At 67.8% G+C, this 336,828-nt stretch carries 325 protein-coding genes, 11 tRNA genes and 2 pseudogenes; 179 read left to right on the plus strand and 159 right to left on the minus strand.

Features of this window, described 5'->3' with window-relative positions; genetic code table 11:
* The 13 genes from DW307_RS11340 to DW307_RS11395 form a co-directional block, all read left to right on the plus strand.
* The coding region (locus tag DW307_RS11340) for a hypothetical protein (protein ID WP_205810476.1) at positions 1-1,002 on the plus strand (1,002 nt) is incomplete at its 5' end.
* Between the two features lie 14 nt (positions 1,003-1,016).
* The gene (locus DW307_RS18125) at positions 1,017-1,190 is read left to right on the plus strand and encodes a hypothetical protein (RefSeq protein ID WP_168441031.1); all 174 of its coding nucleotides are present in this window, start codon (positions 1,017-1,019) and stop codon (positions 1,188-1,190) included.
* A 63-nt stretch (positions 1,191-1,253) separates the two neighbouring features.
* Complete coding sequence (locus tag DW307_RS11345) at positions 1,254-1,604, plus strand: hypothetical protein (RefSeq protein ID WP_136024793.1); 351 nt, start codon at positions 1,254-1,256, stop codon at positions 1,602-1,604.
* A gap of 2 nt (positions 1,605-1,606) precedes the next feature.
* A complete protein-coding gene (locus DW307_RS11350) occupies positions 1,607-2,023 on the plus strand; it encodes a hypothetical protein (RefSeq protein WP_136024794.1) in 417 nt (138 codons plus the stop codon).
* Positions 2,020-2,436, plus strand: coding sequence for a hypothetical protein (locus DW307_RS11355; protein ID WP_136024795.1), 417 nt, complete (start codon positions 2,020-2,022; stop codon positions 2,434-2,436). Before DW307_RS11350 ends, DW307_RS11355 begins: the two co-directional genes overlap by 4 nt.
* A gap of 5 nt (positions 2,437-2,441) precedes the next feature.
* Positions 2,442-2,948 (plus strand): hypothetical protein, encoded by a 507-nt coding sequence (locus DW307_RS11360; protein ID WP_136024796.1) that lies wholly within the window; start codon positions 2,442-2,444, stop codon positions 2,946-2,948.
* Positions 2,948-4,150, plus strand: a complete 1,203-nt coding sequence (locus DW307_RS11365) for a hypothetical protein (protein ID WP_136024797.1) — start codon at positions 2,948-2,950, stop codon at positions 4,148-4,150. The genes DW307_RS11360 and DW307_RS11365 overlap by 1 nt, the downstream gene beginning before the upstream one ends.
* The gene (locus tag DW307_RS11370) at positions 4,147-4,509 is read left to right on the plus strand and encodes a hypothetical protein (RefSeq protein ID WP_136024798.1); all 363 of its coding nucleotides are present in this window, start codon (positions 4,147-4,149) and stop codon (positions 4,507-4,509) included. Before DW307_RS11365 ends, DW307_RS11370 begins: the two co-directional genes overlap by 4 nt.
* Positions 4,506-6,188, plus strand: a complete 1,683-nt coding sequence (locus DW307_RS11375; protein ID WP_136024799.1) for a hypothetical protein — start codon at positions 4,506-4,508, stop codon at positions 6,186-6,188. The genes DW307_RS11370 and DW307_RS11375 overlap by 4 nt, the downstream gene beginning before the upstream one ends.
* Before the next feature lie 10 nt (positions 6,189-6,198).
* Complete coding sequence (locus DW307_RS11380) at positions 6,199-6,984, plus strand: hypothetical protein (protein ID WP_136024800.1); 786 nt, start codon at positions 6,199-6,201, stop codon at positions 6,982-6,984.
* Positions 6,985-7,112: 128 nt separating this feature from the next.
* Positions 7,113-7,607 (plus strand): hypothetical protein, encoded by a 495-nt coding sequence (locus DW307_RS11385; RefSeq protein WP_136024801.1) that lies wholly within the window; start codon positions 7,113-7,115, stop codon positions 7,605-7,607.
* Positions 7,607-7,945 (plus strand): DUF2746 domain-containing protein, encoded by a 339-nt coding sequence (locus DW307_RS11390; RefSeq protein WP_136024802.1) that lies wholly within the window; start codon positions 7,607-7,609, stop codon positions 7,943-7,945. Before DW307_RS11385 ends, DW307_RS11390 begins: the two co-directional genes overlap by 1 nt.
* Positions 7,935-8,201 carry a hypothetical protein gene (locus DW307_RS11395; protein WP_136024803.1) on the plus strand — a complete coding sequence of 89 codons (267 nt, stop codon included), beginning with the start codon at positions 7,935-7,937 and terminating at the stop codon, positions 8,199-8,201. The genes DW307_RS11390 and DW307_RS11395 overlap by 11 nt, the downstream gene beginning before the upstream one ends.
* Positions 8,202-8,205: 4 nt before the next feature.
* Here DW307_RS11395 and DW307_RS11400 read toward each other — a convergent pair whose 3' ends face one another.
* The 3 genes from DW307_RS11400 to DW307_RS18130 all read right to left on the minus strand — a co-directional run bounded on the left by DW307_RS11400 (position 8,206) and on the right by DW307_RS18130 (position 9,451).
* Positions 8,206-8,394 (minus strand): hypothetical protein, encoded by a 189-nt coding sequence (locus DW307_RS11400; protein ID WP_136024804.1) that lies wholly within the window; start codon positions 8,392-8,394, stop codon positions 8,206-8,208.
* A 12-nt stretch (positions 8,395-8,406) separates the two neighbouring features.
* Positions 8,407-9,237: a tyrosine-type recombinase/integrase gene (locus DW307_RS11405; protein ID WP_205810478.1), complete on the minus strand. Its 831-nt coding sequence runs from the start codon at positions 9,235-9,237 to the stop codon at positions 8,407-8,409.
* A gap of 61 nt (positions 9,238-9,298) precedes the next feature.
* Positions 9,299-9,451, minus strand: a complete 153-nt coding sequence (locus tag DW307_RS18130) for a hypothetical protein (protein WP_168441032.1) — start codon at positions 9,449-9,451, stop codon at positions 9,299-9,301.
* A gap of 523 nt (positions 9,452-9,974) precedes the next feature.
* Between DW307_RS18130 and DW307_RS11410 the strand changes: the two genes are divergently transcribed.
* The gene (locus DW307_RS11410) at positions 9,975-11,483 is read left to right on the plus strand and encodes an Ig-like domain-containing protein (protein WP_136024805.1); all 1,509 of its coding nucleotides are present in this window, start codon (positions 9,975-9,977) and stop codon (positions 11,481-11,483) included.
* A 186-nt stretch (positions 11,484-11,669) separates the two neighbouring features.
* Here the strand turns inward: DW307_RS11410 and DW307_RS11415 are convergent, their stop codons facing one another.
* The 4 genes from DW307_RS11415 to DW307_RS11430 form a co-directional block, all read right to left on the minus strand.
* A complete protein-coding gene (locus DW307_RS11415) occupies positions 11,670-12,152 on the minus strand; it encodes a YbaK/EbsC family protein (protein WP_136024806.1) in 483 nt (160 codons plus the stop codon).
* Positions 12,153-12,251: 99 nt separating this feature from the next.
* Positions 12,252-13,481, minus strand: coding sequence for an MFS transporter (locus DW307_RS11420; protein WP_136024807.1), 1,230 nt, complete (start codon positions 13,479-13,481; stop codon positions 12,252-12,254).
* Positions 13,478-13,915: a MarR family winged helix-turn-helix transcriptional regulator gene (locus DW307_RS11425; RefSeq protein WP_021200366.1), complete on the minus strand. Its 438-nt coding sequence runs from the start codon at positions 13,913-13,915 to the stop codon at positions 13,478-13,480. Before DW307_RS11425 ends, DW307_RS11420 begins: the two co-directional genes overlap by 4 nt.
* Positions 13,916-13,950: 35 nt before the next feature.
* Positions 13,951-14,736 carry an IclR family transcriptional regulator gene (locus tag DW307_RS11430; protein WP_136024808.1) on the minus strand — a complete coding sequence of 262 codons (786 nt, stop codon included), beginning with the start codon at positions 14,734-14,736 and terminating at the stop codon, positions 13,951-13,953.
* A 104-nt stretch (positions 14,737-14,840) separates the two neighbouring features.
* Here DW307_RS11430 and DW307_RS11435 point away from each other — a divergent pair, with 104 nt between their 5' ends.
* The 3 genes from DW307_RS11435 to DW307_RS11445 are packed head-to-tail and all read left to right on the plus strand — an operon-like array spanning position 14,841 to position 17,461.
* Positions 14,841-15,614, plus strand: coding sequence for a CoA transferase subunit A (locus tag DW307_RS11435; RefSeq protein ID WP_029259036.1), 774 nt, complete (start codon positions 14,841-14,843; stop codon positions 15,612-15,614).
* Position 15,615: 1 nt separating this feature from the next.
* Positions 15,616-16,284, plus strand: a complete 669-nt coding sequence (locus DW307_RS11440; protein WP_205810480.1) for a CoA transferase subunit B — start codon at positions 15,616-15,618, stop codon at positions 16,282-16,284.
* Entirely contained in the window at positions 16,277-17,461 is a 1,185-nt protein-coding gene (locus DW307_RS11445) for an acetyl-CoA C-acetyltransferase (protein ID WP_136024809.1), read from the plus strand. The genes DW307_RS11440 and DW307_RS11445 overlap by 8 nt, the downstream gene beginning before the upstream one ends.
* Positions 17,462-17,485: 24 nt before the next feature.
* Here DW307_RS11445 and DW307_RS11450 read toward each other — a convergent pair whose 3' ends face one another.
* Positions 17,486-17,785, minus strand: a complete 300-nt coding sequence (locus DW307_RS11450) for a hypothetical protein (RefSeq protein WP_021200371.1) — start codon at positions 17,783-17,785, stop codon at positions 17,486-17,488.
* A gap of 9 nt (positions 17,786-17,794) precedes the next feature.
* A complete protein-coding gene (locus tag DW307_RS11455) occupies positions 17,795-19,000 on the minus strand; it encodes an aminotransferase-like domain-containing protein (RefSeq protein ID WP_240750634.1) in 1,206 nt (401 codons plus the stop codon).
* Between the two features lie 209 nt (positions 19,001-19,209).
* Between DW307_RS11455 and DW307_RS11460 the strand changes: the two genes are divergently transcribed.
* The 8 genes from DW307_RS11460 (at position 19,210) to DW307_RS11495 (ending at position 29,383) form a co-directional block, all read left to right on the plus strand.
* A complete protein-coding gene (locus tag DW307_RS11460; protein WP_136024810.1) occupies positions 19,210-20,466 on the plus strand; it encodes an MFS transporter in 1,257 nt (418 codons plus the stop codon).
* 63 nt (positions 20,467-20,529) lie between these two features.
* Positions 20,530-21,936: an alpha,alpha-trehalose-phosphate synthase (UDP-forming) gene (locus DW307_RS11465; RefSeq protein ID WP_021200374.1), complete on the plus strand. Its 1,407-nt coding sequence runs from the start codon at positions 20,530-20,532 to the stop codon at positions 21,934-21,936.
* A gap of 78 nt (positions 21,937-22,014) precedes the next feature.
* Positions 22,015-22,812: a trehalose-phosphatase gene (gene otsB, locus DW307_RS11470; RefSeq protein WP_021200375.1), complete on the plus strand. Its 798-nt coding sequence runs from the start codon at positions 22,015-22,017 to the stop codon at positions 22,810-22,812.
* Positions 22,813-22,821: 9 nt separating this feature from the next.
* Positions 22,822-24,540: a dihydroxy-acid dehydratase gene (gene ilvD, locus DW307_RS11475; RefSeq protein WP_021200376.1), complete on the plus strand. Its 1,719-nt coding sequence runs from the start codon at positions 22,822-22,824 to the stop codon at positions 24,538-24,540.
* 51 nt (positions 24,541-24,591) lie between these two features.
* Positions 24,592-26,394, plus strand: coding sequence for an acetolactate synthase large subunit (locus DW307_RS11480; RefSeq protein ID WP_029259041.1), 1,803 nt, complete (start codon positions 24,592-24,594; stop codon positions 26,392-26,394).
* A 3-nt stretch (positions 26,395-26,397) separates the two neighbouring features.
* The gene (gene ilvN / locus DW307_RS11485) at positions 26,398-26,907 is read left to right on the plus strand and encodes an acetolactate synthase small subunit (RefSeq protein WP_017830816.1); all 510 of its coding nucleotides are present in this window, start codon (positions 26,398-26,400) and stop codon (positions 26,905-26,907) included.
* Positions 26,795-28,015, plus strand: a complete 1,221-nt coding sequence (gene ilvC / locus DW307_RS11490; protein ID WP_269320229.1) for a ketol-acid reductoisomerase — start codon at positions 26,795-26,797, stop codon at positions 28,013-28,015. The genes ilvN and ilvC overlap by 113 nt, the downstream gene beginning before the upstream one ends.
* 93 nt (positions 28,016-28,108) lie before the next feature.
* The gene (locus tag DW307_RS11495; RefSeq protein ID WP_446723836.1) at positions 28,109-29,383 is read left to right on the plus strand and encodes an alpha-L-fucosidase; all 1,275 of its coding nucleotides are present in this window, start codon (positions 28,109-28,111) and stop codon (positions 29,381-29,383) included.
* Positions 29,384-29,401: 18 nt separating this feature from the next.
* On the opposite strand, the gene DW307_RS11500 is transcribed toward DW307_RS11495, so the two are convergent.
* Positions 29,402-30,553 (minus strand): ROK family transcriptional regulator, encoded by a 1,152-nt coding sequence (locus DW307_RS11500; protein WP_021200380.1) that lies wholly within the window; start codon positions 30,551-30,553, stop codon positions 29,402-29,404.
* A 200-nt stretch (positions 30,554-30,753) separates the two neighbouring features.
* On the opposite strand from DW307_RS11500, the gene DW307_RS11505 reads away from it, so the two are divergent.
* The 6 genes from DW307_RS11505 (at position 30,754) to DW307_RS11530 (ending at position 37,839) form a co-directional block, all read left to right on the plus strand.
* Positions 30,754-32,013, plus strand: coding sequence for an ABC transporter substrate-binding protein (locus DW307_RS11505; RefSeq protein ID WP_029265506.1), 1,260 nt, complete (start codon positions 30,754-30,756; stop codon positions 32,011-32,013).
* A 47-nt stretch (positions 32,014-32,060) separates the two neighbouring features.
* On the plus strand, positions 32,061-32,966 hold the full coding sequence (locus tag DW307_RS11510; RefSeq protein ID WP_017830811.1) for a carbohydrate ABC transporter permease: 906 nt from the start codon (positions 32,061-32,063) through the stop codon (positions 32,964-32,966).
* The gene (locus DW307_RS11515) at positions 32,956-33,864 is read left to right on the plus strand and encodes a carbohydrate ABC transporter permease (RefSeq protein ID WP_029259044.1); all 909 of its coding nucleotides are present in this window, start codon (positions 32,956-32,958) and stop codon (positions 33,862-33,864) included. The genes DW307_RS11510 and DW307_RS11515 overlap by 11 nt, the downstream gene beginning before the upstream one ends.
* A gap of 2 nt (positions 33,865-33,866) precedes the next feature.
* A complete protein-coding gene (locus DW307_RS11520) occupies positions 33,867-34,844 on the plus strand; it encodes an ROK family protein (RefSeq protein ID WP_081859684.1) in 978 nt (325 codons plus the stop codon).
* A 113-nt stretch (positions 34,845-34,957) separates the two neighbouring features.
* Positions 34,958-36,502: a M81 family metallopeptidase gene (locus tag DW307_RS11525; protein ID WP_331280732.1), complete on the plus strand. Its 1,545-nt coding sequence runs from the start codon at positions 34,958-34,960 to the stop codon at positions 36,500-36,502.
* Positions 36,499-37,839, plus strand: coding sequence for an alpha-L-fucosidase (locus DW307_RS11530; protein ID WP_029265503.1), 1,341 nt, complete (start codon positions 36,499-36,501; stop codon positions 37,837-37,839). Before DW307_RS11525 ends, DW307_RS11530 begins: the two co-directional genes overlap by 4 nt.
* 75 nt (positions 37,840-37,914) lie before the next feature.
* On the opposite strand, the gene DW307_RS11535 is transcribed toward DW307_RS11530, so the two are convergent.
* A complete protein-coding gene (locus DW307_RS11535) occupies positions 37,915-40,749 on the minus strand; it encodes an FAD-binding and (Fe-S)-binding domain-containing protein (protein WP_136024812.1) in 2,835 nt (944 codons plus the stop codon).
* 86 nt (positions 40,750-40,835) lie between these two features.
* Here DW307_RS11535 and DW307_RS11540 point away from each other — a divergent pair, with 86 nt between their 5' ends.
* Complete coding sequence (locus DW307_RS11540; RefSeq protein ID WP_029265500.1) at positions 40,836-41,498, plus strand: GntR family transcriptional regulator; 663 nt, start codon at positions 40,836-40,838, stop codon at positions 41,496-41,498.
* 14 nt (positions 41,499-41,512) lie between these two features.
* Here the strand turns inward: DW307_RS11540 and DW307_RS11545 are convergent, their stop codons facing one another.
* Positions 41,513-42,466, minus strand: coding sequence for a hypothetical protein (locus DW307_RS11545; RefSeq protein WP_029265499.1), 954 nt, complete (start codon positions 42,464-42,466; stop codon positions 41,513-41,515).
* Positions 42,467-42,549: 83 nt separating this feature from the next.
* On the opposite strand from DW307_RS11545, the gene DW307_RS11550 reads away from it, so the two are divergent.
* The 3 genes from DW307_RS11550 (at position 42,550) to serA (ending at position 45,074) form a co-directional block, all read left to right on the plus strand.
* Positions 42,550-43,014, plus strand: coding sequence for a hypothetical protein (locus DW307_RS11550; RefSeq protein ID WP_021200389.1), 465 nt, complete (start codon positions 42,550-42,552; stop codon positions 43,012-43,014).
* The gene (locus tag DW307_RS11555) at positions 43,011-43,346 is read left to right on the plus strand and encodes a hypothetical protein (RefSeq protein ID WP_136024813.1); all 336 of its coding nucleotides are present in this window, start codon (positions 43,011-43,013) and stop codon (positions 43,344-43,346) included. Before DW307_RS11550 ends, DW307_RS11555 begins: the two co-directional genes overlap by 4 nt.
* 123 nt (positions 43,347-43,469) lie before the next feature.
* Complete coding sequence (gene serA / locus DW307_RS11560; protein WP_029259053.1) at positions 43,470-45,074, plus strand: phosphoglycerate dehydrogenase; 1,605 nt, start codon at positions 43,470-43,472, stop codon at positions 45,072-45,074.
* Between the two features lie 91 nt (positions 45,075-45,165).
* On the opposite strand, the gene DW307_RS11565 is transcribed toward serA, so the two are convergent.
* Positions 45,166-45,708: a TetR/AcrR family transcriptional regulator gene (locus DW307_RS11565; RefSeq protein ID WP_021200392.1), complete on the minus strand. Its 543-nt coding sequence runs from the start codon at positions 45,706-45,708 to the stop codon at positions 45,166-45,168.
* A 95-nt stretch (positions 45,709-45,803) separates the two neighbouring features.
* On the opposite strand from DW307_RS11565, the gene DW307_RS11570 reads away from it, so the two are divergent.
* The 8 genes from DW307_RS11570 to DW307_RS11605 all read left to right on the plus strand — a co-directional run bounded on the left by DW307_RS11570 (position 45,804) and on the right by DW307_RS11605 (position 54,268).
* Positions 45,804-47,339 (plus strand): MFS transporter, encoded by a 1,536-nt coding sequence (locus tag DW307_RS11570; protein WP_136024814.1) that lies wholly within the window; start codon positions 45,804-45,806, stop codon positions 47,337-47,339.
* Between the two features lie 81 nt (positions 47,340-47,420).
* Positions 47,421-48,464, plus strand: a complete 1,044-nt coding sequence (locus tag DW307_RS11575) for a 3-isopropylmalate dehydrogenase (protein WP_136024815.1) — start codon at positions 47,421-47,423, stop codon at positions 48,462-48,464.
* A gap of 60 nt (positions 48,465-48,524) precedes the next feature.
* Positions 48,525-49,625: a branched-chain amino acid aminotransferase gene (locus tag DW307_RS11580; protein WP_029265497.1), complete on the plus strand. Its 1,101-nt coding sequence runs from the start codon at positions 48,525-48,527 to the stop codon at positions 49,623-49,625.
* Positions 49,626-49,744: 119 nt separating this feature from the next.
* Positions 49,745-50,521 (plus strand): fumarylacetoacetate hydrolase family protein, encoded by a 777-nt coding sequence (locus tag DW307_RS11585; protein WP_029259056.1) that lies wholly within the window; start codon positions 49,745-49,747, stop codon positions 50,519-50,521.
* A complete protein-coding gene (locus DW307_RS11590) occupies positions 50,518-51,777 on the plus strand; it encodes an MFS transporter (RefSeq protein ID WP_029265495.1) in 1,260 nt (419 codons plus the stop codon). Before DW307_RS11585 ends, DW307_RS11590 begins: the two co-directional genes overlap by 4 nt.
* Positions 51,774-52,538 carry a class I SAM-dependent methyltransferase gene (locus tag DW307_RS11595; protein ID WP_136024816.1) on the plus strand — a complete coding sequence of 255 codons (765 nt, stop codon included), beginning with the start codon at positions 51,774-51,776 and terminating at the stop codon, positions 52,536-52,538. The genes DW307_RS11590 and DW307_RS11595 overlap by 4 nt, the downstream gene beginning before the upstream one ends.
* Before the next feature lie 53 nt (positions 52,539-52,591).
* Positions 52,592-54,097 (plus strand): glutamate--tRNA ligase, encoded by a 1,506-nt coding sequence (gltX, locus tag DW307_RS11600; RefSeq protein ID WP_029259059.1) that lies wholly within the window; start codon positions 52,592-52,594, stop codon positions 54,095-54,097.
* 99 nt (positions 54,098-54,196) lie between these two features.
* A tRNA-Gln gene (locus tag DW307_RS11605) sits at positions 54,197-54,268 on the plus strand.
* Positions 54,269-54,409: 141 nt separating this feature from the next.
* Here DW307_RS11605 and DW307_RS11610 read toward each other — a convergent pair.
* Positions 54,410-57,496 (minus strand): LamG-like jellyroll fold domain-containing protein, encoded by a 3,087-nt coding sequence (locus DW307_RS11610; RefSeq protein WP_136024817.1) that lies wholly within the window; start codon positions 57,494-57,496, stop codon positions 54,410-54,412.
* 56 nt (positions 57,497-57,552) lie between these two features.
* Positions 57,553-58,200, minus strand: coding sequence for an HAD family hydrolase (locus tag DW307_RS11615; protein ID WP_168441033.1), 648 nt, complete (start codon positions 58,198-58,200; stop codon positions 57,553-57,555).
* Positions 58,201-58,504: 304 nt separating this feature from the next.
* On the opposite strand from DW307_RS11615, the gene DW307_RS11620 reads away from it, so the two are divergent.
* The 4 genes from DW307_RS11620 to DW307_RS11635 all read left to right on the plus strand — a co-directional run bounded on the left by DW307_RS11620 (position 58,505) and on the right by DW307_RS11635 (position 64,767).
* Positions 58,505-59,224: a GntR family transcriptional regulator gene (locus DW307_RS11620; RefSeq protein WP_136024926.1), complete on the plus strand. Its 720-nt coding sequence runs from the start codon at positions 58,505-58,507 to the stop codon at positions 59,222-59,224.
* A gap of 68 nt (positions 59,225-59,292) precedes the next feature.
* Entirely contained in the window at positions 59,293-60,756 is a 1,464-nt protein-coding gene (locus tag DW307_RS11625) for a DUF3375 domain-containing protein (protein ID WP_136024819.1), read from the plus strand.
* Entirely contained in the window at positions 60,749-61,411 is a 663-nt protein-coding gene (locus DW307_RS11630; RefSeq protein WP_021200404.1) for a DUF4194 domain-containing protein, read from the plus strand. The genes DW307_RS11625 and DW307_RS11630 overlap by 8 nt, the downstream gene beginning before the upstream one ends.
* On the plus strand, positions 61,408-64,767 hold the full coding sequence (locus tag DW307_RS11635; RefSeq protein WP_136024820.1) for an ATP-binding protein: 3,360 nt from the start codon (positions 61,408-61,410) through the stop codon (positions 64,765-64,767). Before DW307_RS11630 ends, DW307_RS11635 begins: the two co-directional genes overlap by 4 nt.
* Positions 64,768-64,800: 33 nt before the next feature.
* Here the strand turns inward: DW307_RS11635 and DW307_RS11640 are convergent, their stop codons facing one another.
* On the minus strand, positions 64,801-65,637 hold the full coding sequence (locus tag DW307_RS11640; protein WP_136024821.1) for a hypothetical protein: 837 nt from the start codon (positions 65,635-65,637) through the stop codon (positions 64,801-64,803).
* A gap of 10 nt (positions 65,638-65,647) precedes the next feature.
* Here DW307_RS11640 and DW307_RS11645 point away from each other — a divergent pair, with 10 nt between their 5' ends.
* The 3 genes from DW307_RS11645 to DW307_RS11655 all read left to right on the plus strand — a co-directional run bounded on the left by DW307_RS11645 (position 65,648) and on the right by DW307_RS11655 (position 68,613).
* On the plus strand, positions 65,648-67,003 hold the full coding sequence (locus tag DW307_RS11645) for an MFS transporter (RefSeq protein ID WP_342588936.1): 1,356 nt from the start codon (positions 65,648-65,650) through the stop codon (positions 67,001-67,003).
* A 9-nt stretch (positions 67,004-67,012) separates the two neighbouring features.
* Positions 67,013-67,513, plus strand: a complete 501-nt coding sequence (locus DW307_RS11650) for a hypothetical protein (protein WP_021200408.1) — start codon at positions 67,013-67,015, stop codon at positions 67,511-67,513.
* A gap of 86 nt (positions 67,514-67,599) precedes the next feature.
* The gene (locus DW307_RS11655; RefSeq protein ID WP_021200409.1) at positions 67,600-68,613 is read left to right on the plus strand and encodes a DNA topoisomerase IB; all 1,014 of its coding nucleotides are present in this window, start codon (positions 67,600-67,602) and stop codon (positions 68,611-68,613) included.
* Here DW307_RS11655 and DW307_RS11660 read toward each other — a convergent pair.
* Together DW307_RS11660 and DW307_RS11665 are read right to left on the minus strand one after the other, a co-directional pair.
* Positions 68,579-69,586 (minus strand): hypothetical protein, encoded by a 1,008-nt coding sequence (locus DW307_RS11660; RefSeq protein ID WP_136024823.1) that lies wholly within the window; start codon positions 69,584-69,586, stop codon positions 68,579-68,581. The genes DW307_RS11655 and DW307_RS11660 overlap by 35 nt on opposite strands.
* A gap of 2 nt (positions 69,587-69,588) precedes the next feature.
* Positions 69,589-70,086: a hypothetical protein gene (locus DW307_RS11665; protein ID WP_029259069.1), complete on the minus strand. Its 498-nt coding sequence runs from the start codon at positions 70,084-70,086 to the stop codon at positions 69,589-69,591.
* A 143-nt stretch (positions 70,087-70,229) separates the two neighbouring features.
* Between DW307_RS11665 and DW307_RS11670 the strand changes: the two genes are divergently transcribed.
* Both DW307_RS11670 and pepN (DW307_RS11675) read left to right on the plus strand, forming a co-directional pair.
* Complete coding sequence (locus tag DW307_RS11670) at positions 70,230-72,698, plus strand: tetratricopeptide repeat protein (RefSeq protein ID WP_136024824.1); 2,469 nt, start codon at positions 70,230-70,232, stop codon at positions 72,696-72,698.
* A 51-nt stretch (positions 72,699-72,749) separates the two neighbouring features.
* The gene (gene pepN / locus DW307_RS11675; protein WP_136024825.1) at positions 72,750-75,233 is read left to right on the plus strand and encodes an aminopeptidase N; all 2,484 of its coding nucleotides are present in this window, start codon (positions 72,750-72,752) and stop codon (positions 75,231-75,233) included.
* A 20-nt stretch (positions 75,234-75,253) separates the two neighbouring features.
* Here the strand turns inward: pepN (DW307_RS11675) and DW307_RS11680 are convergent, their stop codons facing one another.
* The 3 genes from DW307_RS11680 to DW307_RS11690 all read right to left on the minus strand — a co-directional run bounded on the left by DW307_RS11680 (position 75,254) and on the right by DW307_RS11690 (position 77,837).
* Positions 75,254-76,180, minus strand: coding sequence for a S1 family serine peptidase (locus tag DW307_RS11680; protein WP_136024826.1), 927 nt, complete (start codon positions 76,178-76,180; stop codon positions 75,254-75,256).
* A gap of 119 nt (positions 76,181-76,299) precedes the next feature.
* Positions 76,300-77,196, minus strand: a complete 897-nt coding sequence (locus DW307_RS11685; protein WP_136024827.1) for a phosphotransferase — start codon at positions 77,194-77,196, stop codon at positions 76,300-76,302.
* A gap of 2 nt (positions 77,197-77,198) precedes the next feature.
* Positions 77,199-77,837, minus strand: coding sequence for an MBL fold metallo-hydrolase (locus tag DW307_RS11690; RefSeq protein WP_029265478.1), 639 nt, complete (start codon positions 77,835-77,837; stop codon positions 77,199-77,201).
* Positions 77,838-77,987: 150 nt separating this feature from the next.
* On the opposite strand from DW307_RS11690, the gene DW307_RS11695 reads away from it, so the two are divergent.
* A tRNA-Glu gene (locus tag DW307_RS11695) sits at positions 77,988-78,060 on the plus strand.
* A gap of 65 nt (positions 78,061-78,125) precedes the next feature.
* On the opposite strand, the gene DW307_RS11700 is transcribed toward DW307_RS11695, so the two are convergent.
* The 4 genes from DW307_RS11700 to DW307_RS11715 form a co-directional block, all read right to left on the minus strand.
* Entirely contained in the window at positions 78,126-79,367 is a 1,242-nt protein-coding gene (locus DW307_RS11700) for an MFS transporter (RefSeq protein WP_029265477.1), read from the minus strand.
* Positions 79,367-79,915, minus strand: coding sequence for a helix-turn-helix domain-containing protein (locus DW307_RS11705; RefSeq protein ID WP_029259076.1), 549 nt, complete (start codon positions 79,913-79,915; stop codon positions 79,367-79,369). Before DW307_RS11705 ends, DW307_RS11700 begins: the two co-directional genes overlap by 1 nt.
* Before the next feature lie 117 nt (positions 79,916-80,032).
* A complete protein-coding gene (locus DW307_RS11710; RefSeq protein ID WP_029265476.1) occupies positions 80,033-81,181 on the minus strand; it encodes a DUF4349 domain-containing protein in 1,149 nt (382 codons plus the stop codon).
* Positions 81,178-81,738: an RNA polymerase sigma factor gene (locus DW307_RS11715; RefSeq protein ID WP_029265475.1), complete on the minus strand. Its 561-nt coding sequence runs from the start codon at positions 81,736-81,738 to the stop codon at positions 81,178-81,180. Before DW307_RS11715 ends, DW307_RS11710 begins: the two co-directional genes overlap by 4 nt.
* Positions 81,739-82,027: 289 nt before the next feature.
* Here DW307_RS11715 and DW307_RS11720 point away from each other — a divergent pair, with 289 nt between their 5' ends.
* Complete coding sequence (locus DW307_RS11720) at positions 82,028-83,032, plus strand: TerC/Alx family metal homeostasis membrane protein (protein ID WP_021200421.1); 1,005 nt, start codon at positions 82,028-82,030, stop codon at positions 83,030-83,032.
* A 39-nt stretch (positions 83,033-83,071) separates the two neighbouring features.
* Here the strand turns inward: DW307_RS11720 and DW307_RS11725 are convergent, their stop codons facing one another.
* Positions 83,072-83,668 carry an LON peptidase substrate-binding domain-containing protein gene (locus DW307_RS11725; protein ID WP_136024828.1) on the minus strand — a complete coding sequence of 199 codons (597 nt, stop codon included), beginning with the start codon at positions 83,666-83,668 and terminating at the stop codon, positions 83,072-83,074.
* 36 nt (positions 83,669-83,704) lie between these two features.
* On the opposite strand from DW307_RS11725, the gene DW307_RS11730 reads away from it, so the two are divergent.
* Positions 83,705-84,202: a DUF427 domain-containing protein gene (locus DW307_RS11730; protein ID WP_029259080.1), complete on the plus strand. Its 498-nt coding sequence runs from the start codon at positions 83,705-83,707 to the stop codon at positions 84,200-84,202.
* 7 nt (positions 84,203-84,209) lie between these two features.
* Here the strand turns inward: DW307_RS11730 and DW307_RS11735 are convergent, their stop codons facing one another.
* Both DW307_RS11735 and DW307_RS11740 read right to left on the minus strand, forming a co-directional pair.
* Positions 84,210-85,523: an LLM class flavin-dependent oxidoreductase gene (locus DW307_RS11735; RefSeq protein WP_029265472.1), complete on the minus strand. Its 1,314-nt coding sequence runs from the start codon at positions 85,521-85,523 to the stop codon at positions 84,210-84,212.
* Complete coding sequence (locus DW307_RS11740; protein WP_029265471.1) at positions 85,520-86,815, minus strand: O-acetylhomoserine aminocarboxypropyltransferase/cysteine synthase family protein; 1,296 nt, start codon at positions 86,813-86,815, stop codon at positions 85,520-85,522. The genes DW307_RS11735 and DW307_RS11740 overlap by 4 nt, the downstream gene beginning before the upstream one ends.
* Positions 86,816-87,006: 191 nt before the next feature.
* Here DW307_RS11740 and leuC point away from each other — a divergent pair, with 191 nt between their 5' ends.
* The 6 genes from leuC to DW307_RS11770 all read left to right on the plus strand — a co-directional run bounded on the left by leuC (position 87,007) and on the right by DW307_RS11770 (position 93,358).
* The gene (gene leuC, locus DW307_RS11745) at positions 87,007-88,452 is read left to right on the plus strand and encodes a 3-isopropylmalate dehydratase large subunit (RefSeq protein WP_021200426.1); all 1,446 of its coding nucleotides are present in this window, start codon (positions 87,007-87,009) and stop codon (positions 88,450-88,452) included.
* A gap of 3 nt (positions 88,453-88,455) precedes the next feature.
* Positions 88,456-89,052, plus strand: coding sequence for a 3-isopropylmalate dehydratase small subunit (gene leuD / locus DW307_RS11750; RefSeq protein WP_021200427.1), 597 nt, complete (start codon positions 88,456-88,458; stop codon positions 89,050-89,052).
* Positions 89,053-89,118: 66 nt separating this feature from the next.
* The gene (gene murA / locus DW307_RS11755) at positions 89,119-90,486 is read left to right on the plus strand and encodes a UDP-N-acetylglucosamine 1-carboxyvinyltransferase (RefSeq protein WP_021200428.1); all 1,368 of its coding nucleotides are present in this window, start codon (positions 89,119-89,121) and stop codon (positions 90,484-90,486) included.
* Positions 90,483-91,247, plus strand: coding sequence for a lysophospholipid acyltransferase family protein (locus DW307_RS11760; protein WP_029259084.1), 765 nt, complete (start codon positions 90,483-90,485; stop codon positions 91,245-91,247). Before murA ends, DW307_RS11760 begins: the two co-directional genes overlap by 4 nt.
* Entirely contained in the window at positions 91,213-92,370 is a 1,158-nt protein-coding gene (locus DW307_RS11765) for an NAD(P)H-dependent glycerol-3-phosphate dehydrogenase (RefSeq protein WP_373695366.1), read from the plus strand. Before DW307_RS11760 ends, DW307_RS11765 begins: the two co-directional genes overlap by 35 nt.
* Positions 92,276-93,358 (plus strand): D-alanine--D-alanine ligase family protein, encoded by a 1,083-nt coding sequence (locus DW307_RS11770; RefSeq protein ID WP_036271561.1) that lies wholly within the window; start codon positions 92,276-92,278, stop codon positions 93,356-93,358. Before DW307_RS11765 ends, DW307_RS11770 begins: the two co-directional genes overlap by 95 nt.
* A gap of 21 nt (positions 93,359-93,379) precedes the next feature.
* Here the strand turns inward: DW307_RS11770 and DW307_RS11775 are convergent, their stop codons facing one another.
* Positions 93,380-93,862, minus strand: a complete 483-nt coding sequence (locus DW307_RS11775) for a DUF3515 domain-containing protein (RefSeq protein WP_021200432.1) — start codon at positions 93,860-93,862, stop codon at positions 93,380-93,382.
* Between the two features lie 23 nt (positions 93,863-93,885).
* On the opposite strand from DW307_RS11775, the gene thiL reads away from it, so the two are divergent.
* Positions 93,886-94,881, plus strand: a complete 996-nt coding sequence (gene thiL, locus DW307_RS11780; RefSeq protein WP_029265470.1) for a thiamine-phosphate kinase — start codon at positions 93,886-93,888, stop codon at positions 94,879-94,881.
* Here the strand turns inward: thiL and rsmD are convergent.
* Positions 94,851-95,465, minus strand: coding sequence for a 16S rRNA (guanine(966)-N(2))-methyltransferase RsmD (rsmD, locus tag DW307_RS11785; RefSeq protein ID WP_029265469.1), 615 nt, complete (start codon positions 95,463-95,465; stop codon positions 94,851-94,853). The two genes, thiL and rsmD, sit on opposite strands and share 31 nt — an antisense overlap.
* A 61-nt stretch (positions 95,466-95,526) precedes the next feature.
* Here rsmD and DW307_RS11790 point away from each other — a divergent pair, with 61 nt between their 5' ends.
* The 6 genes from DW307_RS11790 (at position 95,527) to mutM (ending at position 100,623) form a co-directional block, all read left to right on the plus strand.
* Entirely contained in the window at positions 95,527-97,701 is a 2,175-nt protein-coding gene (locus tag DW307_RS11790) for an ATP-dependent DNA helicase RecG (protein ID WP_029265468.1), read from the plus strand.
* Between the two features lie 30 nt (positions 97,702-97,731).
* The gene (gene coaD / locus DW307_RS11795) at positions 97,732-98,229 is read left to right on the plus strand and encodes a pantetheine-phosphate adenylyltransferase (RefSeq protein ID WP_021200436.1); all 498 of its coding nucleotides are present in this window, start codon (positions 97,732-97,734) and stop codon (positions 98,227-98,229) included.
* A gap of 71 nt (positions 98,230-98,300) precedes the next feature.
* Positions 98,301-98,849 (plus strand): YceD family protein, encoded by a 549-nt coding sequence (locus DW307_RS11800; protein WP_021200437.1) that lies wholly within the window; start codon positions 98,301-98,303, stop codon positions 98,847-98,849.
* A gap of 2 nt (positions 98,850-98,851) precedes the next feature.
* On the plus strand, positions 98,852-99,061 hold the full coding sequence (gene rpmF, locus DW307_RS11805; protein ID WP_017830754.1) for a 50S ribosomal protein L32: 210 nt from the start codon (positions 98,852-98,854) through the stop codon (positions 99,059-99,061).
* A 10-nt stretch (positions 99,062-99,071) separates the two neighbouring features.
* A complete protein-coding gene (gene rnc, locus DW307_RS11810) occupies positions 99,072-99,764 on the plus strand; it encodes a ribonuclease III (protein ID WP_029265467.1) in 693 nt (230 codons plus the stop codon).
* Positions 99,757-100,623, plus strand: coding sequence for a bifunctional DNA-formamidopyrimidine glycosylase/DNA-(apurinic or apyrimidinic site) lyase (mutM, locus tag DW307_RS11815; RefSeq protein WP_136024829.1), 867 nt, complete (start codon positions 99,757-99,759; stop codon positions 100,621-100,623). The genes rnc and mutM overlap by 8 nt, the downstream gene beginning before the upstream one ends.
* A gap of 81 nt (positions 100,624-100,704) precedes the next feature.
* Here mutM and DW307_RS11820 read toward each other — a convergent pair whose 3' ends face one another.
* The 4 genes from DW307_RS11820 to DW307_RS11835 form a co-directional block, all read right to left on the minus strand.
* On the minus strand, positions 100,705-102,027 hold the full coding sequence (locus tag DW307_RS11820; RefSeq protein ID WP_136024830.1) for an FtsX-like permease family protein: 1,323 nt from the start codon (positions 102,025-102,027) through the stop codon (positions 100,705-100,707).
* Complete coding sequence (locus DW307_RS11825; RefSeq protein ID WP_029259093.1) at positions 102,024-102,719, minus strand: ABC transporter ATP-binding protein; 696 nt, start codon at positions 102,717-102,719, stop codon at positions 102,024-102,026. The genes DW307_RS11820 and DW307_RS11825 overlap by 4 nt, the downstream gene beginning before the upstream one ends.
* A 101-nt stretch (positions 102,720-102,820) precedes the next feature.
* A complete protein-coding gene (locus tag DW307_RS11830) occupies positions 102,821-103,900 on the minus strand; it encodes a GNAT family N-acetyltransferase (protein WP_136024831.1) in 1,080 nt (359 codons plus the stop codon).
* 173 nt (positions 103,901-104,073) lie between these two features.
* Positions 104,074-104,358 carry a hypothetical protein gene (locus DW307_RS11835; RefSeq protein WP_136024832.1) on the minus strand — a complete coding sequence of 95 codons (285 nt, stop codon included), beginning with the start codon at positions 104,356-104,358 and terminating at the stop codon, positions 104,074-104,076.
* A gap of 531 nt (positions 104,359-104,889) precedes the next feature.
* Here DW307_RS11835 and smc point away from each other — a divergent pair.
* From smc to DW307_RS11850, 3 genes are read left to right on the plus strand one after another with little or no spacing between them, the layout of a single operon-like run.
* A complete protein-coding gene (gene smc, locus DW307_RS11840) occupies positions 104,890-108,429 on the plus strand; it encodes a chromosome segregation protein SMC (protein ID WP_136024833.1) in 3,540 nt (1,179 codons plus the stop codon).
* A 57-nt stretch (positions 108,430-108,486) separates the two neighbouring features.
* Positions 108,487-109,359, plus strand: coding sequence for a signal recognition particle-docking protein FtsY (ftsY, locus tag DW307_RS11845; protein ID WP_029259096.1), 873 nt, complete (start codon positions 108,487-108,489; stop codon positions 109,357-109,359).
* Positions 109,360-109,403: 44 nt separating this feature from the next.
* Positions 109,404-109,904: a DUF2004 domain-containing protein gene (locus DW307_RS11850; protein WP_017830742.1), complete on the plus strand. Its 501-nt coding sequence runs from the start codon at positions 109,404-109,406 to the stop codon at positions 109,902-109,904.
* A 35-nt stretch (positions 109,905-109,939) separates the two neighbouring features.
* Here DW307_RS11850 and lipA read toward each other — a convergent pair whose 3' ends face one another.
* Together lipA and lipB are read right to left on the minus strand one after the other, a co-directional pair.
* Positions 109,940-110,929, minus strand: coding sequence for a lipoyl synthase (lipA, locus tag DW307_RS11855; protein WP_136024834.1), 990 nt, complete (start codon positions 110,927-110,929; stop codon positions 109,940-109,942).
* Positions 110,926-111,579, minus strand: a complete 654-nt coding sequence (gene lipB / locus DW307_RS11860) for a lipoyl(octanoyl) transferase LipB (protein ID WP_029259098.1) — start codon at positions 111,577-111,579, stop codon at positions 110,926-110,928. Before lipB ends, lipA begins: the two co-directional genes overlap by 4 nt.
* Positions 111,580-111,677: 98 nt before the next feature.
* Here lipB and DW307_RS11865 point away from each other — a divergent pair, with 98 nt between their 5' ends.
* Both DW307_RS11865 and ffh read left to right on the plus strand, forming a co-directional pair.
* Complete coding sequence (locus DW307_RS11865) at positions 111,678-112,262, plus strand: TetR/AcrR family transcriptional regulator (protein ID WP_029259099.1); 585 nt, start codon at positions 111,678-111,680, stop codon at positions 112,260-112,262.
* Between the two features lie 52 nt (positions 112,263-112,314).
* Positions 112,315-113,874, plus strand: coding sequence for a signal recognition particle protein (ffh, locus tag DW307_RS11870; protein ID WP_021200451.1), 1,560 nt, complete (start codon positions 112,315-112,317; stop codon positions 113,872-113,874).
* 6 nt (positions 113,875-113,880) lie between these two features.
* Here ffh and DW307_RS11875 read toward each other — a convergent pair whose 3' ends face one another.
* On the minus strand, positions 113,881-114,798 hold the full coding sequence (locus DW307_RS11875) for an EamA family transporter (RefSeq protein WP_136024835.1): 918 nt from the start codon (positions 114,796-114,798) through the stop codon (positions 113,881-113,883).
* Between the two features lie 78 nt (positions 114,799-114,876).
* Between DW307_RS11875 and DW307_RS11880 the strand changes: the two genes are divergently transcribed.
* Both DW307_RS11880 and DW307_RS11885 read left to right on the plus strand, forming a co-directional pair.
* Positions 114,877-115,758: a LysR family transcriptional regulator gene (locus DW307_RS11880; protein ID WP_136024836.1), complete on the plus strand. Its 882-nt coding sequence runs from the start codon at positions 114,877-114,879 to the stop codon at positions 115,756-115,758.
* 107 nt (positions 115,759-115,865) lie between these two features.
* A complete protein-coding gene (locus DW307_RS11885) occupies positions 115,866-116,783 on the plus strand; it encodes a hypothetical protein (RefSeq protein ID WP_136024837.1) in 918 nt (305 codons plus the stop codon).
* 80 nt (positions 116,784-116,863) lie between these two features.
* Here DW307_RS11885 and glpK read toward each other — a convergent pair whose 3' ends face one another.
* The 3 genes from glpK to DW307_RS11900 all read right to left on the minus strand — a co-directional run bounded on the left by glpK (position 116,864) and on the right by DW307_RS11900 (position 120,959).
* Positions 116,864-118,378, minus strand: coding sequence for a glycerol kinase GlpK (gene glpK / locus DW307_RS11890; protein WP_021200455.1), 1,515 nt, complete (start codon positions 118,376-118,378; stop codon positions 116,864-116,866).
* 26 nt (positions 118,379-118,404) lie between these two features.
* A complete protein-coding gene (locus DW307_RS11895) occupies positions 118,405-119,157 on the minus strand; it encodes an MIP/aquaporin family protein (RefSeq protein ID WP_021200456.1) in 753 nt (250 codons plus the stop codon).
* Between the two features lie 92 nt (positions 119,158-119,249).
* Positions 119,250-120,959, minus strand: coding sequence for a glycerol-3-phosphate dehydrogenase/oxidase (locus DW307_RS11900; protein WP_136024838.1), 1,710 nt, complete (start codon positions 120,957-120,959; stop codon positions 119,250-119,252).
* Between the two features lie 103 nt (positions 120,960-121,062).
* Between DW307_RS11900 and DW307_RS11905 the strand changes: the two genes are divergently transcribed.
* Entirely contained in the window at positions 121,063-122,034 is a 972-nt protein-coding gene (locus DW307_RS11905; protein WP_021200458.1) for a sugar-binding transcriptional regulator, read from the plus strand.
* An 18-nt stretch (positions 122,035-122,052) separates the two neighbouring features.
* On the opposite strand, the gene DW307_RS11910 is transcribed toward DW307_RS11905, so the two are convergent.
* Positions 122,053-123,204 carry a glutamate--cysteine ligase gene (locus DW307_RS11910; RefSeq protein WP_029265454.1) on the minus strand — a complete coding sequence of 384 codons (1,152 nt, stop codon included), beginning with the start codon at positions 123,202-123,204 and terminating at the stop codon, positions 122,053-122,055.
* A gap of 210 nt (positions 123,205-123,414) precedes the next feature.
* On the opposite strand from DW307_RS11910, the gene rpsP reads away from it, so the two are divergent.
* From rpsP to trmD, 4 genes are read left to right on the plus strand one after another with little or no spacing between them, the layout of a single operon-like run.
* Positions 123,415-123,849, plus strand: a complete 435-nt coding sequence (gene rpsP, locus DW307_RS11915; RefSeq protein WP_021200460.1) for a 30S ribosomal protein S16 — start codon at positions 123,415-123,417, stop codon at positions 123,847-123,849.
* Between the two features lie 6 nt (positions 123,850-123,855).
* The gene (locus DW307_RS11920; protein ID WP_017830729.1) at positions 123,856-124,086 is read left to right on the plus strand and encodes an RNA-binding protein; all 231 of its coding nucleotides are present in this window, start codon (positions 123,856-123,858) and stop codon (positions 124,084-124,086) included.
* Positions 124,070-124,687, plus strand: a complete 618-nt coding sequence (rimM, locus tag DW307_RS11925) for a ribosome maturation factor RimM (protein ID WP_136024839.1) — start codon at positions 124,070-124,072, stop codon at positions 124,685-124,687. Before DW307_RS11920 ends, rimM begins: the two co-directional genes overlap by 17 nt.
* A gap of 19 nt (positions 124,688-124,706) precedes the next feature.
* On the plus strand, positions 124,707-125,426 hold the full coding sequence (gene trmD, locus DW307_RS11930; RefSeq protein WP_136024840.1) for a tRNA (guanosine(37)-N1)-methyltransferase TrmD: 720 nt from the start codon (positions 124,707-124,709) through the stop codon (positions 125,424-125,426).
* Between the two features lie 47 nt (positions 125,427-125,473).
* Here trmD and DW307_RS11935 read toward each other — a convergent pair whose 3' ends face one another.
* A complete protein-coding gene (locus DW307_RS11935) occupies positions 125,474-126,067 on the minus strand; it encodes a histidine phosphatase family protein (protein ID WP_240750638.1) in 594 nt (197 codons plus the stop codon).
* 71 nt (positions 126,068-126,138) lie between these two features.
* Here DW307_RS11935 and DW307_RS11940 point away from each other — a divergent pair, with 71 nt between their 5' ends.
* On the plus strand, positions 126,139-126,876 hold the full coding sequence (locus DW307_RS11940) for a class I SAM-dependent methyltransferase (protein ID WP_136024841.1): 738 nt from the start codon (positions 126,139-126,141) through the stop codon (positions 126,874-126,876).
* Positions 126,877-126,894: 18 nt separating this feature from the next.
* Here DW307_RS11940 and map read toward each other — a convergent pair whose 3' ends face one another.
* Positions 126,895-127,677 carry a type I methionyl aminopeptidase gene (map, locus tag DW307_RS11945; protein WP_029259112.1) on the minus strand — a complete coding sequence of 261 codons (783 nt, stop codon included), beginning with the start codon at positions 127,675-127,677 and terminating at the stop codon, positions 126,895-126,897.
* 109 nt (positions 127,678-127,786) lie between these two features.
* On the opposite strand from map, the gene DW307_RS11950 reads away from it, so the two are divergent.
* From DW307_RS11950 to DW307_RS11995, 10 genes and pseudogenes are all read left to right on the plus strand, one after another.
* On the plus strand, positions 127,787-128,275 hold the full coding sequence (locus DW307_RS11950) for a hypothetical protein (protein ID WP_031207612.1): 489 nt from the start codon (positions 127,787-127,789) through the stop codon (positions 128,273-128,275).
* A 169-nt stretch (positions 128,276-128,444) separates the two neighbouring features.
* Positions 128,445-128,792, plus strand: coding sequence for a 50S ribosomal protein L19 (gene rplS / locus DW307_RS11955; protein ID WP_017830722.1), 348 nt, complete (start codon positions 128,445-128,447; stop codon positions 128,790-128,792).
* A 117-nt stretch (positions 128,793-128,909) separates the two neighbouring features.
* Positions 128,910-129,635, plus strand: a complete 726-nt coding sequence (lepB, locus tag DW307_RS11960) for a signal peptidase I (protein WP_021200473.1) — start codon at positions 128,910-128,912, stop codon at positions 129,633-129,635.
* On the plus strand, positions 129,632-130,291 hold the full coding sequence (locus DW307_RS11965; protein ID WP_021200474.1) for a ribonuclease HII: 660 nt from the start codon (positions 129,632-129,634) through the stop codon (positions 130,289-130,291). The genes lepB and DW307_RS11965 overlap by 4 nt, the downstream gene beginning before the upstream one ends.
* Positions 130,292-130,363: 72 nt before the next feature.
* Positions 130,364-130,690, plus strand: a complete 327-nt coding sequence (locus tag DW307_RS11970) for a DUF2469 family protein (RefSeq protein ID WP_017830719.1) — start codon at positions 130,364-130,366, stop codon at positions 130,688-130,690.
* A 157-nt stretch (positions 130,691-130,847) separates the two neighbouring features.
* Positions 130,848-131,210, plus strand: coding sequence for a YraN family protein (locus tag DW307_RS11975; RefSeq protein ID WP_021200475.1), 363 nt, complete (start codon positions 130,848-130,850; stop codon positions 131,208-131,210).
* Positions 131,207-132,130, plus strand: a pseudogene (locus DW307_RS11980) (YifB family Mg chelatase-like AAA ATPase); the annotation flags it as partial. The gene DW307_RS11975 and the pseudogene DW307_RS11980, both read left to right, overlap by 4 nt.
* 68 nt (positions 132,131-132,198) lie before the next feature.
* Complete coding sequence (locus DW307_RS11985; protein WP_136024842.1) at positions 132,199-132,504, plus strand: hypothetical protein; 306 nt, start codon at positions 132,199-132,201, stop codon at positions 132,502-132,504.
* A gap of 619 nt (positions 132,505-133,123) precedes the next feature.
* Positions 133,124-133,483: a Cd(II)/Pb(II)-sensing metalloregulatory transcriptional regulator CmtR gene (gene cmtR / locus DW307_RS11990; RefSeq protein ID WP_136024843.1), complete on the plus strand. Its 360-nt coding sequence runs from the start codon at positions 133,124-133,126 to the stop codon at positions 133,481-133,483.
* Positions 133,480-134,136: a cation transporter gene (locus tag DW307_RS11995; RefSeq protein ID WP_136024844.1), complete on the plus strand. Its 657-nt coding sequence runs from the start codon at positions 133,480-133,482 to the stop codon at positions 134,134-134,136. The genes cmtR and DW307_RS11995 overlap by 4 nt, the downstream gene beginning before the upstream one ends.
* Positions 134,137-134,769: 633 nt before the next feature.
* Here DW307_RS11995 and DW307_RS12000 read toward each other — a convergent pair.
* The 3 genes from DW307_RS12000 to DW307_RS12010 form a co-directional block, all read right to left on the minus strand.
* Positions 134,770-135,354, minus strand: coding sequence for an HIRAN domain-containing protein (locus DW307_RS12000; protein WP_136024845.1), 585 nt, complete (start codon positions 135,352-135,354; stop codon positions 134,770-134,772).
* A 62-nt stretch (positions 135,355-135,416) separates the two neighbouring features.
* Positions 135,417-135,725: a DUF7169 domain-containing protein gene (locus DW307_RS12005; protein WP_136024846.1), complete on the minus strand. Its 309-nt coding sequence runs from the start codon at positions 135,723-135,725 to the stop codon at positions 135,417-135,419.
* A gap of 95 nt (positions 135,726-135,820) precedes the next feature.
* A complete protein-coding gene (locus DW307_RS12010) occupies positions 135,821-136,078 on the minus strand; it encodes a hypothetical protein (protein ID WP_136024847.1) in 258 nt (85 codons plus the stop codon).
* A gap of 186 nt (positions 136,079-136,264) precedes the next feature.
* On the opposite strand from DW307_RS12010, the gene DW307_RS12015 reads away from it, so the two are divergent.
* Positions 136,265-136,990 carry a hypothetical protein gene (locus DW307_RS12015; RefSeq protein WP_136024848.1) on the plus strand — a complete coding sequence of 242 codons (726 nt, stop codon included), beginning with the start codon at positions 136,265-136,267 and terminating at the stop codon, positions 136,988-136,990.
* Between the two features lie 297 nt (positions 136,991-137,287).
* On the opposite strand, the gene DW307_RS12020 is transcribed toward DW307_RS12015, so the two are convergent.
* From DW307_RS12020 to DW307_RS12035, 4 genes are all read right to left on the minus strand, one after another.
* On the minus strand, positions 137,288-137,614 hold the full coding sequence (locus DW307_RS12020) for a hypothetical protein (protein WP_136024849.1): 327 nt from the start codon (positions 137,612-137,614) through the stop codon (positions 137,288-137,290).
* Positions 137,615-137,867: 253 nt separating this feature from the next.
* A complete protein-coding gene (locus DW307_RS12025; protein WP_168441034.1) occupies positions 137,868-138,773 on the minus strand; it encodes a P22 phage major capsid protein family protein in 906 nt (301 codons plus the stop codon).
* A 330-nt stretch (positions 138,774-139,103) separates the two neighbouring features.
* Complete coding sequence (locus DW307_RS12030) at positions 139,104-139,325, minus strand: hypothetical protein (RefSeq protein ID WP_136024851.1); 222 nt, start codon at positions 139,323-139,325, stop codon at positions 139,104-139,106.
* A gap of 374 nt (positions 139,326-139,699) precedes the next feature.
* On the minus strand, positions 139,700-141,400 hold the full coding sequence (locus DW307_RS12035) for a recombinase family protein (protein WP_136024852.1): 1,701 nt from the start codon (positions 141,398-141,400) through the stop codon (positions 139,700-139,702).
* Positions 141,401-141,451: 51 nt separating this feature from the next.
* Between DW307_RS12035 and DW307_RS18350 the strand changes: the two are divergent.
* From DW307_RS18350 to DW307_RS12050, 4 genes and pseudogenes are all read left to right on the plus strand, one after another.
* Positions 141,452-141,709: pseudogene (locus DW307_RS18350) on the plus strand (ATP-binding protein); the annotation flags it as partial.
* Between the two features lie 105 nt (positions 141,710-141,814).
* On the plus strand, positions 141,815-142,060 hold the full coding sequence (locus tag DW307_RS18295; RefSeq protein WP_240750642.1) for a magnesium chelatase subunit ChlI family protein: 246 nt from the start codon (positions 141,815-141,817) through the stop codon (positions 142,058-142,060).
* A complete protein-coding gene (gene dprA / locus DW307_RS12045) occupies positions 142,057-143,268 on the plus strand; it encodes a DNA-processing protein DprA (protein WP_051671020.1) in 1,212 nt (403 codons plus the stop codon). The genes DW307_RS18295 and dprA overlap by 4 nt, the downstream gene beginning before the upstream one ends.
* A 47-nt stretch (positions 143,269-143,315) precedes the next feature.
* A complete protein-coding gene (locus tag DW307_RS12050; RefSeq protein ID WP_136024853.1) occupies positions 143,316-144,218 on the plus strand; it encodes a tyrosine recombinase XerC in 903 nt (300 codons plus the stop codon).
* Positions 144,219-144,240: 22 nt separating this feature from the next.
* Here DW307_RS12050 and DW307_RS12055 read toward each other — a convergent pair whose 3' ends face one another.
* Positions 144,241-144,765 carry a murein hydrolase activator EnvC family protein gene (locus tag DW307_RS12055; protein WP_136024854.1) on the minus strand — a complete coding sequence of 175 codons (525 nt, stop codon included), beginning with the start codon at positions 144,763-144,765 and terminating at the stop codon, positions 144,241-144,243.
* Between the two features lie 304 nt (positions 144,766-145,069).
* Here DW307_RS12055 and rpsB point away from each other — a divergent pair, with 304 nt between their 5' ends.
* The 9 genes from rpsB (at position 145,070) to DW307_RS12100 (ending at position 151,807) form a co-directional block, all read left to right on the plus strand.
* A complete protein-coding gene (rpsB, locus tag DW307_RS12060) occupies positions 145,070-146,020 on the plus strand; it encodes a 30S ribosomal protein S2 (RefSeq protein ID WP_029265446.1) in 951 nt (316 codons plus the stop codon).
* A 41-nt stretch (positions 146,021-146,061) separates the two neighbouring features.
* Positions 146,062-146,889, plus strand: a complete 828-nt coding sequence (gene tsf / locus DW307_RS12065; protein WP_029259163.1) for a translation elongation factor Ts — start codon at positions 146,062-146,064, stop codon at positions 146,887-146,889.
* 92 nt (positions 146,890-146,981) lie between these two features.
* Positions 146,982-147,698 carry a UMP kinase gene (gene pyrH, locus DW307_RS12070; protein ID WP_017830711.1) on the plus strand — a complete coding sequence of 239 codons (717 nt, stop codon included), beginning with the start codon at positions 146,982-146,984 and terminating at the stop codon, positions 147,696-147,698.
* Between the two features lie 68 nt (positions 147,699-147,766).
* Positions 147,767-148,321 carry a ribosome recycling factor gene (gene frr, locus DW307_RS12075; protein WP_021200482.1) on the plus strand — a complete coding sequence of 185 codons (555 nt, stop codon included), beginning with the start codon at positions 147,767-147,769 and terminating at the stop codon, positions 148,319-148,321.
* A 5-nt stretch (positions 148,322-148,326) separates the two neighbouring features.
* Positions 148,327-149,472 (plus strand): phosphatidate cytidylyltransferase, encoded by a 1,146-nt coding sequence (locus DW307_RS12080; RefSeq protein WP_029259164.1) that lies wholly within the window; start codon positions 148,327-148,329, stop codon positions 149,470-149,472.
* Positions 149,472-150,050: a DivIVA domain-containing protein gene (locus tag DW307_RS12085; protein WP_029265445.1), complete on the plus strand. Its 579-nt coding sequence runs from the start codon at positions 149,472-149,474 to the stop codon at positions 150,048-150,050. Before DW307_RS12080 ends, DW307_RS12085 begins: the two co-directional genes overlap by 1 nt.
* A 66-nt stretch (positions 150,051-150,116) precedes the next feature.
* On the plus strand, positions 150,117-150,791 hold the full coding sequence (locus tag DW307_RS12090; RefSeq protein ID WP_231479828.1) for an aggregation-promoting factor C-terminal-like domain-containing protein: 675 nt from the start codon (positions 150,117-150,119) through the stop codon (positions 150,789-150,791).
* Positions 150,792-150,800: 9 nt separating this feature from the next.
* Entirely contained in the window at positions 150,801-151,088 is a 288-nt protein-coding gene (locus tag DW307_RS18300) for a hypothetical protein (protein ID WP_029265442.1), read from the plus strand.
* The gene (locus tag DW307_RS12100) at positions 151,085-151,807 is read left to right on the plus strand and encodes an alpha/beta hydrolase (RefSeq protein ID WP_029265441.1); all 723 of its coding nucleotides are present in this window, start codon (positions 151,085-151,087) and stop codon (positions 151,805-151,807) included. Before DW307_RS18300 ends, DW307_RS12100 begins: the two co-directional genes overlap by 4 nt.
* Positions 151,808-151,819: 12 nt before the next feature.
* Here DW307_RS12100 and DW307_RS12105 read toward each other — a convergent pair whose 3' ends face one another.
* Entirely contained in the window at positions 151,820-152,881 is a 1,062-nt protein-coding gene (locus DW307_RS12105) for an AI-2E family transporter (RefSeq protein ID WP_021200487.1), read from the minus strand.
* Positions 152,882-153,062: 181 nt separating this feature from the next.
* On the opposite strand from DW307_RS12105, the gene DW307_RS18135 reads away from it, so the two are divergent.
* A complete protein-coding gene (locus DW307_RS18135; protein WP_168441035.1) occupies positions 153,063-155,009 on the plus strand; it encodes a glycosyl transferase in 1,947 nt (648 codons plus the stop codon).
* Positions 155,006-155,929, plus strand: coding sequence for a tetratricopeptide repeat protein (locus DW307_RS12120; protein ID WP_021200490.1), 924 nt, complete (start codon positions 155,006-155,008; stop codon positions 155,927-155,929). The genes DW307_RS18135 and DW307_RS12120 overlap by 4 nt, the downstream gene beginning before the upstream one ends.
* A gap of 28 nt (positions 155,930-155,957) precedes the next feature.
* Here DW307_RS12120 and glgB read toward each other — a convergent pair whose 3' ends face one another.
* The 3 genes from glgB to glgX form a co-directional block, all read right to left on the minus strand.
* Positions 155,958-158,162, minus strand: coding sequence for a 1,4-alpha-glucan branching protein GlgB (gene glgB / locus DW307_RS12125; RefSeq protein ID WP_136024856.1), 2,205 nt, complete (start codon positions 158,160-158,162; stop codon positions 155,958-155,960).
* Complete coding sequence (locus DW307_RS12130; protein ID WP_446723837.1) at positions 158,159-160,231, minus strand: alpha-1,4-glucan--maltose-1-phosphate maltosyltransferase; 2,073 nt, start codon at positions 160,229-160,231, stop codon at positions 158,159-158,161. The genes glgB and DW307_RS12130 overlap by 4 nt, the downstream gene beginning before the upstream one ends.
* 65 nt (positions 160,232-160,296) lie before the next feature.
* Positions 160,297-162,369 (minus strand): glycogen debranching protein GlgX, encoded by a 2,073-nt coding sequence (gene glgX / locus DW307_RS12135; protein WP_021200493.1) that lies wholly within the window; start codon positions 162,367-162,369, stop codon positions 160,297-160,299.
* 100 nt (positions 162,370-162,469) lie between these two features.
* On the opposite strand from glgX, the gene DW307_RS12140 reads away from it, so the two are divergent.
* The 4 genes from DW307_RS12140 to DW307_RS12155 are packed head-to-tail and all read left to right on the plus strand — an operon-like array spanning position 162,470 to position 167,588.
* A complete protein-coding gene (locus DW307_RS12140; protein ID WP_136024857.1) occupies positions 162,470-163,645 on the plus strand; it encodes a cysteine desulfurase family protein in 1,176 nt (391 codons plus the stop codon).
* A 9-nt stretch (positions 163,646-163,654) separates the two neighbouring features.
* Positions 163,655-164,752: a tRNA 2-thiouridine(34) synthase MnmA gene (gene mnmA / locus DW307_RS12145; protein WP_136024858.1), complete on the plus strand. Its 1,098-nt coding sequence runs from the start codon at positions 163,655-163,657 to the stop codon at positions 164,750-164,752.
* Between the two features lie 38 nt (positions 164,753-164,790).
* Positions 164,791-167,124, plus strand: coding sequence for an NAD-dependent DNA ligase LigA (ligA, locus tag DW307_RS12150; protein WP_136024859.1), 2,334 nt, complete (start codon positions 164,791-164,793; stop codon positions 167,122-167,124).
* Positions 167,121-167,588, plus strand: coding sequence for a hypothetical protein (locus tag DW307_RS12155; protein WP_136024860.1), 468 nt, complete (start codon positions 167,121-167,123; stop codon positions 167,586-167,588). Before ligA ends, DW307_RS12155 begins: the two co-directional genes overlap by 4 nt.
* Positions 167,589-167,611: 23 nt before the next feature.
* Here DW307_RS12155 and DW307_RS12160 read toward each other — a convergent pair whose 3' ends face one another.
* Both DW307_RS12160 and DW307_RS12165 read right to left on the minus strand, forming a co-directional pair.
* Complete coding sequence (locus DW307_RS12160; RefSeq protein WP_021200498.1) at positions 167,612-169,432, minus strand: DEAD/DEAH box helicase; 1,821 nt, start codon at positions 169,430-169,432, stop codon at positions 167,612-167,614.
* A gap of 65 nt (positions 169,433-169,497) precedes the next feature.
* Positions 169,498-171,198, minus strand: a complete 1,701-nt coding sequence (locus DW307_RS12165) for a long-chain-fatty-acid--CoA ligase (protein ID WP_029265431.1) — start codon at positions 171,196-171,198, stop codon at positions 169,498-169,500.
* 67 nt (positions 171,199-171,265) lie between these two features.
* On the opposite strand from DW307_RS12165, the gene gatC reads away from it, so the two are divergent.
* From gatC to DW307_RS12195, 6 genes are read left to right on the plus strand one after another with little or no spacing between them, the layout of a single operon-like run.
* Entirely contained in the window at positions 171,266-171,565 is a 300-nt protein-coding gene (gene gatC / locus DW307_RS12170) for an Asp-tRNA(Asn)/Glu-tRNA(Gln) amidotransferase subunit GatC (RefSeq protein WP_029265429.1), read from the plus strand.
* Entirely contained in the window at positions 171,562-173,079 is a 1,518-nt protein-coding gene (gatA, locus tag DW307_RS12175) for an Asp-tRNA(Asn)/Glu-tRNA(Gln) amidotransferase subunit GatA (RefSeq protein WP_136024861.1), read from the plus strand. The genes gatC and gatA overlap by 4 nt, the downstream gene beginning before the upstream one ends.
* Positions 173,079-174,593, plus strand: coding sequence for an Asp-tRNA(Asn)/Glu-tRNA(Gln) amidotransferase subunit GatB (gatB, locus tag DW307_RS12180; protein ID WP_136024862.1), 1,515 nt, complete (start codon positions 173,079-173,081; stop codon positions 174,591-174,593). The genes gatA and gatB overlap by 1 nt, the downstream gene beginning before the upstream one ends.
* A 47-nt stretch (positions 174,594-174,640) precedes the next feature.
* Entirely contained in the window at positions 174,641-175,897 is a 1,257-nt protein-coding gene (dinB, locus tag DW307_RS12185) for a DNA polymerase IV (protein ID WP_136024863.1), read from the plus strand.
* Positions 175,898-175,934: 37 nt separating this feature from the next.
* A complete protein-coding gene (locus DW307_RS12190; protein ID WP_021200504.1) occupies positions 175,935-176,252 on the plus strand; it encodes a hypothetical protein in 318 nt (105 codons plus the stop codon).
* On the plus strand, positions 176,236-176,817 hold the full coding sequence (locus tag DW307_RS12195; protein ID WP_136024864.1) for a hypothetical protein: 582 nt from the start codon (positions 176,236-176,238) through the stop codon (positions 176,815-176,817). Before DW307_RS12190 ends, DW307_RS12195 begins: the two co-directional genes overlap by 17 nt.
* On the opposite strand, the gene DW307_RS12200 is transcribed toward DW307_RS12195, so the two are convergent.
* From DW307_RS12200 to orn, 6 genes are all read right to left on the minus strand, one after another.
* Complete coding sequence (locus tag DW307_RS12200; RefSeq protein WP_136024865.1) at positions 176,814-177,311, minus strand: DUF2017 family protein; 498 nt, start codon at positions 177,309-177,311, stop codon at positions 176,814-176,816. The genes DW307_RS12195 and DW307_RS12200 overlap by 4 nt on opposite strands.
* Positions 177,308-177,604 carry an ATP-dependent Clp protease adapter ClpS gene (clpS, locus tag DW307_RS12205; protein WP_136024866.1) on the minus strand — a complete coding sequence of 99 codons (297 nt, stop codon included), beginning with the start codon at positions 177,602-177,604 and terminating at the stop codon, positions 177,308-177,310. Before clpS ends, DW307_RS12200 begins: the two co-directional genes overlap by 4 nt.
* Positions 177,601-177,948: a metallopeptidase family protein gene (locus DW307_RS12210; RefSeq protein ID WP_029265421.1), complete on the minus strand. Its 348-nt coding sequence runs from the start codon at positions 177,946-177,948 to the stop codon at positions 177,601-177,603. The genes clpS and DW307_RS12210 overlap by 4 nt, the downstream gene beginning before the upstream one ends.
* Positions 177,949-177,975: 27 nt before the next feature.
* A complete protein-coding gene (locus DW307_RS12215; RefSeq protein ID WP_136024867.1) occupies positions 177,976-178,605 on the minus strand; it encodes a LysE family transporter in 630 nt (209 codons plus the stop codon).
* Between the two features lie 87 nt (positions 178,606-178,692).
* Positions 178,693-178,768: transfer RNA gene (locus DW307_RS12220), tRNA-His, on the minus strand.
* 36 nt (positions 178,769-178,804) lie between these two features.
* Positions 178,805-179,431 (minus strand): oligoribonuclease, encoded by a 627-nt coding sequence (gene orn, locus DW307_RS12225; RefSeq protein WP_136024868.1) that lies wholly within the window; start codon positions 179,429-179,431, stop codon positions 178,805-178,807.
* 87 nt (positions 179,432-179,518) lie between these two features.
* Between orn and DW307_RS12230 the strand changes: the two genes are divergently transcribed.
* Positions 179,519-179,591: transfer RNA gene (locus tag DW307_RS12230), tRNA-Arg, on the plus strand.
* Between the two features lie 156 nt (positions 179,592-179,747).
* Here DW307_RS12230 and DW307_RS12235 read toward each other — a convergent pair.
* Positions 179,748-180,017, minus strand: coding sequence for a hypothetical protein (locus tag DW307_RS12235; protein WP_029265418.1), 270 nt, complete (start codon positions 180,015-180,017; stop codon positions 179,748-179,750).
* Positions 180,018-180,222: 205 nt separating this feature from the next.
* On the opposite strand from DW307_RS12235, the gene DW307_RS12240 reads away from it, so the two are divergent.
* The 4 genes from DW307_RS12240 to DW307_RS12255 all read left to right on the plus strand — a co-directional run bounded on the left by DW307_RS12240 (position 180,223) and on the right by DW307_RS12255 (position 183,548).
* On the plus strand, positions 180,223-180,729 hold the full coding sequence (locus tag DW307_RS12240) for a single-stranded DNA-binding protein (protein WP_029265417.1): 507 nt from the start codon (positions 180,223-180,225) through the stop codon (positions 180,727-180,729).
* A gap of 85 nt (positions 180,730-180,814) precedes the next feature.
* Positions 180,815-181,312 carry a DUF6993 domain-containing protein gene (locus DW307_RS12245; protein WP_205810482.1) on the plus strand — a complete coding sequence of 166 codons (498 nt, stop codon included), beginning with the start codon at positions 180,815-180,817 and terminating at the stop codon, positions 181,310-181,312.
* Between the two features lie 63 nt (positions 181,313-181,375).
* A complete protein-coding gene (gene ettA, locus DW307_RS12250; RefSeq protein WP_017830677.1) occupies positions 181,376-183,055 on the plus strand; it encodes an energy-dependent translational throttle protein EttA in 1,680 nt (559 codons plus the stop codon).
* A gap of 7 nt (positions 183,056-183,062) precedes the next feature.
* Entirely contained in the window at positions 183,063-183,548 is a 486-nt protein-coding gene (locus tag DW307_RS12255) for an acyl-CoA thioesterase (protein ID WP_029265414.1), read from the plus strand.
* A gap of 81 nt (positions 183,549-183,629) precedes the next feature.
* Here DW307_RS12255 and DW307_RS12260 read toward each other — a convergent pair whose 3' ends face one another.
* The gene (locus DW307_RS12260; RefSeq protein ID WP_021200515.1) at positions 183,630-184,520 is read right to left on the minus strand and encodes an acyl-CoA thioesterase; all 891 of its coding nucleotides are present in this window, start codon (positions 184,518-184,520) and stop codon (positions 183,630-183,632) included.
* A 50-nt stretch (positions 184,521-184,570) separates the two neighbouring features.
* On the opposite strand from DW307_RS12260, the gene DW307_RS12265 reads away from it, so the two are divergent.
* Positions 184,571-185,236: a hypothetical protein gene (locus DW307_RS12265; protein WP_136024869.1), complete on the plus strand. Its 666-nt coding sequence runs from the start codon at positions 184,571-184,573 to the stop codon at positions 185,234-185,236.
* Here DW307_RS12265 and DW307_RS12270 read toward each other — a convergent pair.
* From DW307_RS12270 to pepN (DW307_RS12290), 5 genes are all read right to left on the minus strand, one after another.
* Entirely contained in the window at positions 185,215-186,687 is a 1,473-nt protein-coding gene (locus DW307_RS12270) for a serine hydrolase domain-containing protein (RefSeq protein WP_205810484.1), read from the minus strand. The genes DW307_RS12265 and DW307_RS12270 overlap by 22 nt on opposite strands.
* Before the next feature lie 133 nt (positions 186,688-186,820).
* Positions 186,821-188,485 carry an FAD-binding dehydrogenase gene (locus tag DW307_RS12275; RefSeq protein ID WP_029265412.1) on the minus strand — a complete coding sequence of 555 codons (1,665 nt, stop codon included), beginning with the start codon at positions 188,483-188,485 and terminating at the stop codon, positions 186,821-186,823.
* Positions 188,482-188,931 carry a globin gene (locus tag DW307_RS12280; RefSeq protein ID WP_021200519.1) on the minus strand — a complete coding sequence of 150 codons (450 nt, stop codon included), beginning with the start codon at positions 188,929-188,931 and terminating at the stop codon, positions 188,482-188,484. The genes DW307_RS12275 and DW307_RS12280 overlap by 4 nt, the downstream gene beginning before the upstream one ends.
* Positions 188,928-189,998, minus strand: coding sequence for a mechanosensitive ion channel family protein (locus DW307_RS12285; RefSeq protein WP_416338484.1), 1,071 nt, complete (start codon positions 189,996-189,998; stop codon positions 188,928-188,930). Before DW307_RS12285 ends, DW307_RS12280 begins: the two co-directional genes overlap by 4 nt.
* A 154-nt stretch (positions 189,999-190,152) precedes the next feature.
* Complete coding sequence (pepN, locus tag DW307_RS12290; protein WP_136024870.1) at positions 190,153-192,705, minus strand: aminopeptidase N; 2,553 nt, start codon at positions 192,703-192,705, stop codon at positions 190,153-190,155.
* Between the two features lie 179 nt (positions 192,706-192,884).
* Between pepN (DW307_RS12290) and DW307_RS12295 the strand changes: the two genes are divergently transcribed.
* The 5 genes from DW307_RS12295 to DW307_RS12315 are packed head-to-tail and all read left to right on the plus strand — an operon-like array spanning position 192,885 to position 197,770.
* Positions 192,885-194,069, plus strand: a complete 1,185-nt coding sequence (locus DW307_RS12295; RefSeq protein ID WP_029259195.1) for a ferrochelatase — start codon at positions 192,885-192,887, stop codon at positions 194,067-194,069.
* 38 nt (positions 194,070-194,107) lie between these two features.
* Entirely contained in the window at positions 194,108-194,593 is a 486-nt protein-coding gene (locus tag DW307_RS12300; RefSeq protein WP_021200523.1) for a ribose-5-phosphate isomerase, read from the plus strand.
* Between the two features lies 1 nt (position 194,594).
* Complete coding sequence (locus tag DW307_RS12305; protein WP_021200524.1) at positions 194,595-195,593, plus strand: Fpg/Nei family DNA glycosylase; 999 nt, start codon at positions 194,595-194,597, stop codon at positions 195,591-195,593.
* Between the two features lie 39 nt (positions 195,594-195,632).
* Positions 195,633-196,277 (plus strand): FMN-binding negative transcriptional regulator, encoded by a 645-nt coding sequence (locus DW307_RS12310; protein ID WP_029259196.1) that lies wholly within the window; start codon positions 195,633-195,635, stop codon positions 196,275-196,277.
* A complete protein-coding gene (locus DW307_RS12315; protein ID WP_029259197.1) occupies positions 196,274-197,770 on the plus strand; it encodes an amidohydrolase in 1,497 nt (498 codons plus the stop codon). Before DW307_RS12310 ends, DW307_RS12315 begins: the two co-directional genes overlap by 4 nt.
* 80 nt (positions 197,771-197,850) lie before the next feature.
* Here DW307_RS12315 and DW307_RS12320 read toward each other — a convergent pair whose 3' ends face one another.
* Complete coding sequence (locus DW307_RS12320) at positions 197,851-198,336, minus strand: Dps family protein (protein WP_029259198.1); 486 nt, start codon at positions 198,334-198,336, stop codon at positions 197,851-197,853.
* Between the two features lie 130 nt (positions 198,337-198,466).
* On the opposite strand from DW307_RS12320, the gene DW307_RS12325 reads away from it, so the two are divergent.
* Both DW307_RS12325 and DW307_RS12330 read left to right on the plus strand, forming a co-directional pair.
* Positions 198,467-199,003, plus strand: a complete 537-nt coding sequence (locus DW307_RS12325) for a gamma carbonic anhydrase family protein (protein ID WP_029259199.1) — start codon at positions 198,467-198,469, stop codon at positions 199,001-199,003.
* A 30-nt stretch (positions 199,004-199,033) separates the two neighbouring features.
* Positions 199,034-199,107 (plus strand) — tRNA-Ile (locus DW307_RS12330).
* 4 nt (positions 199,108-199,111) lie between these two features.
* Here DW307_RS12330 and DW307_RS12335 read toward each other — a convergent pair.
* Entirely contained in the window at positions 199,112-199,738 is a 627-nt protein-coding gene (locus DW307_RS12335) for a helix-turn-helix domain-containing protein (RefSeq protein ID WP_029259200.1), read from the minus strand.
* Positions 199,739-199,850: 112 nt separating this feature from the next.
* Here DW307_RS12335 and DW307_RS12340 point away from each other — a divergent pair, with 112 nt between their 5' ends.
* On the plus strand, positions 199,851-201,089 hold the full coding sequence (locus DW307_RS12340) for a globin domain-containing protein (RefSeq protein WP_275090566.1): 1,239 nt from the start codon (positions 199,851-199,853) through the stop codon (positions 201,087-201,089).
* Between the two features lie 118 nt (positions 201,090-201,207).
* A complete protein-coding gene (locus DW307_RS12345) occupies positions 201,208-201,468 on the plus strand; it encodes a DUF6458 family protein (RefSeq protein WP_021200531.1) in 261 nt (86 codons plus the stop codon).
* Positions 201,469-201,512: 44 nt separating this feature from the next.
* Here DW307_RS12345 and DW307_RS12350 read toward each other — a convergent pair whose 3' ends face one another.
* The 3 genes from DW307_RS12350 to DW307_RS12360 form a co-directional block, all read right to left on the minus strand.
* Positions 201,513-201,830 carry a DUF7882 family protein gene (locus tag DW307_RS12350; RefSeq protein WP_021200532.1) on the minus strand — a complete coding sequence of 106 codons (318 nt, stop codon included), beginning with the start codon at positions 201,828-201,830 and terminating at the stop codon, positions 201,513-201,515.
* A 168-nt stretch (positions 201,831-201,998) separates the two neighbouring features.
* Entirely contained in the window at positions 201,999-202,913 is a 915-nt protein-coding gene (locus DW307_RS12355; protein WP_029259202.1) for a helix-turn-helix transcriptional regulator, read from the minus strand.
* A 101-nt stretch (positions 202,914-203,014) separates the two neighbouring features.
* Positions 203,015-203,740, minus strand: a complete 726-nt coding sequence (locus DW307_RS12360) for a 3'-5' exonuclease (RefSeq protein WP_136024872.1) — start codon at positions 203,738-203,740, stop codon at positions 203,015-203,017.
* Between the two features lie 66 nt (positions 203,741-203,806).
* On the opposite strand from DW307_RS12360, the gene DW307_RS12365 reads away from it, so the two are divergent.
* The gene (locus tag DW307_RS12365; protein WP_136024873.1) at positions 203,807-204,706 is read left to right on the plus strand and encodes an alpha/beta fold hydrolase; all 900 of its coding nucleotides are present in this window, start codon (positions 203,807-203,809) and stop codon (positions 204,704-204,706) included.
* Here DW307_RS12365 and DW307_RS12370 read toward each other — a convergent pair.
* A complete protein-coding gene (locus DW307_RS12370; RefSeq protein WP_021200536.1) occupies positions 204,678-205,151 on the minus strand; it encodes an Lrp/AsnC family transcriptional regulator in 474 nt (157 codons plus the stop codon). The genes DW307_RS12365 and DW307_RS12370 overlap by 29 nt on opposite strands.
* Before the next feature lie 171 nt (positions 205,152-205,322).
* Between DW307_RS12370 and pdhA the strand changes: the two genes are divergently transcribed.
* From pdhA to DW307_RS12385, 3 genes are read left to right on the plus strand one after another with little or no spacing between them, the layout of a single operon-like run.
* Entirely contained in the window at positions 205,323-206,444 is a 1,122-nt protein-coding gene (gene pdhA, locus DW307_RS12375) for a pyruvate dehydrogenase (acetyl-transferring) E1 component subunit alpha (RefSeq protein WP_136024874.1), read from the plus strand.
* Positions 206,441-207,451: an alpha-ketoacid dehydrogenase subunit beta gene (locus tag DW307_RS12380; RefSeq protein ID WP_136024875.1), complete on the plus strand. Its 1,011-nt coding sequence runs from the start codon at positions 206,441-206,443 to the stop codon at positions 207,449-207,451. The genes pdhA and DW307_RS12380 overlap by 4 nt, the downstream gene beginning before the upstream one ends.
* Positions 207,448-208,803 carry a dihydrolipoamide acetyltransferase family protein gene (locus DW307_RS12385; RefSeq protein WP_136024876.1) on the plus strand — a complete coding sequence of 452 codons (1,356 nt, stop codon included), beginning with the start codon at positions 207,448-207,450 and terminating at the stop codon, positions 208,801-208,803. Before DW307_RS12380 ends, DW307_RS12385 begins: the two co-directional genes overlap by 4 nt.
* Here DW307_RS12385 and DW307_RS12390 read toward each other — a convergent pair.
* Complete coding sequence (locus DW307_RS12390) at positions 208,796-209,404, minus strand: TetR/AcrR family transcriptional regulator (RefSeq protein WP_029265398.1); 609 nt, start codon at positions 209,402-209,404, stop codon at positions 208,796-208,798. The two genes, DW307_RS12385 and DW307_RS12390, sit on opposite strands and share 8 nt — an antisense overlap.
* A 110-nt stretch (positions 209,405-209,514) precedes the next feature.
* Here DW307_RS12390 and DW307_RS12395 point away from each other — a divergent pair, with 110 nt between their 5' ends.
* Genes DW307_RS12395 through DW307_RS12415 form a run of 5 tightly spaced genes read left to right on the plus strand, consistent with a single transcriptional unit; the run spans position 209,515 to position 215,463 of the window.
* Positions 209,515-211,068: a carboxyl transferase domain-containing protein gene (locus DW307_RS12395; protein ID WP_136024877.1), complete on the plus strand. Its 1,554-nt coding sequence runs from the start codon at positions 209,515-209,517 to the stop codon at positions 211,066-211,068.
* 11 nt (positions 211,069-211,079) lie between these two features.
* Positions 211,080-213,011 (plus strand): acetyl/propionyl/methylcrotonyl-CoA carboxylase subunit alpha, encoded by a 1,932-nt coding sequence (locus DW307_RS12400; protein ID WP_136024878.1) that lies wholly within the window; start codon positions 211,080-211,082, stop codon positions 213,009-213,011.
* Between the two features lie 2 nt (positions 213,012-213,013).
* On the plus strand, positions 213,014-214,162 hold the full coding sequence (locus tag DW307_RS12405) for an acyl-CoA dehydrogenase family protein (protein ID WP_136024879.1): 1,149 nt from the start codon (positions 213,014-213,016) through the stop codon (positions 214,160-214,162).
* A gap of 9 nt (positions 214,163-214,171) precedes the next feature.
* Positions 214,172-214,660, plus strand: coding sequence for a MaoC family dehydratase (locus DW307_RS12410; RefSeq protein ID WP_136024880.1), 489 nt, complete (start codon positions 214,172-214,174; stop codon positions 214,658-214,660).
* On the plus strand, positions 214,657-215,463 hold the full coding sequence (locus DW307_RS12415) for an HpcH/HpaI aldolase/citrate lyase family protein (RefSeq protein WP_136024881.1): 807 nt from the start codon (positions 214,657-214,659) through the stop codon (positions 215,461-215,463). Before DW307_RS12410 ends, DW307_RS12415 begins: the two co-directional genes overlap by 4 nt.
* A gap of 32 nt (positions 215,464-215,495) precedes the next feature.
* Here DW307_RS12415 and DW307_RS12420 read toward each other — a convergent pair whose 3' ends face one another.
* Together DW307_RS12420 and DW307_RS12425 are read right to left on the minus strand one after the other, a co-directional pair.
* Positions 215,496-216,083 carry a histidine phosphatase family protein gene (locus DW307_RS12420; protein WP_021200546.1) on the minus strand — a complete coding sequence of 196 codons (588 nt, stop codon included), beginning with the start codon at positions 216,081-216,083 and terminating at the stop codon, positions 215,496-215,498.
* Entirely contained in the window at positions 216,080-216,919 is an 840-nt protein-coding gene (locus DW307_RS12425) for a Sir2 family NAD-dependent protein deacetylase (RefSeq protein WP_021200547.1), read from the minus strand. Before DW307_RS12425 ends, DW307_RS12420 begins: the two co-directional genes overlap by 4 nt.
* 115 nt (positions 216,920-217,034) lie before the next feature.
* Between DW307_RS12425 and DW307_RS12430 the strand changes: the two genes are divergently transcribed.
* On the plus strand, positions 217,035-217,835 hold the full coding sequence (locus DW307_RS12430; protein ID WP_029259212.1) for a TrmH family RNA methyltransferase: 801 nt from the start codon (positions 217,035-217,037) through the stop codon (positions 217,833-217,835).
* Positions 217,836-217,839: 4 nt separating this feature from the next.
* Here the strand turns inward: DW307_RS12430 and DW307_RS12435 are convergent, their stop codons facing one another.
* Positions 217,840-218,682: an SGNH/GDSL hydrolase family protein gene (locus DW307_RS12435; protein ID WP_021200549.1), complete on the minus strand. Its 843-nt coding sequence runs from the start codon at positions 218,680-218,682 to the stop codon at positions 217,840-217,842.
* Between the two features lie 147 nt (positions 218,683-218,829).
* On the opposite strand from DW307_RS12435, the gene DW307_RS12440 reads away from it, so the two are divergent.
* Positions 218,830-220,572, plus strand: coding sequence for a DEAD/DEAH box helicase (locus DW307_RS12440; protein ID WP_021200550.1), 1,743 nt, complete (start codon positions 218,830-218,832; stop codon positions 220,570-220,572).
* A gap of 145 nt (positions 220,573-220,717) precedes the next feature.
* Positions 220,718-221,815 carry a VIT1/CCC1 transporter family protein gene (locus DW307_RS12445; RefSeq protein ID WP_136024882.1) on the plus strand — a complete coding sequence of 366 codons (1,098 nt, stop codon included), beginning with the start codon at positions 220,718-220,720 and terminating at the stop codon, positions 221,813-221,815.
* Positions 221,816-222,081: 266 nt separating this feature from the next.
* Here the strand turns inward: DW307_RS12445 and DW307_RS12455 are convergent.
* Positions 222,082-222,164: transfer RNA gene (locus DW307_RS12455), tRNA-Leu, on the minus strand.
* A gap of 111 nt (positions 222,165-222,275) precedes the next feature.
* Here DW307_RS12455 and DW307_RS12460 point away from each other — a divergent pair.
* Together DW307_RS12460 and DW307_RS12465 are read left to right on the plus strand one after the other, a co-directional pair.
* Complete coding sequence (locus DW307_RS12460) at positions 222,276-223,571, plus strand: M20/M25/M40 family metallo-hydrolase (protein WP_136024883.1); 1,296 nt, start codon at positions 222,276-222,278, stop codon at positions 223,569-223,571.
* 40 nt (positions 223,572-223,611) lie between these two features.
* Positions 223,612-224,436 carry an undecaprenyl-diphosphate phosphatase gene (locus DW307_RS12465; protein ID WP_021200554.1) on the plus strand — a complete coding sequence of 275 codons (825 nt, stop codon included), beginning with the start codon at positions 223,612-223,614 and terminating at the stop codon, positions 224,434-224,436.
* Between the two features lie 7 nt (positions 224,437-224,443).
* Here the strand turns inward: DW307_RS12465 and DW307_RS12470 are convergent, their stop codons facing one another.
* On the minus strand, positions 224,444-225,292 hold the full coding sequence (locus DW307_RS12470) for a PAC2 family protein (RefSeq protein ID WP_021200555.1): 849 nt from the start codon (positions 225,290-225,292) through the stop codon (positions 224,444-224,446).
* 81 nt (positions 225,293-225,373) lie between these two features.
* On the opposite strand from DW307_RS12470, the gene DW307_RS12475 reads away from it, so the two are divergent.
* From DW307_RS12475 to lnt, 9 genes are read left to right on the plus strand one after another with little or no spacing between them, the layout of a single operon-like run.
* Positions 225,374-226,066 (plus strand): HAD family hydrolase, encoded by a 693-nt coding sequence (locus DW307_RS12475; RefSeq protein ID WP_029259217.1) that lies wholly within the window; start codon positions 225,374-225,376, stop codon positions 226,064-226,066.
* Complete coding sequence (locus DW307_RS12480) at positions 226,063-227,082, plus strand: tRNA (adenine-N1)-methyltransferase (protein ID WP_136024884.1); 1,020 nt, start codon at positions 226,063-226,065, stop codon at positions 227,080-227,082. Before DW307_RS12475 ends, DW307_RS12480 begins: the two co-directional genes overlap by 4 nt.
* A 10-nt stretch (positions 227,083-227,092) precedes the next feature.
* Positions 227,093-228,004 (plus strand): hypothetical protein, encoded by a 912-nt coding sequence (locus tag DW307_RS12485; RefSeq protein ID WP_136024885.1) that lies wholly within the window; start codon positions 227,093-227,095, stop codon positions 228,002-228,004.
* Positions 228,004-228,996, plus strand: a complete 993-nt coding sequence (locus tag DW307_RS12490) for a helix-turn-helix transcriptional regulator (protein ID WP_136024886.1) — start codon at positions 228,004-228,006, stop codon at positions 228,994-228,996. The genes DW307_RS12485 and DW307_RS12490 overlap by 1 nt, the downstream gene beginning before the upstream one ends.
* Positions 228,993-229,976, plus strand: coding sequence for a helix-turn-helix transcriptional regulator (locus tag DW307_RS12495; protein WP_029259221.1), 984 nt, complete (start codon positions 228,993-228,995; stop codon positions 229,974-229,976). The genes DW307_RS12490 and DW307_RS12495 overlap by 4 nt, the downstream gene beginning before the upstream one ends.
* A 44-nt stretch (positions 229,977-230,020) precedes the next feature.
* On the plus strand, positions 230,021-230,257 hold the full coding sequence (gene tatA / locus DW307_RS12500; protein WP_021200561.1) for a Sec-independent protein translocase subunit TatA: 237 nt from the start codon (positions 230,021-230,023) through the stop codon (positions 230,255-230,257).
* A 57-nt stretch (positions 230,258-230,314) separates the two neighbouring features.
* Complete coding sequence (gene tatC / locus DW307_RS12505; protein WP_029259222.1) at positions 230,315-231,073, plus strand: twin-arginine translocase subunit TatC; 759 nt, start codon at positions 230,315-230,317, stop codon at positions 231,071-231,073.
* Complete coding sequence (locus tag DW307_RS12510) at positions 231,070-233,544, plus strand: DEAD/DEAH box helicase (protein ID WP_029265387.1); 2,475 nt, start codon at positions 231,070-231,072, stop codon at positions 233,542-233,544. Before tatC ends, DW307_RS12510 begins: the two co-directional genes overlap by 4 nt.
* A 1-nt stretch (position 233,545) precedes the next feature.
* Positions 233,546-235,078 carry an apolipoprotein N-acyltransferase gene (gene lnt, locus DW307_RS12515; protein WP_029259224.1) on the plus strand — a complete coding sequence of 511 codons (1,533 nt, stop codon included), beginning with the start codon at positions 233,546-233,548 and terminating at the stop codon, positions 235,076-235,078.
* Here lnt and DW307_RS12520 read toward each other — a convergent pair.
* The 4 genes from DW307_RS12520 to DW307_RS12535 form a co-directional block, all read right to left on the minus strand.
* On the minus strand, positions 235,075-235,458 hold the full coding sequence (locus DW307_RS12520; RefSeq protein WP_021200565.1) for an RNA polymerase-binding protein RbpA: 384 nt from the start codon (positions 235,456-235,458) through the stop codon (positions 235,075-235,077). The genes lnt and DW307_RS12520 overlap by 4 nt on opposite strands.
* Positions 235,459-235,582: 124 nt before the next feature.
* Positions 235,583-236,359 carry a glycerophosphodiester phosphodiesterase family protein gene (locus DW307_RS12525; protein ID WP_136024887.1) on the minus strand — a complete coding sequence of 259 codons (777 nt, stop codon included), beginning with the start codon at positions 236,357-236,359 and terminating at the stop codon, positions 235,583-235,585.
* The gene (locus tag DW307_RS12530; RefSeq protein ID WP_029265385.1) at positions 236,356-237,285 is read right to left on the minus strand and encodes an SPFH domain-containing protein; all 930 of its coding nucleotides are present in this window, start codon (positions 237,283-237,285) and stop codon (positions 236,356-236,358) included. The genes DW307_RS12525 and DW307_RS12530 overlap by 4 nt, the downstream gene beginning before the upstream one ends.
* Before the next feature lie 8 nt (positions 237,286-237,293).
* Complete coding sequence (locus DW307_RS12535; RefSeq protein ID WP_021200568.1) at positions 237,294-237,767, minus strand: NfeD family protein; 474 nt, start codon at positions 237,765-237,767, stop codon at positions 237,294-237,296.
* Positions 237,768-237,889: 122 nt separating this feature from the next.
* Here DW307_RS12535 and DW307_RS12540 point away from each other — a divergent pair, with 122 nt between their 5' ends.
* Entirely contained in the window at positions 237,890-238,654 is a 765-nt protein-coding gene (locus tag DW307_RS12540; RefSeq protein ID WP_021200569.1) for an SDR family oxidoreductase, read from the plus strand.
* Positions 238,655-238,724: 70 nt separating this feature from the next.
* On the opposite strand, the gene DW307_RS12545 is transcribed toward DW307_RS12540, so the two are convergent.
* Entirely contained in the window at positions 238,725-239,321 is a 597-nt protein-coding gene (locus tag DW307_RS12545; protein ID WP_021200570.1) for an HdeD family acid-resistance protein, read from the minus strand.
* A gap of 104 nt (positions 239,322-239,425) precedes the next feature.
* Between DW307_RS12545 and DW307_RS12550 the strand changes: the two genes are divergently transcribed.
* From DW307_RS12550 to DW307_RS12560, 3 genes are read left to right on the plus strand one after another with little or no spacing between them, the layout of a single operon-like run.
* On the plus strand, positions 239,426-239,902 hold the full coding sequence (locus DW307_RS12550; protein ID WP_046398982.1) for a helix-turn-helix transcriptional regulator: 477 nt from the start codon (positions 239,426-239,428) through the stop codon (positions 239,900-239,902).
* Positions 239,903-239,907: 5 nt separating this feature from the next.
* Positions 239,908-240,318 (plus strand): VOC family protein, encoded by a 411-nt coding sequence (locus tag DW307_RS12555; protein ID WP_029259226.1) that lies wholly within the window; start codon positions 239,908-239,910, stop codon positions 240,316-240,318.
* Positions 240,319-240,348: 30 nt separating this feature from the next.
* Positions 240,349-242,706, plus strand: a complete 2,358-nt coding sequence (locus DW307_RS12560; protein ID WP_136024888.1) for an ATP-binding cassette domain-containing protein — start codon at positions 240,349-240,351, stop codon at positions 242,704-242,706.
* 39 nt (positions 242,707-242,745) lie between these two features.
* Here the strand turns inward: DW307_RS12560 and DW307_RS12565 are convergent, their stop codons facing one another.
* Positions 242,746-243,615 (minus strand): class I SAM-dependent methyltransferase, encoded by an 870-nt coding sequence (locus DW307_RS12565; RefSeq protein ID WP_136024889.1) that lies wholly within the window; start codon positions 243,613-243,615, stop codon positions 242,746-242,748.
* Between the two features lie 221 nt (positions 243,616-243,836).
* Here DW307_RS12565 and DW307_RS12570 point away from each other — a divergent pair, with 221 nt between their 5' ends.
* Complete coding sequence (locus DW307_RS12570) at positions 243,837-244,238, plus strand: HIT family protein (RefSeq protein WP_136024890.1); 402 nt, start codon at positions 243,837-243,839, stop codon at positions 244,236-244,238.
* Between the two features lie 44 nt (positions 244,239-244,282).
* Positions 244,283-244,816: an AAA family ATPase gene (locus DW307_RS12575; RefSeq protein WP_136024891.1), complete on the plus strand. Its 534-nt coding sequence runs from the start codon at positions 244,283-244,285 to the stop codon at positions 244,814-244,816.
* Here the strand turns inward: DW307_RS12575 and DW307_RS12580 are convergent.
* Complete coding sequence (locus tag DW307_RS12580; RefSeq protein ID WP_136024892.1) at positions 244,813-245,871, minus strand: GNAT family N-acetyltransferase; 1,059 nt, start codon at positions 245,869-245,871, stop codon at positions 244,813-244,815. The two genes, DW307_RS12575 and DW307_RS12580, sit on opposite strands and share 4 nt — an antisense overlap.
* A 47-nt stretch (positions 245,872-245,918) precedes the next feature.
* Complete coding sequence (locus tag DW307_RS12585; RefSeq protein WP_029259230.1) at positions 245,919-246,287, minus strand: VOC family protein; 369 nt, start codon at positions 246,285-246,287, stop codon at positions 245,919-245,921.
* Between the two features lie 77 nt (positions 246,288-246,364).
* Between DW307_RS12585 and DW307_RS12590 the strand changes: the two genes are divergently transcribed.
* A complete protein-coding gene (locus DW307_RS12590) occupies positions 246,365-247,690 on the plus strand; it encodes an MFS transporter (protein ID WP_136024893.1) in 1,326 nt (441 codons plus the stop codon).
* Positions 247,691-247,697: 7 nt separating this feature from the next.
* Here the strand turns inward: DW307_RS12590 and DW307_RS12595 are convergent, their stop codons facing one another.
* The 7 genes from DW307_RS12595 to polA form a co-directional block, all read right to left on the minus strand.
* Positions 247,698-248,510: an arginase family protein gene (locus tag DW307_RS12595; protein ID WP_136024894.1), complete on the minus strand. Its 813-nt coding sequence runs from the start codon at positions 248,508-248,510 to the stop codon at positions 247,698-247,700.
* Between the two features lie 79 nt (positions 248,511-248,589).
* Positions 248,590-249,336: a formylglycine-generating enzyme family protein gene (locus DW307_RS12600; protein WP_136024895.1), complete on the minus strand. Its 747-nt coding sequence runs from the start codon at positions 249,334-249,336 to the stop codon at positions 248,590-248,592.
* Positions 249,337-249,367: 31 nt separating this feature from the next.
* On the minus strand, positions 249,368-250,123 hold the full coding sequence (locus tag DW307_RS12605) for an SGNH/GDSL hydrolase family protein (protein WP_205810488.1): 756 nt from the start codon (positions 250,121-250,123) through the stop codon (positions 249,368-249,370).
* Positions 250,124-250,157: 34 nt separating this feature from the next.
* The gene (locus tag DW307_RS12610; protein ID WP_029265370.1) at positions 250,158-251,510 is read right to left on the minus strand and encodes an MFS transporter; all 1,353 of its coding nucleotides are present in this window, start codon (positions 251,508-251,510) and stop codon (positions 250,158-250,160) included.
* A 47-nt stretch (positions 251,511-251,557) separates the two neighbouring features.
* A complete protein-coding gene (locus DW307_RS12615) occupies positions 251,558-252,592 on the minus strand; it encodes an LLM class flavin-dependent oxidoreductase (protein ID WP_136024896.1) in 1,035 nt (344 codons plus the stop codon).
* Between the two features lie 54 nt (positions 252,593-252,646).
* Positions 252,647-254,323 (minus strand): DUF885 domain-containing protein, encoded by a 1,677-nt coding sequence (locus DW307_RS12620; RefSeq protein WP_136024897.1) that lies wholly within the window; start codon positions 254,321-254,323, stop codon positions 252,647-252,649.
* Between the two features lie 41 nt (positions 254,324-254,364).
* Complete coding sequence (gene polA / locus DW307_RS12625; RefSeq protein WP_205810490.1) at positions 254,365-256,998, minus strand: DNA polymerase I; 2,634 nt, start codon at positions 256,996-256,998, stop codon at positions 254,365-254,367.
* Between the two features lie 45 nt (positions 256,999-257,043).
* Here polA and DW307_RS12630 point away from each other — a divergent pair, with 45 nt between their 5' ends.
* Complete coding sequence (locus tag DW307_RS12630; RefSeq protein ID WP_021200587.1) at positions 257,044-257,472, plus strand: hotdog fold thioesterase; 429 nt, start codon at positions 257,044-257,046, stop codon at positions 257,470-257,472.
* Here the strand turns inward: DW307_RS12630 and DW307_RS12635 are convergent.
* Both DW307_RS12635 and DW307_RS12640 read right to left on the minus strand, forming a co-directional pair.
* Positions 257,447-258,022: a GNAT family N-acetyltransferase gene (locus DW307_RS12635; protein WP_240750645.1), complete on the minus strand. Its 576-nt coding sequence runs from the start codon at positions 258,020-258,022 to the stop codon at positions 257,447-257,449. The two genes, DW307_RS12630 and DW307_RS12635, sit on opposite strands and share 26 nt — an antisense overlap.
* A gap of 2 nt (positions 258,023-258,024) precedes the next feature.
* Positions 258,025-258,645, minus strand: coding sequence for an ANTAR domain-containing response regulator (locus tag DW307_RS12640; protein ID WP_017830602.1), 621 nt, complete (start codon positions 258,643-258,645; stop codon positions 258,025-258,027).
* A gap of 100 nt (positions 258,646-258,745) precedes the next feature.
* On the opposite strand from DW307_RS12640, the gene DW307_RS12645 reads away from it, so the two are divergent.
* Together DW307_RS12645 and DW307_RS12650 are read left to right on the plus strand one after the other, a co-directional pair.
* Positions 258,746-258,828, plus strand: a tRNA-Leu gene (locus DW307_RS12645).
* A gap of 83 nt (positions 258,829-258,911) precedes the next feature.
* The gene (locus tag DW307_RS12650; RefSeq protein ID WP_136024899.1) at positions 258,912-260,171 is read left to right on the plus strand and encodes an alpha/beta fold hydrolase; all 1,260 of its coding nucleotides are present in this window, start codon (positions 258,912-258,914) and stop codon (positions 260,169-260,171) included.
* 22 nt (positions 260,172-260,193) lie between these two features.
* Here the strand turns inward: DW307_RS12650 and DW307_RS12655 are convergent, their stop codons facing one another.
* The 43 genes from DW307_RS12655 to DW307_RS12865 all read right to left on the minus strand — a co-directional run bounded on the left by DW307_RS12655 (position 260,194) and on the right by DW307_RS12865 (position 308,942).
* On the minus strand, positions 260,194-260,880 hold the full coding sequence (locus DW307_RS12655; RefSeq protein ID WP_029265364.1) for an esterase/lipase family protein: 687 nt from the start codon (positions 260,878-260,880) through the stop codon (positions 260,194-260,196).
* Positions 260,881-260,959: 79 nt separating this feature from the next.
* Positions 260,960-262,408, minus strand: coding sequence for a pyruvate kinase (pyk, locus tag DW307_RS12660; protein ID WP_021200591.1), 1,449 nt, complete (start codon positions 262,406-262,408; stop codon positions 260,960-260,962).
* A gap of 58 nt (positions 262,409-262,466) precedes the next feature.
* A complete protein-coding gene (locus DW307_RS12665) occupies positions 262,467-263,933 on the minus strand; it encodes a glutamate synthase subunit beta (RefSeq protein ID WP_029265363.1) in 1,467 nt (488 codons plus the stop codon).
* Complete coding sequence (gene gltB, locus DW307_RS12670) at positions 263,926-268,449, minus strand: glutamate synthase large subunit (protein ID WP_136024933.1); 4,524 nt, start codon at positions 268,447-268,449, stop codon at positions 263,926-263,928. Before gltB ends, DW307_RS12665 begins: the two co-directional genes overlap by 8 nt.
* A 143-nt stretch (positions 268,450-268,592) precedes the next feature.
* Positions 268,593-269,618: a prolipoprotein diacylglyceryl transferase gene (gene lgt, locus DW307_RS12675; RefSeq protein WP_021200594.1), complete on the minus strand. Its 1,026-nt coding sequence runs from the start codon at positions 269,616-269,618 to the stop codon at positions 268,593-268,595.
* A 10-nt stretch (positions 269,619-269,628) separates the two neighbouring features.
* Positions 269,629-270,432, minus strand: coding sequence for a tryptophan synthase subunit alpha (trpA, locus tag DW307_RS12680; protein WP_136024900.1), 804 nt, complete (start codon positions 270,430-270,432; stop codon positions 269,629-269,631).
* Positions 270,429-271,697 (minus strand): tryptophan synthase subunit beta, encoded by a 1,269-nt coding sequence (trpB, locus tag DW307_RS12685; RefSeq protein ID WP_021200596.1) that lies wholly within the window; start codon positions 271,695-271,697, stop codon positions 270,429-270,431. Before trpB ends, trpA begins: the two co-directional genes overlap by 4 nt.
* Positions 271,697-272,467: an indole-3-glycerol phosphate synthase TrpC gene (gene trpC, locus DW307_RS12690; protein ID WP_205810494.1), complete on the minus strand. Its 771-nt coding sequence runs from the start codon at positions 272,465-272,467 to the stop codon at positions 271,697-271,699. Before trpC ends, trpB begins: the two co-directional genes overlap by 1 nt.
* 2 nt (positions 272,468-272,469) lie before the next feature.
* Positions 272,470-272,700 (minus strand): HGxxPAAW family protein, encoded by a 231-nt coding sequence (locus DW307_RS12695; RefSeq protein WP_021200598.1) that lies wholly within the window; start codon positions 272,698-272,700, stop codon positions 272,470-272,472.
* A gap of 48 nt (positions 272,701-272,748) precedes the next feature.
* Entirely contained in the window at positions 272,749-273,336 is a 588-nt protein-coding gene (locus DW307_RS12700; RefSeq protein ID WP_021200599.1) for a Trp biosynthesis-associated membrane protein, read from the minus strand.
* Positions 273,333-273,713: a phosphoribosyl-AMP cyclohydrolase gene (gene hisI / locus DW307_RS12705; protein ID WP_021200600.1), complete on the minus strand. Its 381-nt coding sequence runs from the start codon at positions 273,711-273,713 to the stop codon at positions 273,333-273,335. The genes DW307_RS12700 and hisI overlap by 4 nt, the downstream gene beginning before the upstream one ends.
* The gene (gene hisF / locus DW307_RS12710) at positions 273,710-274,471 is read right to left on the minus strand and encodes an imidazole glycerol phosphate synthase subunit HisF (RefSeq protein WP_029265360.1); all 762 of its coding nucleotides are present in this window, start codon (positions 274,469-274,471) and stop codon (positions 273,710-273,712) included. Before hisF ends, hisI begins: the two co-directional genes overlap by 4 nt.
* On the minus strand, positions 274,471-275,313 hold the full coding sequence (gene hisG, locus DW307_RS12715; RefSeq protein WP_029265359.1) for an ATP phosphoribosyltransferase: 843 nt from the start codon (positions 275,311-275,313) through the stop codon (positions 274,471-274,473). The genes hisF and hisG overlap by 1 nt, the downstream gene beginning before the upstream one ends.
* A gap of 38 nt (positions 275,314-275,351) precedes the next feature.
* On the minus strand, positions 275,352-275,615 hold the full coding sequence (locus DW307_RS12720; protein ID WP_017202142.1) for a phosphoribosyl-ATP diphosphatase: 264 nt from the start codon (positions 275,613-275,615) through the stop codon (positions 275,352-275,354).
* A complete protein-coding gene (gene rpe, locus DW307_RS12725; protein ID WP_021200603.1) occupies positions 275,612-276,292 on the minus strand; it encodes a ribulose-phosphate 3-epimerase in 681 nt (226 codons plus the stop codon). Before rpe ends, DW307_RS12720 begins: the two co-directional genes overlap by 4 nt.
* A gap of 4 nt (positions 276,293-276,296) precedes the next feature.
* Positions 276,297-277,796, minus strand: coding sequence for an RsmB/NOP family class I SAM-dependent RNA methyltransferase (locus tag DW307_RS12730; RefSeq protein WP_029265358.1), 1,500 nt, complete (start codon positions 277,794-277,796; stop codon positions 276,297-276,299).
* Positions 277,793-278,713 (minus strand): methionyl-tRNA formyltransferase, encoded by a 921-nt coding sequence (locus DW307_RS12735; RefSeq protein WP_029265356.1) that lies wholly within the window; start codon positions 278,711-278,713, stop codon positions 277,793-277,795. Before DW307_RS12735 ends, DW307_RS12730 begins: the two co-directional genes overlap by 4 nt.
* Positions 278,714-278,731: 18 nt before the next feature.
* Positions 278,732-280,690, minus strand: coding sequence for a primosomal protein N' family DNA-binding protein (locus tag DW307_RS12740; RefSeq protein ID WP_029265354.1), 1,959 nt, complete (start codon positions 280,688-280,690; stop codon positions 278,732-278,734).
* A 16-nt stretch (positions 280,691-280,706) separates the two neighbouring features.
* Positions 280,707-281,900, minus strand: coding sequence for a methionine adenosyltransferase (gene metK / locus DW307_RS12745; protein ID WP_029265353.1), 1,194 nt, complete (start codon positions 281,898-281,900; stop codon positions 280,707-280,709).
* An 88-nt stretch (positions 281,901-281,988) separates the two neighbouring features.
* A complete protein-coding gene (gene rpoZ, locus DW307_RS12750) occupies positions 281,989-282,243 on the minus strand; it encodes a DNA-directed RNA polymerase subunit omega (RefSeq protein WP_017204385.1) in 255 nt (84 codons plus the stop codon).
* Between the two features lie 65 nt (positions 282,244-282,308).
* Complete coding sequence (gene gmk / locus DW307_RS12755) at positions 282,309-283,220, minus strand: guanylate kinase (RefSeq protein WP_029265352.1); 912 nt, start codon at positions 283,218-283,220, stop codon at positions 282,309-282,311.
* Positions 283,213-284,058 (minus strand): orotidine-5'-phosphate decarboxylase, encoded by an 846-nt coding sequence (gene pyrF, locus DW307_RS12760; RefSeq protein WP_021200609.1) that lies wholly within the window; start codon positions 284,056-284,058, stop codon positions 283,213-283,215. Before pyrF ends, gmk begins: the two co-directional genes overlap by 8 nt.
* Positions 284,055-287,342, minus strand: coding sequence for a carbamoyl-phosphate synthase large subunit (gene carB, locus DW307_RS12765; protein ID WP_021200610.1), 3,288 nt, complete (start codon positions 287,340-287,342; stop codon positions 284,055-284,057). The genes pyrF and carB overlap by 4 nt, the downstream gene beginning before the upstream one ends.
* Entirely contained in the window at positions 287,342-288,520 is a 1,179-nt protein-coding gene (gene carA / locus DW307_RS12770) for a glutamine-hydrolyzing carbamoyl-phosphate synthase small subunit (RefSeq protein WP_029259253.1), read from the minus strand. The genes carB and carA overlap by 1 nt, the downstream gene beginning before the upstream one ends.
* The gene (locus DW307_RS12775; protein WP_136024902.1) at positions 288,517-289,029 is read right to left on the minus strand and encodes a PH-like domain-containing protein; all 513 of its coding nucleotides are present in this window, start codon (positions 289,027-289,029) and stop codon (positions 288,517-288,519) included. The genes carA and DW307_RS12775 overlap by 4 nt, the downstream gene beginning before the upstream one ends.
* Positions 289,026-290,330 (minus strand): dihydroorotase, encoded by a 1,305-nt coding sequence (locus DW307_RS12780; RefSeq protein WP_136024903.1) that lies wholly within the window; start codon positions 290,328-290,330, stop codon positions 289,026-289,028. The genes DW307_RS12775 and DW307_RS12780 overlap by 4 nt, the downstream gene beginning before the upstream one ends.
* Positions 290,327-291,292 carry an aspartate carbamoyltransferase catalytic subunit gene (locus tag DW307_RS12785; RefSeq protein ID WP_136024904.1) on the minus strand — a complete coding sequence of 322 codons (966 nt, stop codon included), beginning with the start codon at positions 291,290-291,292 and terminating at the stop codon, positions 290,327-290,329. Before DW307_RS12785 ends, DW307_RS12780 begins: the two co-directional genes overlap by 4 nt.
* Positions 291,289-291,819 carry a bifunctional pyr operon transcriptional regulator/uracil phosphoribosyltransferase PyrR gene (gene pyrR / locus DW307_RS12790; protein ID WP_021200615.1) on the minus strand — a complete coding sequence of 177 codons (531 nt, stop codon included), beginning with the start codon at positions 291,817-291,819 and terminating at the stop codon, positions 291,289-291,291. The genes DW307_RS12785 and pyrR overlap by 4 nt, the downstream gene beginning before the upstream one ends.
* Positions 291,820-291,903: 84 nt before the next feature.
* Positions 291,904-293,481, minus strand: a complete 1,578-nt coding sequence (locus DW307_RS12795; RefSeq protein WP_029265349.1) for a Rieske 2Fe-2S domain-containing protein — start codon at positions 293,479-293,481, stop codon at positions 291,904-291,906.
* Positions 293,482-293,562: 81 nt separating this feature from the next.
* Positions 293,563-296,523 (minus strand): DEAD/DEAH box helicase, encoded by a 2,961-nt coding sequence (locus DW307_RS12800; RefSeq protein WP_136024905.1) that lies wholly within the window; start codon positions 296,521-296,523, stop codon positions 293,563-293,565.
* 48 nt (positions 296,524-296,571) lie between these two features.
* Positions 296,572-296,982: a transcription antitermination factor NusB gene (nusB, locus tag DW307_RS12805; protein WP_021200618.1), complete on the minus strand. Its 411-nt coding sequence runs from the start codon at positions 296,980-296,982 to the stop codon at positions 296,572-296,574.
* A 3-nt stretch (positions 296,983-296,985) separates the two neighbouring features.
* Positions 296,986-297,546: an elongation factor P gene (efp, locus tag DW307_RS12810; protein WP_021200619.1), complete on the minus strand. Its 561-nt coding sequence runs from the start codon at positions 297,544-297,546 to the stop codon at positions 296,986-296,988.
* A gap of 55 nt (positions 297,547-297,601) precedes the next feature.
* Positions 297,602-298,039 carry a type II 3-dehydroquinate dehydratase gene (gene aroQ, locus DW307_RS12815; protein ID WP_136024906.1) on the minus strand — a complete coding sequence of 146 codons (438 nt, stop codon included), beginning with the start codon at positions 298,037-298,039 and terminating at the stop codon, positions 297,602-297,604.
* Positions 298,036-299,124: a 3-dehydroquinate synthase gene (aroB, locus tag DW307_RS12820; RefSeq protein ID WP_136024907.1), complete on the minus strand. Its 1,089-nt coding sequence runs from the start codon at positions 299,122-299,124 to the stop codon at positions 298,036-298,038. Before aroB ends, aroQ begins: the two co-directional genes overlap by 4 nt.
* On the minus strand, positions 299,121-299,639 hold the full coding sequence (locus DW307_RS12825) for a shikimate kinase (protein WP_136024908.1): 519 nt from the start codon (positions 299,637-299,639) through the stop codon (positions 299,121-299,123). The genes aroB and DW307_RS12825 overlap by 4 nt, the downstream gene beginning before the upstream one ends.
* Positions 299,623-300,852 (minus strand): chorismate synthase, encoded by a 1,230-nt coding sequence (aroC, locus tag DW307_RS12830; RefSeq protein ID WP_136024909.1) that lies wholly within the window; start codon positions 300,850-300,852, stop codon positions 299,623-299,625. Before aroC ends, DW307_RS12825 begins: the two co-directional genes overlap by 17 nt.
* A gap of 63 nt (positions 300,853-300,915) precedes the next feature.
* Positions 300,916-301,728, minus strand: coding sequence for a shikimate dehydrogenase (locus DW307_RS12835; protein WP_240750647.1), 813 nt, complete (start codon positions 301,726-301,728; stop codon positions 300,916-300,918).
* Positions 301,729-301,732: 4 nt separating this feature from the next.
* Entirely contained in the window at positions 301,733-303,253 is a 1,521-nt protein-coding gene (gene mltG, locus DW307_RS12840) for an endolytic transglycosylase MltG (protein ID WP_136024910.1), read from the minus strand.
* A 2-nt stretch (positions 303,254-303,255) separates the two neighbouring features.
* Entirely contained in the window at positions 303,256-303,729 is a 474-nt protein-coding gene (gene ruvX, locus DW307_RS12845; protein WP_021200626.1) for a Holliday junction resolvase RuvX, read from the minus strand.
* Positions 303,726-306,386: an alanine--tRNA ligase gene (gene alaS, locus DW307_RS12850; protein ID WP_136024911.1), complete on the minus strand. Its 2,661-nt coding sequence runs from the start codon at positions 306,384-306,386 to the stop codon at positions 303,726-303,728. Before alaS ends, ruvX begins: the two co-directional genes overlap by 4 nt.
* 55 nt (positions 306,387-306,441) lie before the next feature.
* Entirely contained in the window at positions 306,442-306,630 is a 189-nt protein-coding gene (locus DW307_RS12855; protein WP_021200628.1) for a hypothetical protein, read from the minus strand.
* A gap of 111 nt (positions 306,631-306,741) precedes the next feature.
* Complete coding sequence (gene rpsD / locus DW307_RS12860; protein ID WP_017830546.1) at positions 306,742-307,371, minus strand: 30S ribosomal protein S4; 630 nt, start codon at positions 307,369-307,371, stop codon at positions 306,742-306,744.
* Between the two features lie 182 nt (positions 307,372-307,553).
* Positions 307,554-308,942 carry a replication-associated recombination protein A gene (locus DW307_RS12865; RefSeq protein WP_029265345.1) on the minus strand — a complete coding sequence of 463 codons (1,389 nt, stop codon included), beginning with the start codon at positions 308,940-308,942 and terminating at the stop codon, positions 307,554-307,556.
* A 102-nt stretch (positions 308,943-309,044) separates the two neighbouring features.
* On the opposite strand from DW307_RS12865, the gene DW307_RS12870 reads away from it, so the two are divergent.
* Positions 309,045-309,347 (plus strand): hypothetical protein, encoded by a 303-nt coding sequence (locus tag DW307_RS12870; RefSeq protein WP_029259264.1) that lies wholly within the window; start codon positions 309,045-309,047, stop codon positions 309,345-309,347.
* Positions 309,348-309,389: 42 nt separating this feature from the next.
* Here DW307_RS12870 and DW307_RS12875 read toward each other — a convergent pair whose 3' ends face one another.
* Both DW307_RS12875 and DW307_RS12880 read right to left on the minus strand, forming a co-directional pair.
* Positions 309,390-310,148, minus strand: coding sequence for a winged helix-turn-helix domain-containing protein (locus tag DW307_RS12875; RefSeq protein WP_136024912.1), 759 nt, complete (start codon positions 310,146-310,148; stop codon positions 309,390-309,392).
* Complete coding sequence (locus tag DW307_RS12880) at positions 310,148-312,040, minus strand: NAD(P)/FAD-dependent oxidoreductase (RefSeq protein WP_136024913.1); 1,893 nt, start codon at positions 312,038-312,040, stop codon at positions 310,148-310,150. The genes DW307_RS12875 and DW307_RS12880 overlap by 1 nt, the downstream gene beginning before the upstream one ends.
* Positions 312,041-312,253: 213 nt before the next feature.
* Between DW307_RS12880 and DW307_RS12885 the strand changes: the two genes are divergently transcribed.
* Positions 312,254-313,606: a DUF349 domain-containing protein gene (locus DW307_RS12885; protein ID WP_021200632.1), complete on the plus strand. Its 1,353-nt coding sequence runs from the start codon at positions 312,254-312,256 to the stop codon at positions 313,604-313,606.
* A 64-nt stretch (positions 313,607-313,670) separates the two neighbouring features.
* Positions 313,671-314,222 (plus strand): type IV toxin-antitoxin system AbiEi family antitoxin, encoded by a 552-nt coding sequence (locus DW307_RS12890; RefSeq protein WP_167254070.1) that lies wholly within the window; start codon positions 313,671-313,673, stop codon positions 314,220-314,222.
* Here DW307_RS12890 and DW307_RS12895 read toward each other — a convergent pair.
* The 8 genes from DW307_RS12895 to DW307_RS12930 all read right to left on the minus strand — a co-directional run bounded on the left by DW307_RS12895 (position 314,209) and on the right by DW307_RS12930 (position 322,840).
* The gene (locus tag DW307_RS12895; protein ID WP_029259269.1) at positions 314,209-316,461 is read right to left on the minus strand and encodes a RelA/SpoT family protein; all 2,253 of its coding nucleotides are present in this window, start codon (positions 316,459-316,461) and stop codon (positions 314,209-314,211) included. The genes DW307_RS12890 and DW307_RS12895 overlap by 14 nt on opposite strands.
* A gap of 66 nt (positions 316,462-316,527) precedes the next feature.
* The gene (gene secF, locus DW307_RS12900) at positions 316,528-317,517 is read right to left on the minus strand and encodes a protein translocase subunit SecF (protein ID WP_136024915.1); all 990 of its coding nucleotides are present in this window, start codon (positions 317,515-317,517) and stop codon (positions 316,528-316,530) included.
* On the minus strand, positions 317,517-319,265 hold the full coding sequence (secD, locus tag DW307_RS12905; RefSeq protein WP_021200636.1) for a protein translocase subunit SecD: 1,749 nt from the start codon (positions 319,263-319,265) through the stop codon (positions 317,517-317,519). Before secD ends, secF begins: the two co-directional genes overlap by 1 nt.
* A gap of 55 nt (positions 319,266-319,320) precedes the next feature.
* Positions 319,321-319,719 (minus strand): preprotein translocase subunit YajC, encoded by a 399-nt coding sequence (locus DW307_RS12910; protein WP_136024935.1) that lies wholly within the window; start codon positions 319,717-319,719, stop codon positions 319,321-319,323.
* Positions 319,720-319,797: 78 nt separating this feature from the next.
* The gene (ruvB, locus tag DW307_RS12915) at positions 319,798-320,823 is read right to left on the minus strand and encodes a Holliday junction branch migration DNA helicase RuvB (RefSeq protein ID WP_021200638.1); all 1,026 of its coding nucleotides are present in this window, start codon (positions 320,821-320,823) and stop codon (positions 319,798-319,800) included.
* Positions 320,816-321,439: a Holliday junction branch migration protein RuvA gene (ruvA, locus tag DW307_RS12920; protein ID WP_021200639.1), complete on the minus strand. Its 624-nt coding sequence runs from the start codon at positions 321,437-321,439 to the stop codon at positions 320,816-320,818. The genes ruvB and ruvA overlap by 8 nt, the downstream gene beginning before the upstream one ends.
* Before the next feature lie 9 nt (positions 321,440-321,448).
* Positions 321,449-322,033 carry a crossover junction endodeoxyribonuclease RuvC gene (gene ruvC / locus DW307_RS12925; RefSeq protein WP_021200640.1) on the minus strand — a complete coding sequence of 195 codons (585 nt, stop codon included), beginning with the start codon at positions 322,031-322,033 and terminating at the stop codon, positions 321,449-321,451.
* Positions 322,034-322,078: 45 nt separating this feature from the next.
* The gene (locus DW307_RS12930; RefSeq protein WP_021200641.1) at positions 322,079-322,840 is read right to left on the minus strand and encodes a YebC/PmpR family DNA-binding transcriptional regulator; all 762 of its coding nucleotides are present in this window, start codon (positions 322,838-322,840) and stop codon (positions 322,079-322,081) included.
* A gap of 86 nt (positions 322,841-322,926) precedes the next feature.
* Between DW307_RS12930 and DW307_RS12935 the strand changes: the two genes are divergently transcribed.
* On the plus strand, positions 322,927-323,637 hold the full coding sequence (locus DW307_RS12935; protein WP_136024916.1) for a carboxylesterase family protein: 711 nt from the start codon (positions 322,927-322,929) through the stop codon (positions 323,635-323,637).
* Positions 323,634-324,557: an aminoglycoside phosphotransferase family protein gene (locus DW307_RS12940; RefSeq protein WP_136024917.1), complete on the plus strand. Its 924-nt coding sequence runs from the start codon at positions 323,634-323,636 to the stop codon at positions 324,555-324,557. The genes DW307_RS12935 and DW307_RS12940 overlap by 4 nt, the downstream gene beginning before the upstream one ends.
* Here the strand turns inward: DW307_RS12940 and pdxT are convergent, their stop codons facing one another.
* Together pdxT and pdxS are read right to left on the minus strand one after the other, a co-directional pair.
* Complete coding sequence (gene pdxT, locus DW307_RS12945) at positions 324,558-325,178, minus strand: pyridoxal 5'-phosphate synthase glutaminase subunit PdxT (protein ID WP_136024918.1); 621 nt, start codon at positions 325,176-325,178, stop codon at positions 324,558-324,560. It lies immediately after the preceding gene.
* Entirely contained in the window at positions 325,168-326,061 is an 894-nt protein-coding gene (pdxS, locus tag DW307_RS12950; protein WP_021200645.1) for a pyridoxal 5'-phosphate synthase lyase subunit PdxS, read from the minus strand. The genes pdxT and pdxS overlap by 11 nt, the downstream gene beginning before the upstream one ends.
* Before the next feature lie 90 nt (positions 326,062-326,151).
* On the opposite strand from pdxS, the gene DW307_RS12955 reads away from it, so the two are divergent.
* On the plus strand, positions 326,152-327,459 hold the full coding sequence (locus tag DW307_RS12955; RefSeq protein WP_136024919.1) for an aminotransferase class I/II-fold pyridoxal phosphate-dependent enzyme: 1,308 nt from the start codon (positions 326,152-326,154) through the stop codon (positions 327,457-327,459).
* 46 nt (positions 327,460-327,505) lie between these two features.
* A complete protein-coding gene (pdxY, locus tag DW307_RS12960) occupies positions 327,506-328,357 on the plus strand; it encodes a pyridoxal kinase PdxY (protein ID WP_029259275.1) in 852 nt (283 codons plus the stop codon).
* An 81-nt stretch (positions 328,358-328,438) separates the two neighbouring features.
* Here the strand turns inward: pdxY and DW307_RS12965 are convergent, their stop codons facing one another.
* Together DW307_RS12965 and thrS are read right to left on the minus strand one after the other, a co-directional pair.
* Entirely contained in the window at positions 328,439-328,993 is a 555-nt protein-coding gene (locus DW307_RS12965) for an HIT family protein (RefSeq protein WP_021200648.1), read from the minus strand.
* On the minus strand, positions 328,990-330,915 hold the full coding sequence (thrS, locus tag DW307_RS12970) for a threonine--tRNA ligase (protein ID WP_231494447.1): 1,926 nt from the start codon (positions 330,913-330,915) through the stop codon (positions 328,990-328,992). The genes DW307_RS12965 and thrS overlap by 4 nt, the downstream gene beginning before the upstream one ends.
* A gap of 181 nt (positions 330,916-331,096) precedes the next feature.
* Here thrS and DW307_RS12975 point away from each other — a divergent pair, with 181 nt between their 5' ends.
* From DW307_RS12975 to DW307_RS13000, 6 genes are all read left to right on the plus strand, one after another.
* Complete coding sequence (locus DW307_RS12975) at positions 331,097-331,510, plus strand: DoxX family protein (RefSeq protein WP_021200650.1); 414 nt, start codon at positions 331,097-331,099, stop codon at positions 331,508-331,510.
* Positions 331,511-331,544: 34 nt separating this feature from the next.
* Positions 331,545-332,897 carry a cryptochrome/photolyase family protein gene (locus DW307_RS12980; protein WP_136024920.1) on the plus strand — a complete coding sequence of 451 codons (1,353 nt, stop codon included), beginning with the start codon at positions 331,545-331,547 and terminating at the stop codon, positions 332,895-332,897.
* Between the two features lie 64 nt (positions 332,898-332,961).
* On the plus strand, positions 332,962-333,567 hold the full coding sequence (locus DW307_RS12985) for a hypothetical protein (protein ID WP_051667849.1): 606 nt from the start codon (positions 332,962-332,964) through the stop codon (positions 333,565-333,567).
* Between the two features lie 121 nt (positions 333,568-333,688).
* Positions 333,689-334,306 (plus strand): copper resistance CopC family protein, encoded by a 618-nt coding sequence (locus DW307_RS12990; protein ID WP_136024921.1) that lies wholly within the window; start codon positions 333,689-333,691, stop codon positions 334,304-334,306.
* A gap of 11 nt (positions 334,307-334,317) precedes the next feature.
* Positions 334,318-334,851 (plus strand): copper chaperone PCu(A)C, encoded by a 534-nt coding sequence (locus DW307_RS12995; RefSeq protein WP_029265333.1) that lies wholly within the window; start codon positions 334,318-334,320, stop codon positions 334,849-334,851.
* A complete protein-coding gene (locus tag DW307_RS13000; RefSeq protein ID WP_136024922.1) occupies positions 334,851-336,077 on the plus strand; it encodes a Dyp-type peroxidase in 1,227 nt (408 codons plus the stop codon). Before DW307_RS12995 ends, DW307_RS13000 begins: the two co-directional genes overlap by 1 nt.
* Before the next feature lie 160 nt (positions 336,078-336,237).
* Here DW307_RS13000 and DW307_RS13005 read toward each other — a convergent pair.
* The 3 genes from DW307_RS13005 to DW307_RS13015 form a co-directional block, all read right to left on the minus strand.
* Positions 336,238-336,309, minus strand: a tRNA-Val gene (locus DW307_RS13005).
* A 26-nt stretch (positions 336,310-336,335) separates the two neighbouring features.
* Positions 336,336-336,406 (minus strand) — tRNA-Cys (locus tag DW307_RS13010).
* Positions 336,407-336,460: 54 nt separating this feature from the next.
* Positions 336,461-336,533: transfer RNA gene (locus tag DW307_RS13015), tRNA-Gly, on the minus strand.
* A 151-nt stretch (positions 336,534-336,684) separates the two neighbouring features.
* Between DW307_RS13015 and DW307_RS13020 the strand changes: the two genes are divergently transcribed.
* A tRNA-Val gene (locus DW307_RS13020) sits at positions 336,685-336,760 on the plus strand.
* Positions 336,761-336,828: the final 68 nt, after the last annotated feature.

The following is a 336,828-nucleotide window of genomic DNA, read 5'->3' on the forward strand; positions in this document are numbered from 1 at the left end:
AGGCCGCTGAGCAGCGCCGTGCCCGTCGAATACGCGGCCGGCCCCCAGGGTGCGCACCCGGCCCCCGTCGCCCGTATCGCCGAGCGCCCCCGCTCGCTCATGCACGTCGCGCGTGACGCGGCCGCCATGATCCACGCCGGCAGCTCGACCGCCGAATGGGTCGCAAGCATCAACAACGCGCTCGCGCCCGTCCTCGAGGCCGACGACCTCGGCGGCGGATTCACCGCCCCCGACCGCATCGGCGAGGTGTGGCAGGCGCGACCCGATGGCCGCCCGCACATCGATTCCCTCGGCGGCACCAAGCCCCTCACCGCCACCAAGATCGAGGGCTGGAAGTGGGCGCTGCCGACCCCGGTGCCCGAGCCCTACGCCGGCAACCTCGCCGAGATCCCCTCCGACGAGTGGGAGACCGTGCCGGTGTCCGAGACCCCCGGCCGCTGGGCCAAGGGCAACAAGGTAGATCGGATCCACCGCGACCTCGGCAGCGCCGACCTGATCGCCTCGCTGTTCAACATCCTCGGCATCGGTTACGACGGCGAGTCCGACAAGGCCGTCGCCGCGGATCTCATCGCCGGCGCTACCTCCCTCACCGGCGGCGCGACCTCGCTGATCGGGGCGATCAGCAAGGCGTACCTGCAGCTCAAGCGCATCGGCGCGACGCCGTCCAAGATGTGGATGTCGGAAGACCAGTTCGTCGCGTTCTCCGAGCTGAAGGTCAACGACCTCCCCGCCTGGATCGCCAATGCGACCGGCTTTGTCAAGCTCGACGGCAGCACCTCGCTCGCCGGCGTGTTCGACGTCGATGTCGATTTCCAGCTGCCGGCCGGCGGCTTCCTCGCGTACGACCGTCGCGCGGCCACCCCGTACGAGTCCCCGCAGATCAAGCTCGAGGCGCAGGACATCGCCCACGGCGGCATCGACATCGGGTTCTTCGCCTACGGCGGCACCCTCATCAACGACCCCCGCGCGATCGTCAAGACCACGATCACGCCCGCACCGTAAGGGAGAGCAACACCATGGCTGACACCAACGCCGCCTACGTCGAGGTCAAGATCTCGCAGATCGACGCCGAGATCAAGCGCCACACCGCCGCGATCAAGGAGCTGCGCGCCCGCCGCGACGGCTACAAGTCCCAGCTCCCCAAGAAGCCGGCTACTCCCCAGCCGGTCACGCCGCCCCCAGCGGCGTAACCCCCGCGGTGCCCGGCGTCCCCAGCGCCGGGCACCGCAGCCCCACACACCAAAGGACACGCCATGCCCGACCCGCTCACCTGGTACACCGCCGGCGATGCGAAGACCGAGCTGAACATCACAGTCAGCCCCAAGGGACTCGCCGCGGCTCAGGAACAGTGCCTGCGCATCAAAGGGCTCTCGCTGACGACCGCGGCCCCGCCGACCGAGTCATTCGCGCAGGGTGTCGTCTGGCAGGCGCTCGCGAACAAGCAAGCCACGCAGGCGGCCGTGAACGACGACATCGGCGGCGAGAGCAACAGCGTGCGCGTCTACCCGTTCGACAAGAAGATCATGGCGCTGCTGATCCTGCCGAGCGAGGACGGCGACGACGACGCGCACGACCACGGCCGCGTCCGTTCCCTGATCGGCTGACGATGAGCGTACGCACCGCACTGCGCGACCTGATCGCCGGCCACGCTCCCGACACCTGGGAGATCTACCCGTACCCACTGCAGCTGCAGCCGTTCGAGGACGCAGCCAAGTCCGTCGCGATCGTGATCGAGCAGCGCACCCTCACCGCCGGCCGCAACTCGCCGGATGCCGAGAACGGTATCCCCGTCGATGTCGAGCTGACCGTTTGGGTAGTCGTGGATGCCACGCGCGGCGACGACCGCGAGCAGGTGGAAGACGGCCTCGAGGCGGCCGCCGAGCAGATGATCCGCATCCTCGAGCTGCTGCCAGATCAGTCGTGGGACGGCACCGCGACCCGCAATCAGTACGACCCCCAGAAGCCGGCCTACGACTTCACCATCCGCCACCCCGGCGCTCTCACTCAGGAGGAACCGAAATGACCACGCCCGTGAACACCGCGAAAGCGACCAAGCGCTGGAAGCTCGCCGACGGCGCAGACGAGTACCAGGGCCATACGTCCGCGATCGACTACAACCCGAACTACAGCGGCACCGTCTGGAAGGGCGGCGACGAGAACACCATCGCCGACGTCGTCCCCGGCGAGCCCTCCATCGCGATCACCATGGCGCAGGACACCGAGAACGAAGACTCTCTCTGGCGACTTTTCCACGACTCGCCGGCCGGCACCGAGAAGACCTTCATCTGGTACCCGCACTACGGCGGCACGTTCGCGCTCGAGGTCAAGCTGCGCACGGTCAAGCCGCAGCTGATCACCAACCGCGCCGGCGGCGTTCCCGAGATCACCATCACGCTGCCCTGCAGCGAGGCGGTCACCTACACCGGCGGCGCGTAACCGCCATGCTCGACGTCCGCGGCTCTCGAGAGCTACAGGCCACGATCCTCGCCCTGCGCCAAGCGCAGCGCAGCATCCGCCTGGATCTCAACAAGGAAGCGCGATCGCGCATCCGGCCGCTGTGGCAGTCCGAGCTGAACGCCCGCGCCCGCGACGAGATGACACGGCGCATCATCGTCGCGGGTGCCCGGGCCACGGCATCCGATCGTGGCGTCACCGTGCACGCGGCGACCTCGCGCCGGCCCCTCAGCGGCGGGCTCGTCCCATCGCTCGAGTGGGCCGGCGCAGAGTTCGGTGCCCGAACCAAGCGCGTCGAGATCACGCAGAGATCCCGCGCCGGACGCAGCTACCGCCGGCCCCTCACCATCAATCGTCAGTTCACAGGAAGGCAGGCAGACGGCATGGTCGCATTCGACGCCGCCAGCGAGGTCGGCACCAAGCTCGTCGCGATGTGGGTGCATTCCGTCGTGGACGGCCTGCAGCGCGTGCCCGCCGTGGAGGTTGTCGGCTGATGCCTATCAAGATCGATTTCCTCGCCAACGTACGCGACCTGATCCGCGGCACCGACGACACCGAGAAAGCACTGGACGACGTCGCCGACAGTCTCGATGACATGACGCGCGCAGCCAAGAAAGGCGGCGACGACGCCGAGCGCGCGGTCGATGACCTCGGCGACAGTTTCCGCGACGCCGCCCGCCGAGCGAAGGATCTCGAGGACGCCGGGAAGGATGCCGGCCGCGGCGTCGAGAGCGGCATGGATCGCGCCGAGGAAGGCGTCAGCGAGTTCAAAGACGAGGCGAACAGCACTGCTCGCGAGGCGGCCGCATCGTTCGACGGATCGGCCGAGTCAATCGGTGACGCCTTCCAAGAGATCGCCGCAAACGCGTTCGCCGGGTTCGGCCCTGCCGGCGCTGTAGCCGGCCTCGCCGCAGCCGCCGGCATCGGGCTCGCCATGGCCGGGATCGAGAGCGTGCACGAGGCCGAGGAACGCGCCGCAGAGCTGGCGAGCGAATGGGCCGACAGGTTCGTAGAGTCCGGGCAGCGAGTCGCCACGGCGGCGCAGCAGTCCGCGGCCGTGATCGACATCTCGACCGATCCCGAGAAGTACAAGGAAGCGACCGAGAACGCCGAGCTCTGGGGAACGACGGTATCCGACGCAATGCTCGCCATGGCGGGCAACGCCGGTGCGATCAAGATCGTGGAGGACGCGCTCGACCGGAAGCGCGAGGCAACCGAGAAGGATGCCCAGGCCGCGCAGGAAGCCGCCGAACAGAACAGCAGCGCACTGCTCTCGCTCACCCCGCAAGAGGTCGAGCTGAACAAAGCCGAGGAAGCCTGGAGACGGCACACCGACGCGATGCACCAAGGATCACAGCAGGCCGACGCAGCGAGCGACTCACTGCTCGCGATCGTGGAAGAAGCCGCCGAGGCCGCCGTCTCGGTTGACGAGCTGGGTAACCGCGTGATCGCACTGCCCGATGGAACAGAGATCTTCATCGACGCGAAGACCGGCAAAGCGACCGCCGACGTCGCCGCGTTCAAGGGCGACTACGACGGCAAGGTCGATCAGATGAACGGCCGCGATGTCGTCCTCGACGTGCGTTCTGACGTCGCCGAAGCGCAGCGACAGGTCAACCGTTTCATATCGCAGAACGAGGGCCGCACGATCAAGATCAACGGAAAGATCGTCACTCCCGGAGGGTGGGACCAGTGACCACGATCACGCGCAGCACCGACGCGCAGAGCATCACCCCGGATCTCGTTCTGAACGAGTGGATAACCGAGAACGAGACGCAGACGAAGGTGCACCACATCCTCGGACGCCCGGACGTTGACGTCACGCTCAGGCCGGCGAGCGACGCCACCGGCACGATGCAACTGTTCTTCCTCACTCATGCTGCGGCGGAGGCAGCCCGTGCGTTCCACACAGCCGCCGCGGCGTTCGCGATCACGGGAACAGACGTCAGGCTTCCCGCGCGGTACGTCCCGCAGGGCGGCATCCGGAAAGCGCAACAGCAACCCCAGGATAAGCGATGGGTTGTCGAGATCCGTTTCCAGGAGCTCCGCCCATGACGACGGTCAGCGAGCACAGGTACGCCGCACGAGTCACCGGCCCCGAGGGCGACATCGAGATCTCGATCGTGGAGGACGCACCGGCAGGTATCAGCTTCGACGCCGGCCGCTTCCCTCACGTCGAAGGCCGAGTAACGCTCGCAGTGGAGGACGCGCTGTTACTCGAGCAGCTCGACCCGCGAGAGTCGCGTCGCCTGATCGTCGACGTGAGCGCGTCGTTTCCCAACGCGGAGCGCGCGCGTTCCTTCGATCTGGGCATTCGCCAGGCGATCCCGAACCGTGCCGATTCCACCGTCAGCCTTCGGCTCGCATCCGACGAAGCGATACTCGCCGAGAAAGCTCCGCTTGCAGACGACACCACACCGCGAACCCAGGAAGGTTCGCTGCGCGCGGTGTGCAACTACGTGCTCGGCAAGATCGGCGCATCCTTGCAGCCGGGTGCGGTTGATGCGAACGTGACCGCGTATTGGCCGGCGACGAATGCGATCTATGACCCGGCGTGCGCTGTCGTGTCGAACTTCACGTCGGGCGGGAACGCGCACACGATCAATCGGGTTACGGGGCTCACTGGGCTTCCTATCCCCGGTTCGGCGGCGATCTACTTCAGTTCGGGAGCGGCGGGGCAGGCATTCATCCAGTTCGCGGGCGGAGATCCCGCGGCTCGTGTGGGGGATAAGTGGACGTTGCAGGCGTGGATGAACCGCGCCGTCGCCGCGGGCCCGAATGGCATCCTCCGCGTCTACGAGATCGACGCAGCCGGAACCACGCTCCGGACCATCGAGAGCGCGCCTGTGGCGATCTCTTCGGCGACCTGGACGCCGCTCACGCTGACATTCACGGTGCAGAATCCGCGAACCGCGAAGATCATGGTCTATGTCTCGGCCGCGGCGACCGCGGGCGGGCAGACGTACGCGCTCACTGCTCCGATGCTGCACAAGGCGGGCGAGCCGATCCCGGCGTTCTCGGGCTCCGCGGGCGCGACACCCGGATATACCTACTCGTGGTCTGGTGCGGCGAATGCGTCGACCTCGACGCGGACGCCGATCATCGAGCGACGGCCGGAGTCGCTCGTGTGGTCGGCCGGTATCTCCGGCATGGATTTCCTGCATAACCTGCTCATGGCGGCTGGGCTGCGCCTCGTCTGTGACGAGCAACGCCGCTGGACGCTCCGCCACGAGGACTACCGCGCGGAAGGCTCGCAGGACTGGCGGTATGGCGTCAACATCGAGACCGCGGAAGAGCAGCTCTCCCGCGACGACGACTCGTGGTTCGACGGTGCCGTGTACGAGTACGTGTGGACTGACGAGGACGGGCTCGAGCAGCGCCGCACCGACGCCTACAGCCTCTCCGGCACCCCCACGAAGGTGATTCGCCGCGAACTGCGCAACACCCCGTATCCCGGTCCCGGACGCGCTCAGCATGTCGTGGAGCGCGCGCAGGGCAAGGGACGCACGATCACGGTCACCGGTATTCCGTTGTGGACAGAGCGCACGGATCAGGCGCTCGCGATCCTCCTCGACGGGTCGCCCATCCAGACCGGCATCGCGGCGACCGTCGCCTACGACTTCTCGAACGACACGGTAGCGATCAGCAGCCGAACCACCGACACCCCGGCCGGTGCGATCGATCTGCTCCAAGGAACCATCAACTCCCTGCCCGGCACCATCAACGCACTTTAGGAGCACAGCCATGCCGCTCACACCTACCCCCGGAGCCGACGCTCTCGCCGCCGGCATTCCTCTCGTCCCGGGGACCGGACTCTCGTCCGACCTCGACGAGTACATCAATCGTCTCGCCGATGAGGTCGCTCGTCGCACGATGGCCACCCTGTCTGTCGCTCGAGGCGGCACCGGGGCGACCACCGCGGCGGGGGCGCGTGCGAACCTCGACGTGAACTCCAAACAGGAAGTGTTCGACGGTCTCAAGACGCGTGTCATCAACGTGTCGTCCGGTACGAACGCTATCCAGTTGCAGTGGATCGGCGGTCGTATCCGCATGATTATCGACGCCTCGAACGTGGGCGATATCGCAACGGTCGGCGATCTCGGCTCGTTCATCTCCAGCGCAGGCGGCACGATCACCGGGAGCCTGTTCTTGCCGAACGCGTCGCCGGCCGTGTCGGGCTACGCCGTCGCGTACATCAACAGCGACGGGCGCGTGTCCCGCGGCGCATCGTCAGAGCGTTACAAGAAGCACATCAGCGAGATCGATCCCGTATCTCTCGGTGACATCTTCCCGGCGCTGCATCGCTTTCAGATGCGTCAGGGTGACGGCTCGTGGAAGTACGGGTGGATCGCGGAGCGGCTCGCCGAGAGTGCAGACACTGAACCGTTCGTGGTCTACAACGACCAGGGCACCCCCGACTCCATCGACTTCATCGCGCTACTGATCGCGCAGAACGCGCAGTTGCACCAAGCCGTCGATCTTCTCGCCCAGCGCGTCGACGCTCTGGAGGCGCGTCATGCAACGGACTGAGCTCGGTGGCGGCCGCGGATGGCTCGACGCTTCGGCTGCGGCGTCTGTTCACCGTATTGACCGGCAGCTGGGCCGTCTCGCAGACGTCAACGAGGCGGGGCGGTCACCCGAGCAGGCGGACAAGAACTATGCGGCGTGGGATCGCGTACCTCGCGGGTGGGCCGAAGGCTCCCTACGCGCTCCCCGCGAGCAAGTCTGTCCACTGTCAGGGCGGGGCCGTCGACTCCGATGACTGGCACAACGCCCGTGCCGCCGCGATCTGGCGAGAGAACGGCTGGAGGCAGACCGCTCGCTTCCCGAACGACCCCAAGAAGGACGAGCCCTGGCACGGCGAGTACTTCCCGGCCCTCGACCAGCATCGCAACACGCCCGCGTCATCCGGCGCGAGCACCGCACCCCAAACGCAACAAGAGGAGGACGACGACATGATCTTCATCTGCGAAACCCCGATCAACGGGCACAACGACGCCGCTGGCCGGAACCGCTGGATCTGTGACCCCGCCGCCGGCACGAAGCGCAACATCAGCGGCGAGGAGTACGACTTCTACCGCAAGGATCTCAAAGTGCGCGAGCTGCAGGGGCTCCAGTCGCCCGCGATCACGAACCGATATGTGCAGCTCTGATGAGCGACGCTGTACTCATCGCCGGAATCACTGGCATTCAGGCGATCACGATCACGCTTCTCGGGATCCTCGCGAAGCGTGTCGGCAATGTGCGTCGCGAGACGTCGGCAGTGCGCCGCGACACAGCCGCCACGCGGGAACAGGTAGTCAATCACCACACGACGAACTTCCGCGAAGAGAACGACAGCCGGCATTCCGAGACGCGCGGATGGTTCAACGACCTCCGGCGCGACATAGGCGGCATGCGCGAGGACATCCGAGGTCTGCGCATCGACCACCGCGCGCTGACACGCCGCGTGGACACCATCCAACAGAAGGGAACCCAAGATGAAGAGTGACAAGCCCAGTACCCGCGCGGAAGCTCGCGAGGCCGGCATCGTGCCTGACGACGAGCCGGCTTTCGCCGGGCTCGAAGTCATCAGTGATCCGTCGATTCTGCCGCTCTGGTTGCGACGCGTGTTCTATGTCGTCGGCGTGCTGGCCGGCGCGGCCGCGCTAATCGTCGGGCAGTACGACGTCGAGCTAGCGAAGAACATCGCCGGCGCCGGCGTCATCCTCGTAGGCTCTCTCGCCCTCGCGAACCCGTCCCGATAGCCGGCTACTCCGCGGCGCGAGTAGCGTCGCGGAGATGCCGCTGCAGCTCGACGTCATACGTGCCGTCGGCGCGCCAGAGCGCGTGAGCTCGAAGCGCCGACAGCACGGCCGCGCGCACGACGACGTACAGTACGATCGCTCCGACCACGAAGCCGGCTAGAACAGTCAGCAGAGTCACAAGTGAGTCATCCATGGGTGCATCCTCTCAGAAGCCGCCGCCGGCTACTGCGGCGCGCCGGATCGCGTCGCCTTCCACGCCGACGTAGATCTCGGTTGTTGTGCTGTACGCGTGCCCTAGGAGCTCTTGGACGGCACGCAGATCCTTGCCCCCGAGGTTGTACGCACGAGTGCCGTAGCGATGCCGCAGCATGTGCGCGGTGACCCCCGGCGGCAGCGCCTCGCTGATGAGCTCAGAGACACGGCTCGCGGACAGGTGCCCCTGGATCTGGCCGGGGAACAGGTAGCCATACGGCTTCGCCTGGATCTCGGCGGCGAGAGCATCCGAGAGTGGCACCTGGCGCTGCTTATCGCCTTTGCCGTAGACGACGAGCGACCAGCCGACGAAGTCGCGTAGGACGTCGCCAGTGTGCACCTGGCAGATCTCGCGACACCGCAGGCCGGCACCGACGCCGAGACGAATCATCAGGCGCGTGCGGTCGTCGGCGGCATTCAGCCCGACCTTGACGCTGTGCTCAGGTGCCGGCCTCGCGACGCCGCGCGGTGCCTTGATCGTCGGCAGATGCCGAGCGGGGTTCTCGTGCCCGCGCACGAGCTCGCCCCAGGCGTAGAACCCGCGCAGCGTCTGACGTGCTGTGCGCCTCGCCGACGGCCCCAGCCCGTCGAGTGAGGCCATGTAGTCGGCAAGCTGCTCCAAGGTGACAGGCCACGGCGCTGCGCCCGTCGCGCGGGCATACCTCCGAAGCTGGTAGGAGTGTTGATAGATCGTTCCGTCCGACTTGCGTGCGCTGCGCATCCAGTTCAGATACGCGGTCAGAGGATCGAGCCATTCTGGGGCAATGGGTATCTCGGTCTTCATACCCGAAGACTGGCCGCGCAGTGTTGGCCGGCTCAACGTGACAGACCGCGGGCGTGTCGGCTCACCAGAGCATCCCAGCTGCCGAGCGTTCCGCAGCTGCGCGCTCGGCGTCGACGGCATCGCGCCGGCGCAGGTAGTTCGCCATGTGCAGATCGGTGTCGACGTGCGCGTGCCAGTCACGAATGACCTCGTGCCGGCGTCCTTCCCAGATCATCTCGCAGTACACGCACCCGCGCTGGAACGTGCCCCGCTCAGTGATGCCGGCGGGGGAGCACTGACAGGGCCATGCAAGCTGGCACCCGCACGGCCGCTCGTCAGGGCTCACGCGAACGCCTCGATCCGGCGCACGATCGCCCAGAAGGCATCAGACTCTGAATCAGTGGGTTCTGGGTTCAAGTCCCAGGGGGTGCACGGAACAGCCTCAGTAGATCTCGCCATCTACCGAGGCTTTTCTGTTTTCCCGGTTGCTCCCCGATGGGGCGAACCTTTCCGCCCGCTTCTCCTCGACGTGTCGGCCGTGCTCGCCCCGCGTGACGACGGCGATGTCATCGTGTGTCCGAGCGACGAGCGCGACGGATTCTGCGGTATCGCGTAATGGATCGAGCCCGCCGCCGTCTCTCATATGGGGACACATGCCTCGCGCCCTCGGACGCATCACTGCTTCGCAGCAGCGCCGACGGGATGGGCTACATCAAGAACTGGGGAAGATCTTGTACGAGAGAAACGGTGGCGCCGTCGTGCGCCGGAAGACAACCGCGATCATCGCCGCTGCGGTCGCAGCGCTGGGCGCCGTGATCACACTGGCGGGTGCGGGAGCCGCCTCAGCTGCGGAGTACGACTATGCCGCGGCCATCGATCCTTCGTCGATCACCGTGACCACGGTCGGCGGCGGCGGAGCGGTCTCGCAGTGGGACCAGGTGCGGGTCGACGCCGAGTGGTCGGTGCCGGACGGCGCGGTCGGTGGACAGACCTTCGGGTTCACCCTGCCGAAGGAGTTCGCCCGCGCGGGGACATCCTTCTCGGTACCCTCTGCGGAGGATCCGAGCAAGACGATCGCCGAGTGCACCGTGAGCACCGACGCCGCACCGGTCGTCACCTGCACGCTCACCGACTACGTGAACGGGCGCACCGGGGTCAGCGGCTCCCTGTGGTTCGTCGCCTCCGCCGATGAGCAGACGACCGAGAGCACGGTGGAGTTCACCGTCGATGGCACCATCACGCCCGTCGAGATTCCCGGCGGCGGCATCGGACCGTCGTCGCCGCTGCCCACAGAACCGCAGAAGTGGTCGTGGCAGACGGATGACGGCAGGATCGCGTGGCAGCTGGCGCTGCCGGGTGCGAGCTTCGCGGGCGCGGAGTCGATCGTCGTCGACGACACCCTGACCGGGGCGGGCGACGGATTCGCCGAACATCACAACGAGGATGAGCAGCTCGAGGTATGGAGCACGACGATGCAGGATCGGGATCCGCAGTCGATCACGAACTGGACCGGATCATGGAACGACGGCGGCACGGCCTTCCACCTCGTGATCCCCGGCCCGATCGACCCGACGCGGATGTACTTCGTCAAGTACTTCACGGTGCCGAGCTCGCAGGTCGACGGTGCCACCTACGCCAACACCGCCGACGTCAACGGGATCAAGCTCCAGGACAGGGAGGTGTGGTCTGTCACCGGTGGGGGAAGCGGAGACGGCGACGCCACCGGCGCGTTCACCCTCACTAAGGTCGTCGGCGGCTCCGGTTCGTCTGAGGTACCGGCCGATGCCGTCTACACCGTGCGCTACAGCTATGGCGACCCGGTCGTCGAGCGCACCGTCACGGTCACGGCGGGGGCGACCGCACCGCTCATCCAGCTGCCCACGGGGACCGTGGTCACACTCGTGGAGCTCACGCCACCGGCGGTCGAGGGGGTCGACTGGGGTGTTCCCGTGTTCTCGGGACCCGATGTGCACTCCGTGGCCGACGGCGGAGCGCAGTTCACCGTCGGCTCCGGTACGGCACTCGCGGTCACGCTCACCAACACCGCGACGACGCCGCCCGTGATTCCGCCGACGACACCGCCGACACCGCCCACCGGGGTCACTCCGCCCACCGAGCTGCCACTCACGGGTGGGTCGTCGCTGGCCACCACCGGTGGCGATGTCCCCGCCGCGATGCTCTGGGGCGGCGGCGCGGCTCTGCTGCTCGGCATCGCTCTGACCGTTCTCGGAGCGGTCCGGGCGCGCTCGCGCGTGGCCCAGGACTGATCCATCGGACGACTGATCCATCGGACGAGTGATCCATCGGACGAGTGATCCACCGGACGAGGCCGGTGCCGAGGAGTCGCCTGCTCCCCGGTACCGGTTTCGTCGTACCGGTTTCGTCGCGCGCGGGAGAGCAGACGCTCTCCGGTCTTCCGCGAGATCCTTCTCCGTGAGGTCGTTTCCCGGGGGTCAGGCGACGGCGATCACCGTCGCGTCCGTGATACGGCGGAGTTCGTCGAACGTCAGTGGCATGACGGTGTGTGGATGGCCCGCGGCCGCCCACAGCTCTCGATGGTCCCGTAGTGCTTCGTCGATGAACGTGCGGAGCGGCGCGGGGTGCCCGACAGGAGCGACGCCGCCGATCGCCTGGCCGGTCGCCGAGCGGACCACGGATGCGGGCGCCATGGACACGTCGTCCGCGTCGATGCTCGCCCGCAGGGTGGAGAGCTCCACGCGGTGACCGCCGCTGGTCAGAACCAGGACGGGGACGCCATCGGCGAGGAACACCAGACTGTTGGCGATCGCCGCGACGTCGCACCCGATCGCCGCAGCGGCCTCCACGGCTGTGCGTGCGGAGTCCGGAAGCACACGGATCGCTGTCTCGACGCCGGCGTCCACGAGATGCTCATGCACGAGACGGCTGCGTTCGGGGAGGGAAGGCGTTTCGCTCATCGCCCCACGATATCCAAGGCGCAGGCTGCGAGATCCAGAGGGTGCAGGCTGCGACGTCGGAGCGGGCTCCGCTGGCCGTTCCGACGTCGCAGGTCCGGTTCAGGCGGCGTCGCCCACGAGGATGGCCGCGGCGTCCTCCGTCGTCGCGTCCGCGGGCTCGTCGTCGATGTGCGCGAGCACTCGGCGTCCCAGGAACACCGTGAGTGCGGCCAGCAGCACCGAGGCAGCGGCGAACAGGTACGGAACCGTCGCGTTGAACGCGTGCCACAGCAGCGCCGCGATCGGGGGAGCCATCGCACCGCCGAGGAATCGCACGGCGGAGTACGCCGAGGAGGCGACGGAGCGCGGAAGATCCGTGGCCTCCATCACGGCCTCCGTGAGCACGGTGTTCATGACGCCGAGCAGGAGCCCGCCGATGACGATGCAGGCGACGAGAGCAGCGGCGTTCGCGACCAGAAGGCCGGCGGCGACGAGGTCGATCGCCAGGAGGGGGAGCACGACGAGGATGATGCGCGTGCGGGGCATCCGGCGCATCAGGATCGGCGCGACCCACACGCTCGTGACGGCGAGTGCGACGCCCCATCCGAAGAACGTGAAGCCGATTCCCATCGCGCCGAAGCCGAGGGGGAACGGCGAGAACGCCAGCAGCACGAAGAAGCCGATGTTGTAGAACAGCGCTGTGATCGCGAGGACCGCCAGTGCGGGACGCCGCAGCGCGGCGAACGGCGCGGAGAACTTCACGGGAACCCGCTTCTCCCCGGGCCCCCGCAGCAGCACGAGCACGGCGACGAATGCGACGGCCATCAGCACGACGACGCCGAAGAACGGGCCGCGCCAGCTCTGCTCCCCGAGGAGTCCGCCGAGGAGAGGGCCCACGGCGATCCCGAGGCCGAGCGCCGCTTCGTAGAGCACGATGGCGGCGCTGCTGCCACCTGACGCGGCGCCGACGATCGTAGCGAGCGCGGTCGAGATGAACAGGGCGTTGCCGAGGCCCCAGCCTGCCCGGAAACCGATGACGGCATCGACACTGCCGCTCAGGGCGCACAGCAGGGCGAAGGCGACGATCAGCGCCAATCCGATGAGCAGGGTGGCCTTCGCGCCGATGCGGCTCGAGATCCAGCTGGTCACGAGCATCGCGAGCCCGGTCACGAGGAGGTAGCTGGTGAACAGCAACTCGGTCTCGACCGGCGAGGCCTGGAGCGATTCCGCGATCGCGGGCAGGATCGGGTCCACGAGGCCGATGCCCATGAAGGCGACGACGCACGCGAATGCGACGGCCCACACCTGGGCCGGTTGCTTCCACACCGAGGGGGTGGCGGGGGTGTTCACCGAGATTCTCCTGTTCGATCAGTGGCGGTGTGCGCGGCGAGGATCTCCGCCGCACGGGTGAGGGCAGCCCATTCCTCGTCGCTCAGCGCGGCGAAGCGCGGGGCGAGCGTGTCACGGAACTCGGCGCGCCAGGCGGCGAGGGCGGCGGTTCCCCGTGGAGTGATGTCGACGACCGTCGCTCGTGAATCGTCGGGATCGGGGGAGCGGAGCACGAGTCCTTCCCGTTCCAAGCCGCCGAGGAGACGGGTCATGCCGGGTTGGGTTGTGCGGGCGGCCGCGGCGAGTTCACCCACCCTTCTCGCGCCTGCCTGTTCCAGGAGGCTCAACACTCGCCACTGCGCCGCAGGTGCGTCGTTCCCGGCGTCCTGAGCGGCGATGCGGCCGAGCGCGTACCCCGACAGCACCAGAGAGGGGATGACATCGACGCGATTCATACCAACGAGTATATACCGGTTGGTATGAATGGTCGTCACCGCCTGGTGCTGGCGATCCTCGCGGAGAGTTGGTGCGCGTGCGCGAGGAGCGTGCGACCGAGTTCGGCCATCCGGTCCGGGCCGAAGCGGAACTCGACGCCGGTCAGGCTCAGCGCCCATTCCGGGCGCCCTGCGCGATCGAAGACCGCAGCACCCAGCCCCCAGCTGCCCTCGACGATGAGTCCGGGGTTGACGGCATACCCGCGTTCCTTGGTCTCGGCGAGGCGTGCTCGGAGCGGGCTCTGTCCGTGTGCGCGCCCCCACGCTCCCTCCAGCTCCGGATGGCGGTCGAGATAGGCATCCACATCGTGGTCGGGAAGGAACGCCAAGATGGCGAGCCCTGCGCTGGCGACGCCGAGCGGGAAGCGGACGCCTTCGCTCAGCACGAAGGAACGGATCGGGAACGACCCTTCTTCGCGGAGGAGGCACACCGTCTCGTCCGCCCGTCGCACGGAGAGGAACGCGCTCTCCTCGGTCTTGACCGCGAGGGAGCGGACGATATCGCGGGCGAGCGTGGTGACGTCGTAGCGGGCCGCTGCCACCGATCCCATGAGGAAGAGCTCCGGCCCGGGCATCCATCGCGTGCTCGCGCCGTCGCGGTCGACGAGTCCTTCCGATTTGAGGGCGCTCAGAAGGCGGTGGGCAGTGGAGCGCGAGAGCTCAGCGGCGACCGCGAGCTCCTGCAACGAGGCTCCGTCGGAGCCCGCGGCGGTCACCAGACGGAGCAGACGCGCGGCCCTCGCGATCGCCTGCGTGCCGGGAACTGAAGAGGCGGGTTCCATAATGTGGACGCTACCTCGGTGTTCGGCCACATCGCAAGATCCGGCTTCCCCGCAGACGGCTCGTCGGCGGATGCTGGGGTGAGCACGGAATCGAAGGAGCCGACGTGATCGACAAGCAATGGGAGTCTGCGGAGGCTGCCGTCTCCGACATCGAGGACGGAGCGTCGCTGGCCGTCGGCGGTTTCGGCCTGTCCGGGAACCCGATCGCCCTGATCGAGGCTCTCCTCGCGCAGGGCACCAAGGGCCTCAGCGTGGTGAGCAACAACTGCGGAGTGGATGACTGGGGACTCGGCGTGCTGCTCGCCGCCCAACGCATCCGCAAGATGACCTCGTCGTACGTGGGGGAGAACAAGGAGTTCGAGCGTCAGTTCCTGAGTGGCGAACTCGAACTCGAACTCACCCCGCAGGGCACCCTGGCAGAGAAGCTCAGGGCCGGCGGCTCGGGGATCGCCGCGTTCTACACCCAGACGGGCGTCGGCACGCAGGTCGCCGAGGGCGGGCTGCCGCGTCGGTACAACCCCGACGGAACCATCGCCACCGCCTCGTCGGTGAAGGACGTGCGCGTCTTCGCGGTGAACGGGCAGCCGAAGGAGTTCGTCCTGGAAGAGGCGATCACCACCGACTTCTCGCTCGTGCACGCGGCACGCGGCGATCGACACGGCAACCTCGTGTTCAACAAGGCCGCGCGCAACTTCAATCCGCTCGCCGCGATGGCCGGTCGCATCTGCATCGCGCAGGTCGAGCAGCTGGTGGAGCCGGGCGAGCTCGACCCCGACGACATCCACCTCCCCGGCGTGTTCGTGCACCGGATCGTCGAGGTGGGCATCGACATCCCCAAGCGCATCGAGCGGCGGACCGTCGCCGTGGAAGGAGCCTGAGATGGCACTCACCCGTGAGCAGATGGCGGCCCGCGCGGCGATCGAGCTGGAGGACGGCGCCTACGTCAACCTCGGCATCGGCCTGCCCACCCTCGTACCCAACCATGTCCCGCCCGGGGTCACGGTCGTCCTGCAGTCGGAGAACGGCATCCTGGGCGTCGGTCCCTATCCGCGGGAGGACGCCGTCGACCCAGACCTCATCAACGCCGGCAAGGAGACGGTCACCACCCTCCCCGGAGCGGCGTTCTTCGACTCCGCGACCAGCTTCGGCATGATCCGCGGCGGCAAGATCGACGCGGCCATCCTGGGAGCGATGCAGGTCTCCGTGAGAGGCGACCTCGCGAACTGGATGATCCCGGGCAAGATGGTCAAGGGTCCCGGCGGCGCCATGGATCTGGTTCACGGAGCCGGCCGCGTCATCGTGCTCATGGAGCACGTGGCCAAGGACGGCTCCGCGAAGATCGTCGACGAGTGCTCGCTGCCGTTGACCGGTCGCGGTGTCGTCGATCGGATCATCACCGACCTCGCCGTGGTCGATGTGACGGCCGAAGGCCTGGTGCTCGTCGAGACGGCGCCGGGCGTCACGGTCGGCGAGGTCATCGCCGCCACGGAACCACCGCTCACCATCTCCCGCACTCTCCTCACCGGAAGGACCACAGACCATGACTGAGAACGATGTCGTCATCGTCGCCGCCGCCCGCACGCCTCAGGGTCGCCTCAAGGGGCAGCTCGCCGCGTTCACCGCACCTCAGCTCGGCTCCTTCGCCATCCGAGGTGCGCTGGAGCAGAGCTCGATCGATCCGGCCGACGTCGACGCGGTGATCGTCGGCCAGGTGCTCGCCGCCGGGTCGGGGCAGAACGCGGCGCGTCAGGCGGCCATCGGCGCAGGGATCGGGTGGGACGTTCCCGCGCACTCCGTGAACAAGGTGTGCCTGTCCGGTTTGACCGCCATCATCGACGCGGCGCGGATGATCCGCACCGGCGACGCCGATGTGGTCGTCGCCGCCGGGATGGAATCGATGACGCGCGCGCCCCATCTGCTCATGGGATCGCGCGACGGCTGGGCGTACGGCAGCGTCGAGGTTCTCGACCACATGGCATACGACGGCCTCACGGATGCGTATGACCGGGAGAGCATGGGCGCGTCCACCGAGCGGCACAACGCGCGCTTCGGGCTGACCCGTGAAGCGCAGGACCGGGTGGCCGCGCTGTCGCATCAGCGGGCGTCGGCAGCGCAGGAGGCAGGTCTCTTCGACGAGGAGATCGTCGCCGTCGACGTGCCGCAGCGTCGGGGAGAGCCCGTGCGCGTGACGAGGGACGAGGGCGTGCGTCCGGACACCACCGTCGAGACCCTCGCGGGACTGCGTGCCGCGTTCGCAGAGGGAGGTTCGATCACGGCGGGGAACTCATCACCGATCTCCGACGGTGCCTCGGCTGTGGTGGTGACGACACGACGGACTGCGGACGCCAAGGGATGGCCCGTGCTCGTGACCGTCGGAGCGAGCGGTCAGACCGCCGGTCCCGACAACTCGCTGCAGGCGCAGCCGGCGCGTGCCATCGAACGTGCGTGCGAGAAGCAGGGCATCGCGCCGGCCGATCTCGACCTGGTGGAGATCAACGAGGCCTTCGGCGCTGTCGTCGCCCGTTCGCAGGAGGAGCTCGGCCTGGACGAGGGCATCGTGAACATCCATGGCGGCGGCATCGCCATCGGCCACCCGATCGGCGCATCGGGGAACCGGCTCGTGGTGCATGTCGCACATGAGCTCGCTCGTCGAGGTGGCGGTACGGCCGCCGTCGGCCTCTGTGGCGGTGGCGGTCAGGGAGAAGCCCTTATCCTCACCCGGTGACAAGAGTCTCGGGCGGGGAGGACGTCAGGGGCGAGCGTCCTTCGCGTGGTCCTGCGTGTCGGCGAGAGCCTTCTGCGACCGGAACTGCAGTCGCTGGGCCTTCTTCGCCTTCTTGACCGACTGGGGCGAGTCGGCGTCGACCAGGACGCCGCGGCGTTCACGGTTCATGTCGACGACGGCGCCGACCGCGAGTGCCATCGTGATTCCCCAGCTCACCCACGACAGGACGGCGCGCCAGGTGATCGGCTGCTCGCGCGTGCCGCGCAGCAGGGAGACCCCGGCAGAGATCGCAGCGACAAGTCCAGTGCTGAAGAGGTAGCGCATGCCCCCACGCTACCTTCCCGTACCCCAGGTCGCACCGAGCCTTGACAAGCCCTCCCTGATCCTGGCAGGGGAGTAGGTGGTGAAGGACAGGCGGAGGGTGCGTTCGTCGGGGATACCGGAGAAGAACGACGTGCCCGGTACGAAAGCGACGTCGTGGGCGAGCGCTGCGGGAAGCGCCGATGCGGCGTCCCGTCCCTCGGGGAGTCGCACCCAGACGAACATGCCACCGTCGGGTCGGTTCCAGCTGCTTCCGTCCGGGAGCGCGGAGGGAAGCATCTCCAGCATCGCGTCGCGACGAGCGGCATACGCTTCGCGGATGCGCGAGAGCGTGAGCTCGCCGCGACCCGAAGCGAGGTAGTGGGCGGCCGCTGCCTGGTCGATCGTGGAGGTGTGCAGGTCGGCCGCCTGTTTGGCGATGGTGATCGACGAGCGGATGTCGGCCGTGGTGCGGATCCAGCCGATGCGCAGGCCGGGTGCGATCACCTTGGAGAAGCTGCCGAGGCTGATGACATGTCCGGGGGAGAACGCGGCGAGCGAGGGGAGGGCATCCCCCGAGTACCGCAACTGGTGGTACGGCTCGTCCTCGACGATCCGGAAGCCTCGGCGCTGCGCGATCGCGGCGATCGTGCGTCGTGCTTCGACATCGTGCGTGCGTCCGGTCGGATTCTGAAACGTGGGCACGGTGTAGAAGAACTTCGGTCCATGGTGCGCGGCGAGGCGGTCCAGTGCGTCGAGGTCGAGGTAATCGCCGACGTAGGGGACACCGACGACGCGGGCACCGGCCAGCGCGAACGTCTGGAGCGCTGCGAGGTAGCAGGGCTCCTCAACCAGGATCGTGTCGCCGGGATCGACGAGCGTCGTCGAGATGAGCCCCAGCCCCTGCTGCGACCCCGTCGTGACGATGAGGTCGGATGCCGCGGTGGGCAGCCCGTCGGACGAATAGCGTCTGGCGACCGCGTCCCGCAGTCCCGGGTCTCCCTCGGACGTGGAGTACTGGAGCACCCCCGGGGAGTCGAGCACGGCATCGAACGCGGCGCGGATGCCCTCGACGTCGAAGAGCTCGGGCGCGGGGAGCCCGCCGGCGAACGAGATGACCTCGGGGCGCGCGGTGAGGGCCAGCAGGTCGCGGACCGGCGAGGTCTTGGCACTGCCGGCACGCTGTGAACGCGACGGGAGGGAGAGGATCGGCGCGGCGGCCTGCGGGGCAGTGGGCAACGGGGACTCCTCGGGCGCTTGTCGTTCGGCGGGTGTCGCCCAGACTAGACCCGTCCCGAGGCGCCGGCTTCCCTGCTGTTCCTCGGGCCGACCCGCTATCATGGCCTGGTCGCGGCTCGCCCGCGGCCGCACCCCGTGTATCTACCGGCCGTCGGCATTCCGACGGACAGCGGCGGCACCCGACATCGCGTCCTCGACGCGCGAGAGCCATGACACGCGCCACAGCAATCCCACCACTCACCGAGCCGAGCCTTCTGCGTCTCGCCGGTCTGCCCTACTTCCTGATCGCCTTCATCGCGCGGCTGCCGTTCGCCATGATGGTGGTCGGCGTCCTGACCGTGGTCGTGTCCGCCCGCGGTTCCCTGTCCCTGGGCGGGCTCACCTCCGCAGCCGTCGGCCTCGGCACGGCCTGCTTCGGGCCTCTTCTCGGCGCCGCCGCAGACCGCTTCGGTCAGCGCGTCGTCCTGATGGTGCTCGCCCTCGCCAACGGCGGCATGCTCCTGCTCTTCACGTTCGTGGTCTATGGCACCGCGGCAGACGGCTTCGTGCTGCTGGCCGCAGTGGGCATCGGAGCCACCGCCCCGCAGGTCGCACCGCTCTCGCGCTCGCGGCTGGTGACGATCATCAACGAACGGATGGCCGTGGCTCGCCGTGCCAAGACGGTGTCGGGCACGATGGCCTACGAGTCCGCGGCCGACGAGACCGTGTTCGTCTTCGGTCCCTTCCTGGTCGGTATCCTCGCGTCGGCCATCGCGCCGTGGGCGCCTCTGGTCGGCGCGGCCGTGCTCACGGTGGTCTTCGTCGGTGCCTTCGCTTTGCACCCCAGCGGTCGACACGTGTCGCAGGATCGCGACGCCGACGGCAGGGCGCCGTCCGCCGTCTCCGAGCTGTTGCGCCCGCAATTGCTGATCGTCGTCGTCGGCATCCTCGGAGTCGGGATCTTCTTCGGCACGATGCTCACCTCGCTGACGTCGTTCATGGCCGATCGCGGCGCGCCGGAGCAGGCCGGGCTCCTCTACGGGGTCATGGGCGTCGGTTCCGCCATCCTCGCGCTCGGCGTCGCCTGGCTTCCTGCCGCCTTCTCGATGCGGGCGCGATGGCTCGTCTTCTCCGGCATCCTGCTGGCGGGCACCCTTCTGCTCGGATTCGTCGACACACCGGGCACGATGATGCTGGCGCTCGCGATCATGGGAATCGGCATCGGACCCACCCTCGTCACGCAGTACAGCTTCGGCGCCGCCCGCAGTCCGCGCGGACGCTCGGCCACCGTCATGACCATGTTGGGATCCGGTGTGGTCGTCGGTCAGTCGATCGGAGCCGCGTTCGCCGGTGAGATCGCAGAGAACGTCGGCACTCCTGCGGCGCTTCTCTTGCCGATGATCGCGGCGTTCATCGCCTTCGCGGCGGGCCTGGCCAACTGGTTCCTGACTGGTGTGGGGCGCCGGGAGGCTCTCGTCAAGGCCTGAGCGACGATCCGCGGAAATCCGCGTTCCTCGATAGCCTGGAGGAAACCCCCGGGAGGAGCCCTCGTGGCCGCAGCAGATTTCGTCGTCGTCGCCAACCGCCTGCCCGTGGATCGCGTGGTGGGGCCCGATGGTGAGGAGACCTGGCGCACCTCTCCGGGCGGACTCGTCGCCGCCCTCGAACCCATGATGCGCAGTGTCCACGGAGCCTGGGTGGGCTGGCCCGGTCAGGCCGACGTCGAGCTGGAGCCTTTCGAGGCCGACGGCATCGATCTGATTCCGGTCGCGCTGAGTGCCCAGGAGGTGGCGGAGTACTACGAGGGCTTCGCGAACGACACGATCTGGCCGCTCTATCACGACGTGATCGCTCCTCCGCAGTACCACCGCGAGTGGTGGGATGCCTACGTCACCGTGAATCGACGGTTCGCCGAGGCGGCCGCTGATGCCGCGGCGCCGGAGGGCACGGTCTGGGTTCACGACTACCAGCTGCAGCTCGTGCCGCAGATGGTGCGCGAACTGCGCCCGGATGTCACGATCGGGTATTTCCATCACATCCCGTTCCCCGCACACGGGCTCTACGCGCAGCTGCCCTGGCGTGACCAGGTGCTGCGCGGGCTGCTCGGCGCCGACGTCATCGGCTTCCAGCGCGCGCAGGACGCCACCTACTTCCTGACCGCCGTACGCCGGCGGCTGCGCTACGAGGTCAAGGGCCCCCATGTCTCCGTCCCCGAGGGAGAGGGCACCCGAACCGCGATGGCGCGGGCATTCCCGATCTCGATCGACACCACCCCGTATCTCGAGCTCGCTGCCCGCGAGGATGTGCGCGCGAGGGCGGCGGAGATCCGCGCGAGCCTCGGAAACCCCAAGCGCATCCTGCTCGGTGTCGACCGGCTCGACTACACCAAGGGCATCCGTCACCGCATCAAGGCATACGGCGAGCTGCTCGCAGAGGGGCGACTCAAAGTCGAAGACGTGACGCTCGTGCAGGTCGCCAGTCCCAGCCGGGAGCGTGTGGATGCGTACGTGCACCTGCGCGACGAGATCGAGCTCGCGGTCAGCCGCATCAACGGCGATACCGACACGATGGGCCATTCCGCGATCCGATATCTTCACCAGGGGTATCCGCGCGAAGAGATGGTCGCGCTGTATCTCGCCGCGGATGTGATGCTGGTGACGGCCCTGCGGGACGGCATGAACCTCGTCGCCAAGGAGTATGTCGCGACCCGCGTCGACGACCGCGGGGTGCTGGTGCTCAGCGAGTTCACCGGCGCCGCGGACGAGCTGCGGCAGGCGGTCCGGGTGAACCCGCACGACATCGAGGGTCTCAAGGATGCGATCATGACGGCCGTGGAGATGCCTCCGGCGGAGCAGGGGCGGCGTATGCGGTCGCTTCGACGTCGGGTGCTGGACAACGACGTCGACGCGTGGTCGTCGTCGTTCCTGGCGGCGCTCTCCGAGGTCCGTGGTCGCTGACGTTCCTCCACGACCGAGATACTGAGCGTGCGGCTCACGCCGGAGCCGCCGAGAACCACCCCTGTGATTGGAGAATCCGTGACGCGTCCCTGGACCCCCGGAACCGCTGACGACGACCTGCAGGCTCTGGCTGCCACACCGCGGTTGGTGGTCGCCCTCGACTTCGACGGCACGGCTTCTCCTCTGGTCGCAGACCCGATGGCGGCACGGGCGCTTCCCGAGGTGGCGGTTCAGGTCGAACGCCTCGCCGCTCTGCCGGACACGCTCGTCGCCTACGTCTCCGGTCGCAGCATGCACGACCTTCGCGTGATCACCGAGCACACGGACGACTCCGCGATCGCGCTGGCCGGCTCACACGGCGCCCAGTACTGGTTCCCCGGCGAGGGCGACGTGGACGCACCAGGCGAGGAGACGGAAGAAGGGGCTCGGGAAGAGCTCTGGGCTGCGGCGAAGCCGATCATCGAACGGTACGAGGGTGCGGAGTTCGAGCCCAAGACCTTCGGCATGGGCGTGCACACCCGCCGTGCGGACCGGGAGACCGAGCAACGCGTCTTCGCCGAGATCGACGCGCTCGTCGCCGAGCGATTCCCGCACTGGCGGCGGCGCTCCGGGCACCGGGTTCTCGAATTCTCCTCGCGCACCGAGGGCAAGGACGCCGCGATGGCCGCGCTCCGCGATCGCTTCGATGCCACGGGGATCCTGTTCGCCGGCGACGATGTGACCGACGAGGACGCGATGCGTGTGCTCGGAGAAGGCGACCTCGGCGTGCGCGTGGGCCCGGGGGAGAGCGTCGCGACCTTGCGTGTGGACACTCCACAACAGATCGCCGAGCTTCTGGAGGCGTTGGCGGACGAACGCGCCTCTCGTCGGCAATAGACTTCCGTCATGTCCTCGCATGATCCCTCTCACAGCGCGCCCATCGACATCAAGCCCCGCAGCCGCGTCGTCACCGACGGCATCGAGGCCACGACCTCCCGAGGCATGCTCCGTGCCGTCGGCATGGGAGACGCCGACTGGGACAAGCCGCAGATCGGCATCGCGTCGAGCTGGAACGAGATCACTCCCTGCAACCTGAGTCTCGACCGTCTCGCTCAGGGGGCCAAGGAAGGCGTGCACTCCGGCGGCGGCTACCCGCTGCAGTTCGGCACGATCTCCGTCTCGGACGGCATCTCGATGGGCCACGAGGGGATGCACTTCTCGCTCGTGTCGCGCGAGGTCATCGCCGACTCCGTCGAGACCGTCATGATGGCCGAGCGCCTCGACGGTTCCGTGCTCCTCGCCGGCTGCGACAAGTCGATCCCCGGAATGCTCATGGCCAGCGCGCGCCTCGACCTGTCGAGCGTGTTCCTGTACGCCGGGTCCATCGCTCCCGGCTGGGTCAAGCTCTCTGACGGCACCGAGAAGGACGTCACGATCATCGACTCGTTCGAGGCGGTCGGTGCCTGCCGTGCCGGTCTCATGAGCGAGGAGGACCTCAAGCGCATCGAGTGCGCCATCGCTCCCGGCGAGGGTGCCTGCGGTGGCATGTACACCGCCAACACCATGGCGTCGGTCGCGGAGGCCCTCGGCCTCAGCCTTCCGGGCTCGGCGGCTCCGCCCGCAGCGGATCGTCGTCGCGACTACTACGCCCACCGCTCGGGCGAGGCCGTGGTGAACCTGCTCCGTCAGGGCATCACGACGCGCGACATCCTCACCAAGGAGGCGTTCGAGAACGCGATCGCCCTCGCGATGGCCCTCGGTGGTTCCACGAACGTCGTCCTGCACCTGCTCGCGATCGCCCGTGAGGCCGACGTCGAGCTGAGCCTGCACGACTTCAACCGCATCGGCGACAAGGTCCCGCACGTCGCCGACATGAAGCCCTTCGGCAAGTACGTGATGAACGACGTCGATCGTCACGGCGGCATCCCCGTGATCATGAAGGCGATGCTCGACGAGGGCCTGTTGCACGGCGACGCGCTCACCGTCACGGGCAAGACGCTCGCCGAGAACCTCGCCGACCTCGACCCGCAGCCGATCGACGGCGAGGTCATCCACACCTTCGACAACCCGATCCACGCGACCGGCGGCCTCACGATCCTGCACGGCTCCCTCGCCCCCGAGGGCGCTGTCGTCAAGACCGCTGGCTTCGACGCCGCCGTGTTCGAGGGCCCCGCACGCGTGTTCGAGCGCGAGCGCGCCGCCATGGACGCGGTCGCCGAGGGGGAGATCGAGCCCGGCACCGTCATCGTGATCCGCTACGAGGGCCCCAAGGGCGGACCGGGCATGCGCGAGATGCTCGCCATCACTGCGGCCATCAAGGGCGCGGGGCTCGGAAAAGATGTACTACTCTTGACTGACGGACGATTCTCAGGCGGCACAACCGGCCTGTGCATCGGCCACATAGCACCCGAAGCGGTGGACGCAGGTCCTATCGCCTTCGTGCGCGATGGTGATCTGATACGGGTCGATATCGCAGCTCGCTCTCTCGATCTACTCGTCGACGAGGCAGAGCTCGCCTCCCGCCGTTCTGGCTGGGAGCCGCTTCCCCCGCGCTATACCCGAGGCGTTCTTGCCAAGTACTCGCGCCTCGTGCGGTCCGCCGCCGAGGGAGCGACCACCGGCTGACCCGGACGCTCCGACGTCCGGCGTCCTCCACAGATCATCAGAAGGAAACTCATGACTGCTGATACCGCCCCGGCCGTGCCGAGGCCGCCCGCCCGTCAATCCTCTGCGCCGGAGATCACCGGCGCGGAGGCCGTGGTCCGCTCGCTCGAGCTGCTCGGTGTCACCGACGTGTTCGGTCTTCCCGGAGGTGCGATCCTCCCGGTCTACGACCCGCTCATGGATGCCTCCGAGCTGCGCCACATCCTGGTGCGGCACGAGCAGGGCGCCGGTCACGCCGCCGAGGGCTACGCATCGGCCTCCGGCAAGGTCGGCGTGTGCATCGCGACCTCCGGGCCCGGTGCGACCAACCTCGTGACCGCGATCGCCGATGCCTACATGGACTCGGTTCCGATGCTCGCCATCACCGGCCAGGTGTTCTCGACGCTGATGGGAACGGACGCGTTCCAGGAAGCCGACATCGTGGGCATCACGATGCCGATCACCAAGCACTCGTTCCTGGTGAAGGATGCCGCGGACATCCCCGGCGCGATCGTCGCGGCCTACGAGATCGCGGGCACCGGACGCCCCGGCCCCGTGTTGGTCGACATCACGAAGGATGCGCAGCAGGCGACCGCCCCGTTCGTGTGGCCGCCCAAGATCGACCTCCCCGGCTATCGTCCCGTCACGAAGGCGCACGGCAAGCAGATCCAGGCCGCGGCGACGCTGCTCGCCGAGGCCAAGAAGCCGGTGCTGTACGTCGGCGGTGGTGTGATCCGCGGCAAGGCGTCGGCGGAGCTCCTCGAGCTCGCGGAGTCCACCGGCGCGCCGGTCGTCACCACGCTGATGGCGCGCGGCGCGTTCCCCGACTCGCACCCTCAGCACCTCGGCATGCCCGGCATGCACGGCACGGTTCCCGCCGTGCTGGCGCTCCAGGAGGCCGACCTCCTGGTGTCGCTCGGTGCCCGGTTCGACGACCGCGTCACGGGTAAGGCGGCTCTGTTCGCGCCGAACGCGAAGGTCGTCCATGTCGACATCGACCCGGCCGAGATCTCCAAGATCCGCACGGCCGATGTGCCGATCGTCGGCGACGTGCGCGATGTGCTCACCGATCTCGATGCGGCCTTCCGCGGGGCGACCTCCGGCGCGAAGCCCGACATCGAGGAATGGTGGTCGTACCTCGACGGACTGCGCACCGAGTTCCCCCTCGGATACGCGCCGACGACGGACGGCCTCCTGGCTCCGCAGTATGTGATCCAGCGGATCGGCGAGCTCACCGGTCCGGAGGGCATCTTCGCCTCCGGCGTCGGTCAGCACCAGATGTGGGCGGCACAGTTCATCAAGTACGAGCGTCCGAACGCCTGGTTGAACTCCGGCGGTGCCGGCACGATGGGTTACTCGGTGCCGGCCGCGATGGGGGCCAAGGTGGCGCAGCCCGAGCGTCCGGTCTGGGCGATCGACGGCGACGGCTGCTTCCAGATGACGAATCAGGAGCTCGCGACCTGCACGATCAACAACATCCCGATCAAGGTCGCGATCATCAACAACTCGTCGCTCGGCATGGTCCGGCAGTGGCAGACGCTGTTCTATGACGGCCGTCACTCCAACACCGATCTGAACACGGGTCACGGCACGATCCGCATCCCCGACTTCGTGAAGCTCGCCGAGGCCTACGGCTGCCTCGCGATCCGCGTGGAGAAGGAAGAGGAGGTGGACGCCGCCATCCAGCTCGCGCTCGAGACGAACGACCGCCCCGTGGTGATCGACTTCGTCGTGAGTGCCGACTCCATGGTGTGGCCGATGGTCCCGCAGGGAGTCAGCAACAGCTATGTCCAGTACGCCCGCGAGCACGCGCCCGCATTCGACGAGGAGGACTGATCCATGTCGACCCACGTGCTGAGCCTGCTGGTGGAGAACACCCCCGGCCTGCTGACCCGTGTCGCGGGGCTCTTCGCCCGCCGCGGCTTCAACATCGACTCCCTCGCCGTCGGCGTGACGGAGGTGCCGGGTATCTCCCGCATCACCGTCGTCGTCGACGTCGACGAGCTTCCGCTCGAGCAGGTCACCAAGCAGCTCAACAAGCTGATCAATGTGATCAAGATCGTCGAGCTCGACTTCGCCACCTCCGTGCAGCGCGAGCACATGCTCGTGAAGGTGCGCACCGACAACGCCACGCGCTCGAACGTGATCGAGGTGGTGAACCTCTTCCGCGCCTCCGTGGTCGACTACGCCTCCGACGCACTCGTGATCGAGGTGACCGGTGACAAGGGCAAGGTCGATGCGATGCTGCGCGCGCTCGAGCCCTTCGGCATCAAGGAGATCGCGCAGTCCGGCCTTCTCGCGATCGGCCGCGGCGGCAAGAGCATCACCGAACGCGTCCTGCGCGGCTGACCAACCCGAGTACCGAGTTTTCGCCGCTCATCGAGTGCGCGAAGCAAGACGAAACGCAAAGAACAAGGAGAAACACATAGTGAGCACCGAGATCTTCTACGACGCCGATGCAGACCTGTCCCTGATCCAGGGCAAGAAGGTCGCGATCGTCGGCTACGGATCGCAGGGTCACGCCCATGCGCAGAACCTGCGCGACTCGGGTGTCGAGGTCGCGATCGCCCTCAAGGAGGGCTCCAAGTCGGCAGCCAAGGCCGAGGAGGCCGGCTTCCCGGTGAAGACCGTCGCCGACGCCACCGAGTGGGCCGACGTCATCATGATCCTCGCGCCGGACCAGCACCAGCGCACGATCTACAGCGAGTCGATCGCGCCGAACCTGACGGCCGGCAAGACGCTCGCCTTCGCGCACGGCTTCAACATCCGCTTCGGTTACATCGACGCTCCCGAGGGTGTCGACGTGATCCTGGTCGCCCCGAAGGCTCCCGGTCACACGGTCCGTCGCGAGTTCGTCGCCGGCCGTGGCATCCCCGACATCATCGCCGTCGAGCGCGACGCATCGGGCACGGCATGGGACCTCGCGCTCTCGTACGCCAAGGCCATCGGCGGCACCCGCGCCGGCGTCATCAAGACGACCTTCACCGAGGAGACCGAGACCGACCTGTTCGGTGAGCAGGCCGTGCTCTGCGGTGGCGTGAGCCACCTGGTGCAGGCCGGCTTCGAGACGCTGACCGAGGCGGGCTACCAGCCGCAGATCGCGTACTTCGAGGTTCTGCACGAGCTCAAGCTGATCGTCGACCTGATGTGGGAGGGCGGCATCGCCAAGCAGCGCTGGTCGATCTCCGACACCGCCGAGTTCGGCGACTACGTCTCCGGCCCGCGCGTCATCGACGAGCGCGTCAAGGAGAGCATGAAGGGCGTGCTGGCCGACATCCAGTCCGGCGCCTTCGCGAAGCGCTTCATCGACGACCAGGACAACGGGGCCGAGGAGTTCCTGGCACTGCGTGCGAAGGAGGAGCAGCACCCGATCGAGGTCACCGGCAAGGAACTGCGTTCGCTCTTCGCGTGGAAGCAGCAGGATGAGGACTACGTCGACGGCAGCGCCGCGCGCTGATTCGATTCTCGAAAGAACGGGCGTCCCTTCGGGGGCGCCCGTTCTTCGTGACCGAGGTCATTCTGCCTCTAAACATCCGATGTCTATGCCAGGATGGAGGACATGCGACAGGAATGGTTTGACCGGGCCCGGTTCGGCATGTTCGTCCACTTTGGCCTCTACAGCGGCGCTGCCCGGCACGAGTGGGTCCAGAACTACGAACGCCTCACCGATGAGGACTACCGGCAGTATTTCGAGCACTTCGACCCCGATCTCTTCGATGCGAACGCCCTGGCGCGCACGGCGAAGGAGACCGGCATGGGATACGTGGTGCTCACCACGAAGCACCACGACGGATTCTGTCTCTGGGACTCGAAGCTGACGGACTTCACGTCGGTGACGAACACCGGGCGCGACCTCGTGCGCGAGTATGTGGAGGCGCTGCGGGCCGAGGGCCTCAAGGTCGGCCTCTACCACTCGGTGATCGATTGGCATCACCCCGACTTCACCGTGGACTGGAATCACCCGCGCCGTGACGACGAGGGCGCGCACGCGCTGAACGTCGGGCGCGACATGGCCGCGTACCGCGACTACCTCCACGGGCAGGTGCGCGAGCTCCTCACGGAGTACGGCGACATCGACTACCTCTTCTTCGACTTCACCTACCCAGAGGAGAAGGACGGATGGGTGGGCAAGGGGCCGGGCGACTGGGACGCGACAGCCCTGCTCGCCCTGTGCCGGGAACTGCAGCCGAACATGCTCGTGAATGATCGTCTGGGCATTCCGGCCGACTTCGTCACCCCCGAGCAGTACCAGCCGACCTCGCCGATCGTGCGTGACGGTGTACCGCTGATCTGGGAGGCGTGCCAGACGCTGAACGGCTCCTGGGGCTACCACCGTGACAACACCGATCAGAAGTCGCCCACCATGCTCGTGCAGATGCTGGTGGACTCTGTGTCGATGGGCGGCAACATGCTGTTGAACATCGGCCCGGACGGACGTGGGGCGATCGCGCCCCGCGATGCGCAGACGCTGGGAGAGATCGGCGAGTGGATGCGCCTGCATCGGGGCGCCGTGATCGGCGCCGGGCACGCGTCGTTCACCCCGCCGCGCGAGGGGGTGTACACGCGTAGGGGGAACCGCCTGTACCTGAACCTGTTCAGTTGGCCGATGGGCTTCGTGCACCTGCCGGAGCTCGCCGGGAAGGTGTCGTACGCGCGGCTGCTGAACGACGGATCGTGGCTCCGGACCAGCGTGTCCGATCCGGATCGCGAGGCGGATCTGATGACGCCTGCGGGGGAGGCCGAGGGGACGCTGACGGTGCACCTCCCGGTGCGACGCCCCGACGTGCTCGTGCCCGTGATCGAACTGACTCTGATCGCCGACTGAGTCCCTCGTGGCGGCGGCTCAGGCCGTCGCCACGGGGATGTCCATGCCCTCGAGCGCGAGGCGCGCGGCTCCATGCAGGATGGCATCAGCGCCCGTGGTCGCGGACTCGATGCGCAGGCGCTGCGTGGCGAGCGGGTGGCACGCCTCGTAGACCCGGCTGCGGACGGCGGCGATGAACGGTTCTGATGCGCTCATGCTGCCGGTGAGGAACACGGCGTGCGGGTTGAAGAAGTTCACGACGCCGGAGAGCGCCTGTCCGAGATGGGTGCCTGCGGTCCGCACCAGTGTCGTGGCCAGGGGATCCGCATCGCGCGCCAGGCTGAGCACATCGGTCGTCGTGTGCACGGAGTCGTTGCCGCGGTCTCGCATCTGCCGCACGAGGCTCGCCCCGCTCGCCACGGTCTCGAGGCAGCCGGTGTTGCCGCAGGAGCAGGGGATGTCGCCGCTGCCGTCGATGCGGGTGTGCGTGATGTCGCCGGCGGCGGAGGTCGCACCGCGGTGCACGCGGCCGTCGACGATGATGCCGCTGCCGATCGCGGTTCCCGCCTTCACCGTGATGCTGTGGCCGGTGTGGCCGAAGCGCTCACGGTGCTCTCCCAGGGCGGCGAGATTGGCGTCGTTGTCGACCGCCACCGGAACGTCGTAGCGCGTGGAGAGGTGCTCGCCGACGCGGAACCCCGGCCATCCGGGCATCCGCGATGGCTGATCGACCGAGCCTGTCGCGATGTCGACGGGGCCCGGAAGGCTGATGCCGATCGCGTGGACGCGGCCGGCGGACGCCAGGCGGTCGAACACGACACCGAGGCGGTCGAGCGTCGCCTCGGGGCCCTCGGTCACATCGACGGCGATCGACTCGCTGTCCAAGAGGGCGCCACTGAGGGAGTGCCTGCCGATGCGCGCGTGGCCGCCGCCGAGGTCTGCCGAGAGCACGAAGCCGTCCGCGGCGATCTGGAGGACCCGGGGACGTCGTCCGCCGCGCGAGGTGCCGTCGCCCGCTTCGCGGAGGACTCCGGCGTCGAGCAGGGACTGCACGCGGAGTCCGACCGTCGATGCGGCGACGCCGAGCGATGTGGCGAGCTCCGATCGTGAGCGGGCCTCGCCGCGCGCGACGAGGTCGAGGATCCGCCGCGTGTGCGGGTCGTCGACGGTGGTGTCAGCGGTGTTCGTCATGGGAGCACTTTCCTGTCGGAGCATCGTCAGCGTAGCGGGGGATGGTCGTGTTTCCCGGGAGTTACGAATTATCAAGGTCCGATAAACATCGGATGTTCAGCTTGCGGCCCCTTGCGAAGTATGAAACGGTAACTTCATACGAAATCCTACTAGGTTAATTCGAGCCTCGAAATAACCAGTTCCCTTCCAGGAGGCATTCAATGAAGAAGTTGCGTGTAGGGGCTGTTGTCGCCGTCGCCGGCGTCGCAGTCGCGATGACCGGCTGCGCGAGCGGCAACGGCACCGGCGGTTCCGCCGACGGCGACACGATCGTCGTCGACATGTGGGCGGGGAGCGAGTCCGACGTCGATGCCCTCGAGGCCCAGGTCGCATTCGCGCAGGAGCAGAACCCCGACATCAAGATCAAGCTGCAGACGTCGCCGTGGAGCGACTTCTTCACGAAGCTGACCACCAACATGGCCAGCGGCAACATGGCGTGCGTGACCGGTATGAGCGGAGCGCAGCTGGGCGGCTACACCGGCGGATTCCGCGAGCTGAGCGACGCCGACCTCAAGACGGCGGGCATCGACTGGTCCGAGTTCAACCCGAGCGCCGACGGCATCCTCAGCTTCGAGGGCAAGACCTACGGTGTGCCCTTCGACGTCGCGACCATGCTCGTCTACTACAACCAGGACATGCTGACCGCAGCGGGCGCCCCCACCCCGGAGATCGGGTGGACGTTCGACGACTTCGACACCATCGCCGCGGCTGCCACCAAGGACGGCAAGTACGGCTTCGGCATGGGCATGGGCGGCTACCAGTGGATGTCGATGCCGATCGCGTACTCCGCGACGCAGCCGGCTTCCGAGGACGGCACCCTGCACATCGACGAGAAGGCGTTCGTCGACGCCTCGACCTGGTATGCCGAGCTCGTCACCGAGAAGAAGGTCGCGGCTCCCGTGGCGTCGGCGTCGGACACCGGCTGGGGTGAGAACCAGTACACGGGCGCGAACGCCGCGATGGCGGTCGACGGCACGTGGAACGCCGTGAGCTACCTCGACAACGAGTCCGGCTTCGCCGCCGGCATGGTGCCGCTGCCCGCAGGTGCGGACGGCAACCCCGGCCCGATCCTCGGCTCCGGCTACGGCATCTCGGCGAACTGCAAGAACCCGGAGGCCGCGCTCAAGGTCATGGGCTCGCTGCTGGGTGAGGATGCGCAGGACTACATCGCCTCCTCCGGTCGCTCGTACCCCGCGCGCACCTCTTCGCAGCCGCTGTACTTCGAGTCGATCGATGAGAAGTACCGCGACCAGGTGCAGTCGGTGTTCGAGGCCGCGTTCGGCGACACCGTTCCGCTGTACATGACGAAGAACTGGCAGAAGCTCGACAGCTACATCCAGCCCAACCTGGTCAGCGTCTACAACGGTCAGATGACGATGGAAGAGCTGCTCTCCAACGCGCAGGCGCAGTTCGGCGAGTGACCCGGCTCCGGCCACCGCAGTAACGCAGCAACAGAGAAAGAACTGAGATGACGATCACGACGAGACGTCGACGATCGCTCGCCAAGGTGGAGGCCGGTCAGGCGCTGGGGTTCGCAAGCCCCGCCCTGATCGGGCTCGCCCTGTTCACGATCGTGCCCGTCGGGCTCTCGATCGTGATGAGCGTCTTCGACTGGCCGACCTTCGGCGAGCGGACCTTCAACGGCGTGGACAACTACGTCAAGCTGTTCACCAGCAGCCCCGACTTCTGGCCGGCGCTGCGCAACTCGGCGGTGTACACCCTGCTCTACGTGCCGCTGAGCGTCGCTCTCTCGCTCGTGCTCGCTCTCGGCCTCGGATCGCGAATCCGCGGACGAGGAGCCCTGCGCGTGCTCTTCTTCATCCCCGTGGTGACTCCGATGGTCGCCAACGTGCTGGTGTGGAAGATGATGCTGCAGCCGCAGGGGCTGTTCAACGGTCTCTCGCAGACCTGGTTCGGCATCGAGCTGCCGAACTTCCTCGCCGACCCGTCATGGGCCATGATCATGGTCGTCGTGATGAGCGTCTGGCAGGGGCTCGGCTACAACATGCTGATCTTCTCGGCCGCTCTCGAGCAGCTCCCCGAGAGCGTGCTGGAGGCGGCGAGCATCGACGGCGCCCGAGGGTTCCGCCGGGTATGGAGCATCATCATCCCGATGATCTCGCCGTCGATCTTCTTCGCGACGATCATGACGATGATCACCTCCCTGCAGGTGTTCGTCCAGCCGCAGATGCTCACCGGCGGCGGTCCCGGCAACGCCACCAAGCCGCTCGTCATGTACATCTGGGAGCAGGGGTTCACCTTCGGCGACCTCGGCCTCGCCGCCGCAGCCGCGTGGATCCTCTTCGCGATCATCATCGCGATCACCGGGCTCCAGTTCGCCGCGCAGAAGAAGTGGGTGCACTATGAGCACTGAGACCCTCGTCCGCCCCACGGGCCGTGCCGGCCGCTCCGATCGGGAGCGTGCGCGCGGCGCGGCGACCACACCGGGTGCCCGCGCGCGACTGATCCTCGCCCATGTCGCGATCTACATCGCGGCGCTGATCTTCATCTCCCCGCTGATCTACGCGTTCTTCTCGGCGCTCAAGCCGAACGCCGAGATGTTCTCGATGCCGCCGACCCTGGTGGGTTCCGAGCTGCGGTGGAGCAACTTCGTCGACGTGTTCGCCTACGGGCCGTTCCTGACCTACATCATGAACTCCTTCATCGTCGCGATCGGCGGCACCCTCGTCGTTCTGGTCGTCTCGACCACGGCAGGGTACGCCTTCGGGCGTCTGCGCTGGAAGGGCCGCGACGCGGTGTTCGTGCTGTTCCTCGCGACGCTCATGGTGCCGGCCGAAGTCCTCGTCATCCCGATGTTCCAGGTGATGCAGTGGTTCAACTGGGTCGACACCTACCAGGCGCTGATCCTGCCCTTCGCCTTCGGGGCCTTCGGCACGTTCCTGATGCGGCAGTTCTTCCGCGGCATCCCGTACGAGCTGGAGGAGGCGGCACGCGTCGACGGCGCCGGCCCCGTGCGCTCGTTCCTGCAGATCATCCTTCCCCTGTCGAAGTCGGCCGTGGCGGTGCTCGCGGTGTTCACGTTCCTCTCGTTCTGGAACAGCTACCTGTGGCCGCTGATCGTGACGGTCGACTACAACGCGCACGGAACGCTCCCCGTCGGACTCGCGAGCTTCGCAGGACTCACCGGCACGCGGTGGGACCTGCAGATGGCCGCGGCCATCATCTCGATGGTGCCGACGACGATTCTCGTGATCGTGTTGCAGAAGCACCTCGTCAAGGGCATCGCGATGGCAGGACTGGGCGGGCGCTGAGCATGATCGGTCAGGAACAGCGCACCACCATGCCCGTCGACGGCATCGTCCTCCCCGACGGCACCGGTCTGGTCGGGATCGACATCGGCGGCACCAAGATCGCGGCCCTCCTCGTCAGTGCCGAAGGAACAGTCCTCGCCAGGGGAAGCGTCCCGGCACCCGCTGCCCTCGGCGGAGGCGCGATGGCCGATGCGGCGGCAGAACTCACCCGCGCGCTGGTCGCCGAGGCCGACGTGACACTCGTCGCGGCAGGGGTCGGCGCAGCGGGGGTCATCGACCATGAGACCGGGACGATCCGCGCGGCATCGGCCACCTTCGTCGGGTGGGCGGGGTTCCCCCTGGCGGACGAACTCGAAGCACGTCTCGGCGTCCCCGTACGTGTCGAGAACGACGTCAACGCCTTCCTGCTCGGCGAGGCCGCCGCCGACGGGCGCACGGACCGCGATGTGCTCGGCGTGATGCTCGGCACGGGCGTCGGCGGTGCGCTCATGATCGACGGTGAACTCCATCACGGTCCGCACGGTGCGGCGGGGGAGATCGGACACACCCCCGGCTACAGCGAGCTCGTGTGCACCTGTGGCCAGACCGGCCATCTGGAGACATTGGCGTCGGGCACCTCGATCGCACTGCGCTTTCAGGAGCGCACGGCGGGACCGATCCTCGACGCCAGAGACGTCGCCGACCGTGCCCGACAGGGCGACGTGGACGCGATCGCGGTGTTCGACGCCGCCGGACACGCGCTCGCGCTCGCGTGTGCCAGTGCGGCGACGATCATCGATCTGCCCTGTGCGATCGTGGGCGGCGGCGTCGCCACCGCCTGGGACCTCCTCGAGCCGGCGATCGCGCGCACGCTGCGCACGGACTCCCCGGTATCGGGCATCCCGCTGCGCATCATCCCCGCCGTCCTCGGTTCCGATGCCGTCGCTCTCGGCGCCATCGAGACCGCCCGCCGTGCCCTCGTGCCGGCACGAGCACACTGATCCCGGTTCGCACCGAACACCCGATGGCCCCCGAACACCCGATGAGTCCACCCGACGACCCCCGACAAGGAGCACACCACGTGACTGCACGTCCCGAAGCCCACGAGATCTGGATGGGTTCCCTTCCTTCCGTCGTAGACGGCGGGCTCCCGAGACCCCGCATCGGCATCGCCGGGATCTCGATCGAGTCGAGCACGTTCTCCCCTCATATCTCCGGTGACGAGGCCTTCACGGTCCGCACCGGAGAGGCCCTGCGCGCGTATTATCCCTTCCTCGAGGACGGGCGCGAGCTCGAAGCCGCCGCGGAGTGGGTGCCGCTCACACACGGACGCTCTCTGCCGGGCGGCGCCGTGGCTCCGGAGACCTACCACCGGATGAAGGATGCGATCGTGGAGGGCATCCGCACGCAGGGGCCCTTCGACGGCTTCTTCTTCGACATCCACGGCGCCATGAGCGTCGTCGGCATGGAGGACGCCGAGGGGGATCTCGCTCTCGCGGTGCGCGCAGCCCTCGGCCCCGACACGCTGGTGTCGACGTCGATGGATCTGCACGGCAACGTCTCAGAGGTGCTGCGCGACGCGGTCGATCTGCTGACCTGCTACCGGATGGCGCCGCACGAGGACTGGATGAACACCAAGGAGAGGGCGGTGTGGAACCTGCTCTCGCGACTGCGGGGGCCGCACGGCACCGACCCGCTGCGTCGGCGCCCGTTCACGGCGTGGGTGCCGGTCCCGGTGCTGCTGCCCGGGGAGAAGACCAGCACCCGCCTGGAGCCGGCGCGCAGCATCTACGCGCAGCTGCCCGAGATCGAAGCGCTTCCCGGCGTCGTCGACGCCTCGGTGTGGATCGGCTATGCCTGGGCGGATGAGCCGCGGTGCCAGGCGTACGTCGTGGTCACCGGTGACGACGAGGAGCTGATCGCCCGTGAGGCCGAGCGCGTGGCGCGGATGTTCTGGGACGCCCGCGAGGACTTCGTCTTCGTGGCCGAGACCGGATCCCTCGATGAGGCGCTCGAGAAGGCGCTCGCCCCGGGAGCGCCGCATCCGTACCTGATCTCGGACTCGGGCGACAACCCGACCGCCGGTGGTGCGGGCGACGTGACCTGGACGCTCGCGCACCTGCTGCAGCGTGCGGAGCTCACCGACGGCAGCCGCACCACGCTGGTCGCCTCGATCTTCGATCCCGTGGCCGTCACCCAGGCAGCGGCCGCCGGTGTCGGCGCCACCGTCACCCTCGACGCCGGCGCAGGGGTCGACGCAGGCCCGCACGGCCCCGTGCCGATCACCGGGACCGTGTTCTCCATCACCGACGGGGATCCCGATGCGGGCACGCAGGTCGTGATCGCAGTGGGCGGGCTGCACGCCATCATCACCGAGCGCCGCAAGCCGTTCCACCACCTCTCGGATTTCCGGATGCTGGGGCTCGAGCCCACGAGCGCCGACATCGTCGTGGTGAAGATCGGCTACCTCGAACCGGAGCTGTACAAGCTCGCCGTGGGCTGGACCCTCGCATTGACGCCCGGAGGTGTCGATCAGGACCTGCTGCGTCTGGGCCACCACCGCCTGCGGCCCGGCGTCTACCCCTTCGACCCGAACGGGAATCCCGATCTCACCGCGGTCGTCGTCCGTCGCGGAACCCCTGAGGAGCAGAGCGCATGATGAACTTCGAGAAGCGCACCGGACCGGACCTCGGCGCGGACGCTCCGACGTACCCCACGCAGGGTGTGCCCGACTGGTACCGCGACGCGAAGCTCGGCTTCTTCGTGCACTGGGGTCTCTACTCGGTGCCGGCGTGGGCCGTGCAGCACGGCGAGGGCGTGAACATCCCGACCGAGGACGCGTACGCCTGGCACCAGTACGCCGAGTGGTACGGCAACACCGTGCGCATCGCCGGCAGCCCCACGTGGGAGCGGCACCAGCAGCTGTTCGGGCCGGGCACCTCGTACGAGGACCTCGCCGATCGGTGGGATGCCTCGGCGTTCGACGCGGATGCCTTCGTGGGCGAGCTCGTCGGCGCGGGAGCCCGGTACGTCATCCCCACGACGAAGCACCACGAGGGGTTCTGTCTGTGGGACACCGCGACGACCGGCTTCAACGCGGTGGCTCGTGGTCCGCGCCGTGACCTGATCTCCGAGTTCCACGATGCCACCCGCCGGGCGGGTGCGAAGTTCGGCGTCTACTACTCGGGCGCGCTCGACTGGCACGTGAGCGACTTCCCGGCGATCGAATCGGACACCGATCTGTTCCGGTTCCGTCGCAACGACGCGCACTTCGCCCGCTACTCCGCCGCACAACTCGACGAGCTCGTGGCGCGCTTCTCGCCCGACGTGCTCTGGAACGACATCGAGTGGCCGGACGGTGGCAAGGGGCGTGACGAGTACGCGGTCGCCGCGCTCCTGGAGCGGTACTTCGATGCCGTACCGGATGGTGTCGTCAACGACCGCTGGGGTGTGCCGTACCACGGCTTCCTCACCCGCGAATACACGGACATCCCCGAGATCATCCCGGAGCCATGGGAGTCGACCCGCGGCCTCGGCTACTCGTTCGGCTTCAACCAGGCGGAGGACGAGCGGCACTCGCTGTCCGGTGCGGCGCTCATCCGCCTGCTCGTCGACGTCGTGGCCAAGAACGGCAATCTGCTGATCAACGTGGGCCCTGCGGCCGACGGCTCGATCCCGGAACTGCAGCGGAGCGCGATGCGCGAGCTGGGTGCGTGGCTGCAGGCGAACGGGCACGCGATCTACGGCACACGACCGTGGATCCGGATGGGGGAGCGGAGCGGCGCTCCGCGTCGCTACACGACCACAGGGGCGACGGTGCACATGCACGCGCTCGACCCGAGCGTCGGCACGATCGGGTTGCCCGATGAACTGCGCACGCGCGATCTGCGCTGGTCGGACGGGTCCGTCGCCGAGCGGTCGGCGCAGGACAGCGCGGTCGTCGTGATCCCGGCCGGTCTGCGCGAAGAGGCTGTCGCGGTCCTGTCCGCAGGCTGAGACGGATCGGATCGCGACGAGGCGAGGGCCCTCCCGACCACGAGTCGGGAGGGCCCTCGCTGTGTGCGCCCGCGCTCAGGGGCGGGTGAGCTCCTCGAGCACCTCGACCACATGCCGATACGGTCGCCCTGTGGCACGTGTCATCCCGATCTCGCAGGTGCGGTTGGCCGACACGAACGCATCGAAGTCGCCGCGCGTGCTCTCGGCCTCCGCGATCTCCGCCGACTCCTGAGCGGTCGCGCTGGCCGTGAGCTCGGGGTGCAGCATGCCGCGGTCCCCGGCGAAGGCGCAGCAGCCCCACCCCTCGGGGACGAACACGTCGTCGGCGACGGCTCCGGCGATCGCGGTCAGCGCCCCGGTCGCCCCGAGCGCCGTCGTGGAACAGGTCGGATGCACCGCGATGGTGGGCAGCTTCGCCGTGACGGTCAGCTTCGGCAGCACCTCGCGGGCCACGAAGGTCGTGGCGTCCTCGATACGCAGCCCGGCGTACCGGGGGTTCTTCGCGACCGACTGTGCGAGCATCACGTCCAGGCCCTCGGTGCAGGACGCCGCATCGCACACCACGGGAAGCTCGCCGTGCCGGCTCGCGACCCACAACGACTCCAGGACCCGGTCCGACATGCGTGCGTATCCGTCGAGATGGCCCTTCGACTTCCACGGTGTGCCGCAGCAGAGTCCGCCGTTCTCCTCGGGGATCACGACGGGGATCCCCGCCCGGTCGAGCAGTGCACGCAGGGCATCCCGAGATCCCTCGCCCTCGCCCTCCGCACCGAACATCGTCCCGATGCAGGCGCCGAAGAAGACGGCCTGCGCATCGGTCGGCGACTCCGGGCGCGGGGGCTTCGAGCCGCCGTGGGGGAGCCCGCCGTCGTAGAGGGGCACGGTGTCGGTGCCGAGGACCGCGCGGCCGAGCTGCGTGACGCCGCGCACGAGCGGAGCGGGGAGGGCATCGGCGACGGTGAGCGCGACCCCTCCGGCCCGGGTGACCGTGCCCCAGTGCTTCGCGGCCACGCCCCACACCGCGCCTTCGATCGCGTTCGACTGCTCCGCACGAAGCCGACGCACGAGGTCGCCGGTGTTGATGTCGACCGGACAGGCCACGCCGCACATGCCGTCGACCGCACACGTCTGGACGCCGTCGTAGTCGTAGTCCTTCTGCAGGTCGCGCAGCAGCTCGGTGTCGCCCTGCTCCTCGGCCCACGCCATGTCGCGGCGGATCACGATGCGCTGTCGAGGCGTGAGGGTGATGCTCTTGCTCGGACAGGTCGGTTCGCAGTACCCGCATTCGACGCAGCGGTCGACCTCGCCCTCGACCGTCGGCACCCGCTTGAGGTCATGCAGGTAGGAGTCCGGGTCGTCGGAGAGGACCACCCCCGGATTCAGGATGCCGTCGGGGTCGAGGAGGCCCTTGATCTCCCACATCATGTCGGTGAGCTCGTCACCGTACTGGCGGCGTACGAACGGCGCCATGATGCGCCCGGTCCCGTGCTCGGCCTTCAGCGATCCCTGCTGGGACAGCACGAGGTCCACCAGATCATCGGTGAAGCGCCGATAGCGCGCGATGCTGTCGGCATCGTCGAAACGCTCGTTGAGGAGGAAGTGGACGTTGCCGTCCTTGGCGTGCCCGAAGATCACCGAGCCCTCGTACCCGTGCGCGGCGAACAGCTCGATGAGTCGCTCGCACGTGTGGAGAAGACGCGGCACCGGCACCACGATGTCCTCGAGGAGAGCCGTCGTTCCCGAGGGGCGGGCGCCGGCGACCGCGGTGTAGAGACCTTTGCGCACGTGCCACAGTGAAGCGCGTTCTCCGGAGTCCGTGGTGAGGCGCGGTGCCACGGCGAGCGGCAGTGCCTCGAAATGCGCCTGTGCCGTCGCACTCGCCTCCCTGAGCGCATCGTCGTCGGAGGCGTGCACCTCCACCAGGAGAGCGGCGTGCCCCTGCACCTCGATCTCCGCGATCGATGCCGGGACGTCGCTCAACCCCTGCGCGACCCGGAGGGAGGCGGCGTCCATGAGCTCGATGGTGGCGAGTCCGAGTCGGGTGAGGTCGGGAAGTGCCGTCATCGCGGCGGACAGCGTCTCGAACACGAGCAGCCCCGTCGCGATCGACGGGCGTACCTCGATCGTGCGGAAGCGGGCCTCGGCAACGAAGGCGAGTGTGCCCTCGGAGCCGATGATGAGGTGCTCCAGGATGCGCACGGGGTCATCGAAGTCGAGGAGCGCGTTCAGCCCGTAACCCATGGTGTTCTTCATGGAGAACTGCTGGCGCAGGAAGGCGACGCGCTCGGGCGAGGCGAGCAGACGTGCCCGCAGATCGAGCAGGCCCTCGGCGATCGCGGGTTCCGCGGCGTGCAGCAGTTCGTTCGCATCCGGACGGCCGGTGTCGAGGATCGTTCCGCTCGGGAGCACGATCGTCATCGACTCGATCGTCCGGTATGAGTTCTCGGTGATGCCGCAGGCCATTCCACTGGAGTTGTTCGCGACGACTCCGCCGATCGTGCAGGCGATCTCGCTGGCGGGGTCGGGGCCGAGCTTGCGGCGATAGCGCGTGAGTCTGGTGTTGACCTGGCGCACGGTGGCGCCGGGGCCGACGCGCACGGTCGCGCCGTCGTCTTCCACGCGGATCTCGCGGAAGCTGCTGCGGGTGTCGACGAGGATGTCCCCGCTCACGCTCTGCCCGGAGAGGCTGGTGCCCCCGGAGCGGAACGTCATCGTGCGGCCGGCGGCGCGAACGGCTCCGAAGGCGCGTGCCACCCCTTCGGCATCCGCGGGGGAGAGCACCGCATCCGGGATCAGCAGGTAGTGGGAGGCGTCGTGGGCGCGGGCGAAGCGGTCGATGGAGCGCGAATGGACCTGAGTCGCGGGGCCCAGCAGGGCGGGGTCCAGCGGTTCGGCGAGGGTGGTCGGCACGGTGCTCCTCTGCTCCGTCGGAAGGTGATCAACGAGATTGTCAGACAAGTGTACCGAGCGTGCGGCGCTTCGATAGGCTGACCCACATGACCACCACTTCGGACGCACCGCTGGGGATCGTCGGCGTCGTGGATGCCGTCACCGCCCAGCTGCGCGGTCGTATCCTCGGCGGCGAGATCCGCTCGGGGGATCCAATCACGGAAGCGGCCGTGTCGCAGACCTTCGGAGTTGCGCGTCCCAGCGCGAAAGCGGCGATCGAACAGCTCGTCGCCAGTGGCCTGCTCGTGCGCACCGCGCATCGAAGCGCGCGTGTGGTCGGGATCGACCCCGCGACAGTGCGTGACGTCTACCGCACCAGGGCCCGACTCGAGAGCGCGGCGCTTCGCGAGCTCGCGAAGACCAGCACCGTGCCGAGCGCGGCGCGCGATGCGAATGCGGAGATCCTCGCGATGCCCCCGGGTCCCGACCCGGCGACCGTGAACCCCGATCTGCGGTTCCACACCGCCATCATCGATGCACTCGACAGCGAACGCACCGGGCGCATGTACCGCAGCGTGCTCGACGAAGTGCGGCTGTGCATGGCGCAGGTGCAGGGGCGCCGGCTTCTCGACGCCTCGGTGATCGCGTCGCAGCATGCCGAGATCCTCGACGCGGTCGCTTCAGGCGACGGAGAACGGGCAGCGGCTCTTCTCGACGCGCACCTGTCGTCGGCCGAGCAGCGGCTGGTGGAGGCACTCGACGCGGAGTAGCGTCGAGCGGGCCGTCACTCCGCCGGAGCTTCCTCGACCACGATCGGGGCTTCGGCCGGATCAGCCCACACCGGTGCGGGGAGCATGGTGTCGGTCTGGCCTGCCTGGATCGATCGCAGCGCCTCGGTGATCTGCTCGTCGTTCTCGGGGACGGGAAGGTCGCAGGCGCGCAGTTCCGAAGCGAACTGCAGGGTCAGCCGGATCTTGCCCGCCTCGACGGCCTGTGCGGTCGTGCCGGTGCGGATCTCGCTCCCGGTCTGGATCGCCGGGACGTCATCGCAGACGTGGTAGACCTTGCCGCCGTCGACCCAGACCACCTCGTCCTTGCCCAGGAGCTGGATCACGGCCGACTGGTCGGCCGTGTACTGCTCGACGGACGCCGGAGCGAAGTCGACGCCGATGAAGACGGCCAGGGCCGCGAGGACGACGCCGACGATTCCAGCCGTGGTCTTCTGGCCCTTGTCCATGTCCTTGTTGAGGAAGATCAGGATGACCAGCGGGAGGAACGCCACGACTGCGACGATCGCACCGAGCTGGTTCTGTACGAAGAACCGCGTCTTGTCCGCCCTGAGCGCGGGGTCGAGGCGGTTGGCCTTCTTCCACAGCACCGAGCCGGTGATGGACAGGGCCGCGATCACGACGAGCAGCACGAGGAGCGTGATGAACGCCCACTGCGGGAACGTCGCGGTGACACCCTGCTCCTCGAGCAGGCCGGTGTCGGGGTTGCGGACGAGGGTGCCGTCTTCGCCGACGAACACACGCTGGCGCAGGAGCCAGAAGATGCCGACGCCTTCGCCGATGATCGCGACAGCCCAGAGGATGGCGGCGATCCAGCGGAAGCGCGTCGCCTTGGCCTTGGCTTCGGGGGTGGGGACCCAACCGGCAGGCGGTTCGGTCGCCGTGCTCTTCGCGGACTGGGCGACGCGGGCGTCGCTGTTCCCGGTCTCGGCGTTCTCGCTCGCAGCCACGGTGTTCCCTTCCCCTCCGGTGCCCGCCGTTCCGGCTCAAGGCAACCCCGATCCTAGTGGACCGGGTGTCCTACGCTGGGGACATGACTTCCGATTCCGACGACGCGCTCAGCTGGGACGGCGACGAGGCCTCGACACCGAAGGATCGCGCGCTTCCGCACGGCTGGAACGCCGTCGGCAAGGGCAGCGACGACGTCGGGACGATCGAGGACGACGGCACCGTCACACCGGCGACCGACGACGAGCCCTCGGGTCTGAGCACCCCGATGCTGCTGCTCGTCGGTGTCGTCGGCGGCGTCTACCTTCTCTACACGATCGGCTGGATCGTCGGAGGGCTCCGGTTGCAGCCGCTGGCATCCTTCCTCGTCTCCGACGTGATGTTCCTGCCGTGGTTCTTCCTCGCGATCGCTGCGCCCGCGCTGTGGTTCCTGGCGACCTGGGTGCTCACACGGGGGAGTGCGGCCTGGATCCGCGTCGCGGTGCTGTTCGCGGGGGTCGTGCTCCTCGTCCCCTGGCCCTTCGTCACCGTGGGGGTGATCGGATCATGACCACGTCGTCGAACGAAGCGCAGGCATCCGCGGATTCTCCGCGTTGGCTCGTCGGGCTCGTCATCGGCCTGGCAGGACTCTTCTACGCCTACGCGGTCTGGAATGCCGTCGCGCACCTCATCACGATGGCCCAGACCGGACTGAGTGTCGGCGGGTGGGCGACGCTGCTGTTCGGCGTCGCCTTCCCCGCGATCGTGTTCGTCTTCGCCTATGTGATCGGCCGGCGGCGCCGTGTCGGCGAACTGGCGCTCGTGTTCCTCGCCGGACTCGGCGTCGTCGCGGTGTTCTGGATGAGTCTGATCGCGCTGAGCCTCACGATGCCCAGCGCGTGAGCGGCCTGCCGTACCGCGTCACACGGCGCGGAGCGCTGCGCCTGCTCCGGTAGAGTTGACGCGATCGCGCCCCCATGGTGTGCGGCGCATCGGCCCCTGCCGCGCTGCCCCGAAGGATCCACTGTGCCGAAGCCTGTCGTGCTTATCGCCGAAGTACTCTCTCCCGCCACGATCGACGCTCTCGGTCCCGACTTCGACGTCCGTGACGTCGACGGCACCGACCGCGAGGCGCTGTTCGCGGCGCTCGCGGATGCCGATGCCGTGCTGGTCCGCTCGGCGACGCGCATCGACGAGGAAGCGCTGGGGCACGCCCCGAAGCTGAAGGTGGTCGCCCGCGCCGGAGTGGGCCTCGACAACGTCGACATCAAGGCGGCCACGGCTGCCGGCGTCATGGTCGTCAACGCGCCGACCTCGAACATCGTCTCCGCCGCCGAGCTCACGGTGGGCCACATCCTGAGCCTCGCCCGCCGCATCCCGGCGGCGCATGCCTCACTGTCTGCCGGTGCCTGGAAGCGCAGCTCCTTCACCGGCGCCGAGCTGTTCGAGAAGACGGTCGGCATCGTCGGTCTCGGCCGCATCGGCGCCCTCGTCGCCGCGCGCCTCGCGGCTTTCGACATGCGGGTCGTCGCCTACGACCCCTATGTCACGTCTGCCCGCGCACAGCAGCTCGGCGTGCAGCTGCTCTCGCTCGACGAGCTCGTGGCGGAGTCGGACTTCCTGACGATCCACATGCCGAAGACGCCGGAGACGACCGGCATGATCGGTGCCGAGCAGTTCGCGGCCATGAAGCCGACCGCCTTCGTGGTCAACGTCGCACGCGGTGGGCTGATCGACGAGGAGGCGCTGCACGCGGCCCTCGTCGCGGGTGAGATCGCGGGTGCCGGGCTCGACGTGTTCACCTCCGAGCCTCCGGCAGAGGGGGGCACCGCGCGGCCGCTCCTCGACCTGCCCAACGTCGTGGTCACCCCTCACCTCGGTGCCAGCACCGAAGAGGCACAGGAGAAGGCCGGCGTCTCGGTCGCCCGCTCCGTGCGCCTCGCGCTCGGCGGCGACCTCGTCCCCGACGCGGTGAACGTCGCGGGTGGCGTCATCGATCCCTACGTGCGTCCCGGCATCTCGCTCGTCGAGAAGCTCGGCCAGATCTTCGCGGCACTCGCGACGTCGCCGCTCACCAGCCTCGATGTCGAGGTGCACGGAGAGCTGAATGACTACGACGTCAGCGTGCTCAAGCTCGCGGCGCTCAAGGGCGTGTTCACGAACATCGTCAGCGAGACGGTCTCTTACGTCAACGCGCCGCTCCTCGCCGAACAGCGGGGAATCGCGGTGCGTCTGCTCAAGGATGACGTCAGCGACGAGTACCGCAACGTCATCACCCTCGCAGGCGCGTTGTCCGACGGCTCGCAGCTCTCGGTGTCCGGCACGCTCACCGGTCCGAAGCAGACCGAGAAGCTCGTCGGCATCAACGACCACCGGCTCGAGCTGCCGATCGAGAAGCACCATGTCGTGATGCTCTACACCGACCGCCCCGGCATCGTCGCGGTGTACGGCCAGAAGTTCGGGGAGGCCGGCATCAACATCGCCGGCATGCAGATCGCCCGTCAGGCCGCCGGGGCCCAGGCGCTCAGCGTGCTGACCCTGGACTCGCCGGTCTCGGACGAACTGCTCGACGACGTGCGCGACGCGATCGACGCCGACCTCTTCCGTCAGATCGAGATCACCGAGGTCTGATCGCACAGGTCGGGCTGCACCGGTCCCAGTGCGCAGATGCAGAAGAGGGCGGGAGCGTGATGCTCCCGCCCTCTTCTCATGTCTCGGTGGGTCAGGCCGTGGCTCTGAGGACCAGGGCGATCAGCTCGGCGAGTTCGTCGCTGCGGGGGACGAGCCGCTCGGGGCCGTGCACGTCTAGCGAGTTGTTGAAGTAGAGCCCGTCGCTCACGAGCATCACGAGGTCGAGGCTCGCATTGTCGCGCACATGCGGGCGGATCGTCTCCGCCCAGCGTCGTCGCGTGTCGCGGAGCATGTCGGCGGCAGGGATCGATCCGCCCTGGGCCAGCCGCGTCGTGGCGATCAGCACGCGATCGAGGGCGTCGTCCTCCATGACCGAGGTGCGCACGTAGTAGGCGACCGGCCCCTCGTCGGCTGCGGTCATGCGTTCGAGGTCGAGCGTCGTGAGCCGGTCGAGCCGCTCGACGAGCCCTGCCTCCAGTTCATCCTTCGACCCGAAGTGGTAGAGGAGGCCACCCTTGGAGACGCCGGCCGCCTTCGCGGTCGCATCGAGCGTCGCTGCACGTTCGCCGTCTTCGATGAGGATCGCTTCGAAGGCGTCGAGCACCTTCTCGCGGGCGAGGGGAGGTCGGGGCATCGTGGATCCTCTGCACAGGGGAGGGGCGGGAATTCTGTTACTATACCATCTGGACGGTTCACTAACCGTGCCGTCATGATTCTGAGAGGTGTTCCATGAACCGTACTGCGTCGATCCCGACGACAGAGACGGACGCTCCCCGCGTCGGAGCCCGCGGCTGGGCGGCACTCGTCGTCCTCATGCTGCCGGTGCTGCTGGTGTCGGTGGACAACACGGTGCTGAGCTTCGCGCTCCCCGAGATCTCGATCGCGCTCGCTCCCACGGGGGCGGAGCAGCTGTGGATCATCGACGTGTACCCCCTGGTGCTCGCCGGCCTCCTGGTCACGATGGGGACGCTGGGCGACCGCTTCGGGCGCCGGAAGATGCTGCTGATCGGTGCGACCGGCTTCGCCGCCGTCTCCGCACTGGCCGCCTTCGCGCCCACTGCCGGGCTGCTGATCGCCGCCCGGGCGCTCCTCGGCTTCTTCGGCGCCATGCTGATGCCGTCGACCCTTTCCCTCCTGCGCTCGATCTTCCAGAATCGCGACCAGCGCCGCATGGCGATCGCCGTGTGGGCGTCGGCGTTCTCCGCAGGCTCCGCGCTCGGACCGATCGTCGGCGGCTTTCTCCTCGAGCACTTCGCATGGGGTTCCGTCTTCCTCATCGCCGTGCCCGTGTTGATCCCGCTGCTCGTCGCCGCGCCGCTGCTGGTGCCCGAGAGCCGCGACCCGAACCCCGGGCGCATCGATCTGATCAGCATCGCGCTGTCGATGGCGACGATGATCCCGGTCGTCTACGCGATCAAGTCGCTGGCCGTCGACGGGCCGAGTCTCAAGGCCGGAGCCTGGGCGCTGCTCGGCTTCGTGATGGGCTACCTGTTCGTCCGTCGCCAGCTGCGTGCCAAGACGCCGATGCTCGACATGGCGCTCTTCCGTCGGGGCTCCTTCTCCGGTGCGATCCTGGTCAACCTGCTGAGCGTCGTGGCTCTGGTCGGTTTCCTCTACTTCGTCTCGCAGCACCTGCAGCTCGTCCTCGGGCTGTCCCCGATGATGGCCGGGCTCGCGCTCGTGCCCGGAATGCTCGCGATGATCGTGGCCGGACTCTCGGTCGTCCCGATCTCCCGTCGCATCCCGCCGCACATCGTGATCCCCGTCGGGCTCGCGTTCTCCGTGGCCGGCTACCTGATCGTGGCGTTCACGACGCACGAGCACGGCGTCCTGCCGCTGGTCGTCGCATTCGTGGTGCTCGGCATCGGCATCGGTGCCGCCGAGACGATCTCCAACGAACTGATCCTCTCCAGCGCCCCCGCCGCGAAGGCGGGAGCGGCGAGTGCGGTCTCCGAGACCGCCTATGAACTCGGTGCGGTGCTCGGCACCGCGGTGCTCGGTGGCATCATCACGGCCTTCTACCGCGGGGCTCTCGTGCTTCCGGAGGGCCTGCCGGCAGACGTGGCGCACGCGGCGGGGGAGACTCTCGCCGGGGCCTACACGGCGGCGCAGGCGCTGCCGGGCCGGCTCGGCACAGCGCTGTGGGAGGCGGCGGCAGCCGCATTCGGCTCCGGGGTGATGGTGACCTCGCTGATCGGCGCTGGCCTCGTCGTCGTCGCGGGCGTGATCGCCGCCGTCACACTGCGCAAAGCCCCCACGCACTGACCAGTACGCTGGGAGGACCGGCTCGCTCGCCCTGCGGTGAGCCCGAGCCGGTCCATCCCCGTGCAGTGCGCAAGGAGTCTCATGTCGCGTGTCGTGAAGCTGGCCGTCATCCCTGGAGACGGCATCGGTCCCGAGGTCATCGCCGAAGCGGAGAAGGTGCTCGACGCCGTCACCGCCGACAGTGGTGTGGTCTTCGACAAGACCCGTTTCTCGCTCGGCGCCGGACGCTTCCTCGAGACCGGCGACACCCTCACGGACGATGACCTCGCCGCGATCTCCGCGAACGATGCGATCCTGCTCGGCGCGGTCGGCGGCACCCCGGGCGACCCGCGACTCAAGGACGCCAACATCGAGCGCGGTCTGCTGCTGAAGCTGCGTTTCACGCTCGACCATTACGTGAACCTGCGGCCGTCGAAGCTGTTCGTCGGTGCCTCGGGCCCGTTGGCCGAGCCCGGCGACATCGACTTCGTCGTGGTGCGTGAAGGCACCGAGGGGCCGTACGTCGGCAACGGCGGGGCCATCCGCAAGGGCACCCCGCAGGAGGTCGCGAATGAGACCTCGGTGAACACCGCCTTCGGCGTCGAGCGCGTCGTGCGCTACGCGTTCGACCTCGCCGAGCGTCGTCGTCAGAAGGTCACGCTGGTGCACAAGACCAATGTGCTCGTGCACGCCGGTGCCATCTGGCAGCGCGTCGTGAACGAGGTGGCGGCCGAGCACCTCGACGTCGAGGTCGACTACCTGCACGTCGACGCCGCCACGATCTTCCTGGTCACCGATCCCTCGCGCTTCGACGTGATCGTCACCGACAACCTGTTCGGCGACATCCTCACCGACCTCGCGGGCGCGGTCACGGGTGGCATCGGCCTCGCAGCCTCGGGGAACATCAACCCCGACGGCGCGTTCCCGTCGATGTTCGAGCCGGTCCACGGCTCAGCGCCCGACATCGCCGGACAGCAGAGAGCCGACCCGACGGCGGCGATCCTCTCGATCGCGCTGCTGCTCGACCACCTCGGACTCACCGAGGAATCCGCACGGGTCGGTGCCGCGGTCGAGGCGGACATCGCGGCACGGACGGCGGCTCGCACCACGGCGGAGATCGGCTCCGCGATCACCGCACGCCTCTGACTGCAGGCGTAGGCTGAACGGGCGCGAGGATGCGCCCACCCACGAGGAATGGATGATGAGATGACGACCATCGATGCCGAGGCGACCGTGGCTCCCCTGGAGTTCGCCGTCACGAAGAACCTGACCGCTGCGTCTCCCGCACGGCTCGCCGAGGTGCTGGAGAATCCGGGCTTCGGTGTGGTCTTCACCGATCATATGGTCGACATCTGCTGGTCCGCCAAGGGTGGCTGGCACCGTCCTCGCGTGCAGCCGTACGGTCCGATCCCGCTCGACCCCGCGGCGTCGGTGCTGCACTACGCGCAGGAGATCTTCGAGGGCATCAAGGCCTACCGCCATGCGGACGGCTCGATCCACACGTTCCGACCCGACCGCAATGCTGCGCGTCTGCAGGCCAGCGCTCGTCGTCTCGCTCTGCCGGAGCTGCCGACCGAGTACTTCATCCAGTCGCTGCGCGAGCTCATCGCCGTGGATGGCCGCTGGGTTCCGGACGGCGCCGACCAGAGCCTGTACCTGCGCCCGTTCATGTTCGCGAAGGAGGCGTTCCTCGGCGTGCGCGCCGCGCAGAAGGTCGCCTACTACGTGATCGCGAGCCCCGCAGGCGCCTACTTCTCCGGCGGGGTGAAGCCGGTGCGCATCTGGCTCTCCGAGGAGTACGCCCGCGCCGGCAAGGGCGGAACCGGCAAGGCCAAGACCGGAGGCAACTATGCCTCGAGCCTGCTCGCACAGAGCGAGGCGAGCGCGAAGGGGTGCGACCAGGTCGTGTTCCTCAACGAGAAGCGCGATGTCGAGGAGCTCGGCGGCATGAACGTCGTCTTCGTCTTCAAGGACGGACGTGTGGTCACCCCCGAGTCGGACAGCATCCTCGAGGGCATCACGCGTGACTCGCTCCTGCAGCTGGCGGAAGACCGCGGCTACACGGTCGAGAAGCGCCCGATCTCGATCGACGAGTGGCGCGAAGGCGTGGCCTCCGGCGACATCGTCGAGGTGTTCGCGTGCGGCACCGCCGCGGTCGTCACCCCGATCGGCGCACTCGTCGGAGATGGGTTCGACGAACCGCAGCCGCTGGGCGAGCTCGCACTCTCGCTGCGTGAGGAGCTCACGGACATCCAGTACGGCCGCCGCGAGGACAAGCACGGCTGGCTTCTGCGCCTCGACGCCTGACCGCGCGGACGATACCCGCGCCCACCACCGAGACCCACGCCTGCCGCCTGCGCACGTGTGGGTCTCGGTGTCTGCGGTGCGTCTCGGCGGGGTGGGACGCCCTCGCTAGGCTGGATCCCATGAAGATCGCCCGGTTCAGCCACGACGAAGCCATCATGTACGGGATCATCGACGAGCGTGAGCTCGTCGTGCTCGCCGGAGACCCGATGTTCACCGGGTACGAGACCACCGGCGCCCGTGTGCCGCTCGCGGACGCCGCGCTGCTCGCTCCGGTGATCCCGCGGTCGAAGGTCGTCTGCGTGGGCAAGAACTATCACGACCACGCGGCCGAGATGGGGGGAGAGGCTCCCGAGGAACCGCTGCTGTTCCTCAAACCGAACACCGCGGTGATCGGACCTGGTGACGCGATCGTGCGTCCGCCCCTCTCCGATCGCACCGAGTACGAGGGTGAGCTCGTCGTGGTCATCGGCAAGATCGCCAAGAACGTGAAGGCCGAGAACGCGCTCGACTACGTGCTGGGCTACACGATCGGCAACGACGTGACCGCGCGCGATCTGCAGCGCAAGGACGGACAGTGGGCGCGCGCGAAGGGCTTCGACACGTTCTGCCCGCTCGGACCCGTGATCGAGACCGACTTCGATCCCGCGACCGCCACGATCGAGACGCGGGTGAACGGCGAGGTGCGCCAGCACGCTCCGCTCACCGACATGATCCACTCGGTGCCGGCGATCATCGAGTACGCCTCGGCCGTGTTCACGCTGCTCCCGGGTGATGTCATCATGACGGGCACGCCGGCGGGCGTCGGAACCTTCGGCGCAGGAGACGTCGTCGAGGTCGAGATCACGGGGCTGGGCATCCTGCGCAATACCGCGCGGGACGCCGCACCCGCGTCATGACCGATGTGGCCCTGACGGCGGCGCAGCAGACGGCGGTCCAGCGACGCACCGTGCTGGTGCTGTCGCTCGGGCAGGTGCTCGGCGGCATCGCCTTCGGTGCCACGGTGTCGCTCGGAGCGCTCCTGGCCGCGGACATCTCGGGGAACGACGCGCTCTCCGGTCTGGCGACCGCCTCGGTCACGCTCGGAGCGGCGGCGTGCGCGATCCCGCTGGCCCGCCTCGCCGCTCGTGTCGGCCGGCGTCGTGCGCTCACGCTCGGCAACCTGTTCGCACTGGTCGGCATCGCGGTCGTCATCCTCGCCGCCTCCCTGCGCATCTTCCCGCTGCTGCTCGCCGGCATCCTCATGATCGGCGCGGGCAACGCGGGAAACCTGCAGTCTCGCTTTGCCGCGACGGATCTCGCCGACCCGCAGCACCGCGGCCGGGATCTGTCGATCGTCGTCTGGTCGACGACGATCGGAGGGGTTGCCGGGCCCCTCCTGCTGGGACCGGGAGAGATCGTCGGGCAGGCGGTCGGGATGCCTCCGCAGACGGGTTCCTATCTGTTCTCGTTCGTTGCGCAGTGCGCGGCACTCCTGCTCTACATCGTCGCGCTGCGCCCTGATCCGCTTCTCGCGGCGCAGCGGCTCGCCACGGCGTCGGCGGCTGCCGCCGGAGCGGTGGCAGTGGACCGGCCACGGGTGGCGCGCTATGCGATCTTCGCGATCGCGGGTTCTCACGTGGTGATGGCGTCGGTCATGGCCATGACCCCGGTGCACCTGTCGCACATGGCGCACGGCGCCGGAGGCATGGCGGCGACCCCGGCGGATGTCTCGGCTCTGGTGGGGATCACGATCGCACTGCACGTGGGCGGGATGTACGCCCTGTCGCCGGTCTTCGGTGTGCTCGCCGACAGGTGGGGCCGACTCAAGGTCGTGCTGCTCGGCCAGGTGCTGCTCGCCGGTGCTCTGGCGTTCGCCGTGTTCACGGGTACCGAGGCCTGGGGTGTCATGGTCGCGCTCATCCTGCTGGGGCTGGGGTGGAGCGCGGCGACGGTCGCCGGGGCGGCGCTGCTCACCGAGGCCTCCGCGCCCGAGCTCCGCACGCGCAGACAGGGTCGCAGCGATTCGCTCATGAGCCTCTCGGCTGCGGCCGGCTCGGTGCTGGCCGGAGTAGTGCTGTCGAACTTCCAGTACTCGGGACTCGGGATCGCAGCCTTCATCCTGGTCGTCGCGATCGTGGCGCTGTCTCCGCTGGCTCGCGCGGGAGCACGGTGAAGGACTGGTCCGGGGTCGGCGAAGCGTACTCCGCCTCCTACTCGGCGCTGTGCGACGGGACCTTCGTCGCGATGCGGGAGGCTCTGGGCGAGCCGCACGGCCGCAGCCTGGTCGACGTAGGCGCCGGAGACGGCACCCTGGCTGCGATGTGGACCGCCGAGGGATGGACGGTGACCGCGTGCGAGCCGGAGTCGACCATGCGCGCGGTCTCGCGTCGCCGGCATCCTCGGATCGACACCATCGACGGCACCTTGCCGGCGCTTCCGTTCGCAGACGGCGCGTTCGACGTCGCCATCGCGAACTTCGTGTTGAATCACGTCCCGTCACCGCGTTCGGCCGCCGCAGAGCTGCGACGGGTCAGCCGGGGTGCGGTCGTGGCGACGACCTGGACGCTCTCTCCCTCGTGGTTCTGGGCCGAGATCACCGAGCGTGCCGGTATCGCGCCCTTCGCGGGGCCGAGGCTCCCGGATGACGAGGACTTCGAGCGCACGGCCGACGGGTTCGGGCGGATGCTGCAGGAGGCCGGGCTAGAGCGCGTAGAGGTCACCGAGCTCGACTGGACCTGGAGCGCGGATCCGCGAGCCCTCTGGCGGTCTGTCGAAGGGGGAGTGGCCGGTGCCGGTGCGCTCTACGCCGGTCTCGACGAGGTCGACCGGCAGCGGTTTCGGATCGCTTTCGACCATATGGTCGACGAGCGGAGTGCGAACGGCTTCCTACCGCTGGCGCATCGTGCCGCGGTCGCCGTGAGCGCCGCTCGCTGAGCGCTTCGATCCTCCAGCGGTGCGGTCACCCGTCCCCGTAGAATCGAAGGGCTATGGCTACCCCTCACCCCCTCACCACGACTGTCAGTGGTGCCGACGTCCGCGTCCGCTTCTGCCCCTCACCGACCGGTCTGCCGCACGTCGGCATGGTCCGCACGGCTCTCTACAACTGGGCCTACGCCCGACACAACGGCGGGAAGATGGTGTTCCGCATCGAGGACACCGACGCCGCCCGTGACAGCGAGGAGAGCTTCCGCCAACTGGTCGACGCGCTCACCTGGCTCAAGATCGACTGGGACGAGGGCGTCGAGGTCGGCGGACCGCATGCGCCCTACCGGCAGTCGGAGCGTCACGACATCTATCGCGAGGTGATCGACAAGCTCATCGCGACGGGCGCCCTCTACGAGAGCTACTCGACGGCCGAGGAGATCGACGCGCGCAACGAGGCCGCAGGCCGCGCCAAGCAGCTCGGCTACGACAACTTCGACCGCGACCTCACCGACGAGCAGAAGGCGGCCTTCCGCGCCGAGGGTCGACAGCCCGCTCTGCGCCTGCGCGTGCCGGACGAGGACGTCACGTACGTCGACCTGATCCGTGGCGAGGTCACCTTCCCCGCCGGTTCATTCCCCGACTTCGTGGTCGTGCGTCCGAACGGCGTGCCCCTGTACACGTTCGTGAACCCGGTCGACGACGCACTGATGGGCATCACGCACGTCCTGCGCGGTGAGGATCTGATGCCGTCGACCGCGCGCCAGCTCTCGCTGTACGCGGCTCTCATCGATGCGGGCGTCACGACGTTCGTGCCGCGATTCGCCCACATGCCGCTGGTGCTGGGGGAGACGGGCAACAAGAAGCTCTCCAAGCGCGACCCGCAGGCCGATCTGTTCCTGCACCGCGACCGCGGCTTCATCCCTGAGGGACTGCTGAACTATCTCGCGCTCCTCGGCTGGTCGATCGGCCCCGACCGCGACGTGTTCTCGCTCGACGAGTTCACCGCGGCATTCGACATCGTCAACGTCAACCCGAACCCGGCCCGCTTCGACCAGAAGAAGGCCGAATCGATCAACGGCGACCACATCCGGATGCTGGGGGAGAAGGACTTCGCCGAGCGGACGATCCCGTACCTCGCCGCGGCCGGGCTCTTCGATGAGCCCACACATGAGCAGTTGGTGACGGCGTTCCGCGTGGCGCCTCTCGTGCAGGAGCGCGTGCAGCTGTTGGGCGAGGTCCCCGGGATGGTGGGCTTCCTCTTCACCGACGAGGTCTCATACGCCGAGGACGCGCTCAAGGGACTGCCGGCGAATGCTGCCGAGGTGCTCGATGCCTGCGTAGTCGCTCTCGAGCCGCTGGAGGAGTTCACGCCCGAGAAGATCCAGGAGGCTCTGGCCGCGGAGCTGGTGGAGAAGCTCGAGCTCAAGCCGCGCATCGCCTACGGCCCTCCGCGTGTGGCGATCACCGGCCGCCGGATCTCGCCGCCGCTGTTCGAGTCGATGGAGCTGCTGGGTAAGGACGAGTCGCTGCGTCGTCTGCGTTCCCTGTCGGCGTTCCTCGCGAACTGAGTCGCGACGCGCCCGGGCGGCGGCGCACGGCACCGGTTTTGGTGTTCCGCCGCCGCTCGGGTAGGCTTGATTCTCGGTGCGAGGCTCCGGTTTCGCCCTTGGGGTATGGTGTAATTGGCAACACGACGGTTTCTGGTTCCGTTATTCTTGGTTCGAGTCCAGGTACCCCAGCAAGATGAAAACCCCCGCTCAGGCGGGGGTTTCTTCGTTAGGTGATGCGTCGGAGTCGTCCGCCGCGAGAATGACGCGTTCGGCGGCGGCCCCCGGCCATCCGTGTCAGCACGGAAAGCAGGGGGCCTTCGCCATCGGTCGTCAGGCCGCGCGGCGGCGCAGGCGGGCCAGCCACGCGCCAGCCCCCAGCAGGGTGGCAGCCAATCCCGCCCACACCCAGAGGATCGCCACGTCTGCTCCGGTCGTCGCGAGCGGAGCAGCGGAGCCGTCGGTTCCGGGTTTCGCCACGGTGCCGTCTCCGCGTCCCGTGCCGCCGTTCCCGTTGCCGCCCTCGCCGGGGGTGCCGCCCTCGCCGGGCGTGCCGCCCTCGCCGGGGGTGCCGGTGTCGGCCGTGGCGAAGTCGATCGAGGCGAGCACGCGGCTCTCGACGCCTGTCAGCACCAGTTCCGCACCTTCGATGGCGAAGCTGTCGACGCCGCTGACCGTGACCGTTGAACCCGCGATCCCGAAACCGGCAGCCGGCGTGAGCGTCAGGCGCACCTGGCCGCCGCGATCCGCAACGCCCTCTGCGGGCGAAACGGTGCCGCCGCGCACCTCGGTGCGATAGCTGAAGCGCACGGCCTGGGCCTCCACCGCGTCGACGGCGGCCTTCAGCGACTCGAAGCTCGTCCGCAGCTGTGCCTTCGTCGGTGCGACGGCGGCGACTGTGGCGACCGTACCATCGGTCGAGCCATCCCGCGCTCCCGGAGATCCCGCGAGCAGAGCCGCACTGTGGGCTGTCGCCGCGGCGAGAGCATCGCCGAGCGTCTCATCGAAGACGCGTCCGTTCGCCGCCTCGACCTCGTTGACGTTCATCAGCTCGGTCGCGTATTCGACGGCCTGGGCGAGTGCGGCAGTCTCTGTGGTCGAATCATCGGCGGCGAAGAGGGCGGCGACCTCGGTCGTGGACAGAGCCGTGTCCCACATCCGCAGGTCGTCCATGTCGAGACCGATGCCGTAGCTCTTGCTCCCGTCGACGCCCACGAGCATGTTCAGGCCGCTGGTCATGCTCCCGATCCCCGCGATGCTCGTCTCCCTCGCCAGCATGCCGTCCATGTAGGTGCTCGCGATGTTGCGCGTGCGGTCGACGGTCACGGTCATGTGGTGCCAGGAGCCGCGGTACTCGCCGACGTCGCCGGTCGCATAGACGCCGTCGGTGCCGTCGCCGAGCGTGAACTCGAGCTTGCCGGTGTTCGTGCCCTCCGGGGCGAGGTTGATGCCGGAGCGGTACCAGTTCGCCCAGTTCTTGTTGCTGATGATCGCACCGTACCCGTCGACGCCGGTGACCTTGGTCCAGAAGCTGATCGTGAGGTCCTTATCCGTGCCGAGGTCGAATTCGGGGCGGGAGCCGAGATCGACGTAGCTGCCCTCGCCTCCGCCGATCCGCACCGCTGTTCCGGAGGCCCCCGGGCGATCGGTCGCGATGTAGGAGACCGAGCCGACCGGCTTCGCCGTGGGCCCGGATGCCGCATGCGTTCCGGTGTCACCGAGGTCGCCCTCGAAGGCGAGATGCAGGAACTCGCCGTCCGGTGCGGGTGCCGGGATCTCGGGGAAATCGGGGAAGACGAGCTCGCCGGCCGTGCGCACGAGGCCGGTGAGCGGCTCCGACGCGTTCTGGAAGTCGTCGTACGCGGTGACCGTGACGGTGTAGTTCTTCGCCGGTTTCAGACCGCGGACGTCGAAGCCCATCGTGTTCGGGGTCATGTAGAACCGCGAGTACGCCTTGAACGATCCGGTGACGGACTTTGACGCGTTCTTGCCGAAGTCCGGCACCTGGTTCGCCGTGTACGCGACCGGGTTGCCGGCCTGATCACGGATCTCGACTTCGTAGTGGTTCACGAGCTCGTCGTCCTTGGCCTGGTCGAAGCGCAGCGTGAGGGACTCCTCGGCGACGTCCGTCGCGGTGATTGCCGCGGCATCCCACCAGGGTGCGATCTTGCTGCGCTGTGCGGCCGTGTAGGTGAACCCGCTCTTGCCCTTGGTCGTGTCGACCACCCAGGGCATGCCGACCCAGCGCTGATGGGTGACGTCGAATCGACGGATGACGGTGGAGCCGTCGGTGAGCACGGAGATGAAGTTCGCGTACTTCTGCGACACCCCGGCAGCAGGGTCTCCCTGATTGCCCCCGAAGTAGCCGCCGCCGAGGAAGTCGCTCGGCACGTCCTGGTAGATGTAGTTCATCGAGGCGTTCTCGTAGACCGTGAAGTCCTTCTGGAAGATGCTCGTCTCCGGGTTCGAGGAGAAGTGCGTGTGCGCCGAGCCGAGCATCACCTGCGGATAGGACGCGAGGATCCGCTGCAGGTCGGGACCTGCCATGTCGTAGTCGGCGTGGAAGGGCCCCCCGAGCGACGTGCCCGCGTAGCCGCTGTGGATCGAGACGAAGATCGGCTTGGCGGGGTCGTAGTCGGGCTTCGCAGCGATGTCCTGCAGCGTGGTGGTGAGGAAGGCCTGGTAACCGGTGCGCTGCCCGCCGTAGCCGAACGTGCTGGTGCCGTTGTAGTCGAGACCGATGAAGTCGATGCCCTCGATGGTCGTGTGGAAGTTGCTCACGTATGCGCTGTCAGCGTTCGGGTAGTGCCACGCGGGCGCGTCGGCCGGTGCATTCTTCCGCGCGGAGTCGAAGGTCGTGCCCATCAGATCGGCGATGTCGTGGTTGCCCTGGGTGAGCAGGACCTGCGACTCGGGGAAACTCTCGCGCATGACCCGTTCGACCGCGCGATACCAGCCGGCGACCTTCTCGCTGTCGCCGGCGAGGTGGGCGGAGTACTCCGGGTCGTTCGCGCCGACGACATCGCCGTTGTCGACCACGACGCGCGGGTCGAAGCCCTTGGCGTCCGCCCAGGAGCGGAGGGCCTGGAAGTGCGGCTTCGCGCCCTCGTAGGCCACCTGCTCGGATGTCTTGTCCGCCGTGGCGGCGCCCCCGAGCTCGGTATCGGACATCGTGATGAACTCGAGTGTGGCGTCGGCGCCGTTGTAGGCGTCGTTCGCGGCGTCGATGCGCTGTTGCGTCATCGGTTCCACGGCAGACGACGAGGTCGGGATGGCCGTCGGCGCGACCGCCGCCGCCGGGAGAACGGGGACCAGGAGCGTGAGCGCCGTCGTGGCCGCGATCATCCCTCCACCGAGTGCGCGGCGTAGGGCCGCCTCCGGACGGGGGCGTGTCGTCTTCGGGCGATCAGGGGTCAGCATGGGGTTCCTCGCAGGTGTCGTCGGGGTTCGGAAGGCGGTCGAGAAGTGTGGGGACGTCAGGGAAGCGCGGGCAGGGAGGGCATCAGTGAAGCGACCCAGGGTGCCGTCACGGCGCGGAGGTCGGGAATGCAGGCCGTCGTGCCGCTCGCGTCCCTGTGGTCGGCCCGGACCTGCACGACGCGGCATCCGGCAGCGACGGCAGCACGCACGCCGACCTCGGAGTCCTCGAACACCAGGCACGCGGCCGGATCGACGTCGAGCAGGCGGGTCGCCCGCAGATAGGGTTCTGGGCTCGGCTTCGTGCGTCGCACATCGTCCGCGGTCACGACGACGTCGAATACGCCGAGGCTCACGTTCTCGGCGACCGCATCGACCCATGCCCTGGTCGAGCTGGTCACGAGACCGATTCGGATTCCCTCGCGCCGCAGGTGCGCGAGTGCTTCCTCGGCACCGGCGACCCATTCCAGACGCCCCGCGAAGGAATCGATCGTGACGAGCTCCAGCTCCGCCGCGAGGGCGCTCGCACTCGCACGCGTACTCCCGAGCCCGATCAGAGCGCGGGCGGCATCGATGCCGGACAGCCCTTCGAACGGGGCGAGCTGCGCCGACGACACCGTTGTGCCGAGGTGTGCGAGGTGGGCGCTGATCACGTCGAGCCACGCCCGTTCACTGTCGACGAGTGTGCCGTCGAGGTCGAAGAGCACGGCGGCGGGTCGAGCCGCGGCGGGCCGCGCGGGGGTGGAACGAGGGGAGGCGGAGCGATCAGAGGCGGAGCGATCAGAAGCGGAGCGATCGGAAGCGGGCGTCGACGAGGTCACGGGACGATTACCCCGCTCCGTGGTGTGCACGGGGCGGCGTGCAGATGAACGACGTCTGAACGATAGCCGCCGGCGGTCGCGCAGCGGGGGACAACTGTGAACTGCTGTCCTGATCGCGCGATCGACGGTATCGCGGCTCACCTAGTCTGAGACGGTGCTACCGGCGACCCCGCGCTCCCATCGCGAGATCATGAGCGATCTGATGACCAGGATCATCGATGGGGAGTTCTCTCCGGGCTCCCGTCTTCCATCGGAGACGAAGTTGAGTCTGCATTACGGCTCGACCCGTGGCACGATCCGACGGGCTCTCGCGGGTCTCGAGGACCGAGGGCTGGTATCCCCGGTTCAAGGCGCGGGCTGGACCGTTCGTTCGGGCCGACAGAGTCAGTCGTTCGAAGAGCTGCGTTCGTTCGCGCAGTGGGCGCGGTCCAAGGGGCTGGCGCCGGGCGGGCAGGTGCGTCGCAAGGAGTTCGGGGAGGCGACCGCGGCGGAGGCGCGTCGCCTGTGGGTGAGCCCGCGGACGCGTGTGCTGCGCGTGACCAGGACGCGTAGCATCGACGGCCGCGACGTGATGCTGGAGCGCACCAGCTACCCGGACTGGATCGCCGATCGGCTGGCCTCGATCGCCGATGACGAGGCCTCCGTCGTCGAGGCGCTCTCGCGTGACTTCGGGATCGTGACCGCGTTCGCCGAGCACGCCATCGATGCCGTCCCCGTGTCCAGCGCCGACGCCGAGCTGCTCGGCGTGCGTCGGGCGAGCGCGCTGCTGCGGGTGCGCCGCGTGAGCTACACCGCGGCAGGCGAGCCGATCGAGTACGGCGAGGACCGCTACCTGCCCGACACCGTCACGTTCCTCGTCACGGCATCGCGGGACAGCACACCCCTCACGCGCACCGAGTTCTCGCGGTAGCGGATCAGCTCGCGTCGTCACCCCGCGTCGCGTCCGGCGATGTCGAGGGCGCCGAGTAATGTGAATACGTGACAGGAACACGAGCAGAAGCGGCATTCTCGCGCGCTGTCACCGCATTCAGCACGCCGACTCTCGACCTCCTTCACGGACGTTTCGCGCCCTTCGTCGTCGCGTCCCTCTCGCTGCTGTTCACGGCAGACCGGGCGTCCATCCCGATCGCCGACGCCCAGGCCGAGCTCGCCGAGATCCTCGATGAGCTGAGGGGAGCGGGCTACGACGATGACGACCGCCGGGTTCCCGCAGGGACCGGCCGCGACGTCGCGCGGAACTGGGTGCGACTGGGCTGGCTGGTGCAGCAGATCGACGAGGACATCGAGGTGTACCGACTCTCCGCGCACGCCGTCGAGGCGCTGGAGATCGCCGGACGCACGGGCGGGGGGCGCACACGTGTATCCAACTCCCGTGTGCGAACGCTCCTCGACGCCGTGGAGCACCTCTCCGACAGCGCCGAGGCCGATCCCGAGCGTCGCCTGGCTCGTCTTCGGAAGGAGCGGGCGGCACTCGACGCCGAGATCGATCGGATCGAGGAATCGGGCAGGGCGGATCCGCTCGACGATGAAGAGCTGTTCGAAGAAGCGGAGAACGTGCTGCACCTGGCACGGGAGCTCCCCGCCGACTTCACCCGCGTCGCCGAGTCGCTCAAGCTCATGCAGCGCGACGTCGTCGCCCATCTGCGGCGTGACGAACGCCCGACCGGCGAGGTGCTCCGCGAGTATCTGCGACGCGCGCAGGACGTGATGAACTCGACCCCGGAGGGGCGCGCGTTCTCCGGCGCCCTGCGGCTGATCGGCGATCCGGATCGCATCGACGCGCTCACCGAACAGCTGCACGGCCTGCTCCGGCAGCCGTTCGCCCGCATGCTCGACAGCACGCAGCGTGCCGAACTCGACGCCATCGGACGTCGGGTCGAGCTCGGCGTCGAAGAGGTCCTCGCCGCACAGCGTCGAGCGTCGCACGTCATCACCGGCCAGGTGAAGACCCACGATCCGCTGCGGGACCGTCAGATCGACGATCTGCTGCGCGACGTCATCGCCGCTCTCCACATCTGGGACGGTGCGGGGGCGAGCGACTCGCCGGTGCGCAGTCTCCCGCTCACAGATCTGGGGCACCTCAGGCAGACGGTGAGCAGCATCCGCCCGCCGGCCGTCCCCGCACCTCTCGCGGACGCCGACGACGTCGAGTTCGCCGACGTCGACTCCCGCGCGTGGGGCGGTCCGCGGTATGCGGAGCTCGAGGAGTACGTGTCGGGTCTCGGCCCGGAGTTCGACCTCGCCGCGGCCTTCACCCAGGGAGCCGACGATACCCGTCGTCCTGTCGACCTCGTCGGACTGCTCGAGATCGCGCACCGCAACGGCATGACCGAGGGCGAGGAGGTCTCGGTGGTCGAAGCGCGGCGTCCGGACGGATCGACGCGACGTTTCGCTTTCGGCGCCGTCACGGCGCGCAACCCGAAGGAAGAATCACATGCCTGAAGAGAGCCTCGTGACGGAGACGCCGGTCGAGGATCCGTTCATCGCCCCGGTCCCGATGGAAGACGACATCGAGGAGCACTTCGCGGGTGACCGCGGCACGCTGGACCCCGAGATCCGGCGCCTGCTCGCGCACATCCTCCAGCGCCGTTTCATCGCCGCGGAGCGCAACCGCCGGGAATGGGCCCTGCTGCTCGACCATCAGCACGTGATCGAGTCGCGCCTGAACGACCTCTACCTCCGCCTGGTCGTCGACCACGGCCGCGGGTTCGCATACAAGCAGCAGCTGCGCTCCGACGAGATCGACATGCCGGTGTTGCTGAAGGACGCGCCGTACACACGCGCCGAGACCCTGGTTCTCGTGCATCTGCGCACGGTCTATCAGCGCGAGTCCGCCGCCGGCGAGGCATCCGTGCGCATCGACATCGAGGATCTCGAGCAGACCGTGCTGAGCTACTTCAGTGACGTCGACGGCGGCACAGCCCGGCAGCAGAAGGCGATCCGGAACGCGATGGATCGCCTGGATCGAGAGGGCATCGTGCAGGAGGAGACCAGCGGGCGCTATCGTATCAGCGCGCTCGTCGAGGTCGTCCTGAGCGCCGAGACCCTGAAAGAACTCCGCGACTGGCTGCGGTCGCAGGAAGCGGTGGAACGATGACCATGGTCGACACGCTCTTCGGCCTCATCCCGGCGGGTTCGCGCGGGCAGCAGTGGGTGGCGGAGGAGCTGCAGCTGATCAACTGGGGCGGGTACGACGGCGGACCCCATCGTGTGCGCTTCTCGCCGCACGCGACCCTGCTCTGCGGAGGCTCGGGCTCCGGCAAGTCGACGTTGATGGATGCGTACATCGCCTTGATGATGCCGCACACGACGCCGTTCAACGGAGCGTCGAACGGTGGCGTGACGGGTCGCCCGCGCGGCGAGGAGCAGCGGAACATCCTCTCCTACGGGCGAGGGAAGATCGACGAATCCCGCACCGAGGAGGGCACGAAGCTGCGTGTGCTCCGCGGAGACGGGGAGGACACGTGGAGTGCGATCGCGACGACGTGGATCGACCACGACGGGTCGCGGTTCACGGCCGTGCGTGCGTGGTACATCCCCGCGGATGCGCGCGTCCTCGAGGACACGACGCGGGTCAGGGCCACCGTGAACGGGGCGTTCGATCTGGGACTGCTGGAGCGCGCGGCGACGCAGCGGCTCTCGGATGCGTCGGTGCGGGCGACGGGGCTGGAGACCCTCGCGACGGACCGTGAGTTCGCGGCGCGCCTGCAGGCGGTGCTCGGGATCGGTGCGGCCGGCTCCGGCGCCAAGGCCATCAGTCTTCTGGCGAGGATCCAGGCCGGGCAGCAGATCACGACGGTCGACGATCTGTACAAGAAGCTCGTCCTCGAAGAGCCCGAGACCATGGCCACCGCAGATGCCGTCGTGGCGCATTTCGACGAGCTCGAGAGCACGCGGATGAGGATGCTCACGGCGAAGCAGCAGGTGAATGCGCTCGAGCCGATCCGGAGCATCAAAGACCGCATCGTCTCGGCGTCCGAGCGTGTGCGCGTGATCGACGAGGTCGGCGTGTTCACGGATCCGACCTCTCTGGCCGCCCTCTGGAACGCGCAGCGACGCCTCGATCTCCTGCGCGACGTGGAGGTCGAGCTGGGGGATCGTTCCCGCGCGCTGAGTCTTGCCGTGCGCGAGAAACGTGCTCTCGTCGATGCCGCGGATGTCGAGCGCGAAGGGCTTCTCGACGTGCTGCGGCAGTCCGGCGGCGACCGTCTCGAGACAGCTCAGCGCGAACTCCGCGTCGCCGAGCGCCGAGTGGACGACGTCCGGCGGGAGCGGGCGAAGTTCGACATCGTCGTCCGCGAGCTGGGAGCGGAGGTGGAGACCGCCGCGCAGTTCGACGCCTTCGCCGCCGGCGTTCGGGGGTCGTCTCCGAAGTCCGAGATCCGTGCTGCCCGTGCCGCTTTCGCCGATGCCGAGAGCGCACGCCGGACGACGGAGGCCGAGATCCGCCGCCTGCGCGAGGAGCGTGAGAAGACGAGTCGCGTACGCGGAAGCATCCCCGCGCATCTCGACGAGTCGCGCAGCCTGCTCGCAGAGGCGGTCGGGCTCGACACGGCCGATCTTCCGTTCGTCGGCGAGCTCATCGAGCTGCGGACCGAGTTCGAGCCGTGGCGGGAGGCATTCAACCTCGCGCTCGGAGGCTTCGCCAGGACGCTTCTGATCGACGTCGAGCACCTCGCTTCGTTCCGCACGGCCATCAACTCCGTGCGCACCCCGGAACGTCTGAACTACGAAGGCGTCCATACCGGCATCCCCGAGGTGCGGAACGCCGACCCGAAGACGCTTCCCGGGCGGCTCGAGTACCTCTCGACGCCCTTCACCGGTTGGCTTCAGCAGCGACTTCAGGATCGCTTCGGATACGTCTGTGTCGACTCGTCGTCGCAGTTGGGCGCACACCAGAAGGCCCTCACGATCAGCGGCCAGGTGTCGCAGGGGAGTCGCGGTGCCCACGGAGGGCAGGGGCGAAGCAACGTCCTGGGCTTCACCAACGACCGTCGTCTGCGCGAGATCGACGAACAGCTGCGGCGGGTGACGGCGCAGCACGAGGAGTGCGCGTCCGCTGCGCACGAGGCCGAGGCCGCCCTCGACCATATCGAGGCGCGGTCCACATCCTTCGCGAAGATCGAGGACCTCACGTGGGAGCAGATCGATGTCGTCACGGTGGAGGCCGAGCGGGAGCGCTGGCTCGCGGTCGAAGCGGAGGTCACCACGGCCAGCCCCGAGATCGCGCAGCTCAAGCGCCAGGCCGAAGAGCTGCGGGCGCGGGCGGCGCGGCTCCGCGATGAAGAGGCGCGTCTCGGCAACGAGCTCGCTCAGACCCAGGAGCAGTGGGGTCGGGTCACCGACGACGTCGACAGCTGTCAGTCGGTCATCGACTCTGCCGCGGCATCCGGACTCGTGCTCGGGGACGGGCACGCCTCGTTCCTCGACAGCCGATTCCTGCACGCCGAAACCGGAGGATCCGCGACGGCGGCGCAGCGCCTGACCCATCTGGACACCGCCCTCAGGACGGCAGCTCAGCGCCTTCTCGATGACCGCCGCGAGGCGGCCGAGGCGCACGAGCAGCAGCGCGAGAGCATGCGCCGACTCATGACGGGGTTCCTCGAGCGCTGGGACACCCTCACGATCCTTCCGGATCCCGACGCTTCGGTCGGGGAGTTCGAGAGCATCCTGGAGGCTCTCCAGACCAACGGGCTCCACGAGCTGGAGACCGAGTGGCGCGACAGCCTGCTCAAACTGTCGGGAAACGACCTGACGAGTCTCGACTCGACGCTCAGCCGGTCGCTCCGTGAGATCAAGGACCGGATCGATCCGATCAACCGGATCATGGAGGAGCTGCCGTTCTACGACGACGATCATCGTCTGCAGATCACCCCCCGGGAGAACCAGACGGAGGCTCGCAAGCGCTTCCGCCGTGAGCTCCGTGAGGTGCGGGGACTCATCGATGCGGCGGCGACGGATGCGGAGCGGGAGACCGTGTACCGCAAGATGAGTCGCCTCATCGCGCGCATGCGCCGCACCGCCCCCGACTTCGCGGAGCTCATCGATGTGCGAAACCATGTGCGGGTGAGCGCGGAGCGCGTCACAGCCGCCACGCGAGAGCACGTCGCGCTCTACGATCACATCGGTGAGAAGTCCGGAGGCGAGTCGCAGGAACTCGTCGCGTTCATCGTCGGGGCCGCCCTCCGGTACCAGCTCGGAGACGCGGGCGCCGCTCGACCTCGCTATGCGCCGGTGTTCATGGACGAGGCGCTGATCAAGGCCGACGCCCACTTCACCAAGCGTGCGATCGGTGCGTGGCGCGGGCTCGGCTTCCAGCTCGTCATCGGTGCGCCGAACGACAAGTACAGCGCGATCGAGCCGCATGTGGACGTCGAGTACGACATCCTCAAGGACACGCGCGGTCGGTCCTGGGCCAAGGCGAAGGTGGGTCTGCCGGAAGCGGGGGTCTGACCGTCGGTCGTCGACGGGCGAGCAGCCGTATCGTCAGTCGCACTCCCCGAGGAACCCGAGGTAGCAGACGGCCTCGTGAGTGACTGCTGCTTCGTAGTCGTTGTTCGAGACCTGTCGCGTCGCGACCTCCGGCGTGCGGGTGAGGTGGCCGAAGTCTCCGAGCGAGGCGACGACCGATCCTTCGGAGTCCTCCGCGCGCATGCGATCGATCTCGGCGCGATGCTGTTCGCAGAGCATCGCCGCGGCGGGAACGAGCTCGACGCCGGCGCAGGCTCCCGCATACTGGGCCTCCATCGCGTCGATGCAGTCGGTCCAGTCCTGATCGACGGCGCACGGGCTCACGCCGTCGTCCGCCACCAGGTACAGACCGGTCTCGTACTCCTCGCTGTGGAAGGTCTCGGGCTTCTCGGGCGCATCGACCTTCGTCCAGTGCCGGGCGGTGGTGAACGCCACCACCACGACGATGATCGCGAGCAGCAGCAGGGCACCGACGATGGACAGCGCGACCCAGAGACCGACCCGGCTCTTCTTCTCCGGTCCGCCGGGGACCGGGGCACCGGGAGAAGGGATCGCTGTGGTCGGCGTACCGGCGTACGCCGGCGGAGCGGATGCGAACGCCGCTGTCTGGGCGAAGTCGTGTCCGCCGAGCGGCACCGTCTCGGCGGCCGGGGTCGTCTCGGGTGCGGGGAACGCGGGAGCGGCAGGCTCCGTCTGCGGGTTCATGGATTGCCAGTACGCGTACCAGCTCCGGGTGGCGTGCGGGTCGGCCGCGACCTGCTGGGCTTCGGTGTCCGAGAGCCGGATGCCCAGCCCCTGCCGGGAACCGGCGTCCACCAGTGCGGAACGGAACTCCTCGAGTGACAGCGCCATGTTCGTGATGATGGCAGAAAGCCGCCTCGTCCGACAATCCGCTCGCGAACGCGATGTCTCCGGCATCCGCAAGAATATCGAGGTGATCGGTATGAGGAGCTTCTGGAACGCCCTACCCACGGAGGGGCGGTGGTTGCTGTCGACGGTCGCGATCCAGACGCTCGGTCGCGGTATGACCCTGCCGTTCACGATCATCTATTTCCATGAGGTGCGCGGCTTCGACCTCGGCATCTCCGGAGCGCTGATGAGTCTCATCGCGATCACCGGGCTGATCGTCACAGGCCCCGGAGGGACTCTCATCGATCGCTTCGGCGCACGGCGGGTGCTGATCGTCGGGCTGCTGTCGATGATGGCGGGATGCACGCTGCTGGCCTACGCCACCCATCCGGTTGTCGCCGCCGTCGCGGTCATGCTGATCGGTGTGAACTTCGGCGTCTCCTGGCCCGGCTTCAACGCCCTCATCGCCACGGTGGTCGAGGGAGAGGTACGTCAGCAGTACTTCGGTGTGAACTTCGCGCTCGTCAACCTGGGGATCGGCGTCGGAGGCGTGATCGGCGGCTTCTTCGTGGACGTGACCGATCCCGCCACCTTCACGACGATCTTCCTCGTCGACGCCGCGAGCAGCCTCATCCCGCTCGCGCTCCTCCTCGGACCGCTCCGCCGTGTGCGCACGCAGCACGACGCCGAGGCCGACGCCCCTCCGGTGGGCGGGTATCGAGAGATCCTGCGGCGGCCGGCCGTGCTCTGGCTGACTCTTCTGACGTTCCTTTCGGTCTTCATCGGATACGGCCAGATGGAGGCGGGCTTCCCGGCGTTCGCCCGCCAGGTGTCACAGGTGTCGACGCAGGTCGTCGGCATCTCGTTCGCTGTCAACACCGCGGTGATCGTGCTTCTGCAGTTCGCCGTGCTCCGGCTCATCTCCGGCAAGAGGCGCACGCGGGTGATGCAGGTGATGGCCCTCACCTGGGCCCTGTCGTGGGTGGTGCTCGGGGCGACGGGCTTTCTGCCGGATACACTCGCCGCCGCCATCGGCGTCATCGCCTACATGGGAGTCTTCGCGTTCGGAGAGACGATGCTGCAGCCCACCGTTCCCGCGATCTACAACGATCTCGCGTCCGACCGCACGCGGGGCCGGTACAACGCGATCAATTCCGCGGCGTTCCAGGGCGGTGCGATCACGGGCCCACTCGTGGCGGGTGTGATGCTCGGTGCGGGACTGGACATGGGGTTCATCGGCGTCATGATCGTGGGAAGCCTGGCGGTCGGTGTGCTGGCGCTCGTGCTGGAGCGGGCGGTACCACCGGCTGCGAACGGCGCACCCGACATCCATCGAACGGTCGACGTCGACGACGCGCGGACGCAATAGGCTCCCCTCATGGCTCTGGAGTCTCTCTTCCTCCGTTTGGACCGGATCGCCGGTGGACGAAAGGCCGGCGTCGCGATCAGCGAGGCGGACCGCACGCATCCCAAGACCGTCCGGGCATTCACCTGGATTCTCTGGCTCCTGGTGGTCGAACTCGTCATCGGCGTCGGTGCGGTCATCGTCGCATTGGTGCTGGCGGTCGATGGCGAGTCGGTGTCGTTCGCGGTCTGGATGCGCACCCTCGTCGTGCTCGCGATGACCGCGACGTTGTTCTACTTCGCGTGGCGAGCGCAGCGCGGGTGGCGGTGGGCGTACCAGCGCCTGCGCCTGTTCGCCCAGATCTTCCCCGTGATCACGCTGGTCATGGCGGCGATCCCCGGCCTCTATCCGCTCTGGATGGTGTCGGAGCAGATCGTCTTCAGCCTGATCATGATCGGTATCGCCGACTTCCTGACGAGCGATCACATGCGCAGCACGTTCGCGGCACCGGACGTCGAGCCGACCGCGGAATAGCACGGTAGTCGCCGCGACGCCACTCCCTTCCGCGTATCCCACGGCGCCGCCATCCTCGATCGAAGGCATTCGAGGGAGGCAGCAGCATGGCGAGACTGATCCGTGTGGTTCCGGGGGAGGACCCGGGCTTCCGACGTGTGCGATCCGGATCCGGATTCCGCTACGTCGACCCGGCCGGTGAGACGGCGCCCGAGGCCGATCGGGAGCGGATCCACGACCTCGTGATCCCACCCGCGTGGCATGACGTGTGGATCGCGGCCGACCCGCTCGCGCACATCCAGGCGGTCGGCGTCGATGGCGCGGGACGCAAGCAGTACCTCTATCACCCCCTATGGCGAGTCACCCGGGATCGCCGGAAGTTCGTGCGGGCGCTGGATCTCGCGGCCGCGCTTCCTCGAGCGAGGGCCCAGGTCACCCGTGCGCTCGCGCAGGAGGGGCAGACGAAGGAGCGCGCCCTCGCCGTCGCCTTCCGGCTTCTCGACGATGCGGCCCTCCGCATCGGGTCGGAACGGTATCTCGTCCGCCACGGGAGCCGCGGTCTCACCACACTGCGGAGGCGGGATGTGCGGGTGGAGGGCAGCGAACTGGCGCTCTCGTTCCCGGCCAAGAGCGGCCGTACGGCGTCGATCGAGATCACCGACGAGACGCTCGCCGAGGCGTTGACCGACTTCGCCGCGGGGAAGTCTGCGGCCTTCCTGCTTGCGTACCGCCGAGGGCGTCGGCGGGTACGCATCACACCCGCCGAGGTCAATGCGTACCTCCGAGATGTCACGGGTGCCGCTTTCACGGCGAAGGACTTCCGCACTCTTCACGGCACGATCATCGCGGCCGACGCCCTCGCTCGGATCGGTGAGCTCGACAGCCGCAACCACCGGAGCCAGGCGGAGCGCCTCGCCGTGCAGGCGGCGGCGACGGCGCTGGGCAACACGACCGCCGTCGCACGCGGAAGCTACATCGATCCACGGGTGTTCAGTCAGTACGCGCGCGGACGGACACTCGATCTCTCGGTGACCCCTGAGACGGCCATCCGGCGTCTTCTCGGCGGACCGCAGATCTCGCGTAAGGTCACCCGACGAAGTGCAGCCAGACGACGGCGATGAGCATCGGCACCAGGGGCGTGGCCACTGCCAGGAGAACGGGCCACCATCGCACGCGCGTGTCGACCCCGCGCGCCCGATCGGCGAGAGTGTCGCCGTCGCGGCGGTAGGACGCCGGGTCCAGCGGTTCGGCGGCCTCGTCGCGATAGAGCATGGTGCGGCGTCCGAAGCGGTCGTACAAGGCAGCGATCACGGCGAGGAAGTCGCGCAGCTCTTCATCGTCGGTCAGGTCGACGGCGGGGAAGTACACGTGGAGCGTGCTGTCAATGATCTCCAGATCGAGGTCGGCGCTCTGGTCGAGGAGCACGACCATCAGGTCGGGTGTGAGCACGTAGAGCGCATCCGTCTCGTAGCCCGCCGGCACCGAAACCTCGAAGACGTCGCTGAAGTCGCCCTCGAGTCGAATCCGGGACGCGCCCGTCGGACGTCGGGGGAGCACGCTGAGTGCGCCGCCGCCGCGCCGTGATCGGAGCGTGATACGCGGCGCTTCGGAAGGAAGGGGGATCCGCACCGCCCGCACCGTGTGCATCGTCGCCCCCTCGCGGTCGCCGACGACGAACGTGCGCTCGATGCTGTCGAAGGGAAGGGCCGCGTGTCGGGCGTCCAGAAGATTCCGTGCGGTTCGGGCGCCGCGATCGATCTGCTCATCGATGGAGCCACCCCACACGCGGTCGCCGATATCCGTGCGGAACTCCCAGCCGAGTGTCTCTGCGACGGCGGCGAGAGCGGCCCGATGTCGATGATGCCGGCGAACGGCGATCGTCGACGAGGCGACGATCGCCGCGCAGAGAAGCATCGCGGCGACCTGCGCGAGCACGAGCGTCGCGCCGGTCAGGCCGAAGCCCACGGGCAGCAGGTAGAACGCGATCACGGCGGCGATGCCGACCGTTGCCAGCGACGACCCGATGAGGGCGAGGCCCCCCGGCACGCGCTCGTCGGCGTGCGGGGCGGACTCGCCTTCCAGGAGCGTCGGCACCGTCAGGGCTTGTACACGATGGCGATGTTCAGCTGATCGCCCTCACGTGCCCACGCGAGCCAACGCGGCTCGACCGTGCCGGTGAGTCGCTGGATCGGGATCACGTAGATCCCCTGGTCCAGCCGGCTCAGAGCGCGGAACTCGGGCTTCTTCGAGATCCAGATGGTGCCGCCCCCGTCCCAGGGCTCGAGGCAGGTGTACACATAGCCGTGCGCGCGCAGGTTGACCTGGTCGGCGAGGGCATCCGCTTGCTGCCGGAGTTCGGAGACGACCTCCGCGGGCACGGTTCCGTCGAGGGTGAAGGCCGCGACGTCGTACACGTTCCCCTCGCCGTAGTCCCGTGTGGTGAGCAGCGTCAGCTCCGTGACGCCCTTGTCGGCGGTGCGGGTCCACAGTGCGTGCGAGCTCTTGGCCCGCTTGTTCATCAGGAACCCGCCGAAGTTCATCTTCTGAAAGGAGAAGTCGTCGAGTTTCGCTGCGATCGCTGCACGTGTCGTCATGGGGTTTGTCTCCTCGTCCGGGAGGTCGCGGTCGGCCTCTCCGTCGAGCGAGCATAGGGGTGATGAGCACAGGGCCGTCCGACTCCGAACGAGCCCGAACGGCCGCCGTCCGTCGCTGCGACGGCGTGCCATAGGCTCGACCCATGCCCGCGCCGCGCAACCTCGACGAGCTCTGTCTGGGGCTCGGACGGATGCGCGCGAACGCGGGATCACCGTCGTATGCCGAGATCGCCCGTCGCATCGGCGGCCTGCGCGACGGTGCAGAGCCGCCCAAGGTGACCGTGTACGACTGCTTCCGCCCGGGGCGGAGGCGACTCGATGAACGCCTGGTCGGCGACATCGTGCTCGCCCTCGGCGGTGACGATGCCGAAGCCGGCATCTGGCGGGAGAACGCGCGTCTCCTCAACGGCGAGAGAGTGGGTGTGCACGTCGAGGTGACGCTCGATGTTCGGGACGCGGCGGGAGCGGACGTCGGACGGGAAGAGCTGCTGGCCTCGCTCCCCGAGGCCGATATCCTCCTCCTCACCGGTCTGCCGGGAGCGGGGAAGACCACTCTCGCGACGGCGCTGGCCGGTCCGTCACCCGTGCTCACCGTGCATCTGCGCGAATCGGACGTGGATCGTCCCCGAGCCGACCCGATCGACGTCCTCCGGCGGATGCTGGGAACCCTCGGCTTCCGCTCTCTTCCTTACGAGTTGTCGCGGCTGCGCGAAGGGCTGCAGTCCGCGGCGCGAGGCATGACCGTGATCATCGAGGACGCGGGCGATGCCAGGCGTCTGGTCGCGCTGCTCGTCCCCGGTGTGCGATTCATCGTGACGACGCGAGTCGACCTTGCCGACCTGGAGGAGCGGATCTCGGCGATGGGTGCACGCGTGGCGCGGGTCGTCGTCCCACCGATGACGAGCGCCGAAGCCCTCCGACTCCTCACCCATCTCCTCCGGGGGAATGATGCGTCGTCCGGGGCCGACGCCGATGCCGACGCCGACGTGAACGTCCACGCGGACGCGCTGCGCCGCATCGTCGCCGTCAGCGGGGGTCTCCCTCTCGATCTCGCGATGCTGGCGGGGATCGTGCGGGAGCACGAGGGCTGGTCGTTCCAGGATCTCGCATCGCGGTTCGAGCACGAGCCTCGTGATCTGCGTATCCGCTCCGTCCTGGAGGCGGCGACCCGGTCGCTGTCCCCCTCCGAGGAAGCCCTGCTCGCGGACGCCGCGCTGTTGGACAGGGATATCGACGAAGGAGTGCTCCTGGCCGCGGGCGGGGCGTCGTCCGCCCTCGATCTGCACCGGCTGCACGCCCGCCATCTGGTCGAACTGCGCGACGGCCGAGTGCGCATGCACGACACGGTCTTCGCCTTCGCTGCGTCTCGATCACGATCACTGCGCCCGTCGTCCACCCGCAGAGGGTTCGTGGAGAGGTCCGCGTCTGCGGTGCTCGCGCGGATCCACGAAGATCCCGACTTCGCCGCACGTGCGGTCACGACGGTGCTCGCGGTCGCGGCGGCGGCCCGCGAGCACGGCCTCGACTCCTCGGTGGAGCGGCTGGCGATCGAGGCGCATCCCGCGCTCTCACGCTGGTCGTTCTGGAACGAGTCGCTGCGGCTGCACGACCTCGCGTCGCGAGGAGTGGGGCTCGACCTGGTCCCGGACATCGCCCTCGGCATCGCGCACTGCGCCGAAAAGCTCGGGCGCCTCGACGAAGCGTTGGTGACCCTCAATCGCGTGCGCCGCATCGCCTCGGGTGCGGCGCTGGCGCGCACGTGGAATCAGATAGGCAACGTGCAGCGCTGGATGAGTCACCTCGATGAGGCTGTGGAATCGTACGAACGAGCGATCGCGCACGCACGGGACGCGGGGGACCGGATCGTCGAGGGCCGTGCCACCGGGAATCACGCCGACACCCTTCGTATCCTCGCCCGCTATCCGGAGGCGCTGGAGCGCTACGCGAGTGCCCTGTCCATGGCGCAGGCCGAAGGCGATGAGCTCAACATCGCCGTCGTCCGTGGCAACCGCCCGCTGCTGCTCCTCGCCATCGGTCGACTCGATGACGCGGAGGTGGAGCTGCACGGGCTGTTGGACGAGTCGAATGGCGAGCCGCTGCCCTTCGTCCGGCGCACTCTGGCCCTCGTCGCGGAGGCACGAGGCGATGATGTGCGCGCCCGCGAGCTCTGTGCGACTGCGATGCAGACGCTGGCGACCGCGGGCGAGTATGGGACCTCTGCCGACCTCGTGCTCCTGCACGCGCGTATCGACGGACGAGCGGGAGATGTCCGGAAGGCGAAGGCTGCCGCGGAACAGATCCTCCGTGAGGCGGAGCGCGCGGGCTCGCCGTTGATCGCGACAGAGGCTGCGAACTCCCTCGCCGAGATCCTGCTGTCTGCGAACACGGAAGACGCGGCGGATGCGGGCGCGGTCCTGCACGAGGCTGAACGACACGCGCAGGAGGCCCGGAGCATCGCAGAGGCGACCGGTGATCGTGCCGAAGTGGCACGAAGCGATGCGATCCTCTCGTCCATCGCGCGGGTGCGAGAAGACGAGGAGTCTGCCGAGGCACGCGCTCACGCGTCGGCGCAGGTCTACGCCGAGATCGGGCATCGTCTCCAGAACGCCTGATCCGTCGCACGAGGGTCTGTCCGCCTCGCCTCCGGATGCCAGGATGGAAGCATGGACACAGCCAACCTCACCCGCGAGGAGACCGCAGCGCGATCCGCTGCCGTCACCGTGCACCGCATCCGCGTCGAGCTCGATCTGACCGGAGCGCCGGAGCGTGCTCGGACCGGGTTCCCCAGCGTGACGACGCTCGAGTTCGACGCGACCACCGACACGACGTGGCTCGACTTCATCGGCGAGGGCGTTCAGCGGGTCTCCGTGAACGGGGTCGACCAGGAGATCGTCTACGACGGGGCACGCATCTCGCTCTCCGGGCTCGCCGCGTTCAACCTCGTGCGGGTCGAAGCGGTCGGAACGTACAGCCGTTCCGGTGAGGGACTGCATCGCTTCCACGACCCCGTCGACGATGAGACCTATCTGTACACGCAGTACGAGCCGGCGGATTCGCGACGCGTCATGGCATGCTTCGAGCAGCCCGACATGAAGGCCGAGTACACCTTCGTGGTGGACGCGCCGACCGGATGGGAGGTGCTCTCCAACCAGTCTCCGACGCATACCGACCTCGGCGTCGGGGTGCAACGTGTGGAGTTCGCCCCCACGCTGCCGATCTCGAGCTACATCACCGCCGTCGCTGCGGGACCGTACTCCCGCGTGGATGGGGAGTGGCAGCGCGGCGAGCAGAGCGTCACGCTCGGGGTGTTCGTCCGGAGGTCGCTCGCTCCGCACCTCGAGGCCGAGGAGATCCTCGAGGTCACACGCCAGGGTCTCGACTTCTTCACCGACGCCTTCGCCTCCCCGTATCCGTGGGGCAAGTACGACCAGATCTTCGTGCCGGAATACAACCTCGGTGCCATGGAGAACCCCGGTCTGGTCACGTTCACGGAGTCGTACCTCTCCCGCGGCGCGGCGACCGATGCGCAGCGCGCGGCTCGCGCCAACACGATCCTGCACGAGATGGCCCACATGTGGTTCGGCGATCTCGTCACGATGACGTGGTGGGACGATCTGTGGCTCAAGGAGTCTTTCGCCGACTACATGGGAGCGCACGCCTCAGCGGTCGCGACGCGCTATCACGATGCGTGGGTCAAGTTCGCCGCGAGTCGCAAGGCATGGGCGTACCAGCAGGACCAACTGCCGACGACGCACCCCATCGTGGCGGACATCACCGATCTCGAGGCCGCCAAGCTGAACTTCGACGGGATCACCTACGCCAAGGGTGCCGCCGTGCTCAAGCAGCTCGTCGCATTCGTCGGAGACGAGGCCTTCTTCGAGGGAGCGCGGCGCTACTTCGCGGCCAACGCGTTCGGCAACACCACCCTCGACGACTTCCTGGTGCAGCTGAGCGCCGTGTCGGGGCGCGATATGAGCGACTGGTCCACGGCATGGCTGCAGACGTCCGGCGTGTCGACGCTCTGGACGGAGACCGACCCCGAGGGACGACAGATCCTCGTGCAGACCGACCCACGGCCGCATCGACTCCGGATCGGGCTGTACGAGCGCGCGGACGGTCGTATCGTCCGCCGTGAGCAGCGCGAGCTCGACGTGGTCGGAGAACGCACGGAGCTCGACCTGCCCGAGGCCGATCTCGTCCTGCTCAATGACGATGACCTCACATACGTCAAGGCGCGTCTCGACGAGGGCTCTCTCATCACCGTCGAGGAATCCCTCTCGGCGATCGACGATCCGCTGGCCCGTGCACTCGTCTGGTCGTCGTTGTGGAATGCGACGCGGGACGGCGAACTCGCCGCGCAGCGCTATCTCGCGATCGTCCGCTCCCATGCGCCTCACGAGTCCAATATCGGGCTGCTGACGGGAGTCCTCGCGAACGCGATCTACACGATCCGCCATTATGTCTCCGCGACCAGCCGCGAAGAGGAGCAGCGGACGTGGACCGACGGCGTGTGGAGCGCGCTGGTATCCGCCGAGGCCGGCAGTGACGCGCAGCTCTCCTGGGCACGGGCGTTCGCGACCGCATCCGCTTTCGACGACGAGCATCATGCACAGGTGCGAGCACTGCTCGAGGGTGATGCGCCGGAGGGACTCGTCATCGATCCCGACCTGCGCTGGCAGCTGCTCGGTGCGCTCGTCACCACCGGACATGCCGACCTGGCCGATGTGGCGGTCGAAGAGCAGCGGGATGACACGGGCGACGGTCGAACAGCCGCACGCCGGGCTCGGGCATCGCGCCCGGATGCGGCGGTACGTCGCGACGCGTGGCAGTCCGCCTGGGAGGATCTCGCGCTCAGCAACGATCACCTCGATGCCGAGATCAGCGGCTTCCGGGCCGGCGGGCGGCGCGACCTGATCGCCGGGTTCGACGCGGAGTACTTCGCCAGGATCGTCCAAGCCTGGGACGAGCGCAGCATCGAGATCGCACGACGGCTGGTCATCGGTCTGTTCCCTGCCGGGGACTCCCTGGATGCCGTCGACGCGTGGTTGGCTGCCAACACAGCGGCGCCGGCGGCATTGCGGCGTCTCGTGGTCGAGCAGCGCGACCACCTCGCGCGGGACCTCCGGGTCAGGGCCGCACAGGACTGAGCCTGCGCGGCCCCGGCTGCTCAGCGTCCGAGGGCCTCCTTCAGGGCCTTGCCTTCGCTGCTCTCCGCCATCGTGTCCCACAGGTCGGCAGAGCTCAACGAGACGTACACCCCAGGCGCTCCTTGTCCGCCGCATCCGTCCCCGTAGGAGACGACACCGATCTGATAGGCGGTCTCGCGAGCGGGCGGCTGGCGGAAGAGGGGGCCGCCGCTGTCGCCCTGACAGGAGTCCTTGCCGACGACCCCGGCGCACAGGTTGACGTCGGGCCGGAAAGCACCGTAGCTGAGCTCGCACTCGGCAGTCGCGAGCATCGGCACCTGTACCTGACGAAGACGGTCGGGGAAGTTGGCGAGAGCGGTGTCCGTGTTCCCCCAGCCGATGACGGTCGCACTCTGACCGGGGCGCAGCAGGGCGTCCGTCCCCTTGGTCGGCAGCTTCACCGGGACGATGCCCTGGACAGGCGCGTCCAGCACGAGGAAGGCGACGTCATAGGCACTGTCGCCGGCGAGGTAGCGAGGATGGACGATGGGCTCGGCGCCGGGGGACTCGGACAGCCCGCGTTCCTGTCCCTGCGTACCGTCGGACAACACCGTACGCCCCACGACCACCGAGACGCCGTCGACGTCGATCGTCGGCAGACCGGTGAGGGAGTCCGTGCCGGTGACGCAGTGCGCTGCGGTCATCACCAGCGTCGGGCCCAGGAGCGAGCCCCCGCAGAAGGAGTCGCCGCCGGCCTGGAGCGAAGCCATGAACGGGTAGGCGTCGTTCGGGATCGCCTGGCCCCCGATGATGCGCGACAGTGCGCGTTCGTCCTGGTCCGGCGGCGTCGTGCCGTCATTCGTCGTGGCGCCTGCTGCGGGCCCGATCAGCAGGCTGGCGCAGATGACGGCGGCGCCGGTAATCCCGGCGCCGAGAATCATCTTCGTTCTGGATCGTACGGTCGTCATGGTGATCTCCGTTCAGATGAGTGATGGGTAACACGCTACTGCGCAGTCAGTACACCACGTCCGAAAACCTGTGGCAAGGATGAGCCCCGCACGTCGGTCGCCCGCCCACGCGCGCGGCCTCAGCAGGAGGAGGAACCGCCGGACAGCTCCAGAGCGGTGTCGTGGCCGAGCGCGCGCAGGTCCTCGCGATCGTCGCTCGAATGGCAGAGGATGGCCGCGACGGCTGCTGCCCAGGCGCGAGCGCGCATCCAGGTGGCGTCGTCGTATCTCGATGCCGTCGCGCGCCGGAACACGTGTCGGCCTTCGGTGTCGAAGGCGAGCCACCCCGCGGCGAGATCGTAGGCGGGATCGCCCGAGGTCACATCACCGAAATCGATCAGTGCGGAGAGGCGGTCGCCGTCGACGAGGATGTTGCCGGGGTGCAGATCACCGTGGATCCAGGTGCTCTCGGCCGCGGGTGCGGCGTCCAGGCCCGTCTGCCAGAGGGCATCGAGAGGCTCCGCGAGCGCTGGGGCGAGGTCGTCGAGGCGCGAGCGGATGCTCTCATCACGTGCACTCAACGGGACGCCGCGCACGGGATTCCGGGGCGCATCGACGGGCGCGTCATGGTGCAGGGCGACGAGCACCGCGGCGAGCTCTGCCGCCCAGGAGGTGTTGTCGCGACGGGCGCGACCGAGCGCCTGGCTTCCCGGAAGCCACGGCACGATCGACCACGGCCAGGGGAACATCGGCGTGGGTGCGCCGGCGAACACCGGAAGAGGGGTGCGGACGTTCGTGGGGGCGAGGCGGAGGGCGATCGCAGGAAGGGCGCGCTGTTCGTGCCTGATCAGAGGCGCCGCGCGTTCGCGGCGGGGGATGCGCACCGCGAGGTCGGGCCCGAGGCGCCACGTGACGTTGTCCCATCCCTCAGCGACGCGCGTCAGGGGAAGCGCTGCCCATTGTGGCGCGACACCGTGGAGGAGCTCTCGCACCTCACGCTCGGCGAGGGTGAGCTCGGCGGCGGGGGAGTCCGCCATGTTCAGAGATCGAGGGATTCGCCGGGCTCGAGGACGAAGAACTCGCCGCCGCCCTGCTCCGTGGCCCACTGCAGTCGCTGTCGGTGCATGTTCCTGCCGATCACGGACAGCGTCATGTCGTGGGTGCCGAACGCGCGGCGCGGGGCGACAGCGAGCACGTAGTCCATCGCGTCACCGATCTTCAGCCAGGGGGCGCCGAGCGGCGCGGCCAAAGTGCCGACGGCGACGCCCTCGGGAACCGCGTAGGAGTCGCCGGGGTAGTAGAGCTCGTCGTTCACGAGGACCCCGACGTTCTCGACCGTCGGGAGAGAGGCGTGGATGACCTCGTGCGTTCCGCCGAAGAATCGCAGAGTGAATCCGCCGATCTCCACGGTGTCTCCGGGGGAGACCACCGTGATGTCGTATCCCTCGGCCGCGCGGGCGACACCCGCGGGCGCGAAGATCGGCGTTCCGGGCGCTGCGCGGAGGAGGCGGTCGAAGTGATCGGTCGTCCAGTGGTCCGGATGCTCATGGGTGATCACGATTCCCACCAGATCGGTGAGGTCGTTCAGGGGTGCCGTGAACGATCCGGGATCGATCAGAAGGGTCTTCTCGTTCGCATCGAGACGGAGGGCGGCATGTTCGAACTTGGTGACGCGCATGGCATGAGTCAACTCCTTCAGGTCGCCCACGGCAAACGGAATCGGTGCGCCACGCCCGGGATTCGTCTCAGGGCGGCGCCGATTTGGCGCAGTGAGAATCGCCGTGGCATACTTGAACGGTTGTCGCGCGACGGAAACGTTTCGCCAGACGGCCCCATCGTATAGCGGCCTAGTACGCTGCCCTCTCACGGCGGTAACGCGGGTTCGAATCCCGCTGGGGTCACACAACAGAGAAAGCCTCCGGTTCGCCGGGGGCTTTCTTGTTTCCGCCGCCCCGTGCCCGTGCGCTCAGACCGCGGGTTTCAACGACATCGCCCGGAAAGTCCGATTGCTCAAGGGCAGGATCATCAGCGCCATCATCGCGCCGCCGAAGATGGTGAACGGCACCCAGAGCGCGGTCGCGGAGGCGAGTGCGCCGAACCCGGCCATCGCGAGCGGCATGAGGCAATCGTCGCCGAGACGGGTGAGGGACCCCATGCGACCGAGATATGCGGTGTCGACGGTCGCCGAGAACGTCGCACTCAGCAGCACCGATGCGTACCCCGCGGTGGCGCCGATGACGAAGGCAGCGGTACCGACGGTCCATGCCGGCCCGAAGCCGAGCGCCACGATTCCGGCGCCCTGCACGACCAGCGCCCAGAAACCTGCCCGTGCCTCGTGCCGCGGGCGCCACTTCGCCACCGACACAGCCCCGAGTGCGGCGCCGAGGCCGAGCAGCGCCTCGAACAGGCCGACAGCCTGGGCGCCCCACCCCTCGTCATGCGCCCTCAGGGCGAGCCCGATCCCGACGGCGGGTCCGACGGCCAGGTTCAGCCCCGAGAGGGCGATCACGAGCGTGCGGGTCGTGGGGTTCGCGGAGAGATGGGCGAACCCGCGCGCGATGCCGCGCAGAGCGGTCTCCTTCTCCGCACGGGCGAGACGGAAGCGGGGGCGCAGCCAGATGGCGATGAAAGCGACCACCAGCGTGAAGGTCAGGGCGTTCACGGATGCGCTTCCGGCGAGACCGGCGTGCGCGACGACGAATCCACCGATCGCCGCGCCGCCCATGGTGCCGAGCCGAGACGCCGTCTGCGCTGCAGCGCCGTAGCTGGGGAGGTCGGCGGCTCTGACCAGCTGGCGGGCGATCGTGCCCGCCGACGGCTCGTAGAACGCATCGCAGACGCCGAACGCGATCGCGGCGAAGAGCAGCACGGCGACAGAGGGAGGAGTCGTGAGCACCCAGACCGCGACGGCGACCAGGACGCCGACCCGGAGCACGTTGAACACGAGCATGATGCGACGGGCGTCTGCGCGGTCGGCGATCACGCCTCCGAACAGCAGGATCACCGCCCGGGGCACGGTTCCCGCGGCGACGATCAGTCCTGCGACGGCGGGAGAGGCGACCTGCACGGCCGTCCAGGCGAGGGCGATGGTCCAGAGTGCGTCGCCGGCATCCGAGAGCGCCTTCACGCCGATCCACGCGTGCACCAGGCGATCGCGGCGGAAGGCGGGGGGTGCGACGATCTCGACAGGGTCGCTGACGGTCGACATCACGGCGCCGTCGGGAAGGCGTGCGCGAACACGAAGACGGGAGCGCGGTCCTGGCCATCGTCGAGGTCGATGTCGTCCTGCCACTCCCGGATCGTCGTGAGGATCCGCGCGGAGAGGTCCCGCAGTTCCTCGGGTGACGCCCAGGCTGTGGTCTCGGTGTTCGAGCCGTCGTACCCTGCGAAGGCCGGATCGTGGCGACTGCGATGCCAGCGCTGGAGCCGATCGATCTGCATCCGGATGCCCTGTCGCTGGGCCTCTCTGGCGAGCAGGGCATCGGCGGGCGAATCGGCGTAGTCGTCGGTCGACCAGGTGAGGCCCCGACGCGCGACCTTCCACCAGCTGGTGCGTCTGTCGCCCGCAGGATCCGGGGCGCGTTCCACGACGCCGGCGCGCTCGAGCATGCGCAGGTGATGGCTGATGCTGCCGACCTGGCTGTCGAGTGCGCGGGCGATCGCGGTGACCTGCGCCGTGCCGTACAGGAGCAGGTAGTCGTAGATGCGACGGCGCAGCGGGTGATGCACGGCGGTGATCACGGAGATGTCTTCCACGGGAGACGACGCTAATCGCGGTGCACAAGATGCACAAGTGCTCTTGTATAAGCCGGAAAATCAGGAAAAGGCCGGCTCCCGCCACAGGGAGACGGCCTCTTCCTGACACCGGCCGCGTCAGGCTTCGACGATCGTCTCGTCTGATGTCGTCGCGCCGGCGAGGCGTCGGTTCCGTCGTGCGCGGCGGAGGAACCAGACGACGAGCACGACGGCGCCCGCGATCACGAGCCAGGGGAGGAGGAAGCCCAGGGCGATGACCAGCGCGTTCAGCGACACGACGAGCCCGTTCCATCCCGCCGTCAGCCCGTCGACGAAGCCGGCAGGGTCGGCGGTGGTCGGCGTGCTCGCCTTGGTCAGCTGCACCTGCAGCGATGACATGGCGACCTGATCGTCGAGGGCGGCGAGCTGCTGCTCATACGATTCGAGCTGTGCCTGGCGGTCTGTCAGCGCCACCTCGGCTTCGATCAGCTCGGCGACGGTTCCCGACTGCGCCATCAGCTGCGTGAGCCGCTCGACCGACGCTCGGGTGGAGTCGACGCGCGCCTGGAGGTCGATCGCGACCGATGTCACGTCCTGCTTCGACGTCGACGACGAGAGCACGTCGCCGGTGTCATCGAGAGCGGCGATCACGTCGGGCAGATCAGCCGACGGCACCCGGATGTTGATCCAGCCGTACGCCGAATCGGCGGGAACGGGGGCCGGCTCGGAGGAGCCGTCGGCGGCGATCGACTTCCCGATCTCCGTGCTCTCGACGTAGCCGCCGTGCTCCTCCGCCAGGGCGGCGATCGCCGTCGCGGCATCGGGAATGCTCTTCACCTGGACCGTCGCCTGCGCCGTGGCGATGATCTGGCGTCCGGTGTCGGCCTCCGCGGTGCCGGACTCCACCGTGCCGGGGAGAGTTCCGTCCGTGCCGGAGCTGAGTGCGCCGTCGGGCAGCGATTCGGGTGTGATCCCTGTGATCCGCTCGGGGGAGGAGGGAGCGGAATCGGCGACGGAGCCGCCGGAAGTGCTCATACCGTCGGCCGTGACGGAGGTGCCCCCGCCGACGGCGCCGAGGATCGGCGGAGTCACGAGCACACCCACGACGAAAGCCGCAGCGATGCCTGCGCCGGTGAGCCAACGCCGCTGGCGCGTCCGCGATCGCGCTTTCCCGACGTGCGCGGGGGCCCGCTCGGTGGCGATCTCGGCGAAGACCGCGTCTTCGATGCGGGCGATCGTCTCGTCCGAGAGGTCGGGCAGGTCGCCGCTGGGGGTCTTTTCGTTCATGCGTCTCTCGCTTCCGTGACGGCGCCCCGCAACTGCGTGCGCACTCGGGAGAGACGATTCCGAACGACCGCGTGGGTCACCCCGAGCTCTTCGGCAGCCGTCTGATAGGCGTAGCCCTCCGACGCGCACAGGCGGAAGATCTCGCGGTCCAGCTCGCTCAACGTGCCCACCTCCTGCGCGATCCGCGCAGCCAGCTCCGCCGTGATGACCTGTTCCTCGACGCTCACCGTGTCCGGCAACAGGGTCTCATCGACCGCCTCCGCGGTGTGCGCCTGATCCCTCCGACGTTGGCGAACTCGATTCGCTGCCTGGAAGCGACAGATCGTGGCCAACCAGGGCAGGATCGACTCACCTTGGAGCTCCAGACGGGGGAGTTTGCGCCAGGCGACGACGAACGTCTCCTGCGTCACATCCTCCGCGTCGGCCGGCGAGGCGAGGATGCCGTGCGCGATCCAGTACACAGGTCGCACGTGTGTGCGGTACAGCTCGCGGAAGGCGCTCTCGTCGCCCGCCGCGGCCTGCGCCGCCCATCTCTGGTCATCTGTCTGCAGGGGCATCCCGGTTCCGTTCGGTGTCTCTCACAGGGAGAGTGTCGATCGACGCCCCATCGTCTCAGATTCGATGCGGGAGCCGGGGGTCGGGTGGGGCGCGAAGATTCGGGCGTCATCCGCTCCCGCTGATGCCGAGGCTCCGGTAGCATTGCCCGGGCGAGAGGGAGTATCCCGAATCCGCGCGTAACGTCATCACGAGCACCGTCATTGCTGCTCCGGGCGCGCGCCGCACGTCAGTGCGGGGGAGAGACTTTCGACTCATTCCCGACCCCTCCGCGAAAGGTGCAGTGCGCCCTTGGATATTCCCGTCTGGTTCGAGATCACCTCGATGATCGTCCTCACGATCATCCTGATCGGCGACCTGCTCCTCATCCGGCTCCGGCCGCACATCCCGTCGACGAAGGAATCCACACTCTGGGTGGTCTTCTACGTGGGCCTCGCGCTGTTGTTCGCCGTGCTCCTCGGAAACGTCGGGGGCTGGCAGAACGCCGGCGACTTCATCACCGGATGGGCGTTGGAGTACAGCCTCTCCATCGACAATCTGTTCGTCTTCGTGCTGATCATGGCCCAGTTCGCCGTTCCGCGACGGCTGCAGCAGCAGGTCTTGATGATCGGCATCATCATCGCGCTCGTCCTGCGAGGGCTCTTCATCCTCGCCGGCGTCGCGATCGTCGAGAACTTCTCGCCGATCTTCTACATCTTCGGCGCCTTCCTCATCTGGACCGCGATCCGCCAGGCCATGCCGGACGGCGACCACGAGGGCGAGGTGCAGCGTGAGAACTTCATCGTGCGGCTGCTGCGTCGCCGGGTGGACATCAGCGAGACCTACGACGGCTCGAAGATCCGCACCACGGTGGACGGCAAGCGCATGTGGACGCCGATGGTCATCGTCTTCATCACCATCGGCGTGACCGATCTGATCTTCGCGATCGACTCCATCCCCGCGATCTTCGAGATCACCACGAACGGCTTCCTCGTCTTCGCCGCTAACATCTTCGCGCTGATGGGGCTCCGCCAGCTCTACTTCCTGCTCGGCGACCTGCTCGACCGGTTGCGCTACCTGCACTACGGCATCGCCGTCATCCTCGGTTTCATCGGCATCAAGCTGATCCTGCACGCCCTGCACGTCAACGAACTGCCGTTCATCAACGGCGGCGAGCACGTCGAGTGGGTGCCCGACATCAGCAACATGGTCTCGCTCGGCGTGATCCTGGCCTCGATGACCATCGCGACGGTCGCAAGCCTGATCGCGTCGTCCCGTGAGAAGCGCGTGGCGAGGCGATCCACGACCGTGGAGTGACGCCGGCGGCGGCACGCTCGCCAGCGGACGCCTCTCCTCTCATCCGCGTGACCACAGAAGCTCGGCGTCTAGGGTGAGGTCGATGATCTGACGAAGCAGCCCACCCATCGTGGTGGAGTTCAGCAGTGCATATCTGTCGTACTCGCCCAGGGGAGCGATCGCCGCGAGCTGCCAGGCCGCGGCGACCGGCTCGTCCGAGATCTCGGTGTCGGCGTCCCACTGCGCTCCGGGGGCGCGTGCGAGAGTGCGGCGCACGATCGCCTCGGCTTCAGTGCGGAGCGGAGTGAGCTCGTCGTTCCATTCGAGCGCGGACAGCGACGTCACCTCGGCGCGGGGGAAGGGGTCGTCATCGAGCCACTCCTCGACCGTGAAGCGGTCGGTGCCGACGGCTACGGCGAGCAACGCATCCGCACCGGCGGATACGTTCACCAGCCGGGCCATCGTCCCGATAGGACTGCGCCGATCACCCCCGCCGACCTCGTGACCGCGTTCGATGAGAACGACCCCGAATCGAGGGTCCTCCTCATCCAGGAGCCGGCCGATCATCGTGAGGTAGCGCGGCTCGAACACGCGGAGGGGGAGCGGCGTATGCGGGAAATGCACGGAGCCGAGGGGGAACATCGGGATGACGGTCACGGCACCAGTCAACACCGAGAGACGTAAAGTGAACAGATGCGTCGACCTCGCCCCATCGCCCCCGCCGCCGGACAGGAATCCGTCTGGGACTACCCGAGGCCCCCGCGCGTCGAGCCGGTCACGGAGCGCGTCACGATCCGCCTCGGCGGAGACCTGATCGCCGATACCCGTCGTGCGGTGCGCGTGCTGGAGACGAGCCACCCTCCCGTGTATTACCTTCCGATCGCCGACTTCGTCCCCGGTGCACTGGTCGAGGCCGATGGCGCATCGTTCTGCGAGTTCAAGGGCGCGGCCCGCTACTTCGACGTGCGCAACGGCGGCACCGTGCGCCGGGGCGCCGCCTGGAACTATCCGAATCCGACACCGGGATTCGAGGCGCTGACCGATCGGATCGCCGTGTACGCGGCCCCGATGGACGAGTGCACGGTGGGCGACGAGATCGCGACGCCACAGCCGGGTGGGTTCTACGGCGGCTGGGTCACCTCGTCCGTCGTCGGCCCTTTCAAGGGCGATCCCGGTTCCCTGGGCTGGTGACCGCCGATCAGAACGCGCGCAGGTTCGCCTGCAGGCCACCCTCTGCGTATTCGCGTCGGAGGATCCCGCGGCGGCGCAGAACGGGTACGAGCTCATCGAGCGTCCGGTGCAGCGTCACGGGGTGGAAGTCGCCCCACAGCAGCACGCCGTCGTTGCCCCAGTCGCCGAGCTCGTCGATCAGGTCTGCGAACTCCTCAGCGGTGCCGACGAATCCGGTGCGATCCTTGAGGCGACCGGCGCGGGCGAGCGCGCTCAGATGCGCACGCAGCGGGGCGTCCTCCCCGCGGTCGCCGATCAGGCGCTGGATGCTGCCCCGCGAGACATGGGCGCCGAAGATCGAGAGGTCGAGCGGCCGGTCGAGGTCGAGTGACGTCAGGTCGGTCTCGAGATCACTCGACTGCTTGCGGGCGATCTGCACGAGCGCGGCGTCGTCGGGGTGCGTAGAGGCCGCGACGATGCGATCGGCTTCGTCGCTCGACGACGTGATCACGGGCTGGATGGCGAAGAGGATCTTGATGTCGTCCGGACGTCGGCCTTTCGCGACCGCCGCCTCGTGCACCTTGGCGCGGTAGTCGCGCACGGACTTCTCGTGCAGCGGGGCGAGCGCCAGCTGTACGTCGGAGTTCGCGCCGGCGAAGCCGAGTCCTCGACCCGAGCCCCCGGGTGAGACGATCGCGGGTTCCCCCTCGGTGAACGGCACGGCGTTCAGCGGTCCGTCGAACGCGAAGTATTCGCCCCGGTGCGTGACGGCCCGCAACCGCGTGCCATCGGCGAAGACATCGGTCTCGCGGTCGGCGACGAGGGCCCCGTCATCCCAGCTGCGCCAGAGCGAGCGGATGCCGGTGAGCCATTCCTCGGCGCGGTCGTACGCTTCGTCGTGTCCCAGCTGCGTCGCGTCGGAGAAGTGGCGGGCGCTGCCGGTGTCGGTGACGACGTTGAGTCCGAGCCGGTGACCGCTGAGGTGCTGCAAGGTCGCGAACTGCCGCGCCGCCGTGTAGGGGAGGGAGGCGGCGGGATTCACCGTCGGGACCACGCCGAGATGCCTGGTCGCCTGGAAGAGGTACGGCGCGAGGAGGAGCGGATCATGCTTCGGCCCGCCGAAAGCGTGCCGCACCCGCAGGTCGATCGTCGAAGGCGATCCCAGAGATGGTGCGTCCTCGATGATGACCAGATCGAACCCGGCCTGTTCGAGCGTCCGCGCGGCTTCCTGATAGATCTCGGGACGCGTCCAGTCGTAGTCCCAGTCGAGCGACGGATACCCCCAACCCTGCGGGCCGAAGCCACGGGCGAGGAACCAGCCGAAGTGCTGAGGGCGGGTCATGCCACCGTCTCCCGCACACCCTGGAGCACGCGAGACAGGTCGGAGAGAAGATCGTCGACGTCCTCGATGCCGATCGACAGGCGGAGGGTGCCCGGTCCGACGCCGAGGATCTCGCGTTCTTCGTCGGTGCGCTGCGCATGACTCGTTGTCCCCGGATGCAGCACCAGGGAACGGACGTCTCCGATGTGGGTCATGTGGGTGAAGACCTGGACATCCTCGACGAAGCGGCGCGCTGCGGGAAGTCCGCCCCGAAGGGTGAAGGTGAAGATCGAGCCGGAACCGCCGTCGAGGTAGCGCTTCCCGAGCGCGTGGTCGGGGTGGGAGGGGAGTCCGACGTAGTCCACGCTCTCGATGGCCTCGTGCTGCTCCAGCCACCGGGCGATCTGCAGAGCATTGCGGGACTGACGCTCGACCCGGAGTCCGAGCGTCTCCACGCCCTGTCCGATCAGGAAGGCGTTGAGCGGCGAGGGAGAGGCGCCGAAGCGCGGAGCCACCGACTCCCTGGCGTACGCGATGCGGGCACGACCGCCGTGTCGCGCGAAGACACTGGGCGTCTCGCCCCGACCGGGAAGTACGAGGTGGGGGGCGTTGTGGCCCGCCAGCTCGGCGTCGAAGCGTCCGTCGTCGACGAGCACGCCACCGAGCACGGAGCCGTGACCGGCGAGGAACTTCGACGCGGAGTGGACCACGATCGCAGCTCCGTGCTCGAGAGGCCGCAGCAACGCAGGCGTGGCCAGCGTGTTGTCCACGATGAGCGGGATGGCGTGCTCGTCGCCGATGCCGCTGACGGTGCGGATGTCGAGCACGTCGTTGCGCGCGTTGGCGAGCGATTCGGCGAACAGCGCACGGGTGTTCGGGCGTATCGCCGAGCGCCAGGCCTCCGGATCGGCGATGTCGTCGACGAACGTCGTCTCGATGTCGAGCCGCGCAAGGTTGTCGAGGAACAGGCCTCTGGTGCCTTCGTAGATGTGCGTGGACGACACGATGTGATCGCCGGCGCCCGCGACGGTCAGCAGGGCAGTGGCGACCGCCGCCTGGCCGCTGGCGACGAGCACGGCGTCCGCTCCCGATTCGAGGGCGGCCAGTTGCCGTTCCACCGCGCGCACCGTGGGGTTCCCGGTGCGCGTGTATCCGAAGCCTGTCCCTGTGCGGAAATGATCGGCTGCGTGATCGAAGTCGTCGAACTCGAAGCCCGCCGTCAGGTAGATCGGCGTCGCGCGCGACGCCGCAGTCTCGCGGGTTCTCGCCGCATGGACCGCGCGTGTGGCGAAGCGGGCGGAGTCGACGGTCATGCGGTGCCTCTCGGTCGGTCGGGGTGCTCAACAGAGTGTCATGACGGGGAGGAGCATGTCCCAGCGGTGGTAATCTGACGTCATGCGGGCCGTCCTCCTTCTTCTTAGGCGCCGCGACGAGACCTCGTTCTGAGCCCCTCCTCGTCGCGGAGTCCATCGTGGGCCGAACCGCCAGCCACAGGAGACACGCAATGACCACCCCCGCAAACGGTGCCGATTCCGCACGCCGCAGAACTCTCGCAGAGAAGGTCTGGGACGACCATCTCGTCGTGAAGGGTGAGAACGGCGAGCCGGATCTCATCTACATCGACCTGCATCTGGTGCACGAGGTCACCAGCCCGCAAGCCTTCGACGGACTGCGCAGCGAAGACCGCCCGCTGCGCCGTCTCGATCTCACGATCGCCACCGAGGATCACAACACCCCGACGTGGGAGATCGACAAGCCGATCGCCGATCTCACCAGCCGTACGCAGATCGAGACGCTGCGCCGCAACGCGGCCGAGTTCGGGGTGCGTCTGCACTCGCTGGGCGATGCCGAACAGGGCATCGTGCACGTGGTGGGTCCTCAGCTCGGGCTGACGATGCCCGGCATCACGGTGGTGTGCGGCGATTCGCACACGTCGACCCACGGCGCATTCGGCGCGATGGCGTTCGGCATCGGCACGAGCGAGGTCGAGCATGTCATGGCGACCCAGACGCTCCCGCTCAAGCCGTTCAAGACGATGGCGATCAACGTCGAGGGGACGCTCCGCCCCGGTGTCACGGCCAAGGACATCATCCTCGCGGTCATCGCGAAGATCGGCACCGGCGGCGGTCAGGGGTACGTGCTCGAGTACCGCGGCAGCGCCATCCGCGCCCTGTCGATGGAGGGCCGGATGACCATCTGCAACATGTCCATCGAGGCGGGGGCCCGCGCCGGCATGGTCGCTCCCGACGAGACGACGTTCGCATACCTCGAAGGCCGCCCGCATGCGCCGAAGGGACAGGACTGGGAAGAGGCCGTCGCGTACTGGCGCACGCTGCCGACCGACGACGGCGCGACGTTCGACGCCGAGGTGTTCATCGACGCCGACCAGCTCGAGCCCTTCGTGACGTGGGGCACGAACCCCGGTCAGGGCAGCTCGCTCTCGGCCTCGGTGCCCGACCCGGCCGAGATCGACGATCCGAACGAGCGCGCCGCCGCCGAGCGTGCGCTGGAGTACATGGATCTGACTCCGGGGACACCGCTCAAGGAGGTGCCGGTCGACGCGGTCTTCATGGGGTCGTGCACCAACAGCCGTATCGAGGACCTGCGTGCGTTCGCCTCGATCATCGAGGGCAAGAAGAAGGCCGACGGGGTGCGGGTCATGGTCGTCCCCGGATCCGCCAGGGTGCGGCTGGAGGCCGAGGCGGAGGGCCTCGACAAGGTCATCAAGGACTTCGGGGCGGAGTGGCGCTTCGCCGGATGCTCGATGTGCCTCGGGATGAACCCCGATCAGCTGGCTCCGGGGGAGCGCTGTGCGTCCACCTCCAACCGGAACTTCGAGGGCCGGCAGGGCAAGGGAGGGCGCACGCACCTCGTCTCGCCGCTCGTCGCCGCAGCCACCGCGATCCGTGGCACCCTGTCCAGCCCGAGCGACCTCACGGAAGGGTTCTGAATCATGGAGAAGTTCACCACTCACACGGGTATCGCGGCGCCTCTGAAGCGCTCGAACGTCGACACCGATCAGATCATCCCCGCCGTCTTCCTCAAGCGGGTCACGAAGACCGGTTTCGAGGACGCTCTGTTCCACGGATGGCGTCAGGATCCCGATTTCGTTCTCAACCAGGCGCCTTTCCAGGGGGCATCGGTGCTTCTCGCCGGACCCGACTTCGGCACCGGATCCAGCCGCGAGCACGCGGTCTGGGCGCTCCGGGACTTCGGCTTCAAAGTCGTGCTCAGCCCGCGCTTCGCCGACATCTTCCGGGGCAATTCGGGCAAGCAGGGTCTGCTCGCCGCGACGATCTCGGAAGAGGATCTCGAGCGGTTCTGGGCTGAGATCGACCGGAATCCCGGGGTCCAGATGACCGTCGACCTCGAGGCGCGCACCGCGTCCATCGGCGACGTCCAGGCCGACATCGGTATCGACGATTACACTAGATGGCGGCTCCTCGAAGGGCTCGATGACATCGGGCTCACGCTGCGCAACGAAGACAAGATCGCGCAGTTCGAGGCCCGTCGCGAGTCGTGGCGGCCCCGAACCCTTCCCGTTCAGTAAGACGGTGGGGGCGGGGGAGCCAGGGGCAACCCGCCCCCGAAATCCGTGAATGAAGTGAGGCTCCGAATGACGACACCTGTGCGCGACGCTCTTCCGGACGGAGTCCCTGCCCTCACCGGAGACGTCCTCGCCATCCGAGGCGGACGTCCGCTTCGCGGCCGTGTCGATGTCAAGGGCGCGAAGAACCTGGCGACGAAGGCCATGGTCGCCTCGCTCCTGGGCGAGACCGTGAGCACTCTGCGCGACGTGCCGGCGATCAGTGACGTCGCCGTCGTGCGGTCGCTGCTCGAGGTGCACGGCGTTCGCGTATCCGAGGGCGATGAGCCCGGTTCGCTCGTGTTCGACCCGAGCGATGTGGAGTCGGCGCACTTCGAGGAGATCGACGCCCACGCGGGAGCCTCGCGTATCCCGATCCTCTTCTGCGGACCGCTGCTTCACCGTCTCGGTCAGGCGTTCATCCCCGACTTGGGTGGATGCCGCATCGGGGATCGTCCCATCGACTTCCATCTGGACGCTCTGCGTAAGTTCGGCGCGATCGTCGAGAAGCTGCCCAGCGGCATCCGCCTCTCGACGGGGGGAAGCCGTCTGCACGGCGCCAACATCCACCTTCCGTACCCGAGCGTCGGTGCCACGGAGCAGGTGCTGCTCACCGCCGTCCGCGCCGAAGGCGTGACGGAGCTGCGCAACGCGGCCATCGAGCCCGAGATCATGGACCTGATCGCCGTGCTGCAGAAGATGGGCGCCATCATCTCGTACGAGCCGAACCGCGTCATCGTGATCGAGGGCGTCGAGAAGCTCCGCGGATACGACCACAGGTCGATCTTCGACCGCAACGAGGCGGCATCGTGGGCATCCGCGGCGCTGGCCACCGACGGCGAGATCTTCGTCGGCGGCGCCAAGCAGCAGGAGATGCTCACGTTCCTCAACGTCTTCCGCAAGGCGGGCGGCTGGTTCGACATCCAGGAAGACGGCATCCTCTTCCGTCGCGACGGCGACATCAAGCCCGTCGTGATCGAGACCGACGTGCACCCCGGCTTCATGACCGACTGGCAGCAGCCGCTCGTCGTCGCTCTCACGCAGGCACACGGCCGCTCCGTCGTGCACGAGACCGTGTACGAGAATCGGATGGGGTTCACCGATGCCCTGGTCAAGATGGGGGCCGACATCGTCGTGCACCCCCGTGGTCTCCAGGACGGCCCGCGCCGCGTTCCGCGGCGGGACCTGGAGCAGGCGGCAGTCATCACCGGCCCGACGCCTCTGCATGGCGCGGACATCGTGGTTCCCGATCTCCGCGGCGGCTACAGCCATGTGATCGCGGCACTGACGGCCACCGGCGAATCGAAGGTGTCGGGTGTCGACATCCTCAGCCGCGGCTACGAGAAGTTCCTCGCCAAGCTCGACGCGCTCGGCGCCGACTTCGACGTCATCCGGTGACCGCGGTGACGTCCCGATCATCGGAGACGAAGCGTCCGAGCATCTTCTGGCCGCTCGCGGCGCTGATCATCCCGCCGGTCTCTCTGATCGCGAAGATCCGTGTCCGCGGGGCCGAGAAGCTGCCCCAGGAGGGGTCGTACGTCCTGGCGCCGAACCACTACTCCGAGTTCGATCCGCTCATCGTCGCCGTCGCCGTGTGGCGCTCCGGTCGCGCGCCGCGGTTCATGGCGAAGGAGAGCCTCTTCTCGGTCCCGGTGCTGGGCTGGTTCCTGCACCGCACCGGGATGATCCCGGTCGCGCGCACCTCGTCCGCTGCCTCCGCACGGCAGACGATGAAGCAGTCGGAGGAGCTCGTCGAGCACGGCCGCGGCGTGATCGTCTACCCGGAGGGCACGCTCACGCGTGATCCCGACCTGTGGCCGATGCGCGGCAAGTCGGGTGCGGTACGCCTGGCCCTCGCCGATGGCATCCCGCTGATCCCGATGGCCCAGTGGGGCACCCAGGCGATCATGGGGCGCTACCAGAAGGGTCTGAGCCTCTGGCCGCTGCGCAAGCCGGTCCAGGTGCTCATCGGCGATCCGGTCGACGTCTCCGATCTGCGCGAGCGTGCCGGAGAGCCGGCGGCCCTCACCGAGGCCACCAATCGACTCATGAACGCGATCACCGCGCTCCTCGAGGAGCTGCGGGACGAGAAGGCACCGGCGGAGCGGTGGAACCCCGCGAGCCATGGGCAGAAGGAGACCGGGCGCCTTGACTCCTAAGAGAACCGTTGCAGCAGGCCCACGGGCCACCGTCATCGGCTCGGGCAGCTGGGGGACCACCTTCGGCAAGATCCTCGCTGACGGGGGCGCCCAGGTGACGATGTGGGCGCGTCGTGCCGAACTCGCCCAGGAGATCAACGAGGCCAAGCGCAATTCGCGCTACCTGCCAGGGATCAACCTTCCCCGCACGATGGCGGCGACCCACGAGCTCGCGACCGCGCTGGAGGGGGTGGACCAGGTCTATCTCTCCGTACCGAGTCAGTCGCTGCGCGAGAACCTGAAAGCTCTGCGGCCGCTGATCGCGGACAGCGACGCGAAGATCATCAGCCTCATGAAGGGTGTCGAACGCGGCACCGGATTGCGCATGAGCCAGGTGATCCAGCAGGAGCTGCGGTGTGACCCCGATCGCATCGCGGTGGCTTCGGGGCCGAACCTCGCCCTCGAGATCGCCCGGGAGCAGCCGACCGCCGCCGTCATCTCCTCACGCAGCCAGGAGACGGCGGAGATCGTCGCACGCGCGGCCCGCAACAGCTACTTCCGTACCTTCGTGAACACCGATGTGATCGGTACCGAGTTCGGTGGCGTCCTCAAGAACCTGATCGCCGTGGCCATCGGCATCGTGGACGGTGTCGGCTACGGCGAGAACACCAAGGCGTCGATCATCACCCGTGGACTGGTCGAGATGACCGACTTCGCGGTCGCGAACGGCGCGCACCCGGAGACGCTTCAGGGCCTCGCCGGTCTGGGCGACCTCATCGCCACGTGCCAGTCGCCACTGAGCCGCAACAATACCGCCGGGCGACTGCTCGGTCAGGGATACAGCTTCCAGGACGTCGTGAAGCAGATGCAGCAGACAGCCGAGGGACTCGCCTCCGTCGCGCCCATCCTGCAGCTCGCTCGCGAAGCCGAGGTCGACATGCCCATCGTCGAGCAGGTGAAGATGGTGCTCGACGGCAAGATGGATCCGCGAGACATCGCACCCCATCTGACGACGGACGACGACACCCCGCAGGGTGAGAGGACCAACCATGGACAAGCAGACGGTGGTGGTGCTCTTCGGCGGGCGCTCCAGCGAGCATTCGATCAGCTCCGCAACGGCGGGGGGCGTGCTGGGCGCGATTGACCGCGACCGCTACGCCGTGATCCCCGTCGGGATCACCCGTGAAGGAGCGTTCGTCCTCGAGGACGACGATCCGGCGAAGTTCCCGCTCGATGCCGCGCACCTCCCCGAAGTCGTCGACAACGGCACTCGGGTGCTGTGGCCGGAGCCCGGTGGCGACCGCACGTTGCGGGTCGTGCACGCCGATGGCACCGTCGAGGGGCTGGGGGAGATCGACGTCGTCCTGCCCATCCTGCACGGACCCCACGGGGAGGATGGCACGATCCAGGGCTACTTCGACACCCTCGAGGTCCCCTACGCCGGAGGCGGTGTCCTCGATTCCGCTCTGTGCATGGACAAGCACTTCATGAAGATCGCGCTCGAGGCATCCGGCATCGCGGTCGCGCCGTGGGTGACGGTGCGCCGAAAGGACTGGGACCGCAGTGCCGCAGACGTGCGTGCGCGTGCTGCGGAACTCGGCCTCCCGGTGTTCGTGAAGCCCGCCCGTGCGGGCTCGAGCGTCGGAGTGTCCAAGGTCGAGACCGCCGACGAGCTCGACGCGGCTCTGGCGGTGGCGTTCGCCGAAGACGACAAGGTCCTGATCGAAACCGGGGTGAGCGGGCGCGAGATCGAGGTGGCGGTGCTCGAGACCGCTGACGGAGTCAAGGCTTCGCTGCCCGGCGAGATCGTCTTGACGTCGCGGGGCTTCTACGATTTCGAGGGCAAGTACCTGGGCGGTGACGGCGTGGACGTCGTGTGTCCGGCCGAGGTGACGGATGCGGAGTGCGCAGCGATCCAGGAGATCGGCGTCCGCGCGTTCGAGGCTGTCGACGGACGAGGCCTCGCTCGTGTCGACATGTTCCTGACGCCGTCGGGTGAACTCGTGGTCAACGAGCTCAACACGATGCCGGGATTCACCCCGATCTCGATGTTCCCCAAGTGCTGGGTCGCATCGGGCCTGAGCTACGGCGATCTCATCACCGAGCTCATCGAAGCGGGCCTGCGCCGCTGAGATCGGAGTTCCCCGGGGCGGTCAGCCCGCGGGGAACTCGACGCGGTCCGTGCACTGTCCGGTCGCCGGCTGGAGCCCGGACTGGATGCTCGCCGAGATCTTGTCGACGATCGCCTGGAAGTCGATCTGTTCGCCACGGCGGATCGTCACTTCCACCGCGGGGTCGCGACCGAAGGTGACGAGGCGCTGACGGTCCTCTTCCTGGTCGAGCACGAGCCAGTCGACGCCGCCGAGGGTCGTGCACACCAGGGCCGACGGCGCAGGGGGTTCGACACCGCACCGCAGCACGACTGTGGGGTCGCCCCAGGCACCGGTCGCCTGCGCGTCGGTGAAGACACGATCGAGTCCGCCGACGGACTCCGGCAGCAGCACCGAGACGTTCGCACACGCCGGATTGTTCGCATCGGCTGCAGGCTCGAGGTGCACGGTGGTCGAGCAGCCGGCGAGCACCGCGGTGAGGGTCACTGCCCCGGCGAGGACAGCGAGGCGACGGGAACGGGGCATGCTTCCAGGCTACCTTTGACAGCATGCCCTCCCGACACGAAGCCGACGATCCGCGCCTGGGAGATCTCTCCGAAGGGCGCATCCTGCAGGCGATCCTGACACGGACGCCGACGGGGGCCCACACGCTCATCGGGCCGGGAGACGATGCGGCGGTGATCGCCACGCCGTCGGGTTCCGTGGTCGCGACGACGGACACGCTCGTGCACGGCCCGGACTTCCGGCTCGCATGGTCGAGCGGGTACGACCTCGGCTGGAAGGCCGCAGCGGTGAACCTCGCGGATGTCGCGGCGATGGGGGCGCGCCCGACCGCGCTGCTGGTCGCTCTCGCGGTGCCGCGCGACCTGCGGCTCTCTTTCGTGGAGCGGCTCGCCGACGGCTTCCGCGATGCGTGTGCCGCGCTCGCCCCCGGCTGCGCCGTGGTCGGCGGCGACCTGACGGTGTCGGATGTGCTGACCGTGGCGGTGACGGCGCTGGGCGACCTCGAGGGACGCACTGCCGTGACCAGGAGCGGTGCGCGCCCCGGAGATGTCGTCGCGGTCGCCGGTGAACTCGGTCATGCCGCACGTGGACTCGCGGTGCTGTTCGGTCGATTCCGAGACGGCGACGTGCCGGTGGCTGTCGATGCCGCGAAGCTCGCCGCCGGAGAGCGCGTGGCGGTGACGGCGCAACTGCGGCCCGCGCCCCCGATCGGCCTCGGCGCAGTCGCCGCGACGGCGGGGGCGACGGCGATGATGGACGTGTCCGACGGACTCGCCCTCGATGCGCGACGGATGGCCGCGGCTTCCGGCGTCACGATCGCACTGGAACGAGATCTTCTCGGGGACGATCCTGAGCGCGCGATCGCCGGAGGGGAGGATCACGCCCTGCTCGCCGCATTCCCCGAGGGTGTGCTCCCGCCCGGGTTCCGCGTCATCGGCGCCGTTCGTGCTGCCGGACCGGAAGATCTGCTCTGCGATGACCTTCCCGTCGACCTCAGTGGGTGGGACCCCTATCGGGACTGGGACTCGGTCGCAGGCTGATCGACCGGCTCGTCGTCCTCGTCGGCAGCGGGCTCGGCCCACCAGATGGTGGTGTCGCCGTAGGTCTTCTCCCGGAACTGCGCCAGGTTCGCCGCGCCGAAGTCCGGGGGCGTCGAGCGGCGCGCCCGTTCCACGACGACAACGGCATCCGACGACAGGAGTGGAGCGAGGGCGACGAGATCGGCGGTCATGGCGACGTCATCGAGGTCGTACGGCGGATCGGTGAAGACGAGGTCGAAGGGTCCCGTCGCGCGCTGCAGGAACGCATGCACCGTGCTCTCGTGCACACGACCGAGCGGGAGACTGCCGGCCTTCGCGACCACGCCGGCGTTTCGTCGGACGATGGCGGCGGCCGGGCGTCCGCGCTCCACGAACTCGGCACTCGCGGCTCCGCGGCTGAGCGACTCCAAGCCCAGGGCTCCCGATCCGGCGTAGAGATCGAGGACCCGCGCCCCGGCGATCGCGCTCAGTGATTCCAGCGCGCCGAACAACGACTCGCGCACCCGATCGCTCGTGGGCCGTGTGCCCGAGCCCGGCACCTCGAGTCGGGCCCCTCTGGCGCTGCCTGCGATGATCCTCGTCACCCGTTCACGATACGACAGGCGGGATGTCTGCCGTGTCCGTCGCGTTCCCTAGACTCGGAACATGTCGCTCACGCTCGATTCCTCGTTGGAGGATGCGCTCGGTGCGGCGTCTGCCAAGACGCTCGGTCGCGCCTTCGGCATGAAGAGCGTCGGTGACCTTCTCGCGCACTATCCTCGGCGCTACGCCGATCCGGGCGAGCTGACTCCGATCCGCGACCTCCCCCTCGGCGAGACGGTGACCATCGTCGCGGAGGTGCTGTCGTCCAGCTTCCGTCGCATGCGCAATCGTCCGGGAGCCATGGTCGATGTCGTGATCGGTGACGGCATCGGACGCATGTCGTTGACGTTCTTCGCGAAGAACGTCGGTGCTGCCGAGTGGCGATCGAAGGATCTGGCGGTGGGTCGAAGGGGCGTGTTCTCGGGAAAGGTCGGCGAGTTCAACGGTGTGACGCAGTTCGCGCACCCCGAATACGAGCTGTTCGACGACGAGGACTCGGCCCGACGCAGTGCGGATGCGCGGGCCGCCGTCCCGATCCCGATCTACCCGGCTACCTCGGCGATCCAGACCTGGCAGATCGCTCGACTCATCGGACGCGTGCTGGATGATCTCTCCGACGCGCCGGACCCGTTGACGGCGGAGATCCGGGAACGAGAAGAGCTGCTCACCGCCCGCGAGGCCCTGGAGCTTGTGCACCGTCCCCGTACTCGCAACGACATCGATCCCGCCGTGCGAACCCTGCGCATGCACGAGGCGCTCACCTTGCAGACCGCGCTGCTCCAGCAGCGCGATGCGATCCGTGCCCTCTCCGCCACCTCACGGCCTGCGAGTGCCGGCGGACTGCTCGAACGCTTCGACGCGAGCCTCCCGTACACGCTCACGCCCGATCAGGAGACGGTGGGACACCAGATCGCCGAGGATCTCGTGGGTGCCTGGCCGATGAACCGGCTCGTCCAGGGAGAGGTCGGTTCGGGTAAGACCCTCGTGGCTCTCCGCGCGATGCTGCAGGTCGCCGAGAGCGGCGGGCAGGCGGCGCTGATCGCTCCGACAGAGGTGCTGGCGGGTCAGCACCTGCGTTCCATCGCGAAGATGCTGGGGCCCGATCTCGCGCCCCAGCTGATGCCGACGCTGTTGACCGGTCAGATGCCGGCGGCGGAGCGTCGCAAGGCTGCTCTGCGGGTTGCTTCCGGTCAGGCGCTGATCGTCGTCGGAACACACGCGCTGCTGGGGGAGAAGACCACGTTCGCCGACCTCGGCCTGGTCGTGGTCGACGAGCAGCACCGGTTCGGTGTCGAGCAGCGCGAGGCTCTGCGGGCGAAGGGGTCGAGCCCGCATGCCCTCGTGCTGACCGCGACGCCGATTCCGCGGACGGTCGCGATGACGGTCTTCGGCGACCTCGACACCTCGGTCATCCGCACCATGCCGGCCGGCCGCGCGGGTATCGAGTCGTTCGTGGCGCCGCTCGCTGAGCACCCGGGGTGGTTCAACCGTGTCTGGGAGCGCGCTGCGGAGGAGATCGCTCAGGGACGACAGGTCTTCGCCGTCTGTGCAGCGATCGACACCACCAAGAAGACGACGGAGGCGGGGGAGCAGCCGTCGCTCGCTCCGGAAGGGGCCTCCGGGCCGCGATGGGGCGTCGTACAGCTCGACGAAGCCCTCGCCACCCATCCCACTCTGGGCGGATTGCGCCGCGCCGTTCTGCACGGTCGTATGCCGTCGGACGAGAAGGACGCGGTGATGCAGTCGTTCGCCCGGGGAGACATCGATCTGCTGCTCGCCACCACGGTGATCGAGGTCGGCGTCGACGTGCCCAACGCCTCCACGATGATCGTTCTCGATGCCGATCGTTTCGGCGTCTCGCAGCTGCACCAGCTTCGAGGGCGCGTCGGTCGAGGGGGTGTTCCCGGGCTCTGCCTGCTCGTCACCGAGGCCGAGGCCGGGTCGCTCGCCCGTGACCGCGTCGACGCGGTCGCCGCCACGCTGGACGGGTTCGCCCTGGCGGAGGTCGATCTGGAGCTGCGCGGGGAGGGCGATGTGCTCGGCGCCGCACAGGCGGGTGTGCGCTCTTCTCTGAAACTCCTCCGCGTCGTCAAGGATGCCGGCCTCATCACGCGTGCGCGCGAGGTGGCGGAGGGCATCCTCTCCGTCGATCCGGATCTGGCCGACCACCCGGGCCTGCGCGAGGCGATCGGACGACGTGTGAGCGACGAGGATCGAGCGGCGCTGGCGAAGAACTGAACCGGAACCGGCGTGCCCTAGGCTGGAAACATGAGCAGCCGGATCGCCGTCGTCCCGGGTTCCTTCGATCCGCCGACCCTGGGTCACCTCGATGTGATCCGGCGTGCGGCCGCCCTTTACGACGAACTGCATGTGCTCGTCGTGCACAACCCGGGCAAAGAGGCGATGCTGCCGATCGCGCAGCGGCTCTCCCTGCTGGAGAAGTCGATCGCGGATGACGGCATGCAGGGCAACATCGTGATCGGTTCGTGGAGCATGGGCCTCCTCGTCGACTACGCCCGCGATGTCGATGCCGGGGTGCTGGTGAAGGGTATCCGCTCGCAGATCGATGTCGCGTACGAGTCCCCGATGGCGATCGTCAACAGGCACCTCGCCGGTATCGAGACGGTGTTCCTTCTGCCCGACCCGTCGCACGCGATGGTGTCGAGTTCGCTCGTTCGCCAGGTGGCTTCCCTCGGCGGCGACGTGACCCCGTTCGTTCCCGCAGCGGTGGCAGATTTCCTCGACACCGGTTCCCGCGGTATCTGAGTCCCTTCCCTGAGCGCGCGGTCAGGGCGACCGCTCGCGTCGGCCGGTAGCATGGAACGGTGCGCTCTCGAATGAACGGCCCTTTTGTCCTCCCCGTCCGCGACATCGTCCGGCGCCCGGGAGAGATGCGCGAACACGAGTTCACCGTCGCTCTCTCCGAAGCCTGGGGTGAGGGGATCGTGTCCTACGAGGCGGGATCCGAACTCGATCTCGACGTCCGGCTGGAGTCCGTCCACGAGGGCATCCTCGTGTCGGGAACCGCTGACGCCGAGTACGTCGGTGTGTGCGGAAGATGCCTCATCGACATCACTCGGCCCGTCGAAGTCGAGTTCCAGGAGCTTTTCGCGTATCCTGGTGAGGAAGAAACTGACTTCGAGGTTCAAGACGACCACGTGGATCTTGAAACTCTCGTCAGGGATGCGGCCGTACTGGCACTTCCTTTTCAGCCGGTGTGTCAGCCGGATTGCCCGGGTCTCGACCCGAAAACGGGTGAACGACTGACCGTGAGCACCGGAACGGAGCAGGCCGCTCCCATCGATCCTCGGTGGAGTGCGCTCCAGAACATCACAGACCAAGACGGCACGGAAGAATCTCGTGCCGCCGAGAAAGAAGAGAGCTAGTCATGGCTGGTAACCCCCCGAAGCGCAAGGTATCCCGTTCGAACACCCGCTCGCGCCGCGCGCAGTGGAAGGCGGCGCCCGTCGCCCTCGTCAAGACGATCGAGAACGGCCAGGTCGTCTACAGCCGTCCCCACCAGGCGAAGGTCGTCACCGACTCACAGGGCACGGAGCTCTTCCTGGAGTACAAGGGCCGCAAGGTCGCTGACGTCTGAGTCGCGTACCGTGACGGAGGTCCCCGGGGGGACGAGGCCTCTCCCAGATAAGCTCCGCGTCGATATCGACGCGGAGCTTCTGGAGTTGGCCCTGACCCACCGCTCCTACGCGTACGAACACGGCGGCATCCCGCACAACGAGCGACTGGAGTTCCTCGGAGACTCCGTCCTCGGGCAGGCGGTGACCGTCATGCTCTTCACCACGCACCCCGACCTCGATGAGGGCGAGCTGGCGAAGCGGCGTGCGAGCGTCGTGTCGACGGTCGCTCTCGCCGAGGTCGCTCGAGGGATCGACCTCGGCAGTCATCTGCTGCTCGGTCGCGGCGAAGAGCAGACGGGTGGCCGAGACAAGGACTCGATCCTCGCCGACACGATGGAAGCCGTCATCGGAGCCACCTACCTTTCCGCAGGTCCCGAGGCCGCCACGGAACTCGTGTTGCGTCTGACGAAACCGCTGCTGGCCGACCCGGAACGCTACGGCGCGGCGATGGACCCGAAGACCAGCCTGCAGGAACTCGCGGCCCGCGTCGGTGCGACGCCTCCGCAGTACTCGGTGGAGGCGAGCGGTCCGGATCACGACCGTCGTTTCGTGGCGACCGTCATCGTCGGCGACGTGAGCATGACCGGTGCCGGCAGCAGCAAGAAGACAGCCGAGATGGCCGCGGCTCTCAGTGCCTGGCGCACCCTCAGCGAGCGTGCCTGAGCTTCCCGAGGTCGAGGTGGTCCGGGCGGGCCTCGCCCCGGCCGCGGTCGGATCTCTGATCACCGCGGTGAGCGTGTTCGACGAGCGAGCGCTCACGCGGCACGTCGCCGGCGCCGCCGATTTCGTCGCTCGTCTCGAGGGGCGGACCTTCACCGCAGCCTCTCGCCGGGGGAAGTTCCTCTGGCTTCCGCTCGACGATGAGGATTCCGCGCTCATCGCGCACCTCGGGATGAGCGGACAGATGCTGTTGCGCGCACCGGACGCCGGTGCCGAGCGGCATGAGCGGGTGCGCATCGGCGTCGAGCATCCCGTCCACGGCGAACTCGCGATCGTTTTCGCCGACCAGCGCACCTTCGGGTCACTCGCGGTCGATGCCCTGGTGGATGACGACGGTTCTTCGATTCCGACGCAGGTCGCGCACATCGCCCGCGATCCGCTGGATCCGGCTTTCGACGACCGGGCGTTCCGTGCCGCTCTGGCACGGCGGGGGAGCGCGATCAAGCGCGTACTCCTCGACCAGGGCGTCGTGAGTGGGATCGGCAACATCTATGCCGATGAGTCGCTGTGGGCGGCGCGCATCCACCCGGAGACACCATCCGACCGACTCTCCACACAGGCGGTGCGCCGACTGCTGAACGAGGTGCGGCTCGTGCTGGCGAAGGCGCTCGCGGAGGGCGGCACCAGCTTCGATGCGCAGTACGTGAATGTGAACGGCCAGGCCGGGTACTTCGCGCACTCGCTCAATGCCTACGGGCAGCAGGGAAAGCCCTGCCCGCGATGTGGCACACCGATCATCCGGGAGAGCTTCATGAATCGCGGTTCGCACTTCTGCCCGCGGTGTCAGCGGCTCCCGAAGTAGGTCGCGAGCTCGGGCCGGGAGCCTGAACGCTGTGTGCGTCAGGCTCCCGGCCCGTCGGCCGCCGCGGGCGCGGAGTGGCGGTCACGCCGTCTGGAAGGAACGCTGGAGCAGCGGGCGGGTGGCCCATGTGGTCGCCCACACCACACCGATCCCGACGGTGACCACGAGCGCGATGGTCATCAGAGAGACCGGAGCCGTGATCAGCGCGATGCCGACCAGCGGGAACACCAGGAGCGCAGCCACCAGCGCCGACCCGATCGCCGTCACCAGCAGAGGCGACATGATCGCGCGTCGGCGTGCCCGGTCCACGGTGTCGAGCGGCATTCCGAGGTGGTGCAGGCTGCGGTGCAGCTCGCTCTGGTCGAGAACGTCCGAGGCCTGATTGACGCCGACGGACGCCGCGACCATCAGGAAGGAGCCGATGAGCGTGATGATGAGTCCCGTGCGGATGTCGTCGGCGAGCGCGATGTCGGCAGCGGCGGCGTCGGAATCGCTCATCATGCTCATCAGCGCCACTCCGGTGCCGGCGAAGACGGCCATGAAGCTCGCCATGGCGATTCCACCCACCTGGCGCCAGGCTGCCTTGGGCGAGTCCAGCACGATGCGTGCGGCCAGCAGCCGCTCGGGTCGCTCGGCGCGACGCAACTGACGCGATGCCGCGACCTTGAGCACCCACGGTCCCACGAGATTCAACACACCGAGTGCGGCACCGAACAGTCCCGCGAGGACGACGATCGTCATCACGACTCCACCCACCGAGGGGAACACCTTGATGAGTGCGAACGCGATGGCGATCGCTCCGGCTGCCAGTACTGCTCGAATCCAGTGCACCTTCGGCACATCGGTGCGCGTACGGACGCCCAGCGGCGAGATGACGACGCGACGAAGTCCGATGACGGCGCTGGTGGCTGCGAGCGCGAGCACGGCGACCACGACGATGACGGTCTGCATCGGAGGCAGGACCACGGCCGCGAACCCGAGCGGCTCCCCGCGGAACGGGATGAGCCCGATGAGCGGACTGATAGCGACATGCGCGATGACGCCGGCGAGGGCGCCGACCGCCGCGACGAGGACGGACTCCGTGACCGTCGCGATCGTCACCCCGCCGGGTGACACACCGAGCAGGCGGAGGGTGGAGAGCCGTTCATCGCGTCGACGCGCGGAGAGACGAGCCGCTGCCCCGCCGAGGGACATCAGCGGCACGACCAGGAGAACGAGAGCGATCGCTGCAAGCGCCTGGTACAAGGGTGCGAACTCATCGGTCCATCCCCAGAAGGACTGTGCGCCCCCGATGACCGTGAGCACCAATGTGGTCACGACCCCGAACGCGACGACGGGCAACGCGAGGACGCTGCCCTGTCCGGGCGCCGGACGCAGGAGGAGCGCCAGCACGTTGCGATTCATGCGGCCACCGCCGAGGAGATGATACGTCCGTCGCGCACGGCGATCGTACGGGAGCAGCGGGCGGCCACCTCCGGGTCGTGTGTGACCACGACGAGTGTCCGCCCCTGCCCGGTCGTCGACCACAGCAGGGCGTCCATCACCTCGGAGGAGGTGGTCGAATCGAGCGCACCGGTCGGTTCGTCGGCGAAGACGAGCTCTGCGCCGGTGGCCTGTGCTCGGGCGATCGCGACGCGTTGTGCCTGACCGCCGGAGAGCTCGCCGATGCGGCGTTCCTCCATACCGGCGAGTCCGAGGGCCGCGAGCCAGGATGCTGCGTGCTGTACGGCATCCTGACGACGGACGCCGTTGATCATGGATGCGAGAGCCACGTTCTCGACGGCGGTCAGCTCGGGAATGAGAAGCCCCTGCTGGAAGACGAAGCCGAACCTCTCGCGACGCAGACGCGACCGCGTGGACTCGCCGAGTGCGGTGACCTCGATCGGGGCGCCCTCGGCGGGGCGGAACAGTACGCTGCCGGAATCGGGGGCGGTGATCCCGGCCAGCACGTGGAGGAGCGTGGTCTTTCCCGATCCGGAGGCGCCCATGATCGCGACGGCCTCGCCACGATGGATCGCGAGGTCGACACCGGCGAGAGCGCGGGTCGTCCCGAAGTTCTTGATGAGGGCGTGGGCTTCGATCACGGGGATGTTCATGGTTCCAGCCTCGCCGAGCGATCCTGCGCCGTCGTCGCCCCGGCGGATGACCGCGCGGGCCCGACGTCATCCCGAAGAATGAGATCGGGTCCGCGCGTACCTCAGATCTTCTTCTGCCACGCGCCCGCGTACGACACGGGCACGAAGCCGATCGCCTCGTTGATGCTCAGCATCGGTCGGTTCTCCTCGGCGTTGAAGGTGGAGACGACGGTCGAGAGAGGCATGAGCTCGCGCCATCGGAGCAGGTTCGCGCACTTCACGATCGTGCCGAGGCGGTGCCCTCGGTGCTCCTTGCTGACCAACGTTCCGAACTGATGGGTGACACCGGTGCGATCCGCGGCGATGAGCAACTCGTTGTAGGCGACGAGCTGGCCGCTCGGTACATGTTGCACGGCGGCCACGGACACCGTCTGACCCGCACCGAGAAGTCGCGCTTCGCGGCGGATGACGCGGTCGGCGTCCCAGTGTTCCTCGGCGAAGTCCATGTCGCCGCTCGGGGCATCCGTGGAAAGACGTGCGAGCACGGCGGCGAAGCCGTCCCGCCACTCCGGAGGCGTCGGCATGTTCCACTCGACGATGCGGTAGTCCGGCCCGGCGAACGCGCTCGCGTCCGCCAGAGCATCGCGGAGCGGGCCGACGTCGCTGTGCAGGTCATACTCACTGTTGCGCTCGACCTGTTCCAGCGAGTAACCGTGGTCCTCGGCGAGCTCGGAGAGCGGGGTGGCGGGGATGCGTCCCCATCCCGTTCGAGGCACGAGCATCCGGTCGGCTTCCACGGGACGGTGGAGACTCCAGATCTGCAGGACGGTTCGCCCGTGAGCGCGTGCTTCTTCCTCGGCGCGGTCGAGCAGAGCGGCCTCGACGCCGAGCCCCCAGTGCGCTTGCGGAACCAACAGGTCGATCTCGGCCGCATGAGCTTCGGCCTCCTGAGCGAGTGCGACCGTCACCATGCCGACGATCTCGTCATCGATCCGTGCCACGAACCCACGGTCGAGCGCGTCGCTGTCGTCCTGCCAGTTCGGCAGCATCTGCGCGGCGTCCGGGGCGAGATCGGGGAGTCCCACCTGCTCGTCGCACACGAGTCGGTTGAGGTCTCCGTACGCGCGGAACTCCGCGGCGTCGTCGGCATCCAGGGATACCGGCACGATCAGCGGTGTAATGGTCGGTTCGGTGGTCTTCATGTCAGTTTCTTTCGTGCAGGTGCTCAGGGTGATGATCGAGGCCGGGTGTCTACGGGATTCGACGTTCGCGCCACGAGGAGACGGAACCTCTGTGCGCGCCCGCCCGCGGACAACACGGGCGGGCGCACGCAGAGGGGGACGGTGCTGCGGAGGGCGACCGCCGGATCGCGGCGTCAACGCATTCCGCGCTGCATGTCATACGTCAGCAGTGCGTAAGATTCCGCTGCCGAACGATGACGCTGCTCACCGAGCAGGAACATGTCTGCCGGATCGATGCGCAGGCCGCGACGCGGACGTCGGGGGCGCTGCGCCCTCTGGAAGAGCCAGAGGCCGATCCGGAGCGAGAGACGATCGGCGAGCGACAAGCGGCGCAGTTCGTCGGGGCGGGGGACCTGGAGGACCTCGCGGTCCTCGGTATCGGGCGGGTGGATGTCGCTGCGATGCAACGTGGTGTTCACGATGGTTCCTTCGAAAGGGATGGTGGTGATGGATGCGGAAGCACCGCACGCCGACAGCGGAGCGGTCGGGAACGATGCGGAGGAAGCGTGGGTCGGCGGATGCCACGGAGCGTGGACGCCATACGCGGAGAGGAAGTCGTGATCTGCGGTGCAGATCAGCAGACGGGGCGCGGAAGAGCCGGCCGGAGAGGGCCCACTACGGGCCCGAAATCTCGGGGTGCGGTTCTACGAGAGAGCGCTGATGCGGACGCCGGCGGTTACCGAGAACGCGAAGCGCGGCGCAAAATGCGCGGGCGCGGCGAGGCCAGTGGCCTGTGCGTTGAGCTGAGTCGTAATCATCGGTAACCTCCTTTCGTCTGGCGATCCGGAGGACACGGTAGCGAATCCGCGCGGCGGACGTCAAGCACCTGCGGTTCTCCTCGGCGTGTCGCGCGGTTCCCGAGTTCTCCCACCGTCCGCGCGGGATGAGGCTCCAGGCCCGGAATTCCGGTAGCGTAGCCGCGTGATTCTCCCCGGACGAGCGGTGCCCCCATGCATCTGAAGAGCCTGACGCTCAAAGGGTTCAAGTCGTTCGCGCAGCCGACCAGCTTCGTGTTCGAACCCGGCGTCACCTGCATCGTCGGACCGAACGGCTCGGGCAAGTCGAACGTCGTGGACGCGCTGGCCTGGGTGATGGGTGAGCAGGGTGCGAAGACACTGCGCGGCGGCAAGATGGAAGACGTCATCTTCGCGGGTACCTCGACGCGCGGCCCGCTCGGTCGTGCTGAGGTGCAGCTCACGATCGACAATGCCGACGGCGCCCTGCCGATCGAGTACGCGGAAGTGACGATCAGCCGCACGCTGTTCCGCAACGGCTCCAGCGAGTACGCGATCAACGGCGAGGGATGCCGACTCCTCGACGTGCAGGAGCTGCTGAGCGATTCCGGACTGGGCCGGGAGATGCACGTCATCGTCGGTCAGGGTCGCCTCGACACGGTTCTGCAGGCGTCGCCCGAGGATCGTCGAGGGTTCATCGAGGAAGCCGCGGGAATCCTCAAGCACCGCCGCCGCAAGGAGAAGACCCTCCGCAAACTCGACGCGATGGAGACCAACCTCACTCGGTTGAGCGATCTCGCCGGAGAGATCCGCCGGCAGCTCAAGCCGTTGGGGCGTCAGGCAGAGATCGCCCGCGAGGCGCAGACGATCGCCGCCGTCGTGCGCGACGCGAAAGCCCGTATCTTCGCCGATGACGTGGTCGCACTGCGCGCCGCGCTCGCGGACCACACACGCACCGAACAGGAGCGTCACACCGAGCGTCTGGTGCTCTCGGATCAAGCCGAGACGGTGCGCGCGAACATCGCGCGGCTCGAACAGGATCAGAACTCGGTCGCGGTCGATCAGGCGCGCAGCGTGGCGTTCGGGCTCGAGCAGGTTCAGGAGCGGATGCGCGGGCTCTACACCCTGGCGAATCAGCGTCTCGCTCTCCTCGGCACCGACGATGACGACGCCGCGGTCACTGCCGTCACCGTGACACAGGCCACGATCGACGAGGCGAAGGACGAGATCGACGCGATCTCCGCCGGGCTCGGGGATGCTCAGGACGCCGCGGCGGCTGCCAGCCGTGAGGTGGTGCACGCCCGAGCGGAACTCGACGCGCTCGACGTCGACATCGCCGAGCAGAGCGCCCTGGTCTCCGAGTACGACATGCGCCTCTCCACCTTGCGCGGGACCGCAGATGCCGCATCCTCAGCCCTCGCCGCAGTGCGTGGCGCCGTGCTCCGCCAGGAGAACGCGCTCGAGGCCGCGAACGCACGCAGGCGCGAAGCCGCCGACGCACTCGACGCGATCGACGACGCGGAAGCTCCTGAGGGCACGGCCGTCGAACATGCCGCCGCGTACGACAGTGCGCAACGGGCAGCGACCGCCGCGGAAGCGGAGCGTGAGACCCTGCGCGAACGTCTGCACGCCGCAGAGCGCGAGGTCGATGCGCTCACGGCCAAGGCTTCGGCGCTGAGCAGTGCTCTGGCGTTGTCCGGTGGGGCGGCGGAGATCGTCGAAGCGGGTGGAAAGGGTGTGCGGGGACTCGTCGGAGACGCTGTGCAGGTCCGAGCGGGTTTCGAGGCGGCCATCGCCGCGGTCCTCGGTCCGCTCGCGGAGGGCGTGTTGATCGACTCCGTGGACGACGCCTTCGCGTCGGCGAAGGAAGCGGCGGAGCAACGCAGGGGAGTGGTGGACTTCGTCATCGCGAATGCGGTCCGTGGCGACGTCGTGACTCCGACGATCGCCGGAGTCACGCCCGCCGTCGATACCGTGACAGCGCCCGACGGCATCCTCGGCGTGCTCTCGCATGTCCTGATCGCGGACGACCTGGATTCGGCGCGATCGGCGCGGACAGCGCTCGATGTCGCGGGTGACACGGCGACGACGATCGTCACGGTGGCCGGTGACGTCCTCACCGCGCATACCCTGCGCACCGGTTCCGGCGGAGAGCGATCCCGTCTGGAACTCGCCGCCGAGCGGGATGCCGCTGCCGAACGTCTCGCGGAGATTCAGATCGTGGTCGACTCGCTTCGTGAGGCCCGCCGCGACGCCGAGGACGCCGTCGAGACGACCAGGCGTCACGCGAAGGACGCCCTGCGCGCACTCCGTGAACACGATGCTGCTCTCGCCACGCACGCCGAGCAGCTCAACCGGGTCACGGTGCGCCATGAGTCCGCCGTCGCCGAGTGCGAACGCCTCGAGACCGGGTTGGCACAGGCGCAATCCGCCGTCGCCGAGGCCGAGGCGAAGTCCGAAGCAGCGAGGACGGCGCTGGACGATGCCATCGCGACGCCGAGGCCGGTGCTCGACGCTTCCGCGCGCGACAGCCTGCTCGAGGCGCTCGAGGTCGCTCGCGAGGGCGAGGTGCGGGCGCGGCTCGAGATCGAGACGCTGCGTGAGCGTGTGCGTGCAGCGCAGTCCAGGGTGGTGTCTCTGGAGCGCCAGCGTGAGCATGAACGCGATGCCGCGGCCGAGGCGGCACGGCGAGCAGTCATCCGTCGCGCGCAGCGCGAGGCGGCCTCGGGGGTGGTCGAGGAACTGCCGCGCATCCTCGACTCGCTGGATCGATCGGTGACGGAGGCACGTCTCGCCCTGGGCGAGGCCGAGACCGCGCGCTCGGCGCAAAATCAGGAACTGGTCGGCCTGCGCGCGCAGGAGAGTTCCCTGCGAGAGCGCCTCGCCGGGCTCACCGAGAGCGTGCACGGACTCGAGCTGCAGATCCACGAGAAGAAGCTGCATCTGAACAGCCTGCTCGAGCGCGTCTCCTCCGAGCTCGCTCTCGATGAAGATATTCTCATTGCGGAATATGGCCCTGATCAGCTTGTTCCACGGGATCCCGGTGCTGAACCCGCCGAAGGGGGGCACGACGACACGGCGATACCCTTCGACCGCCGGATTCAACAGCGACGACTCGCGGAGGCGGAGCGCAAGCTCGCACAGCTCGGCCGCGTCAACCCGCTGGCGCTCGAGGAGTTCGCCGCGCTGGAGCAGCGGCACGCCTTCCTCACCGAGCAGCTGGCAGACCTGACCCAGACGCGCCAGGACCTCCTGACGATCATCACCGATCTCGATGACCGGATGCAGACGATCTTCGCGAGTGCTTTCGAGGACACCAAGGAGGCATTCGGTCAGGTGTTCCCTCTGCTGTTCCCCGGTGGAACCGGCAGTATCTCCCTGACGGATCCCGACAACATGCTGACGACAGGCATCGAAGTGTCCGTCCGCCCTGTGGGGAAGAAGATCGAGCGTCTGTCACTGCTCTCGGGCGGCGAACGATCCCTGGCGGCCGTGGCGCTGCTCGTCGCGATCTTCAAGGCGCGCCCGAGTCCGTTCTACATCCTGGACGAGGTCGAGGCGGCGCTCGACGATGCGAACCTGGGGCGATTGCTGACGGTGTTCGAACAACTGAGGGAGAGTTCCCAGCTGCTGGTGATCACGCACCAGAAGCGCACGATGGAGATCGCCGATGCCCTCTACGGCGTCTCGATGCGGCAGGACGGCGTATCCGCTGTCGTGGGTCAGCGTGTCGGCGACCGGGCAGCGGCGGTATAGGGGCGCGCACGGGCTTGCGCGCGGAGCATCCACCCGCGCAACCCGTAGGCTGGAGTGATGGCGGAGAAGTCCTGGTCTCTTGGTCGCGCACTGCGCGGCATGTTCGTCAAGCCCACCATCGATGAGACGACCTGGGAGGACCTGGAGACCGCTCTCCTGACGGCCGACTTCGGCCCGGACATCAGCGAGCGCGTCGTGGATGAGCTGCGTGCGAAGGTCGACCGGTACCGCACCACCGACCCCAAGGATCTCCAGCGGATGCTGCGGGAGACGTTGGAGGAGCACTTCGCGAAGTTCGACACGACGCTGAAGCTCACCGAGCGTCCAGCTGTCGTCCTCGTCGTGGGCGTCAACGGCGTCGGGAAGACGACGACCATCGGCAAGTTCACGAAGTTCCTCCGTGGCTATCAGCGCAGTGTCGTGGTCGGCGCGGCCGACACCTTCCGCGCGGCCGCGGTCGACCAGCTCGCCACCTGGGCGCAGCGCGGTGGAGCCGCGATCGTGCGGCCTCAGCAGGAAGGTCAGGATCCGGCATCCGTCGCGTTCCAGACGGTCGAGTATGCCAAGCGCGAGGGCATCGAGATCGCCATCATCGACACGGCCGGGCGTCTGCACACCAAGGGCGGCCTCATGGACGAGCTCTCGAAGGTCCGGCGCGTGATCGAGAAGCAGGCGCCGATCAGCGAGGTGCTGCTCGTGCTGGACGCCACCACGGGCCAGAACGGTGTCATGCAGGCCGAGGCCTTCCTCGAGCACGCCGGCGTCACCGGACTCGTCCTCACCAAGCTCGACGGGTCGGCCAAGGGCGGGTTCGTGCTGGCGGTGCAGGAGCGCACCGGTATCCCGGTGAAGCTGCTCGGACAGGGCGAGGGGATCGACGATCTGACCGGTTTCACCCCCCATGTGTTCGTCCAGTCGTTGGTCGGTTGATGACGGGACTACCGCAGTGAGCACGAGGCTGGTTTCATAGCGTTATGGCGATCGAACACGACTACTTCGGACTCCTGTCCTCAGGCCCGGACGGCTCGATCTTCTGGTCGGAGACCGTGGAGCTCGGCGACCAGAGTGTCACCGTCGATCTGACCGCTCCGGATCAGGACGACGTTTCCGCGGATGCGCTCGACATCGCCGCCTCGCTCATCGCAGGCCTCGAGAGCGTCGACGACACCGCCCGGCGTGGCATGCTCGCCGAAGTCGATGACCGCACGAGCGAGGTGACCGAGTACATCCTCCAGCAGCAGGAGACGTACGGCGACGATCTGCCGGATGTCCTCGTCGATGTCTCGGGCGACGCCGCCGTCGACATCATCCGATCGCTCCGGTTGATGAGCATGACGATCCTCGCCGATGAGCACGGAGGCTCCGAACCGTTCGCGGTGCTCGAGTATGCGCTCGACGACAGCTCGACGGACGACGTGCTGCTCGTGAATCTCGGCTCGGACGGCAGCGTTCAGTCCGTCATGAGCGCGGACTGATCCGCCGCCCGAACGGGGGCCGGGCAGCACTCAGGTCAGACGGCCTGCGCGAAACCGAGATCTGCGCTCTCGGCGATATGCGCGAGGTGTGCGGGGATCTCGCGTCCCTTCGACGTCATGGACTGCGCCCAGAGTCGACCGGCCCGATACGACGACCGCACGAGGGGACCCGCCAGAACACCGAGGAATCCGATGCGCTCGGCTTCCTCCTTGAACTCGACGAACTCGGCCGGCTTCACCCAGCGTGAGACCGGGTGGTGGCGGGGTGTCGGTCGCAGGTACTGCGTGATCGTGATGATGTCGCAGCCGGCGTCGTGCAGATCGTTGAGCGCCTGCACGACCTCTTCGGGTTCCTCACCCATCCCGAGGATGAGGTTGGACTTCGTGATCAGTCCGGCGTCCCGGGCCTGGGTCAGGACGTCGAGCGATCGCTCGTAGCGGAACGCCGGCCGGATACGCTTGAAGATGCGGGGCACCGTCTCGACATTGTGCGCGAACACCTCGGGGCGCGCGTCGAAGATCTGCCCCAGGAAGTCCGGGTCGGCGTTGTGCTCGTTGGCGAGCAGCTCCACACCGGTGTTCGGGTTCAGCTCATGGATCTTGCGCACCGTCTCGGCGTTGAGCCAGGCGCCGGTGTCCGGGAGGTCGTCGCGGGCCACGCTCGTGACGGTGGCGTACCGAAGGTTCATCCGGACGACGCTCTCCGCCACCCGGCGAGGCTCGTCGGTGTCGTAGTCGGCGGGCTTGCCCGTGTCGATCTGGCAGAAGTCGCAGCGGCGGGTGCACTGGGAGCCACCGATGAGGAAGGTCGCCTCTCGGTCTTCCCAGCACTCGTAGATGTTCGGGCAGCCCGCCTCCTGACAGACCGTGTGCAGGTCCTCGCTCTTCACGAGCGAATGCAGCGCCGTGTACTCCGGGCCCATCTTCGCCTTCGTCTTGATCCACTCCGGCTTGCGCTCGATCGGTGTCTCGGCATTGCGGATCTCGAGGCGGAGGAGCTTGCGACCCTCGGGTGCGGCGGTCATGCGAAGGCTCCTGTCAGTTCGGTGGTCGTGTACTCGGCGAGGAAGGCGCGGGTGACGGCGTCGACGAGGTCGAGGGGCGGGACGGCGGACCCCACGACCTCGCTCACCGTAGTGACGCCGGCATCGGTGATGCCGCACGGGATGATGCCGCGGAAGCCGGCCAGCGAGTTGTCGCAGTTGACGGCGAAGCCGTGCATCGTGACCCCCTGCTGCACGCGCACTCCGATCGCCGCCACCTTGTCCTCCGAGAGTGGCCGGCGTACCCAGACCCCGCTGCGGCCCTCGACCTGATAGCCGTCGACGCCGAAGGGGCGCAGCACGTCGATCAGGAGGCGCTCGAGACGGCGCACGTGCGCGACGACATCGATCGGCTCGCGGAGTCGCACGATCGGATAGCCCACGAGCTGCCCCGGCCCGTGCCAGGTGATCTTCCCGCCCCGATCGACGTCGATCACGGGGGTGCCGTCCTGTGGCCGCTCCTGGGGCTCCGTGCGCTTGCCCGCGGTGTAGACGGCCTCGTGCTCGAGGAGGATCAGCGTGTCGGGACGGGTGCCGTCGACGACATCGGCGTGGACGCGACGCTGAAGTTCCCACCCGTCGATGTACGGCACGAACGTCGGAGCGAACCCGGGCGTGAGGATCTCGAGCATCACAGAACCGCCTTCATTGCGTAAATGGACTGAGGACAACAATACCCCTCGGCGAGCGGGGCGGCGCTCTCGACCCGCCCCCGCGATAACGTGAGGACATGAGTTCCACTGGCAGAGCCGGGCGACCCAAGGCGTCGTCGCGGGAGACCCTCGCAGAAGCAGCATGCGAGCTCTTCCTGGAGCGCGGGTACGACGCGACATCTGTGGCGGACATCACGCAGCGCGCGGGCGTCAGCCGGTCCAGCTTCTTCAACTACTTCGCGTCCAAGAGCGACGTGCTGTGGTCGGGCGTCGACGAACGGATCGGACAGGCCATCGCCTCGCTGGAACAGCTCGGCAGGGCGGCGACGGGCGACGCGGTTCACGACATACTGCTGTCGATCGTGCACGATTTCGCACCGGACCCCCTTGCCTTGGCGCTGCGCAATGCCGCAGCGATGGGGGTGGAGGGCGAGCTCATCCGTGACACCGGTCTCCGCCTCGCCCGTCTGTCCGCGGCGGTGTCACGCGCGGCGTCCGCCTCGGGAGTCGACGTCATCCGTGCCGACATCCTCGGGGCGGCACACGCGGCCGCCGTGCTCTCCTCACTGCGCGTGTGGGCGGAACAGGGAGCCGGACGGGGGACGCCGGAGACGGTCCTGCGGGAAGCCCTGGGAACGATCCATGACCTTCCCTGGTCCTGACTCCCGCGCCGGGCTGAGCGACCGGCCTCGGCTCGCGTAGAATCAGAGCACCATGGCTACATTTGGCACGCTCTCCGATCGGCTCACCGAGACCTTCCGCAATCTGCGCACGAAGGGAAAGCTGACCGCGGCCGACGTCGACGGCACCGTCCGCGAGATCCGACGCGCCCTGCTCGATGCCGACGTCGCGCTCGTCGTCGTCAAGGAGTTCACCGCGAAGGTCCGCGAACGCGCACTCGGCGATGAGGTCAACAAGGCGCTGAACCCGGCGCAGCAGGTCGTCCAGATCGTCAATGAAGAGCTCGTGCAGATCCTCGGCGGAGAGCAGCGCCGTCTGCAGTTCGCGAAGACGGCACCGACGGTGATCATGCTCGCCGGCCTGCAGGGCTCCGGTAAGACCACCTTCGCCGGCAAACTCGCGAAGCAGCTCGAGGGCGAAGGGCACACTCCTCTGCTCGTCGCCGCCGACCTCCAGCGTCCGAACGCGGTCAACCAGCTTCAGGTCGTCGCGGAGCAGGCCGGTGCGTCGATCTACGCCCCCGAGCCCGGCAACGGGGTCGGAGATCCCGTGAAGGTCTCTCGAGACGGTGTCGACTACGCACGTCGTCAGCAGCACGATGTCGTGATCATCGACACCGCCGGCCGCCTCGGCGTGGACGCCGAGCTCATGAAGCAGGCGGCGGACATCCGCAAGGCTGTCAACCCCGACGAGGTCCTGTTCGTCATCGACGCGATGATCGGTCAGGACGCCGTGAACACCGCCAAGGCGTTCCAGGACGGCGTCGACTTCACCGGAGTCGTGCTCTCCAAGCTCGACGGCGATGCCCGCGGTGGCGCTGCGCTCTCGGTGGCCTCCGTGACCGGCCGTCCGATCATCTTCGCCTCGACCGGTGAGCGACTCGAGGACCTCGAGCCCTTCCACCCCGACCGCATGGCGAGCCGCATCCTCGACCTCGGCGACATCCTCACCCTCATCGAGCAGGCCCAGCAGGCCTTCGATGAGGAAGAGGCCATGAAGATGGCCGAGAAGCTCGCGACCGAGGCCTTCACCCTCGAGGACTTCCTCGACCAGCTTCAGCAGATGAAGAAGATGGGCTCGATGAAGAAGATGCTCGGGATGCTCCCGGGCATGGGCCAGATGAAGCAGCAGCTCGACGACTTCGATGAGCGGGAGATCGACCGCACGGAGGCCATCATCCGCTCGATGACGCCGGGGGAGCGCCGCAACCCCAAGGTCCTGAACGGATCGCGCCGTCTGCGCATCGCCAAGGGTTCCGGCATGACCGTCACCGACGTGAACCAGCTCGTGCAGCGCTTCGAGCAGGCCGCGAAGATGATGAAGACGGTGGCGCGCGGCGGCACCCCGAACATCCCCGGTATGGGGCCGGTGCCCGGGATGGGGCGTCCCGGCGCTTCTTCCAAGCGCGGCAAAAAGGGCAAGTCCTCCGGCGGATCGCGTTCAGGCAACCCGGCCAAGCGCGCGGCCGAGAACGCGGGGATCGCATCGTCCGCGACGCCGACCGGCTCCGGATTCGGTTTGGGCGGCGGAGCGGCTCAAGCTCCGAGCGAAGCCGACCTCGCCGAGATCCAGAAGCTCTTCGGCAAGGGCTGACTCCCCTCAGCGCGGCGCCGTGAGAGCATCCGCGGCCGTTGCATGCGGGGCGGGCGCGGCAGTGAGCCGATTGGGCCGCGAGGCCAGCTGCCCCAGCACGAGTGCGCCCAGAGTCAGGACGAGGCCGATGGCCTGGAGGGGGCTGAATCGCTCCCCGGCGACCACGACGCCGAGCGTCGTCGCGACGATGGGGGAGAGCAGCGCGAGGAGCCCCGGCGCGATGACCGGGAGCTGCTGGACGCCGCGGAACCAGAGCGTGTAGGCGACGATCCCGCCCGCCGTCCCGAGCCAGAGATATCCGAGCACGGCGCTCCCGTCGATGGTCTGGGGCACGCCTTCGACGATCAGTGTCAACGGCAGCAGCAGAAGCCCTCCCGCGCTGAGCTGCCACCCGGCGTAGGCGACGGGCCCGACGCCAACCGGCCGGCCCCATCGCTTCGTCAGGATCATCCCCGCTCCCGTGGCGGTGACGCCTCCGACAGCGGCGAGGATCCCCCAGAGATCCAGCTCGGCGGCGGGACCCAGGACCACCAGGGCCACTCCGCCAGCGCCGACGACGGCAGCGGCGGCGGCGAGCGGCCGGATCCGTTCCTGCAGCACGAGTGCTCCGAGGACGAGGACGATAAGCGGCTGCGCACCCGCGACCGCGGCTGCGACGCCGCCAGGGAGCCGCTCCGCGGCCAGGAACAGCAGCGGGAAGAAGGCGCCGATGTTGAGCGCTCCCAGGATGAACGACTTTCCCCACCACCCGCCGCGGGGGAGACACCTGCTGATGAGGACTGCCAGGAGCCCCGCGGGGAGGGAGCGGAGGAGCCCGGCGAACAGCGGGTGCCCGGGCGGGAGCAGTTCTGTCGTGACGAGGTAGGTCGTGCCCCATGCGATGGGGGCGAGGGCGGTCAGTAGCACCAGGGGCAGGCGGTTCATGCTTCCAGCCTGCGAGGAACACAGTGATGAGTCCAACGCATGGTTGTCACCGCATACATGAACCGAGATCATGGAAGCATGGAACTTCAACAGCTCCGCTATGTCGTCGAAGTCGCCGAGACGCTGAGCTTCACCCGTGCCGCCGAACGGTGTTTCGTCACCCAATCGGCGTTGAGCCACCAGATCGCGTCACTCGAGCGTGAACTCGGCCGCCGACTGTTCGCACGGTCGAGTCGCCATGTGCGCCTGACAGAGTCAGGTCAGGCGTTCGTCGCACACGCGCGGCGCGCGCTTCGGTCAGCAGACCAGGCGAAGGAGGACGCCGCCGCCGTCGACGGCGTCGTGGAAGGCACGCTGCGAATCGGCGTCATCCCGACGGTGACCGCCATCGACCTCCCCGCGGTGCTCGTCGCCTACCGTGGGGCCTACCCGCTCGTCAGGGTGGAACTGCAGGTCGGGAACAGCGATGTCCTCGCCCGCAGGCTCCGAAACGACGAGCTCGACATCGCGCTGCTCGGACTGCGAGAGGGTGTCGATCCAGAGGGGGTGGAGTCGCGTGTCCTCTCTCGCGATCCCCTCGTCGCCGTCTTCCCTCGCGGGCACGAACTCGCGGATGCGGAGAGCATCGCGCTCGACGATGTCGCGGGGATGACGTTCGCGGACTTCCCGACGGCGACCTCCGGTCGTGCGCAGAGCGACGGGGCGTTCGCCGCTGCGGGCCTGACGCGTGACGTCGCCTTCGAAGCCGACTCCGCGACCCTCATCCTGGGACTCGTGGAGGCAGGGCTGGCAGTGACCCTGCTGACGCCGGGGACCGTCGATCGCTCCGGTTTCGATGTCGTCACGGTGGAGGTGCGCGGTGGCCCTGTGCGTCTCGAATACCTCGCCTGGGACGCTGCCGCGCCACGGAACGTCGCACGCGCGTTCATCGCCGTGACCGAAGTCGCGCACTCGGCGTGACCACCTCCCGGCGGAATCGACCGTCGGCCAGCCTGCGTTAGTCTGAGTCCGTTTGAGTCCGCGCCGAAGAAGTCCTTCGGCCGGTGATCGCCGGGGGAGAGTACCGCATGGGGTTCCTGAATTTCGGTAAGAAGTCGAACGCAGCACAGCCTGATGCGGATCTCGAAGACCTCACGGTCCCGCAGGCCACCCTGCTGCGCACTCTGTTCGCGGAGAAGTGGCCTACGACAGCAGGGGCGATCACCGTGCACGGCGACTACGCCGAGGGGGACTCCGGCGCGCAGTACGGGCTGTACAACCTCGCGCGCGCCGTGAAGCTCGAACCGGAGTCGAACTGGCCGGAGGCTGTCGAGCGTCACATCTCCGGTCTGCTGAGCCGTCAGGCCGCCCCTCGCGACGAAGATCTCTCCGATGATCAGGTCCTGTCCCTCGTGAAAGCACGTCTCATCCCGTCGTCGTATCTCCCGGAGAGCCACCGTGCGGCGTACACGTACCGGCGCACGATCGTGAGCGGCCTCGAAGCGATCCTCATGCTCGATCACCCCGAGACCACGACCGCCGTCCCTGACGCGATCGTCGGCCGGTTCGATGCCGGACAGCTGTGGGCCACGGCCCTCGCGGCAGTTTCGGCGGAGCCGATCGAAGAGGTGCACACCGTCGACGTCGGCAACGGCGCGTTCCAGGCGATCGTGTCGGACTCCATGTTCACCGCGAGCCGGGTGCTCGACTTCCCGGCCCTCCTGGCCGCAGCCGGTATCTCATCGGCTCCGCACGGCGTCCTGTTCGCCGTGCCCTCACGTCATCATGTCGCGTTCCATGTGATCACCGGACCGGAGGCGATCTATGTCGTGCAGGACATGCACGGATTCGCTCAGCAGATGTTCGGACAGGGCGCCGGCGAGATCGCGACGGATGTCTTCTACTGGAGCGACTCCGGCTACGAGCAGGTGACGTCGAGCGACGAGAGCGGACGCGTCTCGGTCGACGGTACCGGCGCCTTCTTCGCGTCGATCAACGGGTTCTGACGGTTCAGCGGGCCGCTGCCGCGGAGACGACGAAGCGGGTCCGGAGTTGGACTCCGGACCCGCTTCGCTGTCACGTCAGATCACTTCACGTCGTCGTCGACCCAGTCCATCGACTTGGTGATCGCCTTGCGCCACAGGCGCAGCTGGCGGTCGCGCTCGGCCTCCTCCATGGACGGCTCCCAGCGCTTGTCCTCCTGCCAGTTGGCAGAGAGGTCGTCGAGACCGTTCCAGAATCCGACCGCGAGTCCGGCCGCGTAGGCCGCACCGAGCGCCGTGGTCTCCGCGACCACCGGGCGAACGACCGGCACGCCGAGGACGTCTGCCTGGAACTGCATGAGCGCATCATTCGCCACCATGCCGCCGTCGACCTTGAGCTCGGTGAGATCCACGCCGGCGTCCGCGTTCACGGCATCCAGCACGTCACGCGTCTGGAAGGCGACCGCTTCTAGAGCTGCGCGAGCGATGTGGTTCTTGTTCGCGTACCGGGTGAGTCCGACGATCGCGCCTCGGGCGTCGGGACGCCAGTACGGAGCGAACAGACCGGAGAACGCCGGCACGATGTAGACCCCGCCGTTGTCCTCGACCTTGTCGGCCAACTCCTCGACCTCGGGTGCCGAGGAGATGATGCCGAGCTGGTCGCGCAGCCACTGGATCAGCGATCCGGTGACGGCGATCGAGCCTTCGAGGGCGTAATGCGTGGGCTGGTCGCCCAGCTTGTAGCCGACGGTGGTGAGCAGCCCGTTCTTCGAGTGGACGATCTCCTCGCCCGTGTTGAAGATCAGGAAGCAGCCCGTTCCGTATGTGTTCTTGCTCTCGCCCTTCTGGAACGCCGCCTGACCGAACGTCGCCGCCTGCTGGTCGCCCAGGATGCCGGCGATCGGGGTCTCGCGAAGCAGCGAGGAGTCCTCCGCCGCGCCGTAGACCTCCGAGGACGAGCGGATCTCCGGCATCATCGACCGCGGCACACCGAAGGCCTCGAGGATGTCGTCGCGCCATTCGAGCGTCTCGAGGTCCATGAACATCGTGCGCGAGGCGTTGGTCACGTCGGTGACGTGCACTCCACCGTCGACGCCACCGGTGAGGTTCCAGAGAACCCAGCTGTCGGTCGTGCCGAAGATCAGGTCGCCGGCTTCCGCCTTCTCACGGGCACCATCGACGTTCTCCAGGATCCAGGCGATCTTGGTACCCGAGAAGTACGTGGCCAGGGGCAGACCGACGATCGGCTTGAACCGCTCGACGCCGCCGTCAGCAGCCAGTCGGTCCACGATCGCCTGGGTACGCGTGTCCTGCCACACGATCGCGTTGTAGGCGGGCTTTCCCGTGGTCTTGTCCCAGACCACCGCGGTTTCGCGCTGGTTGGTGATGCCCACTGCGGCGATGTCGTGGCGGGTGAGGTCGGCGCGGCTCAGAGCCAGGCCGATGACCTCCTGGACGTTGCGCCAGATCTCGGAGGCGTCGTGCTCGACCCAGCCGGCCTTCGGCAGGATCTGCTCGTGCTCTTTCTGGCCCGTCGCGATGATGCTGCCCTTCTTGTCGAAGATGATCGCGCGGCTCGAAGTGGTTCCCTGGTCGATGGCGAGGATGTAGTCAGCCATTGTGTTCTCCTTTGAATTCAGGTCGTTCAGGCGAGGTGCAGCAGGACGGGCGCTGCAGCGGCGGCGATCGCACCACCGATGAGCGGACCGACCACCGGGACCCACGAGTAGGACCAGTCGCTGGAGCCCTTGCCCTTGATCGGGAGGATCGCGTGAGCGATACGCGGGCCGAGGTCACGCGCCGGGTTGATCGCGTAGCCGGTCGGGCCACCGAGGGAGGCGCCGATCGCGACCACGAGGAGTGCCACGGGGAGCGCGGTGAGCGGTCCGAGGCCGCCGGGGGTGCCGACCTCGATGTCGCCGTAGTCGGCGAACGCGAAGATCACGAACACGAGCACAAAGGTACCGATGATCTCGGTGACGAGGTTCCAGCCGTACGAGCGGATCGCGGGCCCGGTCGAGAACACGCCGAGCTTGTTGGCCGGGTCGGGCTCCTCATCGAAGTGCTGCTTGTATGCGAGCCACGTGACGATGGCACCGAGGATCGCTCCGACGAGTTCAGCGGCCGTGGCCGTCAGGAACATCACGAAGCTGATCTTGCCCGCGAGCAGCAGGCCGATGCCGACGGCCGGGTTGAGGATCGCACCGGAGTAGGCGGAGACGAGCACACCGGCGAAGACCGCGAGGCCCCATCCCCAGTTGACCATCAGGAAGCCGCCGCCGAAGCCCTTGTTCTTCGCGAGGGCCACGTTGGCGACGACACCACATCCGAGCAGCACGAGCATCGCTGTGCCGACCAGCTCGGAGAGGAAGTAGAGACCGAGATTCACATCAGCCATGTCTTCTTTGACCTTTCTTGTGTGTCGGGGCCCCTCTGCCCCGACACGTTATGGGAGTTGCGCCGCGAGGAGGGCGGCAGTCCGAGACCCCGTCAGCCGCGGGTGCGGGACGGGATATCGAGTCCGTGTCGTTCGTTCAGCAGCTGGCGCGTCTGCTCGAGCTCGGCGTCGTGACGCGAGCGATCCCAGCCGAGCATCGGCGCGAGCGCGTCGGCGATCTCGTCGAGGACCTCGGCATCGGCGCCACCGGTGAACGCGATGCTGGTGCGACGCAGGACGACATCCTCGAGGCGCGCCACCATCTCGTTCTGCACCATCCACTCGAGTTCGCGCGTGGAGAGGGCGCCGCCGGCAAGCGGAGCGTCCGTTCCCTGCTCGACGTACTCCCAGACCTGGGCGGCCCGGGTGCCGTAGCGGGCGAGCAGCTGATCGGCGCGGGCACCGGCGCCGGGAAGGTTCTCCTGGATCCAGATGCGCTTGGCCTTCTCGGTGCGCGGGAACTCCCGGCCGCCGCCGATCGCGCGTCCCGCGGTGGAGACGGTCCTGGTGCGGTCGATGAGGCCGAGCACGACGTCGGAGAGCGATTCGCCGAGCGCGCGGAACGTCGTCCACTTTCCGCCGACGAGGCTCACGAGGGGGACTGCGCCCTTCTCGTCGACTTCGATGCGATAGTCGCGGGAGACGAATCCGGGAGCGGTATCCTCATGGCGCGGCAGCGGACGGATACCAGAGAACTTGTACACGATCTGGTCGCGTGCCACGGGGATCGTCGGGAAGACGTGGTGGATCAGGTCGAAGAAGTAGTCGACCTCCTCCTCGGTGCACACCGGCACCTCGCGCGGGTCGGCGTCGATGTCGGTGGTGCCGACCAGGACGCGTCCCTTGAGCGGGTAGATGAGCACGATGCGGCCGTCGGAGTGCTCGAAGAAGATCTCCCGCCCCCGCGTCGCCTCGAGCAGCTCTGGGTGATCCAGCACGATGTGCGAGCCCTTGGTGCCGCCCATGAAGCGGGTGTCCGTGCCCAGCGCGTCATTGGTGAGGTCGGTCCAGGGGCCGGAGGCATTGACGACCACGTCAGCCTGCACCGTGAACTCCGTGCCGCTCTCGCGGTCGCGGAGGACGACCTTGTCGCCGTCGCGGGCGATGGCCTCGACGTAGTTGAGAGCGTGCGCTCCCGGGTGCGCCGTGCGTCCGTCCTGCAGCACGTCGAGCGCGAGGCGCTCCGGGTCGTGCATCGAGGCGTCGTAGTACGTGGCGGTGTACTTGATCTTCGGGTCGAGCGAGGGAAGCTCGGCGAGAGACTTGTTGCGGCCGAGGAACCGATGGCGAGGCACCATCCCTCCGTCACGGGAGAAGGTGTCGTAGATCGTGAGGCCGACCTTGATCAGGAACGCGCCCCGTTCCTGGGGCTTTCCGCTCTTGTGCGTGAGGAAGCGCAGGGGAGCGGAGAGGATGCCCGAGAATGTCGAGTAGATCGGGATGGTCGTCTGCAGCGGCTTGACGTAGTGCGGGGCGATCTTGAGCAGGCCGTTGCGCTCCTCGACGGACTCGCGCACGAGCCGGAACTCACCGTTCTCGAGGTAGCGGATCCCGCCGTGGATCATGTGGCTCGATGCGGAGGATGCGCCGGAGGCGAAGTCCCCTCGCTCGACGAGCACGACATCGACGCCCTGCAGAGCCAGGTCGCGGAACGTGGAGATGCCGTTGATCCCCCCGCCGATGACGAGGACGCTGGTGCGTCCGGATTCACGGACGGCGCGAATCTCCGCGCGCTCCGCTGACGAGTGTGTCGAATCGATCATCGTCGACCCTCTCTTCCTTACTTGCCAACCAGCATCGACCTGTGTGACATCCCGCGCAAGCCCACTGCACATATGTGCAAGGATCGAGGGCGAGGAGGTCATCATGGCCGGTGCAAGCGCGGAATCCCGCGACAGCAAGCTGATCGCGGCGCTCACCGCCGCGCAGCTCTACTACATGCAGGACAAGACGATGGAAGTCATCGCGAAAGAGCTCGGCACCTCCCGGTCCTCCGTCTCGCGGCTGCTGAGCTTCGCGCGGGAGAGCGGCCTGGTCGACATCCGGATCAACTCCCCGCTCGAACGCCTCGGCATGCTCGAGCATCGGATTCGCGACAGGCATCGGGTGGCGGCGCACGTCGTGCCGATGCCGGAGATCCTCAGCGAGGTCGAACGTCTCGAGCGCGTTGCGCTCACCGCCGGACGGCTGCTGTCGCAGTTCGTCGACTCGAACATGGTGATCGGCGTCGCATGGGGCTCGACCATCAGTGCGGTGAGTCGCGGGCTCACGCAGAAGGAGACGCACAACACGACCTTCGTGCAGCTCAACGGGGCCGGGAACACGCAGACGACCGGCGTGGAGTACTCCAGTGACATCCTGCAACGGTTCGGCAGCGCCTTCGGTGCACAGGTCCAGCAGTTCCCCGTTCCCGCGTTCTTCGATGACCCTGCCACCCGCGAGGCCATGTGGCGTGAGCGCAGCACTCGTCGTGTGCTCGATCTGCAGGCGAAGATGGACGTCGCCGTGTTCAGCCTCGGCTCGCCGGCCGCCGAGGTTCCGAGTCGGGTCTACGTCGGGGGCTATCTCGGACGCGATGACTATCGCAGCCTTCGGGAGGACCATGCCATCGGCGACGTCGCGACGGTTTTCTTCCGGTCCGACGGGTCCTGGCGCGACATCCGTGTGAATGCCAGAGCCACAGGTCCCGGCCTCGACCGTCTGCGTCGCGTCCCGCGTCGCGTGTGTGTCGTCTCGGGAATCCCGAAGCTGGTGAGTCTCCGCGCGGCCCTGGCCGCTGGCCTGATCACGGATGTCGTCCTGGACGAAGGGCTCGCGAGGCGCCTCGTCGAGGACTGAGCTCGCTGCCCTCGACCGCTAGGGCTCGTCGGTGGAGGACTCCGGCCCGGAGCGGAACTCGCGGATCAGGTGGTGCACCACCGCTGAGAGGTCGCCCCCCGCGGCATCCGCCACCGCGAGTTGTCGCGCGTAGCTTGCGCCTCCCTCCAGGATCGTGGCGATGCCGCCGAACTCGCGACCGCAGCCGAGCTCGACGGCTGTCGGGGTGAGGGCTTCGAGCGTCTCCGTCAGATGCTCGCGCACCGGGCGCTGCGTGCCGTCGGCGTCGACGATCACGCGGGCCTCCAGCCCGTAGCGCGCGGCGCGCCACTTGTTCTCGCGGTGGAACCAGGCGGGAAGCTCCGGAAGTGCTTTCCCCTCGTCGAGCTGTCGTGAGAAGTCCTCGACGAGCACCTGGACGAGCGCCGCGACCGATGCAAGTTCCGGCAGGGTGGAGAGCCCGTCGCACGCGCGGACCTCGATGGTGCCCCAGCGCGGAGCGGGACGGATATCCCAGCGCACCTCGGTCGCGTCGGCCATGACACCCGTGCGCACCATGTCATCGAGGTAGGACTCGTACTGCGACCAGTCGTGCAGCGGCCACGGCAGGCCGGCGGTGGGAAGCTGCTGGAACACGAGTGCGCGGTTGGAGGCATATCCGGTGCGTTCTCCCGCCCAGAACGGGCTCGACGCCGCCAGCGACTGCAGGTGCGGGAGGAACCCGGCGAGAGCGTTGATGATGGGGAAGACCTTGCGCTGGTCCTCGACGCCGATGTGCACGTGGATTCCCCAGATCATCATGTTGCGTCCCCACCACTGGGTGCGCTCGATCAGGGTGTGGTAGCGCGACTTGTCCGTCACCTGTTGGTCGTACCACTGCGCGAAGGGGTGGCTTCCGGCCGAGAGCAGCTCGACACCCGCAGGATCGGTCGCGGCCCGCACCGCGGTGATGGCGTTCGCGATGTCGTCGACCGCATGAGCCACGGAATCGCCGATACCGCTCGTGACCTCGATCGTGTTGGTGAGAAGTTCGCCGGTGACCGTATGACGCTCATCGGCGCTCTCGGCCTCGAGCGCGGCGAGAAGTTCGGGGGCGCGACCGACGAGGTCACCGCTCGCGGGGTCCGCGAGCATGATCTCCCATTCGAGGCCGACGGTGGACCGGGCGGATGAGGCGAACTCGAGCTTCACCCGCACAGTCTGGCACGCGAGGCATACGACACGGCAACGGCGGTTTCGCCACGTTTCGCGCCTGGCGCGCGCATCTGGCAGAATAGAGGGCTGGACCACCTGCTCGACCCTCTATCCAGCTGGTGTCCACACTCATTTGAGCTTCCGCCGGGTGTGCACCCCACTCTCCAGGCGACCGGTTCGTTTCCTTCCACACAATTCAGGAGAATCGTGGCTGTCAAGATTCGTCTCAAGCGCCTGGGCAAGATCCGTGCGCCGTACTACCGCATCGTCGTCGCCGACTCGAAGACCAAGCGCGATGGTCGCGTGATCGAGGAGATCGGCAAGTACCACCCCACCGAGGAGCCCTCGTTCATCGAGGTCGACTCCGAGCGGGCGCAGTACTGGCTCTCCGTCGGCGCGCAGCCGACCGAGCAGGTCGCCGCCATCCTCAAGATCACGGGCGACTGGGGCAAGTTCAAGGGCGACAAGGACGCGAAGTCCACGCTCAAGGTCGCCGAGCCGAAGGTCCCCTTCGAGATCGACGCGTCCAAGAAGTCCGTCGTCAAGCCCAAGGTCGAGAAGAAGGCCGAGGCTCCCGCTGAGGAGGCTCCCGCCGCGGCCGACGCGGAGGCCGCTGAGGCTCCCGCAGCAGACGCAGAGTAATCCGTCGTGCTCGCCGCCGCGCTCGAACACATCGTCAAGGGGATCGTCGATCACCCGGAGGATGTTCGCATCAACGAATCCACGTCGCCGCGAGGCGACCTCCTCGAGGTGCGCGTGCACCCCGATGACCGTGGACGCGTGATCGGGCGCGGCGGCCGCACTGCGAAGGCCCTTCGCACCCTCGTCAGCGCACTCGCTGACGGGCGTCGGGTCCGCGTCGATGTCGCGGACGACTGACGTGGTGCCGAAGGACCGCAATCAGGGCAAGAACCAGCTGCGTGTCGGACGCCTCGTCAAGGCGCACGGACTCAAGGGTGGGCTCAAGCTCGAGCTGTACACGGACAACCCCGAGGGTCGTTTCACCCCCGGTGCCGGATTCACCTTGCAGGTGCCCGAGGCATCTCCGTGGCACGGCAAGCAGATCACGGTGCGCGAGTACCGTGTGATGAACGGCAATCCCGTCGTCTTCTTCGAAGACGTCGACGACCGTGACGCCGCCGACAGCCTCGTCAGGGCGATCCTGTGGATCGACCAGGACGCTGACGAGGTCGAGGACGACGCATGGTTCGACCATCAGCTCGTCGGACTCGATGTCGTCCGAGACGACACGGTCATCGGGCGGGTCATACGGGTTGAGCACTTCCCGGCACAGGATCTCCTCATCGTCAAGGCCGGCGAAGACGAGGTCATGGTTCCGTTCGTCGCCGCCATCGTCCCGACCGTCGATGTGCAGGAGGGCCGCGTCATCGTGACGCCGCCGCCGGGACTCTTCGAAGAGGTCGCAGAGACCGCGGACGCCGAGCCGCAGGTCGCCCCGGACGCCGACGCGTCCGAGTGACCGCTGATACGGTTCCTCCGTGCGCATCGACGTCCTCTCCATCTTCCCGTCCTACTTCGACGGCCTGACGCTGTCCCTGCTCGGCAAGGCGCAGAGCACGGGTCTCATCGACCTGCGTGTGCGAGACCTGCGCGACTGGACCTCGGATCGTCACCGGACGGTGGACGACACGCCGTACGGCGGCGGCGCCGGCATGGTCATGAAGCCGGAGCCCTGGGGGCTCGCGCTCGACGAGATCGCCGGTTCCTCCGACACCGAGGACGGGCAGCGACCGACCATCATCTTCCCGTCGCCGGCGGGGGAGGTCTTCACCCAGAAGACCGCACGTGAGTTGGCGACCCGTGAGCATCTCGTCTTCGGCTGCGGTCGTTACGAGGGCATCGACGAGCGCGTGTTCGAGTTCGCCGCCGATCTCGGCGAGGTCCGGTTGATCAGCCTCGGCGACTACGTCCTCAATGGGGGCGAGGTCGCGACCATGGCGATGATCGAGGCGATCGGCCGACTCATCCCCGGTGTCGTCGGCAACCCCGAGAGCCTCGTCGAGGAGTCGCACGAGGACGGACTGCTGGAGTATCCGTCCTACACGAAGCCCGCGTCATGGCGTGAGCGTGCCGTGCCGGACGTTCTGCTCGGCGGCAATCATGCCGCGATCGCCGCCTGGCGTCGCGAGCAGCAGTTCGTGCGGACCCGAACCCGTCGACCCGACCTGCTTGCGGAGGGCGAAGCCGCGTCATCGTGATCGACGGGCAGATCTGAATCCCGTCGGGCCCGGCGTCAACGTCCGCCTCAGAGAATCCGCTCGGACCGGCGTTCGATATCGAAGACCACACCGTGCGGATGCCGTAGACCGAGCGCACTCGATGCGTCCAGCCCTCGCAACTCCGCGCGCAGCATGCGTCCGATCATCTCGTGGCTCACGAGCAGGGGGACGCCCTCGGCCGCCCACCCGCAGTTGCTGAGCGCCTTCCGCGCCCGAGACCTGGCCTGCGCGTAGCTCTCCCCGCCCGGGAATGCCCAGCCATAGCGGTTGGCGGCGCGTTCCTCTCTGGCGGTCGGGTAGACCTCGTCGATCTCTTCCCATGTCATCCCGGCGAGCTCACCGTGGTCGACCTCTGCGAGCTCCGGCACCTCGATCAGTTCCGCTCCGATCCGATCGGCGATGATGATCGCCGTCCGCATCGCTCTGCCGAGAGGGCTGGTGCACACGGTGAGCACGTGAGCGCCCACGAGTCTGTCCGCGATCGCGTGGGCGTGGGCGACACCGGCCTCTGTCAGTGGAGAGTCGAGCTGGCCTTGGAGTCGGTGCTCGACGTTCCACACGGTCTGCCCGTGCCGAGCGAGGAGCACACGCTCCGGCACATGACGGTCCTGCGGAATCATGGATTCAGAATGGCATACGCCGCAGTTCCCGGACCCGTGGGTTGTGAGATGAGCCTTGGTAACGTCGATTCATGCCTGAACCTGCGCTCGCAAGGTCGTTCGAGATCATCGGTGACGATTACGACAGATACCGCCCCGGATTCCCGGAGGCAGCGGCGGCCATGATCGTTCCGACAACCGTCGACGTCGGGCTGGACCTGGGTGCCGGGACCGGCAAGTTCACCGAACTGCTCGTCGATCGTGCGCGGCGCACGGTGGCCGTGGAGCCGTCGGAGCGCATGCTGCAGGTGCTGCGAGTCAAACTCCCCGACGTGGAAGCTCAGATCGGAGCAGCGGAGCGGATTCCGCTCGGGGACGCGTCAGTGGACGTCGTCACGGTTGCCCAGGCCTTCCACTGGTTCGATCGTGACGCGGCCTGCGACGAGATCGCTCGCGTGCTGGTCCCCCGAGGGGCGCTCGGGCTGCTCTGGAATCGCTCCGATCCGACGTGCACCTGGGACCGGGCTTGTCACCGCATCGCTCATCCGGCGGTGTCCGAGGCCGACGCGACGACCGACGGTGCGGCTGAAGAGCTTCCCCATTTCGAACTCGTCCGTCGGGAGGCGATCCAGTGGGCCGAGCGCATCTCGCGCGAACACTATCTTCGTCGATGGGCGACGGTGAGCAGCCTGCTCGTCGCCGAGGAGTCGACGCGTGCGCGGATGCTGGGGGAGATCGGGGCGGTGCTCGACAGTTCAGCGGACACGCGTGGAAGAGAGATGCTCGACCTTCCGCAGGTCACGGACGTGTACGTCTATCGCCGCGCCTGAGAGAACGGCCGCACTCGATCAGTCGACGCCGAGGAACGACCGGTCCGTGAGGATGAGGGGTCCGTCCTCGGTGATGGCGATCGTGTGCTCCGAGTGTGCGCCGCGGGAGCCGTCGACGCTGCGCAGAGTCCATCCATCCGGGTCCGTGACCAGTTCGTCGGTCGTCGCAAGGAACCAGGGCTCCAGCGCGAGTACCAGGCCCGCACGCAGGGGGAAGCCCCGTCCGGCGCGGCCGTCGTTCGGGACATGCGGATCCCCGTGCATCGTGCGCCCCACGCCGTGTCCGCCGAAGTCGGTGTTGATCGAGTAGCCGTCTCCGTGGGCAACGGCAGCGACAGCTGAGGAGATGTCGCCGATGCGGTTACCGACCGTCGCGGCGTCGATCGCTGCCACCAAGGCGCGCTCGGTGGTGTCGATGAGTCGGAGGTCTTCTTCGCGCGCGGTCCCGACGACGAACGAGACTGCGGAGTCCGCGACCCATCCGTCGACGGAGACGGCGAAGTCGAGGGTGACGAGGTCACCGTCGCGCAACGTGTAGTCGTGGGGGAGCCCGTGCAGGACGGCGTCGTTGACCGAGGTGCAGATGACCTTGCCGAACGGGCTCGCACCGAACGAGGGGTGGTAGTCGATGTAGCAGGACTCGGCTCCGGCTTTGCGGATCAGGTCGTGTGCGCGTCGATCGATCGAGAGGAGATTGGTCCCGACCTTCGTCTCGTCGCGCAGCGTCGCCAGGGTCTCAGCCACGAAGCGCCCTGCGGCGCGCATCTCATCGATCTCGGCGGGGGTGCGCAGTTCGATCATCGGGTGTCCTCTCGTCATCTCCATTCTCCCTGATCCCGCACCGGCGGATCCCCGACCGCTCTCAGCGAACACCGGGACACGCGGGGACGCAGCGACGTACGATCTGAGCATGTGGTTGCGACAGGCCTTCTTCCGCTGGCTCCTTCCGGCGGCGTTCCTGCTGCCGCTCTGGCTGCTGATCGGGTGGGGAGTCTTCCAAGGCGGCTGGTCGATCCTCTGGGTGCTGCTCATTGCGATGCCGTCCGTCTTCCTGGGCCAGCTCCTGCTGACGCTGCTCACGCGTTCACGGCCGTCCGTCCGCATCGAGCGTGCCGTCTCCTGGTGGGACGTGGCGGGGTTCACCGTGTGGAACGGGCTCACGATCGCCGTCGGATTCTTCATCGACGGGGCGTTCCCCTGGTTGCTCACCGGTGCGATCGTGGCGGGGATCGCCCTGATCTGGTTGCAGCTGTGGCAGCTGTGGAACGAGGCGAAGGGGAGCGGTACCCGACTGCGCGAGACCATCACGTGGTCCACGATCCCGACGGTCGATGAGCCGGCGCCCCCGACGCGCGCGCACGAGATCATCGTGGTGCGGGAGACCGATTCCCGCGACTGACGTCGTCGTTTTGGCCGGGCGCCGTATCCGTGGCAGAATGAATGTTTGTGCTGTGACCGGCTCTGCCACAGGGGAGCCCGCGGACGCGTCTGCTCCGTACAGCTCACTCTTTTTCTTGTTCCTTTGAATACATGCATGCGACCTGTGGCGGGTGCAGAGAGAGACGATCATGCAGATCCTCGACGCCGTCGACGCGGCTTCCCTCCGTTCGGACATCCCGGACTTCTTCCCCGGTGACACCGTCAAGGTGCACGTGAACATCACCGAGGGCAGCCGCTCTCGTATCCAGGTCTTCCAGGGCGTCGTCATCGGCCGCCAGGGCGACAGCGTGCGCGAGACCTTCACGGTCCGCAAGATCAGCTTCCAGGTCGGCGTCGAGCGTACCTTCCCGGTGCACTCCCCGGTGATCGACCACATCGAGGTCGTCACCCGCGGTGACGTGCGTCGCGCGAAGCTCTACTACCTCCGCCAGCTGCGCGGCAAGAAGGCGAAGATCAAGGAGAAGCGCGACCGCTGAGTCGCAGCATCTCCACAGCACCCCGGGACACGATGTCCCGGGGTGCTTTGTTCTCCCACCGGTGTGCGAACCTAGATACCGTCGCCGCACGACGGTGCATGATCGTGAAGGAACCTGATGACCGAATCCCCGTCCGCGCCCACGTCCAGACGTCGTCGCGGGTTCCTCGTATTCCTTCGCGACGTCCTCGTGATCGTCGTGATCGCCGCGCTGGTCTCGTTCGTGGTGAAGACCTTCGTCGTGCGTTCGTTCTACATCCCCTCCGCATCGATGGAACGTACCCTGTTGATCAACGACCGCATCCTGGTCGATGAGCTCACGCCGCGATGGACCGACTACGAGCGAGGTGACGTGGTCGTCTTCAAGGATCCGGGCGGGTGGCTCGACGGTCAGCCGCAGACCCCCGCACAGCCGCCGCTGGTCGAGGCCGTCGACTGGGTGCTGAACTTCGTGGGCATCTCCGCGACGGACTCGCAGGACCACCTCGTCAAGCGCGTGATCGGTCTGCCGGGCGATCATGTGGTGTGCTGCAACGCGCTCGGCCAGATCACGATCAACGGCGCGCCCATCGACGAGCTCAGCTACCTCAATCTGCCTCCCGGGGACACGGCCGCGTCCAACGAGCCCTTCGATGTCGTGGTCCCGGAGGATTCCGTCTGGCTGCTCGGAGACAACCGCGATCGCTCGCGTGACGCCCGTGCGCACCAGGATCTCCCCAGTGGCGGATTCGTGCCGATGGAGAACATCGTGGGAAAGGCGTTCCTCACGACGTGGCCGTTGAACAGGCTGGGACCGATCGACGGGCACCACGAGATCTTCAACGGCGTCCCGGATCCGGAATGACCGTCGTCGCACCGAAACTCACTCTCGAGAGGCGCCTCCTCGGTGAGTGCGAGGTGATCATCTCGCTCGATGAGGTCGGCCGAGGGGCACTCGCGGGTCCTGTCGCCGTGGGCGCGGCCGCGATGAATGCCGCAGGCGCGCGTCGGCGCGTGCCGGAAGGCCTCCGCGACTCCAAGCTCGTGACGGAGAAGCGCAGACCTGAAGTCGCAGCACGCGCCGCCGCATGGGTGCAGGCGTCGGCCGTCGGATGGGCGAGTGCGGAGGAGGTCGACGAGGTCGGCATCATGCGGGCGCTCGGTCTTGCCGCGTCGCGTGCGGTGCAGGCCGTCGCGGATCAGGGGGTCGCGCTCGACGACGCTCTCGTCCTGCTCGACGGCAACCATGACTATGTGTCGAGGGCGCACCCGGTGCCGCTCCACGTGCGCCCGGTGATCAAAGCCGACCGAGACTGCGCATCCGTCTCCGCGGCGTCCGTGATCGCGAAGGTCGCGCGGGACCAGCACATGGCGGAGCTCCACGAGACGTATCCCGCGTATCAGTGGAACCGCAACAAGGGCTATGCCAGCCTCGAGCATCGCGACGCGATCCGCGCCATCGGGCTCTCCCGCTACCACCGCGCGTCGTGGGCGATCGCCGACGTTCCCACCCTTTTCTGAGCCGACCGCGGCGCGCACGGCCGACCGCTGGATGACGCGCCCCGGTGTCCGCGACTCTAGGATGGACACATCATGGATGAGGAAGCCTTCGACGACTACGACCGCGAGCTCGAGCTGGCACTGTTCCGGGAGTACCGGGATGTGGTGTCGCAGTTCCAGTACGTCGTCGAGACCGAGCGGCGGTTCTACCTGGCGAACGAGGTCAACGTCGTCCGTCGTGACACCGAGCATGATTTCTATTTCGAGATCTCGATGACCGACGTCTGGGTGTGGGACATCTACCGAGCCGACCGCTTCGTGAAGGCCGTGCGCGTGCTGACGTTCAAGGACGTCAACGTCGAGGAACTGCAGCGTCGGGAGTTCGAGCTCCCCCAGGAGCTCTCGCTCGACGGCGAGTGACGGCGCCTCTCGACGAAGCATCTCGGGGAGCTCTCTCGGCGCGTTGCGGATCTCGGTGTTCCTGCACCCCGCGCTGCGAGTTCGAGTTCTCCCCGACCACCGGGGTTGTGCGCCGGCGCCGGCCACGTGCGATCCGCATGCGCGTGAAGCTGGCCGTATGGCAGCGAAGGACGAGCTCGGAAGAGCAGGGGAAGAGCGGGCCGCCCAGCATCTGAGGCGTCGCGGGTACACCGTGCTCGCCAGGAACTGGCGGTGCGCGCAGGGAGAGATCGATATCGTCGCCGTGCGCGACCACCACCTCGCGGTGGTTGAGGTCAAGACGAGACGGACCGCCGTTTACGGGCACCCGTTCGAGGCCATCGACGCTCGCAAGCGACGTCGGCTCTGGCAGCTCGCTCAGGCATGGGCGACGGAGAATCCGGAGGAGGCGCGAGGGCGCGTCCTCCGGCTCGAAGCGATCGGCATCATCGGGTCCGATCCGGCCTCCGGCTCGCTCGAGCACCTCGTGGACATCGCGTGACGACCTCGCGCACCTGGGCGGTCGCGCTCACCGGCGTCGATGGGCATCTCGTCGAGGTCGAAGCCGACATGTCGAACCAGACACCGGAGTTCCGGATCATCGGGCTCCCCGACAAGTCCCTCGGCGAAGCCGTCCAGCGCGTGCACAACGCCTGCAAGAACGCCGGGCTGGATCTTCCACGGCGACGGCTCACGGTGAATCTGTCGCCGGCGAGCCTCCCCAAGCACGGCGCCGGGTTCGACCTGGGGATTGCCATGGCCTGCCTCGCTGCAGGCGGTGTCATCTCACCGCGGTCGATCTCGGCGACGGTCCACATCGGCGAGCTGGGTCTGGACGGCAGGATCCGGCCGGTGCTCGGGGTTCTGCCGGCGGTGTTCGCAGCGGCACGCGCCGGATTCGAATCGGTGATCGTGCCACGGGGAAACGAAGCCGAGGCACGTCTGGTACCGGGTGTCGATGTGCGCGCAGCCGCTTCACTCGCAGAGGTCGCGGTCTGGCACGGTGCCGATGTCGAAGTGCCCGACGTGGAGGCGGTCGTGCTGGCATCGACTCAGAGCGGACCACGTGACACGCTCGACCTCGCCGATGTCGTCGGTCAGGAGGATGCCGTGGAAGCGTTGGTCGTCGCCGCTGCCGGCGGTCATCATCTGCTGTTGAGCGGACCTCCAGGCGCGGGTAAGACGATGCTCGCGCGCAGGCTTCCGGGCATCATGCCGTCCCTCACGGAGCAGGAGGCACTAGAGGTCGCGTCGGTGCGATCACTCAGCGGAGAGCCCGTCGCAGCGCTCGATGTGCTCCCGCCGATCGAGGCGCCGCATCACAGCGCGTCTGTCGCATCGCTGGTCGGAGGGGGCTCGCGCACGGCGCGACCGGGAGCGATCGCACGTGCCCACCGCGGTGTGCTGTTCCTGGACGAAGCTGGGAATGCCTAGTTTACGCGTCGACGTACACGCTAGAGGTTGGGAAAGGGAAGCACGTGGAGCAAGGTATGACGGTTGAAGCGGTCGGAGCGATGGTCGGCGATGTGGTCGTCGAGGAGGCCGCGAGGGACTGGGTATACGCCCTGCGGATGGCGGCGGACGCAGGACAGCTTGGCTCCGACGGCGTCAGCGTGACTCCGAGAGTCGCCGCCTGGTCACGGGCCACGGCTGACGTTGTGGAGGCGCTCGTCGATGTCGGCGGCGGCACGACTGGCCTCCTGGCGGCTGAGGCGCTTGGTATCGACGTGCGGGACGCGCTGGGCCGCGCGATCCGGCTCGCCGCTGACGCCGTTGCAGCGACCACGACGCCCTGACCTAGGCGTCCTCTCCTAGACTCGCGGCAGGAGGCTCACATGGCGGTGACGTTTACATGCCCCCGATGCGGCCAGGCGGCGCGCATCGTGACGGGTGGCTATGTCGAGGCCCACGAGGTTACTCCCGGCGTGGTCTGCCCCTTCACGAAGACGGCGAGTGCGGGAAAGCCGCCGAGCACCGGTCGAGCCACGCGCCAGGAGCGCCCAGAAGAGCGTGAGGCTCGCCTTGAGCGACGCCGGGCGAAGAAGCTGGCGGGCGCGGCGGAGATGATGTCGCAGAAGGAGCGCGCGGCGGAGAAGCGAGCCAAGGCCGAAGCGGCGCGGCAGGAGCAGAAGCGGAAGGCGCTGGCGTCGCGGGTCGAGTGCCTGAAGTGCCAGACCTTAGTGATGCCGTCAGGCAAGTCGTCGACGGGTCTCGTCGCCCATACGCGGCCTTCCGGCCGGTGGTGCAGGGGAGGCGCTGAGCCTACGGGTAAGCAAGCGAAGGTGAAGCGCAGCGTCTGGCCAGTCTCCGGCGGTCTCCCCGGGCTAGGACGACGCTAGTCCGTGGAGTCTCTCCTGGATCGAGTAGTTCCATGCGAGGTTGTCGATAGGTCAGCTAGCGCTGTATAGTCAGTGCATGCTGACTATTGCTTCCCGTCTGGACGTCATGAACAGACTCGGCCGCGCGATGGCCGATCCGACGCGCTCGCGCATTCTGTTGTCGTTGCTCAATGCGCCAAGCTATCCGGCCGTGTTGTCTCGTTCCCTTGAGTTGTCCCGCTCGAATGTGTCGAACCACCTGACGTGTCTTCGTGACTGCGGCATCGTCGTCGCGGAGCCCGAGGGAAGGCAGACGCGATACGAGATCGCCGACCCACACCTTGCCCTGGCGCTCAAGACGCTGGTAGACGTCACTCTCGCCGTTGACGGCGACGCCCCCTGTGTAGACGCCTCGTGCACGGTACCCGGTTGCTGCCGGACGGGAGCGGAGGCGTGAGCGCCGCGCTGACCGCCGTTCGGCGCGCAACGCTTCATCGACGTGTTCGCTTCATTGTCGGCTTCACGATTTCCTACAACGTCATCGAGGCTGTTGTCGCGATCTGGGCGGGAGCTCTGGCTTCCTCGGCGGCGTTGATCGGCTTCGGTCTCGATTCGGTTGTTGAGGTGCTGTCCGCTGCGGCGATCGCTTGGCAGTTCACCAGGAAGGACCCGGAGCGCTGGGAGAAGGTGACCGTGCGTGCGATCGGCCTGGCGTTCTTCGCTCTCGCTGCTTACGTCACGGTCGATGCAGTGGTGAGCCTCATCACCCAGGAGGGGCCGGAGCACAGCCCCCTCGGACTGGGGATCACCGCACTGAGCCTGATCATCATGCCGCTGTTGGCGTGGTTCGAGGTCCGCACCGGCAGGGAACTCGACTCCAAGAGTGTTATGGCCGACGCCAAGCAGCTCATTCTGTGTATCTATCTATCGGGCGCCGTTTTTGTCGGCCTCATCCTGAACACGCTGTTCGGCTGGTGGTGGGCGGACTCCGTAGCCGCACTTGTCGTCGCGGTCCTTGCGATCCGCGAGGGCATCGAAGCATGGCGCGGGGATGTGGAGTCGCCGTTCGAAGTACTTGAAGACCTTGACGGCGACGGTGACGACGACTGATTTTTCGTCGCCGGGGATGCCCGGCGTGCGTTCCTAGGGGCGCTACGCCGTGGCTAGGCCTCGGGCGGGTTGCTGTTTCCCCGGTCCCCTTCCCAGTGCGCGCGGACTTGTTCGGCGAGTTGAACTCGGACTCGTGCGTTGGCCTCTAGAGTCCGTCTCACCTTCTCAGGGTCTACGGCGAAACGGAGAGCATCGAAGCGGCTGTAGTCGGCGAGGCCGGGAGTCTTGCTGTGCTCGATGGGGTCGAAGCGTTGAGCCCATCGGGTGCCGTCCAGCGAGGCCCATGCTGCGCCGACGGATGACGGCCAGACGGACGGTTGCTCTTCCAAGATGGCTGTCGCCTGGGTGCGGAGGTAAGAGATGAGGAGCATGCAAGGGCCGCATGCCGGGGCGTTGGCAGTGGCGTGTTCGGTCGCTTCGTGTTCTTCGACGGTCGGAAAGGTGGAGCGAGGTCCAGTCTCGGCTCGTCTGTCACAGAGCGAGCGGCCATCTGGCATCCAGACGTGGACGGTCTTGGGCTCCTGGTTAGGCATGGGCCAGATGTTATCCGGTCGTCGGGCGTTGCGCCCTCGCGGGGCGAGCACAACAACAAAAGGCCCCCACCTCGGAGGAATCCGTGTGGGGGCCGTGGGCTCAGAAGTCGCGGTAGAGGTGTCGGAGTATCTCGGTGGGCGCGGCGATGACCTTCGCGGGGTCCGCCGAGATGACCATTGCTTGTAAGGGCTCGCCCGCGTCAAGACGCTTCGCCAGGCTCCGGGCCGTGCCCTTGTTGTAATGACCGAGCATCTCGCCGTCGACATGAATCGCGATGGCGTTGGGGTCGTGGGGGTTGTCAGGCTCTCTAACGAGCTCAGCAGGGCCGAGCTTGGCCGTGCCGTTGTAATAGCGAGTGCCGCGAACCTTGACCCCGAAGATTCCGAGTCGGCGTAGGTAACGGTTGTCGACATTGATGAGCTTGCCCGTCGAGGTCTCAGCTAGCCAGAGTGCGCCGTTGCGCCGCACGAGAGCCAGCGGCGGGAGTCCGTCGTGCCCGGGTTGTAGAAGCCGCGCATGATCCTCCTCGGGGAGGTACGCACTCTCGTGAGTCGCTCCGCTGGTTCGTGCGTGCGGAGTTGCTGTTCGTGCGGGCGAACTGACTCGAGTCGATGGCCTCTCCGGCTCGCTCTGTCGGACAGGGGCCATGCCGAGCACGCCTCGGACGGCGTCGATGAATCCCATGCGCTCATCCTAGGGACGCGCGTAGGTCCCGGAGGAGGAGGTGCCTACGGTGGAGCGACTGTTCACGCACGTTCTGGGTTCTCGTGCTTGTCGAGAGCGTCGGCGAGGGTGGTCGCGGCGCGGTCTAACGAAGCCGTGGCCGCGTCGATGACGGCAAGCGATGAGAGGACCTGAGCTCGCAGGGCGAGGCGCGAGGGTGCGGTCGCGAGCTCGCCCGTGGGGTCGCTCACGCCGAGCGCGGTCGTCATGCGTGCGCCGGGCGACTTGTCCCACTGGGCAGCGGAGCTCGCCCGGAGGAGGTCGACGAGACGGAGGACGCTGGCGGCGTGGGCCGTCGCGCGGGCGTGCAAGGCGTGTTCAGCGGCGATCATTGGGTTACTCGCAGGCTGAGGGCGGGGGTGGGCATGGCGTCTCCTTGGTGCGTTGGTGGGTCGTTAGCCCGTCCTTTTCGCGGGCTTGCGGTGGTCTAGTGGGGTGGCCGTCCGTAGTTGTGGACGTGCTCGACGTAGCGCTGGGCGTGCTCAGGTTCGCGGCATGTCGAGAGGATGCTCGGCGGGCTTGTCGAGTAGTTGACGACGGAGTAGCCGCCGTTATTCGCCTGGACACCGAGGTTGCCGAGGCGCGGATTTCCGGGGTCGCCGGTCCAGTTCCGGTATCGGAGCCAGTCGCGCGAGGCGTGGGAGAGGCGGTCGGCGCGGCGTGTTCGCGGCTGAGACGGGGTCATGGGTGAGCTCCTTGTGAGGTATTTGGGGTGGGCAGGGGTCGATTATCCGAACGGCAAAACGCGGAGCTCTACGTATGCGACGGGGGACGCTAACCCGCTCCGGGCTTTCGTCGGCGGGGGTAGGGGGAGTCACCCCCAGGGGTCTCGTAGAGCGTGCTGGCGCGACGGGCTCGATACGCTCTTGGGATGACCGGACCTTGGCTACTGGAGTTCTTCATCGCGCCCGTCATCGTGGGCATTGTGTTGTTGGCTCTCAGCGCACTGTTCCGAGTTGTCCGAGAGAAGGTCTGGCGGCCTGTCGGGCGCGGGCTACGGTGGCTTACGACCTTGAGGATCACGACCTCGACCCGTCGCAACGCCCTGAAGCATGAGCTCGCTGAAGCGTTGGACGCGGCCCGGGTCGGCGAATCCCAGGTCGCCCGGCTCAAGCGGAAGAGCCTCGATCTGAAGACCGAGGTGAAGGGGCTCAAGGCGGCGCGGGAGTACCTCGCCGCTGAGCAGAAGACGGCGGTGTGGGACAGCGGCCATGCCCACGGTCTGGCGGACGGCAGGGCTGAGGGGCGAGCCGAAGCTCTCGCGGAGGTTGCGGCGGAGAGGGCTGTACTACGTCCTCGACCGGCATGGCGGGTGGACGTTCTGCGGGAGGGGGAAGCCTACGTCCTGAGGAACTCCCAGCCAGACGCCGTGGTCGCGGACGTTGAGCTCGACGCCCATCACCAGGAGTTCGCGTTCACCGGGCCCAGACAGTGGTACGGGGTGTTTCCTGGTGAAGTCGAGTTCAAGGGCGGGTGGCTGGAGATGGGGCGGCGGTTCGGTGTCACATTCCGCATCCAGTATCGCGACGAGCTCGGCGATGTTCAGGAGGGGCGGGCGCGGGTCGACAAGGAGCCGAGGCGGGCGATTATCTTGTAGCGGTTCGTGGAGGCCCGCCGCCCGTCCAAGGAGACGGAAGCGAGCGGCGGACCGGGAAGACGACGATGTCCTCATCGCGCTCCACGCGGGGTGATAAGGCCCGCTGAGCGCTCATCCCGCGCGACCCCACAACAGGTCGCCGGATGCTCACCCCACGCGGTTCTTACTCGCTGAGTGCACTCGCGTCGGTGGAAAGGAGAACGCCGACGGAGCTCACTGGCGCACCGGCCACGGCGCGACAATGAGGAGGGGCTGGCGACGAGCTCTGCGCGCGTTGCCAGGAGTCAGAGGTTGGGGTCAGCCGCGCCGGGACAGCCGGAGGCCGTGCTCGGCGAGGACTCGGGAGAGCTCCCGCACGGTGGCGTCCGATGGCCGGGCAAGGACGATTTGGCCGGCGTGGGGGTAGAACGCCGTGAGGGCGGCTGAGGTTGCGAGCTCGATGGCGTCGTCGGGGATGCGCCAGATGTTGCGGGCGAGGCCGCTGGCGGCGGTGTACTCGCCTCGGATGGCCTCGTAGGCCATGCCCTGCCCGAAGTCGACGAGGGTGTCGTCGGTGACAGCGTGGAAGACGTGGAGGACGTCGTGGTCGCGGACGAGGGCGAGGAATCGGGTGCGGGGCGACACGTGGGTCGTACGGTTGCCCGGGACTCGGAGGCCGCGCGGTGCGCGTTGAGAGGGGGCGGGAGCGGATGGGATCGGTGAGTCGCCCCGGCGCTGGCGGAGGTCGTGCTGGATGGCGGCTCGTGTAAACGCCGCCACGTTCCTGTTGGTTCTGCGAGGCATGAGAGTTCCGATCTGAGAAGAGTGGTTGGGGGTGCGAGGCCCCGGCGTCGTGTAAACGCTGGGGCCTCGCGGCGACGCCGAAGCGTCAGGGTGGCTACGCGCCGGTCGCGATGCGGACCGCGCCGCCGTGCGCGACGAGGTCGACGGTGCCGTCCTCGCGGTCGACGGGGAGCGGCATTGCGGCTACGGCCACGAAGCTCGACACGAGCGACCGGTCGGCCGCGACGTTGGAGTCGTAGTCGTTCAGCACGCGCGCCGCGAACGATGCGCCTCGCTGGTCGTCCAGGATCGGTGTGGCGATGCTGGCACCGTGAGCCGCGCCATCCGGGACGATAGGTGCCCGGGTGACGAGGGTGAACGCCGACGGGATGAAGGCGACGATGTCGTCCGGGTCGAGGCGCGTCGACTCGATGACCTCGAAGCCCCGCACCTTGCCGTCGGCGTCGAAGGTCCGGTCCGGGCCGTCCAGGAGGTCGGCGTAGACGTTGGAGCCAACGGCGGCGAGGAGGCGGGCGTCAGCAGGGACGCCGTTGTCTCGGAGCGTGCGGCGGGCGGCGGTGAATGCCTTGGCCGGAGTCGCGGCGGCGTAAGCGAGCGCGGTCGACGGCGTCGCGGACATTGTGCTGGCGACGAGGGCCTCGACCTTGGCGGCGATGGCTCGCGTCTGGGGCGAGAGCACCTGGCGCGCGTAGTCCGCGATGTCGAGCGAGAGGTCGCCCTCGGAGAGGATCGCCAGGTTGTAGACGTGGTCGGTGAGCTTGACCTCGATGTGCTGTTCGCTGAGCTCGTCGGCGACGAGGGCGGTGGTCCGATCGTAGATGCCGCGCGTGTGCGTCGGGATCGCGCCGGGGACCGGAACGCGAATGGTCGACCCCTTACCTGGGGCGAACTCGGCGGCGGCGTCCGTGCTGATGAGCGAGGCGAGGTTGAAGTCGGCCCCGACGAGCTTGGCCGCTACGGTCGCGACATTGGAGATGGAGAGAGAAAAGGCGTTAGCCATGATGGGCTCCTGAGGATTGATGCGCCGGGATGGCGCGGTGAGTAGGGAGCCGCCTTGCGGTTGTGGCGCGCGTCGACCTTGCGGCGCGCGTCGGAGGTGTCCGGTGCCGTTCAGACGCGCTAGAAGCGCGCCCGTGGGCATCGGGCGGTGGAGGGCCGAGAAAGGCCCGGAGAGCGCCGCCTAGCCGCGTTGACCTTGCGCGGCGGCTGGAGGAGCTCGGGGGGTCCGTCGTGCCTCGTGGGGAGCGACCCCGGGGAGGCGATGCGGACGGCGCGCAGGGCGCGTCGTTACGAAGAGGAGACCGCCTGGAGAGGCGGTGATGCCCGCCGATCAGACGGCGAGAAGGGAGACCGTGGCGCGTGCCACCCGCTCTAGCTTGAGAACATCGCCGGAGCGGAGCGCGTCGTCAGCCTCGGCGGCGAGACTCTGGCGCTGGAAGGTGAGCCGGTCGCGATGCCAGTAGCTCCGGTGGCGGGGGCTACAGAAGCGCCCTGGCTTGGCGAGCTCGGTATCCCGATGGCAGTAGTCGCATGTCACGAGGTATCGGGTCATGTGGACGCTCCGGTATCTAGTCGTCTTGTGACGGCAATGGGCAAAAGGGGTACGCCCCCGGGGCAAGGACCTGGCCGGGGGCGTGGATGCGCTGGGGGTACATAGAGGAATACCGCCTGGGCGTTCACCTCGATTCGCGCCGAGGCGCGGAATCACGCGGATCGACGGCGGAGCGCATTACGAGTTCACGGCGAGTTGTCAGGCTTTTGGAGCGCGGCGGCGCTGGGGGTGACGGAGTGACGGAAGACTTCGTCACTCCTTATTACTTGTAGAAGAGAGAGAGCTCTCTAAGGGGAAGGGGGAGTGACGAAGTGAACCGTCACTCCGTCACTACGGGCGTCACACCTTGCCCCATCGGGCTCGTCCCGGCGTTCCTAGAGCTTGATTCTCAGACGACTCGGTGCCCCCGGAGTCGCAAGCGTCGACTCGTCGAGGAGGTCGAGGTCGTGCGTCGGCACCCGTTCGGAATCCCACTGGATGCGGACGTGCTCGCCGTCCAGTGGCGTCGGCTTACCAGGGGAGTCGGCGCGAGCCACATAGATACGCTCCACGACGTCAGAGAGCACGATACGCCGCGCGCGGAGGTCGTCGGCGGTGTCATCCCAGATGTCGCGGAGCGAGCGCCCCGTCGGCACCGTCTCGACTCGCATGGTTGAGGGCGTGGCCTGGAGCTCTAGCCGTTGCTTCTTGAGCGCGTCCATATTCGCGAGGAGGACAGGGTAGTCGGCACCGTCGCGCCGGAGTGCCGCCGTGATGTCGTCGAGGGCTCGCTCGACGTCCGCGAGACGTTGCGCAACGTCGGCGGACTCCAGGAACTCGCGGCGTTCGAGCTCGGGCCAGTCTCCGGCGAGGCCGAGGAAGAGCGACTCCACGTACTCTTCGACGCGGGAGAAGGAGACACGCGCTGGAGCGGGGCAGGGGGCCAGAACATCGGAGACCCCAGCGCATCGGAAGTAGCTCGCGTCTCTGTCGTCCCGGTCACGGCGGTGAGCGTAGAGGCGGCGTCCGCACTCTTGGCAGTAGAGCACGCCGGTCAGCCACGAGACCATGCGGCGCGGTTGTTCCCGCCCCGGAGCCTTGAATCGGGACTGGAGACGTGTAAACGTGTCAGCGTCGAGGACCGGCTCCCAGCGCGTGATGGGCAGACCAGAAGCGTCGCGGACGACGTCGTCTCTCATCTTGGGCTTGTTCTTCTCATCGAGCACGGGGTCGCCGTTGGGTCCGAGGATCGGCTCGGCACGCGTCGTGCGTCCGATGAGCGTCTCGGAGCGCCAGAGGTTGCGAACGGTGGTCGCTCGCCAGGCCCCTCGGAAGGCTTGCTCGCGGCCCTTTCCGGACTTGATCGTGTCAGGCTCATCGAAGTCGGGGGCGTCGAGGTCTATCCCGTTCTGTCGGCGTCGTCGAGCCTCGCTCTGCGGCGTCGGGACGCGGTTCTCCGCGAGCCACTTGGTGGCGTCGGCCAGAGTCGCCCCGGCGATGAGCATGTCGGCGACCTCTCGCGCGATGGGGGCCTCGTACTCGTCGGGGATGAGGACCTTTCCCGGGCCATGAGGCGACTTGATCGCGCGGTAACCGAATGGCGCGCGAGCGCCTAGGAAGCGTTGGCTCTCTGGTGCCGTCTGGCTGAGATGGAATGCACGAGCCGCGCGGACCCGCTTGCGGGTGTTCTCAGCCTCTGCCGCGCCGATGGTAGCCATGAAGCCCACGAACATCGTCCACTCCTGGCCGTCGGAGCGGAGTCCATCGGTAGCGGCGACGAAGAGGCTTCCCGGGGTGGCATCGAGGACATCCTGGAGGTCAGCGACAGCGCGGAACCCCATGCGGCTCCATCGGTCGAAGGAGCGCGTTAGGAGCGTATCTGCGGTGCCGTTGGATAGCGCATCGAGAGCGCGTCGAGCGTTCGAGCGCTCCTTGGTACCGCTGAGGCCGTCGTCGATGATCGGCGGTTCGACGACGTCCCAGCCCTTTTCTGCGGCGTAGCGGCGGAGCTCGCGCTCCTGATTCTGGAGAGACACGCTCTCCTCCGTGGTTCGCGAAATTCGGCAGTAGAGCACCGCCCGGCGAGTGCGAGACATGTTCTCTCCTTGATGATCCGAACCCGTGTAGGTTAGACGTTACTTGACGAGGCTGCCGAGTTCTCCCGGGTCGCACTCGATGCGCTCCGACAGCCACTCGAATCCGGGGCGATCGAGGTGCATCGGGCGGGATTCACCGCCACGTTTCCCGCGAGATTCCAGCTGCTGCTCGCGATGAATCCCTGTCCGTGCGGGAACCACGGTGTCCGCGGCGCGGAGTGCGTCTGCCCACCCATGTCGATCAGGCGATACTCCACGCGCTTGTCCGGACCGCTTCGCGACCGTCTCGACATCGATCTGCAGGTGAGTCGTGTCGCGGCATCGCGAGCGATGGGCGATCATTCTCCATCGATGACGACGGCGCAGGCTCGAGAACGCGTCGCTGCGGCCCGAGAGCGAGCTGCCCATCGGTGGATGAGTATGCGGTGGCGACGCAATGCAGAAGCGCCGGGGACCAGTCTGCGTCAGGGGGCACTCCGACTGGCTCCTGCGGTGCGCGCTCCACTCGATCGAGCCCTCGAGCGCGGCGCCCTCACGCTCCGTGGGTACGATCGCGTTCTGCGTGTGGCTTGGACGATGGCAGATCTGGCGGAGCTCGATCGTCCCGGGATCGACGAGGTCGGACGGGCGCTGCATCTCCGAAGGGGGCTCCCGCGATGATGGATGTCCTCCTCGCTGATTCCGAGATCCTCGCCCTCGCCCGCACCCTCCATCCCGGTGATGAGCTGGCCGATTGCGTCGCGCGTGTCGCCTGGTCTGTGATCGCCGAGCCCGGCGATGCGGTGGCCGGATCGTTGATCGAATCGCTCGGTGCAGCGGATGCGCTTTCTCTCGCTGTGGGAGATTCGTCGTCGCTTCTCCCTCCGGGCGGTGCCAGCGCTACGGCGACGCGCGCACTGGTCGACGGTCGAGCCCGCTGGCGCCCACGCGCCGATCCTCGGGCGGTCATGGCCGCGCTGCGCGGAGGTGTCGCCGTGCGAACGCAGCTCGTGATCCCGGGAGATGCCGCATGGCCCCGCGGTCTCACGGATCTCGGCCCCCACGCCCCGAGCGTGCTGTGGGTGCGCGGCCGCGTGGAGTTGCTCGGCCGCGAGCCCCGAGTCTCGATCGTCGGGGCTCGAGCCTGCAGCGGGTACGGCGAGCACGTGGCGACCGAACTGGCGGGTGACCTCGCGGCCACCGGCGCCGTGATCGTCTCCGGTGGTGCGTACGGGATCGATGGGGCCGCGCATCGTGCCGCACTCGGCGTTCAGGGCGCCACGATCGCGATCCTCGCCGGCGGCGTGGACCGCGCATATCCTGCCGGCCATCAGAGTCTCCTGCGTCAGATCGCGGAACGAGGGGCTCTCGTGAGTGAGCCGCCGTGTGGGACGGCGCCCACCAAGTGGCGATTCCTCGCTCGAAACCGTTTGATCGCGGCGCTCGGCCATGCGACGGTCGTCGTCGAGGCGGGGTGGAGAAGTGGATCGCTGAACACCGCGGGCCACGCGGCCTCGCTCGGTCGCCCACTCGGCGCCGTGCCCGGTGCAGTGACGTCTGCGTCGTCGGCGGGGTGTCATCGTCTGCTCCGCGAGTACGACGCACACTGTGTGACCTCCGCGCAGGAGGTGAGGGAGTTGTACGGCGCGATCGACGAAAGAGTCGAGGAAGACGCGTCAGAGCGGGACTCGAGCCACAGCCGCGTGCTCGATGCGTTGGGTACCCGGACGCGTCTGTCCATAGAAGAGGTGGCGCGTCGCTCCGGCCTGTCTCCTGATCGGGTTCGGGCCGTACTCGGGCTCCTTCATCTCGAGGGCGACGTCGCGCACGACGACGGAGGGTGGCATCGTCAGCGCCCCGCGAGAGCATCGACTTCCCGTGCACGATGAACGGCGAGGCTGCCGCGGACAGAGCATGCGCGGGGCAAGCTGGACTCATGGATCTCGCTGCCGCGACGGAGGCGTTCGCCGAACACCTGGAGAAGGTGCGCCGGCTGTCCGCCGCGACCGTCAAGGCCTATCGCTCAGACCTGCGAGACCTCGACGCCGCGGCGGGTGGTGTTCCCCTCGAGTCGGTCGACCTCGAGGTGCTTCGGGACTGGCTGTGGCGCGCCACTCAGCGTGGCGACGCCAGATCGACCCTCGCGCGCCGCGCCGCCACGGCCCGCTCATTCTTCAATTGGGCTCAGGAGCAGGCGCTCATCACGCATGATCCGAGCCTGCGCCTGGTCGCCCCGAAGAGGGGGAGGACGTTGCCGACGGTCGCCTCGCGGGACGCGATGTCGGCACTTCTGGATTCTCACCGCGACGCCGCCGAAGAGGGCGACCCGATCGCGTTGAGAGACCACGCCATCCTCGAGCTGCTGTACGGCTCCGGTATCCGTGTCTCCGAGCTCTGCGGACTGGACATCGACGATCTCGATCTCGACCGCGGTACGGCGCGAGTGCTCGGCAAAGGCGCGAAGGAACGGATCGTGCCCTACGGCACTCCGGCGCGCGACGCATTGTCGGCGTACCTGAGGCGCGGTAGGCCGGTACTCTTCGCGCGCGCCCGAACCTTCACCCCTGCCGTGATCCTGGGCAGCCGCGGTGGCAGGGTAGGGCCGCGGGCCGTATACGAACTCGTCGCACGGGTTCTCGCGCCGATCGTGGGCGCCGAGACGATCGGTCCTCACGCTCTGCGGCACACCGCGGCCACTCATCTGCTCGACGGGGGAGCCGATCTGAGGGCGGTCCAGGAGATCCTCGGACACGCCAGCCTCGGTACGACGCAGATATACACCCACGTCTCCACCGAGCGTCTGACGGCGACCTATCGACTGGCCCATCCGCGCGCATGATCTCTCGCTAAGCCCCCGTCGCTCAGCGTGCTTCGCAGCAGGGGAGCAGGACGGCTCTCGGAACGTCGTCGAAGAGCAGCAGGGGATTGATGTAGTCGCCGTCCAGCCGCACGCCGAGGTGGAGGGAACCCGCGGCGGTGTGCCCGCCGATATCCAAAACTCCGAGCGCCTGCCCGGCCGTGACGACATCACCCGCGACGAGCGTCGACCGAACGGGTTCGAGAGTCGTCACGAGGCCGCCGGTGTGCTCGATGGTGAGGAGCGGCCGATCCACCACGGTGCCGCGGAAGGCGACCACACCGTCCGCGGGGGCGGACACCTCTGCGCCGACCACGGCGGCCAGATCGACGCCGCGATGGCCGGCACCGTACTCGTGCGCGGGCGCGCGAAACGGAGCCGCGACAGCGCGAGGCCCGGCCACCGGCCAGCTCCAGCGAGGCCATTCGGTTGTCGAGGGAGCTTCCGCCGCCGCCACGGGAGCCGGCGCGGTGAGAGCGAGCAGCAGAGCGACAACGAGAACGGAAAGGGCTCGGGGGACTGTGCGCATGGTGCGAGTCTGGTCGGATGCACTCCGTCGCGGGCACCGGAATGGTCGGCCGCCGCGGGACACCGGAACAAGACCGGCGTGCGGCGTGACGTGCAGGGTGAGTGCCCGCGCGATCCTGTATGCTGGGGGAGCACCTCGAAATCGAGGTGACTACGCGTGCCCAAAGCGATTCACTTCGCGGCATCCACTCCCACAGGTCCTTCTCCTCGATAAGGCGGGCGTGAGCCGGGCACCAGGAAGTCCGATCATCCGATCGGCTTGCAACCTCAACGGCGCAGAACCGCGCCAGAACCAGGAGACGACCATGGCTGTGGTCACCATCCGCCAGCTGCTCGACAGCGGCGTGCACTTCGGACACCAGACCCGTCGGTGGAACCCGAAGGTCAAGCGCTTCATCCTCACCGAGCGCAGCGGTATCCACATCATCGACCTGCAGCAGTCGCTGGGTTACATCGACAAGGCCTACGACTTCGTCAAGGAGACCGTCGCCCACGGTGGCACGATCCTCTTCGTCGGCACCAAGAAGCAGGCGCAGGAGATCCTCGCCGAGCAGGCGACCCGTGTGGGTCAGCCCTTCGTCAACCAGCGCTGGCTCGGTGGACTCCTCACCAACTTCCAGACGATCTCCAAGCGTCTCGCTCGTATGAAGGAGCTCGAGGAGCTCGACTACGAGGTCCCCGCGAACAGCGGCTTCACCAAGAAGGAGCTCCTGCTCAAGAAGCGCGAGCTCGACAAGCTGCACAAGTCGCTGGGCGGTATCCGCAACCTCACCAAGACGCCCTCGGCCATCTGGGTCGTCGACGCCAAGCGTGAGCACCTCGCGATCGATGAGGCCAAGAAGCTCGGCATCCCCGTGATCGGCATCCTCGACACGAACGCCGACCCGGATGACTTCCAGTACCCGATCCCCGGCAACGACGACGCGATCCGCTCCGTCTCGCTGCTGACGCGCATCATCGCCGACGCCGCGGCCGAGGGCCTGCAGCAGAAGCACAACCCGGAGACCGGCGACGCCGAGCCGCTGGCCGACTGGGAGAAGGAGCTCCTCGAGACTCCCGCACAGGAGGTTCAGGAGTCCGCTGACGCCGCCGAGGTCGTCACGGCAGACGACGCCGCTGCCGTCGTCGAGACGCCCGCCGCCGACGAGACCGCTGCCGACGAGGCCGGTGCTGAGGCGCACGACGAGGCGATCGCCGCCGCTTCCGGTGAGGAGACCGCTGAGGTCGCCGCCGCCGAGGCTGCTGACGCCAAGTAATCCCTCGTACACACACCTAACGAAGCAAGGAGCCACCACACATGGCCAACTTCACCATCGCTGACCTCAAGGCGCTGCGTGAGCAGCTCGGCACCGGAATGGTCGACACCAAGAAGGCGCTCGAGGAGGCCGACGGAGACGTCGCGAAGGCCACCGAGATCCTGCGTCTCAAGGGTGCGAAGGGCAACGCGAAGCGCGCTGACCGTTCCACGAGCGAGGGACTGATCGTCGCTCGCGAGCAGGACGGCGCCGTGACGCTCATCGAGCTCGCCTGCGAGACCGACTTCGTCGCGAAGAACGAGCGCTTCATCGCGCTGGCCGACAAGGTCGCCGACGCCGCAGCAGCGGTCAAGGCCGACTCGGTCGACGCCGCCCTCGCCGCCTCTGCCGGCGACAAGAGCGTCGAGCAGGTCATCTCCGAAGAAGCCGCGATCATCGGCGAGAAGGTCGAGCTGCGCCGCGTGCGCACGATCACCGGCGACAAGGTCGAGGTCTACCTGCACCGCACGAGCAAGGACCTTCCGCCGCAGATCGGCGTCGTCGTCGCCTACTCGGGTGACGATGCCGAGACCGCGCGCAGCATTGCGCAGCACATCTCGTTCGCCAACCCGTCCTACCTGTCGCGTGAAGACGTGCCGGCTGACGCGGTCGAGAAGGAGCGCGAGATCGTCACTGAGATCTCCCGCAACGAGGGCAAGCCGGAAGCGGCTCTCCCGAAGATCGTCGAAGGCCGCGTCTCTGCGTTCATCAAGCAGGTCGCCCTGCTCGAGCAGGACTATGCCAAGGACAACAAGCTGTCGGTCGCCCAGGTGGCGAAGGACGCCGGTATCACCGTGACGGACTTCGCGCGCTTCAAGGTCGGCGCGTAGCACCGTCGAAGGGGTTCGGATCGCCAAGATCCGAACCCCTTCTTCATGCCCACGAGGCACTATCTTGAATCGGGACGAGAGGACACCCACCCATGACTGAACGCACCGGACGCCGACGCGTCCTTCTCAAGCTCTCCGGAGAGGCATTCGGAGCGGGACAGCTGGGTGTCAGTCCCGACGTGGTCTCGCAGATCGCCCGTGACATCGCCGCTGCGGTGGACCGTGTCGAGGTCGCGATCGTCGTCGGCGGGGGCAACTTCTTCCGCGGCGCAGAACTGAGCCAGCGAGGCATGGACCGCGGTCGCGCCGACTACATGGGCATGCTCGGCACGGTCATGAACGCGCTCGCCCTGCAGGATTTCCTCGAGCAGGCCGGGGCCGCCACCCGTGTGCAGTCCGCCATCTCGATGACCCAGGTCGCCGAGCCGTACATTCCGCGCCGGGCTGAGCGTCATCTCGAGAAGGGGCGGGTCGTCATCTTCGGTGCCGGGGCCGGCCTCCCGTACTTCTCCACTGACACCGTCGCGGCACAGCGTGCGCTCGAGATCGGCGCGGACGAGGTCCTCGTCGCCAAGAACGGCGTCGACGCCATCTACACCGCCGACCCCAACAAGCATGCCGACGCGGAGCGCATCGAGCGCGTCACCTATCGCGATGCGCTCCAGCGTGGTCTCAAGGTCGTCGACTCGACCGCCTTCAGCCTGTGCATGGACAACAGCATGGACATGCGCGTGTTCGGCATGGAGCCCGCCGGGAACGTGACCCGTGCGCTCCTCGGCGAGCCGATCGGAACCCTCGTCACCGCCTGAGTGTGTGACACGGCGGAGACGACTTCGCCCGATAGAATTTGCAGAACACCCCGACGATAGGAGTCACCGTGATCGCGGACGTCCTCGCTGAAACCACCACTCGCATGAACCGGGCGGTCGAAGCTGCCAAGGAGGACTTCTCCACGGTGCGCACCGGTCGTGCGAACCCGCAGATGTTCCAGAAGGTCCTCGTGGACTACTACGGCACCCCCACGCCGATCGCCCAGCTCGCCTCCCTGGCGAACCAGGAAGCTCGCACGCTCATCATCACGCCGTACGACAAGTCGGCGCTGAAGGCGATCGAACAGGCGATCCGTGACATGCCCAACCTCGGAGCCAACCCGACGAACGACGGCAACCTCGTTCGCGTGACGATGCCGGAGCTCACGGCCGAGCGCCGCAAGGAGTACGTCAAGCTCGTCAAGACCAAGGCCGAGGACGCGAAGGTCCACGTCCGTGGTATCCGTCGCAAGGCCAAGGACGAGCTCGATGCCCTCAAGAGCGAGCTCGGTGAGGACGAGATCGCGCGCGGAGAGAAGGAGCTCGACGTCCTGACACGTCAGCACGTCGAGCTCATCGATGACGCGCTGAAGCGCAAAGAGGCAGAACTCCTCGAGGTGTAGTCGGGATGTCTGACGAAACGCGAGATGCCGACGACGATGGGCCGTTCACGCGTCACGGCGGGAACGGGAAGACCCCATCCGACGGCGTCCCGCTCGTTGACGCCGCGTTCCCGTCTTTCGACGCGGCTGCCGTCCCTCCGCGCCCACCGCTTCCCGCAGCTTCGGAGCGCATGCCCTCGGGCGGCGTCGGTCCCCTGGACACGGCGGATCACAACGCTATCCGGGAACAGTGGCGCGCAGCACGGGATGAACTCGGCAGCCATGTCTCCCATGCACGCGACCAGCTCGACCAGGCGAACGAACGTATCAAGGAGCGCACGGGCCGCGATCTCGTCCTGGCCATTCTGATCGGTCTCGCCTTCGGCGCTGCGCTCCTGGGATCGTTGCTCTTCCTCAAGGTGCTCTTCGTCCCGTTCGCTCTCGCGGCCGCCTTGCTCGGTGTCTACGAGCTCTCCCGAGCGCTGCGGAGCTCGGGTCGCCGCGTCGACGTGGTCCCTCAGCTGATCGCCGCCGCGTTCCTCGTGCTCTCTGCGTACTTCGCCGAGCCCTGGTTGTGCTGGGTGATGCTCTTCGTGTCCGTCGCGTTCGTCATCGTGTGGCGGCTCATCGCGCAGATGGTGGAGAAGGACGGCCGCACCTACGGGGACGTCCTCGCCGACGCCGTGACGAGCGGGTTCGTGCAGGTCTACGTCCCCTTCCTCGCGGGAATCGCGCTCATCCTCCTCAAGCAGGAGGGCGGTCAATGGTGGGTCCTCAGCTTCATCGCGATCGCCGTAGCGGCCGACACGGGCGCGTACGCCGCCGGTCTCGCCTTCGGCCGTCACCCGATGGCTCCGAAGATCAGCCCGAAGAAGACCTGGGAGGGCTTCGGCGGCGCCGTCATCGCCTCGCTCGCTGCGGGGGTGCTGCTCGCGATCTTCCTCCTGGAGCTGCCGTGGTGGTGCGGCGTGATCTTCGGCGCGTCGATCCTGCTCTCCGCGACGCTGGGGGACCTCGGTGAATCGATGCTCAAGCGCGACCTCGGCATCAAGGACATGAGTTCCTGGCTCCCCGGTCACGGAGGGCTGCTCGATCGACTCGACAGCATTCTGCCCTCGACGATCCCTGCGCTCTGCCTCTACTTCCTCTTCTCTCCTTGGGTGGTTCTGTGATGAACGATGATCAGCTCGACGAACAGGCGGAGTCGACGCCGCCGGCATTCGCACTCACCTCCGGTCGGGTGCGCGGCTATCACCGGGCAGCCGTCGACACGTTCCTCGCATCCGCCCGCCGCGCGTTCGAGGCGGGTGGCGATGAACTCAGCGCGGATGATGTGCGGACGGCCTCCTTCCCGCTGGTGAAGAACGGATACGTCGTCGCGGATGTCGACGCGGCGCTCGGCCGCGTCGAAGACGCCTTCGCCGCTCGAGAACGCGAACGCGCGGTGCGATCCGCGGGAGCAGGTGCCTGGGTGGAGCAGGCCAGAGCAGACGCGCAGGTCATCCTGGATCATCTGGCGCGACCACGGCGCCACCGCTTCGCCCGTACCGGAGTGCTCACCTTCGGGTACCGTCTCGATGAGGTCGATCATGTGTCGACGCGTATCGTGCGGTATCTCCGTGACGGCGAAGCGCTGACCGCCGAGCAGTTGCGCTCGGCGGCGTTTCGGATGCAGCGTGGGGGATACCGCGAGGAGCAGGTGGATGCCCTTCTGGACGCCACGATCGACGTGATTCTCGCCGTTCGCTGAGGTTCCTGATGGTCGATCCAGGCACTCTTGCGTAGACTGTCCCTCATCGTGAACTCCCGAAACGACATGAATCTCGAAAGAAACGACCTCTCGCCGGTGCCCGCGGTGAAGGCTCGTTCGGCGCGCACGGGCACACGACGCTGGTCTCGCAGCCGTGGTGTCGTCGGGGTCTTCAGTGCCCTCGCCGTCGTGGGTTTCGCCGGTGCATTGGTCGCACCGACCGGGGTGGCATTGGCCGCACCCGCCCCTGAGGAGTCGCCGGACTCCGCCTATTCGCTTGCGCTCGCGGACACTCAGAACCTCACCGTCACCGTCGAAGGTGCCGAGATCGCACCCGTCGTGCGCGGAGGATTCGAGGTCTATGTGAAGCCGAAGCCGGCTCCGGTCCCGACCGTGGCTGCAGCACCCCGTGGGGGATCCTCCGGAAAGTCTTCCGGAGGTAGCCTTCCTCCCTACACGGGAGGCGGTGCTCCTGCAGAGTGGATGGCGGCAGCCGGCATCGCGCAGAGCGACTGGCAGTACGTCGACTACGTCGTGTCCCGCGAGAGCGGTTGGAACCCGAACGCCACGAACAAGTCCTCCGGTGCCTGCGGTCTGGTGCAGGCCCTGCCGTGCAGCAAGGTGCCCGGCAACGGCTACAATCCGGTCGACAATCTTCGCTGGGCGACCGGGTACGCCACCGGCCGCTACGGCAGCTGGGCCGGTGCGTACAACTTCTGGGTCAACAACCACTGGTGGTGAGCAGGCAGTATGCCCCGCTCTCGCAGACGTCCTTCGGAGCGCCCTGACCACGAGGAATCCTTCGATCGCCTCCTCGCGGGCTGGAAGCGTACCGAGACCCGCCGCGGCGGTGAGTGGACCGTGCAACCGGTTTCCGGGGCGCAGGCGCAGAAGGACTACCTCTGCCCGGGCTGCGGTCGATCGATCGTCGCCGGAACCGCGCATCTCGTCGCCTGGCGCGCGGACGGCGTGCTCGGCGACGCGGCCGACCTCGCCGCACGGCGTCATTGGCACACACACTGTTGGAGGCTTGCATGAGCATCGAGATCCGAGGACCACTGGAGCTTCCGGCGCGACGCGAAGACATCGAGCTGAAGACCGCTGACGGTCTCACGTTGGTCGGAGAGCTCGCCGTGCCGGAGACCACGACGCCTGTCGCGACTCTCGTGACGCTTCATCCCCTGCCTACGGCCGGCGGGTTCATGGATTCGCACATCATCCGCAAAGCGGCGGCACGTCTTCCGGCCCTGGCGGATCTGGCCGTGCTGCGATTCAACACGAGGGGGACCACCTCACCTCGTGGGACGAGTGACGGATCCTTCGACGGCGGGGCGTCCGAACAGTTCGACGTCGCGGCAGCGATGGACTTCGCCCGTGAGCGCGCTCTGCCTCGCCCCTGGCTGCTGGGATGGTCCTTCGGCACGGAACTCGCGTTGAAGTACGGTCGGGAACACGACATCGAGGGGATCATCCTCCTTTCGCCGCCCTTGCACCGCGCGACACCGGAAGAGGTCGCCGCGTGGGCGACGATCGACCGACGCGTGGTCGTCCTGGTACCGGAGCTGGATGACTACCTGCGCCCCGCCGAGGCCCGCGAAAGGTTCGCTGCGATCCCGCACGCACAGCTGATCGCGGTGGACGGAGGGAAGCACCTCTGGGTGGGCGAGACCCAGACGCGACGCGTGCTGACGGAGATCGTGGCCGCGGTCAATCCTGCGGCGCTGCCTCTCACCACGCACTGGCCGGCCGACGACTGACGCGCAGCAGGCTCAGAGCTCGTTCATCCGCGGGATGAGCACCTGCCGGTAGATGATCAGGATGCTCGCGGCGACCGGGATGGCGATCAGCGCGCCCAGCAGACCGAGAAGGCTTCCTCCGGCGAGTGCCGCGACCACGACGACAGCCCCCGGTACCGAGACCGCACGGCTCATGATGCGCGGCGAGATGATGTAGGCCTCGATCTGCATGTAGATCAGGTAGTAGATCGCAGCGGCGATCGCTGTCGCCGGAGAGCCCAGTCCGGGGATGAGACATACCAGCACGATGATCGTGGAGCCGGTCAGGGTGCCGACGAGCGGGATCAGGGAGAAGAAGAACGCGATCACCGCGAGGACGGCGGGGAACGGTGCTTGGATGATCGACAGGAAGATCGCGCTCAGCACGCCGTTGATGACACCCTGCGTCACCTGCCCCATGACGTAATAGCCGACCGAATCCGTGATCTGTTCGGACAGGTCGATGAACCTGTCACGTTTCGACGCCGGAGCCAGCTGGTAGACCGCCCGCTTGAGGGACGGCGTGGAAGCCGTGAGATAGATCGTCAGGATGAGGACGATGAACGCGCCGAACAGGCCGCTGAGCACGGCGCCACTCGCCACGAGGAACCCTTGGCCGATGGAGCCGCCGATCTCGGTCAGGTTCGTGGTGAGCCAGTCCTCGACGTAAGTGAAGACATCATCGACCCTCAGGTTGGGGAACGCGTCCGTCATCCACTGCTTGAGGTCGTCGATCGCGGTACCGCGTTGCACGATCGCCGTGATCTGGGCGATCAGCTGGGAGATCTGGTCGACCAGCACGGGAAGGACGATGAGCACGATGCCGACGAAGATGCCGAGCACCGCGAGGATCGTGACGATGACAGCGAGCCATCGGGGGAGACGCCGGCGCTCCAGGAAGGAGACGAGCGGATCGAGTCCGAGACTGAGGAAGAGAGCCGTGCCGAGATAGAGCAGCACCGTGGAGAGGTTCTGCACGCTGTTGATCAGCAGGATGCCCAATCCCACGCCGAGCGTCGCCACCAGGGCGGTGCGGAAGGGATTGTGGATCTTCATTCGGAGGCTCCTCGAGGACGGATGCAGCAAGGCTATCCAGAGCGTCCGGCTCGGCACCGACGACGTGCCGGTCCGGCCCGCACTGAACCTGCTCGTGGGCAACACACAGCTGATTTCGCTAGTCTGAAATGTCGAGTGTTGCGTCGCCGGCAAGTGCCGGCGATGCGTGAGGAGACTATTCGTGCGTTTCGTATGGGCCGTGGTGGCCTTCGTGCTGGCTGCCGTGCTGATCGGCGCGGGGATTGCTCAGCGCACCATCTTCATGGGGCCGGACACTCAGCAGACCCAGGTCGAGATCGATGAGCCGGCACCCTTCGTGCTCATCGACGGCGACGTGCTTCGGGCGAATCCAGGCGCGCAGACACTGATCGTCCGGGGAGAGGGCGAGATCTTCGGCAGCTATGGTCGCACCGCCGACATGGAGGCCTGGCTCGCCGACTCCGACTACAACCAGGTCACGCTGAAGAAGAACGGCGATCTGGCGGTCGAGCACGTCACGGCGTCCTCTGCTGACAGCGAGACCGATGCTCCGAGCGACGGTGCTGAGGGCGACTCCGCCGATGCGGAGTCCGCGGGGCGTGACCCGCGGGGATCCGATCTCTGGCTCGACTCGTTCGCCAAGGACAACCGTCTCACCGCCGAGAACATGCAGTTGCCCGAGGGCACGAGCATGCTCGTCGCCTACGACGGCACAGCCGATGCGCCGGATGACATCGTGGTCTCCTGGCCGCTGGACAACTCGACGCCGTGGGCGGGACCTCTCATGGTCGCCGGGGGAATCGTGCTGCTGCTCGGCCTCATCCTCTACGTGCTCGCGATCCGCCATCAGCGCCGCGGCCGCGGCCCCCGGCGCAAGGGCCCGGGTCCGCTCCCGGCGACCGAACCGATCGACGTCGCGGTTCTTCCGCCGTCTGAGCGCGCGGCGATCGAGGAGTCCGGCACTCCGCGCAGCGAACCCTCCGCAGGAACGGCGGCGCCGGCCGACGGAGACGTCGAGGAGGCGGAGATCGTGGACGAGAGCAAGGACCCCGACGCGAAGACCTCCATGCGCGCAGCGACGCGGCCTCGCCGTCGTCGCATGCTCGCGCTTCCGGCTCTCGGGCTCACGGCGCTTCTTGCCGCCGGGTGCTCGTCGGACTCGTGGCCGCAGCTGGGCGACGCCTCGCCGACCCCGTCTCCGAGTCCGACGGTGATCGCGCCGGAGAACCAGAAGCCCCCTGCGGTGACCGAAGCGCAGGCCAAGCGCATCTTGAAGACGCTCGCCGGCACGGTGAGCGAAGCCGACGCGGCACTCGACCTCGACCTGCTCGCTACCCGCTTCGAGGGACCCGCTCTCGCAGCACGGACCACGGAATATGCGCTGCGCTCGAAGCTCCCGGACACCGTTCCGCCCGCGGCGATCCCGACCGATCAGGTCGAGGTCGTGCTTCCGGAAGCGACCGATCAGTGGCCGCGCACGGTGCTGATGCTGTCGAAGACCGGGGATGACACGGTGCCGCCGGTGGTCCTCACGATGACGCAGGCCGACCCCTGGTCGAACTACAAGGTCTCGAACATCGCCGAGATGTCTGCTGACGCCGTCTTTCCCGAGGTCGCCGCATCCTGGCTCGGGACATCGCTCGTTCCCTCCGATTCCGCGTTCCTGACGATCCCGCCTGCGAACCTCGCCTCGACCTTCGCCGATGTGGTGGACCAGGGGGAGCAGAGCGAGTTCTACGACATGTTCGACGATCTGGCGTTGACCTACGCCAAGTCGATCACCGACAGCCGTCAGGCCGTGATCCAGGCTCTCGCCGACAAGGGCGCCGCCGACACGTCGAAGGCCGCCTTCGACATGGCTCCGACGACGGATGCCCCCATCTCGATGACGACTCTGGACAGCGGCGCGATCGTCGCTGTCACCCTCACCGACACCGAGACGGTGACGCCGACGGGAGACGACGTCTCCATCCGTTTCGGCGACAATGCACAAGCCAAGGCCCTCACCGACGCGACCGAGTCCGCGAAGGGCGTCGAGACGACCTACGAGTTCCAGCTGTTCTTCTCGGTCCCGGCAAAGGGCTCGACGGAGCAGATCCGGCTCCTGGCAGCCCACCAGGACCTCCTGTCCGTGAAGGTGATCAAATGAGTGAGATCTCTCCTGCCGCCCTGCGCGGTGCCGTCGACCTGTCGAGTCTCCGCAACCGGCCCGCATCTCCCGCAGAGGGCGCCCCCGCCCCGGGACTGCCCGATGTCGTCGTGGATGCGACCGACGAGACGTTCGGGCAGATCCTCGAGCTCTCGCGCACCGTTCCCGTCGTCGTCGACCTCTGGGCGGAGTGGTGCGGGCCCTGCAAGCAGCTGAGCCCGATCATCGAGAAGGTGACGCGCGAGCTCGGCGGACGCGTGCTGCTCGCCAAGGTCGATGTGGATGCGAATCCGCAGCTCGCGCAGAGCTTCCGTGCCCAGTCCATCCCGATGGTGGTGGCCCTGATCGCCGGTCAGCCGGTGCCGATGTTCACCGGGGCCGTGCCGGAGCAGCAGGTTCGCGACGTCTTCGCGCAGCTGCTGCAGGTGGCGGCGCAGAACGGTGTCACCGGATCACTCTCGGTCGGCGAGGAGGGCGCGGACCCGGAACCTCCCGTGGAGCCGGAGCTCCCCCCGCTGCACGCTGAGGCGTTCGCGGCGATCGAGGTCGGCGACTACGCGGCCGCCATCACGGCGTACGAGAAGGCGCTCGCGGAGAACCCGCGGGACGCGGACGCGCTCGCGGGTCTCGGCCAGGTGCGGCTGCTCGACCGCGTTCAGGGCCTCGATCTGCAGGCGGCACGGGCCGCAGCGGCCGACGGCCCACTCGACGTCCAGGCGCAGTTCGATGTGGCCGACCTCGACCTCGCCGGCGGGCATGTCGATGACGCCTTTGGTCGCCTGCTCGATCTGTTCGCGCAGCTCCCGTCCGACCAGCGCACGCCCGTTCGTGAGCGCCTGGTCGAGCTCTTCGGGCTCATCGGTGCGGAGGATCCGCGGGTCGTGTCGGCGCGCAACCGGCTTTCGTCGCTGCTGTTCTAGGGAGGTACGCGCCGAGTCCCCGGCGCGCTCAGCCGTGGTTGACCGTAGGCACGTGAGGGTCGGACTGGTAGCGCAGCCACAGCGTCGAGAGCGCGGGCAACGTCAGGGTCGCGAGCGGTGCTCCTCCTTCAGAGGGCTTCGCATAGACCAACCCGAGGTTGCCCGATCCTCGACCCCCGTAGTCCGCCGCGTCCGTGTTGAGCACCTCCTGCCACACTCCTTCTCGAGGAAGGGTGAGCTGATACCCGGTGCGTTCCACCCCGGCGAAGTTGCTCACGACGACCAGGCGCCCGCCGTGCGCGTCACGCCGCTCGAACGCGATCACCGTGGATTCCCAACTCGGTGCACCGAGGCGGCTGAACGACGAACCGTCGTTGTCGCGTTCCCAGAGAGGGGCCTGCGCCCGGTAGGTACGGTTCATCTCGCCGATGAAGTCCTGCAGCTGGGCATGTGAGGGCTGCTCGAGGAGCCACCAATCCAGCTCGCGCCCTTCCGACCACTCCGCCAGCTGGCCGAACTCCTGCCCCATGAACAGCAGCTTCTTGCCGGGGTGCCCCCACATGTAGGCGAGGTACGCACGCACGTTCGCCAGCTTGTGCCAATGGTCTCCCGGCATCTTTGCGACCAGGCTGCCCTTGCCGTGGACGACTTCGTCGTGGCTGATGGGAAGCAGATAGTTCTCACCGAAGGCGTAGACGAAGGAGAAGGTCATCTCGCCCTCGTGATGCCCGCGGTACATCGGGTCGCGTGAGATGTACTGCAGGGAGTCGTTCATCCAGCCCATGTTCCACTTGAACCCGAAACCCAGGCCTGCGTGGTCGGTGGGAGCGGTGACGCCGGGGAAGCTGGTGGACTCCTCCGCGATCATCAGGATCCCCGGGTGCAGCCGGTAGGCGGTGGCATTCACCTCCTGCAGGAAACGGATCGCCTCGAGGTTCTCGCGCCCGCCATGGATGTTCGGCTCCCATTCGCCCGGTTGACGGGAGTAGTCGAGGTAGAGCATCGAGGCGACGGCGTCGACACGAAGCCCATCGACATGGAACTCTCGGAGCCAGTACAGGGCGTTGGCGACCAGGAATCCGCGGACCTCCGGGCGGCCGTAATCGAAGATGAGTGTGCCCCAGTCCTGATGCTCTCCGCGTCGTGGGTCCGGGTGCTCGTAGAGAGGCTGACCGTCGAAACGTGCGAGTGCGAAGGCATCCTTGGGGAAGTGGCCCGGAACCCAGTCCATGATCACGCCGATGCCGGCCTGGTGGAGACGGTCGATGAGATAGCGCAGGTCGTCGGGCGTGCCGAACCTGCTCGTGGGGGCGTAGTATCCGCTGACCTGATAGCCCCACGATCCACCGAACGGATGCTCCGCCAGCGGCATGAACTCGACGTGGGAGAAGCCCGATTCCGTCACATGCTGGATCAGCGGGTCGGCGATCTCGCGGTATCCGAGGCCCGCACGCCATGAGCCGACGTGGATCTCGTAGATCGACAACGGCTGTGCCACGGCGTGGGTGGCCGCCCGGCGCGTCATCCACGCGCCATCCGACCAGCTGTGCGTCGATGCCGTCACGATCGATGCCGTGTCGGGTGGAACCTCGGCAGCGAGCGCCATCGGGTCGGCCTTGAGGATCCACGCCCCCTCGCGGGTGCGGATCTGGTACTTGTATCTGGTGCCGATCGGAAGCCCCGGAACGAAAAGCTCCCAGACGCCGCTGACGCCCATCGAGCGCATGGCGTGGGCTTCGCCGTTCCAGTCGTTGTGATCGCCGACCACCCGCACGGCAGTGGCGTTGGGCGCCCAGACCGCGAACGAGACGCCGATCTCTCCGTCGAACGTGCGCACATGAGCACCCAACGCCTCCCAGAGGCGTTCGTGACGCCCCTCGGCGATCAGGTGCAGGTCGAGGTCGCCGAGCGTCGGCGGATGCCGATACGGGTCGCCCGACACTGTCTCATCGTGATCTGCGTACCTCGTGGCGATGCGGTAAGGGACCGGGGGACCGCTGTGCTCGCCCTCCCAGATGCCGTGGGCGACGTGGGCGAGCTCCTGCCTGCTGCCGTCGTCGAAGACGGCTGCGACTGCTTCTGCGAGCGGGCGTCTGGCACGGATCACGGTGACGGTGCGATCGGCCGCATCCTTGTGGGCATGCGCTCCGAGAACGGAGTGAGGATCGTGGTACGTGGCTGATGAGACCGCCTCCCATTCGGTGGATGCGGCGACGTCTTCCGTGTAGCTCATGATCGCTCCCTCACCTTCAGGATGTGCACCGGCTCGGCGAAGGCGTCGAGTCGCACGTAGTTGTGATCGGTCCAGGTCCAGACGGCTCCCGTGAGGAGGTCCTCCACCTCGAAGGCCTCGCCCGGGAGGATGCCCCACTGGGTCGTGTCGAGGTGCACGGTGGTCTCCCGCACCGAGTGCGGGTCGACGTTGGCGACGACGATGACGGTGTCTCCGCGACCGGTGCCGGTGAACGGCGCCGCCAGATGCTTGCTGTAGACGAGCACCGCGTCGTCGTCGCTCCAGTGCGCGCGGAAGTTGCGGAGCTGCTGCAACGCGGGATGAGCGCCCCGGATCTCGTTGAGTCGGCGCAGCAGGGGAGCGAGCGATTCGCCGCGAGCCTCGGCGCCGACCCAGTCTCGGAACTTGTACTCGTACTTCTCGTTGTCGATGTTCTCTTCGGACCCGGGACGGGCGACGTTCTCGAAGAGTTCGTAGCCCGCGTAAACACCCCATACGGGACCTGCCGTCGCGGCGATGCAGGCGCGGATCCTGTAGGCCGCTCTGCCACCGAACTGCAGGTACTCGGTGAGGATGTCGTGGGTGTTCACGAAGAGGTTGGGCCTCATGTAGTCGGAGGTCTCGTGGGATACCGAGCCGAGGAACTCCTCGAGCTCGGCCTTCGTGTTGCGCCAGGTGAAGTAGCTGTAGCTCTGCTGGAAACCGACCGCGGCAAGCGCGCGCATGACGGCCGGTCGGGTGAACGCCTCCGCGAGGAAGATCACGTCGGGGTCGACGGCGTTCACCTCTGCGATGAGCCATTCCCAGAACTGGAGCGGTTTCGTGTGCGGGTTGTCGACGCGGAAGATCTTCACGCCCTGCGCCACCCAGTGCTGCACGACCCGCAGCATCTCGGCGTAGATGCCGTCCGGATCGTTGTCGAAGTTCAGCGGGTAGATGTCCTGGTACTTCTTCGGCGGGTTCTCGGCGTAGGCGATCGTGCCGTCCGGGAGGGTCGTGAACCATTCCGGATGCTCGCGCACCCATGGATGGTCGGGCGAGGCCTGGAGTGCGAGGTCGAGCGCGACCTCGAGCCCTTCCCTCCGTGCCGCGCGCACGAACGCCCGGAAATCCTGCGGGGTGCCAAGTTCGGGATGGATCGCATCGTGCCCGCCTTCCGCGGCGCCGATCGCGTACGGCGAACCCGGGTCTCCGGCCTCGGCGGTGAGGGTGTTGTTGCGTCCCTTGCGATTGGTGGAACCGATCGGATGGATCGGCACCAGATACACCACGTCGAAACCCATCGCCGCGACGTCGGGCAGACGCCGCGTCGCGGTGCGGAACGTGCCGCTCTTGACGGTGCCGTCCTTCAGACGCCGCGCGCCTTCGGAGCGGGGGAAGAACTCGTACCAGGCGCCGACACCTGCCGCGCGCCGGTCGGCATGCAGCGTGTGTGTCGGCGTCGCGGAGCGCAGAGTCGTCACGGGACGGTCGCGGAAGATCTGAACCAATCCTGCATCCGTCGCCAGCGCCATGGTTGTCGCGGCATCGCCGGCCTGCAGGGATACCGCGTCTGCGCCGAGCCGTTTCCGCTGCGGTGCCGGGCGGTCCTTCTCCGCGGCGGCCCGCGTCAGCAGATCTGCCCCCAGCGCTGCCATCACCGGGACGTCGACCCCGGCGGCGATCTTCAGCTCCGCGGCGTGCGCCCAGGTCGCGAAGTCATCGGAGAAGGCCTCGAACCGGAAGAGCCATTCGCCCTGTTCGTCGAGCGCGATCGGCGTCGACCAGGTGTCGGTGCCGTCGTCGCGGGGAGAGAGGCGATGCAGGGTCTCTTCTCCGGAAGGGGACGTGAGCCGGACGTGCACGCCGATGACGTCGTGGCCCTCGCGGAACGCGACCACGCTGAAGGGCACCACTTCGCCGACGAAGGCCTTCGGCCTGAAGCCACCGGGTACCGATGGCGACGGGTCGAGCAGCGGGATGCGGGTCGTCCGCAGTGCACCGGGAGAATCCGCAACGCCCAGGGCGCGCGCCGGGATCTGAGCGGGGCTCCGAAGAGCCGAGGACCGAGTACCAGCACGTGCAGCCACCTCCCGAATGTACCGCGCGGACGTGGCCACGGGTAGCGCGCCGGAGGGTGCGTCGTCGGCCGGCTTCATTCGATGCGGAACAGCCTCATCGACGTGCCCGAGACCGGCAGCACATCGCCAGGCGCGAAGACCTCTTCGTCATCGGAAGGGCGCTCCTGAGCACTCGACCACAGCGAGACGAAGCGGGTCGCGTCTTCGATCTCGACGGGCAGGCGTACATCGATGGGCGACTCGGTACCGTGCACGATCAGCAGGATGCGGTTGTAGGCCTCGGTGTCGGGAGTGGAGGCGGCGACATACTGCAGCGTCCGGTTCCCTGGGTCGGCCCATTGGTCCTGCTCCATCGTCTCCCCGTTCTGGTCGTACCAGTCCATCACCGAGGCGTTGGGGATGTGCTCGCCGAGTCGCGCGTAGCGGCTCGGTCGCAAGGCGGGGTTCTCCTGGCGCAGCCGGATGAGCCGGGAGACGTGGGCGCGCAGATCGTCCTGCCAGGGCTCGAACTCCCAACCGAGCCAGGTCAGGACGGAGTCCTGGGCATAGGCGTTGTTGTTGCCTCGCTGGGTGCGACCGACCTCGTCGCCGGCGGTGAGCATGGGAATGCCCGCGGACAGCAGGAGCGTTCCGAGCAGGTTGCGCATGGCTTTGCGCCGCGAGGCGAGGATGGTCGGGTCGTCTGTCGGCCCCTCGACTCCGTGGTTGAACGCGCGGTTCATGTCCGCACCGTCGCGATTCTGTTCGCCGTTGGCCTCATTGTGCTTGACGTCGTAGGAGACGAGGTCGTGCAGGGTGAAGCCGTCGTGCGCCGTGACGAAGTTCACGCTGGCGAGCGGACCGCGGTCCTCGCTGAAGGTGTTCGACGATCCGGCGAGACGGGTCGCGAATCCACCGATGCCCACCGGGGCAGATGCTCGGCGGGCGTAGTCGATGTCGCTCAGCCAGAAGTTGCGCACCCGATCGCGATAGCGGTCGTTCCACTCATGCCAGCCGGCCGGGAAGTTGCCCGTCTGCCAGCCGCCGAGACCGACGTCCCATGGCTCGGCGATGAGCTTGGTGTCGGCGAGGATCGGATCGTCCGCGATGGCGGTGAGAAGCGGATGCTCCGGGGTGTAGGTGTGGGCGGCGTCGCGGGCGATGGCCGTGGCGAGGTCGAAGCGGAAGCCGTCGATCTGCATCTCCTGCGCCCAGTAGCGCAGGGAGTCCAGAACGAGTCGGGCACCGGCATCGGTCGCCGTGTTCAGGGTGTTGCCGCACCCGGTGGTGTCGACGTAGACGCCGGACTCATCCTGCCGGTAGTAGTTCGCGTTGTCGATGCCGCGCAGGCTCGAGCGCGGACCGCCGATGCCCTCTTCGGACGTGTGGTTGTACACGACGTCGAGGATGACCTCGAGTCCTGCCTCGTGCAGCAGCCGCACCATGCCCTTGAACTCGGCCAGCACTGCCTCCGGCCCCTCCTTGCGGGCCTCCTCGGTGGCGTAGGCGGTGTGCGGGGTGAAGAAGTTCAGCGTGTTGTAGCCCCAGTAGTTGGTGAGACCGCGCTCGAGGAGGCGAGGTTCCGGCACGAAGGCATGAACCGGGAGCAGCTCGATCGACGTGATCCCCAGGGAGTGGAAGTACGCGATCATCGCGGGGTGGGCGAGCCCGGCGTAGGTGCCGTGCAGTGCGGGAGGAACATCGGGATGACGTTTGGTGAGGCCTTTGAGATGCCCCTCGTAGATGACAGTGCGGTCCAACGGCACCCGAGGCTTCTGCGACTCGCCCCAATCGAAGCCGTCGACGATCACCACGGAGCGCCATTCCTCGTACCCGTCTCCCTGCGCGAGGCCGCGGGCGTAGGGGTCGAGGAGCAGCGTCTCCGGGTTGAACGTGTTCCCGGGGCCGTGCGGACCCCCGACACGGATGGCATACCGCACACCGGGTTGGAGCAGTTCGGTGGTGACCTCCCAGACGCCCCCGGCGAGTCGCTCGAGCGGCACTTCGTCCGTCGCCCAGTCGAGGTCGGTGGCGTCGAAGACGACCAACTCGATGGAGGAGGCGTTCTGCGACCAGACGCGCAGGGTACCGACGCCGTCGTGCAGACGAACGCCGAGGTTGTCGAGGGCAGGTCCGCCGGGCACGGTGAGGTCTCGGGACTCGGGCATGAGTACACACTAGGCGCGATGTGTTGCCGTCTCATGTCAGCGCGCACCCGGTACCTGGAGGCAGCGCCCTTCCGCCCTCGTTTCGGGAGAGAATCGAAGGATGCGGCACTATCTGGACCACGCGGCGACCACGCCACTGCGCCCCGAAGCACGGGAGGCCTGGCTCGCCGCTTCCCAGATGGTCGGCAATGCGTCGTCGACGCACGGGGCGGGTCAGGATGCGCGTCGGCTGCTCGAGGAGTCGCGCGAACGGGTCGGCGCGGTGCTGGAGGCCGACCCGATCGAGATCGTGTTCACCTCCGGGGGCACGGAGTCCATCAACCTCGCTCTTCAGGGGTTGTGGCACGGCCGCGCGGGCGGAACGTCGGCGATCGTGATGCCCGACGCCGAGCATCACGCGACCATGGACACGGTCGCCGCGCTCGTGGATGAAGGGGCAGCACTGCGACGAGTGCCCGTCGCGCCCGACGCGCGGATCGATCCCGAGCAGTTCGCCGCCGAGCTTCCCGGTGCCGCTCTGGCGACGGCGCTCGCGGCGAACAACGAGGCCGGAACCATCAACGACACCCGCTCCCTCGCAGCCGTGGCGGCGGGAGCGGGAGTTCCCCTGCACATCGACGCCGTCGCGGCTCTCGGGCACGTGCCCCTGTCGTTCCGCACCCTGCGAGGTGATGCCGACGGTGGGGTCGGCCTGGTCGCCATGAGCTTCGCCGGCCACAAGATCGGCGCGCCGGTCGGCGTGGGAGTCCTCGTCACGGCGCGTACGGCCCGCCTCACTGCGCTGCTGCGTGGCGGAGCGCAGCAGCGCGGGTTGCGCGCGGGCACGCAAGATGTCCCCGGAGCTGCCGCTTTCGCGACGGCGCTAGAGCTCGCAGAGCGCGAACGATCGGACGAGACCGCACGACTCAGCGCGCTGCGTGACCGTCTCGTGTCCGGCATCAGGGCGGCCGTGCCGAGAGCAGAACTGCTGGGGGATCCGACCGTGCGCCTCCCGGGGAACGCGCACGTGCTGTTCCCCGGCGCGGTGGGGGAGAGCCTGCTTTTCCTCCTCGATGTCGCCGGCGTCGCCGCCTCGACGGGATCCGCCTGCCAGGCGGGCGTCGCCGAGCCGTCGCACGTCGTGATGGCGATGGGGCGCAGCGAACGGGATGCGCGCAGCGTGCTGCGGTTCTCGCTCGGTCGAACCTCGACCGATACCGACGTCGATGCGGTGCTCGCCACGATCGCTGACGCGTATGCCCGCGCATCCGGCGCCGGCACAGCCGCGCGCTCGTAGACTGGTCTCATGCGGATCCTTGCGGCTATGAGCGGTGGTGTCGACTCCGCCGTCGCGGCCGCCAGGGCCGTGGAGGCGGGGCACGACGTGGTCGGCGTGCATCTGGCACTGTCCCGTGCCGGCGGCACCCTGCGCACCGGCAGCCGCGGCTGCTGCACGATCGAGGATGCCCTCGACGCTCGTCGCGCCGCCGACGTGCTCGGCATCCCGTTCTACGTCTGGGACTTCTCGGAGCGGTTCCGCGACGACGTGATCGCAGATTTCATCTCCGAGTACCAGGCCGGTCGCACCCCGAATCCCTGCATGCGATGCAACGAGAAGATCAAGTTCGCCGCACTGCTGGAGCGAGCGATCGAGCTCGGGTTCGACGCCGTGTGCACGGGGCACTACGCGACGTTGATCGACGGCGACGGGGGTCTCGAGCTGCACCGCGCCTCCGACAACGCCAAAGACCAGTCGTACGTCCTGGGCGTCCTCAACGCCGAGCAGCTCGCGCACACCTACTTCCCGCTCGGCACCACGCCCTCGAAGGCGATCGTGCGCGCCGAAGCCGAGGCACGCGGTCTGAGCGTCGCGCAGAAACCGGACAGCCACGACATCTGCTTCATCCCCGATGGTGACACCCGCGGTTGGCTCGCCGAGAAGGTCGGCACGGCGACCGGCGAGATCGTCGACCGCAGCGGAGAGGTCGTCGGATCCCACGAGGGTGCTCACTCCTTCACCGTCGGGCAGCGCCGCGGTCTCAAGCTCGGTGTGCCCGCGGCCGACGGCAAGCCGAGGTTCGTTCTCGAAGTGCGCCCGGTCTCCAACACCGTCGTCGTCGGCCCGAAGGAGGCCCTCGCCATCGCCGAGATCGCGGGGGAGCGGTTCAGCTGGGCCGGCGCTGCACCGACCGAATCGTCCTTCTCCTGCCATGTGCAGATCCGTGCGCATTCCGAGCCCGTGGCCGCACACGCCGAGGTCTCCGACGGGGGTGTACGCGTCATACCGGAAGTTCCCCTCGACGGCGTCGCACCGGGGCAGACCGCTGTGCTCTACGTCGGAACGCGCGTGCTCGGACAGTTCACGATCGATACGACGGTCTCGGCGGTTCCCGTCGGCGCGTAGACGTTTCCGGTGTCGGTACCCGCTCGTAGACTGGCGGGGTGCCGGAGAACATCTCGCTGGAAGACGCCCGAACCGAAGCTGAAGAGCTGACCACTCGCATCCTCGACGCCAAAGAGGCCTACTACGGCCGCGACACCTCGGTCGTCGATGACTTCACCTATGACGGATGGATGCACCGGCTCGAAGAGCTCGAGCGTCTGCACCCCGAGCTCCAGGGACAGGACTCGCCCACCCAGATGGTCGGCGCGGCCGAGGCGACGGGTCTTGCGACCATCGAGCACGCCGAGCGGATGCTCAGCCTCGACAACGTCTTCTCGATCGACGAGCTGAAGGAGTGGGCAGCGAAGACGAAGGCCGCAGCGGGCCGCGAGGTCGCCTGGCTCACCGAGCTCAAGATCGACGGACTGGCGATCAACCTCCGCTACGAGAACGGTGTGCTGACCTCCGCGGCCACCAGAGGCGACGGACGCGTCGGAGAGATCGTCACCGAGAACGCTTTGCGTCTCCCTGAGATCCCATATCGGCTCAGCGGCGACGGGCATCCCCCGATCGTCGAAGTGCGCGGCGAGGTCTTCATCCCCGTGGCGGCGTTCGAACGGCTCAATGCGGCGCAGGCGACCTTCCGCGACCGGGCCTACGCCGACGCGCTCGAGCGGTGGGAGTCGCGCGGCGGGGTGAAGAAGCCCTTCGACGATGAGAAGGCGCGCACTGCGGCCGCCCGGCGATTCCCGGCCTTCGCGAACCCCCGCAATGCGGCGAGCGGTGGACTCCGCCAGCAGATCGACAAGAAGAACGGCCTCGAGCTCGAAGCAGGACTGTTGCGGATCGAGTCGCTCGCGCTGTACGTGCACGGGGTCGGCGCATGGTCGAACCCTCCGGTCGCCGCGCAGAGCGAGGTGTACGACCTGCTCGCGGAGTGGGGGCTGCCCACGAGCCCGCACACGAAGGTCTGCCGCACGATCGACGAGGTCGTCACGTTCGTCGAGTACTTCGGCGAGCATCGGCATGATGTCGAGCATGAGCTCGACGGCATCGTGGTCAAGGTCGACGAGCTCGAGCTGCACGACGAGCTCGGCGCGACGAGCCGGGCCCCGCGCTGGGCGATCGCCTACAAGTACCCGCCGGAAGAGGTGCAGACGAAGCTGCTCGACATCGTCGTGTCGGTCGGTCGCACCGGTCGCGCGACTCCGTTCGCCGTCATGGCCCCCGCACATGTCGCCGGATCGGTGGTCCGCCAGGCGACGCTGCACAACAAGGACGTCGTGAAGGCGAAAGGCGTGCTGATCGGTGACACGGTCGTGCTGCGCAAAGCCGGCGACGTGATCCCCGAGGTCCTCGGGCCGGTCGTCGAGAAGCGCGACGGCACCGAGCGCGAGTTCGTGATGCCCGTCGAGTGCCCGGAGTGCGGCACGCCCCTGCGAGCCATGAAGGAAGGCGATGTCGATCTGCGCTGTCCGAACGCACGCTCGTGCCCGGCGCAGGTGCGCGGACGCGTGGAGCACATCGGTTCGCGAGGCGCCCTCGACGTCGAGGCACTGGGCGAGGTCACCGCTGCGGCCCTGACGCAGCCGACGTCTCCTGCAGTGCCACCGCTCGAGACCGAGGCGGGCCTGTTCGCGCTCAGCCTCGAACAGCTGGTCCCCATCGAGCTGTTCGTTCGCGACGCCGAGACGGGTCTCCCCAAGGAAGACGAGGACGGGGTCGTCAAAACTCGCGCTCCTTTCCGACGCAACCCCACTGCGGCTGAGAAGAAGTCCGGTCTCGACGGACCCCAGCCCTCCGCACAGGCGCTCACCCTGCTCGCAGAACTGGAGAAGGCCAAGACGAAGGACCTGTGGCGGCTGCTCGTCTCACTGAACATCCGCCATGTCGGCCCTGTCGCCGCGAGGGCGCTCGCTCAGTGGTTCGGGTCGCTCGACGCGATCCGCGCGGCGTCACGCGACGAGCTCGCCGCGGTCGAGGGCGTCGGTGGCATCATCGCCGATTCGCTTCTCGCCTGGTTCGAGGTGGACTGGCACCAGGAGATCGTTCAGCAGTGGGAGGACGCGGGCGTGCAGTGGGCGACGCCTGGGCACCCCGGCCCCGGCGCGGCTGTGGCCGCGGGCGGAGTCCTGGAGGGGCTGACCGTCGTCGCCACCGGATCCCTCGACGGTTACACACGAGACGGCGCACAGGAGGCCATCATCAACGCGGGCGGCAAGGCCGCGTCGAGCGTATCGAAGAAGACCGACTTCGTCGCCGCCGGCCCCGGCGCGGGTTCCAAGCTGGCGAAGGCGGAGGACCTCGGCCTGCGAATCCTCGACGCGGCGCAGTTCCATATCCTGGTGACCCAGGGGCCGGATGCCCTCCCTCCCACGGGCGAAGGGGCGTGAAGCGCTTCGGGCCACTGATCGTCGTCCCGGAGGCTCTCGCCGTCGGAGATCCCGGTCGCCATCATCTGCGGTTGACCCCTGATGCCGTGATCATTCGCGAGGGCGTCGATAATCGCGGGATCGTGAGCTGGAGCGAGCTCGACTCGATCGTCATGGACGTCCCCACGACGAGGTTCCGTCTTCCCGGGCTCGTCAGCACGATTCTGCTCGGCGCTTTGACCGCCGCCATGCTGACCGATCCCGGAGTCGATCCCGACGACGGTTCCGTGACTCTGACGGTCGACGGAGAATCTCGAGTCCTGCCCCTGAGCAGACACCACGTCGGCGGATACTGGGAGCCTGCGGTCATGGGCGCGCATAGGCTGATCGCCCATCTCATCGCGCACCCCGAGCAGCGTGCGCTGCTCACACATCCGGAGCCGCTGATCGATGTCGCCGCGCGACTCGCGCGCGGGAAGGGATAATCCGTTCCGCGCGCGAGTGGTGGTCAGCTCTTGTGACGCGGCTTGCGGTACGGCTTCTCGTCACGCGTGTCGCGCGCCGGCCGATCATCGCGGTCCCGACGCTCGAAACGGTCACCCCGACCGCCGGCCTCCCGAGGGCCACCGGTGCGGCGTGCGCCCCCGGGACCGCGGTCGGGCTTGATCTCGATCAGGCGTCCCGAGATGCGCGTGTCGCGCAGCTTCTCGAGGACAGACGGATCCAGGTTCGATGGCAGCTCGACCGTCGAGAAGTCCGGACGGATGTTGATCGCACCGAAGTCGTCGCGTCCCAGACCGCCCTCGTTGGCGAGGGCCCCGACGATCTGGCGGGGTTCGACACGGTGACGTCGTCCGACCTCGATGCGGTAGGCGGTGTAATCGCCACGCCCGCGTCGTTCCGTACGCGGCTCACGAGCATCGCGTCCCGTGCGCTCGCGCGGGGGACGGTTGTCTGCTTCGACCGCCTTCGTGAGCGGATCGTTGGCGGGGTCGAGCAGCAGCGGCTTGTCACCCTGCGCCACGACAGCCAGAGCGGCGGCCACATCACCCTCAGGGACATCATGGTGACGCACGTAGTGCGCCACGATGTCGCGGAACGCCTCGATGCGCCCGGTCTCCGACAGCGCCGTGGTGATCGCGTCGTCGAAGCGGTTCAGACGCGTGGTGTTCACATCTTCCGTGCTCGGGAGCTGCATCTGGGCCGGCTGCTGACGCGTCGCCTTCTCGATGTGCTTCAGGAGGTAGCGCTCGCGCGGGGTGATGAAGCTGATCGCGTCGCCCGATCGTCCGGCGCGGCCCGTGCGACCGATGCGGTGCACATAGGACTCGGTGTCGGTGGGGATGTCGAAGTTGACGACGTGACTGATGCGCTCGACGTCGAGTCCTCGCGCGGCCACATCGGTCGCGACCAGGATGTCGAGCTTGCCGTCCTTGAGCTGGTTCACACTGCGCTCACGCTGCACCTGAGGCACGTCGCCGTTGATGGCTGCGGCCGAGTAGCCACGGGCGCGCAGCTTCTCCGCCAGGGTCTCGGTCTCGTTCTTCGTACGGACGAAGACGATCATTCCGTCGAAGTTCTCGACCTCGAGGATCCGGGTGAGCGCATCGACCTTCTGCGCGTACGACACGACGAGATAGCGCTGCGTGATGTTGGTGCCGGTCGCGGTCTTCGACTTGATGCTGATCTCTTCAGGGTCTCGCAGGTACTTCTGGGCGAGACGGCGGATCTGCGGCGGCATCGTCGCGGAGAACAGCGCGACCTGCTTCTCCTCGGGCGTCTGCGCGAGGATCTGCTCCACGTCTTCGGCGAAGCCCATCTTCAGCATCTCGTCGGCCTCGTCGAGCACGAGGTACTGCAGCTGCGACAGGTCGAGCGTGCCCTTGGCGAGGTGGTCCATGATGCGGCCCGGCGTGCCGACGATCACGTGGACGCCGCGGCGCAGAGCCGACAGCTGCACGCCGTAGCCCTGCCCGCCGTAGACGGGGAGCACGTGCACGCCCTTCATCTTGGAGGCGTACGACTCGAACGCCTCGCAGACCTGGAGCGCGAGCTCACGGGTGGGTGCGAGCACGAGGGCCTGCGGGGTCTTCTGGGAGACATCGAGGCGCTCGAGCACGGGGAGGGCGAAGGCCGCGGTCTTCCCGGTACCGGTCTGCGCCATGCCGACGACATCGCGCCCAGCCAGGAGCGTCGGGATGGTGGCCGCCTGGATGGGCGACGGCGTCTCGTAGCCGAGGTCTTTGATGGCTTTGAGGACGGGCCCGGTGATGCCGAGCTCCTCGAATCCAGGGGTCGCGGGAGATTCGTCGGGGGCGTCGGTCAGCACTGCATCTTCAGGGGTCACTTCCCAAGGGTAGCGCGCTGCGGCGTCCGCCGCCTGTGAGGGCGTCCTCAGGCGCCGGTGTTCAGCGCCACGAGCTTCTCCTTGACCTGGCGCCGGAGCACCTTACCGATCAGCGACTTCGGGAGTTCGTCCACCACGAAGATGCGGCGGGGGACCTTGTAGGGGGTGAGGATGCTGCGCGCGAACTCACGAACGGCCTCGACGTCCACGTCGGTTCCCTGATCGATGACGATCGCGGCGACGACCTCTTCACCGGAGTGCTCGCTCGGCAGACCGATGACCGCGGCATCCGCGACCTGCGGGTGCTGGCGCAGGGCGTTCTCCACCTCGGTGGGTGTGACGTTGAAGCCGCCCGTGATGATGAGCTCCTTGATGCGATCGACGATGCGAACGAAGCCGGCCTCGTCGATCGTGACGATGTCGCCGGTGCGGTACCAGCCGTCGACGAAGACCGCCTCCGTCTCCTCCGGCTTGCCGTAGTACCCCGAGAACACCTGCGGCCCGCGCACGACGAGTTCCCCGGCAGAGCCCGGCGGCACGTCCTCACCAGGGTTCTCCGGATCCACCACGCGGCATTCGGTTCCGGGCAGGGGAAGCCCGACGGTTCCGGGAACGCGGTTGTCCGCCACCGGGTTCGCCATCAGGACAGGGGAGCACTCGCTCAGCCCGTAGCCTTCGACGAGATATCCGTGGGTGGCCTCCTCGAAGGGGACAACCAGTTCATGTGGCAGCGCCATCGCGCCGGAGATCGCGACCTCGATGCCCTCGAGCGACACGCCCTTCGCCTTGGCCGCGGCGAGAAGGCGGTCGGCTATGGGCGGTACCAGCGGCAGGAACGTGGCGGGGTGCTTCTTGACGACGTCGAGCACGAGGTCCGGATCGAACTTGGGGAAGAGCACGAGTCGAGCCCCCATCGACATCGCGAACGTCAGACAGAGCGTGAGTCCGTAAGCGTGGAACATGGGAAGGACCGCGTACACGACGCAACCGTTGCCGCGTCGGATCGACGGCACCCAGGCCTGCGACTGGGCGGCGTTCGCCAGCAGGTTGCGGTGTGTGAGCGCCGCCCCCTTCGGCGTTCCGGTCGTTCCGGAGGTGTATTGGATGATCGCCAGATCGTCGGTTCCCGGCTTCGGGTGCGTCTCCGGCAGAGGGTCGGAAGCGACCAGCGAGTCCCAGACGACCGTGCCGCGCACCTTGGCCGTGAGGGCCGCGCGGGAGTCGCGAGCCTTCGCGACGGGGAGACGCAGGGCGAAGCGCGTGAGGAACGGCATGGCGCGCGTCACGTCGACGGAGATGAGGTTCGTCACGGCGAGGTCCGCCGGGAACTCCTGCACCGTGGAGACGACCTTGTTCCACACGATCGCGTGTTTCGCTCCATGGTCCTCGAACTGCTTGCGCAGCTCACGAGGCGTGTATAGCGGGTTGTGCTCGACGACGACGGCGCCGAGTCGCAGCACCGCGTAGAAGGCCACGATGTGCTGCGGGCAGTTCGGCAGCACGATGGCCACAGGATCGCCGGCGCGGACGCCGAGGTCCCGCAGCCCCGTCGCCGCGCGGTCGATCGCTGCTTGCAGCTGTGCGTATGTCGTCTCACGCCCGAAGAATTGCAGCGCGGGGGCATCGGGGTAGTCCCGCGCCGACGCGGCGACGATGTCGACGAGTGATCCGTCGACCGGGGCGAGGTCTTCCGGGACGCCTGGGGCGTAGCTGGCGACCCACGGGCGAGGAGGCTGGAACGTGCTCACCCGCCCAGCATATGTCGAGCTGCTCGTCGGGCATGGGACCGGGGAGCGCGCCAACTAGACTGGGGGAGTGTCTGAAATCACCCCTGAACTCGTGCGCCACCTCGGTGTGCTTGCACGCATCCAGCTGAACGACGACGAGGTGTCGAGGCTCACGGGCCAGCTCGACGCCATCGTCGACAACATCGCGAAGGTGTCGGAAGTCGCGACCGCCGACGTCGTGGCGACGAGTCACCCGATTCCGTTGAGCAACGTCTTCCGACCCGACGTGGTCGGCGAGACGCTCACGCACGAGCAGGTGCTTCAGAACGCCCCGGATGCCGCCGACGGCCGCTTCCGCGTGACCGCGATCCTGGGAGAAGAACAGTGAGCGACATCATCCGGCTGGATGCGGCTGACCTCGCCGCGAAGCTCGCCTCTCGTGAGGTGTCGAGCGTCGAGGCGACCCAGGCGCACCTCGATCGCATCGCCGCCGTGGACGGCGACGTCCACGCCTTCCTCCACATCAACGAGGGAGCGCTCGAGGCCGCAACGGCCATCGACGCCCGTCGCGCCGCCGGCGAGGCCCTCGGACCGCTCGCCGGCGTTCCTCTCGCGATCAAGGACGTGCTCGTCACGACCGACCAGCCGACGACCAGCGGGTCGCGCATCCTCGAGGGATACCGCTCGCCTTACGATGCGACCGTCGTCGCACGCTCGCGCGATGCGGGACTCATCCCGCTCGGCAAGACGAACATGGACGAATTCGCCATGGGGTCGTCTACCGAGCACTCCGCATACGGCCCCACGCACAACCCCTGGGACCTCGACCGCATCCCCGGTGGCTCCGGTGGAGGTTCGGCTGCCGCTGTCGCCGCATTCGAGGCACCGCTCGCTCTCGGCTCCGACACCGGCGGCTCGATCCGTCAGCCCGCCCACGTGACCGGCACGGTCGGCGTCAAGCCGACGTACGGCGGCGTGAGCCGCTACGGTGCGATCGCCCTCGCCTCCAGCCTCGACCAGGTCGGTCCGGTCTCGCGGACCGTGCTCGACTCCGGCCTGCTGCACGATGCGATCGGCGGTCATGACCCCAAGGACTCGACGTCGCTGCGCGATGCATGGCCTTCGTTCGCGGAGGCGGCTCGCGAGGGTGCGCGCGGAGACGTGCTCAAGGGTCTCAAGGTCGGCGTGATCCGCGAGCTGCCGGACAGTGGCTTCCAGCCCGGTGTCGCAGCCTCCTTCCGCAGCGCGCTCGCGCTGATGGAGGCGCAGGGCGCGGAGATCGTCGAGATCGGCGCTCCGCACTTCGAGTACGGCGTGGCTGCGTACTACCTGATCCTCCCCGCAGAGGCCTCCAGCAACCTGGCGAAGTTCGACTCGGTGCGCTTCGGTCTGCGGGTGACGCCCGACGGAAACCCGACGGTCGAGGACGTCATGTCCGCAACCCGTGACGCCGGCTTCGGTGACGAGGTCAAGCGCCGCATCATCCTCGGAACGTACGCACTGTCGGCCGGTTACTACGACGCCTACTATGGCAGCGCGCAGAAGGTCCGCACACTCATCCAGCAGGACTTCGCCAACGCCTTCGCCGAGGTCGACGTCATCGCGACGCCGTCGGCGCCCACCACCGCCTTCAAGCTCGGCGAGAAGATCGACGACCCGCTGCAGATGTACCTCAACGACATCACCACGATTCCGGTGAACCTCGCCGGCGTTCCCGGCATCTCCATCCCCAGCGGTCTGGCCGATGACGACGGACTCCCCGTCGGCATCCAGTTCATCGCCCCGGCACGGGAGGACGCGCGTCTCTACAAGGTCGGCGCCGCGCTCGAGACGCTGCTCGTCGACTCGTGGGGTGCGCCGCTGCTCACCCGCGCACCGCAGCTCGCAGGAGGGAAGCGCTGATGGCCGCCGCCAAGCTCATGGACTTCGACAAGGCGCTCGAGCTGTTCGAGCCGGTCCTCGGATTCGAGGTGCACGTCGAGCTCAACACCAACACGAAGATGTTCTCCGATGCGCCGAACCCGGCCAACGAGGCCTTCCACGCCGCGGAGCCGAACACGCTGATCGCGCCCGTCGACCTCGGTCTGCCGGGGTCGCTTCCGGTCGTGAACGAGACCGCCATCCGTTCGTCGATCAGCCTGGGTCTCGCTCTCGGATGCTCGATCGCGGAATCGAGCCGGTTCGCGCGGAAGAACTATTTCTACCCGGATCTCGGCAAGAACTACCAGATCTCGCAGTACGACGAGCCGATCGCCTATGACGGTTCGGTCGAGGTCGAGCTCGAGGACGGGACACTCATCACGATCCCGATCGAGCGCGCTCACATGGAGGAGGACGCTGGAAAGCTCACCCACATGGGTGGGGCGACCGGACGCATCCAGGGTGCCGAGTACTCGCTCGTCGACTACAACCGTGCGGGCGTGCCACTGGTGGAGATCGTGACGAACATCATCTACGGCACCGAGCACCGCGCACCGGAGGTCGCCAAGGCCTACGTGCAGGCGATCCGTGACATCGTCCGTGGTCTCGGAATCTCCGAGGCCCGGTTGGAACGCGGAAACCTGCGCTGCGACGCCAACGTCTCTCTGCGTCCGCGTGGCACCGACAAGCTCGGCACCCGCACCGAGACGAAGAACGTCAACTCCATGCGTTCGGTCGAGCGGGCCGTGAAGTACGAGATCCAGCGCCAGGCGCAGATCCTCGCCGATGGCGGCACGATCACGCAGGAGACGCGGCACTGGCACGAGGACACCGGTACGACATCGCCGGGTCGTCCGAAGTCGGACGCCGACGACTACCGCTACTTCCCGGAGCCCGACCTGCTGCCCGTGGAGCCGGCCGCCGAGCTGATCGAGGAGCTGCGCGTGGCTCTTCCCGAGCAGCCTGTCGCCCGCCGTCGTCGCCTGATGACGGAGTGGGGCTTCACCGACCTGGAGTTCCAGGACGTGCGCAACGGAGGCCTGCTCGAAGTGGTCGAGGCGACCATCGCCGCCGGTGCGGCACCTGCGACCGCCCGCAAGTGGTGGACGGGAGAGATCTCCCGTCTCGCGAACGCGCAGGAGAAGGAAGCCACCGAGCTGATCAGCCCGGAGAACGTCGCCGCACTGCAGCAGCTGGTCGACGCGGGCACGCTCACCGACAAGCTCGCCCGCCAGGTGCTCGAAGGCGTCATCGCGGGGGAAGGCACTCCGCAGGAGGTCGTCGACGCCCGTGGCCTCGCCGTGGTGTCGGACGACGGCGCGCTGATCGCTGCGATCGACGAGGCTCTCGCGGCCCAGCCGGATGTGATGGCGAAGATCAAGGACGGCAAGGTCCAGGCCGCCGGCGCTGTCATCGGCGCCGTCATGAAGGCCATGAAGGGCCAGGCGGACGCGGCGCGTGTCCGTGAACTCATCCTCGAGCGCGCTGCCCAGTAGCGCGTGGCCCCGGGCCTCCTGTCGGAGGCCCGGGGGAGAATGGTCGTATGGGACACGGTGACGGCACGGGACGGATCGTCTCCGCCTCCGACGCCGACGACACCGGGACGCGCATCCTCCATGTCGACATGGACGCGTTCTACGCGGCTGTCGAGGTCCTCGACGATCCCACGCTCCGGGGGCTTCCGCTGATCATCGGCGCACCGGACGGCCGCTCGGTCGTCTCGAGTGCGTCTTACGAGGCCCGCCGATACGGCGTACGCGCAGCGATGCCGGTATCGCAGGCGCTGCGCCTGTGTCCCTCCGCGCGCATCGTGCCGCCGCACTTCCATCGATATCAGGAGGTCTCCCGGCAGGTGATGGCGATCTTCGAATCGTTCACCCCGCTCGTCGAGCCGTTGTCGGTCGACGAGGCGTTCCTCGATGTGCAGGGCGTGCGACGGCTCTGGGGCAGCCCTGCGCACATCGCAGAGCTCATCCGGGGGCGTGTCCTCGATGAGGTCGGCATCACCTGCAGCGTCGGAGTCGCGGCCACCAAGCACGTCGCCAAGATGGCATCGACGATCTCCAAGCCCGACGGCATGCTCGTCGTCGCCGCGAAGGACACGCTCGAGTTCCTCGCGCCACGTCCCGTTCGCGCGATGTGGGGCGTCGGGCCGAAGGCTGCCGAGGCGCTGGAGGCACGCGGTATCCGTACCGTGAGAGATGTGCGCGAGGCTCCGCGCGAGATGATCGAGCGTGCAGTCGGCCCCGCCCTGGGCGCGCGCCTCGCTCAGCTCGCGATGGGTGAGGATGCGCGCGCCGTCGACACGGTGCGCGTGGAGAAGAGCATCGGTCATGAGGAGACCTTCGATACGGACATCCTCGATCGTCCGTTCCTCCGCGCGGAGCTCCTGCGGCTCGCTGACCGCGTCGCCGCACGTCTCCGCCGCGCCGAGTGGGAGACGTCGACCGTCGCCATCAAGATCCGTTTCGACGACTTCCGCACCCTGAGTCGCTCTCAGACGCTGAGCGAGCCCACCGCGGTCGGGCAGCGCATCGGCGAGGCTGCGCAGGCTCTGTTCGAGCAGATCGACCGACGCGATCCCGTGCGTCTGGTCGGCGTCAGAGCCGAGAACCTGCGTCCGGCCGGCGGCGGCGGTCTCGGGCTGTGGGACGACGACGAGGACTGGCGCAGAGTCGAGGGGGCAGTCGACGAGGCCATGGCCAGGTTCGGCACAGCGACGATCAGCCGCGCGCGACACATCGGCCGCGGGGACGGCCGCGGTGCCGCCCAGCATCCGAAGGCCCACGGCCTGGATTGATCGCACGCGCGCGCGGTTCCTCGACTAGCGTGGGGGTATGCCGAATATTGCACTGGAACTCGGAAAGCAAGCTGCGTCCTTCGGCGTGAAGAGCGCGTACGGGGAGCCGCAGGATGTCGACGGTGTGAGCATCACTCCGGTGGCGTTCACCTACTCGGGCTTCGGCGGAGGCAGCGGAGACGGTGGCGAGGGTGGTGGCGGTGGCGGTGTCTCCGTCCCGGTCGGGGTCTACGTGCGTCGCGAGGAAGGTCTGCGCTTCGAGCCGAACATCGTCACGTTGCTCGTCGTCGCCGTGCCGTTCGTCTGGGTCGCCGGACGGGCGCTCACTCGCATCATCCGTGCCCTCAAGAAGTGACGATCCGGTCGCTGCCGCGCTGGAGCAGGCCGCGACGCTGATCGAGCGGGATGTCCGTGCCGTCGCCGCCGCGAACCCCGTCGTGCTCATCGATGGCGGCAGCGGTGCGGGAAAGTCGTCCCTCGCCTCCCTGTTGGTGCGTCGCTGGCCCGTGGTCGGTCACGTACAGCTCATCGCGTTGGATTCCATCTACCCGGGCTGGGACGGCCTCGATGAAGGCGCTGAGCGCGCCCTCGATTGGATCCTCCGTCCGCACGGCCGCGGGTATCTCGGCACCTGGCGGCGATGGGACTGGGAGGACCGCACCGAGGCGGAGAGCCACGCCGTCGACCCGGCCCTCGGAGTCATCGTCGAGGGCAGCGGGATCCTCCGCCCCGCGACCGCCGCCCTCGCCGATGTCAGGGTATGGGTGGAGTCGGCGGAGGCATCGAGGAAGGCGCGTGCCCTGGCACGCGATGGGGACGCCTATCGGCCGCACTGGGACCGTTGGGCCGCACAGGAACGCCGACACATCGAGCGGGACGACCCTCGATCCCTCGCTACGAGAATCGTCGAGGTTCCTTAGACCTTCCGGCCCTCATCCGCTTCGTCTGCAGCCTGGATGAGAAGTTCCAAACGGTATCCGAGCCAGTCGTACACATCGTGACGCCCATCCGTGGCGGTCTGTTCGTCGGTCGTGATCCCGAGCCGCGTGGCTATGACGAGGCGAATAGCCGTGAGCGTTCGGAGCCAAGCGTCGACGTCCTCCACGGGCACGGTCATCTCCCGCGTCCGCAGCGCTTCTGCCTCGGCGAGGTCGTCACCGGTGACGTCTCCGAGAGACCCACGTGTCCGGCGCGCATCGGTGAGCCGTCGATCGAGGAGATCATCCCTCGTGCTTTCGGCGAACTCGGCGGCGGAGTCCGCATCGTCGGGGTAGGGAGTCGGCGTCAATCGGTCGATGGCGGGGTCCCCGACCTCCCGCGAAGTCGCGAGGAGCTCGATGAAGTCGTCCACGAGCTTCGCGAGGTGGAGCTCCTCGATCCCGGTGATCGTGACGATGACGGCGTCCCTGGTCACTGTGAGGCCTTCCTGACCGTGGCCCACAGGCCGTAGTCGTGCATGGCCTGCGCGTGGACCTCCATGGTCTCGCGCGGCCCCGTCGCCACGATGGCGTGTCCGTCGTGGTGCACGGCGAGCATCAGCGTCGTCGCGTGGCCGAGCGAGTATCCGAAATACGTGCGGAAGACGCGGACCACGTAGCTCATCAGATTGACGGGGTCGTTCCAGACGACCACCTGCCACGGCTCCAGGGGAGCGGCGCTCAGATCGGTCGCCTCATCGAGATCGGGAACTGCGGCGGGGATCGTCATGCCCAACCCATCTCATGCAGCTGCTCGTCGTCGATGCCATAGAAATGCGCGATCTCATGCACCAACGTGGTGTGGATCTCGTCGCGGAGCTCTTGCTCGTTCTCGCATTGGGCCAGGTGCGGCTCGCGATAGACCACGATGCGATCGGGCAACTCGCCCATCCCGTACTGGGTCCGATCGGTCAGCGCCAGCCCGTCGTAGAGGCCGAGCAGATCGAGGCTGCCGTCCTCCGGCCGATCCTCCACCACGAACACGACGTTCTCCAACCCTTCGACCATGTCGTCGGGCAACTGGTCGAGCTCATCGATCACGAGCTCTTCGAAGGCGGCGGCATCCATGTCCATCCCCCTCAGCCTAGGGCCCGAGGGAGGTCAGTGCAGGAGAACGAGGATCGCGGCCACCGCGATGAACAGGGCGCCGAACACGGTGTTGAGGATGCGCTGTCCACGTGCGGTTCGCGTGAGTCGCCGGAACGGACGTGCGGCTGCAGCGAAGAATCCCCACATCACGATCACGTCGACGACGATCACGGTGACGATGAGCGTGAGGTATTGGGGCAGCGGAGGCTCGTCCAACCTGACGAACTGCGGAATGAACGCGAGGAAGAACACGATCGCCTTCGGGTTCAGGAGATTGACCCAGAAACCGCGGCGGATCATCGACCAGTGGCTCTCGCGGCTGTCTACCGGCAGGGGATCGTCGTCGACCACGACCGCGGGCTTCGCGAGGATGAGGCGGATCCCGAGGAACACCAGGTAGGCGGCCCCGGCATAGCGGATGCCGTTGAACAGCACTTCCGAACGTGACACCAGGAGTCCGACACCGGCAGCCACGATCGCGACATGGACGATCAACGCGATCTGCTGGCCGACGATGCCCCAGATCGAGCGCCGCCAGCCCTGGTTCATCGCATTCGACATCGTGTTGATCGCACCGGCCCCAGGCGTGAAGCTGATCACGACGGACGCGGTCAGCAACGAGAACCAGACCGCGAGTGACACGTCGTCAGTCTAGGGCGTCGGGGGAGGGGTACCAGCCGCGCGTAGACGCGAAGAAGGCCCGAATCTCGCGATTCGGGCCTTCTTCAGTGGGGTGAGTAACGGGACTCGAACCCGCGACATCCGGCACCACAAGCCAGCGCTCTACCAGCTGAGCTATACCCACCATGTGCCTGCCGGAGCAGGCAACCATACGAGTCTATTACATGTTCGGAGTGAACTCGGACACCGTGCGTGCAGCGATCTCGCGAGCTTCGTCGCTGGACGGTCCCGGCTCATCGACGAACACCGCGTCGCGGTAGTACCGGAGCTCTCGGATTGACTCCAGAATGTCGGCGAGGGCGCGGTGTCCTCCGTCCTTGGGCGGAGCCTGGAAGAAGACTCGCGGGTACCAGCGTCGCGACAGTTCCTTGATGCTGGAGACGTCGACATTGCGGTAATGCAGCCACTGATCCACCTGCGGCATGTATTTGGCCAGGAACATGCGGTCCGTTCCGATCGTGTTGCCGGCCAATGGAGCCTTGCGCTCGAGGGGCACGAAGCGCTTGATGTACGCCAGCGTCTGGGACTCCGCCTCCTCCAGCGACATGCCACCGCGGATCTCCTCGATGAGGCCCGATGTCTCATGCATCTTCGTGACGAAATCGTTCATGTGCGCGAGCGCGGCTTCGGTGGGGCGTATCACCACCTGGAATCCGGGATCGATGGGGTTGAGCTCGAAGTCGGTGATGACGACGGCGATCTCGACGAGTTCGTCGACCGCGAGATCGAGTCCCGTCATCTCGCAGTCGATCCATACGAGACGATCATTCTCGGACGCAGATACCATCTCGCCATACTATCGACGCCCCCGACATCGCCGGCTGGAGTGTGACTCGTGAATCGTCTGCGCGACCGCGATACTCTAGAGTCGTGCGCCTCCGTAGCTCAGGGGATAGAGCAGGAGCCTTCTAATCTCTTGGTCGCAGGTTCGAATCCTGCCGGGGGCACTTCACGGTGTCGGCGTTCGAGAATGTTCGGTCCGATGGATGTTCGTTCCAATGGGTGATCGATCCGACGGATGATCGATCCGACGAGAGACGATCTCATGTGCGGAGCGCGACCTCTCCCGGATCGACGCCATGCGTCGCGGGCGGCGACCACCGTCAGGAATAGCGCAGCACCGCGACGGCGTCATCGACACGCCAGAACTCGCCGACCACTCGGAACACGCCGGTTGCGAGGTGTAGCCTCTCCGCCCTGTACCGGAGACCGAGCGGGTCCGCGACGATGCGCAGATGTCCGAGAACATGCTCTCTCTGGTCCTGGACCCTCCAGAGATGATCGGCAGCCCGGACGAGATGCTCTCGCGGGGACGAGAGTCGAGGCGTGGCGAAGGGGACTTCGGGAAGAGAGGTGATCATGCTGTCGGACATCGGTGCTCCTTTCGTGATTCGAAGATACGACCGACCACCGACATTCCCTCGCGCGCAGTCCTCTCGTCCTCATCGGGGGTTTCTCTCCACAGAGGACATCTGTCTCGGTCTCTCCACCGACTTCGTGTTTCGGGCTCTCCACCTCCGTCGTGGCGGCGCACGCTGGAAAGACCGGAAGGGATCCGGAGACGAGAGGACGAGCAACATGATCGACACGCTGACCATCGTGGGAAGAGTCGCCACCGACCCGACACAGGTGCAGACCGCAGGAGGTGTGGCAGTCACCAACTTCCGTCTCGCCAGCACCCACCGACGTTTCGACCCCGCAGCCCAGGCTTGGACGGACTCGGGGACCAACTGGTACTCGGTGGCGGCGTTCCGGCAGCTCGGCGAGAACGCCAAGGCGTCCCTGCGGACGGGTGACGCGGTGATCGTGACAGGACGGCTGAAGATCCGGAACTGGGAGAGCAACGGCAAACATGGCACAAGTGTCGATGTCGAAGCGGAGGCGATCGGTCACGATCTGCGGTGGGGGACCACGGCGTATCGACCGCAGCCGCGGCCGCAGACCGGGATCGCAGAGGCAAGCTCCGACGCACCGGGCGCTCACTCTGCAGAGGAAAGAGCCCCTGTACACGCCGCAGAGTCGGAGTCTGCGGCATTCGACCTCTCGTGGGCGGATCCGGCGTCGAGGATAGCGGCGAGCGATTGACGCGCACCGGTTCCCGAGAGCGTCGGGTGCCGGCTGTCGGCCGATTCACGCGGAGGCGGGGAGGGAGGCGACGTAGACTCGGCACGTGCTTCGTCGATCGCTCTCCTCACCGGCGCGTGCAGCCGGCGTCCTGGCGGTCACGGCCGTCTCTGCCCTTCTGCTCTCGGGCTGCGTTCCGGAACCCGCACCGACGGCGTCTCCGTCGAGTTCGGCAACTCCCGATGCGGACTCGACGGCGCCGTCTGCTCCCGTGCTCGTTCCCGACGGCAGCGCAGAGGACAACCTGCCGGTGTTCACCGCGACTGCGGAGGGCATCTGGGCGACAGATCAGCGCGGTTCGGGCCGTGCGTACATCGACGCGCTGATCGGCGCAGGGTTCGATCGCGAGTCGATGCAGGTGACCCAGGATCAGACCACCGTCGGCAACCCGGCAGAGAGTCTGCAGTTCTCGGTTCGGTGGGGTCAAGACGAGTGCTTGGTCGGCCAGGTCGGCCCGTCCACCGGGCAGGTCGTCACCGCGGTACTCCCGCAACTCGCCGAAGGGCGATGCCTGGTCGGCACCACACGTCCGATCGACTGGTGACACGCCAGGGGGCCGGTAGGCTGGAGTGTCGATCTTCGACGCCAACAGAAGGAGCGGTTTTCGGTGGCTGAGTACATCTACTCGATGGTTCGTGCGCGCAAGGCAGTGGGCGAGAAGCTCATCCTCGACGACGTGACCATGGCGTTCCTCCCCGGGGCCAAGATCGGCATGGTCGGTCCCAACGGCGCGGGCAAGTCGACGATCCTCAAGATCATGGCGGGTCTCGACACTCCGTCGAACGGTGAGGCGAAGCTCTCCCCGGGGTTCACTGTCGGCATCCTGATGCAGGAGCCGGAGCTCGACGAGACGAAGACCGTGCTCGAGAACATCCAGGACGGCATCGCGATCAAGGCGAAGCTCGACCGTTTCAACGAGATCTCGGCGCTGATGGCCGATCCCGATGCCGACTTCGACGCGCTCCTCGCCGAGATGGGTTCGCTCCAGGAAGAGATCGACGCGGCCGACGGCTGGGACCTCGACTCGCAGCTCGACCAGGCCATGGATGCGCTCCGCACACCGCCGGGAGACGCCGCGATCGCGCCTCTCTCCGGTGGCGAGAAGCGTCGAGTGGCGCTGGCGAAGCTGCTCCTGCAGAAGCCCGATCTCCTGCTTCTCGACGAGCCGACCAACCACCTCGACGCCGAGAGCGTGCTGTGGCTCGAGCAGCACCTGCAGGCGTACAAGGGTGCCGTCATCGCGATCACCCACGACCGGTACTTCCTCGACCACGTGGCCGAGTGGATCGCCGAGGTCGACCGCGGTCGCCTGATCGGCTACGAGGGCAACTACTCGACGTACCTGGAGAAGAAGGGCGAGCGCCTCGAGATCCAGGGCAAGAAGGACGCCAAGCTCGCCAAGCGCCTCAAGGAGGAGCTGGAGTGGGTGCGCTCCAGCGCGAAGGGTCGCCAGACGAAGTCGAAGGCACGTCTCGCCCGCTACGAGGAGATGGCATCCGAGGCCGAGCGCACCAGGAAGCTGGATTTCGAGGAGATCCAGATTCCCGCCGGTCCTCGACTCGGAAGCGTCGTCATCGAGGCCAAGAACCTGAAGAAGGGCTTCGACGGGCGCTCGCTCATCGACGGCCTGAGCTTCAGCCTGCCGCCGAACGGCATCGTCGGCGTCATCGGTCCGAACGGCGTGGGAAAGACGACGTTGTTCAAGACCATCGTGGGCCTCGAGCCTCTGGACGGCGGAGATCTGAAGATCGGTGAGACGGTCAAGATCAGCTACGTCGACCAGTCACGCTCCAACATCGACCCGAACAAGACGCTGTGGGAAGTCGTCTCCGACGGCCTCGACTACATCACCGTCGGCAAGACCGAGATCCCGTCCAGGGCGTACGTCTCGAAGTTCGGCTTCAAGGGGCCGGACCAGCAGAAGAAGGCCGGGGTGCTCTCCGGTGGAGAACGCAACCGCCTGAACCTCGCACTGACGCTCAAGGAGGGCGGTAACCTGCTGCTCCTCGATGAGCCGACGAACGACCTGGATGTCGAAACCCTCAGCTCGCTCGAGAACGCTCTGCTCGAGTTCCCCGGATGCGCCGTGGTCATCACCCACGACCGGTGGTTCCTCGACCGCATCGCCACGCACATCCTCGCCTACGAGGGCACCGACGAGAAGCCGGACCAGTGGTACTGGTTCGAGGGCAACTTCGAGGCGTATGAGGAGAACAAGATCGAACGCCTCGGAGCCGATGCGGCCAAGCCGCACCGTTCGACGCACCGCAAGCTGACGCGCGACTGAGCACCTCGTGACTGCGACGCCGGGGCCCCGTCTGCACATCCCGATCCAGCTCCGCTGGGGCGATCTGGATGCGTTCAACCACGTCAACAACACCTCGATGCTGAAGCTGCTCGAGGAAGCTCGTGTGCGAGCGTTCTGGCGTGCAGGCCCCGGCGAAGAGGCACCATCCACCGCGGTACTCGACTCGGGTATCGATGAGGGGATCCTCACCCTCATCGCGCGACAGGAGATCGAGTACCTCGCGCCGGTGCCCTATCAGCGGCGACCGCTCGAAGTGCAGATGTGGTTCGGCAAGCTCGGCGGCTCCAGCGTCGAGGTCTGCTACGAGGTGCACAACGATCCCACGGCGGCGCCGCGTCAGATCTACGCCCGCTCCACGGCGATCATCGTGCTCGTCGATGCGAAGACCGGACGTCCCACCCGTCTCACCCAGGAGATGCGCGAGGCGTGGGATCCGTACGTCGGCGAATCGATCGAGTACAGCCACCGCTGACCGCCACAGGTACCGACGGCGTGCACCAGAGCACGGCCACCCGGGCAGACCCGCAGCACGACGAGCGTCTGAGCGGATAAGTCAGTCCTGGCCGTCGGGAACCCTGATCATGATCTCCTGGGCGACACTCGCCACCAGGGTGCCGTCGCGTGTGAAGATCCGTCCGGTGGCGAGTCCGCGGCCTCCGCGGGCGTTGGGTGACTCCTGCACGTAGAGCAGCCACTCATCCACGCGAGCAGGGCGGTGCCACCACATCGCGTGATCGAGACTCGCGACCTTGAGACCGGGGAGCGCCCAATAGACCCCGTGCGCGCGAAGAATCGACTCCTGGATCGTCATGTCGCTGAGGTAGGCGAGCGCTGCGCGGTGCAGACGCTGGTCGTCCGGAAGCGGCGCGCGAAGGCGCATCCACACGGCCTGCTGCGGTGTGCGGGCATCGTCGCTCGGCAGATACATCGGCGAGTCGACATGGCGGACATCAGCCGCTCGGTCGCTCAGCATCCGCGCCGTGCCGCCGGGGAGTCCCTGTACACGGTCCTCGTCCGGCTGGAGCGCCTCAGGCTCGGGGATGCCCTCGGGCATCGACGACGCATGCTCGACGCCGGGATCCGCATCCTGGAACGAGGCGATCATCGAGAAGATGGGTACGCCGTTCTGGTATGCCTGGGCACGGCGTGTCGAGAATGAGCGCCCGTCATGAATACGATCGACCGAGATCGTGATGCCCTGACTCGCATCGCCGGGGCGCAGGAAGTATCCATGCATCGAGTGCACCGCCCGATCTTCGGGAAGAGTGCGTTCCGCAGCGAGGAGCGCCTGGGCGAGAACCTGTCCACCGTAGATCCGCCCGCTGGGCATCGGGTGCGACGAACCGGTGAAGATGTCCTCGGTGGTCCGTGCCTGGGTCGAATCGAGATCGAGGACCTCGAGCAGTCGCTCGACGGTCTGGATGGCGTGTTCTTCCGCGCTCATGGATTCCTCTCCGCGCCCCGGGACGCCGCTCCGTTGGTAGTTTAGAACGCGTGCCGCATCACCTTCTCCTCGCCGACGCCGACACGGCGAAAGACGTTCTGACATTCGTGGGGCGAGCCGCCAGAATCAGCGACGAGGGCGTACGACTGCAGGCGACGGGGGGAGTCCTCGCGCTCACGACGGCGGCCCTGGCACCACACGGTCTGTTCGATCAGACGCCGACGATCCTCGCGATGCGCATCGTCCATGCCGACCCCGAACTCGAGTGCGATGTCGTCGTCGACCAACTCACGCAGACCGACGGCCCCGATCGCCTGACCCTCCCGGATACGGGCCTCTCTCCGGCCTGGGCCGGCATCGCTCCGCCTCGCGGTCCATGGGAACGGTCAGCCGTCCTCGACGCCTCGACGCTGGCCCGACGAGCACAGTGGGGCATTTCCGCCGTCGCCCGAGGCGCGACGCCGGGCGCCGGAGAAGAAGCCGTGCGGGGGCTGCGTGCCGCGATCTGGGGTGAGCCGGACGAGGAGCTCGAGGGTCTGCCGAGAGGGGTCGCCTTCGCCGCGGACGCGATGGGTTTCATCTCCGGCGAGGAGCAGGTATCGGTGACTCGATCCGGGCGATGGACGCGACTCGCCTTCCGGCGCGGGCATGTGCTCTCTCGGGGACCGGTCGCCTCTGGCCTCACGAGCGTGCGTCAGACCGGCGTGCTCGACTGACGCGAAGCGCGCAGGCGCCCCCGGGACGCGACCGGAACGACTAGGAGCGCGACGATCCTGCTCACCAGAGCACTGATTCCCCCCAGCACGAGCACGATCCCGAGAACATCGAGGAGCGGGAACAGCCAGAGGTCGAATACCCAGTACTGCCATTCGACCGATCCTCCGAGCAATGCCGGTGCGAGCGGGACGAACAGGCCCGCCACGATGACGAGCGTCAGCGGGACCAGACGAAGCCAGACGCGTGGTCTTCGCGCTGCGCGTCTCCGCGCCGCCCACCGCGGAGCACGAAGTGCGGTCACCAGGAAAAGGATCAGAGCGAGCACGGCGAGAGCCGACAGGATCCCGTTGACGATGTTCAGCGGATTCTCATACGGCTTCGCCGCCACCCCGTCGGCACCGACGATCAGGTTCTGCACCAGCTCGCCGGGAGAGCCGACGCCGTTCGTCAGCACCACTGCCGCTCGGCCCGTCTCGGGAACGAATGCCATCGAACCGGTGAACGTGGCCAATGTGCCGCCGTGGGAGACGAAGCCGGGGGCGTCACCTCCGCCCGGAGCGGCGCGTTGCCAGCCGAGGGCGTAGGACTCCGCGCCCGGCTGAGAGACATGGAGTTCTTCGAGAAGTATGCGATCCAGGACGCCCGCTCCGACCTCGCCCTGCTGGAACCGAAGCCACCGCACCATGTCGGCGAGCGTCGACACCACACCTCCGTTCCCCCCGCAGCGTCCGGGCATCTCCGGCATGACGTAGGCGAGTCCGAGCACGACGGAGAAGCCGGGGGCAAGTCGTTCGACCGCCTGATCGCAGGCATCGACGCTCCGTGTGTCGAGCATGCCGAGCGGGACGAAGAGGCGCTGCCGGAAGAAGTCGTCCAGCGACTGGCCGGAGACGACTTCGACGACGCGCGCCGCGATCGAGTAGTTGGTGTTGTGATACTCGAATCGGGCGCCGGGCTCGGCCACCAGCCGCCGATCGCGGAGCTCGGCCACGACCGCCTCGGTCGTCCGTGGGGAGGGGAGCGCGAACTCGGGGTTGGTTCGCAGCGAGAGTCCGGAGGTGTGCGACAGCAGCTGCCGTATCGTGACCTCCTCATAGCGCTCGTCGGCCATGGTGAACTCCGGCAGTGTGTCGACTACCCGGTCGTCGAGCGCGATCTTCCTTTCCTGAACGAGCAGCATGACCGCCGTGGCCGTCATCGACTTGCTCATCGAAGCGATCCGAAACAGCGTGTGCGGGGTGATCGTGCGCCCGTCCCCATCCCGACCGCGCGCGATCAGCTCGACGCCTCCGTCGGAGACCACCGCCGCAGCTATGCCCGGTGTCGCGAACGCATCCACGTAGGCCTGCACGGTGGCGTCGGAGGAGAGTGGGGCGGAAGTCGCGGCGGCGGGAACCGCGGTGCCCGGGATCAGAACGGACAGGAGACCGAGAACGGGGAGGAGGCGCACGAGCCCACAGTAGGGACGAACATCGAGCGATTCGAGTGACGCACACACTTCTTCGGGGTAGCCCGAACAGGCAGGAGGGATCCCCGGAACGGCATCATCCGGAAAGCTGGAACCGGCGCTCTCGGAACGTGCCTCAGCCCGCGAGTGCCGCTGCCCGCCCCGCCGTCCGTCCCGAGAACAGGCAACCGCCGAGGAACGTGCCTTCGAGGGCCCGGTAGCCGTGCACGCCCCCGCCACCGAAGCCGCTCGCCTCGCCTGCCGCATAGAGCCCCGGGATCGGCTCTCCGGCCGGGTTCAGAGCGCGGCCCTCGAGGTCGGTGTTGATTCCGCCCAGAGACTTCCGCGTGAGCACGTGCAGCTTCACGGCGACGAGCGGTCCGGCCGCAGGATCCTGGAGACGATGCGGTGCGGCGGTACGGATCAGTCTGTCGCCCCGGTAGCTGCGCATCGATCGGAGCATCCCGATCTGCGCGTCCTTCGTGAAATCGTTCTGCATCTCGCGGTCGCGGGCGAGCACCTCGCGCCGGACGTTGTCGATGTCGAGGAGCTCCCCGCCCGGATGCCGCTGCATCTGTTCGAGCAGCGTTTCCAGGTCGTTCTCCACGATGAAGTCCTCGCCCTCGTCGAGAAACGACTGCACAGGCCCGGTCGGTCCCTTGGCCAGGCGCGATCTCACCAGGAGACCGACGTCCTTGCCGGTGAGATCGGGATTCTGCTCGCTGCCGGAAAGTGCGAATTCCTTCTCGACGATTTGGCGTGACGTGACGAACCAGGAATGGTCGTGACCGGTCGTGCGCAGGTGCTCCAGCGTTCCGAGGGTGTCGAATCCGGGAAACAGGGGGACAGGGAGTCGTTTACCCGTCGCGTCGAGCCAGAGCGAGGAGGGGCCGGGGAGGATACGGATGCCGTGTGACGGCCACACCGGGTCCCAGTTCGTGATGCCTTCGACGTAGTGCCACATCCGGTCGCCGTTGATCAGCCGGGCGCCGGCAGCTTCGCTCACACCGTGCATCGATCCGTCGACGTATGCCGGTACCCCGGTGAGCATGTGCTCCGGCGCGGTACCGAGGCGCGCCGGCCAGGCTGCGCGGACGAGGTCGTGGTTTCCTCCGATGCCGCCCGACGAGACGATGGTCGATCTCGCCGTGATCTCGAAGTCGCCGATGACGTCGCGGGAGGACGGCACACCGCGGCTGGATCCGCTCGTCGCGAGGACGTCGCCTCGCGCTCCGGTGACGGTCCCGTCCGCGGCGAGCAGTTCCGTCACGCGGTGGCGGGGGAGGACCGTGAGCCGTCCCTCCCGCTCGCCCTGTTCGACAGCCGCCGCGAAAGGGGCCACGATCCCCGGACCGGTACCCCAGGTGATGTGGAAGCGCGGGACGGAGTTGCCGGGACCGGTGGCGCCGTACCCGCCGCGCTCCGCCCAACCCACGACGGGGAAGAAGCCGACACCGCGTTCTCTCAGCCATGCGCGCTTCTCGCCGGCGGCGAACTGCAGGTAGGCCTCGGCCCAGCGACGAGGCCATTCGTCCTCCGGCCGATCGAAGTCGGCGTTTCCGAACCAGTCCTGAGTGGCGAGTTCCAGGGAGTCCTTGATGCCGAAGCGCCGCTGCTCGGGGGAGTCGATGAAGAAGAGACCGCCGAAGGACCACCACGCCTGTCCACCGAGGTTTGTGCGTGGCTCCTGGTCGACGATGATCACGCGCCGACCGGCGTCGAGCGCTTCTGCGGCGGCCACCAGACCGGCCAACCCCCATCCGATCACCAGGACGTCTGTGGACAGGGGCGTTGTCGTCATGAGTTCTCCGTTGATTCCTGACGTGAGCGGGTCTCGAGCGTGGGACGGCCGCCGGGACCGGCGCCGATGCCGGAAGGCTCGAGTGTGTTCACCATGGCATAGGCGGCGCGCTCCAGGTAGTCCCACAGCGTCGTTTCGTGCAGAGGAGACAACTGCGCTTCGTCGACGGCCGTTCTCATATGACGAAGCCAACGATCGCGGGCATCGGCATCGATGTGGAAGGGCATGTGTCGCATGCGCAGCCGAGGGTGCCCTCGCGTCTCGCCATAGGTCGTCGGCCCTCCCCAGTACTGCTCGAGGAACATCCGGAGCCGATCCTCCGCCGGTCCGAGATCCTCCTCGGGGTACATCGGCTTCATCACCGGGTCGAGCGCGACCTCGCGGTAGAACACCGAGACGATCTTCCGAAAGGTCTCATGCCCGCCGATCTCGTCGTAGAACGTCACTTCTGAGGGCTCCCGTCATCATTCGGCTTCTTGCGGCGCCAGATCCCACGATCGGGGATGATCGGCACGCCCGTGACCGCGTTCGGACGGGTCCTGGGTGGGTTCGCTCCTCGTACCCGACGTGCGCCGTCGAGCCCCGTCGGCACGACGTCGACCATGCGGGGCACGCCGATCTCCTTCTCGAGCAGGGCGGCGCGCAGGCGACGACGCAGCTCCTGGGCCACGTCGTCCTTCGCATTCGCACGGGCCTTGATGACGATGCGGACGACGAGCGCATCGCCGTCGATGGATTCGAGTCCCCACAGCTCCGGCTTCTCGATGATGCGGGTGCGCCACTTCGGGTCTTTCGACAGGCCCTGCGCGGTCTCGAGCATGATGTGCTCGACCTGGTCGAGGTCCGAGTCGGCCGGCACCCCGATGTCGATGATGGAGCGTGCCCATCCCTGTGACATGTTGCCGATACGGGTGACCTCGCCGTTGCGCACGTACCAGAGGGTTCCGTTGACGTCGCGCACCTGCGTGATGCGCACGCTGACGTACTCGACCACACCGCTCGCGAGACCGAGGTCGACCACATCGCCGATACCGATCTGGTCCTCCGCGACGATGAACATCCCGTTGAGCACGTCTTTGACGATGTTCTGGGCGCCGAAACCGAGGCCGGCACCGACCGCTGCGGTGAGGAGGGTCAGCGAGCCGAGGAGCGTCGGGTTGAGGGCGTTCACGATGAGGACGATCGCGATCACGACGAGCATCACATTGACGATGTTCTGCAGGATCGTCCCGAGGGTGCGGGTGCGCTGTACCAGGCGCATGTCAGCGAGCGGGGAGCGCTCGAGCGCCTGCGTGTCGTCGACAGACGCCTTGTTCTTGGCGCTGTCGACGATGCGGTGCACGACGCGCCGGATGACCAGGCGGAGGATGAGCCCGATCACTATGCAGCTGGCGATGATGAGCGCCACAGTCAGGGCACTCATGCCGATGCTTCCGAGCCAGCCGAGCAGCGCCGTCACCCAGTCGGGAAGCGGCACGGGGTCGGGGGGAGTGTCTGTCGTGGAGGGGATCATCATCACCACCGATCCTAGCGATCGGGCCTCTGTACGGCCTGGGTGGTGGATGCCGCACGCGAAAACGGAGACCACGTGCCTCAGCCGGGGCGTGTCGTGGTGTGGACACTCCCAGGGCGAGACAGATGGTCTCCGTTTCGGATGTACTCCGGTATCAATCCTCGGCGTCGCGCGCCTGCGCAGCGAGCGCCCGTTCGACATCGGCCAGATTCTCGAGCACGAGTCGGCGCAGTGCCGGTGCAGCGTCCTGGTGGGCGGCCAGCCAGCCGCGGGTCGCGTCGCGGAGAGCGATGTCGGCCAGGGCCGTCGGGAAGAGCCCGACGATCAGGTACTGCGCGATCTGATAGGTGCGCGACTCCCAGACGGGGAGCAGCATGTCGAAGTACGCGGGGACGAACTCGCTCAGCGCCGCTGCTCCGGACGGGTGCGTGAAGCCGAGTGCCGCCGAGCGGACGATCGTGTTCGGGGCGTCATCGCGCTCGATGAGCGACGCCCATGCGGCCTTCTTCGACGCCGAGTCCGGGAGAGAGGCGCGGGCCTGTGCCGCGAACTCCCCGCCCTTGGCGGTGTTGTCCGCGGCGAGAGCGGCATCGATGGTCGCGGCATCCGTCGCGCCGATCGTGGCGAGGCCCACGAGGAGCTGCCAGTTCAGGTCGGCATCGATCTCGAGCCCGGGCAGGGTGTCCTCGCCGGAGCGCAGACGCCCGATGATGCCGGCATGCTCCGGGGTGACCAGCGCGTTGGCGAAGGCGGTGACGAACTGCAGCTGGCTGTCGCTGCCCGGCTCGGCGGACTCCGCGAGACTCCACAGGCCGTCGGCGATCTTCAGCCGCGCCGCCTCGCGGTCGGCCGGCGTGACGTACAGCGTCGCCGCAGTGCGCAGCTGGGCGAGCGTGGTGCGCACCGTCGTCGACTCGGTCTCGCGACCGATGTTCCCCAGCACGAGGTCGAGGTACTCCGAGGCGCCGGTCTCGGCGTCGCGGGTCTGATCCCACGCGGCACCCCAGACGAGCGAGCGGGCGAGCGGGTCGTGGATGTCGGCGAGGTGCGCGATCGCGGTGGCGAGCGACTTCTCGTCGAGGCGGATCTTCGCGTAGGCGAGATCGTTGTCGTTGAGCAGCACGAGGTCGGGCCGGGCGAGACCCTGCAGCTCGGGCACCTCGGTGCGGTCGCCGTCGACGTCGACCTCGAGGTAGTGCGTGCGCGTGAGCGAACCGTCGGTCAGCGTGTAGAAGCCGATTCCGAGCCGGTGCGGACGAATCGTCGGGTAGTCCGCCGGCGCGGTCTGCGTGATCGCGAAGCGCGAGATCTTTCCATCGTGGTCCTCTGCGATGACCGGCTCGAGCGTGTTCACGCCGGCGGTCTCCAGCCACTTCTTCGACCAGGAACTGAGGTCACGGCCGCTGGTGGCTTCCAGCTCGGAGAGCAGGTCGCTCAGCTCGGTGTTGCCCCAGGAGTGCTTCTGGAAGTACTGCGACACGCCCGCGAAGAACGCCTCGATGCCGACCCAGGCGGCGAGCTGCTTCAGGACGGAACCGCCCTTGGCGTATGTGATGCCGTCGAAGTTCACCTGCACGTCTTCGAGGTCGTTGATCTCGGCGACGATCGGGTGAGTGGACGGGAGCTGGTCCTGGCGGTAGGCCCAGGTCTTCTCCATGGCGTTGAACGTGGTCCACGCCTCGGTCCACTCGGTGGCTTCGGCGGTGGCGATGGTCGACGCCCACTCGGCGAACGACTCGTTCAGCCAGAGGTCGTTCCACCACTTCATGGTGACGAGGTCACCGAACCACATGTGGGCGAGCTCGTGCAGGATCGTGACGACGCGGCGCTCCTTGACCGCGTCCGTCACCTTGCTGCGGAAGACGTAGGTCTCGGTGAAGGTGACCGCTCCCGCGTTCTCCATGGCGCCGGCGTTGAACTCCGGCACGAAGAGCTGGTCGTACTTGGCGAACGGGTACGGCACGCCGAACCTCGACTCGAAGTAGGCGAAGCCCTCGCGCGTCTTGTCGAAGATGTAGTCGGCGTCGAGGTGCTGCCACAGGCTCTTGCGGCCGTACACGCCCAGCGGGATGACACGGCCGGAGGCGCTCGTCAGCTCCGAGAAGGTCGATTCATACGGTCCGGCGACGAGTGCGGTGATGTACGACGAGATGCGCGGGGTCGGCTCGAAGCCCCAGGTGGCGGTGACGTCGTCGTCGTGCACGATGGGCTCGGGCGTGGGGGAGTTGGAGACGACCTTCCACGCGGCCGGTGCCGTCACGGTGAACTGGAACGTCGCCTTGAGGTCGGGCTGCTCGAAGACCGCGAACACGCGGCGCGAGTCGGGCACCTCGAACTGGGAGTAGAGGTAGACCTCGCCGTCGACGGGGTCGACGAAGCGGTGCAGTCCTTCTCCGGTGTTGGTGTATTCGCAGTCGGCGTCCACGACGAGGACGTTCTCGGCCTGCAGCCCGGTGAGCGCGATGCGCGAGTCGGCGAAGACCTCGTTCGGGTCCAACTGCTCGCCGTTGAGCGAGATCTCACGCACCTCGCGAGCGATGAGGTCGATGAAGGTGAAGCCCTCCGGCGTCGCGGTGAAGCGCACCACGCTGCGGGAGCCGAACACTTCGGCGCCCTTGGTCAGATCGAGGGCGACTTCATAGGACTGAGTGTCGATGACGTCGCGGCGCTCCTGCGCTTCGATGCGGGTGAGGTTCTCTCCAGGCACAGCTGTACTCCCAGGGGTGAGGGGATGTCACCGGGGCTGGGCGCAGTTGGCGCCGACGGCAACCCTGACAGCCTACGCCAGTGCGACGGATGCCCTCTCGCAGCGACGAAGGAACGGAAACGGATAGAAACGGTGAATGCGCGCACTCCCGCACTCCGCCGAGGTGGGAGGATGGAGGGGTGACTGCGATCGAGCCGAATGTCGTTCCCTTTGCTTCGCCTGCTGCCTCCGGCGGTGCGCCCTTCGTGACCACGCCGGTCGCCTACGACGCGATCCTTCTCGCCGGATTCGGCGGGCCGGAGGGTCAGGAAGACGTGATCCCGTTCCTCCGGAATGTGACGCGCGGGCGCGGCATCCCCGACGAACGACTCGAAGAGGTTGCACACCACTATCGTCACTTCGGCGGAGTGAGCCCGATCAACGGGCAGAACCGTGTGCTCAAGCAGGCGCTCGAGAACGCCCTGGTCGAGCGAGGCATCACGCTCCCCGTCTACTGGGGGAACCGCAACTGGGCCCCGTACCTGGAAGAGGTCGTCACCGAGGCGTCGGGCAACGGTCACAACACCCTCCTGGCTTTCGCCACCAGTGCATACAGCTCGTTCTCCAGTTGCCGTCAGTATCGCGAGGACTTCGCCCGCATCCTCGAGGAGACGGGCCTGGGCGAGACCGTGACGATCGACAAGATCCGTCCCTTCTACGATCACCCGGGGTTCGTCGAAGCGTTCGAGACCGGCGTGCGGGAGGCTGTCGAAGGCTTCCTCGCCGAGGGTGTCGCCGCAGCCGACATCCAGATCCTCTTCTCGACGCACAGCATCCCGACGGCCGACGCCGAGCGCTCCGGCGCACGGGACATCGACTGGGGCGAAGGCGGTGCGTACGCCGCACAGCATCTCGCCGTCGCCGCCTGGGTGATGGACCGCGTGCGGCAGACCGTTCCGGCATCCGCCGATGTGTCCTGGGAACTCGTCTACCAGTCCCGCTCCGGCCCCGCCTCGCAGCCGTGGCTCGAGCCCGATGTGTGCGACGTGATCGGCGAGCTGCCCGAGCGCGGTCGCAAGGCCGTCGCCGTCGTACCAGTGGGCTTCATGAGCGATCACATGGAGGTCCTGTGGGATCTCGACACCGAAGCGGCCGAAGCCGCGGAGGAGGCGGGCCTCGCGTTCACGCGCACACCCACCCCGGGCGTGTCACCGGCGTTCGTGACGGGCATCGTCGACCTGATCGAAGAGCGTCTCCAGGGACGCCCCAACGAAGAGCGCGCGCATGTCACGTCCCTCCCGGGAGGTTTCGACGTGTGCCGTCCCGGGTGCTGTGAGAACATCCGCGCGGGCTTCAAGCCGGCCGCGGCCGGTGTCGCCCCGTGACCTCTCGGTGATGCACGCGCACTTCTAGGATGGGAGTCATGCGCATCCACATCGCCACCGACCACGCGGGCCTCGACTTCTCCACCCAGCTGCAGGGACATCTGCGCGCAGCCGGACACGAGGTCGTCGATCACGGTCCGATCGAGTACGACGCGGTCGACGACTACCCCGCGTTCTGCATCCGCGCGGCTCAGGCGGTCATCGCCGATCAGCGGGCGGGCGTCGAAGCTCTGGGTGTGGTCTTCGGAGGTTCCGGAAACGGCGAGCAGATCGCTGCGAACAAGGTGGAAGGCGTCCGTGCCGCACTCGTGTGGAACCTCTCGACGGCAGAACTGGCCCGCGAGCACAACGACGCCAACGTGATCTCCATCGGCGCACGACAGCACACCTACGACGAGGTCACCTCGTTCATCGACCGTTTCATCGAGACGCCGTTCTCCGGAGACGAGCGCCACGTGCGGCGCATCGGCCAGATCGCGGACTTCGAACGCGACGGCTCCCTGCTCCCGGACCCGCGGGCCTGAGATGCCCGAGGGTCATTCCGTCCACCGGATCGCTCGTCAGTTCGACCGCAACTTCGTCGGCAAGACGCTGAGCGCCTCCAGCCCGCAGGGCCGGTTCGCCGAAGGTGCCGCTGTCCTCGACGGGCGCGCGGCGGTGAGCGTGCAGGCCGTCGGCAAGCAGATGTTCCTCGAGACGGAAGGCGATCTGTGGCTCCGCGTGCACCTCGGTCTGTACGGGGCGTGGGATTTCGCGGGCGAGATCCTCGTCGACCCGACCATCGCCTCGGCGAACGGGCGGATGGGCCAGACCAACCAGCGGGGCACCGTCCTCGACGAGCCGATCCTCGATGATGCGGGGGAGAACTCGCTGGCGTCGATCGGAGCCCCTCGACGCACCCGGGTGCATGTGCGCATGTCGGAGCAGACGAAGGGCCTCGCCGACGAGGGGATGGAGTGGCCTCCTCCTGTCGTCGGGCAGGTGCGCCTTCGCCTGATGACCGACATCACCGCAGCCGACCTCCGAGGACCGACCGCCTGTGTGCTGCAGACGCCCGAAGAGATGCTCGCCACCGTCGCCAAGCTGGGGCCCGATCCGCTCGTCGGCGATCCGGTCGAGAACGAAGAACGGTTCGTCCGGGCGGTCCGGAAGAAGCCGACGGTCATCGCACTCCTGCTCATGGACCAGTCGGTCGTGAGCGGCATCGGGAACGTGTACCGGGCCGAGATGCTGTTCCGGCAGCGGCTGAATCCGCACACACCTGGTCGGGATGTGCCCGAAGACGTCGTGCGTGCGCTCTGGAACGATTGGGTGCGGCTGCTCGCCGTCGGTGTGGAGACCGGGCAGATGATGACGATGGACGGCCTCACCGGTGCGGACTATCGAGCGGCGATGGCAAACCGCGACGACCGCCACTGGGTGTATCACCGCGCGGGGCTTCCGTGCCGCATCTGCGGGACGGAGATCGCCCTCGAGGAGATCGGCGCGCGCAAGCTCTACTGGTGCCCCCGTTGTCAGGCCTGACCACGCACCTGCCACCGCCATCCGTTCTAGGCTGATCGAATGCGACAGAATCCCAGCTTCACGCTGGCCGACGTGACCGAGATCCGCCGAGTGATCGAGGCGAATCCGTGGGCGACGATCATGAGCGCGGGCGATGACGGACTCGTCGCCTCCCACTACGCCGTTCTCCTCGACGAATCGCGCGACGACCTGACCGTCGTCGGGCACGTCGGCCGTCCGGACGATCTCATCCACGGCATGGGCCGGCGAGAGATGCTCGCGGTGTTCCAGGGTCCACACGGTTACGTGTCTCCGGGCTGGTACGGCGATGTCGCCGCCGTGCCGACGTGGAACTACACCGCCGTGCATCTGGCCGGCGTGCCCGAGATCCTCACGGACGAAGAGAACCTCGTCGTCCTCGACCGGCTGGTGGAGCGATTCGAATCGCGGATGCCCGAACCGAGGCGTATGTGGGAGCGTCCGAATGACCCGGGATACATCGAGCGGCTCGCTTCGGGGACTGTCGGCTTCCGGTTGACGCCGACCCGCGTCGTCGCCAAGAGGAAACTCAGTCAGAACAAGCCGCCGGAGACGATCGAGACGGTGATCGCCGCGCTGTCGACCGACGGACCGTATTCCAACCCGGCTCTCGCCGCGGAGATGCGGCGCGCACAGGACGCGCGCCGAGGAGGACGACAGCAGTGACAGAACGCGGAGCGGCGATCGACACCATCACGGCCGTGCGGATTGCGGGCCCCGGGCGTGAATTCCTGATGGATGACGAGCCCGTGGACATCTTCATCGCCGACGGGCGCATCGTCGACATCGCGCCGACCGGTGCATTGCCGGCGCGGGGCGAGGTCATCCGCGGTGATGGCGCCTGGGCCGTTCCGGGGCTCTGGGACAACCACGTGCACACGGTGCAATGGGCTTTGGCATCGGAACGAGCGCCGCTCGGTCACCTGGAATCCGCCGCCGCTGCCGCCGCGGCGATGAGCGGTGTGGCCCCGTTGCCGGATGGACGTCGTGTCGGCACCGGTTTCCGTGACGCCCTGTGGTCGGATCGGCCCTCACTCGACCTCCTGGACGCGGCGACCGGGGATATCCCGACCTACCTCATCAATGCCGACGTCCACAGCGTCTGGCTCAACAGCGCGGCACTCGCTCGTGAGGGGTTCCGGAGCGATGACGGCATGCTCCGCGAGACCGACGCCTTCGAGATCTCGCGGCGCCTCAACGCGGTTGACGCCGCCCATGGCGACCGCGCGATGATGCGCGCTGGAGAGCAGGCCGCCACGCGCGGCATCACCGGCCTGGTCGATTTCGACATGGCGTGGAGTGCGGAAGCCTGGCCCCGACGGGTCCTGGCCGGCTTCGCCTGGCACCGTGTCGAGTTCGCGGTCTACCCCTTCGACCTCGACCGTGCGATCGGCGCCGGGTTGCGCACGGGAGAACTCCGCGAGGAGCACGACGTTCCGACACCTGGTAGAGGCCTGGTCCACGTCGGGCCGCTGAAGATCATCACCGACGGTTCGCTGGGCACGCGAACCGCCGCCTGCTCGCACTCCTATCCCGGTGACCCCGACAACTTCGGGATGCTCACCGTGCCTTCCGATGAACTCGTCGCGCTCCTGACCCGGGCGACAGGCGCTGGTCTGGGCGTGGCCGTGCATGCGATCGGCGACCGGGCGATCACCTCGGCGCTCGACGCCTTCACCACCACGGGCGCCGTCGGGTCGATCGAGCATGTGCAACTCGTCCGACACAGCGATCTCGCGCGGTTCGCGCGCCTCGGGGTGGTCGCCAGCGTCCAGCCGCAGCACGCCGTGGATGACCGTGATCTGGTGGATCGCCACTGGGCGGAGCAGACCGCGATCGGCTATCCACTGGCATCGCTGCGCGACGCCGGCGTGCACCTGCGTTTCGGATCCGATGCACCCGTCGCCGAGCTCGACCCCTGGCACGCCATCGCGGCTGCGGTATCGCGCACCGACGACGCGCGGGAACCCTGGCATCCGGAAGAACGGATCACGATCGACCAGGCGCTCGAGGCGAGCGTGCGTTCGTCGGTGCGTCCGGGCGAGCCCGCCGACATCGCCCTCTGCGCCGCAGATCCTCGCACGGCGACAGGGGCGGACCTGCGATCCATGCCCGTTCGCTCCACGATTCTGGCCGGATACGTCACCCACATCGGCTGATCTTCCGCACGCACGAAGCGCGCACGAAGAAGGGGCGATCCTCGGAGAACCGAGGATCGCCCCTTGCTGTGCCGATCAGATCAGGCGGCGATGTGCGAGACCAGGAACCAGCGGTCCTTCTCGAGGCCGCGCTGGATCTCGATCGCGACGTCCTGGCTGGTGAGGTCGACCTCGTCGAGGCCGTCGACGGCGGCCTTGACGTCGACGAGGATCGCGTCGATGTCAGAGATGACGGCGCGGATCAGTTCGTCCGACTGGGCGAAGCCGGCGGCGACGGAGGTGGTTCCCGCCTTGTCGGCGACTGCGTTGACGCGAGCGTCGATCGGCAGACCGAGCGCGACGATCCGCTCTGCGGCGGTGTCTGCGAAGTCACCGGCGTGGGCGACGATCGTGTCGAGCAACTCGTGGACGCCGATGAAGTTGGCGCCGCGGACATGCCAGTGCGCCTGCTTGCCGTTGAGCGTCAGCGCCTGGAGGCCGAGCACGACAGGGGAGAGGAACTGGGCCGCCCCTGCAGCCACGGTCGGGTCGATGGCGGTGGTGGAAACGGTCTGTGCCTTGCTCATCTTGTGCTCCTCTGGAACGGGTTCTCGTATCTGATGAAGACAACGCTACTCAGCCTCATACATTCCGCAAGCAAGCTGAGGCTCGGCTCACTTCCGCGTGATTCCGGGGAAGTGAGGGTAGTCTCGCCTCATGAGCATCGCGTCCGGAGCCTCTGTCCTCGCCCTGCCGAACAGCACCCCGTCGATCGACGCGACGGCTTTCGTCGCAGACGGGGCGCGCATCATCGGTGAAGTCTCCCTCGCCGCCGGTTCCAGCGTCTGGTACAACGCCGTGCTTCGTGGCGACTCGGCCGGGATCGTCATCGGTCCCGGCTCGAACGTGCAGGACAACGTCTCGGTGCACGTGGATGCCGGACACCCGGTCGTGATCGGTGCCAAGGTATCGGTCGGACACAATGCGGTCGTCCATGGCTGCACGATCGGCGACGGCACGCTGGTCGGCATGGGATCGGTGATCCTCAGCGGTGCGGTGATCGGTGAAGGCTGCCTCGTCGCCGGAGGCGCCGTCGTGCTCGGCGGGACGGAGATCCCCGCCGGTTCCCTCGTCGCCGGTGTTCCCGCGAAGGTGCGTCGGGCACTCAGTGAAGAGGAGCGTGCGGGACTCATCGCCAACGCCGACATCTATCTGGGGCACTCGCAGACGCACTCGTCGGCTACCTCGGCCTGACGGCCCCGGCCGCTAGGCTGGGAGGAGTACGGGGCGGTGGCCAAGCTGGTTAAGGCAGTGGGCTCATAACCCAACGATCGCGGGTTCAAGTCCCGCCCGCCCTACTCCTCAGCCACGACCGCTCCCGGGTTCCCTCCGCCCGAGCAACAGCCGGCATTGCCGCGGCGAGACGAACGGATCCAACCGCTGCATCTCGAGCGGCCCGTCGCTGAGCTGGAGCACATCGCGGACGAGCTGGGCGTGAACGTCGCAGACGAGCGCCTGATCCTCCGCCAACAGCCCCTGATAGCGGCACGGAGCCAAGTCGAAGCGCAGCGCCGCTTCATCGACGACGGGGTCCAGACCGGCGTCGTCGAGGTGTTCGTAGAGGACGTCGACCTGACGCAGGGCGTCCTCCTCGAGCGCAGTCGGGGCATCGTCCGTCACGGCTCGGAGCATCCGCCCCCGCTCGCTCGCCCCGTCGACGCGCGCGCGTGTGACGGTGTTCGATGTCACGTCGCGCACAGGATGGAAGACGACGGACGGACGCCCTCGACCGCCGGACCTTCGTGTCTCACTGCGGATCAGCCCCTCGTCCTCCAACACCCGCAGATGATCCCGGACGGTGTTCAGCGGGATGCCGCTCTCCTCGGCGAGCGCGCCGGCGCGCCGGCCGGGCGCCTGTTGTATGGCGTGCAGCAGCTGGAGTCGACGCGGCTGAGTGAGTCCTCGGAAGTCATGGGCGCGACGGGGCATGTGGCGAGGATAGGCGGGCGCGAACAGTCCAGGACTCCTTTCCACCGGAAATAACCCGGTGAAAGACCCGGCGCGTACCCTCGCCGCGGGAAAGGGTGGGAGAACCATGACGATGAAGAGAAGGGAAGTCATGAAACTCTCAACGGAGTCCGAGGCGGTCGTGCGTGCGACCGAGGGAGTCGTCGCGCAGCATGCGGACGAGATCACGACGCTGTTCTACCGCGAGATGTTCGCCGCACATCCGGAACTGCTCCGTGTGTTCAATCGTGCAAACCAGGCGATAGGCGAGCAGCCCAAGGCGCTGGCCGCATCGGTGGTTGCGTTCGCCGTCCACCTCATCGACCCCGAGGCCCCCGATTTCACGCCCGTCATGCGCCGGATCGCTCACAAGCACGTCTCCCTGGGCATACAGGCACGCCAGTACACGATCGTCGGGCACCACCTCCTCGACGCTGTCCAGACGGTCCTGGGCGATGCCGTCACCCCCGAGGTCAGAGCCGCCTGGGACGAGGTCTATTGGCTCTTCGGATGCTCGCTCATCGCGGAGGAGGCGAAGCTCTACGCGCAGGGCGGAACCGATCCCGAGCAGCCGTGGCGCACGCACCGCGTCGTGGAGCGCGTGGTGGAGTCCGACGACGTCATCTCCCTGCTCCTCGCTCCCGTGGAGGGGGCAGTGGCCTCGCACCGTACCGGCCAGTACGTCGCCATCGCCGTCGACCTGCCGGATGGCTCCCGACAGCCGCGCCAATACACGATCTCCTCCGGGCCGCGAGGCGATTCGCTGCGGGTGACGGTGAAGCGCGTACGCGGTGAGGGCGGCCTGCCCGACGGCCTGGTGTCGACCTGGCTGCATGAGCACGCGCATCCCGGAACAGTGCTCGACGTATCGCAGCCGGCAGGCGATGTCGTGCTCGACGACGACGAACACCCGCTGATCCTGGTGTCGGCGGGTATCGGCATCACTCCGATCGCTGCGATCGTCGAGGACCTGTCACGACGTTCTCCCGGCCGCACTGTGCGGCTCTTCCATGCGGACCGCGCCCACGACACGCACGCGCTGTATCCCTCACTTCGTCGTCAGGTGCTCGCGATGGACGACGCCAGGGCACAGAACTGGTACGCGAAGGACGCAGACGGGGCCCCGACCCTGCATCCCGCTCTTCCGGGCAGGATGGACCTCACCGATGTGGAGCTGCCGGACGACGCGGTCGTGTTCATGTGCGGACCGCTCGAGTTCATGCGGAACGCGAGAGCGACCCTTCTGCGCCGAGGGGTGCCCGCTGAGCGGATCGCCTACGAGGTCTTCGGCCCCGATCTCTGGCTGCAGCAGCCCGCGACCTACGCCGCCTGAGGTCTCCGCACACAGGGGAGGAGGGGAACGGGCGCGCGGATGTCAAGCCCCTCCTCGGCGGTGCCGCACCACGCCATGCTTTCGATGTGCGGCACCGCGCCGCAGAACGGGAGGCACCATGAGCATCGGCAGCGGAATCGCGCTCTTCGTGATCGGGGCGATCCTCGTCTTCGCAATCAACGTCGACGTTCCCTGGGTCGACCTCGACATGGTCGGCTACATCCTGATGGGGGCCGGCGTCGTCGTCTTCCTCATCGGCATCGTGCTGCTCGCACGTCGGCGTCGCACCGAGACGGTGTCGCGCACCTTCGTCGATCCCGCCACCGGAGAGCCGACGACGCGTCGCTCCGTGAGCACCAGCGGCGACGAAGCGGTGTGAGCCCAGCCGCTGACGGCGTCCAGCTCGGAGGGTGTCGGGCGCCGTCAGTCGGCGGTGACGCTCTCGAGATGTTCCTCGACGAGCGTGATGCCACCGCTCGAACTCGCGGAATGAGCCAGCTCTTCGATCCACCTTCTGCTCAGCTCCGGCGTCTGTGCGTCCTGGAAGACGAAGCGGAGCGGGATCGAGGGATGCAGCCACAGGGTGGAACGTCCGGGCGCATCGCCGTCCGGGTGCCGCCACGAGAGGGTGAAGCTCTCGTTACGACGGAGCTTGGTGGCGATGACCACTTTGAGATGCGCGAGCGCGCGGTCATCGATGTGGATGGGAGTCTTCGCGTCGCCGTAGTAGAGGCTTCCCATCAGCGTGGGGACGATTCGTGGGGGTGGCGCGCGTGGACCATGGTTCTCCTCGGGGGCGTGCTCGCAGGACCGAGGTCCGGGACACTCGAACTCTAACCGCAGATCGCTCCGACGCCCCGCGCTCGCCCCCGACCCGCCGAGCGACGCGAAGAGAATATTCGTTCCCTGTCAGGTCGATGGCAGTGCGGGTGCCATCCCGTACGCCTCGCGGTAGGCCGAAGCGAACCGCGAGGAGTTGCTGAAGCCCCAGCGTCGAGCGACCTCGCCGACCGAGCGACCCCGACCGTTGCGGAGATCACGATGGGCGCCGTCGAGGCGCGCCCGACGCAGAGCATCCGCAGGCGTGATGTCGAGCGCCCGCCGGAACGCGTATTGCAGACCACGAGTGGAGATGTAGGACGCGGCCGCGACGTCGTCGATGGTGATCGCCAGATGCGCGTTCGCATCGATGTAGGCGAGCGCTCGGCGAACGGCCGCCGGTGCACCGGCGCGCTGCGCCGGGCGCCGCAGCGATTCGGAGAATGTGGTCGGGAACGCCGAAAGCGTGATCATCAGGGCATGGCGTTCGAGCTCGGCGACGAGCAGATCGTCTGCGATCCCGTCCCGCAGGGACTGGTCGAGGTAGGCGAACATCCGCTCCCACCGTTGGGAATCCATGACGGAGTGCGGCGCGAGTCCGGTCGTGCGAAGCTCTCGCCGATCATCCCCCGTGATCTGCCGCGCTCTGCTCTGCGCGGCCTGTTGGTCGAAGACGATGGCGCGAACGCGAGCCGACCGGTCCCATCTGGCCTCGACCTCAGTGCCGTCCGACATCCAGACGGCATCGGCGTCCAAGGAAGCGCGCCCCGACCAGACGCGCGCGTCCGGGGCGTCCACACGGCACACGAGCAACTGATCCTGCGGCTCGGCCCGCGAATGCACCTGAGCGGAAAGGCGATAGTCGACGAACGACGCGGTCTCGAGTTCCTCGGATCGCCAGTCGAATCGAAAGCTCCGCGGATCAGCATTCTGCAGAGAGGCCGAGGGAACGAACTGCTGCCACGTGGACTCGACCCGTTCGAGATCGACGGACGTGAACTGCATGGGCTGCTCCTCGTGCTTCGCGCCCTGATCCCACTCGAGGGCGCACCATCTGGAGCGTATCCCACGACACCTGATTCCGAGCCGAGGAGCAGCGACGCACGTCACTCCACGATGGGGCCGGCGTGCCGCACCGGCCAGCGTCCATCGAGCATGTCATCGGGTTCCAGACGTCCGATGCTCACGAAGTACTCGGTGAGGTTGGCTGCCTGCGAGCGGGCCCAGCCGATCTGGTGCGTGTGGAGCTGTACCGGATTCTCGGGGAGACGGAACTGACGGGCGAGCGCCTGCGCCACGCGCCCGGCGGCGATCGCATCCGCAGACGCTTCGTGGGCGCCCTCCAACGGGACGGCGTAGTGCGCCGCGACCACCTCGAGCGTGCGTCGACCGCGCCGGTAGCGGTCATACGCCTTGTCGATGACGAGCGGATCGATCACCGGTGCGGGGTCGGTGAGCGGGTCGACCCCGTGCCGCGCGGCTTCGCAGGCGAGCAGCGAGAAGTCGAACGACGCGTTGTATGCGACGACCGGCACACCCTGCCGGAACAGGGACCGCAGGGCAGCAGTCACTTCGGCGACCACCTCAGGGACGGGCCGCCCGTGGGCTCGCGCGTGCGCCGTCGTGATCCCGTGCACCGCGGTTGCGCCGTCGGGGATCGGCACACCGGGGTCCGCAAGCCACGAACGGGCCGCGACCTGTCTGCCATCGGCGTCGAGGATACCGACGTAGGCGGTCACCACGCGGTCCGACTCGACGTCGACTCCGGTCGTCTCCAGATCGAACACCCCGACACGGGTGAGCCAGGCAGGAAGCGGGGGACCGGCTGGCATGGCTTCACGCTATGGTCGGCCGCGGACATTCAGGAGAAGGCGCACGGCGACTCGTAGACTCTGAGGATGACCGTGCCTTCCCCGTATGCGGACCGTCTTCGTCGTCTGCCCGTGCAACGCCACGAGGTCGAGGTGCGCGGGGCGACCACGGCGTACTGGGCGTATGGACCCGAAGACGCCGGGACGACCGTCGTCGCGGTGCACGGCTTCCGGGGCGAGCACCATGGCCTCGAACCGGTGCTCGCATACCTCCCCGAGGTGCGGGTGATCGCGCCCGACCTTCCGGGCTTCGGCGAGACGGCCCCGCTGCCGGGACGCCGTCACGATCTCGACGAGTACGCCGGATGGCTCACGGACTTCGCCACCGAGGTCGCACCCGGCGCGGTCATCCTCGGCCACTCCTTCGGGTCGATCGTGACGGCCGCGGCGGTCGCCCGCGGATTGCAGACTCCGCGCCTGATCCTCATCAATCCCCTCGGTGCTCCCGCGCTCGAGGGCCCCAAGGGACTCATGACGCGCCTGGCCGTGTTCTACTACGCCCTCGGCGCCCGGCTCCCGGAGAATCTCGGAACCGCGCTGCTGCGCAATCGGATCATCGTGCGGGTCATGAGCATCACGATGGCCAAGACGAAGGACCCCGAGCTCCGGCGGTTCATCCACGACCAGCATGACACCTACTTCTCCCGGTTCTCCGATCGTGATGTGCTCCGCGATGCCTTCGTCGCGAGCGTCTCGCACGACGTCCGCGAGTTCGCGCCCGACATCGACGTTCCGACGCTCCTGGTGGCGGCCGAACGCGACGACATCACGCCGATCGAAGCGGAGCGGAAGCTGGCGACGCTCTTCCCGGACGCCGGGTTGGTCGAGATCGCCCACGTCGGGCATCTGATCCACTACGAGACGCCGGCGGAGGCCGCAGGGGCGATCCGGCGCTTCCTCAGGATTCCCGTCGTGCGAGGCCGATGAGGCCGGCCACACGGAACGGGATCACCTCGCCCATGGCGAGTGAGGTCTCGGTGCGTTCCACTCCCTCGATCGACAGGATGCGCGCGTCGGTGTCGAAGAGGTGACGCGCGTCGCGACAGGCCACGCGTGCGAGCAGATCGATCGATCCGCTGAGCCCATGCGCCTGCACGACTTCGGGAATCCGGGCGAGTTCGTTGATGATGCGAGGAAGCTCTGTCTGGCGGACGCCGATGCTCACGAACGCCTGCAACGGGAATCCGAGCACGTCAGGCGAGAACGACCTCTCGTAGGACAGGAAGATCCCGCTCTGCTCGAGACGTGCCATCCGCGCCTGGATCGTGTTGCGGGACAGGCCCAGGCTCTCCGCGAGCGCGACGATCGTGGTCCTCGGGTCGTCAGCGAGTGCGGCGAGAAGCTCGAGATCGATGCGGTCCAGTCCTGGCATAGTGCCAAACCTTAGCAGGAGCCTTCCGTGCCAAATTGAGCAACATGCTCAAGCTCTTTCAGAATGCTTGAGCGAGGTGTTGAGCAGACGTACTCTCAGACCATGCCGGTGATGACGCTGGCATCAGTGCGCGGAGCCTCACGAGGGCCGCCGAGGACGAGGAGGACGACGATGTCACCGCAGATCACCCCCATCGCAGACACCGCCCAGGATCTGGAGCTCTCGGAGCGCATCCTGAATCCGGACGGCAGTCGCATCGCGAACCCTCGGCTGGATCCCTTCGTCGCCGACGTCGACGGTGCGCAACTGCGTTCGCTGCTGCGGGACATGGTCATCCTCCGGCGGATCGACGCCGAAGGCGTCGCCCTGCAGCGCCAGGGACAGCTCGGCCTCTGGGCCCCCTGCCAGGGGCAGGAGGCGACCCAGATCGGCACGGCACGCGCCATCGCGCCGGAGGACTACGTGTTCCCGAGCTACCGGGAAACCGGGGTCATCTACGCGCGCGGCGCCCAGCCGGGCGACTATGTGCGCATGTGGCGCGGCGAGGAGGGCGCCGCGTACGATCCGGCCGCACTCGGGGTCGCGCCCTTGCAGATCATCATCGGTGCCCAGACACTGCACGCCGTCGGCTATGCCTTGGGCATCCAGCACGATGGCGCCAAGGAAGTCGCGGTCACGTACTTCGGCGACGGTGCCACCAGTCAGGGCGATGTCAACGAGGCGATGATCTTCGCCGCCTCGTACCAGGCCCCCGTGGTCTTCGTCTGCCAGAACAACCACTGGGCGATCTCGGAGCCCGTCTCCGTGCAGTCGCAGTATCCGATCGCCGGGCGGGCTCCGGGGTTCGGTATCCCCAGCGTCCGCGTCGACGGCAACGATGTGCTCGCCTGCATGGCTGCCATGCGCTGGGCCCTCGATCATGCACGTGCCGGCAAGGGGCCCGCCTATATCGAGGCGGTCACGTATCGAATGGGGCCGCACACCACGGCCGATGACCCGACGCGCTACCGTGACCAGGACGAACTCGAATCCTGGCGCCGACGCGATCCGATCGCACGGCTGGAAGCCAATCTGCGCGCCACGGGAGATCTGACCGACGAGCACCTCGCCGAGACCCAGGCGGCAGCAGACGCGGTGGCGAAGGAGATGCGCGCCGCATGCCTCGGCATGGTCACGCGCCCGCCCCTCGCGGTCTTCGACGGCGTCTACGCCGAACCGCACACCGGGCTCGAGCGTCAGCGTGGTGAGTACGCCGCGTACCTCGCCTCCTTCGAGGGCGAGGCCGGCGCATGACCGAACTGACCCTCGGAAAGGCGCTCGGCGCGGGACTGCGTCAGGCGATGCGCGACGACGACAAGGTGGTGCTGCTCGGAGAGGACATCGGGAAACTCGGTGGCGTCTTCCGCATCACCGACGGGCTGCTCGACGAGTTCGGCGCAGCGCGGGTGATCGACACTCCGCTCGCGGAGTCGGGCATCGTCGGAACAGCCGTGGGCCTGGCGTTCCGCGGTTATCGGCCGGTGGTCGAGATCCAGTTCGACGGCTTCGTGTACCCCGCGTTCGACCAGATCGTCGCTCAGGTCGCGAAGCTGCACTACCGCACCCAGGGCCGGGTGAAGATGCCGATCACCATCCGCATCCCGTGGGCAGGAGGCATCGGCGCCGCCGAGCATCACTCGGAGTCCCCGGAGGCCTACTTCGTGCACACGGCCGGTCTGCGCGTGATCGCGGTCTCGAACCCGGAGGACGCGTACCGCAGCCTGCGACAGGCGATCGCCTCCGACGATCCGGTGATCTTCTTCGAACCGAAACGCCTGTACCACCACAAGGGCGATGTCGACCTGGAGGCGCCGCTCGCGGACGCAGCGCCCATGGGACTCGCGCGCGTCGTGCGAACCGGGAACGACGCGACCCTGATCACCTACGGGGCGATGATCTCCACGGCGCTTCAGGCGGCCGACGCTGCAGCGGACGAGGGCGTCTCTCTCGAGGTCATCGACCTCCGCTCGCTCTCACCGGTGGACTACGACTCGGTCGCCGCCTCGGTGCGCAAGACGGGACGCGTGGTCGTCGCCCACGAGGCCTCTCGCGAGGCCGGCGTCGCAGCCGAGGTGATCGCGAGCATCACGGAGCGCTGCTTCGAGTACCTCGAGTCGGCGCCGTTGCGCGTCACCGGACACGACGTCCCCTACCCGCCCGCAAAGCTCGAGAAGTATCACCTTCCCGATCTCGATCGGCTGCTCGATGCCGTCGACCGGGTGCTGGACCGACCGAACAGTCTGACGGGAGCAGGGGCATGATCGCGGAGTTCCGTCTTCCGGACCTCGGAGAGGGACTGACCGAAGCCGAGGTGGTGACCTGGCTCGTCGCCCCCGGCGACGCGGTCTCGCTCAACCAGACTCTCGCGGAGGTGGAGACGGCGAAAGCGGTCGTCGAGCTGCCCTCGCCCTATGAGGGCACGGTATCGGCCCTGCACGCCGAGGCCGGCCAGACGGTCGCCGTCGGTGCTCCGCTGATCGCCTTCGATGTGGTGGGAGAGGACGAGGATGGGCCCGCGCCCGCGTCGGATTCCGAGGAGAAGGCGCAGCCGAACCTCGTCGGCTACGGTGCCGCCCCCACGACCGCCGGCCGCCCTGCGCGACGGGCTCGGCGCATCGGAGCCACCCCGGCACCGGTCAACACGGCCGTTCTCGAGGCCGCACCGCATGACGCCAGCCCCTCGGCAGCCGTGGATGCGGTCATCGAACGGCCGCGCTCCACCCCGCCCGTGCGCGCTCATGCCAAGCGTCTCGGCATCGATCTCGTGCTGGTCGCCGCCGACGTGGGGGACCGAGTCATCACCCGCCGCGACGTCGACGCATACGCAGAGCGGATCGCCGCTCGCACGCCGCGTGCCGACGACCTGTCGTCGACGCCCACCCCGTCGAACGCGTCAGTGCTCACAGACGCGGAGCGAGAGACCCGCATCCCCATCCGCGGCGTGCGCAAGCACACGGCGGCGGCGATGGTGCAGAGCGCGTTCACGGCCCCCCATGTCACGGTCTTCCACACGGTCGACGTGACCGCGACGATGGACCTGTTGTCGAGTCTTCGCGACGATCGCGCCCTCAGCGCACACCGGATCGGCCCGCTCGCGGTGGTCGCGAAGGCCGTCTGTCTCGCTCTGAGCCGCACGCCCGGGCTCAACTCGCGTTGGGACGAGGCCGCCGGGGAGATCGTCCAGCACAACTACGTCGACCTGGGGATCGCCGCCGCGACGGATCGGGGCCTCATCGTCCCGATGATCCGTGATGCGGAGCAGTTGACCCTCGTCGGTCTCGCGGATGCCGTGAAGTCGCTGGCCGAGGTGGCCCGTGCGGGGAAGACCTCGCCGGCGGAACTCGCAGGCGGCACGTTCTCGATCTCGAACATCGGAGTCTTCGGCGTCGATGCCGGCACACCCATCCTGCCCCCGGGGCAATCCGGGATCCTGGCCGTCGGAGCAGTGCGGCGTCAGCCGTGGGAGCACCACGGCGAGATCGCCCTGCGGCAGATGATGACCCTCAGCCTCTCGTTCGATCACCGTCTGGTCGACGGAGCCGAGGGGGCGAGCTTCCTCAAGGATGTCGCCGACATCCTCGAAGAGCCCGGACGGGCGATGCTGCTCAGGTAGTCGCGCGCAGAGCCGCGTCCGCCATCGCGATCAGTACGGTCGCGGTGGCGGAATGCCGCCTGGCGGCGGCGCGGGTGCTGTGCGGAGTCGAGTTGATGAGCCCGAAGCACGCCTGCACGCGCAACCGCAGCTCATCCTGATCCGCGCCGCCGCCCGGCGTCGCATGCAACGGCGACAATGCTGCCATCCACAACTCGATGTACGCGCGCTGGAGGCGGCGGACCTCGGCCCGGTCCGTCTCGGAGAGGAACGCGACATCACGATCCTGCACCTGGATGACCTCGGCATTGCCCAGCGCGAACTCGACATGGAAGCCGATCAGCGCACGCATCCGCTCGTCGGGGGTCGGAGTTTCCTCGGAGACCTGCCGTCCACCGCGGATCAGATCCTGACTCACCTTGACGAGCACGGCTCCGAGCAGCGCCTGCTTGCCGGCGAAGTGACGGTAGACGGCCGGTCCGGATACGCCGACGGCAGCGCCGATGTCCTCCAGGCTCACGCCGCTGTATCCACGCGCGGCGAAGAGACGCGCGGCAGCGTGCAGGATCGCATCCGACCGTTCAGCCTTGGCGCGGTCTCGGGCGGTGACCGGGCTTGTCATCTCAGTTAATCCTCGCTAACCTGAATCAACGGGTTAGTGAACACTAACCGAAAGTGCATGCACCGCGCCAGGGCCCGCCCTCGCGGACGTGGGTCGAGGAGGACATCACGATGCCGGCAACCCAGGAGTCTCTCGCGCAAGACCTGCGAGACCGCCTCGCGACCGCGGCTCGCGGCGGACCGGAGGCGTCCCGCGAACGCCACGTCGCGCGCGGCAAACTGCTCCCGCGGGACCGCGTCGCTCGGGTGCTCGATGAAGGCAGCCCGTTCCTGGAAGTCGCCCCCCTCGCGGCCGACGGCCTGTACGGGGGAGAGGCGCCCGGTGCCGGGGTGATCGCCGGGATCGGACTCGTCCACGGTCGCCACGTCATGGTGGTCTGCAACGACGCGACGGTGAAGGGCGGCACGTACTACCCCCTCACGGTCAAGAAGCATCTGCGTGCGCAGGAGATCGCCCTCGAGAATCGCCTGCCTTGTCTGTACCTGGTCGACTCGGGAGGCGCCTTCCTCCCGAAGCAGGACGAGGTCTTCCCGGATCGGGAGCATTTCGGCCGGATCTTCTTCAACCAGGCGCGTATGTCCGCCGAAGGGATCCCTCAGCTCGCCGCAGTTCTCGGTTCCTGCACGGCGGGTGGCGCCTATGTCCCCGCCATGAGCGACGAGACCGTGATCGTCCGCGGCCAGGGAACGATCTTCCTCGGGGGGCCGCCCCTGGTGAAGGCCGCGATCGGCGAGATCGTGACCGCAGAGGAACTGGGCGGGGGAGAACTGCACGCACGACGCAGCGGTGTGGTCGACCATCTCGCGGAAGACGACGAGCACGCCCTCGAGATCCTGCGCGATATCGTCGCCACGCTCCCCGCACCCGCAGCTCCGGCCTGGGACGTGGCGCCCAGCCGACCGCCGTCCGAGTCCTCCAGCCTCTACGACGCGGTTCCCGTCGACGTGAATGCCGCGTACGACGTGCACGAGGTCATCTCACGCCTCGTCGACGGCGACACGTTCCTCGAGTTCAAGCCCGAGTACGGCACGACCCTGGTCACCGGGTTCGCCCGACTCCACGGTCATCCCATCGGCATCGTCGCGAACAACGGCGTGCTGTTCAGCGAGTCCGCGCTCAAGGGCGCCCACTTCATCGAGCTGTGCGACCAGCGCGGGATCCCGCTGTTGTTCCTGCAGAACATCACCGGGTTCATGGTCGGCTCCGACGCCGAGGCCGGAGGCATCGCGAAGGACGGCGCGAAGATGGTCACTGCGGTCGCAAGCACACGGGTGCCGAAGCTCACGGTCATCATCGGAGGTTCTTTCGGGGCCGGCAACTACTCCATGTGCGGCCGTGCCTACTCGCCCCGCTTCCTGTGGACGTGGCCTGCGAGCCGCATCTCCGTGATGGGCGGCGCGCAGGCGGCGTCGGTGCTCGCCACCGTCAAAGAGGATCAGCTGACCGCGCGCGGCGCTGCCTGGAGCGGCGAGGACCGTGCGGCGTTCGAGGCTCCGATCCGTGAGCAGTACGAACACCAGGGCGAGCCCTATTACGCCACAGCCCGACTCTGGGACGACGGGATCGTCGACCCAGCACAGACCCGCGACCTCCTGGGGCTCTCCCTCGACGTCATCTCCCGCAGCCCGCTGCCCGAACCGCGCTTCGGCGTCTTCCGGATGTGAGTGTCTTGTCCATGACCACGACGTCGTCGTCGAACACCGTCTCCTTCCACACCGTTCTCGTCGCCAACCGCGGGGAGATCGCCCGACGGGTGATCCGCACCCTGCGCACGCTCGGGATCCGCAGCGTCGCCGTCTACAGCGACGCCGACGTCGCGGCACCCCACGTGCGAGAGGCCGATGTCGCCGTGAGAATCGGCCCGGCACCGGCTGCGGAGTCGTACCTCGACATCGATGCCGTCATCGCGGCGGCTCGGCGCAGCGGCGCGCAAGCCATCCACCCCGGCTACGGATTCCTCTCCGAGAGCGTCGGACTCGCCGAGGCCTGCGCCGAGAGCGGCATCGTCTTCATCGGCCCCTCGGTGGAGGCCCTGCAGATCATGGGCGACAAGGCACGCGCTCGCGAGCATGTCCTGCGTTTCGGCGTTCCGGTCGTCCCCGGTTTCGACGCCAAAGGCCTGTCCGACGTCGAGATCGCCGAAGAGGCGGAGAACGTCGGATACCCACTGCTGGTCAAGCCCAGCGCCGGCGGAGGCGGCAAGGGCATGGAGGTCGTCGCCGACTCGACGGGGCTGCGCTCTGCGCTCGCCTCGGCCCGGCGCGTGGCGGCCGCGGCGTTCGGCGATGATGCGCTCATCCTCGAACGCCTGATCAGACGTCCGCGGCACATCGAGGTGCAGGTCTTCGGAGACGCGCACGGTACGGTCATCGCGCTCGGGGAGCGGGAGTGCACGCTGCAGCGACGGCACCAGAAGGTCGTCGAGGAGGCGCCGTCGGCAGGCATCCCCCCGCACACCCGGGAGCGACTGCTCTCAGCCGCCGTGCTGGCGGCTGAGAGCGTCGAGTACATCGGGGCCGGCACGGTCGAGTTCCTCATCGACGCCGATGCGCCGGACGAGGTGTTCTTCATCGAGATGAACACCCGCCTCCAGGTGGAGCATCCGGTCACCGAGGAGGTCACCGGACTCGATCTCGTCGCCCTTCAACTCCGCGCGGCCGATGGGCTTCCGCTGGATGTCTCGCCGCGTCTGCGCGGTCACGCGGTGGAGGCGCGCGTGTATGCGGAATCGCCCGAGCGCGGCTTCCTCCCCTCCACCGGGAAGGTGCTGTTGTTCGAACCGCCCGTCGGTGTGCGCGTCGACGCGGCGATCGAGACCGGAAGCGAGGTGACCGGTTTCTACGATCCGATGATCGCGAAGGTGATCGCCTTCGCGGACGACCGTGCCACGGCACTCGCGCGCCTCGACGAGGCGCTCGCACGCACGGTCGTGCTGGGCGTCGAGACGAACATCGCGTTCCTGCGAACTCTCTGCCAGGACGCGCGCGTGATCGCGGGGGATCTCGACACGGGACTCATCGAGACCCTGCTTCCCCTCGACGCGCAGACGCCGTCGACCGCGCAGCTCGCAGCCGCGAAGGGTGCCTTCTCGGAGCTCCGCGCGCCGGTGCGGACCAGCCCGCTGTGGCGAGAGCTGCAGGGATGGCGCCTGGGAGCGGAGAACACGGTGGTCGCCCCGTTCGTGGCGCTCACGGATGACGACGAAGAGGTCGAGCTCCACGAGGCCCTGTCCACACGATCTCGAGTCTCCGTGCGTGCCGCTGTCGACGGCGACGGCGCGGTCTGGGTGGCCGAGGACGGACACACGGTCCGCCTGCGTCCCCTCGACAGAAGGCAGCGGATGCGGCGTCGGCTGTCGGCGCGCGAGGCGGGATCCGGGGCGACGGAACCGGAGGGACGGGCCCCGATGCCGGGCAGCGTCGTGGCGGTTCACGCCGCGGACGGGGAGAGGGTCTCCGCCGGCGACCCTCTCGTCTCGATCGAGGCGATGAAGATGGAGCACCCGGTGCTCGCACCGCACGACGGTGTGGTGCACCTGCTGGTCGCGGTGGGCGATCAGGTGCGGCGCGACCAACCGGTCGCCCGTGTGATGACGGAGGAGAGCTGAGCATGGAAGATCTGACCGAGGAGGAGCGCGAGCTCGCCGCCATGGTGCGGGAGTTCGCAGACACGGTCGTCGCGCCGCAGGCCTATGAGGCCGACCGCACCCATACGCTCTCGATGGACGTCGTGGCGCAGATGGGCGATCTCGGTCTGTTCGGCCTGCCGTTTCCCGAGGAGTACGGCGGACAGGGCGGCGACTACATGGCGCTCGGCATCGCGATCGAGGCGCTCGGCCGCGTGGATCAGTCCATCGCGATCACGCTCGAAGCAGGGGTCAGCCTCGGCGCCATGCCGATCTTCCGCTTCGGCACCGAGGAGCAGCGCCAGGAACTGCTGCCCGATCTGCTCGCCGGACGGGCGCTGGCGGGCTTCGGCCTCACCGAGCCGGAGGCGGGCAGCGACGCCGGCGCGACCAGGACCACGGCCCGACTCGACGGCGACGAGTGGGTCATCGACGGCTCCAAGCAGTTCATCACCAACTCCGGTACCCCGATCACGCGCTTCGTCACGGTCACCGCGGTGACCGGGAACGAGGACGGTCGCAAGGAGATCTCGACGATCATCGTGCCCAACGGCACCCCGGGATTCACGGTCGAGGCCCCCTACGACAAGGTGGGCTGGAACGCCTCCGACACGCATCCGCTGACTTTCGACGGGGCGCGGGTGCCCGCCTCGAACCTGCTCGGCACACGGGGGAGCGGCTTCCGCAGCTTCCTGAGCATCCTCGACGAAGGCCGCATCGCGATCGCAGCTCTCTCGACGGGGGCGGCGGAGGGCTGCCTGGAGGCGGCGGTGGACTACGCGAAGAGCCGCACGATCTTCGGCGCTGCGTTGAGCACGCGCCAGAATGCCCAGTTCACGCTGGCACGGATGCGCGCGCGGGTTCACACCGCTCGGCTCGCCTGGCATCACGCCGCGCGGTTGCGGGATGCCGGCAAGCCGTTCGCCGAAGCGGCGGCCATCGCGAAACTCGTCGGCGGAGAGGCCGCGATGGACAACGCCAGGGATGCGACGCAGATCTTCGGGGGAAACGGGTTCATGAACGAGTTCCCCGTCGGCCGTCATTACCGTGACTCCAAGATCCTCGAGATCGGCGAGGGCACCACCGAGGTGCAGCTCCTCGTCATCGCACGCGGACTCGGACTCGCCGGGTAGCGTGACGGTATGACCACGCACGACATCCTGCAGCGGGGGCTGTACTACGAGGAGTTCGCGGTCGACGGCCGCTACCTGCATCGCCCTGGGCGCACGGCGACCGAGGCCGACAACGTTCTCTTCACGACGCTCACGATGAATACGCAGGCGCTGCATCTCGACGCGGCCTTCGCCGAGGCCCAGGATCCGTTCCACGCGCGGCTGATGAACTCGATGTGGACGCTGTCGACGATGGTGGGATCATCGGTCGCGCAGCTGACCCAGGGAACTCTCGTCGCGCAGCTCGGTTTCGGCGAAGTGGCTTTCCCGCATCCGCTGTTCGCCGGCGACACGCTCTACACCGAGAGCGTCGTCGTGGAGAAACGGCTCTCCTCGTCCCGACCGGGGCAGGGAATCGTGAAGATCGCACACACCGGACGCAATCAGGACGGAACGGTGGTCGCCACTGCCGTGCGCTCGGTGTTGGTGCACTGCCTTCCGGAGGGTCCCGCCGCATGAGCTTCGACCTCGGCCCTGCTCTGCTGTTCTGCCCCGCCGATCGACCCGAGCGTTTCCAGAAGGCCGCCGAGCGCGCCGATGCGATCATCCTCGACCTCGAGGATGCGGTGCTCCCGGATGCGAAGGACGCCGCGCGCAGGAATGTCGTCGAAGCCGATCTCGACCCCGGCCGCGTGATCGTGCGCGTGAATGCCGCGGACAGCGACGCCTTCGCCGCCGACCTCGCGATGCTGGCGAAGACGGACTTCCGCACCGTGATGGTGGCGAAGACGGAGAGCGCGGAGAGCCTCTCAGCGTTCGACGACCGTTACTCGCTGATCGCTCTGTGCGAGACCGCCCGTGGCGTGCACGCCGCAGACCGCATCGCCGCGCACCCACGGGTCACAGCGATGATGTGGGGGGCCGAGGATCTCGTGGCCTCCCTCGGTGGCACGTCGTCCCGGAATGCCGATGGGGGCTATCGCGACATCGCCCGCTATGCCCGCGCGCGCATCCTCCTCGAGGCTGGGGCCCGGGGCAAAGCCGCCATCGATGCCGTGCACATCGCTCTCGACGACGCCGAGGGCCTCGTTCGCGAGGCGCGCGATGCTGCCGCGTCGGGCTTTCGCGCGACGGCGTGCATCCATCCCAACCAGGTGGCGGCGATCCGGGCCGCCTACCGACCGGACGAGACGACCGTGGCATGGGCGCGTGCGGTCCTCCTCGCCGCAGCGGCAGAGCGCGGTGTATTCCGGTTCGAGGGACGGATGATCGACGAACCAGTGCTCCGGCACGCGCGCTCCGTCGTCTCTCGTGCCGGCTGATCGCCGCCTCGGCTGATCAGAGCAGCAGCTGATCAGAGGACCGGAGATTCCTCGAGCAGCCGAAGGTATCCGGGAGCTGCCACGAACCGATGCGCCGAGCCGTTCTGAAGGACCTGGCCGTCCCGGGGGAGGGTTCCGCCGGAGACGTGGTCGATCACGGCCCGGATCACTCCGCCATGGGCGACCACGATGACCGACTCCGCGCGAGGAGCGGACCGCCGGCGTGCGTCTCGGGCGATCTCGTGCAGCGCCGCGATGGCCCGTTCGCCGACCTCGTGCAGGGACTCGGCCCCGGGAACCTCCGCATGCCAATCCCCGTAGGTCCTGATGTAGTCCGGCACGAGCATGCCTTCGCCCTCGCCGAACTCGCGCTCACGGATGTCGGGGACGACTCCGGTGATCTCCAGCCCCAGCCGATCCGCGATGATCTCCGCCGTCTCCCTCGCTCTCAGCAGGGGGCTGGTGTAGACGGCATGATGCGTACCGGCAGCGAGCCTCTCCGCCGCCCACCGCGCGTCGTCGCGCCCCGTCTCGTTCAGCGGGATGTCGGTGGAGCCTTGGATGCGCTTGGCGAGGTTCCAGTCGGTCTGACCGTGGCGGACGAGGGTGAGGTGGGTCACGAGAGGAGTTCCTGGAGTGCGGGGAGCACGTCGCTGGTGCCGGCGGCGATGGTGAGGTGCGCCCAGGCATCCGCGCGCGTCGGCTCACGGTTGACGATGATCAAGGGGATGTTGCGGCGACGGGCGCGCTCGACGAGACGCACGCCGGAGTTGACGACCAGCGAGGAACCCGCGACGATCAGTGCGGTGCTGGAGCGCAGCAGCGACTCGGCGGCACGGAAGCGGTCCTGGGGAACGTATTCGCCGAAGAAGACCACATCGGGCTTGAGCGTCCCTGCGCACACCGTGCACACCGGGACGATGAACCCCTCCGTGCTCTCAGGCAGGACGTCGCCGTCGGGAGCGAGCGCGATGTTCTCCGGCACCGTGATCCAGGGGTTGAGCTCCTCGATCTGCACGGCGACATCGCGGCGGTCGAACACCTGGCCGCACTTGAGGCAGAGCACGCGGCGCATCGTCCCGTGCACCTCGATCACGTGCGAGCTCCCGGCTCGCAGATGCAGACCGTCGACGTTCTGCGTGATGACTCCGGATACGGTGCCCCCGGTTTCGAGTTGCGCCAGCGCGATATGTCCCGGGTTCGGCTCAGCTCGGGCGAACGCGCGCCAACCGAGATGGCTCCCGACCCAGTACCGACGCCGCGCGGCCTCATCGCCCAAGAATGTCTGGATCGTCATCGGATCGCTGCGGGTCCTGGCGCCTTCACCGCGATAGGCGGGGATACCGGAATCGGTCGAGATACCGGCGCCGGTGAGAAGTGCGATGCGCTTCTCGCGCAGCAACTCGGCGGCGTGGGCGATGGTGGCCGACAGCTCGGCGGGATTCGACACGCTCACGGGACCTCCTCGAGCGAGTCTACGGTGCGGGGACGGACACGGCGCCCGCCGACGGGGCGTCAGCGCGAGAGACGCCGTGCGAGGCCTGCCCACGGACGATGGCAGAGTGGACATCGTGGAACTACTGCCTGTGACCGATGCCGACGACCCGCGTCTCGACGACTACCGCGGACTCACCGACACCGCGCTTCGTGCCCTGTCTGAGCCGTCGGGTGGTCTCTACATCGCGGAATCGACGAAGGTGATCGCCCGCGCGGTGGCGGCTGGACATCGTCCGCGTTCCGTACTGGTCCAGGAGCGCCGGGTGGAGGACATCCGGAGGATCGTCGGCGATCTCGATGTGCCCGTGTACGTGGTGCCGGACGAGATCGCCGAGACGGTGACCGGCTTCGCGGTGCACAGGGGGACGATCGCCTCGATGCACCGCCCCGAGCTGCCGTCGGTTCACGACGTGATCCAGGGGGCGACCCTCGTGCTCATCCTCGAGAACATCGGCGACCACACCAACGTCGGAGCGGCCTTCCGTGCGGCTGCCGGGCTGGGGGCCGACGCGGTGCTGGTGTCGCCAGGGGGCGCCGACCCGCTGTACCGTCGCAGTGTCCGCGTGAGCATGGGGACCGTGTTCCAGGTGCCGTGGACGCGTATCCCCGACTGGGATTCCGCCATCGCAGACCTTCACGCCGCGGGCTTCGACATCGCCGCCCTCGCGCTGCGTGACGACGCGGTGACGCTCGACACCTACGCCGCCGATCGTCCGGAACGCGTCGCACTCGTCATGGGCTCGGAGGGCGACGGCCTCTCGCGCGAGGCGATGGAGGGTGCAGACACCATCGTCACCATCCCGATGTCCGGCGGGGTCGACTCGCTCAACGTGGCATCCGCCGCCGCGGTCGCGCTCTGGTCGATGAAAGCCTGACCTCTCAGTCCCTCTCCGGAGGGGTCTGCTCGAATCGGAACACCGGCGAGGGCTCCGGACGCTTCGCCGCGAGGTTGTCTCCGGATGACTGGTGCCGCAACCTCCGGAGCACCCATGGCACCAGGTGCTCGCGTGCCCAGCCGAGGTCCTCGGCGCGCGCCTCTCGCCACGTCCGCAGCGGGAACGGCTCGGGCTGCATGGCCTCGAGGTCGTTCGGCACGTTCAGCGCGCGCAGCGCCATCCGTGCCACCTCGTGGTGACCGAGGGCGTTGTAGTGCAGGCGGTCGTCGTCGAAGAACCGCATGTCCTGCACGACCTTGAGCGCCCACTGATCGGCGACGATGCAGTCATGACGCTCGGCGATCGCGCGGACGTTCTCGTTGTAGATCGCGACCTTGCCGCGGAACGCCCGGAAAACCGGCGTGAAGGCGGTGTCGATCCCGGTGAAGAGGAGCACGGCCGCTCCCGTCGAGGCCAGTCGGGCCACGGCGTCTTCGAGCTGACTCGCGATGGCGTCCGGATCGGTCCCGGGGCGGATCACGTCGTTGCCGCCCGCACAGATCGACACCAGATCAGGGTGGAGCGCCACGGCCGGCTCGATCTGATCGGCGACGATCTGTGCGATGAGTTTTCCGCGGACGGCGAGATTCGCGTAGGCGAAGTCGTCCACCTGCGAGGCGAGCACCTCCGCGACGCGGTCGGCCCAGCCGCGGTGGCTGCCGGGATGTGCGGGATCCGGGTCGCCGATGCCCTCCGTGAACGAATCGCCGATCGCGACGAAACGACGCCACGGATGTGCGGTCTCGTTCGGAACGTAGGGGGTCCGAGTCGAATCCTGGTCGGTCATCCCGCTCTCCTTCACGAACATTCTGCCCGGCGGAGGTGACCGCTGCGCAGTGACAGAGCCTACTGCAGGCGCACGTCCGGGGGAGGGGCACGCGCGGGAACCGCGGCGAGTGATCCCGTGTCCCCGGCAGCGATTATCGTGGAGTCGATGCTCTCTCCGTCCTTTCCACAGCGTGCTCCTTGGGGCACCGCGAACAAGCTGCGCGCGTGGCAGCAGGAGGCCCTCGAACAGTACTTCGCCGCGGATCAGCGCGACTTTCTCGTGGCCGCCACCCCCGGTGCAGGGAAGACCACGTTCGCTCTCACCCTGGCGGTCGAACTCATGCGCATGGGCGAGGTCAACCGCATCATCGTGGTGGCTCCGACCGAGCATCTCAAGACGCAGTGGGCCGATGCCGCCGCGCGCGTGCACATCCGCCTCGACCCCCGCTTCCGCAACAGCGACTGGGCACCCGCCCGCCACTATCACGGCGCCGTCGTGACGTACGCGCAGGTCGCGGCGAAGTCCTCCGTGCACCGGCATCTCACGGAAGACGCGAAGACGCTGGTGATCCTCGACGAGGTCCACCACGGCGGTGATGCACTGAGCTGGGGCGACGCCATCCGCGATGCGTACGGTCCCGCCAAGCGGCGTCTCCTGCTCTCCGGAACCCCGTTCCGCAGCGACACGGCACCGATCCCGTTCGTCGAATACCACCCCGACGAATCCGGCGCGCGCATCTCTCGCACCGACTACAACTACGGCTACGGTCGTGCGCTGGCCGACGGCGTCGTCCGACCTGTCCTGTTCCACATGTATGCGGGCAAGATGCGGTGGCGCACGACGACGGGCGACGAACTCGAGACGCACCTGGGCCAGGACAACACGAAAGACGTGACTTCGCAGGCCTGGCGCACCGCGCTCGACCCCGAGGGCGACTGGATGCCGGCCGTGCTGTCGGCCGCAGACCGCCGCCTCACCGAGATCCGCCACCACGTCCCCGACGCCGGCGGTCTCGTGCTGGCGACCGATCAGACCGTCGCCCGGGCGTACGCCAAGATCCTGCACAGCATCACGGGCCAGCAGGCCACCGTCGTGCTCTCCGACGACGCGACCGCATCGGAACGCATCGAGAAGTTCAGCGCGAACGACTCCCGGTGGATGGTGGCCGTGCGCATGGTGTCGGAGGGTGTCGACGTGCCGCGCCTCGCGGTGGGCGTGTACGCGACCTCCTCGTCGACTCCGCTGTTCTTCGCCCAAGCCATCGGTCGTTTCGTGCGGGCCCGACGCCGCGGTGAGGCCGCCAGCGTGTTCCTTCCGCAGGTCCCCGTGCTCATGGGGCTCGCGAACGAGATGGACAAGCAGCGTGACCACGCACTCGACCGGCAGTCGAAGGAGGACGACGGGCTGGAAGACTCCCTGCTCGAGAGCGCGAATCGCGAGGAGGAGACCTCGGACGCGCTGACGCAGGAGTTCAGCTATCAGGCGCTCTCGTCCGTCGCGCACTTCGATCGCGTGGTGTTCGAAGGTCAGGAGTTCGGACAGCTCGCAGAACCCGGCACACCGGAAGAGGAGGAGTTCATCGGATTCCCCGGTCTCCTCGAACCGGAACACGTCCACGAACTGCTCATGCAGCGTCAGTCCCGTCAATCGCGTCTGCGTGAAGCGCGAGAAGCCTCGACCGCACCGACCGAGACGACGACGCTGCCCCCGCCCCTGCATCGCACGCTCAAAGAGCAGCGACAGCTTCTGAACAGTCTCGTCGGGCTCTACGCCCGGCAGAAGGGCGAGCCCCACGGCGCGGTGCATGCCGAGCTCCGACGGATCTGCGGAGGTCCGGCCGTCGCTCAGGCGACGGTGACCCAGCTGCAGTCGCGCATCGAGGTTCTCCGCAAACGCGTGCGTTCCTGAGGACCACAGGACCGCATGACGTCCGGCCGGTGCTTCGGATCCCCGAAATGCTGTCAATCCGCGCCTGAGCAGGATTCCTGCGCGCCTTCAGAGCTAGCGTTGAACGGTTGCCCGCGCACCGGGCACCGTCTTTCCTGGAGGATCCATGACAGTCCCCGCCGCAGTCGAACCGACGCCAGCCGACCGCCGGCGCTGGGCGCGCTATCTCGTCGAGGAGCGTGCCGAAGGCGCCGTCTATCAGAAGCTCGCTGCACGACGAGAGGGGGAGGAGCGCGACATCCTGCTGAGTCTCGCTGACGCCGAACGCCGCCATGAGCAGCATTGGCTCGATCTTCTCGGCAGCGAGCCGAAGCGACTTCCCCGCGCCGGAGTGCGTTCGCGACTCCTCGGCTGGATGGCCGGTCGTTTCGGGTCCATCTTCGTCCTGGCTCTCGCCCAGAGCGCGGAGGCGCGTTCCCCCTACGATGCGGAGCAGTACGCCACCCCCGCGATGCGGGCCGACGAGAAGGTTCACTACGAGGTCGTGCGCGGGCTCGCGGCACGCGGCCGCAGGCGCCTCTCCGGATCCTTCCGTGCAGCAGTCTTCGGAGCGAACGACGGCCTCGTGAGCAACCTGGCGCTCGTCCTCGGCATCGGCGCGACAGGGGTGAGCTCCGGTTTCGTGCTCTTCAGCGGCATCGCTGGTCTTCTGGCCGGAGCGCTGTCCATGGGGGCGGGGGAGTTCGTCTCCGTACGATCCCAGCGCGAGCTGCTCGCAGCCACCGAGGCGAACGAAGACGCCCATGCGTCGGCCGGCGATCTCGACATCGACGAGAACGAGCTCGCGCTCGTCTACCGCGCACGGGGCATGGAGCAGGAGGAATCGCTGGCGCGCGCCCGGCGCATCGTGAGCGCAGCCCAGGCCGGGGCGCGCCGGGCCGCGACCGGTCCGGTCGACATCCAGGGCGGCGACGCACACGAGATCGTCGGCAGCGATTGGACGGCCGCGATCTCGAGCTTCCTCCTCTTCGCCTCCGGGGCGATCATTCCGGTGCTGCCCTGGATATTCGGCCTGGAGGGAACGACGGCCGTCGTCGTCGCACTCGTGCTCGTCGGCATCGCGCTCCTGAGCACCGGCGCGATGGTGGGCGTGCTCTCGGGCGGCCCGCCCCTGCGCCGCGCCCTGCGCCAACTCGCCATCGGCTTCGGCGCAGCCGCCATCACCTACCTGCTGGGCCTTCTCTTCGGAGTCAGCGCGGCGTGACCGGCAGCGACTCCTGTTCCTGCGATCGCGTGATCGCCGGAACAGGATAGCGGCCCTCGACGACGACGGAGGCGGGCTCGTACATCCGCATCACCGGACGGAGTTCTCCCGATGGAGCGGAGCCCGGTAGCTCCGGATCAAGGCGCGGCGTGTATCTCCGCTCTCCGGTGAGCTGTTCCCCGCGTCGTCGACGCACACGACGTCGGTCGTCCACACGACAACAAAGAAGGCCCCGGATCCAGAGATCCGGGGCCTTCTTCTTCCTGTGCGCGGAGGGGGACTTGAACCCCCACGCCCTTACGGGCACTACGACCTCAACGTAGCGCGTCTACCATTCCGCCACCCGCGCAGGTGTTGGATGATCGTTGCCGACCGAAGAATGACATTACCACGTCCCCAGCGGCCTCTCGAACCGAGGCGCACGCCCGGGCGTGGCGCGCGCTTTCGATAGCCTGGACCCATGACCAATCCGTCTCTTCCGGAGGTCGTCCGCATCGCGAGCGACCTGATCCGCTTCGACACCTCCAACTTCGGCGGGGGCAACGCGAAGGGCGAGCGCGAGGCCGCGCAATATGTCGGTGCCTACCTGGAGGGGCTCGGGCTCGCGGTCGAGCACTACGAGCCGATCCCGCGCCGCACGAACGTGATGGCGAGGGTGCCGGGGCGTGACAGGGACAAGCCCGCGCTCGTCGTGCACGGCCATCTCGACGTCGTTCCCGCCATGGCGGAGGACTGGAGCGTCGACCCGTTCGCCGGCCTCGTGCGGGACGGAATGCTGTGGGGCCGTGGAGCCGTCGACATGAAGAACATGAATGCCATGATCCTCACGTCGGTGGCCGAGATCCTGCGCGCAGGCGAGCAACCGGAACGCGATCTCGTGCTGGCCTTCTTCGCCGACGAGGAGAACGGCGGTGTCGAGGGGTCAGCGCTCGTCGTGCAGAACCGCCCGGAGTGGTTCGAGGGCGCGACGGCCGCCATCAGCGAGGTCGGCGGCTACTCGATCACCGTCGATGACCGACGGGCCTATCTGCTGCAGGTGGGGGAGAAGGCCCTGATCTGGATACGGCTCGTCGCGAAGGGCCGCGCGGGCCACGGAAGCCGCCTGCACGACGACAACGCCGTCACGAAGCTCGCTGAAGCGGTCGCGGCGATCGGGCGCACCCGGTGGCCGATCCGTCTGACGTCGACGACCAGGGCCCTGCTGGAGGGCCTGAGCGACCTGACCGGGCGCAGCGTCGACGACCCCGATGCCCTCGCCGCAGCCGCGGGACCGGCCGAGGCCTTCCTGCGGTCCTCGTTCCGCACGACGACGAACCCGACAGCGCTGGCAGCGGGCTACAAGCACAATGTGATCCCGGAGCGCGCCGAGGCGCTGATCGACGTACGGGTGATCCCCGGGACCGAGGACGACGTCCTCGCCGAGCTGCAGCAGATCGTCGGAGACGAGATCGTCATCGAGACGGTCGTCCGCGACATCGGGATGGAGACGCCGTTCGAGGGCGAGCTCGTGGAGGCGATGGTCGCCAGCATCGGCCGCCACGACCCGGGGGTTCCGGTCATCCCGTATCTGCTCGGTGCCGGCACGGACAACAAGGCACTGGCATACCTGGGCATCACCGGATACGGCTTCGCGCCGCTCAGGCTGCCTGCCGACCTCGACTTCACAGGCATGTTCCACGGAGTCGATGAGCGAGTACCCGTAGAATCGCTTGTCTTCGGCCAGCAGGTTCTGACCGATCTGCTGCGCACGTACTGAGCGCCGCGCGCTCCGTGCCTCCCTGAACTGAAAGCTCTCCATGCACCTGCTCGAAGCACTGATCCTCGGCATCGTCCAGGGACTCACCGAGTTCCTTCCGATCTCCTCCAGCGCTCACCTGCGCATCCTCGGAACGTTCCTCCCCTCGGGTGAGGACCCGGGGGCCGCGTTCACCGCGATCACACAGATCGGTACCGAGGCCGCCGTCGTGGTGTTCTTCTGGCGCGACATCGTGCGCATCGTCACGCAGTGGTTCCGGTCTCTCGTCGGCAAGGCGCCGCGCAACGATCCGGACGCCAGGATGGGCTGGTTGATCATCATCGGCAGCATCCCGATCGTGGTCCTCGGGCTCCTTTTCCAGGATCAGATCGAGACCGTGCTCCGATCGATGTGGATCGTCGCCGTCATGCTGATCGTGTTCGGCATCCTGCTCGGCGTCGCCGACTACGTGGGAGCGAAGCGCCGAAAGCTCGATGACCTCACCTACCCGCACGGCATCGCCTTCGGTTTCGCGCAGGCGCTGGCGTTGATCCCCGGGGTCTCCCGCTCGGGCGGCACGATCACGATGGGCCTGTTCCTCGGATACGAGCGTGCGGCTGCAGCGCGCTACGCCTTCCTGCTGGCGATCCCCGCCGTCTTCGGCAGCGGCTTCTACCAGGTGTTCAAGAGCTGGGACGAGCCGTCGTTCTTCTCGTTCGGCGACACCCTCGCCGCGACGGGAATCGCCTTCGTGGTGGCACTGGGCGTGATCGCGTTCTTCATGAACTGGATCTCGAAGCGCAGCTTCCTGCCGTTCGTCATCTACCGCATCCTGCTCGGCACCGTCCTGCTGGTCCTTCTCGGCACCGGCGTGATCGCCGCCTGACCCGCGCTCAGCGCTTGCGGTCGCCCGGACCGTCGTCGCGGCGGCGCAGGTAGCGCTCGAATGCCTGGGCGATCGCATCGCCCGACGCCTCGGGGGAGTCCCACGTGTCACGGGTGCGCTCGAGCTGGCGGATGTACTCCGCCATGTCCTCGTCCTCCGATGCGGCGGCATCGATCGACGCCTCCCAGGCGGCGGCCTCCGTGCGCAACGCCGTGCGATCCACATCCACTCCGGTGAGCTCCTCGAGACGGTCGAGGAGGGCGAGCGTGACCTTCGGCGAGGGTGTCGCCGAAGCGACGTAGTGTGGCACGCTCGCCCAGAGGCTCGCGGTGGGGATGCCGGCGTTCTCCGCGAAGTGCTCGAAGACGGTGAGGATGCCCACGGGGCCCTCGTACAGCGAGCGTTCCAGACCATGTGCCTCGCGCACCTGCTCGTTCTGGCTGGAGGCGAAGATCGAGATCGGCCGTGTGTGCGGAACGTCGGACAGCATGGCGCCGAGGGTGACGAGACCGGTGATGTCGTCGCGCAGAGCGATGTCGATGAACTCGGAGGCGAACGCCTGCCAGGTGCGCGCCGGCTCGGCTCCGGTGAGAAGCCAGAACTCCGGGCCCGGGCCGGGGTTCCGAGGACGCCACAGACCTGCTTCCGGCCAGGTGAGCTGACGACGGCCTTCCGCATCCATCCGCGTCGACGGACGCGTGTACTGGTAGTCGAAGTACAGCTCGGGGTCGACGGAATGCACGAGATCGTATTCCGACGAGGAGCGCAGCGCATCGATGGCACTGCTCGCCGCTTCACCCGCGTCATTCCAGCCGTCGAAGGCGGCGATGACGATGCGCGGACCGAGAACATCCATCGAGGGCTCCCTTCGAGATCGCGGTCGTGACCCTTCCAGGCTAGTCCGCGAAGGCGGGGAGCGGGCGGCACCACGGCTAGCATGGGTTCAGTGAGCAGAAAGCCCAGCGCGGTCCTATGGGACATGGACGGAACACTCGTCGACACCGAACCGTATTGGATGGCGGCCGAGACAGCACTGGTCGAGTCCTTCGGCGGATCCTGGACCCACGAAGACGCTCTGCAGCTCGTCGGCAGCGGATTGATCGACAGCGCGGTGATCCTTCAGAATGCCGGAGTCGCCATGGAAGCCGAGGCGATCGTCTCCCACCTGACCGACGTCGTGCAGGAATCGCTCCGCACGCAGGGCGTCCCGTTCCGTCCCGGTGCGCGCGAACTGCTCCGGGATCTCCGGGCGGCGGGCATCCCGACCGGGCTCGTGACGATGTCGCTGCGTCGGATGGCTCTGAACGTCGTGGATCTGATCGATTTCGAGGCCTTCGACATCGTCGTCGCGGGGGATGACGTCGACAACCCCAAGCCGCACCCCGAGCCGTATCTACAGGCCGCAGCCCTCCTCGATGTCGACATCGCCGAGGTGATCGTCATCGAGGACTCGCCCACCGGTGTCCGTGCCGGCCTCGCCTCCGGAGCGCTGACGCTCGCCGTTCCGCACATCGTCCCGCTGGATCACCTCGGGGCGCACGAACTGTGGCCGACGCTCGCCGGCCGGGGAGCCGCCGACCTCACCGATCTCTATGACAGCAGCACCGCCTCGACAGGAGCGACCCGATGACCGACTCCCGAGCTCCGCGGCCCAGCGGGCCGTTCCGCGCCGGCGATCGCGTGCAGCTGACCGGTCCGAAAGGCCGTCTGCACACCGTGACGCTCCGCGAGGACGGCGAGCTCCACACGCACCAGGGCGTGCTCCGTCATCGCGACCTGATCGGGCTGCCCGACGGCTCCGTCGTCGCCAACAGCTCGGGACACGACTACCTGGCGTTGCGTCCGCTGCTGCGCGACTTCGCGATGTCGATGCCCCGCGGCGCCGCGATCGTATACCCCAAGGACGCGGCGCAGATCGTGATGCAGGCAGACATCTTCCCTGGGTCGGTGGTCGTAGAGGCCGGGGTCGGTTCCGGCGCGCTCTCGCTCTCGCTCCTGCGTGCGGTGGGTCCGGCGGGAAGGCTCATCTCGTTCGAGCGCCGTGAAGATTTCGCCGATGTGGCGCGCGGCAACGTCGAGACGTTCTTCGGCGAGCACCCGGACACCTGGCGGGTCGTCGTCGGCGATCTCGTCAAGGCGTTGCCGACGGAGACCGCTCCGGCCTCCGTCGACCGCGTCGTGCTCGACATGCTGGCGCCGTGGGAGTGCATGGATGCCGTCGCTGAGGCCCTCACCCCTGGCGGGGTCGTGCTCTGCTACGTGGCGACCGCGACGCAGCTCTCCCGGGTGGCCGAGTACATCCGTGGCACGGGGCTCTTCACCGATCCCGATGCCTCCGAAACGATGGTCCGCGGCTGGCACGTCGAGGGTCTCGCCGTGCGGCCAGATCACCGGATGGTCGCGCACACGGGATTCCTCCTCACCGCACGTCGACTCGCACCGGGCGCCATCGCGCCCTCGGTGAAGCGGCGGGCGTCCAAGAGCAGCTACGGCGACGAAGACGTGGAGGCGTGGACCCCCGGCGCCGTCGGCGACCGCGAGATCAGCGACAAGAACCTGCGCAAGCGCGCGCGGGAGGCGGAGAAGGCCGCCGAGGGGGCGCGCCTGGCCGCCGCATCGCGCGATTCCGGGCACGCGACGGAATAGACTGGAGCGCGTGCGTAAAACGTCCGCCGTTCTGGCCTCTCTCAGCCTTGCCGTCCTCGCCCTCACAGGGTGCACCGCGACCGCATCCGACGGTGTCGCCGCTTGCGATCGCGGGGGCAACGACAAGATCCTGAACGTCGCCGACGTGAGTGGTGACCTCGGCTCTGTCCCAGACGTCACCGTCTTCGGGCCGGTGAAGAGCGACAAGACCTCGTTCGCCGACGTCACGGTCGGCGACGGGCTCGCGCTGGGCTCGGACTTCCAGCCGGTGGTGCTGGACATCGCCTTCTACGGCGGCGACAGCGGCAAGAAGCTCTATCAGTCCGAGTTCAACGGCGACCAGAGCCGCGTCCACAGCATCGACTACTGGGCGCAGCGTTCCGCGGGGCTCTCGGACGTGCTCGAATGCGCGACCGAGGGCAGCCGCGTCCTCGCCGTCCTGACCCCCGAGGACTTCGGCGAGCAGAACGTCCAGGCGTTCGGCCTCGACAAGGGCGAGAACATCGTGGCCGTGATCGATGTGCTCGACGTCATGCCGTCGAAGGCCACGGGAGCGCTCCAGTTCAACGACGCACGCGGCATGCCGACGGTGGTGCGCGCTCCTGACGGAACTCCCGGCATCATCATCCCCGACGTTCCGGCGCCCACCGAGATCACCACCCAGACGCTCATCAAGGGGGACGGCCCGAAGGTGAAGAAGGGCGACATCGTCGTCTCGAACGTCATGGGCGTCGGCTGGGACGACAAGAAGGTCACGACGAGTTCCTGGGGCAAGGATGCCAGCGTCAGCGTTGCTGCAGAGCAACTCGTCGGCGCCACTGTCGGCTCTCAGCTCCTCGTCGTGTTCCCCGCGGCCGAAAACACTCCCGCGACCGCGATCGTCGTCGACATCCTGGGCGCAGTGACGGCGCCTGCGCCGTGATGGCCGCCCGGATCCCCGCGGAGGAGCGCCTGACGAATCTCGTCGTGGCGTTGATGGCCACGGAGATCGGGTTGACCAAGCAGCAGATCCTCGACAACGTCTCCGGCTATCGGCAACGCGCCGAAGCGGGCACCCGCTCGGACGCCCTGGAGAAGATGTTCGAGCGCGATAAGGACGAGCTGCGCTCGCTCGGCGTGCCCATCGAGACCATCGGGGACGCCGCGGACCCGAACGATCTCCGCGAAGCGCGGTACCGCATTCCGCAGGCGGAATACGATCTCCCCAGCGACATCGAGTTCTCGCCCGCCGAGCTGGCGGTGCTGCAACTCGCCGGCAGCGTGTGGAGCGCGGAGTCGGTCTCGGGCGACGCGCAGTCCGGCGTCCGCAAGATCCGAGCCCTCGGCATCGACGGCGACGAACCGATCATCGGGTTCGCGCCGCGCATCACGGCACGAGACGCCGCCTTCTCGCCGCTGCAGGATGCGATCGAGCGGTGCAAGGTGGTGACGTTCGAGTATCTGAAGCCCGGCGAGGACACGCCTCGTCGTCGGCGTATCCGCCCCTTGGCGCTGGTCGACTACGAGGCACGCTGGCATGTCTTCGGCATCGACGTCGACGTCGAAGAAGATCGCACGTTCCTCCTCAGCCGGGTCGTCGGCGACGTGCGCGTGAGCACGCAGAGCTTCGACCCCGCGCTGCGTGACGGGGCGGGGGATCGCGCCCTCGCCGGGTTGGAACGCGTCGCATCCGAGAACTCCGCGCTCCTGGAGGTCACGCCAGGGACGGAGGCCGCACTGCGCCTGGGACGACGGGCCACATCCGCCGCACAGGGGATCAACGTCCCCTTCGTCGACCTGCACATCCTCGCGGATGAACTCGCCTCGTACGGTCCGGAAGTCAGAGTGGTCGAACCCGCCCTGCTCCGGGAAGCGGTGATCTCGCGCCTTCGTGCCGTCGTGCGAGCCCACACCGACGTCGAGGAGGCGAAATGAGCGCGAAGGCGAAGCCCCTGCTCGCGGCTGATCGCGTGCGGGTCTATCTGACCCTCGTCCCCTACCTCCTCGAGCACGGGCAGGTCTCTCTCCAGGAGGCGGCGTCAGAGTTCGGCGTGACTCCGCAGGAGATGCGGAGCATGGTCGAGAAGCTCACCGTCATCGGTCTGCCCGGGGAATCGGGCTACTGGCAGCAACCTCAGGAGATGTTCGACATCAACTGGGACCTGCTTGATCTGGACGACGTCATCGAGATCACCAACGACGTCGCTCTGCGTCGCGTCCCACGGTTCACCGCGCGTGAGGCTGCCGCGCTCCTGGCGGGTCTGCAGATGGTGGCTGCGGTGCCCGCCGTCTCCGATTCGGGCCTCGTCGCCGGCCTGATCTCCAAACTCTCTCGAGGCGCCGCGGATGCGCCCGCCGATGTAGTCGTCGCTCCGAGCGCCGTCGACGAGGTTCGCGAGGCGGTCGCCCGCGGGCTTCATGAGGGGGTCGCGATCTCCTTCACCTATCAGGCTCCCGACGCAGCCCCGACGACGCGCACGGTCGACCCGATGCAGATCCTCATCACCAACGGACAGTGGTACCTGCAGGGGTGGTGTCACCTCCGACAGGCGATGCGCACCTTCCATCTCGATCGGGTGAGCGCCCCGACGCTGACCGACATCCCGATCACCCATGCGGGCGATCAGGTTCCCGAGGCATTCGCAGGACTCGACGATGAGCGCGAGGTCACGGTTCGTGTCGCCGAGCGGTTGGCTCCGCTCCTGAACGGATTCCTTCCCCCCGGTGAGACCGAGGTGATCGGCGGGGCCGTGACAGCGCGCCTCCATCTCGCCGACCCACGGGGCATCAAGCGGCTGGCTGCGCGCTTCGGCGGAGCGATGGAAGTCCTGGAACCCGGTGTCGCCCGCGCAGCGGCGAGGGACTGGGCTGCCTCGGGACTCGCCCTGTATCGCCAACCCGAAGCAAAGGTTTGATCTGTAGACTGGAGCGAACGCTCACCGACGACGGGAATCCTGACATGTTCGCTGGAATGCAAGGCTGGCACCTGCTTATCGTGCTCGCCGTGATCCTCCTCCTGTTCGGTGCTGCCAAGTTGCCGGCTCTCGCGAAGAGCATGGGACAGTCCGCGCGCGTGTTCAAGGGCGAGATGAAGGCGATGAAGGACGACGACGCCGCTCGCACCGATTCCGCAGCCGCCGAGCCGACCACGGTGAAGGACTCGGGCATCGACCCTGAGACCCCGCCCCGCGCCTGACCGGCCGTGGCAGCCATCGAACCGACCGTGATGCCGAAGGCGGATCGGGATCGACGGATGTCGCTGGGCGCGCATCTCGTCGAACTGCGCAAGCGCCTGATGTTCGCTGCGCTTGCGCTGCTCGTCGGCATGGTCGTCGCGTTCCTCATCGCCGACCCGATCATCAACTTCATCACCGAGCCGGTACGGATCATCGCCGAGAAGCGCGGAGACGACTTCAGCGCACTCAATTTCGGCACGGTCACGGCCGCGTTCGACATGCGCATGCGCATCGCCTTCTCCATCGGCATCTTCCTGTCGGCTCCGGTATGGCTGTGGCAGATCTGGGCGTTCATCATGCCCGGTCTCACCCGCAAGGAGGTCAGGTACACGATCGGTTTCGTCGTGGCCGCCGTTCCGCTGTTCTTCGCCGGCTGCTACCTCGGCGTCATGATCATGCCCCACATCATCGAACTGATGTGGAGCTTCACGCCCGCCGGGGCGACGAACCTCTACTCCGCCCAGGAGTACTACGACTTCATCTTCAAACTGATGATCGTGATCGGCATCTCGTTCGTATTGCCCGTGTTCCTGGTGGCACTCAACCTCGCAGGCGTCATGTCCGGACGGGCGATCCTCAAGGGATGGCGTGTCGCGATCATCATCGCCACGGTGTTCGCCGCGCTCGCGACGCCGGCGGCTGACGTCGTCAGCATGCTGATGCTCGCGGGCATCCTGATCGTCCTCTTCTTCGCCGCCGCAGGTCTCTCACTGATCTTCGACCGACGAAAGCGCAAACGCGACGAGGCATCAGGGCTTCTGCCGGATCCGGCATGAGTTCGCCTTCCGAGAGGTACGCCCGCGCGCAGGAAGCAGTGGAGCACCCGCAGTCGACGGCGTTCGCCGCACTGCAGAAGTTCCAGCTCGATCCCTTCCAGGTCGCCGGCTGTCACGCGCTCGAGAGCGGCCGGAGCGTGTTGGTCGCGGCGCCGACGGGCGCCGGGAAGACGATCGTCGGCGAATTCGCTATCCACCTCGCGATGCAGACCCCGAGTGACAAGGCGTTCTACACGACGCCGATGAAGGCCCTCTCGAACCAGAAGTTCCGAGAACTGGTCGACGTCTATGGTGCCGACGACGTGGGACTCCTTACGGGCGACACGAACATCAACGGCAACGCACGGATCGTCGTGATGACGACCGAGGTCCTTCGCAACATGATCTACGCCGATTCCTCGGCCCTCCGCGACCTCCGCTACGTCATCATGGACGAAGTCCACTACCTCGCCGATCGGTTCCGGGGCGCGGTGTGGGAGGAGGTCATCATCCACCTCCCCGCCCGTGTCCGCCTCGTGTCGTTGAGTGCCACGGTGTCGAACGCGGAGGAGTTCGGCGACTGGCTCGACACCGTGCGCGGCGACACCGAGGTGATCGTCTCCGAGATCCGTCCCGTGCCGCTCGAGCAGCACGTGCTCGTCCGCGACGACCTCCTGCCGCTGTTCGACGACCGTGCTGGTCTCGCCACGGCGCAGGTGAACCAGGAGTTGATGCGGATCCGCTCGTCGACGGGCACGACCTACGAGAACAACCGCCAGGCGCAGTCCTATCGCAGCGACCGTCATGCCGGCCGTCAGGCGAAGCGGCCTCCGCGGGGAGGGCGTCGTCCGGTGCGTGCCGCCAATGCCCGCCGGATCGAGCGGATGGACCGCCCCGACGTCGTGCGGCTTCTGGAGCGGGCGAATCTGCTGCCGGCGATCTTCTTCATCTTCAGCCGCGTGGGGTGTGATGCCGCGGTGCAACAGGTGCGCCGCTCGGGGATCCGGCTCACCTCGAATGAGGAACGTGCCGAGATCCGGGCCATCGTCGAAGAGCGCACGCGCACGCTCCAGGAGGAGGACCTCGGCGTCCTCGGCTACTGGGAATGGCTCGACAATCTGGAGCGCGGAGTGGCGTCGCATCACGCGGGGCTGCTGCCCGCCTTCAAAGAGGTCGTCGAAGAGCTCTATCAGCGCAAGCTGGTCAAGGTCGTCTTCGCCACCGAGACGCTCGCGCTCGGGATCAACATGCCGGCACGCACCGTTGTGCTCGAGAAGATGGAGAAGTTCAACGGCGAGGCCCGGGTGGCCATCACCTCGGGGGAGTACACCCAGCTCACCGGGCGCGCAGGACGCAGAGGGATCGATGTCGAGGGTCACGCCGTCGTGCAGTGGACCGAGGGCATGGATCCACAGGCGGTCGCTGCACTCGCCTCCCGCCGCACCTACCCGTTGAACTCCAGCTTCCGCCCGACGTACAACATGGCCGTCAACCTGATAGACCTGTTCGGCAAGCCCAGGGCCCGTGAGATCCTGGAATCGTCGTTCGCCCAGTTCCAGGCCGACCGTGCCGTCGTCGGGCTGGCGCGGCAGGTGCGTGAGGCCGAGGAATCGCTGGCCGGCTATCAGAGCGCAATGGCGTGCGAACACGGCGACTTCCCCGAGTACGCGGCGATCCGACGCGAGCTGAGCGACCTCGAGAAGAAGAACCGTCAGGACTCGAACGCCCCGCGCGCGTCGCGCGACAAGCGCATGAAGCGCATCCAGACCCTGCGGACGCAGATGCAGCGTCACCCGTGCCATCGCTGTCCCGACCGCGAAGCGCACGCACGCTGGGCGGAGCGCTACTGGAAGTTGAAGCGTCAGACGGATCGCATCCGTCGCCAGATCGAGACACGCACCGGGACCGTCGCGCGGGTCTTCGACCGCGTCGTCGAGGTCCTGGAGACGCTCGACTATCTACGTGATGAGGACGGGGAGACCACGCTGACCGAGGCCGGACGGACCATGCGTCGCATCTACGGCGAACGTGACCTGCTCGTCGCGGAGTCCTTGCGTCAAGGCCTCTGGGCCGGCCTCGATGCTCCGTCCCTTGCAGCCATGGCGTGCTGTCTGGTGTACGAACCCCGCCGCGACGAGGCGAACACGGGGGAGAGGGGTCTACCGCGAGGGCCCTTCCGCGCGGCGTATGAGAAGACGACCACGCTCTGGGCCGAGCTCGACGACCTCGAGCAGGACCATCACCTCCCCGGAAGCGAGCCCCTGGCCGCAGGCCTGGCCGGCGCGATGCACTCCTGGGCGCGGGGCGGGATGCTCGACCGAGTGCTGGTCGATGCGGATATGGCGGCCGGGGACTTCGTGCGCTGGGCCAAGCAGACGATCGACCTGCTCGACCAGCTGTCGATCGTGGCCGAGGATGCGGCTCTCGCGCGTACGGCTCGTGCCGCGCTCGACGGGGTGCGTCGCGGCATCGTCGCCTACTCGTCGATGTGAGATGGACGGAATGACCGAGAAACCAGCGCCGCAGCGCGCCCTCCTGCCACTTTGGGCCGCTGTGCTCGCTGCCGCACTCGCCGCCCTGGTGATGGACCTGGCCTATCCTGAGGCCGCGATCTGGATTCTCGCCTTCCCCGCGACCGCGCTTCTGCTCGTCGCGCTGATCGGGCGCCGGTTCGGTGGGGCTCTGCTCGTCGGTCTCGTCTACGGCATCCTGTTCTTCGCGCTTCTCGTCTCCTGGACGTCGCGATACCTGGGACCTGTTCCCTGGGCCGCCCTCAGCGTGGTGGAAGGCGTACTGACCGCCGTCGCCCTGGTTCCGATCGCCCTCGCCTACCGTTGGATGCCGAAGGCCTTCCCCGGGACCGCAGGACGTCTCCTGGGGCTTCCCACTGTCATCGCCGCCCTTTGGGTCGCTCGGGAGCTGTTCATCGGCTCCTGGCCCTACGGGGGCTTCCCCTGGGCACGGATCGGCATGAGTCAGGCGGAGAGCCCTCTGGCATCCGTCACGTCCTGGGTCGGCGTCAGCGGTCTCAGTTTCCTGATGGTGCTCGTCGTCGCGATGCTGATCGAAGTCCTCCGACTGCGTGCATGGCGTGGTCCGCTCCTTCTGATCGCGCCCGCCGCCGTCCTCGCGGTACTGCTGTTCACCCCGCTCTTCCCGACGTCCCCGAGCGGTTCCCTGCGCATCGCGGCGGTGCAGGGGAACGGTCCCACCGGCTACTTCGATGACCGCGAAGCGTTCGCCGTCATCCAGGCGCAGACCGAAGCCACAGCGCCTCTTTACGGCGAGGATGTCGATCTCCTCGTCTGGCCCGAAGGCTCACTGGACGGCGACCCCTTCCAGATTGACGCCCTCGCTCGACGGATGACGCTCGTCGCCAATCGGATCGATGCCCCGTTGCTGGCGAATGCGGCCACCGGGCGCGACGACCGCTTCTTCAACACCTCCATGCTCTGGAACGCCGATGGCACCGCGACGCAGCTGCACGACAAGCGTCACCCTGTCCCGTTCGGGGAGTATGTACCCGACCGCGCCTTCTTCAACGCGCTCGCGCCCGACCTGATCGGGCTCATCCAGAGGGAGTACACGCCGGGGTCGAACCCCCCGATCATGGATGTGGGCGACGTGCGCGTCGGTCTCGCCATCTGTTTCGACGTGATCTACGACGACGTGATCTGGCAGGGACTGAACTCCGGTGCCGAGGTGCTGGTGTTCCAGACCAACAACGCCGACTTCCGCGGTACGGACGAGAACCTCCAGCAGCTCGCCTTCGCGCGGATGCGGGCGATCGAGACGGGCCGCAGCGTGGTGAACGTCTCCACGGTCGGCACCAGCCAGGTCATCCGCGCGGACGGCTCGACGGTCACCAGCCTGGACGCAGATGAGGCCGGAGCGATGCTCGAAGATGTCGAGCTCCGGTCCGGCCTCACGGCGGGTGTCGTACTGGGCCCCTGGGTGCAGGCGATTCTGCTGTGGGGCGGTCTCGGCGCGCTCCTCGTCGGGTGGTGGCGCGCCAGGAGGCGCTAGGCGCCGATCTTCTCGCGGGTCGGGTCTTCGCCGGCACCGCGCCGGGCGCGGATGAAGGCGAGGCGCTCTTCGAGGAGCTCTTCGAGCTCGGCGCGGGTACGGCGCTCCAGGAGCATGTCCCAATGGGTGCGGGCGGCCTTCTCATCGCTGGCCTCGAGCGTGACGGCCTGACCGTCGACGTTCAAGCGCGCCTCGGCGCCGCACGCGCGGCACTCCCAGGTCTGGGGCGGCTCTGCATCCGCCGCGAACATCAGGTTCGTGACGTGGCCGCAAGTGTCACAGGTGTAGGTGGTCTCACGGCGCTCCATGAAAACGACGCCCTCTTCGCTCTGTAGGCTCTGGGCGCCGAGTCGGATGCCGCGCAGGCTGCGATCTGCCATTGTGTGGTCCTCTCGTCGCTGTCAGGTATAACGCTCCAGCCTGTGCGCTTCATCCACGTGCCCGCCTTCTCGGCGGAACTCACAGGTTAATCCCAGCGCCGGAGGTTATGGGGCGAGTCGTGAGTCAGCGGGGAGAGAGCGTCTTGAGAGCGAGATCCGCGCGATCGGAGACGATCCCGTCTGCCCCGAGGCCGACGAGTCGCCGCATGTCCTCGGGGTCGTTGACGGTCCACACATGGACCTCGACGCCATGCCGGTGCGCCGCACGCAGGAGCGCGGGGGTCAGGACCTTCAGCGCGCCGTAGCGCTCGGGAACCTGCAACGCGTCGATCTCGCGGAGCAGGCGGGCGGGGGAGAGGTGGAGTGCCGAGGCCCCCCGCAGGGAGGCGATCGTCCGGCTCCCTCCCGACGTCGCGGGACGGAGAGCGGCGCCGGCTCGCAGGACCGAGGCGAGGGCGGCACGGCGGTTCGCGTCGGAGAAGCTGGTCAGGAGGACGCGGTGGGTGTGATCGACCAGGATCGGGCCGAGAGGCTCGACGGCTGCGGCCGTCTTCACATCGATGTTGAAACGCACGTCCGGGAACGAAGCCAGCGCCTCCGACACCGTCAGGAGTCCACCGTGGTCGGCGAACAGTGTCCGCAGTTCGCGTGTGCGCACATCGTGGACCCTTCGGCTGTCGCCGATCAGACGGGTCAGGGTCGTGTCGTGGAACAGCACCACATCGCCGTCCGCGGTGACCTGGCAGTCGGTCTCGACATAGTCGACGCCCGCCGCGTGCGCGGCGGCGAAAGCCGCGGCAGAGTTCTCCCAGACGCCGGAGTCCTCGCCTGCCGCGGTGATCAGACCGCGGTGGGCGAGGACTCGGGGATGCCGCGTCTTCGAGAAGTACGGGTGCGTCACGCGCCCGGAAGCGTGTTCGTCGGGCCCTGGCCCGCCTTCGGAGTGAACGCACTGCCGATGCCCTTGAGCGCCTCGGTGAGTTCGCTCGGGATGATCCACAGCTTGTTGGACTGCCCCTCGCTGATCTTGGGCAGCATCTGCAGGTACTGGTAGGCGAGCAGCTTGTCATCCGGCTCGCCCTGGTGGATGGCGCTGAAGACGTTCTGAATCGCCTCGGCCTCACCCTGTGCGCGGAGCACAGCAGCCTGCTTGTCACCCTCTGCCCGGAGGATCTCGGCCTGACGGGCACCCTCGGCCTCGAGGATCGCCGACTGCTTGGTTCCCTCGGCCGTGAGGATCGCGGCGCGTCGGTCACGCTCGGCGCGCATCTGCTTCTCCATGGAGTCCTGGATCGAGATGGGCGGGTCGATCGCCTTCAGCTCGACGCGGCCGACGCGGATTCCCCATTTGCCGGTGGCCTCGTCGAGCACGACGCGCAGCTGCCCGTTGATGTTGTCGCGGCTTGTGAGTGCCTCTTCGAGGTTGAGGCCACCGACGACGTTGCGAAGAGTGGTGGTGGTCAGCTGTTCGACCGCACCGAGGTAGTTCGCGATCTCGTAGGTGGCTGCGCGCGCGTCGGTGACCTGGAAGTAGACGACCGTGTCGATCGACACGACCAGGTTGTCCTCGGTGATGACCGGCTGCGGCGGGAAGGACACGACCTGCTCGCGCATGTCGATCAGGGGGCGCAGGCGATCGATGAACGGGACGAGGACGTTCAGACCGGGGGTCAACGTCTTGTGATAGCGCCCGAGGCGCTCGACGACCCCTGCCGTCGCCTGGGGGATGATGCGGATCGCACGGGCGACGGTGACCACCACGAAGATGATCACCGCGATCACGAGGATCCACAGGATCGCTGTGGGGATGAACGATGCGTCGTTCACGGGTTCTCCTAGTCGTTGACGGGACGGACGATGGCGGTCGCACCGTTGATCGCGGTCACGGCGATCGGAGCGCCCTGCGGGATCGGCACGGGCGTGGCGGTGCGAGCGGTCCAGGTGTCGCCGTTGGCGAGCTTGACCTGGCCGGAGATCTGAGTGATGTCGTGCAGCGCGATACCGCGCAGGTCGACGAGGGCGTCGACATTCGACTTGGTCGGATCTTCTCCGCGGCGCAGTCGCTTGAGGAGCGGGGGGCGCAGGAAGAGGATGAACAGCGCGGCGGCGGCCGCGGCGATGATGACCTGCAGCCAGACCGGAACACCGATCAGGTCCGTGACCAGCCCCACGACGCTGCCGAAGCTCAGCATCAGGAAGGTGAAGTCCAGCGACAGCATCTCGATGACGAGGAAGACGGCGATCAGGACCAGCCAGCCGATCCATGCCCATTGGTCGATGAACGTGACGAATGTCGTGAAGTTGTCCATGCGGCCTCCTTTGTGGTCAACGTATCACGCGGGCACCGACGGATCAGGGTGCCACAGCGCGCGCTTGATAGTGTGAGAGGGCCGTGCGATCACGGCTTTTTCACGCATCATGAGGAGTCACCGTGACCGACGTTCTTCCCGCAGGATCCCTTGACGGCAAGGTCGCTCTTGTCACCGGTTCATCGCGGGGCATCGGCGCCGACACCGTGCGCTACCTCGCCGAGGCAGGCGCCGACGTCGTCATCAACTTCCGCAACAAGGCACCGCGTGCAGAGAAGCTCGCCGCCCAGCTCCGCGAGCTCGGCCGTCGCGCTCTCGTCGTCGGCGCGGACCTGACCGACCAGGCATCCGTCGCCGAGATGTTCGAGGCGATCCGCGCCGAATACGGGCGGCTCGACGTCCTCGTACTCAACGCCTCCGGCGGCATGGAATCCGGCATGGCCGAAGACTACGCCCTCGCGCTGAACCGTGACGCCCAGCTCAACGTCCTGAACGCGGCGACGCCCCTGCTCGGAGACGGCGCGCGCGTCGTGTTCGTCACCAGCCACCAGGCGCACTTCATCCGGACCACGCCGACCATGCCGGAGTACGAACCGGTGGCACTCTCGAAGCGGGCGGGGGAAGACGCGCTCCGCGAGCTCATCCCCGGACTGACCGAGAAGGGGATCGGGTTCACCGTCGTCTCGGGCGACATGATCGAAGGAACGATCACGGCGACTCTGCTCGAGCGCGCGAACCCGGGCGCCATCGCCGAGCGCCGGGAATCGGCCGGCAAGCTCTACAACGTCTCGGAGTTCGCAGCCGAGGTCGCCAAGGCCGTCATCGACCCGGTACCGGCGGACAACACGCGCCTCGTCGGTGACGTGAGCGCCTTCGCCGCCGAGTAGCCAGGGCGCACAGATCGGCCCCGTCCTGCACGCTGCGGGACGGGGCCGTTCTGTTTTCAGACCGAGAGGATCAGCTCGTCGCTCCACCCTGCACGGCGGAGACGTATTCCTTCTCGTCTCGACCGAGCGTGATGGCGCGCACGATCTGGATGATTCCAAGCACGACCAGCGAGATGCCCAGCAGCAGCCAGAACGCGAAGCCGGCGATGAGCGGCGAGAACAACACGATGATTCCCGCGACGATGCTCAGGATCGCGTAGAGGACGGTCCAGACGCGCGAGCCGTCGCTGCCCAGCAGTGTGAGCGCGACGATCCCATCGACGATCCAGCTGACGCCGATGAAGATCACGACCACGAAGGCGAGCGTGGCGGCGGCGGCATTCAGGTTGAAGTACGCGATGACACCGGCAGCGATGTAGAGCAGGCCGAGGACGATGTGACCGACGCGCGCCCACCCGCCCTTCGCGCTCGAGAAGATGCCGAGTCCGACGTAGACGAGACCGGCGATGATGAGGTAGGTGGCGAAGATCGCCGTCACGATGACCGCGGACTTCACCGGCCAGACGAGGAGGACGATTCCGGCGAGCAGCGCCAGCACACCGGCGACGGCCAGCGTGACGCGGATCGACTTGAACAACGACTTGGCCTCCGTGAGTGGTTCAGACATGGTGGGGACCCCTTTCTGAGAAGATCCTGTGAGGATGCGCCCTCAGGATAGCGCTCCGCCGGGCCGGAGCGGGGGAGAAGCCGTCTTCCGCGTTTCGTTCCGTCATGCCGCGACTTCCGGGGACATGGCAAGATCAAGTCGTGACCGACGTCGACGAAGTTCGCCTCCGCGAACTCACCGTGATGAGGAGAGTCCGAGACCGCATCGACCGGGAGTACGCACGACCACTCGATGTCGAGGCGCTCGCCCGCGGTGTGCATATGTCGGCGGGGCACCTGAGCCGGCAGTTCAGAGAGGCCTACGGCGAGTCTCCCTACTCGTATCTGATGACCCGACGTATCGAGCGGGCGATGGCACTCCTGCGACGCGGAGACCTGACGGTGACGGAGGTGTGCTTCGAAGTGGGCTGCTCCTCGCTCGGCACATTCAGCACGAGATTCTCCGAGCTGGTCGGTGTCGCACCCAGCGTGTACCGTGAACGCGCTGCCAGTGTCGAGGGAATCCCCTCGTTCCAGGCCAAGCACGTGACCAGACCGATCAGGAATCGAGAAGCGCCGCGCACCGATGCGCACCTAACGTGAACACCATGAACATCAGCATCCACTACGCATTCCTCCCGCACACCGATGCCGAAGCGGCCCTCGCGTTCTATCGCGACGCCCTCGGCTTCGAGGTGCGCAACGATGTCGGGTACGACGGCCTGCGGTGGCTCACCGTCGGGCCCGAGGGTCAGCCGCAGACATCGATCGTGCTGCACCCGCCGGCAACCGATCCGGGCATCACGGACGCCGAGCGTCAGACGATCCTCGAGCTGATCGCCAAGGGCAGCTACGCGGCCCTCACGCTGGCCAGCGATGACGTCGACGCCCTCTTCGAGCGTCTCGTCGAACGTGGAGCCGATGTCGTGCAGGAGCCCATCGATCAGCCCTACGGTGTGCGCGACTGCGCGTTCCGCGATCCTGCAGGCAACCTGCTGCGTATCAACCAGGCCGCCTGACCTTCTCCACCGATCCCACGAAAGACGCCGATGACCACGGACGAGCACCCCGCAGACACCCACGACCTGATCCGCGTACAGGGTGCGCGCGAGAACAATCTCAAGGACGTCAGCGTCGATATCCCGAAGCGCCGTCTGACCGTGTTCACCGGCGTGTCTGGTTCGGGGAAGAGCTCGCTCGTCTTCGACACGATCGCGGCGGAGTCGCGGCGCATGATCGACGAGACCTACAGCGCCTTCGTCCAGGGGTTCATGCCGTCGGTGCCCCGTCCAGATGTCGACATCCTCGAGGGTCTGACCACGGCGATCATCGTCGACCAGGAGCGTCTGGGAGCGAACCCCCGATCGACCGTCGGCACCGTCACCGACGCCAACGCGATGCTCCGCATCCTGTTCAGCAAGCTGGGGCAGCCCTATATCGGCGGACCGACCGCCTTCTCGTTCAACATCCCGACGCAGAAGGCCAGCGGTGTCATGACAGGCCCGGGTGGAGAGAAGAAGATCGTGAAGGATGCGATCTACCTCGGCGGCATGTGTCCGCGATGCGAGGGCAGGGGAGCGGTGTCCGACCTCGATCTCGCCCAGATCGTCGACGAGTCGAAGTCTCTCGACGACGGTGCCATCATGGTGCCTGGCTACACGGCCGACGGATGGATGGTGAAGGGGTTCTCCCAGTCGGGCTTCTATCCCGCGGATAAGCCGATCTCCCAGTTCACCGACAAGCAGCGACACCTCTTCCTCTACGGCGAGGTCACGAAGGTGAAGATCTCCGGGATCAACATGACGTACGAGGGTCTCATCCCGAAGATCACGAAGTCGATGCTCTCGAAGGACCTCGACGCGCTGCAGCCGCACATCCGGGCCTTCGTGGAGCGCGTGGCCACGTTCGCCGTCTGCCCGGAGTGCGATGGGACGCGGCTCACCGAGGGGGCGCGGTCATCGAAGATCGAGGGTGTGAGCATCGCCGATGCGTGCCGCATGCAGGTGACAGACCTGGCCGATTGGGTCCGGGGACTCGATCTCCCCGGAGCCGGCCCGCTGCTGCAGGCGCTCAGCGCCAATCTCGACGCCTTCGTGACGCTCGGCCTCGGATACCTCAGTCTGGAGCGTCCGTCGGGCACGTTGTCCGGGGGAGAGGCGCAGCGCATCAAGATGCTGCGGCACCTCGGCTCATCCCTCACCGACATCACCTACGTGTTCGACGAGCCGACGATCGGTCTGCACCCGCACGACATCCAGCGCATGAACGGCCTGCTGCTGAAGCTGCGAGACAAGGGCAACACCGTGCTGGTCGTCGAGCACAAACCCGAGACCATCGCGATCGGCGACCACGTCGTCGACCTGGGGCCTGGTGCGGGCAGCGCCGGTGGTGAGATCTGCTTCGAGGGCACGGTCGAGGGGCTGAAGGCCAGTGGTACCGAGACCGGCGACCACCTCGAGGATCGGGCCCAGCTCAAGGAGGCGGTGCGCTCCGGAACCGGATCGATCGAGGTGCGCGGGGCCACGGCGAACAACCTCCAGGACGTCGATGTCGACATTCCGACGGGGGTCCTCACCGTCGTGACGGGCGTGGCGGGCTCGGGCAAGAGCTCGCTCATCCACGGGTCGGTGTCCAAGCGCGACGGAGTCGTGGCGATCGACCAGGCCGCGATCAAAGGCTCCCGGCGAAGCAACCCGGCGACGTACACGGGACTCCTCGAGCCGATCCGCAAGGCTTTCGCGAAGGCGAACGGCGTGAAGCCGGCTCTTTTCAGCGCGAACTCCGAAGGCGCCTGCCCCTCGTGCAAGGGCGCGGGTGTGATCATCACGGAGCTCGGCTTCATGGACACGATCGAGACTCCCTGTGAGGACTGCGGAGGCAAGCGCTTCCAGGCCGGGGTGCTGGAGTACAAGCTCGCGGGCAAGGACATCACCGAGGTGCTCGATCTGCCGGTCTCCGAGGCACGGGTGTTCTTCAGCGACGGGGAGGCCAAGCTGCCCGCCGCCACGGCGATCCTCGGGCGGATGGAAGACGTGGGACTCGGCTACCTGTCACTCGGGCAGCCGCTGTCGACGCTGTCCGGTGGCGAACGCCAACGCATCAAGCTCGCGATCCAGATGGGGGAGAAAGGCGACGTCTACGTGCTCGACGAGCCCACGACCGGCCTTCACCTCGCCGATGTGGACAAGATCCTGGGACTGCTGGATCGACTCGTGGATGCCGGCAAGACCGTGATCGTGATCGAGCACCATCAGGCAGTCATGGCGCACGCGGACTGGATCATCGACATCGGTCCGGGAGCCGGACACGACGGCGGCAAGATCGTCTTCGAGGGGACGCCGAGGGATTTGGTATCCCAAAAATCGACACTCACGGGGGAGCACCTCGCGCAGTACGTCGGAGCGTGAGAATGGTCGGAGCGCGTGCCCGCGCCCGCACTCCGACCATCACGCGTCTCCGGTGGCTCCGCCTTCGTCGACGCGCGCGATGATCGTGTACGTGCAGGGGATCAGGTCCCGCTCGGCTTCGGGCCAGGCGTAGCCGCCGGACACCTCGACCATGCGATCGCTGAATCGCCACGGCAGCGTACGACCTTCATCGAAGTGGACGAGCCTGAGCCCTGCACGCAGCAGCGCACCGAGGATCTCGGACAACGGGTGCGGCCACTCGTAAGTGCGGGCGTGGTCGATACGACCGTCGCCGGCATATGTGCTGTCGTCGTCCCATTGCTGCGCGCGACCGGTCGCGAAGTAGGAATAGCGCGTGGTCAAGGTGTCCGCGTCCTCATCCAGCGCGTACAGGGCGGGATGACCGTCGCGGATGAAGAACATCCCGCTCGGACGCAGCAGCTGCACGATCTGCGCCGCCCACCGATCCAGGTCGTCGAGCCAGCTGATCGTCCCGATACTCGTGTACACGACATCGAAGTCACCGGTGACTGCAGCCCGTGCATCGAGCACATCGGTCTGCACCCACGTCGCATCGATACCCAGACGCGCGGCGAGGTCGGTCGCCGCACGGAGCGCAGACGGCGAGAAATCGACGCCGGTCACCGTCGCACCGGCGCGAGCCAGGGAGACCGTGTCGGTGCCGATGTGGCATTGCAGGTGACAGAGATCGAGGCCGGACAGACCGTCCGCAGGAAGGAACGAGGTCATCGTCGCGAGGTCGTCGCGAACGACGTCGCTGAGATGCGCGGGATCGTCGAACGCAGCGAGCCCATAGGCTTCCGTGTGCACCGGGACGCGATCCTCCCAGTTCTCCTGATTCGCGCGTCGCGCAGATTCCCAGTCGATGTCGACGTTGCTTCCGTTCACGAGGCGAGCCTATCGATCACCGCTCTCGGATCGTGAAAGATAGCCGATAATGCACATTATGTCAGCTAAGAAGATCGTCAGCGCCACCGGTGACAGATGCAGCTCCCGGTACCAGCACTCCCCCGTGCGATGATCGGTGCGTGTATCCAGCCACCCACGAGCCGCCCGGATATGCGTGTCCGTTCTGCAAATTCCAACAGGGTCTGTACGACCAACTCAGCATGCCGTCCGACGTGGTCGCCGTCACCGACCGTGCATTCGCGCGGATCGCGCCGAAGTGGTGGCCGGGGAACCCCGGAGCGGTCCTCGTCATCCCGCGGACGCACGTGGAGAACATCTACGACCTGTCACCGGAGGACGGCTTCGCGGTGTGGGATCTGACGCAGAGGGTGGCGATCGGCATCCGGTCATCCTACGGATGCGAGGGGACCTCCATCCGGCAGCACAATGAGCCCGCAGGAGACCAGGACGTCTGGCACCTGCATGTGCATGTGTTCCCCCGCTTTCCGGACGATCGGCTGTACCAACGACACGGAGACGCGGAGTGGGTGGATCCCGGCCGTCGCGAGACATTCGCGTCGAGACTCAGGGCCGTGCTGGGAATGCCGTTCGCGCTCGATTGATCGCCGGACTCGACCCGCCTGGCGGGCGCTGCAAGGATGGTTCGATGACTCTCACGGGCAGTGGCTCCACGCGTCTCGTCATCCTGCGCGGCGACGCCGCATCGGGGAAGACGACGACTGCGAGGGCACTGCGACCGGCACTAGGTCAACGGGTCGCCATCATTTCTCAAGACCACTTCCGCCGTGAGCTGCTGCACGACCCCAACCGGTTGAGACGCTCTCGAGCGGCGAGCATCCTGATCGTCGGCGCCGCCCGGCAGGCGCTGGACCTCGGTTACGACGTCATCCTCGACGGGATCTTCAATCTGCGCGACTACGCCGAAGCCTTCGAGAGCTTGTACCTCGACCATCGCGGAACGACAGGAATCTATCAGTTCGACGTCGGCCTCGAAGAGACGATTCGGCGCCATGCCGGAAGGCCTCTCGCGAACGCTTTCGGGGAGGACGAGATCCGCCGATGGCACGACGGGTGGCAACCACTCCCCTGGTTCGATGAGCGACGGGTCGGCCCGGAGACGACCACCGATCAACTCGTGACGATGATCCTCGAAGATCTCGGCCACCGCATCGTCGACTAAGCCGGTTCCTCAGCCGCCGGATCAGCAATCGGCCACGGTGACCGGAGTCGGCTGTACACGAGCATGTCCCGGCGCTCATCGCCGATCTTCTGCCACGAATGAAGCAACCCTTCGCGCGCATAGCCCGCCTTCTCAGCAGTCCGGAGTGAGGGCCCGTTCGTCGGATCGATGTGCAGCTGCAGACGATGCAGATCGGCGAGGTGCCACGCCCATTCCGTGAGGGTTTGCAGCGCGCTGTAGGCGTATCCCTCGCCGCGTCGCGTGGGTCGGATCCAGTCGCCGACGGTCGCTCGACCCTGGTCCCGGTCACGAAGCCACAGCCCGATCTGCCCCACGCATTCTTCGTTCGCCTCGATCGCGAACGAGTAGCCGATACCCTTCGCTGCCCGCTCGTGCTGCCGGACCAGCCACGCGCCGGCGAGCCCGGGATCAGCGACGATGGGAACGGTGGTGACGTCGGTGATCGAACGATCGAAGGACGCCTCCAACACGGCATCGATGTCAGATTCCTCGAAAGGTCGGAGAACGATCTCGGGGCCCTGTACCCGCGGAACGCTGAGTCCTGAGGTACCCGCGATCGCTCCGCTGTGCCGATCGACGAGATCACGGCGGTAGGTGATCATGGGCTCGCCGCCGAGCGGGTGCGGGACAGGCTCCGAGACCGCCGCGAACCCCTCCGATTCGTAGAGCTGGATGGCGGCGTTCCCTCGCCGCACCGCGAGTTCGAGGCTGAAGAAGCCGGCACCCGTCGAATACTGAATCGCATCGCGCAGCAGGGCACGACCATGTCCCTGCCCGGCGGATGACGGCATCACGGCGATCCGCTCCAACACGGCCGTCGTCTCGTCGTGTGTCTTCGGCGTGGTGAGAGCGAAACCCGCCAGAGGCTCCCCCGTGAGCGCGAACCGGAGGACATGGCCATCGAACAGCTTTCGCATGCGATCGGCGATCGAGCGGGAGTCGACATCCCCGTCACGGTGCCGGAGTGCGTGAAACCAGACGTCCACGCATCTCTCGATGTCGTCGGGGATGTCGCCCGCCACGATGTCCGGCATACCGGCAATCGTCGCACGCGCGACACCGGCGAAGCCACGGCTGACTCCTACTGTGTCGACCAGACTCCGAGCTCCGTGCCCGTCGGGTCGGCGAAGTGCAGGCGTCGCCCGCCGGGGAACGCGTACGGCTCTTGGAGGATCGTTCCGCCGGCCTTCTCGATAGCCGCCTTCGTGGCGTCGAGGTCTTCCGAATAGAGCAGTACGAGCGGACCTCCGACAGGACGCGGCTCGTCGGCCAGCATCAGACCACCGGCTTCGTTGCCGTCGCCTCGTGGCGACACGATCCCGGCGTATCCGGGGCCGTAGTCGTTGAAGCTCCAGCCGAAGGCGTCACCGAAAAAGCTCTTCGACGCCTCCATATCGGTGACGACGAGCTCGACGTAGTCGAGAGAGTGGTGCAAAGGGGAACTGGTCATGGCGCCACCGTAGCGACCCCGACCGACATCGAGCGGAGGTCGCCGAATGCGCGTCCGCGGAGGAGTAGCGTTGAGGCGTGCCGCAGGTCTCCCCCTCCCCCGTATCGACACCGGGGTGGAGAGCCTGGGTGATCTGGTCGGTCGGAGTCGCCGCTTACGTGTTGGCCATCACGAACCGCACATCGCTCGGCGCTGTCGGCGTCGAAGCGGCCGACCGCTTCCAGGCGGATGCATCGACACTCGCTCTTTTCGCCGTGGTCCAACTCGCCGTGTACGGCGGAATGCAGATCCCGATCGGAGTGCTCCTCGATCGCTTCGGCTCGCGCCCGATCATGACTGTCGGCATGCTGCTGATGGCCGCGGGCCAGCTGACCATGGCCCTCTCCCCCAGCATCGGCATCGCGATCTTCGCGCGTGTCCTGCTCGGTGCCGGTGATGCCGCGATCTTCCCCGCGGTGCTACGACTCGTCGCGACCTGGTTTCCCGCCCAACGCGGGCCGCTCATGGTCCAGTTCACCGGCATCATCGGTCAAGCCGGCCAGCTGATCGCCCTGGTCCCACTGGCCGCACTCCTGCACGCCACCAACTGGACCATCACCTTCGGCAGCATCGCGGGCCTCGGTGTGCTGTTCACCATCCTCGTGGCGCTGGTGATTCGCAACCATCCCGCAGAGCGCGGCGCCGACGTCACGGTGAACACCGATACCGGTGTCGTCCGCGTCGTCACCTCCGCCATAGATACCGGTGTCGGCATACGTGCCGCCTGGGCACACCCGGGCACGCGGCTGGCCTTCTGGTCGCACTTCACGACCCCGTTCGCGGGTACCGCGTTCGTGCTGCTCTGGGGAATGCCCTTCCTCACCGCGGCGGAAGGGCTCGATACAGCCCACGCCGCGGGAATCATCTCCGTATATGTCGTGGCCGGCATGCTTCTGGGACCCCTCATCGGCGACCTCTCCCGGCGGCTTCCGAATCACCGGTCGCTCGCGCTGGTGCTCCCCGCCGTCGGGGTGCAGATGGCAGCGTGGGTCGCTGTCATCGCTGTGCCCGACACCGCGCCCATCTGGCTCCTCTATGTGCTGGCGATCGCCCTCGCGACCGGAGGGCCCGCCTCCATGATCGCGTTCGACCATGCGCGGACGCACAACCCCACCCACCGTCTGAGCACCGCCACCGGTGTGACGAACGCGGGAGGGTTCATCGCCGCGCTCATCGCCATCTTCCTCATCGGCCTCGCACTCGACCTGCAGGGCGCCGGCACTCCCGAGACATACTCGCTCGAGGCCTTCCGGATCGCGTTCCTGATGCCGATCCCCCTCTGGATCATCGGCACGGTGTTCATCCTCATCGAACGCAAGCGGACGCGCATCCGCATGGGCCTCGATCCGGAACGTCGGCGCTGAGCGCACCCTATCGGAGCAGGTGCTGCAGCGTCTCCACGATGAGCTCGACGCTGACGCGCTCCGGCACCTCCTCGTCGCCGGCTTCGAACTCCGCGAGTTCGATCCCCCGGACCGAATCGGACGGCAGCGCCGCGAAAATCGCCGCCACGTCGTGAGGCAGCAACCCGCCTCCGACCCGGTAGGCGGCGGGGATGTACCCGGGTTCGAGCACGTCCCAATCGACGTGGATCCACACGGGACGTCCGGCGACGAGTTCGAGGACGCGCTCCGGCGTGCTCTCGGAAGGAGCGAGAACGGTGACCCCCGCTTCGGCGAGCAACTCACCCTCAGCGACGTCGATGTCGCGACCGCCGACCACGATCACCTGCGTCGGATCGATGCCGTCGCCGTGCCCACTGTCCCAGAGTCCGCACGCCGCGGCCAGGACCATACCGCCGAGATAGCCCGAATCCGTCGTATCCGGAGTGTTGAAGTCGCCGTGTGCGTCGATCCAGAGCACGACGGCGTCGGGATGGTGCTCGGCAGCAGCGGGAAGAGTGCCGAGGCTCGCCGCGCAGGTGTTCGTGATCAGGAGGGGTGTCGCGCCCGTAGAGATGGCGTCGTGCACCGCTGCGCGCAATCCGCTCAGAGTCGCCTCCGCTTCGGGAAGCGCGACGGACCAGTCATCGACCAGGCCCGGTGTCGGGGTGCCGACGACGTGCGGTTCGATCTCCAGCAATGCCGAGACCGCGTCACCCACGCGTCGTGCCCCCACGAGCGCTCCGTCGGTGCGATCGGCCACTCGGCCTTGGGAGACGATGAGCGCGTAGGAAGGTGCCATGTCTCCAGCTTTCCATCCGCGGGATGACAGGACAAAACGTGGAGTGATGCGGACACGGCGGCCGCGCGGTACCGGCGTCTCAGCTCCGACGAGGCGTCCATCCGGAAGGCAACGGTCCATTCCGGACAGCACGTTCGCGGTCCGCGCGCGCGGACCAGCCCTGTGCACCGTCGACCGTGTCGAACGCACCCCGCGCCAGTCGGAACCCGACATCGTCATGGTGCATGCGAGGTGCTCCCCCGCGACGCACCGATGCGCGCACGCTCCACGCGTCGTCGGCGAACCCGCCGCCGCGGAAGACGCGGTAGTCGTCATAACGGGCGGGATCCAACAGGTCCCAGCACCACTCCCAGACGTTGCCGAGCGTGTCGAAGAGACCGTTGAGGTTCGGCAGCTTGCCGCCGATGTCCTGCGGAGAGGACACCCCGTCCGCACTCGTCCATGCCGCATCGGCAAGAGGCGCATAGTGCGGACCTGTCGACCCGGCGCGGCAGGCGAACTCCCACTCCGCTTCTGTGGGGAGCCGGTACCCGTCGGCGGTCGTGTCCCAGGTCACCTCCTCGCCATCGAACAGATAGACCCGATCCAGGCCCTCCCATTCGGATGCGGCGTTGCAGAAGTGGATCGCGCGCAACCAACTGAGGTCGGCGGCGGGGCGACGCGGATGGCGCACCGGGATGCCCAGCACCTCGGTGAGCTGCTCCTCCGTCACCGGATACACACCGATCCGGAACGGCTCGAGTGTCACATCACGCCGCTCGCCACGACGCGCATCGTGCAGCGTCAGGACACCGGCGGGTATACGCGCCAATTCGAAGTCGCTCACCGATCCCCCGCAACCGAGGAACCGCTTCGCATCACGAGGGCACTCGTTCGACCCAGGACGGGTACTTCGCCGTACGGCCATCGCCCGACGAGGTGCGCGTCACGCGTCGGCGGACCCAGGGACCGACGAACTCCCGGTAGTAGGCGAGCCCCGATGGCCCGGTACCCCGTCGATCATTCGGGGCCCACCATGTCGCCGGGGGCTCGAAGCCGAGCGCGTGCAGCACGCGGGCAGCGACACGGTGGTGACCCGCCGCGTTCATGTGCAGACGGTCATCCGCCCAGTACGCACCGCGGGAGAGCTCACGATCCGGCCAATTGAGTGCTCGGACCACGTCGGGGCGCTCCTCGATCCGCCGGAGCACCGCGTCGGAGAGCAGATCGCCGCGCCGCTGGACGAGGGAGCCCATCGGGAGCTGCCCGCTGGGATTGGCACCCGAGAGCAGGATCATGGTGACGCCCTCCTCATCGCACCGCCGCAGCACGCGACTGAAGGTATCGGCGATGTGCTCGACATCGGTGCGCGGGCGCAGCATATCGTTGCCACCGCCGTTGAAGGAGAGATGCGTCGGGCGCAGGGCGAGCGCGGGTTCGAGCTGCTGCTCGACGATCGGCCAGGCGAGCTTGCCCCTGATCGCGAGGTTCGCGTACTGGATGGAGTGGCCCGCCGCGTCCGCCCAGCCTTGGGCCGCGAGATCGGCCCAGCCGCGCTCCCGCCCATCCGGAAGAACGTCACCGACCCCCTCGGTGAACGAGTCGCCGATCGCCACGAACCGCACATCTGCCATCGTCCCAGCCTATTGCGGCTCACGACGCGCGGCGTCAACGGTCGTCGAGAGCCTGACCACCCCGATCGACGAGCCCCCATGCCGCGGCGGCCGCACCGAGGAAGCACACGCCGAACACGGCGAACAGCAGCGGAGCCCCACCGGCGATCAGAAGGACCGGTACGGAAAGCGGCGCCACGATCGACGCGATGCGGCCGACCCCGGCGGCCCAGCCCGCGCCCGTTCCCCGCAACGACGTCGGATAGATCTCGGGCGTGACGGCGTACAGCGCGCCCCAGGCACCGAGGTTGAAGAAAGACAGAGCCATACCCGCAGCGATGATCGCCCCCTCGGTCGTGGCCGTGCCGAAGATCACAGCCGAGACGGCCGACCCCAGAAGGAACACCGACAGGGTGAGCCGTCGCCCCCAGACCTCGATCAGCCACGCGGCGACCGCGTATCCCGGAAGCTGCGCGAGCGTGATGATCAGTGTGAATCCGAACGAGCGGACGAGATCGAACCCGGCGTCCACGAGGATGCTCGGAATCCAGATGAACGCGCCGTAGTAGGCGAAGTTCACGCCCAGCCACACCACCCAGAGGCAGAGGGTGCGCAGGCGGAACTCGGGGTTCCAGAGCGTGGTGAGGCGGGCCCGAGCCGTGACCGCGATCGCGCGGGACGCCGGCTCCTTCCGAATGGCCGGGGCCGTCCCCACACCGGCATCAGCCTCGAAGGCCGAGACGATTCGTTCAGCTTCCGCGATGCGTCCACGCGAGGCGAGCCATCGCGGAGACTCGGGCATCCGCCACCGCACGAACAGGGCATACACGGCAGGAATCGCGCCGAGCGCGAAGGCCCAGCGCCAACCGTCGTCGGACGCCGGGATGACCAGGAACCCGATGACGGCGGCTGCCGTCCATCCGAGCGCCCAGAAGGCCTCCAACACGACGATCAGACGACCGCGGATTCGAGCAGGAGCGAACTCGCTCACGTACGTCGACGCGACCGGGAGCTCGGCACCGAGACCAAGCCCGACGAGGAATCGCAGCACGAGGAGTGCTGCGATTCCGCCGACGAGCGCGCTGGCCCCGGTCGCGATGCCGTACACGAGCAGGGTGAGTGCGAACACCTGGCGGCGACCGAAGCGATCGGCCAGCAGACCGCCGAGCGTCGCACCGATGGCCATCCCGATGAAACCGACCGAGGCGATCCACCCCGCCTCGCCCTTGGTCAGTCCCCACTGCTGCGTGAGGGCCGCGAGGATGAAGGAGATCAGACCGACATCCATCGCGTCCAGGGCCCATCCGAGCCCGGATCCGGTGAGCAGCCGGAGGTGTCGACGCGTGAACGGCAGGACGTCCAGGCGCTCGGCCAGCGATGAGCGGCTCGGCAGGGCGGTGTTGGCCATGCTCCTCATCGTAGAGCCGAGCGCCGGACAGGCCGCGCGAGATGTCGTCAGTCGTGCGCGGCGAGGATCTTGCGCACCCGCGGGATGACCTCGGTGCCGTACAGCTCGATACTGCGCATCATCGACTCGTGCGACAGGGTACCTGTCGCGTACTTCAGGTCGAACCGTCCGAGACCCAAGGTCGTGATCGTGTCGGCGATCTTCGCGGCGACTCGATCCGGTGAGCCCGCATAGATCGCCCCTTCCGGACCGACATCGTTCTGGAAACGCGCGCGGCTGTATGCCGGCCAGCCGCGCTCGCGGCCGATGGTGTTGTTCATCGCCTCGAAGCCGGAGTACGCCGCGTCCCAGGCCTCCGCGTCGGTCTCGGCGATGTGGCCCGGCGAATGAACGGAAACGGGGTGCGAGGTCGTGCCGAACGACGCCACGGAGCGGTGGTAGAGGTCGACGAACGGCTTGAACCGATGGGCCGGTCCCCCGATGATCGCCAGCATGAGCCCGAGCCCGTGACGAGCGACCCGCACGACGGATTCCGGGCTGCCGCCCACGCCAACCCACGTGCGAAGACCCTTCTCGGTCTTGGGGAACACGTTCGCGTTGTCGAGCGACGCCCGCATCGTGCCCGACCATGTCACGGGCTCTTCCTTGAGCAGCTCGACGAAGAGCTCCAGCTTCTGCTCGAACAGTGCGTCGTAGTCGCGGAGGTCGTAGCCGAACAGGGGGAAAGACTCGATGAAGGATCCGCGCCCGAGAACGACCTCGGCGCGACCGTCCGAAAGCGCGTCCAGCGTCGAGAAGCGTTCGAACACGCGTACCGGATCGTCGGAGGACAACACGGTCACCGCGGTGCCCAGTCGGATGTGTTCCGTGCGAGCCGCGATCGCGGCCAGCACCATCTCCGGCGCGGACACCGCGAACTCGGCGCGGTGGTGCTCCCCCACCCCGAAGAAGTCCACGCCCACCGTGTCAGCGAGCTCTGCCTGCTCCACGACGTTGCGGATGGTCTGCGCTCCGGTGAGGAGCTCTCCGTCTGTGTCCCTCGTGATGTCCCCGAAGGTGTCCAGCCCGAATTCGATGCCCATGTCATCCCTCTCTATTCAGGTGAATGAACACGCGGCGATCGAATCGCATTCCCGTCAGCGCGGAAGCAGCGCGCTGCGCAGCGTGTCGAGGCCGACCCCACCCATGTCGAGCGCGCGCTTGTGGAAGCCCTTGAAGGAGAAGGCGTCGCCCTCCGCCGCACGGACGCCGTCACGCACCTGCTCCCAGATGCGCTGACCGACCTTGTACGACGGAGCCTGCCCCGGCCAGCCCAGGTAGCGGTTCACCTCGAACTGCACGAACTGATCCGACATGTTCACGTTCTGGCGCATGAAGTCGAGCGCATACTCCGCATCCCACACTCCCGTGCCATCGAGACGTGGCTTGCCCAGGTGTACGCCGATGTCGAGCACCACACGGGCCGCCCGCATACGCTGTCCGTCGAGCATGCCGAGTCGATCGGCGGGATCGTCGAGGTAGCCGAGCTGCTCCATCAGACGCTCGGCGTACAGGGCCCACCCCTCGGCGTGGCCCGAGGTGCCGGCCAACAGCCGGCGCCAGGAGTTGAGCTCGGCCCGGTTGTACACGGCCTGGGCGATCTGCAGGTGGTGGCCCGGCACGCCCTCATGAAAGACGGTGGTGAGCTCTCGCCAGGTGTCGAACTCCGTGACGCCCTCGGGAACGGACCACCACATACGACCGGGACGCGAGAAGTCGTCGGTCGGGCCCGTGTAGTAGATGCCACCTTCCTGGGTGGGCGCGATCATGCACTCGAGCGTGCGGATCGCCTCGGGGATGTCGAAGTGGGAGGCTCCGAGTTCGGCGACCGCGCGATCGCTCGTCTCCTGCATCCACTTCTGGAGAGCGTCGGTGCCCACGAGCTTGCGGGCAGGGTCGGCTTCGAGGTGGGCCACGGCCTCTTCGACGGAGGCCCCCGGCAGGATCTCATTCGCGATCGCGGTCTGCTCCGCCACCATGCGCGCGAGCTCTTCGCGGCCCCACTCGTAAGTTTCGTCGAGGTCGATCGTCGCCCCGAGGAAGCGACGGGAGTTGAGCGCGTACAGGTCGCGTCCGACGGCGTCGACCTCTCCGGCGGCGGGGGCGAGTTCCTCCGCGAGGAAGCGGCGCAGCTCGTCGTACGCGACGCGTGCGGCGGCGGAGTTGTCGGCGAGAGTACGCGCGAGCGAGGCGGGCAGCTGGCCTTCTTCGGGGTCGGCCTCCGCGACGAACGCGGCGAAGAATCCGTCATCCGCGGTGTAACGGTCGATCTGCGTCGCGACCTCGATCACTTGACGACGTGCCGGCGTCACCCCCTCGGCGATACCGGTGCGCAGCGTCTCGACGTAGCCACGGAGGGCGTCGGGAACAGCGGCGAGCCTCGTCGCGATCACGTCCCAGTTCTCGACGGTCGCGGTCGGCATCAGGTCGAAGGCCGCGCGCACATCCTGCGCCGCCGAGGCGATGACGTTGAGATCGCGCAGATGCCACTTCGCGTCGTGCAACTCGAGATCGAGACGCAGCTCCGCGCCCAGGTCGGTCTTGGTCACCTCGTCGATCGCGTCGACGGGCTCGAGGGCCGAGAGCCTGTCGAGCGTCGCGCGGGTCGCAGCGGCGATCTCTTCATGCCCCGCGGGACTCAGGTCACCGAAGCGATCGTTCACCTCGTCGCGGCCGATGTAGGTCCCGAGAGTGGGCGCCAGTACCGCGATCGTGTCGACCCATTCATCGGCGACGGCGTCGATGGCGGAGGGAGTGCGGGGAGCTGAAGTCATAGTTGTCAGCCTAATCCCCGACCCCCTCTCGCCGCCGGGTCTCAGTGCGCTGCTTCGTTCCAGTCGCGGCCGCGTCCGACCTGCACGTCGAGCGGCACCGAGAGCTCGGCCGCATCCCCCATCCGGGCGCGCACGATCCGCTCCGTGGCATCCCACTCCCCCGGAGCGACCTCGACCACGAGTTCGTCGTGGATCTGCAGCAGCACGCGAGAGGAGAGCTGCTCGGACCGGAGATCGTCGTGGATGTGCAGGAGCGCGATCTTCATGATGTCGGCCGCACTGCCCTGGATCGGAGCGTTGAGCGCCGCACGCTCGGCGTTCTCGCGCAGCACCCGGTTCGGACTCGCCAGGTCAGGGAACGGACGACGGCGGCCGAAGATCGTCTCGGTGTAGCCGACCTCCTTCGCCTTCATCACCGAGGCCCGCAGATAGTCGCGCACGGCGCCGAAACGTGCGAAGTACTCGACCATGAGCTGCTTGGCCTCGGACTGCTCGATACGCAGCTGCTTGGAGAGACCGAAGGCGGAGAGGCCGTAGACGAGACCGTACGACATGGCCTTCACCTTGGTGCGCATGGCCGCAGTGACGTCGCTCGGCTCGACGCCGAACACCCGCGCGCCGACGAAGCGGTGAAGGTCTTCTCCGCTGTTGAACGCTTCGATCAATCCTTCGTCACCGGACAGGTGCGCCATGATGCGCATCTCGATCTGCGAGTAGTCAGCCGTGAGCAGAGACTCGTACCCCTCGCCGACTTCGAAAGCACTGCGGATGCGGCGAGATTCCTCGGTGCGCACCGGGATGTTCTGCAGGTTCGGATCGGTGCTGGAGAGACGACCGGTCTGGCTTCCGGTCTGCACATAGGTCGTGTGCACACGGTGGTCGTCGCCGATGGCCGTGTCGAGCGACTCGATGATCTGGCGCAGCTTTGTGGCTTCGCGATGCTGCAGCAGAAGGCTCAGGAAGGGATGGGGATTGCTCTCCTGCAGGTCGGCCAGCACCGCGGCATCCGTCGAGTAGCCGGTCTTGGTCTTGCGGGTCTTGGGGAGCTGGAGGTCTTCGAACAGGACCTCTTGGAGCTGCTTGGGCGAGCCGAGGTTGAACTCCCGTCCCACGACGGAGAACGCCTCCTGCGCGAGCCCTTCGGCTCGGGTGGCGAGCTCACCGGAGAATGTCGACAGCACGTCGTGAGAAACCGCCACGCCCGCGACCTCCATATCGGCGAGGGTGAGCAGTGTCGGGAGCTCGATGTCGACCAGGACCGCGGCGACCGGCTCGGGGATGTCTTCGCGAAGCGCATCGGCGACGCGAAGCGCGAACCATGCCTCCTGCGACGGGGTGGCCCCCTCCGTCTCGGGGACGAGCTGCGTCGGATCGGCCTCGGGAAGCTTCTCGCCGAGGTAGCGCTCGACCAGATCGGAGAGCGTCTTGTCGGGGAAGCTGGGGCGCAGCAGCCAGCCAGCCAGGCTCGTGTCGTAGGCGAGCCCGCCGAGGCGGATGCCCTGGCGGATCAGCGCCTTCACCTGCGGCTTCGCGTCGTGGAGCACCTTCGGCGCGTCGGACTCGATCCATCCGCGCAACGCTTCGGCGGCGGCGTCTGCCCAGTCGGTCTCGCGGAGCTCGGTCAGCGTGGCGGCACCGATGCGCACGGGGACCCCGCCTTGGGTCGTGATGCGCAGAGAGACGTCGCCTTCCTGGGCCGCGGCCCACGTGGCGAGATCGGTCGGCGTCACCTCAACGGGGACGGGAAGGACGACGACGGATGCGGGGTCGTCGGCGACCTCGCCTGCGCCCACGGCCTCGAACACGCGAGGCAACAGGGTGCGGAACTCGAGGCGCGCGAAGATGTCACGCACAGCCTGCGGATCGATCGGTGCCACCGCGAGATCGGCGGGGCCGACCGGAAGCTCGACGTCGGTGAGCAGGCGGTTGAGCTTGCGGTTGCGACGGACGTCCTCGATGTGTTCGCGGAGGTTGCCGCCGACCACACCCTTGATCTCATCGGCACGGGCGATCAGCTCATCGAGCGAGCCGAACTGCGTGAGCCACTTGACCGCGGTCTTCTCGCCGACCTTCGGCACGCCGGGGAGGTTGTCGCTCGTCTCCCCGACGAGTGCCGCGATGTCGGGGTACTGCTCTGGTCGCACCCCGTAGCGCTCCTGAACGGTGGACGGGTCGTAGCGCTTGAGCTGGGAGACACCCTGCACCGACGGGTACAGCAGGGTGACATCGTCGTTGACGAGCTGGATCGTGTCGCGGTCGCCGGAGACGACGAGCACTTCGAAGCCCTGCTCCGCGCCCTGCGACGCGAGGGTCGCGAGGATGTCATCGGCCTCGATCCCCTCTTTCGTCAGGACCGGGATGGACATGGCGGCGAGGCAATCCTGAAGGAGAGGGATCTGACCCTTGAACTCCTGCGGCGACTCCGACCGCGTCGCCTTGTATTCCGGGTACTCATCCGTGCGGAACGAATGACGCGAGGTGTCGAAGGCGATCGCCAGATGCGTCGGCTGCTCGGCCTTGATGAGGTTCACCAGCATCGACAGGAAGCCGTAGATGCCGTTGGTGTGCTGATTGTCCTTGGTCGTGAAATTGTCGACCGGGAGGGCGAAGAAGGCACGATAGGCGAGCGAGTGGCCGTCGACGACCATGAGGGTAGGCTTTGCGGAGTCCGTCACCCTGTCAGCCTAACGAGGACGACAGACACCCGCTGAGGAGGATGCATGAGCGACGTCGCGATGAGCGAGGGACTCGACTGGGCCACGGCCCGTGGAATGGGTGCTCTGGCCGAGAAGATGGGCATGGAGTTCGTCGAGTTCAGCGTCGAGCGCTGCGTCGCGACCATGCCCGTCGAAGGCAACACCCAGCCGGTGGGACTCATGCACGGCGGCGCCTACGTGGTGCTCGGGGAATCCCTCGGATCGATGGCGGCGAACCTGCACGCCGGTGCCGGCCGACTCGCCGTCGGTGTCGACATCAACGCGACGCACACGCGGTCGGCGACCTCGGGTGTCGTCACGGGAGTGTGCACGCCCGTGCACCTGGGCAGGAGCATCACCGTTCACGAGATCGTGGTCACGGACGATCAGGGGCGTCGCTGCTCGACGATCCGCATCACCAACATGATCAAGGACCTTCCCGCCGAGCGCTGAGCGGTTCCTCCAGCAGTCGCTGGAACAGCAGGTGGTCCTGCCACTCCCCCGCGATGCGGAGGTATCTCGGCGCCATACCGATGCGCTCGAAGCCGTTTCCGAGCAGCACCCGTTGTGACCCGAGGTTGTGCAGCAGCGTCGCCGCCTGCAGCCGATGGAGGCGCAGTTCTGCGCGCGAGTACTCGATGATCTGCGCGACCCCGCGGCTCGCGAGCCCACGGTGCAGCCTCGACCTGTCGACCCAGTATCCGAGGTCGGCGCTCCAGAACGCGCCACGGACGATGTTGTTGATGTTCATCCGTCCGCGGATCTCTCCGTCATCGGATTCGATGACGAAGCGGATGCTACGGCCACTGGCCGCATCATCCACGCATTGCTGCACATGCTGCTCTTGCGAGGCGACGGAGAAGAACGCTTCGCTGCGGGTGGGTTCCCACGGTGCGAGATGCTCGCGGTTCGCGAGATAGGCGCGCGAGAGCGCAGCGCCATCGCCCCGCCGTACGGGCCGCAGGATGTGCTCGGTATCGAGCCGGAGGATCCCGGCGTCCACCGCTACTTCTTGGGAGCGAGCTGTTCGATGATCGCCTTGGCGACATCCTGCATCGTCAGACGGCGGTCCATGGACGCCTTCTGGATCCATCGGAACGCCTCGGGCTCGCTCAGGCCCATCTTCTCGTTGAGGAGACCCTTGGCGCGGTCGACGAGCTTGCGGGTCTCGAAGCGCTCGACCATGTCGGCGACCTCAGCCTCGAGCGTGATGATCTGCTCGTGGCGGGCCAGCGCGATCTCGATCGCGGGCAGGAGGTCGTTCGGGGTGAACGGCTTCACGACGTACGCGAGAGCACCCGCCTCGCTGGCACGCTCGACGAGTTCCTTCTGGCTGAATGCCGTGAGGAGGACGACGGGGGCGATGTTGCCCTTGTGCAGCTTCTCGGCGGCACTGATGCCGTCGAGCTGAGGCATCTTGACGTCCATGATGACCAGGTCGGGACGCAGCTCGGTCGCCAGAGCGACAGCGGTCTCTCCGTCACCGGCCTCACCGACGACATCGAAGCCGTTGTCGCGGAGGATCTCGACGATGTCGAGACGGATCAGCGACTCATCTTCGGCGACGACGACGCGTCGGGGTGCGGATGACGTGGGCTGCTCAGCCTGCTCTTCTTGCTCTGTCACACAACCATCCTAGTGGAGTGCCCCTGTCCACAGGCCGTAGGCGCTCGGCGCGGACGTTCACGCGCCTCGTCTGCGCTAAAGTCGTAGACGCGACACACGAGCCGGCGTGGCGGAATGGCAGACGCGGAGCACTCAAAATGCTTTGTCCGAAAGGGCGTGTGGGTTCGAGTCCCACCGCCGGCACCCTCGATGAGACTACCTCCGTCTTCTCCTCCGCGCCCGCCGGTCCTCTCCCTCGAAACGGCCCCGTGCGCTAGAAAGTCCTTATGCACAGAGGCGACGAGCTGCCTGCCGCACACGCTGCACGTCCGCGACGTCGGCGCCGTGCCCTCATCGTCATCGGCGTCGTCCTCGCCGTGGCTCTCATGCTCCTCGCCGCCGAGGTGACACGGAGAGCCCTCGCCGAGCAGGACGAAGCCCGAGCGGATCCCGCGTTCTACACCCTCCCCTCTCCCCCACCCCGGGGAGATCCGGGCGAGATCATCCGCATCGAGTCGATCGAGAGCGCACCCGTGGGCGCCGTCGCGTGGCGCGTGATCTACCACTCCCGCGATCTCGTGGGGGCAGACATCCCTGTCTCCGGCGTGGTGATCGTCCCGGACGGGCCTGCTCCCGAGGGCGGACGCACCGTGATTTCCTGGGGCCATCCCACCACCGGTGCGGCATCGACGTGTGCGCCTTCACGCGGCCTGGATCCGTTCCAGTACATCGAGGGGATGCATGAGCTGCTCGCCGAGGGCTACGCGGTCGTGGCCACCGACTATCCGGGGCTCGGCGTCGAAGGCGCGTCGTCGTATCTGCTCGGCGTGCCCGAGTCCAACAGTGTGCTCGACATCGTCCGGGCGGCGCGACGGATCGACGACGCACACGTGAGCGACCGGGTCGTGCTGTGGGGACACTCGCAAGGCGGGCAGGCTGTGCTCTTCGCTGCGGAACGTGCAGCGGAGTACGCGCACGAGCTCACGATCGAAGGTGTCGCTGTGGCGGCCCCCGCAGCGAACCTGAACGCTCTGATGACCGACGACATCGTGAACCTCTCCGGCGTCACGATCGCCTCCTTCGCCGTCCCGGCCTACGAGGCCGCCTACGCCGAGCAGTACGGCGCCACGGAGATCACAGACATCCTCACGCCCGCCGGGCTGAAGGCGACGCCGGACATGGCCGCGCTGTGCCTGCTCACGCAGAACGAGGAGATCCACGCGATCGCCGACCCGCTGGTCGGCGGGTATGTTCGGAGCGACCCCGCCACGACCGAGCCGTGGCAGACGATGCTGCGGGAGAACAGTGCGGGGAACAGTCCCCTCAGAGTGCCCGTCTTCGTCGGCCAGGGAGAAGCCGACGAACTCGTGCTGCCGAGCGCGACCGAGGGCTACGTGAAGCTGCTGTGCACGCAGAACGCCGAGGTGACGTTCCACCGCTACCCCGGCGTCAGCCATGGCCTCGCCGCCTATGCCTCCCTGCCGGACCTGCTGCTGTGGCTCCCGACGCTGGACGGAGACCGCGCAGAGGCTGACGGCTGCCGGTGACCTTCTGATCCTCGGCGACGAACTATTCCGCGAGGACCGCGAGTTCCGCCAAGACCCGAGGATTCGCGAGGATCCGGAAGTGCCCGCCCGTGTCGAGGCGGACGTTCTTGGCTCCGGCGAGTTCGCTCCCCTCCGGGATATGGGGGTCGAACGCCGCATAGACCGACACGATCCGCTCGTTCACCGTGAGCTGCTGCGCGAGGCTCACGATCGACGGGTCTTCCGGTGAGAACTCCCGCAGAGTCCGCGACAGCATGAGCCGGGCATAGCGCGAACCCCCGAACGGGGTCGCGATCGCGAGCATCGAACGCACTCGCTCGCCCGCGGGACCCGTCATCACGACCTTTCCCGCGAGACCCCCTTTGCTGTGGGCGACGAGGATCACATCGTCGAGCCCGTTCTCCGTCAGGAACGCCTCCACGGCTCGCGCCATGTCCGCCACCGGTCGCTGATTCCGGTGAAGCGTATCGACGATGTGGACCGGATGCCCGCGGTCGTGCATGGCGGCGACGAGCGGCTGCAGGAACCGCCACGTCTCATAGACGCCCGGAAGGACGATGATGTGCGCAGCACTCCCGGATGCGAAGGATGCCGGATCGGTGCGGCCGAACATCGCGCGCACCTGCCAGTACCCGGCGTACACGTAGTCGGCGATCCACCACCCCGCGTTCTTCAGCACGCCGATGACAGGCTCCTCCGACGACACCACGGCTCCATGAGTGAAAACTACCCGATGCGCATGACAGAGGGGGCGGGACCGAAGTCCCGCCCCCTCTGGATGCTGTGCGTCAGACGCCGGCCTTGTAGATCGGAGCTGCACCGCGGATCGCATCGCCGACCTTGTGCACACGAAGGTCGTTCGTCGATCCGACGATTCCGGGAGGGGAGCCGGAGATCACGACGACCTTGTCCCCTTCCTCGGCGAGACCGTTACCGAGCAGATACTCGTCGACCTGGTGATACATCAGGTCGGTGTGCTGCACCATGTCGACCAGGGTCGAACGGATGCCCCAGGTCAGCGCCATACGGCGACGGATGCCCGGCTCGGGCGTGAACGCGATCATCGGGATGCGCGAGCGCAGGCGCGACAGACGACGCGCGGAGTCGCCCGACTGGGTGAACACGCAGAGGAACTTCGCGTCGACGAACTCGGCGACCTCGAGAGCAGCAAGCGTGATGGCACCACCCTGGGTGCGGGGCTTGGTCGTGAGGGGCGCGATGCGCTCCAAGCCGTGCTCTTCCGTGGACGCGATGATCCGCGCCATGGTCTCGACGACGACCACCGGGTAGTCGCCGACGCTGGTCTCACCCGACAGCATGACCGCGTCCGCGCCGTCGAGCACGGCGTTCGCGACATCCGAGGTCTCGGCGCGGGTCGGCACCGGGCTGCTGATCATCGACTCGAGCATCTGCGTCGCGACGATGACCGGCTTGGCCATGCGACGCGCGATCTCGACGGCGCGCTTCTGCACAATCGGCACGGCCTCGAGCGGAAGTTCCACACCGAGGTCGCCACGAGCGACCATGATCGCGTCGAACGCGTCGACGATCTCTTCGAGCGCGTCGACGGCCTGCGGCTTCTCGACCTTGGCGATGACAGGGACGCGGACGCCCTCTTCCGCCATGATCTCGTGCACACGCTCGACGTCGGCGGCGTTGCGCACGAACGACAGGGCGATCAGGTCGGCACCGATGCGCAGACCCCAGCGCAGGTCGTCTTCGTCCTTCTCGCTCAGCGCGGGGACGTTGACGGCGACGCCGGGCAGGTTGATGCCCTTGTTGTTGGACACGGCACCGGCGACGATGACCTTGGTCGTGACGGTGACGCCGTCGGTCTCGACGACCTCGACCCGGACCTTGCCGTCGTCGATCAGGAGGAAGTCTCCCGGCTTGACGTCATGCGGCAGACCCTTGAAGGTCGTCCCGCTGATGTCCTTGTTGCCGATGATGTCCTCGGTGGTGATCTTGAAGATGTCGCCCTTGGCGAGTTCGTAGGGGCCGTTCTCGAACTTGCCGAGACGGATCTTCGGGCCCTGCAGGTCGACGAGGATGGCGACGGCACGGCCGGCGTCTTCTGCGGCACGACGCACGTTGGCGTAGTTGTTCTCGTGCACGGAGTAGTCGCCGTGGCTGAGGTTCAGTCGAGCGACATCCACCCCCGCATCGATCAGTGCGCGCACCGTCTCATAGGTGGAGGTGGCGGGGCCCAGGGTGGCGACGATTTTCGCGCGTCTCAAAGATTTCTCCAGGGTAGAAGTGGGGGAAGGTAAATCAGGCGACGGTGCCGGCCTCAGCCTACGCGGGCTGGAGACCGATCGCGACATCACTCGGGCGCACCGGCTCGGGCAGCACGGTGGTGCCCATCAGGAACCGGTCGACGTTCGCCGCCGCCGCACGCCCTTCGGCGATGGCCCAGACGATGAGCGACTGACCGCGTCCGGCGTCGCCGGCCACGAACACGCCGGGAACCGTCGACTCGTACGAGGAGTCGCGACGGAACGCACCCCGGTCGGTCACCTGCGGAAGCGTGTCCTCGGTGTATCCGCCCTGCTCGGGACCGGTGAATCCCATCGCGATCAGGATGAGGTCGGCCGGGATCTCCCTCTCGGTGCCGCTCTTGGGCACACGGCGTCCATCGACGTACTCGGTCTCGGCGACACGCAGGGCTCGGACCTCGCCGACCTCGTTTCCGAGGAACTCGACGGTCGACGCGAGGAACACCCGCTCGCCGCCCTCCTCGTGCGCAGACGAGACCTCGAACACGGTCGGCATCATCGGCCACGGCTGGTGGTCGGGACGCGTGACACCCGGCTGCTTGCCGATCGCGAGGTTGGTGACGCTGAGTGCGCCCTGACGGTGAGCGGTGCCGATGCAGTCCGCTCCGGTGTCACCGCCGCCGATCACGATGACGTGCTTGCCCTCGGCGCTGATCTGATCGGCGACCTTGTCTCCCGCGACCGCGTGGTTCGACTCCACGAGGTACTCCATGGCGAAATGCACCCCGTCGAGGTCACGGCCGGGGATCGCGAGATCGCGAGGAACCGTGGATCCGGTGGCGATGACGACCGCGTCGTACCGCGCGCGCAGATCGGGCCAGGAGATGTCCTTGCCGATCTCGACACCGGCACGGAAGCGGGTGCCCTCCTCCTGCATCTGACGAAGACGCGACTCGAGCTGGGTCTTCTCCATCTTGAAGTCGGGGATGCCGTAGCGGAGCAGACCTCCGATGCGGTCGTCACGCTCGAAGACCGCGACGGTGTGCCCGGCGCGGGTGAGCTGCTGCGCGGCGGCGAGACCCGCCGGTCCCGATCCGACGACAGCGACGGTCTTGCCCGTCAGGCGCTCCGGCGGCTCGGGTTCGACCCAGCCCTTCGCGAACGCCTCGTCGATGATCGAGACCTCGATCTGCTTGATGGTCACGGCCGGCTGGTTGATGCCGAGCACGCACGAGCTCTCGCACGGCGCAGGGCACAGCCGTCCCGTGAACTCAGGGAAGTTGTTGGTGGCGTGCAGACGCTCGATCGCCGCGCGACCCTCACCGCGCCACGTCAGGTCGTTCCACTCGGGGATCAGGTTGCCGAGCGGGCACCCCTGGTGGCAGAACGGCACACCGCAGTCCATGCAACGGCCGGCCTGACGACGGAGCACCTGCTTGTCACCGGGCTCGTAGACCTCTTTCCAGTCCATGATGCGCACCGGCACCGGACGTCGTGCGGGGAGTTCCCGCTCGGTCACCTTCAGAAAGCCTTTGGGATCAGCCACCGGTCACCTCCAGGATGCGGTTCCACACGATGTCGCCGTCGGGGTCGATCCCCTCGGCCAGCGCCTCCTCGCGCATGCTCCGCACAGCGGCGAAGTCACGAGGCAGCACCTTCACGAACTCTGCAGCGGTCTCCTCGAAGCTCTCGAGGAAGGACGAGGCCAACGGCGACGCCGTGCGCTCGACATGCGCGACCAGCAGGCTGCGCAGCACCTCGAGGTCCGCTCGATCGAGCGGTTCGAGCAGCAGCTCTCCACTCCCGAGGGATTGCGCGTTCACCTTGCTCGTGTCGAGCGCGTGCACATACGCCACTCCCCCGGACATGCCGGCGCCGAAGTTGCGCCCGGTCGACCCGAGGATCACGGCCAGACCACCCGTCATGTACTCCAGAGCGTGGTCACCCACGCCCTCGACGACAGCGGTCGCACCGGAGTTGCGCACGAGGAAGCGCTCGCCGACGACGCCCGAGATGAACATCGTCCCCGAGGTCGCGCCGTAGCCGATCACGTTGCCGGCGATCACGTTCTCGTGCGGAGCGATCGCGGAGCCGCGCGGCGGGCGGATCGTGATGTCGCCGCCGGAGAGCCCCTTGCCGACGTAGTCGTTCGCATCGCCCTCGAGGCGGAGCACGATCCCCGGCGGCAGGAACGCGCCGAGCGACTGTCCGGCGGTGCCGTGCAGCGTGACGTCGATCGTGCCCTGCGGCAGACCCGCCGCCCCGTGCCGCGAGGTCACCTGGTGACCCAGCATCGTGCCCACGGCGCGCTCGGTGTTGGCGATGGGCAGCTCCACCACGACGGGTTCGCCGTTGAGGAGCGCCCCCTTCGCGATGTCGATGAGCTGCACGTCGAAGTGCTTCTCGAGCTCGTGATCCTGTGTGCGCCCGCTGCGACGCGGCTCACCCGCAGGGAACACCGGTCCTTCGAGCACCGGAGTGAGGTCGAGCCCCTCGGCCTTCCAGTGCACGACAGCGGCGTTCACCTCGATGAGGTCGGCACGGCCGACGATCTCGTCGATCGAGCGGTATCCGAGTTCGGCGAGGAGCTCGCGCACCTCCTCCGCGATGAACTCCATGAAGTTCACGACGAACTCGGGCTTGCCCGTGAACCGCTCGCGCAGCACCGGGTTCTGGGTCGCGACGCCCACCGGGCAGGTGTCGAGGTGGCATACGCGCATCATGATGCAGCCGCTGACCACGAGCGGAGCCGTGGCGAAGCCGAACTCCTCGGCTCCCAGCAGGGCTCCGATGATCACATCGCGACCGGTCTTGAGCTGCCCGTCGACCTGCACGACCACACGGTCGCGCATGCCGTTGAGCATGAGCGTCTGCTGCGTCTCGGCGAGACCGAGCTCCCACGGCGTACCGGCGTGCTTGAGCGAGTTCAGCGGGCTGGCACCCGTTCCCCCGTCGTGACCGGAGACCAGGATGACGTCGCTCAGTGCCTTCGCGACACCCGCCGACACCGCACCGATGCCCGACTGGCTCACCAGCTTGGTGTGGATGCGTGCCTCGGGATTCGCTCTCTTCAGGTCGAAGATCAACTGCTTGAGGTCTTCGATCGAGTAGATGTCGTGATGCGGCGGCGGCGAGATCAGGCCCACCCCGGCGGTCGCGTGACGTGTACGTGCCACCCAGGGGTACACCTTGGTCGGGGGCAGCTGACCTCCCTCGCCAGGCTTGGCACCCTGCGCGAGCTTGATCTGGATGTCGTCCGCCTCGGTGAGGTAGAGGCTCGTGACGCCGAAGCGTCCGGAGGCGACCTGCTTGATCGAGCTGCGGCGCTCGGGGTCGACCAGCCGATCAGGGTCCTCGCCGCCCTCGCCCGTGTTCGACTTGGCCCCGATGCTGTTCATCGCGATCGCGAGGGTCTCGTGCGCTTCCCTGGAGATCGAGCCGTAGCTCATCGCCCCCGTGGAGAACCGCTTGACGATCGCGGAGACCGGTTCGACCTCGTCGAGCGGCACGGGCTTGCGTGTGCCGGTGCGCAGGGTGAAGAGTCCGCGCAGGGTCTTCAGCTCTGCGGCCTGCTCGTCGACGAGCTTCGTGTACTCGCGGAAGATGTCGTACCGCCGTGTGCGCGTCGAGTGCTGCAGCTTGAACACCGTCTCCGGATTGAACAGGTGCGGAGAACCGTCCCGACGCCACTGGTACTCGCCGCCGGTCCACAGACGCTCGTGCGCACGTGCGGCCGCATCCTCGGGATACGCGTAGTCGTGGCGCGCCTGGTTCTCGGCGAAGATCTCCTCGATGCCGATACCGCCGAGCTTGGACTCGGTGCGCGTGAAGTACGCGTCGATGAACTCCTGGCTGAGGCCGACCGCCTCGAACACCTGAGCGCCCGCGTACGACGACACCGTGGAGATGCCCATCTTCGACATGATCTTGAGCACGCCCTTGCCGAGCGCGTAGATCAGGTTCTTGACCGCCTTCTCGGGCGTGATGCCGTTGATGTAGCCGGTGCGCACGAGGTGCTCGACCGTCTCCATAGCGAGGTACGGGTTGACGGCGGAGGCGCCGTAGCCGATCAGCGTCGCGACGTGGTGCACCTCGCGGACGTCACCCGCTTCGACGATGAGACCGACCTTCATGCGGTTCTCGCGCCGGATGAGATGGTGATGGATCGCCGACACCATGAGGAGAGACGGGATCGGGGTGAGGTCCTTGTTGGAGTCGCGGTCCGACAGGATGATGAACTCGGCGCCGTTCTCGATCGCCTCGTCCACCTCTGCGCACATCTCGGAGAGCCGGTCCTGCAGCGTCTGGGGCCCGGCATCGAAGTGGTACAGACCCCGGATGGTCGCGCTCGACCGGCCGGGCATGGCCTTGTCGATGTGGCGGATCTTCGCGAGCTCGTCGTTGTCGATCACCGGGAAGTCGAGCGAGACCGTGCGGGTGTGCTCCGGCCCCCACGACAGCAGGTTGCTCTCCGGGCCGAGGCCCAGCTTGAGGCTCGTCACGACCTCTTCGCGGATCGAGTCGAGAGGCGGGTTGGTCACCTGCGCGAACTGCTGCGTGAAGTAGTCGAACAACAGCCGGGGACGCTTGCTCAGCACAGCGATCGGCGTGTCCGATCCCATGGCGCCGAGCGGCTCGACGCCGGTCTGCCCCATGGGGGTGAGGAGGATGCGGACCTCTTCCTCGGTGTAGCCGAAGGTGCGCTGACGGCGAGTGATCGATGCCGGCGGGTGCACGATGTGCTCGCGCTCCGGCAGCTCGGCAAGACGCACGGCACCGGCGTCCAGCCACTCCCGCCACGGGTGCATCGTGGCGAGGTCGTGCTTGATCTCGCTGTCCTCGACGATGCGGCGCTGCGCGGTGTCGACGAGGAACATCTTCCCGGGCTGCAGGCGACCACGGCGCTTGATGCGCTCCGGCTCGAACTGCAGCACGCCGGTCTCGGAGCCGATGACCACGAGCCCGTCGGTCGTCTCGGTCCAGCGTCCGGGACGCAGGCCGTTGCGGTCGAGCGTGGCACCGACGAGCGTGCCGTCGGTGAAGATCAGGGCGGCAGGGCCGTCCCACGGTTCCATCTGGTTGGAGTGGTACTCGTAGAACGAGCGCAGCTCCGGTGTGATGTCGGCCTGCTTCTCGTAGGCCTCAGGAACCATCATCATGATGGCGTGCGGCAGGCTGCGGCCGGTGAGGGTCAGCAGTTCGAGCACCTCGTCGAACGAGGCCGAGTCGCTGGCACCGTCAGTGCAGATGGGCAGGAGCGGGGTGATGTCGCCCAGCAGTTCGGATTCGAGTTGAGACTGGCGGGCGCGCATCCAGTTGCGGTTGCCTCCGACCGTGTTGATCTCACCGTTGTGGGCGAGCATGCGCAGAGGCTGCGCGAGCGGCCACGAGGGGAACGTGTTCGTGGAGTACCGGGAGTGCACCACGGCGAGTTCGGACGCGAAGCGCTCATCCTGCAGGTCGGGGTAGAACGGCTCGAGCTGGAGCGTCGTGACCATGCCCTTGTAGCCGAGCGTGCGCGCCGAGAGCGAGACGAAATAGGCGCCGAGTTCGTGACCGGCGCGCTTGCGCAGCCGGTAGGCGACACGGTCGAGGGCGATGCCCGTGAGCGGCGCATCGGTGTGGGTCGCCCCGCCGGCGCTCACGAAGAGCTGCTCGAAGGCAGGACGGGCCTCATCGGCGAGCTTGCCGAGGTTCTCGTTGGCGGTGGGGACGTCGCGCCAGCCGAGGACCCGGAGGCCCTCGGAGCGGGCGATCTTCTCGATCCCGGCCTTCTGCTGGCGGCGCTCGCTCGAATCGCGGGGCAGGAACGCCAGTCCGGCCGCGTACTCCCCCACGGGCGGCAGTTCGAAGCCGACGACGGCGCGGAGGAACGCATCGGGCATCTGCGTCAGGATGCCGGCGCCGTCCCCGGTGCCCGCATCCGAGCCGATGGCTCCGCGGTGCTCCAGGTTGCGCAGGGCCTCGAGGGCCAACGCGATGATGTCGTGCCCGGCTTCGCCGCGCAGGGTCGCGACCATGGCGAGGCCGCAGGCGTCCTTCTCGAACGCCGGGTTGTACATGCCCTGCTTCGGGGGGTATGCGCCGGAGGCGCCGTAAGGGGGCTGGAAGTACACCAGTTACCGTCCTCAGATCTTCGAGTGAAACCCGGGGACGACGTCGGCCCGCTCGTTCAGTGCAATGGTTCTCCCGCCACGAGGCGGCGTTATCGAGAGCCGTCCTCGCTCGTGGGAGCAGTGCTTGTGGCGGTGGCTCCTGCGGTGACTTCTTCGGTCGGAGGCTCGCTCACGTCCACGAAGTCAGAGGGATTGTTCTGCGATTGTACATCAGCGTCCACGTCCGTCCGTTCGCGACCCGGCTGGTACGGCGAGGGCTCGAGTCCGGGGTGTCGACGTGTCTGGACGATGAGGATCGCGAGACCGACGAGGACGCCGATGATCGCGGCAAGGACGTTGCTGCGCAGGCCGAGGATGATCTCGCTCGGATCGATGCGGATCGACTCCCAGACGATGCGCCCGGCGCTGTACCAGATCAGGTAGATGGCGAACAGACGGCCCCACTGGAAGAAGAGCTTGCGGCCGAGCCAGAGCAGGACGATGACGCCCAGTCCGTTCCAGAGAACCTCGTAGAGGAAGGTCGGGTGGAACAGCGTGCCCTCGGGCAGTCCCGGGGGGAAGGCCGAGTTCGTGGACGGGATCTCCAGCCCCCAGGGCAGGTCCGTGGGAAGACCGAAGAGCTCGTTGTTGAACCAGTTGCCGAAGCGGCCCATGGCCTGCGCCAACAGCAGGCCGGGGGCCAGGGCGTCGGCGAACGTCCAGAAGCGGATACCGGTCCAACGGCACCCGAGGTACGCACCGATCGCACCGCCGATGAGGGCGCCGAAGATCGCGATTCCGCCCTCCCAGATCGCCCACACCGAGCCGGGCTGGAAGGGGTTCCAGGTGTTGATCCCCTCCCCGAAGTAGTCGTTCGGGTGGGTCAGGACGTGGAAGATGCGCGCACCGATGATCGCCAGGGGCACGGCCAGGATCGAGATGTCGATGACGACCCACGGCTCCGCTCCGCGCTTGGTGAGACGGTGATTCGTCAGGAAGGTCGCCACGATGATGCCGGCGATGATGCACAGCGCGTAGAAGTGGATCCGGATCGGCCCGAGGTCGAAGTACGAGACCGTGGGGCTCGGGATGCTGGCGAGCACGTTCGTGAAGGTGCTGTGGAGCGCGAGTGACATGAGTGCGATTCTAGTTCTCGTGATCGGGGCGTGCCGACGAGGTGCCGGAGGCCAGGTTTCGGGTGACTTCCGCAAGGGCGGGCACGCCGCCGTCACGCAGGGCGCGGACGAGCGCGGTGCCGACGATCGCGCCGTCGGCATACTCCGACACCCCGGCGATCTGCTCGGCGGTGGAGATGCCGATGCCGACGCATGCACGGTGAGCGCCGTGCGCGCGAAGACGCCCGACCAGGGTGCGGGCGGCGCGATCGAGCTCAGTGCGCTCCCCGGTGATGCCCATGGTCGAGACCGTGTAGACGAACCCGGTGGACGACTTCACCACAAGGTCGAGACGCTCGTCGGAAGAGGTCGGAGCGGCGAGGAACACCCGGTCCAGGCCCGTCCGCTCGCTCGCGGCGATCCACTCCCCTGCCGCGTCGGGTGTGATGTCGGGCGTGATCAATCCGGCGCCGCCCGCAGCGAGCAGGTCGTCCGCGTAACGGTCGATGCCGTACTGCATGACCGGGTTCCAGTACGTCATCACGAGGACGGGCACATCGGTCGCCGCCGTGATCGCGCGGATCGCCGTGAAGAGGTCGGCCATCCGGAAACCTGCCGCCAGGGCCTTGGTGGTCGCCTCCTGGATGATCGCGCCGTCCATCACCGGGTCGCTGTACGGCGGGCCCAGCTCGATGATGTCGACACCGTTCTCGGCGAGGGCGATGGCCGCCTGGATGCTCGTCTCGAGGTCGGGGAAACCCACGGGCAGATAGCCGACGAAGGCACTGCGCCCGGCGTCCTGTGCGCGCTGGATCGCCTGTTCGACGCGGCTCATAGCTGCGGCTCCCCCTTCGCGGCCAGTTCTTCCTCTTCGCTCTCCGCGGCGACATCGTGGGCCAGAGCGGCCTCGTCGTAGAGCTGGAAGTAGCGCGCCGCGGTGTCCATGTCCTTGTCGCCGCGGCCGGACAGACACACGGCGATCAGTCCGTCGGGGCCGAGCTCGCGGCCGATGCGCAGGGCACCGGCGAGAGCGTGCGCCGACTCGATGGCGGGGATGATCCCCTCTGTCCGGCTGAGCAGACGCAGCGCCTGCATCGCCTCGTCGTCGGTGGCCGGGATGTACTCGGCACGACCGATGTCGGCGAGCCACGAGTGCTCCGGACCGACGCCCGGGTAGTCGAGTCCGGCGGAGATCGAGTGCGACTCGACGGTCTGGCCGTCGGCGTCCTGGAGGACGTAGGTCTTCGCACCGTGCAGCACACCGGGGCGGCCCCGCTCGATCGACGCCGCGTGCTTCTCGGTGTCGACGCCGTCGCCCGCCGCCTCGACGCCGTAGAGCTTGACGCCCTCGTCATCGAGGAACGCGTCGAACATGCCGATCGCGTTGGATCCGCCGCCGACGCACGCCATGACGGCGTCCGGCAGACGACCGACCTCGTCGAGCAGCTGGGCACGCGCCTCTTCGCCGATGATCTTCTGGAAGTCGCGGACCATCGCGGGGAACGGGTGCGGTCCCGCCGCGGTACCGAAGATGTAGTTGGTGGTCTCGACCGACGCCACCCAGTCGCGGTAGGCGTCGTTGATCGCGTCCTTGAGCGTTCGCGAACCCGAGGTGACCGGAACGACCTCCGCGCCCAGAAGGCGCATGCGGGCGACGTTGAGCGCCTGACGCTCGGTATCGACCTCGCCCATGTAGATGGTGCACTCCAGACCGAACAGCGCCGCTGCGGTCGCTGTCGCGACGCCGTGCTGACCGGCACCGGTCTCGGCGATCACGCGGGTCTTGCCCAGACGCTTGGTCAGCAGCGCCTGACCGAGCACGTTGTTGATCTTGTGCGAGCCGGTGTGGTTGAGGTCTTCGCGCTTGAGGAAGATGCGCGCACCCCCGGCGTGCTCGGCGAACCGCGGTACCTCGGTGATGGCGGAAGGGCGGCCGGCGTACGAGCTGAGCAGGTGCGCGAGCTCGGCTCGGAACTCCGGATCGACGATCGCCGCCTCATAGGCCACCGTCAGCTCATCGATCGCGGCGATGAGCGACTCGGGCATGTAGCGCCCGCCGAACTCGCCGAAGAAGGGGCCGTGCTGGTCGCGCAGGCTCATCATGCCTCCAGGAAACTCTTGAGGGTGGCGACCGGGTCGCCGGTCACGAGCGCCTCGCCGATCAAGACGACATCGGCGCCGGCGGAGCGGTAGTGCACGACATCGGCGGGCGTCAGCACCGCGGACTCCGCGATCTTCACCGCCGTGTCGGGGATTCGATCGACCAGGCGCCCGAAGAGGTCGCGGTCGAGTTCGAGGGTCTTGAGGTCTCGCGCGTTCACGCCGATCAGCGGCGCGCCGAGATCGATCGCGGCCTCGAGCTCATCCGCGGAATGCGTCTCCACGAGAGGGGTCATGCCCAGCTCGCCGATGAAGCCGAAGAGATCACGGAGCACCGCGGGCTCGAGGCCCGCGACGATCAGCAGAACGAGGTCGGCACCCGCCGCACGTGCTTCGAGCACCTGGTAGCGGGTGGCGATGAAGTCCTTGCGCAGCACCGGCAGCGAGACCCGGGCCGTGACGGCCTCGAGGTCGGCGAGGCTTCCGCCGAAACGACGCTCCTCCGTGAGGACGCTGATCGCGGAGGCGCCGCCCGCCTCGTACAGGGAAGCCTGCAGCGCGGGATCGGGGATGTCGGCGAGAGCTCCTCGCGAGGGGCTCGCGCGTTTGACCTCCGCGATGATCTTCGCCCGATCCGACGGTGCGAGGAACGACAGGGCGTCCTTGGCCGCGGGGCGTGCGAGAGCGTCTCGCTCGACAGTGGCCAGCGGGCGCGACAGGGAGCGACGCTCAGCGTCTGCGACAGCGCCGGCCGTCAGGTCGGCGAGCACCATTAGTGCGCCTTCGGAGCGTACTTCGGACCCTTCACGCCGTAACCGGCCTTCGCGAGCGCCCAGCCGACGATCGCACCGATCGGGATGAGCGCGACCGAGGCCACGACGAGGGCGGGCTGCTCGAAGCAGAAGGCGACGGTGCCGGCGGCGACGCCGACCAGCATGATCACGACGGCGGTCCAGGCGGCAGGCGAGTGTCCGTGGCCGGGGTCGGCGATCGGGTTGGTCATGTTCTCCTCCGGGGGGACGACGTGCGGTTCGGAATCAGTCTATCGGGGTCAGCGCGTCGGATCGGTGCCCCGGGACAGCTCGTCCCAGGAATCCACGGCGTCGACGGGACCGTCATGCGCGACCTCGACGTGTTCGGTCCGGTAGCGCCGTCCTCCGGCCTTCCATCCCCGCCACGTGATCAGGACGACCAGGGACGCGACGAGCAGGATCGCCCAGCCCACGAGGGCGATGTACGGCCAGGCGGACGGCACGATGCTCGCCACGACCTCGTGGACGGCGAGTCCCCCGGCGAGACCGGTGACCTCGGTCACCGTCGCCGCGACCGCGTCGAAGGGTTCGGCGATCAGCAACTGGAGAGTCGACCAGCCGAGGAACAGCGCCGTCGCCGCCGCGAGGACACCGAAGATCAGGCGCACGACCTTGCCGGAGATCGACAGCGCCGCGCCGAGGGCCAGAACCGCGAGACTGAGCGGAGCGAGCAGCACCATGGCGGAGGCACCGGGGACCAGGATCGCCTCGCCCGCATCCGCGCGCTCGACCGTCAGCCAGGTCTGGGTCGACGAGATGATGCCGATCGCACCGGCGAGAAGGAATCCGGAGACGGAGAGGGCGCGACCGCGCTGCGCGAAGCTCACGACTGGTCCGTCCCGACGATCGCCTCGAGATCGTTCGTGTCGAAGCACGTGCGCGTGCCGGTGTGACAGGCCGGTCCCGTCTGCGCGACGAGGAGAAGGATCGCGTCCCCGTCGCAGTCCAGACGCGCCTCGTGCACGACCTGGATGTTCCCTGACGTGTCCCCCTTGCGCCAGTACTCCTGGCGGGAGCGCGACCAGTACGTCGCCCGCCCTGATGTCAAGGTGCGTCGAAGCGCCTCCGCATCGACCCAGGCGAGCATGAGCACCTCGCGCGTGTCCCACTGCTGCACGATCACGGGGGCCAGGCCGTCGGCGTTGAAGACGACCTGTGCGATGCGCTCCTCCACCGAAGCCGCCTGCCCGTCTGCATCGCTCATCGTACGAGCACTCCTTCCGCGCGAAGCGCGTCCTTGACATCTCCGACCGTGAGCGCGCCGGTGTGGAACACGCTCGCCGCCAGGACGGCATCCGCGCCCGCTTTGATCGCGGGAGCGAAGTCGGAAGCCTGCCCCGCCCCGCCCGAAGCGATGACCGGTACGGAGGCCGCCTCGCGCATCAGGCGGACGAGCTCCAGGTCGAAGCCGTCACGCGTGCCGTCGGCGTCGATCGAGTTCACCAGCAGCTCACCCGCGCCGCGTTCCGCAGCCTCCCGCGCCCAGTCGAGCGCATCGAGGGTGGTCTGGGTCCGGCCGCCGTGTGTCGTCACGACGAAGCCCGAGCGCGTTGTCGGAGCACGCTTCACGTCCAGCGACAGCACGAGCACCTGGGCACCGAACCGGTCAGCGATCTCGCCGATGAGCTCAGGGCGCGCGATCGCAGCGGAGTTGACCCCCACCTTGTCCGCGCCCACCGCGAGGAGACGTGCGACATCGTCGACGCTGCGCACGCCCCCGCCCACGGTCAGCGGGACGAACACCTGCTCGGCGGTGCGCTGCACGACATCGTAGGTCGTCGCACGGGCGTCGACCGTGGCGGTGACGTCGAGGAAGGTGATCTCGTCCGCGCCCTGGGCGGCGTAATGCCGGGCGAGCTCGACCGGGTCGCCCATGTCGCGCAGGTTCTCGAAGTTGACTCCCTTGACGACGCGGCCATCAGCCACGTCGAGGCACGGGATCACCCGACTGGCGAGCGTCATCAGAGCCTCGCGTTGTGGATCGCGGTGACCAGGATGGCCCGCGCACCCAGCGCGTACAGCGCATCCATCACGGGGTTCACGCGCGAGCGCGCCACCATGACCCGCACCGCGACCCACTCGGGGTCGCGCAGCGGCGAGACGGTCGGCGATTCGACGCCGCCGGCGACCTTCACGGCGTCATCGAGGAGGGCGACCGGCAGGTCGTAGTCGATCATCACGAAGCGACGTGCGACCATCACGCCGCGGAGGCGACGAAGAAGCGTGTCCGCTCCCTCGGCATCCACCGGTCCCGCGATGAGTACCGCCTCGGATTCCAGGATGACCGGACCGAAGACCTCGAGCCCGGCCTGGCGCAGGGTCGTCCCGGTCTCGACGACATCGGCGACCGCGTCGGCGACGCCGAGGCGGACCGCGGACTCCACGGCTCCGTCGAGCGGCACCAGATCGACGGCGATGTCGCGTTCGTCGAGGAACGCGTCCACCAGGCCGGGATACGACGTGGCGATGCGCAGACCGTCGAGCTCGCTCACGTCGGTGTAGCGTCCGGTCGGAGCGGCGAAGCGGAACGTCGAGCCGGCGAAACCGAGCGCCTCGATCTCCCGCGCACCCGGCATACGGGCGTCGAGCAGCAGATCACGTCCGGTGATGCCCACATCGATCGCGCCGGAGCCGACATAGGTGGCGATGTCCTTGGGGCGGAGGAAGAAGAACTCGACGTCGTTCTCGGCGTCGATGACGTGCAGGGTCTTGGGGTCGCGGCGACCGGCGTAGCCCGCCTCGGCGAGCATGTCGGCGGCGGTCTCGGAGAGCGAGCCCTTGTTGGGAACAGCGATGCGCAGCATGGATGGCTTTCAGTTCGAGGAGATCGGAACGGAGCGCATCACAGATGTCGGTAGACGTCCTGCAGGCTGAGGCCCTTCGCGAGCATCATCACCTGGACGTGGTACAGCAGCTGGGAGATCTCCTCGGCGGCGGCTTCGTCGGACTCGTACTCAGACGCCATCCACACCTCGGCGGCCTCTTCCACGATCTTCTTGCCGATCGTGTGCACGCCGCCGTCGAGCTCGGCGACCGTCCCCGATCCCTCAGGACGGGTCTCGGCCTTGACGCTGAGCTCGGCGAACAGCTCGTCGAAAGTCTTCACGGTTCCAGGCTAGCGGCTCTGGCGAGGTCTCTCAGCCGGGTGACGGCCGCCTCGATGTCATCGGCGCCGTATACGGCCGAGCCGGCGACGAACGTGTCGGCGCCCGCATCGGCGGCGATCTCGATCGTACGGTCGGAGATACCGCCGTCGACCTGGAGCCAGACGCGGGATCCTCGCCGACGCGCCTCGTCGGCGAGGGCACGGAGCTTCGGCATCGTCTCGGGCATGAAGCCCTGTCCCCCGAAGCCGGGCTCGACCGTCATCACGAGGATCTGATCGAACTCGTCGAGCACGTCGTACAGCGATTCCACGGGTGTCGCCGGCTTGACCGCCACCCCCGCCCGCGAGCCGATGTCACGCAACCGGCGTGCGAGGGCCACGGGATCGCTCGACGCTTCGAGATGGAAGGTCACGCTCGCCGCGCCGATCTCGGCGTATCCGGGAGCCCAGCGCTCCGGGTCGGTGATCATCAGATGCACATCGAGCGGAATCGGACTGGTCGCCTGGATGCGTTCCACCATCTGCGGGCCGAACGTCAGGTTGGGGACGAAATGGTTGTCCATGACATCCACGTGCGCGAAGTCGGCTGTCGCGATCCGGGCGAGGTCCGCCTGCATGTTCACGAAATCGGCAGCGAGGATACTCGGGTTGATGCGCGGGGCGCGGGGCAGTTCCACGGTCCTAGTCTTCCTTCCCAGATGAGTGGTTCCCGGTCGATGAGCGTTGCAGGAGCGCGAGGAACATCGCGTCCGTCCCGTGTCGGTGCGGCCACAGCTGGGCGCTGCCCGATCCCTCCCGCCCCTCTTCGGCCAGATCGATCGGTGAGCGAGCGACATCGGCGATCGCCGCGCGCGCATCGAGTTCGACGACGTCGGTGCGGTCGCGCAGGACCTCCTTGACGACGCCCGTCGTCTCGGCGAGGTGAGGAGAGCACGTGACGTACGCGACGATCCCGCCCGGGGCCAGAGCATCGACCGCGGAGGAGAGCAGCTCCACCTGGAGCGGAACGAGCTCGGCGACGTCGGCCGGAGACTTGCGCCACCGCGCTTCCGGACGGCGGCGCAGCGCACCGAGGCCCGTGCAGGGGGCGTCCACGAGGATGCGGTCGAACTCGCCCGGCCGCGATGCGGCGAGGGTGCGCCCGTCCTGCTCGTGCACCACGACGTCACCGGGAACCGCCCTGAGCGCCTTGCGGACGAGTCGCGCGCGGACCGGGACGATCTCGTTCGCCTCCAGCGTCGCCTCGTGCTGACGCGCGATCGCGGCGAGGAGTGCCGTCTTGCCGCCGGGACCGGCGCACAGGTCGAGCCAGCGCTCCCCCGTCTTGATGGGCGCGGCGCCCGCGAGCGCGAGCGCGACGAGCTGGGACCCCTCGTCCTGCACGCGCACGGTACCGCCCGAGGCTTCCACCGGCCGACGCGGATCGCCTCCGGGAGACGCGAAGGCGGTCGGCGCGTAGGGAAGTCGGGGCTCATCGGGCTCCGCCAGGCCGGGGAGGGCGACGAGGGTGACCTCGGGCGAGGCGTTGTCGGCATCGAGAAGAGCGTCCAGTTCCTCTCCGCGCCCCTCGGCCGCCAGAGCGCGACGCAAGGCGCGGATCACCCAGACCGGGTGTGCGGAACGCAGAGCGAGGCGCTCGTCGTCGGAGCGTGCCCCGCTCTCGATGCGTTCCTGCCAGTCCGCGCTCGATTCGCGCGTGATACGTCGGAGCACCGCGTTCGCGAAGCTCGATGCGCCACGGCCGGACTCTGTGGCCACGAGGTTCACCGACTCGTTGACAGCCGCATGCGAGGCGACGCGGGTGGCGAGCAGCTGGTGCACCGCGAGGCGCAGCGCATCGAGCACGGCCGGATCGATGCTGTCGGTCGAACGATCCGCCGCAGCGGCGATGATCGCATCATACGTGCCGAGTCGTCGCAGCGTGCCGTAGGTCAGCTCGGTCGCGAGGGCCGCGTCCTGCGGAGAGAGCCGCGCATCGGCGATCGCCGGAGGAAGGACGAGGTTCGCATAGGCATCCGTCTCGGACACCGCGCGCAGCACGTCGTAAGCCACCCGTCGCGCGGGTTGCACGGCACGGACGGGGCCACGCTGAACGTCGCGACGAGCCTCTGTCGCTCCCCGCCCGCCACGCGGCCGTCCGTTCGACGGCTGCGGCCGCCGGGGTCGTCCGTCTTCGCTCATGATCCCGCCACCAATTCATCGACCCCGCGCAGACCGCGCCACCAGTCGACGGCATTCATCGCTCCCTTGCCCGCGGGCTGAACCCTGGTGACGGCCAGCGGCCCGGTGGACGTGCCGATGTGGAGCGCCGTCTTGGCGCCACGAAGACGTCCTGGGGCCAGCGCTTCGGCCTCCGGCGCAGGGACCGCTTCCAGCACCTTCAGCGGCTGCCCGGCGACGGTGGTGTGCGCGCCCGGTTCCGGGGTCACCCCACGGAACCGGGCGAACACGACATCGAGCGGCTGGTTCCAGTCGAGCAGTCCGTCGGCGAGCGTCAGCTTGGCGGCGAAGGTCGGCTCGCCCTGCTGAGGCACCGCTACCGCTGTACCGTCCGCGATCCCCGAGACCACGTCGGCCGTGAGTTCGGCGCCGTCCAGCGCGAGCGCCTCGAGCGCCTCTCCCGCCGTCGCCGTCGCGGGAAGGTCGATCGTGCGGCTCGCGAAGACGTCGCCGGCATCCAGCTCCGCGACGAGCTGGAAGACGCTGGCACCGAGAACCTCGTCGCCGGCGATCAGTGCGCGCTGCACCGGAGCCGCGCCCCGCCAGGCGGGCAGCACGGAGAAGTGCAGGTTGATCCAGCCCGCGGTCGGCGCCGAGAGCAGCGGCTCGCGCACGAGCCCGCCGTAGGCCACGATCACACCGAGGTCCGCCCTCAGGGCCGAGATCGCGTCGGTCGCGGCGTCATCGAGCCGAGCAGCCTTGATGACGGGGAGGCCCAGTTCGACAGCCGCTTGAGCCACGGGCGACGGAGTCAGCACCCGACGACGCCCGAGAGGTGCGTCCGGTCGGGTGACGACCGCGGCGATGTCGTGGGACACCGCGAGGCGACGAAGGGTGGGCACGGCGGCAGCGGGGGTGCCGGCGAAGACGAGGCGCATGAAGGTTCTCCGGAAGGGTCAGAGCTCTGGTTCGAGGATATCGAGGCGGACGGAGAGCGTGCTCTTGGTCGCACGTCCCTTTCGGCGACGCCCGCTCACTGCTTCGGCCACGACCGCGGCGCGCAGTGCGGTCGCCACCCGCGCTCCGGCGCCGTAGTCGAACCGAACGAGCGCCCGCACCCGTGGAGGGACGTCGTCGGATTCGACCGGGACGGGCCCCAGCACCGCGTCGGGAGGCAGCGCGAGCTCGGTCAGCGCGGCGAGAGCGCCGGAGACCGCGGGAGCCGACCCCTGGACCAGGGCCACCCGGGTCGTCGGCGGCATGTGCAGCGGAGCCCTGCTGTCGAGCTCCATGCGGGCGTGGCCCGCCTGATTCCAGGTCGCGAGCGCCTTCGCGGCCGCGCCGTTCACTCCGACCAGATGGATCGGTGCGCCGGGTGCGGCGAGGGCCGCCGCGTTCGACCACCAGCGCAGGCAGGACTCGGCGACGCGCAGATCGGGTGCCTGGAGCATCCGTGGGCCGTCGAGCAGGACGACGGCACGATATCCGCCGTCGGCGATCGGCTCGGCACCACGGGTCGCCACCACGAGCGCGGGCTTGGAGGGAACCCGCTCCACCGGGTGCGCACTGTCGGCGACGATCACACGCACGCCCGGGAACGCCCGACCCAGTTCGTCGGCGGTGCGCTCGCTCCCGGATGAGGCCAACCGCAGCTTGGTGGAGGAGCACGTCGGGCACGACCATGCGCTGGCCGATCGACCGCACCAGGCGCACACCGGCACGGCACCGCGATGCTTCGCCCCGAGCGGACCGCCGCAGTGCGCGCATCGAGCCGGAGCCCGGCATTCCGCACACACCAGCGACGGCGAGAAACCCGGTCGCGAGACCTGCACGAGCACCGGTCCCTCTGCTGCGGCGGAACGGGCGGCGAGAAACGCGGAAGACGGCATCCGCTGGGCGGTGGGCTGTTCCATCTCCTGGGGCGTGCTGAGCACGACGCGGGGCAACACGCGGCGCGTTGCTCTGACGTCCTGCAACCAGCCGAGGGCGACCAGACGTTCCACATCGGTCGTCCGGGTGTGCCCGGCGAAGAGCAGCGCCGATCCCTCGAGCTCCTGACGCAGCAGCGCAGCATCACGCGCATTGACGTACGGGGCCAGCGGCTCCCCCAGGAGAGGATCGCCGTCGTCCCAGATCGCCACCATGCCGGCGACGACCGGCGAGTAGACCGCCGAACGGTTTCCCACCACGACGCACGGCGCGTCCTCGAGCGTGCGCAGGAAGCCGCGATAGCGATCGGGGTTGGTCTGACGGGAGTCATGGCGCACGATCGCTGCGACGGGCACGAGGACCTCGAGCGCGGCGAGAAGTCGATCGAGGTCACGGCTGTCGGGGACCACGATGATCGACGACTTCCCCGCGGCGAGCATCCGCGCCGCCGAGGCCGCCAGCAACCGGGACCATCCCTGAACCCCGTCGACGAGTTGCGGAATCGCCTCGACGGCCGCCCGTCCACCCGCATCTAGCACGACATCGAGGCCCTCGTAGAGACCGACGGTCTCTTCTGCCGCGATGAGCGCATCCGCCGTCGGCGCCTCGGCCGGCGTGTCGGCGGTCCAGGCCTTCTCGACGCGCACCTGGCGCTTGGGGATGACGAGCCGAAGCACATCGGAGGCCGAACCCGCGGCGCGATCCGCCACGCGGCGTGCGAGCGTGTGCAGGCGCTCCGGAAGCACCGGCACCAGCGACACCACGCTCTCGACTTCCGAGAGCGCCCGGTCGGCGTCGTCCTCGGTGTCGACGTCGACGACATAGCCGTCGATCACACGCCCGGCGGAGCGCAGCGGGACCTGCACGCGAACACCACGAGGCACCTCGCCCCACTCGGGAGGCAACGCGTAGTCGAAGAGCCGATCGAGCTGCGGCAGGGGCGAATCGAGGAGCACGCGCGCGATGCGCCGGCTCTCCGGAGGCATCAGGACCGCGGTCCCATCAGAGCCCGGCAGCGCGACGCAGCTCTTCGGCGCGGTCGGTGCGCTCCCAGGTGAAGTCGGGGAGCTCGCGGCCGAAGTGCCCGTAGGCGGCCGTCTGGGCGTAGATCGGACGCAGCAGGTCGAGCTGCTCGATGATCGCCTGCGGGCGCAGGTCGAACACCTCGTTGATCGCCCGCGTGATGACTTCATCCGACACCGTGCCGGTCCCGAAGGACTCGACGTAGAGACCGACGGGACGGGCGACGCCGATGGCATAGGCGACCTGTACCTCGAGACGCTCCGCCAACCCTGCGGCGACGGCGTTCTTCGCCACCCAGCGCGTGGCGTATGCACCGGAACGGTCGACCTTGGACGGGTCTTTGCCGCTGAACGCCCCACCGCCGTGACGCGATGCTCCGCCGTAGGTGTCGATGATGATCTTGCGACCGGTCAGACCCGCGTCGCCCTTGGGGCCACCGGTGACGAAGGGACCCGCGGGGTTGATGTAGAGGGTGACGTCGTCGAGATCGAGACCTGTCGTCGCGAGCACCGGGTCGATCACGTGCGCACGGACCTGAGCCTGAAGCTCTTCCTGCGAGATGTCGGGGTGGTGCTGCGTGGAGACCACGACGGCATCGACGGTCTTCGGAGTGAAGCCGTCGTACCCGAGGGTGACCTGGGTCTTGCCGTCGGGGCGCAGGAAGGGCAGCTCCCCGCTGCGACGCACTTCGGCGAGACGCTCCGACAGACGGTGAGCGGTCCACGCGGCCATCGGCATGAGCTGAGGCGTCTCGGTGGTCGCGAAGCCGAACATGATGCCCTGATCGCCGGCGCCGAGGCCGTCGAGGGGGTCCACCGAGGACCCGTCGCGGTGCTCCTGCGCGCTGTCGACGCCATGGGCGATGTCGGTCGACTGCTCGCCGACCGAGATGCTGACGCCGCACGAGGAGCCGTCGAAGCCGGTGTCGCTCGAGGTGTATCCGATGCCGTTCACGACCTGACGGACGATCGTGGGGATGTCGACGTATGCCTCGGTCCGGATCTCACCTGCCACATGGACGAGGCCCGTCGTGACGAGCGTCTCGACTGCGACGCGCGAGCCCGTGTCCTTCGCGATGAGGCCGTCGAGGATGCTGTCCGAGATCTGGTCGCAGATCTTGTCCGGGTGCCCTTCGGTGACGGACTCGGACGTGAACAGACGCAGGGCGCTCATCGGTACTCCAGAACGGGACGGACGGAAGGAGGGTGTTGCACCCATTCTGGACCGCGCCTCCGACAGGCGGGAGGCGCGGTCCCGAATATCACTCTGCGTGACGCAGACGGAGCTTGTCCTCGTTGATCTCGTGCAGGGCGATCGTGAGCGGCTTGTCCTCGACGGACGAGTCCACGAGCGGGCCGACGTTGTCGAAGAGGTTTCCCTCGTGCAGGTCGGAGTAGTAGTCGTTGATCTGACGCGCACGCTTGGCGGCGTAGATGACGAGCTCGTACTTCGAGTCGACGCGGTCGAGCAGGTTGTCGATGGGGGGATCGATGATTCCGTTGTTGTGTCCGGCCATGGTGAGACCTCCTGATCAGGCGACGGGATCGTCGCGAAGACGGTGCGAAAGGCGCGCGAAGACGCTCAGCGCGCAGAGCTTGTGGACAATTCTACGACCTCGCGAGCCGCGGTGGCGACGTCCTCGTTCACGACGAGGTGGTCGAACTCGTTCTGGGCGGCGAGTTCGACCTTCGCGGTGCGCAGTCTTCTGGCCCGTTCCTCGGCGTCTTCCGTGCCTCGCCCGACCAGTCGATGCACCAGTTCATCCCAACTCGGGGGCAGCAGGAATATCAGCGTCGCCGACGGCTCTGCACGACGCACCTGACGGGCGCCCTGGAGGTCGATCTCGAGGAGCACGGTCTTGCCCTCGGCCAGTGCGGCGTCGATCGGCGCGCGTGGCGTGCCGTAGCGGGAGCGGTTGTGCACCACGGCGTACTCGAGCAGCTCGTCGTCGGCGATCAGCCGGTCGAACTCGGCGTCGTCCACGAAGTAGTAGTGCACGCCGTCGATCTCACCGGGGCGGGGCGGCCGGGTCGTGGCCGATACCGACAGGTGGATCTCCGGGTTGTGCTCGCGGATATGCGCGGCGACGGTCCCCTTTCCCACAGCGGTGGGGCCGGCGAGCACCAGCAGGCGGCTCCGTGCGTCGCGCGGGGTCGGCACCGGGAAGCGCGAATCGAGCCAGACCTCCAGCACCCGGCGCTGGCGCGCGCCGAGACCGCCGAGACGCTTGACTGGGGAGATGTGCAGCTCATCGAGCACGCGGTCACGCTTGCCCGCACCGATCGCGGGGAGCGCCAGCAGGAAGTCGGTGATGCGCATCGACCCCTCCACCGAGTTGGCATCGGCCGTCGCGCGGTGCAGGACGGTCTGCGGGGTCACCACGCGCATCGTCAGGTCGCGTTTGACCGATGCCCTGGCGCGGCGCCGTTCCACGGCACGGCGGGCGGCCGCGGCCCTGTCGACCTCGGGAACCGTACGCTGCGCGTCAGGCACGCGCCACCTCCAAGTACTCGGCCGCACGCGCGGTGATGGCGGTCGCCAGGTCGGCGGGACCGGCGGAGAGGATGCTGCGGCTCTCGCTCGCGATCACGGCATCCGCCATCGAGCCGAAGCGAAGGCGGAGATCAGCGGGAGTCGCGCCCTGCGCGCCGAACCCCGGAGCGAGGATGGGGGCGACCGGGCCGAACGGCGAAAGGCCTGCGGCCGCCCAGTCCACGGTCGCGCCGACGACGAAACCGAAGCTCCCCCACTCGCCTGCGCCCGAGGCTGCGGCATTGCGTGCGGAGACCTCCCCGATGATCGCGGCAGACACCGTCTCATCGCTCGCAGTGATCGAACGCTGGATGCCCGCTGCCTCGGGGTTGCTGGTGGCGGCGAGCACGAACACGCCCTTGCCGTGCTCTTCGGCGAGGGCGAAGGACCCGTCGAGGGCACCGACGCCGAGGAAGGGATTCACCGTGAGCGCGTCGGCTTCGAGCGAGGATCCCGGCGTCAACCACGCCTTCGCGTAGTCGTCCATGGTCGATCCGATGTCGCCACGCTTCGCATCGGCGATCACGAGCAGATCTGCGGCACGTGCCGCCGCGAGCACCTCTTCGAGAGCTGCGAAGCCTGCGGAACCGAAGCGCTCGAAGAACGAGACCTGAGGCTTCACGAAGCCCACCCGACCGGCCGCCGCCTCGACGGTGCGGAGGCCGAACTCACGGACACCGTGCGCGTCGTCGGTCAGCCCCCACGCGGCGAGCAGCGCCGCGTGGGGGTCGACGCCGACGCAGAGCGGCCCCCGCGCACTCAGCGCGGACCGTGTGCGTTCGCCGAAGCGTTCGCTCACAGTGCCGCCTTCCGGTCCAGCGCGTACTCCTGCAGGCTCTTGACCTGGAAGCCCTCGTGGGCCGCGTCCATCCCGCTCACGGCCGCGCCGAGCACAGCCATCGTGGTGAACAGCGCCTTGTCGGCGGCGACGGCGGCAGCGCGGATCTCGTAGCCGTCCGCTCGCGCGGCACCACCGGACGGAGTGTTCACGACGATGTCGATCGAGCCCTCGTTGATGAGATCCACGATGTTCTTCGCGCCCGACTCCTGCGTCTCGCTGTACTTCTCGACGACCGTGACGGCGATGCCGTTGCGCGAGAGGATCTCGGCGGTGCCCTCCGTCGCGACGATCGTGAAGCCGAGCTGCTGCAGACGGTGGGCGGGGAGGATGACGGCGCGCTTGTCCGAGTCGGCCACCGAGATGAACACGGTTCCCGAGGTGGGCATGCCGCCATAGGCAGCGGCCTGGCTCTTGGCGAACGCGGTCGGGAAGTCGCGGTCGATGCCCATGACCTCACCCGTGGAACGCATCTCCGGGCCGAGCACGGAATCGACGGTCTTGCCGTCGGCGGTGCGGAAGCGCTTGAACGGGAGCACGGCCTCCTTGACTGACACGGGTGCGTCGAGCGGAACGCGCGAACCGTCCTGCTCGGGAAGCATCCCTTCGGCGCGCAGCTCGGCGACCGTCGAGCCCGTCATGATGCGGCTCGCAGCCTTGGCCATCGGGATGCCGAGTGCCTTCGACACGAACGGCACGGTGCGGCTGGCGCGCGGATTGGCCTCGATCACGTAGAGCACGCCGGCGCTGATGGCGAACTGCACGTTCAGGAGTCCGCGCACGCCCACGCCCTCGGCGATGGCCAGCGTGGCCTCGCGCACGCGGTCGACATCGGTCCGGCCGAGCGATACCGGCGGCAGCGTGCAGCTGGAGTCGCCGGAGTGGATGCCGGCCTCTTCGAGGTGCTCCATGACGCCACCGATGTACAGGTCGGTGCCATCGTAGAGCGCATCGACGTCGAGCTCGATCGCGTCGTCGAGGAAGCGGTCGACCAGGAGGGGCTTGCCCTCCTCGATGACGACCTCGCCCGCGGTGCGCACGAAGTAGTCGCGCAGCGACGCGGTGTCGTACACGATCTCCATGCCGCGTCCGCCGAGCACGAAGCTCGGACGCACCAGCACCGGGTACCCGATCTCCTCGGCGATACGCACGGCACCCTCGACGTCGATCGCCGTGCCGTTGCGCGGTGCGACGAGACCGGCCTCGTCGAGCAGCCGCGAGAAGAGCTCGCGCTCCTCCGCGAGGTCGATCGCCTCGGGGCTCGTGCCGAGCACCGTATAGCCGGCGGCCTCGATGCCCTTCGCGAGTCCCAGGGGGGTCTGACCGCCGAGCTGGCAGACGACACCGAGGATGGTGCCGCTCGCGGCCTCCGCATCGAGCACCTCCAGCACGTCTTCGAGCGTGAGCGGCTCGAAGTACAGGCGGTCGGAGGTGTCGTAGTCGGTCGAGACCGTCTCCGGGTTGCAGTTGACCATGACGGTCTCGAAGCCGGCATCGGACAGCGCGAACGAGGCGTGCACGCACGAGTAGTCGAACTCGACGCCCTGCCCGATGCGGTTCGGGCCCGATCCGATGATGACGACCTTGGTGCGTTCGGACGGCTCGACCTCGGTCTCGAAGTCGTAGCTCGAGTAGTGGTACGGCGTGAGAGCCGGGAACTCGCCGGCGCAGGTGTCGACCGTCTTGTACACCGGGCGGATGCCGAGACCGTGGCGCACGCCGCGGACCTCGGCCTCAGAGGTTCCGCGGAGCTCGGCGAGCTGCGCGTCGGAGAAGCCGTGTTCCTTCGCGTAGCGGAGCGTCGCCGCATCCAGTTCGGATGCCTGGCGCACGACCTCGGCGACCTCGTTGATCAGCACGATCTGGTCGAGGAACCACGGGTCGATCGCCGTCGCATCGAAGGCCTGCTCCACGGTCGCGCCCTTGCGCAGCGCCTGCTGCAGGGTGACGATCCGACCGTCGGTGGGGATCTTCGAGATCTCGAGCAGCTCCTCGACGGAGCGGTCCTCCACGCCCCAGTGGAAGCTCGATCCGCGCTTCTCGAGCGAGCGGAGCGCCTTCTGCAGCGCGGTCGCGTAGTTGCGACCGATGGCCATGGCCTCGCCTACCGACTTCATGGTCGTGGTCAGCGTCGCGTCGGCGGCCGGGAACTTCTCGAAGGCGAACCGCGGCACCTTGACGACCACGTAGTCGAGCGTGGGCTCGAAGCTCGCCGGCGTCACGCCCGTGATGTCGTTCGGGATCTCGTCGAGGCGGTAGCCGAGCGCGAGCTTGGCCGCGAGCTTCGCGATCGGGAATCCGGTGGCCTTCGAGGCGAGGGCGCTGGACCGCGAGACGCGCGGGTTCATCTCGATCACGATGATGCGGCCGTTGGTCGGGTCGACCGCGAACTGGATGTTGCAGCCTCCGGTGTCGACGCCGACGGCGCGGATGATGTCGATCCCGATGTCGCGCATCTTCTGGTACTCGCGGTCGGTGAGGGTGAGCGCCGGGGCGACCGTGATCGAGTCGCCCGTGTGCACGCCGACCGGGTCGACGTTCTCGATGGAGCAGACGACGACCGTGTTGTCGGCTGTGTCGCGCATGAGCTCGAGCTCGTACTCCTTCCAGCCGAGGATGGACTCCTCCAGGAGCACCTCGGTGGTCGGCGAGTCTCGCAGGCCGGCGCCGGCGATGCGGCGCAGGTCTTCCTCGTCGTAGGCGAAGCCCGAGCCCAGACCCCCCATCGTGAAGCTCGGGCGGACCACCATCGGGTAGCCCAGCTCGTCGGCAGCGGCCAGCACTTCGTCCATGGTGTGCGCGATGCGGGAGTCCGCCACGTCGGCACCGGCGTCGAGCACCAGCTGCTTGAAGATCTGGCGGTCCTCGCCCTTGTTGATCGCCTCGAAGTTGGCGCCGATCAGCTCGACGTCGTACTTCTCGAGGATGCCGTGGTTGTGCAGCTCGATCGCGGCGTTCAGCGCGGTCTGACCACCCAGCGTGGGCAGGATCGCGTCAGGACGCTCCTTCGCGATGATCGTCTCGATGACCTGCCAGGTGATCGGCTCGATGTACGTCGCGTCGGCGAAGTCGGGATCGGTCATGATGGTCGCCGGGTTGGAGTTGACCAGGATGACCCGGACGCCCTCCTCGCGCAGCACGCGGCACGCCTGGGTGCCGGAATAGTCGAACTCGCAGGCCTGACCGATGACGATCGGGCCGGAGCCGATGACGAGGACGGAGTTGATGTCGTCGCGCTTGGGCATTACTTGGAGTCCTTCTGGCTTGCGATGACCAGGTCGCGGAACCTGTCGAAGAGGTAGTTGGCGTCGTGGGGGCCGGCCGCCGCCTCGGGGTGGTACTGCACCGAGAATGCCGGGATGTCGAGGGCGCGAAGTCCCTCGACGACGTTGTCGTTGAGGCCGACGTGGCTGACCTCGACCTTGCCGTAGCCGTTCGGGCTGTCGAAGGTGCCCTCGATCGGAGCCTCGACCGCGAAACCGTGGTTGTGCGCGGTGATCTCGACCTTGCCGGTCTGCTTGTCCAGCACCGGCTGGTTGATGCCGCGGTGACCGAACGGCAGCTTGTAGGTGCCGAGGCCCAGTGCACGACCGAGGAGCTGGTTGCCGAAGCAGATCCCGAAGAACGGCAGCCCGTCATCGAGCACCGCACGCAGCAGCTCGACATGGTCGCCGGAGGCCGCGGGGTCGCCGGGGCCGTTCGAATAGAAGACCGCGACGGGGTCGACCGCACGGATCTCGTCGATCGTCACGTTCTGCGGAAGGACGTGCACCTCGAAACCGCGGGCGGCGAGGTTGTCGATCGTCGCCTGCTTCACACCGAGGTCGAGCACGGCGAGGTTTCCGATCCGCTCCCCCATCGCCGTCGTCACGGTGGCCACGTCGACCGAGACCTCGGCGGACAGGTTGCGCCCGGCCATCTCCGGTGCTTCGCGGACGATGCGCACCTGCTCCTCGGCATCGAGCGCCGCATCGGCACCGGAGAAGATCCCGCCGCGCATGGAGCCCGCCGACCGGATGTGGCGGGTTATCGATCGGGTGTCGATACCGCTGATCCCCACGACGCCGTCTTCGACGAGCACGTCGTCGAGCGAGGCGTTCGCGCGCCAGTTCGACACGACGCGGGAGGGGTCGCGCACGATGTAGCCGGCGACCCAGATGCGACGTGATTCGGCATCTTCGTCATTCATGCCCGTGTTGCCGATGTGCGGCGCCGTCTGCAGGACGATCTGGCCCGCGTAGGACGGATCGGTGATCGTCTCCTGGTATCCGGACATGCCGGTCGCGAAGACGACCTCGCCGAGGGTGCGGCCGCGGGCGCCGTAGGCGCGTCCGATGTGACGTGTGCCGTCTTCCAGGACGAGGACGGCGGGATCGGGAAGCGAGGCCGCGGGGGCCTGCCCGGAGGTTGTCGAGAGTGTCATGACTGTGCTCCTGTGTCGGGGGCGGCGGGGACGAGCCGCTGCAGGTCGGAGATGAGGTTCTGGGGATCGCCGGTGGCGAGGCGCAGGTAGCTGTCGACGATGGTGTCGTCGTCGATGTTCCAGGCGATGCGCACGAGGCCGCCGGGCTCCACGACGCGGTCGATGGTGACCGTGGCGCGGTCGATGGCGACGAGCCGGTCGTTCGCGAGGAAGACCGTCGGGGTACCGTCGAGGCAGAGGGCGATGCCGCGATCCGTGAGCGCGAGCTCGCCGCGGGCCCGGTACGCGAGAGGTGACACCGCGAGACGCTCGAGCGGCTGCTCGTGCCGTGTCGTCGACACGTACAGCACCTCGTCGCGGCGGGCGACCTCCGCGTGCTCAGGCACACCCAGCGGGGCCGTGAACACGGAATCGCGGCGGATTCGTCGTCGCCAGGCGAGAAGCATCACCAGCAGCACCAGGAGCGCGACGGCGATCGTGATCGCGACGGCGAGGTCCCGAGCGCTCATGCGCGGAGCTCCTCGACGACGCTGCCGCCGTCGACCGTGAGCACGCCGCCGTGGATCGTGTACTCCACTCGTCCGGGAAGCGCGCGGCCGAGGTACGGCGAGTTCACGCTCCGGCCGTGGAGGTCGGCCTCCGTGAAGACACCGTCGACCGCGGCGTCATACAGCGTGAGCTGTGCCGGCTGACCGACTTCGAGCGGCGTGCCGTGTCCGGAGAGACGTCCGATGCGAGCGGGTGCCGCGCTCATCACACGCGCGATGTCGGCCCAGTCGAGCAGGCCGGTCTGCACCATCGACTGGTGCACGACGCGCAGCGCGCTCTCGAGACCCACCATGCCGTTCGCCGCTGCCTGCCACTCGCAGGCCTTGTGCTCGCTGGGATGCGGGGCATGATCGGTCGCGACGATGTCGATGGTTCCGTCGGCGAGACCCTCGCGCACCGCGAGCACATCCTCTTCGCGACGCAGCGGAGGATTGACCTTGTAGCGCGCGTCGTACCCGCGCACGAGTTCGTCGGTCAGCAGGAGGTGGTGAGGGGTGACCTCGGCCGTGACGTCGATGCCGCGCTTCTTGGCCCAGCGGATGATGTCCACCGAGCCCGCGGTCGAGAGATGGCACACGTGCAGTCGCGAGCCGACGTGCTCGGCCAGCAGCACGTCGCGGGCGATCATCGACTCCTCGGCGACCGCGGGCCAGCCGGCGAGGCCCAGCTCGGCCGACACCGTGCCCTCGTTCATCTGCGCGCCCTCCGTGAGGCGGGGGTCCTGCGCATGCTGGGCGATCACGCCGCCGAACGACTTCACGTATTCCAGCGCGCGACGCATGATGAGCGGGTCGAACACGCAGAAGCCGTCGTCGCTGAAGACACGGACCTGCGCGCGGGAGGTGGCCATCGCGCCCAGCTCGGCGAGCCGCTCGCCCTTCTGCCCGACGGTGACAGCGCCGATGGGCTGCACCGTGGCGTAGCCCGCCGCTTCACCGAGCGCGAGCTCCTGCTCCACGACACCAGCGGTGTCGGCGACCGGCGAGGTGTTGGGCATCGCGAAGACGGCGGTGAAACCACCGGCCGCGGCGGCGCGCGTTCCGGTGAGGATCGTCTCGGACGCTTCGTAGCCGGGCTCGCGCAGATGCGTGTGCAGGTCGACCAGTCCGGGCAGGGCGACGAGACCCGCTGCGTCGATGACCCGAGCACCCGAGCGCTGCAGTCCGCTCCCGATCTCGGCGATCCGGCCGTCCTCGATGATGATGTCGGCGCTCTCGGCACCGAGCAGTCGTGCACCGGTGATGACGAGGGTCTCGCTCACAGGTCTCCCCCTCGTTCGTCGTCTCGTTCTCCTGCCAGCAGCAGGTACAGCACCGCCATGCGGACGGATACCCCGTTCGTGACCTGTTCCAGCACCGTCGAGCGGGGGGAATCGGCAGCTTCCGAGGAGATCTCCAGTCCCCGGTTCATGGGTCCGGGGTGCATGACAATGCTACCTGTCGGAAGACCGGCCACACGCCGTGCGTCCAGGCCCCAGCGTCGGGAATACTCCCGCTCAGTCGGGAAATACGCGGCATTCATCCGTTCCAGCTGGATGCGCAGCATCATCACCGCGTCCGGCTCTTCCGCCAACGCCTCATCGAGGTCGTAGACCACCCGCACCGGCCAGAGCGACACGTTCTGCGGAACCAGCGTGGGCGGCGAGACGAGCGTGACATCGGCGCCGAGCGTGGTGAGCAGCCAGACGTTGGAGCGCGCGACCCGAGAATGCAGCACGTCACCGACGATCACCACGCGCAGACCGCTCAGGTCACGACCGCGACTGTCGGCGCCGAACCGGCGCTTGCGGATCGTGAAGGCGTCGAGCAGCGCCTGCGTCGGGTGCTCGTGGGTGCCGTCGCCGGCGTTCACGACACCGGCCGAGATCCAACCGCTGGTGGCGAGCGTCTGCGGCGCGCCGGAACCCGGGTGCCGGACCACGACCGCGTCAGCACCGATCGCCTCCAGGGTCTGCGCCGTGTCCTTCAGGCTCTCGCCCTTGGAGACGCTGGATCCCTTCGCCGCGAAGTTGATCACATCGGCGGAGAGGCGTTTGGCTGCCGCCTCGAACGAGATGCGCGTGCGCGTCGAATCCTCGAAGAAGAGGTTCACGACGGTCTTGCCACGCAGCGTCGGAAGCTTCTTGACCTCACGCGACTGCGTGTCGGACATGTCTTCGGCGACGTCGAGGATGCGCAGGGCGGTGGCCCTGTCGAGGGTGCGGGTGTCGAGGAGGTGTCTCATTCGCCGATCGTCACCTCCTCCGCACCGTCGTTCTCGAAGAGGCGCACGTTGACCCGCTCGGTGCGGGCGGAGGGGATGTTCTTGCCGACGAAATCGGGACGGATCGGGAGCTCACGGTGCCCGCGGTCGACGAGGATCGCGAGGCGCACGACCGAGGGGCGCCCGATCGACTGGATCGCGTCCAACGCTGCCCGGATGCTGCGACCGGAGAAGAGCACATCGTCGATGAGCACGACGGTCTTGCCGTCGATGCCGCCGACCGGGATCTCGGTGGGTTGCGGGGAGCGTGTCGGGTGCTGGGCGAGGTCGTCGCGGAAGAGCGTGACGTCGAGAGCGCCGACCGGGACGGACTGCTGCGCGATCTCGCTGATCAGCAGCCCGAGGCGATGGGCGAGGGTCACACCGCGGGTCGGGATGCCCAGCAGGACCAGATTCTCGGCTCCTCGATTGGACTCGAGGATCTCGTGCGCGATACGGGTCAGCGCTCGTGAGATGTCGGCTTCGTGCAGCACGGTGCGCATGCTCATCGGCCGCTCCCTTCTCCGCCTCACAGGACGGTGTTAAAGGTTGCTTGTGATGTCAGTCTATCGGAGCGCGGGGACTCCGGCGGATCAGCTGGCCTCCTGTAGCACGGGATCGGTGACCTCATCGATCTTGGAGGAACGGATCGGGTGACCGGCGGTCGACAGACAGCGCCCCGTCTTCAGGTCCCACTTCCAGTCGTGCATGCTGCACGTGAGGATGCCGTCCTCGTCGACCGTGCCCGTGCGGGTGAGGTCGGCACGCAGGTGCGGGCACCGGCGCTGCACGACCCAGTCGCCGATCTCGGCATCCTCGGTCTGGTCGGTCTGCTCCTGGTACCAGTTCTCGACGTACTCGATCCGATCCACGGAGAGGCACTTGAGGAACGTGGTGAGGAACTCGTTGAACTTGCCGCTGCGCCCCACGGAGAACTGCATCGAGAGGAAGATCGAGTTCGACCAGTCGATCTCGTGATCGACGATGTTCGTCGAGACCAGGTCTGCGGGGATGGTGTACCAGTAGATGCACTCCTCCCCGGCGTACTCCCGGACCTTCGCGCGGGGGAAGTCGACCACCATGTCGAGCTCGCCGATGCGGAAGCGCACGCACCCGCCGACGCCGAGTCGGATCGTGCGGGACTTCTTCAGCAGCGGCTCCCACCAGTTCTTGATCGCCTCGAGCATCTCGGCGGGCGGGATGATCGCGGCACGAGAAGCCTCCTCGTCGCGGATCTCCTGCTGTCGGCTCGCCCGCTGCTCCTCGAGGTAGTCCCACTTCTCATCGAAGATGTGGGCGATCTCGGCCTCGGTGTAGAGCGTCTGCTCGCTCGTGACGGATCCGTCCTCGACCGTGACGACCGTGCCGGGGATGAAGAGCTGCCCGTCGTACTGCGGCGCCAGCTCCTTCATGTGCGCGAGGAACTGCTTCTGGTCGGTGAAGATCGACTCGCCGTTCTTACCGAGGCCGTTGAAGTCGAACAGGTCGTCACGCAGGAACATGGGCGGGCCCGCCATCGGGAAGACGTGCGGAGCGTCGACCTTCTCGATGTAGTACATGGCGCGCTTGTTCTGCGCTTCGCGCTTGAGACGGGCGAAGTTCTGCTTGGCATCGAGAGGCAGGTCGTAGACCATGGGCCACCAGATCGCGCCGGACACCTGAGTGAAGTACGCGTCGGGCTTGCCGAAATCGAGCAGCTTCTCGAGATCGAGCGGGTGGGAGTCGTTCTGGTTCAGCATCGAGCCGGTGCCGTCGTCGACGCTCAGCGAGGAGTCGCCGATCGGACCGTCGCTGGGGGCTCGCAGCGGCGTGATCATCATCTTGAGCTCGCCGCGCTGGATCACCTGCCCGGCCGGGGCGTACGTGATGTTCGTGTAGCCGAGGGCCCGGATGTCCTTCTCGAGGTCATCGGTCGGGTACTCCGGGAGCAGCACCTCGATGTCCTTGCGGATGTAGCGTTCGAGGAGCCGCGGGTCGAAGTGGTCACGGTGCCGGTGCGAGATCCAGAGGAAATCTGCTTCACGCCCGAAACGCTCCCAGTCCAGGCCTCGGTTGTCGGGGAACGGGAACCAGGATCCGTAGAACGACGGTCCGAGGACCGGGTCGCAGATGATGTTCCCGCCGACCGTCTCGATGAACATCCCGGCGTGGCCGAGTCCCGTGATCCGCATTGCATTCCTCCCGAAAGTGAACCGTACGATTCTACCGACGGCTCCCTGAACGCCCGGTCGACCCGGCCGTGAGTATTCCGCTCAGCCCTCGAACAGCCCGCGGATGTCGTCGGCGGAGAGCGATTGCGCGAACAGCGCCTCGTCGTCGAGCACGGCGGTGAACAACCGGGCCTTGCGGCGTTGCAGGTCGAGCACCTTCTCCTCGATCGTGCCGGTGGAGATCATGCGGTACACGAACACCTGGCTGTCCTGACCGATGCGGTGTGTGCGATCGACGGCCTGCGCCTCGGCTGCGGGGTTCCACCACGGATCGAGCAGGAAGACGTAATCGGCCTCGGTCAACGTGAGGCCGAAGCCGCCGGCCTTCAAGCTGATGAGGAACACCGGCTGCTCCCCCGAGGTGAAGCTCTCGACGACCTTCTGCCGGTGACGTGTCGACCCGTCGAGATGCGCATAAGGAATGCCGGCGGCATCGAGGCGCGCCGCAGCCAGGTCGAGGAACGAGGTGAACTGGCTGAACACGAGCGCCCGATGGCCCTCCGCCTGGAGCTCGATCACCCGCTCGATCAGCACGTCGAGCTTGCGCGAACCGATCTTCGCATCTTCGGGGTCGATGAGCCCGGGGGCCAGGCTGAGCATGCGCATCAGTGTGAGCGAGCGGAAGACGATGAAGCGGTTGCGATCGAGGTCTTCCAGCAGTCCGAGAACCTTCTGCCGTTCGCGCTGCAGGACCACGTCGTAGAGCGCGCGATGAGACGAGCTGAGCCCGACCTCGAGGATCTGCTCCTGCTTCGCCGGGAGGTCGGGGGCCACGAGCTCCTTCGTCCGTCGCAGCAGCAGGGGCCGGATGCGCCGCCGCAGCTGCTCGAGGCGTCGCTGCCGATAGGCGCCGCCCTCCTCGTTCTCCGGGACCTTTCCCTGCTCGATCGGCTGGATGTAGTGTTCGCGGAACTTCCGCGCAGAGGCGAACAGGCCGGGAGCGGTGAGCTTCAGCAGCGCCCACAGCTCGCTGAGGCTGTTCTCCATCGGGGTGCCGGTGACCGCGAACGTCACGTCCGCACGGAACGAGGCCACAGCACGATGCAGCTTGGTCGCCGGGTTCTTCACGAACTGCGCCTCGTCGAGGATGAGTCCCGCCCACTCGACAGCGGCGTACTCGATCTCATCCAGACGGGCGACGGCATAGGTGGTGATGACGAGGTCGACCTCTCGGAGGCTGCCATCGAGCGGTGGCCCCTGGGTGCTCCCCCGGAGCATCACACGGAGCGCGGGAGCGAAGCGCTCAGCCTCGCTGCGCCACGTGGCGAGCACCGACGTGGGGACGATCGCGAGGAAAGGACGCTTCTCCCCTGATTCGCGAGCGTGCACGATGAGCGCCAGAAGCTGGAGCGTCTTTCCGAGTCCCATGTCGTCGGCGAGGATGCCTCCCAGGCGATGGCTCCACAGGAAGGCGAGCCAGTCGAGACCCTCCTTCTGATAGGGACGGAGCTCGGCCGTGATGCCCGACGGCACAGCGACTGGGGGCACCGAGGTGGCGCGGCGGAGTCCGTCGGCGATCGCCCGCCATGCGACGGCGGGAACGGCTTCATCGGCGAGGTCCTCGAACTCCTCCCAGAGGTCGGTCTGGTAGCGGCTGATCCGTGGACCGGTCTCCCACTCGTCGAGGTCGCCGGACTCGTCGATGAGCTCCCGGAGACGATCGAGCGCTCGATGGTTCAGGGAGAAGTAGCTGCCATCCACGAGGAGGAGCTTCTTGCGGCCCTTGCTGAGCGCCGTGAACAGCGGTTCGAACGGGATGGTGCGCCCGTCGATCTTTACCAGGACTCCCAGGTCGAACCAGTCGGGGTCGCTGCTCTCGACGGTGGATACGGTGATCTGCGGCTCGCCCGTGAGCTCGTGATAGCTCTTGCGACGACCGGATACGGAGACCATGACGCCCTCTGCCTCGAGCGCCGGCACCATGCGAGTGACGAACTCGGCGGCGGCGACGTCGTGGAAGGAACCCGCCGAAGTGAGTTCTTCGCCCAGCTGCTCCATCCAGACGGCCTGGAGCGCGTCTCGGAGCATCTCCTCCGCGACCGCGTCGCGCACGGCGTCTCCTCCGGGAGCGAACGGGACGCGCCCGAACCCGCGATAGTCCCATTCGAACGTGTACTTCACCGTGTCGCCGCGCAGGAACGACAGTTCGAGCACCGGTCGGGGTGCGGGCAGCACCGGCAGCTCGACGCGACCGACCGGACGCACCTCGACCCGCCGGGCAAGCAGCGGGTAGGCGTCACGGAAGAACGCGGCTTCGTCACGCGCGGGCACCTCGAGCCCCGTCCTTGCGGCGAGCAGTGCGTGCACCGGCTCGGCGATCGGTGCCTCGGCGAGCGTCACGCGCAGCTTCGTGCCGTGTTGAGCGACCTCGTAGAGCCCTCTGTGCCCGATCGTCTGCACGTCGGCGGGGTCTGCATCGCGGCCGTCGATCGTGATGTCAGGGCGCACGAGGAGTCCGCCCGCGTCGTCACGGCCGACCGTCGCGCCGATCGTGGCGCGATCAGCGAGAACGACGGTCGTGCTCTTCTGCGTGGCGATCAGCGGGACGTCGACGTCGGCCGCCGCGCGCAGATGCCCCCACAGCAGGCCGGACTCGATCAGATCGGCGACCAGCCAGTCGCCCGCCGTGCCGGACAGCAGCGTGTCGCGCGCGATGCTGAGCAGATCGGCGAACCATCGGGAGCGGTCGCGTCCGTACTGCGTCGGGGAACGTCTCACCGCGTCCCAGGTTGCCGCCCCCTGCACCCAGGCACCGGTCGCCGCGCTCTTCTCGAGCGGACGGATGCCGAGCAGGATCTCCCCCGTGCGCTTGGCGACGTCGCGCGCAGTAGCGGTCCGCTGCGGGCGGGAGGCCCAGGGGTTCGCTCCGCGACCGTCGCGCACGCGGAGCTCGACCCCGAGCGCGAGCTGCGTCACCGCATCTTCGCGCGGCGCTCCGAGGATCGAACGCCAGTCTGCGGATGACGCGCCATCGGGACGGGACGGGTCGTTCGGCAGGGGCATGCCCCCATCCTCTCCGACACCGCCGACAGTGCCTCCCCGTCGGACGGATCAGGCGGCGCGGGCGACTCGCGCGAGGACGCCGTGCACGAAGGCGCCGGAGTCATCGGTCGAGAACTCCTTGGCGAGTTCCACGGCCTCATCGATCGCGACAGCCGTCGGAACGTCGTCGTTGTAGAGGATCTCCCACACGCCGATCCGGAGCAGCGCGCGGTCGACCGCGGGCATCCGCTCCAGCTTCCAGTCGCGGCTGTGCGTCGTGATCTGCTCGTCGATCTCATCGCGCGAGTCGATGATGCCGTCGACGATCTCGCGGGCGTAGAGCCAGGACGCCTCGCGGGCGGGCTCGCTCGCGGCGCGCTTCGCCTCGGCGGCCAGCGTGACCGCGAGGTCGTCCCCGCGCACATCGGCGGAGAACAGGATGTCGAGAGCGCGCTTGCGCGCCTTCGTCCGGGCGCTCACGCCTTACTTCTCGCGGCCGAGGTAGTCACCCGTGCGGGTGTCGACCTTGACCTTGGTGCCGGCCTCGACGAAGAGCGGCACCTGGATCTCATAGCCGGTCTCGAGCGTGGCGGGCTTGGTGCCGGCCGACGAGCGGTCGCCCTGCAGGCCGGGCTCCGTGTAGGTGATCTCGAGGACCACGGACGCCGGGAGGTCGATGTAGAGCGGGTTGCCGTTGTTCAGGGCGATCGTGACGGCCTGGTTCTCGAGCAGGAAATTCTTCGCGTCGCCGACCGTCGCGGCGCCGACCGTGATCTGGTCGAAGTCGGTCTGGTCCATGAAGACGTAACCGTCGCCATCGGTGTACAGGTACGTGTAGTCGCGGCGATCGACGTTCTCGATCTCGATCTTGGCGCCGGCGTTGTACGTACGGTCGACGACCTTGCCCGAGACGACGTTCTTCAGCTTGGTGCGCACGAAGGCGCCACCCTTGCCGGGCTTGACGTGCTGGAACTCGATGACGCTCCAGAGCTGCCCGTCGATGCTGAGGACGACGCCGTTCTTGATGTCTGCGGTAGATGCCATGCGCTGCGAGTTCCGTTCGTGAGTCTGCGGGGTCGGACGAGACCGACAGTCGATTCTAAGGGATGAGTGCTGCGAGCTGCCGCACGGCATCCGCGTAGCCGTCGACACCGCGTCCGACGACGCGCACGGCCGCGACGTCGTCGAGGTAGGAGCGGTGCCGGAATTCCTCCCGGGCGTACACATCGGAGATGTGCACCTCGGCGAACGGCAGCGAGACTCCGGTGAGAGCGTCGCGCAGCACCACCGACGTGTGCGTGAGTCCGCCGGGATTGATCACGATCGCGGCGCAGTCCTCACGGGCGGCGTGGATCGCGTCGATCAGCACCCCCTCGTGGTTGCTCTGCACCGCACGCACCTCGAAGCCGTGTTCTGCGGCGGCGGCGATGGTGATGCGCTCCACGTCGGCGAGCGTGGCCGTGCCGTACACCTCGGGTTCGCGCGAACCGAGCAGGTTCAGGTTGGGTCCATTGACCAGGAGGATGCGCCGACTCACGCGCCGACCTCCTGGTAGGCGGCGAACATCAGCGATTCGTCCGGGGCCTGCAGCACCGTCGGCTTCGCGATGTCGTCGAGGAGGATGAAGCGCAGCATTCCGCCGCGGCTCTTCTTGTCGCGCTGCATCGTGGCGAGCAGCTGCGGCCAGGCTCCTGCGCGGTACGAAGTCGGAAGCCCCAGCGACTCGAGGATGGTGCGATGACGCTCGGCCGCGGCGTCGGAGAGGCGTCCGGCGAGACGCGAGAGCTCGGCCGCGTACAGCATGCCGACCGAGATCGCGGCGCCGTGACGCCAGCGGTATCGCTCTGCGTGCTCGATAGCGTGTCCGAGGGTGTGGCCGTAGTTGAGGATCTCCCGTAGGCCCGCCTCCCGGAAGTCGTCCGAGACGACCTCGGCTTTCATCGCGATCGCGAGTTCGATGGCACGCCGGAACTCGTCCGTCGTGGGGTCAACGGCACGAGCGGGATCCGCCTGGACGATGTCGAGGATCTCCGGCGCCCAGATGAATCCGGCCTTCACCACCTCGGCGAAACCGGCGGTCGCCTCGTTCGGGCTGAGGCTCGCGAGCTCGTCGAGGTCGCCCACGACGGCGCGCGGTGCCCAGAAAGCACCGACGAGGTTCTTGCCCTCCGCGGTGTTCACCCCGGTCTTGCCGCCGACCGCCGCGTCGACGAGGCCGAGGACCGTGGTCGGCACCTGGATCAGCTGCACACCGCGCAGCCACGTCGCCGCCACGAAGCCGGCGAGATCGGTGACCGAGCCGCCGCCGTAGCCGATGACGGCGTCACTGCGCGTGAAGTCGGCCTGCCCCATCACCTGCCAGCAGAAGGCCGCGACCTCGATGCGCTTGCCCTGCTCCGCATCCGGGATCTCGGCGAGCAGCACCTCACGCGGCCCGTCCGAGGTGTCGGCGAGCAGGCGATCGCGCAGCTCGGCGGCCCGGGCGGCCAGCGTCGGGGGGTGCACGACCAGGATCTTGCGCACCCCCGGAGCCAGCGCAGCCGAGACCTGTTCGAGGATCCCCCGCCCGATCGTGATGTCGTAGGCGTCGCTACCGGTGACGCTGATGGTCGTCGTGCTCATCGCTGCTCTCTCCTCCATGCCACGATCTCGTCCGCGATCTTCTGCATCGGACGACGTGAGGTGTCGAAGGTCGCCGATGACACCTCGGCGTACCACCCCCGACGTTCCTCGAAGATCTTCTTCCAGCGCTCCAGGGGGTCCTCCCCCGCCAGCAGCGGACGATTGCTCCCACGGAGCCGGTCGGCCACCGCGTCGGGGCTCACTGTCAGGAACACGACCGGGTGCTCTGCCAGCAGCTCCCGGGTCGCCGCTTCCGTCACCGCCCCGCCACCGAGGGAGATCACCCCGCCCTCGGCGAGGGCCTCTGCCACCGCCGCCCGCTCGAGGGCACGGAAGTGCGCCTCGCCGTGGGCCTCGAAGATGCCGGCGATGGGTCCGTGAGCGGCCACGATGCGCTTGTCGGTGTCGATGAACGCGACGCCGAGCCGACGGGCGACGCGTCTGCCGACGCTGGTCTTGCCGGCGGCCATCGGGCCGACCAGCACCAGCGTCAGCGGATCAGCCCCGCTCGTCATGCGCGATGAGCGCCGCCTCGGACGCGGGGGTCGTGCGCAGCTCGGCAGGGATGCCCGCCAGGTACCCGTCGAGGTTCCGTCGCGTCTCCCGGATGCTGTCGCCGCCGAACTTCTCCAGCACGGCGTTCGCGAGCTCGACCGCGACCATCGCCTCGGCGACCACACCGGCGGCTGGTACCGCGCACACGTCGGAGCGCTGGTGGTGGGCGGTGGCGTCGTCTCCTGTCGCGATGTCGATCGTCCGCAGCGCGTGCGGCACCGTCGCGATCGGCTTCATACCGGCACGCACGCGCAGGACGGTGCCCGTCGACATGCCGCCCTCGGTGCCGCCGGCACGGTCGGATCCGCGCGTGATGCCGTCGGCGGTCGCGAAGAGCTCGTCGTGCGCGGCCGAGCCGCGACGACGGGTGGTCTCGAAGCCGTCGCCGACCTCGACACCCTTGATCGCCTGGATGCTCATCAGGGCCTGGGCCAGACGCGCGTCGAGGCGTCGGTCCCAGTGCACGTGGGAGCCGAGTCCCGGAGGCAGCCCGTACGCGAGGACCTCGACGATCCCGCCGAGCGTGTCGCCGTCCTTCTTGGCGTCGTCGACCTCGGCCACCATCAGCGCGGAGGTCGCCGCGTCGAAGCACCGGAGCGGATCGGCGTCCAGCGCCTCGACGTCATCCGGCGTGGGCAGCGCAGAACCCTCGGGTACGCGCACCGGGCCGATCGACAACGTGTGGCTGACGAGACGGACCCCGAGCTCACCGAGGAAGGAGCGGGCGATCGCTCCCAACGCGACACGAGCGGCCGTCTCGCGGGCGCTCGCACGCTCGAGGATCGGACGCGCCTCGTCGAAGTCGTATTTCTGCATGCCCACCAGATCGGCGTGCCCTGGACGCGGACGGGTGAGAGGCGCGCTGCGTCCGCGAGACTTGTCCGTGAGCTCGACGGGCTCGGGGTTCATGACCTCGATCCACTTGGGCCATTCGGTGTTGCCGATGCGCAGCGCGATCGGACTGCCGAGGCTCCGGCCGTGGCGCACACCGCCGGAGATCGTCAGCTCATCCTGCTCGAACTTCATCCGCGAGCCGCGGCCATAGCCCAACTTGCGACGGGCGAGGTCGGCCTGGATGGCCTCGGAGGACACAGGGACGCCGGAGGGAAGACCCTCCATGACGGCGATGAGTTCTGGGCCGTGCGATTCGCCGGCCGTGAGCACGCGGAGCATTGCTCCAGTCTCCCACGGGTTCGCACCCCCGCAGCGCCGCGTTTCGTCGAGCGAGCGGTTCGGTCAGAGCGCGGCGCGCATCGCGGTGATCACCGCGGCCTCGTCGCGGAGCTCCATCGTCGGATCGCCGTGCCGGAAGATACGGATCTGGCGCACGGCCTGATGCAGCAGCATGCCGAGTCCGGAGATGGCCGGGCCCTCGCTCCAGGTCATCGCGAGAGCTGACGGCCACGGGGCGTAGGCGGCGTCGAAGAGCGACCCGCCACTCGACGACAGCACCGAGGCGATCTCCGCGGGGAGAGCCGTGCCGCTGGGCAGCGTGGCCACGGTCAGCTCGACGGCCGGAGCAGGCGCATCGAACGCGCGTACCTCCACGACGAGGCCGAGCCGCTCCCCGAGATCCACCAGCGCCGCCGCGGCAGCAGCGCGCCGAGCACGCACGTCGACGCGCGCGGCCCCGATCTCGGCTGCGGCGACGAGAGCCGACGCCGCGGTGGCCCCGGCCCCGAGTATCCGGACCCGTTCGGTCTCGGCGATGTGCGCCTCGGCGAGGGCATCGACGATCCCTCCGACATCGGTGTTGAACCCGGCCGGCTCGTCTCCCAGGAGGAGCGTGTTGACGGCGCCCGTGAGCTGCGCGTGACGATCCCGTGTCGCCGCCGCGCGGAACGCCTCTTCTTTCAACGGCATCGTGAGGGAGAGACCACGCCAGGTGTCGTCCAGTTCGGCGATCGCCGAGGCGAATCCCTCCGCCGAGACCCGACGCCGTCCGTACTCCCAGTCCAGGCCGAGCACACGGTAGGCGGCCGCATGCAGCTCCGGGGACTTGGAGTGCGCGATCGGATCGCCCCAGACCGCCAACCGTGAGCGCGTCACCGTCTCAGCAGCCCCCGTCGGGGTTCGCACGGCACCACTCACGCCACTTCTCGATTCCCTGCTCGTGCTCCGCCATGGTCTCGGAGAACTGCGTCTCTCCCGTGGCGAGGTTGATCGTGACGAAGTACAGCCACGGGCCGTCAGCAGGCTGCATCGCCGCCTTGATGGCCGCGTCGCTCGGGCTGGCGATCGGTGTCGCCGGCAGGCCGGTGCGCACGTAGGTGTTCCACTCGTTGTCGTCCTCGAGCGCTTCCTTCGAGCTCGACACGACGCCTTCGTGCAGCGACCCGTAGCCGTACTGGGCGGTCGAATCCATCTGCAGCTTCATGTCGATGTCGAGACGGTTCTGAATGACGCGGGACACCTTCGCGAAGTCGTCGAGACGGCCCTCGCGCTGGATGATCGAGGCGATCGTCAGGATCCGTTCGGCATCGGCCGCCGGCACACCTGCCGCGTCGAGCGACTCTCTGGTGCGGTCGACCATCCGCTGGATCACCTGAGGTGCGGTGACCCCGGGATCGAATTCGTACACTGCGGGGAACAGCCAGCCCTCCAGGCTCGGCGCGTCCACGCCGTAGGCCGAGGGGTCCTGGACCGCAGCCTCGAAGTCGGCGAGCGGAAGCCCGAGAGTCTCGGCCATGCCGGGCAACGAGGAGACGATCGTGCCTCCCTCGGAGACCGAGACGGCATTCGCCATCTTGTTCGCGTCGTCCTTGAGCGCGGCGAGGGCGGCCTCTGCCGTCATCTTCTTCTGCAGGCGGTAGACGCCCGGATAGAACGTGACCGCGAGGTTCTCTTCGACGATGTAGTCGTAGAACACGTCCTCGGTCTTCGTGACGCCGGCCTCATAGAGCGCCGTCGACACCGGCCCCCCGGTGTCGCCCTGCTTGATCGTGACGAGGGCTTCGCCGTTCGCGAGACCGGGCTCCCAGTCCTTCGACTCGCCCCAGCCCATGGCATCGCTGATCTTGTCGCCGTAGGTGTTCCAGGCCCAGGCGCCACCCGCCGCGATGCCGCCGAGCACGGCGAGCACGATGATCAGCGCGATCAGGCAGCCCTTGCGGCGCTTCTTCTTCGGCGCCGCGGGAACATGGTCGTCGTGCGGGGCGAACAGATCGTCGAGCCCGCCGCCGATCACCGGTTCGGGCGTTTCGGCCGCTGCCGAGGTACGACCGGTGCCCGCCGCGGGCACCGCCTGCGGGAGAGCACGCGTGGGAGTCTCTGCGGCGTCGGCCGAAGCGCGAACGGGCGTCGGCGACGGCGCCGCATCCGCGGTGACGGCATCGTCCGCGGACCCACGTACCGGCACAGGGGACGGCTCGGCCGGCGTGCGGGCCGTGCCTCCCACCGGAGTCGCGGTTCCCTCTCCGGCGGCTGCCTCTCGGGCGGCGCGGCGCGAACCGGGCGCCGGAGCACTGTTGTCGACGGTCGGGATCTGCTGCGTCGGGTCCGGCAGATTCTCGAACAGATCCCCCAGGCGGGAATCAGGATCGTGCCGGGGGGTGGCGCTGTCACGTTCAGACATCGTCAGGCGTGCTCCTCGTCAGGCGAGATGGTGGCGCCGGCCGGGTTTCCGGTGCTCTTCTCCATGTCGATCGCCTGCTGCAGAAGCACCACGGCGGCGACCTGATCCACAATGCTACGAGAGTTCTTCTGAGATCTCCCGGAACTGCGCAAAGCGGCGTGCGCGCTCACGGTGCTGAGGCGCTCGTCCACGAGGCGCACGGGGATCCCGCTGCGCACCTGAAGCGCAGCGGCGAACTCTCGCGCATCCGTGGTCGACGGCGTGTCGGCACCCTGCATGTTCACCGGGAGGCCGACCACGAACTCCAACGGGTCGTACTCCCCTGCGATCTGCACGAGGCGGTCGATCGATGCGTCGTCCCGAGGGACCGTCTCGACCGGGACGGCGAGCATGCCATCGGGATCGCAGCGCGCGACACCGACCCTCGCCCTGCCGACGTCGATGCCGAGCCGCACGCCGCGGCGGAACCCGCTCACGCGGCGTGCAGCTCCTGTGAGATGGCCTCGAGCGCCGCGGGAAGAGCCGCGGCATCCGCGCCACCGCCCTGCGCGACGTCGTCACGACCGCCGCCGCCGCCGCCGAGCACACCGGCAGCGCGTTTCGCCAACGCGCCGGCCTTCGCGCCCGCAGACCGAGCGGCATCGTTGGTGGCGACGACCACGACCGGACGACCGTTGACCACAGCTCCCAATGCCACGACCGCGGCATCGGAACCGAGCCGATCGCGCACGCCGTTCACGAGATCGCGCACATCGTCCGCGGACGCCACCTCGCCCAGGTTCTGGGCAGCCAGGCGGAACGCTCCAGCGCGGGTCGCGGCCTCGACGATGGCGGGAACCTGCCCCGCCCTCTCCTTGGCCTCGAACTGCGCGATGCGCTTCTCCGCCGCCTTCAGACTCGCGGCGAGGTCGGCGATCCGCTCCGGAAGCTGTTCGCGCGGCGTCTTCAGGGAACTGGTCAGCTGCGAGACGATCGCCCGCTCCGCAGCGAGCTCCCGGAAGGCATCGGCACCGACGAGAGCCTCGATGCGACGATTGGATGCTCCGACGGAGGACTCTCCGACCAGGCTCACCAGACCGATCTCGGCACTCGTGCTGACGTGCGTGCCGGCACAGAGTTCGCGCGACCAGGGGCCGCCGATGTCGACCATTCGCACGACGTCGCCGTACTTCTCGCCGAACAGAGCCATGGCTCCGGCTTCCTTCGCCTCGTCGAGGGAGACGATGCGCGTCGTCACCTCCAGGGCGTCCTGCACTGCACGGTTCGTGATCTCCTCGATCTCGCTCCGCGTATCCGTCGAGAGCGCCTGCGACCAGGCGAAGTCGAAGCGCATGTAGCCGGCACGGTTCAACGAGCCCGCCTGCGTCGCGGTCGGACCGAGCGTGTCGCGCAGAGCAGCATGCACGAGGTGGGTGGCCGAGTGCGCCTGGCGGGCGGCACGACGGTTCGCCGCGTCCACCACCGTGGTCGCGATGTCGTCGACGGCGACGCTGCCGCGCGTGACCTCGACCGTGTGACTGATCAGACCGGGAACCGGCTTCTGCACATCGAGCACCTCGAGCGTGTATCCCGGGCCCACGATCGTGCCCTTGTCGGCCACCTGCCCACCTGACTCCGCGTAGAGCGTCGTCTCGGCGAGCACGACCTCGGCGATCTGGCCCTCGGCGGCGCTGCGCACGGGGACACCGTCGACGAGGAGACCGAGCACACGGGATTCGACCTCGAGCGCGGTGTAGCCGTCGAATCCGGTCTCTCCCAGCGCGCGCAGTTCGCGATAGACGGACACGTCGGCGAGCTGACGCTTGCGATTGCGGGCGTCGTCCTTCGCGCGCTGGCGCTGCTCCTGCATGAGGTTGTCGAAAGCGGCACGATCGACGTCGAGTCCTGCTTCCTCGGCGACCTCGAGCGTGAGGTCGATCGGGAAGCCGTAGGTGTCGTGCAGCAGGAAGGCCTCGGGACCGCTCAGGGTCTTCCCGCCGCCCTTCCTGGTCTCGTCCAGAGCCAGGTCGAGGATCGTCGACCCGGCGACGAGGGTGCGACGGAAGGTCTCCTCCTCGGCGAACGCCGATGCCGAGAGCACAGACCAGTCCCTCTCGAGTTCCGGATAGGTGGTCTTCATCACATCGCGGGATGCGGCGAACAGCTCGGGGAACACCGGCTCGTCGACACCGAGCAGGCGCATCGAGCGGACCGTGCGACGCATCAGACGGCGCAGGATGTACCCGCGTCCCTCGTTGGACGGACGCACGCCGTCGGAGAGGAGCATGAGCGAGGAGCGCACGTGGTCCGCGACGACACGGAACCGCACGTCGTCCTCGTGCTGCGCGCCGTAGGGCCGTCCGGAGAGCTCGACCGCACGGTCCAGCACCGGCCGCACCTGATCGGACTCGTACATGTTGTCGACACCCTGCTTGAGGAAGGCGACGCGTTCGAGGCCCATGCCGGTGTCGATGTTCTTCATCGGCAGCTCGCCGACGATGTCGAACTCCGTCTTGCTGCGGATGTTCTCGATGAAGTCCTGCATGAACACGAGGTTCCAGATCTCCAGGAACCGCGAGTCGTCGACAGCCGGGCCGCCGTCCTTGCCGTAGGCGGGACCGCGATCGAAGAAGATCTCCGAGTCGGGACCACCCGGTCCGGGCTGGCCGGTGTTCCAGTAGTTGTCCGCCCGGCCCAGGCGCTGGATGCGCTCCGGCTTGAGCCCGATGATGTCGCGCCAGATCGCCTCGGCCTCGTCGTCGGTCTCGTAGACGGTGACCCACAGGTCCTTCTCGTCGAAGCCGAGACCGCCGTCGGACTCGGAGCTCGTCAACAGCTCCCAGGCATAGCGGATCGCGCCTTCCTTGAAGTAGTCGCCGAACGACCAGTTGCCGAGCATCTGGAAGAACGTGCCATGACGGGCAGTGCGGCCGACCTCTTCGATGTCGTTCGTGCGGATGCACTTCTGCACGTCGGCGATACGCGAGTGCGGAGCAGGGACGACACCTGTGAGGTACGGGATCATCGGCACCATTCCGGCGACCGTGAACAGCAGGGACGGGTCGTCACTGACCAGGGAGGCCGAGGGGACGATGAGGTGGTCGTTCTTCTCGAAGAAGTCGAGATAGCGCTGCGCGATTTCCGCAGTTTTCATAAGGTTCCGGGTGTCCTTGCGTGAAGATGCCGCGCCGAGGCGCCGCTGCGGTGGTTCAGTTGTCGCCCGGCTCCGTGAGCCGTGCCTCCTGCTCGCGGTAGGCGTCGCTGAGGATCGCGGTGAACCCGTTGATCCGGGCGTCGACCTCGGCGAGGATGTCATGACCGCGCGGGTCCTTGTTCATGAAGTGAGCCGCGACGAAGCCGCCGATCACACCGATCAGGAACCACAGCACGTTCTTCATGTCGTCATCCTTGCCCTTGACCCGCGAAGGCGCGGTGTCACCATCGTATGCGGAAACGACAGGAGGCGTCGGGAATCCCGACGCCTCCTGCCTGATTGCTCGATCGCTGGATCAGCGAGCCGCGTAGTACTCGACGACGAGCTGCACTTCACAGGTCACGGGGACCTCGGCGCGCTTCGGACGACGAACCAGACGCGACTGGAGCTTGTCGAGCTCGACCTCGAGGTAGCCCGGAACGGGGGGCAGGACCTCGGCGTGACCGCCGGCTGCCGCCACCTGGAAGGGCTCGGTGCCCTCGCTCTTGGCCTTGACGTGGATGAGCTGACCCGGCTTCACGCGGAACGACGGGCGGTCGACGAGCTGGCCGTCGACCAGGATGTGGCGGTGCACGACGAGCTGGCGAGCCTGTGCGGTGGTGCGGGCGAAGCCCGAACGCACGACGAGAGCGTCGAGACGCATCTCGAGGAGCTCGACCAGGTTCTCACCGGTCAGGCCGTCCTGACGACGAGCCTCGTTGAAGGTGTTGCGCATCTGCTTCTCGCGGATGCCGTACTGCTCGCGAAGACGCTGCTTCTCACGCAGACGGACGGCGTAGTCGCTGTCTGCCTTGCGCTTGGTGCGGCCGTGCTCACCCGGAGCGTACGGACGCTTCTCGAGGTAGCGGGCGGCCTTCGGGGTGAGAGCGACGCCGAGGGCGCGGCTGAGACGCACCTTGCGGCGGTCCTGGGACTTCGTGGTCACGAAGTTTTCCTTCCGATGACGTGGTCGCGTCTTTCACGACTCACGGACGTATCGTCCGCGTTCTGCCTTGGAGCGCACGCCGGGGCGCCAGCAAGGTGTGGTGTGAACGAGGAGATGCCCGAAAACTCGGTTTCGAGCCGCTCAAGTCTAACAGATCGCTTTTCCGCGCCGGATCCGCAGGGTCAGCGGTCTCCGAGGATGCGGCGGATCCGCTCGAGGCGCGCACCGATGTCGCGCTCCGCACCGAGGTTCTTGGGCTCGTAGTAGTGCCGACCGTCGAGTTCGTCCGGCAGATACTGCTGGGGCACGACGCCGAACTCACTATCGTGCGAATAGACGTAGCCGCGGCCGTGGCCCAGACGCTTGGCGCCCGGGTAGTGCGCATCACGGAGATGCAGCGGAACCCGACCGAAACCGCCGGCGCGGATGTCGGCGATCGCCGCGTCGATCCCGACGTACGCGGCGTTCGATTTGGCGGTGGTGGCCAGGTAGACGGTCGCTTCTGCAAGGGGGATGCGACCTTCCGGCATGCCGATGAACGCCACGGCATCTGCAGCCGCCACGGCGATGGCCAGGGCCTGCGGGTCGGCGAGACCGACGTCTTCCGATGCCGAGATCACCAGGCGCCGGGCGATGAAGCGCGGGTCCTCCCCTGCCTCGATCATGCGGGCGAGGTAGTGCAACGCGGCATCGGGGTCGGACCCTCTGATCGACTTGATGAAGGCGCTGATGACGTCGTAATGCTCGTCGCCTTGCCGGTCGTAACGCAGCAGGGCCTTGTCGACCGCCTGCGAGATGTCATCGGCCGAGACCTCGGGCACCGACGCACCGGGCACCGACGCACCGGGCGCCGACGCATCGTTCCCCTCGTCGTCCGCGTCCGCGGCCGTCGCGTGGGACAGTGCGACCGCGGCGCCGGCCTCCAGCCCGGTCAGGGCGCGCCGCGCGTCACCCGAGGCCAGCCGCACCAGAGCCGACCTCGCTTCGTCGCTGAGAGCGACGGATGCGTTCAGACCGCGGGGGTCGGTGACCGCACGATCGACGAGGAGGCCGATGTCGTCGTCGGTGAGCGGCTGCAGCGTCAACAGCAGCGAACGCGAGAGCAGCGGTGAGATGACGGAGAACGACGGGTTCTCTGTCGTCGCGGCGATCAGGATCACCCAGCCGTTCTCGACTCCGGGGAGAAGGGCATCCTGCTGCGCCTTGGTGAAGCGGTGGATCTCGTCGAGGAAGAGGATGGTCGTCTGCCCGTAGAGGTCGCGCTGCGTGACGGCTTCCTGCATGACCTCGCGCACGTCTTTCACCCCCGCCGTGATGGCGGAGAGTTCGACGAATCGCCGACCGGACGATCGTGCGATGGCCTGAGCGAGAGTCGTCTTCCCGGTTCCCGGCGGTCCCCACAGGATGATCGACACGGCCCCGGGGGCTGTCGCTTCGGGGTCGGCGAGTGCGACGATCGGCGATCCCGCACGCAGCAGATGACGCTGGCCCGCGACCTCCGCGAGGGACACCGGACGCATGCGCACGGCGAGGGGCGTCTGCCCGGAGAGCAGCGCAGCAGGGGACGTCATCCCTCCAGGCTAACGTCGGCCCCCGACACTTCGGTGAACCTCCACATCCGGGTAGGCTCTCAGGCGACGTCGTGGAGCGGCGTTCGGATGGGAGAGCAGGGCATGGCCGCACGCGGTTCCAAGAACGCACAGGCGCGCACATCGGCGGAGCGCGCACGACTGCACACCGCACGCACCCAGTGGCACGAAGGGCAGATCCGCCGCCGTGTCCGTGACAACACGATCGCCGCCGTCGTCGGCAGCCTCATCGTCGTCGCAGCGATCGGCAGCCAGGTCGTGCACGCCCAGGTCACCGCGCCCGAACCGGAGCCCACCCCCACTCCCTCCGTCGAGCCGACCACCGCTCCGACCGAGACACCCGCGGAGACGCCGGCCCCCGTCCCCTCGGACGCACCGGCGGAGTGACCGCCGACGCGGTTGATCGCCCCTACCACCGATGCCCTCGGCTCACGGCTCCGATACGGCGAGGCGATAGCCCCGCTTGACGACGGTCTGGACCAGGTCGACGCCACCCAACGACTCCCGCAACCGGGCGACGGCCACCTCCACCGCCCGTCCGCTGCGCTCGCCGCCGGGAAGCTCACGACCGAGCTCCCTTCGCGAGAGCACGCGTCCGCGGGCGAGGAACAGGGCCTCGATCAGGTCCGCTGCGCCACGGGACAGCGGAAGGAAGCGCCCGTCCAGCACGACGCCCCCGCTGCGCACCTCGAGGCTTCCGGCATCGGTGCGCACCGATCCTGCACCGCTTCCGTAGTGTGCGACGACGCATCCGACGAGACCCGTCGGTCTCTCCCGCTCGACGTATCGTGCGTTCAGGCCGGCGTCCTGAAGGCGGCGAGCCTCGCGCTCGTCATCCGAGACCAGGAGCAACCGGCCCGCTTCGGCACGACGGCGATGCGCTTCGAGCGCGCCGCTCCTCGTCGCCGCGTCGATCCATGACGCGGACGACGCGGTGAAGAGCACGGCGTCGGCGCCCCCGGACCCCACGCGATGCACCGCACGGTGCAGCACGCCCGTCGGGGTGGCCACCGGACGGGATGTCACCACGCGCATCACGTCCGCGCCCGCGGCGCCGAGTGCGCGGTCGAGTTCATCCGCTCCGGCGGAACGATTCCCGGCCGCAGATGCTCCTGCCGCCCTCGCCTGGGCCGAGATGATGATCCTGCATCCTGCGAGCACCGGGCGTGCCCCCGAACGCCCGGTCATCACGCGGGATTCTCGGCGCGAAGGGAGACGCCCCGCCGCGGATCGGCGCTCCGACCCCGATCCCTCCAGCCGATCGCGACCGTCGTGCCGTCACCGCGATGCGGGGACTCGGATGAACTCGGATCCGCCGATACCGCGCCGTGTGCGCGCCGCGTCGGTGACGCGGAGTTCGGGTCGGCTCCGGCCGGCAGAGGGGGTGAGGACGCGAGGCCCGCGGCGGTGAGGCCATGCCGCAACCGCGCCTGCTGGTCGTGGGAGACGCCCTGCAGTTCGATCCGGGAGTCGACGATCCGCAACGTCAGGCCCAGGTCCTGCGCAAGACGCCCGATGTCGACGAGATGCCCCGGCGTGAGCTCCGTCCCCGTCACCGTCGACAGCCGCACTCGGCTCCCCTCCGATCGGACCGGGCCCGTGTGCGAATCGAGCCCCTCCTGTGCGCCGCGCGTGCTGAGCGGAGAGCGCTCCGTCGCCAGTTCCGCGAGCGCGCGTGCCACAGCCAGGGTGCAGCGCTCGCACTCCGGGTCCCGCCCGAAGCGGGCTCCGACCGCGCTGAACGTGAACACCTCGTCCGCGCGGAGCACTGCCAGGAGCTCCTGCGACGACATGCCGATGTGCACGCAGACCGCACGGGAGTCGTCGGGATGCGCTGCCCGGCGCAGTTCGGCAGCGAGCTCGCCACGCGCCGGTCCACCGACGAGCCGACGAAGAACGCCAAGACCGCTCGTATCGCCCATGAGAATTCCGCCGAGGAGCGTCTGCGCATCGTCGGTGAGCACGAACTTTCGGTAGACACCGGTGCCTCGCGAGCGATGCGTGACGACCTCGACGGCGTCGGGATCGGCGTCGCGCGTCGCCGGCTCGCCGAAGCACGCGAGATCGACGCCCGCGATGGTGCGGTGCACGTCTCGTCGGTGCCCGCCGAAGCGCTCCCCTCCCCCGAGCAGACGCGCGGCCGCCACCTCCGCCATGGCATATGCGGAAGCGGCGGCGTCGACGCAGCGTCCGTCGACGCAGGCCGCCTCACCGATCGCGAGGATGCGCGGATCCGATGTCGTGCAGTGATCGTCGACGATCACTCCTCCCTGCGGGTGCACGTCGAGTCCGGCATTGCGCGCGAGTTCGTCCCGAGGTCGCACGCCGACGGTGAAGACGACGAGGTCGGCGCGTTGGAAGGTACCGTCCTGGAACTCGAGCGCCGTGACGGCTCCCGAGTCGTCCGGATCGAGCCGCGTCGTCCTGGTCCGAGTGCGGACAGCGATGCCCCGTTCTTCGAGGGCGCCGCGCAGGACGTCTGCTGCAGCTTCGTCCAGCAGGGAGGGAAGGAGACGATCCGCGTACTGCACGATCGTCGCGCCGACGCCGGCGTCGTCGAGTGCTGCAACGGTGTCGATTCCGTGCTGCCCGCCACCGATGACAACGCCTCGCAGCGGACGGCCGAGGGCACGCGATCGCGAATCGACGAAATCCCGCACCGACTCCGCGTCCTCGATGGTGCGCAGGACGAAGCAGCCGGGGAGGCGAGCCCCTGACACCGCCACCCGCCCCGCGAACGACCCGGTGGCCAGCACGAGCACGTCGTAGGAATAGGAGCGTCGGGATCGTGTGCGCACCACCCGCGCCGACCGGTCGATGCGGAGCACGCGGTCGTCACGGATCAACCGCACACGGTCGTCGCGGAACACCGTTCGGTCGAGCTGGAGATCCTCGACCTCCCGGCCGGTGAGGACACCCACGAGAGCGGATCGGTCGTACGGGCCATGTCCCTCATCGCCGATGACCGTGACCCGCACCGCCGCACCCGGGTCGCGAAGCAGGCGCTCCACGAAACGGTGCGCCGCCATCCCCGCGCCGACGACCAGGATCTCGTGCGGCGGGGAAGTCGTGTCCTTCATACTGCTCCTGTCGACCGGAAGACTGTCGTGCTCGCGACGATAGGAGCATCGTGTTTCCCGGAGATGACGGAGAATGTGTCCTGCGTCGAAAGTTCTCCTCACAGAACGGTAACGATCATCGAAGTCCTGGGACCTCACCCGCGACGCTCCGGCGTACTAGGCTGAGCCTCGTCCTTTCCGCCTCCCGCGGCCCGACCGCGCAAGGAGAATCACGTGTCTGCCAACGAGCCCACGAAGCCGACTCCCCCCGTCCCCGGCCCCCCTGCCGTACCGATGCCGCGCAAGGCGCCGACGCCGGCCGCCGTCGCGCCCGTCGCCCCGGTGCCTGCGGCATCCTCGACATCAGCGGAATGGGGTCGCGTATCCGAAGACGGGACCGTCGAGGTCAAGGAGGGCGAGGCCTGGCGCGTCGTCGGCCAGTACCCCGATGGGACTCCCGACGAGGCCCTCGCCTACTTCGTCCGCAAGTTCGATGACATCGCCTTCAAGGTGCACGCTCTCGAACAGCGTCATCAGGCCGGCGGAGCGTCGGCGAGCGATCTCGCCAAGCAGGCCTCGCACCTGATCGACGAAGCGACCGATGCCGCTGCCGTCGGCGACCTCGCCGGCCTGCGCGATCGACTCAACGCCTTGACCTCGTCCCTCTCCGAGGCGACCGAGCAGGAGGCACAGCACGCCAAGGAGCTCGTCGACAAGGCGATCGCCGAGCGCACGGTCCTCGTCGAACGTGCCGAGGCCATCGCCGCCCGCGACCTCAGCAAGGTGCAGTGGAAGCAGGTCACGGCCGAGCTCGGCGAACTGTTCGATGCCTGGCAGGCACAGCAGCAGAACGGGCCGCGCCTGTCGAAGGGCATCTCCCAGCAGCTCTGGAAGCGATTCCGCGACGCTCGCGCCGTCGTCGACAAGCAGCGCCGCGCGTTCTACTCCGAGCTCGATGACGCGCACAAGGTCGCCCGCGACGCGAAGACCCGTCTGGTCGAGCGTGCCGAGGCACTCGCCCCGCGTGGCACGGACGGCATTCCCGCGTACCGGAACCTGCTCGACGAGTGGAAGGCATCGGGCCGCGCCGGCCGCAAGGCCGACGACGCTCTCTGGGCGCGCTTCAAGGCTGCCGGCGACGCGCTCTACGCCGCCCGCGCCGAGCAGGCCGCCGCAGAGGAAGCGGATTCCGCCCCGAAGATCGAAGCCCGCGAGGCGCTCCTCGAAGAGGCGAAGGCCGTGGCCGACGAGTCGAACATCAAGCGTGCCCGCGCTCTCCTCACCCGCATCCAGCGGCAGTGGGACGAGATCGGTCGCATCTTCCCTCGGGAGAAGGAACGTGCGCTCGACGACAAGCTCCGCGCCATCGAACAGGGGCTCAAGGGCCGCGAAGACGTGGACTGGAAGAAGAACAACCCCGAGACCAAGGCTCGCGCGAACGACATGAGCTCGCAGCTGCTCGAGGCCATCGAGAAGCTCGAGGCCGAAGTCGCCGCGGCAGAGAAGTCGGGCGACAAGAAGGCGGCCAAGGCGGCAACGGATGCCCTCGAGGCACGCCGCGCGTGGCTCAGCGCCCTCGGGAGCTGACCCGTTCTCCACAGGTGGCTCAGCACTGCTGAAGAGACGGGGTGCACTACGTCAGACTGACGTGATGCACCCCGTCTTCCTGTATGTCCCCGGCGATCGGCTGAGCCTGTCCGAACTCAGCGCCGCGCGGATCGACGGCCATGTGGTCGAGGTCGGCGAGGTCTACGTCCCGGCTGACCTCATCGAAGGGCCGGATGTCAGGGCAGGCGCAGTCGGGTCCCTCGTGCAACCGGGAACCGCAGCCGCGGGTCCGACTGCTGCCTGGATCCACGGCGCCGGTGACACCCCGCCCGTCGTGCACCATGTGCGACGCTGCGTCGAGAGACGGATCCGCGCGACCACCAGCGCACGCCTCGTGTTCCACGACACCGTGCTGCCGGCGTCTGACGTGCAGGTGCTCGGCGGAGTCCGAGTGGCGCGGCCGGAACGGACGATGCTCGATCTCGCGACGGCTCTCCATCGCGACCCCCGGATGCTGACCTGGATGGAACGACTCGCGCTGGTGTTCCCCGATGCCCCGGCGGCCGCAGCCGACGTACTGCGCGGCATGAGCCGCGTTCCGGGAAGCAGAGCGGGATCGGCGGTGCTCGAGAGACTCGCCCTCAGGAGGAGGTGACGCGGTAGACGTCGTACACGGCATCGATCCTGCGTACGGCGTTGAGCACACGGTCGAGGTGCACCGCATCGCCCATCTCGAACACGAACCGGCTCAGTGCCAGACGCTCGTCGGTCGTCGTGACCGTCGCCGACAGGATGTTGACGTGGTGCTCGCTCAGCACGCGGGTGACGTCGGAGAGCAACCCGGAGCGGTCGAGCGCCTCGACCTGGATCTGCACCCGGAACACGCTCTTGGTGGTGGGCGCCCACGACACCTCGACGAAGCGGTCCTGCTCCGCACCGAGGGCCTTCACGTTCACGCAGTCCGCCCTGTGCACGGAGACACCACTGCCGCGGGTCACGAATCCGACGATCTGGTCCCCGGGGACCGGGGTACAGCACTTGGCGAGCTTCACGAGGATGTCGTTGGCTCCGCGCACGAGCACGCCCGAGTCGCCGGATCGCGGCTCCCGGGTCTGGACGCTGCCGGGAAGGTCGATGGCACCGGTGGTCGGATCGTTCGCCGCGACGAGAGCGGTCACCTTCTCCAGCACCGACTGCGTGGACACGTGGCCTTCACCGACAGCGGCGTAGAGCGCCGAGACGTCTTCGTAGTGCATGCCCCGCGCCACCTCGGTGAACGAGTCATGGCTCATCAGGCGCTGCAACGGCAGGTTCTGTCGGCGCATCGCGCGCGCGATGGCCTCCTTGCCCTGCTCGATCGCCTCTTCGCGGCGCTCCTTCGTGAACCACCCGCGGATCTTGTTGCGGGCGCGGGTGCTCGCGACGAAGCCGAGCCAGTCCTGGCTGGGACCGGCATCGGGGTTCTTCGAGGTGAAGACCTCGACGACGTCACCGCTCTTGAGCTCGGACTCCAACGGCACCAGGCGTCCGTTGACCTTCGCACCCATCGTGCGGTGCCCGATCTCGGTGTGCACGGCATACGCGAAGTCCACGGGAGTGGCGCCGGCGGGGAGTCCGATCACCCGCCCCTTCGGCGTGAAGACGTAGACCTCCTTCGCGCCGATCTCGAACCGGAGCGATTCGAGGAACTCGCCCGGATCGGCGGTCTCCGCCTGCCAGTCGGAGATGTGCGCGAGCCACGCCATGTCGGTGTCGGAGGCACGGACCTCGGTCTTGCCACCGCCGTTCATCCGCTCCTTGTACATCCAATGCGCCGCTACACCGTACTCGGCTTGCTGGTGCATCTCGTGGGTGCGGATCTGGATCTCGACGGTGCGGCCGGCGGGGCCGATGACGGTGGTGTGCAGCGACTGGTAGAGGTTGAACTTCGGCGTCGCGATGTAGTCCTTGAAGCGGCCGGGCAACGGGGTCCAGCGCGCGTGGATGGCGCCCAGCACCGCGTAGCAGTCGCGCACGGAGGCGACCAGGACGCGGATGCCGATCAGGTCGTAGATGTCGTCGAACTCACGCCCGCGGATGACCATCTTCTGGTATACCGAGTAGAGCTGCTTCGGACGCCCGACGACCTTGCCGCGGATGCGGAGGTCGCGCAGATCCTCGTCGATCTCCTCGACGACCTGGTTGAGGTACTTCTCGCGCTGCGGAGTGCGCTGGGCGATGAGACTGTGGATCTCGTTGTAGATCTTGGGATGCAGCACCGCGAAGGAGAGATCCTCGAGCTCCGACTTGATCGCCTGGATACCGAGACGATTCGCCAGCGGAGCATAGATCTCCAGAGTCTCCTTGGCCTTCTTCGCCGCTTTCTCGGGCGGGACGAAGCCCCAGGTCCGCGCGTTGTGGAGGCGGTCGGCGAGCTTGATCAGCAGCACCCGGATGTCCTTCGACATCGCCACGATCATCTTGCGCACGGTCTCGGCTTGGGCGCTCTCGCCGTACTTGACCTTGTCGAGCTTGGTGACGCCGTCGACGAGCATCGCCACCTCGTCGCCGAACTCGGCGGTGAGGTCCGTCAGGGCATAGCCCGTGTCCTCGACGGTGTCGTGCAGCAGTGCGGCCGCGATCGCCCGTGGGCCGAGTCCGAGCTCCGCGAGGATCTGCGCGACGGCGAGCGGATGCGTGATGTACGGCTCGCCGCTCTGCCGCTTCTGCCCCTCGTGCTTCTCCTTCGCGACGGCGTAGGCCCGTTCGATGACAGAGAAATCACCCTTCGGGTGATTCGCGCGGACCGTGCGGATCAGGTTGTCGAGATCGTTGATCCTCGAAGCGCGGGAGAAGATGCGGGGAACCAGCCGTCGCAGACTCGAGCCCTGCGATGACGTCTGCGGTTCCGCCATCTACTCACCTCCTGATCGATCAATCCTACGCGTGCTGTGCGGGACCGGGCCCGCTGAGGAACCCGATCAGACCTCGACGGCCGCCCTGATGCGAGCCTCGCGGATGCGGGCGTCGCGGGCTTTCAGCTGCGGCTCGTTCTCGCGGAACAACGAGTAGAGCGGAGCAGCCACGAAGAGCGTCGAGTAGGTCGCCACCAGGATGCCGACGAAGATCGACAGCGAGATGTCGGTGAGCGACTCCGCACCGAGCCAGAAGGCGCCGATGAAGAGCACCGCGCCGACCGGCAGCGCCGCGACCACAGAGGTGTTGATGGAACGCACGAGCGTCTGGTTCACCGCGAGGTTCACCGACTCCCCGAACAGCCGGGCGGACTTCTCCCCGTCTTCCGTGGTGTTCTCCCGGATCTTGTCGAACACGACCGTGGTGTCGTACAGCGAATACGCCAGGATCGTCAGGAAGCCGATCACCGCGGCGGGCGAGATCTCGAAGCCGGCCAGCGCATACACGCCTACCGTGATCACCAGCACGTCAAGCAGACCGATGATGGCCGCGGCCGACATCTTCCACGTGCGGAAGTAGATCGCGAGGATCAGGAACGTGAGGGCCAGGAAGATCGCGAGGCCCCACAGGGACTGCTTCGTGACGTTCTCACCCCACGCGGGTCCGATGAACGACGACGTGACGTCGGACGGATCCACACCGTAGGCCTCTGCCAGAGCTTCGCCGACCTGCTGGGTCTCGGCCGCACTCATCTGGTCGGTCTGGACGCGCACATCCTTGCCGCTGACGACGACGACCTTGGTGGCGGCCCCCGGTACGACCGACTGCACGGCGGTGGTGGCGGTCTCCTGGTCGAGGCTGTCCGGTGCCTGCACCGTGAACTGCGATCCGCCGGTGAACTCGATCGAGAACTGGATCGGACGGATGAGCGGTACGAGTGCCGAACCGACGACGAGGGCGATCGCGATGATGAACCACAGCCGGCGCTTGCCGACGAACGGGAAAGACGTCTTGCCCGAATAGAGGTTGTTGCCGAACTCATTCATGGAAGGCATCAGGCGTCTCCCTCACTTCCGGCGTTGGTGGGTTTGTCGCCCGCGAGGGCCTCGGCACGTTTACGTTCGGCGATGGTCTGTCGACGATCCGCCTCACCGCGCGAGCGGGCGTTCTTCGCACCCCGACCTGCGGATGCAGTGGTGACCTCGCGGTACTGCGACCGGCTGCGGTACACGGCACCGAGCGCTTCGGGGTCGAGACCGGAGAGCTTGTGTCCGCCGCCGAAGAAACGCGTGCGAGCGAGCAGCTGCATGACCGGGTGCGTGAAGATCACGAAGATGAACACGTCGATGAGTGTCGTGAGTCCGAGCGTGAACGCGAATCCCTTCACCGTGGCGTCGGCAAGGATGTAGAGCACGAGAGCGGCCAGGATGTTGATCGACTTGGAGATGTAGATCGTCCGCTTCGCGCGGCCCCAGCCGTCCTCCACCGCGGCGGTGATGGACTTGCCGTCACGGAGCTCGTCTCGTATTCGCTCGAAGTACACGATGAACGAGTCGGCCGTGAAGCCGATGGAGACGATCAGACCGGCGACTCCCGCGAGCGAGAGCCGGAAGCCGATGCGCCACGCCAGGATGCAGATGATGATGTAGGTCAGGATCGCCATCACCGCGATCGACGCGATGATCACCGACCCGAGCGCTCGATAGACGATCAGGGAGTAGATCGCCACCAGCGCGAGACCGATGAGCCCGGCGATCAGACCGATCTGCAGCTGCTGGGTGCCCAGCGTCGCCGAGATCGTGTCCGAGCTCTGGACCGTGAAGCTGAGCGGAAGGGCACCGAACTTGAGCTGGTCGGCCAGGGTGGTCGCCGACTCCTGCGTGAAGCTGCCCGAGATGCTGGGGCGCCCGTCGAGGATCTGCCCGTTCATGCGCGGGGCGCTGATCACGTTGCCGTCGAGCACGAACGCGAACTGGTCACGCGGGGTGAGACCGTCGATGCGGTTCTGGTTCAGCCGCGTGCTCACCTTGCCGAACGCATCGGCACCATCGGCGTTCATCGTGAGCTGGACGAGCCATGCACCCGACTTCGGGTCGCGGCCGGCTGCGGCATCGGTGATCGCGGTGCCGTCGAGCTCGGCCGGTCCGAGGAGGTACTTCGCTGACCCATCGGCCGAGCACGCGATGAGCGGCTCGTCCTTCGGCGCCTTCGCGGCGTCGTTGTCCGGGTTCGCGCAGTCGTAAGCCTGGAACTCCGCTGCCAGCTTGTCCGTCACCCAGGAGAGGTCGCTCGCGTCGGTCGGCTCGGCCGTCGGCGTCGAGTTGAGTCCCGGATCCGGGCTGGGGTACGGCGTGGAGTTCCCGTCCTCGCCGACGAACTCGTTGGTCGCCGCCGTCGTGTACAGCACGGGCCGGAACTCGAGCTGCGCGCTGGACTGGATCCGCTCCCGTGTCTGCGCGTCCGCCTCGCCAGGGATCTGGACGACGATGTTCTGGCCGCCCTCGGTGGTGATGTCCGCCTCGGCGACGCCGGAGGCATCGACGCGCTGACGGATGATCGCCGCCGCCTGGTCGAGCTGTTCGGAGGACGGCGCCGCGCCGTCCTCGGTCTCCGCGCTCAGAACGATCTGCGTGCCGCCCTGCAGGTCGAGGGCGAGCTCAGGGGACCACGAGCTCGCAGCCTCCCCGTTGCTGTCCTTGAAGACGTAGACGCCCAGCGCATTGATGCCGAAGAGCACGCCCGTCACGAGGAGCAGGCCGAGAAGGACCCGCCAGGCGTGACGGACGGGAGAGGATGAAGCCACGTGTGTTCAGCTTTCTGGAAGGACGGAGATCCGAGCGGCCGTGTCGGCCCCGGGCTTACTTGTCGTCGGCGTCGCGCTCGAGGCGGGCGCGGGTCTCCTCGGGGGTCTCGACGGCCGGAGCGATCGACTCGTCGGCGACCGACGGGTCGACGACCTCATCGGCCGGAGCGTCGACGATGGCGTCCTTGGGCTCGACGACGCGCAGGATGGCCTGGCTGTGGACGTCGATGATGGTGCCGGGAGCGATCTCGACGAGTGCCGGCGTGTCGAGGTCCTCGGGGTCGTAGGAGACGATCGTCCCGTAGATGCCTCCCTGAAGGAGCACCTTGGCGCCAGGAACGGTCTTGATGGCCTTCTCCTCCTGCTCGGCCTTCATCTGCTTCGTGCGCTTGCGCGTGTTGAAGATCATGAAGACGAGGAGGACGGCGAGAAGGCCGAAGAGCAGGAATTCCATGGGCATGGGGGAAGCGCCTTTCTCAGGTGCACGCTCCAGCCTTTGGGCGCGCGAAGGTAACCGGGAAGTCTTCAGTGATTATAGGTCATCCAACTTAAGCATCCCGTCCGGATGCGGGACGCCCAGATGCGAGTACGCCTCGGGCATAGCCACGCGACCCCGAGGAGTGCGCCCGAGGAAGCCGATCCGCACGAGATACGGCTCCACGACGCTCTCCACCGTCTCCGCCTCCTCGCCGACGGCCACCGCGAGCGTGCTGAGCCCGACCGGGCCGCCACGGAACCGCCGGACGAGCGCTTCCAGGACCGCGCGGTCCAGGCGGTCCAGGCCGATCGGGTCGACGTCGTACAGCTCCAGAGCCGCGCGCACCTCGCGGATCGTGGCCACTCCCCCCGTGTGCACCAGGGCGTAGTCGCGCACGCGGCGGAGCAGGCGGTTCGCGATGCGTGGTGTGCCCCGCGAACGCCGGGCGATCTCGGAGAGCGAGTCGGTCGGCAGATCCACACCGAGGACCGCAGCCGACCGGGCGATCACCTGCTCCAGCTCCGACTCCTCGTAGAACTCGAGGTGCCCGGTGAATCCGAAGCGGTCGCGGAGCGGGTTGGGCAGCAGCCCGGAGCGCGTCGTCGCGCCGACCAGGGTGAACGGCGAGAGCTCGAGCGGGATACTCGTGGCTCCCGCGCCCTTTCCCACCATGATGTCGATGCGGTAATCCTCCATCGCGAGGTAGAGCATCTCTTCTGCGGAGCGCGCCATGCGGTGGATCTCATCGATGAAGAGGACCTCGCCGGGGACCAGGCTCGACAGCAGGGCGGCGAGGTCACCGGCATGCTGGATCGCCGGGCCGCTCGAGAGACGCAGCGGACGCTCGCTCTCGTGCGCCACGATCATCGCGAGCGTCGTCTTGCCGAGTCCCGGGGGGCCCGCCAGGAGGATGTGATCAGCGGGACGGCTCTGGATGCGGGCCGCTTCCAGGAGCAGCTGCAGCTGACCGCGGACCTTCTGCTGTCCGACGAACTCCCCCAGGCTCGTCGGGCGCAGGGCGCCCTCGATCGCGAGTTCGGTCTCGTCAGACGGCTCACTGGCGTCGAACGGATCAGACACGCGCCTGGCCTCCCTGAGCCGGCCCGAGAAGGGCGAGAGTGCGTCGGAGCAGCGCGGCGACCGATGCGCTCTCCGCCTCGGTAGCCTCTGCCGCGGTCTGGGCTGCGGCTTCCGCGGCCACCTTCTCCGACCAGCCGAGGCCGACGAGCGCTGCGGCCACCTGCGTCACGACGTCCGTGCCTCCCGTGGCGGCGGCCGGCCTCGACGGCGCGGCGAAGGCCTGCACCTTGCCGGCGAGCTGCAGCACGATGAGCTTGGCGGTCTTGGGACCGATCCCGGACACCCGCCGGAACGGGGCGTCGTCTTCGGCCGTGACGGCTTCGGCGATCTGATCACCCGTGAGGTGCGAGAGCACACCGAGCGCCGACTTCGGACCGACGCCGGTCACACCGATCAGCAGACCGAAGATCTCCAGCTCACCCCGGTCGGCGAAGCCGAACAGCGACAGCGAGTCCTCGCGGACGATGAGACTGGTGTGCAGCAGGAGCTTCTCCCCCACCACGGCCGTGTGCGCCACATCAGTGGGGACGGCGACGGCGAATCCGACTCCGCCCACGTCGATGACGACCTGATCGGATGTCGCGTGCAGGACGACACCGTGCAGAGAGGAGATCATCCCCTCAGCCTACGGCGTCGCTCGTAGGTATGTTCGACCGACACGCTTCTCGGCATCGGCCCAGGCCTGTTGCGCCGGAGTCAGCGCTCCCTGGCCGGGGGATGCAGCGCCTCCGCGTCGCCAGGCGTGGCACAGGGCGATCGCCAGGGCGTCGGCCGCGTCGGCCGGCTGCGGGAGCGCGTCCAGCCGCAGGATGCGGGCGATCATCGTCTGCACCTGCCGCTTGTCCGCCGCGCCGTATCCGGTGACGGCCGCCTTCACCTCGCTGGGGGTGTGCGTCGCCGCGGGGAGCCCGGACTCGGAGGCGATCAGCAGCGCGACGCCGCTGGCCTGCGCCGTGCCCATCACCGAGTGCGTGTTCTGCTGAGCGAACACACGCTCGACGGCCACCGCATCCGGGCGATGCTCGGCAATCACGGCACGGATCCCGGCGGCGACGATCGCGAGGCGATCGCCGGGCTCGGCATCCGGGGACGAGCGGATCACCCCCACGTGCACCAGCGTTCCTCGACGCGAGCCGTCGACGTCGACGACGCCGACACCGCACCGGGTGAGCCCGGGGTCGATGCCGAGCACGCGCAGAGAGGAGGTCACTTCCCCAGGCTAGGCCGCGGCACCGACATGGACCGTCCGGCGCGCCTACGCCTCGTCGTTCTCCAGCTCGGCCTGCACCTCGGGGGTGAGGTCGAAGTTCGTGAACACGTTCTGCACGTCTTCGCTGTCTTCCAGAGCGTCGATCAGACGGAAGATCTTGCGAGCGGTGTCGGCGTCGATCTCGACCTTGAGGTTCGGAACGAACTCGACGTCGGCGGATTCGTAGTCAATACCCGCCTCCTGGAGCGCGGTGCGCACGGCCACCAGGTCGGTGGCTTCGGTGATGACCTCGAAACCCTCGGCATGCGGCTCGATCTCCTCGGCGCCGGCCTCGAGTGCCGCCATCATGACGTCGTCCTCGGTGGTGCCCTCGGAGCCGACGACGATGACGCCCTTGCGGCTGAAGTTGTAGGCGACGCTGCCCGGGTCCGCCAGCGTGCCGCCGTTGCGGCTGAGAGCCGTGCGCACCTCTGCGGCCGCGCGGTTCTTGTTGTCGGTCAGACACTCGATCATGAGAGCGACACCGTTGGGTCCGTAGCCTTCATACATGATCGAGAGGTACTCGACGGCCTCGCCGCCGATGCCCGCACCGCGCTTCACCGCGCGGTCGATGTTGTCCTTGGGGACGGAGGTCTTCTTGGCCTTCTGCACCGCGTCGAAGAGCGTCGGGTTGCCCGCAAGGTCGGGCCCGCCGAGCTTCGCGGCGACCTCGATGTTCTTGATGAGCTTGGCCCAGGACTTCGCGCGCCTGGAGTCGATGATGGCCTTCTTGTGCTTCGTGGTCGCCCACTTGGAATGCCCGGACATAAGTCTCCGCTCGTCGTATCCGCGTGAGCTCGCACTCAGCGCGTCGTCCAGTCTAACGAACCGCGCAAGTGGAGCAGGATGGATGCATGCGCCGATCGCGACACATCACCCCTGCATCCCATTCGTCGGACGTGCATGACGGCGAGCCGTCACCGGCCGACTCCTTGCGGTATCTGGTGCATCTGCCGAACGACTACGAAACGGATCCGGACAGGCTCTGGCCCCTCGTGCTGTTCCTGCACGGTGCGGGCGAACGAGGATCCGACGTCGATCTCGCCGCGGTGCACGGGCCGCCGAGGCTGGCAGATGCCGGCCACGAGTTCCCCTTCATCCTCGTCACACCGCAGTGCCCCGAATCGAGTCAGTGGGTCGCCGAGCTCACGACGTTGTCCGTGCTGCTCGACGAGGTCGCCGCGGCGCACCGCATCGATCCCGCCCGCGTAGCCGTGACCGGACTCAGCATGGGCGGGTTCGGGACCTGGAGCCTCGCCGTGCGCTACCCCGATCGGTTCGCGGCGATCGCCCCGATCTGCGGAGGACTGTGGATGCAGAGCGCTGCCCCTATCCGCGCCCTGCCCACGTGGGCGTTCCACGGCGACGCCGACGACGTCGTGCCGATCTCCGCGACGGAGCAGATCGTGGCGGAGCTCAGATCGCTCGACGCCGACGTGCGGTTCACGCGCTATGCGGGCGTCGGTCACGATTCCTGGACCGAGACGTACGCGAACCCCGAGCTCTACAGCTGGCTGCTCTCCCACCGGCAGAACAATCACGACACGGAGCGGGCGGCACCATGAAACCGGGAGCGGACCGCCTCCGACCCGCCTGGAGTGCCCTCCCCGCTTCGCTGCGCACGCAGATCGTCGGTGTGATCGGTGGCGACTTCGTGGGGGACGAACCCGCTCATGGCGGCTTCAGCGCGTCCTATGCGGGCGTCGTGACGACCACCGCCGGTCACGCTTTCGTCAAGGCCTGCGGCGCAGACTGGCACGCGGACTCTCTGCACTTCCTTCGCGAGGAGTTGCGCACGCTCGCACATCTGCCGCCATCTGTCGCCCCGCGTCTCCGTGGCGCCATCGACGCCGCCGTCGGTACCGCGCTCGTGATCGAGGCCATCGACGGACGCCATCCCGGCCGACCCTGGACGACCGAGGACCTGCATTCCGTGGCACGGGCCCTCCGCACCCTGTCGACCACCCCCGCGCCATCGGCGATGCCCCGCGCGGAGGACGGCATGATCCCGGGTTTCACACGATGGCACGAGATCGCAGCGGATCCACCGCTCCTGGAGGCTCTCCCCCACGGCCTGTCCAGCCGCGTGCGCGCGCTCCTCTCGATGGAGGACTGCTTCCAGGACGCGCTGCACGGCGACGTCATCGTGCACGACGACGTGCGATCCGACAACATCCTGATCAGCGACGGGCGCGCCCATCTCCTGGACTGGCCACACGCGCGACGAGGTGCCGCGTGGATCGATCTCCCCTGTCTGCTGCCGAGCGTCGAGGCGTCCGGGGGGCCGTCCTGCGAAGAGGCCTGGGCCATCTTCGAAGAGCACGGCGCGCCACCTCAGGCTGCACTGCTCCCCGTCATCTCGGCGTTCGCGTCGTTCCTCTGGTATCAGCAGGCGCAGCCCGAGATCCCTCAGCTTCCGGGCCTCCGCGAGTTTCAGCGCGCACAGGCGGATCCGGCTCTGCGCTGGCTCGCCGCACTGATCTGATCACACCTGCGGCGGTGCCGTCACTCCTCGACGTGCTTCCACCCGTGCGAGGAAGCGCTGGTGAAAGCGCTTCTCCCCCGTGATCTCGGGGTGGAAGCTCAGCCCGAGCAGATTTCCCTGCTCCACCGCGACCACGCGGCCGTCGGACAACTCAGCCAGCACCTCTGCACCCGGGCCGACCGATTCGACCACGGGACCGCGGATGAATGCCGCGGAAACGGGTTCGCCCTCGAAGGCGGGAACATCGAGCACAGCCTCGAACGACTCGACCTGACGGCCGAAGGCGTTCCGGCGCACGACGACGTCGAGTCCGCCGAATGACTCCTGGCCGTCGATCGCGTCGACGATGTCATCGGCGAGCATGATCAGTCCCGCGCATGTTCCCAACACCGGCATCCCCGCCGCGATCGCGTCACGGATCGGCTGCTGCATGCCGAAGATGCGGGAGAGCTTGTCGATCACGCTCGACTCGCCGCCCGGGATCACGAGTCCATCGACGGAGGAGAGCTCGTTGGGTCGACGGACCAGGACCGCATCGGCACCCAACTGCGCGAGCAGGGCGGCGTGCTCTCGCACGTCGCCCTGCAGCGCGAGGACGCCGACGCGGGTCTTACCAGCCACGCTCGGCGAGGCGGTGCGGGGCCGGGAGATCGCTGACGTTGATGCCGACCATGGCCTCGCCCAGTCCGCGCGAGACCTCGGCGATGACCTTGGCGTCGTCGAAGAAGGTCGTCGCCTTGACGATCGCCTTCGCGCGCTCAGCCGGGTTGCCCGACTTGAAGATGCCCGATCCGACGAACACGCCGTCGGCACCGAGCTGCATCATCATCGCGGCATCCGCCGGGGTCGCGACCCCGCCGGCGACGAACAGCACGACGGGGAGTTTGCCCGTCTCGGCGATCTCCGCCACGAGCTCGTACGGCGCCTGCAGCTCCTTCGCGGCGACGAAGAGCTCGTCCTTGGGCAGCGCCGTGAGCGCGGCGATCTCGCCGCGGATCTTGCGGATGTGCTTCATCGCCTCGGAGACGTCGCCGGTGCCGGCCTCGCCCTTGGAGCGGATCATCGCCGCCCCCTCGTTGATGCGACGCAATGCCTCGCCGAGGTTGGTCGCTCCGCACACAAACGGAACCGTGAAGCCGTACTTGTCGATGTGGTTCACGTAGTCGGCCGGCGAGAGCACCTCGGACTCGTCGATGTAGTCGACACCGAGCTCCTGCAGCACCTGCGCCTCGACGAAGTGACCGATGCGCGCCTTCGCCATCACGGGGATGGAGACCGCATCGATGATGCTGTCGATCATGTCGGGGTCGCTCATGCGGGAGACCCCACCCTGCGCGCGGATGTCGGCCGGGACGCGCTCGAGCGCCATCACGGCGACCGCGCCAGCGTCTTCGGCGATCTTCGCCTGCTCTGCCGTGACGACGTCCATGATGACGCCGCCCTTGAGCATCTCGGCGAGGCCGCGCTTGACGCGCGCGGATCCGGTGGTTGTCTGCTCTGCCATGGGGAACTCCTGTCGGATGCACCGAAGTCGGTTTTGATCTAGATCAAACATAGCACTGTCCGATTCGACCTAGAATCGCTGAGGAGGACCATGAGCGACCAGATCACAGGCACCACCGCATCGGACATCGCCGACAGCGTGCGTTCCCTGCGCGACCGCGGAATCCTCCAGGCCGGTGCGGTGCTCCCCCCGGTGCGGGAGCTGGCTGCCACCCTCGGCGTCAATCGGAATACTGCCGTCGCCGCCTATCGACAGCTCGCGCAGGCGGGCCTCGTGATCTCCCGTGGGCGCGCGGGAACCGTCGTCGCCGGGATCGAGGCCGTGGCTCAGGAGGGCTATGCCCCCGACACCGTGCTCCGCGACATCGGCACGGGGAACCCCGATCCGCGCCTCATCCCCGACCCGGCGCCGGCGCTCATGACCATCGCGTCCCGTCCCGTCCTCTACGGCGAGCCCGTGATCGACCGCGGTCTCGAAGAGTGGTCCCGGCACTGGATCTCGACCGACCTCGACGACGTCGACTTCCGCATCACCGTGACCAGCGGCGCCGTCGACGCTGTCGAGAGGCTGCTCGCCCAGGCGCTCATGCGTGACGACGCGGTCGCTCTGGAAGACCCGTGCTTCCTGGCGAGCATCCACACCGTGCGCCTGGGCGGATACCGGGCCGTCCCCGTGCCTGTCGATGCCGAGGGGATGACGGTCGACGGCCTGCGTTCCGCGCTGGAGGCCGGCGTCCGCGCCATCATCTGCACCCCACGCGCTCAGAATCCGACCGGCGCGAGCCTCACCGCCTCTCGTGCCGCCGACCTTCGTGCCGTGCTCGCCGACCACCCGTACGTGCTGATCATCGAGGACGACCATTTCTCGATGCTGTCGCAGCGCCCCTACGAGTCCCTCATCGGCCCCGACCACCGCCGTTTCGCCCTCGTGCGCTCCGTGTCGAAGTTCCTGGGACCGGACATGTGCCTCGCCATCGCCGCCACCGATCCGGAGACCGCGGAACGCCTCGCGATGCGGCTGAGCCCCGGCACCACCTGGGTGAGCCATCTCCTTCAGCGACTCGCCCTCACACAGTTGACCGACGATGCGGTGATGGCCGAGGTCGCCGCCGCCGCCGCGCACTACGCGCAGCGCAACGCGGCGTTCGCCGCGCGACTGCGTGAGAGCGGCGTCGATGCGACGGTGTCCGACGGCATGAGCCTGTGGATCGAATTCCCCCGGCCCGCGCGGACCGTCGCCGACCGGCTCATGCGCCGCGGTTGGCTCGCCCGCACCGGAGACGACTTCGCGCTCGATGAGAAGGCCGGGCCGTCGCATCACCTGCGCCTGACGGTGCACGACCTCTCGGACGACGAGGCCGAATCACTGGTCGCAGACCTCGTCGCCGCCGGGCGATGACCATCCGTCGCGGGCGCCGGCCCGCCCTGAACGAAAGAGTCGGAGAATGAAGATCCTCTCCATCCAGTCAGCCGTGGCCTTCGGACACGTGGGAAACTCCGCCGCCGTGTTCCCTCTGCAGCGCATCGGCGTCGAAGTTCTCCCGGTCTACACCGTGAACTTCTCGAATCACACCGGCTACGGCGCCTGGCGCGGACCGATGATCGCTCCCGACGATGTGCGCGAGGTCATCACGGGCATCGAGGAACGCGGCGTCTTCGGCCAGATCGACGCCGTCCTCAGCGGCTACCAGGGCGGAGAGGGCATCGGCGACGTGATCATCGACGCCGTCGCGCGCGTCAAGTCCGCGAACCCGAACGCCGTGTACGCCTGCGACCCGGTCATGGGCAACGCGAAGTCGGGTTGCTTCGTGGCGCCGGCCATCCCGGTGCTGCTGCGCGAGCGCGTCGTTCCGGTCGCCGACATCATCACGCCGAACCAGTTCGAGCTCGGCTTCCTCACCGACACCGAGCCCGACACGCTCGAGTCCACGCTCGCCTCGGTCGATCTCGCGCACGCGATGGGTCCGCGCACCGTGCTCGTGACGAGTGTCGAGCGCCCCGACCGCGAAGAGGGCACGATCGAAATGCTCGCCGCCGACGGGGAGGGCGCCTGGCTCGTGCAGACCCCGCACCTGCCGATGAAGGCGAACGGCTCAGGAGACGTGACCGCGGCACTGTTCACCGCCCACTACGTCGAGACGGGCAGCGCGAGGATCGCGCTCGAGCGCACGGCATCGAGCGTGTACGACCTGCTCAAGGCCACGCTCGAATCCGGTGAGCGCGAGCTGCAGCTCGTCGAGGCACAGGAGTTCTACGCGAACCCGCAGATGCAGTTCACCGCCCGCCAGGTGCGCTGAGGCCCGTACTCGCTCTCGCCGCTCCCCCGCTCGACGGATGCCCGCCGGACGGGTGGGCGGTGAGGGACGAAGCCGTCGGCCTCAGTGGTCGGATTCCGGCCAGGCCGCTGCCACGGCCTCGCGCACCTCTCCGAGGAGCTGGGGAAGCGCCTTGGTCTTCGCGATGATCGGGAAGAAGTTCGCGTCCGACGTCCAACGCGGCACCACATGCTGGTGCAGGTGGGCGTCGACGCCGGCGCCGGCGACCGCGCCCTGGTTCATGCCCAGGTTGAAGCCGTCGCATCGGGACACCTCACGGAGAACCCGCATGGCCGTCTGCGTCAGCGCTCCGATCTCGGCGACCTCTTCCGGCGTCGCCTGGTCGTAGGTGCCGATGTGGCGGTACGGGCAGACCAGGAGATGTCCCGAGTTGTAGGGGAAGAGGTTCAGCAGCACGTAGGCCGTCTCGCCCCGGGCGACGACCAACCGCTCGGCATCCGGGAACTTCGGGGCCTCGCAGAACGGGCACTCCTCGCGCAGCGGCTCCGGCCCCGCCTGGATGTACGCCATCCGGTGCGGGGTCCACAGCCGCTGGAACTCGTCCGGTACGCCGGCGAGGCGACCGGCGTCCTCCAGCGGCTGCTCCCCTTCGGTCACGCCAGGTCCCCTGCCTTCAGCACGAGCGCGTGCGAAGCGATGGCGGCGTTGATCCGGCGCACCGCGTCCGCGACCGGGACGCCGTTCTCCTGCGTGCCGTCGCGGAAACGGAACGACACCGTCCCCGCGGCACGATCCTGCTCACCGACGATGAGGATGACGGGCACCTTCGCCGTCGTGTGGGTGCGGATCTTCTTCTGCATGCGGTCATCCGAGTGGTCGACGTCGGCCCGGACGCCCGCAGCGCGCAACTGCCCGATGACGTCGTCCAGGTAGTCGCCGTACTGCTCGGCGACCGGGACGCCGACCACCTGGCTGGGTGCGAGCCAGAGCGGGAAGTCGCCGGCATAGTGCTCGAGGAGGATCGCGAAGAAGCGCTCGACGGAGCCGAGGAGCGCGCGGTGGATCATCACCGGCCGGTGCTTCTGCCCGTCGGGTCCGGTGTACTCCAGCTCGAAGCGCTCCGGCTGGTTGAAGTCGAGCTGGATGGTCGACATCTGCCAGGTGCGCCCGATCGCGTCACGTGCCTGTACGGAGATCTTCGGTCCGTAGAAGGCCGCGCCGCCGGGGTCGGCGACCAATTCGAGGCCGGACTCGATCGCGACCTCACGCAGCGTGTCGATCGCCGTCGACCACTGCTCCGGCTCGCCGAGGAACTTCGGGTTCCCCTCCTCGTTCGTCGACAGCTCGAGGTAGAAGTCATTGAGGCCGTAGTCGCGGAGCAGGTCGAGGACGAGGTTCAGGTTGGTGGTGAGTTCTTCCTTGACCTGGTCCTGCGCGACGTAGATGTGGGCGTCGTCCTGCGTCAGACCGCGCACTCGGGTCAGTCCCGACAGCGTGCCGCTCTTCTCGTAGCGGTAGACCGTCCCGAACTCGGCCAGGCGCAGCGGCAGCTCACGATAGGAGCGCCCGCGCGAGCGGAAGACGAGGTTGTGGAACGGGCAGTTCATCGGCTTCAGGTAGTAGTCCTGACCCTGGCGGGTGATGTTCCCCTCCTCGTCGACGATCTCGTCGAGGTGCATAGGCGGGAACATGCCGTCGGCATAGGTCTGCAGGTGACCCGACGTCATGAAGAGGTCCTTCTTCGTGATGTGCGGGCTGTTCACGAGGTCGTACCCGTTGCGCAGCAGGTGCTTGCGCAGGTTCTCCTCGATCTCGTAGCGGATGATGCCGCCCTTGGGATGGAACACCGCGAGTCCCGAGCCGATCTCGTCGGGGAAGGAGAACAGGTCCATCTCCGCACCGAGCTTGCGGTGGTCGCGGCGCTCCGCCTCGGCGATGCGCTCCTGATAGGCACGCAGCTCGTCCTTGGTCGGCCATGCCGTGCCGTAGATGCGCTGCAGCTGCGGGTTCTTCTCGCTGCCGCGCCAATACGCGGCGGCGATGCGCGTGAGGTCCCAACCGTTGCCGATCATGCGCGTGTTGGGTAGGTGCGGGCCGCGGCAGAGGTCCTTCCAGACGACCTCGCCATCACGGGTGGTGTTGTCGTAGATCGTCAGCTCGCCTTCGCCGACCTCGACGGAGGCGCCCTCTGCGGCTTCCTTCCCGCCCTTGAGACCGATGAGCTCGAGCTTGAACGGCTCGTCCGCGAGCTCGGCCCTGGCCTCGTCGTCGGTCACGACACGGCGGACGAAGCGCTGTCCCTCGCGGACGATGCGCTGCATCTCCTTGGAGATCGCCTTGATGTCCTCCGGCGTGAACGGGGTCTCGACCCCGAAGTCGTAGTAGAAGCCGTCGGTGACGGGCGGGCCGATGCCGAGGTTCGCCTGCGGGTTGATGCGCTGCACCGCCTGCGCCAGCACATGGGCTGCCGAGTGACGGAGGATGTTCAGCCCGTCCGCACTGTCGATCGTGACCGCTTCGACCACATCGGTGTCGGTCACGGTCGTGGCGAGATCCTTGAGGTCGCCGTTGACGCGCATCGCGACGACGTTTCGGTCAGTGAACAGGGCGAAGCCGTCATTCGGCCGGGCGTTTTCAGGCACAGAAACTCTCCATCTGGGTCGATACCCAGGTTACTCGCATGACCCGGTCCTCCTGACCGTCCTCGTCCGCGCCGCACGACGTCCACGCCGCTTCGCGAGCATCACGTAACGTGAACGGATGGACAGAGCAGTCGCACGATGGATCCTCGCGATCGCGCTCGGCGCGATCGGGGTCGGCCACTTCCTCAGCACCCGCGGATTCCGGGTGGTGGTGCCGGACTGGGCGACCCGCCTGACCAAGCTGGACAAGGACACGATCGTGATCGCCTCCGGTGCCACGGAGGTCGCTCTCGCCACCGGCCTGCTCACGCTGCCGAAAGAGCGGCGCCGCATCGGCTGGGCGACCGCCGCGTTCTTCGTCGCCGTGCTGCCGGGGAACATCCACCAGTGGCGCACGAAGCGCTCGACCCCGGGACTCGACACGGATGCTCGCCGATTCGGCAGGCTCTTCCTGCAGCCGCTTCTCGTTCTGTGGGCGCTGTGGGCGACCGGAGACGAGAACCCGCGCCGCCGCGACCGCCGTCGTCGTTGAACGACCGAGCCCGACCTCCAGGAGAATTGTCCCCATGACGTCCCCCTCCATCGTGTGGTTCCGCGATGATCTCAGACTCGCCGACAACCCTGCGCTGCGGGCCGCGATCGAACGAGGCGAAGCGGTCATCGCGCTGTATGTGCTCGACGAGGAGTCACCGGGCATCCGTGCGCTCGGTGGCGCCGCGCGCTGGTGGCTGCACCACTCTCTGGCGTCGCTGGACGAGCGGCTGCGTGAACGTGGCGGTGCACTCGTACTGCGACGCGGCCGGGCCGAGCGCATCGTGCGCGACACTGTTGCGGAGGTCGGAGCGGGTGCCGTCTACTGGAACCGCCGTTACGGAGGTGCCGAGCGCGCGGTCGACTCCGCGCTGAAGGCGTCCCTCCGGGCCGAGGGACTCGAGGTCGCCTCCTTCGCCGGCTCTCTGCTGCATGAGCCGTGGACGGTCACGACGGGCAGCGGCACGCACTACTCCGTCTTCACTCCCTTCTGGCGGGCGTGCCTCGCGCTCCCCGCGCCCCGCGCTCCGCTCCCGGAGCCGCGAACGGTCGAGGGCCCGCAACGCACTCCGGCAACCGAGGCCCTCGAGGACTGGAGCCTGCTGCCTACCGCCCCCGACTGGGCCGACGGCCTGCGCGAGACCTGGGAGCCCGGTGAACCCGCCGCGCGACGGCGTCTACGCCATTTTCTCGACGAAGACCTGGGGCACTACGACCGCGCACGCGATGAACCCGCTTCCGGTGCCACGTCGCGGTTGTCACCGCACCTCCGCTGGGGCGAGATCAGCGCGTTCACGGTCTGGCACGAGGCGGTGGGTGTCGACGGTGCGGGAGGTTTCCTCTCCGAACTGGGCTGGCGCGAGTTCGCCTGGCACACGTTGTACCACTCCCCCGATCTCGCCTCGGAGAACCTGCGACCGGAGTTCGACGCCTTCCCCTGGCCGCCGCTGGACCCCACCCACCTCGATGCCTGGCAGCACGGTGAGACCGGCGTGCCTCTGGTCGACGCCGGCATGCGAGAGCTCTGGCACACCGGCTACATGCACAACCGGGTGCGGATGGTCGTGGCTTCCTTCCTCGTGAAGAACCTGCTCATCGACTGGCGCCGGGGTGAAGAGTGGTTCTGGGACACGCTCGTCGACGCCGATGAAGCCAGCAATCCCTTCAATTGGCAGTGGGTCGCCGGATCCGGCGCCGACGCCGCTCCGTACTTCCGTGTGTTCAACCCCGAACTCCAGGCGAAGAAGTTCGACCCACAGAACCTCTACATCTCGCGCTGGGCCGCAGACGCCCCCGCCGAGCCGATCGTCGACCTGGGTGACACACGCAAGGCGGCACTCGCCGCGTACGACGTCGTCAAGCGCACCCCACGCACTCGCCGCGAGTGACCGGAGGGCGTGTCACCTGATGGTCGGAGAAGGACGCGCGCGCCGTCCATGCCAGACTGGAGCCGTGACCGAGTCCAGGAAGCCAGCCGTCATCCGCGGCTTCGCTGCCTCGTCGCTGGCGATCTTCGTCGCACTCGCAGGGCACGTGTCGGGTGGCGGACAGATGCCCGGTGCGCTCGGCATCGTGGTGCCGTGGGTGTTCTCCTTCATGATCTGCGTGCTGCTCGCCGGCCGCTCACTGTCGCTCATCCGCTTGACATTCTCGGTCGCGGTGAGCCAGTTCCTGTTCCACACCCTCTTCGTGCTCGGAACCGTCACGCCCTCCGGTGTCTCCGTCCCGCACGTGCACGGTGCGCCTCTCGTGATCCCCGCGACGCCCGGCCTCCCTGAGGCTGTCACCGCCGACGCATCGATGTGGCTGGGCCACGCGCTCGCGGCGCTGCTGACGGTGTCCGCGCTGTATCGAGGCGAGCGGTTGATCATCGCCGCACGCAACCTCGCCGTGCAGCTGGGGCGATGGCTGCGCCGCCGGGTCGATCACGTGCTGGTCCTCCCGGCTCTCCGCCTCCCGCGCGCTCTCCGCGGCATCTTCGACGTCGCACGCACGGGCGATCTCGTTCTCCTCGCGACCCTCAGAGGCCGCGCTCCTCCCCTCTCCGCAGCGATCTGATCCGCGCCCTGGGCTTTCGCCGGTCCTGTGGTGCGTCACCTCCGTGCGCCTTTCGTCGCGCACGGGTTCTGAACGCATGCATGCACGTCGCTCACGCGACGTCTGATGAGAGGCCATTCCCATGTCCCCTGTCCGCAGGATTGCGGCCGGGCTGGCGTTGGCGACGGTCGCGACCCTCGCGATCGCCACGCCCGCGTCTGCCCACGACCAATTGATCTCCAGCTCCCCGGCCGCCGACGAGCAGTTGGCAGTCGCGCCGGAGAGCATCACGATGACCTTCTCCGGTGAGCTCCTGGTGCTCGACGAGTCACTGACCGGGGCTGTCGTCCTGGTCGTCGACGCCTCGGGGAAGGACTGGGTCTCCGGTGACGTCACGGTCGCCGGCCGCACGGTGACAGCCCCGCTCGAGCCGGGCATGCCTACCGCCGGCTACCAGGTGCGGTGGCAGGTCGTGTCGGAAGACGGCCATCCGATCGCCGGCGTCGTCCCGTTCACCGTGGGCGATGCCGAGCCGATGGCAGCCCCCGCATACGGCGGCGCGGCGGAGACCCCGGCGGCATCCGCAGAACAGCCGGATCAGAACGCAGCAGATTCCAGCGGCATCGTCAGGGTGCTGCTCATCGGCGCAGGCGGGGCGGCAGCAGCCGTCTTCGTCCTCGTCCTCATCCGATTCCTCCGCCGTCCTCGGACGGCAGCCGCTCCGCCGGAAGACGGCGGCTCCGCGGCAGATGACCTGTGAAAGGCACCACTGTGAACACCAGCAAGAATCTTCCCCGCCTCGCGGCCGTGATCGCGGTCTCCCTCCTCGCGCTCACCGGGTGCACCCCGGAGAGCTCCCCGACCGAATCCGCATCCCGCCCCGCGGGTGACGCCGTCACGATCGAGGATGCGTGGGTGAAGTCCGCGGAAGAGGGCATGTCCGCCGGCTTCGGCACCCTCGTCAACAGTGGTGACGACGACGTGACCGTCGTCTCCGTCACATCCGAGGCGTCGAACATGCTCGAGCTGCACGAGACGGTCGAGAACGAGGCCGGTGAGATGGTGATGCGCGAGAAGGACGGCGGGTTCGTCATTCCCGCCGGCGGGAAGCTCGCTCTGGAGCCGGGAGGCAACCACATCATGATGATGGACCTGACCGGTCCTCTCACGGCAGGCAGCGATGTGACCTTCACCCTCACGTTCTCCGACGACTCCACGTATGAGTTCACCGCTCCCGTCAAGGATTACTCCGGCGCGAACGAGAACTACGAGGGCGGCGAAGAGCAAGACGGCTCGGGGCAGTGATGTCGGCGCCCGCCGAGGGCGCCCGCTCCCGCCGCGCCGGGTCGACCCGGCGACAGTTCCTCCTCGGAGGAGCCGTCGCCGGCGTCGGCGCGGTCGCGGCTGTCGGAGTGGATCTCGCCCTCAACAGTCAGGAGAACGGTGCGAAGCCGGTCTCCACGCCGATGAACGGTGAGCAGACCGTTCCGTTCTTCGGCGCCCACCAAGCCGGTGTCGACACCGCGGCGCAAGCCCACGGTGTCTTCCTCGGGCTCGATCTCCGCGAGGATGTGGACCGCGACGGGCTCACTCGCCTGATGCGGATCCTGACGGACGACGCAGCTCGTCTGACGCAGGGGCTCCCCGCCCTCGCCGATTCCGAGCCGGAGCTCGCGCTCTCGCCGGCGCGGCTCACGATCACCTTCGGCTTCGGACCCGGTCTCGTCGCGCGCGCCGCGGGCTCCGGCCCTGCGTGGCTCGCACCGCTCCCGGCTTTCGGGGTGGATCAGCTGCGACCGGAATTCTCGGATGGAGACCTGCTGTTGCAGCTCGCCGGGGACGATCCGTTGACGGTTGCCCACGCGACACGGATGCTCCTGAAGGACGCCCGCGGCTTCGCGAGCATCCGATGGACGCAGCAGGGGTTCCGCCGCGCCTACGGCACGGAACGCCCCGGGACGACGATGCGCAACCTCTTCGGACAGGTGGACGGCACGACCAACCCCGAACCGGGCACACCGGACTTCGACGAGGTCGTGTGGAGTGCGGACGGCTGGCTGGCAGGCGGCACCGGCATGGTGATCCGCCGCATCCGCATGGACCTCGACAAGTGGGACCGCCTGGACCGCGGCGGCCGCGATGCCTCTGTGGGGCGAACACTCGCCAACGGGGCACCGTTGACCGGGACGGACGAGTTCGACGAACCCGACTTCGAGGCGAAGACGTCGATAGGGTTCCCCGTGATCCCGCAGTTCGCACATATCCGGCGGGCGCGCGGCGACGGGGAGGAGCGCATCTTCCGGCGCGCGTACAACTACGACGAGCGTCCGATCGGCGCCGAGGTCTCGGAGTCGGGGCTGATCTTCGTCTCCTTCCAGGCCGACATCGCGCGGCAGTTCATCCCGATGCAGCGCAGACTCGACGAGCTCGACCTGCTCAACGAGTGGACCGTGCCGATCGGCTCCGCCGTGTTCGCGATCCCGCCCGGATGCGCGGAAGACGGATTCATCGGCGACACGCTCCTGACATGATCGGCTGCGGGCGTGCCCGGGCCCATCCGGGCACGCCCGCAGCGGCGGGCGGCACTCCCCCGACGAGGAACGGCCTGCTTCGGAAACCGATGCGACATCCTCGGAGTACGAGAGACTTTCGAGACACGAAAAAACCCCCGGAGATCCGGGGGTTTCAGTGTGCGCGATACTGGGATCGAACCAGTGACCTCTTCCGTGTCAGGGAAGCGCGCTACCGCTGCGCCAATCGCGCCCGTTGGGGCTTTTCAGTTTTCCGTGAGGTGGCGACGGGATTCGAACCCGTGTAAACGGCTTTGCAGGCCGGTGCCTAGCCGCTCGGCCACGCCACCGTGTGGATTGACCCCACGTGCGGCAGAACTTCCGAAGAAGATCTCCTGCACTCGAGCGGATGACGAGACTCGAACTCGCGACCCCAACCTTGGCAAGGTTGTGCGCTACCAACTGCGCTACATCCGCATTTCGTTCCCGGTTATCCCGGGCACTCATGAAACATTAGCCGAAGATCCGCACTCCGCCAAACCGGCAGCGAATCTCGCGCGTGTCTCGCCGAGTGGTCCGCGAGGCCTCCGAGCGTCCGGTAGTATCGGTTGACGTACCCCACGGGTATGGGCGATTGGCGCAGTTGGTAGCGCGCTTCCTTCACACGGAAGAGGTCATCGGTTCGAGTCCGGTATCGCCCACCACACCGCCCCCGGTTCTCCCGGGGGCTTTTTCGTCCCTTGCTCGCCCCCCCCCCCCCCCCCCCGCCCCC

It is taken from the genome of Microbacterium sp. K27 (assembly GCF_004794435.1).
GTDB classification, from domain to species: Bacteria; Actinomycetota; Actinomycetes; order Actinomycetales; family Microbacteriaceae; genus Microbacterium; species Microbacterium maritypicum_A.

Bases quoted from the DNA above. Each gene is read 5' to 3' on its own strand.
- DW307_RS12890 (WP_167254070.1), top strand. From the start codon at position 313,671: ATGCACCCCGTCTTCCTGTATGTCCCCGGCGATCGGCTGAGCCTGTCC.
- alaS (WP_136024911.1), bottom strand. From the start codon at position 306,386: ATGAAAACTGCGGAAATCGCGCAGCGCTATCTCGACTTCTTCGAGAAG.
- DW307_RS11825 (WP_029259093.1), bottom strand. From the start codon at position 102,719: ATGAACATCCCCGTGATCGAAGCCCACGCCCTCATCAAGAACTTCGGG.
- DW307_RS11900 (WP_136024838.1), bottom strand. From the start codon at position 120,959: ATGATCGATTCGACACACTCGTCAGCGGAGCGCGCGGAGATTCGCGCC.
- DW307_RS12460 (WP_136024883.1), top strand. From the start codon at position 222,276: ATGACCAATCCGTCTCTTCCGGAGGTCGTCCGCATCGCGAGCGACCTG.
- DW307_RS11585 (WP_029259056.1), top strand. From the start codon at position 49,745: ATGAAGATCGCCCGGTTCAGCCACGACGAAGCCATCATGTACGGGATC.
- glpK (WP_021200455.1), bottom strand. From the start codon at position 118,378: ATGGCTGACTACATCCTCGCCATCGACCAGGGAACCACTTCGAGCCGC.
- metK (WP_029265353.1), bottom strand. From the start codon at position 281,900: ATGAGCGCCCTGCGTCTGTTCACGTCCGAGTCCGTCACCGAAGGGCAC.
- DW307_RS11510 (WP_017830811.1), top strand. From the start codon at position 32,061: ATGACGATCACGACGAGACGTCGACGATCGCTCGCCAAGGTGGAGGCC.
- DW307_RS12235 (WP_029265418.1), bottom strand. From the start codon at position 180,017: ATGTCCGACAGCATGATCACCTCTCTTCCCGAAGTCCCCTTCGCCACG.
- hisI (WP_021200600.1), bottom strand. From the start codon at position 273,713: ATGAGCGATGCAGACGGGCAGGCGGCTTCGGTGGAGGAGCGCATCGCA.
- DW307_RS11500 (WP_021200380.1), bottom strand. From the start codon at position 30,553: ATGACGAACACCGCTGACACCACCGTCGACGACCCGCACACGCGGCGG.
- DW307_RS12120 (WP_021200490.1), top strand. From the start codon at position 155,006: ATGAGTGAGATCTCTCCTGCCGCCCTGCGCGGTGCCGTCGACCTGTCG.
- DW307_RS12580 (WP_136024892.1), bottom strand. From the start codon at position 245,871: ATGCCGGACATCGTGGCGGGCGACATCCCCGACGACATCGAGAGATGC.
- DW307_RS12605 (WP_205810488.1), bottom strand. From the start codon at position 250,123: ATGGCAGATGTGCGGTTCGTGGCGATCGGCGACTCGTTCACCGAGGGG.
- DW307_RS11710 (WP_029265476.1), bottom strand. From the start codon at position 81,181: ATGAACGAAAAGACCCCCAGCGGCGACCTGCCCGACCTCTCGGACGAG.
- DW307_RS11975 (WP_021200475.1), top strand. From the start codon at position 130,848: ATGGCAGCGAAGGACGAGCTCGGAAGAGCAGGGGAAGAGCGGGCCGCC.
- DW307_RS12030 (WP_136024851.1), bottom strand. From the start codon at position 139,325: ATGACCCGATACCTCGTGACATGCGACTACTGCCATCGGGATACCGAG.
- aroB (WP_136024907.1), bottom strand. From the start codon at position 299,124: ATGAGCACGACGACCATCAGCGTCACCGGTAGCGACGCCTACGACATC.
- ftsY (WP_029259096.1), top strand. From the start codon at position 108,487: ATGGCGGAGAAGTCCTGGTCTCTTGGTCGCGCACTGCGCGGCATGTTC.
- hisG (WP_029265359.1), bottom strand. From the start codon at position 275,313: ATGCTGCGCATCGCTGTTCCCAACAAGGGCTCGCTCTCCGAGACCGCC.
- DW307_RS11445 (WP_136024809.1), top strand. From the start codon at position 16,277: ATGACTGAGAACGATGTCGTCATCGTCGCCGCCGCCCGCACGCCTCAG.
- DW307_RS12785 (WP_136024904.1), bottom strand. From the start codon at position 291,292: ATGAGACACCTCCTCGACACCCGCACCCTCGACAGGGCCACCGCCCTG.
- DW307_RS11425 (WP_021200366.1), bottom strand. From the start codon at position 13,915: ATGAATCGCGTCGATGTCATCCCCTCTCTGGTGCTGTCGGGGTACGCG.
- aroC (WP_136024909.1), bottom strand. From the start codon at position 300,852: ATGCTCCGCGTGCTCACGGCCGGCGAATCGCACGGCCCAGAACTCATC.
- DW307_RS18125 (WP_168441031.1), top strand. From the start codon at position 1,017: ATGGCTGACACCAACGCCGCCTACGTCGAGGTCAAGATCTCGCAGATC.
- rpoZ (WP_017204385.1), bottom strand. From the start codon at position 282,243: ATGGCCGGACACAACAACGGAATCATCGATCCCCCCATCGACAACCTG.
- DW307_RS11740 (WP_029265471.1), bottom strand. From the start codon at position 86,815: ATGACCGTCGACTCCGCCCGCTTCGCCACACGCGCGGTCCATGCGGCG.
- rpmF (WP_017830754.1), top strand. From the start codon at position 98,852: ATGGCTGGTAACCCCCCGAAGCGCAAGGTATCCCGTTCGAACACCCGC.
- DW307_RS11635 (WP_136024820.1), top strand. From the start codon at position 61,408: ATGACCATGGTCGACACGCTCTTCGGCCTCATCCCGGCGGGTTCGCGC.
- DW307_RS12800 (WP_136024905.1), bottom strand. From the start codon at position 296,523: ATGCCCCTGCCGAACGACCCGTCCCGTCCCGATGGCGCGTCATCCGCA.
- DW307_RS12010 (WP_136024847.1), bottom strand. From the start codon at position 136,078: ATGACCCCGTCTCAGCCGCGAACACGCCGCGCCGACCGCCTCTCCCAC.
- DW307_RS12350 (WP_021200532.1), bottom strand. From the start codon at position 201,830: ATGGGAAGCCTCTACTACGGCGACGCGAAGACTCCCATCCACATCGAT.
- DW307_RS12310 (WP_029259196.1), top strand. From the start codon at position 195,633: ATGCGACAGAATCCCAGCTTCACGCTGGCCGACGTGACCGAGATCCGC.
- DW307_RS12140 (WP_136024857.1), top strand. From the start codon at position 162,470: ATGCGGCACTATCTGGACCACGCGGCGACCACGCCACTGCGCCCCGAA.
- gltX (WP_029259059.1), top strand. From the start codon at position 52,592: ATGGCTACCCCTCACCCCCTCACCACGACTGTCAGTGGTGCCGACGTC.
- DW307_RS12470 (WP_021200555.1), bottom strand. From the start codon at position 225,292: ATGGATGTTCTCGGTCCGCGCATCGTCATCGCCGCCTTCGACGGCTGG.
- DW307_RS12990 (WP_136024921.1), top strand. From the start codon at position 333,689: ATGTCCCCTGTCCGCAGGATTGCGGCCGGGCTGGCGTTGGCGACGGTC.
- ruvA (WP_021200639.1), bottom strand. From the start codon at position 321,439: ATGATCTCCTCTCTGCACGGTGTCGTCCTGCACGCGACATCCGATCAG.
- DW307_RS12825 (WP_136024908.1), bottom strand. From the start codon at position 299,639: ATGACGAGCGGGGCTGATCCGCTGACGCTGGTGCTGGTCGGCCCGATG.
- DW307_RS11480 (WP_029259041.1), top strand. From the start codon at position 24,592: ATGACTGCTGATACCGCCCCGGCCGTGCCGAGGCCGCCCGCCCGTCAA.
- DW307_RS11730 (WP_029259080.1), top strand. From the start codon at position 83,705: ATGCGTCGACCTCGCCCCATCGCCCCCGCCGCCGGACAGGAATCCGTC.
- DW307_RS12015 (WP_136024848.1), top strand. From the start codon at position 136,265: ATGACCGGACCTTGGCTACTGGAGTTCTTCATCGCGCCCGTCATCGTG.
- DW307_RS12520 (WP_021200565.1), bottom strand. From the start codon at position 235,458: ATGGCAGATCGCAGCCTGCGCGGCATCCGACTCGGCGCCCAGAGCCTA.
- DW307_RS12610 (WP_029265370.1), bottom strand. From the start codon at position 251,510: ATGGCCAACACCGCCCTGCCGAGCCGCTCATCGCTGGCCGAGCGCCTG.
- DW307_RS12875 (WP_136024912.1), bottom strand. From the start codon at position 310,148: ATGACCGGGCGTTCGGGGGCACGCCCGGTGCTCGCAGGATGCAGGATC.
- cmtR (WP_136024843.1), top strand. From the start codon at position 133,124: ATGCTGACTATTGCTTCCCGTCTGGACGTCATGAACAGACTCGGCCGC.
- DW307_RS12895 (WP_029259269.1), bottom strand. From the start codon at position 316,461: ATGGCGGAACCGCAGACGTCATCGCAGGGCTCGAGTCTGCGACGGCTG.
- DW307_RS11685 (WP_136024827.1), bottom strand. From the start codon at position 77,196: ATGGCGGACTCCCCCGCCGCCGAGCTCACCCTCGCCGAGCGTGAGGTG.
- DW307_RS11405 (WP_205810478.1), bottom strand. From the start codon at position 9,237: ATGAAGACCGAGATACCCATTGCCCCAGAATGGCTCGATCCTCTGACC.
- DW307_RS11670 (WP_136024824.1), top strand. From the start codon at position 70,230: ATGCCCGCGCCGCGCAACCTCGACGAGCTCTGTCTGGGGCTCGGACGG.
- DW307_RS12335 (WP_029259200.1), bottom strand. From the start codon at position 199,738: ATGCCCCGTCGCGCCCATGACTTCCGAGGACTCACTCAGCCGCGTCGA.
- map (WP_029259112.1), bottom strand. From the start codon at position 127,677: ATGATCGAACTGCGCACCCCCGCCGAGATCGATGAGATGCGCGCCGCA.
- tsf (WP_029259163.1), top strand. From the start codon at position 146,062: ATGGCCAACTTCACCATCGCTGACCTCAAGGCGCTGCGTGAGCAGCTC.
- thiL (WP_029265470.1), top strand. From the start codon at position 93,886: ATGCCCTCCCGACACGAAGCCGACGATCCGCGCCTGGGAGATCTCTCC.
- DW307_RS12465 (WP_021200554.1), top strand. From the start codon at position 223,612: ATGCACCTGCTCGAAGCACTGATCCTCGGCATCGTCCAGGGACTCACC.
- lipA (WP_136024834.1), bottom strand. From the start codon at position 110,929: ATGACCGCCGCACCCGAGGGTCGCAAGCTCCTCCGCCTCGAGATCCGC.
- DW307_RS11640 (WP_136024821.1), bottom strand. From the start codon at position 65,637: ATGGCGCTGTCACTCGAGGAGTTCCGTTCCGCACTGGTGGACGCCGGT.
- rpsB (WP_029265446.1), top strand. From the start codon at position 145,070: ATGGCTGTGGTCACCATCCGCCAGCTGCTCGACAGCGGCGTGCACTTC.
- DW307_RS12370 (WP_021200536.1), bottom strand. From the start codon at position 205,151: ATGCCAGGACTGGACCGCATCGATCTCGAGCTTCTCGCCGCACTCGCT.
- DW307_RS12395 (WP_136024877.1), top strand. From the start codon at position 209,515: ATGCCGGCAACCCAGGAGTCTCTCGCGCAAGACCTGCGAGACCGCCTC.
- DW307_RS12910 (WP_136024935.1), bottom strand. From the start codon at position 319,719: ATGGAATTCCTGCTCTTCGGCCTTCTCGCCGTCCTCCTCGTCTTCATG.
- DW307_RS11895 (WP_021200456.1), bottom strand. From the start codon at position 119,157: ATGGCTGATGTGAATCTCGGTCTCTACTTCCTCTCCGAGCTGGTCGGC.
- DW307_RS12305 (WP_021200524.1), top strand. From the start codon at position 194,595: ATGCCCGAGGGTCATTCCGTCCACCGGATCGCTCGTCAGTTCGACCGC.
- pdxY (WP_029259275.1), top strand. From the start codon at position 327,506: ATGAAGATCCTCTCCATCCAGTCAGCCGTGGCCTTCGGACACGTGGGA.
- DW307_RS11850 (WP_017830742.1), top strand. From the start codon at position 109,404: ATGGCGATCGAACACGACTACTTCGGACTCCTGTCCTCAGGCCCGGAC.
- DW307_RS11770 (WP_036271561.1), top strand. From the start codon at position 92,276: ATGGACAAGCAGACGGTGGTGGTGCTCTTCGGCGGGCGCTCCAGCGAG.
- clpS (WP_136024866.1), bottom strand. From the start codon at position 177,604: ATGACGATCCCCGCCGCAGTTCCCGATCTCGATGAGGCGACCGATCTG.
- DW307_RS12300 (WP_021200523.1), top strand. From the start codon at position 194,108: ATGCGCATCCACATCGCCACCGACCACGCGGGCCTCGACTTCTCCACC.
- pyrH (WP_017830711.1), top strand. From the start codon at position 146,982: ATGACTGAACGCACCGGACGCCGACGCGTCCTTCTCAAGCTCTCCGGA.
- murA (WP_021200428.1), top strand. From the start codon at position 89,119: ATGACGACACCTGTGCGCGACGCTCTTCCGGACGGAGTCCCTGCCCTC.
- DW307_RS11800 (WP_021200437.1), top strand. From the start codon at position 98,301: ATGAACGGCCCTTTTGTCCTCCCCGTCCGCGACATCGTCCGGCGCCCG.
- DW307_RS11400 (WP_136024804.1), bottom strand. From the start codon at position 8,394: ATGGATGACTCACTTGTGACTCTGCTGACTGTTCTAGCCGGCTTCGTG.
- DW307_RS11875 (WP_136024835.1), bottom strand. From the start codon at position 114,798: ATGAACCGCCTGCCCCTGGTGCTACTGACCGCCCTCGCCCCCATCGCA.
- DW307_RS12080 (WP_029259164.1), top strand. From the start codon at position 148,327: ATGTCTGACGAAACGCGAGATGCCGACGACGATGGGCCGTTCACGCGT.
- trpB (WP_021200596.1), bottom strand. From the start codon at position 271,697: ATGAGCCTGCGCGACCAGCACGGCCCCTTCTTCGGCGAGTTCGGCGGG.
- DW307_RS12495 (WP_029259221.1), top strand. From the start codon at position 228,993: ATGAGCGCGAAGGCGAAGCCCCTGCTCGCGGCTGATCGCGTGCGGGTC.
- DW307_RS12980 (WP_136024920.1), top strand. From the start codon at position 331,545: ATGACGTCCCCCTCCATCGTGTGGTTCCGCGATGATCTCAGACTCGCC.
- pyrR (WP_021200615.1), bottom strand. From the start codon at position 291,819: ATGAGCATGCGCACCGTGCTGCACGAAGCCGACATCTCACGAGCGCTG.
- DW307_RS11865 (WP_029259099.1), top strand. From the start codon at position 111,678: ATGAGTTCCACTGGCAGAGCCGGGCGACCCAAGGCGTCGTCGCGGGAG.
- DW307_RS12360 (WP_136024872.1), bottom strand. From the start codon at position 203,740: ATGCCAGCCGGTCCCCCGCTTCCTGCCTGGCTCACCCGTGTCGGGGTG.
- DW307_RS11735 (WP_029265472.1), bottom strand. From the start codon at position 85,523: ATGACCCGCCCTCAGCACTTCGGCTGGTTCCTCGCCCGTGGCTTCGGC.
- DW307_RS12275 (WP_029265412.1), bottom strand. From the start codon at position 188,485: ATGACGACAACGCCCCTGTCCACAGACGTCCTGGTGATCGGATGGGGG.
- DW307_RS11880 (WP_136024836.1), top strand. From the start codon at position 114,877: ATGGAACTTCAACAGCTCCGCTATGTCGTCGAAGTCGCCGAGACGCTG.
- DW307_RS11665 (WP_029259069.1), bottom strand. From the start codon at position 70,086: ATGACGACACGTGCAGCGATCGCAGCGAAACTCGACGACTTCTCCTTT.
- DW307_RS12585 (WP_029259230.1), bottom strand. From the start codon at position 246,287: ATGACCAGTTCCCCTTTGCACCACTCTCTCGACTACGTCGAGCTCGTC.
- mnmA (WP_136024858.1), top strand. From the start codon at position 163,655: ATGCGGATCCTTGCGGCTATGAGCGGTGGTGTCGACTCCGCCGTCGCG.
- DW307_RS12240 (WP_029265417.1), top strand. From the start codon at position 180,223: ATGATCGACACGCTGACCATCGTGGGAAGAGTCGCCACCGACCCGACA.
- DW307_RS11525 (WP_331280732.1), top strand. From the start codon at position 34,958: ATGGGTTCCCTTCCTTCCGTCGTAGACGGCGGGCTCCCGAGACCCCGC.
- DW307_RS12260 (WP_021200515.1), bottom strand. From the start codon at position 184,520: ATGAGCGCGGAAGAACACGCCATCCAGACCGTCGAGCGACTGCTCGAG.
- DW307_RS12930 (WP_021200641.1), bottom strand. From the start codon at position 322,840: ATGTCCGGGCATTCCAAGTGGGCGACCACGAAGCACAAGAAGGCCATC.
- DW307_RS12490 (WP_136024886.1), top strand. From the start codon at position 228,004: ATGGCCGCCCGGATCCCCGCGGAGGAGCGCCTGACGAATCTCGTCGTG.
- DW307_RS11620 (WP_136024926.1), top strand. From the start codon at position 58,505: ATGAGCGATCTGATGACCAGGATCATCGATGGGGAGTTCTCTCCGGGC.
- DW307_RS12000 (WP_136024845.1), bottom strand. From the start codon at position 135,354: ATGGGATTCATCGACGCCGTCCGAGGCGTGCTCGGCATGGCCCCTGTC.
- lgt (WP_021200594.1), bottom strand. From the start codon at position 269,618: ATGTCACTCGCGCTCCACAGCACCTTCACGAACGTGCTCGCCAGCATC.
- DW307_RS11965 (WP_021200474.1), top strand. From the start codon at position 129,632: ATGACCGTCGTCGCACCGAAACTCACTCTCGAGAGGCGCCTCCTCGGT.
- hisF (WP_029265360.1), bottom strand. From the start codon at position 274,471: ATGACGCTCGCCAGTCGGGTGATCCCGTGCCTCGACGTGGCTGATGGC.
- DW307_RS12775 (WP_136024902.1), bottom strand. From the start codon at position 289,029: ATGAGCGCTCGGGACCTCGCCGTCGCGATCACGATCGCCGTCGCGCTC.
- pdhA (WP_136024874.1), top strand. From the start codon at position 205,323: ATGTCACCGCAGATCACCCCCATCGCAGACACCGCCCAGGATCTGGAG.
- DW307_RS11950 (WP_031207612.1), top strand. From the start codon at position 127,787: ATGTGGTTGCGACAGGCCTTCTTCCGCTGGCTCCTTCCGGCGGCGTTC.
- lepB (WP_021200473.1), top strand. From the start codon at position 128,910: ATGACCGAATCCCCGTCCGCGCCCACGTCCAGACGTCGTCGCGGGTTC.
- DW307_RS12940 (WP_136024917.1), top strand. From the start codon at position 323,634: ATGAAACCGGGAGCGGACCGCCTCCGACCCGCCTGGAGTGCCCTCCCC.
- rplS (WP_017830722.1), top strand. From the start codon at position 128,445: ATGCAGATCCTCGACGCCGTCGACGCGGCTTCCCTCCGTTCGGACATC.
- trpA (WP_136024900.1), bottom strand. From the start codon at position 270,432: ATGAGCCGCGTCGAACAGGCGATCCAGCGCGCACAGGACGCCGGGCGC.
- DW307_RS12005 (WP_136024846.1), bottom strand. From the start codon at position 135,725: ATGATCGCCGCTGAACACGCCTTGCACGCCCGCGCGACGGCCCACGCC.
- DW307_RS12035 (WP_136024852.1), bottom strand. From the start codon at position 141,400: ATGTCTCGCACTCGCCGGGCGGTGCTCTACTGCCGAATTTCGCGAACC.
- carA (WP_029259253.1), bottom strand. From the start codon at position 288,520: ATGACACTCTCGACAACCTCCGGGCAGGCCCCCGCGGCCTCGCTTCCC.
- DW307_RS12055 (WP_136024854.1), bottom strand. From the start codon at position 144,765: ATGCGCACAGTCCCCCGAGCCCTTTCCGTTCTCGTTGTCGCTCTGCTG.
- DW307_RS11650 (WP_021200408.1), top strand. From the start codon at position 67,013: ATGGCTCTGGAGTCTCTCTTCCTCCGTTTGGACCGGATCGCCGGTGGA.
- DW307_RS12355 (WP_029259202.1), bottom strand. From the start codon at position 202,913: ATGCAGTTCACGTCCGTCGATCTCGAACGGGTCGAGTCCACGTGGCAG.
- DW307_RS12345 (WP_021200531.1), top strand. From the start codon at position 201,208: ATGAGCATCGGCAGCGGAATCGCGCTCTTCGTGATCGGGGCGATCCTC.
- DW307_RS11495 (WP_446723836.1), top strand. From the start codon at position 28,109: ATGGAGGACATGCGACAGGAATGGTTTGACCGGGCCCGGTTCGGCATG.
- DW307_RS11355 (WP_136024795.1), top strand. From the start codon at position 2,020: ATGACCACGCCCGTGAACACCGCGAAAGCGACCAAGCGCTGGAAGCTC.
- DW307_RS18295 (WP_240750642.1), top strand. From the start codon at position 141,815: ATGAGTATGCGGTGGCGACGCAATGCAGAAGCGCCGGGGACCAGTCTG.
- pepN (WP_136024825.1), top strand. From the start codon at position 72,750: ATGGACACAGCCAACCTCACCCGCGAGGAGACCGCAGCGCGATCCGCT.
- DW307_RS12380 (WP_136024875.1), top strand. From the start codon at position 206,441: ATGACCGAACTGACCCTCGGAAAGGCGCTCGGCGCGGGACTGCGTCAG.
- glgB (WP_136024856.1), bottom strand. From the start codon at position 158,162: ATGAGCTACACGGAAGACGTCGCCGCATCCACCGAATGGGAGGCGGTC.
- DW307_RS12535 (WP_021200568.1), bottom strand. From the start codon at position 237,767: ATGGACAACTTCACGACATTCGTCACGTTCATCGACCAATGGGCATGG.
- DW307_RS12865 (WP_029265345.1), bottom strand. From the start codon at position 308,942: ATGACGTCCCCTGCTGCGCTGCTCTCCGGGCAGACGCCCCTCGCCGTG.
- DW307_RS11380 (WP_136024800.1), top strand. From the start codon at position 6,199: ATGCCGCTCACACCTACCCCCGGAGCCGACGCTCTCGCCGCCGGCATT.
- DW307_RS11345 (WP_136024793.1), top strand. From the start codon at position 1,254: ATGCCCGACCCGCTCACCTGGTACACCGCCGGCGATGCGAAGACCGAG.
- DW307_RS11395 (WP_136024803.1), top strand. From the start codon at position 7,935: ATGAAGAGTGACAAGCCCAGTACCCGCGCGGAAGCTCGCGAGGCCGGC.
- DW307_RS11575 (WP_136024815.1), top strand. From the start codon at position 47,421: ATGTCGCGTGTCGTGAAGCTGGCCGTCATCCCTGGAGACGGCATCGGT.
- DW307_RS12210 (WP_029265421.1), bottom strand. From the start codon at position 177,948: ATGGACATGGATGCCGCCGCCTTCGAAGAGCTCGTGATCGATGAGCTC.
- DW307_RS12620 (WP_136024897.1), bottom strand. From the start codon at position 254,323: ATGACTTCAGCTCCCCGCACTCCCTCCGCCATCGACGCCGTCGCCGAT.
- leuD (WP_021200427.1), top strand. From the start codon at position 88,456: ATGGAGAAGTTCACCACTCACACGGGTATCGCGGCGCCTCTGAAGCGC.
- DW307_RS11700 (WP_029265477.1), bottom strand. From the start codon at position 79,367: ATGTCGACCGTCAGCGACCCTGTCGAGATCGTCGCACCCCCCGCCTTC.
- DW307_RS11970 (WP_017830719.1), top strand. From the start codon at position 130,364: ATGGATGAGGAAGCCTTCGACGACTACGACCGCGAGCTCGAGCTGGCA.
- gltB (WP_136024933.1), bottom strand. From the start codon at position 268,449: ATGTACAACCCGGCGTTCGAGAAGGACGCCTGCGGCCTCGCCATGGTC.
- leuC (WP_021200426.1), top strand. From the start codon at position 87,007: ATGACCACCCCCGCAAACGGTGCCGATTCCGCACGCCGCAGAACTCTC.
- DW307_RS11645 (WP_342588936.1), top strand. From the start codon at position 65,648: ATGGCAGAAAGCCGCCTCGTCCGACAATCCGCTCGCGAACGCGATGTC.
- DW307_RS12475 (WP_029259217.1), top strand. From the start codon at position 225,374: ATGGGTTCAGTGAGCAGAAAGCCCAGCGCGGTCCTATGGGACATGGAC.
- smc (WP_136024833.1), top strand. From the start codon at position 104,890: ATGCATCTGAAGAGCCTGACGCTCAAAGGGTTCAAGTCGTTCGCGCAG.
- DW307_RS11905 (WP_021200458.1), top strand. From the start codon at position 121,063: ATGGCCGGTGCAAGCGCGGAATCCCGCGACAGCAAGCTGATCGCGGCG.
- DW307_RS11375 (WP_136024799.1), top strand. From the start codon at position 4,506: ATGACGACGGTCAGCGAGCACAGGTACGCCGCACGAGTCACCGGCCCC.
- ilvC (WP_269320229.1), top strand. From the start codon at position 26,795: ATGCGATGCTGCGCGCGCTCGAGCCCTTCGGCATCAAGGAGATCGCGC.
- orn (WP_136024868.1), bottom strand. From the start codon at position 179,431: ATGGTATCTGCGTCCGAGAATGATCGTCTCGTATGGATCGACTGCGAG.
- carB (WP_021200610.1), bottom strand. From the start codon at position 287,342: ATGCCCAAGCGCGACGACATCAACTCCGTCCTCGTCATCGGCTCCGGC.
- DW307_RS12325 (WP_029259199.1), top strand. From the start codon at position 198,467: ATGAGCATCGCGTCCGGAGCCTCTGTCCTCGCCCTGCCGAACAGCACC.
- DW307_RS18130 (WP_168441032.1), bottom strand. From the start codon at position 9,451: ATGATCTGGGAAGGACGCCGGCACGAGGTCATTCGTGACTGGCACGCG.
- DW307_RS11885 (WP_136024837.1), top strand. From the start codon at position 115,866: ATGGGGTTCCTGAATTTCGGTAAGAAGTCGAACGCAGCACAGCCTGAT.
- DW307_RS11820 (WP_136024830.1), bottom strand. From the start codon at position 102,027: ATGAATCGCAACGTGCTGGCGCTCCTCCTGCGTCCGGCGCCCGGACAG.
- DW307_RS11630 (WP_021200404.1), top strand. From the start codon at position 60,749: ATGCCTGAAGAGAGCCTCGTGACGGAGACGCCGGTCGAGGATCCGTTC.
- DW307_RS12735 (WP_029265356.1), bottom strand. From the start codon at position 278,713: ATGCGCCTCGTCTTCGCCGGCACCCCCGCTGCCGCCGTGCCCACCCTT.
- DW307_RS12730 (WP_029265358.1), bottom strand. From the start codon at position 277,796: ATGAGCGAAGACGGACGACCCCGGCGGCCGCAGCCGTCGAACGGACGG.
- DW307_RS18300 (WP_029265442.1), top strand. From the start codon at position 150,801: ATGCCCCGCTCTCGCAGACGTCCTTCGGAGCGCCCTGACCACGAGGAA.
- DW307_RS12435 (WP_021200549.1), bottom strand. From the start codon at position 218,682: ATGACCGACCAGGATTCGACTCGGACCCCCTACGTTCCGAACGAGACC.
- efp (WP_021200619.1), bottom strand. From the start codon at position 297,546: ATGGCATCTACCGCAGACATCAAGAACGGCGTCGTCCTCAGCATCGAC.
- DW307_RS12385 (WP_136024876.1), top strand. From the start codon at position 207,448: ATGATCGCGGAGTTCCGTCTTCCGGACCTCGGAGAGGGACTGACCGAA.
- DW307_RS11690 (WP_029265478.1), bottom strand. From the start codon at position 77,837: ATGCGCGTCACCAAGTTCGAACATGCCGCCCTCCGTCTCGATGCGAAC.
- DW307_RS12575 (WP_136024891.1), top strand. From the start codon at position 244,283: ATGACTCTCACGGGCAGTGGCTCCACGCGTCTCGTCATCCTGCGCGGC.
- DW307_RS12550 (WP_046398982.1), top strand. From the start codon at position 239,426: ATGCCGCGACTTCCGGGGACATGGCAAGATCAAGTCGTGACCGACGTC.
- DW307_RS12440 (WP_021200550.1), top strand. From the start codon at position 218,830: ATGCTCTCTCCGTCCTTTCCACAGCGTGCTCCTTGGGGCACCGCGAAC.
- DW307_RS12050 (WP_136024853.1), top strand. From the start codon at position 143,316: ATGGATCTCGCTGCCGCGACGGAGGCGTTCGCCGAACACCTGGAGAAG.
- DW307_RS11430 (WP_136024808.1), bottom strand. From the start codon at position 14,736: ATGGAACCCGCCTCTTCAGTTCCCGGCACGCAGGCGATCGCGAGGGCC.
- DW307_RS12365 (WP_136024873.1), top strand. From the start codon at position 203,807: ATGACCGTGCCTTCCCCGTATGCGGACCGTCTTCGTCGTCTGCCCGTG.
- DW307_RS12650 (WP_136024899.1), top strand. From the start codon at position 258,912: ATGCACAGAGGCGACGAGCTGCCTGCCGCACACGCTGCACGTCCGCGA.
- DW307_RS11540 (WP_029265500.1), top strand. From the start codon at position 40,836: ATGACCACCACTTCGGACGCACCGCTGGGGATCGTCGGCGTCGTGGAT.
- DW307_RS11565 (WP_021200392.1), bottom strand. From the start codon at position 45,708: ATGCCCCGACCTCCCCTCGCCCGCGAGAAGGTGCTCGACGCCTTCGAA.
- DW307_RS11985 (WP_136024842.1), top strand. From the start codon at position 132,199: ATGACGGTTGAAGCGGTCGGAGCGATGGTCGGCGATGTGGTCGTCGAG.
- DW307_RS11415 (WP_136024806.1), bottom strand. From the start codon at position 12,152: ATGAGCGAAACGCCTTCCCTCCCCGAACGCAGCCGTCTCGTGCATGAG.
- tatA (WP_021200561.1), top strand. From the start codon at position 230,021: ATGTTCGCTGGAATGCAAGGCTGGCACCTGCTTATCGTGCTCGCCGTG.
- tatC (WP_029259222.1), top strand. From the start codon at position 230,315: ATGTCGCTGGGCGCGCATCTCGTCGAACTGCGCAAGCGCCTGATGTTC.
- DW307_RS13000 (WP_136024922.1), top strand. From the start codon at position 334,851: ATGTCGGCGCCCGCCGAGGGCGCCCGCTCCCGCCGCGCCGGGTCGACC.
- DW307_RS11580 (WP_029265497.1), top strand. From the start codon at position 48,525: ATGACGACCATCGATGCCGAGGCGACCGTGGCTCCCCTGGAGTTCGCC.
- DW307_RS11590 (WP_029265495.1), top strand. From the start codon at position 50,518: ATGACCGATGTGGCCCTGACGGCGGCGCAGCAGACGGCGGTCCAGCGA.
- DW307_RS11520 (WP_081859684.1), top strand. From the start codon at position 33,867: ATGATCGGTCAGGAACAGCGCACCACCATGCCCGTCGACGGCATCGTC.
- coaD (WP_021200436.1), top strand. From the start codon at position 97,732: ATGAGCAGCCGGATCGCCGTCGTCCCGGGTTCCTTCGATCCGCCGACC.
- DW307_RS12740 (WP_029265354.1), bottom strand. From the start codon at position 280,690: ATGCCTCCGGAGAGCCGGCGCATCGCGCGCGTGCTCCTCGATTCGCCC.
- DW307_RS12795 (WP_029265349.1), bottom strand. From the start codon at position 293,481: ATGCGGATCACGGGACTCGGCCACGCCGGGATGTTCATCGAGACGGTC.
- DW307_RS11460 (WP_136024810.1), top strand. From the start codon at position 19,210: ATGACACGCGCCACAGCAATCCCACCACTCACCGAGCCGAGCCTTCTG.
- DW307_RS12955 (WP_136024919.1), top strand. From the start codon at position 326,152: ATGAGCGACCAGATCACAGGCACCACCGCATCGGACATCGCCGACAGC.
- DW307_RS12615 (WP_136024896.1), bottom strand. From the start codon at position 252,592: ATGGGCATCGAATTCGGGCTGGACACCTTCGGGGACATCACGAGGGAC.
- gatB (WP_136024862.1), top strand. From the start codon at position 173,079: ATGGCCGCCGCCAAGCTCATGGACTTCGACAAGGCGCTCGAGCTGTTC.
- DW307_RS12880 (WP_136024913.1), bottom strand. From the start codon at position 312,040: ATGAAGGACACGACTTCCCCGCCGCACGAGATCCTGGTCGTCGGCGCG.
- DW307_RS12445 (WP_136024882.1), top strand. From the start codon at position 220,718: ATGACAGTCCCCGCCGCAGTCGAACCGACGCCAGCCGACCGCCGGCGC.
- DW307_RS12560 (WP_136024888.1), top strand. From the start codon at position 240,349: ATGACCACGGACGAGCACCCCGCAGACACCCACGACCTGATCCGCGTA.
- DW307_RS12390 (WP_029265398.1), bottom strand. From the start codon at position 209,404: ATGACAAGCCCGGTCACCGCCCGAGACCGCGCCAAGGCTGAACGGTCG.
- DW307_RS12630 (WP_021200587.1), top strand. From the start codon at position 257,044: ATGAGCGACGTCGCGATGAGCGAGGGACTCGACTGGGCCACGGCCCGT.
- DW307_RS11555 (WP_136024813.1), top strand. From the start codon at position 43,011: ATGACCACGTCGTCGAACGAAGCGCAGGCATCCGCGGATTCTCCGCGT.
- lipB (WP_029259098.1), bottom strand. From the start codon at position 111,579: ATGCTCGAGATCCTCACGCCCGGGTTCGCTCCGACGTTCGTGCCGTAC.
- DW307_RS12855 (WP_021200628.1), bottom strand. From the start codon at position 306,630: ATGAAGAACGTGCTGTGGTTCCTGATCGGTGTGATCGGCGGCTTCGTC.
- DW307_RS11440 (WP_205810480.1), top strand. From the start codon at position 15,616: ATGGCACTCACCCGTGAGCAGATGGCGGCCCGCGCGGCGATCGAGCTG.
- DW307_RS12190 (WP_021200504.1), top strand. From the start codon at position 175,935: ATGCCGAATATTGCACTGGAACTCGGAAAGCAAGCTGCGTCCTTCGGC.
- DW307_RS12570 (WP_136024890.1), top strand. From the start codon at position 243,837: ATGCCGTCCGACGTGGTCGCCGTCACCGACCGTGCATTCGCGCGGATC.
- DW307_RS12090 (WP_231479828.1), top strand. From the start codon at position 150,117: ATGAATCTCGAAAGAAACGACCTCTCGCCGGTGCCCGCGGTGAAGGCT.
- DW307_RS12320 (WP_029259198.1), bottom strand. From the start codon at position 198,336: ATGAGCAAGGCACAGACCGTTTCCACCACCGCCATCGACCCGACCGTG.
- ilvD (WP_021200376.1), top strand. From the start codon at position 22,822: ATGTCCTCGCATGATCCCTCTCACAGCGCGCCCATCGACATCAAGCCC.
- DW307_RS12545 (WP_021200570.1), bottom strand. From the start codon at position 239,321: ATGTCTGAACCACTCACGGAGGCCAAGTCGTTGTTCAAGTCGATCCGC.
- DW307_RS12405 (WP_136024879.1), top strand. From the start codon at position 213,014: ATGGAAGATCTGACCGAGGAGGAGCGCGAGCTCGCCGCCATGGTGCGG.
- DW307_RS11515 (WP_029259044.1), top strand. From the start codon at position 32,956: ATGAGCACTGAGACCCTCGTCCGCCCCACGGGCCGTGCCGGCCGCTCC.
- DW307_RS12285 (WP_416338484.1), bottom strand. From the start codon at position 189,998: ATGATCCCCTCCACGACAGACACTCCCCCCGACCCCGTGCCGCTTCCC.
- DW307_RS11610 (WP_136024817.1), bottom strand. From the start codon at position 57,496: ATGCTGACCCCTGATCGCCCGAAGACGACACGCCCCCGTCCGGAGGCG.
- DW307_RS12105 (WP_021200487.1), bottom strand. From the start codon at position 152,881: ATGAAGATCCACAATCCCTTCCGCACCGCCCTGGTGGCGACGCTCGGC.
- DW307_RS11775 (WP_021200432.1), bottom strand. From the start codon at position 93,862: ATGCCCCGTTCCCGTCGCCTCGCTGTCCTCGCCGGGGCAGTGACCCTC.
- DW307_RS11530 (WP_029265503.1), top strand. From the start codon at position 36,499: ATGATGAACTTCGAGAAGCGCACCGGACCGGACCTCGGCGCGGACGCT.
- pdxS (WP_021200645.1), bottom strand. From the start codon at position 326,061: ATGGCAGAGCAGACAACCACCGGATCCGCGCGCGTCAAGCGCGGCCTC.
- mltG (WP_136024910.1), bottom strand. From the start codon at position 303,253: ATGTCTGAACGTGACAGCGCCACCCCCCGGCACGATCCTGATTCCCGC.
- DW307_RS11765 (WP_373695366.1), top strand. From the start codon at position 91,213: ATGGGCAGAAGGAGACCGGGCGCCTTGACTCCTAAGAGAACCGTTGCA.
- DW307_RS12695 (WP_021200598.1), bottom strand. From the start codon at position 272,700: ATGACCAACCCGATCGCCGACCCCGGCCACGGACACTCGCCTGCCGCC.
- DW307_RS11350 (WP_136024794.1), top strand. From the start codon at position 1,607: ATGAGCGTACGCACCGCACTGCGCGACCTGATCGCCGGCCACGCTCCC.
- DW307_RS12480 (WP_136024884.1), top strand. From the start codon at position 226,063: ATGACCGACTCCCGAGCTCCGCGGCCCAGCGGGCCGTTCCGCGCCGGC.
- DW307_RS11390 (WP_136024802.1), top strand. From the start codon at position 7,607: ATGAGCGACGCTGTACTCATCGCCGGAATCACTGGCATTCAGGCGATC.
- thrS (WP_231494447.1), bottom strand. From the start codon at position 330,915: ATGCGCGTCAACGGCGACCTCAAGGATCTCGCCACGACCGTGACCGAC.
- DW307_RS12025 (WP_168441034.1), bottom strand. From the start codon at position 138,773: ATGGCTAACGCCTTTTCTCTCTCCATCTCCAATGTCGCGACCGTAGCG.
- DW307_RS11550 (WP_021200389.1), top strand. From the start codon at position 42,550: ATGACTTCCGATTCCGACGACGCGCTCAGCTGGGACGGCGACGAGGCC.
- DW307_RS12340 (WP_275090566.1), top strand. From the start codon at position 199,851: ATGAAGAGAAGGGAAGTCATGAAACTCTCAACGGAGTCCGAGGCGGTC.
- dinB (WP_136024863.1), top strand. From the start codon at position 174,641: ATGGGACACGGTGACGGCACGGGACGGATCGTCTCCGCCTCCGACGCC.
- DW307_RS11680 (WP_136024826.1), bottom strand. From the start codon at position 76,180: ATGACGACCGTACGATCCAGAACGAAGATGATTCTCGGCGCCGGGATT.
- DW307_RS11830 (WP_136024831.1), bottom strand. From the start codon at position 103,900: ATGAAGACCACCGAACCGACCATTACACCGCTGATCGTGCCGGTATCC.
- secF (WP_136024915.1), bottom strand. From the start codon at position 317,517: ATGCCTTCCATGAATGAGTTCGGCAACAACCTCTATTCGGGCAAGACG.
- DW307_RS12085 (WP_029265445.1), top strand. From the start codon at position 149,472: ATGAACGATGATCAGCTCGACGAACAGGCGGAGTCGACGCCGCCGGCA.
- ffh (WP_021200451.1), top strand. From the start codon at position 112,315: ATGGCTACATTTGGCACGCTCTCCGATCGGCTCACCGAGACCTTCCGC.
- DW307_RS11790 (WP_029265468.1), top strand. From the start codon at position 95,527: ATGTCGCTCACGCTCGATTCCTCGTTGGAGGATGCGCTCGGTGCGGCG.
- DW307_RS12415 (WP_136024881.1), top strand. From the start codon at position 214,657: ATGAGCTTCGACCTCGGCCCTGCTCTGCTGTTCTGCCCCGCCGATCGA.
- DW307_RS12870 (WP_029259264.1), top strand. From the start codon at position 309,045: ATGGCCGCACGCGGTTCCAAGAACGCACAGGCGCGCACATCGGCGGAG.
- DW307_RS12975 (WP_021200650.1), top strand. From the start codon at position 331,097: ATGGACAGAGCAGTCGCACGATGGATCCTCGCGATCGCGCTCGGCGCG.
- DW307_RS11385 (WP_136024801.1), top strand. From the start codon at position 7,113: ATGCGGCGTGGGATCGCGTACCTCGCGGGTGGGCCGAAGGCTCCCTAC.
- lnt (WP_029259224.1), top strand. From the start codon at position 233,546: ATGGACGGAATGACCGAGAAACCAGCGCCGCAGCGCGCCCTCCTGCCA.
- DW307_RS12555 (WP_029259226.1), top strand. From the start codon at position 239,908: ATGAACATCAGCATCCACTACGCATTCCTCCCGCACACCGATGCCGAA.
- DW307_RS11570 (WP_136024814.1), top strand. From the start codon at position 45,804: ATGAACCGTACTGCGTCGATCCCGACGACAGAGACGGACGCTCCCCGC.
- ilvN (WP_017830816.1), top strand. From the start codon at position 26,398: ATGTCGACCCACGTGCTGAGCCTGCTGGTGGAGAACACCCCCGGCCTG.
- DW307_RS12410 (WP_136024880.1), top strand. From the start codon at position 214,172: ATGACCACGCACGACATCCTGCAGCGGGGGCTGTACTACGAGGAGTTC.
- DW307_RS12595 (WP_136024894.1), bottom strand. From the start codon at position 248,510: ATGGCACCTTCCTACGCGCTCATCGTCTCCCAAGGCCGAGTGGCCGAT.
- DW307_RS11935 (WP_240750638.1), bottom strand. From the start codon at position 126,067: ATGATTCCGCAGGACCGTCATGTGCCGGAGCGTGTGCTCCTCGCTCGG.
- DW307_RS11365 (WP_136024797.1), top strand. From the start codon at position 2,948: ATGCCTATCAAGATCGATTTCCTCGCCAACGTACGCGACCTGATCCGC.
- DW307_RS12510 (WP_029265387.1), top strand. From the start codon at position 231,070: ATGAGTTCGCCTTCCGAGAGGTACGCCCGCGCGCAGGAAGCAGTGGAG.
- DW307_RS11505 (WP_029265506.1), top strand. From the start codon at position 30,754: ATGAAGAAGTTGCGTGTAGGGGCTGTTGTCGCCGTCGCCGGCGTCGCA.
- dprA (WP_051671020.1), top strand. From the start codon at position 142,057: ATGATGGATGTCCTCCTCGCTGATTCCGAGATCCTCGCCCTCGCCCGC.
- glgX (WP_021200493.1), bottom strand. From the start codon at position 162,369: ATGCCCGAGTCCCGAGACCTCACCGTGCCCGGCGGACCTGCCCTCGAC.
- DW307_RS12400 (WP_136024878.1), top strand. From the start codon at position 211,080: ATGACCACGACGTCGTCGTCGAACACCGTCTCCTTCCACACCGTTCTC.
- DW307_RS11360 (WP_136024796.1), top strand. From the start codon at position 2,442: ATGCTCGACGTCCGCGGCTCTCGAGAGCTACAGGCCACGATCCTCGCC.
- rimM (WP_136024839.1), top strand. From the start codon at position 124,070: ATGTCGCGGACGACTGACGTGGTGCCGAAGGACCGCAATCAGGGCAAG.
- DW307_RS11450 (WP_021200371.1), bottom strand. From the start codon at position 17,785: ATGCGCTACCTCTTCAGCACTGGACTTGTCGCTGCGATCTCTGCCGGG.
- DW307_RS11655 (WP_021200409.1), top strand. From the start codon at position 67,600: ATGGCGAGACTGATCCGTGTGGTTCCGGGGGAGGACCCGGGCTTCCGA.
- DW307_RS11715 (WP_029265475.1), bottom strand. From the start codon at position 81,738: ATGCCCCTGCAGACAGATGACCAGAGATGGGCGGCGCAGGCCGCGGCG.
- DW307_RS12100 (WP_029265441.1), top strand. From the start codon at position 151,085: ATGAGCATCGAGATCCGAGGACCACTGGAGCTTCCGGCGCGACGCGAA.
- DW307_RS12935 (WP_136024916.1), top strand. From the start codon at position 322,927: ATGCGCCGATCGCGACACATCACCCCTGCATCCCATTCGTCGGACGTG.
- DW307_RS11940 (WP_136024841.1), top strand. From the start codon at position 126,139: ATGCCTGAACCTGCGCTCGCAAGGTCGTTCGAGATCATCGGTGACGAT.